Raw genomic sequence first — 461,373 nt, forward strand, 5'->3', positions numbered from 1 at the left:
CCATCAACCCGGCCAAACAGCTGGGGATCGACCAGCTGACCGGCTCGCTGGAGGAAGGCAAACAGGCCGACCTGGTGCTCTGGAGCGACTCTCCCCTCTCCGTCTATGCCAAGGTGGAGAACACCTGGGTGGGCGGTCGTCGCTACTTCGACCGCCAGCAGGATAAGCAGGCGCAACATGAGGTCGAGCTGGAGCGCGCCGCGCTGATCCAGGCGGTATTGACCCGGGATAAACCCGAGGTCCCCGGCGAGACGCCAGAAGAGAAGAGCGAGCCCCAGTGGCACTGCGATACCCACTACAATGCCTGGGGCACAGCCCTTAGCGAGCATAAAGCCATGAACCAAAACAGCGCCAAGCAATCTAGCGCCCACAACCACGCATTCATGGAGGCATTCTAATGAAAAAGACACTCTTTGCCCTTAGCCTAGGCCTCTTCTCTTGCGCAGCACTTGCCCACGACATGGTGCCCGCCAGCGCCCAGAGCCAGCCGGTACTGATCCACAACGCCCGGGTGCACACCGCCCTTAACGGCGTGCTGGATGCGACCGACGTACTGTTCGACAAGGGCAAGATAGTCGCCATAGGTCAACAGCTCTCACAAGAGGGCGCCAAGGTGATCGATGCCAGCGGACAAGATCTCTACCCAGGACTTATCGCGCTGGACACCTCTATCGGCATCGTCGAGGTGGAGATGATGCGCGCCAGCAACGACGCCTTCGAGGTAGGTGACAGCAACCCGCAGCTGCTGGCCGTCAGCGCCTTCAATCCCGACTCAGAGCTTATCCCAACCATCAGGGTCAACGGTATCACCCATGCCCAGGTGGTGCCTCAGGGCGATGCCCTGGCCGGCCAGTCCTCTCTGGTCTCCCTCGACAGCTGGACAATAGAAGATGCCCTGGTAGCTACCGCGCCCCAGTTCCATCTCTACTGGCCCGCCATTCGTTATCTCTCCAAAGATAACGAGGTCGCCGCCAAGCAGCTCAAGGCGCGGGATGAACAGATGACCCGATTAGCAGAGCAGCTCGAAGATGGCTACCGCTACTATCTGGCAGACAAGGCAGGAACTGTGCAGAAGCTGGATAACCGCTGGCAGGCGGCGCTGCCCCTGTATCAGGGCAAGGCGAGCCTGTTTATCCATGCCAATCGCAGCGAAGAGATAGAGCGCGCCATCGCCATGACCCGCCCCTATGGCTTCAAGCTGGTATTTGTCGGCGGCTATGACGCCTGGCGCCTGGCGGATCAACTGGGTGAGATCGGCGCATCTGTGATCTACAACCGCACCCTCAGCCTGCCGCTGCGCAAGGATGAGCCGGTGGAGATGAGCTTTAAGATCCCAGCCCTGCTGAAACAGGCGGGCGTGCCCTTTGCCATAGGCTTTAGCGGCGACTGGAACGCCCGCAACCTGCCCTTTGCGGCCGGTCAGGCGGCGGCCTATGGCCTGAGTAAGGAAGAGGCGCTTAAGAGCATCACCCTAGATGCGGCTAAGATCATAGGCGTGGATGATATGGGCGCCATCGCCGTGGGCTACCGCGCCAACCTGGTACTCTCCAAGGGCGACATTCTCGATCCCGCCGCGAGCAAGATAGATGCTGTGTTTATCGACGGTCGCCAAATAGATCTCAATAATCGCCAACAACAACTTTATCAAAAGTACCTAAAGCGTTAGACTTTTGCTTCTAAACGACTCAAAACTGGCCGGTTATTGGCCAGTTTTGAGCTCTCTTCCTAATACAGGCCCAAATCATGACTAATTCCGACCTGACCACTGCTCTGAAAATGGCTCCTAAGTCTGTCCTGCTGCTCTCTGCCCTGCTGCTCGGTGGCTGTGCGGGCGAATACACCTTCAACAGCAATTTAGATGGTCAGGCCATCGACGACTACTTCAAGGCCGGTGAGGTCCAGCTGTTTCAAGAGACTCAGCCCAAGGGTCCTTATAAGCTCAAGGGGATGGTCGAGGGTGAATCTTGTCAGGAGCGTGCCCAGGATGTGCCGGCATCGGTCAGCGAGGCCCGCACCATGGCCCGCCGCGCCGCCGCCGATAAAGGCGCCAACGGGCTGATCATCAAGCGCTGCGCCCTCATCGAGGAGCCGAGCAAGGCCTGTGTTAGCCAAGCCCTGTGCGTCGGTCAGGCCATATTGTTGCCCACCACAGAAAAGTAGTTTTAGCGCCCTGCGCAATAGCGTGAACATAAGTCTTTACCATGACACTCAAGCGTGAAATTGAGGCGGTGGCCATCTGCCGCACCCCCTATAAGCAGAAATTTGGTATTCCCAGACAGCCAGGGCTGGTCACAGCCGCCCGCGGCTTCGTCGAGCTGCAACCTCCCTATAACCATATCGATACCGTGCGTGGCCTGTCCCAGTACTCGCACATCTGGCTACTGTTTACCTTCCATGAAAACCTGAGCCAAGGCTGGAAGACTACGGTCAGGCCGCCGCGCCTGGGCGGCAACGAGAAGCTGGGGGTATTTGCCACCCGCTCTACCTTCCGCCCCAACGGCATAGGCCAGTCAGTGGTTAGGCTGCACGCCATCCACCAGCGTAAGGGCAAGGTGGAGCTTGAGATCTCCGCCATGGATCTGCTGGACGGCACGCCAATCTTGGATATCAAGCCTTACATCCCCTTCTCCGACGCCATCGAGGGAGCCATCGGCGGCATCGCCCACGAGGCGCCTGTGCTGATCGATGTGCGCTTTTGCGATGCGGTGCTCGGTCAGCTAGACAAGCTTTCCAAGGACAAGTACCCCAACCTCAAGGCCATTATCGAAGGGGTACTGGCGCAAGATCCCCGCCCAGCCTACAAGAAGGCCAAGGAAGATCCTAAACATTATCAGGTCGCCCTCTATGATCTGGATATCCTCTGGCATGTGGATGAGACAGGCATCTTAGTCGATGCGGTGCGCCCGGTGCAGCCCGACGCCCATAGGGAAGCAGATTAATCATGCAAACCCCATTAGCTAACCAGGTGGACTACCGTGAGCAACATAAGCAGCGCCTGGCCTACATGCCCTGGCTCTACTTCTCCTTGAAGCCCAAACATCTCGTCTGGGCCAAGCCCTGGCAGGATGAGGTGCAGCAAGCGCTGATGAGCGTTGAAACCGTGAGCATAGGTAAGGAGTGCTTTATCGCGCCCCAGGCGAAACTGTTTGCCGAACCGGGCCGGGATATCCTCATAGGTGATCGCTGCATGATCGCCGCCGACAGCTTTCTGCACGGCCCCATCGTCATGGGTAACGAGGTGGCTATCAATCATGGCTGCTCCCTGGACGGCGGGCGCGGCAAGATAGTGATTGGCGATCAGACCCGCATCGCCAACAATGTCACCATCTACGCCTTCAACCACGGCATGCACCCGGACACGCCGATATATCAGCAGAGCAGTCAGTCGAAGGGGATCGTCATAGGCAGAGATGTGTGGATCGGCGCCCAGGCGGGGATAGTCGATGGGGTGACCATAGGTGACTGCGCCGTGATCGGCATGGGCTGTATCGTCACCAAAGATGTGCCCGACTACGCCATCGTCGCCGGTAATCCAGCCCGCATCATAGGCGACAGGCGCGATAAGAAATAAACGGCCGCACTATTTAGTCGTACCATCTCCATGGATCAGCTTACCGGTACCATGGAAAATCACGTTAACGACTCCGCCGCCTAAGTCCTTATCTTCCACGCGATTATCCGGGTTATTGGGCCGCGACTCGGCGCTTTTCTTAACCCCATCGTAGAAGGCCTGATCGAGAGATTTATTACTGGCGCAGCCGCTCATGAGCCCTAGGCTGACACTTGCCATCAGCACGATTATTGTAGCCTTCATCGTCTTTTCCTTACCCCAAGTGACTTTCATCGTCATTACCTGAATCCACTAACATGAATAGCACCAAACATTGGCAAACCTACATTTACCAATAGCTTAAAGCTAAAGCAGATTTTTTTAACAAGCAAACAAACTTAACAGATCTTTGCCCCGCCATCGCTCCCCTCTTGCATCAACCTTTCTGATGCACATATGATGACTATACCAATCGTAGTAAATAACTGAACATGCTAGCTTGTTAAAACGTCCGATAACGGCGTTATTATTTTTGATTGTAGAATAACTACTTATCGAAAAATCATGCCTTGTTCTCGACCGTTTTTCCTAGGCTACTTCTGATCACTTACTTACCCTGATTGGTATTAATCGTTTGCCATTACCCATGGCGGCGAGCTCCAGATAATAAAACAAACATCACAAAAGGAAGTCGTCTGTGAATACCCCACGCCTCTTGGGCTTACTCGGCCTGTTGCTCCTACCGGCCGCCAGTGCCGCCCCCTTCGTCTTTGACCAACAAAGCTACCGTCAGGATGTGCAAACCCTCGCCAGCGATGAGTTTGAGGGCCGCGGCCCCCTCTCACAGGGTGAAACTCTTACGGTGGAATATCTTGAGAATGCCTTCAAGAAGATGGGGTTAGCACCAGGCTTTGGTGACAGCTATCGCCAGAGCGTGCCCATGGCCAAGATCACCGCCGATCAGAATATGCAGCTAAAAGTAGGCGAGCTGGTGTTTAACAACGGCAGCGACTTCACCGCCCGCACCGAGCAGATCCAGCCAAGCATCACGCTGGATAACAGCGAAATCGTCTTCGTCGGCTATGGCATCAACGCCCCCGAATACGGCTGGAACGACTACGCCGGTATCGATGTGAAAGGCAAGACGGTGATCCTCATGGTCAATGACCCAGGCTTTGCCACTCAAGACCCAGAGGTGTTTAAGGGCAACGCCATGACCTACTATGGCCGCTGGACCTATAAGTATGAAGAGGCCGCCAGACAAGGGGCCAAGGCGGTATTTATCATCCATGAAACCGCTCCCGCCGCCTATGGCTGGAACGTGGTGCAAAACAGCAACACCAATACCAAATACACCTTGGTGGACAAGGAGAAGAACCGCTCCCACATAGGCGTCATGGGCTGGGTCCAACACGAGGTGGCGCAGAAGATCTTCACCGCCGCGGGCCTGGATTACGACAAACTCAAGCTCACCGCCGCCAAGCCAGGCTTTAAGTCGCGATCGCTAGATCTCAAGGCCAATCTAGAGGTGAAAAACGATATCGAACTGGCCACCTCCTATAACGTTGCAGGTCTCTTGCCGGGCAAGACGCGCCCGGATGAGTGGCTGGTGATGCACGCCCACTGGGATCATCTGGGTAAAACGGTCCATGAAGATCAGACCCGCATCTACAACGGCGCGGTAGACAACGCCTCGGGCGTGGCCGGTGTACTGCAGCTGGCGCGGCACTTTAAAGACCTAAGCGCTACTCAGCCACCTGCACGCTCCATGCTATTCAGCGCCTTCACCGCCGAGGAAACCGGCCTCATCGGTGCCCAGTATTTCGCCGAAAATTCACCAGTCCCCACCAAGCAGCTGGTCGCCTTCCTCAACATAGACGGCATGAATGTCGGCAAGGGAGTGGATTACATACTGCGTTATGGTGAAGGGGTCTCAGAGCTGGAAAACTACCTGGACAAGGCCGCCAAGGCCCAAGGGCGTTGGGTCAAGGCCGATCCGCGGCCGCAAAATGGCCTGATGTTCCGCTCGGATCATTTCGCCCTGGCCAAACAGGGGGTGCCCGGTCTGATGTTTATGAGTCTGGGAGATACCGACCCTGATTATATCGCCCACAAGTATCATCAGGGTGCCGACGATTACGACCCAAGTTGGACCCTCGGTGGCGTCGAGCAAGATTTGGCGCTCATCAGCGATATCCTAGAGAAGCTGGCCAACAATAACGACTGGCCAAAGTGGCTCGAGGCGTCAGATTTTAAGACCCGCCGCGCCCAGGACGGCCGCTAGCCATAGCCGTGATACTTACCGACAAAAGGAGGCCGCGGCCTCCTTTTTCATATTGTTTTTATTGAATAAAACTCTAGTTTCACCTTTCTATCTATGCCCCGCTGCCAACTTAGTTCTTTAGTCTATAAACGCCATTCTTTGCTTGTGAGAAACCTCACACTTTGAGTAGTGTGTCTTCAGACCGCTATCGACACACCCTATGCACGGAGGCTCTATGTCTGCTGTAACGACATTTGCAACTGAGAACCAATTTCCCCTACAACTGAGCCAATTTGACGGCGACACCAGCACGCCACTGATCGAACAAACCATAGGCGACTACTTGGATCAGATGGCCGCCAGCCACCCCGACCAACTCGCCATCGTCATGCATCATCAAGGGATCCGCTGGAGCTATCAGGAATATCAGTCCCATATCGACGAACTGGCCGCCGGCCTGCTGGCCATCGGCATCAAGCCCGGCGATCGCGTCGGTATCTGGTCACCCAACAATATCGAATGGTGTCTGACCCAGTTTGCCACCGCCAAGATAGGCGCCATCATGGTGTGCATCAACCCGGCCTACCGCCCAGAGGAGCTACAATATGCCCTCAACAACGTGGGCTGCCGCGCCATCATCTGCGCCGAGAAATTTAAGTCCAGCCACTACCTCTCCATGCTCTACGAGCTGGCCCCGGAGCTGAAGCAATGCCTGCCGGGACAGCTTGAGTCGGCCAACCTGCCGAGCCTGGAGTTTGTGATCCGCATGGGCGATGAAGCCTCGCCCGGCATGCTCAACTTCAACCATCTCAAGCGTCCGCTCACCGAGAGCGATCGCAAGGCGCTCAAAGATACAGCCGCCCAGCTTTCCCCCTTCGACGCCATCAATATCCAGTTTACCTCGGGTACTACCGGCAGCCCCAAGGGCGCGACCCTGAGCCATCACAACATCTTGAACAACGGCCTATTGGTCGCCAAGGCGATGCGCTTAGGGCTAGAAGACAGACTCTGTATTCCCGTGCCCCTGTATCACTGTTTCGGCATGGTGCTGGGTAACCTCTCCTGCATCTCTGTGGGCGCATCGGCCATCTACCCGAGCGACTCCTTCGATCCCTTGACTACTCTTGAGGTGGTTGAGGCCGAGCGCTGCACCGCGCTGCATGGGGTACCGACCATGTTTATCGCCCAGCTGGAGCATCCGGAATTTAAGCGCTTCGATCTCAGCTCGCTGCGCACCGGCGTGATGGCGGGGGCTACCTGCCCCGAAGAAGTGATGCGCAGAGTGCAAGATCTCATGTATATGAAAGAGGTGCTGATCGGCTATGGCCAGACGGAATGTAGCCCCATCAACAACATGACGGAAATAGGCTCGTCACTGGAGAAACGCGTCACCACGGTCGGCCGCGCCCTGGCTCACACTCAGGTGAAGATAGTCGATGAATTCGGCGAGGTGCTCCCCGTTGGCCAACCCGGTGAGGTGTGCAGCCGCGGCTACTGCGTGATGCAGTTCTACTGGAACGACGCCGAGAAGACGGCCGCCACCATAGACAGCGAAGGCTGGCTCCACTCAGGCGATCTGGGTGAGATGGACAGCGAAGGCTATGTGAAAATCGTCGGCCGCATCAAGGATATGATCATCCGCGGCGGCGAGAACATCTACCCGAGAGAGATCGAAGAGAAGCTCTACACCCACCCAGACGTGCAGGATGCCGCCATCTTCGGCGTGAAGAGCGAGAAATATGGTGAAGAGGTGTGCGCCTGGATCAAGGTGCAACCGGGCGCCAGCGTCACCGAGGAGGAGATACGTCACTTCCTCACCGAGAAATTTGCCTACTTTAAGGTCCCGAGATACATCAAATTCGTCGAGCAGTATCCCATGACGGTGACCGGTAAGATCCAGAAGTTCAAGATGCGCGAGATGATGTATCAGGAGCTGTATGAGGCGATCAACTGCAACTAGCGATCCCAGCTAGCCCTTCGCCAGCCTATTCCCTAAACAGGCTGGCATTTTTTTGCCTGGCATCAGGTGCCTAGCATCAATTTAAAAGGCTGATTTTAGAGGCTGATATCAGAGACTCAGCAGCTGGGCGCCCACCTTCTCTACCCGCTTCTCGTTGCGGCTGATCACATAGCCCTGGTCGATATAGTCATCGATACAGGCTTGATACTTGCTGTCTGACAGGCTGTCGCCAAAGCCAAGCCCGGTCCAATTCACCTCGCACTGCACCGTCTCCCCCTTGTCGTTGCTCAGGGTCGCTTTCTGATAGGTGGTCTCTAGCTTAGGTACCACAAACAAGGCCCCCAGGGTCAGTCCGATGACGATAATAAATTTTGCTTTCATGGCTATCCTTAAATAACTGCGCTTAAAACAACGGCCTAAATAACTGTCCTTAAATAACTGCCCTAAAATAACGGCCTAAAATAACTGGCCTTAATGACATAAGACCAGAGCATGCATATCCCGGCGCCCATTGGCCGAGAGCTAGGCTCACTCTACCTGTATCCTGACATCACGGGCACCGGCGCTCAGGCAAAGCTCCATCAGGCAGCGCTCCTCGATCTCAGACAGGCCGCCCTCACACATGGCCATAGGCTGGATGACGAGTCTTGGCCGCTTAAACAGTCCAATGCAACCCAGCTCATTAAGCCCTTGCTTGAGGCACTGCTCGGCAGGGGAAAAATTGCCCACCAGCAAACGTCGGGTAGTAAAAGGCGTACTCGGCGACAGGGCCGTTTGCCGCTCGCCATGACTCACCACGATACGGTCGGGATAGATCTGTGCGATCACTTCCATGTAACTGTTTACCTTTAAGCTGACAGTAGCTTATTACGAAAAACCCAATACTTTACGCGATTTATCCCTGTTGATCACTAGGGGTTGTTTATGTTTCAGGTTAAATTCTGTTTAATCTCAGCGCGATTTGCTCACGAGCCGAGCAATCAAATGGCCAGTGAAGCAAGCGATGAGCTGGCTAATGTTGTGAATAGTGCGATAGCCAACAGGATGCAATGAGTGAGGTCAATTGCGCACAACAATCCTAATCTCGTTTACCTGCCCCTTGAGACAGCTTTTATCGGCCCTTTCTTCGGGCTTATCACTCGTTTGTGCAGAACAATCGCACCACGCTAGCCCTACCCGGTATAAATCGTCAACACATTGCCACAAAGGCAAACAGCAGAGGTCTGAAGCCGCCTGCTTACCGACACAAATCTCCCGCGGCTACTGGCCAACAAACTAGGTGACATCAAACGTCAGGGTGCTAAAATGTCGACCTATTTCATCACACAACTGGATATTGGGAATGCGAGTTAGCAAGTACCTGCTTTCAACACAAAAAGAGACCCCAGCAAACGCTGAGGTGGTCAGTCATCAATTAATGCTGCGCGCCGGCATGATACGTCGTAACGCTTCTGGCCTATACAGCTGGTTGCCGTCAGGCTTACGTGTGCTGCGCAAAGTCGAAGCGATCGTTCGCGAAGAGATGAACAATGCAGGTGCTGTAGAGATCTTGATGCCCATGGTGCAACCGGCGGATCTTTGGGTTGAAACCGGCCGTTGGGACAAATTTGGCCCTGAGCTGCTGCGTTTCCAAGACAGACACAACCGCGACTTCGTACTGGGCCCAACCCACGAAGAGGTGATCACCGACATCATTCGTAAAGAGGTTAGCTCTTACAAGCAGCTACCGCTGAACCTGTATCAGATCCAGACCAAGTTCCGTGACGAGGTGCGTCCCCGTTTCGGCGTGATGCGTTCACGCGAGTTCCTGATGAAAGATGCCTACTCTTTCCATCTTGATCAGGAAACCATGGATGATACCTATCAGGCCATGTACACCGCTTACAGCAACATCTTAGGCCGTATGGGTCTGGCCTTCCGTCCGGTATTGGCCGACACAGGTTCTATCGGTGGCAGCATGTCACACGAATTCCACGTGCTGGCCAACAGCGGTGAAGACCTGATCGCCTACTCGACCGAGAGCGACTACGCCGCCAACATCGAGAAGGCCGAGGCGCCAATGCCTACCGAGCCTCGTGGCGCCGCCACCATGGAAATGAGCGTTATCGACACGCCAAACGCCAAGACCATCGAAGAGTTGGTTGAGCAGCACGGTATCGCCATCGAGAAGACCATCAAGACCATTATCGTTAAGGGCGCCAGCGAAGAGGCACCTCTGGTAGCCGTTATCGTTCGTGGCGACCATGAGCTGAACGAAGTCAAAGTCGAGAAGCTCGATGCCGTACTGGCACCGTTTGAGATGGCCGGTGAAGCCGAGATCCGCGACGCACTGGGTGCTGGCCCAGGCTCACTCGGCCCAGTTGGCATGACCATCCCTGTGTATGTGGATCACAGCGTCAACGTCATGAGCGACTTTGCCGCCGGTGCCAACCAAGACGGTAAGCACTATGTGGGCATCAACTGGGAACGCGACCTGCCACAGGCAGAGGTTGCCGACCTGCGTAACGTTATCGAAGGTGAACCTAGCCCATGTGGCAAGGGCACCATCGGCCTGCTACGCGGCATCGAAGTGGGTCACATCTTCCAGCTGGGCACCAACTACTCGAAAGCCATGGGCGCCAGCGTACTGGACGAGAACGGCAAGGCACAGACACTGCTGATGGGTTGTTACGGTGTTGGCGTGAGCCGTATCGTGGCCGCTGCCATCGAGCAGAACCACGACGATCGTGGCATCATCTGGCCAGCTGCCATCGCACCGTTCAAGGTCGGTATCCTGCCGATGAACATGCACAAGTCACATCGCATCAAAGATATGGCCGAGAAGCTCTACAGCGATCTTAGTGATGCCGGCATCGAAGTGCTATTCGACGACCGTAAAGAGCGTCCAGGCGTGATGTTTGCCGACATGGAGCTGATTGGTCTGCCGCACGTCATCGTGATTGGCGAGCGCAACATAGACAACGGCGTATTCGAATACAAGAACCGTCGTACCGGCGAGAAGCAAGAGATCCCATTCGAGGAGATCGTCGACTTCATCAAGTCTGCTAAGTAAGACACATAGCCGCTTTCAAAATAAGCTGCTTACAAGAAAACGCCCGGCAACTGCCGGGCGTTTTTATTATCTACTAAAAAAATAACCAATATTCTAGATATTAACGACTGACCTAGGGCACATCTTCTCGCACCTTAAAGGTGCCAGGGGCCAAAGCATTGATAAGAGATTTAAACAGCCCGCTCCAAAAGATAAGCAAGCCAAACCAGAAGTAGATTAGATAACTGGTTTGAAACTGACGTACCTTAGGCTTCATATATTTATAGGGAAGCAGAGTCTTATTCGCGGCTTTCAGCTGAAGTATCAGTCCAGCTTCATGCCAGATGGCGATCTTCTCTCCCACTTTAAGGCTTTGCGCTAGGCGATGGCACTTGCTCGCGCCGATATTGACGGCATAGAAGTTATCTTGAAAAGAGGTAATTTCCAGGTCGTAAAAAGTCCCCCCCGTCTCCTCATCGATAACCTCGCTACTACGGCACTGGATAGCATCGATAGTGGTCGAGTATTCATGCACGTCTGCCAAATCGGCCACATGATATTTAGGCAATACATAGGCGAAAAAGACGAGGTTAATCATGAAAAATAAAAAGATAAACAAGTATCTAGAGCCCTTGGGGCCATCCGATGCGAACTCAATAAAAACATCGTCCTCATCATCATAAAGCCAATCTGGCGGCCTTTGCCTGCTAGTGGCAACCTCGCCAGCGGCCCTTCTGCGCTTTATCTCATCTGTGAGTTGTTGATACCTATCTGGGTACTGCGCTTTATCTATGTTGTCGTTAACATCAAGCAGCTCATCCAAGGTACACTTCGAATAATCGACTGACACACTATCTCCCTTTACCAATTCCCTTTTCTATTTCCCCTTCCCATTGCCATGTTCTTTTGGCTTTTTCAGCAGCCTTTATCGAGCTTTTAACACCAAGCTCAATAAACTGATTCACTCGTAAAGGCCGGGCTCCCCGACTCACAATGAAGTGACGAACTCATGAAGATCAGACAAGTAATCCCCTTGCAATTAGCAACTAATCCCCCCCAAAACCTAGATGACATGAAACTAATTATTAATCAATATTTTGATGTATTTGAGGCTTACACCAAGCTAAGCCCCAATTGAACATCATCAATGTATCAGAGGTTACCCTAACGATTAAGAGTGAACAGACTGAAAAGGTTTAATATCCATTTGGATTATCTATAACGTACACCCAGCCGTTATTTTGATATTGCATGACTTCAAGCGCTGTCCCCTTTAAATCTGTACCCGAGATTTTCCATTGAGATCTTACTAACGCGATATCGCCATTAATATGAACCGACTTTGACAATGTCTGCATCTCACCTTTGACCCCTAGATATTTTTCCAACTCACTGACAATGGCTTTTCTGCCAATGGCGGCCCGCCCCTTATCATCGAGAATGAATTTCGCGTCGGCAGCGAAAAGCGTCGATAACCCTTGCAGATCTTTGTGCTTAAAGTACTGTGCAAACAACCCATGAAGTTCACTGGGCGTCTGTGGCTTGGGGTACTCAACTGGTGACTCCGCGGCAACACTAAAAGCTAAAAAGACCAAAGCGGTCACTATTATCTTGGCGATTCTCATCTACATCTCCTGAAATACAGTTAAACAATGCAGCAAAGATACCCAACATAGTTACCTTTAACCATTAGCTTCCAAAAAGTAACTAGTTACCTTATGGTAAGTAGAAGCCATGGTTAAAAGTAGAAAACTGCCAGCCCCAAGACGCTAAGGAAGCCTCAATGGTTCACACCACCGCCCCCGAAAATTACTGTAATGTCGATAAATATCTGTCTTTAATATCAACCAAATGGACAGCCCACATCATCTATCTCCTCAGTCAACACCCAGTGATGAGATTTGGTCAGATCCAGAAGCAACTAGCCCTCGTCTCCAGCAAGGTACTGAGTTCGCGTTTAAAGCTACTGGAGGCTGAAAAGTTTATCTGGCGAGAGCAGCAAGCGACCATCCCGGTAACGGTTAACTATGGACTGACACCTAAAGGACAAGAGCTGGCCGATATCGTCCTCAAGATTGTCGAAAAAACAGAATCATGGAGCCTGGATGGCCACAAGTGAGATTCTAGATAACCAATTTATGAGACACTTGCGTTGGCGACAACGCTGATATCGCCCGATTCCCCTCCCCCCATAGTCCGAGAGCAAAGCGATTTAGTTGCATTTCTAGCATCTAGCCAGTTTGAGGATTGGCAAGTAAGCCGTAACCATGGCTTTATGATGTATCAATTGCCTGCCGCAGGTGCAGTGCATGGATGCACCAATGTCGAGATCACTTGGATGTGATTAAACGACCTTTATGTGCAAACACCTAGTTATCCATCTCTTCGATTGAGCGACTTCTGTATCCGCGACGATCAAACACCAAATCATTTTTGGACATTTTCGAGTTAAAGCCTTAACGCTAACCTGTCAGTTTCGGATAAAAATTCTATGGGATAACACCCGCCTAATGGGCAGAATAAGCTTGACTAAAATTACGAGAAATCAGCGTCAGCCAAGCTTTAGACGTCCATTCATTAATGCGTTTGTTATGTGTTACCTGGTGATGAACAACTCTTCAACGATCAAATGCCAGCCTTGTTTCTTCATACACTGCACTAGTAAAACGCTTCGGAGAGCATGAGTGGGTAACTTTGAGCTTGATGATTTCAACTGATTCAAACACAAGTTCAGAGCCTTGGTTTGTTCAGCCTTTTGCTTATCAGTCAGGCTATAAGTATCTTTACTGCCAATTGGAGCCCACGACTTATAGTACCCAAAATGTGGTTCTATCAATTCGAGTCCAGTTAACTCTTGGCTGGTTTGCTCATATGTTCCTGTGGTTCTACAGCCGACCAACAGCATAATTAGACAAACTGTGGCTAAAATTCTACTCATTACTTTCCCGTATACATAATACCGCGTGAATATGTGAACCGTTTTCTAGATATCGATTTACGCAGCAAAGGGCATGACAATCTTGGAGAATCTAACTTTAGCGGATTGCTAAGTAGCATTATCATTCTGCTCTGCAAGTTTCCGGATCTCTGGCAATTGGTACTGTAGTATGCCAAAAATGACAATCAGCGGAATTATTGCAAGCCATAATACCCCATCAATAAACCACAATGTGGTGAATAGGATTTGAATAAACACATATAAGATCAACTTGAGCCAAGGTGGAAATATAAGCATTTGTCCAATTGCTAGAAATGGTAAAGCAAAGAGTAAGGTCGAAAATACGACAAGTGCTGGATGAAACCCAAGAACTTCAGCACCGACAGTCTCTTGGAAAAAGTCATAGCCAAAAACTACAAATATGGGAAATAGCGACAAAACTACATAGAGCACACTCTGCCTTTCCTTAGCTATCAACTTCGAGTGTTCATCATTTTTCTGCTGAAGAGTCTTCATACCATCCTTGCCATTTAACGCCGGTCAGTAGCATCCGAGTGAAACGAGGTCCAGCGAACAACGGGAACGTTGCTCGCTGACTTGGTTATAGCTTGCCATTTATATTGCGAGTTTTTATTTCTTGAAGACAAGCGATGCACATTACTTTAGGGGCAGCGAAGGCAGCAGCAACTTCATTCCAATCACCTTGACTCATGAGCATATCGTCACAGGACTTGCACCACACATTCTCGACTTCTGAACGGTCAGGTTCATTTTCATCATCTGCATCAAAATACTCTATCGGAAGATGGTCAGCAGATTGGTTCACGAGATGTTGGCATACAAGCGCATAATCCATCAATCCATGCTTACAACAGTCAATTTTTTCGGAGTTATCCATATACCCTCATGAGCTATAACGCTCCACTATGGAGCGAGTAATAGTTGGCTAAAATGTGTAGCGAAGCGAAGCCAAGCCAACTGTTACGAGTCCCGCTTCAGTGGTTTGTTAAGTAGCCGACTTCCATTTAGCTACAATGCTTTCGTATTTTTCGTCGACCAGTTCGTCATCGTCTGGGCAAGAAAATAAAACAACTTGAAGAGCATTATAGGATTTTGGAAATTCAGAAAGCTTATCCATTATTTCCAGTGCTTCAGAGTCGGTTAGCTTGTTTTTGTGAATGTACGAAAGTGAAGCTGGTTCAACGATGTCCTGGACAGGGCTGGCAAATGATTGCTTCCAATAATTATACATTTCCAAGTGCTTTGCTTGCCTCAACTTCTCTGATGCTGGCAAACGACATATTTCATGAAGTACAAGAAAGGGAGCATCTTCACCTAATTCAATTGATAGCTCGATGATTCGTTTCCATTCACTTTCATCATGGTAAGGAAATTTGCAATCGATACTGTAATAGAATTCTTCGTAGGTCATTTTATCGCCGATGTATCCTTGGTTATTTAACGCCCGCATAATGGGCGGATTAAACTTGGCTAAACTGTGTAGCGAAGCGAAACTGATCCAAGCTTTAGCAGTCCCGTACTTAATTGGCTTGTTAGGTGTTTTTATCCACAAGCATACCATTTTTAACATCAGTTGGGATATTAACCCACGTTGTTTGATTATTTGTTGCTAGATTAATATTACAGTTTTTGGCGACTTTGAGTATGTGATGAAACCAATCTGAATGACTCCACTCTCTTGGTGGTGGAGAAGTAAATGCTTTTAGGTTGCTATCCCACTTCACTTCAGCGGCTTCTCGATAAATATATTGATAACTAGAGTTACCGCCACTAGCTAAAACTAATATCAATTGACCGTTTTCAAGTACTTCCACACGCTCGATTAGTTCCATGATCAATAAATACCTAACGCCCGGCTAAACGGTGCGAACGCAGTGAGCGTCCGGCGGAGTGAAACGGAGCGTATTTAAGCCGCTTGTTACATGTTTTAGCTAAGGCGAACATGCCTTGCCACCCTAGACTCTAACAGCCGAATTAACTCTGGCTGCATACGGTCGTAATTGTCGGGGATATCTAAGCAGATCAACTTTTTCCCTTTGAGAAAATCTTTAAACTTTTTAGATACCTTATTTCTATGACTCTTTTCCATTACAAGGATGACATCAGCCCATTCGACAAGATCACCACTGACCACTGTTTCTGCATCCGAGTTTGTGCCTGCTCCAATAGCGTTAATTCCGGGGTACTTGGAGAATACTTCTTCTCCCGTAGGACTTCTCAACCTATTTTCACTGCAAACGAATAGTAGATTCATCAGATTCCTGGTGACATGTAACGCCCAATTAAGGTGTGAAGCACGCGACCACAGAACTTAATTTAACCACCGTAAACACTAAACTTAACCCAAACCAAAAATGCCAAGCGTGCTGAATCACTCTTAAATTGTTTGTTAGCCGTTTCCTTCAGCCATGTACATACCTTTTGCCATAACCTTAGAAGGAGTTACATCATCACTCGTATATAGAATACAGTTTGGGTTGTACTCTCCGTTTTGGTGCATTTCCCATTCAGCTGCAAGCAACTTACTTTCAAAATGATTAAAATTGAGATTGAACCAGTTTTGTAGTTGCTGAAAGTTGTCAGCCTGCATTTCCCCTTGATGCTCTTCATGCATCGTGTCTAGAATAATTGGATAATTCCGATCAGTTGCAGCCATTAGTGCTTTTCTCGCAACACCCAATAACATTTGTCCCGTAAATTTGAGCTGAAAGTCCATTAGGTGATGTCGAAGCCCATATTTAATTCGAATTTCTTTCGAGTGAGACCAATATCTATTTTCCAGTAAGTCCAAGCGAGCTTCATAGGTTTTAAGTATTTCAGATTCGATAAAACCTTTAGTTTCTTCTTTGAGCTCGTCAAGTGTTAAGAGCTTAACGTTGGTATTCTTCGAAGCCTCAATTGCTCCAGATTGAAATCCACTGCTAGAAACAATAAATGCTTTGTCTACCCCTAGATCTTCTGAAATGCTGCGAAGAGCTAATACGTGACCTTTGTTTACCTTACGTTTCCAGAGCTTTGCTTCAACAATCCATTTTAGGTCGATGCCCAAAAATTTAGTTTTTACAAATACATCAACATCATGGTTTGTCCTGACACCAGTTAAGCTGACATTTGTTTCAGCTTCTGCTCCAATAGCATTGAAGTGCTCGCATATTTCCTCTTGAAAGATAAACCAATCTTCTTGACGCATTAATCACCTTCAATACTCATATTTTTTGTCGAAACGGCTAACATTTTATTAGTGCGCATGCGCGTTTACCTCGTTGGACCAGTTAAAACGCGCATAGTTAACTATCTGTATACAATGAACTTATCAGCATTTTGCTAAATATACCATCTGGAAAAACGCGCATGCGCGTTTTCCAAACCTATTATCCACTTAACGAATAGTTTAAGTGATTAATTTTAATGGTATTTGATTAAGTAGGAGTGAGAAAATGCGCACGAATACAGGATGAAAATCGTTCAAAATCCTTATGATTTAAATATGACTGTGTACTTATCCAGTTTTTAATGGGGAGTAGTGAATTACACCACACAGCGTAACGATAGAAATCTCTAGACCAAAGAGTCCGTTCGTTGCAAATCCACCGACACCGTTTAACTCATTTTGAGGCAAAATCAGTTAGCTTTCACACCTTAATCACACCCACACAGCTAAATCGAAGAAACGTTGAATACACAGTGTAAGCACGCTTTTGGCCCTCGGCGGCATGGACGCCGCCGTGGAGCGTATAGGGACATATTTACAGTGTGCCAAAAGCGTACTTGCACAGCCCTCGCCGGGCAGGCGTTAGGTAGCCATGAAGGTACGACTTTCAAACACCTAATCAATTCTAATACCACCAAACGCGATCACCTTGAATCACGACATTCGTACTTCCATGTACAGCACTCGCCGGGCAGGCGCTAGGTTGCCATGAAGGTACGACCTTCAGAAATCCTCCCAGCACCCAAGCTGCCAGACGCCCCCCTAAGAGGAAGCCAAAAACAACAATGCCCAACCCCATCCAAGGTCGAGCATTAACATTATTCAGAATTAGCGCTTACTCTAAAAGCTACACTAGGGCGCTACCTCTGATCCTCAATCACCACCCCATCATCCGCCAGCGCCCCTGGCGCCACCAGCGCCACCTCCCCCGACAGTTGGGTCTCGGCGCGGATCGAGTCCTGCACGGCGGCGATATCCAGCTGTGGCCCCGTCGCCTCATCCACCTCGCACAGCAGACGCATCAGATCGTTGTCCTGCTGACGGGTGACGACTAAGCGCACCTTCACAATGCCCGGATGACGGCGGCGAATTCGCTCCACCTGCTCGGGATGGACAAACAGGCCCTTCACCTTAGTGGTCTGATCCGCGCGGCCCATCCAGCCCTTGATGCGCACATTGGTGCGGCCGCAGGCACTCGTGCCCGGCATGATGGCCGACAAGTCGCCGGTGGCGAAGCGCACTAGCGGATAGTCGCGGTTAAAGCTGGTGACCACCACCTCGCCTACCTCGCCTTCGGGCACAGGAGTTAAGGTGCCGGGCCGCACTATCTCGACGATGATATCTTCGGCAACCACCAGGCCTTCACCCGAGACGCTCTCGAAGGCGATAAGGCCAATATCGGCGGTGACATAGGCCTGCTTGACGTCGATATCCGCCGCCTCGAAGCTGGCCTTGAGGGAGGGGGTTAACACCTCACCCGACACCAGTGCCTTGGTGATGGAACTGGTATCCTTACTCAGGGCTTTACCCTTCTCCAGCAAGATATTAAGAAACGAGGGGGTGCCGCAGTAGCCATTTGGCTTAAGCGAGGCGATAAGGTCCAGCTGCATCTCGCTCTGCCCAGGCCCTGCCGGGATAACGGTGCAGCCACAGGCCCTGGCGCCCGAGTCCATGATGAAGCCGCCGGGCGTCAGATGATAAGCCAAGCAGTTTTGCACCAGGTCGCCTGCTCGAAATCCGGCGGCGAAGAAGGCCTGCCCCATGCGCCACCAGTCGTGGCCGTCACACTCGGGATCATAGATGGGCCCGGGTGACTGAAAGATGCGCCCGCTGGGCTTTCTTGGCGTCATGCCGGCAAAAGGCGGCAGTTTGGCCTGCAGGGCGATAAGGTCTGCCTTGTGGGTGATGGGCAGGGTCGCCAGCGCCTCACGGCTATCGATGCTGCTCACCTCGATATCGGTCAATAGCTCGGCGTAATAGCGGCAGTTTGCCTTGGCATAGCTGAGCTGCTCGGGCAGCGCCGCCATCAGCTGCTGCTCGCGCTGCTCGGGCGCAAGCGCCTCTTCGGGTTTGAAATAATCGGCCATATTGCCTCCCTACAGCCAACGCTTACGGCGTTTGTACGACTTTAAGTTTTTGAAGCTCTTACGGGTCTCGTTGCCGCCCCCCAGATAGAACTCCTTCACATCTTCGTTGTTGAGCAGCTGCGCCTTGGTGCCGTCGAGTACGATTTTGCCCGACTCCATGATGTAGCCATAGTTGGCCGCCTTGAGGGCGTAGTTAGCGTTCTGCTCCACCAGCAGCATGGTTATACCCTGCTCGCGATTGATCTTCTCTATGATGCCAAACACCTCTTTTACCAGCAGAGGCGACAGCCCCATGGAGGGTTCATCCAGGCAGATCATCTTAGGTCTCGCCATCAGGGCGCGGCCGATGGCCAACATCTGCTGCTCACCGCCCGACAGGTAACCCGCCAGCCCGGTACGCTCCTTGAGGCGCGGGAAGTAGTTGAATACCATCTCGATATCCTGATTCACCTGACCGTCACGGCGGGTGTAGGCCCCTAATTTGAGGTTTTCGATCACCGTCATATCCTCGACAATGCGACGTCCCTCCATCACCTGAAACAGGCCGGAGCGCACCACGTCATCGGCGTTCTTCACGTCGATTCGCTCGCCCATGAAGTGGATGTCGCCGCGAGACACCTCGCCATTTTCTGTCTTTAGCAAGCCGGAGATCGCCTTGAGGGTGGTGGACTTACCGGCGCCGTTGGGGCCCAGTAGGGTCACTATCTCGCCCTGTGGCACCTCTATGCTCACGCCGCGTAGCACCTGGATCACATCGTCATAGACCACTTCGATATTGTTGATAGCGAGAAGTGGTGTCTCGGGCTTTAACTGCACTGCTTGTGTCATAACAACTCCAAGGTCAAGAAGCGGGCCGGGCAAGATGGGCTTACCCGGCGCAGGGAAAAGAGATTAGTAGCCTAACCAGTCGACGCGGCGCTCGAGGGTCACCTGACTGACCTTCTCGACCTTGATATCGCCATGGTTAAAGTTACCCTTGTAGATGTTGACCTGGTTGATACCGCGGTGATCTTCCGGCGTCCAGGTAGCTGCCAGGCAGACGCCCTCTAGCCCCTTAGGCACCCAGTCTTTGTGCACATACATGCCCTTCTTGACGTTCTCACCTGTGATACCGCCGTGCGCCTTGGCCCACTCCATCGACTCCTTCATGAAGTAGGTCGAGCAGACGCCGCGAATATAGTGGTGCAGACGTTCCTCTTTGCCCGTGCTGTCAGACATCTTAGAGATCTCGCGTACCAGCTTCATGCCCGGCACATCGTCGGTCCAGAACGGCGTCATGGTCGGGAAGATATAGTTCTTCACCCCTTCACCGGCGGCCTTGAACACCAGCTTGTCGCCGCCCCAGATGTTGGACATGAACTGGATATCGGTGCCGACAGTGTCGCAAGACTTGATCAGCGACTGCACCGAGCCCCCGAGGTTGCCGATATAACCATAGTTGGTGCCTGAGCTCTTGAGGCTCAAACACTGGGCCTTAAAGTCACCCGGCTTCATGGAGATCACCACGGATGGCTGCACGTCGAAGCCCAGCTCGGTGGCGTACTCGGCGCAGGCCTCTTTCGGCGCGTTAGGGAAAGGATGGTTGGCGCCGATATGGGTAAACTTAGGCTTGCCCTGTCCGCCCTTGGCCTTCCAATCTTCAGCCGCCCACTGCACCAGGCCGCGACAGGCGTCAGAGTAAGATGCGCCGTAGAAGAAGTTATATGGCGCCGGCTTAGTGGTGTTCGGGTTCTTGCCCTGAGGATCGGTCAGATGACCAGAGTAAGAGGCTGAGAAGATAGGCGTCTTATCCTTGGCGGCAAAGGAGATCAGCGCCTCGGTATCGGCCGTGCCCCAACCCTGCATGGCCACCATGTTCTTGCGCGACAGCCACTTCTTGTAAGAGGCGATCGCCTGAGGCACCTTGTAGGCATAGTCTATGGTCTCATATTCCAGCTTAGTGCCGTCGATGCCACCATGGGCATTGATATAGGCCAGGGCATCACGCACGCCGTCGGCGTATGGCTTACCCACGAAGGCCGTGGGGCCAGACATGTCGGCCAGGTGGCCAACAAAAACCGTGTCTTCGGCCTGGGCAGCGCCCGAGGCGAAGGCGAAACAAGCAAGCGTGGTGCTAAGTAGTATTTTTTTAGTCATCGTTATCTTCCTTCAACATGATCCAGATAGATTGAATGCGGTTAACGCAGCGCTACAGCCAGGATCAACGCTCATTGCTATTCAAACTGTGTCGGTTTTACATCAATTTCATTAGCCCTCGACTTAGTAGGCGAAGGGGTAACACTTCCAATAGTTCTTAATCTGTCCCCAGCGATGGGCCAGTCCCTCGGGTTCGAAGATGAGGAACAGGATAATCACCAGGCCGATAGCCATCTCCTTGATGTAGGCCAGGCCGTCGGTGACCATAGGCAGGTTGCCGTAGTCGGTATACTTCATCAGTCCCACCATGCCCTCTAACACCTCAGGCAGCAGCACCATGAAGACCACGCCCATCAGGGTGCCCTTGATAGAGCCCAGGCCGCCGATGATCACCATGGCCAGGAACTGAATCGACATTAAGATGGTGAAGCCCTCGGAGGAGACATACCCCAGGTAGTGGGCATACAGGGCGCCACCTATGCCGGCGTAGAAAGAGGAGATGCCGAAGGACAACAAACGATACTTATTGAGCTTGACCCCCATGATCTCGGCCGACAGATAGTGGTCGCGCACCGCCACGAAGGCGCGGCCGTCGCGGCTGCGCATCAGGTTGCAGCCCCAGATATACATGAACACCAGGGCAAACAGGGCGATGAAGTAGAAGCTCATGTCGGTGTCGAAATCGAAACCAAACAGGCTCACCGGCGCCGCCATGGCCCCAGACGAACCACCCGAGAACCACTCGGCGCGGCCGAAGAAGTCCTGAATGATGAACTGGGCCGCCAGGGTCGCGATGGCCAAATAGAGCCCCTTGATCCTTGCTGCCGGCATGCCAAACATCATGCCCACGCCCATAGTGAGAAAGCCCGCCAGCGGAATACAAAACACCACAGGGATGTTAAAGCTGGTGTTGAGCCAGGCCGAGGCGAAGGCGCCGAAGCCGAAGAAGGCGCCGTGGCCAAGGGATATCTGCCCGGTAAAGCCCACCAGGATATTCAGCCCCAGGGCGGCGATACCTAAGTATGAGATCTGAATAAACAGGGTCAGAAAATAACCATCCAATACCAGAGGCGCGGCGCAGGCCAGCGCGATCACCAGACAGGTCACCAGGCGTATGGTCTTGGTTTCAAAAATCGTGTTGTCAGCCTTATAGCTGGTGCGAAAATCCCCGCACGGGCGCATCGCTAAACTAGACATAGAAAACTCCTTGAACTGCAATAGGGTCGAACGCAATTAGCTGTGTCATGGCAATGCTCCTTAAATTCGCTCGATATCACGGGTGCCGAACAGGCCGTAAGGCTTGAACCAGAGGATCACCAGCAAGACATAGAAAGGCGCGATGTCGTACATGTTGCCGATATGCAGCCACTGGCTGTCGAAGAACTCGGCGATGTTTTCCAGCACGCCTATCACCACGCCGCCGACGATGGCGCCGACGATGGAGTCCAGCCCGCCCAGGATCACCGCGGGGAACACCTTGATGCCTATGGTGGAGAGCGAATCAGACACACCGTTGACCATGCCGATCACCACACCGGCGGTGGCCGATACTGTGGCGGCGATGCCCCAGCTCATGGCAAACACCTGCTTGACCGAGATCCCCAGGCTCTGGGCCACCTGCTGGTCAAACGCCGTGGCGCGCATCGCCAGACCGTGCTTGGAGTACTTAAAGAAGAGGAAGAAGGCCGCCATGATGAGTATCGCGATCACAGTACTCATCAAATAAGCCAGCTCTATGTTCAGGCCGAAGATGGCGATGGACTGAGTGTCGAACACCTGAGGATAGCTCTGGGGCGACACGCCGAAGATCCACTTGGTCAGCGACTGGAAGAAGATAGACAGGCCAATAGTTACCATGATCACCGAGATGATCGGCTCGCCTATCATGGGGCGCAGCACTATCATCTGTAAGAGCACGCCAAACACCGCCATGAAACAGAGGGTGAAGAGGAAGCCGACGAAAAAGGGCAGCTGGAAATAGGTCAGGAACGCCCAGCAGACCCAAGCCCCCACCAGCAGAAACTCCCCCTGAGCAAAGTTAACGATCTGGGTCGACTTGTACACCAGCACGAAACACATGCCCACCACGCCATACAGCAGGCCGACGATCAGGCCGTTGATAATTAATTGAATTAAGAGTTCAAAATTCATGATGCTCTCCTTTGACTCGCCTCGCCCTCAATGGACTGACGCGGGGCGATCACGGTCGCCACCTTGACTTGGGTTTGGATGCGCGACTTAGTCCCATCCTGGAAGGTGATCACTGTGTCGATATCCACATGGGACTGGTCGCCATAGATGGCCTCGATGATCTCGCCATACTTGTCGGCTATCACCCCGCGTCTCACCTTACGGGTACGGGTCAGCTCGCCGTCATCGGCGTCCAGCTCCTTGTAAAGCAAGATAAACTTGTTGATCTTCTGCGCATCGGGCAGGGTCTCGTTCACCCGCTCCACCTCGGCCTGTAGCTGCTGATACACCTCTGGCAGACTCGACAGGTTGGTGTAGTTGGTGAAGGCCAGTCCCTGCTGCTCGGCCCACTTGGAGACGATGCTGAAACGGATACAGAGGATGGCCGACAGATAGGGCTTGTCCTTACCTAAGATCACCGCCTCACCGATGAAGGAGGAGAACTTAAGCTTGTTCTCGATATATTGCGGCGAGTACTGAATGCCCTGGCTGGTCTTGGCCAGATCTTTGATGCGGTCGATCACCACCAGGTGGCCCGAGGGCTTGAAATAACCGGCATCCCCCGTGTGCATCCAGCCATCTTTGACATCTTCATCATAGGCCGTCTGATCGCCCAGATAGCCGTTGAACATGCCCACGGTTCTGGCGATCACCTCGCCCACCCCTTCGCTGTCGGTGTTGATCACCTTAAGCTCGGCGGTATCGAAGGCCACGCCCACGGTGTCGTAATCCACGTCATGTTCGTCGTGTATGGTGTAGGCGCCGCACATCTCGGTCTGGCCATAGAGCTGACGCAGCGGCACGCCGATCGCCTGGAAGAACTTGAAGGTATCCGGCCCCATGGCCGCGCCGCCGGTAGCCGCCGACTTGAGGAAGGAAAACCCTAGACGGTCGCGCAGCGCCTTCATCAAGATGATGTCGGCCAGCTTAGAGCGTCTGCCCTCGGCAAGTCGCTGCTCGGCGCGCTTCATAGCAAAATCGAACAACTTCTGCTTGAGCGGGGTCGAGTCCATCATGCGCGCCTTCACATCGGCGAGGATCCCTTCCCACACCCTTGGGGCCAGCAAGACGAAGCTTGGGCCTATCTCGCGCAGATCCGCCATCATGGTTTCCTGCTCTTCGACGAAGTTGACGATCTGACGGGCAATGAGCGCCTGGCCCACGGCGTAGACCTGCTCCATGATCCAGGGCAGCGGCAGCACGGAGACATAGTTGTCTCCCGGCGCGCGGGGATCGGCCCGCAGATAAGAGCAGCAATGGTCGATAAACTTACTGCCCTGCAGCAAGACAATCTTAGGTTTAGAGGTGGTGCCCGAGGTGGTGCAGTAGATGGCGATGTTCTCGGCCTTGCCCGCATCCACCAGGTTGTCGTAGTGGCGCGGCTGGGTGTTATCCACCTCTTGGCCGAGACGATAGATCTCTTCGACGCTGATAAGACGTGGGTCGTCGTACTTGCGCATGCCGCGAGGGTCACAGTAGACGATATATTTCACCGAGGGGATGCTGTCGCCCAGCTCCAGCAGCTTGTCGCACTGCTCCTCATCTTCGGCGACGATCACCTGGGCCTCGCTGCGGTTAAGCAGGTAGGCCACCTCTTCGTGCAGCGAGTCTTGATAAATCCCCAAGGAAAAGCAAGCCAGCGCATGGGCCGCCACTTCGCCCCAGACCCACTCGGGACGGTTCTCGCCCAGCAAGGCTATGGTGCTGTGCGATTTGATGCCCAGGTGGTCGAAGGCCAGCGCCATCCACTTCACCCGGTTGTGATAATCTTGCCAGCTAAATTCGGTCCAGATGCCGAACTCCTTCTCGCGCATGGCAATCTCTTTACCCCAGTTGGCCGCATTATGGCGCAGGATCTTGGGAAAGGTATCGAGTGAACCCATGTCGAAGGCCCGCGCCGTCGACGCATTATTTACCTGAGTCATTAGCCAACCTCTTGTAATTGCTCGTCATCTTCAAGGCCGAGATAGGCCTGTCTCACGTGCTCGTCGGCCATCACCGCTTCGGGCAGGCCAGAGATCAATTTCTTACCGAAATCGAGCACCATCACCTCATGGGAGATATCCATCACCACCCCCATGTCGTGTTCAATCATCACCACGGTAATGCCGAACTCCTCGTTGAGATCCAGGATATAGCGGGCCATATCCTCCTTCTCCTCCAGGTTCATTCCCGCCATCGGCTCGTCGAGCAGGATAAGCTTAGGGTTGAGCGCCATGGCGCGCGCCAGCTCGACCCGCTTGCGCAGGCCGTAAGAGAGAGTGCCAGCGATGGATTTGCGCACATGGGAGATGTCGAGAAAGTCGATGATCTCCTCCACCTGACGGCGATGGGCCAGCTCCTCTTTCTGCGCCGGTGAGGCCCAATACAGTGGGCCGGTGAGCCAGTTGTTCTTCATCAGGTGGTGACGACCCACCATGATGTTGTCCAGCACCGACATGTGGCCAAACAGGGCGAGGTTTTGAAAGGTACGGCCTATGCCGAGATCGGCCCGGGCATTGGGTCTGAGATGGGTGACATCCTGATTATCGAAATGAATTGTCCCCTTCTGCGGACGGTAGCGCCCCGAGATGCTGTTGAGCATCGAGGTCTTACCCGCCCCGTTAGGACCGATAATCGAAAACACGGCGCCGCGCTCGACCTCGAAGCTCACATCGGTCAGGGCCTTTACCCCACCAAATGCGAGCGAGATCTGATCGACAGTTAAAATGGTATCTTTCACAACCCTACTCCTTTAAACGGCTCTGCCTGGGTGTCTCGGCGGTGAGTGCCAGGGGCCAGGCCCCTAGCGAAACTAAACGGGTAAAAAAAGCGGGGAGGAGGCCCTCCCCCAAGAGCACTTACAAGGCGTAACGCATTGAGAACTGTGCGTAGTTAGAATCGACCTTCTGGTCATCCAGGGCGAAGTTACCCACTTCGATACCCACGGCCAGAGCCGGTGTCAGGTTCTGGAACAGGTTGACGCTCCACTGGCTGCGATCGGCATCTGACTTGTCGGTCTCGATGCGGCCATAGAGGAAGGTGCTGCGCAGGGTGTCTGTCCAGTAGTGGCGGTAGGCGGCCAGGTAAGAGGTGCTGGTTTCCACCTCTTCGCCGATAAGATCTTTAGTCACCCCCAGGCCCACGTAACGGCCCACTTCCCCTTGGTGGAACTGGAAGCGCAGGTCATCTTTGCCGAAGGTGTTGATGCGACCGGCAATCGAGCCACCGAAGGCGGTCTCGCTGTTGCCACCCAGGGTGTTGAGCCTGCGACCCAGCGCCGAGATGGAGACGTTACCCCAGTCGCCCTTGAAGTTATAACGGGCTACTACATCTGGCAGATCGTCGTTGGCGGTATCGCCGCCGTCACTCTCAGGGTTCTCGATAGAGACCTGGAAGCCGCCCATGTCGTAGCGGATCTGGCCCTGACGCACGAAGGCCAGACCAACCGTGGCACCGGCGAAGTCGGCGGTTTCCGGGATGGCACTGGTGTTCATGAAGGTGGTCCAGGTCTGACCCACGGTTAAGTCTTTATACTTGATGAAGGCGTGACGCAGACGTGGATGGGCCGAGTTAGACACCACCTGATTGCCGCCACCGCCGAGGAAATCCATCTCGATGAAACCCATCACGTCGCCGTGAACATACTTGGTATTGAAACGAGACTCGTTGGCGAAGATACGGAACTGTGACGCGCTCTCTTCGAGCGGCGTGCCGGTACCGATCCAGAAGTCGCGATAGGCGACATCGCCGTTAACATAGCGGGCATCGACCTTGAGGTAGCCGCCGAAAGACAGCTTGCCGTCGTCGCCGACGTTAAAGTCATAACCTGCCATGGCAGAACTGGCCATCAGACCGAGTGAAGTTGCGAGTGTGAGTTTTTTTATTGTTGATGTGAGCATCTTGATTATCCCCTTTTGTGGTTGCCTCCAAGATGGAGAAATGCCTCCTTGGCCTCAATTGGGAATAGGTAGTAATGCAGCGGTAGTAGGCCATAGGGCGCAATACCCGAGGATTAGGCAGTAAGCACTAATACTTAAGTCGATGGCCGTAAATGCCGACTTTCACCTTAACTGTGATATGTTGGCTTGAATAACAAAATAAAAGGAGCGAGCCGGGATGGCGAGATAAGCTCCTGAAAAGATAGGATAAGTGACAGATGTTCCCAAACTGGCTATTGGTTGCCATCAGCATCAGCTATATCGGCCTGCTGTTTTTAATGGCATTTCTGGGTGACAAGTACCGCGGCAAGTGGTTTGCCGGGCAGCACACCATCATCTACTCCTTGTCGCTGGGGGTCTACTGTACCTCCTGGGGCTTTCTCGGCACCGCCGGACAGGCTGCCAATAACTCCTTCGCCTATCTGCCGGTTTATATCGCGCCTATCTTGCTGTTTATCTTCGCCTGGCCCTTTATCCAGCGGGTGATCCGCGTCTGTCTCAAGCTCAACATCACCTCGATTGCCGATCTGCTGGCGGCCCGTTTCGGCAAGTCGCCCTTGCTGGCGGTGGTAGTCACCTTCGTCGCCCTGTTCGGCACCCTGCCCTATATCGCGTTGCAGCAGAAGGCGATCGTTAACTCCTATGAGATATTGCGGCAAGATCACCTGCTCTCCTCCTGGCAGCTGGGCCTGGTGGTGAGCCTGATCCTCGCCGGTTTCACCATAGTGTTCGGGGTACGCGCCATCGACGTGACCGAGCGCCATCCGGGCATGATGCTGGCCATCGCCTTCGAGTCCTTCGTGAAGCTTATCGCCTACCTCACCATAGGCATCTTCGTCTCCTTCTTCCTGTTCGACTCGCCTATGGATATCTGGCGCCAGGCGACGGAGATCAAGCCCCTAGAGGCGGAGTTTAATTACCCCAACTTCATCTCGCTGTTTGGCCTGTTGATTATCGTGATGTCGGCATTTCTCTGTCTGCCGAGGCAGTTCCAGGTGTTGATCGTCGAGCTGAAATCACAGAAGCATGTGCTCTGGAGCCGCTGGACCTTCCCCCTCTATGTGCTAGTGTTTGCCTTCTTCGCCACGCCATTGGGTCAGGCGGGCAACATCCTCTATGGCGACTCGCTACAGAGCGACGCCTATGTGCTGTTTCTGCCTGTCTTCAGCGGCGATATCTGGCTGGGGCTGTTTAGTTTTCTCGGCGCCATCTCGGCGGCCAGCTCTATGGTGATCATCTCCACCATCGCCCTGAGTACCATGCTGAGTAACGAGATCGTCTTCCCGACCCTATTTAAGATCAACAATATACAGAGCAATGACTTCCACAAGTTCCGCTCGCACCTGCTTAATATCCGCAAGGCGCTGGTACTGCTGGTGATCTTCATGAGCTATGGCATGTTCCTCATCGCCCCGCCCGACACACTGGCCTCTTTAGGTGAGGTAGCCTTCGGCGCCATCGCCCAGATAGGCCCTGCGCTGTTTGCCGCCTTCCTCTGGCGTCGGGTCACGCTGATCGGCGTATTGGTTGGGATCTCCAGCGGCTTCGCCCTCTGGCTGGTGCTTAACCTGTTGCCGCAGCTGGGTCTCTACGGTCACCCCTTCGCCGGCAGCGGTTATTCGATGACGACGATGGCAACTCTGGTGGGTCTGTTTGTCAACGTGATGGCCATCTGGCTAGTCTCCTCCTTTACCCGCCAGAGCGTGCACGAGCAGATGCAGATAGGTCACTTCATCGAGCGGCCCGAGCTCGACAAGGCGCTGCCCGAGGTGCCCAAGCATGTGAACCCGACCGAGCTTGAGCTACTGGTGGCCCGCTTCGTCGGCAAGGACAAGGCCGCCCAGGGCTTCTACTCCTTCTTCTCCTGTCAGCCCCAGCCAATTCAGGACAAGAACGCCCATAATCAGGCCTTGATCTTCTTTACCGAAAACATGCTCGCCAGCGTCATGGGCTCAGCCTCGGCGCGCCTGGTGCTCTCCTGCGCCCTCCATGGCCGCGACATCGCCATAGAGGATGTGGCCCAGCTGGTAGAGGAAGCCTCCAGCCATCGCAAGGAGTTCAGTCGCAGCGTGCTGCACAGCGCCATCGAGAACGCCAGCGAAGGGATCTCTGTGATCGATAAAGACCTCAACCTGGTGGCCTGGAACCAGCAATACCTCAGCCTGTTTAACTACCCGGACGACCTCGTCTACATCGGCTGCCCGGTGCGCCAGCTGATCGAGTACAACCTCAAGTTCGGCAAGGGCTATATTCCCAACTTGGATGAACAGGTGGAGCGGCGCCTCAACTTCCTGCGCCAGGGGAGCCGCCACGCCACCGAGCGCATCCAGCCCGACGGCAAGACGATTCGCATCCAGGGCAATCCCATACCCGGCGGCGGCTTCGTGATGATCTTCTCCGACATCAGCATGTACCGTGAGGCGGAGAAACTGCTGAAAGAGAAAAACTTAGACTTGGAAGCCAGGGTATTTGAGCGCACCAAGCGACTCGAACAGGCCAACCTGCAGCTGGCCAAGTCCAACGAAGAGCTGGCCGAGGCGCTACAGAAGGTAGAACAGGCGCACCAGAAAAAGAGTCAGTATCTCAAGGCCTGTAGCCATGATCTGCTGCAGCCACTGTCGGCGGCGCGCCTCTTCTCCTCCGCCTTCGTCCAGGGCGGGCAGCTGTCCAACAAACAGAAGCAGCAGATAGGCTATATCGACAACGCCCTGCAGGTGGCCAACGAGCTGCTGCTGGATCTCAACGAGGTGTCGCGCATCGAGGGTGGCACTGTAGTGCCCGAGATCACAGAGTTTGCCCTGCAGGAGGTGCTCGACTCCCTGGTGGAGGAGTTCAGCGCCATGGCCAGCACCACACAGGCTGAGTTTAAGTGCATCAAGACCAAGCTCTGGGTGCGCAGCGACAAGGTGCTGCTCAGACGCATACTGCAGAACCTGATCAGCAACGCGTTTCGTTACGCCGGCGGCGGCCGTATCCTGCTGGGTTGTCGCCGCCACGGCGACACCATCGCCATCCAGGTGGTAGACGATGGCCCTGGGATCCCCGCCGATAAGCAGGCGGTGATCTTCGAGCAGTTTACCCGTTTGCAGCACTCGGGCCATGAGGGCGTTAACGGCCTGGGACTGGGGCTGAATATCGCCCAGGGGCTGGCGGAGCTGATGCAGCATCGGCTTACCCTGTCATCACAGGTCAATCAGGGCAGTATCTTCAGCCTGAGCCTAAGTGTCGCCCAACCAAAACTTGTGGAGGAGCAGACCAGCCAGCCGGATATCCTTACACTCAACGGCGTCAAGGTGCTGTGCGTCGATGACGACCCCAATGTGTTGGCGGGCATGGAGGAGCTATTGAAGGGCTGGAAGTGTCTGGTGCATACCGCCTCCTCGGCGCAGCAAGCCAAGGCCTGTGTCAGCCAGTTTGCCGGTAAGATAGACATAGTGCTGATGGACTATCAGCTGGATAACAACCTGAACGGCCTGGATCTCATGGCCGAGCTACAGGCCCTCTCCAGCCGCCCCATTCCGGCGATTCTGATCACCGCCACCATAGACGAGGAGGTGGTGCAGCGCACCAAGGAGCTGGGTTATGGCTATCTGCGTAAGATCATCAAGCCCATCGCCCTGCGCGCCGTGATGAGCGCTACCCTGGCCAACAGCCTGCACAACAACTATTCGGCCCAGCCGAGCCCCCACTTTAACCTGGTGGACCCGCTGACCGATTAAAAGCAAACGCCCCGCTTCAGACATAAACCGCTGCGGGGCGTTTTTATTAAATGTGAGGAACCTGTAAGCCCTAAACGACTAGACCTCTTCCACCGCGGCGGTCAGCGGCGTCTTGTCCAGATAGAGCTGACTCATGGCGATCACCGCCTGAGTGCGGGTATGTACCCCAAGCTTGAGGAAGATGGCGCTGGCGTGGGCCTTAATAGTAGCCTCTGACAGACCTAACTCATAGGCGATCTGCTTGTTGAGCAGGCCGTCGGCAAACATCATCAGGATCTTGTGCTGACGCGGTGACAGGCTGGCTATCTTGCTACTCATGCTATCCAGGGTCACGGCGCTAAGATCCTCACACCCCGGCGGCGTCCACTGGCGACCGGCCATCACGGCATTGATCGCCTTGACCATCTGCTCGACCGGCGAGGATTTGGGAATAAAGCCCGCCGCGCCGAAGGACATCGCCTTACCCACAGTGACTTTATCTTCCTGGCCGGAGATCACCACTATCCCTATGTGGGGATAGCTGTTACGAATATTGACTAAGGTATTGAATCCATGCGCATTAGGAATATTCAGATCCAATAAGAGCAGGTCTGCATCCTGATGCTGGGTTAAGATCTCATCCAGTGCCGTCACCGTTTCCGCCTCAAACAGCATAGGCTGATCGAACTGAGTGGTTAGGGTGTTTACGAGTGCTTGCCGAAACAGTGGATGATCATCAGCTATTATTATTTTTAGTGGCTGTAACATGTTTGATCCCTCATATGTACTCATTTCCAGTCTACGCGAACCTTAGAGATTATCAAACAGCCCCAAAACCCATGGTCGAGGGACAACTTGTCAGTTAACATTTACATTACAAGTAGATAGCGACATTGAGACGCCAAAAGCGGCCACAGAGACTTGAGTCAATATAGACTTATTATCTAGGTCATCACCCTATTATTTGTGCTAGAGATGGCGTATTGAGGCCTAATCGCAGCCTGTTAACACCAAAAGGCCCTAGAAGCTACGCCGTAGGGGCGAGAAAATCATCCAGGGACACTGGCTTGAACATGGCTCACGGCTCACATATTCTAATCAATATCGGCCTTGGTCATTGTAAGCGAGACAGCGCTAAGGGACGTATCCAATTGCAGGACATAGCTAACTTGGCAAAACATATAAAAATGACAGGCTGGTCCAGGCCAGCGCAACCACAAGACTTGCCGCCAGGCGGCGACACAATAGAATTCATTCAGAGGGAACTCAGTTGCCAGATAAGACAGCGTTGGTGTTAGGGGGCGGCGGTGCGCGCGCCGCTTACCAGGTCGGGGTACTCAAGGCGATAGTACAGTTCTATCCCCGTAACCACGGCGTGCCCTTTAAGATCATCTGCGGCACCTCTGCGGGCGCCATCAACGGCACCTCTATCGCGACCCATGCCTCCTGTTTTCATCTCGGGGTACGTAAGCTCGAGTGGGTCTGGCGCCACTTTAGCACTCACAAGGTCTACCGCTCCTCTTTTGGCGGCATCTTTTCCCACTTGGCGCAGATGGCGCTGATGGGGCTACAGGATGTGAAGATCAACACCGAAGCCGGCAGCCTGTTCGACAACCAGCCCCTGAGAAACCTGCTCAACAACCTGATTAACTTCGAGCGGATCGACCGCAACATCGCCAACGGCGCCCTGCATGCCCTGAGCGTAGATACCTCCTGCTACAACTCGTCGCGCTCGGTGAGCTTCTTTCAGGCCGCCAAGGAGATTGATGAGTGGAACCGCGCCCGCCGTGGCGGCCAGCGCACTCATCTTCATACCGAACACCTGCTGGCCAGCGCCGCCATCCCCCTGGTGTTTCCCTCGGTGAAGCTCAATCGTGGCTATTATGGTGACGGCTCTGTGCATCAGCTTGCGCCCCTGAGCAGCCCGATTCATCTGGGGGCGGAGAAGATCATGGTGATCAACCTGGAGAGCCCCCATAAGCAGGTGCACAAGGAGTTTGAGCACCACCCCAAGACGGCGACCATAGCCGGTCACCTGCTCGATACCATCTTCTCCGATACGTTAAACAGCGATCTCGAGCGTCTGCAGCGGATCAACAGCACACTCAATCTGATCCCCAAGGAGCGCAGACATGAGGCGTCGCTAAAGACCATAGATACTCTGGTGATAAAACCCAGCGAGGATCTGAGTCTCATCGCCGCCCAGCACTATCAGGATATGCCGATGGCGGTGAAGGCCCTGCTACGGCTAATCGGCATCAACCAGCAATCTGACTCGAGTATCGTCTCTTACCTGCTGTTCGAGCAGTCGTACTGCAGCGCGCTGATCAACCTGGGTTATCAGGATGCCATGTGCCAGATAGATGAGATCAAGGCCTTCTTCAATATTCGCTAAAGACTATCAATAGGCGTTAACTAGACTGGACGCGTGTCTTCAATAAGGTGCCGGGCGAGGATCGCCTGACTGGCGCATTCCGCCCACAGACGATAGCTGGCCGCACTGGGGTGAAAGCCATCGCTGGCTAGGGCGTCTGGCGTCAGAGGCAGCATGAGGGGCAGGAGCTGACAGGCCGCTTTCTCTTGGCAAAACTGCTCTAGCGCCCGATTAAAGCGCGCCTCCCGTCGCCGCAACACACCGGCGAGAGGCTGTTTAAACCTCGGAAAGTTCCCCAGGGGCGGCAGCGGCGTCAGCAGCACCATTGCGCCGGGTGAGGCCTCAAGTAAACCGCCTATCAGCGCGCCGGTCGAGGCGAGCCAGCGCTGCACGTCGATGGGCGAGAGCAGATCGTTGACCCCCAGAGAGATAAGAATGACATCGACCCCATTTGGTGCCTGCTGGACAAACTTGAGCGTCTGAGCCGTGGTCATGCCCGACTTGGCATGTAAGCACCAGTTAAGGCGATAGTGAGGCGCCAACAGACGAGTGAGCTGACCGCTCAGGGCCTTGTCTTGGTGGGAGACGCCGACGCCCGCCGCGGCCGAGTCCCCTAGAATCAACAGCCTAAGCGGCTTCCCTTCCCCCAACTCACCACTGCGTTCACCATCAGGCTCGGGCAGCCTTGGCGTGCGCCACTTGACCCACAGCGCCTGCATCAGCAGCAAGGGAGAGAGCACTATTAACAGGGCTGGTCGTACCATAATGCTTTTACTCTCTCTTATCCCATTAGCCTTGAAGCAGGTAATGCTCGGCCTTCTCAATGCGCCTTGGCTTACCCAGAATGATGAGGATATCCCCGGGGCGAATGAGCCAGTCAAGCTCAGGGCTTTCCACCTCGGCGCCGCTGCGGCGCACCGCCCTGAGCTCCACCCTGAGCTTGTCCCAAGGAATGGCCGAGAGCGGCTGGCCCACCACTTGGGCGCCTTTGGGCAGGGCCACGGCGTGCAGCAGCTCCAAGGTAAAGTCTGTCTCCTCGCCGGAGAAGAAGCCATGCAGATATTGATAGTGATTGCGCCGCTCATATTCGAGGCGCTTGAGGATCCGGGTCAGGGGCACGCCGCACTGATAGAGCACCTGAGACACCAACATCAGGCTGCCCTCCAGGGTTTCCGGGATCACCTGACTGGCGCCCGCCTCCTCCAGCGCCTCCATGCCCTCATCGTCGCGGGTTCTCACCAAGATCTTGGCCTCGGGCGCCAGCTGACGGCACAGGGGCAAGACCTCATCGAGCACATGACTGCTGGTAAAGGTGAGCACGATCAACTTGGCCTGTTTGATCTGCGCCTGCTTGAGGATAGCCCGCTTGGCCACATCGCCAAAATAGACAGGCTCTCCCGCCCGGCGCGCCTCGCTCACCCTGGTGGGGTCCCGGTCGAGCACCAGATAGGGGATCGCCTCCGTCTTCATAAAACGGGCTATGGTCTGCCCCACCCGGCCATAACCCAGAATCAACACCAGGTCGCTACTCTGCTCCGGGATAGGAATAGTCTCGTGGCCGCCCTGCTTAACCGACTTGACCCCATGCAGGCGTCTGGCGATATCCACGCTGTGACGCACCAGCCAGGGAGCCACCGCCATCGACAGCACGGCCACCATCACCAGCTTAGTGCTGACGGTGATCTCTAGCAATTGATAGTTGACCGCCAGCGCCAGCACCACGAAACTGAACTCCCCCACCTGCGCCAGGCTGATGGCAGTAGCCACAGAGGTGCGAAACGACTCCTTGGCCGCCCTGAGCAGGCCAAAGACAATCAAGGCCTTGGCGATGATCACCGCCACCACCAGCAGCAGTACCTGCCACCAGAAGGTGATCACTAGGCTAAAATCGAGCAACATGCCGATAGAGATGAAGAAGAGCCCCATCAGCAGATCCCTGAAGGGGCGTATGTCCGCCTCCAGCTGACGCTTGTATTGGCTCTCCCCCAGCAGCATACCGGCGATAAAGGCGCCCAGCGCCATGGAGAGCCCCAGCCACTGGGTCAGGGCGCCTGTGACCAGCGCCACCACCAGGGTAGAGAGCACAAATAGCTCGTTGGAGCGCGAGCGCGCCACCTCATCAAACACCTTAGGCAGCGCCCACTTACCCACGGCCATCAGGGCGATGAAGGCTAATACCCCCTCCCCCATGGCGAGCAAGATCTGATGCCAGCTCAGCATCTCGCCATCTGAGGCCAACAGAGGCATGAGGATCAACAGGGGCACCACGGCCAGATCCTGAAACAGCAAGACACTCACCGACAGCTCACCGTGACGTCGCCTGAGCCAGCCACGCTCGTTGAGCAGCTTGAGTACGATGGCAGTAGAGGAGAGAGCGATGGCCGAGCCCACCACGATGGACTCGCTCAGATTAAGCCCCAGTAGCATGCTGATGCACATGGTGAGGACGGCGGTGACAAACACCTGGGCGCTACCCAGGCCAAATACGGTGCGGCGCATGGCCCACAGCCTGGGCAGCGAGAATTCGAGACCTAGAGAGAACATCAGCAGTACTACCCCCAGCTCGGCCACCGAGTGGATCTGCTGCTGAGTGAACCAGTTGAACACAGAAGGGCCGCTGATCACTCCGGTGATCAGATAGGCCAGGATAGCCGGTAGGCCCGCCCGCCTAAAGAGGGCGATCGCCACTATGGCCATCATCAACATCAACAGGATCTTAATCAGTATGCTGTGTTCCATTACCGCTGCGCGCTCCTCTGCCTTCCCTCAAATACTCTCTTCCCAAAACTGTGTACCCAAAACTGTGTACCCAAAACTGTGTACCCAAAACTGTGTGCCCAAAACTGTGTGCCCAAATCTGCCTGGACACGAACTCTAGCGTCAAGTTTGCTGCCAGAGTCAAAATACTGTCACCGACTAAGCCCCCCTTCCCCAGACTAACTCAATGACATATATAGACAAACTCATCATTTAGTATTAGGCACGTTTTTTGCTTTATATAACCTATCTCGAGTCCGTTACATTGTGGAGTAAAGATTATGGACTTTGCCTTAGCGACAGAATTTTCGTTTGACGAATATCGCTATCAGCCAGATCACCATCACAATACAGTCGGTGCGCCAAACGGTGCGCCTAATCTAGTCACCGTCATGCAGCAGCTACATGAGAGCCTAGATCCACGGACGGTATTTGCCTGCTACGGCAAACTCATGGGACAACACTTGCCAGTGCTGGGGATCACCCTGTGCTATAAAGAGTATCAGCTAAGCTGGGGCGGTGAGCAAGGTTTACTAATAAAACAAAACCTTAGCCATGATGGGGTGAGCATCAGCATCGCCTATCGTCTGTCGGCGCCGCTGATCAAGCCACAGACAGAGCTGCTATATCAGTTGCAGTCACTGCTGCTGAGTCCCTTGGTAAACGCCATCGCCTACCAGCAGATGGCGAAACAGGCGATGCACGACTCACTCACCCATCTGGGCAACCGCCGCTACTATGAGCAGAGCCTCAAGCAGGTTCTGGCCCGCGCTCAACGCCATGGGGATGCGATCACCTTAGTGGTGCTGGATCTCGATAACTTCAAGAGCCTGAATGACAAGTATGGCCACCTGGTGGGCGATGAGGTGCTGAGTCAATTCGGCCACACACTTGAGCAGGCGATTCGCGACAGCGATCAGGCCTTCCGCATAGGCGGTGATGAGTTTACCCTGCTGATCGAAGGCGATACCCAGGCGGCCAGCGTGCTGTGTGAGCGGATCCTCGCCATGATGGAAGGCGATAGCCTGCTAACCAAGTTTCAGGTGCAGACCAGCATGGGCCTTGCCCAGTGGCAGCTTGGCAATGACGCCGAGACCCTGTACCTCAGGGCAGACAAGGCTCTCTACCGCGCCAAGGCGGCCGGACGTCGCTGCTACCGCGTCGATTAGAGTGGCATCCTGAATAGAGAACCTAATTGAGCTGAGATTAAAAGGGTTTTAGAACAGGTTTCGCGACGATTTATATGCGCCAATTTATATAAGTCGCGATTTGAAAGGTACCCGGCAGGATAGCGCCATCCTGCCGCCTAGATATTAGGTATTGAATGATTGGTATTAGATGTTAGGTATTAACTTCGACAAGGCTGAACTGCCAGCCGCCCTCGCCTTCATCAGCCAAGTAACGTTTATCCACCCAGAGCCCCACAGCGGCAACTAATTGCTCGCCAGAAAAGATAAGCGGAATACGCCCTCGCTCCCAAGGCGGCACGGCAAACTCTTGCCACAACTTCTTAAGCTCCCGCCCCTTATCCCGCCCATGGGGATGACAGCGCAGGCTGCCAGAGGCGCCAAAACGAAGCATCACCTCGCCTGCCTTTGCTAGACGTAGCCTAGGGCCCGTCAGGCTCCAGTTCGCCACAAGCTGGCTTTGGCTATCGATAGGCCAGCTTAACGTCGAGCCATGGGATCTCACATCCTCATCCAGGCCTTGCAGCACTTGCTCAACTCTGGGGGCGACCTCGACAGGATCAAGATAGAGCGCGTATTGAAAACGTCTCAGCACCATAGATCTGATGCGAATCGCCACCTGAGCATCGTCTTTAGCCTCAAGCTGCGCCAAAATATCCCCCAGCTGCGCCGCCGAGGGTAAAGGGAAGCCGCGATGCTCGATAAAGCCCCGCAGCAGATGGGGACGCCAGCGCCCAGGCTGCTCTGCTAGCGCCTTAAGATCCAGCACGGCCGCCTGACTATGGGGCACGCTTAGCAGCATGGCAGGTAAGCAAAGACTCACCTCCTCGTCGATCAACGCCTGCTGCTCGGCGCACAATTGAGCGCTGCGACTGGCGGTGGCGGCAAAGGCTGGCCAGCGCGCCGTGAGGATCGGCAGCACCTCATTGCGCAAAAAGTTGCGGTCGAAACGACTGTCCTTATTACTCTCATCCTCGATATGGCTAAGCCCTTCAGCCATGGCGAAGGCTTCTATCTGGGCGCGGGAGCTTGTCAGCAGAGGCCTGAGGAGTGGATTATCAGGGGTAAAGGCCTGCACCTCTCCCATGGCCGCCAGTCCCTTGGGCCCGAGGCCACGCTTGAGGGCCAGTAATAGCGTCTCTAACTGATCGTCCTGATGATGGGCGGTGAGCAGGATATCGCCGGGGGCTAACTCGCTTCGCAGCGCATCGTATCTCGCCTCGCGGGCCGCGGCCTCGAGACTAATGCGGGCGCCACTAGCCACTGTCACCCGCTTGACGCTGATCGGCAAGCCATACTCGCGGGCACGGCGCTCACAGTGGCTCTGCCAGCTATCAGCATTGGCGCTGAGGCCATGATGCACATGCACCAGGAGATAATTAAACTCGGGATGCTGCTTGGCAAATAGGCTCAGGCCATGGGCAAGCACCTCTGAGTCGACCCCGCCACTATATGCCAGTACTAACTTCATAGCTGGCTTAGTAGCTGGCCTACTACCAGAATTAATGCCAGCCGCAGGCTTCACCCGCGCTAGTAGCTGGGTCAGGGCATCAAATGGACAGAAGCTGTCGGGCGCCATCTAGAAGAGGATCCTTACCTTGTCAGACCCGGTCAGCGTCTCCAGTGCCAGCATCAGCTCGTCGGTCGGATTCACCCGCCACTCATCCCCCAGCCTGAACTGGGCCTTAGCGGTAGGCTGGGCATAGTTGATCACCAAGGGTACACTGCCCGCCTTCCAGGGCTCGACCGCTTGTTGGAACTGGCCAAGCCACTCTGGGGTGATGCTAGCGCCGTCCAGATCCACCTCGACCGCGTGGGCGAAGTGGCTGCGCGCCTCACCCATATCGATGATGCTGCGGGCCGTCATGCGATTGCCGCCGGAGAAGTCATCGAAACTCACCTCCCCTTCGACGATCAAGATCCTGTCTTTCTCCAGCAGCTCACCAAATTTCTCAAAGGCCTCGGTAAACAGCATCACCTCCAAACGGGCACTCTTATCGTCCAGGGTGACCAGGCCCATCTTGGAGCCGCGCTTGGTCATCATCACACGGGTCGCCACCACGAGCCCGGCAGCCTTGGTGGTCTTGCCCCGCTCGGTGGGATGCACATCCTTGAGCCTGCCCGAAGTGTAGTGCTTCAGTTCCTTGAGATACTGATTAATCGGGTGACCGGTGAGGTACAGACCTAAGGTATCCCGTTCGCCCTCGAGCCACACCTTATCGGGCCAGGGCGTGCAGTGCACAAACTGCTGCTTGTTGTCTTCCGGCTCGCTGTTGAGCAGGCCAAACATGTCGTGCTGGCCAATCGCCTCGGCCTTGGCATGCTGATCCGCGGCGCGAATTGCCTCTGGCAGGGTCGCCATCATGGCGGCGCGGTGCGGCCCCAGGTTATCCAAGGCGCCGGCGCAGATCAGTTTCTCGATAACTCTGCGATTAAGCTTCTTGAGATCGACCCGGGCGCAGAAGTCGAACAGATCGATGAAAGGCCCATCCTCGCGCGCCTTCAGAATCGATTCCACCGGGCCTTCACCCACGCCCTTGATGGCGCCGATGCCATAGACGATGTTGAGGTCGTCATCCACGGTGAAGCGGAACAGGCCCTTGTTGACGTCCGGCGGCAACAGCGGTAAGCCCATGCGCTCACACTCGTCCACCAGGGTCACGATCTTGTCTGTGTTGTCCATATCCGCCGACATCACCGCCGCCATAAACTGCGCCGGGAAATGGGTCTTGAGCCAGAGGGTCTGGTAGGACACCAAGGCGTAGGCGGCCGAGTGCGACTTGTTGAAGCCGTAACCGGCAAACTTCTCCACCAAGTCGAAGATCTTCATCGCCAGCTCGCCGTCGACGCCGTTCTTCACCGCGCCCTCTTCGAAGACACTACGCTGCTTGGCCATCTCTTCGGGTTTCTTCTTACCCATGGCACGACGCAGCATGTCCGCGCCGCCCAGGGTATAGCCCGCCAGTACCTGGGCGATCTGCATCACCTGTTCCTGGTAGAGAATGATACCGTAGGTGGGCTCCAGAATCGGCTTAAGGCTCTCGTGTTGCCACTGCTGGTCGGGATAAGAAACCTCTTCACGGCCGTGCTTACGCTCGATGAAGTTATCTACCATGCCCGACTGTAGCGGCCCGGGACGGAACAGGGCCACCAGTGCGATCATATCTTCGAAGCAGTCAGGCTGTAGGCGCTTAATCAGATCTTTCATACCGCGAGATTCCAGCTGGAACACGGCGGTGGTTTCATAACGCTGCAGCAGACGGAAGGAGGCTGGGTCATCCAAAACGATCGCCTCGATACGCACCGGCTCTTTGCCCTGCTTCGCCAGATGCGGATTGATCATCTGCAACGCCCAGTCGATGATGGTCAGGGTCCTCAGACCCAGGAAGTCGAACTTCACCAGACCGGCGGTCTCTACGTCGTTCTTATCGAACTGGGTAACCGGGTTGTGGCCCTCGGCATCACAGTAGAGCGGCGCAAAGTCAGTGATCACCGTCGGCGCGATCACCACGCCCCCGGCGTGTTTACCCGCGTTACGTGTGACCCCTTCCAGCACCCGGCACATGTCGATGAGATCTTTCACCTCTTCGTCGGCGTCATAGGCCTCGGGCAGTGCCGGCTCGGCCTCGAACGCCTTGGCCAGTGTCATGCCGGGCTCGGCCGGGATCATCTTAGAGATACGGTCGACGAAGCCATAGGGGTGACCCAGTACACGGCCCACGTCACGCACCACGGCCTTAGCCGCCATGGTACCGAAGGTGATGATCTGCGACACGGCGTCACGGCCATAGAGTTCGGCCACGTGGTCGATCACCTCGTCGCGTCTGTCCATACAGAAGTCGACGTCGAAATCGGGCATGGAAACACGTTCTGGGTTAAGGAAACGTTCGAACAGCAGGTCGAATTCCAGCGGGTCGAGATCGGTGATCTTAAGGGCATAGGCCACCAGAGAACCCGCCCCCGAACCACGGCCGGGACCGATAGGGATACCGTTGTCTTTACCCCACTGAATGAACTCCATCACGATGAGGAAGTAGCCGGGGAATCCCATGTTGTTAATTACCGTCAGCTCGACATCGAGACGCTCGTCATACTCGCCGCGGCGCTCGGCGCGCTGTGCTTCATCAGGGAAGAGGAACTCGAGACGCTCCTCCAGGCCCTTCTTGGAGACCTCGACCAGAAAATCTTCGATGGAGAGATCGCCGGTGGGGAAGTTCGGCAGGAAGTATTCACCGAGTCTCACGGTAACGTTACAGCGCTTGGCGATCTCCACGCTGTTTTGCAACGCCTCAGGGATATCGTCAAACAGCTCACACATCTCATCCTGAATGCGGAAATATTGCTGCTCGCTGTAGCGGCGCGGCCGCCTTGGGTCGGCCAGGGTGAAACCATCCGAGATGGCCACGCGGATCTCGTGGGCCTCGAATTGCTCAGGCTGTATGAACACCACCTGATTGGTGGCGACCACGGGCAGGTCTTTCTCGCCTGCCAGCTCGACCGCCATATGCAGATAACGCTCCTCATCGGGGCGACCCGTGCGGATAAGCTCGAGATAATAACGGTCGGGGAAATGGGTCTGATAGAAGGCGACCAGAGAGTCCACCTGGCCCTGGTTACCCTTGAGCAGCGCCTTGCCCACGTCGCCATCTTTGGCGCCGGAGAGCAGGATCAGCCCTTCGCTGTAGCGCTCCAGCCAGGCCTGGTCGATCACCGCCCTGTCTTTTACATGGCCACGCAGATAGGCATCACTGATCAGCAGGGTGAGGTTCTTATACCCCTCGTTGTTCATCGCCAGCACGGTCAGGGAACAGAACTCATCCTCGAATCCTGGCACCAGCATGAAGAAGTCACAACCTACGATGGGCTTGATCCCAGCGCCGTGACAACCGCCATAAAACTTCACCAGGCCGCAGAGGTTGGTGTTGTCGGTCAGGGCCAGTGCGGCCATCTGATCTTCACTGGCCTTGGCGAGAATGGGCTTGACCTTGGCGAGGCCATCAGACATGGAAAAATCACTGTGTACGCGCAGGTGCACGAAACGAGGTTCTGACATAAGAAGATTCTGATTTAGTTAGCAAATTTTCTAATATTTATGCGGCGAACTATTCCCGTGAAAGAGTCGCCTTGAAAGAGTCGCCTTGAAAAGTCACCTTTAAAGAGCAACCTTGAAAGAGTACCAGAGTCACACACAGGGCACCAGTCACAGGCGCCCCCGCGAGGGCGGTTTAACAGGCCTCCAGACGCTCCTTGACCGGCCTGAAACTCTTGCGGTGCTCGGCCAGTACGCCATGGGCCTCGAGCGCCTCGAAATGGGCCTTGGTGGGGTAGCCCTTATGCTTGGCGAAGCCATATTCGGGATAGCGCTCATCCAGGGCTTCCATCTCTCTGTCGCGCACCACTTTGGCAACGATAGAGGCGGCGCTGATGGCCGGGATCAGGCCATCGCCCTTGATCACCGCATGACCCTCCAGGGTCTCATCGGTAAAGTCCGGTACCCGATTGCCGTCGATCAATACTCTGTCAGGTCGGGCGCGCAGTCCTGCGACGGCGCGCTGCATCGCCAGCATGGTCGCGTGCAGTATGTTGAGCTCATCGATCTCCAGCGGTGAACAGCGTCCGACGCTGACATCCAGCGCCTTGGCGAGGATCTCCTCATAGAGGGCGTCGCGCTTCTTCTCCGACAGCTTCTTGGAGTCATTTAGCCCTTCAATAGGATTGTTCGGGTCCAGCACCACGGCGGCGGTCACCACATCGCCCACCAAGGGGCCACGGCCCACTTCATCGACGCCGGCGTAGAAACCGCTGCAGAGTGCCTCGACCTGTTCGGCGGTAATTTGTTTATAGATAGCCACTATTTTGTCTCCACTAGCTCGATAACCGCCTGGGCCGCGCGCGCACTGGCATCGCATCTTAGCTGTTGATGCAGCGTCATAAAGCTCTCCATCAACGGCTTATGATCGCCATCGAGCTGATTGGAAACGGCGTCGACTATCTTATCTGGTGTACAGTCGGCCTGGATCAGCTCAGGGATGATCTCCCTGCCCGCCAGCAAATTAGGCAAGGAGTAATGAGATATCTGCATCATTCCCTTAGCGATACGATAGGTGATCGGCGATACCCGGTAGGCCACCACCATGGGGCGTTTCACCAACATGGCCTCCAGGGTCGCGGTGCCAGACGCCAGCAAGATAGCATCGGCTGCGGCCATCACGGTGCGAGACTGTCCCTCGACCAGATGTATGTCGAGATCCGGCGCATGGGTCTTGAGGGCCAGCTCAAACTGGGCCCGACGCTTGGCATTGACCAGCGGGGTGACAAACTTAAGGTCTGGGTAGCGCTGGCGCAACTTTACCGCCGCCTGCACGAAAGGCTCGGCCAGCTGCTTGAGCTCGCCGCCCCGAGAGCCGGGTAAGATGGCGAGATATTCGGCGTGGGGATCTAACCCCAGGGTCTCGCGGGCACTGAGCTTATCGCTCTCTAGCGGAATATCGTCTGCGAGTGTGTGGCCGACGAAGGTACAAGGCACATTATGCTTATCGTAGAAGGCCTTCTCGAAGGGCAACAGCGACAGCACCATGTTGGTCGCCTTGGCGATCTTGAAGATCCGCTTGGGGCGCCAGGCCCACACAGAAGGGCTGACATAGTGAACCGTCTTGATCCCCTGCGCCTTAAGCTTCAGCTCCAGACCTATGTTGAAATCGGGGGCATCGATACCGATAAAGCAATCTGGCTTTAGGGCGGTCAGCTCGTCGATCAGCGTTTTACGCACCTTAAGCAGGCGTGGCAGGCGCGACAGCACCTCGACCAGGCCCATCACGGCCAGCTCTTCGAAAGAGAACAGGGACTCAAACCCCAAGGCATCCATCTGCGGGCCGCCGATACCGACGAAGCGGGCATCCGGGTATTGCTGTTTCAAGGCCTTGATCAGGCCGGCGCCGAGAATATCACCGGACAGCTCACCCGCCACCATGGCGAATACTTTTTGATTGCTCTGATTCATCTTCTGTTACTTGCTTACTGAAAATAAAAAAGCCCGTGAACACGAGCTTTTCTTCGATAGCTAAACCAATTAGCTAAACCGATTAAAGAAACCGATTAACGAATAATGCCTCGGCTCGAGTTGACCACAAAGTCCATCAGCAGCTTAACCTGCTCGTCCTCGGCATCCTCACCCAAGGCGGCAACTGCTTCTTCAATGGTCAAGCCCTTGCGATACAAGGTCTTGTAGGCACGGCGCACTGCCAGTTGGCTCTCTTTTGAGAAGCCGCGGCGTTTCATGCCTTCGCTGTTCAGTCCCCTTGGGATAGCAGGCTGTCCCGACGCCATCACAAATGGCGGCACATCTTGCAGGATCAATGAATAACCAGCGGTAAAGGCATGTGCACCAATATGCACAAACTGATGCACACCCGTCATGCCGCCTAGGATCGCCCAGTCGCCCACATGGACGTGGCCGGCGATAGAGGCGTTGTTAGCCATGATCACATTGTTACCCACCACACAGTCGTGGGCGATGTGCACATAGGCCATAAACAGGTTGTTGGAGCCGATACGGGTCTCACTGTTATCCTGCACCGTGCCGCGATGTATGGTGACAGATTCGCGGATCACATTGTTATCGCCGATGATCAGCCGGGTTGGCTCGCCAGCATACTTCTTATCCTGGCAGTCTTCCCCTACTGAGGCGAACTGAAAAATACGGTTACCCTTGCCGATAACCGTAGGGCCCTTGACCACCACGTGAGAGCTCAGATGACAGTCGTCGCCGATCTCGACATCTGGGCCGATATAGGTCCATGGGCCTATGGTAACATTGTTACCGATTTTGGCATCTGGGTGTACAAATGCTAACTTATCAATCACTTGGCAATCTCTCTGCGGGCACACATGATCTCTGCCGAACAAACTAGTTCGCCATCGACCTTAGCTTCACCTGTGAAGACGCCAATCCCGCGGCGTTCTTTAATCATCTTAACTTCGAAATGAAGTTGGTCGCCTGGCTCGACCACACGCTTGAAGCGAGCGTTATCGATACCGGCAAAATAGTATAAGGCATCGTTAGATGGCTCATCGCTCATGGTTTTAAACGCTAACAGACCGGTCGCCTGGGCCATAGCCTCTAGGATCAATACACCTGGCATCACAGGAGCTACAGGGAAATGGCCCTGGAAGAATGGCTCGTTGATGGTGACATTCTTGATCGCATGCAGTGTTTCACCTGGCGTAAAGTCGAGGACTCTATCGATCAATAAAAACGGATACCTGTGAGGTAGGAACTTTAGGATCTCTTTGATATCCATCGTATTTAATTGATTTGACACTCAATAACTTCCTTAGCTGCCCTCGGGCAGTTAATCATCTGATTTAACGTTTTTTTCAAGCTGTTTGACGCGTTGGAACAATTCATCAAGTTGTCTGAATCTGACGGTATTACGTCGCCACAACTTGTTTTCCATCGCAACGGTAGCAGAAGAGTATACACCAGGCTCACGAATAACACTCGTCACATTGGTGCCACCCGAGATATGGGTACCGTCGGCAATCGACAGATGCCCTGCCACGGCGCTACTGCCGCCTATGATACAGTATTTACCTATATTACAGCTGCCGGCAAAGGTAGAGCTACCGGCCAGTGCGGTGTTTTCACCCACTACCACGTTGTGTGCAAGCTGCACCTGGTTGTCGATGATAACTCCATCGTGGATCTCTGTGTGATCCAGCGCGCCGCGGTCGATACTGGTGCAGGCACCTATCTCGACACGGTTACCGATACGCACCCCACCGGTTTGTGGGATCTTGATCCATAGACCACGCTCATTGGCATAACCAAAACCGTCAGAGCCGATCACTGTACCCGAATGCACGATACAGTCTGTACCCAGCTGCACATCATGGTAAAGGGTCACGTTGGCCCACAGGATAGAGTTTGAGCCGACGATAACATCCTGGCCAAGCACACAGCCGGGACCTACCTGAACATTCTCGCCTAAGATAACCTTGGCGCCTATCACCGCATTGGCCCCTATGGCGACGCCTTCACCCAGCTGGGCGCTAGGGTCGATAACCGCACTGGGGTGAATAGCCTCGGCGGCCTTAGGCGTGGTGTCGAGCAGCTGAGCAACTCTTGCAAAACCCACATAGGGGTCGGCCAACACTAAGGCATTGCCACTGTAATGCTCGGCCATCTTGGGCGAAAGCAACACGGCAGAGGCTGCCGTGCCTTCTAACTGACTCTGGTATTTGGGATTCGCCAGAAAGGAGATCTCCCCCGCCTGTGCCTTCTCCAGCGTGGCGACACGGTGAATAGTCACCGTCTCGTCACCCTTGACCTCGGCATTCAGATGGGCGGCGATCTCACTTAGGGTATAACTTGTCATCAATGCCTAGCCTTTGCTCAGAGCTTCAACCACTTTGCTGCTGATGTCTGATGTCGGCTTCACGTAGATCACGGCGCCGCGCTGTAGCACTACGTCATACTTCTCTTTCTCGGCGATAGCGCTGATGGCTTTTTGAACCTTAACCAATAGCTTGTTTTGCTCTTCACCGTTACGACGACGCATATCTTCATCCAGCGCCTTGCCCTTCAGCTGTAGCTCAGCCTTGAGAGACTCCATCTTGCGCAGCATCTCAGTCTTCTGCGTTTCGCTCATCAGGGCCGCGTCGCGTTGCTGCTTCTCTAGCATGCCGCGAAGCTCTTCCTGCATCTTCTGTACGCCAGCCACACGATCGCCGAATTCGGTTTTCAGTGTTTTGCTGACTTCTTCGCGCTGTGGTAGCTGCTCAAATACCGCCTGCATATCGACAACGGCGATCTTTTCAGCTTGTGCCGCGATAGGTGCACCTAACAGAACCAACACCATCATTGCGCGATTAAACATCTTATTCAAAATAAACTCCTTATAATCAGCAAAACTTGCCGATGACTTTTTATTTAAATTAGTTCTACTTTAGAAAGTTTTACCAATGTTGAACGAGAAGATCTCTGTGTCATCATCTTCATATTTTTTGATTGGCCATGCAAGACTAAATACCATAGGTCCCATTGGCGACAACCATTGTACGCTCATCCCCGCCGAGGCGCGGATACGTCCTGGGTCTGAATAGTCAGACAACTTGTCGAACTGCTCAGCCGGCAGGAAGCGATAGGCGTCATAGTCGAACTCGGTATCCCAGACGTTACCCGCATCGACGAAGAAGCTGGTACGCACCGAGTTAGTGTAGGCCTCATCCAGGAATGGAGTTGGCACTATCATCTCAACACTCGCCGTAGCGATGGCGTTACCACCGATAGAGCGGCCACCGCTCACAGTGACACGGTTAGGATCCCCTGGCAAGGTACAAGTATCCCCTGCTGGATCTGGCGAGCACGGCTCACTACCACGATACAGGTAGAATGAACGTGGACCCACAGAATTAGACTTGAAGCCACGCAGTGAGCTGCTACCACCCGAGTAGTAGTTCTCCCAGAAAGGTAGGATCTGGTCGTTGTCGTTGTACTGACCATAACCGTTACCATAACCCAGGCGCGCCTTAGTCAGGAGCACGAAGCTGTGGCTGCGGTTGATTGGCCAGTAGAAGCTGGTATCGAAATCTGTCTTAAAGTACTGCAGATCCGAACCTGGCACCGTCATCTTGCCGCTCAGACGCTGTGACGAACCATCGGTTGGGAAGGTGCCGCGGTTAAGCGTGCTGCGGTACCAGCCGAGGGTCAGCTCGAAGTTATCGAACGACAGGTCGGCGTTAGGATCGTTGGCATCACGATAGATGTTGTAGAAGCGCAGGGCCTGCTCGTAGGCCGAGATCTCCGAGATGCTGTTGTGACGATAGCCGATACCACCGTTGATACGGTTGTATTCGTTGATCGGGAAGCCGGAGTTGACAGCAATACCGTAAGAACTGTTCTTATAGCGTTCGAGGTTCGCTTCCTGAGCGTCAAACTCGTTCCAGTAGATGCTACCACCCAGGCTCACGCCATCTTTGGTGAAGTAAGGATCTGTGTAGTTGATGTTGACGTTCTTCGAGTATTTGTTGGTGTTAAGGTTGATACCCGCCTGATTACCTGTACCCAGGAAGTTACTCTGCTGCACACCGAACTGTAGGCTCAGGCCCGACTCGGTACCATAACCCACCCCCGCGTTGAACGAGCCTGATGGCTGCTCCTTCACGGTGAAGTCGACGTCCACCAGGTCATCTGTGCCCGGCACCTGAACCGTCTGAGTATCGACGGTTTCGAAGTAACCCAGGCGGTTCAGACGCGCCTTGGATTGCTCAACCTGGGCCGAGTTCAGCCAAGCGCCTTCCATCTGACGCAGCTCGCGGCGCATCACCTCATCTTTGGTAACCTGGTTACCGGTAAAGTTAATGCTACGTACATAGACGCGCTTACCCGGCTTGATGTTGACGTTGAGGGCGACCTCTTTAGTCTCATCATCGATCTCAGGATAGGTCTTCACCTCTGGGTAGGCATATCCGAAACGGCCCAGATACTTGCCATACATCTCTTCGGTAAAGGTCACATCCGCGCCGTTATAGGTATCGCCTACCTTGATCGGCAGAATCGCCTGCATCACCTCTTCGCGGCCCATGAGGTCGCCAGTCAGGTTAACTTCTTTAACCTTGTACTGCTCACCCTCGTCAACGTTGATGGTGATGTAGAGACCCTTACGGTCAGGGGTCATCGCCACCTGAGTCGAGGTCACCTCGAAACGGATATAACCGCGGTTGTGGTAGAAGGTCTTGATGGTTTCAAGGTCGGCCTGCAGCTTCTGCTTCTGATAGCGGCGCTCACCGAAGAGATCCCACCATGCCACATAGTCTTTCAGCTCCAGCATGCCGATCAGTTCGGCGTCGCTAAAGACAGTGTTGCCCACCACGTTGATCTGACGAATCTCTGCCGCCAAACCTTCGGTAAACTTAAATTTCAACTCGACACGGTTACGCGGCAGGTTAATCACCTGAGCCTCAACCTTGGCGCCATATTTACCCACGCCATAGTAGAAGTCCTGCAGGCTCTTCTCGATGCCGCTGAGCATGGTGCGATCCAGCGACTCACCGGCCTTGACGCCACTGCCGTCGAGACTCTCTTGCAGCTGCTCGTCTTTAATGTCCTTGTTGCCTTCAAAGGTCACGACGCTGATGGTAGGCCTTTCTTTGACCGTTACTACCAAGACGCTGCCATCGCGGCTCACCTCGATATGCTCGAAGTTAGTCGAGGAATACAGGCTCTTAATCGCCTGCTGCAGACGCATCTCGTCGACCGTGTCTCCCACCTTGATAGGAATATTCAACAGCGCCGCACCCAGTGCAACACGCTGCAGTCCCTTAACCTGGATGTCGGTCACTTCAAAAGGCTGGAATGTATCGGCCCAACCCTTCCCTGATAAAGACGCACCGACTAATAACATCGAGGCAAAAATTTTATTCAATCTCATAGAGCACTTCTAATTATGTGTGTGTCCTTGCTCAGAGTCGGGAAAAATCATTGAAAAGGGCGATACTCATCAATATTAGCAGCAAGGCTGCCCCAAATCTGAATCCAATTTCCTGCACCTTTTCCGGTACAGGCCTGCCTGTGATCACTTCGATGAAGTAATATAACAGATGCCCGCCATCAAGCACGGGTAAAGGCAATAAATTAATAATGCCTAAATTCACGCTGATTAATGCCAGGAATCCCAAAAAGTAAACTAAACCATAGTTGGCGCTGTTTCCCGCGCCCTGAGCGATAGAGATAGGGCCGCTCAAATTCTTCACCGACACGTCACCGGTAAAGAGTTTGCCGATCATCTTAATGCTGACCGATACAAGTTGCCATGTTTTATCGGCGGCGACCATGAGGGACTCACCGACACCGTATTCCAGTTGCAGACGCATCTCATCAGGCCAAGGCGCCTGGGTCGGTGCCACGCCAATCACGCCCTCGACCTTACCGCCGTCAATAGTGCGCGCTTTAGGGGTGACATTAAACTTAAGCTGCTCACCGTCGCGTCTGATGGTCACGCTAATTGGCTTATCCGCCGATGCCTTGATCTTGGCAACAAACTGATCCCAATCGCCATAAGATTTGTTATCGACGGCGACTAAGGTGTCACCTAGGCGCAAACCAGCCGCGTAGGCGGCGCCATCTTCGGCCACAAAACCCAACTTAGGGGTGATGGCAGGCCTAAAGACATTGAGGCCCAGCGAAGTAATGGGCGACTCAGTCTCAGGATTAAACTTCCACTTGCGGGTATCTAACTTATAGGTGCGCTCCTCGCCCATCACGCCCGATAAGGGGGCCAGCGTGACGTCGATGGCATCATCACCTATGTGACCGACCAAGGCGTAGGTCACCTCTTCCCAGTTGCGTACGCTGCGATCGCCAACGGCAATCACCTGCATCGGCTTCTTGACCTGAATCACAGCCGCCGGCGAGCCGGACTGTGTCGATTCGATCACAGGTTTAATCGAGGGCACGCCGATAAGGTACATGATGTAGAGGGCAAAGATGGCAAACACGAAGTTGGCCATGGGGCCGGCACCGACGATGGCGATGCGCTGCCAGACAGATTTACGGTTAAAGGCCTGGGGCTTTAGCTCATCGGCTACGGTATCGACCCGCTCGTCGAGCATCTTCACATAGCCGCCGAGGGGGATCATGGCCACCACGTACTCGGTACCATCGGCGCCGATCTTGCGCCAGATGGCCTTACCGAAACCGATAGAGAAACGCTCAACTTTCACGCCGCAACGTCTGGCCACCCAGAAGTGACCATATTCATGGGCTGTGATGAGAATTCCAAGGGCGATAATGAATGAGCCCAAGTTCCACAAAAAGTCTAGCATTCCTCTCCTTATCTCTGCTTATCTTTGCTTACGTAAGCCACGAAAGCTTTAAAACCAGCTAGCGCGAGCCTTATAGTTTGGCGACCCGCTCCTGCGCCGCACGCCGTGCCAGGCCATCCAGCGCCAAAATATCTTCTATGGTGTCTAAGCTACGCTGCTCGACATGACTCAGGCAATACTCGTTTACCCGTGCGATATCGGTAAAACGTATCAATCCTGCCAGGAAGGCCTCGACCGACACCTCGTTGGCCGCGTTCAATACCGTGGTGGCTTCCTGTCCCTGCTCGCAGGCATCTATGGCCAACTTCAGACAGGGGAAGCGATTGAAGTCGGGTTCAAGAAAGCTTAACTGTCCGACTTTGAAAAAATCTAAAGGTTCAACGCCCGCCGAAATTCTTTGCGGATAGGCCATGCAGTGCGCTATGGGCGTGCGCATGTCTGGATTGCCCATCTGGGCCAACACGCTGCCGTCCTTATACTGCACCATAGAGTGGATCACGCTCTGGGGATGCACTACGACCTTGAGTTGCTCTTTGGTGGCATTAAACAGCCAACGGGCCTCGATATACTCGAGTCCCTTGTTCATCATACTGGCGGAATCGACCGAGATCTTACGCCCCATGGACCAGTTAGGATGTTTGCAGGCCTGGTCCGGCGTCATCTGACTCAGACTATCGAGATCTGAGGTGAGAAAAGGTCCGCCCGATCCGGTCAACAAAATATGGGAGATGCCGGCACCGGCCAGATCGCAGGCGCCAATGGCTTGCTGAGCAGGCTCTGGCAGACACTGGAAGATGGCGTTGTGCTCACTGTCTACTGGCAACACCTTGGCGTTTGAGCCCTGCATCGCATCGATAAACAGACGACCCGACATCACCAGCGACTCTTTATTGGCCAGCAGCACCCGCTTACCCGCCTTAACCGCCGCCAGTGTGGCAGGTAGACCCGCCGCGCCGACGATGGCCGCCATGACGCAATCCACCTCGGGCAGAGCAACGATAGCCGCCAACTCATCTTCGCCCGAAGAGACGGCAATAGCCATGTGCGCCGGCAAACGACGCTGCAACTCGGCTGCCGCCTGGGGGTCGACCATGTGGGCTATCGATGGATTGTACTTGATACACAAGTCGAGCATCTTATCGACACTCTTATGGGCGACCAGGGCAAAGGCCTTGTAGGCCTCAGGATTTTGCTCGATAACGCTCAGGGTACTGGCGCCGATAGAACCTGTGGCGCCTAGAATCACCATTTTCTGCATGGTTACATCCAAAATGCGATATAAATTAGGGTAAAGATGGGCAGCGCCGCCGTCAGGCTGTCGATGCGATCCAGCACCCCGCCATGACCCGGCAATATGGTGCCCGAATCTTTAATGTCGGCCACACGCTTAAACATACTTTCCGATAGATCCCCAAGGGCCGAGACCAGGGCGACAAACAGGGTCACGCCGATGACGAGTCCCAACTCCTGCTCTGGCGAGACCATCATCACGCCCGCCACGACCACCATAGTAGTCACCAGGCCACCGAGCAGCCCCTCGACGGTTTTTGCCGGACTCACGTTAGGCATCAGCTTGTGCTTGCCTAGGGCCTTACCGGCAAAATAGGCACCAGAATCAGTCGCCCACACGGTGAGCATCACCAGGAATACCAAGGCGCCGCCATAGTATGGCATACTCGCCGTGCTCAGGGCCTTTAGCGCGATCAGGGCGGTAAAACAGGGCACTAGGGTTAGCTGACCAAACATAGATTTCAGCATGTGGCTCTTGCCCCAGAGGGCGGCACTTTTAGGGTAGCTGAGTACCAGGAATAACGAGATGACCCACCACATGGCGCCAATCAGTGTGATGGCGAGATAGACAGGATGTAGCTGCCCCTTAAACCAAACCTCTTCGGTGGGCACCAGGAGGTTTAACGCCACCAGCAAGATGCCTATGGTCAGGGTGAAACTCCACTGGGTCACATTACAGCGCTTGTCTATGATGCGTCCCCACTCTTTGGCGGCGATCAGGAACACAGCCACCAATGCCCATGAAAAATACTCCACAGGGAAAAAGAAAATGGCTCCCATCACCAATGGGATCAACCATACTGCTGTTATTATTCTATGTTTTAGCAAAACTTTCCCTCTTAAATTTATTACTCAGCCTGCAAAGTCTCAATTTGAGAACCCGTCAATCCAAAACGGCGCTGCCGGGTAGCAAATACGGCTACCGCATCTTTAAAGGCCTGTTCATCAAAATCTGGCCACAACACATCAGTAAACACTAACTCTGCGTAAGCCGCTTGCCATAACACAAAGTTACTAATGCGAAAATCGCCACCGGTGCGAATCATTAAATCAACTTCCGGTTGATTTTGCATGCTTAAATGCTGACTTAGCGCCTCCTCGGTGAACTGACTGCTGGTCATTTCGCCAGATTCCACCTTTTTGGCTAAGGTTTGCGCCGCCTGCACTATGTCCCAGCGACCGCCGTAGTTGGCCGCCACATTGAGGATCAAACCAGTGTTGTTGGCCGTCTTCTCCATCGCCGCGGCGATCTGCTTTTGTAAGCGGGCAGAAAAACGACTGATGTCCCCTATGATGTTGAGCCTGACCCCGTTTTTATCCAGTAGTTTTATTTCTCGTTGTAAAACGGTGAAAAACAGCTCCATCAGGAGGCTGACTTCTTTCTCGGGTCTGCGCCAGTTTTCACTGGAAAACGCAAACAGGGTTAACGAACCTATCCCCATCTCACGCGCCATACTCACCGCACGGCGAACAGTCTTTACACCGGCCTTGTGGCCCACAACACGGGGCTTGCCCTGTGCCTGTGCCCAGCGCCCGTTGCCATCCATGATGATCGCCACGTGCTTGGGAATAGACTGTTTTACCAGCTCTGCGAGTGCTTCATTAGATAACTCAGAGCCAGATTGAGATTCGATTGACATCTATTACAACCCTTAAAAATAGCAAACGCCGTGTAGTATACCCCTACACGGCGTGCGAACTCTAGTAACGAAACAGGGAGATTAGACTTCCATCAACTCTGCTTCTTTTGCCGTCAAGATCTCATCGATCTGCTTGATGTGAGCGTCAGTAAACTTCTGAATCTCATCTTCAGTGCGGCGTACATCGTCCTCGGTACACTCTTTCTCTTTCTCCAGCGCTTTCACGTCAGAGTTAGCGTCACGACGCACGTTACGTACGGCGATACGACCGTTTTCAGCCTCGGCGCGAACTACCTTGATCAGGTCCTTACGACGCTCTTCGGTCAGTGCTGGTAGCGGAATACGGATAGTCGTACCGGCAGACATAGGGTTTAGGCCCAGATCTGAACTCATGATCGCCTTCTCAACCGCTGCAATCATAGTGGTATCAAAGACAGTGATTGCCAGAGTACGAGAATCTTCAATAGATACGTTACCTACCTGCTTAAGCGGGGTTGGCGTACCATAGTAAGGTACCTTGATCGAATCAAGCAGACTTGGGTGAGCACGACCAGTACGTACTTTAGCCATTTGATTCTTAGTCGCTTCAACACACTTCGCCATACGGCTCTTTGCATCTTCTTTGATTTCGTTAATCACGTTAAATATCCTTAAATTCGTTCGTATCGGGTTATTTATTCGGCAGTCTTACGGCTACTTCTAATAAGCGTACCTTCATGGTCGCCCATGATAACACGTCGTAGCGCACCAGGCTTGTTCATATTAAACACTAAGATAGGCATATCGTGATCTCTTGCAAGGGTAAATGCCGCAAGATCCATCACTTTCAATTCTTTTTCCAGGACTTCGCCATAACCCATCTCGTCATATTTTACCGCTTCTGGGTTCTTGACTGGGTCATCTGAGTAAACACCATCTACCTTAGTGCCCTTGAGTACCACTTCGGCTTCGATCTCGATACCGCGCAGGCAGGCGGCAGAGTCTGTGGTACAGAAAGGATTACCCGTACCGGCGGCGAAGATCACCACACGGCCAGATTTAAGCAGGCTAATCGCTTCGGCCCAGTTATAGTCGTCACACACGCCTTTCAAGGGGATGGCCGACATCAGGCGGGCATTCACATAGGCTCTGTGCAGCGCATCGCGCATCGCCAGACCATTCATTACGGTTGCCAACATGCCCATATGGTCGCCCACCACACGGTTCATGCCTGCTTGTGCTAGGCCTTCACCACGGAATAGGTTACCGCCACCAATCACAACACCTACCTGAATACCAAGCTCAACCAGCTCTTTAATCTCTTGTGCCATGCGATCTAGCACCTTGGGATCGATGCCAAAGCCCTCTTCGCCCATCAGGGCCTCGCCACTCAGTTTGAGAAGAATACGTCGAAAAGCAGGTTTTGGATTTGTGCTCATAGTTGTTTGTCCTGATAAATGCCGATGGGTAACGTGCCAATTATATAGAAAAAAAAGCGCTGTGCAGCAATCTAATTGGCATAATAAAACCGCAGCGAATGCTGCGGTTTTTAGGGTATCTTACAACTGGCGATTACGCCTTAGAAGCGGCGATTTGCGCTGCTACTTCAGCGGCAAAATCTTCTTCTTTCTTCTCGATACCTTCACCAACTTCTAGACGAATGAAGTTAGTTACTGTAGCGCCTTTCTCTTTAAGGATTTCGCCAACAGTCTTCTTAGGCTCCATGATGAAAGCTTGACCAGTCAGAGAAACCTCTCCGGTGAACTTCTTCATACGGCCAGCAACCATCTTCTCAGCGATCTCTTGAGGCTTGCCTTCGTTCATCGCGATTTCGATCTGAACGGCTTTCTCTTTTTCAACAACTTCAGCTGGTACGTCTGATGGGTTAACGTATTCTGGCTTAGAAGCAGCAACGTGCATAGCAACGTGCTTCAGAGTCTCTTCGTCAGCTTCACCAGTTACAACAACACCGATACGGTCGCCGTGACGGTAAGAAGCTTGGCTAGCACCATCGATGTACTCAACGCGACGAACGTTGATGTTTTCACCGATTTTAGCAACTAGCGCAACACGAGTTTCTTCGAACTGAGCTTGTAGGTCGGCAATAGATACTTTGCCAGCTGCAGCAACATCCAGAACTTCGTTAGCGAAAGCCAGGAAGTTAGAGTCTTTTGCAACGAAGTCAGTTTGACAGTTAACTTCTAGAAGTACTGAGAAACCTTCGCCTTGCTTGATCAGGATAGTACCTTCAGCAGCGATGTTACCTGCTTTCTTAGCAGCCTTTGCAGCACCGCTCTTACGCATGTTTTCAATCGCTAGCTCAATGTCACCATTGGTTTCAGTTAGCGCTTTTTTACAATCCATCATGCCAGCGCCAGTACGCTCGCGTAGTTCTTTAACTTGGGCAGCAGTAATTGCCATTGTTAAATCCTCTATAGGTAACTCTACAAATCAAATGTGAAAAAACAGGGGCCTTAGGGCCCCTGTTCACCAATTATCTATCTTGGTTAATAAGGGCGATGAAATTCATCTCGCCTTTATTATTCAGCTTCTACGAAACCGTCTTGCTCAGCTTGTACCGCTAGGTCTTGACCACGACCTGCTTTAGCAGCCGCTGCTACTGACTCAGCATACAGACGAATTGCACGCATAGCGTCATCGTTACCAGGAACGATGTAGTTGATGCCGTCTGGAGAAGAGTTAGTATCAACAACAGCAACAACTGGGATACCTAGGTTGTTAGCTTCTTTAATAGCGATATGCTCATGGTCAGCACCGATAACGAAGATAACGTCAGGTAGGCCGCCCATGTTCTTGATACCACCAAGAGACTTTTCTAGCTTCTCAAGCTCACGAGTACGCATTAGCGCTTCTTTCTTGGTCAGCTTGTCGAAAGTACCGTCTACAGACTGGCTCTCAAGATCTTTTAGACGCTTGATTGATTGACGAACTGTTTTCCAGTTAGTCAGCATGCCGCCCAACCAACGGTTGTCAACGTAGTATTGATCACAAGAAATAGCAGCTTCTTTGATCGCTTCGCTTGCAGCGCGCTTAGTACCAACGAAAAGTACTTTACCTTTCTTAGATGCTACGTTGCTGATGAACGCTAGTGCTTCATTGAACATAGGCACAGTGTGCTCTAGGTTAATGATGTGTACACCGTTACGAGCGCCGAAGATGAAAGGCTTCATCTTAGGGTTCCAGTAACGAGTTTGGTGACCGAAGTGAACACCGGCCTGAAGCATGTCGCGCATTGAAACTGTAGTCATTTTTTTACCTTAAAAAATTGGGGGTTAGACCTCCACGCATCCCATATCTCCGACCTAAATAGGCACCCCGAAGAACGTGTCGATACGTGTGTGATTTAGTATTTAGTCATAGCCATGTATAATGGCCGCCACATTCGCTCAAAGATGGGGTCATAATGAACCTCATCGGCAAGAGTCAAACATAACGGCGCGCTTTATACCATAATATCGGCGCTAACACAAATTTTTAGCGCCTTGAGGCGCCCCAAATTCGACTACCGACACAACAGAGAAAGCTTAATGAGTATAGTGATAAAAACAGCCGAAGAGATCGAAAAAATGCGCGCGGCAGGCAAGCTGGCCGCCGAGGTATTAGAGATGATTGCTCCCCATGTTAAGGCCGGGGTAACCACAAACGAACTCAATGATATCTGTGCGAAATATACCGAAGAGCAAGGCGCGATTTCGGCCCCGCTGGATTATCATGGCTTTCCTAAATCTATCTGTACTTCCATCAACGAAGTGATCTGCCACGGCATCCCAAGCGATCGTGCCCTCAAAGATGGCGACATCATCAATATCGACATCACAGTGATCAAAGATGGCTACCATGGCGACACCTCTAAGATGTTCCTCATCGGTGATGTCAGCGCCAAAGACAAGCGCCTGTGCCGCGTGGCTCAGGAGAGCCTGTATGAGGCGATCAAGAAGGTGCGTCCAGGCATGAAACTGGGCGAAATCGGCACCATCATCGAGAAATATATCAAGAGCAAGAAAACCGGCCTGGAAAAATACAGTATCGTCACCGACTACTGTGGCCACGGCATCGGCGCCGGCTTCCACGAGGAGCCACAGGTAATGCACTACAAGAACAATGATAAGACGGTACTGCGTCCTGGCATGTGTTTCACCATAGAGCCGATGATCAACGCCGGTCGTCACACCAGCGTACTGGACAAAGACGACAACTGGACGGTGACCACCTCTGACGGAAAAAACTCGGCTCAGTGGGAACACACTTTGCTGATCACGCCAACGGGTGTAGAGGTCCTTACCCTGCGCGAAGAAGAAAACTTCCCCCGCATCATCAACCACTAATCGCACACGCAGCTAAATTGTGGTTTACTCCCATAGCAGGCCATCCGGCCTGCTATGCTCGCTCTGAGGTTAAGGACTGCAATGAACACTGCGCTAACAGCTAAGAACGCCCTAAAACAACAAAATCAAGAACTCCTAGAACGTTTCAGCGCCGGCGAATCTGTGACCGCCCTGGTCAGCCAACGCTGCCGTTTCGTCGATGAACTCCTTATTGCCCAGTGGCAAGCCCATCAGCTCGATACCACGCCCGTGGCGCTAATCGCCGTCGGCGGCTATGGTCGGGGGGAACTGCATCCCCAATCCGATGTGGACCTACTCTTCCTTATCCAAGGGTCGCTCGCCCCAAGTGACGAAGCCAAACTCAGTCAGTTTATCGCCTTCCTCTGGGATGCGGGCCTCGAGGTGGGCCACAGCGTCAGAACAATTGATGAGACCATAGCTCAGGGCAAGGCCGATATCACCATCGCCACCAACCTGCTGGAAGCCAGATTACTCTGCGGGCCCCAGGCCATGTTTAACACCCTGTATGACAAGGTACGTGAGGGCGATTTCTGGCCCGCCAGCGACTTCTTTGTCGCCAAGCGCGATGAGCAGGTGGCGCGCCATGCCAAGGCCAGCGCCTTCGATCTCGAACCCAATCTCAAATCCTGCCCGGGCGGTCTGAGAGACATTCAGACCATCACCTGGGTAGCGATGCGCTACTTCGACGCCAGCTGCGCCGAGGAGCTGGTTGCCCACGGCTTTCTGGAGCAGGATGAACTCGAGGAGCTGCTGGAGTGTCAGGGCTATCTGTGGCAGCTGCGCTTTGCCCTGCACCTGATCTCGGGGCGCGACGAGAACCGCCTGCTGTTCGACCTGCAGCGCCAGGTAGCGGAGCTGCTTGGCTACAAGGATGAGACCCAACTTGCGGTCGAGCAGATGATGAAGCGTTACTATCGCACCGTACGCCGGGTGATGGAGCTCAATCAGATGCTGCTGCAACTCTTCAAGCGCGCTACCCTGGGCCACACCAAGGAGCTGGAGATCCAGCCCATAGACGAGGATTACCAGCGCCGCGGCAGTTTTATCGAATCCCTGCAGGCGGATCTGTTCGATGATCCGGTGGAGATCATGCGCCTCTTCCTGCACACGGCGCGCAACTCTAATATCAAGGGGATCTACGCCCCTACCCTGCGCAGCCTAAGACGCGCCCGCCGCGCCCAGCAGACACCGCTGATGGACAGTGAGGATTGCCGCAAGGTGTTCCTGGAGATCTTACGTCACCCTCGGGGCATAGCCTCTCTCTCCTTGATGCATCGCCACGGCATACTGTCGGCCTACCTGCCAGCTTGGCGCAACATAGAGGGGCAGATGCAGTTCGACCTCTTCCACGCCTACACGGTCGACGAGCATACCCACAGACTGCTGCTCAACATCGACAGATTCTCACAGACGGAGCAAAAGGATGAGTTCCCCTTAGGCTCCATACTGATCAATCAGCTGCCGAAGAAGGGGCTGCTGGTGCTTGCGGCCATCTTCCACGATATCGGCAAGGGACGCGGCGGCGATCACAGTAAACTCGGCGCCGTGGATGCCCAAGAATTTTGCGATCTGCACGGCCTCAATAAGCATGATGGTCGCCTGGTGAGCTGGTTGGTGGAAAATCACCTAGTGATGTCGGTCACCGCCCAGCGCCGAGATATCTCGGATCCCGATGTGGTGGCCGAGTTTGCCGATCGGGTGCGTGACGCCGTGCATCTTAGCTACCTCTACTGCCTCACGGTCGCCGATATCTGCGCCACCAACGAGAAGACCTGGAACAACTGGAAGGGCTCGCTGCTGCGGGATCTCTACTTCTCCACCCAGAGGGTGCTTGCCCGGGGCAAGGAGAAGCCGGTGGATATTCGCGCTCGCGTGCGCGAGCATCAGGGCAAGGCGAAGAAAGAGCTGCTGCGCCGCGGGATCAAGGAGAAGAGCCTAGATACCCTGTGGCAGCGATTCAAGGCCGACTACTTCCTGCGCCATCAGCCCAATCAGGTGGCCTGGCACGCCGAGGCGATACTCAAACACAAGCATGATGAGGCCCTGGTGTTGGTCTCCAAGCACACCACCCGGGGCGGCACCGAGCTGTTTGTCTACAGTCAGGATAAGCCTAAGCTGTTCGCCACAGTGATGGCGGTGTTGGATAACAAGAACATCAATGTCCATGACGCCAGCATCATGACCTCAAAAGATGGCTACGCACTGGATTCTTTCGTCATTTTAGAGCAAGATGGCAGCCCGGTGTCGCAGATCTCCCGCATCCAGGGGATCAAGAAGGCACTGGTGAAAGCCTTAAGCAATGACACGGCGAAATTGCCGAAATTTAAGAAGCTGCCGCGTAAGATGAAACCTTTCAGGGTACCGACCCAGGTAAGCTTCCTGCCGGCGCGCAAACAAGGCACCAGCATGATGGAGCTGATCGCCCTGGACAGTCCAGGATTATTGGCCAAGGTGGGGGATATCTTCTATCGTTGTAAGATCACCCTGTTAGCGGCGAAGATCACCACCATAGGCGAGCGCGCCGAAGATTTCTTTATGTTGCAGACACAAGATGGACAGCAACTGAACGAGACACAACAAGAAGCGCTCAGTGAAGCACTGGTCAAGGCGCTCGATACGCAAAACCAAGTTTAATCAACAGACTAATTTATGATAATTGGGAGACGTTAATGGAGGCTTTACGCCAACGTATAGAAACAGCTTTTGAAGCTCGCGCAGAAATCACCCCTACCACGGTCGAGCCGAGTGTTCGCGCCGACGTAGAGAAAGCCATCGCCATGCTAGACACAGGTGAAGCGCGCGTCGCCGAGAAGATCGACGGTCAATGGAATGTACACCAGTGGCTAAAGAAAGCCGTATTACTCTCTTTCCGCATCTTCGACAACCAGGTGATCGACGGCGCGGAAACCAAATTCTTCGACAAAGTACCGATGAAATTTGCCGACTATGACGAGGCACGTTTCAAGCAGGAAGCGATCCGTGTGGTACCACCTGCCGCTGTGCGTAAAGGCTCTTTTATCGGCAAGAACACCGTACTCATGCCGTCTTACGTTAACCTCGGCGCCTATGTCGATGAAGGCACCATGGTTGATACCTGGGCGACCGTTGGTTCGTGCGCCCAGATTGGTAAGAACGTGCACCTTTCAGGCGGTGTCGGCATCGGCGGCGTGTTGGAGCCGCTACAGGCAGGCCCTACCATCATCGAAGACAACTGCTTCATCGGTGCGCGCTCAGAGATCGTCGAAGGCGTAGTGGTCGAAGAAGGCAGTGTTATATCTATGGGGGTATACATAGGCCAGAGCACCCGCATCTATGACCGTGAAACCGGCGAGATCCACTATGGCCGTGTGCCAGCGGGTTCGGTTGTCGTATCAGGCACCCTGCCCTCTCAGTGTGGCAAATATAACTTGTATGCCGCCATCATAGTGAAAAAGGTCGATGCCAAGACCCGCGGCAAGGTAGGTATTAACGAGTTGCTACGCATCGTCGATTAATCCCTGTCGCACCCTAACCTTAAAAAGCCAGGTATTCACCTGGCTTTTTTACCTCTAAAGGGATATCCAGACATATTCTGTTACTCCCAGACATAGCCTGATCCACTCCTCACATACCGATACATTTCGCGACAAATAGCTAACAGCTTTTCGCTAAATAAAGGGCTTTACTCATAGTCGATCCCAACAGAAATATGCTAGGAGCACAAAATGAGAAAGTTACTAACGATTGCCGCCATCGCATTAGCCCCACTGGCTTTTTCTTCTCAAGCCGCCATGTCGCCTCAGATGGAAAAAACCTTAGTTGCCGTATGCAAAGCCGGCGCAAGCAACAGCATTATTGAATTTAACGGTACGATGAAAGAATATCGCATCAACAAACAACGCGTCTTCCCTCGCCTTGTGTGCAATGACCAGAGCTTCCATCAGTTTGCTCTGAGCAACGGCGCCGATCGCACTGCCGCTAAGATTGAACGCTACAGCTTAGGTACAGTGACCATTAAAGATCTCGCCATGAACTATGGTGACGAAGAGATTTTAGCCGTTAACTTCTAAGGGAATAAGCTTTGGCAATAAGCTGACCAACTGCTTAAAACCAATAAAAAAGAGCCTACAGGCTCTTTTTTATTAACTATAAATTATAGGTTTGCTCGCTACTATAGGCTAGAAGACCACTGTCTTGTTACCGTAGACGATCACCTCTTCCTGCAACACCAATTGCAACGCCTTACTCAGTACGCTCTTCTCCACATCCCGACCACACCTGGCCAGTTCCTCGGCGCTGTAACTGTGATCCACAGGGATCACATCCTGTTTGATAATCGGCCCTTCATCCAGGCAGTTATTTACAAAGTGGGCTGTGGCACCGATGATCTTCACCCCACGCTCCCACGCCTGACGATAGGGCGAGGCTCCGATGAAGGCAGGCAAAAACGAGTGATGAATATTGATGATACGGTTTGGATATTGCTCGACAAACTCTGGGGTCAGCACCCGCATAAATTTCGCAAGCACCAGGTAGTCAGGGTTATGTTGCGCAATCACTGCTAACATCGCCTGCTCATGCTCATGGCGCGTCTTACCCTCATGAGAGACACAATAAAAAGGCACCTCAAACTTATCGGCCAGCGGCTTGAGGGTGTCGTAGTTACCAACGATAGCGGCGATCTCCACATCCAGGCCACCATAATAGGCCTTCATCAGGATATCCCCGAGGCAATGGGCCTCCTTGGTCACCATCACCACCACGCGCTTCTTGCCCTTAACCACCAGCTTACGATGACGCTGCTCAGGCAGCACCTCATCGATATCGGCCAAGAACTTTGCCTCATCGAACACCCCTTCCAACTCGGTGCGCATGAAGAATCGCCCCTGAGCATTGTCGACAAATTCACTGTTCTTAACGATATTGAGCCCATGGGCATAACAGACACCCGTGATCTTAGTGATAAGTCCTGGTGCGTCGGCACAATCTGTGATTAATACTCTCTGTTGCATCTTCTCTACCTCTAAATGTCTAACCTTTCAATTTCACGATTTGTGCCTATCTAGATAGCGCTGCAATAAGCGCCTGATACTCTCCGCTTTCGTGCCATAAACCAACTGAACCCCGTTTCCAACCAATACCACGCCCTTGGCGCCGAGCTTGTTGAGCTGGGCCTTATCCACCAACTCGGCATGTTTCACGCTGATACGCAGTCGCGTCAGGCAGGCGGTTAACTCATTGATATTATCCTGTCCGCCCAACGCGGTGATCATGGAGATCAGCCCGGCCCGCTGACCGCTGCCCGCCTCCATGCGTCCCGGGGTCTTGAGGTTAAACGCCAAGATGGCGCCGCGAAACACCAGATAATAGATAACCGCCGTGAGGGGGCCGAGGATCAAAAACCATTCTACATTTCTGGACTGTCCCAGCAATAGACTGAAATCGACTAAGCCATGGGAAAACACCACGCTATGGTGGATATCCAGCGAAATCGTCACCGCATAGGCGATCCCCGTCATCAGGGCATGCAGAATAAACAGCAGCGGGGCGACAAACATGAAGGCAAATTCGATGGGCTCGGTGACCCCGGTCAGCCAACAGGCAGTAGCCGCCGACAGCATGATCCCGGCGACCCTGTTACGCTCATGTTTATCGGCGCAGCGCCAGATGGCCAGCGCGGCCGCAGGCAGGCCCCACATCTTAATCAGGTAACCACCGGCCAGATTTCCGGCCTGGGGGTCGCCAGCCAGATAGCGGGCAACCTCACCTCTTACCCATTCATCGCCATTGAAATACTGCCCCATCTCCAGATAAAAGGGAGCATTCCAGATATGGTGTAGCCCAAGTGGGATCAGCAAGCGCTCCACCATGCCATATACGGCAAAGGCCGAGGCGGGCTCCTGATAGACGGCCCAGTTTGAGATCTGCTCGATCCAGTTAGATAGCAAGGGCCACAGGAGCAGAAACAGGTAGGCCAGCAAGATGGCCATCGGCAGCATTAACAGTGGCGCCGAGCGGCGTCCCTCGAAAAAGGAGAATACCGCCGGCAGGCGTATGCGCTCGCTGTGCTTGACCACAAGACAGGTAAAGGCGCCTACCATCATGCCACCGGCAATGCCCGTGTCTATGGTGGCCTGCCCCAAGATCATCTCGGTCGGCAAATGATAGATCTTCGCCAGCGCCGACAGGCTAGAGAAGAAAACCCCATAGCCGAAGACCGCACTGAAGGCGGCTATCCCCTGATCTCGACAGAAGCCTATGGCAATAGTGACCGCAAACAGCATGGGCATCATGGAGAACACCAGGTTGCCAACGGTCCACATGAGTGTGGCGAGATCCGCCGAAATAAAAGGAATGGGATTGGTCGCAAGACCAATCATCACCCCCGCAGCGGGCAAGATGGCGATAGGCAGCAGCAGGGCCTGGCTCAGCCGCTGGGCAAACTTAAACCATTGACGACTGATCCGGCTCAGTCGGCCGCGTGGTCGTTGATGAGTTGGGTCCATTGGGTTAACCATGCTTTTGCTTCTACTTCCGGCTCCATCGTCTCACAGGCATCTATCTTAAGCAGTTCACCTATGCGCGTGCCGCCAAGCTCAGTTAACAACTCATCGAAACGTATACCGGCAAAACAGAAGGTCTCATAGCTCGAGTCCCCCAGCGCCACGACACCATATTCGAGCTTTGGCAGGTAAGGCGCCTCGCCTCTGAGGGTCTCAAACCAGGGGCTAATATCATCGGGCAGATCGCCCTGACCCGTAGTGGAGGTAACCACCAGCAGCAACTCATCCTCGGGCGGTACGAAGCCGTTGAGGGTCTCTGGCGTCATCAGAGTGACCTGGATATCTTTGGCCAATAGCTCTTCTTGCAGGGTCTCGGCAACAAACTGTGCATTGCCATAGACAGTTCCATATACCAGATTCACTTTTCTCATGTTTTACTTAGCCCTTCGCGCATTAATTACTTATACTCTAAACATACTTTATTGAAAGCTTGATAGCTACACTAGGTTATTGAGTTTCAAGGATCAATTCGATGCGACACTCGAGCCGACAGAAACATCTAAAGCATGTTCACCGCAGCGCGCATATCAGGCGCATGTGTTATTTCAGAACCGTTCAGTCCCTCTCGCTCAACCCGCATCCCCCATCAGAAATTGACCTCCCCGAAGAGAAGCTATCGCCCCTCACTGCCATCAAATCGGCCTGCGCGCTGGTCAAGTAACCCTAAGGCCCGAACTTCGAGTATCGAGTCACGGGCCTTTGGGTTGGGTGGCATAAACTTCTCTAGGCGCTCACCTTTAGCCGTTAAGCCTCACAGATAAGTAGCGCTTGTTCGCCACTCAGCTGCTGGTCATCCCAGCCGAGCAGTTCAAACAGCGACAGCCACTCGGCCTCTAGCTCTGTCTCCACCGCTATTCGCTCGCCGCTTCGTGGATGATTGAACTCAAGTTTCTTGGCGATCAGCCACAAACGATTGATGCCACTATGCTCGCGCATGAAACGGTTCTGCTTGCCGTCACCATGGGTGGTATCACCAATGATGGGATGACGCAGATGGGCCATATGCCGACGCAGCTGATGCTTGCGCCCCGTATGGGGAGTTAGCTGAACCAAGGCATAGCGACTGCTGGCATAGCGGCCAGAAGGATAAGGGATCTCACAGTTGAGCAAGGGGTGATAACTGGTCTGCGCCTCCTGCGCCGCCTTGTTAGGGTCGACATTCTTATCACCCAGCTCGTCAAGCTCCTGCTTCAAAGGGTAGTCCAGCAGCCCAGGCTCGTGCATGTTCCCCCTGACTAGGGCAACATAATGCTTTTGCACCGACTTGCTGGCGAACTGCTCACACAACTGATTCGCCATCTCACTGCTCTTGGCAAACAGCAGCACACCCGAGGTCGGCCTGTCGAGACGATGGACGGGAAACACATGGCAGCCCACCAGATCCCGCGTCATCTGCATGGCGAAATATTTTTCCCGCCGCGCAAGGTAGCTGCGATGCACCAGCAGACCGGCAGGTTTGTGGATGGCGACAAGATCGTCATCTTCATAGAGGATCTCGATTGTCGGTGCCGCTTCTACGGCAAGGCTGTCATCGTCGCCAGCTAGCTGCTCGTTAAGGTTTTCCATGGTTTTAGGGTTAGTTAGATCCACTCAAATGCTCATCTAATTGATTAATAATGGTGATTAATACTCGCATCTCGGCTCTGCCCTGCCACACATGCTCGGCCATGGGAGTCAAGGCAATCTGACTGGGCAGCGCGCCATTAACGGCGATGATCTCGCCCATCTTGGGCAGAAAGATAAACTGCAGCCACTGCTCAAATGTCATCGACTCGCAGGCAAAGGGCGTCGGGTCCGCCATCGCCTCGGCAGAAGGCGGCTGGTCTTGCCACAATTGCAGTCGTTTCAATTCGGCTTCGATAAGCCTGAGCTGTTTTTCGGTATAGAGAGACACACTTTCCTCAATGATATCTTTCGCCGCGGCGCCTAAGCCTTTACATGAACCCGAGTCAGCACATGAGTCAGTACAAGAGCTTTAGCCTGCGAGCTATTTCGGCCGAAATTGTACCATCTCAGCACACTTCTCCCTATAATAAGCGCCATTTAATCTGTTCCCTGTAAGCAAGACGGCATTCTAATGACTGAAATTACCACTCTTACTCAATTTCTCAGCACGGCTAACACCCAATTCCAAGTCTATGATCTCGGCCGCCGGGTACAGCATATTGACATGATGGCCTTCTCCCAGATTGAGGCACTCCAGGCCCCTTATCCTTCGCCTATCCAAGGTCATGCCCAATTTGCCATCGTCTTCTGGGACGACTCCAACCAACACTTCATCTGGTTCTTAAAGCTCCCCCTGGATGAACGTGGCCTACTCTCACCAGCCCCGAGAACCCAGTTTATTCGTATGGTGATAGAGGCGCTGGGCAGCGATCCGACCCAGGCACTCTCACAAGATCAGCAGGACACGCTCGCCAACCATCCCTTCGCCTTCAAACCGAGTGCGGAGAAACTGGCGCTGTTCAACGCCTTGGTGCGTAAACAGCTGGGCCTACCTGCCTCGGCGCAATATGAATTTGCCTATCAATACCTATCGGGGCAGGTTTCGCCTGAGCGTTGGCAAGATGTGGGGTTACAGGGATTAGCGGATATCTGTGTGCGCGCCGCGGCGCTCGACCACAATGAGCAGCTGCTTAACGCCCTTGAGCACAGCGCGGATGAAGTCAAGATAGCCCTGTGCCAACAGCTAGAGCACATCACACTCGATGCGCCATTAGCCGAGCGGCTGTTAAGCGCGTTTTATCAGGGCAGTCCCGAACAGAAACTCTATTATCTGCGCGCCCTGGCCTCGGCGCCAGCCCTTGCACAGCAAGCGATACAATATCTGGATGAGCAAGATGCGCTGGATGACAACGCCTTGATCACCATAGCTGGCCGAAACTGGACCGCATTAAAAGACGACCAGACTCGCAAGATCTATCTCGAGGCCTTAGCAAAACAACCCCAGGGCTTTTTTAACCAGATCTTTGCTGATATTGTGGCAATTCCAGCGATACGAACTCAACTCTTGATGGCATTAAGAGACAGCGAGCGCAGCCAGGCTCTCGCCAATGCCATAGGTGGACTCTTTAGGGTGACCAAAGCATGATGACAGACTTTTTAATGATCGCCGCGCTGGTGATCATTGCCGCCTTCTTCTGGCAATTACGCCAGATGGCCGAACTGAGCCGGGTATTTGCCAGCAGTGAATGCAAGAAGCAGCGAGTGCAACTCCTGGCTATCGCCATGGAATCGGCCCGCCCCAGTGTGGGCGGAAGCAGCGGACTGACCTGGAAAGCCAAGTTCTTGATGGAGTTCAGCACCGACGGTATCAATCAGTATCGCGCCCATATCTGGATGCATGGTAAGAAGATAGAGAAGATTCAGTGGCCAATCTTTCCCGAACCCGAATGGTTGCAAGCCCCTGAGGCGCGAGGTTCTGTCGGCGGTAGTTGTGGCAGTCGCGGCGGTTGCAACTCAGGCGGCTGCAAGTAAGCCATCAAGCTCGCATCGACAACTGCCTGGCATTCCAATGCTTACTCACATTATTGCTCGACTGGCAGCCATGCATAATACCAATCGTAGTAAATAACTGAGCATGCTAGCTTGTTAAAACGTCCGATAACGGTGTTATCATTTTTGATAGTAGAATAACTACTTATCAAAAAATTCTGCCGTATTCTCGAACGTTTTTCCCGCGCTATTTCTGTTCACTTACTTACCGTGATTGGTATAAATCCAGGCACCTGCTATTACAACAGAACTCCAGTTCTAAAACCCAGATAAAGAAAAAGCGCGGCTCAATTAAGAGTCGCGCCTTCTATCTTTTTCGCTAAGCAATCCAGCTATTTTAGTGCTCCCTGCTCCAACCTTGCGAATTTATGCTCCTTGCATCTTCCTTGGTCCATCTATTCCTTGTACCTTTTAGCACTTCCATACTAAGGTACCGTCCCTGAGCTTGGTCATCCATTTACCAAGTTTGCTTAATCCCTAAGCATGTCCAATCTCTTCCTTGGGATTCCTTTCCTACACTCCTTGTCATCTGCCATCCTAGGCAGATATCCATCTTCCGTGAGTGTTTGGCCTTCCCTAGTTGTCGACTCTTCCGTGAGTTGCCATCCTTGTACCATCCTTGCCATCATCATCCTGATGATGTGTAGGTCATCCTGACCCGTCCTTGCGCATTCATCCTTGAACACTGTTAATTCTAGCGTCCCTGTCGCCCAATAATAGGGATGGAAAAAATTCTGCTTAAGAAGTCACATTATTGCCATCTTACCGCTTAACTATAAGCGCATGAATTTCAAAACAAATAAACACCATTGCAGATATAGATAGCATGTTATCAGCTTTATCTCGCACATCAATGTAAGAGATGTCTCACACGGCGGCGGGCACTTTCTGTGAGCAAAGGCCAACTCCAGCAAACCCTTTCACTCAATGCCCCCAGAACTCTGGATTCACTAGCTAAAAAGAGGGGCTAAAAAAATCGAGCAGAAAAAGAAAAGGCGCACTATAAAGTGCGCCTTTCTATACTCTTGTGTTAGCCATCCTGCTATCGCCGTGCTCCCTGCATCATCCTGATCACATCGGCATCCTGCCGTCTCCAATTCCTGAGACATCCTGTCTTATTCTTCCCTGGGTGGTCGACTCATTCAACCACGCTCCCACATCCTATGGGCTCCAACGCGTCCTGCCATTATCCTTTTATGCTTACTCTTACCTGTTCCCTGGTAAGCAACTCCTTGATAAACAGTCCTTGGTTACACTCACAATCCCTTGAGTGGCAATCCTTTTAGAAAAGTCCTTTTAGCAATAGTCCATTTCACGATAATCCCTATCGCCTATCATCCTAAAGCATCCTGCTCTCATCCATGATGTTAAGATTCTCGCTTCCTCGACAATCTTGCTATCCTTGGCTTTCCTTCGCCATCCGTATTGCTTAAGTAAGCTCCTTAACTTGAGTTCAGTATACTTACCGCTGCGCCAGAATGTACGCCATCAGAAACAATTGTGAACAGCTTAAATTTCAACCGCAGGCAAGTACACAGTTAACTTATTGAACATTAATGAGATTCAAATATCCGCAGGCGAAAACAGGGGTAATTTCAGGAGAAAGACTCACATGTTTGTAAGCGATCTCTCACAAACGGCTTGGCAAATTGTGAGTAGGCACATCTTAAGGGCTTTATAATGATGTCTGTGATCACACGACCTCCCCCGCGACAGTCGCGGGATAAAGCTGTCATCGACGGCCCGTTAGCCACTGGGCCAACATCACCCAGTCGGCAAAGAAGCTGTATAAGGGGTACTCGAAGGTTGCGGGCCGGTTTCGCTCAAACACGAAATGCCCTATCCAGGCTGCGCCATAACCCAGAACAGGCAGCAGCCAGAGCAGCCAATACTTGGCTAGCACTATGGCCACCACCAGGAGCGCGATCACCGACAGGCTACCCACATAATGCAAGGCGCGGCATCTGGGATCCCTATGTTGCGACAGATAGAAGGGATAGAAGTCTTTGAAGTTGGTGTAGCGCTTACTCAATCTCAGGGCTCCGGTAGAAAAGCAGCTCGCCCGGCACGCCACCTATGACGAGGCGCTCGATGGGGGCAAAATCCATGGAGGAAAACAGATGAGCATGATCATCCTGGGTCACATAAACCCCAACCCCTTCGAGCTCTGGTTGCTCGTCGCACCAGCTCATCACCGCCTGGATCAAACGTCTACCTAACCCCTTATGCTGCTCTATCGGTGTGACGGCAATAAACTGCAATATGCCACATTGAGTGCTGGGTAGATGCTCTAGAATCGAAGATTCTTTCTTCATCAGCGCCTGGGTCGACTGCCAGCCGGCGCTCAGCAACATCTTTAGGCGCCAATGCCAGTATCTGGCCTCCCCCAATGGCACCTGCTGGGTCACGATACAGGCCAAGCCAATCAGGCGCTCCTCCTCAAACAGGCCGATCAATGCCTGCTCCTCTTGCCATAGGGTGTGCAGTTCCTCGCGAATGGCACCGCGTAACTTCTGCTCATATTGCGCCTTGTCTCCCTTATGTAGGGCGGCAATAAAGAAGGGGTCATCATGGTAGGCGTTATAGAGAATCGAGGCGGCGACGCGTAGGTCTTCGGCGGTTAAATAGACAGCTTTATAGGTTTCGTTAACAGGTGGGGTAGCTGTTGTCATCATTGCTGTTATTCCTTGATCCAGATCAACATGGTCCAATGTAACAAGCTTGTAAAAAAGTGCAAACTTTAATCGATTCGAAACTTTATCAATTTATCGCATACTAAATAGAAGCACCTCATCACCAACTAGCGAGGGATAAGATGGACATCACACAACCGGATTTAGCCACCCTATTTGACCAACTCGGCCTGCCGAGTGAACCCGATGCCGTTGAGGCTTTCATCAAGCAGCATTCCATCGCCGCGGAGATCCATATCGCCGAGGCCCCCTTTTGGACCCAGGCCCAGAGGCATTTTTTAGCCGAAGCCTTAGCAGAAGATGCCATGTGGACAGAGGTGATCGATCACCTCGATGCCCAGCTTCGCACTTAGATAGCGAAGCTTAAACATCCTCTTATGACTCGGGTATCTGGGACTAAAGAATAGGCTTAAAAATTAGGCTTCGAAAAGTCTCACTTGTGAATGGCTTATACAAAAAAGGCAAGCCGAACTGGCTTGCCTTTTTACTAAAGAGTATCCCATTACATGTTGTGGTAAGCCTTCTCACCCCAGCCCACGACGCGATTGTCTGTGATCACGATAGGCGTACATTCATCCTTGGTGGTGGTGCCATCTTCGCGCGTACGCTGGGTACGATAGTAGAGCACGTTGATCGTCTTATCTTGCTTGGTATAGGCCTCGTTAAAATCGGCGGTGCCCATAAGTGTCATCACCTGATCGCGCGTCATCCCCAAGGACAACTTAGACAGGTTCACACGATTCTGCTCCTGCACGCGCTCCCAAGAATTACCCGTGCTCCAGCCCTTGTCACCTTCACCCACATTCAATACACACCCAGATAGCGCTAAACTGGTCGCGCCGAAGACCAATGCTGTTATTAATTTTGTTTTCACTTTCACGTCCTGTTTATCTATTATAACTGGATTCAGGTAAAGCAAAGCTTATGCCAAACAGATATACCTATAATTTTCAACATCTTGAAGCAAACCCAAGAATCAAGAGTATGTCTGTCAGGCTAAAAAGTAAGGAATTTCACCAATCATGAGTCCACTCGAACAGGTGCTGGTCGCCGCACGTAAATTGAGTCTGGCGGGTAAGCCTCCCAGCCTGGCATTGATCAAGGCAAGTCTGGGCAACTCGCTGCCCATGCCTATCCTGGTTCAAGGATTACAACGCTTTAAATCTATGTCAGCCGATGAGCAGGCGGCGATAGTGGTAACCACAAGCGCTCCAGCAGCAAATGTCCAAAGCGACGACGCTATGCCAACGCTGGCCCAGCTCGCCGAGCAGGTTGCCAGGCTCACAGCCAATCAACAGGCCTTGGTTGAGCGTATCAGCGAACTCGAAGCCAAATTAAGCAACAAGGACCCTCACTGATGCACGTGGTGGAACTCAGATTCGAGTGTTTTGACAACACCACTATCACGGCCGCCGAACGCGCGATTAATGGTCTGCTGGAAGCCTACCGGGCCAATGGCCAGGTACTAGGCCGTGAATTTGCCGTGGCCTTCAACGAAGGGGAGTTCAGGGTGCGCCTGCTGCTGCCAGAAAAGAGTAGCCTAGCCAAACGATTCAACAGCCCCTGGGTCAATTACGCGCTCGAGGAGCTTACCCAGGCTAAGCTGCTGCATCCAAGGGAAAAATATATCGGTCAGGATATCAACTCTGAAGTCAGCAGCACAGAGACGCCCAGCTGGCAACTGCTCTACACCAGCTATGTACACATGTGCTCGCCGCTACGAAACGGCGATACCCTGCAACCGATTCCCCTGTATCAGATCCCCGCAACCTTCAACGGCGATCACAAGCGGGTGATCAAGTGGCAAACCGAATGGCAGGCCTGCGATGAGCTGCAGATGGCGGCGGCCACCAAGGCGGAGTTCGCCGCCTTAGATGAATTGAGCCAGTGTGACAGCGACCTGTTTCGCCGCGGCTGGGATCTGCGTGGACGCATCGAATACCTCACCAAGATCCCCACCTACTACTATCTCTATCGCGTAGGTGGCGAGAGCCTGGCCGCCGAGCAGCAAAGGCCCTGTCCACGCTGCGGCAACACCCACTGGTTATTGGAAACCCCTTTGTTGGATCTGTTCCACTTCAGATGCGACAACTGCCGCATCGTCTCCAACATCTCCTGGGATCACCTTTAACTGCAACTCTCTATTAGCGAGCAGTCTATCTCATAGCGGCCCAACTATCTTTTAGCAATCAGATGTCGCCACATGGTCTTGAGTCGCTGCCAAATCCCGGGATGATCCGTCTCGGGCATAGGCGCTTCGACCGGCTTTTGTGGCGGGCAGACTCGCGGGCGAAGAGAGGCGATAAAATCCTCCAGGCTAGCGGCCAGTTGACGATGTGGCTGCTCCCCTGGGATCTCTATCCAGACGCTACCGGTCTCGTTCTCCACCACCAGCATCTCATCCCCCTCCCCAAGCACACCGATAAACCAGGTCGCAGGTTGTTTCAGCTTCTGCTTCATCATCAGATGGCCGATAAGGTTTTGCTGCAGATATTCGAAATCTTGTTGGTTCCAGGGCTGCAACAACTCACCCTCACCAAATTCAGATTCAAACATCAACGGCGCCGCAAAGTAACGCCCGTAGAAGGCCTGTATGCTTGGATGCAGTGTGATTGAGAGGGCATGCTCTATGTTATCAAACGGCCCCTGGCTGTCGCGTTTTACCGCCTGCCACTGCACCGAACGCTCGGGCGAGGCATCGACCTTCTCCTGATCACACTCCAGCACGCAGGGAGAGGCCTCCCCCAGCGGGAAATAACGGGGCGATTCCCCCAATTTATCGCTATAGGCTTGATGATAAAGCGTAAAAAATTGATCCAGTGCAGGCAAAGAAGACACTTAGCAGTTACCCGAATTTTAAGTATAATGTGCGCCTATTTTGACATGGAAAAACGATTGATGACACAGGTTCATGACCCTTATCGCGACGCACCCGCGTTGTCCAAACTGACCTTAGGTAAATCGACCGGCTATCAGGCCCAATACGATGCCTCCCTGCTACAAGGCGTACCACGCCAGCTCAATCGGGATGCCATCGCCTTAGGCGATACCCTGCCCTTCCATGGCGCCGACATCTGGACCGGCTATGAACTCTCCTGGTTAAACGCCAAAGGCAAGCCCATGGTGGCCATCGCCGAGTTTATCCTCGACTTCAACAGCGACAACCTGATCGAGTCCAAGTCTTTCAAGCTCTATCTCAACAGCTTCAACCAGACTCGTTTCGACTCCATCGAGCAGGTTCAGCAGACCCTGGCTAAAGATCTGTCGGCCTGCGCCGGCGGTGAGGTAGTGGTCAAGATCATCGAGCCAAAGCAATTCGCCCATCAGCGCGTCGTGGAACTGCCTGGCACCTGCATCGACGATCTGGATATCGAGATCGACAGCTACGAATTCTCAAGCGACTACCTTATCGACAGCACAGACGACAAGAGCGTGGTGGCCGAGACACTCACCTCTAACCTGTTGAAGTCTAACTGCCTGATCACCTCTCAGCCCGATTGGGGCAGCGTGATGATCCGCTACCAGGGCCCAAAGATAGATCGCGAAAAATTGCTGCGCTACCTGATCTCCTTCAGGCAACACAATGAGTTTCATGAGCAATGTGTCGAGCGTATCTTCGTCGACCTCAAGCGCCTGTGTCACTGCGCCAAGCTGACCGTCTACGCCCGCTACACCCGCCGCGGCGGCCTAGACATCAACCCCTATCGCAGCGACTTCGAAAATCCACCCGAAAACCACCGACTGGCACGCCAGTAACCTGGTGGATGAAGGATTGAGCCCGCATTAAGCGGGCTTTTTGTTATAGAGACCCATTGAAGTGACAAAAGCGCTACACTCACCTCAGGTGCCACCTCATCTCACTTCATCTCACTTCAATGTATGCAAAAAATATTATTTAGCACACCTTAAAAATACCACTTTAGAGATACCTCTAATTCAGTATAAGCTCATGATCTTTATCACAATTATTGACACAAAAAATCAATCACTGTGCAACATTGTTTTAGATCAACAAACCGATCCTTTTGCAGCCCTATAACAGCTCCTGAGCAATGACCAAACAAAAGGATCACAATTAATGAAACTTCACGCCCTCAGCCTCGCCGTGCTTGCCAGCTTGTCCGCCTCTGCCCTTGCGACAGAGAGCGTCGATCCCCTTAAGAAAGCCTTTATCGACGACTCTCAAGTCAAAGTGCAATTCCGCCTGCGCTATGAAGATGTAGACCTGGCTGATGTCGACCAGCAAAATCAAACCACGCTGCGTACCCGCCTGACCTATCAAACCGGCGACATCTACAAGCTATTTGCCCTGGCTGAAGTGGACGACGTGCGCTCTACCGACGATGAGCCACTGATTGCCGACTATGAATATACACAAATTAATCAGGCCTTTATCGGTTACCGCGGCCCGGCTAATACCTTGGCTCAATATGGCCGTCAGCGCATCCTGCTCGACAACCAACGCTTCGTCGGTGGCGTTGGCTTCCGTCAAAATGAACAAACCTATGATGCCTTCTCGGTGAAGAACACTGCGGTAGAGGGGCTGACGGCCTACTACGCCTATGTGAATAACGTTAATCGTATCTTCCCGGAAGGTTCGGGTAAGGATGAGCACAAGAACAAGACCCACCTGGTTAACGTTAACTACAAAGGGTTAGACTTCGTTAAGCTTAGTGGTTACGCCTATCTTATCGACAACGTCAATGTGGCCGCCTTCTCCACCGATACCTATGGCCTTCGCGCCACTGGCGATATCAAACTGGATCAACTCAAGTTCAATTACGAGGCAGAGTACGCGCAGCAGTCTGAAGGCGGCGACAACCCTGTCAGCTACTCAGCCCCTTACTATAAGCTCGGTGCGGGGGTGAACTTCGATGCCTTCGGCGCGAAAGTGGGCTACGAGGTGTTAGGTTCTGACGATGGCAAGGCGGGCTTTATCACGCCACTGGCCACACTACACGCCTTTAACGGCTGGACAGATAAGTTCCTCTTCGGCGGCAAGGGTAACTGGGAAAACGGTATCGTAGATACTCATGTGATCCTGACCGCAAAGGTTGCAGGCTTGAAACTATTGGCCAAGTACCACAAGTTTGATTCAGACTACGGCGATGTGGACATGGGTAAGGAATGGGGCGTCTCGGCTACCTATCCTTTCGCCCAGCACTATAGCCTAGGGGTGAAATACGCCAGCTTCAGCGGTGCCGATGCTGGATATGCCTTCTCTAACGACACAGACAAACTCTGGTTGACCTTCCAGGCAAACTACTAAGCCCTTTTCCTATCGCCCATAGCGGGCGATAGGCGCCAATACTCCCTGAGTAACAACAGCTTTTGCGGGAAAACCATAGGTGCCACGCCTTGGTCTTCCCGCTTTTTTAGCGGTAAATATCCTGTTAGCTTTTGGGCTAAATTGAAGTCTTTATTGGATGAAGTCTGTATTGAGTGAAATCTGTAGCTCGGGTAAGGCTTGTCACTCAGACAACAAGGCCTGTGCACTTACCATCTCACAGCGTAAATCTAGCGGATCTGTCGATGATAGGCTCAGCGCGAAGCGATACTCATCATCCAGTTGCCAAAGCTTACTCTGCCAGCCCGCAGCCGGTTGAGCCTGTTGTGGGTCATTGCCTAAATCCGTTTGCTGAGAATCTTCTTTGACGAGAAACAGGCGCGCCGCCTGCTCGAGCCGGGCTTGCCTGGCATCCAGGCCTTTAAAACTTAGCGCCTGACACTCTGTCTCACTCAACTCGAAATAAAAAGATTTGAGCGAGAGTGCCAGCCCAAGCCCCTTGGCCTTAATGTAGGACTCCTTCAAAGCCCAGAGGTCGAAGAAGCGCTCTCGCTGACGCGTGCTCGGCAGCGCCAACATGGCCTCTCGTTCCTGGCGGGTAAAGTAATGATTCAGGATGGCATGAATGTTAGTGTTCTGCCTCAGCCGCTCAATATCGACCCCGAGTTCCAGCCGCGGCGATTTAGCGATAGCCAGCAACATATAGTCGCCGCTATGACTCAGATTAAACACCAGCTGGCTGCGCGCAAAAAAAGCCTTACTGAGCACAGGCTTACCCTTATCCAGGTAATCGAAGCGCCACTCACTCGGGCCGATAGCGCCATCTATGTCGGCATTTAATTGGCTTTGGTTTAACGGGCTTTGGTTTAACGAACTTTGGTTCAACTGGGTATGAGCTTTTGACAACAGCGCGCGCAGATAACACCTGACCAGGAGCCCCTTCTCTCTCGCGGATGCCATTCGATAACGCATCACTTTCTGCTGCTCATCCAAAGGTAAGGTATCGAGCAGGCGCCCTTGTTGATCGCTGCTAAGGCCTGGCAGGGTCAAGGGGCAAAGATAAAGATGTACGGGAATAATGTCGCCAGCGGCCATGTTCAACTCGATTAATTTCCTGCGCTCAATATCCAGCAGAGGAGGAGAAAAGATAAGAGGCCCAAGCCTAGCATCTCAGGCTTAGGAGTACCACACATGCCTTTTAAGCTGAGCCTTTCAAGCGGCGCCGTTCAAAAGTCGTTCAAGCAAGGCCTCAAGCATATGATTAGACAGGCCAACTAAAAGCTCCACTTAAGCTGCAGGTAACCCAAGGTGGAAGCCGACTGGCCGAACAGGCTGGCGCTCGAACCGTCGAAGCGCTGCGCGATCAGGCTAAGTTGCCAGTCATCCGCCAGCGAATACTGGTAGGTTAAGCCGACAAAAAAGGAGTCATCATCATAATAGCTGGCATTTGCACTGAGACGGCTGAGCGGCGTCAGATCAAAACCCAGATCCAGATAATAGGTCCAGGTGGTGAAACTCAAAGTACGGGCAGAGAGCGGCAGATTCAAATAGAGCAAGGCACTGTCGACGCCCAGAGGCGACGAGATATAGAGGGCGGCGCCCAGTACGCGCCAGTTGGCATCAGTGGCAAAGCTGTAATCCATCTCCAGGGTCGCCACAGTACTGGCCTCAAGTATCTGTGTCGCGCTTGCGAGCGACTGCGTAGTCCTAGGCTCGGCATCGACAGGCGCCACGTATGATGTATTTATAGGATCGAAATGGGTCACCTCCCCATGCAGCCCCGCGCCCCAAATATCGCCGGCAAATCCGCCGCCAAACACCCTGTCGTCACGGGTCTCGCCGAGTATCAGCTGCCAATCCCAGCCCAAGTCATAGCCAAAAAAGTTATGCCCAAGATAGCGCCCGGCGTACTGACGATTCGTGCGGCCAATCGATACATCATTTATTGCGCTATCTGCCCCCTGGCTATAGACAAACTCCAGCTGGCTGGCGTAACCCAATTGGCGGCTAAGCTTAAGGGCATCGACCCCGCGACGCTCGGCATAATCGACATCATAAATAGAGTAGGCATTGAAGATATCATTGGGATTCCAAAGCGTGCTCATGGCCCAGTTAACCCTAAAGCGGCCGGCGACCAGCTCCCAGTTGTCAGCAAACTCCCAGCTTAAATAAGCGCGATCTAACTGGCTGTTGCCGATCCAGCCGTCGCTATCTAGCCAGTTGGCCGACAGATCCCAGTAGCCGGGATCCCAGGCGAGCAGCTCCCCATAGCCCGGCAGCCTGCCGCTGTCCCCGACCATGAGGCGATTGCGCAGGCCAACATTCACCCTGAGCGACTGCCAGCGATACTCGGCGTCGATGCGATTATGCAGCAGGCTGTCCCAAAGCTGCTCGCCCTCGACCGGGGCAATGACAGAGCCGAGATAACTCACATAGCCCTTGACCTGCCAGGGCTGCTCTGGCGTAACGCCAGGAATGGGCGAGGCTAAAGCCGCAAGACTCAACACAGCCGCCCAAAGACAGACGGTGGCAGTCAACATTGGCCTTAACCCTAGCTTTAGCATAAGCACTTAGCCGCCCGATTCATTGACGGCGATCCTCGACCAGGCGACCATCCTCGAAAACGATCACCCGCTTGGCCCTGGCGATCACCCTGGGGTCATGGGTCGAAAAGATAAAAGTCGTGCCCTCCTGCTCATTGAGCGACTGCATGATATCCAGCAGCTCGGCGGTGCTCTTAGCATCCAGGTTGGCCGTGGGCTCATCGGCCATCACAAACCTCGGTCTGGGGGCCAGAGCCCTTGCAACCGCTACCCTCTGCTGTTGCCCGCCCGACAACTTGGCGGGGATCTTATCCTGCTGAGCTGCCAGCCCCACCTGGGCGAGCAGCGCCATGGCCCGATCACGACACTCGGCCTCGCTGTGGCCCTGCAGCTGCATGACAAACTCGACATTCTCCAGCGCCGTCAGCACGGGCAGCAGGCTATAGTCCTGAAAGATAAAGCCCACATGGTCGCGGCGAAAGGCGATTAGCGCCTGCTCGCTCAGGTGGGTGATATCCTCACCGTCGATAAATACGGCGCCGCTACTCGGACTGTCGATGCCACCGATCATGTTCAGCAGCGTGGTCTTGCCTGAGCCCGAGGGGCCCATGATGGCGACAAACTCGCCCTGGGCTATGGTGAGGTCCAGAGACTTTACCGCCGCCACCGGAAAGTCACTCTCGGGGTTATAGATCTTAGTCAATGCTTGAATCGCTATGGTCATTAAATATCTGACTCCTTTGGCCTAATGCTTCTGCGACATGGCGTCTACCGGACGCTGCTTGACGATCTGCCGCGCCGGATAGAGGGCCGCCAGCAGGCTAACAATCACCACCATCGCCAAGGTCGAGAGATACTGACCGAGGGTGACCTGGGGATAGAGGGTGGTCGATACGCCGAAGGCGCCGAGTCCATCGGCCATGTTACCAAGGGGGATGCCTGTGTTTGCCAGCAGCGCTATCACCAACACGCTCAGCATAAGACCAAGTAGCGCCCCCGTCAGCCCAAGCAGCAAAGACTCCAGCAGGATCAGCCCCATTATCTTGCGCTTCACCATGCCGATGGCCATCAGCACGCCAAACTCCCGCGTGCGCTCAAACACCGCCATCAACATGATGTTGGCAATCCCCAGCCCCAGCGCCGAGATGAAGATCAGCAGAATCACCGCATTGCTGGTGTCCATCTGAGCGATAATGGTGGCCAGCATCGGCTGGATCTCTTGCCAGTCGCGCACCCTGTCCTGGGGCGACAGCACGCTCAATAGTATCTTGGCAAGCGCCTTGGCGCGGCTATTGTCCAGACTATCGCTTTTTGTCAGGCGAATGGCGATCTCATGCACGCCATCCAGCCCCGCCAACGCGGTCAGATCGGCGCGGCGCACATAGGCATTGGCCTCATCGAAGGTGCTGGAGGGGGAGCGATAGAGGCCCGCCACCCGAAACGCCGCCCCGCTAACCGCCTTGTCGGCGTTGCTGAAGGTAAGCACCACCTTGGAACCCAGCCTTAACTTGAGGCGGCTCGCCGTCTTCTCCGAGATCACTATGGGATGCCGTCCACCGGCCTCGAGCCAGTCCCCCTGGGTGATATTGTCGGCGATGGGCGTCACCCTGGCCTCGGCGGCGGGGTCAACGCCATTGATGCGAATGCCGCGACTCGCCCGGGGCGAGGCCAGCATGCCCTGCACCACAAAGCGCGCCGAGACACCTTGCACCTCAGGGATCTGACTAAGCTCAGCCAGCACAGGCTCGGGCGCGCGTATCCGGCTATTGATATCCGGATCGAGCAGATAATCCTTGTTATGCACCTGCAGGTGGCTGGTCTGCCAGGCGACGGCGTTATCTATCATGTTGGCGTACATGCCTGTCATGAAGCCTAACATCACCACCACGCCCACCAGGCCAAACACCATGGCGCACACCATGATGCTGGTGCGCAGGCGGTTACGCCACAGATTGCGCCAGGCCAAAAGGGCCAGCATGGGCGGATGCCAGCCAGAATTATCCTTGGTCATCATCGCCTCCTTTGAGGGCCGCCACCACCACCAGATGCTGGGTGCGCCACAGGGGGTAGCAGAGGCAGAGGGCCATCAGGCTGAGGATGATGATCACCTGATTGCGCACCAGCGCCAGCGATACCTTCATGGGCATCACAGGCTCCCAGCCCATCTCGAGCATCATCTTGGCGGTCTCGCCAGTCAGAGAGATGGGATGATAATAGAAATAACCTATCACCACGCTGCTGACCCCAAGCCCCAAGGCCGTGCCCAAGGCGGCGATCAACAAGGATTCGATCATCACCAGGCGCAGCAAGGTCAGGCGCGCCATGCCAGTCGCCAGCACGACGCCAAACTCCCGCCTGCGCTCCAGCGTCATCATCAAGATGGTGGCAAACAGGGCAAAGCCGACGATAAGATAGAGCAGGCAGATCATAAACAGGCCGCCGGCCCTATCCAGGGCTATCTGCTGCGCCATCTCAGGGGCCAGCGACTGCCAGTCCCGCACCTTGACCCTATCACCATAAAGATTAGAAAGCCTCTCGGTCAGAGGCGCCACCTCATCTAAGTTGTCGCTATGCAGTACCCAGGAGGTCACCTGTTCACCGGTTGAAAACAAGCCTTGGGCCGCGCTCAGGGGCATATAGACCAACTGATTGTCCAGCTGCGCCAGGGGGAAATGCAGTATGCCGGCGATAGGATAGACTCCTGCCGCCGTCTGGCCATGGTAGCCCTGACCATAGAGCACCAGCTCATCGCCGACACCCAGTTTCAGGTACTCCGCCAATCCTTGTCCCAGCAGCACCTGCTGGGCACCCGGGGTTAAGTAACGACCGGCCACCAGCTTGTCATCTATGCCCGAATAGTCGCTCTCAAGCTGCGGGCGTACGCCATACACCAGCACACCTTTGGAACGCTCTTCGCTTGACGCCAACAGGAAAGATTCGATTCTGGGCAGGGCGTAGCTGATGTGGGGTAAGGCCTTGGCCGGGGCGATAAAGTCATCATCGCCGGGCAGCAGATCTTCTATGCTCTCTGTGGTGGCATACTCGGGAGATTGCAGCTGGATCAGGCCGGTAGAGAAGCGGGCACTGTTGTCGATATTGTGCTCGTAACTGCCCTCCTGCATGCTGCGCATAAAGAGGGAGAGAAACAGCGCCAGCGCCAGGGCAAAGGCGGTCAGCAGGGTGCGCCGCTTCTGCCGCCAGAGATTGCGCCACGCCAGCTTAATCAACATGCCTCACCTCTATTCTTGTATCTAAGTTTCTATACCTAAGTCTTTGTACCTAAGTCCTTGTACCTAAGTCCTTGTACCTTAGCCTTAGCGTCTTAGATTTATCTCTGTGTTAGTCCCGCAGCGCCTTCATCTGCTGCTGAGAGAAGAAATCATCACCTATCTCAAAATCAAATGCCGCCTCATGGGTGATAAGCTCGGTGCGCTGCCCCGGTTTATCGGCCGGGATCATCACCATCTTGGTGGCCAACATACGCCCGCCCATCTCCTGAATACCCGAGGTGGTCAGGGTGTTTACCTGCTCATCGAACTCGTCGAAAAATTCCACTTTACGCTGCAAATAATGGCGACTCGAGATCCAAAGACGGATACGGCTCCAGACCACTGGCGCGTCAGGCTTGGCAAAGGCATCGATGACGAAGCAGTCATCCCCCTCTATCGATTCGTGCTGCACCAGCTGATGGCGATAATCGACCACTATGGAGGACTGATTGATAAGATCGTCATTGGTGAAGTCTGAGCCCATCCAAGACTGACTCAACATGGAGGGAGCTATCTTGATGATGCGCTCGATGGCGGGCACCCAGTTCCACATCTCGCGGTAGCGTTTGAGAGACACGCTGCCCTTGTCTTTCGCCGGCGCCGTCACCAGTACCAGCGACAGCTCCTGCCCCTTGGTCCAGCTCTTCATGCTCATGGAGCGCGTCCAGGCCGGACGCACGATATTCATGGTCGCCACCACATAGCTGGACTTACCGCGCATCTGCTCGTCGGCGCGGCGCACTATCTCGCGCGCCTCCAGGGCGTCGCTACTATTTATAACCGCAGTCTCAGTAGCCAGAGTCTCGGCTGTCGCTGAAATAGGTGCCATACACACCAGGGCAAGGCCTAGCATGCCCGCTAACCAAGGTCTCGATCCATCCATGTCGACGCCTCCAATAATTGCTCAAATGCCGCGCTAAACACTAAAACTTTAGACTATAACTTGTTGTCTTAAAAGGAAACAAACGAAAGTGTGACCCGCTTTTTTCCCCTCACTCTTAACTTACTTAAACCTTTTCCTAAGCCTTTTCCCTGTCACCATGGCTTGGCGGTGTAGAGGTCACCAGAAATTCCAGCACCTGCTCGCCGCCGTTGCGCAGGCAGTGAGCCTGACCCGGCGCCACATGCATCCCCTGGTGAGCAGTGAGTCTATGCTCGCTCCCCTCCACCTCAAGCAGCGCCGTGCCCGACAGGATAAAGAAAAACTGCTCCGCCACCTTATGGTAGTGACGCTGCTCGCCCCTGCCCACAGGTACCCGCTCCAGAATCACGCTCAGCGCAGGACGCTTCACTAGATGCCAGCCATCACAGGCCTTGCCTTCCATATCCTGTTCGCCCCAAAGATAGTGCTCACTGTTGTCGCGACTGACCACCTTCATCGATGCCCACTCCTTATTTCCGCTGCTAGATTAATTTATGATGCGACCAAGCTAATCCTAAGGCCCAGCGAGTGCAATAAGCGTCAGGGCATTTAGCTAATGCAACATAGCGCTGGCACAAGAAAAAAGGAGAACTTAGTTCTCCTTTTTCCAGCTCATTTTCAATGACTCATGTTTCAAGAGCAGTAAATGACACTAATGCCTGATCGAGTTTTAGTGGGCCTTTGCCGCCGAGACTAATGCCTTCTGCACATGATCCGGCACCACATCATAGCGGCTAAAGGTCATGGCAAACTGACCGTCGCCGCCGGTTAAGGATTTCAGCCGGGTCGAGTAATCGTCGACGGTAGCAAGCGGTGCCTCGACCTCCACTTCGACCTTGCCGTTGCCCTGGGCCTGGGTGCCGCAGATGATGCCGCGATTGGCACTGATATCCCCGGTAATGTCACCCACATGCTCCTGGGCCACCTGCACCTGCATCTCGACGATCGGCTCCAGGATCACTGGGTTGGCTTCCTGCACGGCATCGAGGAAGGCCTTCTTACCCGCCATCACGAAGGCGATCTCCTTCGAGTCGACGCTATGATGCTTACCGTCCAGCAAGGAGACGCGTACATCCTGCATCGGGAAGCCCGCCACGGCGCCGCCGTTCATCGCCTCCTTCACCCCTTTCTCGACCGCGGGAATGTATTGGCTCGGCACCGAGCCGCCCACCACCTTGCTGACAAACTCGAAGCCTGCACCTCTTGGCAGCGGCTCGACGGTGAGCTCCACCTCACCAAACTGACCGGCACCGCCAGACTGTTTCTTGTGGCGGTAACGCGCCGTGGCGCTGCGGGTGATGGTTTCGCGATACGCCACCGCGGGCACATCGGTTTCCATATCGACGTTAAAGAGATCATGGGCCTTCTCCAGCGCGATCTGCAGGTGCAAGTCCCCCTGGCCCTGTAGAATCGTCTGTCCTTCGGCCTCGTTCTTGGCGATGTGCAGGCTAGGATCTTCCACCACCAACTTGTTGAGCACCTCGGCAATCTTCTGCTCGTCGCCGCGGCGCTTGGCCGACACCGCCAGGCCGAAGATAGGTTGTGGCAGCACTAGCTCAGGCAGGTGGAACTCATCTTCGTCGTGACTGTCGTGAAGCACGGCGCCCACGGTCAGCTCATCTACCTTAGAGATGGCGCAGATATCGCCTGGCACCGCAGAGGTCACGCTAACCTGCTTGTCCCCCTGAAGCTTAAACAGGTTACCTACCTTGATGGGTTTACGACCATCGCCGATAAACAGCTTCATCCCCAGAGAGATGGTGCCCTGATAGACCCTAAACACTCCCATGCGACCGAAGAAGGGGTCGATAGCCACCCGAAAAACATAGGCCAGGGCGTGATCTTCGCTGGACTGGGTCACATCCACCGGCAGGGCCGATTCCCCTTGCCCCTTGATGAACTGGGGCGGGTTGGCCTCTAATGGGTTGGGGCTCAGCTTGATGATGAGCTCTAACAGCGCGCCTATGCCCACCTGCTGCTCGGCGCTGGTGAAACAGACAGGCACCAGATGGCCCATGCGCAGCGCGGTTTCCAGCGGGGCATGTAGCTGCTCGGGCGTAAGGTTTTCCCCCTGCTCCAGATACAGCGCCATCAGCTCATCGTCTTCCTCGAGCACAGTATCCACCAGCTCATCGCGGGCACTGGCCACATCATGGAACAGGGCCTCCCCCTGCAACTCGGGCTGAGGATGCAGATAACAGTCGATCACATCATCCAGGGCGGCATTAGGCAGATTCACCGGCAGGCAGCGATGGCCAAACTTGGTTTGGATCTCATCGAGTAGTCCCGCCAGATTAGCGCCATTGCCGTCGATATGGTTAATCGCAATCAGCACCACCTTACCCTGTGCCCTGGCGGCCTCGAAGGCGCGCTGGGTGATAGTCTCTATGCCGGTGGCGGCGTTGATCACCAAGAGCACAGACTCCACACCGCTAAGCGGCAACAAGGCACGGCCGAAGAAATCGGGCAGGCCCGGGGTGTCGATGAAATTGATGTGATGATTGTCGAAATCGAGATTGAGGAAGGAAGGTTCTAAGCTGTGTCTGTGGTCTTTTTCCTGGGCAGTGAAATCAGCATGATTTGTGCCCTTGTCCACCCTGCCTTTTTGGGCGATCGCCTCGCCCTGGAACAGCAATGCCTCGAGCAGAGTGGATTTACCCGCCCCTGTGTGTCCGAGCACCGCCAGATTCCGGATCTGCTCCGTGGTAAACTCAGCCATATCGGCCTCCTTTGATCTGTTATATCAATAGGTAACAGCACCACGACCTCTTTCCCTGCCACTAAAATCGTGTTTGCTGCAAACAAAAACAATGTGTTGTGATCGGTCTATTAACAACCAGTATAGGCCTGTCAACCTGCCTTGCTTTTGATCGAGATCACGCTTTAACTCACAGGGTTAATTTAGCTAACGCCTGTCACAAACAGCGAACATATGTAAGCTAAAAGAGCCGGTATCGAAGACTTTTAAGTCCCAGGTGATTGTATTGGCCCTCAAGCTACTGTAGTCTGCTGCTCTATTAACGTCAGTTCAGACGGACAACGCGGGATTTTGCAGGCTAGCAGCAAACCGCGACAGCGCTTGTCCCAATAGATTATTGATGGAACGCCCTAACCAGTATGCTCGAGAAGCCTAACCACAAGACGCAGCGCCGGGACTCGCAGACCGCGGCGCGAAAACTCAGCGCCAGTGAATATAGGCACAAGAATGCCACCACCACCCCTGAGATGCGTCAGTTTATCCAGGAGTCGGAACTACCGGTGAGCCAGCTGGCAAAGGTGCTCAACATCAGCGAAGCCACGGTGCGTAAATGGCGCCGGCGCGACTCCATCGAAGACACGCCCAACACCCCCCACCACCTCAACACCACGCTAACGCCGATGCAGGAGTATGTGGTCGTGGGGCTGCGCTACCAGCTGAAGATGCCGCTGGACAGGCTACTCAAGGTGACTCAGGAGTTTATCAATCCCAATGTGTCCCGCTCCGGCCTCGCCCGCTGCCTCAAGCGCTACGGGGTGTCGCGCATCCACAACATCGAGCGTCCCGAGGTGCCGGATCATTACTTCAACCAGCTGCCCATCGCCCAAGGCAGCGATATTGTCACCTATACCTTAAATCCAGAGACTCTGGCCCATACCCTGGCGCTGCCACAGGCCGACGGCGACACAGTGCTGCAGGTGGCCTCGCTCACCCTACCGCCACAACTGGCGGACGCCAAGCCAAGCTCGGTACTTTTGGGCATAGATCCCCACAGCGACTGGATCTACTTAGATATCTATCAAGACGGTAACACCCAGGCCACCAAGCGATACATCACCCATCTGCTTCGCCAAGGGCCGTTTCATCTGCGTAAGCTTTTGGTACGCAACTATCACACTTTCTTACAGCGCTTCCCTGGTGCCACCATGGCACAGCTAACACCCGGCGCTGACATACAGACACCTGAGCATCAGGTAGCAAGCGGAGACTCATAATGAGCCAGACCGAAACATCAAAGACGTCAAGCGATCAGCGCCTCAACAAGCGTCTGAAAGATATGCCCATTGCCATCGTTGGCATGGCGAGCATCTTTGCCAACTCACGTTATCTCAACAAATTTTGGGATCTGATCTGCGACAAGATTGACGCCATCACCGAGGTGCCAGACACCCATTGGCAGGTCGACGATTACTACGACAGCGATAAGAGCGCGCCGGACAAGAGCTACTGCAAACGCGGCGGCTTCATGCCCGAGGTCAACTTCAACCCGATGGAGTTTGGCCTGCCGCCCAACATCCTAGAGCTGACCGACACCTCACAGCTGTTGTCACTCATCGTCGCCAAAGAGGTACTCGCCGATGCCAAGCTACCGAGCGACTACGACAGAAACAAGATAGGCATTACCCTAGGTGTGGGCGGCGGTCAGAAGATCAGCCACAGTCTCAACGCCAGGCTGCAATATCCTGTGCTGAAAAAGGTGTTCAAGCACAGCGGCATCAGCGACGCCGACAGCGAGATGCTGATCAAGAAATTTCAGGACCAATATGTCCACTGGGAAGAGAACTCCTTCCCTGGCTCTCTGGGCAATGTGATCGCCGGACGTATCGCCAACCGTTTCGACTTAGGCGGCATGAACTGCGTCGTCGACGCCGCCTGCGCCGGCTCGCTGGCAGCCATGCGCATGGCGCTCAGCGAACTGGTGGACGGCCGCGCCGAGATGATGATCACCGGTGGCGTCTGTACCGACAACTCCCCCTCCATGTATATGAGCTTCTCCAAGACGCCAGCCTTCACCACCAACGAGACGGTGCAGCCCTTCGATATCGACTCCAAGGGGATGATGATAGGCGAAGGGATAGGCATGGTGGCCCTGAAGCGTTTGGAAGATGCCGAGCGCGATGGCGATCGCATCTATGCGGTGATCAAGGGCGTAGGCGCCTCGTCGGACGGTAAGTTTAAGTCTATCTACGCACCGCGCCCCGAAGGCCAGGCCAAGGCGCTCAAACGCGCCTACGACGATGCCGGATTCCCGCCACATACCTTAGGGCTGATGGAAGCCCACGGCACGGGCACGGCCGCCGGTGACGTGGCCGAGTTTAACGGCCTCAAGTCTGTGTTCAGCGAAGGCTGCAAGACGACCCAGCATATCGCCCTGGGCTCGGTGAAGTCGCAAATCGGCCATACCAAGTCGACCGCAGGCACGGCGGGGCTTATCAAGGCGGCGCTGGCGCTACACCACAAGGTGTTACCACCGACCATCAATGTGGACCAGCCCAATCCTAAACTGGATATCGCCAACTCGCCTTTCTACCTCAATACCGAGACGCGCCCCTGGCTGCCACGCCCGGACGGCACCCCGCGCCGCGCCGGTATCAGCTCTTTCGGCTTTGGCGGCACTAACTTCCACTTCGTGCTCGAAGAGTACCAGCGCGAACATAGCCGAGATCTGGGCAAGCTGACCCAATTCCGTCAGCGCGCCGTGCCTCAGAGCTTGCTGATCAGCGGCGCCGACAAGGCTGGCCTCATCGCCACCATCAGGCAGCTTGTTGCAGACGCAGATAAACAATCCCTCGACGTCCTGGCCAGTCAACATCCGCTGCGCATGCTTGACGCCAGTGCCCCGCGTCTTGGCCTGGTCGTTAGCGACAGAGACAGCCTCAAGACCCAGCTTAATCAGGCGCTTAGCCGCCTGGAAGCGGGCGATGAGGCATACTGGTCGCTACCTGGCGGCCTGCACTATCGCATCAGCAGTCTGGCTAACCCTAAAGTGGCCGCGGTGTTTGCCGGACAAGGCGCCCAATACCTCAACATGGGCCGTGAGCTAAGCTGTCATTTCCCCGAGATGCGCGAGCAATTTGTACTGGCCGACAAGGTATTTGCCAGCCAGGATAAGACGCCCTTGTCGCAACTGGTGTACCCGGTGCCAGTCTTCACGACTGAGGAGCGCAAGGCACAAGAGGCACTACTGACCAATACCGCCAATGCCCAGAGCGCCATCGGCGCCATCTCCATGGGGCAATACACCCTGCTCAAGCAAGCCGGCTTCACGCCCGACATGGTGGCAGGCCACAGCTTTGGTGAACTCAGCGCCCTGTGCGCCGCCGGGGTGATCAGCCTCGAAGACTATTACCAGCTGACATTCGCCCGTGGCGATGCCATGGCCAGCCCAAGTGCCGAGAGTGCCGAGGGTGCCGATCGCGGTACCATGTTCGCCATCATCACCAAAACCGCCGAGGATCTGACTCGACTGGAAGCTACCCTTATCGCCTTTGAGGGGGTTAAGGTCGCCAACTACAACGCGCCGACCCAGCTGGTGATCGCCGGACCGACAGATGCCACCACCCAGGCGGCCAAGGCCCTTAGCGAGCTCGGTTTCAAGGCGATCGCCCTGCCAGTATCCGGCGCCTTCCACACACCATTGGTGGGCCACGCCCAGGCACCGTTTGCCGAGGCGATCGACAAGGTGAAGTTTGCCAAACCGGCGCTGCCTGTGTACGCCAACGCCAGCGGCGCTCGCTACGCCAATGTCGCCAAGACCATCAAGAATGAGTTTAAGCAGCACATGCTGCAATCTGTGCGCTTTAGCGAGCAGCTAGAAGCCATGTACGCCGATGGTGCGCGCGTCTTCATCGAGTTCGGCCCGAAGAATATTCTACAGAAACTGGTGGAGAACACCCTTAGCGACAAGCTAGATACCCTGTGCACCATCAGCCTCAACCCTAACCCTAAGGGCGATAGCGACCTGCAACTTCGTCAGGGCGCCATGCAGCTTGCCGTCTGCGGCATCGCACTGGATGAGATAGACCCATACCAAACCGAAGCGGCCCAGGCCGAGCCAGTCTCTCCCATGAATATCACGCTCAACGCGACCAACTACATCAGCCCGGCGACCCTGGCGAAGATGGAAAAATCCCTTAACACGGGCACCATCACGCCACAGACCCGAGTGCAAGAGAAGATAGTGGAAGTTGAAAAACTGGTCGAAGTCGAAAAAATTGTCGAAAAATTTGTAGAAGTAGAGAAGATAGTGGAAAAATCGATCCCCGCAGCCCAAGCGCCACAGGCCAATGACTCTCATGGCTCAGTCATCAATACACCTGCCATCCAGACGTTACAGACAATCGCTGGCGATGATGCCCTGACGGCACTGTTCGCCGCCCAGCAACAGACGGCTCAGCTGCATCAGCAATTCTTGACCATACCGCAGCAGTATGGCGAGACAGTCACTCAGCTGATGACGGCGCAGGCACAGATGGCCGCCGCCGGGGTCGCGATCCCTGAGAGCCTGCAGCGCGCAATGGAGCAGTTCCACCAACATCAGGCGCAAACGTTACAAAGCCATACTCAGTTCCTCGAGATGCAGGCCTTAAGCCATCAAAGCGCCTTAAGCCTGCTCAGCCACGGAGCTATGGCGCCGCAAGCAAGCGCACCTAGCCGGGTTGTATTCACGCCAGCATCGACTCCGGCGCCAAACCCAATAAAAGCCACTGTGCCTGCGGCCGCGCCAGCAGTTACGGCAGCACCTCAGGTACAAGCGACTGTTAATCCGCCAGTAGCCACACCTGCTAAGGTGCAGCAAACTGTACAACCTATCGCCCCTCAGCCAATGGCACCTGCACAATCACCTGCCATTGAGCCAGTGAGTATGGCGCCAAGTGTTAACCTGGGCAGTGAACAGGTGCAACAGACCATGCTAAGCGTGGTGGCCGAAAAAACCGGTTACCCAACCGAGATGCTGGCCCTTGAGATGGACATGGAGGCCGACCTCGGCATCGATTCCATCAAGCGCGTGGAGATCTTAGGCACAGTGCAAGATGAGCTGCCGGCTCTGCCGGAGCTGAGCCCGGAAGATCTGGCCGAGTGTCGCACCCTGGGTGAGATCGTGGCGTATATGGAAAGCAAGCTGCCGGCCGCAGGTGCTCACATTACAGAAACCGCCGCTGGCGCAATTCAACAAGCCGCCGCTGGCGCTGTTGCTACCCCAGAGGTTCAAAACACAGCTACTAGCGGTTTATCTTCGACACAAGTCCAAGAGACCATGCTCACAGTTGTGGCTGACAAGACAGGCTACCCTACCGAGATGTTGGCCCTTGAGATGGACATGGAAGCCGATCTCGGCATCGATTCCATCAAGCGCGTGGAGATCTTAGGCACAGTACAAGATGAGCTGCCAAACCTACCCGAACTCAGCCCGGAAGATCTGGCCGAGTGCCGCACCTTGGGTGAGATCGTGGCGTATATGGAAAGCAAGCTGCCGGCCGCAGGAGCTAATATTTCAGAAACCGCCGTTGGCGCAATTCAACAAGCCGCCACAGGCTTGTCATCGACACAAGTCCAAGAAACCATGCTCACAGTTGTGGCCGACAAGACAGGCTACCCAACCGAAATGCTATCACTTGAGATGGACATGGAGGCCGATCTCGGCATCGATTCCATCAAGCGCGTAGAGATCTTAGGCACAGTACAGGATGAGCTGCCAGGACTGCCGGAACTCAGCCCAGAAGATCTGGCCGAGTGCCGTACCCTGGGTGAAATTGTTAGCTATATGAATAGCAAGCTGCCAGCTGCAGGTGCTCATATTACAGAAACCGCCGCTGGCGCAATTCAACAAGCCGCAGGCGCTATGAACAGCCAACAGCCAACCGCAGGTGCACCTATTCAGCAAGCCGCCGCTGGCTTGTCTTCGACACAAGTCCAAGAAACCATGCTGAGCGTGGTAGCTGATAAGACAGGTTACCCAACTGAGATGCTGGCCCTTGAGATGGATATGGAGGCCGATCTTGGCATCGACTCTATCAAGCGGGTCGAGATCTTAGGCACAGTTCAAGACGAACTGCCGGGACTGCCTGAACTCAGCCCAGAAGATCTGGCCGAGTGCCGCACCCTGGGGGAAATCGTCGCTTACATGAATAGCAAGCTGACCGCCACAGGCGCTGCACTCAGCCCAGAGGTTCAAAGCTCTGTTGCGACTGATAGCCTGTCATCAACACAGGTACAGCAGACCATGCTCACTGTGGTGGCCGACAAGACGGGCTACCCAACCGAGATGCTGTCGCTGGAGATGGACATGGAAGCCGACCTTGGTATCGACTCAATTAAACGAGTCGAGATCTTAGGCACAGTTCAAGACGAACTGCCGGGACTGCCGGATCTCAACCCGGAAGATCTGGCCGAGTGCCGCACTCTGGGTGAGATCGTGGCGTATATGAACAGCAAGCTGCCCGCCGCAGACGCGATAGTTGACACGACAAGCAGCCAAGAGCAGAGCGCCTCGGTTACTCAGGTGCAAGCCATCTCCGCCGAGCCTTTAGTCGAGCTACCGCCTCACAGCGAGGTGGCGCTAAAAAAGCTTGAAGCGGCGAAGCCTGATGCCGAGGGTTTCGCCGCCAATGCTACCCTGGTGATCCAAGACGATGGTCACAATGCCGGGGTACTGGCCGAGAAACTCAGCAACAAGGGACTCAAGGTCGTGGTTGTGCGCCTGCCAGAAGGTCAGCCTCAGTCACCGCTGAGCAGCGCCATCGCCAGCTGGCAGCCAGAAGGACTGGCTGAGCAAGATGTGATGCAGGCGATAGCAGGAATTAGCGCAGACCACGGTAACATTGCAGGTTTTGTACACCTACAGCCTCAGCAGGAAGCCAACGCTGTCTCAGAGATACAACTGAGCGACGCTGGCTTTAACCACCTGAGTTCGGCGTTCCTCTGGGCCAAGCATCTGCAGGCGCCATTAAGCGCGCAGACGGGTCGTCGCTGCTTTGTCACCGTCAGTCGTATCGACGGCGGCTTCGGCTACCTGGATGCTAAGCAACTGGCCAAGAGCGAACTTAATCAGGCCGCGCTTTCGGGTCTCACCAAGACTCTGAGTCATGAATGGCCAGGCATCTTCTGCCGCGCGTTGGACTTAGCGCCAGAGATGAGCGCGGCGCAGCTGAGCGATGCCGTACTCGCGGAGCTCATGGACAGCGACAGCGGTCTCAACGAGGTCGGTATCAGTGTCGATGCCGGCGGCAAACTGTGCCGTCATCGGCTACAGCCGGGTGAAGCGGCGATAAAAACCGCAGAATCCCAGCTGGATAGCTCAGATAAAATACTGGTGACCGGGGGGGCAAAAGGGGTAACCTTCGAATGTGCCCTGGCACTGGCTAAGCGTTGTCAGTCGCACTTTATCCTGGCCGGTCGCAGCGAACATATTAGCACGAAGGATCTGCCAGAATGGGCCCAGGGCAAGACTATCGGCGAACTTAAGCAGGCCGCTATCGCTCATCTACTCGCCAGCGGTGACAAGCCGACGCCTAAACAGGTCGACGCCCTCATCTGGCCGGTAAAGAGTAGCCTTGAGATCCAGGCCGCCCTCAACGCCTTCGAGGCGGTGGGCGCCTCGGCGGAATATCTGGCGATGGATGTCAGCAAGGCAGAGGCGATCGAGCAGGCCCTAGGCGCCATCAATCAGCTAACGCCAATTACAGGACTCATCCACGGTGCGGGCGTACTGGCCGATAAACACATACAAGACAAAACCTTAGATGAGCTTGCGCGAGTCTACGGCACTAAGGTGGCCGGGCTTAAGGCGCTGCTAAGCGTGATCGATCCCGCCCAGCTTAAGCTGGTTGCCCTCTTCTCTTCGGCGGCCGGTTTCTACGGCAACACGGGGCAGAGCGACTACGCCATGGCGAACGAGATCCTCAACAAGGCGGCACTGCAACTCACCCACAAGAGCCAGGCTAAGGTGATGAGCTTTAACTGGGGCCCTTGGGATGGCGGCATGGTCAATCCTGCGCTGAAGAAGATGTTTGTCGAGCGCGGCGTCTATGTGATCCCGCTGCAGGCGGGTGCCGAGCTGTTTGCCACTCAGCTACTTGGCGACAGCGGCGTACAGCTGCTGGTAGGCAGCGATATGCAAGGCAACACAGCTAAAGCAGATGAGGCAAGCTCAGTAAAAAAGCCTGATGCGGATGAGGTGCACGTTGCACAGCATCCGCTGCCGCCTGTCACCTTAACGCGCCAATTAACGCCCGCGACCATGGCCTTTGTCTCAGACCATGTGATCGGCGGTAACCCGGTATTACCGACGGTTTGTGCTATCCAATGGATGCGTGAAGCCGCTCGGGCGCACATTGGCGCCCCGGTAAAGGTGCGCAGCTATAAGCTGCTCAAAGGCATTATTTTCGACACCGAAGCGCCGAAAACCTTAGTGCTTACGCTAACCCCTGAATATACCGGCGATAGCCTGACGGCCATTCAGGCCTTAATAAGCAGCGAGGGACGGCCGCAGTACCAGGCGAGCCTTTGTTTGATGGATGGCGAGGACTGCTCGGCGCCAATCAAGGCCTTCGAAGGGCAGTACAATGGCGAGGCGGTCACCGATGCCAGCACGCTCTACAGTGACGGCACCCTGTTTCATGGGCCAAGACTGCAGGGATTGGATAAGGTACTTAAGTTCGATGAGCAGGGACTTATCGCCTCTGTAAGCCTGCCCCAGGTGCGCGAAGCCGACTGCGGCGAGTTTGTACCTAGCCTAAGCAGCGCAGGCTGTCAGCCTTTTGCCGAAGATCTCTTGCTCCAAGCCATGTTGGTCTGGGCAAGGCTCAGCTATGGGGCGGCCAGTTTGCCATCGGCCATCGACGAGTTCATCAGTGTGCAGCCGATGCACGGCGGCGAAACCGGCTATATAGAGCTGAATGTGGTCAAGAGCAATCGCAGAAGCCTGACGGCCGATGTGGCGCTTTACCATCAAGATGGTCGCCTGAGCGCCCTGATAAAAGGGGCCAGGATCACCATCAGCTCAACCCTCAATGCCGCCTTCGTGCCGCACGGCGCACGCGGTGAAACGGCCAACGAGGAGGCGACGCAGTGACCCAGGAGTTTGGCCAAAAGGTAAGCAATGCTAACGCTAACAGCGAAGGCGCTACCCCGCTGCGGGTAGCCCTCTTGCTGTTGCCAAAAGATGCGCCCTTGCCCGATACCTTAGCCAATCAGCCAGTTCGAAAGCTGCATGTTGACCAAATTGAGCCTAAGTTAACCGAGGCTGAGCTTACTGAGAATAAGCTGGCTCAGACGCTTGAGCAGGCAGTGAGCTGGGTCGCCACAGGCGATCTGGTTTGCCTGCATGGCGCCCAGCAAACATTGCTGCTGATGCCAGCGCTCAAGGCGGCGCAGCACAAGCTGCACCCTCATGCCCATCTGGCGGCGCTACAATACGGTCAAAGCCAGGGCAGTGCACTGCAAGGCGCGCTGGCACAGGCCAAACGCCAACCGGATAGTGTTCAATGCAGAGCGCATATCGATGACATGAACAAGGGCTTCGACGCCTTGTGTCGCCTGATCGCTGATATTGCACAGCGAACCATTAGGCGTTCAGAGAGCCGGCGTCACTACTGGTTTACCGAGCCCTATCAGGGACGAGTGGCGACGCTTACCCTGGAGAATACCCAGCCTCAGCAAGGGAAAGCGCAAACTCATCTGGCCATGGTGCTGACACAAGGCACAGGCCGACTCAAGGCGCGTTCGCTACTGTCGGCCAGCCAGCTGTTCTTTCTGCTACCCGGTAGCAGTGAAGCCGCGCTCAACCAAGGGCTCTGGGCCCTGGCGGCGGCCTTGGATAAGCTCGCCTTATCACAGACCGAGCCCTTAGCGCGGGAGATGGCGATCATTGAGCTGATGCAGCAAAATCTCGATGCCTTTGCCACCAGCGGCCCGACACGTTTTGTCATCTGTCTACAGGCCATAAGTATCGAGGCGCTTGGGCAGGAGATCACCGCCATGAGCCAGGCGCTGGCCAAAGTCTGTAAGGAGAAAGGGGAATACCGCACGCCATCGGGTAGCTATTTCAGCGCCGCGCCGCTGGGTCAGGCCAAGCTGGCCTTCGTTTATCCCGGCGTTGGCACCATCTACCCTGATATGCTGCATGAGCTACATAGCTACTTTCCGGCCCTGTTTAGCCGCTTGCAGCAACAAGGGGATCTCAAGGCGATGCTGCAGGCCGATATGATCTATCAAGAAGATAAGGCCGACACTCAGCAGATGCCTCTAAGCAAGATGGCCATTGCCGGTGTGGGCGCCAGCTACCTGCTGACCAAGCTCTTGGTGGATGAATTTGCAGTGCAGCCGCACTTTGCCCTGGGTTACTCCATGGGTGAAGCCGCCATGTGGGCCAGCCTGGATGTGTGGCAAGATCCCCATAGCTTGATCGATAAGACCCTGAGCGAGCCCCTGTTTACCGAGGAGATCTCAGGTCCGCTCAAGGCGGTTCGTCGTCACTGGCAACTGTCAGACAAGGATCCTCTCGAATGGAACAGTTTTCTGGTGCGATGCCAAGGCGATGATATTCAGCCTTTGCTGGAGCGTTACCCCAGAGTCTATCTTGCCATCACCCAGGGGGATACCTGCGTGATCGCTGGCTGTCAGGCCAGTTGCCAGGCCCTGTTACAGGAACTGGGTAAACGTGGCATAGCCGCCAACCGCGTCACCGCCATGCATACGCCACCAGCCTTAAGCCTGCAGTCGCAGGTGCAGGCCTTCTATCATCAGGCGATCATGGCCGAGGCCGCCGAGCATCCGGTCAAATTTATCAGCGCCGCCAGCCTCATCGATGGCCAAGATGGCGCCGTCAACGAAATTCAGGCCCTGAGCGCCGAAGCTATCGCTACCTCGATAGCCAAGACCTTCTGTCATCACCTCGATTTTGAGTCGCTCATCCAGAGCGCAACCCATCAGGGGGCTGCGCTATTTGTCGAGGTCGGTGCCGACAGACAAAACTGCACCCTGATAGATAAAATTCTAAAAGCCAGCGAGACACCTCATGTCAGCGTGCCGGTCAATGCCCGCGGCGCAAACGAGGTGATCACCCTGCTCAAAGCCTTGGGCACACTGATCAGCCACAGAGTTCCCGTCAGCCTCACTGTGCTGCAACTGGGACTCAAGCGTGAACTGGCTAAGCTACAACAGCGCAGCGCTCAAGGTGAGCCTCCGCTCGCCAATACCCTATTTCAAGAGGAAGTCTAATGCCTTCAAATGAAGCGCCTTCTGCCAAACAAGTGCCCCCAAAGACCCGAGGTCATGGCAAGATTGCCATCGTGGGTCTGGCAAACCTCTACCCAGACGCCAAGACCCCTAAGCAGTTTTGGCAAAACCTGCTCGACAAACGCGACTCTCGCACCCAACTCAGCGATGACAAGCTCGGCGCCCACTTAGCCGACTTTCGTGGCGAGCAGGGCGAGGCCGATCGCTTCTACTGCGACAAGGGCGGGTATATTGAAGATTTTCACTTTAATCCCTATGGCTATAAGCTGCCGCCCGAACAACTCCAAGGGATGGACGATAGCCTGCTGTGGGCGCTGGACACCAGTCGCAATGCCCTGCTCGATGCGGGCATTGCCCTGGACTCTCCTCAGCTATCACGCTGCGGCATCATCATGGGCACCCTCTCTTTCCCTACGGCAAAATCGAATGAGCTGTTTCTACCCCTCTACCATAAGGCGGTAGAAAAAGCCCTTAAGCAGAAGCTGGCCTGCCCAGACTTCAGCCTGAGCGACTATAACGCCCATAGTCCGGCTGCCACCACCTTAGACGTTGCCAATGGTGCCATCGCCCACAACGCCTCTAAGCTAGTGGCCGATGCCCTCGGCCTTGGGCGCGTTCAACTTAGTCTGGATGCCGCCTGCGCCAGCTCTGTCTATTCGCTGAAGCTGGCCTGCGACTATCTCAACACGGGCAAGGCCGATCTCATGTTGGCGGGCGCCGTCTCCGGCGCCGACCCTTTCTTTATCAACATGGGCTTCTCCATCTTCCATGCCTATCCAGAACATGGCTTCTCGGCCCCCTTCGATCGCAATACCAAGGGGCTGTTTGCCGGAGAAGGCGCCGGGGTACTGGCACTCAAACGCCTCGAAGACGCCGAACGTGATAATGATAAGATCTACGCCATCGTCAGCGGCATCGGCCTGTCTAACGACGGCAAGGGCCAGTTTGTGCTCAGCCCCAACAGTAAGGGGCAGGTCAAGGCCTTCGAGCGTGCCTATCGCCACAGCGGCGTAGCGCCGAAGCAGATAGAAGTGATCGAATGCCATGCCACGGGCACCCCGCTGGGTGACAAGGTAGAACTGGCCTCTATGGAGCAATTTTTTGCCCCTGGGCTCGAAGGTGCGAGCGCGCCCATGATAGGCTCGGCCAAATCCAACTTAGGGCATTTACTTACCGCTGCGGGCATGCCGGGGATCATGAAGATGATCTTTGCCATGAATCAGGGCCAGCTGCCCCCAAGCATCAACCTCAGTGAGGCCATCGAGTCACCAAACGGCCTATTTGGCGCTCATACCCTGCCCCGTCAAGTGACGCCTTGGCCGATTAAGGCCGATAACGCGGCGCGATTAGCCGGGGTATCGGTATTTGGCTTCGGCGGCTGTAATGCCCATCTTTTGTTAGAATCCTATACACCCACAGAGTGCGAGCCTTCAACCACAGCGACATCGCCACAGTTAACTGCACCTTGTCACAACGGCTCGACACCGCAATTTGTGATCAGTGGCATTGCGGCGCATCTCGGCCCACTTGGCAGCATTAACGCCCTCGACACCTGTATTCGCCAAGAGCAAGAGGCCTTTGTGCCCCTTCCACCAGCGCGCTGGAAAGGGTTAGATCAGCACCCAGAACTGCTAGCGCAATTTGGCCTGGACTCGGCACCCCGAGGCGCCTATGTGGATAGCTTCGAGCTGGATTTTCTGCGCTTTAAACTGCCCCCCAATGAAGACGACCGCCTTATCGGCCAACAGCTGATGCTGATGAAAGTCGCCGACGAAGCCATACGCGACGCAGCGTTACAGCCAGGGCAAAAAGTGGCCGTCTTGGTCGCCATGGAGACAGAGCTGGAACTGCACCAGTTCCGCGGCCGGGTAAACCTGCACACTCAGCTCAAACAGAGTCTGGATGCCATGGGCGCCAGCCTGAGCGACAGCCAATATCGCGAGCTTGAGGCCCTGGCCATGGACAGCGTGCTCGACGCCGCCAAGCTAAACCAATACACCAGCTTTATCGGCAACATCATGGCCTCGCGTATCGCCTCCTTGTGGGACTTCAGCGGTCCGGCCTTTACCATCTCCGCTGGCGAGCAATCTGTGGGCCGCGCCCTGGATGTGGCGGAAAATATCATGGTGCAGGAGCAGCTTGATGCCGTAGTGATCGCCGCGGTCGATCTCTGCGGCAGCCTGGAGCAGGTGATGCTGAAAAATGCCATCGCCCCCGTGGCCAATCAGAGCCATCCAAACGGCTGGCGACTGGCGGAAGGCGCCGGCGCCCTGGTGCTGGAAACCTCATCCCACCAAAGCCAGCGTGGCGCTAGCGCCTATGGCAAGATAGAGAGCCTCAACTTTGGTCCTCAGCACCAATTAGCGCGCCTGTGCGATGAGCTATTGACCCTCAATGGCACAGATGCCGAGCAGATCTCACTGGTCGAGATGAATGTGGCGCCTTGCAGCCAGCATCAGCCCCAACAGCTGATAGCGCAGCTGCCTACGGCGCAGGCTCGTCTGGTGCAGAGCGACCAACAACTGGGCCACAGCTTTGCCGCCGCCGGCATGACCAGCCTGATCGCCACACTGCTGCGCATGACACAAGAAAACGCGGACAACGCCCTGGTCGCCAACTTCAGCGAAGATCAGAGCGCCTTGCTGCATCTTACTCAAACCCATACCCAGCGCGGTGCGCTGACCCAAAGGCTAGACCAAGATCTCACCACCCATGAGGGGCGTAGCCTGATCAAGCGGGTCACCCTGGGTGGACGCGGCATCATAGAACACATACTGACTCAGCCGCTGACGCAACTGTCAGCGCTGCAAGACAAGTTGGCCGCGGCCAATGGACAAGGTCAGACTAAACCGAAAAAAGTGTCCAAGCTTATAAGCTATTTAGGCCAGGTTAATTCGAACACGACTCAAGCATCACAGTTTGCCACGCCGTCGATGACAGGCGGTGCAACAGGTAACTTACCCACTATGACCCAGCATTCAGCTCAGCCACCAGGCTCACCGATCAGCAACCCTGATCTCAGCGCCTTTCATGACAATCAACAAAAGGCGCGTCAGGCCCATCTCGCTTTCCTCAAGAGCCGTGAATCAGGCCTGAAAGTGGCCGACCTGCTGCTTAAGCAGCAACTGGCCCAAGCCATAGGTAGCCCATCGACGCCAGCTTCGGCCTCAAGCGTCACCCAGATGCCACTCAAACCAAGGCACGATCTGGTCGCGCCATACCGCGCACCGGTTCCGGCCCATAAGCCCTGCATCTGGGACTACCACGACCTGGTGGAATACGCCGAGGGGGATATAGCCAAGGTGTTCGGCCCCGACTATAGCGTGATCGACGGCTACTCACGCCGGGTGCGCCTGCCCACCACAGATTATCTGCTGGTATCACGGGTCACCAAGCTGGATGCCAAACTGGGCGAATATAAGCCCAGCACCATGACCACGGAATACGACATCCCCGTGGATGCCCCCTACCTGGTGGACGGTCAGATCCCCTGGGCGGTCGCAGTGGAATCGGGCCAGTGCGACCTCATGCTAATTAGTTACCTGGGCATAGACTTCGAGAACAAGGGCGAGCGTGTCTATCGCCTGCTTGACTGTACCCTCACCTTCTTAGGGGATCTCCCCCGCGGTGGCGATACCCTAAGGTATGAGATTAAGATCAACAACTTCGCCCGCAATGGCGATACCCTGCTGTTCTTCTTCTCCTACGAATGTTTCGTTGGCGATACCATGATCCTCAAGATGGATGGCGGCTGCGCAGGCTTCTTCACCGACGCCGAGCTGGCTGACGGTAAAGGGGTGATCCGCACCGAGGAAGAGCTGCTCGCCCGCAGCCGCGCCACCAAGCAGATCTTTAACCCACTCCTGGATTGCCCGCGCACCCAGTTCAGCTATGGTGACATCCACAAGCTGCTGTCGGCCGATATCCAAGGCTGTTTCGGCCCATCCCACGCAGGACCTGCTCAGCCTTCACTCTGCTTCGCCTCGGAGAAGTTCTTGATGATCGAAGAGGTCAGCAAGGTCGAGCGCAGCGGCGGCGCCTGGGGGCTTGGACTGGTCGAGGGCCACAAGCAACTGGAGCCTAACCACTGGTATTTCCCTTGCCACTTCAAGGACGATCAGGTGATGGCCGGCTCACTGATGGCCGAGGGTTGTGGTCAGTTACTGCAGTTCTACATGCTGCACCTTGGCATGCATACCCAGACCCAAAATGGTCGTTTCCAGCCTCTGGAGAATGCCTCGCAGAAGGTGCGTTGTCGCGGCCAGGTGATCCCGCAATCGGCCCGCCTCACCTACCGCATGGAGGTGACAGAGATAGGCTTCAGCCCTCGCCCTTACGCCAAGGCGAATATCGATATCTTGCTCAATGGCAAGGTGGTGGTCGACTTCCAAAATCTGGGGGTGATGATCAAAGAGGAAGCTGAATGTACCCGCTACCCTGAACTGGAAAGCAGCGACGCAAGCAGTGCACAGGCTAAGGCCAATCAGGGAGCCTCAGCCAATGCCCCGCTGATGACTAATGCACCGCTAATGGCTCAGGTCCCCGATCTCAGCGCTGCGCCTAACAAGGGGGTAATTCCGCTGACGCATGTGGAGGCGCCTGTGACCCCGGACTACCCTAACCGGGTACCCGACACTGTGCCTTTTACGCCCTATCACCTGTTCGAATTCGCCACCGGCGATATCGAGAAGTGCTTCGGCCCTGAGTTCGCCATCTACCGCGGCATGATCCCACCGCGTACGCCATGCGGCGATCTGCAGCTCACCACCCGGGTGATAGAGGTTAACGGCCAGCGCGGCGACTTCAAGCGCCCTGCCAGCTGCATCGCCGAATATGAGGTGCCACGCGATGCCTGGTATTTCGATGCCAACAGTCATCAGGCGCTGATGCCCTACTCTGTGATGATGGAGATCGCCCTGCAGCCAAACGGCTTCATCTCGGGCTACATGGGTACCACTCTCGGCTTCCCCGGCCTGGAGCTCTTCTTCCGTAACCTAGATGGCAGCGGCGAGCTGCTGCGTCAGGTGGATCTGCGCGGCAAGACTATCGTTAACGACTCACGCCTGCTCTCTACCGTGATGGCGGGCACCAACATCATTCAGAGCTTTAGCTTCGAGCTGAGCACAGATGGCGAGCCCTTCTATCGCGGCACAGCGGTATTCGGTTACTTCAAGGCCGAGGCACTTAAAGATCAGTTGGGGCTGGACAACGGCAAGACCACTCAGCCCTGGCATCAGGCCAAGGGTATTACACCGGATATTCGGGTCGATCTGCTGGACAAGGGCGGCCGCCACTTCAACGCGCCAGCGGGCCAGCCTCACTATCGTCTGGCGGGCGGTCAGCTGAACTTTATCGACAGCGTCGAGATCGTCGATAACGGCGGCACCCACGGCCTGGGCTACCTCTACGCCGAGCGCACCATAGATCCGAGCGACTGGTTCTTCCAGTTCCACTTCCATCAGGATCCTGTGATGCCGGGTTCATTAGGCGTTGAAGCCATCATAGAAACCATGCAGACTTATGCCATCAGCAAAGACTTGGGCGCCGGGTTCACCAATCCGAAATTTGGCCAGATCCTCTCCAACATCAAGTGGAAGTATCGCGGTCAGATCAACCCACTCAACAAGCAGATGTCGATGGATGTGAGCATCACCTCGGTCAAAGAGGACGCAGGCAAGCTGGTGATCACCGGCAATGCCAGCCTGAGTAAGGATGGCCTGCGGATCTACGAGGTGAGCGACATCGCCATCTGCATCGAAGAAGCCTAAGCACAAACAAAGATGTAGACAGCGCGATAAAAACACATAGATTGAGCAACATAAGAAAATCGGTCGATACGGGTCATGCCTTATAAAACAGGCATGTTCCCGGGTCGCCCAAGACGAAAAAGGTCTTTTATTAGATGAATCCGACTACCACAAACGAGCAGCTTTCTCCCTGGCCCTGGCAGGTAAGCGACAGCAAGATCAGCTTCGACACGGCCGCCATGGCAACTGCGCTCAAAGATTTCAGCCGCGCCTGCTACCTGGTCAACGACAGCGACCTGGGGGTGGGCATCGCCACCGAGGCGAGCCTGATGACCAATAATCAAGGCTCGGGTGCTCAGGCCTCGGGCCACCCGGTCAGCGCCTTCACACCTGCTCTGGGCACTGAGAGCCTGGGCGATGGCAACTTTCGCCGGGTGCACGGTGTCAAGTACGCCTACTATGCCGGCGCCATGGCCAATGGCATCTCGTCGGAAGAGCTAGTGATCGCCCTGGGCAAGGCGGGCATCTTATGCTCCTTCGGCGCCGCAGGACTCATCCCAAGCCGGGTTGAGCAGGCGATCGCACGGATCCAAACCGCGCTACCTAATGGCCCCTACATGTTTAACCTGATCCACAGCCCGAGCGAGCCTGCGCTTGAGCGCGGCAGCGTCGAGCTCTTCCTTAAGCACAAGGTGCGCACGGTCGAGGCCTCGGCCTTCCTGGGACTGACGCCGCAGATCGTCTACTATCGCGCCGCCGGCCTGAGCCGCGACGCCAACGGCCACATCATCATAGGCAACAAGGTGATCGCCAAAGTGAGCCGCACCGAGGTCGCCGAGAAATTTATGCAGCCGGCTCCCGTCAAGATGCTGCAGAAGTTGGTGGACGAGGGCTTGATCACCCATGATCAGATGGAGATGGCCCAGACAGTGCCCATGGCAGACGATATCACCGCCGAGGCGGACTCGGGCGGCCATACGGATAATCGTCCTCTGGTGACCCTGCTGCCGACCATTTTGGCGCTCAAGGAGGAGATCCAGGACAAGTATCAATATGCCACGCCCCTGCGCGTCGGTTGTGGCGGCGGCATAGGCACCCCGGATGCGGCTCTGGCGGCCTTCAACATGGGCGCGGCCTACATAGTGACAGGCTCAATCAACCAGTCCTGTGTCGAGGCGGGCGCCAGCGAGCACACCCGCAAACTGCTGGCCACCACAGAGATGGCCGATGTCACCATGGCGCCGGCCGCCGACATGTTTGAGATGGGCGTTAAGCTACAGGTGGTCAAGCGCGGCACCCTGTTCCCCATGCGCGCCAACAAGCTATATGAGATCTACAGCCGCTACGACTCGATAGAAGCGATACCTGTCGATGAGCGCGACAAGCTGGAGAAGCAAGTATTTCGCGCCAGCCTGGATGAGATCTGGGCCGGCACAGTCGCCCACTTTAACGAGCGAGATCCTAAGCAGATTGAGCGCGCCGAGGGGAATCCCAAGCGTAAGATGGCGCTGATCTTCCGCTGGTACCTGGGGCTGTCGAGCCGCTGGTCTAACACAGGTGAGCAGGGCCGCGAGATGGACTATCAGATCTGGGCAGGTCCCGCGCTGGGCGCCTTCAACCAGTGGGCCAAGGGCAGCTATCTGGATGACTACAGCAAACGTCATGCTGTGGATCTGGCCAAGCACCTGATGTACGGCGCCGCTTATCTGGCGCGGGTCAACGCCATCAAGGCACAGGGGATCAAGCTGCCTGGCGAGCTCTTGCGTTACAAGCCGCAAGTGGCGCTGGCGTAAGTTAAACCGCAAACTCAGTTTGAATTAGCTAAACGCTGTATCGACAAAAAAGCCACCTCAAGGTGGCTTTTTTATCGGCTTAAACATCTAATACCGAGACCTGATCAATCAGTCTTGCATCTGGCTCGGCGTCAGAGTCAGCTTGGCCTCTATCTCTCCCGGCAGCAGCGGCGTCGCCGCGCCGCGGGCATACTCGCTAAAGCCTGCGCGGTAGTATTTCGACAAGGGGTGGCCCGACTGGCCACCAGGGACCGCCATGATGGCCCGCTCCTCATAACCTGGCTGCACGATGAAACGTTGGGAGGCGCCGAAGCTCTTACGTTGCACCGCCGGCATAAAGGTATCGCCAAAACCGGCCACCTTAGGCATATCCAGCCAGCGACTCAGCAACGGGAACTGGCGACTAAAGGGATGCTGTATCGCAAGGGTATTCACCCGGCCCCAATTAAGCGCACTCAGCTCGCCATCCTCGCTGTATTTATCTAGCAGTTCGTCGCGGGCGGTGACATAGCTGGCGATCACCAGCTCATCCCAGCTGGCGACGTCTTGTGGCAGCCAGTCGGCAGGCTGCTGCTTGAGCAGTTGCCAGATGGCGGGCTCCAGGTAACGCTTGAGCACAGAGAGACTCAGCTGGGCGCTGTTTAGCTCGGCCTCCAGCGGCGCGAAGGCGCTGTCTAACATCTGGCTGCGAAACGCCTTCACCAGGGTGAAGCCCACCGACTCGGCGCAGGCGCACTCCTGCCAGTCACGCAGTTGCACTATATCCTTGGCAAAACGCTTGGGTTCACGCATCAAGCTCTCCAACAGAAAAGCCTGCCAGGGGCGATAGAAGCGGGCCTGATTATCGAGCTGTATGCGATAGAAATCGCTCTCATCGAACAGCTCCTGCTCTAGCAATCGATCGCGGATCTGCGCGCTCCTGGCCCCCAGGGCGTAGCCACCATCGCCGTAACGCTCTGCCTCCTGGGTCGACATCACCCTAGCATTGGCGCTCCAGAGCCTGTCGCTGGCGGGATCTTGAAGCGACGGCAGTACCTTGTCTCTCTCTTGCCACTTATCCCAGACTATCTCCTCACTAGGCAACGCTATATCACTGCCATTGGTGCGCGCGGGGACGGCGCCGGCAAGCTGCCAGGCGGCGTGGCCCTTGTCATCGGCCAGCATCAGGTTCTGCACCGGAATACCGAAACCGCTGGCCTTGGCCATCGCCTCGGGCACATTATCTATCTGCTCCAGCGCCATCAGCTCCATATTGACCGCATACTCCTGATGGGCGACCCAGGCCAGGGCATAGGCCTGCTCCCCCAAGTGGCGAACCGGGCCGAAGCGCGACAGCGTGACGGCATAGTCCTGCTCCCCCTTTGGCAGCTTAATGGTCTCGTGGACCACCTCAAGCGGCTCATCTTTGTCCAGCGCCACCCAGTCGGCGGTGTCGATATAGGCGTTGGTAAAGCCCCAGGCCAGCTTGCCGTTGCTGCCGACCACAATCGCAGGTGCACCGGGCAGGGACACGCCGGTCACCTGCACCGCCTTGCCCTCACCATCCGGATAGTTTAGCTGCGCGCGGTACCAGATGATGGGCACGGCGAAGGAGAGGTGCATATCATCTGACAGCATGGCGCTGCCGGTGCGGGTCATCTTGCCGGTCACCGCCCAGTTGTTGCTGCCCACTTCGATGGGCTCCTCTATGGTCACCGCCAGTCGCTGGGCCAGGGTCGAGGCCGTGCTCTGTTGTAGACTGACGCTTGGACTTGGGCTTGGACTCAGCTTTGGAATTGCCGGCGGATCGGAAGGAAACAGGCTGTTATCCAGCGCCGCCTGATAGTTTGAGGTCTGGGTGATAAAACTGCGCATCTCCGGACCAAAGCTGCGTTCGATATGATCAAGGGCGAGATCGCGCTTGGGGCCATTGCCCTGCAGATCCAGATACATGCTGTAGATCACCAGCAGGCTGTCGGCGGGTCGCCATGGCTCACGCTTGGCGCGGGTCAGCAGATACTCGAACGAAGGCAGCGACTGGGCGGTGAGCGCGCGATTGACGCCGTCGGCATAGCGCTGCAACAGCTGTTGCTGGGCGGTGGGCAGATGGCGATAGATATGCTCGGCGCGTTTTCTCAGCTGATGGAAGCGGCGCGACTCATCGAGCTTTACCGCAGGCTTGCCGAACAGCTCGGCCAGCTCACCGGCAGAGTTGCGTCTGAGCAGATCCATCTGAAAAAACCTGTCCTGACCATGGGCAAATCCCAGGGTAAAGGCGGCATCCTGACGATTCTCGGCGTGGATCACCGCAGTGCCAAGACGATCCCGCCCTATGCTGGTCTTGGCCGAGATCTGACTAGTTTGAACCTCGCCAGAGAGTTTGGGCAGGCTGAGATTGAGGCTGACATAGACGCCGACCACCAGCATAAAAACGAGCGATAGTAGGATGAGCAACAGGGTTTTCAGGTGTCTTAACATGAGATAAGCGAGTGATAAGTCAATGGAAACTCATCATAACAAAAGTTGCTTACTTGTTAAGCTCCTAAAACGAATTTGTATTTGCTTTCTAGGCCAAGGCCGCGCTACCCCATAGGATGAAGGTTAACGCGCCAAGGTACGATCTCCCGGATGATCCCCCGGATAGTTGTCGATGATCCAGTCGACGATACGCATGATACGGGCGTCACGCTTCTTGGAGGTCTTGTAGGCGATGTAATAGGTCAGCCCCGAAAGACAAGTCGGCAGGTCCAGTTTCACCAGATTTCCCGAGTCCAGCTCCACTTTGAGGGTCTGCTCCAGCCCCAATACTATCCCCTGGCCATAGATAGCCGCTTGCACCGCCAGCATGTTGTGATTGAAGAAGATCTTCTTCTGATTGGGACTGATGGCGATATCATTGTTTCTAAACCAGGTATCCCAATCGACGCCATAGTCTTTATGTTTGGAATAGAGCAGACAATGTTGATCTAGGGTCGCCAGGCTGATCCCCTGTGACTGAGCAAGGTAATCTGGGCTGCAGAAGGCCACCAGCTTCTCGGTGACCAGAGGGATGATGGTATAACCGTCCTGACATTCCCGGGTGACGATAAAGATATCGGCGATCATGTCACTCATCTCAATATCATTCTGGAACATGCCGACATTGATATTGAGCTCCGGGTACATCTGCCTAAGCTGCTCCATCTTAGGCACCAGCCATCTGGCCGCCAGCGAGGTATAGGAATGCACCCTCACCTCACCCGCCATGTTCTGCACCAGGCTGGAGCAGACGCTGTTGAGATCGTAAAACACAGGTGCCAGGCGCTCTCTGAGCTCTATGCCCGCCTCGGTAAGATTGATCTTTCCGCCTTGCCTGTAAAATAACTTCTCTAAGAAATAGTCTTCCAGCTGCTTTATCTGCTGCGACACCGCACTCTGGGTTATACACAGCTCATTGGCCGCGAGGGAACAACTTTCTAATCTGGCACATGCCTCAAATATCTGCAGTGCTCTTAGCGGAATATTATTGTTCATGATTCTTTAGCAAAGCGAAAACCGAATCAAAATGCTAACAAGGGATCTGCAGAAAAGATGTAACGCCGCGCACAATATCTAAGTTAACACCAGGTTAAATTACTGATTCATTGCAGTAATCAGACTAAGATCACTAAGTGACAAGCATGAGACAGTGATATCGACCACAGACGGCAACTTAAGTGGGGGGTGACAGCAGATCCTGCGGCCAACCCCACTCCTCACGATGCTCGCTGAGTTCCTTTAGCGATAGCCCGGCTATTCTCCTTGGAGCGCCAGCAGCGGCCTTACCGCCTCGCTCAGCTCGTCAAGAAAGGTCTGCGCCAGAGTAAAGCGTTGTAACATCTTGATAAAGCCGTGAATCGTGCCTTCATACATCTTGTAAGACACAGGCACCCCGGCCAGTTTTAGCTTCTGCGCATAGTTGAAGCCATCGTCACACAGGGGATCGTACTCGGCGGTATAGATGAGCGCCGGCGGCAGACAGCTATGGCTGGCGGCATCTAAGGGCGAGCAGTAGGGATTCTGCCCGTCGGCTGGGCTGCGAAGATAATGACCCCAATAATATTTCATACTCTCTCTTTGCAAAAGATAACCAGTGCCGTGAAGCTTTGCCGAGTCCGTGTCCCAGCCATAATGCACAGCTGGATACACCAGCACCTGACAAGCCAGCAGAGGCCCCATCTCATCTCGCAGGCGTAGGGTTACCGCGGCGGCCAGATTACCGCCGGCGCTGTCGCCCATGATACCGATACGCTTAGGGTCCAGCCCCAGCGCCTTAGCCTGTTCAAACACCCAGAGCGTCGCGTTGTAACAATCGTCCATGGGAATAGGGAACTTATGCTCAGGCGCCTTCTGGTAGTTCGCCGCGATCACCACGGCGCCGGTGCGATTGGCAAGGGCACGGCTAAAGTGATCATTGGTCTCTATGTTAGACACCACCCAGCCACTGCCGTGGATGAAGATTAGGGCTGGCGCGCCAGCCTCAGGCACCTCTATGCCCAGGGGGCGATAGATACGTACGGGCAGATCCGCCGTCGGACCGGGAATAAAACTGTGGATCACCTCACTGACGGCCTCAGGCGTCTTACCCGCATTGGCGATGGCGAGATCCGTCAGCTCCTGACGTCTGGCCTCGGCAGGCGTCATCGTCTCATAGGCAGGCGCCCCTGAATCTTCAACCTCTTGTAAAAATTGCGCTACCTCGGGATCGAGTGGCATGACTAACTCCTTATACTTAAAGCGCCTTAGATTGAGTCGCCCCCAAGCTGCGCTCGTTTCACCGTCGCCATTCACAAGGCTCGTCCGGTCTCATCTTGCTGATAAAGATACAGAAATGGAGGCGCCTATTAGGCGACCTCCATCCCAATTTGCGTCTATTGCGGCTTACTTGCCTTGCCACACAGGATCGCGTTTCTCGGCAAAGGCCGCCGGACCTTCCAGCGCATCTTCAGAGTGCAGCACGCTTGGATAGTGCTTCAGCTGTCCGCCACGGATATGGGCATAGCCTTGCTCGACAGACAGCTCGCCGGTCTCGCGATAGATCTCCTTGATGGCCGCCAGGGCAAGTGGTGCGCTCTGGCTGATCTCGTTTGCCAACTCACGAGCCGTCTCCATCAGTGCTTCTTGCTCAACCACACGGTTGACCACACCCCAGCGCAATGCCTCCTGGGCGTCCATGCTGCGGCCCGTCATCATCAACTCGTTAACGATAGGGGCTGGCAGCAACTTAGGCAGGCGCAGCATACCGCCGCTGTCTGGCACTATGCCTAACTTGGCCTCTGGCAGCGCGAAGCTAGCGTTGTCGGCGCACACAATCAGATCAGCCGCCAGAGCAAGCTCGAAACCGCCACCGAAGGCATAGCCATTGACCGCGGCGATCACCGGCTTGTCGAGATCGAACAGTTCGGTCAAACCGGCAAAGCCGCCCGGGCCGAAGTCTGCATCTGGTGCCTCTCCCTCTGCCGCCGCCTTGAGATCCCAACCCGCAGAGAAGAAACGCGCACCGGCACCGGTAATGATGGCGACCCTTAGCTCGGGATCGTCACGAAATGCCAAGAAGACTTCTCCCATCTCGTAACTGGTTTTTGCATCGATGGCATTGGCCTTAGGTCGGTCTAAAACGATCTCTAAGATGCTGCCATTACGGGTCACGTGTAATGATTCGCTCATGTTACTACTCCATTGAAGTTATCGCGTGATAACGGAAAATTTGTACGGCTCGGTGCCTCAACGGGTCTCGAGCAGTTTCTTATCGACTTTGCAGGTGCAGGTACGAGGAAAAGCCTCACGGATCTCCACGTAACTGGGCACCTTAAACTTGGCCATGTTGGCGCTACAAAACGCCAAGATCTCCTCGACGGTCAGTGACATGCCGGGGGCAAATATGACGAATGCCTTGACGGCCTGATCGCGAATGGGATCGGCCACACCTATGACGGCGGCATCCTGAATGGCGGGGTGTGACATCAGCACGTTCTCCACCTCGGTGCTGGAGATGTTCTCGCCCGAGCGCTTGATCATGTTGCTCTTGCGATCGACGAAGTAGAACAGTCCCCGCTCATCCACATAGGCCTTGTCCCCTGTGATGAGCCAGCCATCGCGGCGCAGCACCGCCTCGGTCGCCTGTGGATCCTGGTAATACTCTTTAAACAGGCTGCGGCCAGGCACGCCCTTGACCCAGAGATCGCCCACCACGTTGGGCGGCACTTCCCGACCGGTCTCATCGATCACCTTGGCTTCATATCCCAGCCCGGGGCGTCCTATTGACGGCCAATGACGAGGCTCGCCGGGCGTGTCGCCAATCAAGCCCACCAGGGTCTCTGTCATGCCGTAGGAGTTAAACAGGGTCACCTTGAAGCGCGTCTCGAAATCCAGCTTCTCCTGATCTGAGATATGCATGAAAAACAGCATATCCCGCAGACAGTGCTGGTCTTCCCCCTCGGCCACGGGTTGCAGCATCAGGGTGCGCAGGATCATCGGCATGCTATGGGTCAGCGTGGCTCGGTAGTCGCAAATCTGCTTCCAGAAACGGCGGGCGCTGTATTTCTCCAACATCACCAGGCAAGCACCGACGGTAAACACCGCCATGGCCGCATTGCACTGAAAATCGATGTGAAAATTGGGCATCATGGAGAGATACCTGTCCTTGGCCGTCAAGCGGGTCTGCCAGGCGGTATAGTGCCCGGCAAATTGCAGGTTGCAGTGGGTGAGCACCACTCCCTTGGGTAGAGAGGTCGTCCCCGAGGTGAAGAGGATCTCCGCGGGGTCTTCGCTTTCCAGCGGCACATGCAGGTCGAGAGTTGGCGCCTGCAGTGCTAACTGATCATCAAAATTCACCCGCCCCGCAAACTGCTCTCCCGCAGCGCGGGCGACAAAGACCTGCTCGAGCCTTTGACCCTTCGCCGCCAACGCCTCATAGATAGGCAGAAAGCTTGGCTCTGTCACCAGGGCGGTGACGTCACACTTGGTCAGTATGTAGCTGCACTCCCCCTGCACATATTGGGTGTTGATAGGCACGATCACCGCGCCTATCTTGGCCAGACCAAACCAGCAGAAGATAAACTCCGGGCTGTTATAAAGCTGCACCGCCACCTTGTCGCCCTTGGCTATTCCCTGTTTGAGGAAGAGGTTGGCCGCCCGGTTAATCTGGGCGTCAAGGGATTGATAGGTAAAGGTGCGGATATCGCCGCCAGCATCTTCATAGATCAATGCCGTGTTATCACTGTACTGCTGAGCACGCTCCTGCCACATGCACCTTAATGTTCTGCTGCCCACGATATCCATCACTTGCCTCACTTACCTTCAAACACCTTGGCAAGACCCTTGGCGCTCAGCGCCGCGATCTCTTCTGCCGAATAACCGATATCACTCAAAATCGCCTCGGTATCCATGCCATGCTTAGGCATGCCGCGCCAGATCTTGCCTGGGTTGTTCTTGAACTTAGGCATCACGTTAGGGCCCTTGTAGGCCTTGCCGTCGATGTTGGTCCACTCGGTGATAGACTCACGTGCCTGGTACTGAGGATTGCCTTCCAACTCGGGGATGGTCAGCACCTTGGCACAGGCGATCTTCAGCTCGGCAAAGCGTGCCAACACGGCTTCGATGGTCTTGCCGTTGAGGTAGTTGTCCAGGCTGGTCTCAACTTCGTCGCCAAATGGGCATTCCACTCTATGGATAAGCTGAGTGCCCTCTGGGATCTCGGGCGTTGCCCACAGGTGGCTAATGCCCATGTCCTTGAACATCTCTTCGATCTGCATGGCACCCACCAGCTCCATGACGATGTAACCATCGGCACACTTGTAGAGGCCGCAACCGGCATAGTAAGGATCTTTACCTTTGGTCATGCGTGGGCAGACTTCGCCGCCGTTGAAGTAGTCCATCATGAAGTACTGCCCCATGCGCAGCATCACCTCATACATGGCCACATCGATACTCTCGCCGACACCCGTCTCACGCACCTTATGCAGGGCCGCCAAGGCCGCCGTGGTGACCGTCATACCCGAGAAGTAATCGGCGGTATAAGGGAAGGCCGGCATAGGCTGGTCTTTGTCGCCGTTTTGGATCAGATAACCACTGAAGGCCTGGGCAATGGTGTTGTAGGCCGCAAGGTTGGTGTACTCCTCGGTGCCGTACTGGCCGAAGCCTGACAGGTGAGCGACCACCAGCTTAGGGTTGTGTTGCCATAACACCTCATCTGTGATGCCGCGACGGGCAAAGGCTGGGCCCTTACTGGCCTCGATGAAGATGTCTGTGGTCTCCATCAACTTAAGGAAGGCGTCACGGCCTTCATCCTTAAAGATATTGAGCGACAAGGCGTGTAGGTTACGACGTGACAGCTCTGGATAGTGAGGCTGCACGCGAATGGTATCTGTGTAGGCGACGTTTTCAATCCAGATCACCTCGGCGCCCCACTCGGCTAACATCTGCGCCGCGAATGGGCCGGCAATTTCAATCCCTGAGAACACCACGCGCAGGCCCGACAGGGGACCAAATTGCGGGGTAAATAACTTTTTCGACATATCTAGCATCCTTTTTCACACAAACCCGTCCCCGGCACTGATGCGCAGGCATCAATGCGGTAGCGAATTTTCAAGGTTAATGAGATTGTGAGGAGATGGCGGCCATCACACCGCCATCCTTGGCCAGCGACGCTGGGAGCCGCGTCGCTGCCCTCCCCGTTTAGCGATATTGCTTTAACACGGCACGGCCTAAGGTGAGGATCTGCATCTCATCCGAACCACCGGATACGCGGTCGACGCGGATGTCGCGCCACATACGACTGATGCGATGTTCACCGGCGATAGCATAGCCTCCCAGTACCTGCATGGCGGAGTCGATCACCTCGAAGCCGGCATTGGCACAGAAGTATTTACACATGGCCGAATCGCCAGAAGTCATGGTGCCTTGATCGCACTTCCAGGCCGTTTCATAGACCATGTTCTTCATGCTGTTGAGCTTGATCGCCATGTGGGCAAACTTGTCCTGGATCAGCTGGAAGCGACCGATAGTCTCACCAAACTGTACGCGCTGGTTGGCGTATTTGGCCGCATCTTCGAAGGCGCAGTAGGCGGCGCCATAGTTGGTCAGGGCCACCAGGAAACGCTCCGAGTCGAACTCTTCCTTCACACGTAGGAAGCCGTTGCCCTCGATACCGAACATGTCTGACTCTTCCAGCTCAACCTCGTCAAACTGCAGCTCACAGCAGCTGTCCATCTTAAGACCCAGCTTAGGCAGCTTGCTCAGCTTGATGCCCGGCTTGGTCATGTCGACAAACCACTCGGTGAAGATTGGCTTCTCGCTGTCTGCATCTTTGGCCATCACGACCACATAGGGGATACCTGCGGCGCTGGTGATGAAACACTTGCTACCCGTCAGGTAGACCTTGCCGTTGCGACGCTTGTAGGTGGTCAGCAGGCTGCCCACATCAGAACCCGCGCTTGGTTCGGTAATGGCCGAGTTCCACATCTGCTTACCCGTGCCACGCAGCGCCATGATCTTATCGATCTGATCTTGGTTACCGTGTCTCAGCACAGTGGCGATGCCAGGTAGTTGATACAGTACATAGGTTGGCGCGCCCAGGCGGCCCAGCTCCTCCCAGATCGCCGTCAGAGTCACCATGCCCTCTTCGAAGCCACCGTGCTCCTCTGGCAGCAGCAGGCTATCGATACCCATCTCGGCCAGCTCTTTGACAAACCTTTCAGGGTACTGGCTATTTTCGTCACACTCGGCAAAATAGCTTTCCCAGTTCTCCTTCGCCATGAGATCGCGAATACCAGAAACGAATAGCTCTTGCTCGTCGGTTAATTTAAAGTCCATCGTATATTCCTATCTTTACGGTTAACGACTGCTTAGGGGAGAAGCTCCAGCCTAAGAAGCCCAATTGTTTTTACGTGCATCTTTCAAGAAAGAGATGATCACCAGGATGTTGACGATCACCAGCGGCGCCCCGCCGGCAATGATGGCGGTTTGCAGGGGTTTCAACCCACCAAGTGACAGCAACACGATACCGATCACCCCCACCAACACAGACCAACCCACACGGATCCACACAGGTGGCTCGTTGTCGGCGTCGGCGCCCTTACAGGTCGACATAGCGAGTGTGTAAGAACAGGCGTTGATCAGAGTCACTGTGGCGAGGAAACAGAGGATGAAGAAGCCCCACATGGTGATAGTGCTCATCGGCAAGGCAGCCCAGGTCTCGATGATGGCGCGTGGCGCCCCATGATCTTGGATCAACTGGCCCATGTTGATGATGCTTTCGTGCATCAGGTTCACAGTGTTACTACCGAGGATGGTCCACAGGAACCAGGTAGAAGCGGTAAGACCCAATACCATGGTCAGACACAGCTCACGCACTGTGCGGCCACGAGAGATCTTAGCCAGGAAGATACACATCTGGATGCCATACACGACCCACCAGGCCCAGTAGAATACGGTCCAGTCTTGTGGCCAGCTGTCGGCGCTGATTGAGCTGGTGTAGAACAGCATGCGTGGCAGGTAAGCCAGCATCACACCGACGGACTCGGTGAAGTAGTTAACGGTAAAGCTGGTCGCACCGATCAGGAACACCCAGAACAGCATGATGATGCTCAGGTAGCTGCGCAGGTCACTGGCGATCTTGATGCCCTTAGTCAGGCCGAAGGCCACACACACGGCGTTGAAGATGATCCACACAGAGATCACGAAGGTATCCACTTCTATGGTGCGCTCAATGCCGAACAACCACTGAATACATTCGGTCACCAGCGGCGTCGCCAAACCAAGGCTAGTGCCCATGGCAAGGATTAGTGCTACCACATAGATGTTGTCGATGAATGTGCCGAGGATCCCCTTGTGATGCTTACCTAGCACGGGGGCCAGGGTACCGCTGGGGCGAACCACGTCCATCTTCTTCACAAACAGGAAGTAACCTAAGGCGACGGTAAAGAAGCCATATCCCATCCAAGGCAAGGGGCCCCAGTGGAAGAGACTATAGGCCACACCAAGCTCCTTGGCCTGTACCGACATCGACTGAATTTCGAATGGCGGGTAGGTCAGATAGTAGTATGCCTCTAACGAGCCCCAGTAGAGCACGGCGGCGGAGGTACAGGAGGCGAACATCAAGAAGATCCAGCTTCCTGTGCTGAACTCAGGTTTTTCCTGACCCAGACGGTTGTTGGCATAGGGTCCCCATACCAGCCAACCCCAACCTATGGCCAGGGCAATCATGTACCACTCAAATGCCCATCCCCAAGAGTGGGTCAGATAATGAAATACTTCCTTGATAACAACATTGGCCGCATCGAGATCTCTTACGGTCAAGTAAGAGAGCAATATCACGGCAATCAGAGAAGGGAAAAAGATTTTAGGTTCAATCGTCACCTTCTTCTTTTTCCCTTCTGCGAGATCAAATCCCATGGTTTTTTCGTTCATCTTAATAGATCTCCCTCTTTTTAGGAGGACAATAGGTAAAAGCCAATTTCATCCGTACATTTATGTTTTATCGACAAGCAGACCTCGACCAAACACTTCCACATACAATTGATAAGCAGTTTTTTATTTTGTTTCACCACACAACTTTAATTACATCGCAATTAACGAGTAATTAAATGGTTGGCAGGCATTTAAATAATACGTAGGTAACCTTATTGTTCAGTGATCGTTATCACGTATAAATAAAATCAATAAAAAGCCATAAATACAGACCATCCAAATGACATCTATAAGACATAATTAATCATCGACACAGTCACAAAAAACATGTGCTCACGATATCAAATTAGAAATAAAAAGTGATTTAAATCATAGTAAAACCAGCTAACGCCATACAGCCCAAGGTAAGCAAAACCATAAAATACAGTAGCTTACGATTTAGCGGCGATAATAAAACCTAGAATCAAGACGACTAACAATAAATACTAAATAGGTTATTAGAAAATCTAAAAATGACAGAATAAGTTTGGCTTAACTGGTCATAAGAAAAGCTAAATCATCTTATTAGCCATACTTATACCCTTTTAAACAAAACTAAACAAACCAAGGCTTATTAGCCCAACTAATATATCTTTTAGAAACTCTCCAAGGCCAAATTTAAATTCAAAGCATAAATGTGAAGCGTGTAACATCAGATTAAATATTTATGATCCTATAATTGCCCCACAGTCAATCAACAGAATGGCAAATACAAGTTATTTATCGTCTATCTGTAGCGACTACATGTTTAAATCTATTAATGATAATTCTAGATCGTCTGTCTCACTCAACGACAGCAGATCATCAGAATTAATATTTTATCGTTTTGATTAGGCCATAAATAAACACTGATAATTTGGAGATATAATGAAAATTATTACCTGCTATAAACTGGTCCCCGAAGAACAAGACATATCGGTAAATGGTGACGGTTCGCTAGATACCAACAAGGCCGCCCCTAAGATTAACCCTTTCGATCTCAACGCCGTCGAAGCCGGTGTACAGCTTAAAGCTATGGTTGAAGGCAGTCAGCTCACCGCCCTAAGTGTTGGCGGCAAAGCACTGGATAATCCTAAGGCACGCAAAGATATCCTCTCCCGTGGTCCTGACGATCTGACGCTAGTGATCGATGAGCAATTTGGGGCACTACTGCCCCATCAAACCGCACGTGTTCTTGCTAGCGCAGCACGCCAGTGCGAGTTTGACCTGATCCTGTGTGGCGATGGCTCGGGCGATCTATTCGCCCAACAAGTGGGCATGCAATTGGGTGAACTGCTTAACGTCAGTTGCATCAATGCCGTCAGCAAGATTGTGTCGGCCACGGACAGCACTCTAACGGTAGAAAGAGCCCTGGACGATGAAGTTGAAGTGCTGGAGATCGACCTACCTGCGGTGATCTCAGTTTCTGCCGACATCAATGAACCTCAGATCCCATCGATGAAGACGATTCTGGCGGCGGCGAAGAAGCCCGTTACCACACTCGACACCCAAGCGTTGGCGCTGGAAGCGCTACCTAAACTGGTCGACGCCATCAGTGTTGTCGCACCTAAACAGGCCGAGCGCGCACAGATCATCGTCGAAGGTGACGATGAGGCGCAAATCGCGGCCTTTGCCGACCATCTACGTAAAGCAATGAACTAATCGAGGGGAATACGATGAGCAAACTATCAAATGTATGGGTATTTAGTGATATTGCCACACGTCTACCCGAGACCATCGCCGGTGGTCGCGCCTTAGGTGAAAAAGTCTCTGCCTTTATCATCGGCAGCGAAGCCGATATCGCCACGGCCTACTCCTACGGCGCCACGCATGTCTATTACCTTGGCAACAAGGCCGATGCTCAGATGGTGGAAGACTATGCAGCTACCATGAGCCAAGCGATCAATGACGGCGACAAGCCAACCCTCGTTTTGCTTCCGGCCACCAAGCGCTGCAAGGCACTGGCAGCAAAACTCAGTGTCCAGCTTGAGGCTGGCCTAATCAACGATGCCACCGAGGTAAGCCTGGATGAAGGCGTCACCGCCAAACATATGGTCTATGGCGGCCTGGCCATAGGTACTGAGAGAATCACCTCCCCCGTGGCCCTGGTCACCCTGGCCAGCGGTGCCTTTGAGCCACAAGCGGCCGATACCTCACTAACGGGTGAAGGGGTCTCCTTAGCTTTCGTTGCGCCTAAACAGGCCATTCGCTGCATCGAGCGCCGCGTCAAGCAAGGCAACAGCGTCGATCTGGGTAAGGCCAAGCGGGTTATCGCCGTCGGTAGCGGCATCGGCAACCTGGACAACCTGGCTCTAGCAGGCGAACTCGCTACAGCCATCCAAGCTGAACTCGGCTGCTCACGCCCTATCGCCGAGACCGAGAAGTGGATGGAGCGCGAACGCTACGTGGGCGTGTCGGGTGTCATGCTTAAACCCGACATCTACCTTGCCCTGGGTATCTCAGGGCAGATCCAGCACATGGTGGGCGCCTTAGGTTCTCAAACCATACTCGCGGTCAACAAAGATAAGAACGCGCCGATCTTCCAATACGTGGATTACGGTCTGGTAGGTGACATCAACAAGGTACTACCAGCCCTTATTCAGGCCATGAAAGGCTAGGCAGATCAAGGCGGAGAGCCGGGCCTAGGGCTCGGCCTCCCTCCCCCAACACAAGAGTGACTAGATATGTCAGAAGAAGCATTTGACGCGATCATCGTTGGCGCCGGGCTCGCAGGCTGCGTCGCCGCCTATGTCTTGGCCAAAGAGGGCGCCGATGTATTGGTGATCGAGCGCGGTAACTACGCCGGCAGCAAAAACATGACCGGCGGCCGCCTCTACGCCCATAGTCTGGAAAGGATCATCCCAGGCTTTGCCAAGGAGGCTCCCATAGAACGCAAGGTCACTAAGGAGAAGGTCACCTTCTTGACGGATGATACCGGCGTCACCCTGGATTACCACAACGGCCGCGATCAGAGCCCGCTGCAGGAGTCTTACACCCTGCTTAGGGGCGAGTTTGACCAGTGGCTCATGGGCAAGGCCGAAGAGGTGGGCGCTCAGTTCATCACAGGGATCCGAGTGGACGAGATCCTCACCCAGGATGGCAAGGTTATCGGTGTTAAGGCCGACGGCGATGAGCTTACCGCCAAGGCGGTGATCTTGGCCGAAGGGGTCAACCCCATTTTGGGCGAACAGCTAGGCATGGTGAAGCCTAAGGTAAGCGCCGATGCTATGGCGGTCGGTGCCAAGGAGCTAATCGAGCTCCCCGAGTCGGTGATCAAAGACAGATTTAACCTCAAGGATGACGAAGGCGCCGCCTGGCTATTTGCCGGCTCCCCCTCCAATGGCCTGATGGGTGGCGGCTTTATCTATACCAACCGCAATAGCATCTCCCTAGGCATAGTGTGTGGCCTGCATGGCATAGGTGAGTCGGATAAGAGCGTGCCACAGATGCTGGAAGACTTTAAGAATCACTCGCTCATCAAGCCTCTCATCGAAGGTGGCAAGCTACTGGAATATTCAGGCCATGTAGTGCCCGAGGCGGGTCTCAACATGGTGCCTAAGCTGGTTGACCATGGCGTGCTGATCACCGGCGATGCTGCGGGATTCTGCCTAAACGTCGGTTACACGGTTCGCGGCATGGATCTCGCCATCGCCTCTGGAGAGGCTGCGGCCAAGGCAGTACTCGCGGCGCGCGCCCAGCAAGACTTCTCAGCCCAGGGGCTGAGCAGCTACCAGAGCCTGCTGGAAGAGAGCTTCCTGATGAAGGACATGAAGCTGTACAAGCAGCTCCCCGCCTTCATGGAGACGCCGCGCATCTTCAATCAGTATCCAAAGATGGTGGCCGACATCATGCACGAGATGTTCATCATAGACGGAACCCCTGCGCAGCCACTACGCAAGACGTTGCTGAAACACTGCAAAGAGGTGGGTTTCATGAACCTAATCAAAGATGGTTATAAAGGAGTCACATCAATATGACCGAAGCAGTCAATGTCGACGTGAAATTGGGTGTCAATAAGTTCTATGTCGATGAGGGACACCCACACATCATTCTAAAAGACAACCCGGACATTAAGGAGTATCGCAAGCTGGTAAACGCCTGCCCTGCGGGCCTCTATAAGCTGGAGCAGGACGGCAGCATACGTTTCGACTCCGCCGGTTGCCTGGAATGCGGCACCTGTAAGTTTCTCTGTGGCGAGACCATTCTAGAGAAATGGGAATACCCAAGGGGCACCTTCGGTATCGAATACCGCTACGGATAACCCGTTTGGGATATAAATAAGTCTTTAATCGTTATTATCGCGCCAATAATATGGCAAATAGATATCGGCCATTCAAATAAATTAATACTTGAAACGATATTAATCATAAAAGTTTTATTGCGCGCGATAAAAAATAACCAAAGCCCTACACCGATCACGAAGTTATAAATTAACAATTAACAGACTTTAAAACAGAACAAAAAACTTGGTTACATCACCGTTTACAAAATGTAAACCAGATAAAATAACAGCGCGGGTCGATGATTATAAAAAGATCAAATGTACAAATTTAAACCTGTGTACATTTTAACGCCCGGCACAACCTGACAAGTTGTGATTTAAATTAACAAGTTAAGTCGGTGGTTAGAAGCATGAAATCAAAGAAGAGTTTCGATGATTTGGAGTTTACTCCGCTTCATAAAAAAATAATGTTATGGGGAAGTGGGGGTCCTTTCCTCGATGGTTATGTGTTAGTGATCATAGGGTTAGCCCTACAACAACTCACACCTGCCCTAGAGCTAGATGCCCAATGGATAGGACTAGTCGGAGCCGCAACTCTGGTCGGCCTGTTTATCGGTACGGCGCTATTTGGTTATGTCGCCGATCTTTTTGGGCGCAAACTGATGTTCATGATAGATATCATTGCCATCGCCGTCCTCTCCTTCGCCACCATGTTCATCTCCTCCCCCATAGAACTGGTGATATTGCGTTTCTTGATTGGCATAGTCATAGGCGCCGACTACCCTATCGCCACCTCTATGGTCGCCGAATTTTCCCCAACGAAACAACGCGCCTTTACCATGGGCTTCATCGCAGCCATGTGGTACGTGGGCGCGACCGCCGCCAATATGGTGGGCTATCTGCTATACGATGTCACCGATGGATGGCGCTGGATGTTTGGCAGCGCTATCATCCCCTGCCTGGTTATCTTGCTCGGACGCTTCCATCTGCCGGAATCTCCCAGGTGGCTGCTGAAGAAAGGCCGTATCGAAGAGTGCAAACAGGTGATGCACCAATTTTTCGGCAAAGATATCAGCCTGAATTTTGAGACTGCAGAGCAGACTAAATACAGCAAGTTATTCGAGGCCGTTTATTTAAAACGTATCCTGTTTGTCGGCATTATCTGGACCTGCCAGGTGATCCCTATGTTCGCCATATATACCTTTGGCCCGGAGATCATCGAACTCTTGGGCTTCACCGACGGTAAAGATGCCGCCCTGGGTAATATTGTCATCAGCATCTTCTTCATGGCGGGCTGTATTCCGGCCATGTACTGGCTTAACTCCATAGGTCGTCGCCCCCTGCTCATCGGCAGCTTCGCCATCATGACAGCCGCCCTGGCGGTGCTGGGAATAGTGGATACCCCGAGTATCTGTCTGATTGTTGCCGCATTTGCCATCTACGCCTTCTTCTCCGGAGGCCCGGGGATCTTGCAATGGCTATATCCTAACGAACTGTTTCCGACAGAGATACGCGCCTCGGCGGTTGGTGCCGTGATGTCTTTCAGCCGTATAGGCACTATCGTCTCCACCTATGGCTTACCACTGTTTATGGCGACCTATGGCATCTCGGCTACCCTGCTAGTTGGCGCGGCGATCTCCCTGCTTGGGCTACTGGTTTCCATCTTTATGGCGCCGGAAACCAAGGGGCTGACACTGGAGACCACCAGCTCGGTGGACTTTGAGTAGCACCATCCTAACTGGATGAATGACGAGTATTATCGGCATGAAGAATAGGACAATACAGACAGCTTAATAAATAACGCTTTCGATAGTTAATTAATGACAAATAAAACATTCAATAAATTATTACCACTCTTGCAGAGTTCAGGTAAGGAGGTTTTGCACACCTTGGAAAACACAAGATATATAAAGCGCTACATCAATAAAGATCAAAAAGTAATAAACAAATATAAAGCAACACAGTTTAAAATTTAAATTGGATATACGATGATGAATAAAACAACATTTTGCCTTTCTATTTTAGCCAGCGCCATGGCGCTCAGTAGTTTCAATACCTTAGCCGCAGAAGAAGATGGTATTAATATTCACGGCGCCGTGCGTATTAATTATGCTTATAAAGACTATAGCGAGAGTTCTAAAGACAAAGGCGGTGACTTTACCTTCGATATGGCCTCGCTAAGATTTGATGGCAAACTGGGTAATTGGGGATTGAAATCTGACTATCGTTTCACCTCTGGCACCAACTACATCAAGTATGGTTACGCCTTCTATGATCTCAATCCAGAGTGGCAACTACAGATGGGTATCAACCAGGTACCTTTCGGCAACCGCGATTATATTTCAAATAGCTATTGGTTCGGCCTGCCCTACTACCTGGGCTTCGAAGACGATTATGACATTGGTGTGAAGGCGACCTTCGAACGCAACGGCTGGCATACCGACATGGCCTTTTACAAAGGCGCCGAGTATGGCCCAACTGAAAACAAACGCTATGCCGCCGATCTCTACACAGGCACCATCAATGGCACCGAATACAACAACGAAGAAACCAATCAGATCAACCTGCGCCAGACGTACACTGTCGAACATCAGGGCGGCACCACCACTATAGGTGCATCATTAGAAGCGGGTCAGATCTACAACGCCAAGACAGGCAATAACGGTGATCGCTACGCCGTTGCGGCTCACCTCAACACAGTATTCGACGGCTGGAACATTCAGCTACAGGCAATGCAATATGAGTTCAATGCCGCCGATGCGGTCGATGACAACAAGATCGCCGTCTCCGTGGTGAGTTGGCAGTACGAAGTAGCATCGAAAGGCCAGATCTACAACCTGAACATCGCCAAGACAATTGCCACTGATTGGGGCAGTATCAAGTTCTACAACGATTTCGGCCTGATGACGCCGGACGTTGAAGATGAGACCTACGACAACAGTATGCAGAACGTATTAGGCGCCGCGCTATCGGCAGGCCCAACTTACACCCATATCGACTTCATCATGGGTAAAAACATGACCTTCTCCACCGCTAACAACGACCATGTCGGCCTGCCCGAAGTCGGCAACGATTGGGACAAGCGCATCAATATCAGCATGGCCTACTATTTCTAACCGCCAGTGTGGTCTATCGACTATCGGACGCCACCCTCATTCGATAGTCGATGACCACCTTTAGGGTCGGCTCCGAGTTCGTTTAACGCTGTACGAATAGCTTTTGGCCCAGCCTTCGCCCCGTCGAAGGCTTTTTTTCTCAGCCGATCTAGGGCATTCTCTCCCCCAACGTCCACTACCCTATTCGGCCATGGCCCGCCCCAACAAGAAAGCGCCCAGTCGCACCGTCGAAATTTTCTGTGCCCAGTGTAAGACCCGGCTGTTTAAGTACCGTAAGGGGGGTAAAGGTGCACTGGTCAAATGCTTCAAGGAGCGCATCGTAGAAGATGATACGCACACGCCCTGCCATTGCCCAAACTGCGAGCAGTGTTTTGCCCGCGATACCTTGATTAGAGGCGTACCCGCTTTTAAGATAATTGGTGGCAAGGCAACAATGAAATAGCTAACCAATTGCAAGATAAGCTAAATTTATTATTCAGCCTAAGCCACTCTCGGCGCGACTAGGCACAACTTGACGCAAATCGATAAAAGTTGGCAGTAAAAAGGGATTCAATGCATAAAAGGGATGACGAGTCCATGGGATTAACCAAGCGAGCAGCAAAGTTGCTACAGGCAAGTCCTGGGCAGACTGCTGGCCTGAAGAGTCAAATAGGTCGACTCGCACGCATCACTCTTGGGCCCTCCTTGTCACTAGCCCATACACTCGCGCTTACACTCACGCTTACATTTGCCCTAACACTCAGCGCTAACGCCGCCTCCTGCGAACTCACCATGGGCTATCGCACCAGCGAGCGCCTGCCTTACATACATGCCGAGCCGAATAACCAAGGGCTCTATCTCGCCCTGTACCAGAAGGCGGCAGAGCGGATCGGTTGTACCCTCAAGGTGCTCAGGGCTCCCAAGAAGCGGATACTCAGAGAAATGCGTCTGGGCAAGGTGGACTTTTATCCGGGCTTTGGTTTTACACAAAAGCGTAATCAGTACAGCTACTTCATTGCCAATGGCCTCTATGAGCGTTACACAGGGATCAGCCACAAAGACCTAGCACAAATCAGCTCCCTTAACGAGTTGGTCGGCACCCCCTATGTGCTACTCATCTCACCCGGGGGCTATGATCTCGATGGTATTCCTAAGGGCATAATCACCCGTCGTCCGCCGGAGATGGATGCCGCCCAGGCCTTTGAGCTACTGATTGCCCGCAAGGGCGACTTCTTCAGCTATGATGAGACCACCTTAAGGTTTGAACTGGCCCACCATCCCCATCCCGAGCTCAAGCTTCACCCAGAATGTTGCGAGCCAATGCGCGACATGTACCTGGGATTTTCACGGGCGAGTCGCTATTTTAAGGCCTCACCCAATCCTGATTACGATCCCAGCCAAGCCGAATCCATCGCCAACAGAAGACTGTTGTTGATGCCCGGCAGTAAGGCTCACGCCCTGGCCGACGAACTGGAGAGAATGCGTGCCAGCGGTGAGACAGAAAGGATAAGAGAGAGCTTTTTCGCGCCAAGCCAAGCCACTGACATGACTTCTGCCTCACACAGTCAATGACTTGAATGGCTTGAGTGACTGGATAATGGCTTGAACAACGGCTTGAGCAATAGCTTAGGCAGTGCCTGCGACTTTATTGTGTCACAATCTGCGTTTATGCTATGACTGGCTATAAGCTAAGACCAAATCCAAGCTTGGCCTGTTGCATCGATAGCTAACTAGACTAAACTGCGTCGGTGAAGGCTAATGGATGGGCAAAACGGAATGTGTAAATTGGCATGAGGAAACAAGGATGAACTCACTACTCAAGGCATGGGATGCCACCCCCGAATTACTAAAACCACTTATAGCTCTGGCGTTGTTGGGACTCTTGTGTCTCACCGCATTTTTCTTCGGCCAGTTGATCGGCCTGATGCTCTACTAAGCGCTAACGAATCCTCAGGCTAACATCAATCGCCAGACGCGCTGGCGATTGTCTCGGCAAGGCAGAGATCACTGCCGGTTTTGCATGAAATCTTCGCTGAAGTCGGTCGGCCAGTACTTATAGCCTTGTACGGTCGCCTGCGCCGCCGCCCCCATCAAGTTAACCTGATAGGTTTTTACGCCGTCGAGATCCACCGACTGATTGGCCGATACCTGATCGCCACTCTCCTCATATTTGGCACTGGCCTCCGCCTGAGCCTGGCCCTCATAGCCTGAGTCCTTAAATCTTTTCAGCGCATCAGGCTTCATGAAGGCCTGCACGAAGGCCACCTGTTTCCAGCCGATCCCGGCACCAACGCCGCCTGTCGCAAAACGATAGTAGCTGTTCTTTCCGCCTTCGCTCAGAACACAGATGCCGCCCCCCGTAGATAGCGCAAACAGATAACTGTTGCTGCCGGTACAGACTACGTGAGCAACCGAGTTCGCCACCGCGCGCTTAGCCCCCGGATGCTTTGCGTAGATACTTGTCAACGCCTCCTGGGTCTCCTGACGAGCATTGGCCTTCTTCGCCTCGGGCGTATTGCCTGTAGCGCAGCCAGCAACAAGTGTTACCCCGATAAAAGCCAAAAGTGTTTTTCTTGTCGAAATTGTAAACATACCAACTCTCTATTAACGCCTGCGCGAAATACGCAAAATAAATTTAAACAATTGAATTTTAATAAAATATTTTATTGCCACGTAATATATCCAGGCATTAAAACAATGCAAAACAGATGGTCAATTGTGAGAGCTCAGCAGCAAATCTACCCGATGAAATAATAGATAAGCCTAAAGTGTATGAGTGATGCAGATAGTTAGAAGGATGGTACATCCAAGGTAATTAGCCAGAGTCGATACAAGCTAATGGATGAGCTAAACGAAATGAACTAATCGGGATGAGCTAAATGGGTGAATCAAACGAAACGAGTAGTCAGTTAAATAGCTGTCGCTAGGCCAACACTAGAGCTAACGCTAACGCTAGCGCTAAAGCTAAAACTGAATACTAAGAGTGAAAGTTAATCAGACTCGCCTGCAATCGCCAGTCAGACTGGCGATTGCCTTGGCCAGATAGCCGCTACTTATCTTTCTCGATGAAATCATCGGTAAAGTCTGTCGGCCAGTATTTATAGCCTTGCACCGTCGCCTGCGCCGCCGCCCCCATCAAGTTGATCTGATAGGTTTTCACCCCATCGAGATCCGCAGATTGATTGGCCGACATCTGATCGCCACTCTCCTCATACTTGGCGCTCGCTTCCGCCTGGGCCTGACCCTCATAACCAGAGTCCTTGAATCGCTGCAGCGCGTCTGGCTTCATGAAGGCTTGCACGAAAGCCACCTGTTTCCAGCCAATCCCGGCGCCGACGCCGCCCGTCGCGAAGCGATAGTAGCTGTTCTTGCCGCCTTCACTGAGCACGCAGATGCCGCCACCCGTCGATAGCGCAAACAGATAACTGTTGCTGCCGGTACAGACCACGTGAGCAATCGAACTCGCCACGGCCGATTTAGCAGCAGGATGCTCGGCGTAGATACTCGCAAGGGCCTCCTGGGTCTCCTTACGGGCATTTTCCTTCTTCGCCTCGGGCGTATTGCCTGTGGCACAACCGGCAATGAGTGTTACCAAGATAGCCGCCATAAATGGCGTTTTCATCGACAATGTAAACATCCTTATCCCCTCATTCATTTCAGCATTAATATTTGAAATAACACTAATTTATAGAAGTGAAAATCCAATAAATCAAATTGGTGCCGAACAAAATTCATCCAGGAATGAAAGCCCTACAGAGACCCAGCCGATGCGAACGCCACCGCCATTTTGCTCACTTAGACAATGCAAAGCTCATGAGATGTTAAGGCTAGGGATATTAAGGCTAAGGGATGTTAAGGCTAAGGGATGTCGAAACTAAAAAATGTTGAGAAAAAGGGAAAGCTAAGCAGTGGTTAATAAAGGCTGTTCATAAGTGCACCATCCATAACTTGGTAAATCCAAGGCGCGACATTTTGTCTCGCCCACCACTTAATTCAGCGATCCCTGTAGCAAGTTAACTTGCCGCCTAAAGCCGTCTATTGCCCAGGGGCTAAATCTCGGGTTTGATAGGCCAATCTATGACAAACAGGGATTTTAATCATGAAATATCAGTGGTTTCTAGGCACGCTTTTCATCGCAGGCATGAGCACTCAAGTGATCGCTCATGAGGCGCCCATCGAATTTCGCGCCGCCGGCAGCCTCAAGGCCGCCATGACAGAGGTGATTGGCGCCTATCAGGCCAAGGGCCATAGCGAGGTTGCCCCTCAGTTTGCTCCATCTGGACTGCTTAGAGCGCGTATCGAATCCGGTGAGAAGGTGGATCTCTTTGCCTCGGCCAACATGAAGCATCCTACTACTTTGAGCCAAGCTTCCCGCAGCGGCGATGTGGTGATGTTTGCCCGCAACAAGCTCTGCGCCCTTGCGCAGCCTGAGGTTGAACTCTCAAGCGATACTCTGCTGACCCAGATGCTCAATAGCAAGATACGTCTTGGCACCTCTACCCCTAAGGCAGACCCCGCCGGTGACTACGCCTTTAAGGTGTTCGAGCGCGCCGAGGCCATCTCATCCGGCGCCCAGCAGCAGCTGGAAACTAAGGCACTTAAGCTAACCGGCGGCCCGGACAGTGCTAAGCCACCTAAAGGCCGTAATCCCTACGGCTGGGTGATGGAGAACAAGCAGGCGGATATCTTCCTCACCTACTGCACCAACGCCGTGCTGGCGCAGAAAGAGGTCAAGCCCCTCAAGATAGTGCAGCTGCCTGAAAACCTCAGTGTCGGCGCCAACTACGGCCTGACCGTCATTCAGGATGCGCAGCCCCATGCCGCAGATCTGGCGCTCTTTATCCTGTCACCACAGGGGCAGAAAATTCTGGCCAGCTACGGCTTCGATACTCCAACTCTGCCCTAGCAACTACTCAGTCCTAGCAACTCCGCTTCCTTAGCAACTAAGTCCTTACAGCAAAAAGGGCTGGCACATGCCAGCCCTACCTTAAACACTTCTAGTAGTCTTAAATATCGACCCGTTAACACGCTATTTCTTAAACAGATCCAAGGCCGCGCGGCTCATCGCCTGCACTCCCGCCTCGATGGTGACGGGGTAATCCGGCGCAAACTTGCTGGAATGCAGCGAGGGGAGACTCGCGCCCGATGCCTGACTGGCCGCATAATCTACCGCGGGCACAGCGCCTAACCAGAACAGGGTGATTGGCCTTTTGGCGGGGGTTAAGCCATACAAGCCAAAATCTTCTCCCGCCATCACAGGTGATGCCTCCAAGACATTATCATCCCCCAGCTGCTTGGCGATACTGGCCCTGACCTTAGCTGTCTGCTCCGGGTCGTTGTAGGTCGATGGAATGCTCTCCTCCTGATGCACATACACATCAGGCCACTCGGCCTCGCTCAGTCCCGCACTAATGGCGATCCCCTTAGTGAGTCGCTCGATGGCGGCGATCTGCTGCTCGCGCACCTTAGGATCGTATGAGCGCAGCGTCAGCTGTAGCTTCACCTCGTTGCCTATGATGTTGTGTTTCGAGCCGCCGTGAATGGAGCCCACGGTGATCACATTGGGCGATAATGGCGAGACCTCCCGACTGACAATAGTCTGCAAAGCAAGCACTATGCGCGCCGCCAAGACCACAGGGTCGACCGTAGTATGGGGATAGGCGCCGTGACCGCCGCGCCCCTTCACGCTGATATCCACCGAATCCACGTTCGCCAGGGCATAGCCCGGGGCGATGGCCACCTTACCCGCAGGTACCGAGGCGCTGACATGCAGCCCAAGAATATGATCGGGTGTCGGGAACTGGCTAAACAGTCCCTGTTTAAGCATCGCCTTGGCACCGCCCCCCACCTCTTCGGCGGGCTGAGCCACCAGCATCAAGGTGCCCTGCCACTTATCTTTTTGCTGAATCAACTGCTGCGCCGTGCCCACCAGATTGGTCATGTGCACATCATGGCCACAGGCGTGCATCACCCCCACCTGATTGCCCTGGGCATCAAGCGTGGTGACCTTAGAGGCGTAGGCTTTGCCCGTCTCCTCGACAATCGGCAATGCATCGGTATCGGCGCGGAGCATCACAGTGGGCCCCTTACCGTTACGGTAGATGCCAACCACGCCATGACCACCAAAATCCCGGGTCACCTCTATACCTAAGGCCTCGAACTCGGCCGCCATTCTCTCGCCACTCTGTTGCTCATGGTAAGAAAGCTCGGGAGCTTGGTGCAGCTCGAGATAGAGACTGGAGAGCGCCGGCATGGCTTGCTTGACCGACTGCGACAGCGCCTCGTCTTGGGCCCAGAGGCTTTGGCTGGTGCCGAGGGCAACCAGGGCGCCCGCTAAACAGGATTGATGAATGATCTGGCGTAACATGCTTGACTCCATTGCCTAAAATTTTTCCACTAGGTGCTCAGCATAGCGACTCTTAGGGCGGAAACCAATCTAGCCATTATTCTATATCCCATGCACCATGGCGAGACAAAAGAGAGTTTTGCCTCTCCCTTGCCATTTGCCCGGCAAATCGGTAGTTTCATATGCCTGTACCCGGACACGCATACGTCCAGCTAGTCACAAGAATAATGAAAGGACTTTTTGATGGGGAATATTCTTTGGGTCGCCTCCTATCCCAAATCGGGCAACACCTGGGTTCGCGCCTTCCTTGAAAACTATATCCAGAACGCCGAGCAAGGGGTCGACATCAACACCATGCACAAGATCTCGACCGCCGAGTCGGCAGCGCACCGCTTTCAAGCGCGCCTGCAAGATGGCCGTAAGACGACAGACCTCAGTCTGGATGAGATCTGCGCCCTCAGGCCCGCGGTACAAGCCGACATCGCCATGCAGGCTCACGGCACCACCTTCGTGAAGACCCATAACTATCTGGGCACCTATAAAGAATATCCGCTGCATAACTCTTCGGTGACCTCGGGCTCCATCTACATAGTGCGAAACCCCTTAGACGTCACAGTCTCTATGGCCAACTACTTCGGTTACAGCATAGATGAGACCATCGCCTACATGGCAGAAGAGATGACAGGCACCCCCAACGAGCCCGAAAACGTGCCACAGGTGATCACCTCATGGTCAATGCATGTCTCCAGCTGGACTCAAAACCCAGAAGAGGCCAAGCTGGTGCTGCGCTACGAAGATATCTTAGATGACCCTAAGAAGGTGTTTCGCAAGATAGAATCTTTCCTCGGCCTGAAGAAAGACCCCAATCGCCTCAAGAACGCCATCAAGCACTCCTCCTTCGCCCAGCTTAAGGCCCAGGAAAGCAAACGCGGCTTTGTGGAGAAACATGAAAATGCCAAGTCTTTCTTCCGCCAAGGCAGCAAGAACCAGTGGCGTCAGGTACTGAGCGACGAGCAGGTGGCGAAAATCGTTGAGCACCACGGCGAGCAGATGGCGAGATTCAAATATCTGCCGGGTAAATTACGCTAGGATTTACCCACAAAAAAACGCAGCCTGGGCTGCGTTTTTTATTACCTATCTAGCTGGTGACAGGGCTAGTTATAAACGATAGCTGAGGCTCAGCTTAGCGTTGCGTTCGGCGCCAGGCATACCGCCGAGGAACATTGCTTTCTCATAATAGTGCTCATCCAGCAGGTTATTCACATTCAGCTGCACTGTCCAACTGTCTGCCTGATAACTCAACGCAGCATCCATCACGGTATAACTGGGCACATAACCATCTGGGATCCCAAACGATGCGGAGTGGGTGCTGCGCTCATCCACATATTTTGCGCCCAGACTGACACTGAGCGGGCTCGGCAACTTAAACCAGTCGGCATCATAGGTCACCCAGGTACTGGCCGTCACGTAAGGCACACCTTTCTGACGCGTATCGAAGCTAGTACTGTTGGGATCTTGCTTGTCTCTGGCGTCTTGATAGACACCATTGACATTTATCGCCCAGCGCTCACCAAGGTGAGCATTGAGATCCAGCTCAACCCCTTTGGTCTCTTCCTTGCCGTCATAGAAATATTGCGCCACATCTGGGCCCGATACCCCCGCCTCATAGTCCTTGTTGTTGTATTGCAAGTTCGTTCGTGAACTTTCAAACACCACAATCGAGGCCAGCATCTGATCATCAAAGGCTTTAAAACGTACCCCTATGTCGTTGCTGATAGACTCCGAGTCTTCTCTATCGGCACCATCGCCCTTTAGGCTGCCCAGCACGCTATAGGCGGTGCGCCCCTTGGCGTGATTGATAAAGAACGACAGATCATCGGTTGGCATGTAGGTAATGCCCAAGTTATAGGTCATCCCATCATCTGAGGTATCGGCTTCCGGCGTAGGCTGTGCGAGACTGGCGCTGTAGCGCGCATCGACGCCATAATGCTCGTAACGCTGAGAGATGTCATTGAAGGCGACGCCAATTCGCGTCGTAATACCAAAATCAAAGTAGCCCACATGTTGCAGGCCCACGCCCCATGCCTGCACCTTCTTGTTATAGTTGCTGGTCATCAGAGGGTCATAATCTTCGAACTGTCCCTCCGCCCAATTAGGCGAGCGAATGTCGAAAATATAGGGCAGCTGGCCCTGATAGATCACCTCACCGGCCTTATTCTTGATCACCTTGTCCGCGTCATAGATAGAGTATTGCTTGAAGCGAATATTGCGATCTTCAAAATTGGCGTTAACTAACAGCTCGTTATCTATTCCCGCGACGCTAAAGTCATAACGCAGATCGGCAAAATACTGCCACGAAGTCTCGTCGGCCTGAACCTGACGATACTCCTGGCGACGTGCGGCGAAGGGATACAGACGATCATCTACCACCAGAGGCGCTCGGGGATCGCTGTTGATCACCCCGTTGCGGTTCCAATAAACATAGTTATAGGCACCTGTCTGACGGGCAAATCCCGACTGATAATCGCGATACTGCAACTGCTGATTAAGGAAAAGATTGTCAGCGAAAAAGATATTATGGGTCAGCTTAAACCTTAGCTCTTCACCCTCATTGTCCTTCGCCATCGGCGAAATGATCCCAGCCTCACCGAAGGCATAGGGAGTCAGGCCATCACCGGCAGATAACGAGTCAGCCAGTTGCTGGCGCTGTTCATCGCTCAGCTGTAATCCCGCGTTAGAGGCATCGTTGATAAGATCCTGCCAGCTAACCTCACCCGCAGGCTTACCCCCAACCGACGCGGCATTGTAAATACGAATAGGATGTCCGATTGAGTCTACCGCTATCGCATCTTTGATGTAGGCGGCACTGAGCATGATATCTTGCTGATCGCTCAGTAGATATTTTAATGAAGCGTAAGCCTCATCCCTGTCGGTACCTATGTCTCGATACCCCTCGCTTCTGGCATGCTTTGCCACCAAACGATAGGCCGCCTTATCTGTCAATGCAGCCGTGCTGTCGAGCCCCAGTGAATAGCTGTCCCACTGGCCAACTTCGGCAGTGAATTGATGACTGGCATTAAACTGAGGCTTCTTCTCAATAAGGTTGATCACGCCGCCGGCGCTGCCCATACCATAGAGGCCGGTTGCAGGGCCTTTTAGCACTTCAACCGACTCGACATTGGTCAATGAACGTGTCGGATTAAAGGTGTTCCCGAGACCGGCGCCACCATACATGCCATCGTAGGTGTAATTGGCCCCCAGACCACGGATAACGATATTGTCGCCTATGCCATAGTTGTTGCCCGCCTGGGTTACACCACTGATGTTACGCAGCAGCTCCTGCAGCTCTGTTGCCCCCTGGGTCGTGATCAACTCCTCATCGACCACCACTACGGCCGCAGGTGTCTCCATGAGTGACATATCAGATTTAGTCGCCAGACCTGAATTCATCACGACCTTGTTTTGCCGGCCATATACGGTAATGCGTTCGACCTCTGCCGAAGCTTGTTGCTCGATACTGGTATTGTGTTGCTCTGCCGATACCGATAAGGATACGGCACATCCTAGCGCGACTGCTGATAAGCGCATCTGTTTCATTTGTTAAGAATTCCCCTAAAAATTGCACGCAAATGATAACGATTATCAATAAGCTTTCAATATGGAGAAGCCAAGGGGAGAGAGAAGCAGATGCTTTGTAATTGTTTAAGAAGGAGTTATTGTAGATTTTTTACATTGTAAATACGCCTTAGATGACGTTTTGCAAACTTAAAGCGCAAAAAATGCAGCCCTGGGGCTGCATCTTATCTATCGACATTCAATGTCTAAAAATGGACCTGAGTCTAAAATTGGACCTGAGTCTAAAAATGGACCTGAGTCTAAAGTTGGGCCAACGCCGAACGTTAATCTAGCGCCTAAAACTGATAATGCACGCCTAGATAGACATTACCCCAGTCGCTTTCCACCTGCTCATCGAGCCCGGTCGCATCGAGATCGGTATAGAGCATCTCATAGGCAATACGCACGTTAATGCCATTGTCGAAAGCCATGTTAAAGCCAGTGCCCCACAGCCAGCCATTGCCGTCATAGTCCAGATCGGCCTCGACCTTAGTAGCCGCCATACCCGCCTTGATGAACATAGAGTAAGTATTATTGAAATAGTGGTGGAACTTGGCCGCGATAGACAGCTGATTGGCCTTCACATCCCCCACATCGACAAAGTTGTCGGTGCGAACATAGGTGCTCTCGACGGCGAAGTTTTTACTGAAATAGTAACCGCCATAGAGACCATAACTGATGGCCGACTCGTCAAATTCTCCCGCCTCTAGCGTGGAATGACCCGCCATGGCCCCCAGGTAATACCCCTTAATATCGGCAACCGCCATCGCAGATCCCGATGCGATAAGACTCGCCAAACACAGTGCCAGCATAGATGCGCGCTTCATGCTTCCCCCGGAAACGAAACATTTACAAGTAGCTAACATACTAGACCAAAAATCGCATTAAATTAAGTCTTTAATTGCCGCTTTGATAAAAAACCAACCAAGCTTTGCCCGCTCAGCAAATAGGTAGAATCCAGGGCATAAAAAATGCAGCCTGGGCTGCATTTTTCTCATACTTGCTTCAAACTCCGGTTAACTGATGGCATTGGCTTAGGCAATGAATCTTCTAACGCCTTTGTTTGCCGTAGTTAGTGCTTCTCATCCTCGGCGGGGCCGCTGAGGGGCTTGTTACCCGATATCATCGCCGACACTAGGCCAGGCTGATGTTTAATCTCGGCCACTATCACCCCGGCCACATGCAGCACTATCATCAGGATCAGCAGATACACGCTATACACATGCACCTCGCCGGCCAGAGACTTATAGGGCTTTAATACCGCCACCTTCTGCGCATCGACGCCGGTGTCGTCATAGGGCTTGATGCTGGCACCATCGACGCCAGGCTGGGCGATATAGTCGCTGACCGCACCGCCAAAGGGTGGGTAATAGATATCGGTCCCGGCGCGAACCAGGCCTGTCACCATTATGGTCACCAACAGCAGCATCATGGCAAAGATGGCCAGGCGCCCCATGGGATTATGATGCAGATATTGAGGAGACTCCCCCTTGGCCAGCTTGGCCTTGTAGCCAGATAATCCCTTGAGATCCGGGAGCAACTGACTCAGGCGGGCGCTATGACTGCCGATGACACCCCAGATCAGCCTGACACTCAGGTTAATGGCAAACAGGTAACCGACCCAGACATGCAGTTTCTTCAAGCCAATCTTGGCTTCCAGGCCGCTGATGCCGATATCACCCTTAAATAACATCACCATGCCAATGAAGATCAGCACCATGACTAAGCCAAGGTTTATCCAGTGGAACAACCGCGTTGGCGTGTCCCACACCTTGTAAACCTTCACCTCTTGACTGACTCCTTGATGACTGACGGCCCCTTGATTGGCAGCCACTTGATTAATCGCCTCTTTTGGCATCGTCTCCCCCATTTCAGACGTTTATCCAGTAACTAGTAATATACGCCTGTTGGGGGCAAAATTTTGTGAAATATGCTTCATGGCAAGGCAACTTAACCTTAATTTTTTTATGGTTAATTAATCTTGCTACGAAGAAAGATCTCGATAACTTTATTAATCCTGCTTGTGGCGTCTGATAAGGCTCAACCAGCCCAACCCCAGTAGCCCGAACAGCCAGCCCACAGAGAGGCTACCGCCACTCACCTCGACTTCGGTGACGACCTCTTCGACCACATACTGGTCGCGATCGGCGCTCTCAAGCGGCAGGCCATAGAGATCATCCAGATCATCGCTGCTGATGGTGGCGACGATATCGCTGTAACCCACCTCATAGAGATCGATCAACACATCATAATGGTCCGTCGGATAACCAGTATGCAGCGTAGTGAGCACCTCAAAATCATCGTCGCTGGCATCATCCACTATGGTGAACACATCTGTGGTGTGGTACAGCTCCCAGGGGCCGCCATTACGGCTCAGATAGAGGTCGGCATAGACGTTGGCATGCTCGCCCAAATAATAACTGTGGACATCGGCATCGAAGGTCACGCTGAAGGTGCGATAGAAGCCGTCATAATCGATATCTTCAAACAGGCGGCTGCTGGCCTCATAGATAGCAAATTCGTGGTAGATCCCCGCCTCGAGGCGCTGAGCGGAGGACTTGAGCGTCTTAGTCCCAGCATCAGATGAGCTAAGTGTCAGCGCCTGGCGCTCGGCAATCACTTGCGCACGCGTCTTACGCGGGGCAAGTTCCACCTTCTGCTGCTTAAGCTGGTCGGCGCTCGCCTGCTGCGTACTGGTCATGGCCTGCCCGGCGCGGCTAAAACCTTGGGCCAGCGTCTGTTCATCCTGCACTACGCTGGTCGATGCCGAGCCGACTAGAGCTGTATTTTCTCTGAGATTGTCGGCAGCCATGGCTGCGCCGCTGCCCAGCATGGTCAACAAGGCGGTGGCCTTGATGGCGCTATACAGCTTGCCCAGAGCAGAGAGGGTCTTAGTTGAAGGCGTCTTAGTTAATGGCGTATTAGTTGCCAGCTGCTGGCTCGTTTTCATCGTGAGTCTGTTCATAATCAATCTCCATAAAATGGACTGCGTCTTGCTTAAGGCCATTAGATGCGATCGAAAATGAACGTAAGCTGAACATTAAAAATTAGCCTATTCAACAAGATGGCGCAAAATCAAACATTCAGCTCTTGTTCATCTGCGCAAGATAACAATGAAAAAGCACGCTTGCCGCTTTCCCCTGGCGAGGATGGAGATTCGCGGCATATGTTTCTTATTTTTATAGGATCTTTTACACTGTCCGAAGAATTCAACATAGGTGATTTTGATGAAACCAGCCCTAATATTGCTCGCCATAGCGTCACTCCTGTTTCCCCTACAAGGATACAGTGCGGGCTATGGAATATCGGCGGCCAGTAGCAGCATCTTGATGGCGGCTCAGAAAAATACGAATCAAAATCTACGTGTTAAAAATCGTCAGCAGGCCACTCAGATGGTAAAGGGGCGCTATAACGCCAAGGTCCTGAGCGTGCAATCATCACGGGTCAATGGCAACCCAGGCTACCGCGCCAAGTTGCTCAGTAAAGATGGCGTGGTCTTCTATGTCGCCATCGACGCCGTCACAGGACAGATGAGCCGACAATAACCTGCTAAGAAAGGACACGCCAATGCGATTACTACTGGTTGAAGACGATTTAGCCCTTCAGGAAAATTTGAGACAACACCTGCTCGATGCCAACTACACCCTAGACATTGCCAGCGACGGCGAAGAGGGCCTGTTTCAGGGACGAGAGTATCCCTACGACGCCGCCATTATCGACGTTGGCCTGCCTAAGTTAGATGGTATCGCGCTGATCGCCAGGTTAAGAGAAGAGGGAATAGACTACCCCATACTGATCCTGACCGCGCGCGACAACTGGCAAGACAAGGTCGAAGGCCTGGATGCCGGCGCAGACGACTACCTGACCAAGCCGTTTCATCCCGAAGAGCTGGTCGCCAGGCTCAAGGCGCTGATCCGCCGGGCGGCGGGCAAATCCAGCCCTGTGATTCAAAACGGACCCTACTCTCTCAACACCAGCAGCCACGAGATCAAATTTGGCGACCAGGATGTCAGCCTGAGCGGCTCCGAATACAAGCTGTTCGAGTATTTCATGCTGCATATCGGCGAGGTGAAGTCCAAGAGCATATTGATCGAACACATCTATGATCAGGATTTCGACTTAGATTCCAACGTCATAGAGGTCTTTATCCGCCGCCTGCGTAAGAAGCTCGACCCCAACGGCCAGTATGGGCTTATCGAGACATTGCGTGGCCAAGGTTACCGCCTCAAGCCACTGGATAACAGTTAAGCTTTCGAGGCCATTTGATGAGCAACCAGCGCGCCCCACAGGGCAAACTCAACTCCCTCAGGGTTCGTCTGATCCTCAGCGCCCTGCTGCTGATATTGCTGCTGCTGCCCACCATTGGCTTCGCCCTCAACAACGCCTTTAAACAACAGGTGATGACCAACGTCAGAGAGCAGCTAAGCGCCTACCTCTATTCTGTGCTGGCGGTGGCCGAGATGGACGAAGGCAAGCTCTATATGCCAGAGGCGCTGCTGGAGAATCAGTTCAATGTCATAGGCTCAGGCCTCTACGCAGTGATCGACAGCGCAGGCGCTCATGGAACGGATAGCGTCCACCAGGGTGACAACCAAAATGACAGCCAGAGCGATAACCAAACTGAAAGTGACCGCCAGGCCAGCGTTGAGCCCCTCTGGTCATCCAACTCCTTTCTTGGGTTAAACATCACGACTCCCCTGCCCCATCCTAAGGTGGGACGCAGCGAATTTGGCGAGCAGATGTTAGAGCAGCAGCCCCATCTCATCTACAGCTTCAGCGTACGCTTTGCCCCCGGCGAGGCCCAGCGCCAGAGCGCGCCAATCACCATCCACATCATCAAAGATCTCGACGGCGTGGCGCAGCAGCTCAAGGCCTTTAGCCAACATCTGTGGAGCTGGCTGGTGGTGTTGATGCTGGTACTGCTGGCGATTCAATTTGCCTGGTTGGCCTGGACATTAAAACCCCTGGCGCGATTCAGAGAGGAGCTGGGACAAGTACAACGCGGCGAGGCGGAGCAGCTCAGCGGTCATTACCCCAATGAACTGCAGGCGGTGGCCAAACAGCTCAACACACTGCTGAGCACAGAGCAGCGCCAGCGCAGCCGCTATCGCAACGCCCTCTCTGACTTAGCCCACAGCCTCAAGACGCCGCTGGCGGTGATCCAGAGCCAGAAAGATCTCAGCCCAACCTCTCTTGAGCAGGTTGGGCAGATCAATCGCACCATAGGCCACCAGCTCAAGCGTGCCCAGAGCGCCGCCGGTAACGCCTGGCACCTGGGGATCAAGGTCAGCCTAGTCTCCGACAAGCTACTGCGCACCCTGGTCAAGATCCATCCAGGGGTAGCCCTCAGCTATGGCAAGGCTCCTGAGGAAAACCAGATCTTCTACGGCGATCAGAGCGATCTTACAGAGATGCTGGGCAACCTGCTGGATAACGCCTGTAAGGCGGCTAGAAACAAGGTGATGCTGAGCGTCGACGCTGACAATGGAAAGCTCATCATCAGCGTCGAAGATGACGGCGCCGGCGTTAGCCCAGAGCAGCGTCAGCTCATACTCGAGCGTGGACGACGCGCCGATACCTATGAGAAGGGCCACGGCATAGGGCTCGCCATCGTCGGCGACCTGGTGCAGAGCTATCAGGGAGAGCTCACCATAGACAGCTCGGCGACGCTTGGCGGCGCCAAATTCATCCTGAGCTTCCCCCAACAGTTCGCCGAGTAGCCATAGCGTGAGCGAAAGCCGGGTTTGAACTAAAGCCTAAATCAGCTCGGTTCAGCATTTATTTATTATTTTCTTCCCCACTTTTAGCTTTCAGCTAATGTTCATCTTGGGCCTTTTATTATCTGAGTAAATCCAATGACAGATAAGCCTAGGAGACGTTATGAAAAGCATCAGACAATGGACTTTGCTCCTGCTCATTGCCCTTTCACAGTCACTGCTTACCCCTTCAGTGTCGCGGGCAGAAGACGCTGTTCAAGAGATCCAGTTTAGCGATGCCGAGCTTGCGCAGATGCTGGCCCCCATCGCCCTGTATCCCGACAGCCTACTCACCCACATTTTAATTGCCTCCACCTATCCGCTAGAGGTGGTGCAGGCCAATCGTTGGCGCAACAAAAACAAGTCGTTAGAAGGCGCTGAGGCGGTTAACCGCGCTGAGAAAAAGGACTGGGATCCCAGCGTCACCGCCTTGGTCGCCTTTCCCGACCTGCTGCAACGCCTGAGTGACGACCTCGAGTGGACTCAGAAGCTGGGCGACACCTTCTTGCAAGACGAGGAGCGAGTGCTGGACAGCATTCAGAGCCTGAGACAGCAGGCCGAGCGCGCCAATGCCTTCGACGACATGGAGAATATGAAGGTCACTAAGGTCAATCGCCAGATCGTTATCGAACCTGTGCAGCGAGAGGTGATCTATGTGCCTTACTATGACACCCGAGTGGTCTACGGCCATTGGCATTGGTACAACTACCCGCCAGTATATTGGGCCTATCCGCCCCATTATGCCCGTTACTACCCGGGTCATATTTCGGGACACTTCTACTTCAACAGCGGCATACATATCAGCTTTAACTACTTCTTCAGTGCGTTTAGCTGGCGTCAGCGTCACATAGTGGTGACCCATCACCATCATACGACTCGCTACCGCCCCTATAGCCGAATCGTGACCAGCAGCGGCGCCCAACGTTGGCACCACAAGCCGGTCCACAGACACGGTGTGGCGTATCGCTCGCCAAAGGTTAAGGCCCGCTACGACAAGTATCGTCCTAACCGCTATGACGTAAAACACAATAGCAGCATGGAGCGCTATTCCAATTCAAAGCAGGCCAAGCCGAGTCAGGCCAAGCACTATAACGCGGCGCAGGTTCAAAAGCGCCGCGAGCAGAACTTCAGCCATAAGCTGAGCGATGCACGCAGCCAGCATGACCGTCATCAAAATGCGCAAAAGACACCGACCAAGTATTATGAGAAGCGCGACCGACTCAGCCTGAATGACAAGGCCAATCGCTCGTCGAGCAATAAAGCCGACAACAGGACAAAAGAGTGGAATAGAGAGAAGAGCCCTCAGCGAAACGACAGCTATCAGCGTGAGATGAAGAGCCATCAGCGCGACAACAAGAGTCATCAACAGCAAAGCTACCAAAGAGAGAGGAGCCATCAGCCAGTGAAGAGCCCTCAGCGGGAAAGGAGCCATCAGACCAATAACGGTCGCGGCGCCTCATCTCACAACCAACAGGGCCGAACTAAGCAACGTGATAACTAAGCGACAAGTTGCTAAGTAACTAAATAGCTAAGTAGGGAGCGGTAAAGTTCGGAGCTCGCTTACGAAAGAGCAAGCATTAAGGCGGTGGCAATCACCGCCGTCACTTTTCTCGAATCAGATTTCAATACTCGGATCCCGCCCCCTATTCACCTAAATCTACCAGCGTCTTAATCTACCAGCCTAGGGCGCCACGGCAAGCCATAGAAGCGGTAGTAGCCCACCAGATTACTGCCGATAAACAGCAGCTCCATCACCACAGCCGTGGGCGAACCCACCAAATAGTTGTTAAGCAGCCAGATGCTGGTACCCACTAACATCAGCTGTCTCAGGCCTTGATCCCTTGGACAGAAGGCGGCGATGGTCTGAGTACAGCTGCCGGCAAAACTTATCAGGCTCAGGGGGCCGGCATAGGTAAATAGGGCAATCAAGCTATTAATCCCCAGAAACAGCCAGAGTAGGCGCCGCGAGTGTGAAAATACGGTCACCAGGTAGCGAATCGCGGCGACCAACATGAGCCCGGCGGCCGTCCACTGGAGCAGCAGCGCAAAATGAACGCTGATTAATACCCCAGACAGTGCGAGGCAGAGCACTATGTGGCGCTTCTGCTTGAATTGAAAAGAGAGAATGTCTGTAACGATCGCCACAGCGATCAAACATTGAGAGAGAAGAAACAGCGACATACACACCTAAGATTTCAACATGCGAAAGATGGAGCTAGTATGGTTCAGCCTTGATTCAAGGCGCATTAACTTAAGATAAGCCGGCAAGAATCTTTTCGGTGCTTATATGTACTAGCTTATACCAAGGCATGGAAAGTGTCGCACCGCTATCTTTTCACCTATATCAACAAGTCTATCTTTTTAAACTAGTGCTCCTCATTCCTCCCTCTCATCAGTTAGTCTCAGGCTAGCCTGGCCTTGAGCCGCGACAGACTCACGGGCGTAATACCTATATAGCGAGCCAGCTGCACGTTACTCAGGCGCTCGACCCACATGGGCCTATGGTTGACTAGGTAGAGATAGCGCTCCTCGGGACGTTTGAGCAACAAGAAGGCCTCCTTTTCCTCCTTGTACAGCAGCTGTTGACTCAGCAAGGCGATCAGCACGGCTTGCCAGCTCGCCTGTTTTAGCTGCGCGAGGGGGAAGCGCACCAAGGTCGCGTCAGTCACCGCCTCCAGCTGATAGGGCGCCGCATCCCCTGTCAGCAGGCTGTGATAGAGCAGACAGAGCTCCCCTTCAAAATAAAACTCCTTCGAAAACAGGCCGCCACAATCGCCATAATACTGGGCCCCCAAGATGCCATCGACGATGAAATAACCATGCTCCTGGCAGGCCCCCTGGTGCAGCAATATCTCACCTCGGGGCGCGCGAATGCATTTGGCCTGACTCAGCGCCTCACAACATTCATTATCCGCCAGCCCAAGCTGAGCTAATCGCTCAGCAAAAACGCTAAGGGCATCATTAGCTGGTCTCTGTGTCACTCTGTTTCCTCTGCGCTCTGTTTGGGCCCTTATGATAGCACTCCCAGACGACACTGAATAACCCTTGCCCTATTCGCCAGATAGGTTCGAGCATATCAGCAAAACGCCTCCTTTAAACCGCGCCGCTTTTTAGGCTAGACTCAGAGGTCATCCATGATTTTATTTAGGTTTTTAACCAGCGGAGAGCTACAGATGTCAACACGCGTTTTTGTGATAGCCCAGTTTCGTCCCAAGGCGGGAAAAGCCGCCGAACTCTTCGAGATACTCAAGGCTCTGGAGCCCGACTCACTGCGGGAACAGGGCTGTATTCAGTACATTCTCACCCGCCAGATTGACCATCCGAGCGCCAGTCGCACCGACTACCCTATCGTATTCAACGAGATCTGGGCCGATGGCGAAAGCTGGGCGGCTCACGGCCGTCGCCAACAGATCAAACACTTCTTCGACACTCAGGTGAGCTCCCCTACCGGCCTGGTGGATGATGCCATAGTGACCGCCTATACCGACGAGGGCTACGAATACGACGCCCCGGTATTTATCTAGCCATTTGTCTAATCCTCGCCTCAAGAGATGAAAAAACGCAGCCTAGGCTGCGTTTTTTTATCGTTTTTCGTGGCTTTCGCTATTAGTTAGCCACACCTGTCGCGGCCTGGTTTTGCGCCGACCAGAGAGTCACGCGGGCCTGACTGTCGAGGCCATTGACCATGCGCGCCACCTGATCTTGGGTGAAGTTGGCGTATTGATCTGAGTAGGCCATAAAGTTCTGCCAGTTGATGGTCTGCCCCATGCAGTTGACTATGCCGCCATCACCCGGGTTCATCTGCCAGCTGTTTTGTTGCGGCGTATCGCAGTTCTCATCGCCCGTGGTGCCGCAACGGCGCTCCATGCCACGCTTACAACCGCCTTCGAAGGTGTGGATCAGATCCAGGAAGTGACCAAACTCGTGGGTCAACACAGAGCGAAAGTTCTCGTCGGTGTTACTACCAAGATAGGCGCCGTTATAGGTCACCCGTGCCAGCCCCTCGTCTGACATTGTGGTATCCGGGTACCAGGCCACCCCTGAGTTGTTGGTGACACCATCGGCATAGAGGTCGTTCTGAATGTAGACATTCATATACTTGTAGTTATCCCAGTGATCCCGCTTCACATCTGAACTGGAATAGTTACCCGCCCCAGACGATGCCGGATGATAAACGATACCCGAAGTGGGATTCCCCTGTGGATCGATACTGGCTAGGCGAAACTCGATATTGAGCGCCTGCTTCACCCCTTGGAATTCTGCATCTATGTCGGCGAAATCGGCGGTGCGTCCCTGAAAGTCTTCGTTAGTCTTGTTGAGCGCATCTATGATCACCGCATCGGTCACCGTCTTACCGTTGAACTGGGTGCCATACACATGGAACACCACAGGGATCACGTAACTTGGGGTCGCCGACAAGGCCAGCGCCGAAGGGGTATCGCCGATCGCCACACTGGCATCATCACCAGGCTTAGCCATGGCGCGCTTACGCTCAAACAGCTTGGCATGACGAGCCTTGGCCTCAGCCTCGGCGGCAGGGAAATTACGATAATGCTGAGCGTTGATCTCCCCCGCCTTACAGTGATCGGCGGCAAACTCGGGCTGCTTGGCGCTAACGCCTGCGCTAGTTGTCAACAGGGCGGCCAGGATAGATAAAGTCAATTTGTTGGTCATGTTATTAGTCACTCTTATTGTTAGCTTTTTAGGGTAAATCGCCCTCTCCCTGGCGTCTGCGCTTCCTTTCGGGCGAATAACAACATTACCTATTGAGATAAAATATTCTGTATACAATATACTCAAATAAAAATAGGAGTAAACCCAAATGTGAATATTTTGTAAATCCGTAATTTCACAGAGACACTGGGTTGCAGTGACACAACGGCAACTCAGCTCAAAGCTAAAGAGACAAAGAAGTATGTTGATTGAACGGGGAATATTGCTGGCTAAGTGGTAGGTGGCGTCAGCAAAGATTTATAGTATCAGACTGATTTTATTAAGGTAAATACATTAAAAAGGCACAAGATAGCACAAGTGCGATCGCCTGACGCGCAACAAGAGAAAAGCGTCGCCAAAAATAACGCACTACCAAATAGAAAGCGCAGACAAATAGAAAACGCAGAAAAAGAGAAAGCGTAGACAAAGAGAAAGCGCTGCTAAAGGTAAAGCGTTGGCAGCAACTCGACTCGACCTAATGGGCTAAATATTTGGGCTTGTCTAGCGCCTTACTTCCCTGCTATCGACCATGACCCACTAATAGCCAGTCTGGGCACCGGCCCTCGCCCTGAGCAGTTTAAACTTATGAAATCCCAGGTTTCTCAGCCTTTGTAGTTCGAAATCTATCATGCCCTGCATTTCTCTCGCCTTAAGATCTTGGGAACACTTAAACTCGCCCCCCAGCCCCTTATTAAACTTAGAGATAGACTTGTAACAGATTCGCGCCGGACAGGTGTAGGCACAACCTGCATTGGCAAACAAACGAATACGATCTTTCTGCGCCAAGGCCGCCAAGAAGGCCTCATCATCGTTGAGCACCATAGGAAGCACCAGGGTATCGTAGAGCCCAAAGGCCTCTTCGATCTGCTCAGGTTTTAGCAGGTTCTTTATCACGCTGGCTTCGATGTCATAGTCGGGAAATTCCTGCTTGATCCAGTAAGCGAGGTCATCGTTTGTGCAGATAATAGAGTTGCGCTTGTGATGATACTTAGCCAGCAAGGCGCGATTGGCGTCGAACTCCTCCTTGGTGGCAAAGTGATTGGTAAAGGGAATTCTAAGCCCAATACCATGATCCGCCAGCAGGCCCGTGTCCCGCTCAGACAGCTGACGCATCAGATAGAAACGTCCGCCATATAGGGTCGATGGCTCGACGAAACCAAATACACTCTCAATCTGCCCAAGGGGCACCGCGGCAAAGTTTTGTTTTAAAAACTTAATCACTGACTGATGATCCGCCTTGCCCCGCGCCGACACAGTATAAGTGCTCTTAGGTGCCGTGCTCTCGCTTCCCGCTGGCTTGTCGCTCATATCACTCGCTTTATTAACCTTTAGATAACAAAACAATATAGAGATCCAGTCCTACTGACTCCTTGATGTAGATCAAATCACAATGACTGCCTACAACTCTTCAAGAGGGATATAGTCGTTTACTTTTCCCCAACCCCAAGGATATGATGCAAAAGTATTAATCAGATGTTAAAGGAATGACATGTACCGCACCATTTCGACTCTCTTTTGCTTAGGAATCCTAAGTGCTTGCGCATCAACCAACACTAATCCCTCCTCCTCCGAGAAGACGAATAATTCGTCTATCGATCTACAGGTAGAAAGTTCAACACTGACAAGCGAGAATAAGTTAACACTTGCCAAGCAACTCTATGAGAGTGCTCAGCCCGAAAAAGCACTCAAACTATACCAAGAGGCTGCCAACGAGGGGCTACCGAGAGCTCAGAGTGAGTTAGGATTAATCTACGACGTTGGCGCGTTAGGTACTAAAGAAGACAACGAACTTGCATTTAAGTGGTATCTAAAAGCCGCAAAACAGAAGGACACTCAAGCCTTAATCAACCTCGCAGCTTTTTATCGAAATGGTGAGTTTGTCGAACAAGACCTAGATCAAGCGATAGATTACTATCGGCAAGCTATATCCTTGAATGATCCAATAGCATTTTGCGAATTAGGATTTCTCTATTTAGACGAACCGCTCAAAAAAGACTTACAACTGGCCGAGACAAACTTTCTACTCGGTGCTAACCAACAACAAACCTCCTGTTATCTAGGTTTGGCCTATCTATTTCACTTTGAAAAAGACAAGGTTAAGCAATCATTAAAGTGGTACCAACTCGCTGCCGACGCGGGTGATGCATCGGCTCAATACAACTTAGCCACTCTATATTTCGACGGCATTGCCACCGAAGTAGATCCAAAGCAGGGCATACATTATCTCCAATTGGCTGTAGAGCAAAACCATGGCTCAGCCACTGGCTATTTAGCCAATATGTATGACTTCGGTTGGTTTGTAGAACAAGACAAAAAGTTAGCCATACAACTTTATCAGAGAGCAGCAGAACTAGGTGATGCGGGGTCCATGGTTAACTTAGCGACTTTTTTTGAGTCAGGGCAATTCGTTCCTCAAGATATTGATATGGCTCTACAGTTATACCAACTTGCGGCTCAACAAAATAATGCCCTAGCGCTTAATAACATGGCTTCTATCTACTTCAACGGCGAATACGTCGAACGAAATACTGAATTAGGGCTAGAACTTTTCAATAAAGCGGCGACCATGAATAATACCCAAGCTTTATATAACTTGGGCATCATCTATCGAGATGGGAACACGGTTAAACGGGACAGAGCTAAAGCCTTGTCCTTTTTTCAACAAGCAGCAGATCTCGGCTTAGAGAGAGCCTATTTCGAAGTAGGTAAAGCCTATCATTTAGGCTTAGGAACAGAAAAAAATGATCAACTTGCACTTCCCTACTTATTAAAAAGTGCAAATAACAATTCATTGGCAACCCACTACCTTGGGGTCATCTACTATAAGAGCGATTTAATCGAGCATGATATCGATAAAGCAATTACTTATTTTGAGAAAGCCTATTCACAAGGAGAAATTGACCCGACCGCTAGCTTAGGTCAAATCTACGAATTTGGCAGCCCTAGTCATCATGATGTCGACCTAGCCATCGCTTGGTATAAGAAAGGTATAAAGGGAGAACACCCTTATGCTTATATGCGGTTAGCTTTACTCTATATGAATGGAGAAGGCGTGGCTAAAAACATGCAACATGGCCTTGAACTCTACTCCACCTATTGCAAGTTGCGAAAGTATAACGAAAACATGAAGCTTGGAAACCTCTTCTTCTTTGGCAATCAGATTAAACAGGACTACCAACAAGCCCGTTATTTTTACGAATTGGCACTTAAGCAACAAGATTCAACCGCCGCCAATAACCTTGGCGAGATGTATCGCCTAGGTCTTGGTGTTGAGCAAGATATTGAGCAAGCTATTAGCCTCTATCAATCCGCCGTAGAGTGGCATGGCCAAGCAACGGCCATGTTAAATCTCAGTGAACTTTATCTCGAGGGTGAAGGCGTCCCAGTCGATGAGAAGCTGGGATTATCTTGGTTAAAAAAAGCGGCTGAAACTGACAATAGTGAGGCCCAATATAGATTAGGGAAATATTTGCTCGACAGAAACGTTACTTCTGCGGGAAAAATCTGGATGAGTAGAAGTGCGGATGCTGGAAATGAAAAAGCAATAGAGTATCTGCAACAAAAGCTATGATTGCCCCATAAAAAAACGCAGCCATTGGCTGCGTTTTTGTCTTAGAAAGACTAAGGATTAATCGCCGAAGTCATCCAACAGTATGTTTTCCTGCTCAACCCCTAGGCTTTCTAGCATGTTGATCACCGAGGAGTTCATGATCGGAGGGCCACACATGTAGAACTCACAGTCTTCCGGCGCCTTGTGATTCTTCAGGTAGTTCTCATAGAGCACATTATGGATGAAGCCTGTGTAGCCGTCCCAGTTGTCCTCTGGGAGCGGGTCCGACAGCGCCACGTGCCACTCGAAGTTGTCGTTTTCCGCCGCCAGCGCGTCAAACTCCTCCTGATAGAAGATCTCACGGCGTGAACGGGCACCGTACCAGAAGGTCATCTTACGCTTGGTCTGCTCGCCCTTGAGTTGGTTAAAGATGTGTGAGCGCATCGGCGCCATGCCTGCACCACCACCGATAAACACCATCTCGGCGTCCGTCTCCTTCACGAAGAACTCACCAAATGGCCCTGAGATAGTCACCTTATCGCCCGCCTTGAGGTTAAAGATGTAAGAGGACATCTTACCCGGTGGCAGCCCCTCTGATGGCGGCGTGGCGATACGCACGTTCAGCATGATCACCCCTTTCTCATCCGGGTAGTTGGCCATGGAGTAGGCGCGCAGCACATCTTCCTCTACGGTCGAGACCAGATCGAACAGGCCATACTTTTCCCAGTCGTCACGGTACTCGGTCGGGATATCGAAATCGCTGTATTTCACCTCGTGAGCCGGCGCCTCAATTTGAATGTATCCGCCCGCCTTGAACTTCACGTCTTCCCCTTCGGGCAGCTTGAGCAGCAGCTCCTTGATGAAGGTGGCCTGGTTATCGTTAGAGATCACCTCACACTGCCACTTCTTGACGCCGAAGATCTCCTCTTCCAGCTCAAGCTCCATGTCTGTCTTCACCGCCACCTGACAGGCCAGACGACAACCCTCTTTGGCCTCTTTCTTGTTGATATGGTCGCGTTCGGTCGGCAGGATATCGCCGCCACCCGACTTAACCTTCACCCGGCACTGACCGCAGGTACCGCCGCCGCCACAGGCCGACGGAATAAAGATATTCTTGCTCGCCAGGGCGCCCAGTAGCTTATCGCCCGCCGCCGTGGTTATGCTCTTGTCATCGTCGTCGTTGATGCGGATGCTCACGTCACCGTTGATCACCAACTTGCTCTTGGCGACTAAAATCACCATCACCAGCACACACACCACTATGGTGAACATGCCTATGCCTATTGCCATTTCCATCTAATAACCCTTTTCTTAATGCACTGACACTAGCACGCCCGTTACAGCGAGATGCCGGAGAAAGACATAAAGCCCAATGCCATCAGGCCCGTGGTAATAAAGGTGATACCCACACCTTGCAGCCCGGCTGGAATGGCGTGAAACTTCATCCGCTCACGCAGACCCGCCAGCAGCACGATGGCCATCGCCCAGCCAAGACCAGAGCCGGTGGCAAACACCACAGACTCACCCAGGGTGTAGTCGCGGTTCGCCATGAAGATCACCCCAGCGAAGATGGCGCAGTTCACCGTCAGTAGCGGTAGGAAGATCCCCAGGCTGTCATACAGGCTGGGAATATACTTATCCAGAAACATCTCCAGGATCTGCACCAAAGCCGCGATCACACCGATGAAGGTGATGAGCTTAAGGTAGCTCAGGTCCAGCTCGGGATAACCTGCCCAGGCCAGGGCACCCGGCGCCAATACCTTGGAGTAGATCAGCTGGTTCAGTGGCACCGCGAGTGTCATCACCACGATCACGGCAATACCCAGACCGAAGGAGGTCGATACCTTCTTCGAAACGGCCAGGAAAGTACACATGCCCATGAAAAAGGAGAGCGCCATGTTGTCGATAAAGACGGCCTGAACAAAGAGATTGATATAGTGTTCCATAGCCTTAACCTCGCTTACGCTGGATAACATTGATGGCCCAGATCAGTAAGCCAATCAGGAAGAATGCACTCGGCGGCAACTTGAACATCTCGTTGGCCAGGTACCAGCCGTCGTTCTCGACCGTCTTTAAGATCTCATGGCCAAACAGGGTACCGGCGCCCAGCAGCTCACGCACGAAGGCGACGCTGAGCAGGATAACGCCATAGCCCATGGCGTTGCCCATGGCATCCACCACCGCCAGATGCGGCGGCATCTTCATGGCGAAGGCTTCGGCGCGGCCCATGATGATACAGTTGGTGATGATCAATCCCACGAATACCGACAGCTGACGCGACAGCTCATAGGCCACATCCTGCAGCACCATGTCGACGATGATCACCAGGGAGGCGATCACCGTCATCTGAGCGATGATGCGCACGCTGTTAGGAATAAAGTTACGGATGCTGGAGATGATCAGGTTGGAGAAGACCAACACGAAGGTCACCGCCAGGGTCATCACCAATGCGGTCTGCATCGAGTTGCTCACCGCCAGCGCCGAACAGACCCCAAGCACCTGCATGGCCACGGGGTTATTGGCGAAAATCGGGCCGGTTAGAATGTCCCGGGTCGCCGTCATACTCTTACTCATCTTAAACCTCCGACGCTTTTAGCTTGTGAAGGAAGGTCTGATAACCTTCGACCCCGAACCAGAACTGCATGGCACGCTGTACGCCGCGTCCCGTCATGGTCGCGCCGCTCACGGCATCCACACCATGGAGATCGCCGGCCTTAGCACCGCCCTTGACCACCTTGAAGGAAACCTGCCCCTTCTCATCAAATAGCTGCTTGCCCTTAAGCTTGTCGGTCCAGGCCTTGTCGTCGAGGAAGTCGCCGATACCCGGTGTCTCACCATGCTCGTAGAAGACCACGTTTTCTATGGTGTTCAGATCCGGCTTGAGCGCCACATAACCATAGATGATCGACCAGAGCCCCTTGCCATAGATAGGCAGCACCACGGCGTGCAGCTCGCCCTTGTCGTCAAACACCTTGAATACGCGGGCCTGATTGGCGCGGGTCTTGATTTTGGCGATATCTTTCTTCGGCTTGCTCGAGGTCTGCGGATTGATAGCCGCCATACGGTCGTCGAAATCCAGCACGTTCTCCTGGCTATCGATGACGCCGCTGTCCAGCTCTACCAGCAGAGGCTTCACAGACTGCTCGAAGATGGTGCGAAAATCTTTGTCGCCGCTGATATCGATATCGGCGGCCAGCAAGACGTTGCGCTTAAGCTCGTCGCGCTTCTTCACCAACTTACGTTCTTTGAGTACCTCGGCGGTTCCTGTGATCATAAAAGAACAAGAGAGGCAGAGGACGAGTGTGAAGATCATGGTCCCCACAACGGTATCTTTCTTAAATGCCATTAGCGTTGCTTCTCCATAGTGGCGCGCTCTCTGGAACGACGAAACAAAAAGGATGCGAAGATTGACGACCAGAGGTTGGCGGTCTGGATCCTTAACATATGTTCTGACTTATAAGGCATTGCGTTTCAGCCTCCGCTTCATGTTGCTGCGCGCCACCAGGTAATCGAAGAGTGGTGCCCACAGGTTGGCAAACAGAATCGCCAGCATGATCCCTTCAGGCATCTTGAGATTCAGCACGCGAATAAGTACCGTCATGAAGCCGATCAGGACGCCGTAGGCAAACTTGCCCTGACGGGTATAGGCTGTGGTCACAGGATCTGTTGCCATAAACATCATCCCCAAGGCGAAGCCGCCGGTGACCAGATGCCAGGTCCAAGGCATGGCGAACATCTCGTTCTTGGCCGAACCGATTAGGTTGAACAGCACGGCGGTTGCCACCATACCGGCCATCACACCGGCCACCACACGCCAGTCGGCCAGGCGAGTCAACAGCAGCAACAGGCCGCCGATCAGAATGGCCAGGGTGCTGGTCTCGGCGATAGAGCCGACGGTGAAGCCGAAGAAGGCATCCCACCACAGCGGATCGCTGAAGGCCTGATACCAGGTGTAACCCTCGAAGCTCATCTTGCCCGCAGCAGTCTGAATCAAGGTTGTCGCTCCCGAGAAGCCATCGACCGCCACAAACTGGGCAATCTGCGCCACCTCGGTCGGGTAGGCAAAGTAGATAAAGGCGTAACCAGCCAGCGCAGGGTTGAGGAAGTTGTACCCCATGCCGCCAAACACCTCTTTGGCCATGATCACCCCGAAGGTGATACCAAGGGCCACTATCCACAGCGGTGTCGATACCGGCAGGATCAGGGTAAACAGCAAGGCGGTGACGAAGAAGCCTTCATGCAGCTCCTGGCGACGCACCTTGGCGAACACCATCTCCCAAAACAGGCTCACCAACAGCGCGGTAAGATAGATAGGCAGGTAGAAGCTCAGGCCATAGCCAAACAGGCCAAAGAAACCGCTCTGCTCGCCGAGGCCGCCGGTGATGGCATTGAACGGCAGTAGCTGCCAAACATCGGGCGTGGTCAAGCCAGAAGCCAGCGCCAGCTGCGCCTGCAGACCCAGGTTATAGATGCCGAACAGAATCGCCGGCAGCAGACACAGACCCACCAGGGTCATGGTACGTTTTACATCGATCGCATCGCGAACGTGCACCTTGCCTTTAGTGCTGCGGCCATGGGCATAAAGCAGCGAGCGCAGGAAGCTACGCATCGACGAGCCGTGGGCATAGTAATTCTCTTGCACATCTGGCTTATTGTCTTGCTTACTCATTAACCTTCCCTCTCAATAATATCTAGGCAGATGCGAAGTTCCCGTCCGAAGTCATACTTGCCCGGACAGACAAAAGTACACAGGGCCAGATCTTCTTCATCCAGCTCTAGGGCCCCCAGGGCCTGCGCCTCATCAGTGTCACGCACCACGAGGTCACGCACCAAAAGGGTCGGCAGGATATCCAGCGGCATCACGCGATCCAGCTGACCGAAGGCCATCATGGCGCGGTGTGAACCACCGGCGTGAGTGGTCAGGTCGAACAGACGCTTGGTCGCCTTGAAGCGAGAGGTCACGGCGCGGGTGATAGAGAACTTGTCTGCGCCGCCGCGCACCCATGGCAGTAGCTGATGCTTGGCGTCTTCCGCCAGCACAGAGATCTGCTGATGGAAACGGCCCAGATAGTCGTGAACGCCAAAGGCAGTATGGCCAGCCAGTACAGAGCCTGACACCACACGGTTGCTGCCTGGCTTGATCTCACCCTCTACCAGGGTGCTGAGCTGAGCGCCCAGCTGAGTGCGCAGCAGTCTTGGATTGAGCGCCGTCGGGCCACCCAGGGCCACCACGCGATCTGTGTAGAGCTCACCTGTCAGGAACAGCTTGCCGTAAGCGATCACATCCTGATAGCCAAGGTGCCATACTGGGCGTTCCAGGCTGGCAGGCGCGATAAAGTGAATATGGGTGCCCACCAGGCCAGCGGGATGCACACCGGCAAAACGATGGCTCTCGACACGCGCGAGGTCGGCGCCAGGCAATGCCTCGCCGGCATCGTGACACAGGTGGATCTTGCCAGAGGTGAGATAAGTCAGTACCTCAAGTCCGGCAGCAAAGGCCTCGCGCTGCTCTGCGATAATCACGCGGGGATCGGCCGCCAGCGGGTTGGTGTCCATGGCGTTGACGAAGATGGCGGCAGGTTCGCTATCGAGCAAGGGCACACGCGAGAAGGGGCGAGTGCGCAGTGCAGTCCACAGACCACTCTCGGCCAGGTTTTGCTGTACGGCTTCACGGCTCAGGCGGCTCAGATCCGAATAGGCCTTAAAGGTGACTTGCTCATCGCCCTCGACCTGGATCACCACAGACTGCAACACACGACGCTCGCCGCGGTTGATCTCGACGACCACACCACTGGCCGGCGCGGTAAAACCTATGCCCGGCGCCTTCTTGTCTTCGAACAGAGTCTGACCCTTCTTCACTCGATCGCCGACCTCCACCAAGAGGGTGGGTTTTAGGCCAACATACTCTTCACCCAGCAGTGCTACCTTTGCAGGACGAGCGCAGCAATCTATCTCTTGCCTCGGCTCGCCGGCGATAGGCACATCTAGGCCCTTCTTTATCGTCTTAATCTTGTCTGGAAAACCTGCCATCGCAAACATCAACCGTTACTAAATTGGGATGCCTCATGGTAAAAGTTTGTTAACCGGGATTCCGCTATTGAGGTCACATTCCGACACGGGCTTGTAACTTAGCTACAGTTTTTCCGCCGGATTTGTGATCATGATCGCTGGCGAATCCTAAGAACTGTTAACAATGTAGTTTTATAACAATAAAACAGGTAAAGGGGATGCCGCTTATTTAGCTGGGGCTAAAACATTCAATTTGGGACAAAAATTGCTCGACTCGAGTGATGTCATCCGGGCTCATTTTTGCCTTTTTTGATGCTATAGGATCCAGAGGAAAAAGGCAGATAACCAATCCGCTCTCAAGCCAATTCGACCATAAAACTCACCTCATCGAGCAAATCATCAGCAAATTAAAAACATTTAGACATCTAGAAGTCTAAATGCCATGGTCATTTTTCGATCACAGGTTTTCAGTTAAGCGATAGGATGAATTAGATGAAACTCGAATCTCTAGCCCTGCATCATGGATATACCTCGGAAGCGACCACCAAGGCGGCGGCCGTGCCCATTTATCAGACCACCTCTTATACCTTCGACGACACCCAGCATGGTGCCGACCTGTTTGATCTTAAGGTGGCGGGCAACATATATACCCGTATCATGAACCCCACCACAGATGTGCTCGAGCAACGCCTGGCCGCCATCGAAGGCGGTATCGGCGCACTGGCACTGGCCTCCGGCATGGCCGCCATCACCTATGCGATTCAGGCCCTGACTCAGGTGGGCGACAACATCGTCAGCACCAGTCAGCTCTATGGCGGCACCTATAACCTGTTTGCCCATACCCTGCCCAGACAAGGCGTCGAGGTGCGTATGGCGGCCTTCGACGACTTCGATGGCCTGGAGGCCCATATCGATGACAAGACCAAGGCGCTGTTTTGCGAGTCTATCGGCAACCCGGCCGGTAATATCGTCGACATCGCCCGCCTGGCCGAGATAGCCCACAGGCATGGCGTGCCGCTGATCGTCGACAACACGGTCGCCACTCCGGTGCTCTGCCGCCCCTTCGAGCATGGCGCCGACATCGTCATCCATTCACTTACCAAATATATTGGCGGCCACGGCACCACCATAGGTGGGGTGATCATCGACTCGGGCAAGTTCGACTGGGCCGCCCAGCCTCAGCGCTTCGCCCTGCTCAACGAGCCAGACCCCTCCTATCATGGTGTGGTCTATACCCAGGCCTTCGGTCCGGCGGCCTTTATTGGTCGCTGCCGCGTGGTGCCGCTGCGTAATACCGGCGCCGCCCTATCGCCTCAGAGTGCCTTCCTACTGTTACAGGGCTTAGAGACGCTGGCGCTTAGAATGGAGCGTCACTGCGACAACGCCCTGGCCCTGGCCAACTTCCTCGAGCAAGACCCCAGGGTCAGCTGGGTCAACTATGGCGCGCTGGACAACAGCCCCTATCGCGACAACTGTGAGAAGATCACCTCGGGTAAGGCCTCGGGCATCATCAGCTTCGGCATCAAGGCGGAAGATAGCGAGGCGGCCAAAGCGGCCGGCGGACGTTTTATCGATGCCCTGCAGATGATCCTGCGCCTGGTCAACATAGGCGATGCCAAGTCCCTGGCCTGCCACCCGGCCACCACCACCCACAGACAGCTCAACGGCGAGGAACTGGCCAAGGCGGGGGTATCGGAAGATCTGATCCGCATCTCGGTCGGCATAGAGCATATCGAGGATATTATCGCGGATGTGTCTCAGGCGCTGGATAAGGCGATCTAATTTAAAAGGCTCCTGCTAAGCGCTTAGATAACTGACTTAACAAGCCTACTAACAAGCCAGAAAGAAACCAGATATCGGCCCCAAGCACCGCCCTACGAGGCGCTGTCGTTGGGGCCGATTTTTTATCTCCACCTTGAGTCCCCCTCCCTTGGCAGTTAACACGGCCTAGTTAGTAAGACTTGGCGCACGAAAATAAAGCAAGGCATTGAAAATATTGGGGTAACAACAAACCTTGGATTAGGCTATGATGCCGAAGCGGTCTAGATGCTAAAAAGGAGAAGGCTGGCATGAAGACAAAGAGGTCAAAAGCTTGATGATGCACAGGCAAGAGATCGAACATATCCCCGTCTTTGGCTCGCCATCTCAGCTATTTAAGCCGGTTGCTCGGGAGTATTCAGATGGCCAACTACTGGCGCCCCATTGGCACCACGCCGCGCAACTGATTTACGCCGAATCCGGTGTGATGGAACTGAGCTGCGAGGAGAGTTTTTGGATAATCTCGCCTCAGCAAGCGCTGTGGATGCCTGCCGAGCTGCCCCACAGACTCAAGGCCCGAGGCCAAGTCAGTCTGCGTAGCGTCTATTTTCAACCAGATGCCCTGCCCGAGCGCTTCTCCAAGCAGCCCCAAAGTCTGGTGGTCAGCCCCCTGCTTAGAGAGCTGATGAAGAGTGCGATGCCTGTGACCAGCAGCAGCCAACCCAGCAGCAGAGAGGTGCACCTTATGCAACTTCTGATGAGCGAGATCGGCTGGGCACAAGAGATCCCCTTGAAGCTCCCCATGCCAAAAGATAACCGGCTGCAGAAGATCTGCCTAGGCTTGCTCGCAGATCCCGGCAACGACTGCACGCTTAGCCAATGGGGGGAGATAGTCGGCGCATCACCCAGAACCTTGTCCCGGCTATTTCAAACCCAGCTGGGGACGAGCTTCGCCATTTGGCGTCAACAGGCCAGAATATTCGCCGCCATCCCCAGGCTAAATCTCGGCGAGCCCATAGTACGGGTGGCGATGGAGATGGGCTATGATTCTGCCGGCGCCTTCGCATCGGCATTTAAAAAGATGATGGGAGTCACCCCGAGCGAGTTTCGCACGCAAGTTGTCTGATTAGCGAAGATACCTGTCCGTTTCAAGGCAGACCCCTTCGCCCTCTCGCCTTACTATTTTCTCGTTTCCCCATATTTGAGGTTCAGAGTCAATGAGTGATAGAGAGGTGACTATGAGTCAATTTACCCGCCACAGTGTTAAGGTGCCAGCCAACGGTGTCGAGCTAGACGCCTGGCTTTATCTGCCTGCCTGCGAAGAAGCATCCCTGAATAAACCAGCCCCGGCGATTGTAATGAGCCACGGCTTCGCCGCCGTTAAAGAGCTGTATATCGACAAGTTCGCCGAGGCATTTGCGAAAGCGGGCTTTGCCGTGCTGCTCTATGACCACAGAAATTTCGGCAAGAGTGGCGGTGAACCCCGAGGCGAGATCATCCCCTATCAACAGATAGAAGATATGAGGGAGGTGATCAGCTGGCTGAGCTTTCATCCCGAGGTTAACGCCGAGCAGATAGGCGTGTGGGGCACAAGTTTTAGCGGTGGACATGCCATCATGGTGGGCGCCTTAGATCGCCGGGTGAAATGTATCGTCGCCCAGGTGCCGACCATCAGTGGCTATCAAACGTTCCTTCGCCGGGCAGGTTCACGGCTCAGAGCAGTACAAGAAGAATTTGAGCAGGACAGAACAAGGCGGTCCAAGGGCGAGACGCCCACTTACATAGGAGTGATCCCCCAAGAAGAGCAGCCCGGCATCTATGCCAGCGATGAAGCCATGGCGTTTTACAGCAAAGCCTGGACGCTCGCCGAAGGATGGGAAAATCGGGTCACACTCAGGTCCAGCGAAAAAGCGAGCGAGTATGAGCCCGGCCTCTGGATTGCGCGCGTGAGTCCCACGCCGCTCTTGATGATAGTCGCTGAAGATGACACAGTCACACCGACAGACTTAGCCCTATCGGCCTTTAACAGGGCGCTAGAACCCAAGCGGCTCTGCCTGCTGCCTGGCGGTCACTTCGACCCCTATGTGACACACTCGACGCGCTCGATAACGGAGGCGATAGCATGGTTGAGCAAATACCTGAAATAAGATTCTAATCAGGCTTTAGTGGCCGAAGTCGCAAAAACCGTTCACTCAGATTTCTTGATTAAGGTCATGGTTTTACGCCTTTTGCCCCTAAGCCATAGGTATAATGCTATCTCTGCCGATGTGTTGACTATAATGATGGGTAGCGATTTGCGCGCAAACAGGCGACAGGCCAAGGGAGCGGCACATGTACTACACCTCGACGGACCTTAATCAGCACCCCTCTATCATGAGCAAGCTGTCACACCTTCACGCCACCACCCAGGCCAAGCTGCCGCAGATCACCCGTATCGCCGTCGCCCTATTCGACCAGGACAGCGACATAGTGCGCACCTTTATCTATAGCGGCAAGCCCTCCCCCCTCAACCACTATCAGGCCAATCTCAGCCAGTGCCACTCGCTGCAAGAGGTTGCCCGCTCAAGAGAGGCCAGGATAGTGCAGGATCTTAGCATCTACCGAGACAGCCGACACGAGCACGCCATCAAGATCTATGAGGCGGGCTATCGCAGCAGCTATACCCTGCCCCTGCTTTCAGGCAATACCCTGCTGGGCTTTATCTTCTTTAACGGTGACGACGAGCAGGTGTTCGACAAGCGCTGCGTGGAGCATCTGGATCTTATCGGCAATCTGCTGGCGCTGATGGTGATCAATGAGTTGAGCGAGGTGATCACCCTGGCCTCGACCATGAAGACCGCCATAGATGTCACCCATTTTCGCGACCCGGAAACCGCAGGACACCTGAGCCGCATGGCCCATTATTCACGGCTGATCGCCCAGCGGGTGGCGGATGAGAGAGGCTTAAACGATCACTTCATCGAACATATCTTCATGTTTGCGCCTCTACACGACATTGGCAAGATCACAGTGCCCGACGAGATCTTATTTAAGCGTGGCCCACTCACCCCAGATGAGCGCACCGAGATGCAGAAACACTGTGAGTCGGGCCGGGATCTTATCGACAAACTCTTGTGTAACTATCGCCTGAGTAACCTGGACCACACCAAGATGCTGCGCAATATCGTACTCTGTCATCATGAGGCGATAGATGGCTCCGGCTACCCGGCGGGACTGGTTGGTGAAGCTGTGCCGATCGAGGCAAGAATCGTGGCGGTTGCAGACGTGTTTGATGCCCTCACCAGCGAGCGCCCCTACAAGGCCGCCTGGACCAATAGCGATGCCTTTGCCGAGCTGGCACGTCTGGCGGGCAATAAGCTGGACGCCGACTGTGTGGCCGCCCTCCATGAGGCCCTCCCAGAGGTGCTCAGGATTCAAGCCACCTTCGACTCCACCGAGTTTTAATGCTAGCAGCAAGAAGATTGGGCGCGAAAAAGCAAAATAGGCAGCAAAGCATTAGCCCCATCTGAGACCAGAGCCCAGAAAAGGATTCGCGCTGCGCTAGGCATCAATATGATCAGCGAAAGAAGATAAGAAAAAGGCCTGCCAAGCCAGGGCGCTAGCAGGCCTTTGTTACTCACTATGTCTCTCACCTTGAAAACAAGATTTTAAAGCAGAGACACTTAGTCAGAAACATTAGGTCAGAGACATTAGATAAGAGACATCAAGTAATAGACGTTGAGTCTCAAACATTTGTCTGACAGAAATCTTAGAAACGACCGACTACGCCAAGACCTATGTTGACACCGTCGAAATCTGAATCCAATACGCGAGCCAATTCGAAGTTAGCCGAGACGTTGTCAGAAATACGTAGCCAGTACGCGGTTCTCACGTCGAATGCATCATCATCGTCGGTGTTGGTGTAACCCAGACCCACAGACCAAGAATTGTTCACATACCAGTCTGCACCCAGATTGATCATGTCGTCGCTGTCGCTGTGAGTCCAGTTAGCCTGCAGATCCACACCGGCAGTAGATTGTAGCGCGATATAGCTGCGAACCTTCACACCATAGCTCTCTTCCACGCCTTCATCACCATCGGCATAGAAGACAGACACAGCTGAAGAGTCGTTGAAGTAGTAACCCACTTCTGCGCCATAGGTGTCGAAGTCAAAGTTAGCATAGTCGTGCTTGTTATAGTTCACGCCAACAAACCACTTAGAGGCGAATACATAAGTACCATCGATACCGTAAGAGTCCAGGTCGGCATCGTCGAAGTTGCTGTAATAAGCACCCAGGTTAGAGCTTTGCGCCAGGAAGCCATTTAAAGCATATGGGCTGCTTTTCTGATCCACTGGCGTCACATAGTAGCGGTAGTTCGCGTTCCAGATACCATCGCCAAACTCTTCAGAGTTAGACTTATAGTTCAAACCGGCTTCGTGTTGAAAGGCATTGTCCTGGGCAGCGATGGCGCTCATGCTGCTAAGACCAAGAAGAATGGCAACGGCTGTTACTGATTTTTTCATCAATGTATTCCCTTATATTTATGAAGCTAGGAGAATAAAAGACAAAAAATAGAAAGGTGTTTTACACAATCCATTGTAAATTTATGATATTTATGAGAATAAATATCCTGCGCTCTCCTAGCGGCGCTAACGATACGCCATAGTTTAGGAAAAGTGCAATAAAAACTTCATAAAAGCCAAGCAATAAAACATTAACAAAAACAATGAGCAACAAATAGATAACAAGTGATACCTAAAGATTACACTTCGCCCCCCTGACCCAAAGACACCCTGCTGCTTGCTCTCGTATTCTCATAAGCCACTAATTTTTAGAGACCACTAATCCTAAGACGCTTTAACCTTATCGGAAATTAGTGCTCGGCTAACAGCGGCGCTGGGCAGCTAGTTGCTCAGGGCAATCTTGGGCTCTGGGTAGTCAGTTGCTCTAGTTCTATTTAGCGCTAGACAGTCTTAGTCTCTTTTGTCTGCTCGCGTTCATCGAGGATTAACATTCCCTGGGTGATCGCCTGCACCGCCCTGGACTTAAACTCGCGGCGATACAGGGTATAGACCACCACCAGGCTAGAGACGATAAACAGCAGCGGATGGAAGAACCAGCCCAGCACAGCCATCGAAAAATAGTAGGAGCGCAGGCCATAGTTATAGGCGTGGGCCGCCCTGTCCTGCACTATCGCCATCTGCAGCGCATAGGCCTTTAGCTGCTCATCTTGACCACTCTTATCGACCGGGGTCGCCCCCACCATGACGTTGAGAAAACCATATTGGCGCATCGACCAGGTAAACTGAAAGAAGGCCATCACGAAGATCAGCGTCAATATGCCAAGCTTGAACTGGATCAGCATGTGAACCGGCGGCGCCGTCATGGGGATAGAGGCGATCACCGCCTCCAACCGCTCGACCTGGGCAAACAGGGTCAATACCCCGGCAAGCACCAGCATAGTGGTGCTGGCAAAGAAGGTGATGTTTCGCTCAAGGTTAGCCAGCAGCGCCGCCTCCGCCACCCTCACCTCGCGTCCTAGCAGCTGATACATCCAATGAATACGATGCTGATGCAGGCAACGGGCGATACAGTGGGTGTTCTTGGCCTTCTTGCGGGCGAAGCGAGCGTAACCTATCCAGCAGCTAAAGAAGCAGGTCACGGCGATAAGGTCGAGCAGGTAATCATTCATCATGGATTCAACTTGTTAACAAGGGGCAAAGTGGCCAATAGCTGCCAAGATTCATTTAATCATAGCCCATTGATATTGCAACTCAATTTCCTCGTATCTTAATGCCTAATTGGTGTGGTTGTGCGCAATCACTCCCTCAGGCGGCTCATTGCCAGCAAAAGCATGACAGTTGGCAGTTGGCAGTTGGCAGTTGGCTGCTGGCTATAAGGTGCAGTTAAATGGGTGCAAGCGAGAAAAGCGCAGGCAAATTAGAACCGATCCCAATGCCTGCATATTCGAGCATTTCTGCTGGCTTATCGTCGGTTTATCTGAATCCTCGCCCCGTTAAGGCCACCTTCTCGATGCAATCGGCTACAAACTGGTGTGAAAACGAGTAGGAAAACACAAGAGCGTCCGCGACTTAGGCTATACCTGCATGCAATTCTTAGCTAAGATGGTCAAGAAATTGTTACACCCATGTTTTCCGGCATGAGACCCGTTAACAATTGCAACGTCACCAAACACAAGAGTTTAATAATAAAGGATTATTTATGAAGTCAATCTCAAATGCTCTGTTTACAAGCCTGATCGCATCAGGCCTCTTGCTCACTGGCTGTAGCGGCGGTGGCAGTGGTAGCGATACCTCTGGCAGCGGCGGCTCCATAGGCACGGGCAGCACGGTGAAATGGGTCGAGGGAGAATTTACTCCCTATGCACAATTGGCCAACCAATGCGATGCGGGTCTCAAGGAAAAACTGTGGTTACGTTCTTGGAGTAACGACACCTACCTTTGGTACAGCGAGATCATAGATAGGGATCCGGCGCCTTACCAGGTCTTAGAATATTTCAGCCTACTGAAAACCGAAAACCTGTCGGCCACTGGCAACCCTAAAGATCAGTTCCACTTCTCTATGCCCACCAGCGAATGGGAACAGCTCAATCAATCGGGCGCCTCGGTCGGCTATGGCATGAGCTTCCATCTCCAGCAGGCCAGCAGCACCGCAGACAGAAAGGTTACCGTGACCTACACAGAGCCTAGCTCACCGGCCACCAGCGCCAATATCGCCCGCGGCGCCGTCATCGTCAGCATAGATGGCGTGAGCGTGAAAGATGCCAACGACATGGCCTCGATCAATACCCTGAATAACGGCCTCTTCCCCAGCGACGACGGCCAGGAGACACGCTTCACTATCCTAGATCTTGGCGCCAGCCAGACCCGTGACGTGGTTCTTACCGCGCAAACCGTAGTCTCTACCCCAGTGCAGAATACCAAGGTGCTCGCCAGCCCTTCGGGTAACGTGGGTTACTTCCAATTTAACTCCCATATCGCTACGGCAGAGCGCGGCCTCTATGATGCCATCGCCACGCTGGCCAATGCCAAGGTAGACGATCTGGTACTGGATCTGCGCTACAACGGCGGCGGCTTACTGGCCATGGCGAGCCAGCTGGGCTACATGATTGCCGGACAGCAAGCGACGCAAAATCGTATCTTCGAGCGCAGCACCTTTAACGACAAGTACCCCACCAAAGATCCTGTCACGGGCCAGACCTTAACGCCTATGCCTTTCATCGATGAAACCATTGGCTTTAATCCAAGCCTGTTGGGTGGTGGACAGAGCCTGCCAAGCCTTAACCTGTCACGAGTATTCGTGCTCACCACTGACGACACCTGTTCCGCCAGTGAGGCGTTGATCAACAGCCTGCGCGGTATCGATGTCGAGGTGATCCAGATTGGCGGCACCACCTGTGGTAAGCCCTATGGCTTCTACCCAACGCCAAACTGCGCCACCACCTACTTCACCATTCAGTTCAAGGGTGAAAACGACAAGGGCTTCGGCGACTACTCAGATGGTTTCGTCCCCAGCAGCAACCCAACGCTACAAAGCGAAGTGCCAGGCTGTGACGTAGCAGACGACTTCAATCATGCCTTAGGCGACCAAGATGAAGGCCAGCTGGCTGCGGCGCTCTACTACCGTGACAACAACAGCTGCCCGGCTCAGGTGGCAAAGGCATCCCGTACTCAGGCGAAACCTCAGTTTGTTGATGCGGGTTATGTGCTGCAAGATACCCGCAATCAAAACCTGCTGTTTAATAACCGGATTCTGACTCAGCCTAAGTAGGATTTATGATGAAACGCATAGTTCGTATCATGCTCGGCGTCATGCCGTTAACGCTCCTAGGCTGCTCACTACAGGCACAAGACGCTACTTTGCCGAATCCTGTGCCTGCAATAGTCAGCGAGCCGAGTGCAGAGAGTCTGGCTGAATTGGAAAACGCCATCGCCAAGCTGTTACAGATGGAGAAGGTGACCTTAGCCGCCGACGCGTTCACCCGAAACAGTCGATTGGCGCTTGAGCGCAATCCCCATAGGGATCCTAATGGTCAACTGTTGATGGGCCGCAACTTTGAGCTGCCGAAGATAGTCCAGCTATGGATAAGCGGTGATGAGTGTTTTGTCGCAGATGCCGAGGAGCATCGCAGTGCGCCGCTGACAGTGACTAGCTGCTCTCCTGAATAGACCAATCAGCCTGGCTATCTGGCCATCAAGATGAGTCTTCTCCACGACGGCTGCTTACCCAAAGCAGCCGTCGTTTTTCATGGCTAATGCACTTTAACCTGATCTTATCTTCTGGCCGCGACATTAATCATCAGGCCTGGATAAGGGCGCTCTCCCCCTCACGACTACAAAGACCCATTCTGCAAACATCATCAAGCTCACAGGAGGGCGTTAGGCGAGATAAAATGCTCCTTCGATACGCTATCGCGAGTACTCAATAGAACCGTCTGCACTGAGTTAGTACATATCCTTCTAAATGTAACAATTGTTACAGTGATATTATCCCGCGCTTCTCATTATTGTTTTACATACCAATTATTAAGAGGCCTTATGCGCTTAGCTGTTTCCGCATTAGCAGTGTCATCTGCACTCATCCTTCCTGGCGTCCACGCTGAAGATCAACAAGCGACCTTAGATCAACAAGCCAGCTTCGAAAAAATCGAGATCATAGGTTCACGTATCGCACTACGTACTGCCACAGACAGCGTGGCACCGGTGGACATTATTACCGCAGAGCAGCTCGAATCGACGGGGATGACAGAAACGGCTAAGGCACTGCAATTTGCCGCACCCAGCTACAGCTTTCCATTCTCATCGGTAACCGATGGCTCAGATGCGGTGCGCCCGGCGAGCCTGCGCGGCCTATCGCCGGATCACACCTTAGTCTTGGTCAACGGCAAGCGTCGTCACGGCTCGGCACTGGTCCATCTGAGTGGCACAGTAGGTAAAGGCTCATCTAACGTCGACCTGAACGCCATTCCGATGACGGCAATCAAGCGTATCGAGATCCTGCGTGACGGTGCGTCGGCGCAATATGGCTCCGATGCGATTGCCGGCGTCATCAACGTGGTGCTAAAAGACAATGAGCAAGGTGGTAGCCTATCCGCACAAGCTGGCCAAACCTACGCGGGTGACGGCGAACAGTGGCGCTTGGGTGCCAACCATGGCATCGCCCTGGGTGACGATGGCTTCGTTAATGTCTCACTCGAGGCACACCATAAAGACAGCACTAACCGCGCTGGGCTAGATCCTCGCCAGCAGTATCCGCAGTTAGCCGATGGCTCACCGGATCCTCGCGAAGCCACCTTTAATCGCAAGAGCCATCAAGTTGGCGACGCCGAATACGACAACCTAGGCCTGTTCATCAACGCCGCCAAGGCCATCTCAGACAACGGCGAGCTATACGCTTTCGGTGGCGTGAGCAAACGCGAAACTAAATCAGGCGCCTTCTACCGCAGAGCCCTGGATAAGCGTAACTTAACCGAAGTTTATCCCGACGGTTTCTTACCCCAGATCAACCCTGAAATAATCGACACCTCGTTAGTGCTAGGTTATGAGTTCACCCTGGGTGAATGGAATATCGATACCTCCGCAGGCCATGGCGAAAACTCATTTAACTACAACATTGTTAACTCATTAAACGCATCTATGGGCCCCGATAGCCCGACCGAATTTGATGCCGGCACCTTGTCGACCCGTGAAACCAACTTGAATATCGATGCGTCGCGCTATTTTAACTTTGCAAACGACTCAGAGATCCTCTTTGCCGCGGGTGTATCATGGCGCAAGAATGGCTACCAAATTGAAGCGGGCGAGAGTGCTTCCTACATCAATGGCGGTTTCGATAATCGCGCCGCCGGCAGCCAGGGCTTCTCGGGCTTTACCCCAGAATCTGAAGTCGACGAGACCCGAGATAACACAGGCGTTTATGTCGAGCTTGAAAACCAGTTAACCGATGACTTTTACTGGGCGGCGGCGCTGCGTTACGAAAATTATTCAGACTTCGGCGACAACACCAGCTGGAAGCTAGCGGGCCGCTATGACTTTACCGACAACCTGGCCCTGCGCGGTACCATCAACACAGGCTTTAGAGCGCCAAGCGTGCAGCAGCTGTACTTCAGCAACATCTCTACCCTGTTTAACCCTGATCCTGTCACGGGTCAGTTGGTACCGACAGAATCGGGCACCTTCAACACCCTGTCACCCGTAACAAAAGGGCTAGGGATCAATGAACTAGAGCCAGAGTTATCACAGTCTTTCAGTCTAGGTCTGGTCTATCGCAATGATGCGGGCCTGGCACTGACCTTGGACGCCTATCAGATCTCTATCGATGACCGAATCATCTTGTCGAGCTCAGTCACGCCGGATGATTCACCTGCGGTCGCTGAGGCCCTTGCCGGCACCAACGCCGAATCGGCACGCTTCTTCATCAACGCCGTCGATACCCGTACCCGAGGGGTTGATCTGGTGATAAGCCAGGATTTTGATATCGGCGCTTGGGGCGATCTGCAAGCCAACCTGGCCTATGCCTATAACAAAACGGAAATTCAAGACATTCATTTCCCGCAGGTGTTAGACGGCGTAGGTAAAGAGCTCTTCGATCGTATCGAACAAACTCGTATGACCGCGGCCACGCCAAACAACACAGGCAACCTGGGACTCACCCATAGGCTAGGTGATTTCAAGACCAACGTTCGTCTAAGCTACTTTGGCGATTACACAGTGGGTTATTCCTCAGGCGATGTCACTTACAGCGACCAATGGGTAATGGATATGTCGGTGCAATACGCGGCAACTGAGGCGCTAAGCTTTACTGCCGGGGCGCAAAACCTGTTCGATGTCTACCCGGAGAAGCGTCCGGACAGCAATAACTTCAATGGCATCTTCGTCTATCCATTAACCAATACGCCATTTGGCTTTAATGGTGGTTACGTCTTCTTAGAAGCCAAATATACCTACTAACCCCCGTAGGTTCATCACCCTAAAACAGGCCATTTATGGCCTGTTTTTTTATTCAGCCACACATAGATGCATACAAGGGACATCCTAAGCAACTTGTTCCCATTGGCGCCCTATGTGAGAATCGACAGCAGGCATTTGAGGGAAGAATATGACACAAGCACCAGATAACTCATCTACAGCTAAGACGGCTCTTGATTACGCGAGTGACGAAATAAAACTCGCCGTAGACCTTATTTATCTTCTGGAGAGTCATGAGATTGAGCCAGATGTGGCGCTGGCGGCCTTAGAGATAGTAAAGCAAGACCTACAGAGAAAACTGAGCAAAGAGATTTGAGCAAGGCTAACAGTTAGGCCCTTACACTCAGGGCATCACGAAGTCATTTACGGACTGTTTATTGCTCCCTTTAATTGTGCCCATCTATTGCTAAAGAATTAACCATAAAAAAACGCAGCCTAGGCTGCGTTTTTAGTGTTACTCAGGGAGTTGTTTAGAAGATCACTGTCTGCTCGGCAGTACAGGTAGAAGTACCTTCGTCACAAGCCTTATACACGTAAGTTCCGCCACCCTTAGTGTTGATGGTGTCAGTGTAGGTGCTGCTCGCCGAAGTGGTCGCAAGCTTGCTGCCATCACGGTAAACATCTACGTTTGCACCAGCGGCACCAGAGAAGGTCAGATCCACTGTCTTAACGCCCTTGTTCTTGTAGCCGTTGGCCGACAGAGTGAAATCACCACCAGTGTTTCCGCCACCATTGTCTCCACCACCATTGTCGCCACCGGCACAGCCGTTAGCGTTCAGGTAAGCATCGGCAGCCGCAGCCTGAACGATACCGTAACCGAAGTACTCATCTTTACCCGGTGCACCGCTGTCCATGGCAGTCGCTTTCAGCGCAGCACGGATCTCGCTACCTGTACACTGGTTGTGGTTAGACCAAACCAGCGCCGCAATACCAGATACCGCAGGCGTCGCCATAGAAGTACCGCTCATGAAGCCGTAGTCGGCAGTACCGATATCTACAGTTGCAGTGCTCGCCGCTAGCAGCGCCGCACGATCTTCCTGTGCAGTGCCTACTGCTGGGATAGAGGTAGTGTTGGTGTCACCTAGAGTGCCGTACAGCATGCCAGGCTCGTTGTTGATGATGATCGCACCGACACCACCCGAGTTTTCACAGTTAGCGACCTTGTCGTGGAAAGAGATCACGCCGCGGTCGATCACACAGATGTTACCGTTAGCGCCAGCATCTGTCGCTTCGGCAGTGCCCATGTAATAGGTGTTGCCTGAAACTGTGCCTGAGTTTTCCATCGCGCTGCTGGCAAATGAAGCGCCGTCTGCACTCAGGTTAGACGCAGTCGCCATGCCTGCTGGGTAAGTTGATAGTGTGTCCACACCACCGGCAGTCACTTCCACACAGATAGTCTCGTCTGAAGTCGCCTTAGGACCACGACCCGAAGTACAAGATGGGAACTGAGAGAAATCGGCGATGTTGTTGTTTGCATCGTTCGCGCCCACCATCATGACCGATGGGTAACCTGCTGGGTATGAACGTACGTTGTTGCCATCGTTACCCGCTGCGGCAACCACCAGACCGCCTGCATCGACGAAGGCTTGGAAAGCGTTAGATTCGGTAGAGTTAGCTCCGCCGCCACCTAAGCTCATGCTGATGATGTTGGCACCGGCCGCGCTACACAGGTTAGTGGCGTGGGCCAGATCAGATGAGTAACCCCATCCTTCAGCGTTGAATACCTTGATGATGTGCATGTCGACGCCAGGCGCCATACCGATCACACCAACGTTGTTATCGGCTGCACCGATAGTACCGGCAACGTGAGTACCGTGTGGGCCGCCGTTGACGTTCCAGCTACCTGTACCCGAATCGTTGTCACCAGTGATCTTGTTCCATTCGAAATCTGGGTTAGACGCGTCCAGACCCGAGTCGATGATACACACCTTCATGCCGGCTGCGGCGTTGAAAGTCAGCTGGTTAGCCTGTGATTGATACACAGCGTAAGGTGTTACCTGCTGCGTCATTGGGTTGCCCGCATCATCGCTAAAGCTCATCAGATGACGACGCTGGTCCGCCTCGACTAATTTAACGTGTGGGTTGTTTAACAGTCCCTTGACCTGGGCCAAATCTTTGCCCGCAAAGGTTGCAGCGATAAAGCCTTCACCATCGACATGGATCTGTGCGCCTAACTGCTTAGCCAGTGCCTTAACGACACCCTTACTGCCATTGTCTACCTGGATGATGTAACGATCATCATCGGCAAATGCCTGAGTTGATAGGCCAACACTTAATGCCATTACTGCACTTGCCAACTTAGTTAACTTCATAGAGGTCTCTCCATTATATTTATTTTGTTAAGAGTCTTTTTATTAGAACTTCCCTGAATAGCAAATGCCGCGGTATATCTCTCTTCAATTGCGACCTGATTTGGCATTTACTACCACACAACAAGGCACAAGCTATCACACCAACTCGAAAGCAACAAGATGTTAACAAAAAATAAACATATGTTGCACGAGCGTACATTTTATTCGGGAGTGAAATTCGCTGGCTGGCTTATCGCGCTACCAGACAAGACGCTTTGCAATACAGATCCCGGCTTGTCGGCTGGTAAAAGCGCTGTTGCAACGCGCCAAGGCTGGTATACTAGGGCCTCATTTGCCACTATTGACGACATTGACGATGACAGACAACGCCACGCCAGCAAACCAAGCAGTAGACTTCTCGGCCATCAACAAGAGCACGGCCGCCTCCTTTAACGAGCAGAAGAATCTGATCAAGCGGCTATTTAAGGGCAACAGAGTCGATTGCCAAAAATGTAAACAACCACTGCAGCTGATCGTGCCCACCGAGAAGGCGCAGACAGGCCATTACGGCGTGTTTTGTAAGAAGGGTTGTACGGATATCGAGCTGGAAATCGATCTGCTTTAACTTTTGACCCCCTAGATCAAGTAACCCATTAAACACCGGCAATGTCGCTACAAGCGCCGTTCCCGGTGACGAGCCTCCCCTTTGAAACTCAGTCAACGCCTCTCTCACCTGCAGGCCATGGTCGATGGCCACTACGCCCATATCTGGGACTGCTGCTGCGATCACGGCCTGCTCGGCGCCGCCCTGCTTAACAAACGGGTGGCCGGCACCCTGCATTTTGTCGATATCGTGCCTGGCATAATGCAGACCCTGCAGGGCAAACTCGAGCGCTTCTTCCCACTAAATCAAGATGTCAGCAGCCCTCAATGGCGGGTGCACTGCATGGATGTGACCAAGCTACCGCTGGCGGACTTTCCGAGCGAGACGCCGCAGCTGGTGATCATCGCAGGGGTCGGCGGCGAGCTGACCGGCGAGCTGGTGAGTGCGATTCAAGCCTGCGCCGACGCTCTGGGGCAAAACATAGAGTTTCTCCTCTGCCCCGTGCACCACACCTATCAGCTCAGAGACAGGCTAAGTGCCATGGCGCTCAATCTGGTCGATGAGAGACTCATCAGCGAGAACAAGCGCTGCTACGAGCTTTTGCATGTGGCGCGCCGGGGCGAGCGTCCCATCACGGCGATTGGCGACAGCCTCTGGTCACAGGCGCCGTTTGAGTTGCAGCAGGCCTACCTAAGGCGTCTGCTGAAACACTATCATCAGGTGGTCAGAGGCAGTAAGCAAGAGCAGAAACCGCTGCTCGAGCGCGCCATCTCAGATTATCAGGCGCAGCTGGACTTGCTTAGCGCCTAGCCTGTTATCTTTGGCATTCCTTTTTCATCTTCAAGTGAGTCAACTTATGCGCCTGCTGAAATCCACTATCCATCCCGACCTTAATGCCGCCACGCCAGAGGAGGTAGCCGGACAGGGCTTCATCCGCCGCGCGGCGCGGGCCATAGTGCTCAGGGGCAGCCAAATATTGATGCTCTACACGGCGCGATATCACGACTACAGTGTTCCCGGTGGCGGCGTGGATGAGGGCGAAGATATTCGTCAGGCACTGCTTAGGGAACTGGAAGAGGAAACCGGCGCCCACACTATTGAGATATTGAGCGAGTTCGGCCGCTACCAGGAGTTTCGCCCCTGGTATAAACCCGAATTCGATTTTGTGCAGATGGAGTCTTACTGCTTCGTCTGCGAAATTGGTGAGGAGCTGGGCGATACTAAGCTTGAGAGCCATGAGCTACAAAACGGCATGCACCCTGTCTGGATAGAGATTCATGAGGCGATCGCCCACAACGAGCACACCATGGCCCATAGCGAGAAGAAGGGATTGTCTATCGAGCGCGAGACCTATCTGCTACGGCTGATCCGCGATGAACTGCTCACTTGCTAAACTGCTCACGAATTAGAGTCATCTCAAGATCCCCCGCCGTAAACCCACAAAAAAAGAGCGCCGCAGCGCTCTTTTTAATACCGATAGCTAGCAATTAACGGCTGTACTCGCAGGCGATCTGCGCCGCCAGCTTGGCGTTGTTAAACACCAGCTGGATGTTGGCCGCCAGGCTGCTGCCCTCTGTCTTCTCGGCCACCTTGGCCAACAAGAAAGGCGTAGAGGCCTTACCAGAGATCCCCTTGGCGTCCATCTCGGCCACCGCATCTTTAATCACCTGGTCGATCATCGCCTTATCCAGGGCATACTCGGCAGGAATAGGATTAGCAACCACCACACCGCCCTTGAGGCCCATCTGCCACTTGGCCGTCATCGCATCGGCCACCTGCTTAGGGGTGTCCAGACGATAGTCGACGCCGAAGTCGCTCTCACGGGTGTAGAAGGCGGGAAGCGTCTCAGTTTCATAACCGACGACCGGCACCCCTTGGGTCTCTAAGTATTCCAGGGTCAGGCCGATATCCAGAATCGACTTGGCACCGGCGCAGACCACGGCCACATCGGTATTAGCCAGCTCCTGCAGGTCGGCAGAGATATCGAAGGTCTGCTGGGCACCGCGATGCACGCCGCCGATACCGCCGGTAGCAAACACCTTGATGCCTGCCATCGCCGCCAAAATCATGGTCGACGCAACCGTGGTCGCGCCATCGGCCTGCTTAGCCACGATAAAGGGGATGTCGCGGCGGCTGGTCTTGATCACCGCCTGACCCGCCTTACCCAGATACTCGATCTCATCATGAGTCATGCCCACCTTGAGGCGTCCCTTGAGGATGGCGATGGTGGCAGGAACCGCGCCGTTATCACGAATGATCTGCTCCACCTTGAGGGCGGTCTCGACGTTTTGCGGGTAAGGCATACCGTGAGAGATGATGGTCGACTCCAGTGCCACCACGGGACGACCGGCTTCCAATGCCGCTTTCACTTCTGGGTTGATATCTAGGTACTGCGCTAACATAGAGACTCCTTGATAACTCGGTTAACTGATATTTCAGACATGTTTGGGTTGATCGTTGCCAGATCCGACAGGGCGACAACCGCCGCCGCCATGGCAAACTCGGTCGACTGACGGGTCGACCAGCCTTGCATAAAGCCGTGGGCCAGGCCCGCCAGGAAGGCATCGCCGGCGCCGTTGGCGTTGACCATCTCCACCGGAATGGCCGGAATATGGGCCTGCTCCTCACCGTCGCTGTAGAAGACACCGTCGATGCCCAGGCTCAGGAAGACGCGCTTAACCCCCTGCTCGTGGAACCAGTTCGCCAGCACTGGCAGCTCACCATAGTTGGCGATGGAGATCCCAGAGAGCTGCTCGGCCTCTTTAAGGTTCGGCTTGAGGGTATGCACGGCGCCTAGATAGGGCTTAATCTTCTCTGCCTTGGCGCAGGAGACGGTATCGACAAACAGCGGGATGTCGGCGAAGTTGCTCAGCAGATAGGCCAAGGCCGCCTCGGACAGGTTGGCATCGATAATCGCCAGGCTGGCGCGCTTGAGCATCTCCTGTTGACTCTTGAGCTGCTCGACCCCGAGACGCTCCAGAATCGCCATGTCATTGATCGCCACATGCATGTCGCTGTCGCCGTCGAGCACAGAGAGGTAAGTGGAGGTCACGCCATCGCTTAGCTGCAGGCTGGGCTTCATGTCGATGCCGGCGCGCTGACAGTGCTCGACGATCTGCTGGCCGTAGGCATCTTTGCCCACGGCGGTCATCAGGCGGGTATCCGAGCCCAAACGGGCCAGGTTCTCGGCGATGTTACGCCCCACCCCGCCGGGGCTACAGCTGACGCTCCCCGGGTTGGAATCCCCCACCCGCAGGCTAGACGCCGGACGACCGAGAATATCCATGTTGGCACCGCCAATCACCATGGCATACTTGGCTTCGGCCAGGATATAGCCCTTGCCACGAATCACTCCCTTGTTGGTGAGATTCATGATATGCCCCGCCACGGCGGAGCGGCTGATCCCTAAACGGTCGGCCAGCTCCTGCTGAGGGATCAAAGGGTCTTGCTTGAGTAGTGCTAAGATTTCTAATTCACGTTCCGTCATTTAGGCGATCTCACTAAGCAATAGGTAATGTGTGCATGGGTAGTGTCTGGCTATGCAAAGCTATAGCAAGCAAATAAAAAGCGACAAACAAATGTTTGCATACCAAACTTTTGTTTTACGTTAATCGATTTCGCCAGCGAGCGCAAGGTAAACAAAATCGGAATCAAGTGGTTATGTGAAGTTCGCCACACAGCCCTGCAAGCTATTTCCCAATCGGAGAGGCACTTTGGCGTCAGCAAGCACTAACTTTCGAGCATAAAAAAAGCGCCGAATAGGCGCTCATTAATTGACGGACGACAGCTTAAACTAGAGCTAAATAGCTTAAGCTGCTTAACGCTTATGATACTTAGTGATCAGGCGATCCAGCTGATTGCCGAAGGCCTGCTTCTCGCTCTGGCCTATGGCCGCCGGGCCGCCGGTCTGCACGCCGCTGGCACGCATGGTGTCCATAAAGTCGCGCATGTTGAGAATAGACTTGATGTTATGCTCGGTATACAGCTCGCCTCTGGGGTTCAGCGCCAGGGCGCCCTTATCGATCACCTCTGAGGCCAGTGGAATATCGGCGGTGATCACCAGATCGCCAGGCGCCGCGCGCCGCACTATCTCATTGTCGGCCACGTCAAACCCAGAGGAGACAGTCACCAGCTGAATAAAACGCGATGGCGGGATCCGCATGGCGTGGTTGGCCACTAAGGTCACGGCAATCTCGGCGCGTTCGGCGGCGCGAAACAGTATATCTTTAATCACGCCTGGGCAGGCATCGGCATCGACCCAAATCTTCATCTCTTCTTCCTGTCATCACAGTCAATCATGGCTGCGAGCACTATAGCATAGCTATCGCGCTTTATAACGAGTGACCTTATCCCTTAGCAAGCGGCATTAACACTCCAGGGATCTCTTATGTTAATTTAACAAGACATTGATTGTAATTAGGACTTAGCGGATAGATTATGACCACATCTGCCACCAAGGAAGCGCTTTTCAGCCCGGACTGTCTCGAGTTTCTCGCCAAGTTGGCCAGCAACAACGAGCGTGACTGGTTCAAGGCCCACCAGGCCGAGTATGAGGCCAAGGTTCGCACCCCGGCGCTTAACTTTATCGGCGCCATGGCGCCCCATATCCAGCAGCTCTCGCCGCGCCTCACGGCCGTGCCCAAGAAGGTCGGCGGCAGCCTGATGCGCCCCCAGCGCGATGCCCGATTCAGCAGCGATAAGACTCCCTACAAGGTCAACGTGGGCATTCAGTTTCGCCATTTTCAGGGCAAAGATGTGCACGCTCCCGGGCTCTACCTGCATATCGCCAACGACGGCTGCTTTCTCGGCGCCGGGATCTGGCATCCAGACAGCAAGGCGCTGAGCCAGATCCGCAGCTGCATCGACGATAACCCCAACGCCTACAAACAGGCGCTCAAGCAGCTCAGCGCCGCCGGATTTGCCATGGAGGGTGACAGTCTGCAGCGTCCGCCCAAGGGCTATGACAAGCATCACCCCATGTTAGACGAGCTCAAGCGTAAAGACTTTATCGCCATCAAACCGCTCGACACTCAGCAGCTGTTTACCAAGGATTTCGATACCTGGTGCGCCGAACAGTTTAACCAGGTCAACAAACTCATGGGCTACCTCTGTTTCGCCCTGGATCTTGATTATTAAAAAGGATTTTTGATGTTTAATCGTAGACAAAACAAGCCGCTAAACTCACGTCTGAGCCAGCGCCTGAACATGTTCAATCGCCTTAAATTTATCGCACCGCTTGTGGTGGTACTGCCCCTTGCGGGCGGCCTAACGGGCTGCACCAACCCCAACACCCCGGCAGGGGAAGAGGGCTATGTGTTTGAGAAGCCGCGCATCTTCGGCGCGGGTGGTTATCGCGGCACCCTCATAGGCCCCAGCAACTATGGGGTCTCCCTGTGGCGCAACGAGGTGATCAACATCGATATGCGTCCCAACACCTACACGGAAAACTTTAAGATCCTCGCCAAGGACGATCTCAACATCAGCTTCAACTTTCATGCGGTGATTGCCATCAAGTCGGGCACGGTGAAAGAGGTGGTAGAAAAATATGGCGCCGAGAACTGGTATGTGCGTTTCGTGCGCGAGACCTTCCGCACCTATGTGCGCGACGAAGTGCAGCGCTACGACAGCGTGGCGCTCAAGGAGAACCGCTCGGAGATCGCCCAGGCGGTGTCGGTCAAGCTCAAGGACTACCTTAAGACTTCGCCTTTCCAGCTCAACAATGTGATCGTGGGTAATATCAACTATCCCGACATAGTCGCCATCGCGGTAGAAAAGAAACTGGCCGCCCAGCAGCTGTTGTCGGAGAAGGAGACCCAGAAGGAGATCGCCCAGAAGGATGCGGAGATCCGCATCGAAGAGGCCAAGGGTATCGCCCAGGCGCAGAAGATCATCAACGAGACCCTGACCCCCAACTACCTGCAGCACGAGGCGATTAACGCCCAGCTGAAGATGGCGGACTCGCCGAATCACACTACCGTCTACATTCCGGTTGGCACCAACGGCATCCCTCTGATCAAGGGCGCCAAATAGCCGTAACGAAACCCAAAAAGCCTGTCGTCCTTTAGGCGACAGGCACTAGAAGCGTCAGAGATAAAGCATTAGTAAGGCCTTGATTCGAGTGCCTTAAGCAAACTAGTTAGCGAGCAACTTTAGCTAGCCACTCACAGCTAGCGATTTAAGATAACCCATAAGCACCTCACGGGCCTGAGCGATACGCGCCTGCTGTCTCGCCTTGCCCAGCACACGTATTCCCTGCATCTGCATCACCAGAAAGCTTGCCAGCTGCGTACATTGGACACCTGCCGACAACTCACCGCGCTGCTGCGCCCCTTGCAGCACCCGCTCGAAGGTCTGATGCAGCTCGTCAAACAGGCGAGTACAGATCCCCTGCACCACCTCATCGCTTAGGTATTTTTCCAGCACGGCATTTTGCAAGAAGCAGCCGAAGGGCTGGTTAGACTGCCTGACGATAAACTCCTCCAGATAAGTCACCAACTCATCTAAGCCAGCCGTCTCGGCAAACAGGGGCGTGAGATTGGGCATAGCATGGTTATCGAAGTAGTAGGCCAGCGCCTCACGATACAGGCTCAGCTTGTCACCGAAGCTGTTATACAGACTAAAGCGGTTAATCTTAAGGTGATCCACCAGATCCGCCACCGAGGTGTCGGCATAGCCTTTCTGCCAGAAGAGCTCCATCGCCTCTACCAGCTTCTCCTGCCTATCAAAATTACAACTTCTCGCCATAGATGATTTTGCTCAATATTAGTCAAAAGTATTCGCAACAAGTTTCTTGACCGAACGTTCAGTTATGAATTAGATTCTATTCTAAACGAGCGTTCAGTTAAAGAAAAAACCTTCAACTGAGGCCACCACAACAACTTCCACAAGAGTCAGAGAGGGATAGATGAAACTCTACGAATTAGCCATGACCCCCAGCGCCAGACGCGTCAATATCTTCCTTAAGGAACTCGGCCTAAACGAACAAGAGCTAGGTCTTGAGCGTGAGAGCCTCAACCTGCGCGCCGGTGACAATCTGAGTGATGAGTTTAAGGCCATCAGCGTCAACGGCCGCATCCCGGTGCTCGAACTCGACGACGGCCAGACCCTGTGTGAATCTGTGGCCATCTGCCGCTATTTCGACGAGATTATTACTTCAGCACACTCGCTGTTTGGCGACACGCCGCTGGAGAAGGCTCAGGTTGAGATGTGGCAGCGGATCTGCGAGCTGCAAGGCCTGTTCGTCGCCTTCCAGGCCTTTAGAAACATCACCAAGGTGTATGAAGACAGAGAGCGCTGCGTCGAGGCCTGGGGCCAAGAGTCCCGCCAGCGAGTGATAGAGTTTCTGCCCACACTAGAGAAACAACTTGGCCAGCAGCCCTTTGTCGCCGGCCAGAATTTCTCCATCGCCGACATCACCGCCTACGTGATGATGAGCTTCATAAAACACCTGGAGATCACCCCAAGCGACGACCAGCCCCACCTCACCGCCTGGCTCACCAAGATGGAACAGCGCCCGTCGATCATAGCCGTCAACGGCTAACACAGCTTCTAGCTATGAAAAGCTAAAACAAACAAGGCGAGCCCAAGCCAAAGCTCAAACTCGCCCCCTATTAACGCCCCGCTAAACGGCGAGCGCAAGCGAGTCCGGTGGAGGCCACGCTTTTTGTGGCCGGAACGAATTTAAGCGGTTTGTTAGGATCATTAGTATTTGACTACTGCCGGTAGTTTTTTTGATATCCCGTCACACAGTACCCCTTTATTTTGCCCCCGCCCCACTATTTGCATGCCACTGCAAGATAAGAACGGCTTCCACTTCTGGCCTTCGCTTGGAGTTTTTGGGTTTACATATCGAATTTTACATTTTGGACATTTTAAAATTTCATCATCATCTGAGTTCGCCCTCAAGCTTCTTATTATATCTGGAAGTTTTTCTTCGAGCTTCTTATCGGTAGTGCATATGTGGCTAGTGCCAATCATGTCATAGAGATGTACATCAATATCTTCGTATGTATCTTTATCAACGTCGCCAGCAAAGGGATTGCCTTCGAATGAACAATAAGCTGATACTTGCCAGCCGTTACCAAGATCAAGCTTATAGGCGTCACCAAATCCACTGGTACTGTCAAGTGTAAATCCTTGAGCTTTTAGAATTTCCTGAACACTTTCTTTTGATGGCATAATCTTACTCCTTGGTTGCCCTAACGCCGCGTTAAACGGCTTAGTAATGCTTGCTAAAATGTGAAGCGAAGCGGAACCGAGCAAGCATTACGGTGCCCAATTTTTTAAACGCCTTGTTAGGTAACGGATTTAGACAAATCTACTATCGATGCAACTGGCTTTTTACTAAACGTATGATATACGCCACAGTAAAAGACTTTACCTTTACCAAACTTATCAATGACATCTGATTGGTCAATTCTACCTACCCAACGAGCACCAGGCCCAAGAAAATAAGGAAGTTCACTACCAGTGCCTTGCATAGGTATAACACTTTGATTAGATCTTTTATTTCTAAGTTTGTCCCAAAACGAAGAATATTGGTAAATAGTGAGATGTGTAATGGTGGTAGGTAAATCACCAATATTAACAACCTCGACGAAAATCATTTTATCATCATCGAGTTTACCTTTTAAAGAATTAAGCATTTGCATATTTGGAACAGCAGAAACTAATATACGAGCACCTTCACTGAACCACTTAAAAATATCCCATAAAAGTACAACTGAAGCGATAATAGCTCCCCACCATGCAGCAACAACAGACGCTTCCATGAACTCTCCTTAGTTACCCAACGCCCAATTAACGGGCAAATTGTGTTTGGCTATAATTTTGGAACGCAGTGACAAAATCCAAACAGAATTTGTCCTGTTGAATTGCTTGTCAGGTGTTTGTTATTACCAGCTCAAATACTGCACCTGAAGGCTTTTCAATTACAAATTTGAAACCATTTTTACGATAAAAATTATGAACAGGAATATCATTAGCCGCTGTACTTAGAATTACTTTTTTTAATTCTTTAGATTTAGCTAACTCAATAGTCAGTTTTATTAATTCCGACCCTATACCAAGTTGCCTATGGTCTTCGTCTAATAATAAATCAGCAATTTCTAAATAGTCATCTCTTAACCAATAATTCAGATAACCTATATTCTCCTGCTTATTGGAACACCATACATTAAACTTGTCTAATTCTTCATCTAGCTCAATTTGATAATCAATACTCATGGAACACCTAACAACTTATTAGTGAGACCTTGCAAGGTAGGAGACCAAGCATGTAAATAAGTGGGGTCAGAGTAATCTTCTAAAGGAGCTGATTGGCGCATGTGGTTGGCTTTTTCATTCCCTGAATGGCGTAGTCGATGTTTGATTCGAGTTGGCCTAGCTCTGTCCTTAATTGGTGATACTTTAATCTATCTTCTAGCTGGCATTCAACATGTCATGTCACATTTAATTAAAGAGTTTTACTAACAAGAATAGTGGCTTGAGCCCACTTGTCCGGATTAGCTCCAATCGAAGAAACGTTAAATACCAAGTGTAGATACGGCTGTGACCTTCGGTTTCAGGGATGAAACCGCAGAGCGGCCATGGATGGCGCACAGCGTGTCACAGCAGTATCTGCACATAAGCCCACCGCAGGTGATAGATCACAGTGAAGGTTTGACATTCAAACCCACTCAACAGATGAACATACCGTCAAAAGCTACCTGAGCAAATAAAGGGATTGCCAATCCCTACTCCCCTTCCTGCCACTCCGAAATCACCTCATTGGCGGCGCGAAACGCCTCAACCCCAGCTGGCATGCCGCAGTAGACGGTGGAATGCAGCAGCACCTCCTGGATCTCTTCGACGGTGCAGCCGTTACGTAGCGCGCCGCGCACATGGCCCTTGAGTTCGGTGGAGGCCTTGAGTGCGGCCAGGGTCGCTATGGTGATCAGGCTGCGGGTGCGTCTGTCGAGTCCCTCTCTGGCCCACACCTCGCCCCAGGCGTTGCGGGTCACCAGCTCCTGCAGGGGCTGGGTAAAATCGCTGGCCGACGACAGCGCCCTGTCGACAAAACTATCGCCCATCACCTCGCGCCTAATGGCTAACCCTTGATCATACTTGGCCTTATCCATAGAGACTCCTTCTACGTCATGATTATAAACACTCGTTTAAAGTGCTTGTAAAACCGCCAAAGGTCAACCCTATTCCTGAGCCTGAGCTAAGAGGTATGAACCAGAGCCATGAACCTGAAACAGGAGTCATGAGACTAAAGAGCTGCGCGGATTAAAGCGGAGGCTTAAACAAGCAAAAGGAACAAGGTTAAGGCTGCAAGGTTAAGACAGGTTGACCCACACCTGAGTGAACACGAATCGCAACAGACGGCGAAGAGTTAGCAGTTTTCGATAAAGGCCAACAGGCTTGGAATAAAGGCTTCACCCTCGCTGAGGCCACGGCGGTAGACGGCCTCGACCTTACTCACGTCCCGCTCCAGACGCGACAGCCCCAGCGGCGTGGCGGGCTGCAGCACTAGGGCACTGCCATCGGCCTGGGCCTTGGTCAAATCATCGAGCGCCTGATTGTAGACTTGATGGCGGGCGAGCAAGGCACTGGCCACCTTGGGATAGCGGCGATAGAGACGCTTCGCCAACCATTTGGCCTTGAAGGCCGATTTACGATAGTCCTGCTCCTGGGTCAGAATCACCACCTGGCGCTTGTAGCCATCTTCACGGGCCTGTGCCAGCGGGATCGGCGCCCCTATGCCGCCATCGAGATAGGGCGTGCCGTCGATGAAGGTAGGTTTTGAGATAAACGGCAGGCTGCTGGAGGCGATAAGCACCTCGAGAAAGGTGTCGTGATCGGCAAAGTCCGCCATACCGAAGAAGTCGGTCTCACCGGTCAGGCAGTTAAAGGCGCCCACCTTGAACTCGGCCTCGCTACTGGCGAAGGCGTCGAAATCATAGGGCACCAGCTCGTGGGCCATGCGGCGGTAGGTAAAGTCAGTGTTGACATAGTTACCGGTGCGCAGCAGGTGCTTGAGCCCCATGTAGCGCTTGTCGGCAAGAAAATTTTGTTGGATGGTGAGGTTACGCCCCATCTGACGCGACAGATAGGAGGCAGGATAGATGGCGCCGGCGGATACCCCCACCAGATACTGAAAATGGATCCCCGCGGCCAAGAAGGCATCGAGCACGCCCGCAGTATAGATGGCGCGCAGGCCACCACCTTCGAGTACCAAGGCGCAATTATCCACCTTGAACTCGGCCGCTGCTGACGTTTCAGAGTCTGGCAAGGGTGAATCTGACACTCCTGCTCCCGGTAATGCTGAGTCTTGTAGCGGCGCGCCCAACACCAATTACTCTTCCGCCTGGATCTGCCCCACCAGGAGTACAGGTGCCGCATCCAGCTCCTGGGCATCCATCATGGAGGCGATACGCTCGACGGACGAGAGCAACTGGCTCTGCTCCCAGTCTTCAAGGTTTTGATAACGCTTGATAAAGTGATCCTGCAGCGGCTTAGGGGCGGCCTTTAAGATCTCGATGCCCGCCTCGCTGAGAGACAGGTGCCACTTGCGCTTGTCTGACACGCTACGGGTTCTCACCACTAGGTCCCTCGCCTCGAGGCGATCGATAATGGTGGCCACCGTGGCAGGGCTGAGCGCCACTTCCTGGGCGATCTCCTTGGCCAGCGGACGGTCGTAGGCGGCAATGGTCTGCATCACCATCAGCTGCGGTCCGGTGAGGCCAGATTGCTTGTTGAGCTGCCGAGAATGTATATCGATGGCGCGGATCACGCGGCGCAGCGAAATCAGTAGTTGTTCGTACTTTTCCATAATCTCCTCTCGTTTCAGCCGCACCATACCAGAAATAATTTCCAGACTCATGCTCTATTAGCAAAAAAGCAATACAAGCTTATCACTTGCTCTGCTTTTGCACTAATGCCAAGGGCTTATCTATGCTGAGGTTTTTTAAATATCGAGAAAGATGGGGTTAGCAGAACGCTTGCAAGCCGACGAAGGCTTGGGGCACTGAGCCTTAACCGGCGCCTTGAGTCAGCAACTGGCGATAACGCTTGGGGGTGATCTTAATCAGCTGTTTCAGCTCCCGGGTCATATGGGCCTGATCGGCAAAGCCAAGCTCCAAGGCGATATCGGCAAGGGGCGCCAGGGGAGAGAGTTTCAAGGCCTGCAGGGTCTGCCTCGCCCGCATCAGCCGCTGATAATATTTGGGCGTCATCTCGAGATAACGGCGAAAATACCTCTCTATCTGGCGCTGACTCATGACCCCATTCTCAAAGGCCGTCATGTCGGCATCGGGCCTGTCTAGCGCCTGCAATACCTCGTTGATCACTCGTGGCAATGGCTGGTTTAGCGTCTGGTTGGCTCGCAGCCAACGATAAGTCAGGCTTAACCGCTGACGATGGCCACGACATGCGCGCAGCGATGCCGCCAAGGCCATGAGTTCTGCATGATAAGTGAGCGGCGTAATGGCCTCCCTTCCCTGCTCGAAGGCGAAACGCTCCATCATCCAGGCCCGCCCAGCGCCGGGCAGGAAACGCACGCCAACGGCCAAGGCGCCAGGCGGCAGCGTCACCCTGGTGGTCTGCTTGTTGACGGGCAGGAGATAGACTCCGGCAGGCACCTCCTGCTCGTCATAACCCAGCGGCGCACCGAGATTAATCAGCAGGCCGCTGGCCGCATCGCTATGGAGCCAGGCATGCAACTCATCGGCCTCTGCCGGGCGCGAGACTGACCAGATCCCCTGAACTAAGTCAGACAGCGCGCCCTTAGGGCAGAAGAGGTGAAAGTCTAAGTCGCTGGTCACGTTTGCTCCCTTTAAATTCTCGTCTCAAACCTGTCTGCCTAGATAAGGCTAGGCTTGAGCGCCTTACAGAGACGATTCCAACTATTGATCGCGTTGATCCCCAAGGTCAAATCGACCAACAGCTTGTCGCCAAAATAGCGCCGCGCTTGTTCACGGGCCTCGATAGAAATGTGCGGCAATGCCAGCTGCTCGGCCCAGGCGAGCGCCTCACGCTCCGCCTCGCTGTAATAGGGTAGACCACGCCAGGCACTGAGACCGACTATCTTATCCAGGCTAACGCCCAGCTCCAAGGCGAGCTTAGTGTGCATCTCAATACAGAAGGCGCAGCCATTCACCTGAGAGATATGCAGTTTCAACAGCTCAAGCTCCGCCAGCCCCAACTTCTCATGGTCACTAAATACCTGCTTTAGATAGTTTTCTTGGCTGTATAAGATGCCCAGGGCCTCTGGCGCTAGTGTCATGTAATCGATACTTGTACTCATTTGGGTTCCTCCGATAGTCGGGTAGCATCAGGATACCCAGCATCTGATTCGCGCTATTGCAGATTTTCGACATCTGGCGAACTTAATACCAATCGTAATAAGTAATTGATCATTCTAGCTTGTTAAAACGCTCGATAACTGTATTAGCATTTTTAATTGTAGAGTAGCTACTTATCTAAAAATCCTGCTTTGTTCTCAAGCGTTTTTCCTGCGCTATTTCTGATCACATACTTACTGTGATTGGTATAACCTGCCGGTGTGAATGAGGCGAGCGTGGCGACAAGAACCAAGGTTTCATGGGGCGTTTCGCGTGCCTCGGCGGTAGCAAATATGCCGACATCTGGTAAACTTGCGCCCTCAGAAACAGATCTCAGCTTAGGCATACACTCATGGGCGACTCCACAACTTCGGCAACCACCTCCAGCAAGGCTCCTCTGGCGGTCGCCAGCATTGGCAGCGAGCAGCTTCATCAGGCGCTAAACGCCCAGAGCGGCGCCGAGAAACGCGCCCTGAGTTACAGCCTGACCATTCACCAGCTGTTTTGTCAGACGCTGCAGAGTAAGCTGCCGGGGGACCGCATCCTGGCCGACTATTTTCGCGCCCATAAGAAACATGGCTCCAAAGACAGGCGAGTGATCCGCGAAACCCTGTTTGGCCTGTTTCGCTGGCATGGCTGGCTCAAGTTAATCCCGTTAAAGGACGACAGCCAGCAGGCGATCACCCAGCAGTGGTTTGCCCAGCTGGCCATGACCGCCGCCCTGGAGGCTCATCCCTGGCTGGATATCGTCTCGGCCTGGCGCGGGTTTGCCGAACTCGATGAGCCAGCAATAAATGCTCATACAGACTCTGGCTCAGACACTGACGCTCTTAAGTTCAAGCAGGCCATACTAGAAGCCGCTTTCCCAGCTCAAGTCTTCCCCTTGACCGCACTGGCGCCGGACTGGTTCTGGGCCCATTTCGACCAAGACCTTGAGATACAAGAGCGCTTAGTAAGCAGCCTGAGCAGCCGCCCACCTATCTGGGGTCGTCTGCAGGGGATCTCCCTGGCTAAGGCCAAGGCCAAGTTGGCACAGCAAGAGATAGAGGCAAGCGGCAGCGACTACTTCAAAGATGCCATCAACCTTGGCCATAAGAGCATCAACCTCAACGCCGTGGCACTCTATAACGAAGGCAAGCTGGAGATCCAGGATCTCGGCTCTCAGGTGATAGGCAATATCTGCGCGCCCAAGGCCGATGAAACTTGGTGGGACGCCTGTAGCGGCGCCGGTGGTAAGAGTCTGCAGCTGCGCTCGCTCATGTTGCAGCAAGATAGCGAGGCCAGCGGCAGCGTGGTCGCCTCTGACATTCGCCGTAAACCGCTCGAAGAACTCACAAAGCGTGCCAAGCGCGCCGGTTTTAGTCAGATCAGCACCCAGCCCTGGCAGTCGGATGCCTTGCCGGTTGCCGCCGGTTATTTCGACGGCGTGCTGGTCGATGCCCCCTGTAGCTGCACCGGCACCTGGCGACGCAACCCGGATATGCGCTGGCTGGATGACGCCAGTGCAATCACAGACAAGGCGAGCCTGCAGCTGGATATATTAAGCCGTGCCTGTGAGGCGGTAAGACCCGGCGGCGTCCTGGTCTACGCCACCTGCTCTATCAGCCCGGTAGAAAACCAAGAGGTGGTCGAAGCCTTCCTGGCCAAACGACCCGACTTCAGCCTGCAGACACTGACCCATCCTTTCACCAATGAGGTCACACAGATGCTGACGGTACTGCCCTATCAGGCTGATAGCGACGGCATGTTTGTCGCTAAGATGATCCGCCAGGGCGAATAGTCTTCCCATCTCTCAACACGCAGCGCCGCACTCTTGCGGCGTGCGCTTTCTCCGTGCGCTGGCTCCGTGCTCTGGCTCACCGCACTGGCTCAGGGCTCTTGCTCCGTGATCTGGCGGCGCACGTGTCACCTGTTCGTCTCATCTCTGTCACCTAAGCGTCATCTTTGCTTCTTACCATGCGACTTCGACTTGATTAATGACAAGAGGCTGGCCTCAGCAGATTAGTCGCTGAAATTTAGCCACAAAAGATTAATCACAGAAGATTCGTAACATAAGATAAGTCACAAGCGACAGGTGAGATCATGTCACACTATGATGAATTTGAGATGGCATCGGAGCAGACACCCACTTGGGAATTTGATGCCCAGGATAAGCTACGCAACAAGCGTAGCAAGCAGAGACGTCGCCATCAGGCAAACCAGCCAAAGCGTTATGACCATGATGACGAGTTTGACGAAGAGATCTGGCGCTAGCCACTCTTGAGTAAATACCTAGCTCAGATGAAAGCTTGGGTGAGCGTAAAGCCGTGCTCACCCAAATTGCCGAGCAGCTAATCGCCGATTAGAAGTGAGCACTGGCGCCGATATAGAAGCCACTGTCGAAGGTGTTATCGGGGCGATTATCGTATTGCAGGCGTATGTTACGGTAGCCGGCAAACAGTCCCAGGCTTGGATTAACCTGAAACTGGATCTTGCCATCCAGCTCGTACTGGCCATCGACACTGCCGAAACTCAGCACGGAAGGCGCATAGTAGGCCGAGGTCTTAAGGGCAATGTTTGAGCCCAGATCCAACGAGTAACGACCACCGATCGCCACCACGCTGCCGTTACTGCTATTTTTAGCCCAATAGTGGGAAAACTTAGGGCCAACCTCGAAGTGATGCGCCCCGGCATCGTGACTCATATGGGCCGCGGCCGAGACAGTGTGCCCCTCGTGATTGGAATATAGATACCCCATCACCAGATTGGCCGACGGATTAAGATCCATCTGCAGATCCGTAGAGATCACATCATCATTTATTCCAAGATTAAAGTCGTTGGCCTGGGCCGTGAGGCTCAAGGTGCCTAAGAGCAGTAGCGCAAATTTGGTTTTCATCTTCACCCCTTAAAATGCGGTTTTTATTCGGCCAAGAGGGTATCAGACTGTATTTTTACTCACCATTAAATATGCTTCATCAAATTGTTTTTAAAGGCATTATTAACAAACTTGCTGCATATTCACCCCATAGAACTTACAAGCTCATCGAGTCAGACACAAAGGTCACCTAAGCCTGCTCGATGCCGACCCGCAGCAGGTTAGGCCCTTGCGAGCTCATTCACCTCGAAACTGCAATTTAAATTGCGCACAATCTAATTTATTGCTAGGCTTATAGCATCATCAGGAGGAGCCTATTATGTCGATTTACGATTTTTCACTCACCCGCATCGATGGCAGCACCCAGCCGATGGCGGATTACAAAGGTAAGGTACTGCTTATCGTCAACACGGCCAGCAAATGTGGATTCACCCCTCAATATCAGGCGCTACAGGCGCTGTATGAGCAGTTCGGCCCTGAGCGTTTTGCCGTGCTCGGCTTCCCCTGCAACCAGTTTGGTCAGCAGGAGCAGGGGGATGAGAGCGAGATCAGTCAGTTCTGCGAGCTTAACTTTGGCGTCAGCTTCCCGCTCTTTGCCAAGATAGAGGTAAACGGCGACAAGGCTCATCCTCTGTATCGTTACCTCAAGCGCGAGGCCAAGGGGGTGCTTGGCAGCGAATCGATCAAATGGAACTTCACCAAGTTCCTGGTCGACGGACACGGATGTGTACTGGAACGCTTCGCTCCCACCACAAAACCTGAATCTTTGGCAGAAAAAATCGCTGCTTTAGTGAGCCAATCCAAATAGATAGGAGAATGTTGGAAATATTTTTAAACATTTTTGGTTATTTTTTGAACTTTTCAACGTTTGAAAACTCCAATTATTGAACGCGAAGATTTGCTTTTTCATGTTCATCATTCTCCCTGGGACTTCTAGCGCAGTCCCCCTAGATCTAGATGGATCGACAGGCAACCTCCTTGGTTGCCTTTTTTTATAAAAATCATCCATATCAATCTATTAGAATTCAAATTCCCACAGCTTCCTGCTCAACACCCGGAGCAATTTATGCCTATTCCCGACGGCAAGATGACAACCTGACATCTATACTAAAAGGTTAAAATTGCCCCTTTGGCGACGGATAGGAAAAAAATTTGAATTTTTTACAAGCTTTATTGAACTTAACTGCTAAGGGAGACTCTGAATAAGTGAACGGATTAGCGGGTTGGGTAATTTAGCTAACGAATGATTCGGTAAGCTTACCTGGCTCAAGTTACATTGTTCATCATCATCTCGCTTTGGTGACCCTCTAGGTCCCAAGAGCATCTACCTCGCTAGCGCATTGAGGTTTATGACTCGACACTTATTTGATTCATGGCAACCTTTGGTTGCCATTTTTTTTTGCCTGTTTAGACGCTTTAGCGCCTAGCTTCCAAGCTAACGGGAAAAATCGGCCTTTTTCGAAAATTTTTTAATTAATTGTCGCGACGTGGGGAACTAACTCGGTATTGGTGACTCTGAAGAGATGTAACAGATTTTCATCATTGTTTGTTCATCATCTCCCTTCGAGACTGAGTTGGTCTCAGGAGGCAAGAAATTTCGCTAGCGCACAGATTTCTTTCTCCAAATAGATAGTTGTGGCAACCCCTTGGGTTGCCATTTTTTTATCCTGCTTCTTTCGTTCTACTGAAAGCGATCTGTCTTACTGCAATAGCTGCTTATCCAGCTGCACCGACAGCGAAGGATGATAACCCGCCCTCGCCTTCTGATAGATGCGACGCAGCTCCTCGCCATATCCGGCCAGCAGCAACTCGTTATACAGGGGACGCACAAACTTCCCCCGCCCTATTTTCATCAGATAAGCCTCGACGAAGGGCAGTACGGGATCGTAATGATTACGTATGGCGACCCGATACCAGTCACAGGCGATCTCGGCATTAGTGCTGCGGCTGAAATCGAAGCTGGTATCCAAGTCGATCAACGCCTCTTGCTCGAGCACCTCGGGCAGGCTATTTAGGAAATACTGCCAGTGGTGCACCCGCCAATTGGCCGTGTTGGCCTTATTGATAGGCTCGCCACCGAGCCAGGCGGCGCGTAGGGCATCGACCTTCTCCAGGCTGTCTGAGCTAGGCGGCACGAACCAGGCGGGCATCCCCTCGCCATAGACCCACTCGAGCAACTCGGCCTCGGTTATCTTATCGCCATACTGAACAAGCAGTGTCTGTCTGGCGTAATCGACGAAGGTTTCAGTAGTGATCGCCTCGAAGGCAAAATGATTCACATACTCGAACAGGAAACGGTCGAAGGCCTCACGCCCCAGACGATGCTCCAGCTCGTGAACAAACATGGAGGCCTTGTCATAGGTGAAGCGGTTAAAGGCATCGTTAGGGTCACCCGCCTGCACATTGGCCGGCAGGGTCTGCGCCTCGAGTGGCATGCTCACCAACTCCTCCTTGAGGCGGCCATATTCCAACACGACCTCCAGTTCGGCCAGCTCCTTGCCATACACGGCCTCGACGATACGATTGGTGAAATAGGTGGTAAAGCCTTCGTTGAGCCAGAGATCCCGCCAGGTGGCGTTACTCACCAGATTGCCGGTCCAAGAGTGGGCCAGCTCGTGGGCGACAGTTGAGACCAGGCTCTTATCGCCAGCGATCAGTGTGGGGGTCATAAAGGCGAGTCGTGGGTTTTCCATGCCGCCGAAGGGAAAGCTAGGCGGTAGGATAAGCATGTCGTAGCGATCCCAGGCATAGGGGCCTAGCAGGGACTCGGCGATCTCCACCATCTTCTCGGTATCTTCAAACTCCTTCACCGCCGCAGATAGCACCTCGGGCTCGGCATACACGCCAGTGCGCGGGCCTATGGCGCCAAAGTGCAGATCCCCAACGGCAATCGCCAGCAGATGGGTCGGGATAGGCTTTTCCATCTCGAAGCTAAATTCACCCGTTAACGGCGCATCGCCGTGGTTCATGGCGCTCATCACGGCGCGCATCCCAGGCGGCACAGTGATCTTGGCATCGAAGGTAATTCTCGCCTTGGGGCTGTCTTGCAGAGGGATCCAGCTGCGGGCGTTGATCGGCTGCGACTGACTGAAGAGAAATGGCAACTGCTTACCGCTGGTCTGCTCAGGTGACAGCCACTGCAGGCCCTGGGCCGAGGGCGAGGTGTGATAATGCACTGTGACCTGTTTACTTGGCGAGCTCAGTTCGATCGCCAGTCGCTGACCGCGCACCACATCTTGCTCATCCACTCGGTAAACCAAGGCATTGCCAGCCTCGTCCAGCACACTGGTGATGGTGAGGTCGCGGGTATCTAAGTAGAGGATACGGCAATCTTGCTCGCGATAATCTAAGTTAAGCCGGGCGCAACCTATGAGTTGCTGCGCCGCAAAATCGACCTCGAGGGCCAGGCTCAAATGCGTGACCCGCAGGGCGTCCACATTGGCAAATGAATGATGATCTTGTTGATTATCCCACTGAGTGACCACAAGGATTCCTTTTTTATGATGTAGGGCTGGTGCCATTTTAGTCCCGCAGGCCAAGAATGTCATGGCCACCCGATAGAGCGACCTGACTAAATAAAGCCTAAGGCGATTGGCTCAAACAAATGGCTTTTACAAACGGGCCAAGCAAACAGCTTATACGAACCGCCTATACAATCTGCGTAGAAATTGACTTCAACGAATGAAGGTGAAACAATCTGGATATTTTATACAAAAATAACAATAAGGAAACCTCTGTGTCCCATTCATCTCTCATGCGTCTCGGTACGGCGGCCCTGCCCCTGCTGACCAGCTTCGCCCTGCAGGCAGGCGAAACCTCGCCCGTTGCGCCCTTGCAAGCTGTCTTAAGCCAAAACCACGACTGCAGTCCCACCATCACCATTCGCTCCCAGGCGCTCACCCAGGAGCAGATAACCCAGGCCTGCGCCCTGATGCAGAAGCAGGAAGCCAAGTTCCACCAGCTGTTTGGCACCCAAGGCAAGCCGGTCGCCAATGACAACAATCAACGTATGCGCGCCAACGTCTACCACAGCCGCGACGACTATACTCGCTATGTCACGGCGCATTTCGACGTGCCAAGCGACAACGGCGGCATGTTCCTGGAGGGGCTCCCCCACCTGGCAGGAAATCAGGCAGAGTTTGTCGCCTATGAGCGCAACGGACAGATCTGGAATCTGGCTCATGAGTATGTGCATTACCTGGATGGCCACTTCAATCTCTATGGCGATTTTTGCGCCTCGCTGCACGACTCCCACAGCGCCCCCGAGTATTGCCCTGAGCCGGCGCCGCTGCTGCCTCACCTAGTGTGGTGGAGCGAAGGGCTGGGGGAATATATCTCTCAGGGAGACGACAACCCGGCGGCCATCGCCATCATCGCCAAACAGCACTTCGAGCTGAGTGAATTGTTTAACACCAGTTACGAGCACAACGGCGGCACAGATCGCGTCTATCGCTGGGGCTATCTGGCGGTGCGCTTCATGATGGAGCATCACAAAGACAAGATAGACACCATGCTGGGCTTTACCCGCAAGGGCGACTACCCGAGATATCAGGCATTGGTAAAGCAGTGGGGCACCAGCATGGATGCAGAGTTTCAGGCGTGGCTTAAGACGCTGAATGCCCACCAGCACCGCTAAACAAGCCTCTTAACGCCGAACCTCCTACTGAATACTGCCTTCCCCATCGCGCGCCAGGAGCCAATAGAGGCCTTGGCTCGCCGTGGTGGGAAAGGCGGTTTCGTGGCGCGCCCCCGCTATGGTGAGGCTCTCGAGTACCAAGTTATCCCCCAGCTGGCGCCTTAGGTGGCGACCAAGTTTATCCGCTCCAGCGACCATGTCGTGTTGCATCCCCGCCTTAGCAGGTGTCTCCAGCGCGCCGACCGCCAGGAACACTCGCCGCGCCTGTTTATCATCGGCTCTCGGCTTCGCCGTTAGAGATAACAGCTGCTCGCCGTTAAACCACACCGAGGGGCTGCCCAACACATAGTTATCAAACAGATTCGGCTTCTCCAGTAGCAGATAGGCCCCAAGCAGGCCGCCGAGGGAGTTGCCGACGAAAGTGCGCTCCTTGTCATCTACCCGATAATGCTCGGCCATGAAGGGTAACACCTGAGTCTCTAGATAATCGGCGTAGTGACTGGCACCGCCGGTTGTTAACTTCCAGCTCGAATCGTTAAAGGGGGTATAGTCACGCACCCGGCTCTGGGCCCCCTTGTCCCCCTTTGCATAGGAAAGCCCGACTATGATGGCCTCACGCATCTTGCCGCTATTCATGGGAAAGCGGGTCATGCCCGAGACAATCTGAAAGGCATAGGGCGCATCGGAGACATAGACCACGGGGTAATGTCTCGTGCTATCGGCTTGATAAGAGCGCGGCAGCTTTACCCAGAGTGGATAGATGCGCTTGCTCAGGGGATCGGTCAGCTCGAATACAGCTGTACGGGGGATCTCCACCTTAGGCACGGCCGCTTTAGCAACCGCCTTAGAAGCCGGCGCCGCATCGACGACTGGCTCAACAGCGGCGGCCATAGTGGTCAATGAGACAATTAACGGCAAGATGGCCAACGATGGGGCCAGTTGGTGTAACTTCATGTCGGTGTGCTATCCCTTGTAATGATGCGTGACGAATAAGCAGGCCAGCCTACTTTAGATGGCACTAAACATGAAGTTTTTAATTGATTTAATAAGGTTTTTTAAAAAAGATGAAAATATTTAAGAATTTTTCTGAACTAATCCCGATGAAAGCACTCTGATAATATGAACAGAATTTGCATCGATTAGTTATCCCAGTGACAGGTCTTAATTAATCATCAGTGTGTTTACCGTTCATCATCATTCCCTTTAGATAGTTTCTAGCGCAACTATCCTTAGATTCCGAATTTGGAACTTAAGCGACCTCATCAGGGTCGCTTTTTTTTATCCTGAATTTGCAGACGTTTACCTTCTAATGAAGGGCCTGACATTAGGGCTTGCAGCATCTTGCCGTAGAGATTTTTACTTCGCTGACTGTAGCGTTTACCTTCAAGGTCTTGAATTGCCTGCGGCAGGCTTATGTGCAAACACATTTGTGACACGCTACGAGCACATCCATGTGAGCTCTGCCTCGGCATCCATGCCTCGGAAGGTCACAAATGTGTTTACACCAGTATCTATAGTCTCTTCGATTTAACCTTATTGCACTGCCAAGCTTTAAAAACATTCTTGGACATTTTCGAGTTAAAGTCTTAACTCTAACTTGTGAGTTTCAGATAAAAATTTCTATGAGTTAACGCCCGCAATAAACGGCGCGAGGAACGAGCGTCCGGCGACCGCAGAGAGCGAATTTGATCTCTTGGTTAAACATTTGCCTCTGCTAAACCTCTGAACCTAGCTTCCAACCCACTTTTTAGATCTCTATAACTATCGAAAAATATCACTGGATAGTCTTTAAGATCGAACTCTAGATTGGTTCCTTTTCTGGCAATATAAATTGGTAGCTTTCCTATACCTTGCGCATAACCTGCTTCATAAAATACATTCGGCCTAGACTCAGTTAGATCGACAATTACATATTCTGCTTTCTGAATGGACTCAAGAATTCGATCTGTGATTCGCTCATTCGCTTGTGCCTCGTCGACCCTCTCTGCATTCAACCCACATTTCTGGCAAGTTTCTTTTATAGCATCGAGTACATCATCGAAAGGATTTGCCGGTCCGATAGGCATAGCCACAAACACATAGCCTTGCTGGATTTGAAATTTCATCTGCGCCTCGTTTCTATCGAGCAAATTTTCCTGCGGATTGTTTTTTCTGTCTTCTAGGACACCAATAGTTTGGTTAATCATATCCCGCACATACGGATTTAGACTACGAAGGTAGACTTTATCGAAAATCATGTCGAAGGGGTTAACATTCTGCATAACCAACCCTCCCACTGCAGGGGGAGGAGAGATCGTCATAGTATGTAAACATCCAGCCTCAATGACCTCTCTTTGAACACCTCTTTTTGCTCGATTTATTGCTGACCGGGCTTCGCTGGAACGTGTCTCCGTCCACTCATCAAGCAAACCTAAAAAATTGTATAGATTCTCGATTCTTTTATCTATTTCTTCCATATCTGATCTCGATGGTCTTCATGTCTAACGTTAGCAACAAGCGGCGCAGGTCACTGCGCCCGCCTTTGTTGTATTGTTAAGTTCTGCTCCTCTACCACTTGCCAATACCTTTCGAAGCCAGACCGCATTAGCTCCCACTGCTCTATCAGTAGTGGCAGAGCTGCTTCAGTAGTTATGGGCTCTGAAAATCCAAAACTATAGCTAACTTCTCCACTAGGAGTTTGATTGCGCGTGACAAGATTGGTATGTCCATACTCTAGTGATGGAGGTATTCGGTGCTGTGTTCTATTTCTAAATTGCCCGGTGCTTTGATCGAAATTGCTTGAACTTATTTGAGATATTGCTTCAAGCGCATTTAAAGCGGACGCCCAAGGGGAAGCTACTCGGCGCAAGGTATCTATACCAATTCGGTGGTCAGGCTCCAGGCGGTCTCGATATCCAGGCTGAGTATGAGTGTCGGCTTGATGACATAGGTGACTTAAGCAAAATATCAATCTTTCTCGGAATTCTCTTGGTTTGTGTAGGCAGTAGTTGAGTGGCAATCTTGTGAATTCATAACGAAGAGGAAACTGTTCATCATCAGGCTTGCTGTTCAGTACATTTAGCCAAATATTTAGAGAGTTAATTTGGCTGGCTAGTCCATTAATTGTATTGAGCAATTCCCTAGTAAACTCAGAAACAAAAGACCCCCAAATACCCCCTTGTCCATTTACGTTATAGTCGTAAGGCATCATGTCACAAAGGGCATCTATGGAGCCGCTCTCGACGGTATCCCAAAATTCTGTATACGTCCTACGAAATAGATCGATTGTCATTTTATGAACCTAACATTTTATTAGTGCGCATGCGCGTTTACCTCGTTGGACCAGTGAAAACGCGCACAGTTAACTATCTGTATGTAATGAACTTATCAACAGTTTGCCGCTTTTCATATAAGTAATCCATCTGGAATAACGCGCATGCGCGTTTTCCAAACCTATTATCTACTTAACAAGGATTGCAATCATTTGATTTTGAAGGGAGTTATATTACCAATAACGGCAAAACGCGCACGAATTTAGACTTAAAATCACCCAAAAGTCACATAATTTAAATATGACTGTGTATCTGTCCAGTTTCTGCTTCTTGTGGTGAATCGCACAAACAGGACTTAGATAAGAAATTGTTGAGTAATAAGTTTGCGATTTACTGGCTGACCAACAACTCACTTCGGGGCAAAACCAAACCAGCTTTTTCATTCCCTTTTCGCCCCAAACTCGGCCAAATCGAAGAAGCGTTAGATACCGAGTGTAGATACGCCGGTGACCTTCGGTTTCAGGGATGAAACCGCAGAGCGGCCAGGGATGGCGCACAGCGTGTCACAGGCGTATCTGCACAACCCCCGCCGGGCAGGCGTTAGATAGCCATGAAGGTGTGACCTTCAAGTCCATACCAAATACCCAAGCAGCAAAACGCTACAACCCGAAAGCATTCCCACATTCCTCCGCCGGGCAGGCGTTATATTGCCATGAAGGTGTAACCTTCAAGTCCATAGCAAATACCCAAGCAGCCAAACGCTACAACCCGAAAGCATTCCCACATTCCCCCCGCCTGGTAGGCGTTAGATTGCCATGAAGGTGAGCCCTTCAAACACACTCAACAAATAAGAATGCAACCAAGAATCAACCAAAAATACCGTCTTCATTTGAAGACAAAAAAGGCCTCACTAGGAGGCCTTTTCAGTTCAAGCTGTCGTCTTACAGACGGATACCAGCTTTTTCTAGGTCTTTCGCAGTCACACTACGTGGTAGTGGTACATAACCGTCTTTCATTACGATTTGCTGACCCTGCTTTGACAGTACGAAGCGTAGGAATTCACGCTCGAGTGGTGCCAACTCTTTGTTAGGGTGCTTGTTCACGTAAACGTATAGGTAACGTGATAGTGGGTAGCTACCGTCAGCAGCGTTAGCAGCCGATGCTTCGATGTAGTTGGTACCTTTCTTAGCGATAGCAACCGCTTTCACGCCTGCTGTCTTGTAACCGATACCTGAGTAACCGATAGCGTTAAGTGATTGAGATACAGACTGAACCACTGATGCAGAACCTGGTTGCTCGTTTACGTTAGCCTTGAAGTCGCCCTTACAAAGTGCTTTCTTCTTGAAGTAACCGTAAGTACCAGATACTGAGTTACGACCATATAGCTGCACGTCTTTAGCAGCCCAAGAACCGTCTAGACCTACATCGCCCCAACGTTGAACATCGCTACCGCCACACTTGTGTGTTGCAGAGAAGATGCCGTCGATCTGCTCGATGCTTAGACCCTTGATTGGGTTATCTTTGTGTACGAATACTGCAAGAGCATCGATTGCTACACGGATAGCAGTTGGCTGGTAACCGTAGTGCTTTTCGAATGCTTCGATTTCGTTAGGCTTCATCTTACGGCTCATTGGACCGAACTGTGAAGTACCTTCAGTTAGTGCTGGTGGCGCAGTAGATGAACCCGCTGCTTGAATCTGAATGTTAACGTTAGGGTACATTTCTTTGTACTCTTCCGCCCATAGGGTCATCATGTTGGCTAAAGTGTCTGAACCTACAGAAGATAGGTTACCTGATACACCACTTGTTTTTTCATAAGTTGGCAGTGATGGATCAAGAGCGGCCATAGAGGCTGCTGAGAATACACTAGCGGCTGTTAAACTCACCGCACCGACAAGCTGTTTAAGTTTCATTCTATGCTCCAGTGTTAAGCGGACTTGCTTACTCGTTTCATTTAAGTTGCAGCCAGTATCAATCGCAACAGTGACAAGTCTATGACTGTGATGTGACACTTAGATGACAATGACAAATTAAATTGCCGCAAATGCGCTTTTTAGCGTCGCCATATTAAGTTTGACATCAAATCGTCAAGTTTGCGTCATGGGTGGCGGCGATTTCCATAGCCTAGACGCCATTAAATAAGGCCCATAAAAAACGCCGTCATTATCGACGGCGTTTAAGCTTTGCAAGACGGCTAGTACCAAACTTCAGCCGTCTAATACCTCACATCAAACCGCTAAAGGTCGAGCAGATGATTAGGGATGATGAAGCTAAAGCGGCTACCTACCCCTAGCTTACTCTCAATGGTGAGATCGCTCTGGTGATGATGCAAAGCGTGTTTGGTGATGGCCAGGCCCAATCCCGAGCCGCCACTCTGGCGCGAGCGGGCGCTATCGACCCTGTAGAAGCGCTCGGTTAGACGGGTAAGATGCTGCGGCGCTATACCCTCGCCGGTATCGGTCACGCTAAACTCGGCCCCCATAGGCACACGTTTCCAGCGAATGCTGATCTTACCGCCGGGCTCGGTATAACGAATGGCGTTCGACACCAGGTTAGAGCAGGCACTACGAAGCTGCACCTCGCTGCCATAAAGATTCAGGCCGGGATCCGCCTCGATAGACAGTTCATACTGCCCCAAGGCCAGCGCCTGCGCCTCCTCTTTGAGAGTCTCCATGAGCACTGTCATGTTCACCTTGGTCTCAAGGTTTACCGCGCTACCATCTTCGATGCGCGACAGCACCAGCAGCTGCTCGACCATGGAACGCATACGGTTGGTCTGCTGCTGCATCTGCGACATCGCCTTGGCATTGGGCGAGTCTGGCTCGGCCATCCCCTGCATCATCTCCAGGTAACCCTGCAATACTGTCAGCGGCGTCTTGAGCTCGTGAGAAACGTTGGCCACAAACTCCTTACGCATCCCCTCAAGCTGGCGAATACGTGTGATGTCGCGGGCAATCAATAACCGCTGCCCCGAACCATAGCCCATGATACGAATCTCTAAGATACGGCTATCACTCTGGGTGTCGATAAGTTCGAACGGCTCGTCGAAATCGGCCTGCTTGAGGTATTTGGAGAAGTCGGGGTGACGGATAAGGTTGTCGATCCGCTGACCGTTATCCTGGGGCCACACCAGGCCTAACATGAGCTGGGCAAGCTTGTTACACCAGGCGATGTTGTTCTCTGAATCGAGCACCACGGCCGCATCGGGTAGCGCCTCGGCCCCTTGTCTGAAGCGGGCGAGAAGATAGGCGAGCTGGCTGACACGTTTACGGTTTTTCCCCTGCAAACGGTAGATACCGTTGAACACCCCTTCCCAACTGCCACTGCCGTTGGGTGGCGTCAGTCGCTTATCGCGCCACAGCCAATAGTTGAGTCTTGAGATCTGTTTATAGTGCCAAATGAGCAGGGCGATACTGCCCAGCAACATGATCCACAGCACCTGATTTATGAGTAATCCAACGGCAAGACAGAGCAGTAGATATATCACTAATCGAGTGAGTAGTTGATACCCTGAATATGAATCAAACATAGATAAGCCATAGTAAGCGAATGGGCACAAGATAGCTTAAATTGCCGCTTGTGCCTATCAATTTGCCTGGATCTATCGACCCTTGCTGTTTGTTTCTGCGGCGATCTTTTGCGTTTTTCCCCAGCAGTCCATGTCTGAAGCAATGATCTACACAGACATGGAATGGCTGATAAATAAGACACAAGAGGCGCGGCCCCTAGGGTTCATCTAAACAGTGTCTGTGCTTTCTTGCCGGCTAGCAGTCTGTCATTGCAAACCCCAAGCCATACAATCAAAACCTGTTTAGATGAATCTTAAACCACAAAGAAATTTGGCCCTAGAGACGGGTCGAGAAACGGTAGCCGGCACCACGAACGGTTTGTATCAAACGGTCGTGATTCGATGGCTCGACGGCCTTACGCAGGCGACGAATATGCACATCGACGGTTCTGTCTTCGACATACACATTGGTGCCCCAGACATTGTCCAACAGCTGCTCACGGCTGTAGACGCGCTCTGGATGGGTCATGAAGAAATGGAGCAACCTGAACTCGGTCGGGCCCATCTCCAGTACCTGATCGCCCACTGTCACGCGGTGGCTCACAGGGTCGAGTACCAATCCTTGTACGTCTATCGGCTCTTCCAGTGCCGTTGGTGCCGCGCGGCGCATTACCGCCTTGATGCGTGCCACCAGCTCTTTGGGCGAGAAAGGCTTGGTAATATAGTCATCGGCGCCCACTTCGAGCCCCTTCACCTTGTCTTCCTCTTCGCCACGGGCCGTCAGCATGATGACGGGAATGTGACGGGTAAACTCATCCTGGCGCAGTTTCTTGGCCAGCTGGATACCACTGCCGCCCGGGAACATCCAATCGAGCAACACCAAATCTGGATAAGGTTCTGACAACATATCCAATGCTGAGTCGAAATCCTCTGCTGTAGTTGTCGTAAATCCATGTTGTTCTAAAACAAAAGCTAACATCTCTCGGATGGCCAGCTCATCTTCAACTATCAAAATCCTAGCAGTCATATGCGATCTTCTATCTGTGAATTCCCACGTGTTCATTATTGGTCTTTTTTATTACAAAATTATGAAACCGCAGGGCTAGTTTGTCATAAAACAGCTTATTTTGTCATAAATCTTACATCAAAAAGGGAGGCATAAGCCTCCCTTTAGTCAGCACTCGACTGGCGAGTGAAAGTTATTTATCAATAACTTAGAACTTGTGCTCTAGACCCAGACCGAAGAATTTATCGGTAGTGTCAACACCTTCGAAATCACGGTTGGTGTAGAAGGCAAACAGTTTAGTTGGCTTGCCTAGCTTGTAGTCACCACCCACTGACCAAGAATCACCTTTGTCTTCCATGTCTTGGTACTGAGCCTTCAGTACTACGGCATCGATAGTGTAAGCAGCACTTACCAGGTAACCTGTCTTGCTGTCAGCACCAACAACGGCAGTACCGTCTTTCTTGTAAGTCTCTTCCTGCTGCTGGTACATACCACCAATCTTCAGGCCAGCGATCTTACCTTGAACAGTAGCGCGAACAACTTCATAGCCTTTAACGTCTGAGTCGTAAGCGATAGAAGCGAAGATAGGAGACTTCTTCAGCTTAGCATCACCGTACATAGCGGCAACGCTGAAACCGTCTTGGCCATACTGTGAGCTAGCGCCTTCAGCAGCATAAGTCACACCTACTTTGAAACCGCTGAAAGAAGGCGTCATGTAAGTCGCAGTCTGCTCGATACGGTTTTCACCTTTGAACAGGTGCTTCAGGTCACCAGACAGGTCGTTGAACTGGTCAACTTTACCTTGAGATTGCTTCAGCATGGTGTCGTTACGACCCACAGAGAAAGCACCGAAGTTACCTTTTAAACCAACGAACTGGTTACGAGCCAAGAAGTTTTCCTTAGCCGCATCACCTGTGTCCACTTCATACTCAACAGTGTAGAAAGCTTCAAGTGAGCTGCTCAGCTCGAAAGCACCCTTCACGCCAAAACGAGAAGCGTTGCTCTGAATAGTCGTCGTTGCATCACCATCTACATCGTTAGATTGAGCCGTTACGTTTAGTTTGCCGTAAACAGTCAATGGCTCTGCAGCGTGTGCAGAAGCGAGAGTGGCAGTTGCTAGCGCAGAAGCGAGTAGTGTTTTACAAAAAACGTTCATCATTTAATCCTTTCGACGTTTGTTCGTCTTGGTTATTGGTTTGGACGGCCGAAAGTGTGCAACTTTTATGTTGCAGTTTTATTTCATCGATTTAGCAACTGGATAAATTTGATAATATGAACTACGCCCGCTGGCCACAAACCCAGGCGATATGGGCGCTTCGAGGCGATAAAAAGAAATATTACAGTTTGATGAATTATGTCACTTGAGCAATATTTGTGACATTTTGAGGAAGATTGTTAGCGGTTTACCCGCGCGGCGCAATGGCTTACACTGCGGCTTTATTTTTGATTGAGCGCCTATCATGTGGTTTAAGAATCTTACCGTATATCGTTTTAATAAACCTTTCTCTGTCGATACCGAAGCGCTAGAGAAGTCACTGGAAGACTTTACCTTTTCTCCCTGCTCCAGCCAGGACATCAGCAAGTTCGGCTTCTCCAAAGCACTGGGTAAACTCGGCCACACCTTAGTACACAGCGCCGAGAACAGACACCTTATTTGTGCCACCAAAGAGGAGAAGATCCTGCCTTCTCAGGTGGTAAAAGAAGCCCTGGAAGAAAAAGTGGCGCAGATCGAAGCCGAAGAAAACCGCAAGCTGGCCAAGAAAGAGAAAGATGCGCTCAAAGAGGAGATCACCACCACGCTATTGCCACGCGCTTTCTCTCGTCGCAGCCAGATCCACGCGTTGATATTACCTGAGATTGAGATGATCCTGGTGGACTCATCAAGCGCCACCAAGGCAGAAGAGCTACTGGCGCTGCTGCGTAAGGCGCTGGGCTCGCTGCCAGTGATCCCTATGAGCTTCAAGACGCCAATCGAAGCCCAGCTGACCGAGTGGCTCAAGAGCAACAGCGCGCCTGCTCCGTTTGAGATGCAGGATGAGGCCGAGCTTAAGTCAGATTCAGATGAAGGCGGCATAGTACGCTTTAAACAGCAAGACCTGACCGAAAACGAGGTGCTGGCGCATCTTGAGGTGGGTAAGCAGGTGCATAAGCTGGCGCTGCATTTCGGCCAGTCTATCGCCTTCGTGCTGCAATCCGATGCTGGCATCAAACGCCTGAAGTTCTCGGAAGAGTTTAGGGCGCACAACGATGAGGTGAGCACAGAAGATCCACTGGCGCGTCTGGACGCCGACTTTGCCCTGATGGGCAGCGAGCTGATCGCCCTGATGAACTCGCTGGTCGAAGTATTGGGCGGCCTGGAAGATAGCCTGTAAGCTAAGATTCTTGCCAGCTTGAGAGACTAACTTTTAAGTTGCCAAGGAATAAAAAACCACCCAAGCGGGTGGTTTTTTGTTCATGGGTTCAGCATTCATGCGTTCATACGTATGGCATTCAATACGCCTGCCGCGAGACAAGGAACGCGACGCTTGAACCTTATTTTTTCAGCTTACCTTCGCCATCGAAAGGCCAATCAATTCCCAGCCAGGCCTTGAAGAAGGCTTTCTGTTTCCGGCTCGGCTTATCGACGCTAACGAGCTTAAGCTTCTCACTGGGCTGCTCCGCCAGCGTCAGCGCCACCTCTTTTAGGGTATCGTTGCTAAAGAGCGTCACCTTGATGGTATCACCCGGGGTAAAGTCTTTGATGCGCGCCGCAAAGCCTTCGGCGGTGACCTTAAGGCCATTTATCGCCACCAGCTCATCGCCAGCTACTATGCCTGCCCGCCAGGCTGGCCCCTCACGTTTAACATGGCTGAGTCTTAAACTACCTTCACGAGTCTGCATGCCGGCATAGGCGATCGCCTTATTATCACTGCCATAATCTTTCTTCAGTCCCGCCTTGGCCAGCAAGGCCTCATAGTCCAGCACCAGCGGGCTGTTGACATGACGCTGCCACCAGTCGCCATAATCTTTGCCCGACAGCTCACGCAGAATCTGCTGCACATCGCTAACTTGGTACCCAACCGGAAGCTTAAAATCTTGATATAGTTTGGCATGCAGATCCCGATAGGAGGTCTTGAGTCGGGTGTCACTCAGCAGGCTAAAGTCCAGTGCCAGTGAGGTCAGGTAGCCTTCGGCATAGATGTTACTGCTGTGGTTCTGGGCATAATCGCCGCCACCGGCCACCCACTGACCGGCACTGGCCTCGGCGACAGACTGCACCTCGCGCCCCGGCGTCTGCTCGTTGCGCGTGATACGCCTGGCCAGATCTTCCAGGAACTCCTTAGGCGTGATCACACCGGCGCGCAACAAAAGCTGACTCTGAAAATAGCTGGTCGAGCCTTCGGCGATCCACAAGAGCTCGGTGATCCCCTCCTGCTGATAATCGTAGGGCACCAGCCCCTGAGGGCGGTAGGCCTTCACGTTCCAGGTATGAATAAACTCGTGGGAAGCCGTCTTGATAAAGCCGAGGTAATCTTTGCGCTCACGAAAGCTAAAGCGGGGGCGCTGGATAACCGTTGAGTTCAGGTGCTCGGTCGCGCCGCTGGCACCACTGGTGGCGTGCACCATATAGACATAGCGCTTAAAGGGGTAGCCTGACCAAATCGCCTTGGCCTGGCCGCTAAGCTTGGTAAGGTCTTCCACCATCTTATCGAGATCATAGTTACCCTCCCCCCAGACCACTAGTTCGTAGTCGCGGCCGTCTGCCGAGAAGGCTCTGTGCTGACTGATCCCCGTCTCTATGGGCGAGTCCACCAGCACATCATAATTGTCCGCAATAAATAGATGGGCATCCTTTGATTCCATGCCCGAATAGCTACGCCAGGCCTCAGGCACTTTTAGCGAGACATTTACTTTTTGATCGCGAAAATCTGGGCTATAGACAAATACACCGCTGGCATCCAAATAGGCATGGGAGGCATCGATATGACTCACCCTCTGCCCTAGGCTGTTGGCATACAGCTGATAGGTGACCTTGACCTGAGTCGGCTGGCTCAGTTTCACCTGCCATTCGCCGCTGGCGCTGCGTTGCCACGCTAGCGCCCTGCCTGACTCATCTTCGGCCCTAAAGTGGCGGATCGCATCCCCCAGGGGCAACACCTGATACTTGCCGGTGCGCCACACGGGTAGATTCACACTAAGCTGCTTGGCCTCGCTGCGGGGAAAATCGACCTCCACCTTGGCCAGGTGATGCTGAGGCTGGGTGAGATCGATCCGGTAATTAACATCTGCGTGAGCTTGAGACAGGAAAAAAGGACTAAAAATCAAAATCAAGGGTACAGCTAGTTTCACTCTGGCTTCCTTCTGTTATCATAGTTGTAATGTGAAGTTCGTCAGTATAACCCGATTTATCCCTCTCACTGCGGACAGAATTCTAAAAACATAATATGCCCGCCTGCGGCTCGGTGATGCTACGAAAATGCGCGTATTTCTCTACAGTCTGCTGCTGTTCTTTTGCTGTGCGACCTCGGTCAATGCAGCCTTCAGCCAATTGATCAGCAAAGAGGTTAAGTTTAAAGAGTCGGCCCCCGAGTTTTACCAAGACGCCATCGCCAGCCTCTCCTTCCCCATCGAATTTGCCAGCGAAGTGGAATTCAACCACCTCGCCGATACCCAAGGCTTCAGTAGCCAGGAGCTGGAGCAGCAGCTACAGTGGCTGGCCCGTGTCTACCTGGAGCCGGGCATTGGGGTCGATGACGCCATGGAGAAGGCGCAGCAGGTGATGACCCAACTTGAGATCATCGCCGACACTCCCTACGACAGGGCTTACTTGCTGATGCTCCAGGGACGCAAGACAGGCCGAGATAAGCAAGATTACCAGCTGGCGATCACTTACTATCAACAGGCGCTGGCTCAGCTCAAGGCCAGCGAAGATCTGCCGACTCAGCTGCTGCTACACAACATTCATTATCAGCTTGGCGACCTCTATCGCATCACGCTACAGAAGAACGCCGCCCTCACCCACCTCAACCAATATCGCGAGCTGGCCTATCAGCTTAGAGACGACTACCTGATCGCCAAGGCCGAGTCGACACTGGGGCACTACTACAGCGGCGATGAGCAATTTGCCAAGGCGCTGCAACATTATACCGAGGCGATCCGCCTGGCCGAGGGACTGGACAAGCCCTTCCTCAACGCCATCTTGTCGCTGCGCCTCGCCCGCGTCTATCGGGATCTCAAGTCTTGGGATGAAGCCCTGACCTACGCCCACAAGGCCGCCGATGGTTTTACCAAGGTGGGTAAAGACAATTATCTGTCTAGCGCCATGACGGTGATCGCCATGGTGTATGGTGAACAGGAGCGCTGGAATCAGGCGATCGATTACTACCTCAATGCCCAGCAGATAGATGTCAGACGCGGTAACCTGACCGCCCAGGCCCTTAACCTGCACAACCTGGGCGAAGCCTATTTCAACAACAAGGAACCCAAGCGCGCCCTGACTAACCTTATCAAGGCTAACGGTTTGTTCCTGCAGAAGAAGAGCAAGCACTACCTGATCTATAACGATCTGCTGATCGCCCAAGTAGCCAGCCAACTCGGCGACTGGAGCATGGTCAACGCCTATGCCGCCAAGGCCTTCGTATTGGCCCGGGAGAAGAAACTGCCGGAGCAGATGTTTGAGGCGCTGCAATATAAGACCCGCGCCCTGAAGGAACTGGGCGACATCGACAAGGCCCTAGCGGCGCTGGAACAGCTTATCGCCCTGAGTCAGGACCTCGAACACGAGAGCCAGAAGCCCTCAGACTATAGCCCGAGTGTGTTGGCCGAGCAGCAGCTTAAGCTGCAGCTCAGTCAGCTGCAGGCATCAAACAAGACACAAGAGAAGCAGGCCCATCAGTTCAGGCTGGCCGCCAGCATCATCTTTATCGTGAGTATGCTGCTGGCACTGGCCGGCATCAACCAGTGGCGCGGTAAGAGTAAGTTGAAAAGGCAACTGGCAAGCCTAAAACAGAAAGTAAATCAGGAACCCATTACCCAGCTGCCTGGCTATCACGGTTTCATCGCCCGCATGCGACAGAAAAATGAGATTGCCCAGCTGGCGCTGCTCTCTCTCGATGACGGCCACACGCTGGATCTCAACCTGGGCAACGATACCTATCTCGAGGCCACCGCGCGTCTGATGGACACCCTGAGTCGAGGCCTAGCCGGAGAGGCTTATCTTATTCGTCCGGGCCTCATCCTGCTGACGCTTAACGAGGTAAACGCCCATCAAGCACTGCAGGAGCGGATCCGCAGCTTGCTCGATGACCAGCCACAGAGTCAGGGCACTCATTTCAAGCTGGGCTGCATCAAGGTGCCGCTACTTGGTAATCCGGACATCAAGGTGACGCCGGATACTTACTTCAATGTGCTGCAGATGTTGGTGGCAGGCGCCATGAGTCTGGGGACGCAAAAAGATTGTTATGTCAGTATCACACCACTGAATTTTGCACCGGCAGCAATTTTGTCTAACCCGCTATACTTACACTTGGAAAAAGGGATCAGCCGAGGATTGGTAAAGGTCGAATGTAATGAGAATAAGGCACTCATCCAATGGCCCAAATGGCAGGGAGCAAACGATGCAGACCCCACATAATTTCACAAAAGTATCCTGCTTGGGTCACATACCCTCGACGGTGCATTTGCATAACCTACGAGATCGGATACCATTGGCCTCAAATAGGTCTCCATTAGACAATGGTAAAATTGTTCGGCAACTTCTAACTGCTTTACAATATAGAAGTTTCTTCCATAAACTGACGCTGAAACTTATTGATAAGGTCTAGAATGAAAGACGCTATGACAAGCCTCTCCCAGGTATCGCTCCTTCAGCAGAAACTCCATTCTGCCAAAATCGCCTTGGCCGAACTCAACGATCAGAAGGCCCAGAGCCAGAGCTCACTGCTGCAATTTATCGGTCATCTCAGCCTCGCCTGCAAGGGTCAGAGCATAGAGCTGGACAACAAGTTGGCCAAGCTGCGCCACAACCTGATCAACGTCGAACATATCGACGAAGTCTTGCCGGATCTGCTCGAGGTCGAGCAGCTACTCAAGCAGCAGTACCACCATGTGATGGGGCAGCTCGAAGATGGCCGCGCCAGCCTCGCCAAGGTGATCCGTCAGCTACAGCGTGTGGACTCGGTACCGGACAAACTCAAGAAAGAGATCGCCTACTATAAACAAGATCTCGGCAAGCCGTTTCATACTTATTGGGATTACTTTCCTAAGGTAGAACGTCTGGTGGGCTTTTTCGAAGCCATCATGCATGAGCAGCTCAGCCAGGGCGACAAGCTAGAGGTTCTGCCGAAACACAGGCAGCTGGCCCACGAGCTGGCACAGATGATCTCTGAGATCGAGTTTCGTAAGGATCAGCGCGATCAGGTATTAGTGATCAAAGATTACCTGGCCGCCGAGATAGATGTCGACGGTCTAATCGACGCCTATCAAACAATACTCTCACTGCTGCTGGAAAATATTGCGCTGGAGAAGAGCGCCTCTCAGGAGTTCCTCTACGCCCTTAACGATGCCCTCTCAGCGGTGCGTGAGGTGGTGAATGACTCCTACAACAGCAACCAGCGCAGCTATCAGCTGAAGAAGCAGCTCAACCGTGAGATCAACTCGCGGGTCGACAATGTAGGCGATGCCATCATAGACATCGACGACATAGACCACCTCAAGCTGCAGGTCACTGAGCAATTAGCCTCTATCCGAACCGCCCTCGGGCGCAAGGAGGCGCTGGAGCAGCGCGAACAGGCGATGCTGCGCAAGTCGATGGAGACGATGCGCGACGAGCTCAACGAGCTAAGTAAAGAGGCCAACGCCTATAAAGAGCGTCTGTTCGAGCAGCAGAAACTCAACCTGCTCGACACCCTGACCCAGCTGCCCAATCGCGCGGCGCTGGAAGAGCGTATGGAGCAGGAGTTCCGCAACTATCAACGCCATCGTCATCCGCTATGGGTGGCGGTTGCCGACATAGATCACTTCAAATCCATCAACGATAACTTCGGCCACAGCACCGGGGATAAGACGCTTCAGGTGATCGCCATGGCACTGAAAAACTCCCTGCGTGAATCTGAGTTTGTGGCTCGTTACGGCGGTGAAGAATTTGTCCTCCTCATTCCGGATGTGTCGGCCAACGACATAGAGCAGCTGTTGAATCGCGTGAGGGAGAAAGTAAAAAATATTCCCTTTAAGTTTAAAAATCAGAGAATTACGGTTACAGTATCAATAGGTGCTGCACAAATTCTTGAAAACGAGCAGATAAGCGAAACCTTCGAACGCGCCGACGCAGCACTCTACAAGGCCAAACATGAAAGCAGAGACAGAGTGATTATTGACGCCTAATCCTGGGGCTATCCCAGGAGTTTCCACCCTTTTCCCCGGTGTCATGGCTTTGGGTCTACTGCTAAGGAGTCGCCATGATCGTCAATATCAGTCCCAGAGGCAGTATGGATCAACTTTCCCAGCTGGAAGTTGATCGCCTCAAGCAAAACGCTAGCAGTGAACTCTATCAACTCTTTCGCAGCTGCTCCCTGGCGGTGCTCGCCTCAGGATTAAAAAGCGACAACGCCTGCACCCTGTTTGAGCAGTACAGTAACTTCAATATCAACGTGCTCAGGCGCGAGCGCGGCATCAAGATAGAGCTGGTCAATCCCCCCGAGGCCGCCTTCGTCGATGGCAACATCATCGCCGGGATCCAGGAGCATCTGTTTGCCGTCCTCAGGGATATCGTCTACCTCAGCGATCGCTACGACAACCTGAAACATATCAACCTGACCAACTCCAGCCATATCACCAACGTGGTGTTCGACATACTGAGAAATGCCCAGGTGATCCCCCGTCAGGATCCCAACCTAGTGGTCTGCTGGGGCGGCCACAGCATAGATGAAAACGAGTACCAGTACACCCGAGAGGTAGGTTACGAGCTGGGCCTGCGGAGCATGGATATCTGTACCGGCTGCGGCCCGGGTGCCATGGAGGGCCCCATGAAGGGCGCCGCCATCGGCCATGCCAAGCAGCGGGTACGCACCGCCCGCTATGTGGGTCTGACCGAGCCCAGTATCATCGCCGCCGAGCCCCCCAACCAGATAGTCAACGAGTTGGTGATCTTGCCCGATATCGAGAAGCGCCTCGAGGCCTTCGTGCGCCTGGGACACGGCATAGTGATCTTCCCCGGTGGCGCCGGCACCGCCGAGGAGCTGCTCTACCTGCTGGGCATCTTGCTTAACAAGGAAAATGCCAACATCCCCTTCCCCTTGGTGCTCACAGGCCCGAGGGAGAGCGCCGATTACTTTACCAAGATAGATGAGTTTGTCGCCGCCACCCTGGGCGAAGAGGCCCAGAGCAAGTATGAGATCGTCATCGATGACCCTGTGCGGGTGGCGCGGATCATGAGCCATGGCATGACGGTCATCAAGCAGCATCGCAGGGACACGGGCGATTCCTACCAGTACAACTGGTCGTTGAAGATAGAGCCCGAGTTTCAGCTGCCCTTCGTGCCGGATCATGAGATCATGAGCAACCTCAACCTCTACTACCAGCCCAACAAGGCGGATCTGGCGGCCAACCTGCGACGCGCCTTTTCTGGTATAGTGGCGGGCAACGTCAAGATGGACACCATGCGAGAGATAGAGCGCTCCGGCCCCTTCGAGCTCAGGGGCGACAAGCAGCTGATGAAGTTGATGGACACCCTGCTGCAGGCCTTCGTGGATCAGCAGCGCATGAAGCTGCCCGGCAGTGCCTATGTCCCCTGCTATCGGATCGCCACTTAACCCTATGTTAGAGACAAGATGAACCGATTTTTAATCATAGATGGACTCAACCTGGTGCGGCGCATCCACGCCGCCCAGCCTAACGAGAACGATGTTAATGGCCTGCCGGAACGGGTCACCTCCGCCTGCCGTAAGCTGCTGAGCAAACACAACCCCAGCCATGTCACCCTGGTCTGGGATGGCGATGCCATCTCCTGGCGCAAGAAGCTCTATGACGACTATAAGAAGGGGCGCAAGCCCATGCCCGAGGCCTTGAGTCAGGCACTGCCCGCCCTTAAGCAGCACCTCGCCGAGCGTGGCTTTCACTCCATCGACGCCATTGCCGAGGCCGACGATGTTATCGCCACCCTGGCCAGCAAGATGGTACAGGCCAAGGGAGAGGCGATCATTGTCTCCACCGACAAGGGCTTTACCCAGCTGCTCTCTCCCCAGATACAGCTGTGGGATCACTTCAATCAACAGGCGATCACCATAGAAGATCGCGAGCGTCAGCTCGGCGTCGATAGGAGTCAGTTTATCGATTTTCTCGCCATGGCGGGCGACAGCGGCAACAAGATCCCCGGCATTCCGGGTATCGGCCCTAAGTCGGCCTGCGAGCTGCTAAAGACCTTCCGCACCCTGGCCAACGTCTACGCCTCTCTGGATAAGATAGGCGCCAAACAGGCCAAGAAGCTCGAAGAGGGACGGGCGCTAGCGAGATTGAGCTATAAATTGGTGCAACTGCAGACCGATATCCCCCTCAATACCCGCCTGGCGAACTTCAGGGTTGAGCTGACGGCCAAGGCGTAAACATTCGCTTACTTATTTGTTGACGTTCTCGCACCTGTAAGCAAAAACGGTACTACCATACCTTTTTCATCTGCTTTATATTGTAACCAATATGTTGCAGTGGTTTAATCCACTGCAGATACACCCGCAGCATGGAAGGATCCCAAGGTAAGATGAAATCTAAAGTTCCAGTGATCATAGGCTCAATCTTCGCGGCCTATCTGGCCTTTGTCGCCGTCGTCGTCCTGGTTTATGAACCCACGCCAGACGATATGGACTGGGAAGACAGACAGGCCTACAACAACGCTAAGTTAACCGAACTGTCCATAGGACAACCGATAGAACAGATCAGGACACTCATGGGTAAGGCCGATTTTTCCGAGGCCAAGAGCAGCAATCAAGATACCCTACAGGTGCTCTTCTATCGCACCCATCACAGCAAGTCGGACGGCGAGACCACCCGCGACGAATGTACCCCGCTACTGTTTAAGAACAACAAGCTGATCGCCTGGGGCCAGGACACCTATCAGCAATATCTCGACTCTCCCGTCGGCGGCTAACCGCCAAGATAGAACAGGCGCTGTTATAACCAGCGCCTGACACTCTTTAAATACGCCCCATACTCCTTAGGAAACTTTGCCAGCAGGTAGGCCTCCTCGCGGCGGATCGCAAGCCAATAGACCCCAAGACAGGCAGGCAAGGTGCTGAGCAATAGCCAGGGCGAGGCTAACAAGAGCCCTAATCCAATGGGAAAGCCGCAGAAAGCCACATAGATAGGATTTCGGCTAAAGCGATAATAGCCAGAGGTGATGATGCTGGAGGTAGGCTTCCAGGGCTCGATGGCAGTCTGACGTCGCCTGAAGATGAGCATTATATGTAGCAAGACTAAGCTAGTTGCCAGCAGCAAGGCAGCACCGGCTATCTGACCTATGGGGTGACTCGTCAGCCCCATGGGATAGTGCCAATCTAACGCCAATGCCAGCCCCATGGAGAAGATAAAGATCAAGGGCGGCGGCACCCTGACGCTGGCGCCCTTGCTGTCGGTTTCTGTCATGCCCTGCTCCATATTGTTTCGCTCTCCTTAATCCTTTAACTTCTGACTCTTAATTATCTTAGCGCGCAGCACACTATTAAGACACGCCATAAAAAAGCCGGGCTAGGCCCGGCTTAAGGTATACAAGCTGGGCTTAGCCCGCCTTCTTATACTCTTGATAGGCCTCTCCCTCAGACAGCCACTTAGGCGCTGGCTTGCCCTTCAGGTAGTGATCGAAGTATTGCATCATGCGCAGGCTATAGTCGACCTTATTAGGGTATTTCTTCAGATGATGTGGCTCATCCTGATACTGGAGGAACACCACATCCTTACCCGCACGACGCATCGCCAGATACAGCTCAACCCCTTGCTCCCAAGGCACTGCATCATCTTTATCGCCAAACATGATCATCATAGGCGTCTTGATCCGTTCGACATAGAAAACGGGCGAGTTTTCGATATATTTCTGCGGCGCTTTAAACAGGCTCTCACCGATACGGCTCTGTCCCGTCTCATACTGGAACTGACGCGCAAGCCCAGTGCCGTGACGAATGCCGCTATAGGCGCTGGTCATGTTAGATACAGGCGCACCGGTGACCGCCGCCTTGAAGATAGAGGTCTGCGTCACGGCAAAGGCGGTCTGGTAACCGCCCCAGGAGTGGCCCTGAATACCGACGCCATCGGGATCGGCGATGCCCATATCGATAAGCTTCTGCACCCCGGAGGTCAACGCCTGAACCGAGCTCGCGCCTGGATAACCCACCTCGAAACGGATATCCGGTAGGAAGATGGCGTAGCCGTTATCGGCATACCAGGCGAAGTTTGGTCTGTGGTTCAGCTTCATGTCTGGGAAGGCATGCAGCCTGTCGCTCATGAAACGGTAGAAATAGACCAGCACAGGATAGCGCTTACCGGCCACATAGTTAGATGGCTTGATCAGCACGCCATCGAGCGGCTTGCCATCGCCGTTGGTCCAGTGCACCAACTCGGCCTTCCCCCAATCGAGCTGACGCTTTTGCTCGTCGAGACGGGTCTGGCGGATCGCCTGCTCAGGACTTTGCAGATCGCTGGCATAAAGATCCGGATAGAGATCATAACGCTCCTTAGAAAACAGCACCTTATCACTCTCTTCGGCGCGGGCCAGCAGCTTGAGCTTATAGTCGCCCTCCATCAGCGGCTTGACACCCGACACGCCCACCTTGGCGGTGTAGAAACCGTCGCCCTTGGTGCGCTCGTTATAGCCATGTAGCAGCAGGCTCTGATCCGCCTTAAGCAGATCCGGCTTGTCCGCCTTGTCTAGTAAGCCCGTGATGCGATACTGGATCTGCGCCTTACGTCCCTTGGCGGCTGTGAGACGAAACGCATCGCGAGAATCGGTATTGAACTGCCAGATATCATACTTATCGTAGGCCAGGAAGGCCGAGCCATCTTCGACCCAAGGGCCTAGTCCGTAGCCTGGCGCCACAGACGGATAGTCATGATCTTCGTCGGCAAACGGCGTCTTGAAATCTTTGGTCAGCTTGACCCGGCTATCCTGGGCGATCTGATACAGGAAGATGTTGCCCTGCTGATAATAGGCCACGAAGCGCTCGTTAGGCGACAGCGACGGCTTCTCGGAAACAGGTTGCTGAACGAGAAACGCCTGCTTGCGCCCTGTGTTGAGATCCACCAGATAATAGTCGCGGTAGAAACCGGCCCAGGTGATCATTTTAAGGTAAGGCACATCTGTGCTGGCGAGCATGAAGCGCTGCTGCTGACCAAGCTCAATATCCGGCACCGCCTGATCGGCCAGCTGCACCACCTGCTTAGAGCCAAGGTGCAACACCGCCAGATAGGTGCGCTTTAATTCTTTCTTGTACTGCTTGACCTCGTTTGGCTTGATACGTGGGTCGTCCCCATGCCAAACCCTGAGCTCGCGCTGGCCGGTGATCACCTCAGGATCATAGAGATCCTCCGCCTTGGCCACCTTAGGCAGCTCTAGCTGCTGACTCACCTCGGGCACACGGCCGAAGAACAGACGCTTACTGTCCTCGGAGAAGGTCAGCTCGCTGTAACGATTCAGGGTCCAGTCTTTGGTGTTGGCCACCTGATGCAGCTTGTCGCTACCCGCTTGATGCAGGGCGAGATGATATTCACGGCCCCAGGGGGCATCGCCGGCCTTGCCATAGGTAAAGGCAACATATTTGCCATCTTCGCTGGCCGACACGGCGCCTATCTGCTGGTCCACATAACCGGCAATCACCTGCAGCTCACCGCTGGCAAGATCCATGCGCTGCACTTTGTGCAGATTGTTGGCAACATCGTTCTGTGCCACCACCAGCTGGTGACCCACCTTATCGAAATAAAAGGCGGTCACATGGGCGAGCTTCTCACTCTTACCCGCCTTGAGGTCCACAACTTCTAAGGTGCGTCCCTTGTCATACTTATCGACTTTGGGCTTCTTGGCAGCGGGTGCAGGCTTAGCCTCGTTATTCTTGTCGTTGGCTTCCGGCTCATCCTTCTTATCGCTATCGGCCTCTTCACCGGCCTCATACCAGATGGCCAGATGAGTCCCGGCATCGTTAAAGGCAAACTCCTTCACCTTGTCATAGCGGGTCTCTTTGCCAGATTGAGTATCCAGCAGCGCCAGACCGGCCTTAAGTTTCTTGCGGGCCTTGAGGCTGGCTTTTTCCTGCTCGAGCAAGGCTGGCGCGATAGCAAAGGCGGCGAAACGGCCATCATGGCTGATCAACGGCTTGCTGCCGCCCGCCACGGTAAAACTTTGCTCGCTGCCTAGGCGCTTCACCATGCCGTGACTGTCTCCCCTGTCGGGACTGACCTCGACGGCAAAGGCACTGCCATTGGCGGCGAGCACTGGCTTATTGAGAGATTCGAACTTCATGATGACATCGGGTGTCACATCGGCGCTGAAGGCGGCGCAAGAAAAGAGACTGGCACACAAGAGGGATAGGGTCGGTAATGGCTTCAAGGTCTTCCTCGTTTTTAACTTATTATTAACGGATGCAGCTTGTCATTAACGGATGTAGCCTGGGTTATTAGACTAAAGTAGACTTTTTTAACGCTTAAGGATCAATCATCGTCATTAGCCTTTGTTATTGCAAGTTAGCCTACACAAAAAAACGTGAGATTGCTCACTATTTCCTGTGAAATTTGCGCAAAAGTAGTTAAAATAAGACCGATAAGATTCTAAAAATTCATAGTCATAACACCGTGTCTTTCGACATGGTCAGACAATAGCAGTAACGACCAACCGTGGAAGGACTCTCCATGTCAAAAAGAACTATTACCGTTATCCCGGGTGATGGGATTGGCCCAAGCATAATCGACTCAGCAATCAAGATCTTAGATAAAGCTGGATGTGATTTCGAATACGAATTTGCAGATGCTGGCCTAGCCGCACTTGAGAAGCAAGGTGAACTTCTACCTCAACGTACATTGGATATGATCGAGAAGAACCGTATCACGCTGAAAGGGCCACTAACGACCCCTGTCGGCGAAGGTTTCACCTCAATCAACGTCACTTTACGTAAAAAATTCGGCTTATATGCCAACGTACGCCCTGTATTGTCTTTTAAAGGCACTCAGGCACGTTATGACAACATCGACATCATCACGGTACGTGAAAACACCGAAGGCATGTACTCAGGCCTAGGTCAAACCGTTTCAGAAGATGGTGCGACGGCTGAAGCCACCAGTATCATTACCCGTCAGGGTGCCGAGCAGATCACTACCTTCGCCTACGAGCTAGCGCGCAAAGAAGGTCGTAAGAAGGTGACTATCGTACACAAGGCTAACATCATGAAGTCGACCTCCGGCCTGTTCCTGAAGGTAGCTCGTGAAGTAAGCCAGCGTTACCCAGACATCACCACTGAAGAGATGATTGTCGACGCGACCTGTATGAAGCTGGTGATGAACCCAGAAAACTTCGACGTGATCGTCACCACCAACCTGTTCGGCGACATCCTATCGGATCTGTGTGCCGGTCTGGTGGGCGGCCTGGGTATGGCGCCTGGCGCCAACATCGGCAAGAACGCAGCGATCTTCGAAGCGGTACACGGCAGCGCGCCAGATATCGCAGGTAAGAACCTGGCTAACCCAACTTCGGTGATCCTGGCATCAATCCAGATGCTGGAATACCTGGGCATGTCAGACAAGGCGCAAGCCATTCGCGCGGCGGTTTCTGCCGTGATCGAAGAAGGCGATCGCACGACTCGCGACCTTGGCGGTACTCACGGTACCTCTGACTTCACTCAGGCGGTACTCGAGCGTCTGTAATAGACCAAGTAGCCGTAAGCGAATAAGCTAAAACAAAAAGCCCCGCAATCGCGGGGCTTTTTTTATCCGATATTTCTTAAATTAACCGACATTTCTTAAGTTAACCAATGATCCTGTTATTAACCAATGATTCTGTTGTTAACCAATGATTCTGTTGTTAACCAATGATCCTGTTGTTAACCAAAATTAAAACCGACGCTAGGTTTTAGCCAGAGATGCACAGTCACCTCGTCTCTGTCGTGGTACAGATGCTTACAGGCTAGGTGGAAGTCGTCGATACCATTTTCCCTTAGCACCTCTTGCATGGTCGCCAGGATGGTCGATACCTCTTTATAGCGGCTCTTCATCGGCAACTTGAGATTAAATATCGCTTCCTTGAACCAGCCGTTGATCGCCCAGGCCTCCATTAGCTCGGCCACTCGTGAAGGCTTCTCAACCATGTCGCATACCAGCCAGTAGATATTCTTCTTAGGCGGTTCGAAACGGAAGCCGTCGGCCTGATAGTGTCTCACCTGCCCCGTGTCCATCAGGTTTTGCGCCATGGGGCCGTTGTCCACCGCCGCCACAAACATGCCGCGGCGCACCAGTTGATAGGTCCAGCCACCCGGACAGGCGCCGAGATCCACAGAGTTCATGCCGCTGCGCAGACGCTGCTCCTGCTCCGACTTAGGGATGAAGTGGATGAAGGCCTCGTCCAGCTTGAGAGTCGAGCGGCTCGGTGCATCGCTGGCCATCTTGAGTCTGGGGATCCCCATGAAATAGGGCGAGCTGTTGTGGCTCAGGGAGTAGCCCACATAGGCGGTACCCGGCCCGACGAAACAGACATGTATGATAGGACGCTTAGGGTTTTCCTTCTCAAGCAGGGCACCACTACGTTTCAGTGCCTGCCTCAGGGGCACGGTTAACTTACGACAGAAGGTCGACAGCTCCTTGGCCTCGTTGGTATCTGGCGTCTCGACCCTGAGCTCGCCCGCCCTATGCACCTTAGCCAGGGCATCGACGATGGGCGTGACGCGATCGCCTTCAGGCAGATCTTTGAGCAGCTCATTGGCGGCAAACATCTGACGAGTGAAGATAAGCGAGTCCAGCTCGATCTGCTCGGCCAACAGATCGGCATCTCCCACCTGGAAGCACTGAAAAATCACGTAACCATCGTTACGATTGGTCTTTACAAAGCCGCCAACATTCAGCTCCGCGGCTCGCTGCTGGATCTCGGCGGCGCAGTCTTTCTCGTAGCCGGCACGGCAATATAAAAATAGGTTTATCATAGGAAGATCCTGAATAAAAAATGGCGACCCATATCATTGGGGCGCCATTCTACACTTTCTCGAAAATGAATACGATTATCTTAGCGACTGGTTAATCGTCCAGCTCCACCACGCGATTACGCCACACGGCCACCGCGATGAACAACCATCCCAGCAGGAAGCAGACGCCGCCCATAGGCGTCACAGGGCCTGTCCACTTGCTCCCCACCAACACGTAGAGGTAGAGTGAACCGGAAAACATCACTATGCCAAGCAGAAACAGGTAGCCCGCCCAGTCGATAAGGCGCGACTTGAACCAGTGACCGCTAAAGGCCACGGCGATCAGTGCAAAGGTGTGGTAGAACTGATACTCGACCCCTAGATTAAAGATGTCGATCATCTCTGGCGTAGTCACCTGCTTGAGTCCATGGGCGCCGAAGGCTCCCAGGGCCACGGCTAAAAAACCACTCAAGGCTGCCAGCAATAAAAACCCTTTACGCATCTAACCCCCTAATAAATTGAATACTGTGTGAGACTGCCAAATCCAGATTAGCGCTTTGGGTCGTGCCTGACGACTTTCTTGGTAGAAAACTATGATCGCCATCGGCTAACCATACTAATTTGGCCTTAAAAGGTGCAAGCCAAGGTTCGACCTGCCCCTTGGCGCCAAATTTATCGCGCTCCCCCTGTATCACCAAGAGCGGCGCCTGACACTCGGCGATAGGCTCGAGTCTGGGCTCGCCCCCTTTGGGCGGCACGAAGGGATAACCCAAACAGATAACCCCATCGACGGCTTGCTCGCCAGCGAGTATCGCCGCCATACGTCCGCCCATGGACTTGCCCATGACTATAAGGCGCTTGGGCTTATAGACCTCACGCACCGTCTCTATCAGCAGGCTAAAATCTTTAATCAGCTTAGGCGCCCTATCCGGCGGCCTGCGCTTGCCATCGATGGCGTTGCTGCGCATGTAGGGAAAGTTAAAGCGCAACACGCCTATTGCTTGCTCAGCATCTGACGCGCCACCATTACCAGCACTGAGCCGCTTGGCCATCTGCGTCATGAATTCGTGTTCCATGTTGGCTCCAGCACCATGGGCCAGCACCACTAAGGTATCGCAGGCCAGCGCATTATCATCCAGCGGGCCCGAGAACAGGCACTGACTCGCGGGCAACTCGGCCGCCTCGAGCCGTGCATTCAATCTTTGGGTAAAACTCATCTCGCCTCTTTATCTTTGGCTCACCACCCATAAAGGGCGTAGCCAGATGATTCAATCGGGTTAGCCCGGCAGCAGCTCGCTGCGAGACTCCTCTTCGAACATGTCGAGCATCCACTTTCTGAAAGCAACAATCTTGCCTATCTCGGCATGATTCTGCTGACACACCAGATAATAGGCGTTCTTACTCACCAACACCTCGGGGAAGGGGCACACCAGACGCCCGGCCTTGATGTCGGGACGGGCCAACACGCTGTAACCCAAGGCGACCCCCTGACCGTGAGCGGCGGCCTGCAATACCAGGGAGGAGTGACTGAAGATGGGGCCCTGGTTCACATTAATGTCATTAATTCCACATTGTCTAAACCAAGCCTGCCAATCATGACGGCTGGAGTCATGCAGCAGGGTGTGATGTTTCAGGTCGCTCGGCTGGGATAACGGCTTGGGGCCGCTGAGCAACATGGGCGAACAGACAGGGATCAACACCTCGTTTCTCAGCTTGTCGGCACGCAGCCCTGGCCAGTTGCCCATGCCGTAATAGATGGCTACATCCACGTCGTCGGTCAGGCTGCTGGTCTCATCGTCCACCGCCTTGATCCGCACGTCGATGTCGGGATTATTCTCGCTGAAATTAGCCAATCGCGGCACCAGCCACTGAATGGCGAAACTGGGCGAAGTGCTTACCGTGAGCGAGCCTATGGCGCTTCGAGCCAGCAATCTGTCGGTGGCATCGGCCAGTTGTACAAAGATATCTTTTATGTCGAGAAAGTAGCCCTGCCCCTCTTCGGTCAGCAGCAAAGATCGGTTCTTACGACGAAAGAGCTTTAGCCCTAAATATTCTTCTAATGCCTTAATCTGATGACTTACTGCGGCCTGTGTCACAAAAAGTTCTTCCGCGGCGCGCGTAAAGCTTAAGTGACGGGCTGCAGCCTCGAAAGCCTTCACCGCATTCAATGGAGGTAAGCGTCTCGACATAGTGATCCTTGTCTCACATTTTAATTAGTTTTTCTAATCCGTATTGTTACATTTTATCGTTTGTAAAGGGAAGGGGTTTTGGTTAAATTTTGCGCCAACGAAATGATTGAAGTTAGACAGCCTCTACGACGTATTTGGGGAGTGTCTGACACCCCAAGATATGCCGCCCGGAGGCGACCACTATGATTAACTTTAAAACTGTATTTGCCATCGCACTGCTCTCAGCCTCAACCGCTGCCACTGCCGATGAAATCGTTATCGATACCACAGACCTGCACGCCGCCATCAGCGCACAACTGGCCGAAGGCCTAGAGCAGATGCAACAAGATCTGAATGAAGACCTCAACGCCATTCTGGTTGCTCAGAAAGACGAGCAGGCGGACACCAGCGTCAGCGCCCAGCGCGCCGAGTAATCACCAGCCGGCAGCTAATAATAGTCTGCAGCTACCGATAGCCAGCTGCAAACACTAAGCAACAAGCCGCGTCTTATGATGCGGCTTTTTTATGCCCGCAAGCTTTAAGGCGACCCACATAAGCAACCCATCTCTTACAGTAAAGGCGAGAGCGACCCGCCAGATACGTTACGTCAGAAGCTAAGCAGATCCAAGGTTTTATAGATCTAAGCGTGAAAGCTCTCCATAGAAACAGTCCATAAAAAAGGCCGCCCGAAGGCAGCCTTAATCTCGAATGCTTGGCTTTCTAATACTTAGCTTTCTAAATACTTAGCTTTCTAAATACTTAGCTTTCTAATACTTGGCCCTCTAAAGAGAGCCACTTAAAGCCATTATGCGGGGCGATAGACCTTCACGTTGTGATAACCCTGCTCCTGCAGGTAGAGCGCCTGTAGCTTGCTCATGACGCCTCTGTCGCAGTAGAGCAGATAGGTCTTCTCTTTATCCAGATCGGCAAACTGGGTGGCCAACTTGAAGAAAGGAATACACTTCACCTCGATGCCGTTGAGGCTAAGCGGGCTCTGCTCCTCCTCTTCTGGCGAGCGGATATCGACCACAACCTCACCACCGGATACCGCATCGACAGTCTCAGTCTCGGTGATCTTGGTATCCATGCTGACGGCGATGTCGCGAATATCGATCACCTCGGCGGCTTCCACCACGCGGTCGATCAAGTCTTCGGAGAACTTCTCCTCCTCGGCGAGGATCTTACCCATCACAGCCTTCACTGTCGGCTTCTGTGAGATCACGCCACAGTATTCGGGGATAGACTTGGCAAAGTCTTCGGTGCCGATCTCGCGGCTCATGTTGATGATGTCTTGCTTATCCATCACGATCAGCGGACGCAGAATCAGCATATCTGTGCTGCGGTCGATCACATTCAGGTTAGTCAGGGTCTGGCTGGACACCTGCCCCATCGCCTCACCCGTCACCAACGCCTGAATGCCCATCTTCTCAGCGATACGGCTGGCGGCGCGCATCATCATGCGCTTGAGGATAACGCCCATCTGGCCGTTATCTATCTTCTCCAGGATCTCCTGTACCACAGGATCGAACGGCACAGAGATAAATTTCACCTTATGAGACTCGCCGTACTTCTGCCACAGATGATAGGCCACCTGCTTCACACCTATCTCATGCTGGTCGCCGCCCAGGTTAAAGAAGCAGTAATGGGTACGAGAGCCGCGCTTGATAAACTGGAAGCTGGAGACACCTGAGTCGAAACCACCTGAGATCAGCGACAGCACATCTTCCTGGGTCGCCATAGGGAAACCGCCCAGGCCGTCGATGCGTTTCTCCACCAGATAGAGATGCTCATTGTCTATCTCAAGGTTTACCGTCATGTCGGGGTTCTTCAACCTGACACCGGCCGCCTCGGTAAACTGGTTGAGTCCACCGCCCACGTAACGCTCTACCTCGATTGAGTTAAACTCATGCTTACCGCTACGCTTTACCCGCACACAGAAGGTCTTACCGGCCAATTCCTCTTTGTAGAGTGCCAGCGTCTGCTGGTAGATATCGTCCACCGACTCGAAGGTGCTCTCACGCACCTGCAGCACATGGGCGATCCCCGGAATACAGGCGAGACGCTCGGCATAACGCTCAATCATCTCTGGCTTGTCTTCTGGCACCCTGACCATGATCTTATCCCACTGGCGCTGCACTCTGGCCTCTTCATCGACCTTGCGCAGCACGTTTCGGATATTGGTTTCAAGCATCTTGGTAAAACGCATTCTTACCGGTTTGCTTTTCATCATGATTTCAGGAAAGAGTTTTACGATAAATTTCATGGGCGTTCCGCGGGAATAATTTTAAACAGCAATCTTGCCATTATACCAAGCCCGGTGCACAAATGCCCATAAATCAGCGACTCGGCAGGTATTTTCTGCCCGTGCCCCCTTAATGTGCGCAATATTTATTCAGCTTAGGATAATCCGCTCCGAATAGAGTGCCTGAGGATAGGCTGGTAGAAATGAAAAGCGTCCACCGATGTGGACGCCTTATCTGAAACTATTTGCCTTAAGTTAAGAGCTAAATAGACAGGCTACTGCTCCACTTGAATCTCGTCTGACTCTTTCGGCTTGCCCTGCTCGATGGCAATTTCGACCCGGCGATTTCGGGCGCGGTTGGCTGCCGAATCGTTCGGCACCAACGGCGCCGTGCTGGCCATGCCCACCACCTTCATCCGCTGCTGGTCGAAGCCCGGCACACGCACCAGCTCATGGGCCACGGCCACGGCGCGTTTACTGGAGAGATCCCAGTTGGAGCTATAGAGTTCGTTGCTGATATTCATATCATCCGTGTGACCGGATACGGTAATGATCCCCGGCACATCCTTGAGCAGCTCGCCCACACGGCGGATCACCGGCTTAAACCTAGGCTGTAGGAAGCCAGAGCCCGATGAGAAGGCGCCCTTCTCTCGGATACGTATGATGATCTGTTGCCCCAAGGACTCAATCTCGATCGCCCCGTCGACGATCTCCTTGTTGAGCTCCTGCGCCATCTTCTTCACCCGATCATTGATCTGATCCTGTGACGCGGCCTCCTGCTGCTGTTGCTTCGCCTGAGCTTCAGAATCAGCCTCTTCCTGAGCCGTCGATGACGCCTCGCCACCGCGCTGCTCACCGCGCTGCTGCTGTACGCCGCCGGCGCTGTCGTCTTCACCTGCCTGCACCTCAATGGTGGGCTCGGTCATCTCGTTAGTCTGCTGATTGATGATCTCGATGGGAGTGGGTTCTGGCTTGCCTGGGCGAAACTCCAGTGCGATCACCGAGGTGCCCTTGGGAATATCTTTGACTTCAACCTTATTCTGCACACCGAAGGCATACTTCATCGACCCTGCGATCTGCTTAAACTTCATCACGTCCATCTCGGAGAAGGCGAGCAGCAATACGAAGAAACACATCAATAGCGACATGAGGTCGGCAAAGGTTGCCAACCACATGGGCGCCCCGGCGGGCGGGCAATCGCATTTGACCTTCTTAGCCATCTGGCTATTCCCCGTCCGTCGTGTCTATCTCTCGCTGTTTCTCCGAGAGGTAATTCTTCAAGAATCCCTCGATGACCCTTGGGTTTTGACCGTCTTGAATGGCGAGTACCGCATCCATGATCAGGTTGCGGTTGAGCATCTCCTCGCCCATGCGCAGCGAGAGTTTATCGGCGATCGGCAGGGCAATCATGTTGGCGATAATCGCACCATAGAGTGTGGTCAACAAGGCCACCGCCATGGCGGGGCCGATAGACTTAGGGTCATCCATGTTAGACAGCATGGCTACCAGACCGATAAGGGTACCTATCATCCCCATGGCGGGCGCCACATCGCCCAGTGCCTTGAAGATGCTAATCCCCGTCTTATGACGCTCTTCGGTGAGGGCGATATCCTTCTCCAAGGCTTCGCGCACTACCTCGCCGTCATGGCCATCCACCAGCATGTCGACCGCCTTCTGCATGAAACTGTTGCTGATCTCCGCCTCTTCCAGGGCCAGAAAGCCCCCCTTACGGGCAGCATCAGCCATGGTGACCGACTGCTCGATCAACTCGTCCGGCTTATCTATCTTGAACATAAAGGCTTTTGCAGCGATCTTAACCGCACCGAGGAACTGTTTGAGGTTAAATTTCATCATCACCACAAACAGAGAGCCTATCATCACGATAAGCACAGAGGGCACGTCAACAAAGATGGCGATACCGCCACTGCTGACCATAGCTCCGATAATAAAACCAAATGCACCAATCAGGCCTATCAGGGTCGCTAAATCCACAACTCTTCCTCATTTACAGTATCGGCCGTTGCTAATACCTTGATCTCGGGATCAAGCTCTCAGTCAACACCATAATCATCTCAAGACAGGTCTCTACTCTACTCACTCTTGCAATGAAAGGCATCTCCCCGGGCTGGGACGACGACACAAAAGTCGTTAATTAGACGGGAATTCGCCTAACCGCAGACGGGAGTTTACGATATAATATCTGACAAAATTGAGTATTGTTCTAATTCAATTATCGGACAGCTTACACGCAAGTTTAGCTACAAATTCAATTTTTTATAAAAAAACCTCCTTAAAGCGTGCTATTGCACAAATATACGACAGCGCAATTTGACCCCTAGGGTCGACTGAGATACTTTGTCTGTCGCTAAATTCTTGGGAAAATCACCGTGGCCAAAAAACCTGAAAACCTGACCTTCGAAGAGTCACTCACAGAATTAGAAAACATTGTCACCAGCCTTGAGCAGGGCGATGTCTCTCTAGATGACGCCCTCAAACAATTTGAGCGTGGCATCAATCTGGTCAGAAACAGCCAAGGCAAACTCGAACAGGCCCAACAAAAAGTCTCTATCTTGACCCAGGAACAAGATCAACCCAGCTTGCAACCCTATCTGCCAGAGGGCGAATAATTGCTAAATGAAGCGATAACGCGATACCAGCAGCGCGTCGACGGCCAGCTGCGCCATTTTATCAATGCACAAGACGATACCGAGCCACAACTCAAGGCCGCCATGGAACACGGCGCCCTGATTGGCGGCAAACGTATCCGCCCCTTTCTGGTCTACGCCGTGGGCGAGATGCTGGGTGTACCACTGGAAAGGCTAGATGCCTGCGCTGCCGCCATCGAATGTATTCATGCCTACTCGCTGATCCACGACGATCTCCCGGCCATGGACGATGACGCCCTGCGCCGTGGCCAGCCGACAGTGCATATCGCCTTTAATGAGGCCACCGCCATCCTGGCCGGCGATGCCCTGCAAACCTTGGCCTTCGAGATCATCAGCCAGGAAGGCGGCGAGCTGAGTGCCAGCCAACAACTGGCCATGGTGCGCGCCCTCGCCAAGGCGTCTGGCTACAGCGGCATGTGTGGTGGTCAGGCGATGGATCTTAACGCCACCGACAGACAGATAGATCTCGAGACCCTAAAGCGGTTACACAGATTAAAAACCGGCGCCTTGATTCGCTGTGCAGTAGAATTACCTATCATTGCTGCCAAGGTCACAGATGAGCAAGCGAGCCATCTGTTAACATTTGCCGACGCCATCGGCCTCGCCTTCCAGGTACAAGACGACGTGCTGGACATCATCGCCAGCACAGAAGAGCTGGGTAAGCCCCAGGGCTCGGACTGCGAATCGAACAAGAGTACCTATCCGAAACTACTCGGTTTATCCGGGGCCCAAGCGACTGCGAAAAGTTTGATCGAAGACGCCCTATCAGCGCTGGCTAAATTACCATACAATAGCCAGTTAATTGCCGAATTCGCCCGTTTCATCATAGAGCGAAGAGTATAATAAAGAGCCAAAGAATCTCGCTATGAGTTTGGATATTACGAAATACCCTGTGCTGGCACAGGCCGACACCCCAGATGAATTAAGACAGCTTCCCCAGGGTGTGCTACCAAAACTTGCTGACGAACTCAGAAGTTATCTCCTACAGTCCGTAGGCATCTCCAGTGGCCACTTCGCTTCTGGCCTGGGCACGGTCGAGCTGACGGTAGCCCTGCACTATGTCTACAACACTCCGTTCGATCGCCTGATCTGGGACGTGGGCCACCAGGCCTATCCCCATAAGATCCTCACGGGTCGTCGAGACAAGATGCCGACCATACGCCAAAAAGGCGGCATTCACCCCTTCCCTTGGCGGGAAGAGAGCGAATATGACACCTTCAGCGTGGGTCACTCAGGCACCTCTATCAGCGCGGCGCTGGCCATGGCTGTTGCCGCCGAGAAGGAACAGGCAGGCCGTAAGGTGGTGGCAGTCATCGGCGACGGCGCCATGACGGGCGGCATGGTATTTGAAGCCATGAACCACGCCGGCGATCTGCATAACGACATGCTGGTCGTGCTCAATGACAACGAGATGTCGATCTCCGAGAATGTCGGCGCGCTGAATAACCACCTGGCGCAGCTGATGTCGGGCCGTCTCTACACCACCATTCGCGAAAACAGCAAGAAGGTGCTCAAGGGGATGCCCGTCATCAAGGAGATGGCCAAGCGCACCGAGGAGCATCTCAAGGGCATGGTCGTCCCCGGCACCATGTTTGAGGAGCTGGGCTTTAACTATATCGGCCCTATCGATGGCCATGATGTCGACGCCCTGGTTGAGACCCTGCGCAACATGCGTAACCTCTCGGGCCCGCAAATTCTGCACATCATGACCAAGAAGGGACGCGGCTACGAGCCAGCGGAGAAAGATCCCATCGGCTGGCACGCCGTGCCTAAGTTCGATCCTTCAACCTTTGCTAAGCCAGCCGCAAAACCGGCTAACCCCACCTTCTCTCAGGTGTTTGGTCGCTGGCTGTGCGACATGGCTCAGAAGGATGACAAGGTACTGGGGATCACCCCGGCCATGCGTGAAGGCTCAGGCATGGTGGAGTTCTCCCAGCGCTTCCCGAATCAGTATTTCGATGCAGCCATCGCCGAGCAGCATGCGGTGACACTCGCCGCCGGCTTCGCCTGTGAAGGCTACAAGCCTGTACTGGCGATCTACTCCACCTTCCTGCAACGCGGCTATGATCAGCTGATCCACGACGTGGCGCTACAGAAATTGCCGGTGATCTTCGCCATCGACCGCGGCGGTATCGTCGGCCCAGACGGCCCGACCCACCAGGGCGCCTTCGATCTTAGCTATATGCGCGCCATTCCTAACATGGTGATCATGGCGCCGTCGGATGAGAACGAATGTCGTCAGATGCTCTACACAGGCTACTGTTACAACGAGGGACCGACGGCGATCCGTTACCCAAGAGGCAGCGCCACCGGCGAGCCTCAGGTCGAGACCATGACCGCCTATGAGATTGGCAAGGGCCTGATCAAGCGCGAAGGCAAGAAGATCGCCATCCTTAACTTCGGTACTACACTGGCGTCGGCGAGCCAGGCGGCCGAGGCGCTCGATGCCACCCTGGCCGACATGCGCTTCGTTAAGCCGCTGGATGTGGAGCTGGTGAAACAGCTGGCCACCAGCCATGATCTGCTGGTGACTGTGGAAGAGAACGCCATCATGGGCGGTGCAGGCTCGGGCGTACTCGAACTGCTACAACAGCTTAAGCTGCCTATGCCTGTGCTCAATATCGGCCTGCCCGATGAGTTTATTAAACATGGCGAGTGCGGTGAGATCCTGGCCGAGCTACAGCTGGATGGCCCGGGCATAGAAGCGCAGATCCGCGCCTATCTGGCGGACTAAAATCCATTTTATGCGAACAAAAAAGGCCTCATATTGAGGCCTTTTTTATCGCTTTCTTTTACTGACTTAAATCAGCCTCAGCCAATTAAGCCTGAGTATCGACGCTGGCACCACCCTGAGATACCATCACCATGGCAGGACGCAACAGACGCTCGTTTAGCATATAACCTTTCTGCATCACCATCATCACGGTATTGGCCGGGAACTCCTCGCTAGGCTGCATACCGATCGCCTGGTGATGATCCGGATTAAAGGCTTCTCCCTGAGGATCGACCTGGGTCAGACCAAACTTGGCCACGGCGCTGGTGAAGGTCTTCAGGGTCAATTCAACCCCTTCGTAGATAGCCTTGGTGGCCTCATCTTCACTGCTGGTGCCTTGCAGCGCGCGCTCCATGTTATCAATAACAGGTAGCAGCTCGTTGGCAAACTTTTCCAGGGCAAACTTATGGGCCTTCTCGACGTCGATCGCCGCACGGCGACGCACGTTCTCTACCTCGGCGGCGGCGCGGATCACAGAATCTTTCTGCTCTTCCACCTTAGCTTCGGCAGCGGCCAGGGCCTGCTCCAGCTCTTCAACTCGGAAATTAGCTTGGGTAAGCTCGTCCATCAAACTGGCTGCATCTTCAACCACCTCGGTTTCAACGGCTACAGCTTCGGTTTCTTCAATCTGTGGTTCTTGGGCTTTGTTTGACTCTTTGCTCATTGTTACTCCAGCTAAAAATGCTTTGTTTCTGCATGCTCTGGGCATATTATGGGGATCAAATTTGAGGTTTCAAGCCCTAAGGCATGGATCAAACAGAAATATGAGCAAAGCGTTTCACTCAATCGGCTTAATCGGCAAACCCCATCACTCAGGGACCCATAAGACCCTCAAACGTCTGCATCACTGGTTGACCATGCAGTCCTACGATGTTTATGTCGAAGAGCGGGTGGCCGCCGAGATAGGCCCACAGGTGAAATCGGTGGATCTGCTGCAGATTGGCGAATATTGCGATCTGGCGATAGTGGTGGGCGGTGACGGTAACATGCTCGGCGCCGCACGGGTGTTAGCCCGCTTCGATATCGGCGTGATTGGCGTTAACCGCGGCAACCTGGGCTTTCTTACCGACCTGCCCCCGGATACCTTCGAAGAGGCCCTAGGCAAGGTGCTCCAGGGCGAGTATGAGACTGAGCACAGGTTCCTGCTGGAGTCTGAGGTGCACAGACACGGCGAGATGAAGTCGAGCAACACAGCGGTCAACGAGGCGGTGCTCCACCCGGGCAAGATTGCCCACATGATCGAGTTCGAGGTCTATATCGACGACAAGTTCATGTACAGCCAGCGCGCCGACGGCATGATAGTCTCCACCCCAACGGGCTCGACCGCCTACTCGCTGTCTGCCGGTGGTGCCATACTGACGCCGAATCTGGAAGCCCTGATCCTGGTGCCCATGTTTCCCCATACCCTCTCCTGCCGCCCAATCGTGGTCGACGCCTGCAGCATCATCAAGCTGGTCGTGTCACCGGACAACGGCGATGCCCTGGAGGTGAGCTGTGATGGTCACGTCACATTACCTGTATTGCCAGGGGATGAGATCATCGTCAGGCGCAGTAAGGAGCGCCTCAGACTGATCCACCCCAAGGGCTACAACTACTTCCACGTGCTTCGAAACAAACTGGGCTGGGGCAGCAAGCTGTTTTAAGCCGCCAGTATCATTAAAAAGCCCGCATCTTTCGCGGGCTTTTTGTTAGTTGACCTTGTACTCGAGCTGCACGCTCACCTCGGCAGGTACGGGTTTACCATCGACAAACTTAGGGGCGTAGCGCCAGCGCTTGATGGCCTTTAGCGACTCGCGGGTGAACTGCTGCCCCCCTTCAGAGGCCAGCACCACAGGGTCACGCACAAACCCCTGCTCATCCACGGTAAAGGACATCTGGGTCCAGCCTTCCCGGCGATCTCTGGCATAGGAGATAGGATACTTTGGCGCTTCCCGGTAGAGGGGCGCCTGCTCCTGTTCGTCAGACCAGGGCTTCATGCTGCCGATCGCCACACAATGCTGGGTCGACTTGTCGCTCTCGCCTTCGGCCTCATAGATCTCCACCAGACGCGCATGGGCGGCCAGTTTGTAGGGATGGCTAAAGTCGAGCACGGAGAACTGCTTGATCACCTCTTCGAGCAGAGGGACCGCCTTGTCATACTTCTTCTCCGCCGCCTTGATCATGCCAACATAGTAGGTGGCTTTGAGCCTTGCCATGGCATCGGCCGGCATCTCTTGACGATAGATCTCATAGGCTTCCAGCGCCTCGTCACGTATCTCCCGGGTATAGAAATGGGTCGATGCCAGACCATGGAAAGTCAACATCTTCACCTCGGCCAGCAGCAGCGGCTTGTCGGCGTCCTCGGCGATGGCGATCGCCTGCTTGAACAGATCCACCTTCTCTCTCGAGGCGGCCATGGTCTGGGCGGCGCCAATCAAGGGATCGACAAGCTCTATGGCATCGCGGCCAAAATGTTTTCGATAGACCTGAATAACATTGTTGAAATGCTCGTGGGCGGCCTGAGTCTCGCCACTATCTTGCAGCGCAGTGGCCAAATTAAGCTCGAGATTAACCAGATCGATACTGTCTGATTCGAAATAGCCCTGGCCGAGTTCGTAGGCCTTGGCAGCGGTAAGCGCCACCTGGGCTTTATCTTGCCCGGCCAGCGCCTGCTGATAGGCGGCGTAGCTTTCGCTAAAGGGCGAGGCGAAACTTAGAGGCGCAGCGAAGTGCGCGCACAACACCAGGGCGAGGCCTGATAATGACTTCTTCATAATGAACAAATATCCTTATTTGTGATCCTGCAACATTCCCATGTAGAGAATGGCGTCCAGCGATTAGTTTCCTATATAAATTTAAACAGCCTTACCGAATCTCAGCCGGGATACGCCCACCTTGGCACACCCGGAGTATCGACTCGCGGCGCGGAAACGACAATCGCCACTAGGGTAACAGGAATCCAGGCCGACTTAAATCGCTAACCGACTTAAATCCCTGACTAACTTAAAACATTGGGTTAGTTAACTTCTTGGAAAGCTTAGTTAAAGTGTAAACCATCCAGATGGTCAGCAATAAGGAGCAGCTCGCCAGGGAGATCCAGACACCTGTGACCCCAAACAGCCAGGCGAACAGATAGAGCACCATGGCGATCAACACCAGCTTGCTACCTGTCAATATCGAGGCCTCCTTAGGACGGTTGATCGCCTGGAAGAAGGCTGCGCCCACCAGAATAAGCCCCTCGAACGGCAGTCCCCAGAAGTAGAGGCGCATCCCCTCTATTGCCACGGGCGCCAGCTCAGAATTATCCCCGGCAAAGATATAAACCAGATATTCTGGCGCCCAGTAGATAAAGACGACGCCCGCCAGCGCGGTCACCAGAGTCATGATAATGACCAGCCTCAGGGTCTCGAACACCCTGTCGAAACGCTTCGCCCCGGTGTTGAAGCTAAACAGAGGCTGAGTACCAAAAGCTATCCCCTCGAAGATCAGGTAAAACAGCGCCTCGGCGTAGCTCACCACCCCATAGGCCGCCACATGAATGGGGCCGCCAACCCAGAGAAACGCCATGTTATGCAGGGTCAGGACGATGGAGAGGTAGAGGTTCATCAAGAAGCTTGGCACGCCGACCCTGAGGATGTTGCTGCAATGGTCCAGATTCAGACGCATCTGCTGCCAGTTTATCCCCAATCGCGTGCGCTTGGTGAAGAAATGCTGCAGGCAGGCGAGCGCAGTGAAGGCCTGACAGATCATGGTGGCGATGGCGGCGCCCGCCAGGCCATAGGGAAACACGACGATCAGCAGCCAATCCAATAACACGTTCAAACAGCCTGAGAGGATAAGCACCAGGGTGACGAAGCCGGGACGGCCATCGTTACGCAGCAAGGCGGTAAAGGCGATGGCCAATACGGGAAAGACCCCGAGGGCAAAATACCAAAACAGATACTGCTCGGCGCTGGTCAGCACCTCCCCTTCGGCCCCGAGCCAGATGAGTATGGTCTGGCTCCAACGGGTACCCAGCAGGGCCAGTCCGGTGCCCGCCAGCAGACAGAGGGTGAAGGCGTTACCCAGCAAGTGCCGCGCCCTAGCGACATCTTTTAGCCCCAGGTTTATCGACACCAATGATGCGGCGCCCATGCCAATTAATGCACCTACCGCGTAGAGTATCGCACCGACGGGATAGGCCAGCATCATGCCCGCCAAGCCCACCTCGCCAAGATAATGGCCGACAAACATACCGTCGATGGCCACATAGACGCCGGTCACCACCATGGAGAGAATGGTAGGAATGGCATAGCGCCACACCAGCTTAGGGATGGGGGCTGTGGCTAAATCTGAGTGCTCATCACTCTGGTGCACGGCATGATGCTCGGTCATGATTTTCGGAAAATTTCTCTATCATGGTTGTTGATAGTGTGTTGATTCAACACCTAAACGGCTATTGGAAAGCGAAGATATCAGATAGCCAAGCGTTTAGATAGGCAGACGTTTAGTTAGACAGGCGTTTAGTGAGACAGAGCAGCGCCTGCTCTATCTCGGCCAGGGGCAACGGCTTATCGGCTATCATCTCCAGGCGTGAATCCAGGCTATCATCCAGCTCCATCACGCTGAGTTGACCGTCCACATAGTTAAAGGCCGCGATCCCATCGCCCGTTATCATCACCGCCTTGAGGCGCAGACAATCTTGCGCCTTTACCCAGGCCACCAAAGCCTCGAAGTCAAACTCATAGCAACAGTCGAACACCCAACCCAGGGTATAACGGCCCTCATGCCGATTGCTGGCGCGGTAGATCCCCTGCTCATCAAATGCCTGCTCATCAATCGATAGTTTACGCGCATCATCCGCCTCATCGAAGGGCATCGCGGGCCGGCTGCCTAATAGCGAGGAGCCTGTCGAGGCTGCTGGCTTGCTAACGCGCCAGGCGGTAGGGCGCGCAAAATAGTGCTTCTCAAGATATTGATACAGACTGGCTTCTTTTGCCGAGAGTAGCTGCGCCATCTGCACCGGCAACACCTTGGCCGTGATGGATTGCTGCTGCAAATAGGCCTCTAGTTGCTGTAAGTCGGCCAGGCTTGCCAGATCCATCTTGTTGGCCAGGATAAGGTCGGCGATGCGTAGCTGATCGGTAAACAGCGAGCTCTCCAGGTAACGCGGGTCCTTGAGTTTTCTGGGATCCACCAGACAGAGGCTGGCGCGCATCGACAGCACCGGCTTGAAATGCCCTTGGCTCAGGGTCTCGACAATGGCCTTGGGATGGCCCAGCCCAGTGGGCTCGATAAACAGGCGATCAGGCCTCGCCTTGGCGATAAGCTGGTTGACCGCCACCTGAGTCGGCACCCCGGCGGCGCAGCAGAGACAACCACCCGCCACCTCCTTGATGGCGACATCACCGCCCTCACCCTTGAGCAGCTCACCGTCTATGCCAATCTCGCCAAATTCGTTCACCAGCACGGCCCAGGTCTCATCGGCTGGCTTATGGGCGAGCAAATATTGGATAAGACTGGTTTTTCCCACACCGAGAAAACCTGTCACGACATGGGTAGGGATGGGCTTGAGGATCATTGGCGGCTCCGCACTGAAAAATCGCCCCCAGTGTAGAGGGCAGGCCTGAGATTGCAATCCTTTTCAGCAGCCCTCACTTAACCTGCTAGCGCTTGCCCCTGAAGCCCTTATCACTTGATGGGCGTCTCGCCTTGTCATTACTAGCCTTGTCGCTACTAGTCTTGCGCTGGGGCGCCTTTCGCTGGGGAGCCTTAGCGCGACTCTGTCCCCTTCTGCCGTCCTGGCTGCCGAACTTCTGTCCCTTGCCCCGCTTAGGCTGGGCCGCCTTAGAGGTCACTCTGGTGTCGAGCTCGCGATACCTGGCCGGTAGCGGCGCCCCCATCTCATATCCGGGCTGTACCTCACGTGGCAAGGTCTTGCCGATAAGAGCCTCGATCGCGCCAAGTGCGGTTTCATCCTGCTTGGCGACGAAGGAGATGCTAACCCCGCTAAGACCGGCGCGGCCGGTACGACCGATACGGTGCACATAGTCCTGAGGCTCATCGGGCAATTCTAGGTTGATCACTAAGGGCAGCGCTGTGATATCCAGGCCGCGGGCGGCCACATCTGTTGCCACCAGCACCCGCAGCTCGCCGGCCTTAAACTGCTCCAGCGCCCGGTTGCGCGCGCCCTGGGTCTTATCCCCGTGAAACACCGCATTCTTGATGCCATCGAGCTTTAACTCGCGGTGCAGGCGCTCGGCGCTCTCCTTGGTGTTGACGAACACCAGCACCTGTTGCCAGTTGTTGCGGCCGATAAGCTCGGCCAGCAGCTCCGCCTTACGCCTTGCATCTAAGGGATAGATCTTCTGCTCGATCTGCGGCCCGCTACTAGCGCTGGTCACATTGATCCACTCAGGGTTATCCAGCATCTTAGTGGCCAATGCCTTCACCTCTGGGGTGAAGGTGGCCGAGAACAACATGGTCGAGTGAGACACGCACAAGAGCCGCTTGGTGCGCTCAATATCTCTCACGAACCCCATGTCGAGCATGCGATCCGCCTCATCGACAATGAGCTGATCTACCGTCTCCAGGCTCAAATCATGTTGGCCCAAGAGATCGAATAGCCTCCCCGGCGTGGCCACCAGGATATCGACACCTCTCGCCAAGGCCTTGCGTTGGGGATTGATGTTGGCGCCGCCATAGACGGCCAGAGTGGTCAGCTCGGTGAACTGGCTGTAGCGACTGATGCTGTCTGCCACCTGGATCGCCAGCTCTCTCGTTGGAGTCAGGATCAGGGCGCTGAGCTGCCCAATTGCTCTTGGCTGATTGAGCAGGCGCTGCAACAACACAAAGCTAAAGGCCGCCGTCTTACCGGTTCCGGTCTGGGCGCAGGCCATCAGATCCCGCCCGGCCAGCGCCGTGGGGATCACCTTGGCCTGAACCTGGGTCAGGGTCTCGTAGCCGCAGGCCTTAGCCGCCTGGGCCAGTAAGGGGTCTAACGGGAGGGCATCGAAATTCATGGGCAACCTGCGAGCTGACAAAAAGTGAGCGCGGAGTCTAGCAAAAAGCGCCCCATAAAGGTAATGCTATCTTCACTGCACAGGCTAGCGCGCCTCGGGGTTAACATAGAGGCGCTCAAACTCCGGTAGGGAGACAGGCTTGGAGTAGAGATAGCCCTGGGCAAAATCACATCCGGCGCTAGCCAGGATATCGTGCTGGAACTGGGTCTCCACCCCTTCTGCGATCACCTTGATCCCCAACTTATGGGCCATCACTATGATCGCCTCACACAGGGCCACGCCGTCACTGTCGGATTCAAGATTACGAGTAAAGGACTGATCGATCTTGAGATAATCTATGTCGAACTTCTTCAGATAGGCCAGCGACGAATAGCCGGTGCCGAAGTCATCCAGAGACACCTGAATACCGGCATCGCGATAGGCCAGCAGCTTGTCGGTCACCCCCATGGAGGCATCCAGCAGCAGACCTTCGGTGATCTCGACGCAGATGGCGTTGCTGGAGAGCTCCAGATGGCGTAGCAGCGCCAGCCAGTCGCTGAAGGTGTCCCCCTCGTCCCTGAACTGAATTGGCGACTTGTTGATGCTGATCTGGATCTCGACGCCATGTTGAGTTCGCCAGCGAGCGCTCTGCTGAGCCGCCTTCTCAAATACCCAGTTACCTATCTCGTTGATAAGCCCTGTCTCTTCCGCCACTGGAATAAACTCACCCGGCGAGACGAGTCCCCGTTGGGGATGCACCCAGCGGATCAGCGCCTCCGCCTTGTAGACCCCCAGTTTGTTCATGTCGACAATAGGCTGGTAGAAGAGCTCAAACTCCTTGCGATTGATGGCGTTACGCAGATCTTTGATCAGCGCCATGCGATAGCGGGCGTACTCCTGCATCGAGGGGGTAAAGTAATGGAAACGGTTGCGCCCCTGTTCCTTGGCGGCGTACATCGCCTGATCCGCATGTTTCAGCAGCCCCTCGATACTGGTGGCATCGTCAGGATAGATGGTGATACCGATACTGGCGCTGATGTAGGCGGTCTCATCCCCCAGGCTGTAGGGCTCGGCGATGCGCTCCAGTATGCTCTGGGCCACCCGCTCGACACCGCTGGGGGAGTCGATCCCCGAGAGCACTACGGTAAATTCATCGCCCCCCAGGCGCGCCACCACATCCGACTCACGGATGCAGCCCTTGAGCCGCTTGGCGGTCTCCTGCAACAAGAGATCTCCCATATCATGGCCCAGGGTATCGTTAACCTCCTTGAAGAAGTCCAGATCCAGGAACATCAGGGCAAAGTGGCTATGGTTACGGTCGATACGCAATATCTCGGTATTGAGATACTCCAGCAACATGCGGCGATTAGGCAGGCCGGTCAGGGGGTCATAGTTGGCCTGTTTCCAGATGATATGCTCAGCCTCTTTCTTCTCGGTAATGTCGGAGAAGAGCGCCACCCTGCGATACACCTGGCCGTGCTGGTCGAAGATGGTATTGATGGTCAACCAGACCATATACTCCTCGCCGCTCTTGTTCTTGATCCACAGCTCCCCCTGCCAATAGCCGGTATCGCGAATGGCGCTGTTCATCTCATCGTATTGGCTTCTCGGGGTGCGGGAACTCTGCAATATACGGATGTTTTGCGTCAGCGCCTCCTCCTGGCTGTACCCCGTAATCGCGGTGAAGGCGGCGTTGATGGTGATGATATGCCCCTTGTGATCCTGTACGCTCATGGCTTCGCTGGAGTTGTTATACACAGAGGCCGCCAGCTCCAGCGACTCCTGCACCTTCTTCTGCTCGGTAATGTCCGAGTGCACACCGCACATGCGGGTCGGCAGGCCATTACGGTCGCGGCTCACCACCTTGCCGGTATCCAAGATCCAATGCTCTTCGCCGCTGAGGCTAATCAGCCGGTATTCGATGTAATGTTTCTGGGTCTCCCCCTTGAGATGGCGATCGATGGAGTTAAGCACCGCCATCCTGTCCTGGGGATGAATGGCATCGATCCAGATGCGGCTGTCGCGATTAAGTCTTTCGAGGTCGCAGCCCAGCACCTTGGCACACCAGGGATTACGCTTGGTCTCGTTACTCTTGATATCCCAGTCCCACATGCCAAGATCGCTGCTCTCCAGCACCAAGGCCAATCGCTCCTGACTGGTGCGCATCGCCATATCAGCCCGCTTATGCTCAGTAATGTCGATAAGGCCGGCGATCACCATATCCACCATGTTATGGTTGCGGCGACAGGCCACCGTCAGGTGGGTATAGACAATCTCCCCATCCTTGGCGACGAAGCGCTTATCCATCTCGTAAGCATCTATCTCCCCCTTTAACATGCGCTGGAACTGGGTCATATCCGCCTTAAGATCTTCGAAATAGGTCAGCTCGGTCCAGGTGCGGTTGAGCAGCTCTGTCTCGGAATATTTGAGCATCTTACACAGACGAGGATTGACCTTGATCCAATGCTGATCGACCGAGGTGATGGCTATCCCCATGTTGCCGACGTTAAATTGCGAGCGAAAAATAAAGTCATCCTGAAGCTGGATCTTAGCGTCCCGCTCCACCTCAAGCCGCCTGGCCAGCATCATGCCCAGCAGGGCCGTCACTATGGGAAAAATCAACATCACAGGCAGGGCGATCTGCACCAGGAGATCGACAAACATGGAAAAGGGCAGAATAAACAGCAGCGACAGGGTCGAGAAATGCAGCAGGAAACCAAACAGATACAACTCGATAAAGCTGAGATCGGCGATGGTGGTCTTGCGATAGTAGCGCCACAGGCTACCAAACAGGGCGGAGACCAGAATCACTGTCACCCCGACCAGCATGCCATCGCCCCCCTGGAACAGGCGATAGGCACAGGCAACAGAAGCGGCGACGAAGGTGGGCAGGCCGCCGAAGAAGAGCCCACTGATGGCCAACACTACAGAGCGGGTATCGATAAAGACCCCGGGCTGATATTCCCAGGAAGTCATCATGGTCAGTACTGTCACGCCGCCTATCACAGCCCCCATGATGAGGCGCCACAACAGAAAATACTCGCTACGATGGTGCCGTGGCACCGCGTCGTAGATAAATACCATGATCAACAAGAGCGCGGCATTTTGAGAGAGCGAAAATAATGTATCTTGATTCATACAAGGCTTAAATTTTCTCGAGGCTAAGTTTTTTATTATCAACCTGATAACATCATTCAGAGTGTAGCAGAAGCCCCGAAAAAAAAACCCACTAAATCATAATAAGCTAATGATTTTGAACGCCTCTCCCTCAGTCACACTAACCCCTTGCCCAGCCATACAAATCACCGCGGCAGCGGAAAATGACAGCCTAAATCGCCTAAGCTCCACACAGATGTAGCTCGAATGCTACAAAAAACACCCTGCCAGCCGCAGCAATGCAGTTGATCTCCCTCGAAAACCCCTTATCATGGGCAACATAAGGACGCGACCGCTGCAAGGAATCTGATGTTGCACCCCAGCTTATCTCGGCAAATCAATCACCTCATCTCTGGCCTGACACTCATGCTGGCGCTTTTTAGCCTCACCGCCACCGGCCAGGAGCTGAATATGGCCTCGGCCGACAGCCCGTCGGCGCCGCTCAAGGTCAAGCTAGCCGCCGAAGATAACTGGGCGCCTTTTGCCGATCCCTATGGCAAGGGGCTCTCCCATCGTCTGGTCAAGCAGGCGTTTTCCCGGGTCAATGTCGATGTCGACAGTCTGGTGGTCTCCTACGCCCGTGGCGTGGTGATGACTAAGCAAGGCATAGTAGATGGTGTCTTTAATCTGCACAAAGAGCGCAAGACCCAGGAGGAGTTTGTCTTCGGCCAGATCCCCCTGTTCACCACCTCGGCCTCCTTCTATCAGAATAATGCCCATCCGCTGCAGGCAGAGGACAAATGGCACCTGCCCCAGGGGTTACTTGTCGGCATCATCAAGGGCTATGAATATGGCGATGAGCTGTCACAGCTTAAACAGCTCAGACTAGTCGAGGTGGACAATCACAATCAGCTGATCAACCTGTTGCTGCTCAACCGCATCGATGCCGCCATCATGTACGACGAGGTAGCCAATCAGTATCTTGGTCAGATGGGGGTCGGCAAGGTGATTAGCCGCAGCGTGCACAATCATACCGGCGACCTCTATGTGGCCTTCTCCAAGCAGCGTCCCAACGCCCAGCTATTTGCCGACAAGCTAGATCTCGGCCTCAAGGCCCTTAAGCAAGACGGCAGCTATCAGAGCATAATGAACAGCCTACAGGCGATCGCCAGCAAATAGTTAACACACCACTCGCCAACAAGTCGTGCCATGACAGACCGAGAGTATGCTATGCTGTCGCCTCTCTAATTTAGCCCAGACTCCAGATGAAGCCAGACGATAAGTTCAGCCCTACCTTTCATTTTCCGGTGCAGATCTACTACGAAGATACCGACTTTTCCGGCGTGGTGTACCACCCTAACTTCTTGAAATATTTCGAGCGTGCCCGTGAGCATGTGATCGGCGCCGAGCGACTGGCAGCCCTCTGGCAGCAGCACGGCCTGGGTTTTGCCGTCTATCGCAGCGACATGCTCTGCCATGAAGGGGTTGAATTTGCCGACGTGGTGGATGTGCGTACCCGCTTCTATTTCGAGAGTAAGTATCGCACCGTATGGCAGCAGGAGATCTGGCGCCCCAAGGGCACCAAGCCGGCGGTGACCGCCCATATCGAGATGGTATGCATGAACAAGGCGAGACAGCTCTGCCCCATGACGCCGCCCCTCATCGAGGAGCTCGGCCGTCACTTCGACCAAGCCATCAGCCTGTAATAAAGCCTTTTAGCTCTTAAATCCTAGAGGAGCGGCCGATTTAACTTGCGCCAGTGCATCTCAAGCTCTGGCGCCCGCATCGGTTTGGCGTAAATATCCCCCTGCACCTTATCGACCCCCATCTGCTGAAGCAGCTTAAATACCGGCATCTGCTCGACACCCTCGACGGTCACCGAAAAGTCTAGTCCCTTGGCCAGGTCGACGGCGCTGCGAACGATATGCTGCGCCCGAGGATCCGACTCCAGCCCGGTCAGGAAAGCTCTGTCTATCTTAACTTCGTCCACCGGCAGGTGTTTGAGATAGGCTAGCGAGGAGTGACCGGTACCAAAATCGTCTATGGCCACCTTGACGCCGGCGCGCTTGAGGCGATTGAGCACGGCCACGGTGCGCACCATGTCTGTCATCAGCTGGCTCTCGGTGATCTCGATAGACAGCACCTGAGCACTGAGGCCATGTTGCTTCAGGCGGGTGATGATCCGCTCACTCAGCTGCTTCTCGCTCAGATCGTCAATCGCCAGGTTGATCGCCAGCTCCAGGCGAATATCACTCTCCTGCCAACGCACCTGCTGCAACAACACCTGATCGATCACCCACTGGCTGAGCAGGCTGATCATCCCGGCGCACTCTAAAAGCGGGATAAACTCACCCGGCGAGACAGGCCCAAGCACAGAGCTGTCCCAGCGGATCAGGGCCTCGGCGTGGGTGCAGTTGCCTGTGGCAAGGTTATATTTGGGCTGAAACACCAGATAGAGCTCGTTTTGCTCCAGCGCCTTGGGGAAACAGCTGACTATGGTCAACTGCCTGTGCTGACTTCGATCGTCCCCTTCCTGATAGGCGGCGATATAGTTGCTGGCCGACTTGGCCCGCACCAATGCCAGATCCAGGCGGCGCAGCATCTGGCTAACATCGGCGTGGTGCAATGACAGCTCAAGATAGCCAAGTTGCAACTGCAAATTGATCACGGTTCCCTTGATGCTGATGGGCTGCGCCAGTCCCTGCTGAAACACCATAAGCTCCGCCTCGCTCATGGGGGTATTAAAGTAGATCAGAAACTCATCTTCATTCATCCGCGCCAGCATGTCCTTATCGCCGATTCGTCGCTCCAAGCGCTCCGCCAAGGCCTGCAGCAGCTTATCCCCCAGGGAGAAACCAAAGAGATCATTCACATAGCGAAAGCGGTGAATATCGATAAGCACAAACATCCCATGGGTGAGAGGCATCTTGCAGGTCAACTTAGCCTTGAGGCCGACGCGATTGAGCAGCCCGGTCAGCTTGTCGCGACCCTTTGGGGGCGGAAGTTGTTTCAGCAGGTGTTGCAGCTGCACATAGAGGGGGATAAAACGGTAGGGAATGGTGGCAATATTCAGGGGCTGGCGCACCTTATGTTGCTGACTTAACTGGGTCACCAGACGCTTAAGAAACTTAAGCTCAGTGCGCCTATGCCAGTACCAGTAGATGATACCAGCGATGCCGATTGCTATCAGATAGACTATTAACCAAATCAGCTCAGTTGCCGTCACACAATCCCTAATATTTTGATAAATAAAGAAACGACAAGACGGATCGGCACACTCTGCCGACCTACTCTTATCTATTCATAACTTAATTTAATCGAATGGTAGTTATCGAGAAATTCATCCGATCCCAGATATTCCGGGCTCACGGGCAATCCGCGTTGAAGGAACACGTCCAAACGCTCCTCCAGATCGTGACCGGCGCGCAGTTCGCCGGTATAGAAGGCGGCCGCGCGCACGAAATCCAGATAGGTCACCTGCTCTGGCAGATAGGGCAGATCCGCCCAGCGCTCGACCACCTCTGTTACCTCGGGCGAGAAGTCCCAACTCTTCAGCACGGCGCGACCTAGCGGCCCCTGCATCTTCCTCACCAGCGCCCTGAGTTGCTCTATGCTGGTAAACAGATGAGGATTGGCCTCGGCCTCGGTCAGTACCGGCAAGGCGCCGATATTGTGCACCAGGCTCGCCAGGGTCAGGGTGTCGTAGTTGAGTCCACAGCCCTTGTGGGTCTTGGAATACTTGAGTAGCAGGGCGCAGGCCGCCGAGGTCACCTCGATAGAGGCACGCCACACCTCGTCCATCACCTCCCACACCATCTCGTTGGTGGAGATGAACAGCTGCTCCATGGCCACTGAGGTGGCGATCGCCTTGATCTGCGTCAGGCCGATGCGGGTCACCGCAGCATTGATGTTTTCCGCCTTGATGCCGCGGCTATACATGGCGCTGTTGGCCACCTTGATCATACGGGCCGAGATGGCGGCATCCTGACCGATAATTTCGGCCACCTGCTTAGGGCTGGAGTCGGGGCGGGAAACCACCTCCTGAACGCGCATTGCTACCTCGGGCAAAGTCGGCAAGACCAAAGCATCTGCCTTTAACTTTTTCAATAACCCAACCAGTAGTTGATGCTCGCTAGACATGCAAACTCCTTAAAAAAACTATGCCCATATTGATGTTGCCAGAGAGTATATCAGCACTCTTGCTAACCGTGATGGTAAAAATCGTCCATCCAGTTAAGAATTTGTGTAATTTTAGCTAAGTTTAAGATTATAGGTTATTAATTGGCTTAAATTTCTCCTGTTTGCCCGCTTTTATCGTCAGTCATTGACGGCTGTCGATAAAATAAACAACTTCTAATTTGCATAAGCCTTGCCCCATTGAGTAAAATGCCCGCCCCAAGTTTGTTCGATACCTGTTAATTGAGAGAAATGATGTTTAAACCTGAGCTGCTGTCTCCTGCCGGGACCCTAAAAAATATGCGTTATGCCTTCGCATATGGCGCCGATGCGGTTTACGCTGGCCAACCGAGATATAGCCTGCGTGTCAGAAACAACGATTTCAAGATGGAAAACCTCGCGACGGGTATCCAAGAGGCCCACAGCCTGGGTAAGAAACTCTATGTGGTGAGCAACATTGCCCCCCACAACACTAAGCTCAAGACCTATATCAAGGATATGGAGCCTGTGGTGGCCATGCAGCCCGATGCGCTGATCATGTCAGACCCCGGTCTTATCATGATGGTGCGCGAAGCCTTCCCGGATCAGACGGTGCATTTGTCTGTTCAGGCCAATGCCATCAACTGGGCCTCGGTCAAGTTCTGGCAGCAACAAGGGATCAAGCGTGTGATCCTCTCTCGCGAGCTGTCGCTGGATGAGATCGAAGAGATACGTCAACGCTGCCCAGACATAGAGCTTGAGGTCTTCGTACACGGCGCCCTGTGTATGGCTTATTCAGGCCGCTGCCTGCTCTCTGGCTATATCAACAAGCGTGACCCTAACCAGGGTACCTGCACCAACGCCTGCCGCTGGAAGTACGACGCCCACGAGGCGGTGCAGACAGAGACCGGCGACATAGTGGCGGTTAACCCCGAGGTGCAGATGCACAACCCTACCCTAGGCGAAGGCGCGCCAAGCAGCGAGGTCGTCTTGCTACAAGAGGCGGGACGTCCGGGCGAATATATGCCAGCCTTCGAAGATGAGCATGGCACCTATATCATGAACTCCAAGGATCTACGCGCCATCCAGCACGTCGAGCGTCTGACCAAGATGGGTGTAGATTCGCTGAAAATCGAAGGCCGTACCAAGTCCTTCTACTATGTGGCCCGTACCGCACAGCTCTATCGCCAGGCGATCGAAGATGCCGCAGCCGGGCGCGAGTTTAACCCTGCGCTCATGTATCAGCTCGAAGGGCTGGCGCACCGTGGTTACACCGAGGGCTTCCTGCGTCGTCACGTGCACGACGAGTACCAGAACTATGACTACGGCTACTCTATCAGCGATACCCAGCAGTTTGTCGGCGAGTTTACCGGCAAGCGCAACGCCAAGGGGATGGCCGAGATCGACGTGAAGAACAAGTTCTCCGTCGGCGACAGCGTCGAACTGATGACGCCCCAGGGCAACATCAACCTGACCATAGAACACCTGGAAAACCGCAAGGGCGAGAGCGTCGAGGCGGGACTAGGTTCGGGTCACTTCGTCTATCTGCCGGTACCGGCCGAAGTCGAGGTCGAGCGTGCCATCCTGATGCGCAACCTGACGGGCGAGCAGAGCACACGTCAGCCACACCCTTAAGATTCACCTCGAGCGACTTAAACACAGCCTCTAAACAGCCCGAGACCCTCGGGCTGTTTTTTTACCCCCAGAAAATAAGCCTAACTCGACAGCTAGCTCAACACCTAGCTCAACGACTTACTCTCGTTCTGACTAAGCGACTTATTCTAAGTGACTTAACTTAAATGACTTACCCTGATCGACTTAACTTAAGTAACTTAACTTTAGTGACTTACCTTGAGCGACTTAACTTAAGCGACTATGGCCGAGTGCCAGACTCGGCAAGCGTCTGCTCCGCGAACGCCTCCCTATATCTGACTCTAACCCTAGACATAACCATGCCTCGCACACACTCCACACCCAAGTCCTACAGCTGATTCCAACATTCAAGTCCCACGCCTAAGTTCCACATCCAGGTCTCATACTTGAGACTCGCTACATCTTCACATTTTTTCTACAACTTGGTAGCAAGCCCGCCATTAGCTGTTACACTGAAACGCATAGTTATCTTGATGAAATACAAGGCATAAAAATGATGACTCCCCGCGCTTCCGTAACATATCTACTCCCTACCCTAGTGGCCGCTAGCCTGGCGTCGCCGACTGCCTACGGCAAGAGTGAGATCCTCGAAGGCCAGTCCGGTACGATTTCTGAAGTGGGGGATGTGGTGCAGATCGCCCTGCCCGCCGCGGGCCTAATCGGCGCCCTCTGGATAGGCGATACCGAAGGCGCCTGGCAGGTCACCAAGGGCGTTGCGGCAACGGCGGCCATCACACATACCCTGAAGTTTGGCGTCGAGCGCCTGAGACCCGACGGCACAGAGTCCAACTCCTTCCCCTCTGGGCATACCTCGGCGGCCTTCTCCGGCGCCGCCTTTATTCATCACAGATACGGTAACGCATACGGCATCCCGGCCTATGCGGCGGCGGCCTTCGTGGGCGGCAGTCGTATCTGGGCCAACCGCCACTACATGGACGATGTGCTTGCCGGCGGCTCCATCGCCGTGATGACCAGCCTCTATTTTACCGACCCCTATGCCCAGACAGATCTGGTGATCGCCCCAAGCCTGGGGGAAGATCATATTGGCCTAGCGCTGAGCTACACCCCAGGGCTAGCGGGTAACAAGGGCCCTCGGGCCGAGCGCGAAAAAAGCCATGATTGGGGCCAGCAAGACAAACCGCTCAATAACAGCTACACCCTGATGATCGGCGGCTTCGATACCGACACCAACTATATTCGCGACAAGCAGGAAACCGGCTTCGACCTTAACGGCTTCAGCAAAGAGAGTGAGCCCAACACCTACGCCTCGGCACTGGTCAACTGGGGGACGGGCAAGCAGCAATATCTCTCCTTCAGGTTCACCCCCTTGGAGGCCAGAGACACCAGCATACTCAACCAGGATATCGGCTTTAACGGCAAGCGCTACGCCGCCGGTAGCGAGGTTATCGCCGCCTATCGCAGCTGGAACCTCTCCGCCGACTATATGTTTAACCTGATGCCAAAGAGCGACTGGATAGTGAATGTCGGCGCCGGTATCAGCCTGATCGATCAATGGATCCGCCTCGATGACCTAGAGGGCGGAAACCTTGGGGAGTTTAACGACTTCTTCATCGTCCCCGCCGCCGCTGCGGAGCTGGGTTATCGCTTTACCCCGGCAGTAAAAGCCAGCCTGGGCTATCGCATTACCGGTCTCTCCGATTTTGACTCCAGCGCCTTCTGGGGCGATGTCACCTACCAGATCAACGAGCGCTGGGCAGCCTCACTCTTCTACGGTCAGCTAGAGCAGACCTCGGACACCGACGAATATTATAACGACGCCCGCTTTAACTTCGCAGGCTTTGCCGTCACCTATAGCTTCTAAGCCAGCTCCAGGCATAAATACATATAACCTATCGATTGGCTCCATTGGAGCCGGTCGAATTTCACCCTCACCTTAGCATTTTCCTATAATTGATTTTGCAATCCTCGATGACTAGGCGAATGTAGGGCTTATGCTATAATGCCCGCCCACCACTGGCTCACATGGCAAGTTAGCCTAATGGGGATCACGTCACCAGGGCACTTACAAGTTTTATAGAAGGCAAGACAACTAGATGGCATTACTGATCGACGATAGCTGTATCAACTGTGACATGTGTGAACCTGAGTGTCCCAACCAGGCGATCACCATGGGGGAAGAGATCTATGAGATAGATCCTAACCTGTGCACCGAATGCGTCGGCCACTACGACAAGCCTACCTGCGTCTCCGTCTGTCCGATCGACTGTATCGACCCGGACCCTGCCCATGTGGAGTCCCAGGATGAACTCCTGGTCAAGTATCACCTGATCACCGGTAAGCCGATCGATTAAGTGACCAACAAGAGTTAACAGTCTCCAAATAAATAAACAAAAAGCGAAGCCTTAGCTTCGCTTGTTGATGCCTCATCATGAGTTAGTTCAATGGACTATTTTAGGCCCAAGGCATGTTCGCTTGGCGCTGCAGTTGGGTCAGCATGGCGGCGGCCTGAGTGATGCTCTGGCGCATAAATACCGGCATGGTGTCAAACTCTATGCTGAGCAGCAGATTTTTTACCTCTAGCCCCAACTCTGTATCTCCCTCAATCGCCAGACGACGCTGGAAAAACAGGGTATCTGGGTCTTCCTTACCGGCGGCGATCAGAAGCAGCGCCTGACTACAGCCGCTAAAGCTCACCTCGGCCTCGCCGCCTTCACGGACGATGAGGCGCTCATCGAAGCTAACCTCGAAGCTTAACTCGAGATCGGTCACGCTAATCTTCACCCAGCGAGCCTGCAAAAAATCCAGCTCGCCATCTTTGATCTGCGCCGCCATCAGCAGATTTAAAATACGCTCGATAAGCTGAGCCTTAATTGAAAAAGGCACTAAGTTTAATGGTTTAGCTATGACTTTAGGCCCATATTGCAATAGATGTTTGGCCATGTTTGCCAACACACTTCGCTGCATGACTGACGTTCTCCTACCAAATTGGAGGACCGAAATCGTGACTTCGATCAATGTTTAGTGAGGTTCCCGACAACCGCTGTCGAGAGTGATAAGGAAATCAATTTTAACCAGATTTTATGATCACAAACCTGTTTTACATCAAGAATTGTTCAGCCATTCCCTTTTACACTTCACACTTTTTAAGGGAGAACAGCACATGGAACTTCTTTGTCCGGCGGGTAACCTCGCCTCCCTCAAGGTCGCCTTAAACGCCGGTGCCGACGCCGTCTACCTTGGGTTGAAAAACGATACCAACGCCCGCTCCTTCGCCGGGCTGAACTTTACGCCGGAAAAATTAGCCCAGGCGGCCAAGCTCACCCAGCAGGCGGGTAAGAAGATTTTTCTGACCATCAATACCTTCCCCAAACCGGGGGAAGAACAACGCTGGTACCAGGCGATCGACCTGGCCGCCGACACAGGGGTCGATGCGCTGATCATGGCCGACCTCTCTCTGCTGGACTATGCCCACAGCCGTTACCCTCACCTGCCGCTGCACCTGTCGGTGCAGGCCAGCGCCACTAACCTGGGGGCACTCAGCCTCTACAAGCAGGAGTTCAACATCGACCGTGTGGTTCTGCCGCGGGTGCTGTCGATGAAACAGGTCAGAGACCTCTCCAAGGTGACCCCCGTGGATCTCGAGGTGTTCGCCTTCGGTAGCCTCTGCATCATGGCCGAGGGGCGCTGCCACCTCTCCTCCTATGTGACGGGCCAGTCCCCCAATACAGGCGGCTCCTGCTCGCCGGCCAAGCATGTACGCTGGCAAGATGTGGGCGACAGCCAGCAGACCCGGCTCAACGACGTGTTGATCGATCAGTCGGGCAAGGATGAGCAGATGGGTTATCCCGTAGTCTGTAAGGGGCGCTACACCACCAGCGACAGCCAGGAGGCCTCGCACCTGCTGGAATCCCCTACCAGTCTCAACACCCTTAGCCTGCTGCCGGAGCTCGCCAAGGCTCGCGTGGTCTCCCTCAAGATTGAGGGGCGTCAACGCAGCCCGGCCTATGTGGAGCAGGTGACCCGGGTCTGGCGTCAGGCGATCGACACCTACCTGAACGACCCAGCGGCCTACACCACCCAGGCCCAGTGGGATCAGGCCCTGGCCAAGGTCTCAGAGGGACAAGTCACCACACTGGGCGCCTATGAGCGCACCTGGCAATAACAGCAAAGCAATAAGGACAAAAGGATAACAAGATGAAAACCTCATTAGGACCGATTCAATATTGCTGGCCCAAAGAGAAGGTGGTCGAATTTTATGAGGCCGTGGCTCAGAGCAGCGTGCCCCTGGTCTATCTGGGCGAGACCGTCTGTAGCCGCCGCCGCGAGCTTAAGTTCAGCGACTATCTCGCTTTAGCCCAGATGCTGAAGGCCGCAGGCAAGGAGGTGGTGCTCTCCACCCTGACGCTTATCGAGGCGCAGTCGGAATTCCTTGAACTCAAGAAGCAGGTAGAAAATGGCGAGTTCACCATAGAGGCTAACGATGTCGGCGCCATCTATCTGGCCAAGGAGCATGGGATCCCCTTCGTCTGTGGGCCCAGCATCAACAGCTATAACGCCGCGACCCTGAAGAAGTTTGCCAGTTGGGGCATGCAACGTTTCGTGATGCCGCTGGAGCTGTCCAAGGCCTGGCTCACCCAGGTGCTTGATGATCTCGCCCCGCGCCAGGTCGAGGTAGAAGTGTTCGGTCATGGCTTCATGCCGCTGGCCCATTCGGCCCGCTGCTTCACCGCCCGCCACAAGGGGCTCACCAAGGATAAGTGTCAGACCATCTGTATCGAAAATCCCGAGGGCTTACTGGTGCAGACTCAGGAAGACCAGCCGCTGCTGCGCCTCAACGGCATACAGACACAGTCGGCCAATTATATGGATCTCTGTGACCAGCAGACTCAGATGCAGGCCTTGGGGGTCGACTATTTCCGTATCTCGCCCTCGTCCCTGGCATCCATCGCCTTGGCCGATAAGTTGCCGGCCAAATCGGCCAGCCACGACAGACAGTGCAACGGCTACTGGCATCAGCTGCCGGGTCTGGCCCTAAGCTAGGCGAGCGGCAGCTAGATGAAAAAAGCAGGACTCATTAGGGAATTTAAAAAAGCAGATAAAACGTCGGTTTAGATAACAAGGAAGGTTAATCGTGTCGACGCGTCTCTCGCTGGGTCCACACCAGCGAGAGTAGCCAACCCATGAAGCTGAACAGCGCGGCCCACTCCATGATCACAGGGCAGCGAAACTCGGGTCTTGGCTCCACCATCACGAGATCATGATAAAACCAGGTTCCGCTCGCCACCACGCCATCGTCGGTATGGGCCATCAGGATAAACGCCAGCAGCAAGCCCAGCGTCAGACCAGAGATCAACAGGCTACCGCGCAGGGCAAAGCGCTTGGGCCTGTCTCTGCGACTCAACAGGTAGACAAGATACGCCGCCACGCTCATCGCCGCGAAATAGAAGAAATATTCTATGCCTAAGATATGCAGGTGATAGACGTTAACCGGAAACAGGCCGACACAGGCCAGCGCCAGAAGCGATGCCACCAACACAGAGAAGCTGGTCAACACCCAGGGGCCGTCGCTATTTTGCAGGGCAAACAGGGCAAATAACACCAGGCTCAAACTGCCGAAGAAGAGTCCGCCGTTAAACACCACCGCCAGCTCTGAGTGGCCATACTGACCCAGCTCACTCAGGGAGAAGTTGTAGAAGCTAAAGCCTTGGCCGCTGTAATCGCTGAACCCTAAGCTGGCCGCCACCAAGCCGATAAGATGTCCTACGAGTCCAAGCAAGCCAAACCTAAATGCTAATTTAGACAGTTTCTGCTCTTTTGAAGTCATAGGCCCTTTATCGTTTAACACACTCATTGGTTAACCATATATGGAATCAGAATTTTTTGCAGAGGTCTAGCGCATATTTCTGACACGGACTGAATAAAAACTCAACAAAAATCATACATGAGAATCATAGCTCACCTCCACTAAAGGGGTATCTCTCAGACTAAACGATGCGCCGCCACGCAACACCCAAGCAACAAATGCACAACCTTGTTTTCAAAGGAGTTTAACCAATAATTACCTAGCCTAGACCTTAGCAATTTAGGTACAATATAAATAGTCATAAAGTGCTAATAACTATGCTGCGGCGGTGAAACGGTTCACCAAGCATTATAATCGTTTTACATCACTGGACTTAGGGGGTAACCTTCCCCGCTTATCTCATGAATGGATATTCAGAGTGTATTGATTAACGGATCTTTGAGTAGATGGCTGCCCATGCTTGGGAAGCAAAGAATAAAGGCTAAATAAAGTGGCTGAAAAACAAACCCATAACATTAAAACCGTGCTGACGTTTCTAGTCCCTTCCATTATCGGACTGTTACTCTTCATGACCCCCATTAGCTATCAAGATGCCATCACGATCCCCATCGCCATCGTATCTAAGGGGCTGCAAAATCTATTGGGCGATAGCATTGTCGCCATCGTCACCGCCATTGTGGTGCTCACCGCTATCGCGACTCTCATCTGCAAAGCGGCAAAACCCACAATACTCAATCGCTATCCCTTCTTTCGTGCCCTGCTCGACGTCAGCCCCATGTGGGCCCTGGTGCGTGTGCTGGGTGCCATCTTCATCGTGCTGACCTTTACCGGCACTGGGCCCGAGGCGATTCACTCGGGCAATACGGGCGCACTGGTGCTCAACGACCTGCTCCCCGTGCTATTTTGCGTGTTTATCTTTGCCGGCATGTTGCTGCCACTGCTGCTTAACTTCGGCCTGCTGGAGCTGTTCGGCACCCTGCTGACCAAGGTGATGCGCCCTGTGTTCAACCTGCCGGGACGCAGCGCCATCGACTGTATGGCCTCCTGGCTGGGCGATGGCAGCGTCGGTATTCTGAAGACCAGTAAGCAATATGAATCCCGTTTCTACACCCAGAGAGAAGCGGCGGTGATCGGCACCACCTTCTCGGCAGTCTCTATCACCTTCTCGCTGGTGGTGATCTCTCAGGTTAAGCTCGAGCACCTGTTCGTGCCCTTCTATCTGACCGTCTGTTTGGCCGGTGTGGTCGCGGCCATCGTTGTGCCTAAGCTGCCCCCGCTCTCTTGGAAGAAAGATCACTACATAGATGAGACCCCACGTCATCCCGACGATGAGGTGATCCCTCATGGTAAGGGCGTCTTCGCCTGGGGCTTGGAGCAGGCACTGACCAAGGCGGCCAAGGCCGAAAGCGTGGGTCATACCCTGAAAGATGGTCTGAAGAACGTGATCGACATGATCTTCGGCGTGATCCCTGTGGTGATGGCCATAGGTACGGTCGCCCTGATGATCGCCGAATACACGCCTATTTTTAACTATCTGGGCATGCCATTCATTCCACTGCTTGAGCTGCTACAGGTGCCGGAAGCCGCCGAAGCTTCTAAGACCATAGTAGTGGGCTTTGCCGACATGTTCATCCCGTCGATCCTGGCCAGCTCCATCGAGTCGGACATGACCCGCTTCATCATCGCCGCCATGTCGGTGACCCAGCTGATCTACATGAGTGAAGTAGGCGCCCTGCTGATTGGCAGCAAGATCCCGGTCAATATCCTAGAGCTGTTTGTCATCTTTATCCTAAGAACCCTGGTCACCCTGCCGGTGATCGCAGGTGTCGCCCACCTTATCTTCTAAGGCTGAAGCGTTAGCTTAAAAAGGGCAGCTCAGGCTGCCCTTTCTTATGGCCGCAATGGCACATTATCTTATTCATTCAACTCGCAATTTCCCCAAAGACTTCTAAACTTAAACACTCAAGCAGCGCTCATTGTGCCGGGATTTACGCGGCTGTTTTTCGCCCCCCATCCCCAAAAAACTGAGCGCCAAACCGCCCCCTAGATCACAAGGGCCAAGTTATGACTTGCAAACACACGAGTTGGCGCGCCTAGATGAGAGCACTCATTCTCTCACTCCTGCTATTGCTACTGGTGAGCCAGCCCAGCCTAGCCTTCAGCTATCAGCCGCAGTTTGATTCCTTCGGCGCCAAGGAGGGGCTGTCGATGAACACGGTCACAGATATCGTCAACGACAAGGAGGGACATCTGTGGATCGCCACCCAGGCCGGGCTCAACCGCTACGATGGTAAGCGTTTCAAGATCTTCGACACCCAGGGGGATAATCGCGGCCCCTCGGCCAAATATATCAAGAAGCTGCATTTCAGCCGCAGTACCCTCTGGCTAATCACCCGCAACGAAGGGATCAACCGCTATCATGCCGACAGCAGCATCTTCGAGCCCTTCAACGCCAGTAACAGCCCGCTGCCCGACGATATCGTCGATCTCGATGAAGATGCCCAGGGTAACCTATGGATCGCCACCGCCGACAATCGCCTGCTCTACTTCTCCCCCGCCAGCAACAAGCTGCTGGCGACCCTGGACAGCAGCACGACCCAGGGACTGCCCAGCGGGCGCATCAACACCCTGTATCGCGACCGGCAGGATAGGCTCTGGATAGGCACGCTCAACGGTCTCGCCAGCCTCAAGCAGACAGAAGATGAGATTAGCGTCACCCAATACGCGCCAGAGGTGCTGCGCGGCGTCTCCGCCATCGAGGCGGGTAAGAGCAACACCCTCTGGGTCGGCACCCAGACCCGCGGCCTGTTCCTGCTGGATATCACCAATGATCAGGCCATGGCGATCGCCGCCGTGCCCGCCAGCCCCGCCTTCTCCATCTCAGCCCTCAGGCGGGATAAGTTCGGCAGCCTCTGGATAGGCTTTCGCGCCCAGGGACTGGCCAGATATGAGCCTAGCCGCAACGAGATCCACAGGCTCAACGCCTCCGCCGAGAACCGCTACAGCATCAACAGCCCAGTCATCACCTCCTTGTGGATAGACAACGAGCAGCAGCTGTGGATCGGCAGCAAGGGCGGCGGCCTGAGTAAGACCTTTCTCGACGCCCAATATTTCGGTCATATCCATGGTTTTAGCTTCAACGACAATAACCTGCTCAACGTGGACATTCGCAGCCTGCTGGAGGACAGCCAGGGCACCCTCTGGGTCGGCACCGCCAGCGGCGTCTACCGGGGGCTGAAAAATCCCAGGGGCGAGCTGACGGGCTTCATCCCCTTCCATGTGCAAAACCCCGCCCTGAGTCAGGCCTTCATCAGCTTCATCAAGGAGGATGAGCTAGGTCAGCTGTGGATCGGCACCCGGGGCGATGGCCTCTTCATCTATACCGCCGACAAGCAGAGCTATATTCACTATCTGGCCGATGCCAAGAGCCCCAACAGCCTCCCCAGCAATCAGCTCTATTCGCTCTATTTCGACAGGCAGGGGACCCCCTGGATCACCAGCAGCGATGGTGGCATCGCCAGATATGCCGGCATAGCCACAGGCTTTATCGCCGTGCCTCTGCCCATCAAGACGGTCACCGACATGCTGCAGGACGGCGACGGCAACTACTGGCTCACCTCCTCCAGCGACGGCCTGCTGAGGCTCGCGGCCAATGGCGAGATCACTCACTTCGCCAGCCACACGCCCCATGCCTTGCCCAAGCAACACCTCTTCTCCATAGTGGCGGGAGACAAACACAGCCTGTGGATCGCCAGCAACGAGGGGCTACTGCACTTCAATACCCAAGACTTCAGCAGCCGACTGCTTACCACGGCAGATGGCCTGATCGACGACACCATCTATTTGCTGTTTGCCGACCAGCGCCGTCACCTCTGGCTCGGCACCACCAAGGGGCTAACCCAACTCGACCCGGACAGCCTGAAGACCACCAACTACACAGATATCGACGGCATACAAGATAACGAGTTCAACTTCGGCGCCGCGGCGCTTGGGCGTAACAACACCCTCTATCTTGGCGGCGTCAACGGCTTTAACCATTTCAATCCGGCCCAGCTGCCCCGCCGTCAGCCGCCGACCCTACCGGTGATCACAGATCTCTTTGTGCTGGGTCAGGCCCAAGGGCTACCCGACATGGACCAGGGCACGCCAAGACTGCCCCCTTCGCTGGCGCTGCCCCATACCGCCGATATCTTCTCGCTGCACTACCACAGCCCGGATCTGCACAACGCCACCCGGCTCAGCTATCAGTACCGCCTGCTCGGGCTCAACGACACCTGGATAGCGGGCTCGCCGGAGCAGGTCGCCTACTTTACCGGCCTCAACCCGGGCAACTATCTGTTTGAGATCCGCGCCAAGGATATCAACCAGCAATACAGCCCCATCAGGCGCCTCAAGATCATGCTCGAACCTGCCCCATGGCAGTCCCCCTTCGCCTACACCTTGTACTTCACCCTGACCCTGATGCTGGTAAGCCTGATCTTCTATCGCAAGTGGTCCCAGTATCAGCAACAGGCCGCCCTGCTGCACGAGGTGGCCGAGAGCGAGCAGCGCCTGCAGCTGGCCCTGTGGGGCAGCGGCGATGAGTTTTGGGACTGGAATATCGTTCATGGCAATGCAACCCGTACCAACACCTTCCTCAAGTATCCCGAGCAGGAACAGGAGCTGAAGAAGACCATAGCCACCTGTGTCCACCCGGACGACATCCCCAAGGTGTCACGGGTCGCCAAGGAGTGCATCAACGACCAGATAGATAAGTTCTCCCTCACCTATCGCGGCCTGGCGCCCGACGGCGAGTGGCTCTGGGTGCTCAATCGTGGTCAGGTGGTAGAGCGTGACGAGGCGGGCAAGGCGGTACGCATCGCGGGGACCATCAAGAACATTCAGCAGCAGAAAGAGACGGAGCACGCCCTGCGCGAGCTCAATCAGCGTCTGGAGCAGCGCGTCAACGAGCGCACCCTTGAGCTGCAACAGCGCAACGACGAGCTGAAACACACCCTGGATGAGCTGGAACATACCCAGGGCGAGTTGATGGACAAGGAGAAGATGGCGGCCCTTGGCGGCCTGGTGGCCAGCATCACTCACGAGGTCAATACTCCCATAGGGATCAGCGTCACCGCCGCCTCCCACCTGCAGGAGAGCGTCAAACACTTCGACCAGCTCTATCGCCGCGGCGAGATCACCGAAGAGGATTTCGAGCAGTATCAGAATGAAGTGGCCGAGTGCTGCCGACTGATCCTGGCCAATCTGGAGCGCGCCTCTAAGCTTATCGCCAGCTTCAAACAGGTCTCTGTGGATCAGTCCCACGAAGATGTACGCGAGTTCGACCTGCATGCCTACCTGGAGGAGATCTTCATCTCCCTCAACCCCATGCTGTCACGCACGCCCCATGAGTACAGCTATCAATGTCCGGAGAAGCTGATCATCCAGAGCACCCCGGGGGCCTTCTACCAGATCGTCAGTAACCTGTTCAACAACTCGGTGATCCACGCCTACCCCGACGGCAAATCTGGCAAGCTCAGCCTAGACGTCGCTCGAACCGACCAGGGGATCTGCATCACCTATCAGGACGATGGTTGCGGCATGTCCCAGGAGGTTCAGGCCCAGGTGTTCCAGCCCTTCTTCACCACCAAGCGCGGCAAGGGCGGCAGCGGCCTGGGGATGAATATCGTCTCCAACATAGTCACTCAGGTCCTCAAGGGCGAGATCAGCATAGACTCCCAGGAGGGGCGCGGCAGCACCTTCATCATACATTTGCCCGACAGCCTGATCGTTCGCTAGGCGTCATCTGGCTGCAATAATTTGTTCATCTCTTAGTCAAACTCCCCTCTTACTCTGGCGCTATGGATAGGGTGTCTCCATCACGGGCACCATCCCTTACACAGCGAGCAGACCCCATGCAAAAGATGATTTTCACCGTAGACGATGTGGTAGCCAACAACCTGCCCAAGCTCAATCAGAGCCCCTGGCTGGCGACCCCCACCAAGGCGCTGCTGCGCTATTTCCTGATGGAAAAAGAGTGCCATGCCATCACCCAGGAGTTCGATTACCTGGAGGGGGTAGACTTTATCGAGCAGGTCCTGGCCAGCTTCAACTTCACCTACAGCATGCCCAGCACAGAGGTGGAGAATATCCCCAGCGAGGGGCGGGTGGTGATCTATGCCAACCACCCTATCGGCTCACTGGACGCCCTGGCGATGATCAAGCTGATCAGCAAGGTGCGCCCCGACATCAAGGTGGTGGCCAACGAGCTACTGATGGCCCTGGAGCCGCTGCACTCCATCCTGCTGCCGGTGCGTAACATGACGGGCGGCACCCCCAAACAGCATCTGGAGAAGATCCACCAACACCTCAAGAGCGAAGGCGCCGTGCTGATCTTCCCCTCCGGCGAAGTCTCACGCCTGCGCCCCAACGGCGTGAGGGACCTGCACTGGCACAGCGGCTTTCTGAAGATCGCCAAGGCCTGTCAGGCGCCGCTGCTGCCCATGTTTGCCGATGCCAAGAACTCGGCCACCTTCTACGGTGCCTCGATGATCTACAAGCCCCTGGCCAGCCTGCTGCTTGTCAAGGAGATGTTCAAGCAGGCCAAGCGCACCATGCCCCTGCGCATAGGCCAGCTGATCCCCAAGGAGGTGGTGGCTAGCAGCGACTTCCCGCTCAAGACCCAGGTGAAGCTGCTGAAGAATCATCTCTACCGTATCGGCAAGAACCGCAGCCCACTGTTTAAGACCCAGAACGCCATCGCCCACCCTGAGTCGCGCAGCGATCTGATCGAGGCGCTGTCTCAGTGCGAACTGCTGGGCCAGACCCATGACGAGAAACTCATCTATCTCTACCGCCACAAGCAGAGCAATCCCATCATGCGTGAGATAGGCAGGCTGAGAGAGATCGCCTTTCGCGCCGTGGGCGAAGGCAGCGGCAAGCGCCGCGACACAGACAAGTACGACGCCGACTACCTGCATCTGGTGCTCTGGGATCACAAGGCGCTGGAGATCGTCGGCGCCTACCGTTTCGCCAGTGCCAAGAGCCTCTACCAGGATGAGCATAAGGGCCTCTACAGCCAGTCGCTGTTTCAGTACCGCGACGAGTTCGCCCCCTACTTCGAGCAGGGGCTGGAGCTGGGACGCAGCTTTGTGCAGCCTAAGTATTGGGGCAAGCGCAGCCTGGATTACCTCTGGTTCGGCATAGGCGCCTTCCTCGCCAAACATCCAGAGTATCGTTACCTGTTCGGTCCCGTCTCCATCAGCGACGCCCTGCCGGAGCAGGCCAAGGCGATGTTGGTCTACTTCTACCAGACCCACTTCTGCCCGGTGCAGGAGCTGGCCCACGCCAACAGCCGCTACAGCTTTACCCCAGAGCAGCACGAACAGTTAGATAGCCTCTTCCCCGGCGAAGACTATCAGGCGGAATTTAAGCTGCTCAAGCAGGCGCTGGCCAGCATGGGCGCGGCCGTGCCCGCCCTGTACAAACAGTATGGCGAGCTGTGCGACGGTTTAGGGGTTAGCTTCCTCGACTTCGGCATAGACGCCGAGTTTGGCGACTGCATCGACGGCCTGGTACTGGTGGACACCCACAAACTCAAGGCCAAGAAGCGTGCCCGTTACATAGACTGCCACCTGCCCGAACTCAACACGGGCGGCGAAGACTGCCCGTTGAAATAGAAATAGAAATAGCGCTAGCAAAAGCTCTAACTCTTGCACTAGCAGGGCTATCTTCAAGCATAAAAAAGACGCCTCAGGGCGTCTTTTTTGTCGCAAGCTTTTGTGGGTTGGTTTTTGCGACAAGCTTTTGTGAATTTGTTTTGCGACAAAGGCTTGTGAGTTAGTTTTACCAATAGCTTTGGCGGACTCTCAATTAACCATCAGTCCAAGCCCCCAAGCTTAACTATTTAATCATGAATCTCTAGTCATGAAAACGCGTTAGCAGGGCGCGATAGATACGATAGAGACGCACTATCTGCGCCAGTTCCACCCGCTCGTTGACCTGATGTATGGTGCGATTGGGAAGCCCCAGCTCGATCACCTGAGTCTGAGGCGATGACAAAAAACGTCCGTCTGAGGTGCCCCCTGAGGTGGAGAGGCGCGGAAAGCTGGCGGTGACCTCGAAGATCGCCGCCTCCACCTGAGCGATCAGGCTCTGCTCATCATTTTCCTGGGTATGATAGGGCTGACAGCCACGCTCCCAGCGCAGGCTGATGGCATCCTCCCCCAGGGAAAGCCCGTCGAGACAGGCCTGGATCCGCGCCATGATCCCCGCCTCGCTGTAACGATAGCTGTAGCGGATGTTGAAGCAGATCTCGCAGCTGCCTGGCACAATGTTGTCGGTAAACGCCCCCGAATCCACATGGGTCACCTGCAGGCTGGTACCGGGAAAGTCGTCGCTACCTTCATCCCAAATGAGAGCTTCCAATGCCTGCATCACCCGCGCCGCCATATGCAGGGCGTTGACGGCGTTCTTGGGATAGGCCACGTGTCCCTGCTTGCCCTTGAGCGTTAGCCGCGCCGAGATGGCGCCGCGACGACCAATCTTAATCACATCGCCCGCCTGCTTATCGGCGGTCGGCTCGGCCACCACACAGTACTTGGGCAGACGTGACTGAGCCTTGAGGCGCTCGACCAGGGTGCGGGTACCATGTTCCGCCTCGCCCTCTTCGTCGCTGGTGACGATAAACTGCCAGTTGGCCTTGGGCAGGCCATAACAGGCAATATGGTCCTCGACCGCCGCCAGCATCACCGCCAGGCCAGATTTCATGTCCACCGCGCCGCGGCCAATCAGCATGCCATCCACTAAGGTGGCGGCAAACGGCGGCGTCTGCCAGCGGCTCAGATCCCCGGGCGGCACCACATCCGTATGCCCGGCCAGCGCCAGCTGCGCCGGGCGCTCATCGAAGGAGGCCAGCAGGTTGCTCACCCCTTTATCCTGATAGTGGCTGACGTCGAAACCCATTGCGACAAGCCTTTCCCCTAACCACTGCTGGCAACCGGCATCTTCCGGGGTGATTGAGGGGCGGCGCATCAGCTCACGGCAGTAACGCACCGCCTTGTGCTGGCTGAGATCTTCCTGGCTTAGATCTTCCTGGCTTAGATCTTCCTGGCTTAGCTCGCCTTGATTATGCTTGCCTTGGGTGAGCTGAAATTGAGCGGAATCGACATAGAAAGGGTCGGATTGGCTGGCCTGGGATGCCAATGGCATGGATTTCATCTTTTTGCCCTGATACTAAGATAAACCCAACCATTAAAGGGCAAACCCATGACATTTATGTGAAATTTAGATGGTCATTTGTTGAACATTCATTTATCTGTTATAACTGGAAACAGGGTGAACATTCACCAAAGTCACTGAGAACCTTACAAAACTCAGTCAACCTCCCCCTAAGTCTCAGGAGTCTGCCATGGCAACACGGGTATCGGAGATCATGAGCACCAGGGTCGTCACCATAGAGATGGACGACAGGCTTACCATAGTCAAAGAGATCTTTGACAGCGCCCCCTTTCATCATCTGCTGGTGATCGAGAACGACAGCTTGCAAGGCGTGCTATCTGAGCGCGACTATCTGCGCACCCTCAGCCCCCATATCGGCAGCATAGGCGAGACGGAGCGCGACAGCGACACCCTGCAGCGCCGCGCCCATCAGGTGATGAGCCGGGATCCCATCACCATAGCCCCCGAGGCCGACATCAAGACCGCCGGGCAACTCATGCTGGCCCACGACATCGGCTGCCTGCCTGTGATGGCATTTAGCAAGATAGTAGGCATCATCACCTGGAAAGATCTGCTGCGGGCCTTCTGCCATGATGAGCTGGTTCCCCAACAGGAATAGTGCTCACAAGTATTGAAAAATGAGTCACTCAACAGCCTTGCTTAACGGCCTCGAACGACAGCCTTAAACGACAAACCCAGGTCAAATGACCTGGGTTTGTGTTATTTGAGGTGCAGCTAACTCGAAGCTGCTGACTCGGTACGTTCTAGATCGCCCAGCCGCCCATGTAGAAGACCACCAGACCGATAGTGATGGCTAACACACCAGGTTTCAGGGCGCGCCACTCACCGCTGGCCAGACGGCCAACCACTAGGGTCACGAAGCCCAGCATGATACCGGTGACGATATTACAGCTGAGGATGATGAATACGGCGCAAGTCAGTCCCGCCATGGCATCGACCTTGTCGTCGAAGTTCAGCTTAGTCACGTTGCTCAGCATCAAGAGGCCCACATACATGAGCGCCGGCGCCGTGGCATAAGCAGGTACCAAATAGCTCAGCGGTGCCAGGAACACCATCAGCAGGAAGAGCACGCCAACGATTGTCGCCGTCAGGCCCGTCTTACCACCGGCCGCGGTACCCGCCGCCGACTCAATATACACGGCCGCCGGCGCGCCGCCCACGGCGCCTGCGAAGATGCTGCTCATGGAATCTGAGGTCAGCGCCTTACCGCCACCGACGATATTGTCTTTCTCATCCAGCAGTTCGGCCTGACCCGCCACCGCGCGAATGGTGCCCGTGGCATCGAAGATCGCCGTCATCACCAGCGCCAGCACAATAGGCAGCACCACAGGGTTGAGGGCGCCCATGATATCCAGCTGACCGATAAGCGACTTGTCAGACATCAAATCAGGCAGGGCGAACAAGCCCTGGTAGGTCACGCTCGGGTCGAACGCCAGGCCAAACACGGAAAGCGCGATGATCACCAGCAGAATGCCGCCGGGTACGCCGCGGCGCTCTAGGCCTATGGTGGCCGCCAGGCCAATCACTGTTGCGATAACAGGCAGGCTGTGGATATCGCCAAGCTTCACCGGCAGGCCAGCGTCGTTGGCGACGATCAGATGCACGCTATTGGTGGCGATCAGCAGCAAGAACAAGCCGATACCTATGCCGGTACCATGAGCGATCCCCTTAGGCAGGTTGGTCAGTACCCACTGACGCACGCCGGTGACACTCACCAGGGTGAAGACCACGCCCATGAGGAAGATGGCCCCCAGGGTCACGGGAATCGAGATCCCCTGGCCCAGCACCATGCTAAAGGCGGTAAAGGCGGTCAGTGAGATGGCGCAGCCAATCGCCATCGGCAGATTAGCCCACAGCCCCATCAGCAGGGAGCCGAAGGAGGCAATCAGACAGGTGGCCACGAAGACGGCGCCGGGATCGAAACCGGCGGCGCCCAACATGTTTGGTACCACGATCACCGAATAGACCATGGCGAGGAAGGTGGTTAAGCCGGCAATCACCTCTTGGCGCAGCGTGCTGCCGCGGGCTGTGATTGCGAAATAACGGTCAAGCAGGGAGCTTGCATGTACAGCGGGTGCAGCGAGAGTCTGTTCAGACTTCATAGTAGTTACCTTTTTTGATCTCTTAATTTGGAAGGCTGTGGCAAGTTAGAGCCCCACGACAGATGTCTGTGGGTGAGAGATCCACTGGGTACTTATTGGTGTACCTTACGTGACCTGCAGATCGGTAACCGAGGAGATACCGACCTTTTAAGGTAAGCAAACACTTACCCATAACACAGCCTTTGTTGGCGGCGCATTCTACAGCAAAGACTGTGACATAAACTAGAGCAAGCTAACAATTCGCCAAACTTTTGTTCAACTTTCGCGCGAAGGCTTTTTTAGCCTGAGATACCGCGACAACCATGGGAGGTCCGATCAAGAGAACACTCAGTTAACTCATTTAATATCATACAGTTACAAACAAACTATTCACCATCAAGCCGCCAGAGTCAGTTTTATTCATATTTTTTCATAACTTGTCACTCTTGGTTCATGCCAGGCAGCACCCCCATTCACATCCCTCCTCTACCATGCAGCCATGGACAAAGATCAACTAAGAGAGTCTGTCATGCCATCACACCCAATAAGCGAAATACGAGATCAGGATAAATCCAAAGAGCTCAGAGCCCTCGGCTTCATCATAGTGATGCTCTTCCCGATGCTAACCATCACAGGCATCAGCGCCTATGGCTTCATCATCTGGATGATCCAGGCCTTCGGCGGCGTCGTCGCCCATTAACCCATTACCAACTTGAGAAAGGATGTTGCTATGAAGTGGTTTATCACCCTTTGGCGTACCCTCAACAAACCCGCCAAAACCCTCACCCTTGGCGCCATTAGCCTGTCAGCCTTCCTGATGGGCATCATCTTTTGGGGTGGCTTCAACACCGCCTTGGAGGCGACCAACACCGAAGCCTTCTGCATCAGCTGCCACAGCATGGAGAGTAAACCCTACCAGGAGCTGCAAAGCACAGTGCATTGGTCGAATCACTCAGGCGTGCGCGCCACCTGCCCCGACTGTCACGTGCCCCACAACTGGAGCCGTAAGATTGGCCGCAAGATAGAGGCCTCCCACGACATGTGGGGCTGGCTGCTACAAACCGTCAATACCGAAGAGAAATTCGAGGCCAAGCGTCTGGAAATGGCGAGCCGTGAGTGGAAACGTTTCGATCGCGACAACTCACTCGCCTGTAAGAACTGCCACAACTATGACTCGATGAAGTGGGACGAGATGTCTAAGCTGGCCCAGAAGCAGATGAAACGCGCCGCCGAGTTGGATCAGAGCTGTATCGACTGCCACAAGGGGATCGCCCACAAGCTGCCTGACATGGGCACCTCTCGCGCTCCTGAACTTATCGCCCAGGTGGGGTCTGGCGAGAGCAGCCTGGCTATCGGCGAAAGCTACTTCAGCGCCCTGACCAAGCCACTGTTCTTCAACGAGAAGACAGACGTCGAGGCGGGCACACTCAACATCGCCACTAAGGTGAAGGTGCTTGAGGTCAAGGGTCAACGCGCCAAGGTAGGTATCGATGGCTGGCGCAAGAAGATAGGCGCAGGCCGGGTGATCTACTTTGATTTCGGCATGAACATCCTCTCGGCCCAGCTCTCGAAAGATGCCGCCCTAGAGCCAGGCGTGATGCAAGTGTTCGAAGAGCAGCAAGACCCGCTCACCGGCCTGATCTGGCAGCGCGTCGAGGCGCAGATCTGGGTGGATGGCGACTATCTGGTCAAAGATCTGCAACCACTCTGGGATTACGCCCGCGACACTTACTCCAGCAGCTGTAGTGTCTGTCACACCCAGCCCGATGAGGCCCATTTCGACGCCAACACCTGGCCCGGCATGTTTCAGGGAATGATCGCCTTCGTCAACATGGACCAAGACACCCAGGCACTGGTGCAGAAATACCTGCAAGAACATTCATCGACTTTTGCCACCTCAGCGCACTAACAGGATAGCATCATGAACAGAAGAGATTTTCTAAAAGGCCTCGCCGCCAGCTCCTATGTCACCCTAAGCGGCTCATCGCTGTTGGCACCGCTCAACGCCCTGGCCAGCACGGGCACGGATGAAGTGTGGAAAACCACGGGCTCCCACTTCGGCGCCTTTAAGATGACCCGCAAGAACGGCGTCATCGATAAGGTGATCTCCTTCGACCTGGATAAATACCCGACCGATATGATCAATGGGGTCAAGGGCCTGGTCTATAACCCATCCCGCGTGCGCTACCCTATGGTGCGCCTCGACTTCCTGCTCAAGGGGCACAAGAGCAATACCTTAGAGCGCGGTGACTACCGCTTCGTGCGTGTCACCTGGGACAGGGCCCTGTCACTGTTTAAGGACTCATTAGATGAGATCCAAACCAAATACGGCCCGTCAGGGCTGCATGCGGGCCAAACCGGCTGGCGCGCCACGGGTCAGCTGCACTCCTCCACCAGCCATATGCAACGCGCGGTAGGAATGCACGGCAACTTCGTCAAGAAGGTGGGCGACTACTCCACCGGCGCCGGTCAGACGATTCTGCCCTACGTGCTCGGCTCGACCGAGGTCTACGCCCAGGGCACCTCCTGGCCGCTGATCTTAGAGCACAGCGACACCATAGTGCTCTGGTCAAACGACCCCTATAAGAACCTGCAGGTGGGCTGGAACGCCGAGACTCACGAGTCTTACGCCTATCTGGCACAGCTGAAAGAAAAAGTGGCCCAGGGCAAGATCCGGGTGATCAGCATAGATCCCGTGGTCACCAAGACCCAGAAATACCTGGGCTGCGAGCAGCTCTACATCAACCCACAGACAGACGTGGCCCTGATGCTGGGTATCGCCCACGAGATGGTGAGCCAGAATCTGCACGACAAGGCCTTCATCGAAGGCTACAGCCTGGGCTTCGACGAGTTCCTCCCCTACCTGCTAGGTGAGAAAGATGGCGTGGCCAAGACCCCTGAGTGGGCTAGCCAGATCACAGGCGTGAGTGTCGAGATCATCAAAGATCTGGCCAAGGTGATGACTAAGGGCCGCACCCAGATCATGATGGGCTGGTGCATTCAGCGTCAGCAGCATGGTGAGCAGCCCTACTGGATGGCGGCGGTGCTGGCCACCATGATAGGCCAAATCGGCCTGCCGGGCGGCGGCATCAGCTATGGCCACCACTACTCCAGCATAGGCGTACCTTCATCGGGCGCGGCGGCGCCGGGCGCCTTCCCACGTAACCTAGATGAGGGCCAGAAGCCCCTGTTTGACAGCAGTGACTTCAAGGGGGCCAGTAGCACCATACCAGTCGCACGCTGGATAGATGCCATCCTTGAGCCGGGCAAGACCATAGATGCCAACGGCAGCAAAGTCACCTACCCCGACATCAAGATGATGGTGTTCTCGGGCAACAACCCTTGGAACCATCACCAGGACAGAAACAAGATGAAGCGCGCCTTCCACAAGCTGGAATGTGTAGTCACCATAGACGTGAACTGGACCGCCACCTGCCGCTTCTCAGACATAGTGTTGCCAGCCTGTACCACCTTCGAGCGCAACGACATAGACGTCTATGGCAGCTATGCCAACCGCGGCGTCCTGGCGATGCAGAAGATGGTCGAGCCCCTGTACGAGAGCCTGTCGGACTTTGAGATCTTCACCCGCTTTGCGGCACTCATGGGTAAAGAGAAGCAATATACCCGCGGCCTGACCGAGATGGACTGGCTAAGAAAACTCTACGACGAATGTAAGGCCGCCAACGCTGGTAAGTTCGAGATGCCAGATTTCAACACCTTCTGGCAGCAGGGCTATGTACACTTCGGTGAAGGAGAGAATTGGACCCGCCACAGCGATTTTAGGGACGACCCTGAGATCAACCCGCTGGGCACGCCATCAGGCCTTATCGAGATCTTTAGCCGCAAGATCGCCCAGTTTAACTACGACGATTGCCCCGGCCACCCAAGCTGGATGGAGAAGAGCGAGCGCAGCCACGGCGGCCCTGGCTCAGACAAGTACCCCATCTGGATGCAGTCATGCCACCCGGATCAGCGTCTGCACTCGCAGATGTGTGAATCCCAGGAGTACCGCGAGACCTATACCGTACAGGGACGCGAGCCTGTCTACCTCAATCCGCTGGACGCCAAGGCCCGCGGCATCAAGGATGGCGATCTGGTACGCGTGTTCAACGACAGGGGCCAGCTTCTGGCGGGCGCCAGGGTATCGAACCGCTTCCCTCAGGGCGTGATCCGTATCCACGAGGGAGCCTGGTATGGCCCAGTGGGCAAGGATGGTAGCAAGCAAGGCGGCAACGAGATAGGCGCCCTGTGCAGCTACGGCGACCCCAACACCCTGACCCAGGATATCGGCAGCTCTAAGCTGGCACAGGCCTGCGCCGCCTACACCTGTCTGGTGGAGTTCGAGAAGTTCAGCGGTAAGGTCCCAGAAGTCAGCGCCTTCAGCGGTCCCATAGAGATCAGCCGCTAAAATAAGCTAGCGGTCACAGGAGAATTAAGATGAATAAGCCATCGATTGATCAAACACCAGCCAACCAGGCGCGAGCCAGGGTCTACCGCCTGCTGTCGGATCTGTTTGCCAAAGAGATAGATCATCAACGCCTACAGAGCCTGCAAAGCGCCGAGGCCCAGGCCTTCTTTGACCTGCTAGCCGGCGAGCCTAGGCTGGCGCCTGAAGTGAATATTATACAGGAGGTGTTGGCTGAGCTGGGCGATGAGGCCTCCCTACTGAATCTGGCCGCAGATTATTGCGGCCTCTTCCTGGTAGGCGGCAAGCAGAGCGCCAATCCCTATGCGGGCCTCTATCTGACGCCTGAAGGCGATGAGGAGCAGCCGCAGCTGTTCGGCCCTCAGCATCAGGAGATGCTTGCCCTGCTCAAGCAGAGCAAGCTGGGAGTGCAGAGCGATTTTCCCGAGCCGGCGGATCATATCTCAGTGATCTTGGCCTATGTCGCCCAGCAGGCCACCAGCCTGGATGACAAAGCGCAGCAGCGTTTTATAGCCAAGTATCTGGATGCCTGGCTAGCGGAGTTTGCCAAGCGTGTGAGTGACAGAGACCCAGGCCGCTTCTATCAGGCCCTCGCCAGGCTCACCCAAATCTGGGTCAGCCTGGATTGTGAGGCGCTTGGCGCCTGATATCAGAGCTACTAGCGTCTACCACCCTGACCGCGCCGCTTGGCGCGGCGTTTCTGCGCCGCCTTGCCATTGCGACGGGGATTGGGGTCAGCCTTGGTGAGATCCGGCTCGAAACCGGGCAACCATTGCTGAGGCAGACGCTTATCCAGCAGCGCCTCTATCTCCTCCAGCAGCAAGGCATCCTCTTCGCAGTAGAGGGTCACGGCGACCCCCTGCTTACCCGCACGGCCGGTGCGACCGATGCGATGCACATAATCCTGGGCCACATAGGGCAGCTCATAGTTGACCACATAGTCCAGAGACTCGATATCTATCCCCCGCGCCGCCACATCCGTAGCCACCAGTACCTTGATCTCTCCACGGCGGAAATCGGCCAGCACCTGCTCGCGTGCGCCCTGGCCCAGATCCCCGTGAAACGCCTTGGCCATGATGCCTTGCTCACACAAGCGGGCGGCCAGCTTGTCGGCGGCCACCTTCTTACGGCTAAACACCAATACCCGCTGCCAATCCCCCTTGTTGATCAGATGAGACAGGAGGGCAAACTTGCGCTCGCTATCCACCGCATAGACTCGCTGCTCGACATCCTGGCTGGCGCTGTTCTGCGGGCTAACGGCGATGCGTTTGGGCTGCTTTAACCAGCGATGACTCAGTGCAAGCACCTTGTCATCCAGGGTTGCTGAAAACAGCAGGGTCTGACGCTCGCTCGGCAACAGCGCCATCAGCTCGGCAATCTCATCGGCAAAGCCCATATCCAACATGCGATCGGCCTCGTCGAACACCAGTTGCGCCACGCCATCTAGCTTGGCGGCGCCGCGTCTGTGCAGGTCCAGCAGACGACCCGGGGTGGCGACGATCAGGTCGACGCCTGCGGCAAGCTGCTGGCACTGGGCCTCTATGCTGACGCCGCCATAGACCAGCCCCGCCGACAGCGAGGTAAAACGGGCGAAATCTGAGATCCCCTGATGAACCTGCAGCGCCAGTTCGCGGGTGGGCACCAGCACCAGGGCTCTGGGCTGTTTATCTGACCCTTCAGCCTGCGCAAGGCCCATCAGCTTAGCCAGGATAGGCAGGGCGAAGGCGGCCGTCTTGCCCGTGCCCGTCTGGGCCGAGGCCATGAGATCGACGCCGCTCAGCACCAGGGGGATCGCCTCGGCCTGGATCTGAGTCGCCTCGCTAAATGCCAAGGCTTCCAGCGCCTGTTGCAGTGGCGCAGGCAGAGACAATTGAGAAAATAACATAGGTGAAGATCCCGCTTTAGTTGCTGTTGTGAGTAGAGGGTTAACAATGGGGCGCAAGTGTAGCAGATTTCGCCCATGGCTCTAGCAGATTCAGGCGCCTAATGCACCGCTTTTTAGCTCCGCTATTGCATTGATGCCAGCTGCACTATTGCGTTGATGCTAGCTGCTCTATTGCGTTAATGCTAGCTGTGCCTCGAAGTCGGCGACCGAGTCACGCCACAGCTGCCTGAGCCCGCAAATATCAGTCGCCTGCAGCTCGCTTTTTTCCAGCTGTTGGCAACGCCTTGTCAGCCTGACCATGCCCATGTTGGCGCTGCTGCCCTTGAGACCGTGGAGCAGCTTACGACACGCCTCATTCTTATCCTCGGCGGCCTGTTCGGCTTCCTGTTCAGCTTTCTGCTCAGGCGTGGATTCGACAAGCTGCTCCAACTCGGTCAGCTGCGCCTCGCTGGAGGACAAATAGAGGCTCAACATCTGCACCATGGCCGCCTCGCCGAGACAGTCAAAATCCCCCTGAAACTGGGCGCTGTCCAACAGAGGAGCATCCAGCAGAGGGTCATTCAGCAGAGGATCATCCGGCAGAGAATTTTCCTCCGCTAAAACCTCCGCCGACGTTTCATCAGATTCGACTCGCTCTGCTGCTTCTTTCTCTTTGACGTCTTCGGCTTCTTCGGCGACAGGAGCCGATGTTTTTGACGCCCGCCCTAACCAGCGCATCAGGGCCTGCATGTTGAGCGGCTTGGCCAAGATCTCATCGAATCCTACCGCTCGATAAACTTCGAGATCCTGTGGCTGTAGCTGGGCGGTGAAGGCGGCAAACAGCACATCACTCGCGGCGCACTCACGGAGCTGACTCAGGAGATCTATGCCCGAGCCATCGCTGAGCTGAATATCCAACATCACGGCATCAAAACCCGCGTCTTTATCCTCGAAAACCGCCATGGCCTCGGCGCAGCTTGGCGCCAAAACCACCTCGTGGCCAAGGTGCGCCAGGAAGCCCTGGGCCACCATGACATTGACCTGATTATCCTCCACCACCAGCACTCTTTTTGGCGCGACCTGAGGGATGATATCGGTAGCGCTTAACACGGGCGCCTCACATGCCTCCAAAGGCAGGCTAAAGCCGAAGGTGCTGCCCTTGTTCACCTCGGTCTCGACCCAGAGCCCCTCATCGCCGGCCCCCATCAGGGTGACCAGCTCCTTGCTGATCGCCAGTCCTAGGCCAGTGCCACGGCTGCGTCCCTGATTGGGCTGGGCGCTATAGGCGATAAACAGACGGGCCTTGGCATCTTCGGGGATCCCAAGGCCAGTATCGCTCACGGTAAACTTAAGGCGAGCCCCTGCTTGGCTCACCCGCAGGCAGATCTCCCCAGCCGGGGTAAATTTGATGGCATTGCCCAGCAGATTAAACAGCACCTGGCGCAGCTTGGGGCCATCGATGTTGATCCACTCGGGGAGACGCTCTCGCTCCAGACGCAGCGACAGGCCGGCGTTGCCCGCCCCGGCGAGCATGATGGAGACCACCTCGTCGAGCAGCTCGTTGATGGCCACAGGGCGCGGCTCATTACTCAGCTTGCCCTGCTCCAGGCGAGAGAAGTCTAAGATATCGTTCAGTACCGTCTGCAGCAGGGCGCCGCTGTACTGGGATAGGGCCAGCATCTGCTTCTGGGCCGTGGGCAGCTCAGATTCCCCCAGCAGAGTCAGGGTGCCGAGCAGGCCGTTGAGGGGGGTGCGGATCTCATGGCTCATGGTCGCCAGGAAGAGCGACTTGGCCTTGTCGGCCGCCTCGGCCATCTGTCTCGCCTGGGCATGGCCCTGCACCTCGGCATCCAGGCGGCGATTGGCCTGGGCCAGCTCTTGGGTACGCTCCTGCACCGTCGTCTCCAGCGATGCCTTGTGGGCCGACAACTCGGAGGCCGTCTCCTGCAGCTCAGATTGCAGACGCTGATTATGATCTGTCTTCTGCTTGAAGGCATCGATGGCCGAGGCCATGGCGGTCAGCTCATCATCCCCATGGGGGTCCAGCGCCACCTGAGTATCCCCATTGCTAAGGCGTGCCAGGGCGTCGGTCGCCTCGTGCAGTCTCAGTGCGATCCCCTTGTAGATCACCCGGTATACCACCAGCAGGATCAACACCAGCATCAATAAACCCGTGCCCCAGAGCCCCGCCTTGGCCCAGAAGAGCTGGCGAAGAAAATCCCCCCTGGCCTGCTCCGCCTGGGTTTGCTGAGCCGTCATGGCCCCATCCACCTGAGTGTTGAGCTGACTCAGCTTGTCGCTCAGTGTTTGAAGCTGCGCCGTCTGCAAGGCGAGCACCCCGGCATAGCGGCGCTGCAGCGCGAGTTTATCGCCGACGCCGCGCAGTATCGCCAGCTCATGGGCCAGCTCGGTGGCCCGCACAGGGTCACGCACCACGCCCTTGAGCAGTTCCAGCGGCATAAGATTAGGTTGATTGATGCCTGCAAGAACATAGCTCGCTGCGCTGGCGGGCTCATTGCCAGGCATGCCGCCCTGGGCCTCGCTTGGCTGTAATCGATACTCGCCGCCGCCCTGCTCGGTCAGCACCCGCGACATACTCACCAGCACCTTACTGAGCCCCAGATGTTGCTCGGGCGATTGCAGCAGCTGGCCCACCAGCGCCAAGTGATGAATGAGGGCCAAGGCGCGATTAAGACGCGCCTGAATATCGAGATCTTTCTCTATGATGGTATCGAGCAGATAGCCGCTCTGAGTCGTGCCGGCAACCTCGGGATAGGCCAAGCTCAGCTTGGCCAGCACGGCGGAATCGACGACCGCCAGCTCAGCCTCCAACAGCTCGATAGCCCGTCCAGAGGCATCCACCAGCGCCTGACCATCGCCCTTGAGCTGCTTGGCGAGGGCCAGACGCTCGCCCACCTGATGGCCTAGCTGAGTCAAGTCGTGGATGATCTCCGCCGCTCTGGGGCCGAGGTGGCTGTCGCCCTGGAGGTTAAGCGATTTGAGGCGGGCGATGGCGCCGAGCAGGTTACTGCTCTCGATAGATAACTTGCGCCCGAGAAAGGCGCGCTCCGCCTCCTCCTGCGTCCGCTCTAAGGCCTGGGCATTTTCCTGCAGGGCGCTGACCGACTGCATCAACTGGCGCGCGGCTTCCGAGGCGGGCAGCGCCTCCTCATAGAGGTATTTGTCGGCGGCCTTCACCCAGTAGAGGGATACGCTGCCCAGGCTCACCAGCGTGAGCAGGAGCAGCGCCAGCAGGCTAAAGGCCAGCATGAGACGACCGACTAAACTTTTCCCCGAGAGTGATAAAGCGCCCACATGGCTCCCGTTTAACTGTTACAATGAATCAATGACATGCGTCTGGTTACATTATACTGAGTGCCCTGTGGTGAAGCATAATAAATCTCCCTTTTTCCGCGCCTTTTCCCTCTGTGCTTGCCTCCATGGGCTGGCAATCGCCGCCGGTTTTTCCATATCGGTGACGGCCAATGCTGTTGAGACCTGGTCACTGGAGCAGCGCACTCCCTATAACGCCAAGCTCCAGCAGGTGAAGACGCTCAGCTATCGCCCCCTGAGTACGGCGAAACGGCCCTGGCGACTCTGCGCCCTGGTGCCCCACCTCAAAGATGCCTACTGGATTGGTATAGACTATGGCCTGGTGACCCGGGCACAAACTTTGGGGGTCGCCCTGGAGCTGTTTGAGGCCGGTAGTTACTATGGCAAGGCGAAGCAGCTAGAGCAGCTGGAACACTGCATGAAATCCGATTTCGACGCCATCTTGCTGGGCACTGTGGACCCTGAGCTACTGAAACAGTATCAGGGGCAGATAAGCAAACCTATGCTGGCCCTGGTCAACCGCCTCGACAGCCCTCTGGTCAGCACCCGCATAGGCGTCAACTGGTATCAGATGGGCTGGCATGCCGGCGATTTTATTCATCGCACCACAGCAAAACAGCCTGGCAAGGCTAACACCGAGCAAGCTAACACCGACCAGACTAACACCGGCCAGGCTGTGCAACTGGCACTACTGCTCGGCCCCGAGAAACTCGGCGGCAGCACCTGGGTCGAGCAAGGGATCATGGAGGCGCTTGAGGGCAGCAATGTGAGCATCTCTTCCAACCGCCACGCCGATAACAATCGCGATCTCTATCGGGATCAGCTACATCATCTGCTCAAGGATCACAGGCCAGACTATATACTGGGCAGCGCCGTGGCCATCGAGGCCGCCATAGGCGCCCTGGCGCAGAAGGACACGGCACAAGACATAGCTTTGGTGAGCAGCTATCTGTCGCCCGCCACCCTGCGTGGGCTTTACCGCCATAGGGTCGCCTTTAGTAGCGACGATCAGGTGGTGCTGCAGGGGAAATTAGCGATAGACGTGGTGGTGCGGGAACTCGAGGGCGCAGCCCCCTTTGGCGATATCGGCCCCAGGATAAAGGGGCTCACTCCAGATAATATTCAGATGAAGCAGCTGACCGACAGCCTGGCGCCGGCGGACTTTTACCCCATCTACCGGGTCGAGGCGCCTAAGGCGACTCCTCAACCCTAGCCTTCTACCCTAATCTTCTACTTTTGCCGAGAACAGATAGCCCTCGCCGTGGACGGTAACGAAGAGCTCCGCATGTAGCTTGTTACGCAGGCGGCGGATGATCACATCTATGGTTCTGTCGTTGACATCTTGATTGCGATGGCTGGTCAGCTGCATCAGGCGTTCACGGCTCAGCACCTGCTGTGGGTGCAGCACGAAGGCGCTAAGCAGCTCAAACTCCGCCTTAGTCAGCTTAATCACCGCCTCGCCTTGGGAGAGCCTGCGGCTGTTGAGGGCCAGGCTGTAATCTTCAAACTCGATAAGATCGTCACACCGCTCCAGCTCGGCAATCGCCTGCTGCTGCGCCTTCTTCACCAGTGAGATGCGCCAGAGCAAATTCTTCACCCGCACCAAGAGTTCACGCAGCTCGAAGGGCTTAGTCACATAGTCGTCGGCGCCCATCTCCAGGCCGATGATCTTATCGATCGCCTCGTCGCGCCCGGTCACGAGTATGATGCCTACCTCGGATCGGCTGCGCAGTTCGCGGGTCAGGCTGAGGCCATCGACGCCGGGCAGGTTGATGTCCAACATCACCAGATCGATATGCTGCTGACTGAACTGCTGCCACATCTCTTCACCGTCGGCGGCTTCGAGCACCCGATAACCCTCTTTCTCGAAATAGCCCTTCAGGCGAGCACGGATCACCGCCTCATCATCGACCACAAGCACACAAGGTTGTAATGAAGTTAGGGCCATTACCCCGCTCCCAGACGCGTTAAATAAAGGTTAAGGCTATTATTCACAATTTTTCATAATTGCATATCAGCTTTATCTCAATTATGAGATCTGGCGCGGTTTTTAGCCGCTAGGGCGCCGCTTTTATTTAGGCCTATGCTGCCTATCAGATCTCAGGTTCGATACAAATAGATTTTGGCACAAGTCACTAAAGCTAAATATAAATCAAGATTTTTACACTCGGGTCATGTTAGCTTATGCTTACCTTATTAACATTACGCTCACACTTGAGGCTAGGACAGGTTATGAATGAACGGCGGCAATTTTCGCGCATCTTCTTCGATGTCGATGCGGCGCTCACCCAAGAAGATAAGGTGTGGTCAACCAAGCTGCACGATCTTAGCCTGAATGGTGCCCTGGTCGAGCAGCCCCAAGAGTTCGCGCCAAATCCGGCGCCAATACTCCTGAGTTTCACCCTAGAAGGCTCGGATGTCGAGGTCACCATGGAGACCCAGGTGATCCACCGTCAAGATGGCCAACTCGGCCTCGAATGCCTGCATATCGATATCGACAGCATCAGCCACTTAAGGCGTATGCTCGAGCTCAACACAGGCGATGCCTCCCTACTCGACCGTGAACTCAAGATGTTTATCGAGGTACATGATCAGGGCTGATGCGCTCTCCTGACAGCCATGAGCTTAGCTTGAGCGCACTAGGCTTCAATGAAAGCAACACAAAGGGGACCTAGGGTCCTCTTTTCGATCTGGCGCAACTTGCCTTCGCTCTAACTATTGGGCTGGCTGCTAATCCTGGCACTACCCGATGCGGGCGCCATGAGTTAACTCTCTATGCTCTCCTGTCAATAGACCGCAAGCTCACCTCCCCCCACCTAATCGCTCGCTTAAGCACTTCCTTAACTCTCTTTATAACTCTCTTAGTAACTCGCTTAACCACTCATTTAAAAACGCGGGTTAAAACTCACCAAAGCACAGCTTAAAGCCTCCCTAAAGGCTCGGCGCGAATCAAACCAACATATTCGAATATCGAATGGTTATTAGTTATTAACTATCAGGTTTTGAGCCTATTCTAGACCCATAGGCAAGACCTAGCCGAGAAACCAACCCATTTTAGGTTCAACCAAACGAGGCACTCATCATGAAAAAATCAATCGTCGCAGCCAGCATCGTCGCGCTTATGACTATCGGTGCAGTACAAACCGCTTCAGCTTGCTCTAGCGTTTCGGCCACCACAGACTATGGCACGCTAGTCGCCCGCTCACTAGACTGGGATGTTCACGTAGAAGCTCGCGCCAAGATCATTCCAGCTGGCATAGAAATCAGCTCCAAGGCGCCTAGCTACAAGACTCAGGCCACTTGGACCACCAAGTACAAGTCAATGTCACTGTCTGACAACCCTATCTTCCATGGCACTGCCTACGATGCCATCAACGATCAAGGCCTGTCGGTACATGGTCAGTATCAGGAAGCCAGCAAGCCGTTCCTGACGATGCACAAAGACAATGATAATGGTGCCCCAGCGGTCAACAACGGCCTGCTCGCCACCTACATCACCTCAAACTACAAAACCGTTGCCGAAGCTATCGACGGTCTCGAAAAAGGCGAATGGCAGCCAGCCTTCTCGGATCCTATGATGGACATGGAACATCTGGTACCCGGTCACTTCAACCTGCGCGATAACGAAGGCAACGTGGCCCTCATCCAGCTCAACGCAGGTGGTAAGCTGAAGGTATGGCGTGGCAGCACCAACGATGAACTGCGCTTCGTCACCAACGAGCCCCTGTTCCAGGATCACCTGGAGTTCTCTAAGACGATCGACCGCAGTGCGCTGGGCACCAAACTCCCTGCAGATTACTCGCCACTGTCACGTTATGTGCGCGGCCTGCACCATGCAGAGAGCCAGGACTTCAAGAACATGACCTATCAGCAGACTATGGCGGCGCAGCTACTGGCCTTCCACAGCGCGGTAGCCATCCCACAATCAGTCCAGGCACCTTTCGTCGATGGTCCTAAGATTGCGGAAGAAGGCGGCGTGTTCCCAACCTTCTTCACCGTACAGTACAACCTGAAGAACGGCGACACCGTCTACTCAGACCTGTATGAAGGCCATCAGATCAAGTTCAACTTCGCAGAGGTTAGCGTTGGCAAAGAGCCGGTCTGTGCAAACCTCTCAGTCGATGCTCACGAAGGTCGCGCCGCACCAACCTTTGGCAAGTGTAGCTAACAGACCCTAAGCGCAAAAAAGCCTCCGATATCGGAGGCTTTTTTTATCTAAACGGATCCGTTTTTTTAATCTGGGCCGTTAGCTTAATTCCTTACCTGAAAGGCATCATGGTAACTCACCTCGCCCTGAGGCCATTCGCCGCCCAGTTTACACGCGAGAAAATAAGCCTCGGGCACGCCGGGTAGAATAAGTCCTGCCTTGGGGGCAAAGCCAAAACGCTGATAAAACTCAGGCTCTCCCAGCAACACGCAGCCATGGGCACTTGCGTTATCGAGCGCCTCCAGCGCGGCGCCCATCAAGGCGCTGCCGATCCCCTCTCCCTGACGCTCGGGCACTACCGAGATAGGGCCGAGTCCATACCAGTCTTGGCTCCCATCGGAGATGGTCACCCTGGACAGGGCGACATGCCCCACTATCTTTCCCTGCACCTCGGCCACTAACGATATCGCCAGCGCGCCTGCATCTCTCAGGGCGTTAACGATAAGATGCTCGGTATGGTCTGTGTGGGGCGCCTCGAGAAAGGCGGCCTTGGTGATCTCTTCTATAGCGGCGATATCGCCGGGGGCTTCGCTACGTATATGCATGGGTTTCCTCTTGCTGTCTGTTCACCTTAACAGATCAACTCCAGTAGCTCGTGTATCGTCTTGATGGGGTTAATCTTGGCGCCCAGACCTTCCATCGACTTATGATAATTGCGAAACGGAATGAAGATCTCGGTAAAGCCATGCTGCACCGCCTCCTTCACCCTAGGCACGCCGCTGTCGATGGGGCGCACATCGCCGTTGAGACTCAGCTCGCCCATGATGCAGGTGGTGCGCGGCACCACGAACTCGTTGAGGCTGCTCAGCAGCGCAGCCACCAGCGCCAGGTCGATACAAGTCTCAGACTCGTCTATCTTAAGCCCGCCCACCAGATTGAAATAGGTGTCGTGATAGATCTTGGTGCGGGTATGTTTGCGCAAGATCCCGGTCAACATCTTGATTCGGTTCATGTTCAGGCCAACACAGACTCGCTGGGGAAACTCCCCCTCAGCCTCAGTGGTCAGGCACTGGATCTCCAGCAACAGGTTACGATTGCCCTTGCGGATACAGGTGATGGCCGCCCCGGGAGACTCGGTAGTCGACCCCGAGAGGAAGATCTCGCTGGGGTTATCGACGCTTAACATGCCCCGCTCGGTCATCCTGAAGATGCCTACGGTATCTACGTCGCCGAAACGGTTCTTGTTGGCCCTCAGGGTGCGTACTTGACCGTCGTTACACTCGAGATGCGTCAGGCAATCGACGATATGGATCAGGGTCTGCGGGCCTGCCGTCTCGTTGTTCTTGTTCACGTGGGCCACCAAGAACATGGTGACATTGTTCTGCTTACAGTATTGGGTCAGTGCCTGGGCACTGCCCTTGACCTGGGATGGCGAACCCGGACTGCCGTTGGCAAGGTCCGTCACCACGGCCTGAATTGAGTCGATCACCGCAAACTTGACCTGCTTGGCCTCCAGCTCGGCGATGATCGCCTCCACATTGGTCTCGGCCATCAGGTAGAGGTTTTCCTCGTTGCAGTCCAGCCTGAGGCGATTGACCCGGTTCTTAAACTGCGACAGCGACTCTTCGGCGGTACAGTAGAGCGAGGGCATCAGCTGAGACATGCGCGACACCAGATCCGACAAAATAGTCGTCTTACCGGCGCCGGGATCCCCCGAGATGATGTTGACCGAGCCCGTGGTGAGCCCGCCGCACAGCACCCGGTCTAGCTCACCAATGCCGGTAAGCAGCTTCTTGGCCTCGAACTCCTCCACCTCGCTAAGCTTCTTGGAACCGCCACCGACAGCCCCCGCATAACCGGCCACGGAGCCAGCACTTGACTTAGCCGGTGCCAGCCTCACCTCAGAGATGGTGTTCCACTCGCCGCAGGCATTACACTGCCCCTGCCAGCGGGGAAAGTCCTGACCACATTCGCTGCACACATATGCTGTTTTATTCTTCGCCATAGCTTAACTGTTTGTCATCTCATCAATGTCCGGCCTCTCTGTATCTGCATGCGCAGACAAGAAAGGCCCTTTTCCATGCAGGCATTCTACATGAGTATCTTGAGCGGCTGTAGTGTGCATACGCCAATCGGCGTTATCACTCTGCAGTAAAATGATTCCCACAAGGGGGCTAAAATGCCTTACACTGGCGTTAGGGCTTTCAACCACAGTGTCCGCCGCAGCGATAGCAAATTGTGCTGAATAAACAAAAGGCTATCAAGTTTTGACCCGAGCTGCCGACACAAGAAGATAAGCCGCGCCATCCACTTTGAGTCGAAAAGATATTATCCATGAGTCTAGAGCAACATAAGGCATTGATCGAACAGTTAAAACCCCTGCTGATGGAGACCAACTTCCAGGAGCTGTTTGAACATCTGACCTCGGGCGAGTCTAATTCGACCCGTTTTCTGCTCAAGATGGAGCTCAACCGCCTCTCCTCTCCCTGTACCCGGGTTATCGATCTCAGGGACAGATCCGAACTGCCCTGCGCCCCCTTTAGCAGCGGCGCCCAGACACACTTTATCGATACGCCAGCGAAAGAGAACTTTATTCAGGCCCTAGCCCTGTATCAGGGGCAGTACACCCTTGGGGTATACGAGCAGGTGATCGAGGGGCATAAGCTGCGCCGGCAAAGGGCGCGCGAAGGCGACCAAGGGGCCGACACTGCCCTTACCCCCTTTGTGGCCAGCGGCGCCATCTTAGGCAGCTATTTCAATCGCGCCGAAGAGCGGATGAACTATGCGATCCGCATCGGCGTGCTGCAGCCGGGACGCAGCGAGGTAAAAGGGATAACGGTCGACCTCTCGGTCGGCGGCGCCCGCATTCGCCTACCTGTAGATCACGGCCTCAATCCTGAACAGCCGCTTATCGTCAAGCTGCTGGAGCTGAGCGCCGAATACTATTTCGATGACCTGCAGAAAGGGGTGGAGTATCAGGTGGTCGATGTCGAGAGCAATCACGAGTTCAGCTGGATGCGTCTCAAGCGCGTCGGCGGCAGCGACGCCCTGTCGGACATGCTGGCCAACCTGATCCAAGGCTACAAGTTTCGCTACAAGGTGGATATCAACGACATACTGGTCGCCGCCACAGGACTGGGCTTCGAGCGTCACTACCTGCCCCATCTGCCGCACCTGCCGCTGTATGTGGAGCTTAAGGATGGTCAGCATCGCATCACCCACAAGCTGCTGAGCCGCGACAATCAGAAGCTGCAACAGTATTTTGTCGATGAGAAGTCGGTCAGCCAGCTTGGCGGCATGTTGACCCATGAGCGGTTACAGGCGCTGTTTAATGCGCCTCAAGACCCGGATCATAACCTGTTTTTCTGTTTTACCTTTCAGGCGCAAGGAGCGATCTTCTTCTATTCCGCCAGCCTGGCCGAGCTAAAACAGAGCGATCTGCTCGGCCTCTTCCTGCGCTTTGGTGCTACTAAGGCCAGTTGGCGCATCTTCAAGCTGGCCTGTCATGAGATAGACCATGAGATCTCCTATAAATCCAGTATCTTACCCGGTGACTCCAGCTATTACGCCTCGCTGACCGAGGCCCAGCTCAAGTGCTTCACACATGTGCTGCAGCTGATCGATCTCACCAACGAGGAGGTGCTGCCCCAATATGAGGCCTGGGATGCCAAAGGCCATCAGGCCAACGAATTGAAACGTTTCGGCCAGGAAAAGCTGCTGGAAGATCAGATCAAGCTGTTGTCGCTGCAATTTACCGAGCGACGTAACGAGGCACGCTTCTCCTTCAAGACCCTGGTCACCGTCAGCCAGGGCAAGCAGTCTCACCACGGTTTCACCTTAGATATCTCGGGCAAGGGGCTGCAGGTTACCCTAGATGAGCCGGCCAACTTCGATACCACGGCCCCTGTGATGGTCGCCTTTCCCAAGCTGCAACATCTGGCGGGTAAGACGCGTCTGGCGCAGCTGCCCTATCGGCTGATCCGCACCCGCAAGAACGGCGTCACCATACACCTGGCCGCCATGGTCGGCCACACGCCCCATGTCGGCGTCGCCTTCCTCAGCCGCCTCATCGAGGCCAACCGTGACAAGCTGAGAAAGCTGACCGAGGCCAACAGCGACATGAAGGAGCTCTCCGACGGGCTGAAGAACCTGCTGATGCGTGAGCTGGCCTCCGTCCCCTACTTCATTGAGAAGACGGCAAAATCGGCCAAACTCAGCGTATTAGGGGTGAGCAAACATTCCAATGCCATCGCAGATCTCTTCGCGGCGACCACCCAGGAAGCATTGAAATATGACCTCAGTGCCCTGCTGGATAAGGGCCGCCTCAAAGAGGATTTCATCACCCCTATCCGCCAGATGAAGCCGCAACACGGACTCGAGTTTTTCGAGACCTATGTACAGATCTCCCGCCAGTCTCAGGGACGAATCAAGATAAAATGCGTACCGCCAAGGGAGATTGGCGATCAACAGGCCCAGCTACACTTCATCAGACAGAGCCAGAACCTGGGCCGTTTCATGGCGCTTCGCGTCTACCGAGGCGCCGCTGGTAAGCCGGATATCAATTATATCAAGCGCGAGCTGGAATATATTGGCCTACATGCCCAGCACAAGGCCAAGAAGCTGGAGCAGCTGATGTGGCACATCATAGGGGTTGGTGAGCTGCTGGATATCACGGACGAGGTGATGCTGCGCTATCCAGAGCTGCTTGAGCCGCAAAAAGAGTAATAGCCGAGGCTAGAGCGCTTGGTACCAGCTTAGCACCTGGGGAAAATGATCCTCTGTGGCATCCTTGTGGGTCAGCATCTCGGCGTGGCCATAGTCGTGGCGGTTGCCATTAGCCTTGCTGAGCAAGGTATAGGTCACCGGCTTGATATGGCACTCCTTAATCATGCGCTGCACGTCGGCTGGATTACCCAGCACTTGATCCCCCTTACCTGCAATAAACCAGCTCTTTGGCCAGCCCTGCTTTGCGCCTAAGGCAATTGCCGCCTTGGCGTAATCGAAGCCATCGTCATGATCAATCCACTCGCCTCTGACCCAGTCGATACTCTGGGACAGGGAGGCCCTGGTCTCGTTATCCATCCCCATGCGCCAGCGGTCGGCGGCCAGATAGCCGTGACCGGCGGCAATCGCCGGCGCTAGTTTGTTCCACACCAGATCCACCATCAGCCACTTCTTAAGCGAGCGTACCTTAATGGCGCGCTTACTGCCGAAGGTCAGCAAAGACGCGACACTGGTCTGAAAGAAATCGAAGCGGGCGATGGCGCTGGCCATCAACACGCCACCCCAGGAGTGGGCGCACCAATGCACCTTATGAGCCTCGGGATGCTGAGACAAAATATAGTGCTGTACCAGAGGGAGTTGTTCGCGGATCACCTCCCCCTGACCATGGCTGGCGCCTGTGCTCAATTTTGGGGTACTCAGGCCGCGCCCCAGGGTATCGAGCACATAGACCACGAAGCCCGCCTCGGCCAGGTAGCAGCCAAGCCCCCTGCCCTTATCGCTATAGAAGACGCGGCCGTTAGACATGGCGCCATGAAGCATCAGTATGGGTGGCCGACTCATGTCGGCATCGGGCCGTTTGAGCAGGCGCAGATGGAGTTGTCCCTGACGATAGGGAATAAAACGTGATTCTTGGATCAGAGTAGACACTGAAAACATCCGAGTAAAATTTGATTTAAAGTACTGACTTTAAAGGAGTAACACAAGAGCAAAGCGAGAGAAAAACAAGAGTGAAACAGGCCTAAATCCGTCTTAAACAAGTGTTTAAAAATTATGACTTAAAGATCAAAGATAAAAGGATGATTTTAAACGCGAGCTTTAGATTCAATCAGGAAAAAATTAGCCATTATAGTCGAGATAAAATAAGGCCCGCACTAGGCGAGCCTTTTGATGCTGTGTTAGACCTACCCGAGTATCCCGCCTAAGCCAGGTTCACCAACATGTAGGGCAGTACTCTTAGATCCAACTTGGCGATCGCCGCATCGGCTGCCGCCTTTAGCTTAGGCTTGGCATGATAGGCGATGCCAAAATCCGCCGCCTGCACCATGGGAATATCGTTGGCGCCATCGCCTATAGCCAGACGTTGACCCATTGGGATCTGCCAGCTCTCGGCGCTGCGCAGCACGGTATCGGCCTTAAACTGGGCATCGACCACAGTGCCTATCACCTCACCCTTGAGTTTACCCTCGACTATCACCAGCTCGTTGGCATAGGCGGCATCGAGGTTTAACTGCTGCTTGAGGTGCCCAACGAACGGCGTAAAGCCGCCAGAGGCCAACACCAAGCGCCAGCCATAATCCTGCAACTCGGCCACCATGGCCTCCAGCCCCGGCATTAGCGGCAGCTGGGCACACAGGGTATCTATGATGCCGGCATCGGCCCCCGCCAGCTTGGCCACCCGCTCACGCAGGCTCTGCTCGAAATCCAGCTCGCCCTGCATGGCGCGCTCGGTAACCTCGGCCACCGCCTCGCCAACCCCGGCCATGGCCGCCAGCTCGTCGATGCACTCGATCTGAATCGCCGTCGAGTCCATGTCCATCACGAGTAGACCAGGCCTATCTAGCCTCGGCTGCTGGTCACCAATATACAAGAGCTCAATATCGTCCCTCGCCGCTAGGGCGTCGGCCAGCTTCTGCCCCACCTGCTTGTCGAGGCAGAGCTCGATACAGGTAAGATCGTTTTGGCGGGTGATAAGGGCGATGCTCACAGACGTCGCTGAGGACAACAGCTGCTCGGCGATAATCGCCTGACACTGAGTGCCCTGATAGACCAGACGCAGGCGTAAATCAGCGTTGGGGGCGCTCGCTTCCTCGTGGCGTGTAAGCTGACAGCCATCCAGGGTAAGACTCGCGCTAACCTCATCATAGAGCCATGAAAACAGAGGATTTTGTTGCTGATATGCCATTAGTCGTGCGTCTCCGGGTATCGGGTTAGAGGATAATCCATTATGATTAATAAAACCCTTATCATCTTCAGGTACAAAGTGTTTTTTCTTAAAGGACTCAAAAAGACCCAGAGGCTGACGCGACTACTGCAGATTGCTGTGGCGGTCGCCCTCATGGTGGGCCTGTTCCAATTATGGGAAACTAGCCTACTACAAGGTCAGCAGCTTCTAAAGTCCCAAACCCAAAAGATGGCACGATTATTAGTGCAGCAGACCGCCTATGGCGCCGCCCCGGCGCTGCAGCTGCAAAACGATGAGCAGCTACAATGGCTCACCAGCGCCCTGGTGCTGGATCCTAAGGTGATGTCGGCTACCATCTTCAGCGAGAAGGGGCAACGCCTGGCATTCGCCCAGAGCGTCACCGACGAGCAGCTGGAACCTGAGTCGGAAGAGCTAAAGGCTCTGCTGGCGCCTTATCCGCCCTATGTAGAGGCGGTGCTGCAGGATGATAAGAACCTGGGTTACATAGAGGTGCGTCTGGTGCCGCAGCGCTTCTTCAATGAGATCAAGGAGGCGCACCAGCTCAACATGGAACAGCAGCAGATGATGTTGATCATCGCAGGCCTCATCGGCATGTTGCTCTCCCGCGCCCTCTCCTTTAAACGAGCCGACTTCGAGCGCCGCAAGACCAAGAGCAAAATCGGTAAGAAAATCGCCGCCACCCTGGGAGCGGATGACGCGCAGGAAAGCGACGACTCGGCCCCAGATGCAGGCGGTGATAAGAAACAAGGCAATTAAGAAGGCGTCACCCGGTGAAGGATACAGATAAGACTCACGCTCAGCTTAAGCCAGGTTTAAACAGAGGAAACTCTTAGTCAGATGAAAGGCTAAGTCAGAGGAAAGCCCTAGTCAGACAAAAACCTTGATCAGAGGGAAGCCTTGATCACAGTAATACCCTGGTCAGAGAAACCTTGAAACAGACATAAAAAAACGGGCCAATTGGCCCGTTTTTATTAAACACTCGCGTGATAATTACAGAGTAATAGCCGCTTCCAGTGTCATTTCGATCATCTCGTTGAAGGTGGTTTGACGCTCGTCAGAAGAGGTCTTTTCACCGGTACGGATATGGTCAGATACTGTCACCACACATAGCGCCTTAGCACCAAACTCTTTAGCAACGCCATATAGACCAGCGGCTTCCATCTCAACGCCTAGCACGTCCATCTTTTCCATCACGTCGAACATTTCTGGATCAGGCGTGTAGAACAGGTCTGCAGAGAATACGTTACCAACGCGGTACTTAGTACCTTTCTCTTCGGCTGCCTTAACCACTGCGCTCAGCAGGCTGTAGTCACAGATAGCGGCGAAGTCTTGGCCCTTGAAGCGTAGACGGTTAACTTGAGAATCGGTACAAGCACCCATACCGATGATCACGTCGCGTACTTTAACGTCTGTGCTGATCGCACCACAAGTACCCACGCGGATCAGGTTTTTCACGCCGTAGTCTTTGATCAGCTCAGTCGCATAGATAGAGCAAGAAGGGATACCCATGCCAGAACCCATAACAGAAATACGAACGCCTTTGTAAGTACCTGTGAAACCTAGCATGTTACGTACGTCGGTGACTTGCTCAACGTTCTCAAGGAAAGTTTCAGCAATGTATTTAGCACGTAGCGGGTCGCCTGGGAATAACACTGTATCAGCGAATGCACCGTCGACTGCATTAATGTGTGGTGTAGCCATCTATATAACCCCTATTTTTAGACTTAAGTCTTTTTCTAGTAGCGGTGGCCCAACTTAAGCCACCAAATCATAATATTGTAGCAGGATGACCTTAAGTCATCCTTATTGCCTAGGCGACGAATGACTCGCCATATTCCATAGGCTCTAGACCGAAGTAGCTCGCAATGCTCTGGCCGATATCAGCGAAACTGTTACGACGACCCAGTGAACCGGGTGCTAGACCCGCGCCATAGGCAAGTACTGGCACGCGCTCACGGGTGTGGTCTGTACCCTGCCAGGTTGGGTCACAACCATGGTCTGCGGTCAGCAGCAGTAGATCCTCTTCACCCAGCAGTGCCAACATCTCTGGCAGACGGCTGTCGAAGTACTCCAGCGCGCGGGCATAACCGGCGATGTCACGGCGGTGGCCGTAATGAGAGTCAAAATCGACGAAGTTAGTGAACACGATAGTACGGTCACCCGCTTGCTTCACCTGCTCCAGGGTCGCATCGAACAAAGCTTCCAAACCTGTGGCCTTCACCTTCTTGGTGATACCGCAGTGCGCATAGATATCGGCAATCTTACCCACGCTAACCACCTCACCACCGGCCTCTTTCAGCTTATCGAGAACCGTCTTTGATGGTGGCTCGACCGCGTAATCTTTACGGTTACCGGTACGGGCGAAATCGCTTGGGCCTGTGCCAACGAATGGACGGGCGATAACACGGCCGATATTGTAAGGCTCAAGCTCTTCACGGGCTATTTGACACAAGGTGTAGAGGTTTTCCAGACCAAATGTCTCTTCGTGACAGGCGATCTGGAACACAGAGTCCGCCGAGGTATAGAAGATAGGTAGACCAGAGGTCATATGCTCTTCGCCTAACTCTTCGAGGATCGCCGTGCCTGAGGCGTGGCAGTTACCCAGGAAGCCTGATAGACCGGCGCGCTCAAGGATCTTGTCGGTCAACTCTTTAGGGAAAGAGTCTTTCAGGTCGCTAAAATAGCCCCACTCATACAGAACGGGAACACCCGCCATCTCCCAGTGACCGCTCGGGGTATCTTTACCCGAGCTCAGCTCATCGGCATGACCGTAGGCACCAATCACTTCGACATCGTCACCGAAGCCTTCAGCAAAGCTGCCTGTGCTCTCTTTAGCGGCCAGTGCCAGGCCAAGCTTGGCCAGGTTAGGTAGCTTAAGCGGGCCTTCACGACCATCGTTGGCCTTGCCTTCGGCACATGCCTTAGCAATATGACCAAAGGTGTTTGAACCTGTGTCCCCAAAGGCTTCAGCATCTTTTGCCGCACCGACTCCGAAAGAGTCGAGCATCATAATGACAGTTCTTTTCATCTTTTACTCTCCTAGAGATCTGACTGACGAATGTAACGATAGATCTCTGGTGTTTTCTCTGGCGCTTCATCGCCAATGTGAATCGCTTTCTTCACGGCTGCCGCCGCTTCTTCGAAGGCGCTTTCAGATTGCGCATGTACCATGGCAATCGGCTTATCTGAGGTGATCTCATCGCCCAGCGCACAGACTTGGGTCAAGCCCACGCTGTAATCTAGGGCATCACCTGGCTTACGACGTCCACCGCCTAGGGTTACTACCGCAAGGCCTAGCTCACGGGTATCCATAGAGGCCGCGAAACCGCTACGGTCGGCGTAAACAGGACGAATGATCTGCGACTGTGGCAGATACTTAGCATAGTTTTCGATAAAGTCGGCTGGGCCACCCAGGCCGGCAATCATGCGGCCGAAGATATCGGCAGCCTTACCGTTATCCAGCACGCGGTTGAGTTTCTCACGGGCATCGGCTTCGCTGGCGGCCAGGCCACCTAGCTGCAACATCTCGGCGCACAGACCCATAGTCACTTCATACAAGCGTGGATTACGGTATGCACCGGTCAGGAAATCCACCGCTTCTTTCACTTCTACCGCGTTACCGGCACATGATGCCAATACTTGGTTCATGTCGGTCAGCAGAGCCGTCGTCTTAGTACCGGCACCATTGGCTACCGCGGTAATGCTGCGAGCCAGCTCTTCAGAGGCTTCATAAGTTGGCATGAAGGCGCCACTGCCTACCTTAACGTCCATGGCTAATGCATCGAGACCGGCGGCAAGTTTCTTAGAAAGAATAGAAGCTGTGATGAGAGAGATGGATTCAACGGTTGCGGTATTATCGCGAATAGAATAGAAGCGCTTATCGGCGGGGACCAGGTCTCCAGTTTGACCTATGATGGCGACACCGGCTTCTTTAACGACTTTTCTGAACAGGTCGCTGTCTGGCTCAGTCTGGTAACCTGGAATCGCATCGAACTTATCCAGGGTTCCGCCAGTATGACCCAGGCCACGGCCGGAGATCATGGGCACATATCCGCCACAGGCGGCAGCCATGGGGCCAAGCATCAGGCTGATCACATCGCCCACACCACCAGTGCTGTGCTTGTCGATGATAGGGCCGTCGAGGCCGAGGTTTTTCCAGTTAAGGACGGTGCCAGAGTCACGCATGGCTGTCGTCAGCGCAATACGTTCATCCATGTTCATGTCTTTGAAATAGACCGCCATACCCAGTGCAGCGATTTGGCCTTCAGAAACTGTGTTGTTGGTGATCCCCTGAACGAAAAATTGGATCTCTTGGGTAGACAACACTTCGCCATTACGTTTTTTACGAATAATCTCTTGTGCTAGAAACATGGTACTGCCTCCAAATTTGTCACAAAAAATCGTATTTGAGTGACAAATTCTCTTATTTAACGCCAAAACCGTAATTTAATTACGAACAATATATACAAGTTTTGGCGTTATCAAATAGATTTAGATCACACTTAACTAATAAAGCTAACCGCGTCGCTTAGTAACCTTGAGGACCCTTAGGCGCTTCGGCCAATTCCAGGGTGTGTAGCAGGTTGTTTAGCAGGCTAGACGCACCAAAACGGAAGGTACGTGGAGTAGCCCAGCCTTTGCCTAGCAGACGCTCAGCGACACCTAAGAACTCTTCTGCGGCCGCGGCATCACGCACACCACCGGCTGGTTTGAAACCAACTTTAGGGTTCTTCTCGGCGATTACTGTCATCATGATCTCGGCGGCTTCTAAGGTAGCGTTTACTTCCACTTTACCGGTAGAGGTCTTGATAAAATCGGCGCCGGCGTCGATAGACAGCTCAGAGGCCTTGCGGATAAGCGCTGGATCTTGCAGTACGCCAGACTCGATGATCACCTTCAGCAGTACGTCGTCACCACAGGCTTCTTTACAAGCTTTAACCAGCTCATAGCCTACAGTTTCGTTGCCTTCCATCAGGGCACGGTATGGGAATACTACGTCAACTTCATCTGCACCATAGGCAACGGCGGCACGCGTCTCTAGCACGGCGATCGCGATATCATCGTTACCATGGGGGAAGTTGGTGACTGTAGCGATTTTGATCTCTTCACAACCCATTTCATTCAGGGTCTTACGAGCAATAGGAATAAAACGAGGATAGATACAGATTGCAGCTGTGTTGCCTGCAGGTGTCTTAGCCTTATGACATAACTCAATCACTTTCTGATCGGTATCGTCATCGTTCAGGGTGGTAAGATCCATCAGCTCAATGGCTTTCTGTGCTGCTTTTTTTAAATCACTCATATTAGCTCTCCGAAACGTAAATTATAAATTCAGAAACAAGAAATCGACGTATGGCAGCACCTAGAGTTGGCATCTTCTGATTATATTTATGGCCGGGCCTTCAGGCGTTGCCGTAAATTTGTTTTATCGGTACGACATAACAAGTTTACTAATTCAGGTATTCAATGCCCTGGTGAAACCAGTGGCGATCCTGACACAAGGGTCACGACTTGAATCCTTGAAGACCGGGAAGGGGGAACTAAGTAATTATACTTTGTAGAGTAGTGTTCCAGCCTTTCCGCGAAAAATCCTTTTTAGCGCGTAAAACTACTAACCTTTATGTAAACAAGCTCTATTAATATAGTCCATGCTTAGATAAAGATTACTCACTTAGGTTAAACAATCATGACAAACCTAAGAGAGAGATGAGGAGCCGCCTTCAGGCGGCTCCCAAACCTACAAAATTCTGAATTTAGAACTTGTAAGTTGCGGTGAAGTAGTGACCCCAACCAGTGGTTTCTAGGCCAACGATACCAGCGCCATCTTTCAGCAGGTAAACGTCTTTGTAGCCTTTCAGACCATAGCCAAGTGCATACTTGTCAGAGTGCCAGTACAGACCGAAGAAGGCTGCACCACCGTTGTCAGACATAGGAACGAACTCGTTACCCATATCTTCGTCACCACCGAACTGCCAATCAACATAACCTTGGAAAGATAGGAAGCTCTTGTTTTCGAAGAAGTAGAAAGGCTTGAACCAGTTAGCAGAGAACTGGTAACCGTTCCACTCTTTCTTGTTCAGGTCGTAGTGAGCGTATAGGTTCATGCCGGTTTTGCCTAACCAAGGCACGTTTACGTCAGCACCGATACCCCAGAAAGTAGCGTTTACGTCTTCACCGATAGCTCCGCCACCCCAGTTGAACAGAGTTGAGAAGTACAGCTCTTGAACAGGACCGAAAGACAGGTCTTTACCAGTGATCGCATCTAGAGAGAAGCGTGGGTTAAACTTCATGAACATTTTGCTAGCGCCAGAACCTTGTGCCTTGTCGCCAGCTTTTTCGTTGCCTAGGTTGAACACGTCAACATAACCGTATAGATCAACGATACCTTTACGGCCGCCGAATTCCATCTCTAGGTAGTTGTGTCCGCTTTCACCCGAACTTGGTAGCTCGTCTACAGAGTACATAGCGTTGAACTGCATCCACTTGTAGTCGGTAGCGTATAGATCTGAACGATCTGCTGCAAAAGCACTGCTAGACATTGCTGCTACTGCGGTAGCGGCTAAAGCTAAAGTTTTAACGTTTTTCATCATCAACCCCATTATTTTATGGTTTTACTGCTCTTTACGAGTCAGCGTTTCTTTCTTTGTTGGCGCCGCATTTTACTCAAATTGTATTAAATCACAATATAATTAATGTAAAAATGCGAACACAATATTCTAACACTAAAACAAACTTCTGATTTATCACTGATATTGGCGTTTTACCGCCGGCCAGATCGAAGTTTATCTACCCATGACTAAGCATCAACAGCAGTGATAAATAGCCATCTTGTTACTAATATGTTGAAAAATGGTTGAGTTAACGCTGACTCTGCCCTGCTGGGCAGAGTCGTCGTTCAGGGGCATCCCCCCAAGGAATTTCCTGAGACTTATAACGCTAGGAACAGACCCGCTAGCGTTGCACTCATTAGGTTAGCCAGAGAGCCAGCTATCACCGCACGGATACCAAGCTTAGCTAGGTCGTGACGACGGGTAGGAGCCATTGCACCTAGACCACCCAGTAGAATCGCGATAGAAGACAGGTTCGCGAAACCACACAGAGCGAATGAAATGATTGCCTTAGTTCTGTCAGTCATTACAGCGTTAGTCGCTTCAACTAGCAGACCACCGTCAGCAACGTCTTTCAGGTATGGAGCAAAGTTCAGGTAAGCAACGAATTCGTTAACAACGATCTTCTGACCGATGAAAGAACCTGCGATAAGCGCTTCGTTCCAAGGCACACCGATTAGGAATGCAAGTGGCATGAAGATGTAACCAAGGATCAGCTCTAGGGTGATACCTTCCGCACCGAACAGACCAGTTACGCCACCGATAATACCGTTGATCATCGCAATCAGACCAACGAAGGCTAGCAGCATAGCACCAACGTTCAGAGCTAGGTGCATACCAGATGAAGCACCGGCAGCAGCAGCGTCAAGTACGTTAGCTGGCTTGTCTGGATCTTCTGGCAGCTCATCCATTTCGTTAACAGTTTTCTCTGTTTCAGGATGCATTAGCTTAGCCATCAATAGACCACCAGGTGCAGCCATGAATGATGCAGCAACTAGGTACTCGATAGGCACACCCATCTGCGCGTAACCAGCCAATACTGAACCAGCGATAGAGGCTAGACCACCCACCATGATAGCGAACAGCTCAGATTGAGTCATAGTCGCGATGAATGGACGAACAACCAGTGGCGCTTCAGTTTGACCAACGAAGATGTTAGCAGTCGCTGACATAGACTCAGTACGGCTAGTACCCAGAGCTTTCTGCAGACCACCACCGATGATACGGATGATCCACTGCATGATGCCCAGGTAGTAAAGTACCGCGATCAGCGATGAGAAGAAGACGATAACAGGCAGTACGTTGATAGCGAAGATGAAGCCCACTTTGAAGTTAGCCAGATCGCCGAACAGGAAGCCGATACCGTTTTGTGCGTAACCGATAACGCTAGATACGCCATCTGAAACACTTTTTAGAATGTCTTTACCGATAGGTACGTACAGTACGAAACCTGCAAAGAATGCCTGAATCGCAAGTGCACCAAATACGGTACGCATGTTGATAGCTTTTTTGTTGTTAGAAAGCAAAAAACCTATCGCGAGTAGGACGACCACCCCTACTAAACTCATTAAAATATCCATTAACCATCACCCTATTGTTAATACTTTTTAATTATGTTGTTAACCAACCTTTTTCACTGTCAGATTATACCCGACCGAATGGTTAAAATCGTCGTTTTGATCAAGTTTTTGAAGTTTTATTTCAAGGTGTTACAAAAAAAACTTGGTGCGATTAACATCTGTTTTTTCAAAAATAAACTAGAGGTCAAAGAGTTGCAGTGTATTTAGGAACACTTGTTCTGATACCAGAACGTTAGATTTTTTTTGCAATTTAGCGATTTTCTCAATTAGCAAATGCAAAATTAAGCTGGATCCGCCGGTTTTATCGGCTAAGTCCGACTTTTTCACCTGGGAAACCAGGGCTAAATCAGTCTCGATCACCAGATGTTCTAACGGTAACTTGACAAGGGTTTCTTGCAATTTTTTCGCTTTTTCCTCCAGCAACAGATGCCCAATACCTAGGTAATACCCCGCATCCACATATCGCTGAGCCAGCTGCATCGAGCCATAAAAGCCATGTATCACACCTCCTCTTGTTAGTGGGTAGCGCTTGAGTAACGCCAGCACCTCGTTGTGGGCCTTGACGCTATGCAAAATCACCGGCAAGTCGTGTTGCTGTGCCAACTGCAGTTGCGCCTCGAAACAGGGAAGCTGAGCCTCCCAGGAAGCTTTATGTAAGGCATCTAATCCACATTCGCCGATGGCTACCAGCTTAGGATCACCGCCTCGCTCATCAAGCAGTTTAGACAAGTTTTCAATATCTTGCCGCCAATCTGCCGTGCAATACCAGGGATGCACCCCGAGACTGTAGTGAAATCCGTAGCGGCTAGCGACCGCCTGCAGCTTAGGCCATTGACTGGCACTGACGCCTGGGATCACCGCATCTTTAAGGCCACTGGCCTTGAGTCTCTCGACAAGCAGCTCACGCTCAGCATCAAATTCGCCAAAATCCAGATGCACATGACTGTCGATAACGGTTAGGCGATTATCGCCGACGTCACCGCCTCTCTTATCGGCGGCTGACATCATCGGCTTTGGCCTTAAGGTTTTGAGACACTTGAGATTCTTTAGATTCTTGAAGGGCTTGCTGAGGCTCTCGCACCTCTTGGAAGCTTGAGCTTAAATTTGAGTCCTTCAGCTCTGGTTTATCTAACTCTGGTTTACCTAGCTTTGGTTTATCTAGCTTTGGTTTATCTAAATGGGGATCGCTCAGCTTGGGCGCGCAGCAACGTTGATTCTCGGGCGTGAGGCCCATACGATCACACCAGGCGATGTAGGCTCGCCACCATTTGACTATCATCTTAACTCCTCACTTCTATGGCTCACCTTTATACCAATCACGGTAAGTGAGTGATCAGAAATAGCGAAGGAAAAACGTTCGAGAACAAAGCAGAATTTTTTGATGAGTAGTTATTCTACAATCAAAAATAATAACGCCGTTATCGGACGTTTTAACAAGCTAGAATGATCAGTTATTTACTACGATTGGTATTACTATACTGAAGGGCTCAAAAAATGTGCATAAAAAAAGCAGCCTAGGCTGCTTTTTCATTTGATTAGTTTTCTCGGGTCTTGGCGAACTCGATGTCGGGATAACGCTCCATCGACAGATTCAGGTTCACCATGGTCGGCGCAACATAGGTAAGGTTATCGCCACCATCGAGTGCCAGGTTGTTGCTGCACTTGCGCTTAAACTCCTCCAGCTTCTTGGCATCTTTGCTGTAGACCCAGCGCGCCGTCGCCACGCTGATCGCCTCGTAGATAGCCTCAACCTTGTATTCGCTCTTAAGACGCTGCACAACCACTTCAAACTGCAGCACACCCACGGCGCCTACAATCAGGTCGTTAGAATCAAGCGGACGGAACACCTGCACCGCACCTTCTTCCGAAAGCTGAACCAGTCCCTTGAGCAGTTGCTTCTGCTTGAGCGGATCTTTCAGCCTGATACGACGGAACATCTCAGGTGCGAAGTTAGGCACACCGGTAAAACGAAGCTTCTCGCCTTGGGTGAAGGTATCGCCGATGCGAATGGTGCCATGGTTATGCAGACCTATGATGTCACCAGGATAGGCTGCCTCGGCGCGGTTACGATCGCCCGCCATAAAGGTAAGCGCATCGCTGACGTTCACATCTTTACCGATACGCACGTGATGCATCTTCATGCCTTGCTCATAGCGGCCTGAACATACACGCATAAAGGCGACGCGGTCCCTATGCTTGGGATCCATGTTTGCCTGGATCTTAAACACGAAGCCACTGAACTTAGACTCGTCGGGCTCGACGTTACGCTGATCCGACTCGCGCGGCTGAGGACGCGGCGCCCACTCGACGATACCATCGAGAATATGGTCGACACCGAAGTTACCCAGCGCGGTACCGAAGAATACCGGCGTTAGCTCGCCCTTGAGGAAGGCCTCAAGGTCAAATTCATGAGAAGCACCCAGCACCAGCTCCATCTCATCGCGCAGGTCTTGTGCATAGCTGCCGATCGCCTCATCCAGCTCAGGATTATCCAAGCCCTTGATGACGCGAGAGTCCTGGATGGTATGACCCATGCCGTTCTGATAGAGGATCACCTCATCACGCAGCAGGTGGTACACGCCTTTGAACTCTTTACCGGCGCCGATAGGCCAGGTAATTGGCGCACAGGCGATGTTCAGTATGTTTTCCACCTCGTCCATCAACTCGATAGGATCACGAATATCGCGGTCAAGTTTGTTCATGAAGGTCACAATCGGCGTATCACGCAGACGGGTGACTTCCATCAACTTGATGGTGCGTTGCTCAACACCCTTTGCCGAGTCGATCACCATGAGGCAAGAATCAACTGCGGTCAGCGTACGATAGGTATCTTCCGAGAAGTCTTCGTGACCTGGAGTATCCAGCAGGTTCACCAAGGCCTCGCGGTAAGGGAATTGCATTACAGAGGTGGTAATCGAGATACCACGATCCTTTTCCATCTCCATCCAGTCAGACTTGGCATGCTGTCCCGACTTCTTACCCTTTACCGTGCCCGCCTTCTGCAACGCCTGTCCGAACAACAAGACCTTCTCGGTGATGGTGGTTTTACCCGCATCCGGGTGCGAGATGATGGCGAAAGTACGACGCTTGTCGACTTCAACTGTATAGCCTGACATGATTACCTGCGAATTTGATGGAGTGTTAAAAGCGGGCAATTATAGCGCCAAGCTTGACCTATGGCTAGTTTAGCGCGGCGGAACTGAGGCGGGCAGCTAACCTAAGTAAAAAGGCCCGCCGAAAATGGCGAGCCTTATATAGTGATAGCTTGCTGAGTTGCTGAATCGTTCGGCTTGGCTAACCTAAACCAGACACTAGGGCTGAGCAATCAGCTCGTTTATCTTCGCCAGTTCGACCCTGGCATACCTGTGCTCGACAAAATCATAGATGTTGGTCGCCAAGGCCAGGCGGAAGTAGTTCGCGGCGTCACTGTAATTGCCCTGCTTCTCGGCGATCTTGGCGATATAAAAGTAGGCTTCGCACAGGCGCTCGGCATACTCGTTGGGATGGCTCAGCCCCTGCTTGGCCACCTCAAACACCTGCTCGCGGCTCTCCTTACCCAAATAGAAGTCCACTAACGTAGTCGACCATTGAGAGTCATCCAGCTTGGCTCTATTGGCGGCGAGATGCTGCATCGCCTGCTCGCCATCGAGTTTCGACTCGGTAATATAGAGCCAAAGCGCGCGATAGCCATCTTGCTCATTGGCCTGATAGAAAGACTGCATGTCGGCCACGGCCAGCTCATCGCGCTGTCCATAATAGAGAGCGATACCGCGATTGAGGTAGGCATAGTCATAATCGGGTGACAGCTCTAGCACGGCGTCGAAGGCCTCGTAGGCGCTCTCGAATTCTCCTTCCTGGGTGTAGTAGATGCCGATAAAGTTATAGGCATCGGCAAGATTAGGTTGCAGCTTCAGCGACTGATGAAAATCGATGCGACTCAGGATGCGTAGCCCGACGCTGTCGTAGATCACCCCGCGGTCATAATGAAAGCGCGCACGCTGCTCTGGGGTCAACTCGGCCGAGGCCAAGATATCGTTTAATCTGGCGAGGGTCACCTCGAGCTTATAATCGGGCATAACCGGGGCAACCATCAACTTGCCCTGCTCCGCCGTCGCCGCCGGTTGAGTCGATACACATCCTGTCAGTAACAAACTTAGGCTGGTCATCACCGCTAACGAGACCGAGCGTAATTTATGAGTCATCCATTTAACCTTTTCAGCGCTGCAATAGCCTCAATCATAGCAATACCAAATAGTGACGGCTATCTTCTATGAGAAAAAACCAATAAAAAAGGAGACCTAATGGTCTCCTTTCAAATTTCACTCGCTTTCGCTATCGATTATTCGCTTGCCGCTTCTTCTTTCGGCTGAGCTTCTTTCATCGACAGACGTACGCGGCCTTGGCGATCGACTTCCATCACCTTAACCTTCACTTCCTGACCCACTTCCAGGTAGTCAGAAACGTTGGCAACACGCTCCTCGGCGATTTGCGAGATGTGTACCAGACCGTCTTTACCCGGCAGGATAGTCACGAAGGCACCGAAGTCAACGATACGAACAACCTTACCGTTGTAGACAGTGCCCACTTCAACTTCGGCAGTGATCTCCTGGATACGACGGATAGCTTCTTTGGTCGCATCGCCGTTGGCAGAAGCGATCTTAACGGTACCGTCATCTTCCAGCTCGATAGTGGTGCCAGTCTCTTCGGTCAGCGCACGGATAGTCGCACCGCCTTTACCGATCACGTCACGGATCTTCTCAGGGTTGATCTTCAGTGTGGTGATACGCGGCGCGTGATCTGAGATCTCGGCGCGGTGGCCAGAGATAGCCTGGTCCATCACATTCAGGATGTGTACGCGAGCACCGTAGGCTTGTTGCAGAGCGATCTGCATGATCTCTTTGGTGATACCTTCGATCTTGATATCCATCTGCAGCGCGGTAACACCGTCACGGGTACCAGCCACTTTGAAGTCCATGTCACCCAAGTGGTCTTCGTCGCCCAGAATGTCAGAAAGTACAACGAAATCGTCGCCTTCTTTAACCAGACCCATGGCGATACCAGCAACTGAAGTCTTGATTGGCACACCGGCATCCATCAGCGCCAGTGAAGTACCACACACAGACGCCATTGAGCTTGAACCGTTAGATTCGGTGATCTCAGATACTACGCGGATGCTGTATGGGAACTCTTCAGCCGTTGGCATTACCGCGTGGATACCACGCCATGCCAGCTTACCGTGACCGATTTCACGACGCTTAGGCGAGCCAACCATACCGGTTTCACCCACTGAGTATGGAGGGAAGTTGTAGTGCAACATGAAGCGACTGGTTTGCTCGCCCATGATGCTGTCGATCTTCTGTGCGTCACGCTCAGTACCTAAGGTACAAGTCACCAGTGCCTGAGTTTCACCACGAGTGAACAGAGCACTACCGTGAGTACGTGGCAGTACGCCCGCCATCACGCTCAGAGCACGAACCATGTCAGGCTCACGACCGTCGATACGTGGGTTGCCCGCGATGATGCGGCTACGAACCACTTTCTTCTCTAGGCTGCCAAGCAGGCCGTCAATTTCGCGTGCATCGGCATCTGGGTTTTCAGCCAGCAATGCTTCTTTAGCCGCCGTTTTAACGACATCAACCTGAGCATAACGATCTTGCTTAACCACAATCTGGTACGCTTCGGTTAGACCCGCTTCGGCCAAATCTTTAACCTTAGCAACCAGCTCTTCATTTTGTACTGGAGCTGTCCAGTCCCACATTGGCTTGTTAACTTCGGCCTTTAGCTCTTTGATCGCCTGGATAACAACTTGCTGTTGCTCATGACCGTAAACCACGGCGCCAAGCATCACTTCTTCTGGCAGCGCATCGGCTTCAGACTCAACCATAAGTACTGCATTTTCAGTACCGGCAACAGACAGTTCCAGCTGGCTGTTTTCTAGCTGTGAAACCGTTGGGTTGAGGATGTACTCGCCATCGACATAACCCACACGAGCAGAACCCAGTGGACCGTTGAATGGAATGCCTGAGATAGACAGTGCCGCAGAAGTACCGATCATAGAGATCACTTCTGGGCTGATTTCTGGATCAACAGAAACCACAGTGATGATCACCTGAACTTCGTTCTTAAAACCATTAGGGAATAGAGGACGAATAGGACGGTCAATCAGACGTGCAGTGAGGGTCTCGCCTTCAGATGGACGACCTTCACGCTTGAAGAATCCACCAGGGATTTTACCCGCAGCGTAAGTTTTTTCCTGGTAATTAACGGTTAACGGGAAAAAGTCACGACCTGGCTCTTCAGCTTTCTTGCCAACAACAGTAACCAATACTGTTGTATCGCCCATACTTGCCAAAACAGCTGCGTCTGCTTGACGTGCAATAACCCCAGTCTCTAGCGTGACTGTGTGCTGACCATATTCAAAACTCTTTACGATTGGATTCACGTGAACCTTTCCTTAATTTAATAACCTTAATTTCGCGGCTAAGTATACTGCAAGTCTAATCAATAGATAAAGAGCACATGTAGATGACAAAGCTGAATCTTTTCTCTAAAGTGGTTAGATAAAGATAAATTTCTGTCTATCGCTGCTTTTTCTGAAAATAGAATGTGATTGGTCACTAGGAACAAGGGGTGGCAAATGAGCGCTCGGTTTAAATCCTTAACATGGAAACAGACGACACTGGTCGTGTTTTCAGCGTTATTTTTTGCCGTTGCCATCTTTATCGTCGAAGTCGCCCTAGTCGGCGTGTCGGCCCGTCAACAACTCATGGTAGCCCAGGAAGAGCTGCTGGACTCCATCGAACAACCAGCCGCCAACGCCGTCTGGGCACTGGATGACAATCTGGCGACTCAGACCCTCGAAGGGGTACTTAAGGTCGAGCATGTGGGCGAGGCGGTGATCGAGCTCGACGATGGCAGCATGTTTGTCTCCATGAACAACCCCTTCACCGACAACCCGCTGGTGCGCAAGCTCAGTGAAAAGCTGTTTGGCGACCTGAAACAGATAAGCCGCACCCTCTACCGCCCCTCTTTCTTCGAAGGCACGGAGAAGCAGCAGATCATCGGCACCCTGACCATCTTCTATAACACCCAGGAGCTGACCGACTCCCTCTTCTCTCAGTTACGCTTTAGCTTCCTGGCCACCCTGGCCCGGGCGCTCTTGGTCACCATGGCACTGTCCATCATCTTCCACCGCTTCCTCACCAAGCCGATCGCGCAGATCAGTGAGGCGATTGATAAGATTGACCCTGAGCTGCCGGACGAAAACCTGCTGCCCACATCAACCGCCCACCAGGATGACGAACTGGGCCTGGTGACATCAAAATTTAATCAAATCTTAATTCAGTTTGGCCAGACCCAGAGCAAGCTTCGCCGTATGGCGACCCGGGATCCCCTCACCGGACTGCCTAACCGCACCCTGCTGCTGGAGACCATAGCGGTATCGATTCAACGCGCCAGGGTGCACAAGCATCAATTTACCATGCTGTTTATCGACCTCGACCGTTTCAAGAACGTCAACGACTCTCTGGGCCATGCCCTGGGAGATCAGTTCCTGGCCCGTATCGCCAGAGTGCTGGAGCGGGTAGTCGGCGATCGCGGCACGGTGGCGCGTCTCGGCGGTGATGAGTTTGTCATCCTGGCCGAAGATGCCAGAACGCCGGATCAGGCCGCCGATTTTGTCGACAAGCTACTTATGCAGCTCAACGTGCCACTGCAGCTGAACGAGCACACCATACATCCCGCCGCGTCGGTGGGGATCTCCATCTACCCCGACGATGGCCTGAGCGCCGAAGATCTGATCCGCCACGCCGATATCGCCATGTACAGCGCCAAGGCGGCGGGCTCTAATCAATGGGCCTTCTTCAAGCAGCAGATGACAGAACGGGCCGCGGTGCGCCTGAGAACCGAAGCCTCCCTGCATGACGCCCTGAAGAACAACGAGTTCCTACTGCATTTTCAGCCCAAGTTTAATATCAAGACCGGCAAGGTGATCGCCTGTGAGGCGCTGATTCGCTGGAAGAAAGATGGCCGCCTCATCAGCCCCATGTCTTTCATCCCTGTGGCCGAAGAGACGGGTATCATCATCCCACTGGGACGCTGGGTCATCGAAGAGGCCTGCCGCACCCTGAAACATTGGCGTAAGCGCTACAACTACGCCATTCCCATCGCGGTTAACGTCGCGTCGCAGCAGTTTGCCGACGCCAGCCTGGTGCCGGACATCAAACAGCTGGCACTGAGGTACCAGATAGACCCCAGTCTTCTAGAGGTGGAGATCACCGAGACCTCACTGATGAATGATATCGAGCTCGCCATCCATAAACTGGAGCAGCTCAAGGGCGCAGGATTTGGTATCGCGGTCGATGACTTCGGTACCGGCTACTCCTCACTTTCCTACCTGCGTCATCTGCCGATCACCACCATGAAGATCGATCGCTGCTTCGTGACAGATCTGCCAAACGAGAGCGCCATCGCCTCCACCATCTTGATGCTCGGCAAGCAGCTCAACCTGCATATCGTGGCCGAAGGGATTGAGAATGAGCAGCAGCTCAACTGGCTAAAACAGATGGATTGTGAGATAGGACAGGGCTTCTACTACAGCCAGCCGCTGGATATCAGCGAATTCGAGAACCGCTATATCGCCCCCAACAACGCTAGTATCAGTCAGATTTAATCGTCGCTTTAATGTCACCACAGCGATTAGCTAAAGCCATTTCCGAAAATCAGGCATAAAAAAAGGAGGCTTAGCCTCCTTTTTTCACTACAGCACTAATCGATAGATTAGCGACGTAGACCTAACTTCTTGATAAGCTCTTGATAGCGCTCGTTTTCAGTGCGCTTCAGGTAAGCTAGAAGCTTACGACGAGAGTTAACCATGCGAAGCAAACCACGACGTGAGTGATGATCATGGATGTGCTCTTTGAAGTGACCTTGTAGGTGGTTGATCTGTGCAGTTAGCAGAGCAACCTGAACTTCAGTAGAACCAGTGTCATTTTCACCACGACCGAAATCAGCCAGGATTTGTGCTTTTACTTCTTTACTTAGTGACATTTTTTTCTCCAAAAATAGATAGAAACTTCAGCCGATCACTAACTCAGCCAAAGAGAGCGCGCTATAGTACCGATTTTAGCGCCATTAAGCAAGCCTCAAGCCTGCTCGTCGTGCAATACCACCAGGCGCTTAGGCGCCAGCAAGCCATCGTCGTTCATCTGGCCGATACCGACAAACTGTTTCGCTTCACCTAGGGTGATACGCACCAACTCATCGATGGGCAAATTAGCCACCTGAACCGGGTTACCGTTCATCAGATAGTGGGCCAGCTCGTCAGAGACATTAATCTCTTTGAGGCCGCTCACCGCAGTATCCATGGGCAGCAACAAAGGATCCAGCAGTTCCTTAGGTGGACGCTCCTCTTCCTGCGCCTTGGCAAGCAATGCCTCGAGCTGCTCCAGCGTCACCATCTTATCGTAAGGATAACCGGCAACGCCTGTGCGGCGCAGCATGATGACATGAGCACCACAGCCCAGCATCTCACCGAGATCATCGGTAATGGTGCGGATATAGGTCCCCTTGGAGCAGTGGATGTCCAGGGTCAGCTCGTCACCCTCAAGCTTAATAAAGTTAAGCTCGAAGACCTTGATAGGACGCGCCTCGCGCGGCACCTCTTTGCCTTCTCTGGCGTACTTGTACAGGGGCTGGCCCTGATACTTGAGCGCCGAGTACATAGAGGGCACCTGCATGGTCTCACCACGAAAATGCTCCAGCGCCTCTTCGAGCTGCTGCTCGGTGAAGTTAATCGGGCGCGTCTGCACCACCTCACCGTCTGAGTCGCTGGTGTCTGTGCGCACACCTAGCTTGGCGGTCACCAGATAACGTTTATCGGCATCGAGCAGATGCTGCGAAAATTTGGTGGCCTCCCCCAGGCAGATCGGTAGCATGCCGGTCGCTAGAGGATCCAACGCGCCGGTATGACCCGCCTTGGCGGCGTTGTAGATTCGCTTTACTCTCTGTAAGGCGAAGTTGGAGCTCATTCCCGTGTCTTTGTCCAGCAGCACTATGCCGTCGACCAAGCGACCTCTAGGTTTACGCGCCATTATTTATCGTCCTGCTCGGTGTCGTCCAGCTCTTCGTCTTCACGACCGTGTTCAGCCGCCTTAGCCTTATCCTTGGTGATCACCTGACTCACCAGGTTAGACATGCGCATCCCCTCGATCAGCGAGGCATCGTAGATGAAGCGGATTTCGGGCATGACCCTAAGCTTCATACGACCCGCCACCAGAGAGCGAACATAACCCGCGGCCGCTTCCAGCGCCGCCAGCTTTTCTTCTACAACCGCCTTGTCTTCCTCGAAGAAGGTGACATAGACCTTGGCGTAGTTCAGATCGCGAGATACATCGACGTCGTTAACCGTCACCATACCGATACGCGGATCTTTGATGTCCCGTTGCAGCACCTGAGCCAGCTCCTGTTGCAGCTGCTGAGCGATGCGACGAGTACGACTAAATTCTCTTGCCATAATATTTTGCCATCTCAAAAACAGGTGACCGGCTCGGTAAAGCTGCAACCGCTGCTATTTGGGTCGCGTCTTGACGCTGGGTCATGCCTGAACAAAAAGGGCGGCTTACGCCGCCCCCTGCTACTTATAAGGTTCGAGCGATTTCGACCGTTTCGAAGACCTCAATCTGATCGCCAACTTTGACGTCATTATAGTTCTTCACGCCGATACCACACTCCATACCGTTACGAACTTCGTTAACGTCATCCTTGAAGCGACGCAGTGATTCTAGCTCACCTTCGAAGATCACTACGTTGTCACGTAGTACACGGATTGGCGCGCTACGCTTGATGGTACCTTCGGTAACCATACAACCTGCGATAGCACCAATCTTAGGCGACTTGAACACGTCACGCACTTCGGCAAGACCGATGATCTCTTGCTTGAACTCAGGTGCCAACATGCCGCCCATCGCCGCCTTAACTTCATCGATCAGATGATAGATAACGCTGTAGTAACGCAGGTCAACGCTCTCGCTTTCAATCGTCTTACGCGCCTGTGCATCGGCACGAACGTTGAAACCAACCATGATAGCGTTTGACGCAGCCGCCAGGGTCGCATCGGTCTCGGTCAATCCACCTACACCGCTGGCGATGATGTTAACCTTCACCTCATCGGTAGACAGCTTGTTGAGCGAGTCAGAAATCGCTTCCAGCGAGCCTTGTACGTCGGCCTTAAGCACTATGTTCAGCTCTTGGACTTCGCCTTCGGTCATGTTAGCGAACATGTTCTCAAGCTTAGACTTCTGCTGACGGGCCAGTTTGACGTCACGGAACTTACCTTGACGGTAAAGAGCCACTTCACGAGCCTTACGCTCGTCACGAACAACTGTCGCTTCATCACCGGCAGATGGCACACCAGAAAGACCTAAGATCTCAACTGGAATCGATGGACCGGCTTCGGTGATCGACTTACCGTTCTCATCCTTCATCGCACGGACTTTACCGTACTCCAGGCCACAAAGAACGATATCGCCCTGCTTCAGGGTACCTTCTTGTACCAGGATAGTCGCTACAGGACCGCGGCCCTTGTCTAGCTTAGACTCAACCACAACGCCAGCTGCCATGCCTTCGCGTACTGCTTTCAGTTCAAGTACTTCGGCTTCAAGCAAGATGCCTTCCAGCAGCTCGTCGATACCTTCACCAGACTTAGCAGACACGTGAACGAACATGTTGTTTCCGCCCCAATCTTCTGACATCACGCCATGTTGAGACAGTTCAGACTTAACGCGATCAGGATCCGCTTCTGGCTTATCAATCTTGTTCACCGCAACGATAAGCGGTACACCGCCCGCCTTAGCGTGCTGAATCGCTTCGATGGTCTGTGGCATCACGCCATCATCGGCGGCTACTACCAGCACCACGATATCGGTCGCCTTGGCACCACGTGCACGCATCGCGGTAAACGCGGCGTGACCTGGGGTATCCAGGAAGGTGATCATGCCATTGTCGGTTTCAACATGGTATGCACCGATGTGCTGGGTAATACCACCCGCCTCACCAGAAGCCACCTTAGCGCGACGAATATAGTCGAGTAGCGATGTCTTACCATGGTCAACGTGACCCATGATGGTCACAACTGGCGCACGAGGCTCAACCTTAACGTTGCCGTCACGGTCGGCGAGTACTTGATGCTCAAGCTCGTTTTCACGAGTCAGAACCACCTTGTGGCCCATCTCCTCGGCAACCAGCTGCGCAGTTTCCTGATCCAGTACCTGGTTGATGGTAACCATAGAGCCCATCTTCATCATCTGCTTGATGATCTCGGTCGCCTTAACCGCCATCTTCTGTGCCAGCTCGGCAACCGTTACGGTTTCGCCGATAGTCACGTCACGGGTAACGGCCGCAGCAGGCTTGTTAAAGCCATGGTCCATCGACTCTGGCGCATTGCGCTGATTACGGTTGTTACGACCACCACGGGCTTCTTTACCGCCACGCTTCTTGCCGATAGGCTCTTTCTTGCCACCGGCAGGCTTACGCGCACGGCGACCACGTCGCTCGGCATCTCTGTCCGCCGAATCTTCGGCGGCGCGCGCTTCAGTCGATGTGGTCACATGGTGATCGGCGCTGTTTTCAGATTCTTTACGCAGACGCTCTTCTTCTGCCCAACGCTTCTCGTTCTCTTCGGCAAGACGACGTGCTTCTTCGGCTGCAGCCTTAGCTTCTTCATCCGCCTTAGCCTTAGCGGCAGCTTCTTTAGCCGCTAGCAGGCGAGCTTCTTCCACCTTGGCGGCTTTCTCTTCTGCAGTTTCTTCAGCAGCAGGCTTACCTTCTGCAGCCTTCTTCGCCTTAGCTTCTGCCTCGGCCTTAGCCTTAGCTTTTGCTGCGGCTTCCGCCTCAGCTTTCGCCTTGGCTTCCGCGTCTGCCTTGGCCTTAGCTTCTGCTTCGGCAGCTGCCTTAGCTTCGGCTTCTGCCTTAGCCTTAGCTTCTGCCTCGGCTTCAGCCGCTACATCACGCTTGACGAAGGTACGCTTCTTACGCACTTCTACCTTGATATCTTTCGACTGGCCGCCGCTACCCGACACGCTCAGTGTCGAGATAGACTTGCGCTGCAGTGTCATCTTGGTTGGCGCTGAATCGCCACCATGTTGCTTCTTCAAAAACTCAAGCAACTTCTGCTTTTCATCTTCTGAAACTGTGTCGGTCTTACTCTTCTTAATACCGGCCTCAGAAAACTGCTCAACTAAGCGATCAGCACTCTTCCCTACTTCTTCGGCCAGTTTTGCTACTGTGGTATCTGCCATCTGTAAACTCCCCTCTGTTGATCGACTTAAGCTTCTTCGCCAAACCAACAGATGTTGCGGGCCGCCATGATGAGCTCACCAGCCTTTTCTTCTGTTAATTCTTCAATCTCGATCAAATCATCAATGCCTTGTTCGGCTAAATCTTCAAGCGTAATCACGCCTTTACTTGCCAACACATACGCCAAGTGACGCTCTAAACCTTCTAGGGCAAGTAAATCTTCGCTTGGCTCAGCACCGTCAAGTGCTTCCTCGGATGCCAAAGCCCGTGTAGAGATCGCAGCCTTAGCGCGTTCTCTGAGTGCCTCAACGATCTCCTCGTCGAAGCCGTCGATTTCAAGCAACTCTGACTCAGGTACGTAGGCAACTTCTTCAAGTGAGGTGAAACCTTCATCTGCCAGTACTTGAGCAAAATCTTCATCGACATCCAGTGCAGAGACGAACAGGTTAACGATCTTGGCGCTTTCCGCCTGATGCTTAGCCTGCATATCTTCCACTGTCATCACGTTTAGTTCCCAGCCCGATAACTGAGTCGCCAAACGTACGTTTTGACCGTTACGGCCAATAGCTTGCGCCAATGAGTCTGCTTCAACGGCGATATCCATAGAATGGTTATCTTCGTCGACTATGATAGAAGCCACATCGGCCGGCGCCATCGCATTGATCACAAATTGCGCTGGGTTATCATCCCAAAGCACAATATCAACGCGCTCACCGCCTAACTCATTAGACACGGCCTGAACACGCGCGCCGCGCATGCCCACACAAGCACCGATAGGATCGATGCGACGGTCATTAGACTTGACCGCAATCTTAGCGCGAGAACCTGGGTCACGAGCGGCGCCCATGATCTCAATCATCTCGTCGGCAATTTCCGGTACTTCTACGCGAAACAGCTCGATCAGCATGTCTGGCTTGGTACGGGTCAGGAACAGCTGTGCACCACGCGCCTCTGGACGTACGGCGTAGAGCAGCGCACGAACGCGGTCACCAGGACGGAAGCTCTCACGTGAGATAAGATCTTCTTTGAACAGCACGGCGTCGGCGTTGTTACCCAGATCCACAACGACGCTCTCGCGGTTGCTCTTCTTCACCACACCCGTGATCAGCTCGCCTTCTTTTTCCAGGAACTGGTCGACGATCTGAGCGCGCTCGGCTTCACGTACCTTCTGTACGATTACCTGCTTAGCGGTTTGAGTAGTGATACGGTCGAAGACGACTGACTCGATCTCATCTTCGATATACTCGCCCACTTGAATCTCTGGGTTTTCGTAACGGGCCGCTTCAAGGGTGATCTCGCGGAAAGGATTTTCCAGCGCCTGACCTTCATCCTCAACCACCATCCAACGACGGAAGGTTTCGTACTCGCCTGTCTTACGATCGATAGCGACACGAACTTCGATATCGCCTTCATATTTTTTCTTGGTAGCCGTCGCTAACGCAATCTCCAACGCTTCAAAAATCTTTTCGCGTGGCACGGCCTTCTCATTTGAAACCGCCTCAGCGACTAGCAGAATCTCTTTGTTCATTCTCTTGCCTCGTTCAGCTCGAATCCATCAAAACTTAGCGATTAAGTTGCCCTTGCGGATGTTATCCAAGGCAATAATCAGTTCGTTGCCATCTACGGTAAGGGTCAGCATCTGCCCCTCAACGCCCGCGACGGTCCCTTTTAAATTACGACTACCAGCGACAGGCATAGTCAGTTGTACCTTTACGGTTTCACCTAGGTATCGCGCATACTGCTCTGCAGTAAATAATGGTCTATCGACACCCGGTGAGGAAACTTCTAGTGTATATTCGGTCGAAATCGGGTCCTCGACATCGAGCACGGCACTGATCTGGCGACTGACATCGGCACAATCATCGATAAAGATGCCGTTTTCATTATCTATATATACACGCAGCACTGAATGCTTGCCTGCCTGTACATATTCCAATCCCCACAGACTATGGCCCAATGCTTCAACTGGTGCGATAAGCATCTGTTCCAGCTTACTTTCTAAAGTTGCCAAGGTTACCCCCCGAAAAACAAAAAAGGGCATAAAGCCCCAGTACGACATCATCAAATGACGATATTTCAAAAGTCCAGATAACAAAAAACCCCGTAATCACGAGGTCATATCATTCAGAACCTGTAACAGAAATGAAGCGCTGCTTCATCACTGGGAAGCTGGTTGCGGGGGCCGGATTTGAACCGACGACCTTCGGGTTATGAGCCCGACGAGCTACCAAACTGCTCCACCCCGCGTCAACTGCTGCAATTATATTGATTGTGAACAATATTTGCAATGATAAAGGCAGAAACCTCTGCCACTTTATCGATTCAGACCAAGCTAGGCTCAATCTAAATTTGGTGCGGATGGAGGGACTTGAACCCTCACGAGCTAGGCTCACCACCCCCTCAAGATGGCGTGTCTACCAATTCCACCACATCCGCATGTGATCGTTACTTCGACTGGTTAAGAATTTTTATGAGTTTGAGGAGACTCATCTTTTCCAGTCACGCTACCTAAATCAAACTAAGGCCTAATCTAAGTCGCGCTATGCTCTTTCGAGCGATTAGTCAGGGATCTTATCTTCTGACTTTTGTGCGTCTTTTGCTGCATCGGTAACTTGCTCAGTTACGGCCGCCGCATCGGCACCTAAATCTTTCCAAGACTCTTCGGTTTTAGCGTGGTTTGCGCTCAAGTTGCCAATCGTCAGACTCAGGGCAAAGAAGGCAATTGCCAGTATCGCAGTGGAACGAGTTAAAAAGTTACCCGAACCAGAAGAACCGAATAGAGTGGCTGATGCACCGGCGCCGAAAGAGGCCCCCATGTCAGCTCCCTTACCTTGCTGGATGAGGATCAAGCCAATCAGGCCCAACGCAACCAACAAGTAAATAACCATTAGAACTTCGTACATATTATGCGCTCATCGCTATCGAACATAAACTTAAAAACTCGGTAGAGTTTAAGCTAGCACCGCCTATCAGTCCACCATCTACATCAGGTTGAGCAAATAGATCTGCTGCATTACTCGGCGTTACGCTACCACCGTACAAAATCCTGATATTCTCTCCTATATACGGAGACACTTCAGAGAGACGCTTGCGAATAAACGCGTGTACTTCCTGCGCCTGCTCTGGCGTAGCGCTCTTACCTGTCCCTACGGCCCAAAGTGGCTCATAGGCGATAATCGCATTATCAAAAGCCATGGTGCCATTCTTCTCGATGACCACATCCAGCTCTTCGGCAATCACCTCGAAGGTACGTCTTGCTTCACGTGCTGGACCCGACTCACCTACACATAAGATAGGGGTCAAACCATGCTTCTGTGCGGCGGCAAATTTTTCCGCCACGATGTCGCTTGTTTCGCCGTACATTCTACGACGCTCGGAGTGACCAATAATCACATAGCGACATCCAGAATCTTTCAGCATCTGCCCAGATACTTCGCCTGTATAGGCACCGAAGTCATGCTGACTCAGGTTTTGGGCACCCATTCTAACTAAGCAGCCGTTTAACGCTTCTTTGTTAGCATCGAGTTGCTGACGAACACTTTCAAGAAAAATACTTGGTGGACACAAGACCACTTCCGCAGAATCATTTTGAAGCTTGGTAGCAAACTTGGTAAACAACTCTTGCGCTAGCTGCGCAGTACCGTTCATTTTCCAGTTACCAGCGACCATTGGGCGTCTTAGTGCCATCACTGTCTCCTTCTGAAAGCGGGCTGAATAATAGCGAACCACTTGTTAAGTTACAATACCTAAATCTCGAATTTTTGCGATAAAGTGTCGAAGCGATTACTTTTTATCCTCGCGCGGGATAAATAGCACAGGATTTAACCCGGCGAGGCTAAATCCTGTACAAGGGCCTTAAACTAGCGCCTTGATGGCCTCGGCAATATAGTTTGCGTGGGCTTTTACATCGCTGGCGACATCGCCTTCGACCATGACACGAATAAGTGGCTCTGTGCCCGACTTACGCAGCAGTACGCGGCCACGTTCGCCGAGTTTGGCTTCCACTTCCGCCTGGGCGCTCAATACGCTATCGGCCTCTAACGGGTTGTGAGTACCTTCGAATCTGACATTCACCAGCACCTGTGGCAGCATCTTAATGCCTTCGGTCAGCTCCTCAAGGGTCGCCTGCTTACGACACATGGCCGCCAGCACCAGAATACCGGCGACGATACCATCCCCCGTGGTGCCATGATCCAGATTCAGGATATGGCCTGAGTTCTCACCGCCGATGCGCCAATCTTTCTCTTTGAGCAGCTCCATCACATAGCGGTCACCCACCTTAGAGCGGGCAAAGGGAATATCACGGGCCTTGAGTGCCAAATCCAGCCCCAGGTTAGACATCAGGGTACCGACCACGCCGCCTTTGAGCACGCCGCGATCCTGAGCATCACAGGCCAGGATATATAGGATCTCATCGCCGTCGATCACCTTACCATGACGATTCACCATCATGATGCGGTCACCATCGCCATCCAGTGCGATACCCAGATCCGCCTTTTCGGCGATCACTGTCTCGCGGATCTTACCCATAGAGGTAGCGCCCACCTCATGGTTGATGTTGATGCCATCTGGCTTGTCACCTATGGTGATCACCTCGGCGCCAAGCTCGCGAAACACACTCGGCGCGATATGGTAGGTTGCCCCGTGGGCACAATCGACCACTATCTTTAGACCGTTGAGGGTATGCTCGGCAGGGAAATTCCCCTTACAGTATTCGATATAACGACCGGCGGCGTCTTCGATGCGAGACACCTTACCCAGCAGGTGGGACTCGACACACTCCAGCGGCTTTTCAAGCTCACGCTCGATCTCCAGCTCTACCTCGTCATCCAGTTTGCTACCGTCGGTAGAGAAGAACTTGATGCCGTTATCATAGTAAGGATTGTGAGATGCACTGATCACCACACCGGCTTCCGCCCTGAAGGTACGGGTCAGATAGGCCACAGCCGGTGTCGGCATAGGTCCCATCAACATCACATTCAAACCAGCGGCCGACAGGCCGGCTTCCATCGCAGATTCGAACAGATAGCCTGAAATACGCGTATCCTTACCTATGATCACCTTCTTAGTGCCGGTGCGGGATAACACGCGCCCCGCCGCCCAGCCAAGTTTGAGCGCCAATTCCGGGGTCATCTTACCCGCGCCCACCTTGCCTCTGATACCATCGGTTCCGAAGAATTTTCTCACTTGTTATTACCTCTGCCCCATCCCAGGGTCTTTCCTATTTAATCCAATTGGCGTCGCCGCTCTTAGCGCCGCGCATCAATCTATAATGCCTGATAATTGGCGCAAGCCTGCATGACCTTGATCATATCCATGGTCGGTTTTACGTCATGGACACGAATAATATGTGCGCCTTGTTGAATACTCAAGAGCGCGGCGCTCAGGCTGCCCGCCAGACGTTCACTCGGCGGCACGTTAAGCAGGTTGCCTATCATGCTCTTGCGCGACAGGCCGATAAGCAGCGGCAGGCCGAATGCCTTAAGCTCGGCCTGACGGTTTAATAATTCATAGTTGTGTGACAACGTCTTGCCAAAGCCAAAACCTGGGTCCAGCAGCAGATTGTCTCTAGTAATTCCCGCATCCAGACAGGCCTCGATACGCTCCTCAAAGAAGGCGCTGATATCCCCTATGATATCCTGATATACAGGCGCATCTTGCATGGTTCTCGGCTGTCCCTGCATATGCATCAGACAGACGGGCACATTCAGTTTGGCGGCCACGGCTAGGGCACCAGGCTCCTGCAGGGCACGTACATCGTTGATCAGATGGGCGCCGGCAGCAACCGCCTCACTCATCACCTCAGGCTTGCTGGTGTCGACCGAGATCCACACATCGTGATGAGCACTGACATATTCCACCAGAGGGATCACCCTATCCAGCTCATGTTGCACACTGACCTCGGCAGCGCCGGGGCGAGTCGACTCGCCACCGATATCTATGATGCTGGCGCCTTCGCTAACCAAACTATCTGCATGGCGACAGGCAGGCTCAAGATTTGCGAAACGCCCCCCATCGGAGAAGGAGTCCGGTGTCACATTAAGAATGCCCATCACTCTGGGCTGAGAAAGGTCCAGGCATTTATCGCCACAGACAAGTTGAAACCCTTGCTGCAAGAGAGGCTCCTCGATCACACGCTAAAGACGTAAACAAGAAAACCCCGTTAAGGGGTTTTCTTAGACAATGCAATTAATCTATCGCAAAGATGGTTACTTAACTACAGGTGATTCATCACCTTCTTTTGGCTCACTCGCAGGCTCGGCGGCAGGCGCTTCGCTTGGCTCTGGCGATGTAACCGCCTCACCACGACCGCCATTACCCTTGCCGTTTGAACCATTCTCATCCATGTTCCAATCGGCCGGTGCACGCACCTCACGACGGGCCATCAGGTCGTCAATCTGAGTCGCATCTATGGTCTCGTACTTCATCAGCGCATCTTTCATCGCGTGAAGGATATCCATGTTATCTGTCAGGAACTGATGCGCGCGTCCATAGTTATTATCGATCAGCTGTTTCACTTCGAGATCGATAATCGACGCCGTCTCATCCGACATATGCTGCGCCTTAGCCATGCTACGGCCGAGGAACACTTCGCCCTCATCTTCGGCGTACAATACCGGACCTAGCTTGTCCGAGAAGCCCCATTGGGTCACCATGTTGCGCGCAATCGTAGTCGCATACTTGATGTCTTGAGAAGCACCGGTAGAGACACGCTCGCTACCATAGATCAACTCCTCGGCGATACGTCCACCATAGGCCACAGAGATCTGACTCTCGAGCTTACGACGGCTCTGGCTGATGGCATCGGCCTCAGGTAGGAAGAAGGTCACACCCAGGGCGCGGCCACGAGGAATGATAGTCACCTTGTGCACAGGATCGTGCTCGGGTACCAGACAGCCAACGATAGCGTGACCCGCTTCGTGATAGGCGGTCATCTCTTTCTCTTCTTCAGACATTACCATGGTGCGGCGCTCGGCGCCCATCATGATCTTGTCTTTGGCGCTCTCGAACTCTTCCATGCCCACCACGCGGCGATTACCACGGGCAGCAAACAGCGCCGCTTCGTTTACCAGGTTAGCCAGATCGGCACCAGAGAAGCCTGGTGTACCACGGGCAATCACGCTCGCCTTAACGTCATCGGCCAGCGGCACCTTACGCATATGCACCTTAAGGATCTGCTCACGACCACGTACGTCTGGCAGGCCAACCACCACTTGACGATCGAAACGACCCGGACGCAGTAAGGCAGCATCCAATACGTCTGGACGGTTAGTCGCGGCGATAACGATGATACCTTCGTTACCCTCGAAACCATCCATCTCAACCAGCATCTGGTTAAGGGTCTGCTCACGCTCGTCGTGACCACCACCGACACCCGCGCCACGCTGGCGACCTACGGCATCGATCTCATCGATGAAGATGATACAAGGCGCAGACTTCTTCGCCTGCTCAAACATGTCACGAACACGTGAGGCACCGACACCGACAAACATCTCAACGAAGTCAGAACCGGAAATTGTGAAGAAAGGCACCTTGGCCTCACCGGCAATCGCCTTGGCAAGTAGAGTCTTACCCGTACCTGGAGGACCAACCAGGAGCACACCGGTAGGTATACGGCCACCCAGTTTCTGGAACTTAGTCGGCTCTTTGAGGTAATCGACCAGCTCTTTGACATCTTCCTTGGCCTCGTCGCAACCGGCGACGTCACCGAAGGTGGTCTTGATCTGATCTTCGCTCATCAGCTTGGCTTTACTCTTACCGAAAGACATGGCGCCTTTACCGCCACCGCCCTGCATCTGGCGCATGAAGAAGATCCATACCCCGATGAGCAACAGCATAGGGAACCAAGAGATGAAGATCTGTGTGAGGAAACCTGACTCTTCGGCTTCCTGACCTTTCATGGTCACACCCTTACGGTCAAGATCGTTGATCAGATCCTGATCATACATAGGCATGATAGTGGTAAATTTTTCCCCGGTTCTTTTGGTACCCTCGATGGTACGCTGGTCACTCTTCACCTCGACGGTGTTGATCTGGCCGGAGCGAACATCATCCAAGAAAGTTGAATAATCCATCTTCATGGAGTTCGATGAAGAGGGGGAGTAGCCCTGAAACACTGACATCAGCACGACGGCGATGACAACCCAGAGAATTAAATTTTTTGCCATATCACTCAAAATTACTAGACCTCATACAGTCTTGCGGTTACTGACGTTAGGTTACTACAACTTGTAACCCGTCGCCACAAGATAGACTTCACGCGAACGCGGTCGCGACGAGTCTGGCTTACGTGTTTTAACGGTGGTAAATGCCTCTCTCACCGCCTTCATATACTCATCAAAGCCCTCCCCCTGAAAGACTTTGACAGCAAAACTACCATTTGGTGCCAACACCTGATGACACATATCCAGTGCCAGCTCCACCAAATACATGGCGCGCGGCTGATCTACACCGCCCGTACCACTCATATTAGGTGCCATATCCGACAACACAACATCGACTTTAGCATCGCCGACCCGCTCGAGTAAGGCGTTAAGCACCTTCTCCTCGCGAAAATCACCTTGCAGGAAATCGACGCCGACGATGGGGTCCATAGGCAGGATATCGCAGGCGATAACCTTACCCGTCTCTCCCGCCAGCTTGACGGCAATCTGCGACCAGCCCCCTGGGGCAGCCCCGAGGTCCACCACTGTCATGCCGGGGCGGATCAGCTTATCCTTTTGTTGTATCTCTTCTATTTTAAACGCAGCGCGCGAACGCAATCCCCGTTTCTGCGACAACTTAACATAATGATCATCGAAATGTTCCTGCATCCAACGGGTGGAACTGGCTGTTCGTTTTTTACCTGACATTTAAAATCCGCAACAAATATGAGTTACACAAAGGCTATATGAGGGTAGAATAGCGGTTTTTCAACAGTAACTCAGCATAAAGTTGGTAGAAATGAACTTAACAACCAAACAAAAACAGCATCTAAAAGGCTTAGCGCATAACCTCAAGCCTGTTGTGCAGCTTGGTGCCAATGGCCTGACTGAAGGTGTACTGGCTGAAATTGATAATGCACTCTCTCATCATGAATTAATCAAAGTGAAAGTTGCCTCTGGAGACAGAGAGCTAAAAAATGCAGTCGTTGACGCCATTGTACGCGAAACTCAAGCTGAAAAGGTTCAGCTTATCGGTCACGTATTGGTCCTATTCCGTCAATCTCCAGAGATGAAGATTGCCGTACCAAGAGCGAAATAACTCTTGGACTCATGCCCACAAAAAAGCCGCTATCGATAGCGGCTTTTTTGTGGGCATGAATCGAGCATAAATCAGTTTAGATATACTCTACCGCAGTGATCTCATAATCTGTCATGCCACCCGGGGTCTGAATAGAGACTTCATCCCCTTCCGATTTACCCACCAAGCCGCGAGCGATTGGCGAGGTCACAGAAATAAGGTTCGCCTTAATATCGGCTTCATCTTCACCCACGATGCGGTAGGTAAATTCCTCGTCGCTATCCAGGTTCAGGATGGTTACCGTGGTGCCGAAAATAACACGACCCGTGTTTTCCATCTTGGTGACGTCGATGATCTGTGCATGAGACAGCTTGCCTTCGATATCGCGCACGCGGGCCTCACACAGCCCCTGCTCTTCGCGGGCGGCGTGGTATTCGGCGTTCTCTTTCAGATCGCCCAGTTCACGCGCAATCCCAATGGCCTCGGCAATTTTTGGACGCTTCTCAAACTTCAAAAAATCTAACTCTTCACGCAGTTGATTTGCACCAACAACTGTCATTGGAACCTTATTCATAGGAACACTCGTCTCCTCAAAACAAAAGCAGCCTAGTCAGCCTGACCACTAGGGCCACTGACCAGGAATAAAGAACGCTTGGAATCCATCTATTCTATACCCTGATGCATAGAGAAGCTATCGGATCCCCAAGAGTTTGTTAGCACGCCATCAGAACTGTGTGTTCCATGGCTCGCCCAAGGCAAGCAAGATGGCGCCATTCGCCCAGCATCAAGATTGCCTTGTTATATCTATTTCAACGAATTGAACGCCCATAAAAAAGGCCGCTTGCGCGGCCTTTTCGTAAGGGTTAACCCTTAGCCCTTAATGCGCTGGTGCAGCTCCTGCACTGAGGTCACATTGGTGCGACTGTCGGCAGAGTGCGCCATACAGGTCGCGAAGGCGGCGTTCAAAGTTGTAGTGTAGTTCACCTTGTAACGCAGCGCGCCACGACGCAGCTGACGTGAGTCTTCGATCGCCTGACGGCCTTCGGTAGTGTTCACGATATAGGTGTACTCGTCGTTCTTGATACGGTCAAGAATATGCGGACGCCCTTCGTGTACCTTGTTCACCAAACGAGGATTGATACCCGCCTCGCCCAGCACGACTGCGGTGCCATGGGTAGCATCGATCTCATAGCCCAGCTCAATCAGCTTGGCGGCCAGGTCGGCAACACGCTTCTTGTCGCTGTTACGTACAGAAAGCAGCGCACGGCCAGACTTAGGCACCTCAGAGGTGGCACCCAGCTCAGCCTTAGCATAGGCCTCGGCGAAGGTTGCACCCACGCCCATTACCTCACCGGTAGAGCGCATCTCAGGGCCAAGTAGCGGGTCAACACCCGGGAACTTGTTAAATGGCAGTACCACTTCTTTCACCGAGTAGAAAGGTGGAATTACCTCTTTGGTAAAGCCCTGCTCCTCCAGACTCTGACCGGCCATGACGCGCGCGGCGATCTTAGCTAGCGGTACACCCGTCGCCTTAGAGACGAATGGTACGGTACGGGCCGCACGCGGGTTAACCTCGATCATGTAGATGGTGTTGTCTTGTACCGCGAACTGCACGTTCATCAGACCCACAACGCCGAGTTCCATCGCCAGCTTGCGCACCTGTTCGCGCATCTGATCCTGGATCTCCTGGCTCAGTGTGTAGGGAGGCAGCGAACAACCCGAGTCACCCGAGTGAACACCCGCCTGCTCGATATGCTCCATGATGGCGCCAACCACAACAGTCGTGCCATCACATACCGCATCGATATCCACCTCGGTGGCGTTATCGAGGAAGTGATCCAGCAGCACTGGCGAGGCGTTAGAGACGCTAACCGCTTCGTTAAAGTAACGACGCAGGTCTTGCTCGTCGTAAACGATCTCCATGGCTCGGCCACCCAGTACGTAGGATGGACGTACCACTAGCGGGTAACCGATACGCTCGGCGGAAATAACGGCACCTTCTACCGTAGTCACGGTATCGTTTTCCGGCTGCTTCATCTCCAGGCGTTGAATCGCCTGCTGGAAACGCTCACGGTCTTCGGCGCGGTCAATGGCATCCGGGCTGGTACCGATAATAGGCACACCGGCGGCTTCCAGGTCACGAGCCAGTTTCAGCGGCGTCTGACCACCGTACTGCACGATAACCCCTTTAGGCTGCTCGATGCGGACGATCTCCAGCACATCTTCCAGAGTCACAGATTCGAAATAGAGTCTGTCAGAAGTATCGTAGTCGGTAGAGACTGTCTCTGGGTTACAGTTGACCATGATGGTCTCGTAACCATCTTCACGCAGGGCAAGCGCCGCGTGCACACAGCAGTAATCGAATTCGATACCCTGGCCGATACGGTTAGGACCACCACCCAGCACCATGATCTTATCGCGGTTAGATGGGTTAGCCTCACACTCTTCCTCATAGGTCGAGTACATGTAGGCGGTGTCAGTCGAGAACTCGGCGGCGCAGGTATCGACGCGCTTGTACACAGGGTACACTTCGTGACGGTAACGCAGCTTACGCATCTCAGACTCGCTGACCCCCATCAGGGCCGCCAGACGCGCATCGGAGAAACCTTTACGCTTGAGCTTGTAAAGGAAATCTTTGTCCATGCTAGCCATGCCAGCTTCTTTCACTTGGTTCTCAAGTGATAGCAGCTCTTCAATCTGCACCAGGAACCAAGGGTCGATATTGGTCAGCTTGAAAATGGCATCCAGACTCAGACCGGCGCGAAAGGCATCGGCGATATACCAGATACGCTCGGCGCCTGGCTCTTTCAGCTCGTGGCGAATGCGCGACAGGGCATCGTTATCCTCTACATCGACGATAGGATCCAGGCCATTAACGCCGACCTCGAGGCCGCGCAGTGCTTTTTGCAGCGACTCTTGGAAGGTACGACCAATCGCCATTACCTCGCCCACAGACTTCATCTGAGTGGTCAGACGGTCATTTGCGCCGGCAAATTTCTCGAAGTTGAAGCGTGGCACCTTGGTAACCACATAGTCGATGGCAGGCTCGAACGAGGCTGGGGTGGCACCGCCAGTGATGTCGTTGCTCAGCTCATCCAGGGTGAAGCCCACCGCCAGCTTGGCGGCGATCTTGGCGATAGGGAAACCTGTTGCCTTAGACGCCAGGGCAGATGAACGCGATACACGCGGGTTCATCTCGATGATCACCATACGGCCATCTTTCGGGTTGATACCGAACTGAACGTTTGAACCACCGGTTTCCACGCCGATCTCACGCAGTACCGCCAGTGAAGCGTTACGCATCAGCTGATATTCTTTGTCTGTCAGGGTCTGCGCCGGTGCGACTGTGATTGAGTCGCCGGTGTGCACGCCCATAGGATCGAAGTTTTCGATAGAGCAGACGATAATACTGTTATCGTTGCGGTCACGAACCACTTCCATCTCATATTCTTTCCAACCGATGAGCGACTCATCGATCAGCAGTTCGTTGGTCGGTGACAGCTCGAGACCCTGAGAACAGATCTCCTCGAACTCCTCCTTGTTGTAGGCGATACCACCGCCCGAGCCACCCATGGTGAATGATGGACGGATAATACAAGGGAAACCAACCTGCTCAAGTACCTCGTAGGCATCTTCCATGCTGCGGGCGATACCGGCGCGAGGACACTCGAGACCAATCTTCTTCATCGCCGCATCGAAACGGCTACGGTCTTCGGCCTTGTCGATGGCATCGGCCGTCGCGCCGATCATGTCGACGTTAAATTCGGCCAGCACACCTTCTGCCTCCAGGCGCAGGGCACAGTTCAGTGCAGTCTGACCGCCCATGGTCGGCAGAATCGCATCGGGACGTTCCTTAGCGATGATGTTGCGCACCACTTCCCAGTGGATAGGCTCTATGTAGGTCGCATCGGCCATCTCTGGGTCTGTCATGATGGTCGCTGGGTTAGAGTTCACCAGAATAACCCGGTAACCCTCTTCACGAAGCGCCTTACACGCCTGGGCACCAGAGTAGTCAAACTCACATGCCTGACCGATAACAATCGGGCCAGCACCCAGGATAAGAATACTTTTTATGTCTGTACGTTTTGGCATTGCTGAAACTTTCTCCCGGACTACTTGGCGTTATGACGATATTCTTCGATCAACTCGATAAAGTGATCGAACAGCGGCGCGGCGTCGTGTGGACCCGGGCTTGCCTCAGGGTGGCCCTGGAAGCTGAACGCTGGCTTGTCGGTCAGGTGAATACCCTGTAGCGAGCCATCAAACAGCGACTTGTGAGTCACCTTAACGTTGGCCGGCAGGCTGGTCTCATCGGCAGCAAAACCATGGTTCTGGCTGGTGATCATCACGTTGCCCTTCTCCAGGTTGCTTACCGGATGGTTGGCACCATGGTGACCAAACTTCATCTTCAGCGTCTTAGCGCCAGAGGCCAGTGCCAATAGCTGATGGCCAAGGCAGATACCAAAGAGTGGAATGTCAGTCTTGAGGAAAGCCTGAATCGCTTCGATGGCGTAGTCACATGGCTCTGGGTCACCAGGGCCGTTTGACAGGAAGATGCCATCTGGATTCATCGCCAGCACTTCGGCAGCTGGGGTTTGCGCCGGAACTACGGTCACATCGCAGCCACGGTCAACCAGCATACGCAGGATGTTGCGCTTAACACCGTAGTCGTAGGCCACGACCTTGTATTTCAGTTCTGACTCAGGAGTGTCACTCGGCAGGCCGCCCACCAGACGCCAGCTACCGCTGCGCCATTGGTATTGCTTCTGCGTGGTCACTTCTTTGGCCAAGTCCATGCCTTTCAAGCCAGGGAACGCCTTGGCAGCCGCCAGCGCCTTAGCTTCATCCATGTCACCCACTAAGATGGCACCCGCTTGTGCCCCTTTTTCCCTGAGGATACGTGTTAGTTTACGCGTGTCGATATCGGCAATGCCTACAACATTATTGCTTTTTAGGTAATCGCTAAGGGATTGCTCATTTCTGAAGTTGCTCGCCAGTAGCGGTAGATCGCGGATGATCAGACCACAGGCATGGACGGCTTCAGATTCGGTATCTTCACTATTGGTACCAGTGTTACCAATGTGCGGGTAGGTTAGAGTAACAATTTGACGAGAATAGGAAGGATCCGTGAGGATCTCTTGGTAACCCGTCATGGAAGTGTTAAATACCACTTCACCAACTGCGAGTCCATCAGCACCGATTGCAGTGCCAGAGAATACGGTTCCATCTTCGAGTACGAGTAAGGCAGACTTTGTCAACGCGACCTCCGAAAAGAGCCAAGCCATTGAATAATAAGGTTTTATTTTGTGTTTAAAATACCAACTTCCGCTTAAATACGAAATTTTGACAAATTCCGACAATTTTAAAGGTAATTGTGAAGCTCGTCTATAGATAAGCGGTACTTTCTTTCAAAAAAAAACGCCAAATTGGCGTTTTTTTTAAATACTAATCCTTCAGGCCCAAGACCTGTTGCATGTCGTATAATCCGGGGCCCTGATCACCCAGCCAAAATGCGGCGCGCATGGCACCGTTGGCAAAGGTCATTCGACTCGAGGCCTTATGGGTGATCTCCAGACGCTCACCGATATCGGCAAACATGGCGGTGTGCTCACCCACCAAATCGCCGGCGCGAATGGTAGAGAAGCCTATGGTCTCACGGCTACGCTCTTCGGTGATCCCTTCACGGCCATAGACGGCGCATTTTTCCAGGTCGCGCCCCAAGACTTCGGCGATCACCTCGCCCATCTTGAGTGCTGTACCCGACGGCGCATCTTTCTTATGTCTGTGGTGACCCTCGATGATCTCGATATCTGTGTAGTCGCCCATCACCTCGGCGGCCAGCTCCAGCAGGCGCCACATCAGGTTGACCCCCACAGACATGTTAGGCGCCATCACGATCGGCGTGTTCTCGGCGTAGGCGGCAATCTGCTCTTTCTGGGCATGATTAAAGCCTGTGGTGCCGATGACGATCGCCTTACCGTTGCGGGAACACCAGTCGGTATGCACCACACTGGCCTCGGGTGAGGTAAAATCGATCAGGATATCGAAGTCGTCTACGGCATTGTCCAGCGAATCAGTGATGGCAACATTCATCGCGCCCACACCGGCGAGTTCGCCCGCATCGACACCTATCAATGTGGAACCCGCACGCTCAACCGCCGCACCTAAATAGATATTGCTGCTGAGTTTTGCCGATTCAATAAGAGTTCGGCCCATGCGACCACTGCCACCGGTTATCGCCACTCTTACTTGCTCTGTCATCTAATTCTCCTAAACATTTGCTGCAGTTATTTGAGCACAAGGCTAACGCCAAATCATTTCAAAAAAAAGCCTAAGCAAACGCTTAGGCTTTTTCGATTAGATAATGTCGAGCAATTCCACTTCGAACACGAGTGCCGAATAAGGAGGAATTGAGGCACCTGCGCCACGCTCGCCATAGGCCAGGTGATGCGGTACATACAGCTTCCACTTAGAACCAACAGGCATAAGTTGTAGTGCCTCGGTCCAACCGGCGATCACGCCAGAAACTGGGAACTCGGCAGGCTGGTCGCGCAGTACTGAACTGTCGAATACGTCGCCGCTGATGAAAGTACCATGGTAGTGAGTACGCACAGTCGAATCATAGCTAGGCTTGTCACCTGCACCTTCGGTGATGATTTCGTATTGCAGACCAGACTCTAGAGTCACAACGCCGTCACGCTTTTGGTTTTCAGCCAGGAAAGCTTCGCCTTCGGCCGATGCAGCCGCGGCAGCTTCTTCCTGAACCTTTTGAATACGCTGACTAATCTCAGTGAATGCAGTTTGAAGATCTTGCATAGAGACAGCACTCTCTTTACCTTCAAACGCATCTGACAGACCAACCTGAACAGCTGAAATATCGATACCTTCGAATGAGTTAGCTGCGAGCTGCTCGCCTAATTGGCGGCCAACGCCGTAGCTGGCGTGCTGTTCAATTGTGGTGAACTTATCAGACATAATGATTGTACTCTCATTTATTCAATTAATTTCGCGGCGGATTTTATCACAGACTGTGATAAAAAACCCAAAAATTGACCCTAGTCACAGCGATTTTTTCCACCGGCGCTCGCGGCTCGATAAAGCGGCGTCACCTCTGGCAGCATCTGCTGCAGATCGGCGATGCGATGGTCATGAGACGGATGGGTCGATAACAGCTCGGGACCCTGACTGCCTCCAGCCTTAGCCATGTTCTGCCACAGACTGATGCTCTGGCTGGGGTCAAACCCGGCTCTGGCCATCAGCTCGACGCCCATCACATCGGCCTCGCTCTCCTGGGCACGGCCATAGGGCAGGATAAAGCCATATTGAGCGCCCAGGCCAAGGGCCGACATGTATAGGTCTTTGTTGCTCAGGCCGCTGACATCGATGGCGGCGCCGGCGATCTGCATGCCAACACCTGTCATCTGTGCCCGTGACACATGCTCGTTGCTGTGATTGGCCAGCACGTGGGCCACCTCATGGCCGATAACGGTCGCCAGCTGATCCTGATTCTTCGCCACCTTGAGCAATCCGGTATAGACACCAATGTGGCCACCGGGCAAGGCGAAGGCGTTAACCTGATCCGATTCAAACACCACCACCTCCCAGTTGGGCTGACGGCCCGGCAATACCGAGGTGATGCGGTTGGCCACACAGGCCACATACTGATTGACCTGCTTATCCTGGCTCACCTTCTGCTGCTTCTTCATCTCAGCAAAAGATTCGGCCCCCATCTGATCCATCTGCTGGGCTGAAAACAGCAGGGTCTGTTTACGCCCTGTGGGCGATTGTGTGGTAGCGCAGCCGGCTAATAAAAATATTACCAGCGCTGCGGTTAACTGTTTCATCTCTCATCCCTTCTCGTTATGAAACCTTATTCTTGGCTATTTAAAGATAGCTAATAGCAATCACGGTAAGTAAGTGATCAGAAATAGTGCAGGAAAAACGCTCGAGAACAGGGCAGAATTTTTCGATAAGTAGTTATTCTACAATCAAAAATAGTAACGCAGTTATCGGACGTTTTAACAAACTAGCATGATCAATCATTTACTACGATTGGTATAAAACATATAGCGATAAAAAAACCTCGCATCGCGAGGTTTTTCATTGTGTATCAGCAAGGCTTAGCTGTTCAAGTCCTGAAAGAACTTCTTCACGCCATCGAAGAAGCCTTCCGCCTTAGGGCTGTGCTTCTTTGATGAACCCGTCAGGGTGTTATCGAACTCACGTAGCAGCTCTTTCTGCTTGTCGTTCAGGTTCACAGGCGTTTCCATCACCACCTTACACAATAGGTCGCCAACCGCATGGCTGCGCACCGACTTGACCCCTTTGCCACGCAGACGGAACATACGACCGGTCTGAGTTTCCGATGGGATCTTCAGGTTGACCTTGCCATCAAGTGTCGGCACTTCGATCTCGCCGCCCAATGCCGCCGTGCTAAATGAGATAGGCACTTCGCAGTAAAGGTTGTTACCGTCACGTACGAAGATGGCATGCTCACGCACTGTGACCTGTACATAGAGATCCCCTGGAGGCGCGCCAAACTCGCCCGCTTCCCCTTCGCCCGACAGACGAATGCGATCGCCGGTATCCACACCCGCAGGAATTTTCACCGACAGTGTCTTGCTCTTCTCTACGCGGCCTTCGCCATGACACTTACCGCAAGGATCTTTGATGATCTTACCGCGGCCATGACAGGTAGGACAGGCTTGCTGCACAGCGAAGAAACCTTGGCGCATCTGCACCTGGCCCTGACCGTGACAGGTACCACATGTGGTCGGAGAGCTGCCTTTCTTGGCGCCGCTACCGTCACAGAGGTCACAGGTGGCTAAGGTTGGAATGCGTAGCTCTTTGGTCAGGCCACGCACCGCCTCTTCCAGTGACAGTTCCAGGTTGTAACGCAGATCTGAGCCGCGCGCCGCCTGACGCTGGCCACCACGGCGTCCACCACCGAAGATGTCACCAAATACGTCACCGAATACATCACCGAAGTCGGCGCCGCCGCCAAATCCGCCACCGCCGCGGTTAGGATCGACTCCCGCATGACCAAACTGGTCATAGGCCGCCTTCTTATCGCTGTCGGTTAGAATTTCGTAGGCTTCTTTTACCTCTTTGAAGCTGGCTTCGGCCGCCTTGTCACCTGGGTTACGGTCCGGGTGAAATTTCATGGCGAGGCGCTTATAGGCCTTCTTAATCTCACGCTCGCTGGCGTCGCGACCTACGCCCAATACTTCGTAATAATCTCGCTTTGACATAGTCTCATACTTTCTGCGCTAGGGTCTGTTGACCTTTTAGGTTTACTTTTTGTTCAATCTAAAAAGATCAACTGCCCCTTAAGTTATACGAACGGGCGTTAGAGTTACCCCATAACGCCCGCTGGAAATAATTTAGGCTGGGCCTGAATTATTTTTTGTCGTCTTTAACTTCTTCAAACTCGGCATCGACAACATCATCAGCAGGAGCTTCGTTAGACTGCTGAGCCTGCTCGCCTTGGCCAGCTTGCGCCTTAGCCTGAGCGATCTCCATCAGCTTGGCAGACGCTTCCATCAGGGCTTGCGTTGCCTTTTCGATAGCTTCTTTGTCGTTGCCCTTAGTGGCAGTGTCGACGTCAGCCATCGCAGCTTCGATCTTCTCTTTGTCTTCGCTTGGCAGTGCATCGCCCGCTTCTTCGATCTGCTTCTTAGTCGCGTGAACCATGCCGTCAGCTTGGTTGCGTGCAGACACTAGCTCTTCGAACTTAGCATCTTCATCGGCGTGCGCCTCGGCGTCACGTACCATAGCTTCAACTTCTTCATCGCTCAGACCAGAAGAGGCCTTGATGGTGATATTCTGTGCCTTGCCCGTCTTCTTGTCGGTCGCAGACACGTGCAAAATACCATCGGCGTCGATATCGAAGGCCACTTCAATTTGTGGCATGCCACGTGGTGCAGGCTCGATACCTTCCAGGTTGAACTGACCCAGCGACTTGTTGGCGCTAGATTGCTTACGCTCACCCTGTAGCACGTGAATGGTTACCGCGCTCTGGTTGTCATCTGCCGTTGAGAAGGTCTGACTAGCCTTAGTCGGAATAGTGGTGTTCTTCTCGATAAGCTTAGTCATCACGCTGCCCATGGTTTCGATACCCAGAGACAGTGGCGTTACGTCTAGCAGCAGTACGTCTTTCACGTCACCAGCCAATACACCCGCCTGAACCGCAGCACCGATAGCAACCGCTTCATCTGGGTTAACGTCTTGACGCAGCTCTTTGCCGAAGAAGGCTGAAACTTCTGCACGTACCTTAGGCATACGGGTTTGACCACCCACCAGAATCACTTCGTTGATGTCTGATACAGACAGGTCTGCGTCAGCCAGTGCCACTTTTAGCGGCTCTAGTGAACGTTGGATCAGGTCTTCAACCAGAGACTCAAGCTTGGCGCGAGTGATCTTAACCACTAAGTGCTTAGGACCTGTCGCATCAGCCGTGATGTATGGCAGGTTAACTTCAGTCTGAGTCGTGCTAGACAGCTCGATCTTCGCCTTCTCGGCAGCTTCTTTCAGACGCTGCATCGCCAGAGGATCGTTACGCAGATCCAGAGACTGTTCTTTCTTGAACTCGTCGGCCAGGTAGTTGATCAGACGGTTATCGAAGTCTTCACCACCTAAGTGAGTGTCACCGTTAGTTGCAAGCACTTCGAAAGTTTGCTCGCCATCGACACTGTCGATCTCGATGATAGAGATATCGAAGGTACCACCACCTAAGTCGTATACCGCAACGATGTTGTCACCTTGCTTCTTATCGATACCGTAAGCCAGTGCCGCAGCAGTAGGCTCGTTGATAATACGCTTAACTTCCAGACCAGCGATACGACCGGCGTCTTTTGTCGCCTGACGTTGTGAATCGTTAAAGTAAGCCGGAACGGTAATAACCGCTTCGGTTACTGGCTCGCCCAGGTAGTCTTCGGCAGTCTTCTTCATCTTCTTCAGAATTTCTGCAGAAACTTGTGGCGGTGCCATCTTCTTATCGTGCGCTTCAACCCATGCATCACCGTTGTCTGCCGCGATGATCTTAAATGGCATGATGTCTACGTCGCGCTGCACTTCGTCATCTTTGAAACGACGACCGATAAGACGCTTAATAGCAAAGAAGGTATTCTTTGGGTTTGTTACAGCTTGGCGTTTCGCAGGCTGACCAACTAATACTTCTTCGCCTGTATATGCGATGATCGACGGGGTAGTGCGATCGCCTTCCGCGTTTTCAATCACGCGTGCTTTATCGCCATCAAGTACAGCTACACAAGAGTTAGTTGTACCTAAATCGATACCAATAATTTTACCCATGGAGTCCTCCAAAAAAACTTTTAACTTACGCTAACTTTGTTATCTGATTCAGATATGGGGATAGGCGAATTCGTTTTCAAGCCTAATTTTCCGAGCCAATATCTTTCCTTAACACCCTATATTGGGACAGCAATTGGGATTACAAGGGCAAGAAAGATAAAAATTAACTTAATTGAGTATTTTTTTGATCTTAAAAGCTGCCGGGTAGCCAACAAGAAGCGTATAATGCATGCAATCGAAGTAAAACTCCCTCTGTGCCCCAGGCGCATGGGATTTTTTTAGTTGTCTCGTTTAGTGAGAAGGTTCAGTGAAATCATCCAACCAAGCTTATCTCTATGCCTTAGCGGCCATCTTACTCTGGTCGACCGTCGCCACCGCCTTCAAGTTGGCGCTGAGCCATTTTACGCCGCTACAGCTGGTGTTTGTCGCCGTCTCAACCTCTATCGTCGCCCTAGGCGTCATACTGGCCGCGACCGGTAAGCTGCACCTCATTAAGCGCCAATTTGCCAGTCGTCCCTGGTTCTACCTGCAGACCGGGCTACTGAACCCGTTTCTTTATTATCTGGTGCTGTTCAAGGCCTACGCCCTGCTACCTGCACAGCAGGCGCTGTCACTCAACTACACCTGGGCCATACTGCTGCCGCTGCTGGCGGTGCCGCTACTGAAACAGAAGCTGCGTAAGAGCGATCTCACCGCGGCGCTGGTCGCCTATCTGGGTGTCTTCGTGATTGCCACCAATGGTGAAGTAGCCAGCGTGCGCTTCGAGAGTGCCACCGGGGTACTGCTGGCGCTCACCAGCACCCTGCTTTGGTCCCTCTACTGGATAGTCAACACTAAGGATGAGGGCGACCCAGTGGTGAGCCTGCTGCTGAGCTTCTTGGTGGGACTGCCGTTTATTTTGGTGACCCTGCTGCTGACCCAGTCGCTGCCGAGCTGGGATCTCAAGGCCCTTGGCGCAGGCATCTATGTGGGCCTGTTTGAGATGGGAGTCACCTTCGTCCTCTGGTTAGTGGCGCTGAAGAAAGCGGATCGCACCGCCAGCATGAGTACCCTAGTATTTATCACCCCTGTGCTCTCGGTGGGCTTCATCGCCTGGATCCTGCAAGAGACCATCACCCCATCGACCTTTATCGGCCTGGGACTTATCCTGACCGCGCTGGCGCTGCAGCAGCTATTGCCTCAGCTTAAACGCCTGCGAACCAAAACAGCTCCTGCGCTGACGCCGGAGAACTAAAGTCACCGGCTAACTTAAGCTGTCAGAGATAGACGCCCTTGCATAAAAAAACCGACCCTAGGGTCGGTTTTTTTATCACTTATTGATTTTCGGTGGCTAGTTGCGCACGTCTATCTCGCCCACGCCCACCGAGACATACAGATGGTCATCGCCGGCTGTGCCTTGCTGATGATAGCTCTGGCTCACCAAATTCTGGTTTACCTTGAGGCGCTGACCACCGTCACGAATGCTCACCTCGCCCACGCCTGACTCGAGCGACACATCACCAAAGCTTGCCTGGTGCGTGATCTCCGCGCGGCCTACCCCAAGTTCCACCTCTATGCTGGCGCTCAGGCCATCGACAATCACCTCGCCCACGCCGGCATCTACCTTGAGCGCGGCGTTACGGGGCAGATAGACACGCCACTTCTGATTCACATCATCCTGATCCGCCAGGCGCAGCACCAGCTTGTCACCGTCGTCTAAGATATCGAACTTGGCCGAGCTCACATCGCTGTTTTGCCAGAAGCCAAACCATTTCGAATCGTTGGCCTTCACTACCACCTCGACCCGCACCTTATCCTGGTCGCCGGCGATCAGCTCCGCCTGACCAACATCCATGTCCAGCGCCACCTTCTGGCCGCGATAATCGAACTCATCGTTGAGTGTAATGCTAGAGGCCGCCTGAGCGCCCACGCTCATCAAACCTACTAGCAGACTTAAACTTACCAATGCCTTGTTAACCATGTTGTTTTTCATCTTAAGCTCCGTAACCGACTCCCTGTGAGATTGATTAAGACATAGCAAGCAAGATGCCAAAACTGTAACCTGTTGTAATTAAGCGGATTTAGAGTGATTTCGCATTTTTGTTTTAAGGTTTTCCCCAAACAAGTTGCGAAACTCACCAAGGGATCTGGTCAATTTCATCACTAACGTTAATAAGATAAAGCGACTGAGATAAAGTGACTTATATAGCACTTAGCGAAGCAGAAAAACGAAAAGGAGCCCTAGGGCTCCTTTGTAAACTCACTGTCGGTTAGTTTGAGTTAACCGCGGGCGGTGTAGTCGCCGACGCCAATCCACTTATAGGTGGTGAGCGCCTCGAGCCCCATTGGGCCTCTGGCATGCAGTTTCTGGGTCGATACCGCCACCTCGGCGCCCAGGCCAAACTGGCCACCATCGGTAAAGCGGGTGCTGGCGTTGACATACACGGCCGCCGCATCCACCTCGTTGATGAAACGGGCCGTGGCATGAATGTTATCGCTCAATATCCCCTCAGAGTGACCACTGGAGAAGCGGCGAATATGGGCGATCGCCATATCCATATCATCCACCACCCTGACGCCCAGGTTCAGCGACAGCCACTCTGTGCCAAAGGTCTCATCACTCGCCTGATGAGTGACAGTGCCGGCATCCTTGCCTATCGCCTCGGCTTGGTCACAGGCATGGAAACTCACGCCGAGTGCACTTAAGTGGGCATAAAGCTTAGGCAGAAAAGTTTGGGCGATAGACTGGTGAACCAGCACAGTATCCAGGGCGTTGCACACGGTTGGGCGCTGCACCTTGGCATTGGCGATCACCTCGATGGCTTTTAGCTGATCCACCTCGCTATCCACATAGAGATGGCAGATGCCAATACCACCAAGGATCACCGGAATGGTCGCCTGCTCGGCGCACAGGCGCTGCAGGTTCTGACCACCACGGGGCACTATCATATCCACATATTTGTCGAGCTTAAGTAGGCCAGAGACCAGCGCGCGATCAGGGTCTTGGATCAGCTGCACCGCATCGCTCGGCAGCCCCTGCTCGCTAATGGCTTCCCTAATCGCCTCGCTTAATGCCAGGTTAGAGGCCAGGGTCTCCTTGCCACCACGCAGGATCACCGCATTGCCGGTCTTGAGCGCCAGCACGGCGATATCCACGGTCACATTGGGTCGCGCCTCATAGATAACCCCGAGCACGCCTAGCGGTACTCGGCGGCGGGATAAGCGCAGCCCGTTATCCAGCAGCTGGCTCTCCAGCTCGCTACCGATAGGGTCGGCCAACGCCACCACGTTTTCGATGTCGGCAATCACGCCAGATAGTCGCGACTCGTCCAGCAGCAGTCTGTCTATCATGGCATCATTCAGGCCGTTTTCCCGCGCCTTGGCCACATCCTGCTGGTTAGCTGCAACTATCTGCGCGCGCTTATCGGTAAGCTTGGCGGCAATTGCCCTAAGCAAGTCGCGCTTCTGCGAAGCCGTGAGGCTCGCCATGGCATAGCTGGCCGCCTTGGCCTGCTCACCGAGTGTGTTTAAATACTGCTGTTTATCGTCCATCGTTTCTGTTCCACTCATCTTTAATCTGCACAGATTGACTCTGCCGAAAACCTTACAGGACCACCATGTCGTTACGATGCACTATGGCATCGCCGTAGTCGTAGCCCAGCAGCGACTCAATTTCATCCGAATGTTTACCGGCGATCTTCTGCAGATCTTTGGCGCTGTAACGGCTCATGCCCCTGGCATGCTCCCGCCCCTGCTCGTCCACCAGCTGCAGGGTGGCGCCGCGGTCAAACACACCGCTCACCGACACTATCCCCTTAGAGAGCAGGCTGCGTCCCTTCAGGGTCACGGCGTTGATGGCGCCGCTGTCCAGCACCAGCCGGCCCTTGGTCGCCGGGCCGGCCAAGATCCACTGTTTGCGGCTCTCCAGCGGATTTTCCAGCGCGGTAAAATGAGTACCCACCGGCAGCTGACATACGGCATCTAAGATCACCTTAGGATGATGACCCGAGGCGATCACCACCTCGACCCCGGCGCGGCGGGCAATATCCGCCGCCTGCAGCTTGGTCGCCATGCCACCTGTGCCCAGGCCGGAAACCGCGCCGCCCGCCAGGCTTCGCAGGCTGTCGTCGATGTTCACCACCTGCTTGATAAGCTTGGCATCCGGATTAGCCCTTGGATCGGCATCGAACAGCCCCTTCTGATCCGTCAAAAGGATCAGCAGGTCGGCATCACACAGCAGCGCCGCCCGAGCCGACAGGTTGTCGTTGTCGCCCACCTTGATCTCGTTGGTGGCCACCGCATCGTTCTCGTTGATGATAGGAATGATGCCGTTGGCCAGCAGGGCGTTGAGTGAGTCTCTGGCGTTGAGATAACGCTCCCTGTCGTGCAGATCGGCGCGGGTCAGCAGCAACTGGCCCACATGCAGCCCATAGATGCTAAACAGCTGTGACCAGGCGAGGATCAGTTGACTCTGGCCGACGGCCGCCAGCAGCTGCTTGTTGGCGACCGTATCCGGCAGTGTGGGGTAACCTAAGTGCTCGCGCCCGGCCGCGATGGCGCCCGAGGTGCACAGCACCACTTCGACACCCGACTTCATCAGCTTGGCCATTTGTCTGGCCAGCTCAACCATATGCGCCTTATCCAGCTGGCGCGATCCGGAGGTGAGCACGCTAGTGCCCAACTTTACCACCACACGGCGGTAGCCTATCTCACTTAAGTTCATTGACATTTAGACAGAAAAAAACCGAACCCCAAGTTATACCCAATCCCCAGGGCAAATGGTAGCGGGTAAGATAAAAGATTAGAGCCAGTCTACTTTCCTTCAATAAAAGCCCATAAAAAAGGCCATACATTGTATGACCTTTAATCTAAGCTGACTGGCAGTCAACTTAAGCTAAATTTGGCTCTTGCCAAAAACCTAAGCAAAGATGAACTTAGCCATAGATAGACTTAGCCATAAATAAATTTGGCCAGGAACAGCGCCGCCAGCACCAAGACGCCCAAAGAGAGATCCTTGTAGCGACCACTGAAGAGCTTGATCCCTGCATAGGCAACAAAGCCCATGGCGATCCCGGTCGCGATAGAAAAGGTCAGCGGCATCAGGATACAGACCACCACCACGGGCGCCGCCTCGGTGAGATCTTCCCAGTCCACATGTACCAGGCCAGACATCATCAGGATGGCGACATAGAAGAGTGTGCCCGCAGTCGCGTAAGCTGGCACCATGCCTGCCAGCGGCGAGATAAACAGCGACAGCAGGAACATGATCCCCACCACCACGGCGGTGAGACCGGTACGGCCACCGGCGCTCACCCCGGCCGTACTCTCGATATAACTGGTAGTCGTCGAGGTGCCCAACATGGCGCCGGCTATGGTGGCGCTGCTGTCGGCGGTCAGGGCGCGGCCGAGACGCGGCAGTCTGCCCCTGTCGTCGAGGAAACCGCCTCGCTGGGCAACGGCCACCAGGGTGCCAGAGGTATCAAATAGATCCACGAACAGGAAGGCAAACACCACGGAAAGCATGCTGATCTCAAGCACATTGGAGAGATCCATCTTCATGAAGGTGGGCGCAATCGACGGCGGCGTCGAGATCATGCCGCTATATTGCACATCCCCCAGCAGCAGGCCCAGCGCGGTGATCCCCAGGATGCTGATGATCACCGCCGACTGATAGCCTCTGTGCACCAGGGCGATAATGATGAAGAAGCCCAGCACAGACATCACCGCTGGCAAGGCGGTCACATCGCCCATGGTCACCAGGGTCGCGGGGCTGGCCACCACTATGCCGGCACTCTTGAGGCCGATCAGCGCCAGAAACAGGCCGATACCGGCGGCGATCCCCAGACGCAGCGACATAGGGATGCTGTTGACGATCCACTCGCGGATCTTCACCAAAGACAATATCAGGAAGCAGATACCCGAGAGGAATACCGCGCCCAGCGCCGTTTCCCAGCTGTAGCCCATCTCGCCAACGACGGTATAGGTAAAGAAGGCGTTGAGCCCCATGCCCGGTGCCAGGGCGATAGGATAGTTTGCCACTATGCCCATCACCAGACAGCCCACGGCCGCGGCCAGACAGGTGGCGACGAACACGGCGCCATGGTCCATGCCCGCATCGGCCAACATCATGGGATTGACGAAGATGATATAGGCCATGGTTAAAAAGGTGGTCAATCCGGCCACCACCTCTTGTTTTAACGTTGTCTGGTGCTCGGTTAACTTAAATACTTTTTCTAACATGGAACGAGGTTCCTTGATTTAATTATGGTTTATTTAGGTAGGGTAAAAGTTGAAACCAAGTTAACGACTTGATAACAAGCGACGATTATATACGCAATAATCGCGCAAACGCGAGCCAGTTTAGAGCCATGACTCGAGACGATTGCATAAAGGTGATCTACGCCAGATTTATCGCCGGGGATGCGAGACAGAGATGGCAAATTTCAGGCAAAAAAAAGCCTGCTCAAAGAGCAGGCGAGACATGTTTCAAGTGTTCCGAAAGGAAAGAGTTACCGCGCTAGCGGGTTACACTGGCCTACCGCTCAATGAGCAATAGACAACTTGAGTCTAAAAATCCCCAAATGGGGTAAGGTTGATGGATGATGCAACTACTTTAATCAAGTGAACTAGGTTCAAATGATCTCAGGGGTAGTTAGCCCTTAAAAGTCATAGCGTACAGACCACCGCGAAGGGCATCGGTACAAAACCAAGTATTCTGCCAATAAACGTGCTGAATTCCTGTATAAGACATAGTCATTAACTCCTAACAAAGTTGAAAAAATAATCTCTAGTGAAACTTGGCAGGCCTTTCATTTCCGGGGCCATGCCGCAGTCAACTTGTCGCTCGGTTCCTTGGAGAGTTATCCATCCTGGATAGACTTTGAGGTGGAAGACACTGTGTCTAACCAACGAGAGCCATTATATTTAAATGTAGTTTTATTACAAGCTTTTTTTCTATTTTTTTTAAAAAAACCTTCAAACTGTAATTTTACTACATCAAAACCCCATTGCGAGGCGGGGCAAGATCACGCTTTTTCACCCTATTGTGATCCGGCGACAAAAAGGGGCAAGCCTATGCTTGCCCCGGTCAAATTTTGCGCCCAGCTAGGCTAGGGTCTGCTTGGTTCAGCCGCGTATCAGCTGACACAAACTGACAAGTGGCGCCGCGGTAGGCGTGCCATAAAGGGGGTCACCCTCGGTCGCACTACCGGCAATATCCACATGGGTATAGGCCAGCGGCTTGTCGCTCGTCAGGCCATGGGCCTCCAGCCCTGAGGCTTTCAGCAGGAAGGCCGCCGGATACTGATGACCCCTGGCCGTCACAGAGGAAGGCGCGTTGTTGGACGACAACACATCCGCCGCGCCAGAAGGATCGACAATCTTCTGATAATCGTCACGGCGCAGGCGCGATACTTCTATCGGCTCACCCCAGGCCTCGCTGATCGTCTGCAGGCTATCACCCACCTGCTGCTGACGCGCCACGGCATTTTCAACCACGGCAGTATAGCCGCCGTAGGCGCGCACCACATGGCCGGTCAGAGTCGCTACCGAGAAGAGCTGCGGCGCCACGGCGTCCTGGGCCTTGAGTCTGAGGTGCGATAGCAGATCCGCCAGCACCAAGCGCCCCTCGGCGTCTGTATTACCGATACGCACCCGCACACCGGCGTGGCTGGTGATGATCTCGTCGGTCACGAACGCCTCGCTGCCTATGCTGTTACGCACCAGGCCAAGCTCGGCCACCACACGAACGCCCTTAGGTTTCAGCAGGGCCAGTGTCTTCATCAGACCTGCAACCGCGGCCGCGCCGCCCTTGTCGCGGCTCATCCCCGCCATGGCGCCGCCAACCTTAAGGTCGGCCCCGCCCGTGTCATACACCACGCCCTTACCGGCAAAGAAGTAGCTGCGCTCGATAGGCCCCTCGGCCTTATATTCCAGCTTGACCACTCTAGGCTGATGCCTTGATACCGCAAAAGAGGCGCGGCCCACGGCGCTCAGCAGCGGATAGTCACGCTCCAGCACGTCTCTGTCTTCGACCACAGACATGGTCAAGTCCAGCCCCTCAAGCGCATCGACACAGTACTGGGCAAAAGCTGGCGCTGACATGCGCTCTGGCTCTGTGCCGCAAAGGTCGCGCGCCAGGTGTTTACCCGCCTCGATGGCGCAGAGCAGTTCACCTGCCTTATCGTCCACCAGCAGGCCTATTTGCGAGATGTTGTCCATCTCGCCCAGTACCTCGCGGCGCTCCAGCGACTGCCATAACGCCTGGGCGCAACCCAGCGCGGCAACCCCCATGGACTGCGCATATCTCGCCTGAGTCGATGGCGTGACGATCAGCAGCGGGCGTCTTGCGCCGGCATCGAAGGCCACTTTTATGCCTTGGCGAGCGGCGTCGCTATAGCCGCGCACATCCTGAATATCGCTGTCGCCATCTGCCACCGGCGCCACAATCAGGCGCCCACCGGCCAGCCCGGGGGCAAACAATAGTGTGGTCGAGCGCCCTACCCTGGCATCCACCTGGGCGCCATGGCTGGCGAGCATGGCCAGCTCCTCCTGGGCGATGGCGTCTAGGCCATGGGTTACTAGCACCACGGCATCCCACTGGTTATCGTCAAAAATGGCTTCTGAATCTGTTACATCTATAAATTGAACCCCGGTCATGCCTCATCCTTTTCATCTAGCGGTTTTTCGGTCTTAGCCGAATCAACTGGCACCTATATAAGCCATACAAGCGCCCTGAGCTTTGACAGATCTTTGCCTGCCTATCGTGAATATCAACCTCTCACTAAAAACAATACTAACCCCTGCCATCTCTGTAAGGCCGCTTACCCAAGGTTTGAGGGTTGGGTTAAGGCCATGTCCAGCAAGGTTAAATCGCCGTGAGTGTTGGCATTATTCTCCTATCTGGCGCCAATGCCAAATGAAAATAATGATGTCGCCCCCTAAGGCGCCTTTTGGCGGGTGGCAACTTAGTATGACACTTGATGCATCCCCGCCCGCTTTCATGCCCCCGCACCACTAGAGTCTATGATAGACTATCGCCAAATTAGACCTCAAAGACCTTTATTACAGAGGAGTTTGTCCGTGAGCACATTAAGTCAATTGCAACCTCAGGCACTTTGGCAGTGGTTTGAACAGATCTGCGCCATTCCCCACCCTTCCAAGCATGAGCAGGCGCTAAGCCAATACATCCAAAACTGGGCCAAAGACAAACAACTCAGCGTTGTCGAAGACAAGGTCGGTAACCTAATCATCAAGAAGCCGGCAACCCCTGGCATGGAAAACCGCAAGATCGTGGCCCTGCAGGCGCACATCGACATGGTGCCGCAGAAAAACGCCGACAAGGTGCATGACTTCGAGAAAGATCCTATCGAAGCCTATGTAGACGGCGAGTGGGTTAAGGCCAAGGGCACCACCCTAGGCTCAGACAACGGCATCGGCATGGCATCGGTCCTGGCGATCCTCGGCAGCGACGACATCCCTCACGGCCCGCTGGAAGTGCTGCTGACCATAGATGAAGAAGCTGGCATGACAGGTGCCTTCGGTCTGGAAGCCGGTTACCTTGACGCCGAGATCCTGATCAACACAGACTCAGAGCAGGAAGGCGAGATCTACATGGGCTGCGCCGGCGGCGTCGATGCCCAGATCACTGTACCTATGGTATGGCAGGCGGCCGAGCCTAGCCTGTCGACCTACACCCTAACACTCTCAGGACTTAAGGGCGGTCACTCAGGGGTGAACATTCACCTGGGTCGTGGCAACGCCAACAAGCTGTTGGCCCGCTTCCTGTTTAACCACGCCGACGAGCTGGCACTGGAGCTGACCAACTTCAGCGGCGGTTCGCTGCGTAACGCCATCCCACGTGAGGCCAGCGTCAGCTTCATGCTGCCAAGCGAAAACCTGCCACGCCTGGAAACCCTGATCCAGGAATATACAGATCTGGTGCGTCAGGAACTGGCCATCGCCGACCCTGACATGCTGCTGACCCTCAGCGAGATCCCGGCCGCAACTCAGGTGATGAGCGAAGCCACCCAGCAGACACTGATCGACCTGCTAAACGCCTGCCCTAACGGCGTGATGCGCATGAGCGATGAGATCCAAGGAGTGACCGAAACCTCGCTCAACGTTGGCGTGATCACCACAGAAGCCGAATCGGTAAGCATCCTCTGCCTCATCCGCTCGCTAATCGACTCGGGCCGCGAAGAGGTCGAAGGCTACCTCACCGCCCTGAGCAACCTGGCCGGTGCCGAAGTAGAATTCAGCGGCGCCTACCCTGGCTGGAAGCCAGACAGCAGCTCACCTGTGATGGCGATTGTGAAAGACACCTACGAGTCTATCTACAACAAGGAACCCGTCATCATGGTGATCCACGCGGGTCTGGAGTGTGGCCTGTTCAAGAAGCCTTACCCAGAGATGGATATGGTTTCCATTGGCCCCACCATCCGCTTCCCACACAGCCCAGATGAGATGGTGTTAATCGAAACCGTCGAGCAATACTGGAAGCTACTCCTCGCCGTGCTGGAACGTATTCCAGAAAAAGCATAATAGATAGCGTAACTAGGTAACTGATGAGAAAAGGCGTCTAACAAGACGCCTTTTTTGTTGGCGAAATTTAGGGAGTCTCCTTCGTAAAGGTACAATTTAATGCCTTAGCGTAATAGAGCACGCCTTGATTTGAGCCTCTACCAGACTCTGGCATTTGAAAGGTTATGGAATGTCACCACTTCATGGTGTATCAATTGCCTGCAGCATGCCTTTCGTGCAAACACATTTGTGACACGCTGCTAGCATCCTTGTGAGCTCCACGAGAGCATCTGACCTCCAAGGATGGAGGGAATGCCAAAAAATGTCAGGAACATTTTTGGCCATGCCTCGGAAGGTCACAAATGTATTTACACCGAGTTATCAGTCTTCGATTTGGCCTTTACTTGTATCATCCGAAAATCAAAAGCTAAATCATTTTTGGACATTTCTGCGTTAGGACTTTTGCTCTACTATGTGAGTTTAAATTTAATATTTCTATGGCTAACGCCCACATAAAAGGCGCGCCGTCAGGCGCGTCCAGCGTAACGAAGTGGAGCGATTTTTGATGTATTTGTTAGGTGTTTGCGACATATATTCTCGGTTTGGGTGAATAATACACCCTAAATTCAGTATCGATGTTCTTGGCATTGCAATATACCCGAATAACTTGCTCCTCGCTCCATGCTTGGAACGAAATTGCAGTGATATACTCCTGGTAGATGTTGAAAACAACTATGCCGTTGGAAATTAATTTGGCGCTGAATGAGATATTTCCAAATGGAGAGTGCGTAACAATTAGCTGAGACCCGTCTTCGTATGCATAGATATATGAAAACAAACCTTCATCCGGGTCGTTTTCATCAGATAGCCCAAAACCTCTCTCGAAGAACTCAAGCTCATCTGGATAGTCATAATTCACTGCGATATTTACCATGTGCTATGAGTACACCTAACGCCAAGCTAAGCGGCGCGCGTTAGCGCGTCCTTGCTTGAGCTTTTTGTTATACGTTTTTCCCACTGGATATGAGCTTCAATGATTCTCAAGGTTATTTTCTTTTCTAGAATTGCTAAAAACTGTAGTAAGTACATCGGAGTAAATAGCATCAGTGGGACTAATTGATGCTTGATTCCTGCGACCTCTTGCTTCGGATATACCAAAAACATAATCACGGCAAAAAACATATAAAGTATGGCAACCGTTGCTATGCTCCAATATCTTGCGATTGCCCAATTAACTCTAACTTCATGCTGTCTATTCCGTTTAACTGCTTTCAGCATTCGCAATTTTAACCTGCGAGAAAGCAAATCTCCGTAAGCTGGAATTTTACTTGAAATACTTCTGAATACATTTGGAATCCAGCTAAACAGCAACTTTGTTAGCAAGATGCCTACAAGAACAAAAAATACTCCTGTAAACCACCATGAGGGATCATTCAAATTTTTTAATATTTGGTCCATGAGATTCCTTTACGTATAACGTTCGAATAACGGGCGTTTACTTACCAAAACTGATTGAAACACCTAAATCACAGCGTTTCTATGAAATAATGCGCCACGAGTAAACGTCCCGTTCATTCGCTTGTTATATTTTTTTCAGCAAAACTCCAAGTTCTTTAAATGCTAGACTACCAGAAAACCAGAATCGGCCATATGACTCGCCACCATCGAGGTAAATTTCCGAATTTTGAACCTCTTTTACCTGATAGATAAGCGAATCAATTTCGGTGTAGTACTTTTCAGTACTCTGCAAAGTTCGGACTCTGTGCAAGAGGCTTAGTAACTCAGACAAAATCCAGCGAGCATCGTCCACACTTGCGGGTCGAAGTTTCTGCTCTGCTTTCCACCTAGCTTCGATTGCGTCAGCTTCTCTTAAATAACTGTCATCGAAATCATTAGTTTCAGAGTTTGGCCAAAATGTATGTATAAGACCACCTATGCCTGCGACTAGTCCAATTGCTGGTTCAAATCCCGGTTCGAAGTACAACCACACCCCAAACCCAATAACACTTATAAATGAAAACGCACCAACGACTTTTTGCTTCACTTAAACCTCTAAAAATATAACGCTTATTAGCGAGAATGCCGCCTATGTAAATCACTTGCTACTAATGTACATCGCGGCAAACTTTTTTAACTATCTGAAATTTATATCAATAACAGCATTACATAACAAGGAGAAAATAAGCAGCCCGAAAACAAAGAGAGACTTCATTTAACGAGACCTCCACAACTCCCTATTAAATGGCTGATGCTCAGTTTTTACTAAATTTAATCAATTAGTTACGAATTTTCAAAAAACAAAGCGAGAATCTCAAGATTACATAGTAGGAAGCGAAAGGGGCGCTTTTTTGCAAAATCCCATTATACCTGTATAGATGCGCAATCTAGCGAGTAGAGTTTGGCAACCTGCCGAACACTCATCTAGCCCTCCTACTCACATCAAATGAAGCCAAGTCGAAGAGACGTTAGATATCCAGTGTAAACACGTTTTTGGCCCTCGGCGGCATGGACGCCGTCGTGGAGCGTATAGGGATATATTCACAGCGAGCCAAAAACGTGTTTGCACATAAGCCCACCGCAGGTGATAGATAACCATGAAGCTACAACCTTCAATCGCCTCTCCAGCATCCATGCAGGTCTGAAGGCGTACAGCCTGTCACCAAATGCTATTCAAACAGGACGCCCTAATGACTCCCCTGTTTGTTCCATTTACGAATGATATTTCCATGCTTATCACGCCAACCTTCAATTTCGGGAGTTGAAAGAAGGTAAGCATGAAAAGTAATGATTCCGAGTGTTTTACGAATTCTCTCGGCCCAAACACCACCCGCAATAGCACCGACACCAGCTGTGCCGTAACAGACATTTAAGGCCGTTTCGAAGTCAAAAAGATAAAATCCAAATACACTCAACATACAAAAAATTGCGGTTGCAGAAAGTACGATTTGAAAGTACAGCCATGCAAAGATTAACCAAGCGGTTAGATCTAGATAGCCTTCCAGTGGTTTCATGATTAATTGCTTCAGAAAATTCATATAACTCCATTTATTTACTTCTGAATCTTACGCTTACCAGCTAACGCCTAAGCGCACCTTACTCCCTAAACCACCAAAGACTCGGCATCACTCTCACACGCTGAGCGATACTCATAGGCGGATTCCGCCGATTGGATAGTCTCGGAAATAAGCGTTTCGAATATCTCCATTTGCCCTGCGGGGATCAACTGATTCTGGATCTGTTTGCGTTTCACCGAATCGAACAGACGCTCGGCTAACCAGCCCACTAGATAGAGGAGAGAAAGACAACCACCAGCGGTTGCTATATTCCCCTCTATCACCAGGGGTAGATCCTGAACATCACCGCCCATACCTTGTAGAACCGCCTTAGCATCAGGGTTTGTCGTTAGCTTCTTCCCCTTCAGTAACCCCAGCTCATGAAGCACAAAGGAACCCGCACATATAGAGCCAATCAACTGCCTGCTCGGGTCGAGTTTTAAGGCAGACATAAAATTCTCATCTTGCAGCGCCGCGGGAATACCGCGGTAACCACTGGTTATGAGAACGACATCTTGCTCCTTTACCTCAGACACATGGCCGTCAGTCTTCACTGTCATCCCTAGCTGCGAATGATGTTCGGGTTTAGTGCCGAGTATCCTGACTGTCCAGCTATCAGATGTTCTTCCCAGCAAGTCATTCATCAGAAAGAAATCTACATCGGTAAAGTCATCAAACAACACGATGCCAACTTTATACATAATCCCTGTACCCTTAACCACATTACTCTGAATCGAATCACGCCTTACTGTTAATTAGCTATATCTATGTAGCCGCAAGCTAGCGTGAACATCAAAGAGGCGACACCCAGCCGCCTAAAAACCAATTTATTCAATAGCGGCAATTGGTTATCAGAGTTATATCTCACAAACAACGAAGAAAGCACTCAAAAAAACCGAGCCTCCCCCAGTTCAAACCCAGATATCGAAAAATTCAGCCTTACGACTTATTCAATCAAGAGCGCCACACCGGGCAGGTGTTAGATGGCGATGAAGGTACGACCTTCAACTCATTTAATAAATGAGCATCTCGTTAAATGCTAATCAAAAAAACTTTTGGAAAGCCGAACCTTCATTCCGAGGCCAACACACTTTAGGGCAAAACCAAGTTAGCTGTTGTTCTTCTTTCTGAACCAAATACAGCCAAATCGAAGAGACGTTAGATATCCAGTGTAAACACGTTTTTGGCCCTCGGCGGCATGGACGCCGTCGTGGAGCGTATAGGGATATATTCACAGCGAGCCAAAAACGTGTTTGCACATAAGCCCACCGCAGGTGATAGATAACCATGAAGCTACAACCTTCAATCGCCTCTCCAGCATCCATGCAGGTCTGAAGACGTACAGCGTGTCACAAAATGTATTTGCACATACGTCGTTCCTTCACATCTGACCCATAGGGATTTGGGAAATGTCGGCCTGATGTCGGGAGCATCACTGACCCTGTGACCACGGCATTGGTACTTCCATGTACGGCACCCGCCGGGCAGGCGTTAGATAAAGATGAAGGTGTGACCTTCAACCTTTCAGCCAATAAACAAGGTGGTCAAGGCAATAACTAGATTTCACCACCAAAAATGGCAGGCGAACATTCGCCAAACTACCCCTGTCCCTGCATCAAGGCAGTAATAAACTCCCGCAACCAGCGGTTGGCGTTATCCTGATCGGCGCTGCGATGCCAGTAGAGATGCCACTCTATCGGCTCCACCTCAAAGGGCAGCTTAAGCACCTTAAGGTCGGTATTTTTCGCCAGGCTCTCGGGGACTGTGGTCGCCAGATTCGTCTCGGCCACCAGCTTGGGCGCGGCCTGGTGATGCTTGGTGCGTACCTGGATGTTGCGATGCTTGCCGAGACGGTTTAGCGCCGCATCGACATAACCTACCCCCTGACGGCGGCTGGAAACATGAACATGGGATAGGGCCAAATACTGCTCCAGGCTCAGGGTGTCGCCAACCTCAGGATGATCCTTCCTCACCAGGCAGACATAGGGCACAGTAACCAGTGGATGATGGTAAAGGTCGGGATGGGTCACTATGGGGGCGTCGATGGCCAGGTCCAGCCTGCCGGAGACAAACTCCTTGAGCATCTCCTCTCGCGATACCGGGTAGCTGGAGATAGACAGCCTGGGCGCATGCACCTGCAAGGCGGCAAGCAATGATGGCAACATGGTCTCTTCGGTCACATCGAACATCCCCAGCTGAAAGTGATGCTCCGCAAGTAGGGGGTCGAAGCTGTCCCCAAGGTGCATGCTGCTGCTCAGCAACTTAAGGGCTTCACGCACCTGGCCTATCATATTTTCTGCCACGGGCGTGGGCATCATGGCCTTGGGAGTGCGGATAAACAGGGGGTCGTTGAGGCTGGTTCGCAGCCGGCTCAGGGCATTGCTGACCGCGGGTTGAGTGATACAGAGGCGCTCGGCTGCCCGGGTGAGGTTGCGCTCGGTGTAGATGGCGTCGAACACCACAAACAGATTTAAATCAACATTTTGTAGACGCATTGGCGCTCCCATCGGCAGCTGGTTATATACATCACATGAATAACAAGGTATCAAAATAATAAAGTACGTAAATATTAGTACAGCCACTATACTTTTTTCAACGCAAAGATCGCCAACGGGCGGTCTAAACCATTATTAAAGATGCGAGGATTGAGCATCAATCCGTCACTAGTTTAGGGAGCCCAAGATGAGAGAAGCCGTAATCGTATCCACCGCCCGCACCGGGATGGCAAAGTCATTTCGCGGATCGTTAAACAACACCAAGTCCCCAACCATGCTGGGTCACTGCATCAAGCAAGCCGTCCAGCGCGCCGGGGTCGAGGGCGGCGAGATAGATGATGCCATCATGGGCACAGTGCTCACCGCCGGCACCGCCGGGATGAACATCGCCCGTAACGCCGTGCTGGCCGCCGGCCTGCCCAATACCGTCTCGGCCCAGACCATAGACCGTCAATGCTCATCGGGCTTGATGGCCATCGGCATGGCCGCGAAACAGATCATCGTCGATCAACAGCAGATAGTGGTTGCCGGCGGCCAGGAAAACATCACCGCCGTACAGAATGAATATATGAAGTGGGCCGCCGATAACGCCGACCCCAACGTGATGCAATTCGAGCCCCACGCCTACATGCCAATGCTGAAGACCGCCGAGCATGTGGCCAAGGTCTATGGCGTCAGCCGCGAGGCTCAGGACATCTACGCCTTGATGTCGCAGCAGCGCACCGCGGCCGCCCAGGAGGCCGGCTACTTCGACGACGAAATCGTGCCCTTCACCACCACCATGGCGATTCAGGACCGCGAGACCAAGGCGATCTCCTACCAGCAGGTAACTCTTGACCGCGACGAGTGTAACCGCCCATCGACCACCATGGAGAGCCTGCAAAATCTGGCGCCTGTGATCGAAGGTGGCTTCATTACCGCGGGTAACGCCAGCCAGCTCAGCGACGGCGCCTCCGCCTGTGTGGTGATGGAACGTAAACTGGCCGAGCAGCGTGGCCTGGCGCCACTTGGCATCTACCGCGGCATTGCGGTAGCCGGCTGCGCGCCGGAAGAGATGGGCATAGGCCCCATCTACGCCATCCCTAAGCTGCTGAAACAGCACGGTCTGACCATAGACGATATCGGACTGTGGGAGATCAACGAGGCCTTCGCGGTGCAGGCGCTCTACTGCCGCGACCACCTGGGGATCGATCCCGCCCGCTACAACGTCAACGGCGGCGGCATCTCTATCGGCCACCCCTACGGCATGACAGGCTCGCGTCTGGTGGGCCATGCGCTCATCGAAGGCAAGCGCCGCGGCGTCAAATATGTGGTCGTCGGTATGTGTATCGGCGGCGGCATGGGCGCGGCCGGCCTGTTCGAAGTCGCCTAACAAGACGCGGCACCAGACTGATGGCAGCGCTCTATCTTATCCGGCACGGTCAGGCCTCCTTTGGCAGCGCCAACTATGATCAACTCTCAAACCTGGGCACCCAGCAGTGCCTCTGGTTGGGTGAGTACCTCAAAGAGCGCAGTATCCGCTTCGAGCGCATCATCTGCGGCGATATGGCGCGCCATCGCCAGTCGGCCGAGGCGATCTGCCAAGGGCTTGGGCACCGCCTCGAATTTGAATGCCACCCTGGCTTCAATGAGTTTGACTTTATGACCCTACTGAAAGGCTTCGGCGAGGCAAACCCGCAGCACGCCATCAAAGATTGGCGCAATCACCGCGAGGTGTATTCCTGCCTCAGGCTCGCCATGTTGGCCTGGTCGGAGAACGCCCTGCCCGCCGAGGTGCCGCTAGAAAGCTGGCAGGCCTTTCAGCAGCGGGTGGCCGACGGACTGGATTTTGCCCGCCGCCAGCCCAAGGGCAACACTCTGGTTGCCACCTCAGGCGGCGCCATCAGCATCGCCCTGAGCCAAATCATGGGCTTTGGCGCCCAGACGGTGGTGAACCTGAATTTGCAGAGCAAGAACTCGGGGATCACCCACTGTTATTTCTCTGACAGCGCCACCTATGTTACCGGCATCAATGCCACCCCCCATCTGGATCGTCCAGATCGATGGGATTCGGTCAGTTACAGCTAAAGGAATCTACCATGAACTTCGAATTCTCACCCAAAGTACAAGCGCTGCGCGAACGTCTGCTGGCCTTCATGGATGAGCACATCTACCCCAACGAATCCCTGTGGGAACAACAGGTCGAAGAAGGCGATCGCTGGGAGTCACCGGCTATCCTGGCCGAGCTGAAGGCCAAGGCCAAAGACGCCGGCCTGTGGAACCTCTTCCTGCCCCAAGTCTACGGCGAGTTCAGCCCAGGCCTGACTAACCTTGAATATGCGCCCCTGGCGGAGATCATGGGCCGGGTCTACTGGGCCTCGGAGGTCTTTAACTGCAGCGCGCCGGACACGGGCAACATGGAGGTACTGGCCCGCTATGGGAACAAAGAGCAACAGGAACGCTGGTTGCAGCCCCTGCTAAATGGCGAGATCCGCTCGGCCTTCTCCATGACTGAACCCGATGTCGCCTCCTCAGATGCCACCAACGTCGAGACCTCCATCGTCCGCGACGGCGACGAGTATGTGATCAACGGCCGCAAGTGGTATATCTCAGGCGCCTGTAACAATCACACCCAGATCCATATCGTGATGGGCAAGACAGACCCCGATAACAGCAACAAATACATTCAGCAGTCTATGATACTTGTGCCGGCCAACACTCCAGGGGTCAAGGTCGTACGCCCCATGAAGGTATTTGGCTATGACGATGCCCCCGAGGGCCATGCAGAGGTGATTTACGACAATGTCCGCGTGCCGGTAAGCAACATGCTGCTGGGTGAAGGACGCGGCTTCGAAATCGCCCAGGGGCGCCTCGGCCCCGGCCGTATTCACCACTGCATGCGCACCGTGGGCCTGGCCCAGCGCGCGCTGGAGCAGATGTGTGAGCGGGCCGAGACCCGCATCGCCTTCGGCAAGCCGCTGAGCAAGCAACAATCTGTGCGTGAAGCCATCGCCAAGTCGGCCTGCGAGGTCGAGCAGGCACGCCTGCTGACCCTCAAGGCCGCAGCCAAAATGGACCAGGGCGGCAACAAGGCCGCGAAAGATCTGATCGCCATGATCAAGATTGTCGCCCCCAACATGGGCTGCGCCGTCATCGACCGCGCCATTCAGCTCCACGGCGGCGGTGGTCTGAGCCAGGACTTCTTCCTGGCCAAGGCCTACACGATAACCCGCTCCATCCGTCTGGCGGACGGCCCGGATCAGGTGCATATGATGCAGCTGGGTCGCAACCTGGCCCGCGACGTTCACGCCCAAAACCTGGCTGCCCAACATCCAGCAAAACCTGTGGGAGCCGTATCATGAGCCGCGCCGTGGAAAACCTGGACCTCGATACCCTGCAGCCCTATCTCGAGGCCCATGTTGCCGGCTTTAAGGGGCCAATGCAGGTCGAGAAGTTTGCCGGCGGCCAGTCTAACCCCACCTTCAAGCTGACGACGGCGTCCGGCACCTATGTGCTGCGCCGCCAGCCGCCGGGCAAGCTGCTCAAATCCGCCCACGCGGTGGATCGTGAGTATCGTGTGCTCAAGGCACTGGCCGACACAGATGTGCCGGTAGCCAAGGTGTATCACCTGTGTGAAGACACCGGCATCATAGGCTCAATGTTCTACCTGATGGAATATTGCGAGGGCCGCATCTATTGGGACGCCGCCCTGCCAGAGGTGGGCCGCGAGGAGCGTGGCCAGCTGTACGACGAGATGAACCGGGTATTAGCGGCGCTGCACAACGTCGATATCGACAAGGTGGGGCTTAGCGATTACGGCCGGCCCGGCAACTACTTCCAGCGCCAGTTCGACCGCTGGAGCAGCCAATACCGCGCCTCGCAGACCGATCATATCGAGGCGATGGAAGCCTTGATGACCTGGCTGGGTAATAACATTCCCGAGGATGATGGCCGGGTGTCCTTGGTCCACGGCGACTACCGACTGGACAACCTGATGTTCCACCCAACTGAGCCAAAAGCCGTCGCCCTGCTGGACTGGGAGCTCTCGACCCTGGGCCACCCCTTTGCCGATCTTGGCTATCTCTGCATGCAGATGCGCATGCCCGCCATAGGCACAGTGTCTGGCCTTCGCGGCAAAGATCTGGCCGAGCTTGGGATCCCTGATGAGCAGGCCTATGTGAACAGCTACTGCCAGCGCACCGGCATAGACAAGATAGACAACTTCGGTTTCTACATCGCCTTTAGCTTCTTCCGCCTGGCCGCCATCATCCAGGGCGTCGCCAAGCGCGCCATAGATGGCAATGCCTCCAACAAGAACGCCGCCGAGCTGGGCCAACATGTGGGGCCGCTGGCGGAAATGGCGCAGGAAGCCATCGCCGATCAGATTAAGGAGTAACGCCATGGACAATAAATCACTGTTTGACCTAAGCGGGCGTATCGCCCTGGTAACCGGCGCCAGCCGCGGCATAGGCGCCGCCATCGCCGAGCTGTTGGCCGCCTATGGCGCCCATGTGATTGTCGCCAGCCGCAAGGCCGAAGGTTGCCAGACGGTGGCCGAGCAGATCATCGACAATGGCGGCAGCGCCGAGGCGATGGCCTGTCATGTGGGGGATCTCGAGGCCATCCAGGCCACCTTCGAGCAGATCCAGGCCAAACACGGCAGGCTGGATATCCTGGTCAACAACGCCGCCACCAACCCCTACTTCGGCCATATTCTCGATACGGATCTCAATGCCTTCAACAAGACCATGGAGGTGAACCTGAGGGGCTACTTCTTTATGTCGGTCACCGCGGGTCGCATGATGCGCGAGCAGGGCCACGGAGTGATCCTCAACACCGCCTCGGTCAATGCGCTTCAGCCCGGGGAGATGCAGGGGATCTACTCCATCAGCAAGGCGGCCGTGGTCAGCATGACTAAGGCCTTCGCCAAGGAGTGCGCGCCGCTTGGGATCCGCTGCAACGCCCTGCTGCCCGGTTTCACTAAGACCCAGTTTGCCGGCGCCCTGTTCAATAACGACAAGATCTATCAGCAGCTGATCGCCAGGATCCCCATGGGCCGCCACGCCGTGCCCAGCGAGATGGCCGGCGCCGTGCTCTATCTGGTCAGCGATGCCAGCAGCTACACCACAGGCGAGACCCTGGTGGTGGATGGCGGCCTGACGCTCTAACAGAGGAAGAATCAATGCAGTCGAATTTTGAAGGTAAGGTGGTGCTCATCACGGGCGCCGCCAGCGGTTTTGGCAAGCTCTTGGCCCAGCGTTTGGCCCCTCAGGGCGCCAAGCTGGTGCTGGGCGATATTAACGACACGGCGCTCGACGCCCTGTGCAGCGAGTTGGGCGAATGCGCGGTCGGTCTGCGCTGTGATGTCAGCATAGAGGCCGAACAGCTGGCCCTGGCTCAGCTGGCCGAAGAGAGCTTTGGCCGTCTGGATATCGCCATCAACAATGCCGGTATCTCGGCCCCCATGAAGAGCCTGCTAGCGACCACAGAGGCCGACATGGACCTTAGCTTCGCCATCAATACCAAGGGGGTGTTCTTCGGCATGAAGGCGCAGATCCCTCTGATGCAGAAACATAAATGTGGGGCGATTCTAAATGTTGCCTCCATGGCCGGCATTAACGGCGCCCCCAAGCTGACCCCTTATGTGGCCGCCAAGCATGCCGTGGTCGGCATTACCCGCACCGCGGCGCTGGAGTTTGCCGCCCAGGGGATCCAGGTCAACGCCATCTGCCCCTTCTTCACCCCAACGCCTATGGTGACCGAGGGGGTCGATCCCGCGCTAATCGAGCAGCTGACCCGCGCCGTGCCCATGCGCCGCCTGGCCGATCCAAACGAGGTGGTCAGCGCCATGCTGCACATGGTCAACCCGGACAACGGCTTTATGACCGGCCAGGCCATTGCCATCGATGGTGGCGTCTCTGCCATCTGATCCTCATTCACAACAATAACAAGGGTATCCCTATGACGAACGCCACCCTGTACCAAATTCATGGACGCACCGCCGTCATCATACTCAACCAGCCTCCTGTTAACAGCCTGGGGCTGGCGCTGCGCACCCACCTGCTGGCCGATCTCAAGAGAGCCGAAGCCGATGAGTCGGTGGACGCCATAGTGCTCGCCTCCTCGGGCAAGCTGTTTTGCGGCGGCGCCGACATCAGCGAGTTTTCTTCCGACGACGCCCTCGCCGAGCCCAACCTGCCTCAGGTATGCGATGCCCTCGAGGCCTCTCCTAAGCTGGTTGTTGCCGCCGTGAACGGCCTAGCGCTGGGCGGCGGTTGTGAGCTGACGCTGGCCTGCGACTATCGCATCGCCCTGCCTGCGGCCAAGCTGGGACTGCCCGAAGTTAATCTCGGTATCCTGCCCGGCGCCGGCGGCACCCAGCGTCTACCCCGCATCGGCGGCGTTCAGCTGGCCCTTGAGATGATCACCAGTGGTCGTCCCCTCGGCGCGGCGGCTATGCTGGATGCTGGCGTGATCGATAATTTGTATCAAGACGGCGGCAACTTCATTCAGGCCGCAGTCGACTTTGCCCAAGAGCTGGTCGCGCAGCACAAGCCTAAGCGCAGCTGCTTCGAGATGAGTGTCGATACCAGCAATATCAGCAGTGAGATCTTTAACGAATTTCGCGCCGCCATTGCCAGACGCAGCCGCGGCTATTACGCCCCCGAGCGCTGCATTCAGGCGGTGGAAGCGGCCTGTGAACTGCCACTGGCCGAGGGCCTCAAGCGTGAGCATCAGCTCTTCATGGAGTGCCTGGATACGCCCCAGGCCCGCGCCCAGCAACATCTGTTCTTCGCCGAGCGTGGCGTTGCCAAGATCCCTGGCATAAACCCTAAAACCACGGCGACCCGCGAGATCCGCAAGGTGGCGGTGATAGGCTCAGGCACCATGGGCGGCGGCATCGCCATGAACTTCATCAACGTGGGGATCCCCACCCAGATCCTGGACCTCAACGGCGAAGCCCTTGAACGTGGCCTTGGGGTGATCCGCAAGAATTACGAATACACCCTCAAGAAGGGCAAACTGAGTCAGGCCCAGCTCGATGAGCGCATGGCGCTGCTCAGCGGCACCACAGATTATGCCGACATCGCCGATGTCGACCTGGTGATCGAAGCCGTGTTCGAGAAGATGGAGATCAAGAAGCAGGTATTTAAGACCCTGGATGCCACCTGTAAGCCCGGCGCCATACTGGCCACCAACACCTCCACCCTGGACGTGGACGAGATAGCGGCGGAGACCTCCCGCCCTCAGGACGTGCTCGGCCTGCACTTCTTCAGCCCGGCGAACGTGATGAGGCTGCTGGAGATAGTGCGCGCTAACAAGACGGCGCCGGATGCCCTGCTCACTACTGTGCAGCTGGCACAGCGGATCAAGAAAGTCCCTGTGGTCTCTGGTGTCTGCTGGGGCTTTATCGGCAACCGGGCGACCGACTCTTACCTGCGTGAGTCCATGTCGCTGATCCTCGAAGGGGCGAGCCCGGCGCAGATAGACAAGGTACACACAGAGTTCGGCATGCCGATGGGGCTGCCCTCCATGGTCGACCTGGCCGGTATCGATGTGGGCATCCTCACCCGGGAAGATCGCAAGGCGTTCACCACAGATCTGGACCCCAGCCACTTCGCCATACTGCACAAGCTCTATGCCAAGCAGCGCTATGGTCAGAAGACGGGTCGCGGCCTCTATATTTATGAAGGGCGCGACAAGCAGGAAGATCCAGAGGTGCTTGAGCTGGCCGCCGAGGCCGCCAAGGAGTTCGGCGTGACCCGCCGCTCGCCAGAGCAGATAAGCGACCAGGAGATCCTCGAGCGCACCATCTACCCCATCATCAACGAAGGGGCGCGGATCCTGGAGGAAGGCATCGCCCTGCGGGCCAGCGATATCGATATCGTGCTGGCTTACGGCTTCGGTTTCCCCATCTTCCGTGGCGGCCCCATGCAGTATGCCGACGAGATAGGCCTGGAGAGGGTGCTAACGGCGCTGAACAAGTATCGCGACACCCTGGACAAGGGAGAGCTGTGGTTTAAGCCTGCGCCCCTGCTGGAGCGACTAGTGAAAGAAGGCAAGACCTTCGCCCAATACCAGGCTTAACTAGCGATTGGCGACCGGCCGTGTAGCTAACTCACGGCCAGTAAATATCAGCTGATAAACAAGGCGCGCCCTAGGGCGCGCTTTCGTCGTGATCGGATTTTGCCGAAGCTGGCTTTGCACCAAACAAGAATCAGCTATCACCAAGCTAAGTGCAAACCTGTCTGGTTCAGACTAGTTGCTGTCGGGCTGCAGGCCACGGAAGAAGATGGCCACCATCTCATCATAGGTGCGTTGATACAGCTCGCCACAGGCCTGCTCCTCAGGCATACAGAGCCAACGCTGCACTATGTCGATACGCAGCAGGTCATACATCTCACAGACGAGCTCTGGGGCGATATCGCCGCGTATGACCCCCTGCTCCTGCGCCCGCTTGACCCTGTCCATCCTCGGCTGGCGATATTCGGGCGGGAATAACAGATTCTTGCCTGCAGGCACCTGGGAGGAGTAATAGACGGAGGCGAAGAGATCCGTGTGGCGCATGATCATCTGCAGAATATGCCTGTGGGCGATCACCCACAGCTGAATCTCATTGAGGTTTGGCGGCACCAGCGCCGAACGCACATCGGTCACATTCTCCGTGGGTGACGGCCAGAGGTTAACCTGGCGCAACCAGCTCAGCAGTAGCTCCTCCAGCAACTGCGCCTTAGTGGGAAAGTAGTTGAAAAAGGTTTTCTGGCTAATGTTGGCCCGCGCCGCGATCTCATCGACCATCACCTCCTCGAAGGGCAAAGTCGAAAAGAGCTCCTCGGCGATAGCCAGTAGGGTTTGACGCATCTGCAGCTTCTTGCGCTCCCTGAGGCTCATCTCGGCTCTCTTACCCCCAGCCTTAACCTCAGCCTTAACCTCAGCCTTAACCTCAGCCTTACCTTTAACCTTCCCCTCAGCCTTACCTTCTGCCATGCCCTCTACCTTCCCCTCAGCCTTACCTTCTGCCATATCGTCCGCCACCTAAAACCTCACCTTGAGCGCGCTTCAAGTGAAAAACGCTTTTCTCGAAAACACTTTTCTTAAAAACGCTTTTTTTGAAAGCACACGAAAAATATCCCGGCATTCTAACTTACCTCCTTGATAAAACGAACTTTCGTTAGCGCGTCGCCAAGCCTGGTCCCCCTCAGAGATGTCACGTTCGCACCACCCTAAATGTAAATTAATTTAACAATAAGTCGTAAGTATTAACATCATAATTGACATATTTTTATAGTTACTGTAATTATACATTTGCTGTATAAGTAATGCCTAATGCCGAAATCCACAGATGGCTGCCGACCAAAATCATGGTCGAAACGGCCGCGGGATACGGTGTCGCAGCGTCAACAAGACTATAAGAAATTTCAAGCAGGACAGTTAATGGCTCCGGCTGCAAGGACTGGGTTGACTTGAATCGAATACGCCAGGTGGTGCCATAGGCTAATCACGGGTTAGCACGATATGACCGGCACCGGCCCATAACAACAATAGCGAGGCAGAAACATGAACGAGCAAACCTATCTCCAACAGGTCAAAGCACTCCAAGCGGCAAGATGGCCCAAAGGCACAACGCGGGAACCCATCTATCCTCATGGCGAAAAGCCGGTCACCGAGTATCTCTCTGCCTGGGCGAGACTCAACCCTACCAAGGTGGCCATCCAGTTCTACGGCTATGAGCTGACCTACGCCCAGTTGGATGAGATGAGCACCCGCTTTGCCAACGTCCTCAGAGGACTTGGCGTGGGCCAGGGTGACGGTGTTGCCGTGTTCATGCCCAACTGCCCGCAGTTTCACATCGCCTTTCTCGGCATCTTAAAGTGCGGCGCCGTGCACATGCCGGTGAGCCCACTGTCGAAAGAGATGGAACTACGCCACCAGCTGGGTGACAGTCAACCTAAGGTCGCCCTATGCTACGACGCCCTGCTGCCCACCATGCGTCCCGTCTGCCAGGAGCTGGGCATAGAGCACATCATCACCACCAGCTATACCGATGTCAGGCCCCGCGCCATCACCGCCGTGCTGCCTGATCTGTTTGAGATCCCCAAGACCCCCTTGGCAGATGGCATTATCGATTTCTTCGAGGCGATAGATAACGCGTCTAAGGAAGTGCTGGACTATATCCCGGCGCTGGACGATCTTGCGGCCATCAACTACACCAGCGGCACCACTGGCATGCCCAAGGGCGTGATGCACACCCACCGCAACATGATAGGCACCATGGCCTCTTACTATCCGGTCACCTTTGGCGAGGTCGGCCCCGAAGGCACAGATCTGGTGATGCTCAGCTTCCTGCCAGAGTTCTGGATTGCCGGCGAAGACACAGGCTTACTGCTCCCCCTGTATTCGGGCGCGACTCTGGTGTTGATGGCCCGCTGGGACACCAAGGCCTTTATGGAGCTGGTACACCACCACAAGGTCAATATGACCATCATGCTGATAGACAGCGTGGATGAGATCCTCAACCACCCTCATCTCCACCAATTCGACCTCACCTCGCTGACCACAGTGCCCTGCATCTCCTTCATCAAGAAACTCAACCGAGACTACCGTCAACGTTGGCGCGAGCTGACCGGCACCACACTGTTCGAGGTGGCCTATGGCATGACAGAGACCCACACCTGTGACACCTTCACCCGCGGCTTCCAGGTGGACGACATGGATCTCTCCTTCGACCCGGCATTCCTTGGCCTGCCCGTGCCCGGCACAGAGATCAAGATCTGCGACTTTGTCACCGGCGAGCTCATGCCCCTGGGCGTGGAAGGCGAGATTCAGATCCGCACCCCTACCCTGCTCAAGGGTTACTGGAATAAGCCAGATCTGAACAAAAACCTGTTTGAAGAGGGTGGCTGGTACCGCACCGGCGACCTGGGAATGATCACCGAGGAAGGCTTCTTCCGTTATCTGGGCCGCCGCAAGGAGATGCTCAAGGTCAACGGCATGAGCGTATTCCCCACCGAGGTGGAAAGCATGCTAGGCCAACATCCGGCCATCGCCTCATGCGGCGTCGTCGGTCGCCCCGACGAGCGCAAGGGGCAGGTGCCCGTGGCCTTCGTTACCCTAAAGCCGGGCTTCGATGAAACCCAAGAGTCCCTGCAGGCCTGGTGTGTGAATGCCATGGCCATCTTCAAGGTGCCGGAGATCCGCATCCAGGAGAGATTACCTATGACCGCCACCGGCAAGATCCGTAAGGTGGATCTGGAGAAAAGTTTATGACACGTGTTTTTAATCGGATCCTGATTGCCAATCGGGGTGAAATCGCTATCCGTATCGCACAGACCTGTGCCGATATGGGCATCGACAGCCTGGCAATCTACGCCGAAGACGACAGTCAGTCGCTACATACCAAGAAGGCTGATCAGGCGGTGGCCCTCAAGGGCCGCGGCGTCAAGGCGTACCTGGATATCGAGCAGCTGATTGCCGTGGCCAAGGCCCATGGGTGTGATGCCGTGCACCCCGGCTATGGCTTTCTGTCTGAAAACAGCAGCTTCTCAAAGCGCTGTCACGAGGAAGGGATCTGCTTCATCGGCTCATCGGCCGAATTGCTTGACTTGCTGGGCAACAAGGCTACCGCCCGGGAAACCGCCCTGCGCTCAGACACGCCGCTCACCGGCGGCATCAACAAGCCCTGCAGCCTGGAAGAGGTGCAAGCCTTCTTTACCAGCCTGGGTGATGGCGCCGCCGTGATGATCAAGGCCCTGGCCGGCGGTGGCGGGCGCGGCATGCGTCCCGTCAGCCGCTATGAGGATCTGGCCGAGGCCTATCGTCAATGCCGCGAGGAGGCGATCATCGCCTTTGGCAGCGGCGAGCTGTATGTGGAGCAACTGGTGCAACATGCCCGTCATATCGAGGTGCAGATCTTGGGCGACGGCACGGGCGCCGCGGTGCATGCCTGGGAGCGCGAGTGCACCCTGCAGCGCCGTAATCAGAAGCTGCTGGAGATCGCCCCCAGCCCGAGCCTTGACGACGCGACGCGCATGCCAATCATCGAGTCGGCATTGCAGCTGGCCAGCGACGTGAAATACCAGGGCCTTGGCACCTTCGAGTTCCTGCTGGATGCAGACGATCACAGCAAGTTCTACTTCATGGAGATCAACCCACGGATCCAGGTGGAGCACACCATCACCGAAGAGATCACCGGCCTGAACCTGGTCAAGTTACAGATATTGCTCGGAGCCGGTAAGACGCTGGCAGAGCTGTCACTGACTGAAGCGCCGATCAAACGCGGCTGCGCCATTCAGGCGCGCATCAATCTGGAGCAGATGCTGCCCGATGGCAGCACCAAGCCTGCCTCTGGGGTGATCAAGGCCTACCAGGTGCCTAACGGCCATAACGTGCGCGTGGATGACTACCTGTACGCAGGTTACAAGGTCAGCCCCAGCTACGACTCATTGGGCGCCAAGATCATCGCCAAGGGCGAAGACTTCAGCGCGGCGCTGAACAAGGTCTACCTCAGCCTCAAGGCGCTGAATATCGACGGGGTGCAGAGCAACAAGGCCCTACTGATGAACCTGCTGCAGCGTGAAGAGGTGCAGCACAACCGCCTCAGCACCCGCTTCGTCGAGGCGCACATGGCCGAGCTGTTGGCCGATGACGACCACCACGAGCACTTCTTCAACATCGCCAGCGACCAGCAAGAGACGGTGCAGGCGGTAAATATTCCCGCCGGCTGTGAGGGGGTCAAGTCTCCCACCGCAGGCGTACTGGTGCAGGTCAACATCGAATCTGGCGACGAGGTGTTCGCTGGCCAGGAGATCGCCGTCATCGAGGCGATGAAGATGGAGATCCCGGTAAAATCTGAACACGCAGGTATCGTCACCGAGGTGCTAACCGGCAATATCGGCGAGGTGATAGACGAGCATCAGATCCTGGCGGTGATTCAGCCGGGCGAGGTCTCAGTCACCGGCGGTCAGACCGAGATGGAGATCGATCTCGATTATATTCGCGCCAACTTAGCCGAGTTCTTCGACCGCCGCGACAAGACACTGGATGAGAGCCGCAGCGAGGCGGTGGCCAAGCGTCATAGCGAGGGCAAGCGCACCGCCCGGGAAAACCTTAACGATCTCCTCGACGAAGGCAGCTTTAACGAATACGGCCAGCTGGCCATCGCCGCCCAGCGGCAGAAGCATGCCATCGACAAGTTGGTGGAGATCAGCCCGGCCGACGGCAAGATCACCGGCATAGGCACGGTCAACGCCGATAGCTTCGGCGAGGAAGCCGCACGCTGCGCCGTGATGTCCTACGACTACACTGTCATGGCGGGCTCACAGGGCCTGGTCAACCATAAGAAGACCGACCGCCTGCTGGAACTCTGTAAGAAGTGGAAACTGCCACTGGTGATATTCGCCGAGGGGGCCGGTGGGCGCCCCTCGGATACCGACTACCCTGGTGTGGCCTTCCTGAACCTGCACACTTTCTCCTCCCTGGGCGAGTTGTCAGGTTTGGTGCCCACCGTGGGTATCGCCGCCGGTAACTGTTTTGCCGGTAACGCGGCCCTCTACGGCGTGTGTGACCTCACCATCGCCACCCGTCAGGCCAGCATTGGCATGGCGGGGCCGGCGATGATCGAAGGCGGTGGCCTAGGCGTCTTCAAACCCGAAGAGGTGGGGCCGCCGTCGGTACTCAGTCCTAACGGGGTGATCGACATCCTGGTTGAGGATGAGGCCGAGGCGGTTGCGGTCACCAAGAAGTACCTCTCCTACTTCCAAGGGGATCTGAGCGAATGGCAAGTGGCGGATCAGCGCAGATTGCGCCATCTGATCCCCGAGAACCGCATGGCCATCTATGACATTCGTGAAGTGATCGACACCCTGTGTGACAAGGACTCGGTATTGGAGCTAAGGCGCGAGTTTGCCAAGAATATGATCACCGCCATGGTGCGTATCGAGGGCAAGGCCTACGGCCTGTACGCCAACGACCCACGCTTCCTCGGCGGCGCCATAGATGCCGATGCCGGCGACAAACTGGCCCGCTTTATTCAGCTGTGTGACGCCCATGATATTCCTATGATCTCCCTGTGCGACACCCCGGGCTTCATGGTGGGCCCTGAGTCGGAAAAACGCGCCACTGTCCGCCATATCTCCCGCCTCTTCGTCCACGGCGCCAACAGCACTGTACCTCTGTTCGCCCTGGTGCTGCGTAAGGGCTACGGCCTGGGTGTCATGGGGATGACGGGTGGCGGCTTCACCGCACCTGTGTTTACCGCCTCCTGGCCAAGTGGCGAGTTTGGTGCCATGGGCATAGAGGGTGCTGTGCGTATCGCGGCCAAGCGACAGCTGGAGGCGATAGCCGATCCAGATGAGCGCGAGGCCACCTTTAAGGCCATGGTCGATAAGCTCTACAGCCACGGCAGCGCCATCAATACCGCCAGCTATCTGGAGCTGGATGCGGTGATCGACCCCATGGAGTCCCGCGACTGGATCGTTCGCGGTCTGGCCTGCCTGCCAAAACCCGAGAAGCGCAGCGGCAAGAAACGTAACTGTATCGATACCTGGTAAAGCCCAAGGCTGTCAAACAACTCATTTTACCGGTATCAGATAAGCCCAAAGCCAGTCTGTGCGACGCACAGGCTGGCTTTTTTTATCCCTGTTTTATAGCGGCTAACCTCCTCTATGACGGTCCTGTCACAGCCCTTCCCAATCGTCTCCTAACCGGCTCACTAAGCAGCGACAAGCAGCGCTAGGCGCCCTGAGGCTGCCCCTAAGCCGATCGAGTGCAACCGGGCAATACAGCGTCTCAACGACACAGAAAGCGCGCAGAGAAGAGGCTGAGCAAGCAGAGAACGCTGAGAAAGGCATGCAGCGATTCGATGAGGCGCAGATAGGAGAAGCAGGGATTCGAGTTAAAGAGCAGAAGAGAACGAGCTGGAGAGAAAGAGCAAGAGATAAGGAGCAGAAGGTAAAAAAATGCCAGCCTGAGATCCCTCTCGACTGGCATTGCTACTGGTTCTGACGTTAAAACTGATATTGCTATCGGCTATCTAAGACCCATGCCTTAGACAGCCCTAGCGTGCCCCCTAGGACTAGAACCAGGCGTCCTGCATATCGAAGGGCACACTGTTATGGCTCTCCAGCAGGGCGATCTGCGGATCGATCTCCGGCAGTTCCCACTCCAGGTAGTAACGCGCCGCCTGCAGCTTACCCTGATAGAAGTTGGCATCATCGACAGACAGAGCCCCCTCTTCGGCCAGCTTGGCCGCGGCGATATTGGCCTGCTGTAGCCAGATCCAGCTGGCGGTGATGCGGCCAAACACGTCCAGATACAGGGTGGCGTTGGCCAGGCCCAAATCCGGATCTTTGGCCAGCATGGGCAGCAGTACGGCATTGAGCCTGCTCAGCTTGCCAAGCGCGGCGAGCAGGGATTGGCCCATCTCGGAAGTCGTTTCCCTCGCAGCGGCCTCGGCGGCAGTGGCTTCCACCGCCTTCACAAACAGCTCATAGGCGGCCATGTTCCCCATAGGCACCTTGCGCCCCAGGATATCCAGGCCGTGGATCGCCTCCGTGCCCTCATGGATTGGATTGAGGCGGTTGTCGCGATAATACTGCTCCACCGGATACTCGCGGATATAACCCGAGCCACCGAGTACCTGTATGGCCAAATCGTTGGCCTTGAGGGCGTACTTTGAGGGCCAGGATTTGACTATGGGCGTCAGCAGATCAAGCAGCATGAAGGCCTGCTGACGGGCCTCTGGCGTATCCGCCGTGTGGCTATCTTCAAACAGCGAGCTGGCATACAGACACAGCGCCAGCGAGCCTTCCACATAGGCCTTCTGCGCCAGCAACATGCGGCGCACATCGGCGTGTTGCACGATAGGGATCTGCTTGGACTCAGGGTCTTTGTTCGATGGCAGACGTCCCTGAGGACGCTCACGGGCGTATTCCAGGGAGGCATTAAAGCCCTGGTAGCCCAGCACCGCCGCCGTGCTGCCGACGAAGATGCGCGCCTCATTCATCATCTGGAACATGTAGGCCAGGCCCTTGTGGGGCTCGCCGACCAGGTAACCCACGGCGCCGCCCTTCTCGCCAAATGACAAGACGGTAGAGGTGGTGTTACGAAAGCCCATCTTGTGCAGCAGACCGGCCAGGGCCACGTCGTTACGCTCCCCCTGGGAGCCATCGTCATTGACCAGGAACTTGGGCACGATAAACAGGGAGATCCCCTTGACGCCGGCCGGGGCGCCCTCGATCTTCGCCAGGGTCATGTGGATAATGTTCTCTGTGATGCTCTGATCACCGCCTGAGATAAACATCTTCTGGCCCGTGATCAGATAGCTGCCGTCGGCCTGTGGCACCGCCTTGGTGGTGATGTCGGCCAGCGCCGAGCCCTGGCCCGGCTCTGTCATCGCCATGGTGCCAGCGAAGCGGCCCTCCTGCATGGGGGGAATAAATTTAGCCTTCTGCTCGTCGCTGCCAAAGCTCTGAATCAGGTTAGCCGCTCCCAGACTCAGGCAAGGATAGCCGGCGGTGGCGGTATTGGCGGCGCTGAAATAGGCCATCGCGGCGCGCAGTATGATCTCTGGCAACTGCATGCCGCCATCTTCGAAGTCATAGTGGGCAGCCAGAAAGCCAGCATCGGCAAAATGGTCCCAGGCCTCCTTGGTTTCCGGGATCATCTGCACCCTTTCACCGTCGAAGGTCGGCTCCTGCTCGTCCCCCTTGTGGTTGTGATTGGCAAAGTATTTCTCGGCGATGGTTTTCGCCGTCTCCAGGGTGGCGTCAAACACCTCGCGGCTGTGCTCGCAATAACGGGGGCGCTGCAGTAGTCCTTCTGTGTCCAGGAATTCATACAGCAGAAAATCCATGTCGCGGGCATTGAGTAGTTGTACTGTCATTGGGAAACTCCATTAACGTCTGCGAAAATTGGCCTAGTGAACCGCACTCTGGCACAGCGCCCTCACGAGTGAGGGCGCTGTGGCGCAGGGACAAGATCTGCCCGGCCGATATAAATTGGGTATCTCGACCTAAACCGACACCCAATAAACTCAATAAGTTATGTGATAAAACGGCAGCACTATCTCCGCCGTTTTATCAACCATTAGGACTAGCAGGCTACAACAGCGGCAAGGCGATTTGCGATGCCTGGGCACCACCTACGCTTAGGGAGAGCTGCGCCTCGGGATACGGCGGCGCCTCCATATTGTCTTTGTCACCGCCCATGATGGCGACACGCAGACGATTGCCTTTGTTGATGCGATACACCACGGGCATGATGTCGAAGTTGGCTTCGACCACCTCACCCGGCGTCAGCAGTTGCTGATCCTCCTTTAAGGCGCGATGCCAGGGGATATCCAGATTATTCCAGGGCGCCTTGTGCTGCTTGCGCAGGGATAATCTCAGATTGCCTTCTGTGATGTAGTTGGAGCGACCATCGGCCTCCACCTCTTCCAGCAGGGCATACACATCCGCATCTGGCGTACTGGCCGAGACTAAGAGTTTGACCAGCGGAATGCCGGCGATCACCATATCCTTGTCGAGGGGCGCCGTCGTAAAGGTCAGCGAATGCCCGTCATTAGCCGTCATATCCGGATAGTTGACCTGGGTGCCATAGTTGGAGTCCCAACGAGTCGCCGTGCCCGTAGTAGTCAGATCGTTGACCTGATAGGCCAGCAGCGCGCTGGCATCGGGTTTCTGCGTCGACAGCACAGGCGCCTGAGTCGACAGCAGATGATCTGTCACCAAGTCGCTCTTGGCGCTGGATTCACCAAAATAGAAGCTGGTGCGGGCCTTCTGGAGGGGGAACTGGGGCAGCGAGATCCACTGCCACTGCTTACGCATGCTATCCACCTCGGCCACATGAATTTGCGGCCCATCCATCACGCCGTTCTTGATCCCCTTCAGCCAGTAGTCGAACCAGCGCTGAAACTCGGCGCCATATACTTTGTCACGCTCCAGCTTTTCCGCCTCGTTATTAGTGACGTGGGACCAGGGGCCAAAGGCCATCTTCTGCGGGCCGTGATAGTTTTCGAAATGCACTAAGGTGTCTGTAGTGTAGGGATCATGCCAGGAGCCGAAATGGTAGATGGCCACGCCAGACTCGTTGAGGGCTGTGTTTATCGCCGAGGGCATATCCTTGTACCAATCGAACTCGGGCGCGGTATCGTCGCGCAGCTTCGCCGCCGCGAGTGGCGCTATAGGGTCGAAGTTGGTGGCATGCTCCTTCACGGCGGCCGCCGCCAGAGTGCCATCGGTATCGGCATCCACCGGCGTTGGCTTGCGTACCTTATCCAGGTACTGGGTGCCCTTGCCCCAGCTTTCCACCAAGTCCTGACGCATTATGCCGCCACGGCGAACGGCGTCATAGAGGCTAAAATAACCGTTTTCCGGGGTGATGGCCTTAAGCGCCGGATGCTTGGTGCTGGCGGCCATGTACTGGGTGATCCCCATGTAAGAGAGGCCATACATACCTATGTTGCCGCTGCTGTACGGCTGCTTGGACAGCCAGTCGATGACATCATAGGCATCGCGGGTCTCGGGCGCGCTGAACAGCCCCTGGTAACGGCCGAAAGAGGCCCCGCCGCCACGCACGTTGACGCTGGCGATCACATAGCCGTGTCTGGCGAGACGCTGCAAGATGGCATCGTCATCTATGTTGGTTACCCCTGGCTCAAACTCCCTGTGGTAGCGAGAATAGGTCCAGAGTACGGGTAACTTTTCTTTCGTCACCACACCATGCTTGGCCGGGCGTGAGATATCCGCCGCCAGTTTGGTGCCGTCGCGCGTGGTGATGTACTCAGAGCTGGTCACCCAGCCATCGAAACGCTCCTGAGAGTAGCCTTGGTAGCGGCCAAAGCTGGACACCTTACTATTTTCACTAATAGCCTGTTCGCTACGAGCCTGTTCGCTCTGCCCAGGCTGGTTTGTGGCAGACTCGGCCGCGGCGATTGGCGCGGCGATTACCACGGGAGTTACACCAGCCGAAATCGTCAACAGGCCGGCGGCCAGCCAGCAAGCGGCGCGCTGTGATTTTCCCCTAACTTGTTCCATGTCTCATTTCCTATCTGTTATTGATCTTATTGCGCTTACACCAACTTAAGCCCTTCCCTCCAGGGTTATCCCTTACCGCAGAGTTATCCCTTAGCGCCCCGCCTTCGAGGCCTGGCGATGCAGACACATCGCCAGGGAAGGAATAAAAAGCGGCTCCCTGACGACAGTGTGCAGTCTTTAAGTCAGGGAAGCCGGGGAAAAGCTGTGCTCTAGTAGTTGTAAGACAGGCTCACACCAAAGGTGCGCGGCGCGTTATATTCGCTATAGCCACTGTCCAAACCATCCAGATAGAAGCTGTTGCGATAGGTCTTGTCGGTCAGGTTGCGTCCCCAGACAGCCACACTCCAGTTATCGGCTGGGCTGAAGATCTCCGCTCGCATATTGACCAGGGTGTAACCCTTCTCGCGATAGATGGGTTCGTTAGACACAGACAGCCAGTAATCATCCTTGAAGGAGGCATCCAACTGAATGAAGCCTTCCAGCTCGGCGCTGAGCTGATAGTGATAACGGGCGATCAGGTTGCCGCTGAACTTAGGCGCGTTGTTGAGTTCGTTACCCTGAATATCGATCACTTCACCGAAGATGTTGGTGATACCGACATCGGCAGACTCGAACTTGGTGACCTTGTCGACTTCGGTGTCGAGCAGGCCGATAGCGGCGCGGATCTCGAAGTCCTCAGTCGCCATCCAGCGCAGATCCAATTCGGCGCCCTGCATGATGACGTCACCCAGGTTACGCAGGCCGTTGAAGACGCCGCCGGTTGACTGGTCAACCTCCTGGATAGCCGACTGGAAGTCGCGGTAGTCGTAATAGAAGGCCGCGCCGTTGATCTGCACGCGATAATCTTCTAGGGTCGACTTGAAGCCCAGTTCCACCCCGTTGTTGCGCTCCGGCTTGTAGGGACGGATAGCATTAGGGTTGGTCAGGAAGCCACCGAAGAAGCCGCCGGACTTAAAGCTGCTGCCCACACTGGCATACAAGAGGGTATCCGGGGTGACCTTCCAGTCGAGGTTAACCTTCCACGACGGGTCGCTCTCGTCATAGTGAGATTTGTTGCCTCGCGCCAGATCGTAGCGGCCGGTAACAGGGTCCCAACCAATGAAGTTGGCGCAGTAGGTCGGACTGTCTGGATCTGTGGTGTTAAGGCCATTAGCCGTACAGATCCAGGTACCGTCGTTGACAAACACGTCGCCGACATAGTCCTTCTTCTCCTGGGTGTAACGCAGGTCCACCGTAGTCGACAGGGTGTCGCTGATGGCATAAGTGAGCTGGGCATAGCCTGAAATCACCTCGGTATCCTGGGTATAGGCCATGGTGCCGCAGCCCGGGAACTGCTTCCAGTCGGCGTAGACGTTGGCGGCAAAGGAGCAGTTTCTCAGGTCGTCCAGGTTATCTTCTGCATACACCAGACCCACCATCCAGTTGAAGTCGCCACCATAGTTGGACAGCAAGCGCAGCTCCTGGCTCCATGAGCTGGTGTCTGAGTCATACTGGGTGACATACATCTCGTTGAGGTCACCACCATTGAGGCGACCATAATCGCGACTGGCTTGCTCCCAGGCCTCTTGATCCTGACCAGGGCCAAGACCCACCGAACCGACACCGTTACGATGCTTAAACTGCATCTGGGTGTAGTTGGTGATAGAGATCAGCGAGTAGTCGGAAAAATCCCAGTTCATGTTTAGCGACACTGAATGGTAGGTATCATCGTTAGGATGCACCCTGGCATCGGCGCCGCTGTATGGGTCGCCATCGGCGCTGGCGCGGTTCATGTTGATACAGCTGGCATCCGGGATACCGGTTTGCAGCACTGCGTCACAATAGGCCGGTGTACCATCCTGGTTGTAGGGAATATTCATCGACGGCAGCCCAGGGAAGCCCGCCAGCGGTCCCTCCCAGTAGGCGTTGCTGTCCAGCAAGCCCGTGACCTCGGGGATCGATGCCTCTGAGGTGTCACGGCCATAGGTATATCTGAGATCTGCCGCAAAATAGTCGGCTGGCTCATAGTGCAGGGTAAAGCGTGCCTGCTGCTTATCTTTGCCACCCTGATCGCGATTCAGATAGGTGTTGTAGTAGTAGCCGTCGCTGGTCTCTGACTGCACGGCGAGGCGCACAGCGGCAACCTCGCCCAGCGGCAGGCTGGCACCGGCGCGGATGTTGAGCGAATTATAGTTACCGTAATCCACCGCCACATTGGCTTCAGTGGTCTCCAGCTCTGGTCGCTTGGAGGAGAAAGAGATGGCGCCGCCGGTAGAGTTGCGTCCGTACAGACCGCCCTGAGGCCCCTTGAGCACCTCTACCCTATCGGTATCGAACATGGCAAAGGCGCTATAGATGCCATAGGGCTGATAAACGTCGTCGACGACCACGGCCGTATTAGGCGTGTTGTTGGTGTTGTAGTCCTGTAGACCCACACCACGGATCACGAAGATAGGGATGCCGCTATCGTCTGAGACGGCGACCTCCATGTTAGGGATAAATTCCGCCAGAGCCGACGCCTGATAGGCACCGAGATCTTCCAGCTCATCGGCTTTAAACGCGGAGATCGCGATGCCGACATCTTGCATACGTTGCACACGTTTTTGCGCCGTCACCTCGATGACTTCGAACGCGCTCGCCTTCTGCTCTTTCGCTTCTTCTGGCGCCTGCGCTTCCTCTGCAAAAACTTGACCTGAAATAGCCCCAAAAACCGCCATGGCCAAACAACTTAGCTTCATGTTGCTCCGACTTACTGCTGCTCGGGAGCGTAATAAGTGATTGGGTTTAATGTATTTTTCCATCATCCTATCCTTCCTTTATTACGTTTTATATTTATTAGGATGTTGGCGATGTGGAAATCAGCCGCACCTCCTTACCGAGTCCTGCACTAACTGCAATATTTATTGCCATAGCACCTATTCCCCCCGCGGTACATCAGGCCACAAACATAAGCAAAGACTGTAAGAATCGAGTATATGGAGCGCGTTACCAATTTTTAAATTTATTATAATGATTGTGTAACATTCATGATGGTGATGATGAATCATTCATCTGCCCCCATAGCTCCCCTAAAAACCCCTACCCCTTGTAGGGGCTCGTTTTTTAAGCAATGCTGGCTCTATTACACCTGGGCAAACGCAATGAATGAGAGAGGAAAACAGCCCCATAGATGGCCCAAACCACCAAGCTCATCGGAGCTGTTACAGAGAATTAAAGCCAATTTGCGCCATAAAAAAGGTCAAATCGAAGAGATAGGATAACCCGGTGTAGATACGTCGGTGAGCTTCCGAAACAGGGATGTTTCGGCAGAGCCTAAAGGGACTTATTCACGGCGTCTCACAGACGTATCTGCACATAAGCCCACCGCAGGTGATAGGTAAGCATTAAGGTTAACCCTTAAAATTCGCCAAATAGTTACAACGCAGCCAGCGGCTACTTCGAAAAAAGAAATGTCTAACCTTCATTTCAAGGTGCACTAAAACCCGAGATCCATCTGCGCCCCATGCACCTCCTCATCGAGCCCGGCCCCCACAGCCTCGCTCTCAAGCCCAACCGACACCCCCAGCAGACGAATGCCTCGGCCCGCGCGGCGCTCCAGCGCCTGTTTAAGCAGGTCGTAAAACAGCTTCACCGAGACCTCGTCGCTGCGCTGCTCTATGGTGGTCTGTTTGAAGTCATCGAACTTGAGCTTAACCACCTGCTTGTGAATACGACGCGACTTGGCGCTGCGACTGATGCGCCCCGACAGCTCCTGGATCAGCTGAGGCATCACCGCCTGACACTGCTCATAAGTGTAGATATCTTTGGCCAGGGTGGTCTCGACACCGACAGACTTACGTTCCCTGTGGGGCGAGATGCCGCGGGGGTCTATCCCCTGCGCCCTGTCATAGAGCACGCCGCCAAACTTACCGAAGCGCTCCATCAGGCTCTGACGGCTACAGGCCTGCACATCGGCGCAGGTAATCAGCCCCATGGTTTCCAACTTGGCGGCGGTCACCTTACCGACACCGGGGATCTTAATCAGCGCCAGTGTCTTCACAAACTCGGGGATCATCTGCGGAGTGATCACATACTGGCCGTTGGGCTTATTGAGATCCGAAGCTATCTTGGCCAGAAACTTCACCGGCGCGATACCGGCAGAGGCGGTGAGCCCGGTCACCTCGAAGATCTCCCGGCGAATCGCCTCGGCGATCAGCGTGGCCGAGCCCTGGTGTTGGGTGCAGTCACTGACATCCAGATAGGCTTCATCCAGGGAGAGCGGCTCGATCAGCTCAGTGTAGCGGGCAAACACCTCACGGATCTGCGCCGACACCTCCTTGTAGACAGACATGCGTCCGGGCACCAGGATGAGATCCGGGCAGAGCTTGAGGGCATAGGCGGAGGCCATGGCCGAGCGCACGCCAAACTTGCGCGCCTCGTAGTTACAGGTGCTGATGACACCGCGGCGATCGCTGCGTCCGCCGACGGCAATGGGCTTGCCCCTAAGCTCGGGAAAATCACGCATCTCGACCGCCGCGAAGAAGCAGTCCATGTCTACATGAATAATCTTTTTCACCTTAATACCTCCACCGCCAAGAATACTGTACATTTAAACAGTATTCAATCACTTCGCGATGAACGACAGCTATGCGTCAGATGACAGGCAGCAAAAAGCCACCCTAAGGTGGCTTTATCTCTGTTTCGTGGCGCCGAATGGCTAATGCATTATATCGGCTCAGTCTATTACATTTTAGACTGGAGGTAGTTCTGCAGACCTATCTTGTCGATGAGGCCCAGCTGCTTCTCTAGCCAGTACATATGATCAGACTCTGTCTCTTCCAGCAAGACCTCTAACAGTTCACGGGAGACGTAATCCTGCTTTTCCTCGCACAGGGCGATGGCTTCACGTAGGTTGGCCGCCACCTGATACTCATAGTTGAGATCATTCTGCAGCATCTCCTGGGGATCTTTACCTATATTCAGCGCCTCGCGGCTGGCCACATCTGGCGTGCCCTCGAGGAACAGAATCCGCTGCACCAGCTTCTTGGCGTGTTCGCGCTCGTCGTCAGACTCGTGGGAGATCCGCTCGTGCAGCTCGTTAAGCCCCCAGTCTTCGTACATCAAGCCGTGGACAAAGTATTGATCCATCGCCGACAACTCACCGGTGAGCAGCTTGTTGAGGGTGTCGATCACTTCCTGATTGCCTTTCATGTTTCTCTCCCTATTCAGATTCCATCTGCGACTGCAGGTAATTTTGAATGCCCGTCATCTTAATCAGATCTTGCTGCGCCTCGATCCAGTCCAGATACTCCTCCTCATCTTCGAGCAGGTCTTCGAGGATCTCGCGGCTCACATAGTCTCGCTCCGTCTCACACAGGGCGATCACGCTGCGCAGCTCGACCAGCTGCTCTTCGAGCATGGTCTTGTCGCACTGCAACATCTCTTCCGGGTTCTCACCTATGCGCAGCTTCTCGAGCTGTTGCAGATTAGGCAGGCCTTCGAGAAACAGCACCCGCTCGATCAGCTTGTCGGCATGCTTCATATCTTTGATCGACTTCTTGTAGCACTTCTCATTGAGCTCTTCCAGACCCCAATTTTTGTACATGCGTGCGTGCAAGAAGTATTGGTTGATGGCCGTCAATTCGAAGGTCAGTATCTTGTTTAACTGACGAATGACGTTCGGATGACCCTTCATTTGATCTCCTTAGTAAGATTTGATCTAAATCAATATTTAAGCCTAGAGCAATTTTCACTCAATTACAAATAAACATTAAGTTTCAATCAGTTATCAAAGAAAATCGTTCTCATTCGCGCTTTGATTACCAAGGCGATTAAAGATAATAAATCCAGCGTGTTAAGGCCGATAGTAAGCACAAGGCGCTAAGGAGCAGAGGAGTCTCGGAGAAGAGTAATGAAAAACAGGGGTAACAAAAAAAGGCCCCGAATGGGACCTTTAATAATGACGCCTCACAGGCGTGGGCTAGATGATACGATCTTTGGCCAGCTTCTCGCGACGGGCCTCTTCTTCGGCCATCTTCGCCTTACGCTTATCGCATGGGTCGTCACAGTCACAGGCCTTCTCGATACCCAGGGCACCCAGACCACCGCAGCTGCCGGCAACCGCCTTCTGTTTCACCAGGTAGCCGATAGACATAAGAACGAAAAACAGTAGTAATACCACAAAAGCCGCTAAAAAAGTGCTCATCACTGACTCCAGATACACATAAGTGGCTGTTTCGCTTATGTGTCTAATCATTCGCTAACTAGTTGACTAGCTCATAGGCTAGCTAATCAACCGACATGCAAGACTGCATTCAAAATGCGCCTAGCCACTATATTAAGCGGGCCGGCGCACCGATGGACGCTATTCTATCACAAACCCACGTAGGGCTTAAAGGCATCGCTATAGTAGACCTTGAAACCTTGCGCTTGCTTCTCGATCAACATGATGGCCAGATGCTCACGTTCGGCCAGCGCCAGCGAGGCCTCTGTGCCCAGCACCATCATGGCGGTGGCGTAACCGTCGGCGATCATGCTCTCCTTAGCCAGCACGGTCACAGAGGCAAGCTTATGGTCGATCGGGTAGCCGTTGCGCGGGTCGATAATATGAGTGAAGCGTTGCCCCTCCTCCTCATAGTAGTTGCGATAGTCGCCCGAAGTCGCCATGGCGATGTTGCCAGGTTCCAGCAGCTGCTGCACCACGCGCTCATCCTCATCGGGCTGCTCTATGGCGATCACCCAAGGGCTGTCGTCGGCCTTGACGCCGAAGAGACTGATCTCGCCTCCTATCTCCACCAGATAACCTTTGGGCTGATACTTGCTCAGCAGCTTGGCCACCTTATCGACCCCAAAGCCCTTGGCGATGGAGGAAAGGTCGACATACAAAGCAGGATTGGTCTTGCTCAGCTTAAGGCCATCGACCTTAAGATACTCGATACCCGTCTTGGCCTTGGTCTCGGCGATCAGCTCGGCGCTTGGCACGCGAGTCGGACGCTTGTCGGGACCGAAGCCCCAGAGGTTTACCAGCGGGCCCAGGGTGATATCCAGGGCGCCATCTGTCTTGCGATAGAGATCGATACCCGTCTGCACTACCTTGGCCGTATCGGGGGATACCGCCAGGCTAGATTCGAGTGTCATCTGATTGAAGCGCGACAGCTCTGAGTCTTTGCGATAGGTGGACATCTGATCGTTCACCTGCTCAAGCGCGAGGTCGATCTCCGCCTGCAGCAGTTGCTCGTCGGGCATCTGCTTGTCGCCGACAAATTTGATGTGGTAGGTGGTGCCCATGGTCTGCCCAGACATGGAGATCATCTTGACAGGTTGGCTACAGGCCGAAATAAAAAAGGCTAGTCCCGCCAGGACTAACCCCTTGATAAAGGTCTTATACATATTGACCATTGTCCTTAATGATAACCCGGTAACACACTCCCTAAGGGCCTTTGGGCGCCTTAGGGAGCACGATAATCACGGCAATAATATCACAAGAATGATTGCTTAGCCGCCGAAGTCATCCAGCAGGATGTTTTCATCTTCAACACCAAGATCTTTAAGCATACCGATAACGGCCGCGTTCATCATTGGAGGTCCACACATGTAGAACTCACAATCTTCTGGCGCGTCGTGGTCACGTAGGTAGTTTTCATACAATACGTTGTGGATGAAGCCAGTGTAACCATCCCAGTTATCTTCGGGTTGTGGGTCAGACAGGGCCACGTGCCATACAAAGTTATCGTTCTCAGCCGCCAGGCCGTCGAAATCTTCAACGTAGAACATCTCACGCTTAGAACGCGCACCGTACCAGAAGCTCATCTTACGCTTAGACTTAAGACGCTTGAGCTGGTCGAAGATGTGTGAACGCATAGGCGCCATACCTGCACCACCACCGATGAATACCATCTCGGCATCGGTGTCTTTCGCGAAGAACTCACCGAATGGACCAGAGATAGTCACCTTGTCGCCAGCCTTCAGGCTCCAGATGTATGAAGACATCTTACCGCAAGGCAGTGACAGGTTACGTGGAGGCGGTGTCGCGATACGTACGTTCAGCATGATGATACCTTCCTCTTCAGGATAGTTCGCCATTGAGTACGCACGGATTGTCTCTTCGTCAACCTTAGACTCTAGCTTGAAGAAGCCAAAGTGCTCCCAGTCACCACGGTATTCTGCTGGTACGTCGAAATCGGCGTACTTAACATGGTGCGCAGGCGCTTCGATCTGGATGTAACCACCGGCACGGAAAGGCACAGACTCGCCATCAGGGATAGCCAGCTTAAGCTCTTTAATGAAGGTCGCCTTGTTATCGTTAGAGATAACGCTGCATTCCCACTTCTTGATACCGAAGATCTCTTCTTCCAGTTCGATCTCCATATCTGACTTAACGTTGACCTGACAAGACAGACGACAACCGTTACGGGCATCGCCCTTAGAGATATGGTCGAGTTCTGTTGGCAGAATATCACCGCCGCCAGACTTAACGATCACCTTACACTGGCCACAAGAACCACCGCCACCACAGGCTGACGATACGAAGATACCGTTACTAGCCAGAGCGCCCAATAGTTTACCGCCCGCCGGTGTTTTAATTGCTTTATCCGCATCATGGTTGATGCCGATAGTAATATCGCCACTCGGAACCAGTTTTGATTTGGCGAACAGAATCACCAACACCAAGACCAGTACGATGGCTGTAAACATACTCACACCGAGGTATACATCGATTGGAGTAGATTCAATAATACCCATTAACTTATCCTTAAAGGTTCAAAATCAGAAGCCGTTAAGGTGTCTCTATTACAGAGACACACCTGAGAACGACATGAAACCTAGCGCCATCAAACCCGCAGTCACGAAGGTAATACCTAGACCACGCAGACCATTAGGGACATCAGCATATTTTAACTTCTCACGGATACCGGCCAGCAGCACAATCGCAAGTGCCCAACCGATACCTGAACCTATGCCGAACACTAAACTTTCACCCAGGTTGTAGTCACGCTCAACCATGAAAGAAACCGCACCGAAAATCGCACAGTTTACTGTGATCAGCGGTAGGAAGATCCCCAGCGCGTTGTATAGCGGTGGGAAATACTTATCCAATGCCATCTCAAGGATTTGAACCAGCGCCGCGATCACACCGATGAAGGTGATGAACTTAAGGAAGCTCAGGTCTGCATCGGGTACACCAGCCCAGGCCAAGGCGCCCGGAGCCAAAATACCCTGATAGATGATTTGGTTAACAGGTACTGAAATTGCCAATACCACGATTACGGCAACACCTAAGCCCATGGCCGTGGTGACTTTCTTAGACACAGCCAAGAAGGTACACATACCAAGGAAGAAGGATAACGCCATGTTTTCAATGAAAACAGAACGGATTAATAGACTAATATAATGTTCCATTACGCTTATCCTTTTGCTTCAACTTGCTCTGGCTTGATGGTACGGATAATCCAGATCAACGATGCAATCAGGAAGAACGCACTTGGTGGCAGCAGAAGCAGACCGTTTGGCTGATACCAGCCGCCCTCAGAGATCTTGCTTAGGATCTCGACACCAAATAGCGAACCGTTACCAAACAATTCACGCACGAAGCCAACTGACAACAAGATGGCACCATAACCCAGACCGTTACCGATACCATCCATGAAGCTCATCATAGGCGGCGTCTTCATCGCGTAAGCTTCGGCGCGGCCCATTACGATACAGTTGGTGATAATCAGACCCACGAATACCGACAGCTGCTTAGCCACGTCATAGGCATAAGCTTGCAGTACCTGGTCAACCACGATCACCAGTGAAGCGATAATGGTCATCTGAACGATAATACGCACACTGCTTGGAATGTGGTTACGTATCATAGAGATGAACAAGTTAGACAAGGCCGTTACGGCAGTCAGAGCTATGGTCATTACCAAGGCAGTTTCCATCTTACTGGTTACCGCCAGGGCACTACATACCCCCAGGATCTGCAACGCAATCGGGTTGTTACTAATGATAGGTCCAGTCAGAACCTGTTTAAGTTCTTTTGCGTCAGCCATTAGCTCAGTCCTCCGTTGCGCGCCTTCTCAAGAAAACGTGCAAAACCTTCTTTACCCAACCAGAAATCCAGTGAGTGCTGTACACCATTACTGGTCAGTGTTGCACCCGATAGTGCGTCAACACCGTGAACGCTCTCTGCAACGGCAGGGTTCTTAGTCACTTTGATAGCCAGGTTGCCTTGGTCATCATAAAGCTTCTTACCCTTCCACTTGGCGATCCACTTAGGGTTCTGAACTTCACCACCTAGGCCCGGAGTTTCACCCGAACCGGTAAAGTCGTAGTACACCAAGCTGCGAACTGTGTTCAGGTCAGACTCAACGGCCAGGAAGGCGTACATGGTTGACCATAGGCCGTAACCTTTAACCGGAATGATCACTGTCTGTAGTGTGCCAGCGTCATCACGTACCAGGTAAACCACGCCCTTGTTCGCCACACGCTTAACTGAAGCGATGTCGTGCTCAGGCTTGAAAGAGGTCTCTAGGGTGCGAGCCGCTTTCTCTGTGTCGAATGTGTCGGCGTTGCCTTCAACCCAGTCACCAGACTTAAGGTCAACCAGCTTAGCTTCAACATACTTGTCGTAAGTCTCAAGGATCTTAGCCTTGCTGACTTCACCAGACTTAGTGTCTACCAGGCCAGCGGCTTCAAGAATGTACTTTTGCTTATCAAGCAATTTGTTTTCTTGTTGAGTTGGCTTAAGCAGTACGGCCGCAGTAGAAACGAATACCGAACAGATAAAACATAATCCAACAACAACAAACAGCGTTCTACCGAACGAATCTTTATTACTAGCCACGAGCAATCCTCCGCTTGATATTCGCTTGAACCACGAAGTGGTCGAATAGCGGCGCAAATAGGTTGGCAAACAGGATGGCCAACATCATACCTTCTGGGAAAGCAGGGTTAATGACACGGATGAATACGGCCATAGCACCAATCAAAATACCGTACGCCCACTTCGCTTGGTTGGTGAAAGACGCAGAAACTGGGTCAGTCGCCATGAACATCATACCGAAGGCAAAGCCACCCAGTACCATGTGCCAGTACCAAGGCATCGCAAACATAGGGTTAGTGTCGCTACCGATAGCGTTAAGCAGCAGAGAGACGGCAATCATACCGACCATCACACCACCAACGATGCGCCATGACGCGATACGGGTATAGATGATGACCAGACCACCTAACAGAATCGCCAGCGTAGACACTTCACCAACAGAACCTGGGATGAAACCAAGGAAGGCGTCCCACCAAGCTTGGTTAAAGCCATATTCCAGTGTGCCCTGTGCCGCTTGGCTCAGCGCCGTCGCACCAGAGAAACCGTCAGCAACCACCCAAGTGGTGTCGCCTGACATGTTTAGCGGGTAAGCGAAGAACAGGAAGGCACGGCCAGCCAGTGCTGGGTTAAGGAAGTTACGTCCGGTACCACCGAAGATCTCTTTCGCCACGACCACACCGAAGGTGATACCCAGCGCCACCATCCATAGCGGAATGGTTGCCGGCAGTGTCAGGGCAAACAGGATAGAGGTAACGAAGAAGCCTTCGTTAACTTCGTGGCCACGTACCGTAGCAAACAGCACTTCCCAGATACCACCCACGGCGAAGGTCACCGCGTAGATAGGCAGGAACCAACAGGCGCCATACCACATCAGGGCAGCAACACCCGAGTCAGCCGTCAGCTCAGTACCGAACAGGCCAAACAATGCAGTTTGCCAGGTATCCGGCGTCGCAAAGCCAGCGAGCAAGGCATCTTGTGCCTGAAGACCCACGTTGTACATACCCACGAACATCGCAGGGAATGCACAGGCCCAAACCGTAATCATCATACGCTTCAGGTCTAAGTTATCACGCACATGGGTACGCCCCTTGTTTACGTGACCTGGGGTATAAAATACCGTGTATGCCGCTTCGAACAGCGCATACCATTTCTCGTATTTCCCGCCCTTCTCAAACTGGGGTTCAATACTTTTGAAAAACTGTTTCAAGCCCATTAGCCTTCCCTCACAATCGTATCTAGGCAGTCGCGTAGGTACGACGCGTAGTCATACTTACCAGGACATACGAAAGTACATAGTGCCAAATCTTCTTCGTCTAACTCTAACGCGCCTAAGGCAGCTGCGCCGTCGGTATCGCCTGACACCAGGTCACGCAATAGCATGGTAGGAAGAATGTCGAGAGGCATAACACGCTCATAGTTGCCGATAGGCACCATGGCACGGTCAGAGCCCCCTGTGCTGGTCGTCATGTTAAACAGACGAGACGGTGACAGGTGACCCAGGAAAGCGCGCGTGATAGAGAACTTGTTGGCACCAGGCATAGCCCAGCCGATAAATTCTTGTTCGCGGCCTTCTTCAAGCAGAGAAACCTGGTTAAAGAAACGTCCCAAGTAGGCGTGTGGGCCAGTTGCCGTCTTACCAGAAAGCACAGAACCTGCGATAACGCGTACATCGCCTTGGGCTGTTTCACCGGCAGTTAGCTCAGCAATAGAGGCGCCACTGTGAGTGCGTACGAGTCTAGGCTTAAGCGCCTTAGGACCCGCAATCGCTACCACGCGCTGAGTGTTTAGCTCACCAGTAGTAAATAGTTGACCGATTGCGATCACATCTTGATAGCCAACATGCCAAACGGTGCGTTTAGCCGATGCAGGCAGAACAAAATGGATATGAGTACCAGCAAGACCCGCAGGGTGCGGACCGGCAAACTCTTCGACTTGTGCGTTGGCCGCAGGAATATCGGCTCCTGGCGCCTTACACAGATACACCTTACCTTCAGTCAATCGTGCAAGGACTCTTAAGCCATTGGCAAAGTCTTCCTTGTGCTCGTTAATGATAACGGCAGGATCGGCAGCAAGCGGTTGGGTATCGATAGCGGTCACAAAAATACCGGCAGGCGTTGAGTCAACTGCGGGTGCTTTGCTGAAAGGACGCGTGCGCAATGCAGGCCACATACCTGATTCGATCAGGTTGTCGCGTACGAGTTGCGGCTCTAGGGTGTCTAACGCTGCGGCATCGTATTTAGCGAAAGAAACGCTGTCGTCTCCCTCTACTTCGATGACGACAGACTGAAGAACACGCTGGGCGCCCCGGTTAATTTCTGAGATGGTGCCACTGGCTAAAGCAGTATATTTAACGCCAGGATTCTTTTTGTCTTCAAAAATCACCTGACCTTTCTGCACTTTATCACCCACTTTGATCTTCATCGTGGGGCGCAGGCCAATATACTCTTCACCCAAAGTAGCTACGTGTTTAATGGCTGGGCCATTATGGATAACTTGCTCTGGTCCGCCTGTTATAGGCAGGTCCAATCCTTTCTTTATTGTAATCATATCCACAAGCACTACGTTTATGAAGGAAAGATAATGCGTCGCGTTCCTGCTAAATGAGATAGATTTCAAACATCAGCTATCGCATTGAGCTAGCGCAGATTTATTACAGAAATGCGATCGCAATCACGCTGGTCGGGCGCATTTTACCGTAAATAATTGCTTATCGCCATGAAAAATACGGGTGTTTTAAAAGGGATGCGGGGATTTTTACAGTGAGGAGTAGATCACAGTTCGAGAGATTTTTATGATTTAGGTAAACGGAAATTAATTTAGCCCCCTGTCCTAGCAGGGTTATATGGATTTGCGAAGCAAAATCGCCCCCTAAAACGCGCTTTTTTTCACCTCTTTTTAACGCATAAAAAATCGGCGAAAAGCCGGACTGTTCGACTAAAGTTTAACCACACCATAAGCCAAACTCAGGCAGAAGTCGGCGTCTATTTGAGCATCACGAGCCAGATGCACACTGCCACCAAGCACTAAAAAGACGATACAGATAGCCAAAAAGCAGCCTAAGCTGCTTTTTATGACATTTTACCACTCAGATTAGCACTCTGATGACGCTAAATTCCGAGGCGAAGTTACAGACCCTTTAGGATCTCATCGCTAAGTTTCAGATCGTCATTGCGATTCACATTCACCCCGGCGGCGATGATGTTCTTGGCGATCTCCTTGGCCTGCTCCAAAGAGTGCATCTCATAGGTGCCACACTGGTATTCGTTCAGCTCAGGGATCTCAGACTGCTGCTTGACCTTGAGCACATCTTCCATGGCGGCCAACCAACACTCGGCCACTTCGGCCTCTTTCGGCGTGCCGATGAGGCTCATGTAGAAACCGGTACGACAACCCATGGGCGAGATATCGATGATCTCGACACGATCGCTGTTGAGGTGGTCACGCATAAAGCCAGCAAAGAGATGCTCCAGGGTGTGAATGCCGCGCTCGCTCAGGATCTCCTTATTAGGCACGCAGAAACGCAGATCGAAGACGGTAATGGTATCGCCCTTGGGGGTGGTCATCGTCTTGGCGACGCGCACGGCAGGGGCGTTCATGCGGGTATGATCTACGGTGAAGCTATCGAGTAACGGCATTATTATTCTCCCAAAATGGTGATGCTCAAACTATCTACTTGCCAACATACTGAGCACCAGTATGGCGTGCGGCGACAGGGTGTTCCCTCGCGCCGCGATAGACCTACACAATATGCGGTAGGTGCCGGGGAAAGTAAAGTGAACTTAGCTCAAGGCCTAGAAACCAAAAAACCACAGCGGCGGTTACCTGCTGTGGTCTTTGTATGGCGCAATCATATGGGTCATTAGGGCCGGTTGCTAGGGTTGAGCCCTTACACCTTTAGCCCTTACATTTTGGCGAGTTAGGCACCTGCACCTCTTGGTCCCACTCTTCGGGGGTAAAGGTGTGCATAGACAGGGCATGGAGCCCGGCGTCGAACTGCGCCTTGAGCGCCTCGTTGACTGCTCGATGACGGCCGATGAGACGCTGGCCCTCGAACGCGGCGCTGGCGACGATCACCTTAAAGTGGGTCTCGGAATTTGGCGGCACATGGTGGTTGTCGCTCTCGTTGATCACCTCAAGATGCACAGGGGCTAAGACTTGGGTGAGCGTATCGATTATCTGCTGTTTTACTGACATGGCTATCGTCTCTATCGAATAGAAAACTTAAGTGGCCGCAGAGTACTGTGAGTGGCAACAAAGATCAACTCTCCATCACCCAGACTCCGCAGGCGATCACTTAACCCACAGTCCTTGCCTCTAGCTTAGGTCAGGCTGACTCTGGCATCTTGGGAGACGTTTTCCAACAGCTCGATAATGCTGTCGCCGCTGATCTCATCGGGCACGGATACAGCCAACTTGGCCGAGAATACCGTCTGCCCCAGGGTAGAGACATGGACCCGGTTGCACTCCATCTGCTCCACCTCGAGATCCAGGTTGGAGAGGATATCGACTATCTCCCGCGTCAGTCCGGGCCTGTCTGAGCAGTCCACATTAAATCTCAGGCTGCGGGTGTGTTCGCTCAAAACCTCGGCCATGTCGCTGAAGCTAAAGACAAGTTCGGGGAACTGCTGCACAAAATCGGCCTGCAGTGAGGCGACTTTATCCCCGGCGATCGCTACCTTCATCAAGGCGGCAAACCAGGCATCCATCTTGATCACCTTGCTGCTTAACCACTCGCCACCCGCCTCACGGGTCAGGTTAGCCATCGCCTTCACCACCCCAGGGGTGACAATACCCGTTACCGTGGTCACGAACATCTTATTCATAAGCAACTCCTTCTGGTGGTTATAGGGTCACACAGACATTGTGCGACACACCTGCTCACGATGAGAATAAAACTTTCATCCCTGCAAAGGTGAGAGCTAGCTTACACTTCCCGCCTCGGCGCGATCACTTTACCCCTGATGAAAGTGTGGAATTAAATGCCGATAGGTCAAGTTTAGTCTAGGCTGGGTTACCTTGGCTCGTTTCGGCAGCGCATGTTGCCAGCTCGACTGCATGGGCCAGTGCATGATCAACAGATCGCCGCTATTGAGCATCAGCTCGACCTTGGTGTTACTCTGAGTATGGCGCAGAAAGAAAGAGCGACTGGCCCCGAGTGTCACTGAGGCGATATCCGAGCCCGGCACGATCTCGGCCTCATCGTCGCTGTGCCAGCCCATGGTGTCGCTGCCGTCACGATAATGATTGACCAGCACGCCATTGCTTACCAGGCCAAAGTCACGCTGCAGTTTCTGCCGCAGGCGCAGGGCATACTTGGGCCAAGGCTCGGCGCGAATGAAGAGGCCTGAATAGAGATAATCGCAGCCGTCGTCGCCAAACCATACCTGACGTCTGGGGATGGGATGGGTGCGGCCAAAGAGTGTCAGCGCTGGTCGGCTGAAGGGATAGTGCTCGGCCTCATCGATCAAGGCGCCTTGCTGAGCCTGATTGAGATACCCAGGGATCAGGGTAATAGGCGGCCTGGGAGTCTGTTGCTGCGCAGCCCCTTCATCTTTGGCCTCGTGACCTATATCTTCAAACCCAAACCCTTGCTGTTGCATTTGTCGCTTCCTACTCGCCTAGTCACCTAACTCACACATCGCCAGGCATATACCTCGCGGAGCAAATCTGCGATAATCGCCGCCCCAATTTTCAAAGTAGCAGCCTAGCCATGACAACTCAATTCTCCGTTGCCGATATCGAGCTGAGTCTCTCCCGTTATCCCGCCAATCAGGTCTCTAACCTGCAGGCCTGGGATGCAGCGGACGAGCACCTGATAAAACACCTAAAGGAGATTGAGCAGAAGGCTGATAACACAGCCGTCATCAACGACAGCTTCGGCGCCCTGTGCGCCGCCCTCACCGCCCAGGCGGCCGACTGGCCTATCTGGGTAGAGACAGATGCTAAGACGAGTCAGCTAGGCACGCTGCAAAACTTCAACGCTAATCGGCTTAGCGATAGTAACCTCACCTGGCTCAACAGCCGCGAGCTGCCGCCCCAAGGCATAAACCTGGTGCTGATGAAACTGCCGAAGAACCTCAACTATTTTATCCACCAGCTGCAGCGCCTGTCTCAGTCGCTGGCGCCCAACACCCCTGTGTATATTGGCGCCAAGGCCAAGTCGATCAATAAGGCGCTGCTGGAGACCATCGCCAAGCATCTGGGGCCTGCCAGCGCCAGCCTGGCCTGGAAGAAGACCCGGGTGATCACCTGTATCGCCGACGGTAAACCAAGAGCCCTGCCGAGCGAGGTGAGCTGGGCGGTGAAGGAGTTTAACCTCAGCATCAGCAACCTTAGCAATGTCTTCGCCGCCAACAAGCTGGATATCGGCGCCCGCATCATGCTGGACAATCTGCCCGAAGGCCATTTCGACACCATAGTGGATCTCGGCTGCGGCAACGGCATCCTGGGGCTGCGGGCCAAGCAGTGTTATCCGAACGCTGAGGTTCATTTCGTAGATGACTCAGAGATGGCCATCACCTCGGCGAGACAAAACTGGCAGGCGAACAAGCTCGATAACCCAGAGCAAGCCAAGCCTCAGGGGCACTTTCACTGGGATGACTGCCTGACCCACCTGGGCGATGAGGTGAAACCGGATCTGGTGCTCTGTAATCCCCCCTTTCATCAGGGTGAGGCTATTACAGATCATATCGCCTGGCAGATGTTTCTAGATGCCTTCCACCAGCTCAGGCCAGGCGGCATGTTGCAGGTGGTGGGCAATCGCCACCTGGGCTACCACGTCAAGCTCAAGCGGATCTTTAAAAACTGCGAAACAGCCGCCTCTAACGGCAAGTTTGTGATCTTGCGGGCCATCAAGTCAGCAAAAGAGCCGGTTAAACCGGCTAAAGATGTGAACGAGCCAGACCACCAAAGCTGATGGCTCGGCCAGCAGACCGAATCTGACCAGCGCGTAACTTAACTTGCGAACACAAAAAACAGGGCCTGGGCCCTGTTTTTTTTTATGAGTCGAGCTTAACGGTTAATTAGAGACTACTTCCCTCTAGATCACCAAGCGATTCTTTTATTAATCTTGCTTTTATTAACCTTGCTTTTATGAGGCAAGCTTACGCTCGGGCTCGGCATCGGCATCGGCATCGGCAATCTTATCTTGCGGCTCAGGCGCCGCCGGCGGTGCAAACATCAAAGCAAGGCGCTGCTTAAGGCTTAGCCCAGGCGAGAAAGCCTCGCTAAACATCGCCTTCCACTCGCTAAAGGTAACCACCAAGGGATTAAAGCTGTTCACCGGCTTGGTGATGCCATACTCCACCGTCTCCTCTTCCTTAACATAGGTGCCAAACAGGCGATCCCAGATGATCAACACCCCGGCGTAGTTCTTATCTATATATTGCGGATTGCGCCCATGGTGCACCCTGTGATGGGATGGGGTGTTAAACACCCACTCCAGCGGCCCCAGCGTCTTAATCGCCTGGGTATGGACGAAAAACTGCAGTCCCAGATTAAGCAGCACGGCAAACACCACCCAGTTAGGATCGAAGCCGACCACCACCAGCGGCAGCCAGAAGATCCACATGCCGGCAAAGGGGTACATCAGGCTCTGCCTGAAGGCGGTGCTGAAGTTCATGCGCTCCGAGCTATGGTGCGCCACGTGGGCCGCCCACATCCAGCGCACCCTGTGGCTGGCGCGGTGGAACCAGTAATAACAGAAGTCCTGGGCAATAATCAGTGCGATAAAGCTGCCCAGGCCCATCTGAATATCCAGCAGACGCCAGTCGAACGCCCACAGATAAAGCTTGGCGATCAATAACCCGGTGAGAATATCAGCTCCCTGATGCAGGCCCGCCAGGGTAAAGTTACACAGCACCTCGGGCAGATGATAGCGGGCATTATCGGGCAGACGACCACGACGGTCCCCAAAATACCACTCGGCCAGGATACAGACAAAAAACAGCGGCGCCAGCACGAGTAACAGCACCTCGGGGTGCGCGATGAGTGAATTAAAATCCATCTAATTATTCCTTTATATTCCCTAAGTTATTTCCTAAGCACGTCCTACCAGCGAGCAACGTCCCTACCAGCGGGCAAAGTGATCTTCGGTTAAGCCAAGCAGATTATCTATGTAGTGAGTACGCCCCAGGCCATCGCGGATCTCGCCGTCGAAATAGCCCAGGTACTGCCTGAAGTTACTCTTCAGCAGCCAGAGGTTGAGCTTCTCCTGGCGGCGATTGAGCGGGCGGAAGTTGAGCGCCACCCGGCCGTCCTGGGAGCTTATCTGCCAGCTGGCATCGTCATGTACTTCGGGCGCGCGGCTAAAGGCAAAATGCACCGGCCCCAGCAGATGACGCTCGCCGTTGACCCAAAATACATTCTCGTTGCAGCCGGTCTCATTCACCCCCGCCGCCAGGTTGAGGCCGAGCAAATCATCGCCCTGATAGCCATTGATACTGGCCCAGCGCCAGCTGGTCTCACGGCGCATATAACCGGCGGAAAAATCATAGCCCGCCAGGGCACGGTTGAGGGGCTGTGGCTCATGATGAATGGTGAGGCTGCCGCCTACCTTGAGGCCGTTGTGCTTCTGGGTATAGGTCCAGCCGCTATAGCCTGTCGGGTTGCACATGGCCATGGGCAGGCTAAGGGGCATAGGCGTGAGCACCAACTCGGCCTTGATCTGCCCCGTGTCGACATTAAGCTGCCATATTCCCTCGACTATCTCTATGGTCACCTTCCCTTTGCCGCTAGAGAGCTGCGCCCGGCCATTCCAGGGGGAGTCTGCCAGTTGGCAGCCCATGGCCAGGGGCTTGAGCCAGGTGGTTTCCACCAGCTGATTGGCCTTGATGTCATAGAGGTAACAGAAACCTGTGCCGGCGTAGCGGATATCGGCGATGGCGACCCCAATCACGTACCTTGGCGTCACCACAGAGACAAACTGAAACTGCTTAAAATGAAAATGCCGCGCGAGATGACTGGCGGGCTTGTCCATCACATTGGTATAGCGAAAGTGCTCCAGGCCAAAGGATTTGACCGGACCATCGAAGTGACCATATTGCACCTGGCCCGAGTTTGAGATCAGGCTATCCGGCGCCCCCAGGGTCTGCACCGCGCCGGATTGAATATCCATCTTCATTGCTTGTTATCTTTCTTATCTTTGTTATCTGGCTGACGGCCACTTGGCCGCGCCTTTTTAGTGGAATTTTTACTCTAACGCTTTCTGGTTTAAGTTAAAACCCCGGCGAGCAACAAAGCCTTAACAAACAGGTCACCCACTGGCATCCAATGAGGATTCTGGTATGCTGATGCCACCTTTTTTACAGCATGATTTTCCGCTATGAAACGATTTATTCCCATCATCGCCTGTGCTGGCCTGCTGTTTGGCTGCGCCTCTCATACGCCGACCCATATGGCGCTCAATCCGCAACTGCCTGCGATTGAATCTCAAGGGGTCCCGGCCAAGCCCATCGCCATCGAGATGATAGATACCCGCTCGGCTAACTTTATTGCCCGCTTTAATAATGAAGGGGATGCCGCCAGGCTGGTGAGCCCATCTGAGTCGCCACGCCGCCAGTTAGAGCAGGTGTTTCGCGACGGCTTTACCAAGGCGGGATATCGCATCGACCCAAGCTCGGTGAACCATATGCAGCTGCAACTGGAAAAGCTGCTGACCGATGTCAGCGACACCACCTTTGGCTATCAGGCGACCAACGATATCATTATCAATGTGATCGCCAGTAACGAAAGCAAGACCTTTACCAAGCGTTATACTGCCCGTAACCTGGTATCGGGCCCCTTTAGCGCAGATTTTGCGACCCTGGAGTTGTCGGTCAACGATCTGCTCGGCGATCTGACCGCAAAGATAATCAACGACCCCGAACTCAACCAGTTCATCCAACAATAACTAAGATAAGGAAGTTCACATGAGAATCTGGCTTGGCGCCCTACTATTACTCGCTTTTTCCGGCCTGGCGCAGGCACTGGACATTCAGAGCGACACCATCTATCCCAAGGTCAAACTGGAAACCACCATGGGTAATATAGTGGTCGAGCTGGATCGTAAGCGTGCCCCCATCACGGTAGATAACTTTCTCACCTATGTGGTCAAGGGCCACTACGACAACACCCTGTTTCACCGCATCATCCCTGGCTTCGTGGTGCAGGGCGGCGGCCTCAATCCCAAGCTGGAAGAGAAGCCCTATGGCAAGCCTATCGTTAACGAGTCGGGCAATGGCCTGAGCAACGGCCTGGGCACCATCGCCATGGCCCGCGAAGACGATCCACACTCTGCCACTGCGCAATTTTACTTTAACGTAGGTGACAACAAGCGTCTTGACCCCTCTAAGCGTCGCTGGGGTTACGCCGTCTTCGGTGAAGTCACCGAGGGGATGGAAGTACTGGAAGCCATGGCCGAAGTAGAGACGCAGATCAATACCAAGCTGGGCTGGCCCGACTTCCCGGTGCAGCCGATCATCCTCAAGAAGGCGACCCTGCTACCTAGGCAATAGATGGTGTCTGCTGGCTTGAAAAACCTATAAGGCTTTGCATTCATTCAATATTAATGGCACTTTAATTCAAGATTGATGTTTCTTTCATTAAAGTGCCATAAATCAGAACATTAAATTTTTTATCTCAGACAACTGGCGTTCAATCCACTGGCTATACTTAGGCCTGTAGTAGCAAGGAGGCGGACGATGACACCCAATGAGTTCATCGATAATAAAGCGCCCCAGCTGGCTCAATATGGAAAAGCGTTTTTAAATAATCAACTCGATTTCAATGAGATCCAGCTTTACTTATGGGACACCCTTGAAGAGTGGGCACAGTTCAATCATCAGGGTGATGCGCAAACCGATATCGAGCGAGTGTTTTGGCACTTGATACACGCCTTCGACAGGTGGCCCGACTGGACCATACGGGGCAATCAGTTTTTGCGAAAGCAGATAGACGATTGCTGCGATTTTCTCAGTCTCGGTGGCACCTGCCCAAGTTGTTGTGTCGGTACCAGGCCAAGCTCAATGTCATAGCGACTATCTTTACTAAGGTAAGTCGTCAAAAAGCCAAGCTCAGTCTTTCGGGACTGGGCTTTTTTCATGACGGATTTTTCACTTTTTATTTGCGGCGCCAGCGTTTAAGCTAACCCCACCTAGCCTGACAACGCCGACTGCTATTTTGATTGCATCCCGAGTTTCCCGATTGCGAGACGCCCTCACCATTTATTTCCACAAGCGGGTATTGATTCTGCTGTTTCTCGGCTTCTCCGCCGGCCTGCCCTTGATGCTGGTGTTCTCCACCCTCTCCTTCTGGCTGCGGGAAGCAGGCATAGATCGCACCGCCATCGGCTACTTCAGCTGGATAGCCCTCGCCTATGGCTTTAAGTGGGCCTGGTCGCCTCTGGTGGATCGCATGTCGCTGCCCTTCTTCACCCAAATATTGGGACGGCGCCGCGGCTGGATGCTCTTCGCCCAAATGCTGTTGGTGCTCGCCATCTTAGGCATGAGCCAGAGTGATCCCTTGGCCGACCTGGAGCGCCTGGCGCTGTTCGCCCTCATGGTGGCCTTCGCCTCGGCCACCCAAGATATTGTTATCGATGCCTTTCGTATCGAATCGGCGCCGCAGAAGATGCAGGCCGCCCTCGCCGCCGCCTATCAGGTGGGCTATCGTAGCGCCATGATTGTCGCCACCGCCGGCGCCCTGACCATAGCCGCCTGGGTCGATCCCAATAGCGAGAGCTATGATCTCGCCTCCTGGCAGACTGCTTACCTGGTCATGGCTGGCCTGATGTTTATCGGTATCTTCACCACCCTATTGAGCAGCGAGCCCAAGGTCGAGGCCAAGGAGGCGGACCAGATAGAATCAGACCTGAAGCAGTGCCTATCAGAGCGCTACCCCAGGCCCGTGGCTGCGGCGGCCTCCTGGCTCTATACCGCCAGCATACTGCCCTTCATCGATTTCTTTAAGCGCTATGGGCGTAGCGCCATACTGATCCTGCTGCTGATCTCCTGCTACCGGATCTCAGATATCGTCATGGGGATCATGGCCAACGTCTTCTATGTGGACATGGGCTTCTCTAAGACGGAAATAGCCACCCTCAGTAAGGTCTACGGCCTGATCATGACTTTAGTGGGAGCAGGCGCCGGCGGCATGCTGCTGGCCCGTTACGGCACCATGAAGATCCTCTTTTTGGGCGCCTTCATGGTGGCGGTCACCAACCTACTCTTCGCCTATCAGGCGATGATCGGCTACAACCTAGAGCTATTGACTGTGGTGATCTCCATAGACAACTTCAGCGCCGGCGTCGCCACCGCGGCCTTTATCGCCTACCTCTCCAGCCTGACCAGCAGTGGCTACAGCGCGACTCAGTATGCCCTGCTCTCCTCCATCATGCTGCTGTTTCCCAAGTTTGTGGCGGGCTTCTCGGGCCAATATATCGATGCCTACGGCTATGTGAACTTCTTCGTCGCCGCCAGCGTCATCGGCTTCCCTGTGCTGGGGCTGATTGTCTTGGTGCAGAAATACGCCCCCCATCCCAATGGCGACGAGCAGGCCGAGTCTCTGGACTCATCTAATGGGCAGCAGGCGAGAGACTAGCTGTCTAAGCGTATGTAATCGACGGTATAAACAACAGACAATAAAAAGCCCCGCTCACCGGCGGGGCTTTTTAATCAGAGCTTGACGCTCCTTAGCCTGAAACAGACAAGAATTAGTCTCTGAAGTTATTGAACTGGAACGGCTGGCCTAGATCCGATTCGCGGGCAATCGCCATCACCGCCTGTAGATCATCACGCTTCTTGCCGGTCACTCGAATCGAGTCGCCCTGAATGGCGGCCTGCACCTTAAGCTTGCTGTCTTTGATCAGCTTCACCAGCTTCTTGGCCACCAGGCTGTCGATCCCCTCTTTAAAGGTCACCTTGAGCGAGAAGGTCTTGCCACTGTGAATCGCCTTCTCGGCCACGTCCATAGAGGCAGGGTCTACGTTACGCTTGCTCAGCTGATTACGCAGCATGTCGACCATCTGCTGGCACTGGAAATCAGACTCAGATGACAGGGTCACCTGATGATCTTTATAGGAGACTTCGCTCTCGACACCGCGAAAATCGAAACGGCTATCCAGTTCGCGGCGCGTATTGTCTACCGCGTTACGCAGTTCAACTTCGTTTACTTCCGATACGATATCCATCGAAGGCATATTTATCATCCTCTATTTAGCCACTTTATCTGCCCGCTAGTTTACCCGCTCGGGCCTGTGAGCGCCAAAAATTCTTAATGTTACAACAGGCGTTTCTTAATGACTTTAAGATGACATTTTCCTATGATTGGGCAAAACCACTTAACCTAAGCGACCCGTGAATTCTCGAAAAACCTTTTTTAAGATAGCGCTTCTTCTTGCCATCATAGTGATCAGTTACCTGGTATTCTCCCGCCCTAACTACCCACAAGTGATCCCACACATGGATAAACTTGGTCATCTGGGCAGCTTCTTCTGTCTGGCGCTATTGACCCATCTCGCCTTCGAACCTAAGTGGTACAGCCTGGCAGGCATACTGGCCGGCTATGCCCTCTTTATCGAACTGGTGCAGTCGCGCCTGCCCTATCGCAGCGCCTCCAGCGCCGATTTCATCGCCGACATGGTGGGTGTGCTGCTGTTCTACTTCGGCCTCTGGCTCTACCGCCGCTATATCAAGGCCGCCGTGATCGGTAAAACCCGGGCCAAGACCCAGTCATGACGACAAGTGATATGACTCATGCGAGTAAGATAGTGATCCTGGGCGCCGGCGCCATAGGTCAGCTGATCTTCCACCAGCTATCGGCATACGGAGTCATGCCCGCGCTGCTGGGTAGAGACGCAAGCGCGGATAGCCAGACGCTGGAATTCACCAATCTCGAAGGCAAGACAGTTACGCGCCAGGCGCAGTTTATCGACAAATCAATGCTGGCCAGCTGCGAGCTGCTAATCGTCTGCGTCAAGGCCTATCAGGTCGAGGCGGCCCTGCTACCACTATTAGATGCCCTCCCGACCGATGCCCACATACTCTTGCTGCACAATGGCCTGGGCCCACACCTTAGCGTGGCGCCCCATCTAGCTGGTCGTGGCCTTAGCCTGGGGACCACCTCGCAGGGCGCCCTGAAACTGGGGAGGTGGCAGATCAGACAAACCGGTGCAGGGCTGACACAAGTTGGTCACGCTCAGGGACCAAGGCTTGCGGACAATCTACGCCAAGCGCTACTTGGAGCGATCCACAACAGCGAGTGGTGCGAGCCCATTCTGCCCATGCTGTGGCAGAAGCTCGCCATCAATATCGCCATCAACCCACTGACCGCCATCAACGACTGCCGCAACGGCGAGCTGGCCGGTGCTGAGTTCGAACCAACCATATTTGCACTTGTCCAGGAGGTAGTTACCGTCGCAAACGCCGACGGGATAACACTGGACCAAGCGCAGCTGACCGAGCGCGTCTATCAGGTGATCCAGCTTACCGCTAGTAATTACTCCTCCATGCACCAAGATATCCACCATGGCCGCCAGACGGAGATCGAGGCGATCACCGGCTACCTACTGAGCCGCGCCGCCAAGTACAGCATAGCCACACCGGCCAATAAGGCTATCTACCGCCAGCTAAAATCCCTCGAGCGGGGCAACTAACTCCAAGTATTAAGCTGTGCAATAACCGACTCTCTAGTCAGCTCTCTAACCAACTATCTAGCCAAGCATGGGCAGGACAATTTCTGCCCCACCTCGACATAAGCGTCTAGAATTACTGTTAAAAGGCGCGAGGCTCGAGGTGATCGATGAAACGAGAGCAGTGGAACTCTAGGGTAGGTTTTATTTTGGCGGCAGTCGGCTCTGCCATCGGCCTGGGCAACATCTGGCGGTTCCCCTACATGGCCTATGACAACGGCGGCGGTGCCTTCTTCATCCCCTATCTGTTCGCCATGATCACCGCCGGCATCCCCTTTATGATCATGGAATTTAGCCTGGGCCATAAGATAAAGAAGACCTCACCGCGCATCTTCGCCCAGCTCGGCCACACCCTCGGCTTTAGACTCGAATGGCTCGGCTGGTTTCAGGTGTTTATCGCCGCGGTGATCGCCGTCTATTATGTGGCCATCATAGGCTGGACCCTCTCCTATCTCGGCTTCTCCTTCAGTCAGGCCTGGGGAGACAATCCCAATGACTTCTTCTTCAATCATTATCTTAAACTCGGCAACAACTCACCCTCTCACTTGGGCGAGTTTCAAATCGGCATAGCTATCGCCATGAGCATCGCCTGGCTGATGACCTTTATGGCGGTCTTTACCGGCGTCAAAGGGGGAATCGAACGCGCCAACAAGATCATGATGCCCATGCTGTTTATCATGGTGCTGGTCCTTATTGGCCGAATAATGTTTCTGCCCGGCGCCCTGTCGGGGCTCAACTATTTGTTCGAGCCCGACTTTAGCCGCCTGCTGGATGCCCAGGTCTGGTCCGCCGCCTACGGCCAGATCTTCTTCACCCTCAGCGTCGGCTTCGCCATCATGCTCGCCTACTCAAGCTACCTGCCGACCAAGGCCGACATCAACAACAACGCCTTCATGACGGTACTGATCAACTGCGGCTTCTCGATTCTGGCGGGGATTCTGATCTTCGGCGTGCTCGGCTATATGGCAGAGGAGCAGATGAAACCGCTGACCGAAGTGGTCAGCTCGGGGATAGGCCTGGCATTTGTCACCATACCCACGGCCATCAACCTGATGCCAGCGCCCTATATTCTCGGGCCCCTCTTCTTCATCGCCCTGGTGATCGCCGGACTGAGCTCTCACATCTCCATCATAGAGGCGGTGACCAGTGCAGTGATCGACAAGTTTCATGTGCGCCGCAAGCCCGCGGCCGTGCTGGTGTGTAGCCTGGGCTATCTGGTCTCCATGGCCTTTGCCACCAATGGCGGCCTGCTGCTATTGGACTTAGTAGACTACTTTATTAACAATATCGCCCTGCTGCTCAGCTGCCTGCTGGAGCTGGTGATCATCACCTGGCTGCTCAAGGTGACGGTGATCCATCAGCATGCCAATGAAAATTCGGAGTTTAGGGTCGGCGGCTGGTTTGTTGTCTGTCTGCGCTTCATCAGCCCGGCGATTCTGGCCACCATATTGGCGAAGAATCTCTACAACACCTTAGTCAACGGTTATGGCGACTACCCCATTGCCGATCAGCTCTTCTTAGGCTGGGGCCTGGTGGGCACCATGCTCTTCTTTGCGGTGCTGATCAACTTCACCAGCAAGTCGCCCGGCTATCCAGACCAACATCCGGGAGGTAAAACATGAGTCACAGCGCCCTTATCATGATGCTGTTTGCATTGACGCTGACCTGGGGCGGCGCCGCCTTGTGTATTGGCATCGCCATCAAGCGCAAACAAAAAGAGGAGGCCGACGATTAGCCGGTCTCCTCTTACTCATTTCACCAGAGTCAGTTCAAGCAGATCAGCCCAGCTGACCTATCTGCTGCAGGCTGAAGGCGGTCAGAGGGTCTATCTCCTTGACCAGCTCCTCAATCTTGATGATCGCCTCCAGCGACCCGCTGTCTTTGCGGTAGGAGAGATAGATGGGACGATTCCAGGGCTCCACCCCTTCTACTAGATAGAGTTGCTTAGATTGCAGGAACGGCTCGACGATAGACAGCGGCAGATAGGCCGCCCCCGCCTTATCCAGAATAAAATCCAGCGCGATACGCCCGGTGGAGGTACGCAGATAAGGTGGCGGCATGCGATAGTGGCGCTCGGCGTGCTCGGAGGCGAAACGTGTGCCCCAATCCACATAGACATACTTGTCGCTCAGCGCCTCGCTCTGATCGCAGGGGCGAGTCGAGACCAACACCAGGATAAGGTCGGCCACCTGCTTACACACCAGCTCCTCCGACTTAAGCGGATCGAAGGCAAAAGCCATGTCTAGGGTTCGCTCCAGCAGGTTGCGGTTGAGCTGCTCGCGACTCAGCGCCTCGGCCAGAAAGCCATAGCCACCGAAGGCATCGGTCACCTTACTCAAACAGTGCTGCAGGTAGGCATCCCAGATGTTAGGCGTCCCCGCCATGGTCAGCTGCAACGCCTTATGGTTGGTCAGGGCCAACTCGTTCTTCGCCTGCTCCAGGGTGCTCACCATCACCTCGGCGTAGGGCACCAGACGCTCACCCGAGGTGGTGAGTTGAATGCTGTTGCGATTACGCACAAACAGCGCGGAGTCGAAGAAGGACTCCAGCTGCTTAATACGGGCGCTCACGGCTGCCTGGGTGATATAGAGATTCTCCGCCGCACGGCCGAAATGCCGGGTTCTGGCCACCTCTAAAAAGGTCTTAAATACTTTGACGTCCATTTTATTCTCTCGGTCAATTTCACCGAGAGAATAACAACTAATCCTAATGGTGACGATAAAAAAGTTTTGTTTCTCTTTTAACGACAAAAATCATAATTTCGCGATCGAAAAACCCTGTAGTTACAGCGTTGCTATCACAGTGAGAGGTTGTTATGTCAGAAGATTCATTTCGTTTTGGTCAAAAGCGTTTTTTTGATGACAAAAACTTTCCCCGCGGCTTCAGTAAGTCCGGAGAGTTCACCTTGTCTGAAGCTGAATTGTTGAGCCTATATGGCGACACTATGCAGGCCTTTGAAGCAGGCGATCTCGAGCCTGAAACTGCAGAGGAAAAACACTTTGTTAAGGTACTAAAACACCCCAACAAGGCTAATACCAAGCTTGAGCATGTATGGTTGAAATACACTAAGCTTACCCGCGAACCAAAAAAGTTCCACACCCTAAACAGCACGACTAATAAGCGTGTTGAACAGTATGAATATGTGGAATCTCCCCCAGAAGATGAGGTTGCTTAAAGAATGCACATCTGTTTTTTGATGTACCCGTGGGAGCGTATCGATCCTGAAACCGATACCACCCTGAGATTAGTTCATGAGTGCGCGCAGCGTGGTCATACCGTTGCCATCACCACGACCAGTGGCCTGACCATTCGTGACAGTAGCGTCTACGGGTTTTGTCAAATCATCAAGAAAGGGATGAAGATATCGGACAACATTCCCCGCTTTTACCGCTCCGCCGAATTTCATAAGGCGCGCCTGCCCATGGCCGGCTTCGACTGCATCTTTATGCGCGCCAATCCGCCGCTGGATAACCTGGCGCTTAACTTCCTGGATTCGGTAAAGGGCGACACCCTGATCATCAACGATCTCGAAGGGTTAAGAGTCGCTAACAACAAACTCTACACCGCCAGCATGAGCGGTGCGGCGAGCCAATATATTCCTGCCACCCACGTGTCGAAGAACCGCGACTACCTGCAACGTGTGCTGGAAGAGAGCGAAAGCGATAAGATGATCCTCAAGCCACTCAACGGCTTCGGCGGTCATGGCGTTATCGTAATCGAAAAGAGCGCCCGCCAAAACTTCAGCTCGCTGCTGGACTTCTATATCGGCACCGACGAGCAGAGCAACTATGTGATCCTGCAAGATTACATCGAAGGCGCCGAGGAAGGCGACAAGCGCATCCTGATGCTCAACGGCGAGCCTATTGGCGCCATGCGCCGCGTACCCGCCTCTGGCGAGTTCAGATCTAACGTCCATGCCGGCGGCAGCGTGGTCAGACACACAATTACACGTGAAGAGCGCGAGCTGTGCGCCGCCATCGGCCCTAAGCTGGTGCGCGACGGCCTCTACTTCACAGGCCTGGATGTGATCGGCAACAAGCTGGTCGAGGTTAACGTCCTCAGCCCAGGCGGCATCACGCGTATCAACAAGCTTAACCGCGTCCGCCTGCAGAAGCAGGTGATCGATTTCGCCGAAAACATCATCAACTCCAAAGAGCTATTGGTGCAACGTAAGAGTGCATATCGTCAAGCGGTAGAAAATGCAAATCTATAGTCTCGACCAGATGCTCTCCCTGATTAAACGCGGGGAGACATTCTCAGGCCAACTGGCCTCCTCCGGCTGTGTGATAACCATCCAAGAGTATCTGCCCGTAGTGTGCACCGCGATTCACGCGGGGCACAACCTGCGCCCTGAGCTGATCAAATTATGTCAGCTGAGCGCAGAGGAGCGTTACTTCGAGGAAGATCCCTTCACCGACGAGGTGATCGCCTCCCAGCCTATTACCCTGGCCGGCAGCGACTCGCGCTTCGAGTACGATCTCAATCGCCCTAAGAGCTTGAGTACCTACTACAAGTCCGCCTGGATGAAGCAGGTGTGGCGCAAGCCGCTAAGTGCCAAGCAGCGCGCCATCAGCCATGCCAAACACCAGGATTTCTATCGACTCTACGAGGCGCTGATCGCCAAGTTGGAGAGCATGTTCGGCATGGTGATCGTGTTCGACCTGCACTCCTACAACTACAAGCGTATCGAGAAGGCGACCCCCGTGTTTAACATAGGCACCTCGCAGATCGATATGGAGCGCTGGGGCAGCGTGGTCCACAAGTTCCAGCGTGAACTCAAGACCATCACCCTGCCCAACGTAGAGGTGGACGCCGAGCTGGACGTGGCCTTCGAGGGCCGCGGCTACCTGATCGCCCACACCAACGCCCGCTTCGACCGCACCTTAGTGCTGCCGACGGAGATCAAGAAGGTTTTTATGGATGAGTTGACCGGCGAGGTCTACCCCATAGTGCTGGACGATCTCAAGCTGGGACTTAAGAACGCCTTTAGCGCCACCAGCGCCTACTTCCAGCGCAAGCTCAATCGCCAGAGCAAGACCCGTAGCGCCGACATGCTCAGCAGCGCCATCGAGCCCGAGGTGCTGGAGATAGACGCCGCCCTGTTCCGCCTGGCACAGAAGGTCGACACGCTGAAGTATGTCAACCCGACCAACCTGGCGGCCGAGCGTCGACGCTTCATGAAGGCGCCGAGTCGTTTCAAGCCAAATTTTGCCTATCGTCAGCTGCCTATCGATGCCAACGAGTTCAAGTATCGTCTCTATCGTCTGCCCATAGACAATATTGCCGATCCCGCGCTTAAGCAGCTCTACAAGGATATCGTTAACAAGCTGGGCGAACAGATAGATCTCCTGACCAGCGTCGGTCAGGAAGGCTTCGTCTACAACTCGCTGCGTTATCATGGCCGCCCGGATAAGAGTGCCATCGCCAACGCCAAGTTCCTGCTGTACGCCAAGGAGATCCCCGAAGAGAGAGGGGAAAGCCTGGATGCCCATCAGGTGTGCGAGATGATGAAGCAGAGCGCCGAGCAGTGGCAGATGCGCTGTAAGATTGGCCTCAGCGGCGCCATCGTTGCCCGCGCCATGGTCTGCTCCAATCCGGCGCAGCTGGCGATCAGCACCCATGCCCAGTTCCACGAGAGTGAGGTGCAGCGGCTGATCCAACATGAGCTTGGGGTACACATGGCCACCACGCTCAACGCCAAGCAGCAGTCGCTTAAGGTGTTGCGTCTGGGTCTACCCGGCTCGACCTATACCCAGGAAGGTTTGGCGATTCTGGCGGAGCTTAAGGCGGGCTTCATGGCCCACTCACGCCTCAACACCCTGGCGGCGCGCGTGCTGGCGGTAGACTCAATGCTCAAGGAGCAGGACTTCTATCTCACCTACAGCTATCTCATCGATGAGCTGGAGATGGACAAGGATGATGCCTTCATGACCACGGCCCGCGTCTATCGCGGCGGCGGCTTCACTAAGGATCACCTCTACCTGAGCGGCTTCCTGGATATGTTACACCTGTCTAAGACCCGCAGCCTGGACAACCTACTCGTGGGTAAGACCAGCGTGCAATACCTGGATCTACTCGACGAGCTGGTGCAGCGCGACTGGCTGGTGCCGCCTAAGTACAACGTCATCCCGACCAGTAACTTAGAAGAGAGCCCTAGCCTCAACTACCTGATCGAGAGCCTGCGCAGCTAAGCGAACCCTTTCTCGGTCGCTCGTCATGGCGGCAAGGTTAATGCCTGCCGTCATGACGCTTACTTATTCTCTTCTCTCTTTTATAGATACTCACTTCTCACGCCACCCGTTGTTTTCACGCCCTGACAAACGCTGCGTACAGGCGCTGCGAGAACCAGCTAAAATAAGCAGAGTGTGAAGTAGCAAACTTTGCAAGCTCTCGGATTTGCCTTAGGCTAGGGCTTTCTCCCAAAGATGCACAATTCCATGCTAAAACACCTATTTCCCGGTAGCGCCAAGGGCGCCCTGCTCCTCTATGGCCTGCTGCTTACCCTGGTGCTTATCTCGGTTCACCTTATCGATCGCCAGCTGGCGGATCTGATGCACGCCCAGCAGCTGTCTCACCCCGCACTAAAGCTTCTGAGTAAGACCCCTCTGTTACTGGAGTTTCTGGCAGGGCTGACTATCTTTGCCTGCATCAGCGCGCGCTTTCGCGCCAGGTTCCAGGCCCTCGCCATTGAGCTGGTGCTCACCCTGGCGCTGGCCTTCTCGATTCGCTGGATCGCTAAGTTGCTCTTTGGCCGCACCTGGCCTGAGAGCTGGATAAGTTTAGGCAATGGCCATAATCCCTCCTGGGTAGCCGATCGTATCGAGGCGTTTCATCCCTTTGCCCAAGGGTTCGCCTATGACTCCTTCCCCTCGGGACATGCGCTGCTAACCTTCGCCCTCGCCTTCACCTTCTGGCGCCACACGCCTAAGCTGATGCCCCTCTGGCTTGGCTGCATGTTTGCCGTCATCACCGGGCAGTTGAGCCTCAACTATCACTATCTCGGGGATCTGCTGGCCGGAGCAAGCTTTGGTCTGCTGGCCAGCCAATTGGCGCTGACGCTATACCGCGCCCTCAAGGGACGAATGGCAAGCTTGACCTAGGACAGGTGCGCCGCAACCTATGTAAAAAAAACGTTAAACCATCCTGTATTTATTGGTAAAAAAGGCGTAATTTTAAGGATGTCGCCGCATTTTATTCTACTATTGTCTAAGGCCTCAGCCTTAATTCGAGACGGAAAAAAACTATGAGAGAAGTTAATTTTCGCACCATAGACAAACTCTTCATCAAGATGTCTATTAACGATAAATTTTGGGTCATTGGGGCGCTGTTTTTCATCGCCATCACCTGCATCGGCGTCAGCCGCTATCAAGGCAGCATAGATGCCATAGAACAAGCCTCGATGACGGCGCTGGAAAGTGAGCTATCGGGCATGGTACGCGCCCTGGAAACCAGCGGCCAGACCGATAAGTTTACCAGCCTAAATATTCAACCCAGCGGCCAGGCAAGCTCAAGCCGCAGCCAAGACAGCGTCACCGCCGTGGTGCGCAGCGCCGCGGGGCAAAACCTGTCACTGACGCAGAATGTCGCCAGCCGCGAGCGCGACGCCAAACAATCGGCCCTCTACAGCCTGCTGCTCACCTATCTCTGGTTACTGCCGTTCGCCGTCCTGCTCTACTGGAACGCCACCTTCATCGGCGGCGCCCTCTGGGTGCTATGGACCACCACCAAGAATATCGCCAAGGGTGACCTCACCTCGCGCCTGGGCTTTCATCCGGGGCGTGACGAGTTTGGCACCATAGGCTGCGCACTGGACAACGCCATGGACACACTCACCGAGCTTGTGGTCACGGTGAAAGATAATGCCGAGACGCTGCATCACACCGCCAGCTCCTTTGCCTCGGAGAATCAGGAAAGCGAGCGTCAGATAGAGCAGCAATACCAATCTCTCGACTCGGTTGCCACCGCCATGGAGGAGATGACGGCCTCCGCCGGTGAGGTATCCAACATCTCCAACAGCTCGGTAGAGAAAGTGGAGCAAAACTCACAGTCTATCCGTCAGAGCTATGAGCGGGTGCAGAAGGCGATCAAGGATATCGAGCAGCTGTCGGGCTTTATCGAGCAGACCTCAGATTCGGTCAGCACCCTCAAGGTCAACGCCACCAAGATCAACGAAGTGATCACCACAATCAACGCCATCTCTGAGCAGACCAACCTGCTGGCCCTTAACGCCGCCATCGAGGCCGCCCGCGCCGGCGAGATGGGCCGCGGCTTCGCCGTGGTTGCCGACGAGGTGAGAACCCTGGCCAGCCGCACTCAGTCGGCCACGGTGGAAATTCAGGCGATGATCGAGAACCTGCAGCAGGAAACCAACAACATAGACAACATCACCCAGCGCACGGTGAAGCAGGCCGAATCCAGCCAGTCGCTGATCACCGAGATAGGCACAGACGTCAGCGCCATCAACGAGTCGTCGCAATCGGTTATCGACATGAGCTTCCAGATCGCCGCCTCCTCGGAGGAGCAGAGCGCCGTGGCCAACGATATCGCCTCCGAGTTGAGTGAGATACGCCAGCAGGCCAATGTGATCAAGGAGCTGGCCAACCAATCTTCAATCGGCGTCAGTCAGCTGTCACAAGCCTCTGAGAGTCTGGGCAAGATCCTCGCCCGCTACCAGACAGCCTAAGACCGCATCATCCCCAAATCACCAAGATGGCCGCCACTGCGATAAGCAGCAAGGCGGTCATCTCCTTCGGCTTCACCTTCTGCTTCAGATAACTCCCCGCCACGATTAGGGTAAAAAACACCTCTACCTGACCTAAGGTCTTCACATAGGGCACCGCCTGCAAGGCCATGGCGCTGAACCAACCGATGGAGCCCAGGCAGCTGGTCACGCTGATAGCCAGGGTCAACTTAGGCCGACGCCACAGGGCCGCCAGGGTCTGACGGTCCCGCAAGTAGAGAAACAGCAGCAAGATGACAGTTTGCACGCTTATCACCCAGAACAGCACCCAGGCGGCGCTGTGGGGAAAAGGCAGAGTCAGCACCAGACTTGCCTCTCTGACCCAGAGCGAGGTGAGCGCGAAGGCGCTGCCGCAGGCGAGTCCCAGCAGCAACACCTGAGGCGAGAGCCTGGCAACCCCAGCGCCCTTGCTCATCAGGAGCACGGCCACCGCGCCAATCACCACGCCGAGCCAGCCCAGCGGGCTCAGTTGGGTGCCGAAAAACAGGGCACCAAACACGGCAGCGACGATCGCCTCGCTCTTGGCAAGGCCAGCGCCTATGGCGAAGTCTCTGAGCTGAAACAGTTTCACCATCAAACCCGTGGCCACAATCTGCATCAAGGCAGCGCCGAGCACGAAACCCCAGAAAGGGGCGGGAAACAGCTGCAGGCTCTCTTGCCCCACTTGTTGCCCTGCTTGTTGACCCACTTGTTGCCCCGCTTGTTGCAGGTCGGGCGGCAGGAAGAGGTAAAGCGCGGCAAGATAACAGGCGGCGATGGGTCCGGCCCAGAGAAAACGCGCCAGCGTTACCCCGGCCACCTTGACATCGCGGCTCAGCTGACTCTGCAGGGCATTACGCCAGGACTGCATGAAGGCGGCGAGAAAGGTAAAGACTATCCACATAAGCGACTCTCACAAAAAGGGACTACTAGCCTAACGCCTAACCAGCTGCCGGGCGAGTGAAAATGCCTCATGGAAAGTGAGCCGTGTGATTAAGCTATAGGACGATGGCAGGCTAAAGCGCTGGTGCCAGAGACAATTCAACGGACATCAAAAAGCCCCGCACAGGCGGGGCTTCAGCATTATGTCGACCTCGATTTACAGCAGTCTGAGTGAAGGCTCGCTTACTTGCTGGTATCGATTGGGGCGAAAGATTTCACCAGATCGTCGATCGCCTTCATCTGGGTCAAATAATTTTCCAGCTGATGCAGTGGCAAGGCACATGGGCCGTCACACTTGGCGTTATCTGGATCCGGATGCGCCTCGATAAACAGACCCGCCAGACCCAGCGCCATGCCGCTACGGGCCAGCTCGGTGGCCTGGGCACGACGACCGCCTGCGCTATCGGCACGTCCGCCTGGACGCTGCAGGGCGTGGGTCGCATCGAAGATCACTGGGTAACCCGACTGCTTCATCTCATCCATGCCCAGCATGTCAACCACCAGGTTATTGTAACCGAAGCAAGAGCCACGCTCACATAGGATGATCTCGTCGTTACCCGCCTCGTTAAACTTGGTGATGATATGACGCATCTCATGGGGCGCCAAGAACTGTGGCTTCTTCACGTTGATGATGGCGCCTGTCTTGGCCATGGCTACCACGAGATCCGTCTGACGTGCCAGGAAGGCGGGCAGCTGGATGATATCCACCACCTCGGCCACTGGCTGGCACTGGTAGGGCTCATGCACGTCGGTGATCAGCGGCAGGTTAAAGGTATCTTTAATCTCCTGGAAGATCTTCAGTCCCTCTTCCATGCCTGGGCCACGGTAAGAGTTCACCGAAGAGCGGTTAGCCTTGTCGAACGATGCCTTAAACACATAAGGGATCCCAAGCTTCTGAGTAACTTCCGCATAGGTCTCTGCGATCTGCATGGCCAGGTCTCGCGACTCGAGCACATTCATGCCGCCAAACAGGACAAAAGGCTTGTCGTTTGCAATTTCAATGCTACCTAACTTTATGGTTTTATTACTCATCGCTACTTCTCTCTTAAGAAGCCGGGGCAAGCCCGGCAGGAATCAAATTCTTTATTGGCCTATCACTGAGCCACGACCTGCAGTATCTGACCACACACCCACGCCATATAGGTGCCTACAGCATAGCCTAATACGGCCAGGAGTACACCGACAGGTGCCAGGGCCGGATGGAAGGCCGCGGCCACCACGGGCGCCGAGGCCGCACCGCCGACGTTGGCCTGACTGCCCACCGCCATGTAAAACAGTGGCGCGCGGATAAGCTTGGCCACCAGCAACATGAAACCGGCGTGGACTATCATCCAGATGATGCCGATGGCGAAATACCAGAGGTTGGCCGGGTCAAACAGTTTGAACACATCCATATGCAGGCCGATAGTCGCCACCAGGATATAGAGGAACGCCGAGGCGACCTTAGAGGCGCCCGCCGCCTCAAGATGGCGCACAGGGGTAAAGGACATGGCCAGACCTATGGTGGTTACCGTCACGATCAGCCAGAAGAACTTAGAGGTCAGGCTGTAATCGCGAGTCCAGGGATAGTTGGCCTCGAAGAAGGGCCCGAGGAAATCGGCGATCACATGGGCCAGGCCCGTGATACCAAAGCCCACGGCGACTATCATCATTAGATCTCGCAAGCTGGCGATACGGGCGTTTTCGGCGTGATACTTCTCCACCTTCTGCTTGAGGGTCTCGATGGCGCGGGTATCGGCGCCCGTCTTGGCATCGATCTCCTTGGCCTTAGAGGCCATAAACAGCAGCACGGCCATCCAGATGTTGGCCACGATCACATCGACCGTCACCATGATAGAGAAGATGTTGCCACCGGCCTCGTAGATCTCCTTCATCGCCGCCTGGTTGGCGCCGCCGCCGATCCAGCTGCCGGCCAGGGTAGTCATGCCGCGCCAGACCGCATCTGGCCCGCTCACCCCGAGGATCTCAGGGTTGAGGGTCGACACGATAAGTAAGGCAATTGGCCCCCCTATCACTATGCCGACGGTACCGGTTAAAAACATCACAATCGCCTTGGGGCCAAGGCTTAGGATCGCCTTGAGGTCGACACTTAAGATCAGCAGCACCAGACAGGCGGGTAACAGGTAACGGGAGGCGACAAAATAGAGGTTTGAGGTATCGCCATCCAGGATATTAAAGGAGTTTAGCAGCGAAGGCAGAAAGTAGCACAGCAGCAGCGCAGGAATGAAACGATAAAACTTCACCCAGAATGGGTGCTGGCTGCTATTGGTATAAAACACGAATCCTAAGATCACCGCCAACAGGCCCAGGCCCGTGGCATCATTGGTGACTAATGCCGTGGCGTCATTGCTGACTAACGCGGTACTGCTCATCTCATCTCCCTTTTATTTTGTATGGGTTATTTATTGTTGTAGTTATAGTAGTGGCCGCTAAAGCCGATTGGCAATCGCGGTAAATTTCGCCCCCGCGCCAGGCCATCCCGGCCTGGACGCTAAGGGTTAATGATAGACCTCAACCTCGTCGTTGAGCTCTTTTAACTGTAATTTGACCAGCTCGGTTACCGGGTCGTGGGGACTGTTATCGACAAAGTGTCGCAGGTCCGCCGCCGCGACGCTGATACAACCTAGCTGCTGGGCGATAAAGGCCCGCTCCCGGTTAAGATTCAGATCGTCTTGGTGCCACTGCAGCAATAAGTTACAGCACTCCATGGCGCTCTCAAATTTGCTCGCCAGGATGGCGCCGGCCTTGAGCTCATGCAGCATGCGTGACAGCAGGCGCTTGAGGCTCGCAGGCTTCAGATAACGCGGCTTAAAGGGCGCGCCATTACCTAACTCGCCGCGCACCAACACGTGAAGTTGGTGACGAGTCAGGGATTGCCCGGTGAGCGGGTCGATATAGCGAACCTTATCGTCGATACGACAGCTCAGCACTGTGGTGCCCGGCAACAGCAACGGCTGCAATACCAGGTCCAGTTGCTTACCCAGCAGCATGAGCACGCTTGCCAGTGTGGTACTGTTACCCTGCCGCGTGGTGATGCAGCTGGCGAGATCCGCCGCCTCGATACTGAAATAGGACTCTCGCGCACAGAAGCCGAGATCCTGATAGAACCACTGCAACAGCGCCTCGAGACGGGCTTCTCTGTCGACCAGATAGTGGCTAAGTACAGAGCCCGCCAGCTCGTACCAGGCCCACTTAGCCGCTTCCTTATCGGAAAATCCCAGGTGCTCGGAAATATCAAAGGCGCTCTCTGGAAGGGAGAGCGCCTCGTTTAAGATCAGGTTTGTCATTAGCTCATTAATATTGCTTGTTTAAACATGGCAATTTTCGCAGCGTACATCACCCAGGCCAGCGCGCCTAGGGCGGCGAAGGTCTTGAAGAGTTTGTTACGGTTAGCCTTAAGCGAGATGGCCGCCAGGAAGATGTAAGCGATCACTGCGCCTATCTTCTCGGTCAACCAGGCATCCTGAAACGGATACTGCTTGATGATGAAGCATAAGGTTAGGCCGGAGAGCAGCAGGAAGGTATCGATCACATGGGGCGCAATCTTAACAAATTTCTTGTCCATGATGGCTGATTGTTTAAGATGCAGCACAAATCGTACGATAAAAAACAGCACACTCACGGCAATCAAAGTGAGGTGTATATGCTTAATAGCTGGGTATAAACTGTCCATTATATCTTCTTTCGTGGCTCGCAAAGGCGCTAGTGTACCCGATCAAAGGCCGGGGCACCAATATCGGCACAACCGATTTCAACATATCCACTTAAATTGAGTTAACACCTTGGATGATCACGCCTCTCAGGTGTCGAACAGCTCGTTTATCTGCTCCCTCAGCCAAAGGTTTTCTGAGGTGTTTTCGGTCGGCTTATAACTCATCAACGTCAACTTGTAGCTTGGCATAGGCAGAGGGACGTCGAACTCATTGAGCGGTAGGCTATGGGCAAGCAGGCGCGCCGCCTGACGCGGCAGGGTCACCAGATACCCCGACTCCTCCACCAGAAATGGCGCGTTGATGACATTTGGCAGCTGTATGGCGATATCCCGGCTCAGCCCCTGTGAGGCAAGTACCTGATCCACTATCCCTGTATCAGTTCCCCAGGGGGAAACCAGGATATGCCGACTGGCGAGAAAGATGTCACGGTTCATCTTAGTCACCTTGGAGCTTGCCAGGGTGCAATAGTCTCCCTCCCACCATAGGGACTCGCTGATGAGTCTGTGACCCTGGCCCTCGTCATGGGAGAAGTCCAAGGCGAAATCCAATTGACCCGACTCGAAACGGCTCAGGGGCATACGCTGCTCATCGTGAATCAGATTGAGGCGCACCTTGGGCGCCAGGGTGCTGAGCCGCTTGGCAAGACGCGACATTAACATCAGGGCGGTAAAGTCAGTCACCGCAATGCGAAATGCATGCTGACTCTGCACCGGAGAAAATGCCTGTTTGGGTAATAGGCAGTCGCTGAGCCTGTCCAGCACCTGGCCGACCTCGACGCTGATGGAGTCGGCATAGGGAGTTGGGAGCATCGCGCTGGCCGAGCGGATAAACAGTGGGTCATCCAATTGCTGGCGTAGCCTGGAGAGCGCGTGACTAAACGCCGACTGACTCAGATGCATCTGCTGCGCCGCTTGGGTTACACTGCGACAGCAATAGAGCGAATGAAACAACTTAAGAAGATTTAAATCAACATGATACAAACCTTTATGCACAGATTTCATCTCCCAATGCAGATAATGCACTTATCAGATTTATCCCGCTAGTTTAAGCTAGTCGGCATAGGAATCAACATCAAGGTAGTTAATCATGAGCATCACTTTTACCCAAGACGCCAGCCCCGAATTTGCCGAGGCAGTGCAGCAAAAAATCGCCGAGTTTAACTGGCAGCGTTGGGAGGTGAGCGAGCGCTTACCCCTAGGGCTTAAGCTGGAGAATGAGGCAGGAGAGATGATCGCCGGCCTGTCGGCGCGCACATTCGGCAACTGGCTGATGATAGATAACTTCTGGGTGAGCGAGTCGCTCAGAGGACAACAGATCGGCAGCCAGATGTTAGAAGAGGCCGAACGTATCGCCAGGGAACGCGGCTGCATCTACGCCATCTTAGATACCCTAAACTTTCAGGCGCGACCCTTCTACGAGGCCAGAGGCTATTCTCTAGAGTGGACTCAGGAGCAATACCCTAAGACGGGCTGTAAATACTTCATGACCAAGACGCTCTAAGCAATTAAATCTAAGCTAACCAAGCTTAGAGAATCAATTTTGACCGCCTGAGGCTTCTTCAAACATTAACGGCCTCTCTTTTAAGCGCTACTGGCCCTCGGCTTCTTTTAACGCCTTGGCCCGCTTCTCGGCCTCCTCCTGCATCAGGGCGTTCATCTCCTTATCGAAGGTGGCGAGCTCGTCGGGCCGGGTCGGCACCTTAGGACCTGTGCCTTGAGTGGCCTCCAGGGCCGCCTCGGTCTGCTCGCTGAGCACAGGTTGCTTGGCGAGTTGCTGATAATACAAGAGGCCGATGATTAACAAGGCCAGTAACATAGCGATCATTTTCATGGTGTTTTCCTGAGACGCCAGGTCAGCCCTAGCCTGCGACCTGTTGAGTATGGACTATCCTGGGAGGCATTAAAACAGAACGACAATATTACGAAAAGAAAACGCCACAGGCTCAGGCCCATGGCGTTTTTAGTGTCGCGCGGTGAAGTGCTAGTGCTGTGGCTTAAGCTAAGAAGCTATCAAACCCAACTATCTTGGCCAGCGACCCAGGGTACATCTGTCGTTGCTGCCAAAATCGCGTACCGTCGCGACCGCCTCGTAACCCAGCTCGATCATCTTATCGCGCACCGTAAGAGCCTGGCCGAAACCATGCTCAAGCAGCAGATAGCCACCGGGCGCCAGATAGTCGCGCGCCGCCTCGGCGATGTAGAAGAGATCCGCATAGCCGTGTTCACCTGCGGTGAGCGCGCTATGGGGTTCGAAACGCACGTCCCCTTGGGACAGGTGCTCATCTTCCTCATCGATATAGGGCGGATTGGAGACGATCAGGTTGAAGTCGTAGCGATTGATGGCGTCGAACCAGTCACTCTGCAGTACCTCCACCTGAGGCAACTTGAGGTTGTCACGGTTGGCCTTGGCCAGGGCAACGGCCTCGAGCACCTTGTCTACCGCAGTGATCTGCCAGTTACTACGCTCGAAGGCCAGCGACAGGGCGATAGCCCCGGTACCAGTCCCCAGGTCCAGCACCTTAGCATTCTCCGCCAGCGGCAGATTAAGGGCTGTCTCTACCAAAATCTCGGTATCCGGGCGCGGGATCAGCGTGGTGGGATTAACCATGAAGGGCAGCGACCAGAACTCCCGTTCGCCGACGATGTGAGCGATGGGAGTACCTAACTCGCGGCGACCGACCATCTGCTTATACTCGGTCACCTGCTCGCTGGTCAGACGCTCGTCTGGCCAGGTATAGAGATAACTGCGCTGCTTATGAATGATATGCAGCAGCATCACCTCGGCATCGAGCTTGGCACTGTCAGACACATCCTGGAGTCGAGTCGAGGCCCATTCGAGGGCCTGTGCTAACGTCTGGAACAAAGCATATCCTTAATCACCTAGCGGCAATGATAGCAAGATTAACCTTCGGAAAGGGCTGCTAACAGGTCGGCTTGGTTTTCCTGCATCAAGGGGCCGAGGATGGCATCGAGGTCGCCTTCCATCACTTCGCTGAGGCGATAGAGAGTCAGGTTGATTCTGTGCTCGCTCACACGTCCCTGAGGGAAGTTATAGGTACGCACACGCTCCGAGCGGTCACCACTGGCAACCAGGTTACGACGTGTCGATTCCTCTTCGCTGCGGCGCTTCTCATCTTCCACCGCCTGAATACGGGCGGCCAAGACGCTCATCGCCTGGGCGCGGTTTTTATGCTGCGAGCGCTGATCCTGACACTCCACCACGATACCCGAAGGAATATGGGTAATACGGATGGCTGAATCTGTCTTGTTTACGTGCTGACCACCGGCACCCGAGGCGCGGAAGGTGTCGACCTTTAGATCGGCAGGATTGATTTCGATCGCTTCGGCTTCTGGGATCTCAGGCATTACCACCACGGTACAGGCTGAGGTATGCACACGTCCTTGAGATTCTGTTTCAGGCACGCGCTGTACTCGGTGTCCGCCCGACTCGAACTTGAGCTTGCCATAGACGCCATCGCCTGACACTTTAACGATGATCTCTTTGAAGCCACCATGTTCGCCTTCGTTGGCGTTCATGATCTCCATCTGCCAGCGGTTTGCCTCGCAGTAGCGACTGTACATGCGGAACAGGTCACCGGCAAAGATAGCCGCCTCGTCACCACCGGCACCGGCGCGGATCTCGAGGAAGGCGTTGTTGTCATCTTTAGGATCTTTTGGCAGCAGCAGGATCTGCAGCTCGCCTTCCAAGACATCCAGGGTCGCCTTGGCTTCTTTAATCTCTTCTTGCGCCATCTCTTTCAGATCGGCGTCATCTTCGGCGAGCATCTCCTGCGCCGAGGCAAGATCTTCTTCGGCCTGGCGGTAGGCCTTGAAGCTCTTTACCACATCTTCGAGTTGAGAATACTCTTTGGACAGAGCGCGAAAACGCTCCTGATCGGCGATGATTTCCGCATCACTCAGCAGCGCCAAAACCTCTTCATTACGCTCAAGCAAGCCTTCGAGCTTGCGAATAACACTGTCCTTCATTACAACGCTAACCTTAGTCTTTATCTAGTCCGAGCGCTGCTCTTAATTGTCCTAAGCTATTGAGGTCACCGCGGCGACTCGCCTGGGTGAGCGCCTGGGTCGGGGCGTGGATCAACTTATTGGTCAACTTGTTCGCCAGTTCCAGTATTAGCTGCTCGCTATCACCACCCTGGGCCAACTTATTGATCGCTCGCTCGACCAACTCATCTCTGATCGCCATACTCTGGCTTCGGTATTCACGGATGCTGTCGACCGACTCTAACGATCGAATCCACTCCATGAAATGATGAGATTCCTCTTCAACAATTAATTCAGCTTTCTCGGCCGCCTCACGTCGGGAGGCCATATTCTGTTCAATGATGCTTTGCAGATCGTCAACCGTGTATAAGAAGGCATCGTCCAGATCGGCAACTTCGGCCTCGATATCTCTAGGAACTGCTATATCAACCAATAACATAGGTTGATGACGACGCTGCTTAAGCGCTTTTTCTACCATGCCTTTACCCAGTATAGGTAATGGGCTGGCGGTAGAGGATATCACGATATCGGCCTTAGGGAGAAAATCTGGTATCTGTTCGAGCGTAATTGCCGTCGCACCGAACTCTTCACACATGGCTTCGGCGCGGGAAATGGTACGGTTGGCGACTATCATGGAGTCGACACCATTGTCTTTCAGGTGGCGTGCCACCAGCTCTATGGTCTCGCCGGCACCGATCAGCAGCACCTTAGTGGCGCTCAGCGCCGAGAAAATATGTTTGGCCATGCTCACGGCCGCAAAGGCGACCGATACGGCGGCGGCACCGATCTCTGTCTCGGTGCGCACCTTCTTGGCCACCGAGAAGGTATTTTGGAACAGTCTGTCCATGGTGACCGCAACCGTGCCGGCCTCTTTGGCCTTCACGAAAGATTGTTTCACCTGACCTAAGATCTGCGGTTCGCCCAAAATGAGCGAGTCGAGTCCCGACGAGACTCGCATCAGATGCTGTACCACCTGCTGCCCTTGATACTTGTACAGGCAGGGCAATACGTCATCATGAGATAACTGATGATAAGACTCCAGCCAGCTGATCACATCCGCCTCATCACCCGTGTTGCAATAGAGCTCAGTGCGGTTACAGGTCGAGACGATCACTGCCTCCCCTGTCTTAGTCCGACTGGCAAGACTCTTCATCGCTTCATGAATTTTATCAGGCGCAAACGCTACCTTTTCTCGTAGGTCTACAGTGGCTGTTTTATGATTAATACCGATTGCTACAAGGCTCATCTGACTCTTTCTGGTCTCTAGGGTCTGTTAATCTTGCGAGTTCATTGACTACCGGCCATAGGCCCGAATCATCTCACTTAATGCCAGTCATTCTACGCAATTGAGTCGACTAAAAACAGAATACGCTTAACAAAACCGAACAATAATCTGGCTTGTCACAACTTTTTTCTATTAAACCTGAGGCTTAAAATCAAGCCCTCAGGCCCTTGCGAAAATTAGCCATTGCTAACCCTAGCCTAGGCTGGCAGGAAATTTGGGATTAGTCGTTGGTATTTAAAGTCAGCCCTCGTATGATATGCGCTAGTGATTTTAGCCATAGATGAATAATTTGAACTACTTCACAAAAATTTCGGCAAGCTGTGCGGCCTTAGCGCTAATGACCCTCGCCGGCTGTGCCTCCCACAAACCGATCGACTACGCCCCCACACAGGTAGAAAGTGCTAACCAGGCAGAGGCCTGGGAGCTGCAGGGCAAGTTGGCGGTGCGCACCCCAGAAGATAAATTCAGCACCAACCTCTACTGGTTCCATACCCAGACCAATGACGACCTGACCCTGACCACTATGCTGGGCACTACAGTCATGACCCTTAACAAGACCCCTAGCCAGGCGAGCCTGCAGATAGAAGACAAGGTGTATCAGGACAGCGACGCCGAAGAGCTGCTCAGGCGCCTCACCGGCTGGTCGATACCGGTCGACACCCTGCCCCTGTGGATCACGGGGCAGGTTTCCGCTCAGGATGAGGTGGTCGCCGTCGACGAGCAAGGTCGCCCCAAGGAGGTACTCAACCACACAGGCAGTAGCCCCTGGCACGTCAGCTTCAACAGTTGGCAAGAGCAGAGCGGCGCCGAGCTGCCGAGACTGCTGCAGCTAGAGCGCGACGACATTCGTTTAAAGCTACAGGTCAGCCAGTGGCAGGCACTGACACCCAAGCGCGCATCACAACCGGAATCGACAGATGACAAGCAATAGATCCACCGCCTGGCCGGCACCGGCTAAACTCAACCTGTTTCTCCACGTCAACGGCCGCCGCGCCGATGGCTACCATGAACTACAGACCCTGTTTCAGTTTATCGACTACTGCGACTACCTGGATTTTGCCGTCAACGACAGCGGCAGCCTCACCCTGCATTCCGAGATGGAAGCTGTTGTTGCAAATAGCGATAACTTAATTCTAAAAGCTGCAAAATCTTTGCAGGAGTACACAGGTACCCATCAAGGCGCCGAGATCTGGCTGGATAAAAAACTGCCAATGGGCGGCGGCATAGGTGGCGGCTCATCCGATGCGGCCACCACACTGGTCGCCCTGAATCATCTGTGGCAGACTCAATTATCACAGGATGAACTGGCAAAGATTGGCCTGTCTCTTGGCGCTGATGTCCCTGTTTTTATTAATGGTTTAGCGGCATTTGCCGAAGGGGTTGGCGAGAAGTTGATCCCGGTCGAGGCGCCGGAAAATTGGTACCTGATCCTGACCCCGGATGTTCACGTTTCCACCGCCGAGGTGTTTAACGATCCCCTGCTACCACGGGATACGCCTAAGCTCTCCATGGATGATTTAATGAGCAGTGACTGGCACAACGATTGCCAACCCAGAGTCGCCGAGCGATACCCCCAAGTTGCCAAAGCATTGGCGTGGCTGATAGAATATGCGCCGTCCAGAATGACGGGAACCGGAGCATGTGTATTCGGTATCTTCGACACACGCCAGCAGGCAGAGCATGTTTTTGCCAAATTGCCAGCGGGTTTGTGCGGTTTCATCGCCAAGGGGACAAATAAATCACCATTAGCGTTGCGGTTAACGCAGCACTAAGTTCATGCGGGATAGCCTAGGTTATCCCGACAATTACAATGAAGCATACGCCTGAGGTCCATACAGTGCCTGACATTAAACTATTTGCTGGTAACGCAACCCCCAGTCTCGCCAAGAAGATAGCAGATCGCCTATTTTGTAAACTCGGAGACGCTGAGGTTGGCGTTTTCAGTGACGGTGAAATCAGTGTCCAGATTAACGAAAATGTACGTGGGGCGGATGTATTTATCATTCAATCTACGTGTGCACCTACTAACGATAACCTGATGGAACTTATCGTTATGGTAGACGCGTTACGTCGCGCATCTGCTGGCCGTATTACTGCGGTTATTCCTTACTTCGGTTACGCTCGTCAAGACCGTCGTGTACGCAGTGCTCGTGTACCTATTACCGCTAAGGTAGTCGCCGACTTTCTATCAAGCGTTGGTGTTGACCGCGTATTGACCTGTGACCTGCACGCCGAGCAGATCCAGGGCTTCTTCGATGTACCTGTAGACAACGTATTCGGTAGCCCAGTGCTGCTGGAAGATATGCTGGCCAAACAGCTGGACAACCCAGTCGTGGTTTCACCAGATATCGGTGGTGTAGTACGTGCCCGCGCCGTAGCCAAGCTACTGGACGATTCAGATCTGGCTATCATCGACAAGCGTCGCCCACAGGCGAACGTTGCTCAGGTGATGCACATCATTGGTGACGTTCAAGGCCGCGACTGCATCATAGTCGACGACATGATCGACACCGGCGGTACCCTGTGTAAGGCAGCCGAAGCGCTTAAAGAACACGGTGCTAACCGCGTATTCGCCTACGCCACTCACCCAGTATTCTCAGGCAACGCGCCTAAGAACATCGCCGAGTCTGTGATCGACGAAGTGATCGTGACCGACACCATCCCACTGAGTGAAGAGATGGCGGCACTGGATAAAGTGACCCAGCTGACCATGTCTAGCGTGATGGCTGAAGCTATCCGCCGCGTAAGCAACGAAGAGTCTATCTCTGCGATGTTTAAGCACTAATCACCCGCTTTCAAGGGTAACGAAAAAAGCCACTCAATCGAGTGGCTTTTTTGTATCTAGCATGACTTAGTGTCAGCGAATGCTTATCTATGCCTACTCTTATCTGACCGTGCGCCTCAAGGCGTCATCACGCACCGCCAGGGTAAGATCATAGGCGATGGTGCGGCGCAGTTTGACCAGCCAGCCACTGACCTTATCCATGTCGACGTCACACTTCTTGGTGCAGCCTTCGCGCTTGGCATCGATCAGCGTGATGGCGATGCCCTTGTCACTCTCAACCAGCTCGACGTTTATCTCGTAGGTCTTGTAGCTCAGTCTGGCGAAGCGTTTGTCCCCCTCACGCTCGAAGCGCCAGTGGTTGCGAGACACGGCCTTGTCCAGCATATCGTCGTAATCTGTCACATAGCTGCCCAGTGGAATGGGATCTTGATAGAGGTGCAGCCCCTGTGCCTGCAATGGCGCCGCAAGACTCAAACCTATGAGCATTCCTAGCATAATCTTTTTCATCTTCACGCTTCCTTAACGCATTTGCAGCTGTCTGGCGATGCTGGCTCTGAGGTTCTTGATGTAGTTGAAGTAGCCTCGGCCATTCTTATAGCAGATCCCGTCGATGAGATTTGCACACTGATAATCGCCCAGGGCATCTTGATACTTGAGCTGCACCAGGGACTCGTCGTATTCGATGCGCATCACATTGGTGTCGCCGCGATAGTCGAAGCGCGCCAGGATATAACCCTCGCCCTCGCCGTCATACACCCAGGCGAAACCCTTGGTATTCAGCATGCCCATCAGGATGGCGTAACGGGTCTTTTCGAGCCCTATGTTGTGGGTCTCTATCTCTTGATGCACCGCGCGAATATAGCGGTCTGAAGACTTAGGCTTGGTGTTTTGCTTTATCGTTAGTGTGCTGGGCTGTGCCAGCACCAGAGGGCTAATCATAAAAGAGCTAAGCGCCAGCAGGCTCAGACCGCAGACTAATGTTTTAATGCTCAAGGTTGTCACTCCCTGTGATAATAAAAAACTCATGCTATCACAGGGGCCTAGCAGCGACTAGCCAGTTAGATCAAAGCTTGAGTCGGCTCGTGACTTGAAGGCTTCTCGCAAGGATTGAAGCGACGCTTAAATCTCGAATCAGAGGAATCAGATTCAGGCCTGACAGGCAACTGATTGATAAACAAACGACAGATAGGTAAAAGACAGATACAAAAAAACCTGTCACTTGGACAGGCTCTTTGCAATCTTAATAATGGTACGGGAGGAGAGACTTGAACTCTCACACCTTGCGGCACCAGAACCTAAATCTGGCGTGTCTACCAATTCCACCACTCCCGCATCGCTTTACATCTGATTCGATGGCTTAGTTTAACATCTTAAGCTAGATAAAAATGGCTGGGGTACTAGGATTCGAACCTAGGAATGCCGAGATCAAAACCCGGTGCCTTACCGCTTGGCGATACCCCAACAAGCTCGGCTTAGATTACAGGATACACCTATAACCTCAAATAATGGTACGGGAGGAGAGACTTGAACTCTCACACCTTGCGGCACCAGAACCTAAATCTGGCGTGTCTACCAATTCCACCACTCCCGCTTAGCATCTAGTTTTCTATCTTGATGAAGATTCTAGTCATATGTCTGAGCCGAGGCTCAACTAACTAGCAGACCTCAAGTTTTACATCTTGAGCAGATGGCGCCGACAACGGCGGATTTACCTGAAATAAGATGGTAGCTATGGCGGGACTTGAACCTGCGACCCCAGCATTATGAGTGCTGTGCTCTAACCAGCTGAGCTACATAGCCACATTTATCTTACTGATAAATGGCTGGGGTACTAGGATTCGAACCTAGGAATGCCGAGATCAAAACCCGGTGCCTTACCGCTTGGCGATACCCCAAGAATCAAATTAAGCAAGAGGAAAATGGCTGGGGTACTAGGATTCGAACCTAGGAATGCCGAGATCAAAACCCGGTGCCTTACCGCTTGGCGATACCCCAATTTTCTTGCTTAAGACTAAAGGTAGACAACCTCTAGTCAAAAATAAATGGTACGGGAGGAGAGACTTGAACTCTCACACCTTGCGGCACCAGAACCTAAATCTGGCGTGTCTACCAATTCCACCACTCCCGCACTGCTTCTAGTTTTACATCTTGAACAGATGGTGGCGTCTGCCACTATCAATTTTACATCTTGAAAGGATGGTAGCTATGGCGGGACTTGAACCTGCGACCCCAGCATTATGAGTGCTGTGCTCTAACCAGCTGAGCTACATAGCCATCGATATTTCGCGCCCCTCTTGCTGAGGAACGGGGCGTATTATGCTTATTCAGCGTAGGCAGGTCAACAGCTTTTTTTCGCTAATTTAAACTATCTTAGCCGTTCGCCTATAAACTCACCAAAGTGAACAGGCCTTATGCAATTCGCCCCTAAAAACCTGCAATTAACGCCTATTTTTCCCCGTGGGATAAAGCAAAACGGCCCGATGGAGTATCGAGCCGCTTAAGCGTTTATTGGTTTTCGCCGCCAAGAACGGCGTCAACCGCTAAACGTTGAAGAGGAAATGCATCACATCGCCATCTTTAACCACATAGGTCTTACCTTCAACGCGCAGTTTACCCGCTTCTTTGGCACCCGCCTCACCCTTGTAGGCGATGAAATCGTCATAAGACATCACCTGGGCACGAATGAAGCCACGTTCGAAGTCGGTGTGGATAACGCCAGCCGCCTGCGGCGCACAGGCGCCAACTGGTACTGTCCAGGCGCGAACCTCTTTCACACCGGCGGTAAAGTAGGTGTGAAGATCCAGCAGTTGGTAACCGGCGCGGATCACGCGATCTAGACCAGGCTCTTCCAGGCCAAGGTCGGCCATGAACTCGTCACGGTCTTCAGGATCCATCTCGGCCAGCTCAGATTCGATAGCCGCGCACACGGCCACAACTACCGCATTCTCTTTCGCCGCGATCTCGCGTACCGCATCCAGGTGTGGGTTGTTCTCGAAACCATCCTCGGCAACGTTAGCGATATACATGGTTGGCTTGAGGGTCAGGAAGTTAAGGTAGTTAACCGCCGCCAGCTCCTCTTTGCTCAGATCCATAGAGCGCAGCATGTGACCTTCGTCCAGTACTGGGCGCATCTTCTCCAGCACGCTCACCTCGAACTTAGCGTCTTTGTCGCCGCCCTTGGCACGCTTTTGCTGACGCAAAATGGCGCGCTCGCAAGAATCTAAGTCAGCCAGTGCCAGTTCGGTGTTGATCACCTCGATGTCGCTCGCAGGCGAAACCTTGTTGGCGACGTGTACGATATTCTCATCTTCGAAACAACGCACCACGTGACCGATAGCATCGGTTTCACGAATGTTTGCCAGGAACTTGTTACCCAGGCCTTCCCCTTTCGAAGCGCCCGCCACCAGGCCGGCGATATCGACGAATTCCATGGTAGTCGGCAGAACACGTTCAGGCTTAACGATTTCCGCCAGGGCCTCCAAACGTGGATCCGGCACAGGTACCACACCCGTGTTAGGCTCGATCGTACAAAACGGGAAGTTTGACGCTTCGATACCCGCCTTAGTCAAGGCGTTGAACAGAGTCGATTTACCTACGTTTGGTAGGCCGACGATGCCACATTTAAAACCCATATTATTACCTTTATTTAATTAACCTTATCGCCGAGGCGATAATAAAGCTGTTCATTGCCGACGAATCGACTTAACCGGCCTTGTAAGAGTGCAACCTGTGCATCGCCTTACTCATGTCTTCCTTAAAGAGCACCTCGGTGGCGCGCACCGCCTCGTCAATCACCTCTTCGATGAGGCGTTGCTCGGTCTGCGGCGCCTTACCCAGCACATAGTTGCTGACCATGCTCTTGTCGCCTGGATGGCCAATGCCGATCCGCAGTCGATAGAAACCTTTGTCGTTAGCGAGCTTGGCGATGATATCTTTGAGGCCATTATGACCGCCATGACCGCCGCCCAATTTAAACTTAGCCACACCCGGCGGCATATCCAGCTCATCGTGAGCCACTAAGATCTCATCGGGTGCAATACGAAAGAAGTTTGCCAAGGCCCCCACCGACTTGCCACTGAGGTTCATAAAGGTGGTCGGGATCAAAAGGCGCACATCTTTACCGTACAGAGTTGCCCTGGCGGTCAGGCCATAGTATTTGCTGTCGGCCACTAGGCTGACACCGCATACCCGTGCCAGCTCGTTGACATACCATGCACCTGCGTTGTGCCGAGTCTGCTCATATTTGTCGCCTGGATTAGCCAAGCCTACGATAAGCTTTATATTGCTCATTTCACCCTTGTCCATTCGCAAGTGCCAATAAAAAACGCGGCATTTTAGCACTCAATCGAGTCGGCAACAAATTTATCCCGGACAAGGGCAATATGGCCAGAGCTTATAGCCCCATGGCGTATTTGAGTACCTTCTGCTTGATGGGCCCGTCTATGTTCGCCAGCTTGAGGGCGCCGTTTCGCAGCAGTTTCAGCGGCAAGAGCTCGTTGCTAAAGCCGGCGTAGAAGAGATCCATGGTGGTCATCATCAGCTGATTGTCGGTGTAACGCTTAGCCTGATAACTCTTGAGCACCTCGTTATCCCACCAGCATTTATGGTTAGCGATGGCATCAGCGAAGGTGTCTATCAGGGCGCTGACATCCTTAAAGCCCAGGTTGACACCCTGGCCGGCCAGGGGGTTGATGGTATGGGCGGCGTCGCCCAGAATCACCAGGTGATCGTCGAAGTAGCGCTGGGCGTGGCGACGGGTCAGCTTGAAACTTCCCTTAGAGAGTACCTTAAACTCACGCTCCAGACGTTTAGGAAAATGGGCATCTATCTGCTCATACAGCGCCTGATTACTTAGGCTTTGCAGCTGCGCGATACGACTGGCATCGTCGTACCACACCAGGGAGGCGTGCTTACCCGGTAGCGGCAACAGGGAGCGCGGCCCCTTAGGGGTAAACTGCTGCCAGGTGACATCCTGCTCTTCCTGCTCGGTGGCGATATTGATCAGCATGGCCGACTGGGCGTAATCCCAACCCGTCACGCCGATCCCTGCCCACTGGCGCACTTGAGAGTTGGCGCCATCGGCCCCCACCAATAGCCGCGTCTCTATCTCGCTGCCATCCTCCAGCGTGAGACGAATGCCGTCTTCCATGCGGGCAAACTGGCTGACCTTGGCTGGGCAAAGCAGGCTGAGATTGTCATGTCGGTCAAATTGCTGCCACAGGGCCAGCTGCACCAGACGGTTCTCGACGATATGACCAAGATGAGAGGCGCCAATCTGGTCGCTATGAAACTGGGTGATGCAGCCTTCCATCTCCCAGGTCTCCAGCCCCTTGTAGGCCACCTGACGCATCTCGCCGAGTGCCGACAGGGCGCCGAGGCGCTCGAGCAACTGCTCAGAGGCCACGCTGATGGCCGATACCCTAAGATCCAGTTCCTGCTCACTGTCGTAGGCCTTGGGCCCATAGGCCTCAACCACCGCCACCGACAGGCCAAGCTGCGCCAACCCGAGGGCCGTCGCCGCCCCCACCATACCGCCGCCTAACACGACAACATCTTTCACTAAGGTCTTGCGCTGGTTCTGACTCACCTTGGGTTCGACTCCCTACTTCTTATTACCAAATATGTCACATCGACGGATTGCGTGTATAAATGTTACCAGGCAGGCAACTACTCACACTCAGTTACAAAGGCGCGGCGCATAACGCCATTTGCGCCTTTACACTCTCAGTTCACAGCTAACTTGCAATACAGCTACCCATTACTGCTGAGTGTCACGGAGTGTCCTATGAAAAAGTTACTGCTAGCCAGCCTAATCACCGCCGCCAGTCTAGTGTCGGCCTCGGCCCTTGCCACGCCCACCTCTGGGATGGAGAGGATGACTGTAACCTATCGCAACTCGCTTGATTATGCCCTATATCAATATACGATTGAATTAATGAGCCATTATAGGGCGGAGATCCAAACAAGCATACAGCGTCAGGCCAAAAACAGCAGCCAGGCGATGGCCGATGCCTTCTTTACTCAGACGCCCGAGGCGCAGGTCGCCCTGGTGGATTTCCCGGTCAAAGGATCCGCGCGCACCGAGTAAATTCATCCTTATGACGTGCAAAAGCTAGCCAGCAGGCGGCGCAGAGGGTAAAATGTCGCGCTATTTTTCCCAGTAGTTGCAACAACGGCGCAAAACTGATGAGTAAGAAACTCCACATTAAAACCTGGGGCTGTCAGATGAATGAGTATGACTCATCAAAGATGGCCGACCTGCTCGACGAATATCAAGGCTACACCTTGACCGAAGAGGCCGAGGAAGCAGATGTACTGCTACTCAATACCTGCTCTATTCGCGAAAAAGCACAGGAAAAAGTATTCCACCAGCTGGGTCGCTGGAAGACGCTAAAAGACAAGAACCCTAACCTTATCATAGGTGTAGGTGGTTGCGTGGCGTCTCAAGAAGGTAAGGCAATCAAAGACAGAGCTCAGTGTGTCGACCTGATCTTCGGCCCACAGACGCTACATCGTCTGCCAGAGATGATCGAACAGATCCAGCAAGGCGGCAAGGCCGTCATCGACGTCAGCTTCCCCGAGATTGAGAAGTTCGACCGCCTGCCAGAGCCGCGCGCCGAGGGCCCGAGCGCCTTCGTCTCCATCATGGAAGGCTGTAGCAAATATTGCTCTTTCTGCGTGGTGCCATACACACGCGGTGAAGAGGTGAGCCGTCCGGTGGACGACGTGATCCTAGAGATCGCCCAGCTCGCCGAGCAAGGCGTGCGTGAGGTTAACCTGCTAGGCCAGAACGTGAACGCCTATCGCGGCGCGACCCACGATGACGATATCTGTACCTTCGCAGAGCTGCTACGTTATGTGGCCGCCATCGACGGTATCGATCGTATTCGTTTCACTACCAGCCACCCGATCGAGTTTACCCAAGACATCATAGACGTGTATGAAGACACGCCTGAGTTGGTGAGCTTCCTGCATCTGCCGGTGCAATCTGGTTCAGATCTGATCCTCACCCAGATGAAGCGTGGCCACATGGCTATCGAATACAAGTCGATCATCCGTCGTCTACGTAAGGCCAGACCCGACATTCAGATCAGCTCTGACTTCATCGTCGGCTTCCCTGGCGAGTCTAAGCAGGACTTTGCCGATACCATGAAGCTGATTGAAGATGTGCAGTTCGACCACAGCTTCAGCTTTATCTACAGCGCACGCCCGGGTACACCGGCATCGGATCTACCCGATGATGTCTCGCTGGATGAGAAGAAGGAGCGCCTGGCGATTCTGCAAGACAGGATCACCCAGCAGGCGATGCGCTACAGCCGTCAGATGCTAGGCACAGTGCAGCGTATCCTGGTAGAAGGCCCATCGGTTAAGAACCCTATGGAGCTGCGTGGCCGCACCGAAAACAACCGCGTGGTGAACTTCGAAGCCGATCCTAAGCACATAGGTAGCTTCGTCGACGTCGAGATCGTCGATGTGTTTACCAACTCGCTGCGTGGCAAATTCATTCGCGGCGAAGATGAGATGGACCTGCGCCGTGACCTGCGTCCATCAGACATCCTGGCCAAGCATAAGAAAGATGACGATCTTGGGGTGACTCAGTTTATCCCTTAGGCATCTCTAAAATGCGAATTGAAAGCGACCCCAGGGTCGCTTTTTTATTGCACATTTCTATCGTGCATTTTTACTGCGCCTTGAATCCATAAACCTTTTAGGGGCGGCGAATTTTCAATCAAATGGTGCAATCAAATAGCATTAGCAATTAAACTTAATGCCTCGTAAACTGTCACTATAGTCTGTCGGGCATGACACCCGACGGCACACGCATTCACGACAAACGCAACTGGAGCTATTTTTGTCAAACAAACTCACCACGCTCAATCTGTATCTCGAGCCGTCTGATACCCGTAGGCTAGCGTCGCTCTGCGGCCCCTTTGATGACAACATCAAACAGCTCGAGCGTCGCATCGGCGTCGAGATCAACTATCGCAATAACCATTTTCAAATTGTCGGTCAAGCCCGCAACTGCCTGACGGTCAATAATCTGCTCAAAGAACTCTATGTCGAGACGCAGCCGGTACGCGGCAGCACGCCAGACCTCGAGCCCGATAAGGTGCACATGGCGATACAAGAGGCTATCGCCCTCGAGGCCGACGCCCCCCGCGACGACAAAGAGCTCTATATCAAGACCAAGCGCGGCGTGGTCAAGCCCCGCAATCCCAACCAGAGCGATTATGTGGCCAACATAGTGCGCCACGACATCACCTTCGGTATTGGTCCGGCCGGTACGGGTAAGACCTACCTGGCGGTCGCCGCGGCGGTCGATGCCCTGGAGCGTCAGGAAGTGAGACGCATACTGCTGACCCGCCCAGCTGTCGAGGCCGGCGAGAAACTCGGCTTCCTGCCCGGCGATCTCAGCCAGAAGGTCGACCCTTACCTGCGTCCACTGTATGACGCCCTGTTTGAGATGATGGGGTTCGAGAAGGTCGAGCGCCTGATCGAGCGCAGCGTCATCGAAGTCGCGCCCCTGGCCTATATGCGTGGTCGTACCCTGAATGATGCCTTTATTATCCTGGATGAGAGCCAGAACACCACTGTAGAGCAGATGAAGATGTTCCTCACCCGTATCGGCTTCAACTCCCGCGCGGTGATCACCGGCGACATCACCCAGATCGATCTGCCCAAGCATCAGAAATCTGGTCTGCGCCATGCCATCGAGGTGCTTAGCGAAGTCGACGAGGTCAGCTTTAACTTCTTCCAGGCCAAGGATGTGGTGCGCCACCCCGTGGTTGCCCGTATCGTCGAGGCCTATGAGGCGCACGATCAAAAAGTCGCCAGCGAAAAAGCCAAGCGAGAGAGCCAGTTTAAGGCAGAGGAGCCTAAGCACCATGATGCCTGATAGCCCAATAGCACTGCACCTGGATCTACAAGTTGCGACCCAGGCCGAACAATTGCCGAGCCAGGAAGAGTTCGAGTCTTGGGTACGTCTGGCTCTAGGCAACGTCATGCCCGAGGCCGAGATGACCATACGCCTGGTGGATGAGGCTGAAAGTCAGCAGTTAAATCATACCTATAGAGGCAAAGACAAGCCGACAAATGTGCTATCATTCCCGTTCGAGTCGCCACCTGAGGTTGAACTGCCCCTGCTGGGCGACTTAGTTATCTGTGTGCCTGTGGTCGAGCAGGAGGCTGAGATCCAAGGAAAAAGCCTTACAGCCCACTGGGCCCACATGGTTGTACATGGTTGTCTGCATCTGCTAGGGTATGATCATATTATCGATAGCGAAGCAGAAGAAATGGAGTCTTTAGAGACTCAACTTATTGAAAGTTTGGGATTTCCCAATCCTTACAAGGAGCAATAGCCGGCCAATTCTGGTCAGGAAATTACTATGAGTGACGATAACCCACCGAGTAGCAACGCCCATAAGAAGGGCTGGTTTGAAAAAGTAAGTCAGTTATTCCAGGGCGAACCACAGAGTCGCGACGAGTTAGTGGAGGTGATCCACGACGCTGAACAGAGAGAAGTGATCAGCGAAGACACGCGCGAAATGATTAAAGGTGTTTTAGAAGTCTCCGATCTGCGCGTGCGTGACATCATGATCCCACGTGCACAAATTGTGGCGCTAAAAATAGACAACACGGTAGAGGAGCTGCTGTCGACCGTCATAGGCTCGGCCCATTCCCGCTTCCCCGTGGTCAACGAAGATAAAGATCATATCGAAGGCATACTGCTGGCTAAAGACCTGTTGCAGTATGGCTTTAAAAATAACGACGAGCCCTTTTCCCTCGAGCAGGTGATCCGTCCGGCCGTCGTGGTGCCAGAGAGCAAACGTGTCGACGTGCTCCTGAAGGAATTCCGTTCCCAGCGTTACCATATGGCGATCGTCGTCGATGAATATGGTGGCGTTTCCGGTCTGGTCACCATCGAGGATATTCTCGAAGAGATCGTCGGCGAGATCGAAGATGAGTTCGATCACGACTCCGCCGAAGAGACAGAGATCCGCAAGGTGGGCAAACAGATCTACATGGTCAAGGCACTGACCCCTATCGACGACTTCAACGAGACCTTCGGCACTCAGTTTAGTGACGAAGAGTTCGATACCGTCGGCGGCTTGGTCTCCCACGCCTTTGGCCACCTGCCCGAGCGCAACGAGAAGATCACCATAGATGAGATTGAATTTAAGGTGATTAGCGCCGACACCCGCAGGCTGGTTCAGCTCAGGGTGAAACTTCCCGATCCCCAGACCGAAGAAGAAAACGCGTAAACCTTCGGTCCCCTGATGAGGCTATAATGCTGCTACGACTTAGGGCAATTGCCCATCATCCTGTAATACGGCTGGTACTCGCCTATCTGGCGGGTGCCAGTACCGCTCTGGCCTTTGCCCCCTATGCACTTTGGCCCATCTATCCGCTGGCCATGGCGTTCGCCCTCTGGCACAGCCGCCGGCTTACCCCGAAGCAGACATTTCTCTACTGGCTAAGCTTTGGCTTTGGCAGTTTCTCTGTGGGGATCAGCTGGGTGCATGTCAGCATAGACACCTACGGTGGCCTGCCGCTTATCGCCTCACTGGGCCTGATGGCCATCCTGGCCCTCTACCTGGCGCTCTACCCGGCGCTGGCGGCCTACCTCAGCATCAAGCTGGTGCCTAAGTCGCTCACACTGCGCTTTCTAGCCGTCTTCCCTGCCGCTTGGGTGCTGACCGAGTGGGCCAGAGGTTGGGTGCTGACCGGCTTTCCTTGGCTTTGGGGCGGCTATAGCCAAACCAATGGACCACTGGCGCCCCTTGCCAGCAACATAGGCGCCCTGGGTCTCAGCCTGGTACTAGCCATGATCGCCGGCGCCTTAGCCCTTGCCTTTACCCATAGTGCTGAAGGGCAAGGCTCAAATGGGGTGAGCTCAAATGGGGTAAGCTCAAATCGGCCGCGCTCATTGAGCTTGCAAGCAGCACCGCTGCTGATTATCACCTCCCTTGCCGGCCTGGGGTCATTTGCCAGCGCGCAACTATCGCCCATTACCCCGACGGGCAAGTCGGTCAAGGTGGCGCTGGTCCAGGGCAACATCGCCCAGAGCATGAAATGGCAGCCCGAGGCGCTCTGGCCAACCATGATTAAGTATATGGATCTCTCAAGGCAGTCACTGGCCGACACAGATCTGTTTATCTGGCCGGAGGCGGCGATCCCCGCCCCCGAGTATATGGTGGAAGAGTTTCTCGACAACGCCAACAAGGTCGCCAACCTGAATAACAGCGCCATCATCACGGGCATCATCAGCAAGCAGCAGAATCGCTTCTATAACTCGCTGATCGTCCTGGGTAACCACCAGCAGCTACAACAAGAGAGCGCCGATTATCGCGGCGATGGCAGCAACGAGTTTCGTAAGCACCACCTGCTGCCCATCGGCGAGTTTGTGCCGCTGGAAGATCTATTAAGGCCGCTGGCGCCCTTTTTTAACCTGCCCATGTCCTCCTTCGCCAGAGGCGACTTCCAGCAGCCTAACCTGGACGCCGTGGGGCATCAGCTGGCGCCGGCCATCTGTTATGAAATCGCCTTCCCCGAGCAACTCAGGGCTAATGTGAATGCCGGAACAGAGCTGCTGCTCACCGTCTCCAACGATGCCTGGTTCGGCCGCTCAAATGGGCCGTTGCAGCACATGGAGATCGCCCAGATGCGCGCCATCGAACTGGGCAGGCCGCTACTAAGAGCCACCAACAATGGTATCACCGCCGTGGTCGACTCACAGGGCAAGATCACCCACAGCCTGCCGCAGTTTGAAACCGGAGTGCTCAAGGCCGAGGTGCCGCTGGTGTCCGGCAGCACAGGCTTCGCCCGCTGGGGCCAGACGCCACTCCTGCTGCTGTGCACCATCATCTTAATCGGCGCCGTGATCCGCAGACTAAGGCTCTAGCTTTAGCTCTAGAACTGGCCCTCCAAAAAATTTCGAGCAGATACAAAAATCCCCGCATTGGCGGGGATTTTTTATGAGCCGGTCAGACTCACAACTCAGGTTAGATGCTTATGGGTCTGGCGCTCAGGCACCAAGCGCACAACAGATTAAGGCGCTAGCGCCTCACGGGTAAACTGATCGCCATCGCACTCGGGGCAGTCGGGGATCACCCCGGGGAATTCGATGCGCATCTCATGGCCGCAGCCGGTGCAGACCATCACCCCCTGACCCACTATCTCGCCGCTCTGATAATAGCCGTGATGTTTGAAGTCTTGGGTCACCTCATGCCACTCCACCTGGCTCCTGTCGGTGATCTCACTCAACCAATGCCACAGGGTATTCTCGGCGGCGATGACTGTAGGGCTGTGGCTAAGATCCGTGGCGTTCTTTTCGGCCAGGTAGCTGCCGATATCACGCTTTAAAAATTCTTCCACCAGGGCAAGCTCCTCCTCCTTGGCCTGCTCCTTGAGCAGCAAGAACTCCTTACTCGCCGTGACAGTCTTATATAATTCCTTTGCAGTCATTGAGTTATCTTCAGAGAAATCCGATTTCACCTGCTCGAATAGGGCCTGGTAAAGCGCTAGCAACTCGGTACTTCTTTCACTCATGTTCAATACTCCTTCATGCGAACCTTTTTAATGACTCACTTCTAGTTTATTCTATGCAGATCTAACTCGCGCGCAAGATGCGCAAGATCAAATAAATAGGCGGCATGGCCGGGAATCATCAATGCAAGAGCAATATCTACCTTCAGAGATTGAAGCTAAGGTGCAGCAGCACTGGCAAGACACTAAAACATTTGAAGTAACCGAGGACGAAAGCAAAGAGAAGTTTTACTGTCTCTCTATGTTTCCATACCCTTCTGGCCGACTGCATATGGGCCATGTCCGCAACTACACCATAGGCGATGTCGTTGCCCGTTACCAGCGTCTGCAAGGAAAAAACGTATTACAACCCATAGGTTGGGACTCTTTCGGTCTGCCTGCTGAGAACGCCGCCATCAACAACAAGACGGCACCGGCCCCTTGGACCTATGAAAACATCGATTACATGAAAAACCAGCTGAAGATGCTGGGTTTCGGCTACGACTGGAGCCGTGAGATCGCCACCTGTACACCTGAATACTACCGCTGGGAGCAGTGGTTCTTCACCAAGCTGTACGAGAAAGGCCTGGTCTACAAGAAGACCGCCTCGGTTAACTGGTGTCCAAACGATGAAACCGTACTGGCCAACGAGCAGGTTCAAGACGGCTGCTGCTGGCGCTGTGACACCCAAGTGGTGCAAAAAGAGATCCCTCAGTGGTTCATCAAGATCACCGACTACGCCGAAGAGCTGCTGAACGACATCGACCAGCTGGACGAATGGCCAGAGCAGGTCAAGACGATGCAGCGCAACTGGATCGGCCGTAGCGAAGGCATCGAGATGACCTTCCAGGTCGAGGGTAGCGATCAAAGCTTCGACATCTATACCACTCGCCCAGACACAGTAATGGGCGTGACCTATGTGGCGATCGCCGCCGGGCACCCGCTGGCGCAACAAGCGGCCGAGAACAACCCTGTGCTGGCCGAGTTTATCGAAGAGTGCAAGAACGCCGACACCACAGAAGCCGCCATGGCCGCCATGGAGAAGAAGGGTGTCGACACAGGCCTTAAGGCCATCCACCCGCTGACAGGCAAGCTGGTACCTATCTGGGCCGCTAACTTTGTGCTGATGAACTATGGTACTGGCGCCGTGATGTCGGTACCGGGTCACGACCAACGCGACTACGAATTTGCCACTAAGTATGGCCTGCCGATCGTAGGCGTGATCAAGCCTGCAGATGGCGAGCTGGATATCAGCGAAGAAGCCTACACTGAGAAGGGTATCCTGTTTAACTCTGGCGACTCATTCCCAGAGCTGGACGGCCTAGACTTCCAGGCGGCGTTCGATGCCATCGACGCTAAGCTGTCCAGCGAAGGCAAGGGTAAGCGCCAGGTGAACTATCGTCTGCGTGACTGGGGTGTCTCTCGTCAACGTTACTGGGGCGCGCCAATTCCTATGGTCACCCTGGCCGACGGTACCGTGATGCCAACGCCTGAAGATCAACTGCCGGTGATCCTGCCTGAAGATGTGGTCATGGATGGTATCCAGAGCCCAATCAAGGCCGACAAAGAGTGGGCCAAGACCCAGGTTAACGGTCAGGAAGCCTTCAGAGAAACCGATACCTTCGACACCTTTATGGAGTCTTCTTGGTACTATGCCCGCTACTGTAGCCCTAAGGCCGACCAGATGCTGGATCCAGCCAAGGCCAACTACTGGCTGCCGGTGGATCAATATATCGGTGGTATCGAGCACGCCTGTATGCACCTGCTCTACTTCCGTTTCTTCCACAAGCTGCTGCGCGACATCGGCCTGGTTAACAGCGATGAGCCAGCCAAGCGTCTGCTGACCCAGGGCATGGTGCTGGCCGATGCCTTCTACTACACAGACGACAAGGGTGCCCGTGTCTGGGTATCGCCAAACGATGCCAAGGTTACCGAAACCGACGACAAGGGCCGTATCGTCAAGGCCGTCGACAGCCAAGGTCATGAACTGGTTTACACCGGCATGAGCAAGATGTCTAAGTCGAAGAACAATGGTATCGACCCACAAGAGATGGTAGACAAGTACGGCGCCGATACCGTACGTCTATTCATGATGTTCGCCTCGCCACCAGAGCTGACCCTGGAATGGCAAGAGTCGAGCGTCGAAGGAGCTCACCGCTTCATCAAGCGTCTGTGGAAACTGGCCCACGACCATGTGTCACAAGGCCCAACCGTTGCCCTGAATGTTGCCTCACTCGATAGCGCTCAAAAAGAGCTGCGCCGTGAGCTGCACAAGACCATCGCCAAGGTAGGTGACGATATCGAACGTCGTCAGATGTTCAACACCGCCATCGCCTCTGTGATGGAGCTGATGAACCGTCTGCAAAAGGCGCCGATGGAGAGCGAGCAAGACAGAGCCCTGATGCAGGAAGCCCTGTGCGCCGTGGTGCGTCTGCTCTACCCTATCATCCCGCACACCAGCTTCGAGCTGTGGCAGGCACTGGGTCACGAAGAGACAATTGAAAACGTGCTTTGGCCGGTCGTCGATGAGTCGGCGCTGGTCGAAGACAGCAAGCTGATCATAGTACAGGTGAACGGTAAGCTACGCGCCAAGGTAACTGTGGCCGCCGACGCCGACAAAGACACTGTGGAAGCCGCCGGTATGGCAGAGGAAGGCGTTATCAAGCACACCGAAGGCAAGACGGTACGTAAGGTGATTTATGTACCTGGTAAGCTACTCAATATCGTAGCCAACTAACTGCCCGCTTTACTCGGCCACCTCTGGTGGCCGAGTCTTATCAAACATGGAAATAGATGGCTTAGCCTATGCTTATTAAACGCTTATGTTTTGCAATCTTAGCCCTCTCGGTGCTGCTTAGCGCCGGATGTGGTTTTAAACTTCAGCGCAGCTACTCGATCCCAGATTCTCTTAAGACGCTCACCCTGAGCAGCCAGGACGAATATAGCGAGCTGACCCGCCTGGTGCGCGAACGCCTGCGTCTCAACAGCATCACAGTGGTGGAAGATGACGCCAGCGTGCCTGTCGTTAGGATCCTCAACGACTCGCTGGACAGAAGCACTCTCTCCCTCTACCCCACGGGAAATGTGGCGGAATATGAGCTCAACTATCATGTGCGCTTCGCGGTGCAGTATCCCGAGCGTGAGGCCAAGGCCTTCGATGTCGACATTCACCGCGACTACCTGGACGATCCCCGCACCGCACTGGCAAAGAGCCGTGAGATGGAGCTACTCGTAAAAGAGATGCGCATCCAGGCCGCCGACCAGATCATCCAGATCCTGGCCTCTATCGAGACCAACTGATGCGCGTCTACCCGGACCAGCTCGCCAAGCAGCTCTCGCCGCTCAAGCCCTGTTATCTCATCTTTGGTGATGACCCCTGGCTGTGTGAAACCAGCAAGCGGGCGATCTTCGATCAGGCCAAGCGAGAAGGTTTCGAGGAGCGCATAGTGCTCACTCAGGAGACAGGCTTTAACTGGCGCGAATTGCAGGATGAGTGGAATACCATGAGCCTGTTCGCCAGTCGCCGCATCATAGAGCTGCACCTGCCCCAGGCCAAACCCGGCAGCGAGGGCAGTAGCCAGCTACAGAGTCTGATGCAGCAGGTAAATCCGGATATTCTGTTGGTGATCACAGGGCCAAAGCTTGCCAGCGAACAGACCAAGTCGAAATGGTTTAAGCAGCTGGATGACAAAGGGGTTTATATCCCCTGCGCCACGCCAGAAGGGCCACAGTTTCAGCGCTGGTTACAGACCCGCATTCGCGAGGCAGGGCTAAACCTGACTCTGGACGCCCAGCAGCTGTTGCTGAGTCTGTATGAAGGCAACCTGCTGGCGGCGGATCAGGCGATACAACTGCTGGTGCTACTCAGCCCCAGCAGCCAGATCACCAGCGAGCAACTGCAAAGCTACTTCGAAGATCAGTCCCGTTTCAGCGTGTTTCAGCTGGCCGATTGCCTGCTGGCTAATCAACAGGAGAAGGCCCAGCATATCCTGGCCCAGCTCCAGGCAGAGGGCACAGCCCTGCCGATACTGCTGTGGGGCCAGTTTAAGGAGCTGACCACACTGTTACAGCTCAAGCAGGCCCAGGAGGCGGGAACGCCGCTGCAGAGTCTGTGGAGTCAGTTCAGGATCTGGGACAAGCGCAAGGGGCTGTATCAGGGCGCGCTGTCTCGCCTGAGTCTAAGTCAGATAGAGACTGCCCTGGCCAGCGCCTCGAAGATCGAGCTAAAGCTCAAGCAGCAGGGGGCTGAGGATTGGACCGCCATGAGTCACCTTTGCCTGCTGTACGATCCCAAGGCTCACAGCCATCTTAGCCATATCGAACTCGGCTAGGGATAAGCAAGATGAAGATAGGCATACTGGGCGGCACCTTCGACCCCATTCACTATGGTCATATCAAGCCATTGCTTGAGGTACAGGCCGCCCTGGGACTAGACGAAGTCTGGCTGATGCCCAACCATATTCCGCCCCACAAGGACGGCACCAACACCTCTACCCGGCATCGTCTGGCGATGGCCCAGCTGGTGTGTCATCAATACCCACAGCTCAAGCTGTGTGATATAGAGGCAAACCGCGACCAGCCCTCCTATTCGGTAGAGACCCTGAAGCACCTGCGTCAGACCCACGGCCAGGATCAGCTAGTGTTTATCATGGGGATGGACTCCTTCGTCGGCCTACCGACCTGGTATCACTGGCGGCAGCTGTTCGATCTCTGTCATATCGCCGTCTGTCAACGCCCGGGCTGGACGTTGTGTGATGACAGCGAGATGGCTGCACAGATTAATACTCGCCGCGCAGACAAGACGGGGCTTGATAAGGCTGCCGAGTCAGATTGCTACGCCGGTCTCATCTTCCCGGTGACCATCACACCTCAGCCCTACTCCTCTACCGAGATTCGCCGGCAGCTGGCCCAAAATCAGCTGGCGACCGATGCCATGCCGCAAGCTATCGCCGACTATATCGCCGCCCATCGGCTCTACCGCTAACAGCCAGATAACAAGGCCTCAACCTTTAGCCAAACTCACGCCCATTAGGGTGCAGACAGGCATTTCGCGCACCGCTAATAGCAATTACTTTAGGGGCATAACCTGTTATACTGCCTCGCTGTTAAAAATGAATGAGGAATTTAGCGTGCAAAGCGCCGAGCTTAAACAGTTTGTAGTCGACAAGGTCGAAGATTTAAAAGCAAAAGATGTTGTAGTACTGGAAGTCACCGACAAGTCGAATGTGACCGACTATATGGTGGTCTGTTCGGGTACTTCTAAGACCCACGTCAGAGCGATCGCCGAGAACGTGGTACTCGAGGCCAAACGTGCCAACCTACATATCCATGGCGTCGAAGGCCGTGACAGCAGCGAATGGGTGCTGGTCGACCTGGGCGACGTGATTGTTCATGTGATGCAAGACAAGACCCGCGACTTCTATCAGCTTGAAAAGCTGTGGTCTGAAAAGCCAGCTTAATGAAGTTACAACTCGTTGCCGTGGGCACTCGCATGCCCGCCTGGGTCACCACAGGTTTCGAAGAGTATCAGCGCCGTTTCCCCAGGGACATGGCGTTCGAACTGATTGAGATCCCTGCCGGCAAGCGCGGTAAGAATGCCGACATCGCCCGCATCTTGCAAAAAGAGGGCGAACAGATGCTGGCGGCTATCCCTAAGGGAAACCATATCGTCAGCCTGGATCTGCCGGGTAAAAACTGGACCACGCCCGAGCTTGCCACTCAGCTCAATCGCTGGCAACTGGACGGTCGCGATGTTAGCCTGCTTATCGGCGGCCCCGAGGGGCTGGCCCCCGCCTGCAAACAGGCGGCGAATCAAAGCTGGTGTTTATCGGCCTTGACCCTGCCCCACCCCTTGGTACGCGTCTTGGTGGCCGAGAGCCTATACCGTGCCTGGAGCATCAACAACAACCACCCGTATCATAGAGAGTAGTGCGCCGCGCGATACTCGAGTCAATCGAGGGATAGACGATGATAGTGACAACCAACATACTGCCGGAGAGAGTATAATTGGCGCCACGTAAACGGATGGCCATGCATGATCATGCCGCCGAAGCCTCGCTGTTCAAACGCCGCGCCATCTTCACCTTTGCCTGCGTGGTGGTCTTGCTAAGCATACTGCTAGGTAACCTCTATCATCTGCAAGTCTTGTCCTACAAGGACTACGAGACCCGCTCCAACGACAACCGCATCCGCGTCGTGCCCGTGGCGCCAAGCCGCGGTTTGATCTACGACAGACACGGCCAACTGCTGGCGGAGAACCAGCCCTTCTACTCGCTGGAGCTGATCCCAGAGAAGGTTAAAGACGTTCCCGCGACCCTGGATGAACTCGCTAAGGTCGTCGAGCTCAGCAAGGATGACAGAGAAAGCCTGGTCGCCTCCCTCAAATACCATCGCCGCTTCAAGCCGATAACGGTCAAGAACCGCCTGTCGGAGGAGGAAGTGGCGATCTTTAGCGTTAACCAACACAGATTCCCTGGCTTCTCCATCGACGCGGGCCTGAAACGCCACTACCCCTACGATGGGCTGCTGACCCATGTGCTGGGCTATGTGGGCCGCATCAACAACAGGGACCAGGCCGCATTGCAACGTAACGGCCAGTGGCAGAACTACGCCGCCACCAAGGATATCGGCAAGCAGGGAATCGAAAAATTTTATGAGAGCCTGCTGCACGGCATGCCGGGTCATCTCGAAGAAGAGGTCAATAACCGCGGCCGCACCATTCGCACCCTTAAATCTGTGGCGCCAGAGCCGGGCCAGGATATCTACCTGACCCTGGATCTTCAGCTACAGAAGAAGGCGATGGAGCTACTGGCGGGTCGCCGCGGCTCAATCGTGGCTATCGATCCTCGCGATGGCGGCATACTGGCCATGGTCTCCAGCCCCAGCTATGACCCGAACCAGTTCGTGCACGGCATCAGCTCCAAGGCCTATAGCGATCTGCTCAACGCTCGCTCACGCCCTTTGATCAACCGCGCCACTCAGGGCCAATACGCCCCGGCATCGACGGTTAAGCCTCACATGGCGCTGCTGGGCCTGGAAGAGAAGGTAGTGACCCCTAAGACCCGGGTGTGGGATCCAGGCTTTTGGCAGATCCCCGGCGTCGAGCGCAAGTATCGCGACTGGAAACGTTGGGGCCACGGCTGGGTCGATGTCAACGGCGCCCTGGTGCACTCCTGTGACACCTACTTCTACGACATGGCCTACAAGACGGGCATAGATAAGATCAGCAACTTCATGCAGCAGTTCGGCTTTGGCGAGCGCACAGGTGTCGATATCTTCGAGGAATCGGCCGGTAACATGCCATCCAAGGACTGGAAGCGCCTCAAATACAATCAGCCCTGGTATATCGGCGATACCATCTCGGTGGGGATCGGCCAGGGTTACTGGACCACCACGCCGCTGCAGCTGGCCAACGCCACCGCCATCATGGCCAACAAGGGCGAGCGTTTCGTGCCGCACCTGTTGAAGTCGATCAAAAATGATACCGTCAAGGTCGACACGCCGGTAGATAAGATGGCGCCCGTGGTGCTTAAGAGTCCACACAACTGGCAGATCATCAACGAGGCGATGCGAGATACCGCCCATAAGTCGCGCTTCGTCGACGCGGGCTATACCGCGGCGATGAAGACGGGTACCGCCCAGGTCTTCAGTGTAGCCGAAGATGAAAAGTATGACGCCGAAAATATCGACGAACACCTGAGGGACAACGCCTTGATCGTCGCCTACGCCCCCTATGAGGCGCCGCGTATCGTGCTGGCAGTGGTACTGGAAAACGCCGGTTGGGGTGGCGCCAACGCAGGCCCCGTGGCCCGCGCCCTGCTGGATGAGTATATGCTTCGCGATAACCTGCCCTTAGAAACCGCCGGGAGCCCACACAATGAACGCCCATAGCCATAGACCCAACATCTGGCAGCGCATGCATATCGACCTGCCATTGCTTCTTGGGCTACTGGCACTCATGTGCTATGGCCTGTTCGTTATCTATTCCGCCGGTGGCGAAGATATGGCGCTGATGGAGCGTCAGCTGATCCGCATGGGACTGTCGCTGGGAATCATGTTGTTCGTGGCGCAGATTAATCCCGAGGTGCTCAGGCGCTGGGCCTTCCCCATCTATATCGCCGGGGTGATTCTGCTGCTCGGTGTGCATTTCTTCGGTGAGATCAACAAGGGCGCCCAGCGCTGGCTCAACCTGGGCTTCATGGAGTTTCAGCCCTCAGAGCTGATTAAGCTGGCCTTCCCCATCACCATGGCCTGGTATATCAGTAAGTTTCCCCTGCCGCCGAAGAAGCGTTATCTGGCCGGTGCCGGGGTAATTCTGCTCATTCCGACACTCTTGATTGCCAAGCAGCCGGATCTCGGTACCTCTATCCTGGTGGCGGCCTCAGGGATCTTCGTGCTGTTTCTCTCCGGCATGAGCTGGGCCATCGTCGGCAGCTTCATCGGCGGCGTGCTGGCCATGCTGCCTGTGCTCTGGTTTTTCCTGATGCACGACTATCAACGTACCCGGGTATTGACCCTGCTGGATCCAGAAAAAGACCCGCTGGGCGCCGGCTATCATATTATTCAGTCCAAGATCGCCATCGGCTCAGGTGGGATCTGGGGCAAAGGCTGGCTCGACGGCACTCAATCTCAGCTGGAGTTCCTGCCTGAGCGCCATACAGATTTCATCTTCGCGGTTATCGGCGAGGAGTTTGGCCTGATCGGCAGCCTTATTCTGCTCTGCCTCTACCTCTATGTGATCGGCCGCGGCCTGGTGATCGCCTCGCGCGCACAAACCAGTTTTGCCCGTTTACTCGCTGGCAGTATTACTTTAACCTTCTTTGTATATGTCTTTGTGAATATTGGCATGGTATCGGGACTACTCCCCGTGGTCGGTGTGCCCCTGCCCCTCATCAGTTACGGCGGTACCTCTATGCTGACCCTGATGACAGGCTTCGGGATCCTGATGAGCATACATACCCATAGACGATTCATTGACCGTTAAAGGAAGACGATTTGAAACCAGTTTCACAGCTATTTTTCGCCCTGATGCTGGGCGGTGCCAGCTTGCTGGCCCAGGCCGATGATAAGGTGATCCCCCAAGAGGGTGACATCAGTGAGTTGAAGACAGCCTTCACCGAGCAGCAACTCGGCGCCGGCTTCACCCAGGCAGAGATAGACAGCTTTCTCAGTAGCGCCCAATACAACCAGAAAGTGATCGACGCCATCACCACCCCTTGGGAAGCCAAGCCCTGGTTTCAATATCACCCCATCTTCCTCACCGATAAGCGTCTGGAAAAGGGACTGAATTTCTGGCGCACCCATGATGCGACCATCGCCAAGGCGGCAAAGACTTATCAGGTAGACCCCGAGATCATCGTTGCCATTATCGGCATCGAGACCTTCTACGGCGGCTACATGGGCACCTATCCGGTGATCGATGCCCTCTACACCCTGGGCTTTCATTACACGCCGCGGGCCGACTTCTTTCGCAAGGAACTCGCCCAGCTACAGACCCTGGCCAAAGAGGAAAAACTGGACCTGACTACGCTAAAAGGCTCCTACGCCGGCGCCATGGGTTATGGTCAGTTCATTCCCTCCAGCTATCGTCATTTCGCGGTGGATTTTAGCGGCGATGGCCGCCGTGACTTGGTCGGCGATCCGGTTGATGCCATCGGCAGTGTCGCCAACTACTTTCATCAACATGGCTGGCAAAAAGGCGGCCTGGTCACCCTACCACTGACGACTCACCATCTGCCCGCGCATCTCAAGGCCTGGTCGGGAGAGAAGCTCTCCTACAAGGTTGCCGACATCCTGTCGCCAACCATCTCCCTGGCGCAGAATGTCGATCTCGACGTGCAACAACCCGCACTACTGGTCGAGCTTGAGCAGCAAGACGGCAAAGACTACTGGCTGGGACTGAACAACTTTTACGTGATCACCCGCTATAACCGCAGCCCGCTGTACGCCATGGCGGTGTATCAATTTAGCCAACAACTCAAAGATGCTTATGCGAAACAGTAACGCCCTGTCACTGCTCTCCTTCATCCTGCTATTGGTTTTGGCGGGCTGCTCGTCGCAGAGCGGCCGCTATAAGATTGCCGACGACGTAGCGCCGACCGATGCGCCCGATGTCTCCAAGGTCGAAGATGCTCATCCCAAGTTTGAGCCCTACAGCCGCGGCGGCAACCGCAAGGAATATACGGTACTGGGCAAGACCTACCGGGTGCTCGACACAGGCAAAGGCTATCAGAAGACAGGCATCGCCTCCTGGTATGGCGCCAAGTTTCATGGTCACCTCACCTCCAATGGCGAGACCTACGACATGTATTCCATGTCGGCGGCCCATAAGACGCTGCCACTGCCAAGCTATGTGAAGGTCACTAACCTGGCCAACGACAAGTCGGTAGTGGTGAGGGTCAACGATCGAGGCCCCTTTCACGATAACCGCATCATAGATCTCTCCTACGCCGCGGCGCATCGCCTGGACATGCTCAAGACGGGCACGGCCAAGGTGCAGCTTGAGGTGATCTACATCGAAAATCCCGAGTCTGTGGCTTTGGCCGCACTGCAGGAAACCAAACTTCACTATGTGCAGGTGATCGCCTCCTCAGATAAGGGGCGCATCGACCATCTGGCACAGACCCTGGCCGATCAGTATCAGGTGCAGACCCGTATCCAACAGAGCGGCAATCTCTATCGCCTGCAACTCGGCCCCATAGGTCGCCAGCAGATCGCCGCCCAGTTGCATCAGACACTGCAGCAAAACGGCTACCCTCAGAGCTATCTGGTGACCGAATAAGGTAACGACCCGAAATCGGTGCGCTTTTCCTTAAGATTAAGGAACCTTCACTGATTTCGATGGTCGACTAATGTTATACTCGCCCGACATAGCGCCCAAATTTTTGCATTCAACCAAAAGACGTGCCTTGATAATATGAAATTACTGAATCACAGCTTTAAAACACTCCTCCTTGTCTCCTCTCTCTCTATCACGGCAGCCAACGCGGCACCCGTTGTTACGCCTGATGCTCCTAAGGTGGCAGCCAAAGCCTTTATCCTGATGGATTACAACTCGGGCCAGATCATCGCCGAAGAGAATGCCTATGAGAGCCTGAACCCAGCCAGTCTCACCAAGATGATGACCAGCTACGTGATAGGCCACGAGATCAAGGTGGGCAACATCTCGCCACAAGACAAGGTGACCATTAGTAAGAATGCCTGGTCGAAGAATTTCCCCGACTCCTCCAAGATGTTTATCGAGGTGGGCAAGCAGGTCTCTGTCGAAGAGCTCAACCGCGGCATCATCATTCAGTCGGGTAACGATGCCTGTGTCGCCATGGCCGAACATATTGCCGGCACAGAAGATGGTTTCGTGGATCTGATGAACTCCTGGGCCAAGCAGCTGGGCATGCGTGACAGCTACTTCGAGAACTCCCACGGCCTGGACTCGGAAAATCACAAGACCACAGCCTACGACATGGCACTGCTGGGCGCCGCGCTGATCCGCGACGTACCCGAGGAGTACCGCGTCTACTCGGAGAAGTCTTTCACCTATAACGGCATCAAGCAGTACAACCGTAACGGTCTGCTATGGGACAAGAGCCTGAACGTCGATGGCATCAAGACGGGCCACACCTCAGGCGCCGGTTACAACCTGGTGACTTCGGCAACCAAAGATGGCATGCGCCTAGTGTCTGTAGTCTTGGGCACCGCCAGCGAGTCGGCCCGTAAGGCCGAGAGCAAGAAGCTTCTCAACTATGGTTTCCGCTTCTTCGAGACCATCACCCCCTACAAGGCGGGCGACAGCTTTGTAACCCAGAAGATCTGGTACGGTGACAGAGAATCAGTGGATCTGGGCGTGCTGACAGATACCCCCATCACCATTAGCCGTGGCCAGGCGAAAAACCTCGAGGCCAACTACGAGCTGAACAAGGAGCTGACTGCCCCGATCGCCAAGGGTGAGACAGTAGGCCGCATCTACTTCCAGCTTAACGGCAAAGACATTGCCCAGTTCCCACTGGTCACCCTACAAGAGGTGAACGAAGGCAGCTGGTTCAGCAAGCTGATGGACTACTTTAAGCAGATGTTTGCCAGCTGGTTTAACTAATTCCACAGCGACAAATGCATGAGATAGTAAAAAGTCACCTAAGGGTGACTTTTTTGTTTTTAGCCTCTCAGGCTTGAATTAGGTATAATAACCCCCATTTTATAGCCATTAAGTTAGGCAAGAGATAGACACCTATGTTAGACACCAAATTTCATGAACTCCTAGACTTCCCCGCGGCCTTCCCTTTCAAAGTCGTGGGCGACGCCAGAGACACACTCGCCGATGACGTCGTTGCCGTTGTGCAGCGTCACGTGCCAGGCGACTATATGCCAACCTCCAGGGCCTCAAGCAAAGGCAGCTACCACTCGATCACCGTCAAGGTAACGGTTCACAGTAAAGAGCAGATCGAACTGCTTTACATCGAGTTAGCGGCTATCGAAGGGGTTAAGCGCGTCCTCTAAGATGCGCCCTCCTGATAGGAAATGTGATCTACCTTACATTTCCTGATTTCGCGCGTATAATAGGCGCACTTAAACGCTGAGGGGAGAGGTTGCCCTTGAAAGATACGGTTTTACATATTCGTCATCTTGGTCGCCAGGATTACGAGTCGGTATGGCACGCCATGCAGGAATATACCGATAATCGCGATGAAACGAGCCGAGATGAGCTTTGGATAGTCGAACATCCTCCGGTGTTCACGCAGGGCCAGGCAGGCAAGAGTGAGCATATTCTCAACCCCGGTGATATCCCCGTCATTCAAGTCGACCGTGGTGGCCAAGTGACCTACCATGGCCCAGGGCAGTTAGTCGCCTACCCACTACTGGACATCAAGCGCCTCAAAATCGGCGTTCGCCAACTGGTGACCGACATAGAGCAGAGTATCGTCAAGATGCTCGCCCTCTATGGTATCGAAGCCTATCCTAAGGCCGATGCTCCTGGCGTCTATGTCGAGGAGCGCAAGATAGCCTCTCTGGGTCTGCGGATCCGTAAAGGCTGCTCCTTCCACGGCCTGGCACTAAACGTCGATATGGATATGTCCCCCTTTCAGCGCATCAACCCCTGCGGTTATGCCGGACTAGAGATGGCTCAATGTAAGCCGCTCAAGGGGCCACAAAGCGTCGAAGAAGCCGGCGAGAAACTGATACAAACCTTTAGCCAAGAATTGGGCTATCAACATCTAGAACATCATCAAGGGTTAACAGACTAATATGAGTAGGCCTGAAAGATTACAACCCGGAGTCAAGTTACGCGATGCCGACAAGGTCTCTCGTATTCCGGTCAAGGTCGTGCCTTCCGAGCGCGAAACCATGCTACGCAAACCCGATTGGTTGAGAGTCAAGCTCCCGGCATCGAATCAACGTATCGTCGACATCAAACAAGCGCTGCGTAAGAACGGTCTGCACTCTGTATGTGAAGAGGCCTCCTGCCCTAACCTTGCCGAATGTTTTAACCATGGTACCGCTACCTTCATGATCTTGGGCGCCATCTGCACCCGTCGCTGCCCCTTCTGCGACGTGGCCCATGGTCGTCCACTCAAGCCTGATGCCGAAGAGCCGGTAAAACTGGCACAAACCATCAGAGACATGAAGCTGAAATATGTGGTGATCACCTCTGTGGATCGTGACGATCTGCGTGATGGTGGTGCCCAGCACTTTGCCGACTGTATTCGCGAGATCCGTAAGCTCAACCCAGAGATCAAGATTGAGATCTTGGTGCCCGACTTTAGGGGCCGCATCGACGCCGCCTTGGAGATTCTGGCCACAGAGCCACCCGATGTCTTCAATCACAACCTGGAAACTGCGCCTAAGCACTACCGTAAGGCTCGTCCAGGGGCGAACTACCAATGGTCACTGGATCTGTTGAAGAAATTCAAAGAACAACACCCACATATTCCGACTAAGTCGGGCCTGATGATGGGTCTGGGTGAGACCAACGAAGAGATCGCCGAGGTGCTTCGCGACCTGCGTGCGCACAATGTTGAGATGCTGACACTCGGTCAATACCTGCAGCCTTCTAAATTCCACCTGCCGGTAGAGCGTTACGTGCCGCCAGCCGAGTTTGACGAGCTGAAAGACTATGCCGAAGAGATAGGCTTTACCCATGCCGCTTGTGGTCCTATGGTGCGTTCTAGCTACCACGCCGACCTGCAGGCGCAAGGTAAAGAGGTTAAATAACCTAAAACCTTAGGCAAGCAATTGTCTTTAGCGTTCAACGCTTAGAAACAAAAATAGCGCCCTTGCGGCGCTATTTTTTTATTCCCGAGTACAAACCCAAACGGCTAGAACAAACGCTCCATCAAGATAGCGTCTTCTTTCCCCTGTTCCAGCTGATAATAGTTGGCTCGCATTCCTACCTGCTCGAAGCCCATCTGGCGATATAAGGCGATTGCCCTTTCATTAGAGGCCCTCACCTCTAACATCATACGTTCGGCCCCCTGAGTGGCTGCCAGCTCGATTAACGCCTCGGTGAGGCGCTTACCCAAACCTTGCCCCTGAGCGTCTGGCCTGACGCAGATATCCATCAGGGTGGCATCTTCGAACAGTTGGTGCAGAATACTGAAGCCCAACATCTCCTCATCATCGAAGAGACCGATAACATGGTAGAAACGCCCGAAACAGGTCTCAAGGTTACTCAGCGACATGGGGAAACTATGGCAGGCCGACTCCAGCTCATGCAACTTAGGAGCGTCTTCCTTGCTCAGTGTCTTAAGCGTTAGCGTCATAGGCATCGCTCTCCCAAATATGCTGCCATAGTTCGCGCTTGGCCTTAGATTCTTGCTCGAGAACGGCGATAGGTGCAGAGCTGATGGCGCATGCCACCTTAGGTAACCTAAGACTTCGCATATCCCAGAACACCTCTTTGGTGCTGCTCAGCGAATCGCTGACGACGACCTGCTTTTCCTGCTCGGGAAAGAGCGCCAATACCTGACGGATAATCGGGTGGTCACCTGAGACGCTCGCGCCTCGATCCACAAGAATATGGTACAGGGGAAGCTCGGCTCCCTTCTCTACCCAGCGGGTTATACCCATCGCATCTAAATATGCACTCGGTTCCAAATCGCCTCCAGACAAATGCTAACCCCTTAAGGATAACCTCTGCCCAGGCGAGTGTCACGACGACCAGAGACTATATGAACTGGAGTGAAAAGATAAAACTCAGAAAAGCAAAAAGCCGTTCATTTCTGAACGGCTTCTCTAGAATGTGGCAGGGGTGGCAGGACTCGAACCCGCAACCATCGGTTTTGGAGACCGCTGTTCTACCAATTGGAACTACACCCCTGTTGACGTGGGGCATTATGCTAAAACCCCTCCCAAAGGTAAAGGACTTTTTATGGCTAACTCGCTCAATTGCGGCTTTTTCATGCAAGATAGCGAATATTAAGTCATATCCTCACTTTCCCACTCAAAAAATGGCCATCCACACCATCATTCAACCTGCTTTTAATGACGTTATACGTCACTGATTAATGGCATATCGAGCCTGAAATCCCCCAAGCAAGTTCTATTAATGATTACCTTCGTAGGCAAATAACAGCCCAGCCTATAGCATCCAAAATAAAGCCTACATAATTTTGCATCGAGCCTCTTCGAGACTAGCATTAGGGGACAAATACATAGAGACCTGCTACCCGCACTTTCCTCTTTCTATCCTAGACACCACAAACGAAAACCTTACTAGCTATTCCACAGATCAATACATCAGCTTTTAGCGACTCAGCCTCCGCCAATATAAGCGAAGAACAGTTCCGCAAAGCGGACCAAATAGACAGTATAAATAGATAGTCCTGTGAGCAAAACTACTCTCAATTGATAGTAGTAGTCTTTAGTCATCGAGGTATCGATGTAGGAAAAAGGCTTAAAAATAGGAGTACGGTTAATTCACACCATAAAGGCTGTAACCCAAGGCTACTGGCTAGAAAGTAAAGACGATTCATAGTGGCTTAAAAGAATAAGTATATGCAAAAGGTTTCTCACATGGGGCGTAGAAGTCCTGCTATGGATGCGCAACATCCAAGGCCTTTGTAGCGCGAAGCACGGACTGATGAGTCGCTACACATAAAAGAAAGGCATTTGCATTGCCAGATCCTACGCAGATACCAGATATTAACTCCCAAATCTCACATGGGGACGTCAGGCATCCTTTTATCAAGCGCAGCTTGATAAAAGGATGCCTGGAGCGCGAAGCAGCTAGGCTGCGAGCTGGGGAGGCTAATGAATAAAGAGAAAAGGTGCCTGTCATGGCCAAATACTAGCTCACCCAATCTCACATGGGGGCGTAAGACATCCGCTTATCAAGCGCAGCTTGATGGATGACTGGAGCGCGAAGCAGCTAAGCTGCGAGCCGGAGACCCCGCTTAGCGGTGGGACGACGTCGGGAGTAGGCATTCATGCCTACATAAGTGAATAAGCCACCTGACTTTAATTAAGGTGGTTTCGAGAGGGGATACTGATAATTTCATAAACCTCAAACGCAAAAAAGCCACCTTATTCAGGTGGCTTCTTCACTTAATTAGGCGCCTGGAAATGACCTACTCTCACATGGGGAGACCCCACACTACCATCGGCGCGATTGCGTTTCACTTCTGAGTTCGGGATGGGATCAGGTGGGACCACAATGCTATGGTTTCCAGACAAATTTGGAAATTCGGAAAGCTGTACTCTTATCTAAGAGTCAATCTGAGTTTTAGTACACGGATGTACTGTATGTCATAAATGCAGGAGCAATTTATGACCTCACTTCAATCAAGTACTTTTGTATTCTTTTGATTACGTAAAACCATCGTACGAAACCCTTTTGGGTTGTATGGTTAAGCCTCACGAGTCATTAGTACAGGTTAGCTCAACGCCTCACAACGCTTACACACCCTGCCTATCAACGTCCTAGTCTCGGACGGCTCTTTAGAGACCTTAAAGGTCTAGGGATGACTCATCTTAGGGCTCGCTTCCCGCTTAGATGCTTTCAGCGGTTATCGATTCCGAACGTAGCTACCGGGCAATGCCATTGGCATGACAACCCGAACACCAGCGGTTCGTCCACTCCGGTCCTCTCGTACTAGGAGCAGCTCCCTTCAATCATCCAACGCCCACGGCAGATAGGGACCGAACTGTCTCACGACGTTCTGAACCCAGCTCGCGTACCACTTTAAATGGCGAACAGCCATACCCTTGGGACCGACTTCAGCCCCAGGATGTGATGAGCCGACATCGAGGTGCCAAACACCGCCGTCGATATGAACTCTTGGGCGGTATCAGCCTGTTATCCCCGGAGTACCTTTTATCCGTTGAGCGATGGCCCTTCCATTCAGAACCACCGGATCACTATGACCTGCTTTCGCACCTGCTCGACGTGTATGTCTCGCAGTTAAGCTGGCTTATGCCATTGCACTAACCGTACGATGTCCGACCGTACTTAGCCAACCTTCGTGCTCCTCCGTTACTCTTTGGGAGGAGACCGCCCCAGTCAAACTACCCACCAGGCACTGTCCTCAACCCCGATTCAGGGGCCAGAGTTAGAACATCAACACTACAAGGGTGGTATTTCAAGGATGACTCCACGAGAACTGGCGTTCCCGCTTCAAAGTCTCCCACCTATCCTACACATGTAGGGTCAATGTTCAGTGCCAAGCTATAGTAAAGGTTCACGGGGTCTTTCCGTCTAGCCGCGGGTATACGGCATCTTCACCGCAATTTCAACTTCACTGAGTCTCGGCTGGAGACAGCGTGGCCATCATTACGCCATTCGTGCAGGTCGGAACTTACCCGACAAGGAATTTCGCTACCTTAGGACCGTTATAGTTACGGCCGCCGTTTACCGGGGCTTCGATCATGAGCTTCTCCGAAGATAACCCAATCAATTAACCTTCCGGCACCGGGCAGGCGTCACACCGTATACGTCATCTTGCGATTTTGCACAGTGCTGTGTTTTTGATAAACAGTTGCAGCCACCTGGTATCTGCGACTCCCGTCAGCTTAGAGAGCAAGTCTCATCACCAACAGGAGCGTACCTTCTCCCGAAGTTACGGTACCATTTTGCCTAGTTCCTTCAGCCGAGTTCTCTCAAGCGCCTTGGTATTCTCTACCCGACCACCTGTGTCGGTTTGGGGTACGATTCCTACTAACCTGAAGCTTAGAAGATTTTCCTGGAAGCATGGCATCAACTACTTCATCACCGTAGTGACTCGTCATCAACTCTCAGTATTAGGTACCCGGATTTGCCTAAGTACCCTACCTACAGCCTTAAACGCGGACAACCAACGCCGCGCTAGCCTAGCCTTCTCCGTCTCTCCATCGCAGTTAGCAGAAGTACGGGAATATTAACCCGTTTCCCATCGACTACGCCTTTCGGCCTCGCCTTAGGGGTCGACTCACCCTGCCCCGATTAACGTTGGACAGGAACCCTTGGTCTTTCGGCGAGGAGGTTTTTCACCCCCTTTATCGTTACTCATGTCAGCATTCGCACTTCTGATACCTCCAGCGTGGGTTACCCCTTCACCTTCAACGGCTTACAGAACGCTCCTCTACCGCACCAGCGCAAGCGCTAGTACCCATAGCTTCGGTGTATTGCTTAGCCCCGTTATATCTTCCGCGCAGGCCGACTCGACTAGTGAGCTATTACGCTTTCTTTAAATGATGGCTGCTTCTAAGCCAACATCCTAGCTGTCTAAGCCTTCCCACATCGTTTCCCACTTAGCAATAACTTTGGGACCTTAGCTGATGGTCTGGGTTGTTTCCCTTTTCACGACGGACGTTAGCACCCGCCGTGTGTCTCCCGAGTAGTACTCATTGGTATTCGGAGTTTGCAAAGGGTTGGTAAGTCGGGATGACCCCCTAGCCTTAACAGTGCTCTACCCCCAATGGTATTCGCTCGAGGCGCTACCTAAATAGCTTTCGAGGAGAACCAGATATCTCCCGGTTTGATTGGCCTTTCACCCCCAGCCACAAGTCATCACCGCATTTTTCAACATACGTGTGTTCGGTCCTCCAGTTGATGTTACTCAACCTTCAACCTGCCCATGGCTAGATCACCGGGTTTCGGGTCTACACCTTGCAACTAAACGCGCAGTTAACACTCGGTTTCCCTACGGCTCCGCTATTCGCTTAACCTCGCTACAAAATGTAAGTCGCTGACCCATTATACAAAAGGTACGCAGTCACGGTCTCAAGAACCGCTCCCACTGCTTGTACGTATACGGTTTCAGGTTCTATTTCACTCCCCTCACAGGGGTTCTTTTCGCCTTTCCCTCACGGTACTGGTTCACTATCGGTCAGTCAGGAGTATTTAGCCTTGGAGGATGGTCCCCCCATATTCGAACAAGATATCACGTGTCCCGTCCTACTCGTTTTCACCTAAAGTTAGTTTTCATGTACGGGGCTATCACCCTGTATCGCTGTGCTTTCCAACACATTCCACTAACACCCTCTAGGCTTAAGGGCTAATCCCCGTTCGCTCGCCGCTACTAGGGGAATCTCGGTTGATTTCTTTTCCTAAGGGTACTTAGATGTTTCAGTTCCCCTCGTTCGCCTCACTAAGCTATGTATTCACTTAGTGATGACACCTTATGGTGCCGGGTTTCCCCATTCGGACATCGTTAGCTCAAATGCTTGTTACTAGCTCGCCAACGCTTTTCGCAAGTTACTACGTCCTTCATCGCCTCTGACTGCCAAGGCATCCACCGTATACGCTTAGTCACTTAACCATACAACCCAAATGAGTTTCATCTGAGTCGCATCGCAACTAACGGTTTCTACTTTCGCCAAAAGAATACTCAAGTCACTTGATTAAAGTGTGTTTTGAGAACTCAATTATTTTTCGCAATAACCTTTCGGTTATTACTATCAGCTTTCCAAATTTTTAAAGAACAAGCATCGTCGCTCGGACGTGCCACTCGCTCTAACAAGAACAAGTTATCTGTGTGAACACTCAACAAATATCAATCAATCGTATAGGTAAGGAGGTGATCCAGCCCCAGGTTCCCCTAGGGCTACCTTGTTACGACTTCACCCCAGTCATGAACCACACCGTGGTAAACGCCCTCCCGAAGGTTAAGCTATCTACTTCTGGTGCAGCCCACTCCCATGGTGTGACGGGCGGTGTGTACAAGGCCCGGGAACGTATTCACCGTGGCATTCTGATCCACGATTACTAGCGATTCCGACTTCATGGAGTCGAGTTGCAGACTCCAATCCGGACTACGACCGGCTTTGTGAGATTAGCTCCACCTCGCGGCTTCGCAACCCTCTGTACCGACCATTGTAGCACGTGTGTAGCCCTACTCGTAAGGGCCATGATGACTTGACGTCGTCCCCACCTTCCTCCGGTTTATCACCGGCAGTCTCCCTAAAGTTCCCGGCATTACCCGCTGGCAAGTAAGGATAAGGGTTGCGCTCGTTGCGGGACTTAACCCAACATTTCACAACACGAGCTGACGACAGCCATGCAGCACCTGTCTCAGAGTTCCCGAAGGCACCAATCCATCTCTGGAAAGTTCTCTGGATGTCAAGAGTAGGTAAGGTTCTTCGCGTTGCATCGAATTAAACCACATGCTCCACCGCTTGTGCGGGCCCCCGTCAATTCATTTGAGTTTTAACCTTGCGGCCGTACTCCCCAGGCGGTCTACTTAATGCGTTAGCTTGAGAACCCAGTGTTCAAGACACCAAATTCCGAGTAGACATCGTTTACGGCGTGGACTACCAGGGTATCTAATCCTGTTTGCTCCCCACGCTTTCGTACCTGAGCGTCAGTCTTTGTCCAGGGGGCCGCCTTCGCCACCGGTATTCCTTCAGATCTCTACGCATTTCACCGCTACACCTGAAATTCTACCCCCCTCTACAAGACTCTAGTTGACCAGTTCGAAATGCAGTTCCCAGGTTAAGCCCGGGGCTTTCACATCTCGCTTAATCAACCGCCTGCGTACGCTTTACGCCCAGTAATTCCGATTAACGCTTGCACCCCTCGTATTACCGCGGCTGCTGGCACGAAGTTAGCCGGTGCTTCTTCTGCGAGTAACGTCACAGCTAACGGGTATTAACCGTTAACCTTTCCTCCTCGCTGAAAGTGCTTTACAACCCGAAGGCCTTCTTCACACACGCGGCATGGCTGCATCAGGCTTGCGCCCATTGTGCAATATTCCCCACTGCTGCCTCCCGTAGGAGTCTGGGCCGTGTCTCAGTCCCAGTGTGGCTGATCATCCTCTCAGAACAGCTAGGGATCGTCGCCTAGGTGAGCCATTACCTCACCTACTAGCTAATCCCACCTAGGTACATCCAATCGCAGAAGGTCCGAAGATCCCCTCTTTTCCCCCGTAGGGCGTATGCGGTATTAGCAGTCGTTTCCAACTGTTATCCCCCTCGACTGGGCAGTTCCCTAGGCATTACTCACCCGTCCGCCGCTCGTCATCTTCAAAAGCAAGCTTTTGAAATGTTACCGCTCGACTTGCATGTGTTAGGCCTGCCGCCAGCGTTCAATCTGAGCCATGATCAAACTCTTCAATTAAAAGTTTTTTTGTTTGGCTTGCGCCAAACGACTCAATGAATTCTGATTCACATAAATGACTCGGAAGAATCATCTACATGTTTGTACATATTGCTATGAACACTCATCGTTGCATTGAGATTTAAATCGTTTTCGATTAACTCAATACCTGTGAGTGTCCACACAGATTTCTTGTTTTATCTTGTTAAAGAACGTTTGCCTCATACTGGACTCCAGCGGGCTAGGGCTGCGTATTCTACGCCTCTCCCTGTCGGCGTCAAGCGCTTTTTTCAAAAGATTTTTAAGTGGTTAATTACTGTGCTTTCGCGCTGTAACTACCGGCTTAAAAACTCGAACCGCTTATCGCCTTGACTCGACATCCGTTACCTACTCACTTGGTAAGTAGCGCCGTTTGCCGTGTCAGTGGGAGCGCATTATAGGGAGCCAAATCTTTTGCGCAAGGGCTTTTTTAACGAAAAACATCGATCGAACAAAAAACATGCAGAACGAGATGGATTCAGCGAAAAGCCACACACAAAGGCAACATGCGAGTAACGACAACACCACAAACTATCGGTTTGGTGACTCGCTTGTTTGAAACCGGAAAATAAGTTTGGCACAAAAATTTCGACTCTGCCAAAAATCTGAGCTGCCTGATTGCAAGACTGCCCTGCAGGCTTATTTAGCCCTTATAGCATGTGTGCTTTTGCCGCCTTGTCTCAGTATCGTCTTATCTCAGTATCGTCTTATCTCAGTATCGTCTTATATCTGTGTCGCCTTACATCTGTAACGCCTTCTCTTGTCGCCTTCTTTTGGCTCCTTATATGGGTATAGGCTTAGAATATAAGCTTAAGTGCTACTGCTTCTTATCGGCATCTGAATCATCTTGCTCAGTTGGTTTGGATTCATCAGTCTCTTGAGTAATATCTATATCGGTTTCGTTCTCATCGCCCACCACATGGCTCACCTTTAACTTCTTCACCGTGCGTATGGTGTAGATGGGACCGGAGAGTGCGTAGAGACTAAAGACGATAAACAGAATAGTGGCCGGTTGAACCGAGACCACCACAAACAAGCCTACCAGGGCCAGGATCACCATGAAGTTAACCCGGCCGCGCCAGTCATAGTCTTTGAAAGAGTAGTAGCGGAAGTTACTCACCATCAAGAGGCCCGCACCAGCTGTCATTAACAGCGCCAGTATACTTACCTGCTGGCCTTCTATCTCATAATAGGTGCCAGTCCAGATAGCGCCGGCAATAATGGCCGCTGCGGCCGGACTCGCCAACCCTTGAAAATAGCGCTTATCTGCGACGCCGACCTGGGTATTGAAGCGTGCAAGCCTGAGCGCGGCGCCGGCACAATAGATAAATGCCGCCAACCAACCTACCTTGCCCAGATCGGCCAAGGCCCAGTTATAGGCGATTAACGCCGGGGCCACCCCGAAGGAGACCATGTCGGCCATGCTGTCATATTCGGCGCCGAATGCACTCTGGGTATTGGTCATCCTGGCGACCCGCCCATCGAGGCCATCGAAGATCATGGCGACGAAGATGGCAATGGCTGCCGCTTCGAAATGACCATTCATGGAGGCGATCACCGCATAAAAGCCGGAAAACAATCCAGCCGTAGTGAACAAGTTGGGTAAAAGGTAGATACCGCGGTTCTTCACCGTCTCTTTGTTTAAATTTTGCATATACTAAGGAGCAAGGTTATCTTGATAAAATAAAAAGATAACACAGATTTAAGCTCACTTTTTATACGGACCTCTAATTGTTGGCAGATGAGTCACTCCTACACTCTCTCCCGGCCTGGATATGGAAACTATGATGACCGGAAAATTTTATCTCAGCGCACTGTTAAGCCTATTCCTTTGCGCCCCAACATTTGCAACGACCATCTATAAGTGGGTAGATGAAAACGGTGTCACCCACTATAGTCAGGAAAAGCCCCCCGAGGCAAAGACAGAAAAGCTCTATAGCGAAGATATCGAACAGAAAAAAGTTGGCTTCACCGCCCCTAAGGTCGTCGAAAAAAAGGGTGAGCAGAAGAGCGAGGCCGCATTAGCCGCCGAAGCGATCAACGAGAAAGATAAGGCTCAGGCCAAGGCCATCTGCGAAAATGCCAAGCATCAGTTAAATGTGCTCGAGACCCATACTCGCCTGACACGTAAAAATGAAGAAAATGGCGAAATGGTGCGTATGACTGAGGAAGACAGGCAGTCAGAGATCTCCGCGCAGAAACAGCGCATCAAGCTCTTCTGCGAAAAGTAGCCCTGCTAATTTAAACAGCCTTCTTTCCTAAGCTCTTCTCTCCAGATACAGAGAAGCAGAGAAAAAATAGAGAAGCGACAACCCAAATGACTCTGGCTGTCGCTTCTTATTTTTAGGTTTACCGTCCAAAAAGCCTTAACCGACCGAATCTAGCCGCTCGCTTTCACCGTATACATAGAACGGCTCACCCCATCCTGACAGGCCTGAGTACCGGCGTCCCAGCCTTTATCAAACTCAGTCAAACCATCTAACACCATATCCTTCATTCCTTCTAAGGTATCGGCGCCTGGGTTTTGCTTCAGGTAACCGGCACTACGGCAACCTGTGTTGTAGCCATAGTGATAGAGGCTGTCATAATCGACACTGCCGACGCCGACAAAGGCCGGGCCACTGCTTTGCTCTGGTGCTGAGCTACATGCCGTCATCAACACGGCCAGAGATGCTATAACTGCTAACCTTGCTTTCATCCAGTACTCCTTCACAGTATAAAAACTTAAATTAGGAAGAGATCTCACCCTTTGCAAGCTAGTGCAAATAATAGCCAAATGCAATCTGATGCCAGTGATAAAAAAAGCCCAAACCTAGGTTTGGGCTTCTTGCATAAGGCTAAGGCTTATTGATGGAAGGCGAGTTCGCCACCCGCGGCATCGACCTTGATTGGCGCACCAGGTAACAGTTCACCACTCAAGAGTTTCTGAGCCAGCGGATTTTCCACCTCTTGCTGCAGCGCGCGTTTCAACGGCCTTGCACCATAGACGGGATCGAATCCGGCCTGAGCAATTAAGGCTAAGGCATCATCACTCACCTCAAGCTCAAAGTCTTTCTCCGCCAGACGCGCCTTCAGATTATCTATCTGGATCTGCGCGATATGGGCGATATGTTCAGACTCAAGTGGATGGAAGACCACGCTTTCATCGATTCGGTTGAGGAACTCGGGTCTGAAGCTGTGGGTCACCACATTCATCACCTCGCTCTTCATCTCGGCATAACTGGCGATACCGAAGCGCTCCTGAATCACATCTGACCCCAGGTTAGAGGTCATGATCACCACGGAATTACGAAAATCGACCGTGCGTCCCTGGCCATCGGTCAGACGACCGTCGTCCAGCACCTGCAACAGTATGTTGAACACATCGGGGTGCGCCTTTTCCACCTCATCGAGCAGGATCACCGAATAAGGCTTACGCCTCACCGCCTCGGTCAGATAACCGCCCTCTTCATAGCCCACATAACCTGGAGGCGCACCGACCAGACGCGACACCGAATGCTTCTCCATAAACTCGGACATATCGATACGCACCATTGCCGCTTCGGTATCGAACAGGAACTTCGCCAGCGACTTACACAGCTCAGTCTTACCCACACCGGTAGGGCCAAGGAAGAGGAAGGAACCGATAGGACGATTCGGATCCGCAAGGCCAGCGCGGCTACGACGGATGGCGTTGGCCACCGCATCCACTGCCTCATTCTGACCAATCACCCGGGTATGCAGCGCCTCTTCCATGTGCAGCAGCTTCTCTTTCTCCCCTTCGAGCATCTTAGATACAGGGATACCGGTCGCCTTGGACAGCACCTCGGCGATCTCCACATCGGAAACCTTGTTACGCAGCAGCGTCATATCCTGCATCTCGGCCTGAGCGGCCAGATCCAGCTGCTTCTCCAGCTCTGGGATACGGCCATATTGCAGCTCGGACATGCGGGTCAGATCGCCGGCGCGTCTGGCTACCTCAAGATCCATACGGGCCTGCTCGAGATCCGCCTTGATATGCTGAGTGCCCGCCAGCGCCGCCTTCTCGGTATGCCATACCTCATTAAGTTCGGCCGCCTTGGCCTCGACCTCGGCAAGCTCGCTACGCAAGGTGGAGAGTCGACGCAGACTCGCTTCATCACTCTCCTTGCTCAGGGCCTGCTCCTCCAGCTTAAGCTGTATGGTGCGGCGCTCTAATCTGTCCAGCGGCTCAGGTTTTGAGTCTATCTGCATGCGAATACTGGACGCCGCCTCATCGATAAGATCGATCGCCTTATCGGGCAGCTTCCTGTCTGAGATATAACGATGCGACATGCTGGCCGCCGCCACGATAGCGGGATCTGTGATCTCCACATGGTGGTGCAGCTCATAACGCTCTTTCAGACCGCGCAGGATGGCGATGGTGTCTTCGACACTCGGCTCATCCACCAGCACCTTCTGAAAACGTCGCTCGAGGGCGGCGTCTTTCTCGATATATTGACGGTACTCGTCTAGAGTTGTCGCGCCGACGCAGTGCAGGTCGCCCCTGGCCAGAGCTGGCTTGAGCATATTCCCCGCATCCATGGCGCCATCGCTCTTACCGGCGCCCACCATGGTATGCAGCTCATCAATGAAGAGGATCACCTGGCCCTCTTCCTGAGCCAGCTCATTGAGCACCGCCTTGAGGCGTTCCTCGAATTCACCGCGATATTTGGCTCCGGCTACCAAGGCGCCCAAGTCGAGTGACAAGACCCGCTTATTCTTGATCCCCTCAGGCACCTCGCCATTGATGATGCGCTGCGCCAGCCCTTCGACGATGGCCGTCTTACCCACGCCCGGCTCACCGATGAGCACAGGGTTATTCTTACTGCGGCGTTGCAGCACCTGGATGGTGCGGCGGATCTCATCATCACGACCGATCACTGGGTCTAGCTTGCCCTGCTCGGCGCGCTCGGTGAGATCCACGGTAAACTTCTTCAGTGCCTGGCGCTGATCTTCGGCATTAGGGTCGTCGATATTCTTGCCCAGACGCACCTCTTCTATGGTCTTCTCCAGCAGCTCCTTGGTAGCGCCCGATTTCTTCAGGCACTGCGCCAACGCATCGCTACCCTCGAGGGCGGCCAACACGAAGAGTTCGCTGGAGATATATTTGTCTTTGCGCTTTTGCGCCAGCTTGTCACACAGGTTAAGCAGACGAATCAGCGCCTGCGAGAGCTGGACATCGCCGCCCGTGCCCTCAATTTGCGGTAATCGTTCAAGCTCCTGGCTCAGGGCGGAACGCAAGGTGCTGACCGAGATCCCGGCCTGGGTCAGCAGTGGATGAATTGAGCCACCATCTTGATTAAGCAGCGCCATCATCAGATGGATCGGCTCAATAAACTGATGGTCACGCCCCAACGCTAATGACTGAGCATCGGAGATTGCTATCTGGAATTTGTTCGTCATACGATCGAGTCGCATACAGCCTCCTAAAAATTAACGAATGAAGGAAACCTTCAGTGCTTTGTTACCAGTATAAATGGGGACTTTTTAGGAGGATTCAAGCAACAAGGAAGAAATTGCTGAAAATTTGCGCTATTTTTCCAGCCAGATAAATGAGGCCATGCGCCCGGTTTTTGCCTCGCGGCGGTAGGAGAAATAATCTGCGCTCATGCTATAGGTGCAGTGTGTCAGTTGATAGACGGAAGCGATGCCGAGACGCTCTGCCCGGTAACGAGCGATCCCTTGCAGGTCGGCCAAAAACTTATCGTCTTTGGGGGTAAAAAAGGCATCTGTTTCGGCATGCTGGGCGATAAACTGCGCCCTGACTTCCGCCCCAACCTCGAAGGCCTTGGGGCCGATACAGGGGCCAAGATAGACGAGTAGCTCATCGGCGGGCGCATCGAACTCGGCGATAGCGGCCTCGACTATGCCGTTACACAAGCCGCGCCAACCGGCGTGCACCGCCGCCACCTGAGTCGCCGCGCGATCGCAGATAAGCACAGGCAGACAGTCGGCGGTCATCACCACACACGTATGCTCGCCACTGCGGCTGAAGCTACCATCGGCGATACGGTTAGTGTCCAGATCTAGGTTTACCAGCTCAATACCATGAACTTGCTGCAGCCAGGCTGGCTTACCAGACATGCCCAAGGCCTGAGCCGCAAGCAGACGATTTTGGCGAACATGATCGGGATCGTCCCCGACATGGTCACCAAGATTGAGACTATCGAAGGGAGCCTGGCTCACACCGCCCTGACGCCGGCTAAAAGCCAGCTTCACGCCAGGGGGAATGAACCAGTCTTGAGGCAGCATTAATATTCCACCGGATGAGCCTTAGTGTCGTCACGCAGGGCGCGGGTCAAGGCCACCATATCTTCTGGGATTGGCGCCTGCCAGCTCATGATCTCACAGGTGAAGGGGTGTGCCAGCTCGAGGCGCACCGCATGCAGCGCCTGACGCTTAAAGCCGTTCAGCGCCTCCATCAATTCAGGTGTCGCCTTCTTCGGTGGACGAGGACGACCACCATAGACGGGATCCCCCACCAAGATGTGACCTATGTGCGCCATGTGCACCCTGATCTGGTGGGTACGACCGGTTTCCAGACGCAGACGCAGACGGGTATGGGCGCGGAACTTCTCTGCCACACGGTAGTGGGTCACAGAGGGGCGGCCACTATGATGCACAGCCATATGGGTACGCTTGGTTGGGTGACGGGCAATCGGCTCATCCACCACGCCGCCGGCCGTCATGGTGCCACTCACGATCGCCTCATACTCACGGGTGATCTCGCGGGCCTGCAGGGCAGCGACCAGATGGGTCTGGGCCTCGACTGTCTTGGCCACCACCATCAAGCCTGTGGTGTCCTTATCGAGACGATGGACGATACCGGCCCTGGGAACGAGCTCAATCTCGGGGCAATGGTGCAGCAGCGCGTTCATCAGGGTGCCGTCGCTGTTACCCGCTCCCGGATGAACTACCAGACCCGCCTGTTTGTTGATCACGATAATATGGTCATCTTCGTAGACGATATCCAGATCGATCGCCTGAGCCTCGGCCTTGATCTCTTCCTTCAGAGTGGCTTCGATCTCAATTTCCTGGCCTTCGAGCACCTTTTCTCTCGGCTTAGTCTGCACCATACCATCGACGTAGACGGCACCAGCCTGTATCCACTCTTTAATACGTGTACGGGAGTAATCAGGGAACAACTCAGCCAGAGTTTGGTCTAATCTCTGCCCGGTTTGTGTTGCTGTGATCTCGCTTTTTAGATTAATCTCTTGTGTCATAGGAACCGTACCCGCGTTTTGGGGTCCAAATTAAAGTGCTATCTGTTACAATCGTATTGTTTCTATTTTATCGTGAAATGGAAAAATTCTTAAACAACAACTTACAAAGAATCGAATTCAAGTATGCATAATTTTGCTAAAGGCGCAGCTATCGCCTTGTTGTCATTGGCCTTAGCGGCGTGTAGTAGTAAACCAGAAGATGATATCGAACTGAGTAAATCTTCCCCCGAAGTCCTCTATTCTCAAGCCAGAACCTCGATGGAGCTGGGCAACTATAGTAAAGCGGTGCGCTCTTTGGAAGCACTAGACTCTCGCTATCCCTTCGGTCCACACAAGACTCAGGTACAATTAGACCTGATCTACGCATACTACAAGTTGGACGATTCGGCATCGGGCATCGCCAATATCGATCGCTTCATTCGCCTTAACCCCACACATAAAGATATCGACTATGTCTACTATATGCGTGGTCTGGTGAACATGCAGTCGGACAACTATATGTTCCACGACATGCTCAACATCGACAGAACCGACCGAGATCCCAAGGCGGCGCAGGACGCCTTTAAAGACTTCGATCGTCTGATCAAGCAGTATCCTAACAGCAAGTATGCCGCCGATGCGCAGAAACGCATGCAGTTCTTGAAAAACCGCCTGGCCAAGTACGCCATTACCGTCGCAGAATACTACATCAAGATGAATGCCTGGAGCGCCGCCGCCGTGCGCGCCCAGACAGTGCTGGAAACCTACCCGGGTACGCCATCTACCGAGCGCGCCCTGGAGATCATGGCAACCGCCTACGAGGAACTCGGCCAGCAGAAACTCAAAGATCACGTACTCATGGTGATGCAGAGTAACTTCCCTAACAATGATATGCTCAAGTAAGTCTGGCAATAATTGAATTAAGAGGCCCCGCAACTGCGGGGCTTTTTTTGATCTGTTTTTATCTCGGGAGCCTCTTACTCGCTATCTAGCCTCTTACCCACCACATGGCCCAACTGTCGGCACAAATTACCATTACACCTTATCGGTTGTTACACCTTGCCCGTTATTACCGAAATAACCATCCATTCCGCCTATAAGCAGTCAGATTTCACCGAGATGAACGACCAAGAACTAACTCCCCAGTCCACGTCCTTTCTCACTCCTCCCTGAGGCCTTACAGCGACATTTGATCTAAAAATCGACGTTTCGGGCAAAAGTTATCCAAACAAGCGAGATAAACAAAGTTTTTGCAAAAATGTGTTGACTCAAATGCGCAAAAGCCTTTTAATGCACCCCGTCGCCCGAATAGCTCAGTCGGTAGAGCAGAGGATTGAAAATCCTCGTGTCCCTGGTTCGATTCCGGGTTCGGGCACCATATTCTGAGGGTGCCTAGCGCACCACACAAAAAAGCCTCGCACTGCGAGGCTTTTTTGTTTCTATTCATCTTACCCATTTCAATCTTTTGCTATACCTATAGATACGTCATAAGTTTTAGCTTTCTGCTATTTACTCCTTCATTTGGGTATCTATATGAACAATATTCAAATCAAGCACAAGATGGCTTTCGGCATCTTACTCCCCCTCTCGCTCCTCATCTGTATCTGCATCTTAGCAATCAACATGATGAATAATATCGAGAAAGGTGTCGTCACCATCTATAACGACAGAGTCGTTCCGCTAGAAGATCTTAAGGTGATCGCCGACGATTACGCGGTATTTGTCATCGATGCCATCAACAAGGCCAATGCCGGTGAGTTCAGCGCCGAACAGGCCAATCAAGCCCTGCAGGAAGCAAGCAACAACATAGACAGCAAATGGCGCCAATACGTCGCCACCGAACTCACCACGGATGAGAAACGCTTGGTCGATGAGGCCGAGCGCCTGTTTGTTCCGGCCAACCAGCGTATCACCCATCTAGAACAGCTGCTTGGGGGGAAGTCAGGTAATATTGCCGGCCAGCTGCGGGAGGAGATTATCCCACTCTACCGGGTGATCGATCCCATCAGCGGCACCATCGCCGAGCTGATCAGCCTGCAGCTCAAGGTCGCCGGCGAGGAGAAAGACAGGGTCGCCGAGATCTACGAGTCCTCTATCTCCCTCTTCATACTCATCACCCTGGTGGCCGCCATTGCCAGTATAGTGCTCGGCGTCTGGATCAACCGCAGCGTAATGAAACCCATCAACCACATACGCACTCAGCTACATACCATACAGCAAGACTCAGATCTCACTGTCACCTTCGAGCAACTGAATAAGGACGAGCTGGGGCTGATCTCCACCGGGCTCAACGATGTCTTTCGCCACCTGCGCGGCATCCTCAAAGGGGTCGCCGAGGCGGCCAATAGCGTTAGCGACTCTGCGTTAGCCCTTAACGAGTTCACCCAGATCTCTAACGCCCGCATTCAACAGCAGCAGGCGGAGACAGAGCAGACCGCCACGGCCATGAATGAAATGACGGCAACGGTTAACGAGGTAGCACAGAGCACCACGGCCGCCGCCGACTCGGCCAGAAATGCCGACCGATTCGCCGCCAACGGTAATGATATCGTCCAGCTGTCGATTAGCAGCATGCAGGCGCTGTCGATGCAGATCCAGAGCACCTCAGAGGTGATCACCCACCTGTCCCACGAGAGCCAACATATCGGCAGCGTACTGAGCGTCATCAAGGGGATTGCCGAGCAGACCAACCTGCTGGCCCTCAACGCCGCTATCGAGGCTGCCAGGGCCGGTGAGCAGGGGCGCGGATTTGCCGTGGTCGCCGACGAGGTTCGCTCCCTCGCCCAGCGCACCCAGGAGGCGACCCAGGAGATCGAGACCATGATAGAGACGCTGCAGAGCGGGGTGAACGAGGCGGTCACCGCCATGGATGTGGGCATTAAACAGGTGGATGATGCCAATCAACAGACCAACAAGGCGGGGGAAGCGCTACAGGAGATAGTCGCCTCGGTCGACAACATCACAGAGATGAACACCCATATCGCCACGGCGGCGGAGGAGCAGAGCAGTGTCGCCGAGAGCATTAACCGCAGCATTATCGCCATCAGCGATATCGCCAGCCAGTCAACGGAATCTGCCTTAGAGCTGGGTCACTCCATCGCTCAGCTCACCTCGCTGGCCGACTCGATGCGGCAACAGGTCACCACCTTCAGGCTCTGACTCAGCCAACCACGAAGAGCGGGCTCACCTTGCGATGCAGTATCTGCAGGTTATTTCGCCCGCTCTCTTTTGCCTGATAGAGCTGCTCGTCGGCCAACTTGACCATATGCTGCCAGTCGTCATCGGCAAACTCGGGATGATAGCCGTCATAGAGGACGGCGCCCATGCTGACGGTGATGATCTCGTAGGGCGAGGCTTGATGATAGATGTTGAGATCCCGCACCCTTTGCAGCATGCGCCTGGCCAGCAGTTCCATCTGCGCCAGGTTATCGCCGTGGATCACCACACAAAACTCTTCGCCGCCATAACGGGTAACTAGCTCGCCACGGCGACGACACTCAAGCATCAGGGCCTGGGCCACCTTGATCAGGGCCTGGTCGCCACTCTGATGCCCGACCGTGTCGTTATAGGGCTTGAAGAAATCGATATCCAGCATGATGAAGCCAATCGCCCCCTTGCCCTCGCGCCACTGTTTATGAGCACGCTCGGCGAACACCTCCAGGCTGCGGCGATTGGCGATGCCAGTGAGGGGGTCGTTAAAAGAGAGAGATTCCAGATAGTTTTGATGCCGCTCCAGCTTCTCCACCACCAGATTGAAAGACTCGGTCAGCTTGGCCACCTCGGTGATCGCCCAACCCGTAGGCATGGTGAGTAACACACCTCTGTGGGCCATCTTATCCAGTACTGCGTTGGCGACCCGCAGCGGCCGGACCACCAGCGCCGAGAAGGGAACGATGGCGATGTAGGACATCACCAGGACGCTTAAAAACATCAGGATTGACTCTACGGTAAAGATAGAGGGGATAAGATTCCGGTCGTGGATCACAGTGATCTTGAGGGAAGGCACGTTGAGCGCATCATGCAGGAACCAAGAATGCTCCGCGGAGATCTCATCCACCTTAGGTGTCTCTCTAAAACCCAGCGAGGTCTCACCGGCAAGCTCAGGTTTAGCCAGCACCTCGAGGTCAAACTTGATCAGGCTAAACTGCTCTATCTCCTCATGAATCGCCTGACTTACGTTACGTACTGTCAGCAAGCTACCCGCCACCTCTCCCTCGCCGTTACTGGGCAAGACGGTGACATTGCTGAAATAGACCACCCTAGATCCCATGCGCAGCAGACCGCTGCGCACCGAAGGCTTCCCTGTATCCACCTCCACCTTTGAGGGGAGAAGCTTGCCTGCCACACCAACCTTGCCTAAGGGCAGCTGCTGCGAGTCAAAATCAGCGCCACTTCGATATTGCCACACCAGCTGATTTTGGCGGTTAAACACATAGAAACCATCGACATTGGCCGCCTCAAAGGCGTTATCAAACAAATTCTTGGTCACAAACTCAGGCGATACATTATCGACAAAGCTCACCATATCATCCCAGATGGCGTAGTCGTAGCAGAGGGTATCCAGGTTTTTTTGGGCATAGGCGATCCCCTTTTGAACCGCCTGCAGATCTCTGTCTTGCCTTGAGATCACTTGCTCTTCAATTCTTGGCAGGTAGATGAGGTAATAGATGCCGCTTGCGGTCAGAAATGACAGCAGCAAGAGCCCTAGGGCTAAAATATTTAGGAAGTGATTTAATCGCATCGACCACTCTCTTTGTCCTGCACTCTAGACTAGCTTAGTCGACCCGACGACAGAATTTGAGTATAAACCCAGCATTTCACAAATAAATTTCAAAAAAAAAGGGGCCTAAGCCCCCTTTCTAAATCAACCGCCTAAATCTTAAACAGACTCACCGCCTGATAGAGTACCTGAGTGCGCGCCTTCACATCGTCGGAGGCCTTGGCGTTTTCATCCGCCGCCTGGGCCGACTCGGCGGCGATGTCGCGGATCACTACCACATTCTTGTTCACCTCGGAGGCTACCATGCTCTGCTCCTCGATCGCCGCGGCGATTTGCGTACTCATGTCCATGATGTTGGTGACATCGGCGTTGATCTGCTCCAGCAGGGCGCCGGCACTTGCCGCCTGATCGGCACTCTCAATGCCTTGCCTTTGGGTCGCTTCCATCAGCTGCACAATAGAGCGAGTACGAGACTGCAGTGTCTGAATGATACCGGCGATCTCCTCGGTCGACTCCTGGGTACGCATCGCCAGACTTCTCACCTCATCGGCGACCACGGCAAAGCCTCTGCCCTGCTCACCGGCCCTGGCAGCCTCGATGGCGGCATTTAGCGCCAGTAGGTTGGTCTGCTCTGCAATTCCACGGATCACATCCAACACGCTGCCAATGGTTTCGCTGTCTTTCTCAAGCTCGGAGACCACCTGGGCCGAATCGGTCAGCTGCGCCGCCAATGCCTGGATCTTCTCTATGGTGTGCTCGACGCCGACCTGGCCTTGCTGAGCATTATCATGAGTGTTGCCGGCCCGCTCTGCCGCCAGCTCGGTATTGCTGGCAATCTCATCTATGGTCGCCCCCATCTCGGTGATCGCGGTCGCCACCATGTCGGTCTCATTGAGCTGACGTCCCACCCCTTCCGAGGCACGCATCGAGTTCTCCGACAGCTCCTGACAGGAGTGATTCACCACCTCGACCGAGGTCAGCACCTCTCGGATCAGCGACTGAAACGACTCCACCATGCTATTAAAATGACGGGCTATCTGGCCGATTTCATCATCCACCTTAGTATCGCATCTCAGGGTCAGATCTTTGGTTGCCTCGATGCGTGAAATCGCATCGCTGATCCGCTGCACAGGCTCCATGATGCTGCGAATGATCGCCAGAGTGAAACCGATTAAAACCAGAGTAATTAGGATAAAAACAACGATACTGATGGTAACAGTTGCGCTCTCAGCATCGCTAATCGCGTCCATGGATTGTGCCTTAAGCTGCACCAAGGACTTCTCTGCCGAGGAAATACTGTCTCGCAGGCTCGCCATGCTGCCACTGTCTTTGTCCAGACCCAGCTCCTGCTCTTTGCTGACCAGGGCCTTGAAGTTCTTCTCATAATCGTCGATCAGGGCATTAAGCTCACCTTTGACCGAATCGCTTAACATGGCGCCAGAAACTTGCTGTCTCAGCAGCGCCAAGTTGCCTTTAAACTTATCCAGATAACTCATGGCGCGCCTGAGCATAAAATCTTTTTCGTTGCGGCGCAGCTGCAACATGGTCACCATCAGCTCGGGCTCGTTCTTCTCTTTCACCAGGGTCTCTACGTTATGCACCGCGCTGCGCAGCGCACCATAGAGGCCATCCTTAGGATGCAGGCCAATCTGCTTTTGCAGCTCGGCAATCTCGGCAAAGATAGACTCGTAGCGGGTCAGGTTCTGCCTAAAGGCTTGCAGATCGCTCTGGGAGATATCATGCCGATCGAAGATGGCTCCCAGGCTGACCATCTTCTCGTCTAACTCTCTCGCCTGCGTCTTGTGCTTATCTAGATAGGCCAGATCCAAACGGGCAAAAAAGTCTTTTTCATCTCGACGTAAACTCAAAACATCCTTTTCAAGTTCGATAACTTGTTGTGCAGCATGGGACAAATCATCCAGCTTTGCCGCCGAAAAGCGCTGCAAGCCAAACATCGCTATCACAGAACAGATAGACACTGCTGCGCTAACGAGTAATTTGTGACGAATGAGCATAAGGGGAGATCCTTTTTGTTGAAGTGATTGCTTTACTTGTCTTCAACGACAATTAACACCTTGGAATGCCAAATTTGATTCCAATATTGAGTATAGTAACTATCGACTTACATACATTCATCTTTAATGAATTATTAATAATTCAGCCGCTTATCGAGCTCGATTGACTAAAAAAAATCCACCATCAGCTTTAAGTATATGGCCCAGCTTTCAATTTAAGCACAATTTGCATACAATATCCCAAAATAAACAGGAGGTACTATGCAAGTTATCGATGCCGAAGCGGTGCACCAGGCACTGGACTTCCCCAGTCTCACCGCCGCCCTAAGAGACACCTTTGCCCAGCCCGCCGGAATGCCCCAGCGCCAGGTCTTTCCGTTAGACGACAGTAGCCACAGCGATGCCTTTGCCGTATTGCCGGCCTGGAACCAGAAGACCATAGCGGTCAAAGCCTTCACCTATTTTCCCGGCAATCCTAAGAAGTCTCCCGAACTTGAGAGCCTCTACTCCAAGATTTTGATCTTCAATCGCGAAACCGGTGAGCCCCAGGCCCTGGTCGATGGCACCAGCGTCACCTACTGGCGCACGGCCGCAATCTCGGCACTAGCGAGCCAGTATCTGTCACGGTCTGATGCCAAGCATCTGCTGCTGTTTGGTACGGGACGCCTGGCGACCTTTATGGCATTGGCGCATGCCAGCGTGAGGCAGCTAAAAACTATAACAGTATGGGGCCGCTCGCCGGATAAGGTTGATAAGACCATCAGCGCTATCCAGGCCGCCGCGCCGCAGATAGAGGTGAAGGCCTGTGAGGATCTGCCAAAGGCCGTCGCCGCGGCCGACATCATCAGCTGCGCCACCGGGGCGCCAGCGCCACTCTTCGATTCCGCCTGGGTCGCGCCCGGCACCCATGTGGACTTGGTAGGCAACCACAATCATGACAGACGCGAATGCGACAGCGAGCTGGTCGTCAAGGCCGAGGTTTATGTGGATGCCAAGGTCAATGTCTTCGCCGAGGCGGGCGAGCTGCTGATCCCTGTGTCGGAAGGCGTGTTTGAGCTTTCCCAGGTCAAGGGCGAATTGGCAGACCTCTGCCGCGGTGACATACCAGGTCGCCAAGGCGAACAAGGCATTACCCTGTTTAAATCGGTCGGCACCGCTCTTGCGGATCTGGTGGGTGCCCAGCTAGTATACGAAAAACAGGCCTAGCGCCTATAAGATGACATCATGGGGCGGCTAAGCTAGTACAGCTAATCCAGTACAGCTAAGCCGCCCTGTTTTCATAGCCCCTTTTAGCCGTTGCCTCCTTCGACATTCGCTCCTTCAATGACGGTTTCTTCATAGGCTGCTTCACCATAGCCTCGAATGTTTCTCCTCTTCACATGCGACTTTTCCCACCTGGTTGGCATTCGATCTTCGCTGATATACCTTAAGCCAACACTTTTTTTCATTTCGCTTTAAACCATTTCAATCGCTGCCTATGTCTAATAGGTATTGTTCACTCACAGGGAAGACAGATTTGAGCGCACTCACGAGTCCAGATGATGCTCACCAGCTCCTCGATGCCGTATTGGTGCAGCGCGCCAAGCAGGGAGATAAGACGGCATTTCGACAACTCTACGATCAGCATCACAGACGCGTCTACGCCCTCTGTTTTCGTCTGGCCGGCCAGACCGAGCTGGCAGAAGAAGCCACCCAGGAAACCTTTGTGCGCCTGTGGCAGAAGCTGCCCCTGTTCGATGGCAAGAGCCAATTTACCACCTGGCTCCACAGCCTGACGGTGAATCAGGCCCTGAGCTGCATCAAGAAGCATAAGAGCTTCTGGGCCAGGTTTATGCCGAGCGAAGAGACTCACGCAGCCGCCATCGACTTCGACTACCAGGGAGTGGACAAGTTGTTGCTGCGTCTACCGGAGCGCGCCCGTATCGTCTTCGTCCTCTACGCTCTGGAGGGATATCAGCATGACGAGATCGCCAAGCGCCTCAATATAGCCCCCGGCACCAGCAAGGCGCAGTACCACAGGGCCAAGAAACTACTGCAGGAGATGATCTAATGGTCGACAAAGCAGATACGCTCAAGCGTCTCCTCGAAGAGACGCCGAGGGAGATGACGCCAGAGCGGGATCTCTGGCAAGGGGTCGAACTTCGCCTCGATGCGCCCAAGGATAGCCCCCGCAGCTACTGGCGTCCCATGGCAATCGCCAGCACCCTGTTGCTGGCGCTGCTGGTCGGCAAGTTGAGCCTTGGGCCAACAATGCCTGATGCCGAGAACGAGGCCCTCATTCAGACTCTGGCCGCCATTCAGGCCCAGCATAAGGCAAGCGTCGACGCACTAAGCCTGACCAAGCGAGTCGATTGGCGCAGCAGCCCATACAGCCAGCCGGTCGAGCAAGGGATAGAACAGCTAAGAGCCGCCGCCAAGGAGATCTATGAGGCGCTAAAGCTCAACCCGACTGACAAACAGCTGTGGCAGCTTTGGCTATGGACCCAGCAACGCGAGATTGAATTAATCAAACAGGGGCAAAAACTCCCTGTCGATCGAGATACCACAGGAGAGATGATATGAAAATACAACTAAAAACTACCGCCCTGGCATTGCCTTTTATCTTATTAAGCCAATCTGTGCTGGCGGCGCAGAGCGTGGATAAACGCATCGAAGTCGAAGGAGATCTGCGTCTGAACCTGGAGGTGCAGCGCGGCGAAGTCGAGATCCTCTCCTGGGATCAGGACGCCATCTCCATCACGGGCACCTTAGATGAGCTGAGCGAAGGCCTCACGGTAGAGCAAAAGTCCGGCACCATCTCTATCGAAGATAAACTGCCCCGCCACTACTCGGGTAGCAACAAGGAGGGCTCACGCCTGACCATCAAGGTGCCAGCAAAGCTCAAGCTCAACGGCGAAGGGGTATCGGCCAACTACAGAGTGAGTAAGCTCGCCGGTGACATCAATGTGCAGACCGTCAGCGGTAACATTAAGGCCGAAAATCTCACCGAGCAGGTGGCCATCAATACCGTCTCGGGCAACATTGTCAGCCAGGGGCTTGAAGGCAAGCTCAAGCTGGAGACAGTATCCGGCAACATCAAAGATAAACAGAGCCTCGGTAAGGTCAGCTACACCCTGGTCAGCGGTAAGCTCGAGGCCGACAGCGGCGCCGACCAGGTCTCTATCGAGCTGGTATCGGGAGATGCCAAGGTGACTTTAGATAAAGTGGACCGACTCAAGGCCCAGAGCGTCAGCGGCGATCTGAACCTGTCGGTTTCCGCCCTGGCCACCAAGGCCAGCCTAGACAGTGTCAGCGGCGATATCAGCTTCAGCCTACCGGCGAATCTGGATGCGACCTTAGCCATCGACGGCGGCCCAAGTGGTGACATCGACAATCGCCTGAGCCAGGATAAGCCGAAACGACCTAAGTATGGTCCTGGCAGCTCGCTGCAGTTCCAGATGGGCAAAGGCAGCGCCGATATTTTGATCAACACCATCAGCGGCGATATCAATCTCAAGCAGCGCTAGGGCTAAGATTGACAACCCGAATCTTCGCATCAAAAAAGGGCCTGATATCAGGCCCTTTTGTTATTTCTCTTATCAAGTAGCTAAAAACCAACCGCCTTGGCGGAAGAGTGGGTCAGTAAGGAGTCGACAAACTGCTCGGCGCTGTGGCTCAAGCGACGATTCTTCATCGATACCACACTAAAGCTCGCCTTGATATTCGGTACCCCCACCACATCCAGAGCCACCAGTTCTCCCGATGCCAGCTCCTCGCGCACCGAAATATCAGGGGTAATCACCACCATGTCACACTCTTTTATGGCCGACTTGATCGGCTGAAACTGGGCATACTTCACCAAGCCCACGAAGTCATGTCTGTCTTCCTCAAACAGATCCTCAAATCTTTGCCTCAACAGCTGAGGCATGGCACTGGGCATGCCCACAGGGTAATCGCGCAGACTAGGTAAGTAGACGGTTTTCAGACGAGTCAGTGGATGATGGGGGCGGCAGCAGAAAATGGCCTGGGACTGAGGCAGGCACTGCGTGATTACATTGTCTCGCTGATCCAGTAAGGTGGCATTAGTCTCGGCGATGAACATGTCGAGTTCCCCCTTAAGCAACAGCTTGTAGAGTCGGCTCCAACTCTCGACCTTTAACTCCAGAGAGATATCCGGGTTATCGCGGATAAACCTGCCTACCGCAGGGCCAATAATACTGTTGGACGGAATGGGGCTGGCGCCGATGACCAGCTTGGCCTTTTCCAGCCCCTGTTTGGTTTTGATCTCAGATTCCAAGTATTCGAGTTGGCTGACGATCAACTCCCCCTGAGCCAATACCAAGCGGCCATATTCGGTCAGGGCAAAATGCTTCTCATCTCTGGCCAGCAGGCTGGCCCCCAGACGCTCCTCCATCTTCTGAATACTGCGAGATAATGAAGGCTGAGCTAGGTGCAGCTCATTGGCTGCCTTGCTAAAACTCTTCAACCTTGCCAGAACAATGAAGTGCCTTAAGTGTCGTAATTCCATCTATCTCACTCTTATAGTTATTTTTATGATTGCCACAGATATGAACTTGGCCTAGTGCCGCATTGAATACAGCCTAGGCTTAATTTCTATCACTATCGCGAGACAAGAGAAATAGGGGGGGCACCTACCAAGCGCAAGACTCGGGCCTTAGGGGATACAGAAGAAAAAGATCAGCCTCCGGACAAAATTCAACCAAGACTATTTAAAACAAAAACTTAACATAATTAATGGTTAAGTATTCGCTAATCAAATAGACAAATTGGTCGCATGCAACACAAAATTAACAATTTGTATCAGTTTGCTACCAAATGATACATACGGCAGCCTGTTATGCGAGTCGCAAACTTTCCACAAAAGTTTCTCCTCACAAACAGTTAAAACAACAAAACCCATTCATTGCAATACAAAACACTGTTCATTGAAAAATTAACAGCCTAAAAAACCAATCAACTCTCATCTCACCCTGGCGATTTAAGCTTTCTCTTTTCCTCCCCACATACCTGTTATGCATACCCCTATAGCTTTTACGCATTGGCCTGCACATCAGTAACTCAATAAAAATCGAATGGTGTACGAGTGCCTTACTTTTGCAACCAAGCCCAAGCTTTGACAATAAAAAGAAAAGGGAACAACCAATGAAATTGAAAAAAATAAGTCTCATGACGATAGCGGCCATCTATGCCGCCGGCGTTGGCGGCGCCGCCGCGTCGAGTAATGCTGATACGCATAACATGCGCAGCATAGAGATCACCGACGCCATCCTGAAATACAATGAGGACCTGCGCGCCGGTAAACAGCGCAACGGTATCCAGAGTAGTGAATCGCTGCAACAACGTGGCAGCAACGGCAAGAACGTACACCGCGCAATTGCCACTCAGCAAAACAGCAAGGTGCCGTTCAAATTTGAGGCCGGCCTAACAGGCGAGCAGACCTATATCGTCGAGCTCAGCGACAAGCCGGTTTCACTCTATCGCGGCGACCTGCCTAACCTGGCGGCCACCTCACCTAAGATGAGCACTGTCCCCGTGATGCTCAATGCACGAGGCCACAACAAGGTCGATATGAGTAGTCGTGCGGTGAAGCAATACACCAACTACCTCGCCGACAAACAGACTCAGGTACTGTCTCAGATCAGTGCCACAGTAGGTGGTAATGTCGAGGTGAAGCAACGATATAGCCTGGCCTTTAACGGCATGGCAATGCGCATGACCCAAGATCAAGCCGCTCGTGTGGCTGCACTGCCAGGCATTCGCAATGTCAGCCTGGAAAAAATGTATGAGTTGCACACAGACGTGGGACCTAAACATATCGGCGCCGATGGCATGTGGATGGGCACGGCAGCAGACGATAAGTATAAGGGCGAAGGCATAGTGGTCGGCGTACTGGATACGGGGATCAACACAGATCATCCATCGTTCGCCGCCGTCGCCGGTGATGGCTACGTGCACCAGATGCCTGCACGTTACAGTCACTATCTAGGTGACTGTGAAAAGGCCGAATTTGCCAGCATGTGTAACGATAAGCTAATCGGGGTACGCTCGTACGAGGCGATCACAGATAGCTATCTCGATCCTATCTTCCAGCCAGATATCCCAAGTTGGCAGGTCGAGGATCCTAAGCGTCCTCAAAACGGTGAAGACTACAACGGCCATGGCTCACACACCTCCTCGACCGCAGCGGGTAACGAGCTTTCAGATGTCGACTATGTGGTAGCTTCACTTGGCGAAACCGGCGACGGTATTCCTACTGGACTCAAATTCAGCAAGATCTCAGGCGTCGCGCCTCGTGCCAACGTCATCATGTATCAGGTCTGTTATCCGGGTGATGGCAGCTTTGGCGACAGCTATGCTGGTTGTAAGGGCTCTGCCTTGCTTGCAGCTATCGATGATGCCATCGCCGATGGCGTGGATGTGATCAACTACTCTATCGGGACTACCTTCGGCACATTCCCGTGGGACGATCCTATGGAGCTGGGCTTCCTGGCCGCCCGTGAAGCAGGCATCTCAGTGTCGGCCTCTGCGGGTAACTCCTACATGCCACAGTATGCCTCTCAGGCACGCGGCGCCATCGATCACTTCTCGCCTTGGCTCACCTCGGTAGCGGCCACCACGCATGGCCGTGTTATTGCCGTCGAGGGTAAGATGCTGACCAATGCCACGGGCGGCGATCAGCCACTTAGCAACCTGGAAGGCTCGGGGATCACCGAAGCTTACACAGGCCCAGTTGTCGAGGCCAAGGCCTATGGCAGCGAGTATGAGATGTGTAACGAGCCCTTCCCAGCCGGTTTCTTTGATGCCGACCCAGAAGGCAATCCCTATGCCACCGCACCAATCGTCGTCTGTAAGCGCGGCGATATCGCCCGTGTAAGCAAGGCAGTAAATGTTCAGGCCGGTGGCGCTGGCGGCTTTATCCTGTGGAACCCAGGATATTCAGATCCGACCCATAACGACCCTTACGTCATCCCTGGCATCAACATCGACTATGGCAGCTACTATGGCAACAGCGATAACGGTTATTACGGCCTGCAAAGCTGGCTCGCCGCAGGTAGCGGTCACACCCTGACCATCACCGCATCTGAGGTCAGCACTAAAGAAGGTACCGCCGACTATGTTGCCGACTTCTCGTCTCGCGGCCCCAACCTGGAAGCGCCAGATGTAATGTCACCTAACCTTGCCGCTCCAGGTGTGAATATTTACGCCGCTTGGGCCGATGAGATGCCATTCACCACCCAAGGCATGCCTGCCGACTACGCTGCCATCAGCGGTACCTCTATGGCAGCCCCACACGTTGCCGGTGCCATGGCGCTGCTGACTCAGGCGCATCCTGACTGGACACCTGCGCAGATCCAATCGGCGCTGATGACCACTGCATCACTGGAAGGCGTCACACGCGCTCGTGACGGTAATCCTTACGACCCAGTCGCGGCGGGCTTCAGCGACGCGGGTAGCGGGGTGATCAACGTATCACGCGCCAACAACGCTCCACTGCTTCTGGATGAAAGCGTCGACAACTATCGCGCCGCCAACCCTAAGAATGGTGGCAACATTCACACCCTGAACCTGCCTTACTTCTATCACGATAGCTGTGCTGGCACCTGTACCTGGATGCGTACGGTAACCGCAACCCAAGACGGTACCTGGACGGTTGAGGCAACGCCTAACGAGATGGAAGGCGCACAGATGCTGGAACTTGAGGTATCGCCTAAGACCTTTACCCTCAAGGCCGGAGAGTCTCAGGCAATCAGCCTCAAGGCTAAGATCCTCGAAGTCGAAGCCATTGGCGCCGACTCTTCGCAGATCCAGCTGACAGGTAGCGTTAAGCTGACGCCGAGCGACAGCAGCAAGCCGATGCAGCATCTGCCGGTTGGGGTCCGCTATAAGGGCGACACCTTGCCTAACGAGGTCTCTGGCATCATACATCGCCAACAGGGCCACAACCTGACACCAGAGCTCCATACCAAAGAGGTACAATCGCTAAACTCACGTGTCTATGGCCTCACCAAAGGTGAGCGTCACGACGCCGAGCTTAAGCGCGCCGACGTCAGACTCTACTCAGACGGCTACACACGCCAAGAGATTGAGGATGGCGGCGCCAAGGTTATCTTCTTCGATGTGCCCGAAGGCACCAAGCGCGTCGTGTGGGAAGTCCTTTCGGCACCGAAACACGCCTATACCTCGATAGACTTAGGTATGGATGTAAACGGTGACGAGGATATCCAATGGTTAGACGAAGCCATCTGTTTCTCACAGACAGACAATGGTGACTTCTGCGCCATCAATAACCCTATGCCGGGTCGCTATTGGGCCATCGCCGCCAACTGGAAATGGGAGTATGAGGACGAGAAGAACCTAGCCGATCCATTCGAGCTAAGCCTTGCCGTGGTAGGCGACGCTGATACTGGCAACCTGACCGTCGAAGGGCCTGCTACCAATGACGGCATGACTCCATATCAACTGAAGCTCAACTACAATCTGCCTGGCGCAGAGGAAGGTGATGTCTACTACGGCATGGTCGGTTTGGGAAGTGATGAGTATAACGACACTAACCTAGGTGACTTTGCGGTCAAGCTAATGCACATGGGCAGTGACACCAATATCAGCGCCTCGCAAACGGCAGCCAAAGAGGGTGACATCCTAGATTTCGTCGTCGAACTGGCGCCTAACCTGCTTGGTGGTGAGCGTGCGTTTACCTTCAACACTCAGCTGAGCGAAGGCTTGGTACTGATGCCAGACTCTATCTCTGTGGGCGGTATAGGCAACTATAGCGAAGGCATGACGGTCGAAGGCAACAGCATAGCAATCGCGGCGGCGCAGCCATCTTCGAGCGAGATGAAACGCCACTATGTATTTACCACCAACCTCACAGATGAGACCTGTCGAGTGCCCTATGGGGAAGATGGCAGCTTCTACGATCTGCCTTCTCAAGGATCTCAGCCCATAGGTCTGTCTGGAAGATCGAATCAGACACTATTGATCCCACTCAGTGCCAACGGCTTACCCCATGTGCCACTGTATGGTAACCCTGAAGTGTTTGGACAGGACGTGTTAGCCATCTCGCCATTCGGCTATGTGCAGTTTGACCCAATGCCAGACTTCTGGAACTACAACCTGGAATTTAACGATATCTTCCAGGGCTTCCCAGACACTATGGTGGCACCACTATGGCGCGGCGATGTGAGAATGCCGCAGACCATGTTCAACTGGAATACGGGTCGCTATGAGCATGCTGTTTATGCGGTGATCACCAATAAGCACTACATCTTCCAGTGGGATGGTGGTGAGGAGTGGAACTCCTTCCTCAGCGGTAACGATACGCCTGATCCGGATGCTAAGTTCAACATTCAGACTATCGTCGCAACTGACATCAGCTTCGATGAGGCAAGCCCCGAGATCATCTTCGCCTATGAAACCTTAGACACAAAGAACGATCAGTTCGGTTCTGTCGGTCTACACGGTTACTGGGGTGAGCGCGCCACCTTCGGCCCTGCAGGAGGTTGGCTGAACGATGGCTTTGCCTATAAGGATGTCGATGAGAAGATCAGCTCAGGCACTGTTGTCTGCGCCGATTATCGCGGCCCAGAGCAGTCAAAGGTATCACTCAAGTTCTCGGCGCGTGTGTCGGCAAATGCCGTCGGCGCTAGCAACTATGTGAAAGTCGATACTCAGTATGCAGACTCAGAGTTGGTGACGGTAACCCATGAGGTCTCTAGCCCATCGAATATCAGCGTGGCAGCCATTGCCGACATGATGATGGAAGAGAACACCACGCTGGAAGGCATCACTGTTACCTACAACGATGTTAAAGGCACAGCCAACGGCATCATGGTATCGGGTGAGCACATCACGGCAACTGTGGATGGCAACAGCTTCAGTATCACACCTGATGCCGACTGGTATGGTGAGACCCTGGTAACGGTAACCGTACACGATATGGCCTACCCATCTGACGCCGCGTCCACCAGCTTCATGCTGACGGTGAACTCAGACGGTGTTGAGCCAACGCCTCCGGCGCCAGAAACCCCAGATCAGGGCGGTGACTCTGACTCGGGCGGTAGCCTTGGCTTCCTAGCTCTAGGCCTACTGGGTCTAATCGCCGGACGCCGTAAGCTGCACTAAGCGTCCAACTATTTAGTTCGACCTTGTCTTTGGGCCCTCTTTGAGGGCCCTTTTTTATGCCACCTTAAATTGGCAAAACCACTAGTTCATGCCGTGGCAATCACTGCACTCTTTGATGGTCAGCTCTGGGGTATGCACCTCTGCATCGGGGGCATGGGCATCCTTCATGGCGTGACAATCGTTACAGCTTGCCAACGTGGCCTCTGACTCAGTATGCATGGTCAGGTCGATAGGCTCATGGCAATCTTTACAATCCATGCCAACGGCGGCGCCAGCAAATAGCAGGCCGGCGGCTAGGGTGATCAATGTTTTCATCTCGGGCTCCTGGTTTTGGCAAGTCAAACAACTAAAAAGCTTACATTCAAAGGCTTGCCGCCTGGTATGGCCAAAGCGGGCAAGATCCAAGGCGCAGCAAGCTATCCGGCGAGCATTACCAGCCAAGATTAAGCCAAACTTAAAAAAGCAATCACGATGAAAGAAGTGCCGACAGGATCATAGGCTTAAATAACGCTTTGTGATCCAAAGCAAAATTTCATCTTGTATAAGACACAAAAAAGCCGCCCTGAGGCGGCTTTTTTAAAGCGCAAACGGCTAAGCCAAAGAGGTTAGAAAGAGGTGCGCTTATAACGGCGATATTCCGCCGTCCAGAAGTTATCTTCGATCGCCTGCATCAGTAGCTCGTCGCTGGCTGGCAGCGCATGTCCCTGCTCGATGGCAACCTTGCCCACCGCGAAGGCGATATGCTTACTGACCGAGTGAATATCTTCCAGTGCCGGCAGCAAAGATCCCTCTCCGTCCTTCGCCAAGGGCGAGCACTCAGCCAGGGCGCGGCTTGAGGCCATCAGCATCTCGTTGCTGACGCGCTTAGCACCAGAGGCCAGCACGCCCAGACCAATCCCAGGGAAGATATAGCTGTTGTTACACTGGGCGATCTCATAGGTCTGCTCCTCGATCACCACAGGCTCGAACGGGCTGCCGGTTGCCACCAGCGCCTGACCCTTGGTCCAGTGCAGAATATCTTTCGGCGTCGCCTCGACGCGGCTAGTCGGGTTAGACAGCGGGAAGA

General features: G+C 53.9%; 382 protein-coding genes, 12 tRNA genes and 3 rRNA genes (2 of these 397 only partly in view). 155 read left to right on the forward strand and 242 right to left on the reverse strand.

All coding sequences use genetic code 11. The annotated features are described in order from the left end of the window. From SHEW_RS13385 to SHEW_RS13405, 5 genes are all read left to right on the forward strand, one after another. Positions 1-398 carry the 3' end of an amidohydrolase family protein gene (locus SHEW_RS13385; RefSeq protein ID WP_011866383.1) on the forward strand. 2,743 nt of this gene lie to the left of the window's left edge, so only the last 398 of its 3,141 coding nucleotides appear in the window; the start codon falls outside the window, past its left edge; its stop codon occupies positions 396-398. Further along, complete coding sequence (locus SHEW_RS13390; protein WP_011866384.1) at positions 398-1,666, forward strand: amidohydrolase family protein; 1,269 nt, start codon at positions 398-400, stop codon at positions 1,664-1,666. The genes SHEW_RS13385 and SHEW_RS13390 overlap by 1 nt, the downstream gene beginning before the upstream one ends. 110 nt (positions 1,667-1,776) lie before the next feature. Beyond that, entirely contained in the window at positions 1,777-2,160 is a 384-nt protein-coding gene (gene rcsF, locus SHEW_RS13395) for an Rcs stress response system protein RcsF (RefSeq protein WP_041407313.1), read from the forward strand. A gap of 41 nt (positions 2,161-2,201) precedes the next feature. Further along, on the forward strand, positions 2,202-2,939 hold the full coding sequence (gene tsaA, locus SHEW_RS13400; RefSeq protein WP_011866386.1) for a tRNA (N6-threonylcarbamoyladenosine(37)-N6)-methyltransferase TrmO: 738 nt from the start codon (positions 2,202-2,204) through the stop codon (positions 2,937-2,939). A gap of 2 nt (positions 2,940-2,941) precedes the next feature. Then, positions 2,942-3,571, forward strand: coding sequence for an acyltransferase (locus tag SHEW_RS13405; protein ID WP_011866387.1), 630 nt, complete (start codon positions 2,942-2,944; stop codon positions 3,569-3,571). Between the two features lie 9 nt (positions 3,572-3,580). Here the strand turns inward: SHEW_RS13405 and SHEW_RS13410 are convergent, their stop codons facing one another. After that, positions 3,581-3,814, reverse strand: a complete 234-nt coding sequence (locus SHEW_RS13410) for a hypothetical protein (protein ID WP_041406670.1) — start codon at positions 3,812-3,814, stop codon at positions 3,581-3,583. 433 nt (positions 3,815-4,247) lie between these two features. Between SHEW_RS13410 and SHEW_RS13415 the strand changes: the two genes are divergently transcribed. Further along, the gene (locus tag SHEW_RS13415; RefSeq protein ID WP_011866389.1) at positions 4,248-5,834 is read left to right on the forward strand and encodes a M28 family metallopeptidase; all 1,587 of its coding nucleotides are present in this window, start codon (positions 4,248-4,250) and stop codon (positions 5,832-5,834) included. Between the two features lie 214 nt (positions 5,835-6,048). Further along, on the forward strand, positions 6,049-7,773 hold the full coding sequence (locus tag SHEW_RS13420) for an AMP-binding protein (protein WP_011866390.1): 1,725 nt from the start codon (positions 6,049-6,051) through the stop codon (positions 7,771-7,773). Between the two features lie 108 nt (positions 7,774-7,881). Here the strand turns inward: SHEW_RS13420 and SHEW_RS13425 are convergent, their stop codons facing one another. Together SHEW_RS13425 and SHEW_RS13430 are read right to left on the reverse strand one after the other, a co-directional pair. Beyond that, positions 7,882-8,154, reverse strand: coding sequence for a hypothetical protein (locus SHEW_RS13425; protein ID WP_011866391.1), 273 nt, complete (start codon positions 8,152-8,154; stop codon positions 7,882-7,884). Between the two features lie 147 nt (positions 8,155-8,301). Then, the gene (locus SHEW_RS13430; RefSeq protein ID WP_011866392.1) at positions 8,302-8,607 is read right to left on the reverse strand and encodes a hypothetical protein; all 306 of its coding nucleotides are present in this window, start codon (positions 8,605-8,607) and stop codon (positions 8,302-8,304) included. Between the two features lie 508 nt (positions 8,608-9,115). On the opposite strand from SHEW_RS13430, the gene SHEW_RS13435 reads away from it, so the two are divergent. After that, on the forward strand, positions 9,116-10,825 hold the full coding sequence (locus SHEW_RS13435) for a proline--tRNA ligase (RefSeq protein WP_011866393.1): 1,710 nt from the start codon (positions 9,116-9,118) through the stop codon (positions 10,823-10,825). Positions 10,826-10,937: 112 nt separating this feature from the next. Here SHEW_RS13435 and SHEW_RS13440 read toward each other — a convergent pair whose 3' ends face one another. Further along, complete coding sequence (locus SHEW_RS13440) at positions 10,938-11,654, reverse strand: hypothetical protein (RefSeq protein WP_011866394.1); 717 nt, start codon at positions 11,652-11,654, stop codon at positions 10,938-10,940. A gap of 346 nt (positions 11,655-12,000) precedes the next feature. Continuing rightward, positions 12,001-12,429: a YybH family protein gene (locus SHEW_RS13445; protein ID WP_041406671.1), complete on the reverse strand. Its 429-nt coding sequence runs from the start codon at positions 12,427-12,429 to the stop codon at positions 12,001-12,003. Positions 12,430-12,587: 158 nt separating this feature from the next. Here SHEW_RS13445 and SHEW_RS13450 point away from each other — a divergent pair, with 158 nt between their 5' ends. Further along, entirely contained in the window at positions 12,588-12,923 is a 336-nt protein-coding gene (locus tag SHEW_RS13450; protein WP_011866396.1) for a winged helix-turn-helix transcriptional regulator, read from the forward strand. A gap of 927 nt (positions 12,924-13,850) precedes the next feature. Here SHEW_RS13450 and SHEW_RS20150 read toward each other — a convergent pair. The 14 genes from SHEW_RS20150 to SHEW_RS13520 all read right to left on the reverse strand — a co-directional run bounded on the left by SHEW_RS20150 (position 13,851) and on the right by SHEW_RS13520 (position 27,268). After that, entirely contained in the window at positions 13,851-14,258 is a 408-nt protein-coding gene (locus tag SHEW_RS20150) for a hypothetical protein (RefSeq protein WP_011866398.1), read from the reverse strand. Positions 14,259-14,343: 85 nt separating this feature from the next. Beyond that, on the reverse strand, positions 14,344-14,640 hold the full coding sequence (locus SHEW_RS13465; protein ID WP_041406672.1) for a hypothetical protein: 297 nt from the start codon (positions 14,638-14,640) through the stop codon (positions 14,344-14,346). A gap of 108 nt (positions 14,641-14,748) precedes the next feature. Continuing rightward, the gene (locus SHEW_RS13470) at positions 14,749-15,333 is read right to left on the reverse strand and encodes a hypothetical protein (protein WP_041406673.1); all 585 of its coding nucleotides are present in this window, start codon (positions 15,331-15,333) and stop codon (positions 14,749-14,751) included. Continuing rightward, positions 15,296-15,595 carry a hypothetical protein gene (locus tag SHEW_RS20710; RefSeq protein ID WP_011866399.1) on the reverse strand — a complete coding sequence of 100 codons (300 nt, stop codon included), beginning with the start codon at positions 15,593-15,595 and terminating at the stop codon, positions 15,296-15,298. The genes SHEW_RS13470 and SHEW_RS20710 overlap by 38 nt, the downstream gene beginning before the upstream one ends. A 95-nt stretch (positions 15,596-15,690) precedes the next feature. After that, complete coding sequence (locus tag SHEW_RS13475) at positions 15,691-16,017, reverse strand: low molecular weight protein tyrosine phosphatase family protein (protein WP_011866400.1); 327 nt, start codon at positions 16,015-16,017, stop codon at positions 15,691-15,693. A 135-nt stretch (positions 16,018-16,152) separates the two neighbouring features. Then, positions 16,153-16,953 carry a restriction endonuclease gene (locus tag SHEW_RS13480; protein WP_011866401.1) on the reverse strand — a complete coding sequence of 267 codons (801 nt, stop codon included), beginning with the start codon at positions 16,951-16,953 and terminating at the stop codon, positions 16,153-16,155. An 881-nt stretch (positions 16,954-17,834) separates the two neighbouring features. Beyond that, positions 17,835-19,061 (reverse strand): phenylacetate--CoA ligase family protein, encoded by a 1,227-nt coding sequence (locus tag SHEW_RS13485; RefSeq protein ID WP_011866402.1) that lies wholly within the window; start codon positions 19,059-19,061, stop codon positions 17,835-17,837. Positions 19,062-19,070: 9 nt separating this feature from the next. Continuing rightward, on the reverse strand, positions 19,071-19,889 hold the full coding sequence (locus SHEW_RS13490; RefSeq protein ID WP_011866403.1) for an ABC transporter ATP-binding protein: 819 nt from the start codon (positions 19,887-19,889) through the stop codon (positions 19,071-19,073). Between the two features lie 63 nt (positions 19,890-19,952). Then, positions 19,953-21,197, reverse strand: a complete 1,245-nt coding sequence (locus SHEW_RS13495) for an ABC transporter substrate-binding protein (RefSeq protein ID WP_011866404.1) — start codon at positions 21,195-21,197, stop codon at positions 19,953-19,955. A gap of 123 nt (positions 21,198-21,320) precedes the next feature. Then, positions 21,321-22,394 carry a branched-chain amino acid ABC transporter permease gene (locus tag SHEW_RS13500; RefSeq protein ID WP_011866405.1) on the reverse strand — a complete coding sequence of 358 codons (1,074 nt, stop codon included), beginning with the start codon at positions 22,392-22,394 and terminating at the stop codon, positions 21,321-21,323. A 60-nt stretch (positions 22,395-22,454) separates the two neighbouring features. After that, positions 22,455-23,348, reverse strand: a complete 894-nt coding sequence (locus SHEW_RS13505; protein WP_011866406.1) for a branched-chain amino acid ABC transporter permease — start codon at positions 23,346-23,348, stop codon at positions 22,455-22,457. Then, entirely contained in the window at positions 23,345-25,312 is a 1,968-nt protein-coding gene (locus SHEW_RS13510) for a long-chain fatty acid--CoA ligase (protein ID WP_011866407.1), read from the reverse strand. Before SHEW_RS13510 ends, SHEW_RS13505 begins: the two co-directional genes overlap by 4 nt. Next, positions 25,312-26,109 carry an ABC transporter ATP-binding protein gene (locus SHEW_RS13515; protein ID WP_011866408.1) on the reverse strand — a complete coding sequence of 266 codons (798 nt, stop codon included), beginning with the start codon at positions 26,107-26,109 and terminating at the stop codon, positions 25,312-25,314. The genes SHEW_RS13510 and SHEW_RS13515 overlap by 1 nt, the downstream gene beginning before the upstream one ends. A 118-nt stretch (positions 26,110-26,227) precedes the next feature. After that, positions 26,228-27,268, reverse strand: coding sequence for a DcaP family trimeric outer membrane transporter (locus tag SHEW_RS13520; protein WP_011866409.1), 1,041 nt, complete (start codon positions 27,266-27,268; stop codon positions 26,228-26,230). A 257-nt stretch (positions 27,269-27,525) separates the two neighbouring features. On the opposite strand from SHEW_RS13520, the gene SHEW_RS13525 reads away from it, so the two are divergent. After that, complete coding sequence (locus SHEW_RS13525; protein WP_011866410.1) at positions 27,526-31,026, forward strand: PAS-domain containing protein; 3,501 nt, start codon at positions 27,526-27,528, stop codon at positions 31,024-31,026. A 78-nt stretch (positions 31,027-31,104) separates the two neighbouring features. On the opposite strand, the gene SHEW_RS13530 is transcribed toward SHEW_RS13525, so the two are convergent. Then, positions 31,105-31,773 (reverse strand): response regulator transcription factor, encoded by a 669-nt coding sequence (locus tag SHEW_RS13530; RefSeq protein WP_011866411.1) that lies wholly within the window; start codon positions 31,771-31,773, stop codon positions 31,105-31,107. A 502-nt stretch (positions 31,774-32,275) separates the two neighbouring features. Here SHEW_RS13530 and SHEW_RS13535 point away from each other — a divergent pair. Continuing rightward, positions 32,276-33,400 carry a patatin-like phospholipase family protein gene (locus tag SHEW_RS13535; RefSeq protein WP_011866412.1) on the forward strand — a complete coding sequence of 375 codons (1,125 nt, stop codon included), beginning with the start codon at positions 32,276-32,278 and terminating at the stop codon, positions 33,398-33,400. Between the two features lie 20 nt (positions 33,401-33,420). Here the strand turns inward: SHEW_RS13535 and SHEW_RS13540 are convergent, their stop codons facing one another. Both SHEW_RS13540 and SHEW_RS13545 read right to left on the reverse strand, forming a co-directional pair. Next, on the reverse strand, positions 33,421-34,143 hold the full coding sequence (locus tag SHEW_RS13540; RefSeq protein WP_049766531.1) for an SGNH/GDSL hydrolase family protein: 723 nt from the start codon (positions 34,141-34,143) through the stop codon (positions 33,421-33,423). A gap of 25 nt (positions 34,144-34,168) precedes the next feature. After that, positions 34,169-36,118, reverse strand: coding sequence for a monovalent cation:proton antiporter family protein (locus SHEW_RS13545; RefSeq protein WP_011866414.1), 1,950 nt, complete (start codon positions 36,116-36,118; stop codon positions 34,169-34,171). Positions 36,119-36,417: 299 nt separating this feature from the next. On the opposite strand from SHEW_RS13545, the gene dgcS reads away from it, so the two are divergent. Further along, positions 36,418-37,305 (forward strand): diguanylate cyclase DgcS, encoded by an 888-nt coding sequence (gene dgcS, locus SHEW_RS13550; RefSeq protein WP_011866415.1) that lies wholly within the window; start codon positions 36,418-36,420, stop codon positions 37,303-37,305. A gap of 172 nt (positions 37,306-37,477) precedes the next feature. Here dgcS and tilS read toward each other — a convergent pair whose 3' ends face one another. The 17 genes from tilS to rpsB form a co-directional block, all read right to left on the reverse strand. After that, entirely contained in the window at positions 37,478-38,794 is a 1,317-nt protein-coding gene (tilS, locus tag SHEW_RS13555) for a tRNA lysidine(34) synthetase TilS (RefSeq protein ID WP_223294716.1), read from the reverse strand. Positions 38,795-38,902: 108 nt separating this feature from the next. Next, positions 38,903-42,376 carry a DNA polymerase III subunit alpha gene (gene dnaE, locus SHEW_RS13560; protein WP_011866417.1) on the reverse strand — a complete coding sequence of 1,158 codons (3,474 nt, stop codon included), beginning with the start codon at positions 42,374-42,376 and terminating at the stop codon, positions 38,903-38,905. Positions 42,377-42,548: 172 nt separating this feature from the next. Then, entirely contained in the window at positions 42,549-43,175 is a 627-nt protein-coding gene (gene rnhB, locus SHEW_RS13565; protein ID WP_011866418.1) for a ribonuclease HII, read from the reverse strand. After that, positions 43,175-44,323, reverse strand: a complete 1,149-nt coding sequence (gene lpxB / locus SHEW_RS13570) for a lipid-A-disaccharide synthase (RefSeq protein ID WP_011866419.1) — start codon at positions 44,321-44,323, stop codon at positions 43,175-43,177. Before lpxB ends, rnhB begins: the two co-directional genes overlap by 1 nt. Before the next feature lie 95 nt (positions 44,324-44,418). Then, positions 44,419-45,186, reverse strand: a complete 768-nt coding sequence (gene lpxA / locus SHEW_RS13575; protein ID WP_011866420.1) for an acyl-ACP--UDP-N-acetylglucosamine O-acyltransferase — start codon at positions 45,184-45,186, stop codon at positions 44,419-44,421. Next, positions 45,183-45,644, reverse strand: coding sequence for a 3-hydroxyacyl-ACP dehydratase FabZ (gene fabZ / locus SHEW_RS13580; RefSeq protein WP_011866421.1), 462 nt, complete (start codon positions 45,642-45,644; stop codon positions 45,183-45,185). Before fabZ ends, lpxA begins: the two co-directional genes overlap by 4 nt. Before the next feature lie 30 nt (positions 45,645-45,674). Then, on the reverse strand, positions 45,675-46,700 hold the full coding sequence (lpxD, locus tag SHEW_RS13585; protein WP_011866422.1) for a UDP-3-O-(3-hydroxymyristoyl)glucosamine N-acyltransferase: 1,026 nt from the start codon (positions 46,698-46,700) through the stop codon (positions 45,675-45,677). A gap of 6 nt (positions 46,701-46,706) precedes the next feature. After that, complete coding sequence (locus SHEW_RS13590) at positions 46,707-47,201, reverse strand: OmpH/Skp family outer membrane protein (protein ID WP_011866423.1); 495 nt, start codon at positions 47,199-47,201, stop codon at positions 46,707-46,709. 69 nt (positions 47,202-47,270) lie between these two features. Next, complete coding sequence (bamA, locus tag SHEW_RS13595) at positions 47,271-49,754, reverse strand: outer membrane protein assembly factor BamA (RefSeq protein WP_011866424.1); 2,484 nt, start codon at positions 49,752-49,754, stop codon at positions 47,271-47,273. Positions 49,755-49,785: 31 nt separating this feature from the next. Next, positions 49,786-51,147, reverse strand: a complete 1,362-nt coding sequence (gene rseP / locus SHEW_RS13600) for a sigma E protease regulator RseP (protein WP_011866425.1) — start codon at positions 51,145-51,147, stop codon at positions 49,786-49,788. A gap of 70 nt (positions 51,148-51,217) precedes the next feature. After that, positions 51,218-52,405: a 1-deoxy-D-xylulose-5-phosphate reductoisomerase gene (ispC, locus tag SHEW_RS13605; RefSeq protein WP_011866426.1), complete on the reverse strand. Its 1,188-nt coding sequence runs from the start codon at positions 52,403-52,405 to the stop codon at positions 51,218-51,220. Between the two features lie 2 nt (positions 52,406-52,407). Further along, entirely contained in the window at positions 52,408-53,265 is an 858-nt protein-coding gene (locus SHEW_RS13610; RefSeq protein ID WP_041406674.1) for a phosphatidate cytidylyltransferase, read from the reverse strand. Positions 53,266-53,285: 20 nt separating this feature from the next. After that, positions 53,286-54,077, reverse strand: coding sequence for an undecaprenyl pyrophosphate synthase (gene uppS, locus SHEW_RS13615; protein ID WP_011866428.1), 792 nt, complete (start codon positions 54,075-54,077; stop codon positions 53,286-53,288). Positions 54,078-54,158: 81 nt separating this feature from the next. Then, on the reverse strand, positions 54,159-54,716 hold the full coding sequence (gene frr / locus SHEW_RS13620) for a ribosome recycling factor (RefSeq protein WP_011866429.1): 558 nt from the start codon (positions 54,714-54,716) through the stop codon (positions 54,159-54,161). A gap of 35 nt (positions 54,717-54,751) precedes the next feature. After that, a complete protein-coding gene (gene pyrH / locus SHEW_RS13625; RefSeq protein WP_011866430.1) occupies positions 54,752-55,495 on the reverse strand; it encodes a UMP kinase in 744 nt (247 codons plus the stop codon). Positions 55,496-55,628: 133 nt separating this feature from the next. After that, on the reverse strand, positions 55,629-56,477 hold the full coding sequence (tsf, locus tag SHEW_RS13630) for a translation elongation factor Ts (protein WP_011866431.1): 849 nt from the start codon (positions 56,475-56,477) through the stop codon (positions 55,629-55,631). Positions 56,478-56,596: 119 nt separating this feature from the next. Further along, the gene (gene rpsB, locus SHEW_RS13635) at positions 56,597-57,325 is read right to left on the reverse strand and encodes a 30S ribosomal protein S2 (RefSeq protein WP_011866432.1); all 729 of its coding nucleotides are present in this window, start codon (positions 57,323-57,325) and stop codon (positions 56,597-56,599) included. Positions 57,326-57,559: 234 nt separating this feature from the next. On the opposite strand from rpsB, the gene map reads away from it, so the two are divergent. From map to SHEW_RS13655, 4 genes are all read left to right on the forward strand, one after another. Next, positions 57,560-58,402 (forward strand): type I methionyl aminopeptidase, encoded by an 843-nt coding sequence (map, locus tag SHEW_RS13640; protein ID WP_223294717.1) that lies wholly within the window; start codon positions 57,560-57,562, stop codon positions 58,400-58,402. 81 nt (positions 58,403-58,483) lie between these two features. Next, positions 58,484-61,057, forward strand: coding sequence for a bifunctional uridylyltransferase/uridylyl-removing protein GlnD (gene glnD / locus SHEW_RS13645; RefSeq protein WP_011866434.1), 2,574 nt, complete (start codon positions 58,484-58,486; stop codon positions 61,055-61,057). A 35-nt stretch (positions 61,058-61,092) separates the two neighbouring features. Continuing rightward, positions 61,093-61,917, forward strand: coding sequence for a 2,3,4,5-tetrahydropyridine-2,6-dicarboxylate N-succinyltransferase (gene dapD, locus SHEW_RS13650; protein WP_011866435.1), 825 nt, complete (start codon positions 61,093-61,095; stop codon positions 61,915-61,917). Positions 61,918-62,127: 210 nt separating this feature from the next. After that, complete coding sequence (locus SHEW_RS13655) at positions 62,128-62,472, forward strand: DUF3718 domain-containing protein (RefSeq protein ID WP_011866436.1); 345 nt, start codon at positions 62,128-62,130, stop codon at positions 62,470-62,472. A 108-nt stretch (positions 62,473-62,580) separates the two neighbouring features. On the opposite strand, the gene purU is transcribed toward SHEW_RS13655, so the two are convergent. The 5 genes from purU to SHEW_RS13680 all read right to left on the reverse strand — a co-directional run bounded on the left by purU (position 62,581) and on the right by SHEW_RS13680 (position 66,859). Next, the gene (purU, locus tag SHEW_RS13660; RefSeq protein WP_011866437.1) at positions 62,581-63,414 is read right to left on the reverse strand and encodes a formyltetrahydrofolate deformylase; all 834 of its coding nucleotides are present in this window, start codon (positions 63,412-63,414) and stop codon (positions 62,581-62,583) included. 33 nt (positions 63,415-63,447) lie between these two features. Next, entirely contained in the window at positions 63,448-64,920 is a 1,473-nt protein-coding gene (locus SHEW_RS13665; RefSeq protein WP_011866438.1) for a PTS transporter subunit EIIC, read from the reverse strand. Then, the gene (locus tag SHEW_RS13670) at positions 64,872-65,336 is read right to left on the reverse strand and encodes a flavodoxin (protein WP_011866439.1); all 465 of its coding nucleotides are present in this window, start codon (positions 65,334-65,336) and stop codon (positions 64,872-64,874) included. Before SHEW_RS13670 ends, SHEW_RS13665 begins: the two co-directional genes overlap by 49 nt. Before the next feature lie 373 nt (positions 65,337-65,709). Further along, positions 65,710-66,531 (reverse strand): tRNA pseudouridine(65) synthase TruC, encoded by an 822-nt coding sequence (truC, locus tag SHEW_RS13675; protein ID WP_011866440.1) that lies wholly within the window; start codon positions 66,529-66,531, stop codon positions 65,710-65,712. A 10-nt stretch (positions 66,532-66,541) separates the two neighbouring features. Continuing rightward, positions 66,542-66,859, reverse strand: a complete 318-nt coding sequence (locus SHEW_RS13680) for a YqcC family protein (protein ID WP_011866441.1) — start codon at positions 66,857-66,859, stop codon at positions 66,542-66,544. A gap of 183 nt (positions 66,860-67,042) precedes the next feature. Here SHEW_RS13680 and SHEW_RS13685 point away from each other — a divergent pair, with 183 nt between their 5' ends. Next, entirely contained in the window at positions 67,043-68,056 is a 1,014-nt protein-coding gene (locus SHEW_RS13685) for a DUF3549 family protein (RefSeq protein ID WP_011866442.1), read from the forward strand. Beyond that, complete coding sequence (locus SHEW_RS13690; protein ID WP_011866443.1) at positions 68,053-68,442, forward strand: DUF3301 domain-containing protein; 390 nt, start codon at positions 68,053-68,055, stop codon at positions 68,440-68,442. Before SHEW_RS13685 ends, SHEW_RS13690 begins: the two co-directional genes overlap by 4 nt. A gap of 1,750 nt (positions 68,443-70,192) precedes the next feature. Here the strand turns inward: SHEW_RS13690 and SHEW_RS13700 are convergent. Together SHEW_RS13700 and SHEW_RS13705 are read right to left on the reverse strand one after the other, a co-directional pair. Further along, positions 70,193-70,492 carry an Mpo1-like protein gene (locus SHEW_RS13700; protein ID WP_011866444.1) on the reverse strand — a complete coding sequence of 100 codons (300 nt, stop codon included), beginning with the start codon at positions 70,490-70,492 and terminating at the stop codon, positions 70,193-70,195. Then, complete coding sequence (locus SHEW_RS13705; protein WP_011866445.1) at positions 70,485-71,135, reverse strand: GNAT family N-acetyltransferase; 651 nt, start codon at positions 71,133-71,135, stop codon at positions 70,485-70,487. The genes SHEW_RS13700 and SHEW_RS13705 overlap by 8 nt, the downstream gene beginning before the upstream one ends. A 140-nt stretch (positions 71,136-71,275) precedes the next feature. Between SHEW_RS13705 and SHEW_RS13710 the strand changes: the two genes are divergently transcribed. Continuing rightward, positions 71,276-71,506 (forward strand): DUF2789 domain-containing protein, encoded by a 231-nt coding sequence (locus SHEW_RS13710; RefSeq protein WP_011866446.1) that lies wholly within the window; start codon positions 71,276-71,278, stop codon positions 71,504-71,506. A gap of 149 nt (positions 71,507-71,655) precedes the next feature. On the opposite strand, the gene SHEW_RS13715 is transcribed toward SHEW_RS13710, so the two are convergent. Then, positions 71,656-72,027 (reverse strand): DUF3192 domain-containing protein, encoded by a 372-nt coding sequence (locus SHEW_RS13715; protein ID WP_011866447.1) that lies wholly within the window; start codon positions 72,025-72,027, stop codon positions 71,656-71,658. 148 nt (positions 72,028-72,175) lie between these two features. Between SHEW_RS13715 and SHEW_RS13720 the strand changes: the two genes are divergently transcribed. Together SHEW_RS13720 and SHEW_RS13725 are read left to right on the forward strand one after the other, a co-directional pair. Further along, positions 72,176-72,511, forward strand: coding sequence for a hypothetical protein (locus tag SHEW_RS13720; protein ID WP_011866448.1), 336 nt, complete (start codon positions 72,176-72,178; stop codon positions 72,509-72,511). Beyond that, positions 72,511-73,284, forward strand: a complete 774-nt coding sequence (locus SHEW_RS13725; RefSeq protein WP_011866449.1) for a Zn-ribbon-containing protein — start codon at positions 72,511-72,513, stop codon at positions 73,282-73,284. Before SHEW_RS13720 ends, SHEW_RS13725 begins: the two co-directional genes overlap by 1 nt. A 44-nt stretch (positions 73,285-73,328) precedes the next feature. Here SHEW_RS13725 and syd read toward each other — a convergent pair whose 3' ends face one another. Continuing rightward, on the reverse strand, positions 73,329-73,991 hold the full coding sequence (gene syd / locus SHEW_RS13730; RefSeq protein ID WP_011866450.1) for a SecY-interacting protein: 663 nt from the start codon (positions 73,989-73,991) through the stop codon (positions 73,329-73,331). 60 nt (positions 73,992-74,051) lie between these two features. Between syd and queF the strand changes: the two genes are divergently transcribed. Further along, entirely contained in the window at positions 74,052-74,909 is an 858-nt protein-coding gene (gene queF, locus SHEW_RS13735) for an NADPH-dependent 7-cyano-7-deazaguanine reductase QueF (RefSeq protein ID WP_190272390.1), read from the forward strand. A 322-nt stretch (positions 74,910-75,231) separates the two neighbouring features. After that, positions 75,232-76,422: an alginate export family protein gene (locus SHEW_RS13740; protein ID WP_011866452.1), complete on the forward strand. Its 1,191-nt coding sequence runs from the start codon at positions 75,232-75,234 to the stop codon at positions 76,420-76,422. Between the two features lie 201 nt (positions 76,423-76,623). Here the strand turns inward: SHEW_RS13740 and SHEW_RS21025 are convergent, their stop codons facing one another. From SHEW_RS21025 to fusA, 8 genes are all read right to left on the reverse strand, one after another. Beyond that, entirely contained in the window at positions 76,624-77,535 is a 912-nt protein-coding gene (locus tag SHEW_RS21025; protein ID WP_011866453.1) for a 4'-phosphopantetheinyl transferase family protein, read from the reverse strand. 179 nt (positions 77,536-77,714) lie between these two features. Further along, on the reverse strand, positions 77,715-78,980 hold the full coding sequence (locus SHEW_RS13750) for a hypothetical protein (RefSeq protein WP_011866454.1): 1,266 nt from the start codon (positions 78,978-78,980) through the stop codon (positions 77,715-77,717). 43 nt (positions 78,981-79,023) lie between these two features. After that, entirely contained in the window at positions 79,024-79,707 is a 684-nt protein-coding gene (locus SHEW_RS13755) for an ABC transporter ATP-binding protein (RefSeq protein WP_011866455.1), read from the reverse strand. 21 nt (positions 79,708-79,728) lie between these two features. Then, positions 79,729-80,997, reverse strand: a complete 1,269-nt coding sequence (locus SHEW_RS13760) for an ABC transporter permease (protein ID WP_223294718.1) — start codon at positions 80,995-80,997, stop codon at positions 79,729-79,731. Continuing rightward, positions 80,981-82,213 (reverse strand): ABC transporter permease, encoded by a 1,233-nt coding sequence (locus SHEW_RS13765; protein ID WP_011866457.1) that lies wholly within the window; start codon positions 82,211-82,213, stop codon positions 80,981-80,983. Before SHEW_RS13765 ends, SHEW_RS13760 begins: the two co-directional genes overlap by 17 nt. Positions 82,214-82,322: 109 nt before the next feature. Further along, positions 82,323-83,135, reverse strand: coding sequence for an outer membrane lipoprotein-sorting protein (locus tag SHEW_RS13770; protein WP_011866458.1), 813 nt, complete (start codon positions 83,133-83,135; stop codon positions 82,323-82,325). 136 nt (positions 83,136-83,271) lie between these two features. Then, the gene (locus SHEW_RS13775) at positions 83,272-83,631 is read right to left on the reverse strand and encodes a cupin domain-containing protein (protein ID WP_011866459.1); all 360 of its coding nucleotides are present in this window, start codon (positions 83,629-83,631) and stop codon (positions 83,272-83,274) included. 213 nt (positions 83,632-83,844) lie between these two features. Continuing rightward, positions 83,845-85,893, reverse strand: a complete 2,049-nt coding sequence (gene fusA / locus SHEW_RS13780; RefSeq protein WP_011866460.1) for an elongation factor G — start codon at positions 85,891-85,893, stop codon at positions 83,845-83,847. Between the two features lie 398 nt (positions 85,894-86,291). Here fusA and SHEW_RS13785 point away from each other — a divergent pair, with 398 nt between their 5' ends. From SHEW_RS13785 to pfaD, 5 genes are all read left to right on the forward strand, one after another. Further along, positions 86,292-87,146, forward strand: a complete 855-nt coding sequence (locus tag SHEW_RS13785; protein ID WP_011866461.1) for a helix-turn-helix domain-containing protein — start codon at positions 86,292-86,294, stop codon at positions 87,144-87,146. After that, the gene (locus tag SHEW_RS13790) at positions 87,146-95,005 is read left to right on the forward strand and encodes a type I polyketide synthase (RefSeq protein ID WP_011866462.1); all 7,860 of its coding nucleotides are present in this window, start codon (positions 87,146-87,148) and stop codon (positions 95,003-95,005) included. Before SHEW_RS13785 ends, SHEW_RS13790 begins: the two co-directional genes overlap by 1 nt. Beyond that, positions 95,002-97,152: a PfaB family protein gene (locus SHEW_RS13795; RefSeq protein WP_011866463.1), complete on the forward strand. Its 2,151-nt coding sequence runs from the start codon at positions 95,002-95,004 to the stop codon at positions 97,150-97,152. Before SHEW_RS13790 ends, SHEW_RS13795 begins: the two co-directional genes overlap by 4 nt. After that, positions 97,152-102,938, forward strand: a complete 5,787-nt coding sequence (locus SHEW_RS13800) for a hotdog fold thioesterase (RefSeq protein WP_011866464.1) — start codon at positions 97,152-97,154, stop codon at positions 102,936-102,938. Before SHEW_RS13795 ends, SHEW_RS13800 begins: the two co-directional genes overlap by 1 nt. A 134-nt stretch (positions 102,939-103,072) precedes the next feature. Then, the gene (gene pfaD, locus SHEW_RS13805) at positions 103,073-104,710 is read left to right on the forward strand and encodes an eicosapentaenoate synthase subunit PfaD (protein WP_011866465.1); all 1,638 of its coding nucleotides are present in this window, start codon (positions 103,073-103,075) and stop codon (positions 104,708-104,710) included. Positions 104,711-104,818: 108 nt separating this feature from the next. Here pfaD and SHEW_RS13810 read toward each other — a convergent pair whose 3' ends face one another. The 8 genes from SHEW_RS13810 to caiT form a co-directional block, all read right to left on the reverse strand. Continuing rightward, a complete protein-coding gene (locus SHEW_RS13810) occupies positions 104,819-107,167 on the reverse strand; it encodes a penicillin acylase family protein (protein WP_011866466.1) in 2,349 nt (782 codons plus the stop codon). Positions 107,168-107,290: 123 nt separating this feature from the next. Next, positions 107,291-108,202 (reverse strand): LysR substrate-binding domain-containing protein, encoded by a 912-nt coding sequence (locus SHEW_RS13815; protein ID WP_011866467.1) that lies wholly within the window; start codon positions 108,200-108,202, stop codon positions 107,291-107,293. A gap of 258 nt (positions 108,203-108,460) precedes the next feature. Then, complete coding sequence (gene lipP1, locus SHEW_RS13820; RefSeq protein WP_011866468.1) at positions 108,461-109,423, reverse strand: LipP1 family hormone-sensitive lipase; 963 nt, start codon at positions 109,421-109,423, stop codon at positions 108,461-108,463. Between the two features lie 165 nt (positions 109,424-109,588). After that, on the reverse strand, positions 109,589-110,374 hold the full coding sequence (gene caiD, locus SHEW_RS13825; protein ID WP_011866469.1) for a crotonobetainyl-CoA hydratase: 786 nt from the start codon (positions 110,372-110,374) through the stop codon (positions 109,589-109,591). 57 nt (positions 110,375-110,431) lie between these two features. Continuing rightward, a complete protein-coding gene (gene caiC / locus SHEW_RS13830; protein WP_011866470.1) occupies positions 110,432-111,988 on the reverse strand; it encodes a crotonobetaine/carnitine-CoA ligase in 1,557 nt (518 codons plus the stop codon). Positions 111,989-111,996: 8 nt separating this feature from the next. After that, entirely contained in the window at positions 111,997-113,223 is a 1,227-nt protein-coding gene (caiB, locus tag SHEW_RS13835; protein WP_011866471.1) for an L-carnitine CoA-transferase, read from the reverse strand. A gap of 160 nt (positions 113,224-113,383) precedes the next feature. Next, positions 113,384-114,520 (reverse strand): crotonobetainyl-CoA dehydrogenase, encoded by a 1,137-nt coding sequence (caiA, locus tag SHEW_RS13840; protein WP_011866472.1) that lies wholly within the window; start codon positions 114,518-114,520, stop codon positions 113,384-113,386. A 51-nt stretch (positions 114,521-114,571) separates the two neighbouring features. Continuing rightward, positions 114,572-116,116 carry an L-carnitine/gamma-butyrobetaine antiporter gene (caiT, locus tag SHEW_RS13845; protein WP_011866473.1) on the reverse strand — a complete coding sequence of 515 codons (1,545 nt, stop codon included), beginning with the start codon at positions 116,114-116,116 and terminating at the stop codon, positions 114,572-114,574. Between the two features lie 906 nt (positions 116,117-117,022). On the opposite strand from caiT, the gene SHEW_RS13850 reads away from it, so the two are divergent. The 9 genes from SHEW_RS13850 (at position 117,023) to SHEW_RS21010 (ending at position 125,387) form a co-directional block, all read left to right on the forward strand. Further along, complete coding sequence (locus tag SHEW_RS13850; protein WP_011866474.1) at positions 117,023-117,796, forward strand: electron transfer flavoprotein FixA; 774 nt, start codon at positions 117,023-117,025, stop codon at positions 117,794-117,796. Between the two features lie 14 nt (positions 117,797-117,810). Continuing rightward, the gene (locus tag SHEW_RS13855) at positions 117,811-118,752 is read left to right on the forward strand and encodes an FAD-binding protein (RefSeq protein WP_011866475.1); all 942 of its coding nucleotides are present in this window, start codon (positions 117,811-117,813) and stop codon (positions 118,750-118,752) included. 66 nt (positions 118,753-118,818) lie between these two features. Beyond that, positions 118,819-120,111, forward strand: coding sequence for an FAD-dependent oxidoreductase FixC (gene fixC, locus SHEW_RS13860; RefSeq protein ID WP_011866476.1), 1,293 nt, complete (start codon positions 118,819-118,821; stop codon positions 120,109-120,111). Continuing rightward, positions 120,108-120,395 carry a ferredoxin family protein gene (locus tag SHEW_RS13865; protein ID WP_011866477.1) on the forward strand — a complete coding sequence of 96 codons (288 nt, stop codon included), beginning with the start codon at positions 120,108-120,110 and terminating at the stop codon, positions 120,393-120,395. The genes fixC and SHEW_RS13865 overlap by 4 nt, the downstream gene beginning before the upstream one ends. Before the next feature lie 428 nt (positions 120,396-120,823). Next, a complete protein-coding gene (locus SHEW_RS13870) occupies positions 120,824-122,083 on the forward strand; it encodes an MFS transporter (protein ID WP_223294719.1) in 1,260 nt (419 codons plus the stop codon). Between the two features lie 261 nt (positions 122,084-122,344). Then, a complete protein-coding gene (locus SHEW_RS13875; RefSeq protein ID WP_011866479.1) occupies positions 122,345-123,472 on the forward strand; it encodes a hypothetical protein in 1,128 nt (375 codons plus the stop codon). 190 nt (positions 123,473-123,662) lie between these two features. Next, positions 123,663-123,914: a hypothetical protein gene (locus tag SHEW_RS20435; protein WP_011866480.1), complete on the forward strand. Its 252-nt coding sequence runs from the start codon at positions 123,663-123,665 to the stop codon at positions 123,912-123,914. Between the two features lie 110 nt (positions 123,915-124,024). Further along, positions 124,025-125,023, forward strand: a complete 999-nt coding sequence (locus tag SHEW_RS13880) for a substrate-binding periplasmic protein (RefSeq protein WP_150099968.1) — start codon at positions 124,025-124,027, stop codon at positions 125,021-125,023. 232 nt (positions 125,024-125,255) lie between these two features. Beyond that, a complete protein-coding gene (locus tag SHEW_RS21010) occupies positions 125,256-125,387 on the forward strand; it encodes a hypothetical protein (protein WP_263053315.1) in 132 nt (43 codons plus the stop codon). A gap of 68 nt (positions 125,388-125,455) precedes the next feature. Here the strand turns inward: SHEW_RS21010 and SHEW_RS13885 are convergent, their stop codons facing one another. Both SHEW_RS13885 and SHEW_RS13890 read right to left on the reverse strand, forming a co-directional pair. After that, the gene (locus tag SHEW_RS13885; RefSeq protein ID WP_011866482.1) at positions 125,456-126,043 is read right to left on the reverse strand and encodes a lipid-binding SYLF domain-containing protein; all 588 of its coding nucleotides are present in this window, start codon (positions 126,041-126,043) and stop codon (positions 125,456-125,458) included. A 457-nt stretch (positions 126,044-126,500) separates the two neighbouring features. Continuing rightward, entirely contained in the window at positions 126,501-127,088 is a 588-nt protein-coding gene (locus tag SHEW_RS13890) for a lipid-binding SYLF domain-containing protein (RefSeq protein ID WP_011866483.1), read from the reverse strand. A 462-nt stretch (positions 127,089-127,550) separates the two neighbouring features. On the opposite strand from SHEW_RS13890, the gene SHEW_RS13895 reads away from it, so the two are divergent. Further along, positions 127,551-128,357: a molybdate ABC transporter substrate-binding protein gene (locus SHEW_RS13895; protein WP_011866484.1), complete on the forward strand. Its 807-nt coding sequence runs from the start codon at positions 127,551-127,553 to the stop codon at positions 128,355-128,357. Positions 128,358-128,480: 123 nt separating this feature from the next. On the opposite strand, the gene SHEW_RS13900 is transcribed toward SHEW_RS13895, so the two are convergent. After that, complete coding sequence (locus tag SHEW_RS13900) at positions 128,481-129,818, reverse strand: M20 metallopeptidase family protein (RefSeq protein ID WP_011866485.1); 1,338 nt, start codon at positions 129,816-129,818, stop codon at positions 128,481-128,483. Positions 129,819-130,040: 222 nt separating this feature from the next. On the opposite strand from SHEW_RS13900, the gene SHEW_RS13905 reads away from it, so the two are divergent. Beyond that, positions 130,041-130,886 (forward strand): sulfotransferase domain-containing protein, encoded by an 846-nt coding sequence (locus SHEW_RS13905; protein ID WP_011866486.1) that lies wholly within the window; start codon positions 130,041-130,043, stop codon positions 130,884-130,886. A 69-nt stretch (positions 130,887-130,955) separates the two neighbouring features. Here the strand turns inward: SHEW_RS13905 and SHEW_RS13910 are convergent, their stop codons facing one another. From SHEW_RS13910 to SHEW_RS13925, 4 genes are all read right to left on the reverse strand, one after another. Beyond that, positions 130,956-133,394, reverse strand: a complete 2,439-nt coding sequence (locus SHEW_RS13910; RefSeq protein WP_011866487.1) for a TonB-dependent receptor — start codon at positions 133,392-133,394, stop codon at positions 130,956-130,958. Positions 133,395-133,708: 314 nt separating this feature from the next. Further along, positions 133,709-134,239, reverse strand: coding sequence for an outer membrane beta-barrel protein (locus tag SHEW_RS13915; protein ID WP_011866488.1), 531 nt, complete (start codon positions 134,237-134,239; stop codon positions 133,709-133,711). A gap of 245 nt (positions 134,240-134,484) precedes the next feature. Continuing rightward, a complete protein-coding gene (locus tag SHEW_RS13920; RefSeq protein ID WP_011866489.1) occupies positions 134,485-135,270 on the reverse strand; it encodes a cytochrome b/b6 domain-containing protein in 786 nt (261 codons plus the stop codon). A gap of 153 nt (positions 135,271-135,423) precedes the next feature. Next, positions 135,424-136,377, reverse strand: coding sequence for a choice-of-anchor H family protein (locus SHEW_RS13925; RefSeq protein ID WP_011866490.1), 954 nt, complete (start codon positions 136,375-136,377; stop codon positions 135,424-135,426). A gap of 262 nt (positions 136,378-136,639) precedes the next feature. Between SHEW_RS13925 and SHEW_RS13930 the strand changes: the two genes are divergently transcribed. From SHEW_RS13930 to SHEW_RS13945, 4 genes are all read left to right on the forward strand, one after another. Next, positions 136,640-136,957, forward strand: coding sequence for a PepSY domain-containing protein (locus tag SHEW_RS13930; RefSeq protein ID WP_011866491.1), 318 nt, complete (start codon positions 136,640-136,642; stop codon positions 136,955-136,957). Between the two features lie 22 nt (positions 136,958-136,979). Further along, positions 136,980-137,660: a response regulator transcription factor gene (locus SHEW_RS13935; protein ID WP_011866492.1), complete on the forward strand. Its 681-nt coding sequence runs from the start codon at positions 136,980-136,982 to the stop codon at positions 137,658-137,660. Between the two features lie 17 nt (positions 137,661-137,677). Beyond that, complete coding sequence (locus tag SHEW_RS13940; protein WP_011866493.1) at positions 137,678-139,132, forward strand: ATP-binding protein; 1,455 nt, start codon at positions 137,678-137,680, stop codon at positions 139,130-139,132. A gap of 160 nt (positions 139,133-139,292) precedes the next feature. Continuing rightward, positions 139,293-140,669, forward strand: coding sequence for a DUF3300 domain-containing protein (locus SHEW_RS13945; protein ID WP_011866494.1), 1,377 nt, complete (start codon positions 139,293-139,295; stop codon positions 140,667-140,669). 167 nt (positions 140,670-140,836) lie between these two features. Here the strand turns inward: SHEW_RS13945 and SHEW_RS13950 are convergent, their stop codons facing one another. Beyond that, positions 140,837-141,349, reverse strand: coding sequence for a YgjV family protein (locus tag SHEW_RS13950; protein WP_011866495.1), 513 nt, complete (start codon positions 141,347-141,349; stop codon positions 140,837-140,839). A gap of 221 nt (positions 141,350-141,570) precedes the next feature. Further along, positions 141,571-142,149, reverse strand: coding sequence for a Crp/Fnr family transcriptional regulator (locus SHEW_RS13955; RefSeq protein ID WP_011866496.1), 579 nt, complete (start codon positions 142,147-142,149; stop codon positions 141,571-141,573). A gap of 192 nt (positions 142,150-142,341) precedes the next feature. Between SHEW_RS13955 and SHEW_RS13960 the strand changes: the two genes are divergently transcribed. Further along, positions 142,342-142,692, forward strand: coding sequence for a putative quinol monooxygenase (locus SHEW_RS13960; RefSeq protein ID WP_041406676.1), 351 nt, complete (start codon positions 142,342-142,344; stop codon positions 142,690-142,692). Positions 142,693-142,774: 82 nt separating this feature from the next. On the opposite strand, the gene SHEW_RS13965 is transcribed toward SHEW_RS13960, so the two are convergent. Continuing rightward, on the reverse strand, positions 142,775-143,842 hold the full coding sequence (locus SHEW_RS13965) for a M43 family zinc metalloprotease (protein WP_011866498.1): 1,068 nt from the start codon (positions 143,840-143,842) through the stop codon (positions 142,775-142,777). A gap of 576 nt (positions 143,843-144,418) precedes the next feature. Continuing rightward, the gene (locus tag SHEW_RS13970; RefSeq protein ID WP_011866499.1) at positions 144,419-145,189 is read right to left on the reverse strand and encodes a hypothetical protein; all 771 of its coding nucleotides are present in this window, start codon (positions 145,187-145,189) and stop codon (positions 144,419-144,421) included. 181 nt (positions 145,190-145,370) lie between these two features. Between SHEW_RS13970 and SHEW_RS13975 the strand changes: the two genes are divergently transcribed. Further along, positions 145,371-147,452, forward strand: coding sequence for a tetratricopeptide repeat protein (locus tag SHEW_RS13975; protein ID WP_011866500.1), 2,082 nt, complete (start codon positions 145,371-145,373; stop codon positions 147,450-147,452). 57 nt (positions 147,453-147,509) lie between these two features. Here the strand turns inward: SHEW_RS13975 and nqrF (SHEW_RS13980) are convergent, their stop codons facing one another. From nqrF (SHEW_RS13980) to SHEW_RS14005, 6 genes are all read right to left on the reverse strand, one after another. Then, a complete protein-coding gene (gene nqrF / locus SHEW_RS13980) occupies positions 147,510-148,727 on the reverse strand; it encodes an NADH:ubiquinone reductase (Na(+)-transporting) subunit F (protein ID WP_011866501.1) in 1,218 nt (405 codons plus the stop codon). A 41-nt stretch (positions 148,728-148,768) separates the two neighbouring features. Then, complete coding sequence (nqrE, locus tag SHEW_RS13985) at positions 148,769-149,377, reverse strand: NADH:ubiquinone reductase (Na(+)-transporting) subunit E (protein ID WP_011866502.1); 609 nt, start codon at positions 149,375-149,377, stop codon at positions 148,769-148,771. Between the two features lie 4 nt (positions 149,378-149,381). Next, complete coding sequence (locus SHEW_RS13990; RefSeq protein ID WP_011866503.1) at positions 149,382-150,005, reverse strand: NADH:ubiquinone reductase (Na(+)-transporting) subunit D; 624 nt, start codon at positions 150,003-150,005, stop codon at positions 149,382-149,384. Position 150,006: 1 nt separating this feature from the next. Next, positions 150,007-150,777 carry a Na(+)-translocating NADH-quinone reductase subunit C gene (locus tag SHEW_RS13995; RefSeq protein ID WP_011866504.1) on the reverse strand — a complete coding sequence of 257 codons (771 nt, stop codon included), beginning with the start codon at positions 150,775-150,777 and terminating at the stop codon, positions 150,007-150,009. Positions 150,778-150,885: 108 nt separating this feature from the next. Beyond that, positions 150,886-152,100 carry an NADH:ubiquinone reductase (Na(+)-transporting) subunit B gene (locus tag SHEW_RS14000; protein ID WP_011866505.1) on the reverse strand — a complete coding sequence of 405 codons (1,215 nt, stop codon included), beginning with the start codon at positions 152,098-152,100 and terminating at the stop codon, positions 150,886-150,888. After that, a complete protein-coding gene (locus SHEW_RS14005; RefSeq protein ID WP_041407349.1) occupies positions 152,100-153,461 on the reverse strand; it encodes a Na(+)-translocating NADH-quinone reductase subunit A in 1,362 nt (453 codons plus the stop codon). The genes SHEW_RS14000 and SHEW_RS14005 overlap by 1 nt, the downstream gene beginning before the upstream one ends. 471 nt (positions 153,462-153,932) lie before the next feature. On the opposite strand from SHEW_RS14005, the gene SHEW_RS14010 reads away from it, so the two are divergent. The 4 genes from SHEW_RS14010 to SHEW_RS14025 all read left to right on the forward strand — a co-directional run bounded on the left by SHEW_RS14010 (position 153,933) and on the right by SHEW_RS14025 (position 158,642). Continuing rightward, positions 153,933-155,222, forward strand: coding sequence for an O-acetylhomoserine aminocarboxypropyltransferase/cysteine synthase family protein (locus SHEW_RS14010; protein ID WP_011866507.1), 1,290 nt, complete (start codon positions 153,933-153,935; stop codon positions 155,220-155,222). 313 nt (positions 155,223-155,535) lie between these two features. Beyond that, on the forward strand, positions 155,536-156,324 hold the full coding sequence (locus SHEW_RS14015) for an AraC family transcriptional regulator (RefSeq protein ID WP_011866508.1): 789 nt from the start codon (positions 155,536-155,538) through the stop codon (positions 156,322-156,324). A gap of 112 nt (positions 156,325-156,436) precedes the next feature. Next, entirely contained in the window at positions 156,437-157,345 is a 909-nt protein-coding gene (locus SHEW_RS14020) for an alpha/beta hydrolase (protein WP_041406677.1), read from the forward strand. Between the two features lie 184 nt (positions 157,346-157,529). Then, positions 157,530-158,642 (forward strand): HD domain-containing phosphohydrolase, encoded by a 1,113-nt coding sequence (locus tag SHEW_RS14025; protein WP_011866510.1) that lies wholly within the window; start codon positions 157,530-157,532, stop codon positions 158,640-158,642. Between the two features lie 304 nt (positions 158,643-158,946). On the opposite strand, the gene SHEW_RS14030 is transcribed toward SHEW_RS14025, so the two are convergent. Together SHEW_RS14030 and SHEW_RS14035 are read right to left on the reverse strand one after the other, a co-directional pair. Beyond that, positions 158,947-159,702 carry a putative porin gene (locus tag SHEW_RS14030; RefSeq protein WP_011866511.1) on the reverse strand — a complete coding sequence of 252 codons (756 nt, stop codon included), beginning with the start codon at positions 159,700-159,702 and terminating at the stop codon, positions 158,947-158,949. A 440-nt stretch (positions 159,703-160,142) separates the two neighbouring features. After that, on the reverse strand, positions 160,143-160,871 hold the full coding sequence (locus SHEW_RS14035; protein ID WP_041407352.1) for a DUF599 domain-containing protein: 729 nt from the start codon (positions 160,869-160,871) through the stop codon (positions 160,143-160,145). A 530-nt stretch (positions 160,872-161,401) separates the two neighbouring features. Between SHEW_RS14035 and SHEW_RS14040 the strand changes: the two genes are divergently transcribed. The 4 genes from SHEW_RS14040 to rsmS all read left to right on the forward strand — a co-directional run bounded on the left by SHEW_RS14040 (position 161,402) and on the right by rsmS (position 166,483). Beyond that, positions 161,402-162,970, forward strand: a complete 1,569-nt coding sequence (locus SHEW_RS14040) for a S41 family peptidase (protein WP_011866513.1) — start codon at positions 161,402-161,404, stop codon at positions 162,968-162,970. Between the two features lie 5 nt (positions 162,971-162,975). Next, on the forward strand, positions 162,976-163,368 hold the full coding sequence (locus SHEW_RS14045; RefSeq protein WP_223294720.1) for a hypothetical protein: 393 nt from the start codon (positions 162,976-162,978) through the stop codon (positions 163,366-163,368). A gap of 369 nt (positions 163,369-163,737) precedes the next feature. Then, complete coding sequence (locus SHEW_RS14050; protein ID WP_011866515.1) at positions 163,738-166,149, forward strand: TonB-dependent receptor plug domain-containing protein; 2,412 nt, start codon at positions 163,738-163,740, stop codon at positions 166,147-166,149. Between the two features lie 148 nt (positions 166,150-166,297). Further along, positions 166,298-166,483: a pleiotropic regulatory protein RsmS gene (rsmS, locus tag SHEW_RS14055; RefSeq protein WP_011866516.1), complete on the forward strand. Its 186-nt coding sequence runs from the start codon at positions 166,298-166,300 to the stop codon at positions 166,481-166,483. 154 nt (positions 166,484-166,637) lie between these two features. Here the strand turns inward: rsmS and SHEW_RS14060 are convergent, their stop codons facing one another. Further along, positions 166,638-168,479, reverse strand: a complete 1,842-nt coding sequence (locus tag SHEW_RS14060) for a S8 family serine peptidase (protein WP_011866517.1) — start codon at positions 168,477-168,479, stop codon at positions 166,638-166,640. Between the two features lie 355 nt (positions 168,480-168,834). On the opposite strand from SHEW_RS14060, the gene SHEW_RS14065 reads away from it, so the two are divergent. The 3 genes from SHEW_RS14065 to SHEW_RS14075 all read left to right on the forward strand — a co-directional run bounded on the left by SHEW_RS14065 (position 168,835) and on the right by SHEW_RS14075 (position 170,455). Continuing rightward, positions 168,835-169,083, forward strand: a complete 249-nt coding sequence (locus SHEW_RS14065) for a hypothetical protein (RefSeq protein WP_041406678.1) — start codon at positions 168,835-168,837, stop codon at positions 169,081-169,083. 81 nt (positions 169,084-169,164) lie between these two features. Continuing rightward, positions 169,165-169,872: a tRNA (adenine(22)-N(1))-methyltransferase gene (locus SHEW_RS14070; RefSeq protein ID WP_011866519.1), complete on the forward strand. Its 708-nt coding sequence runs from the start codon at positions 169,165-169,167 to the stop codon at positions 169,870-169,872. Positions 169,873-169,918: 46 nt separating this feature from the next. Continuing rightward, positions 169,919-170,455, forward strand: coding sequence for an NUDIX domain-containing protein (locus tag SHEW_RS14075; protein ID WP_011866520.1), 537 nt, complete (start codon positions 169,919-169,921; stop codon positions 170,453-170,455). 94 nt (positions 170,456-170,549) lie between these two features. Here SHEW_RS14075 and SHEW_RS14080 read toward each other — a convergent pair whose 3' ends face one another. From SHEW_RS14080 to SHEW_RS14090, 3 genes are all read right to left on the reverse strand, one after another. Then, positions 170,550-171,464 carry a pseudouridine-5'-phosphate glycosidase gene (locus SHEW_RS14080; protein WP_011866521.1) on the reverse strand — a complete coding sequence of 305 codons (915 nt, stop codon included), beginning with the start codon at positions 171,462-171,464 and terminating at the stop codon, positions 170,550-170,552. Then, positions 171,458-172,549, reverse strand: coding sequence for a PfkB family carbohydrate kinase (locus SHEW_RS14085; protein ID WP_011866522.1), 1,092 nt, complete (start codon positions 172,547-172,549; stop codon positions 171,458-171,460). Before SHEW_RS14085 ends, SHEW_RS14080 begins: the two co-directional genes overlap by 7 nt. 330 nt (positions 172,550-172,879) lie before the next feature. Further along, positions 172,880-173,332 (reverse strand): YaiI/YqxD family protein, encoded by a 453-nt coding sequence (locus SHEW_RS14090; RefSeq protein WP_011866523.1) that lies wholly within the window; start codon positions 173,330-173,332, stop codon positions 172,880-172,882. Between the two features lie 167 nt (positions 173,333-173,499). Between SHEW_RS14090 and SHEW_RS14095 the strand changes: the two genes are divergently transcribed. Both SHEW_RS14095 and SHEW_RS14100 read left to right on the forward strand, forming a co-directional pair. Continuing rightward, complete coding sequence (locus SHEW_RS14095; protein ID WP_011866524.1) at positions 173,500-174,198, forward strand: DUF2461 domain-containing protein; 699 nt, start codon at positions 173,500-173,502, stop codon at positions 174,196-174,198. 69 nt (positions 174,199-174,267) lie between these two features. Beyond that, positions 174,268-175,092, forward strand: a complete 825-nt coding sequence (locus SHEW_RS14100) for an SPFH domain-containing protein (RefSeq protein ID WP_049766584.1) — start codon at positions 174,268-174,270, stop codon at positions 175,090-175,092. A 123-nt stretch (positions 175,093-175,215) separates the two neighbouring features. Here the strand turns inward: SHEW_RS14100 and SHEW_RS14105 are convergent, their stop codons facing one another. Next, complete coding sequence (locus SHEW_RS14105) at positions 175,216-175,806, reverse strand: TetR/AcrR family transcriptional regulator (protein WP_011866526.1); 591 nt, start codon at positions 175,804-175,806, stop codon at positions 175,216-175,218. A gap of 160 nt (positions 175,807-175,966) precedes the next feature. On the opposite strand from SHEW_RS14105, the gene SHEW_RS14110 reads away from it, so the two are divergent. Continuing rightward, on the forward strand, positions 175,967-176,602 hold the full coding sequence (locus SHEW_RS14110; protein WP_011866527.1) for a glutathione S-transferase: 636 nt from the start codon (positions 175,967-175,969) through the stop codon (positions 176,600-176,602). Positions 176,603-176,763: 161 nt separating this feature from the next. Here the strand turns inward: SHEW_RS14110 and SHEW_RS14115 are convergent, their stop codons facing one another. The 9 genes from SHEW_RS14115 to SHEW_RS20720 form a co-directional block, all read right to left on the reverse strand. Then, complete coding sequence (locus SHEW_RS14115) at positions 176,764-177,240, reverse strand: hypothetical protein (protein ID WP_041406679.1); 477 nt, start codon at positions 177,238-177,240, stop codon at positions 176,764-176,766. 116 nt (positions 177,241-177,356) lie between these two features. Continuing rightward, the gene (locus SHEW_RS14120; protein ID WP_011866529.1) at positions 177,357-177,833 is read right to left on the reverse strand and encodes a hypothetical protein; all 477 of its coding nucleotides are present in this window, start codon (positions 177,831-177,833) and stop codon (positions 177,357-177,359) included. A 109-nt stretch (positions 177,834-177,942) separates the two neighbouring features. Next, complete coding sequence (locus tag SHEW_RS14125; protein WP_011866530.1) at positions 177,943-178,287, reverse strand: GNAT family N-acetyltransferase; 345 nt, start codon at positions 178,285-178,287, stop codon at positions 177,943-177,945. Positions 178,288-178,796: 509 nt separating this feature from the next. Then, positions 178,797-179,180 (reverse strand): 4-carboxymuconolactone decarboxylase, encoded by a 384-nt coding sequence (gene pcaC, locus SHEW_RS14130; protein WP_011866531.1) that lies wholly within the window; start codon positions 179,178-179,180, stop codon positions 178,797-178,799. A 257-nt stretch (positions 179,181-179,437) separates the two neighbouring features. Then, positions 179,438-180,298 carry a patatin-like phospholipase family protein gene (locus tag SHEW_RS14135; RefSeq protein WP_041407354.1) on the reverse strand — a complete coding sequence of 287 codons (861 nt, stop codon included), beginning with the start codon at positions 180,296-180,298 and terminating at the stop codon, positions 179,438-179,440. Between the two features lie 102 nt (positions 180,299-180,400). Further along, positions 180,401-180,877 carry a MarR family winged helix-turn-helix transcriptional regulator gene (locus SHEW_RS14140; RefSeq protein WP_011866533.1) on the reverse strand — a complete coding sequence of 159 codons (477 nt, stop codon included), beginning with the start codon at positions 180,875-180,877 and terminating at the stop codon, positions 180,401-180,403. Between the two features lie 202 nt (positions 180,878-181,079). Further along, a complete protein-coding gene (locus SHEW_RS14145) occupies positions 181,080-181,868 on the reverse strand; it encodes an AraC family transcriptional regulator (RefSeq protein ID WP_011866534.1) in 789 nt (262 codons plus the stop codon). A gap of 38 nt (positions 181,869-181,906) precedes the next feature. Beyond that, a complete protein-coding gene (locus tag SHEW_RS14150) occupies positions 181,907-182,350 on the reverse strand; it encodes a carboxymuconolactone decarboxylase family protein (RefSeq protein WP_011866535.1) in 444 nt (147 codons plus the stop codon). Positions 182,351-182,517: 167 nt separating this feature from the next. After that, a complete protein-coding gene (locus SHEW_RS20720; protein ID WP_150099969.1) occupies positions 182,518-182,733 on the reverse strand; it encodes a hypothetical protein in 216 nt (71 codons plus the stop codon). A gap of 6 nt (positions 182,734-182,739) precedes the next feature. Between SHEW_RS20720 and SHEW_RS14155 the strand changes: the two genes are divergently transcribed. Together SHEW_RS14155 and SHEW_RS20850 are read left to right on the forward strand one after the other, a co-directional pair. Next, entirely contained in the window at positions 182,740-184,167 is a 1,428-nt protein-coding gene (locus SHEW_RS14155) for an RsmB/NOP family class I SAM-dependent RNA methyltransferase (RefSeq protein ID WP_011866536.1), read from the forward strand. Between the two features lie 302 nt (positions 184,168-184,469). Continuing rightward, complete coding sequence (locus tag SHEW_RS20850; protein WP_190272391.1) at positions 184,470-184,640, forward strand: hypothetical protein; 171 nt, start codon at positions 184,470-184,472, stop codon at positions 184,638-184,640. 88 nt (positions 184,641-184,728) lie between these two features. Here the strand turns inward: SHEW_RS20850 and SHEW_RS14160 are convergent, their stop codons facing one another. Continuing rightward, on the reverse strand, positions 184,729-185,262 hold the full coding sequence (locus tag SHEW_RS14160; RefSeq protein ID WP_011866537.1) for a YfaZ family outer membrane protein: 534 nt from the start codon (positions 185,260-185,262) through the stop codon (positions 184,729-184,731). Between the two features lie 298 nt (positions 185,263-185,560). Here SHEW_RS14160 and SHEW_RS14165 point away from each other — a divergent pair, with 298 nt between their 5' ends. Beyond that, positions 185,561-186,049, forward strand: coding sequence for a glutathione peroxidase (locus SHEW_RS14165; RefSeq protein WP_011866538.1), 489 nt, complete (start codon positions 185,561-185,563; stop codon positions 186,047-186,049). An 892-nt stretch (positions 186,050-186,941) separates the two neighbouring features. Here SHEW_RS14165 and SHEW_RS14170 read toward each other — a convergent pair. After that, positions 186,942-188,762, reverse strand: coding sequence for a M1 family metallopeptidase (locus SHEW_RS14170; protein WP_011866539.1), 1,821 nt, complete (start codon positions 188,760-188,762; stop codon positions 186,942-186,944). A 233-nt stretch (positions 188,763-188,995) separates the two neighbouring features. Between SHEW_RS14170 and SHEW_RS14175 the strand changes: the two genes are divergently transcribed. Further along, positions 188,996-189,877 (forward strand): collagenase, encoded by an 882-nt coding sequence (locus SHEW_RS14175; protein ID WP_011866540.1) that lies wholly within the window; start codon positions 188,996-188,998, stop codon positions 189,875-189,877. Between the two features lie 24 nt (positions 189,878-189,901). Here SHEW_RS14175 and SHEW_RS14180 read toward each other — a convergent pair whose 3' ends face one another. The 7 genes from SHEW_RS14180 to SHEW_RS14205 all read right to left on the reverse strand — a co-directional run bounded on the left by SHEW_RS14180 (position 189,902) and on the right by SHEW_RS14205 (position 198,801). Continuing rightward, positions 189,902-190,831, reverse strand: a complete 930-nt coding sequence (locus SHEW_RS14180) for an alpha/beta hydrolase (RefSeq protein WP_011866541.1) — start codon at positions 190,829-190,831, stop codon at positions 189,902-189,904. Between the two features lie 743 nt (positions 190,832-191,574). Continuing rightward, the gene (locus SHEW_RS14185; RefSeq protein WP_011866542.1) at positions 191,575-192,333 is read right to left on the reverse strand and encodes a hypothetical protein; all 759 of its coding nucleotides are present in this window, start codon (positions 192,331-192,333) and stop codon (positions 191,575-191,577) included. A gap of 50 nt (positions 192,334-192,383) precedes the next feature. Further along, entirely contained in the window at positions 192,384-193,148 is a 765-nt protein-coding gene (locus tag SHEW_RS20725; protein WP_150099970.1) for a hypothetical protein, read from the reverse strand. A gap of 921 nt (positions 193,149-194,069) precedes the next feature. After that, positions 194,070-195,041 carry a PstS family phosphate ABC transporter substrate-binding protein gene (locus tag SHEW_RS14190; RefSeq protein WP_011866544.1) on the reverse strand — a complete coding sequence of 324 codons (972 nt, stop codon included), beginning with the start codon at positions 195,039-195,041 and terminating at the stop codon, positions 194,070-194,072. A gap of 323 nt (positions 195,042-195,364) precedes the next feature. After that, positions 195,365-196,657 carry a phosphate regulon sensor histidine kinase PhoR gene (gene phoR / locus SHEW_RS14195; RefSeq protein WP_011866545.1) on the reverse strand — a complete coding sequence of 431 codons (1,293 nt, stop codon included), beginning with the start codon at positions 196,655-196,657 and terminating at the stop codon, positions 195,365-195,367. Between the two features lie 316 nt (positions 196,658-196,973). Further along, positions 196,974-197,663: a phosphate regulon transcriptional regulator PhoB gene (phoB, locus tag SHEW_RS14200; protein WP_041406681.1), complete on the reverse strand. Its 690-nt coding sequence runs from the start codon at positions 197,661-197,663 to the stop codon at positions 196,974-196,976. Between the two features lie 187 nt (positions 197,664-197,850). Then, positions 197,851-198,801: a porin gene (locus SHEW_RS14205; protein WP_011866547.1), complete on the reverse strand. Its 951-nt coding sequence runs from the start codon at positions 198,799-198,801 to the stop codon at positions 197,851-197,853. Between the two features lie 301 nt (positions 198,802-199,102). Here SHEW_RS14205 and rdgC point away from each other — a divergent pair, with 301 nt between their 5' ends. Further along, the gene (rdgC, locus tag SHEW_RS14210; RefSeq protein ID WP_011866548.1) at positions 199,103-200,014 is read left to right on the forward strand and encodes a recombination-associated protein RdgC; all 912 of its coding nucleotides are present in this window, start codon (positions 199,103-199,105) and stop codon (positions 200,012-200,014) included. Between the two features lie 160 nt (positions 200,015-200,174). On the opposite strand, the gene SHEW_RS14215 is transcribed toward rdgC, so the two are convergent. Next, positions 200,175-201,971: a M61 family metallopeptidase gene (locus SHEW_RS14215; RefSeq protein WP_011866549.1), complete on the reverse strand. Its 1,797-nt coding sequence runs from the start codon at positions 201,969-201,971 to the stop codon at positions 200,175-200,177. A 127-nt stretch (positions 201,972-202,098) separates the two neighbouring features. On the opposite strand from SHEW_RS14215, the gene SHEW_RS14220 reads away from it, so the two are divergent. The 5 genes from SHEW_RS14220 (at position 202,099) to SHEW_RS14240 (ending at position 208,758) form a co-directional block, all read left to right on the forward strand. Beyond that, a complete protein-coding gene (locus SHEW_RS14220; protein WP_011866550.1) occupies positions 202,099-204,255 on the forward strand; it encodes a tetratricopeptide repeat protein in 2,157 nt (718 codons plus the stop codon). Between the two features lie 191 nt (positions 204,256-204,446). Next, positions 204,447-206,003 carry a GGDEF domain-containing protein gene (locus SHEW_RS14225; protein WP_011866551.1) on the forward strand — a complete coding sequence of 519 codons (1,557 nt, stop codon included), beginning with the start codon at positions 204,447-204,449 and terminating at the stop codon, positions 206,001-206,003. Between the two features lie 74 nt (positions 206,004-206,077). Next, positions 206,078-207,430: a nucleotide 5'-monophosphate nucleosidase PpnN gene (gene ppnN / locus SHEW_RS14230; protein ID WP_011866552.1), complete on the forward strand. Its 1,353-nt coding sequence runs from the start codon at positions 206,078-206,080 to the stop codon at positions 207,428-207,430. A gap of 18 nt (positions 207,431-207,448) precedes the next feature. Next, complete coding sequence (gene xni, locus SHEW_RS14235; RefSeq protein WP_011866553.1) at positions 207,449-208,219, forward strand: flap endonuclease Xni; 771 nt, start codon at positions 207,449-207,451, stop codon at positions 208,217-208,219. Positions 208,220-208,371: 152 nt separating this feature from the next. Beyond that, positions 208,372-208,758, forward strand: a complete 387-nt coding sequence (locus tag SHEW_RS14240; RefSeq protein ID WP_011866554.1) for a DUF3192 domain-containing protein — start codon at positions 208,372-208,374, stop codon at positions 208,756-208,758. Positions 208,759-208,781: 23 nt separating this feature from the next. Here the strand turns inward: SHEW_RS14240 and SHEW_RS14245 are convergent, their stop codons facing one another. Together SHEW_RS14245 and SHEW_RS14250 are read right to left on the reverse strand one after the other, a co-directional pair. Beyond that, entirely contained in the window at positions 208,782-209,252 is a 471-nt protein-coding gene (locus tag SHEW_RS14245) for a methyltransferase family protein (RefSeq protein WP_150099971.1), read from the reverse strand. A 133-nt stretch (positions 209,253-209,385) separates the two neighbouring features. Continuing rightward, complete coding sequence (locus SHEW_RS14250) at positions 209,386-212,199, reverse strand: alpha/beta hydrolase family protein (protein ID WP_011866556.1); 2,814 nt, start codon at positions 212,197-212,199, stop codon at positions 209,386-209,388. 299 nt (positions 212,200-212,498) lie between these two features. Here SHEW_RS14250 and SHEW_RS14255 point away from each other — a divergent pair, with 299 nt between their 5' ends. Further along, positions 212,499-213,506, forward strand: a complete 1,008-nt coding sequence (locus SHEW_RS14255; RefSeq protein WP_011866557.1) for an isocitrate dehydrogenase — start codon at positions 212,499-212,501, stop codon at positions 213,504-213,506. A 176-nt stretch (positions 213,507-213,682) separates the two neighbouring features. On the opposite strand, the gene rlmM is transcribed toward SHEW_RS14255, so the two are convergent. The 4 genes from rlmM to SHEW_RS14275 all read right to left on the reverse strand — a co-directional run bounded on the left by rlmM (position 213,683) and on the right by SHEW_RS14275 (position 216,942). After that, on the reverse strand, positions 213,683-214,774 hold the full coding sequence (gene rlmM, locus SHEW_RS14260) for a 23S rRNA (cytidine(2498)-2'-O)-methyltransferase RlmM (protein ID WP_011866558.1): 1,092 nt from the start codon (positions 214,772-214,774) through the stop codon (positions 213,683-213,685). Positions 214,775-214,865: 91 nt separating this feature from the next. After that, a complete protein-coding gene (locus SHEW_RS14265) occupies positions 214,866-215,255 on the reverse strand; it encodes a DUF423 domain-containing protein (RefSeq protein WP_011866559.1) in 390 nt (129 codons plus the stop codon). Beyond that, positions 215,248-215,970, reverse strand: coding sequence for an alpha/beta family hydrolase (locus tag SHEW_RS14270; protein ID WP_011866560.1), 723 nt, complete (start codon positions 215,968-215,970; stop codon positions 215,248-215,250). The genes SHEW_RS14265 and SHEW_RS14270 overlap by 8 nt, the downstream gene beginning before the upstream one ends. Before the next feature lie 60 nt (positions 215,971-216,030). Then, a complete protein-coding gene (locus SHEW_RS14275; RefSeq protein ID WP_011866561.1) occupies positions 216,031-216,942 on the reverse strand; it encodes a transcriptional regulator GcvA in 912 nt (303 codons plus the stop codon). A 182-nt stretch (positions 216,943-217,124) separates the two neighbouring features. Between SHEW_RS14275 and SHEW_RS14280 the strand changes: the two genes are divergently transcribed. Beyond that, positions 217,125-217,355, forward strand: coding sequence for a hypothetical protein (locus tag SHEW_RS14280; protein WP_011866562.1), 231 nt, complete (start codon positions 217,125-217,127; stop codon positions 217,353-217,355). A 371-nt stretch (positions 217,356-217,726) separates the two neighbouring features. On the opposite strand, the gene thiI is transcribed toward SHEW_RS14280, so the two are convergent. The 3 genes from thiI to pomA all read right to left on the reverse strand — a co-directional run bounded on the left by thiI (position 217,727) and on the right by pomA (position 221,155). Beyond that, on the reverse strand, positions 217,727-219,184 hold the full coding sequence (gene thiI, locus SHEW_RS14285; protein WP_011866563.1) for a tRNA uracil 4-sulfurtransferase ThiI: 1,458 nt from the start codon (positions 219,182-219,184) through the stop codon (positions 217,727-217,729). A 254-nt stretch (positions 219,185-219,438) separates the two neighbouring features. After that, on the reverse strand, positions 219,439-220,383 hold the full coding sequence (locus SHEW_RS14290) for a flagellar motor protein MotB (RefSeq protein WP_011866564.1): 945 nt from the start codon (positions 220,381-220,383) through the stop codon (positions 219,439-219,441). Positions 220,384-220,387: 4 nt separating this feature from the next. Then, the gene (pomA, locus tag SHEW_RS14295; RefSeq protein ID WP_011866565.1) at positions 220,388-221,155 is read right to left on the reverse strand and encodes a flagellar motor protein PomA; all 768 of its coding nucleotides are present in this window, start codon (positions 221,153-221,155) and stop codon (positions 220,388-220,390) included. A 395-nt stretch (positions 221,156-221,550) separates the two neighbouring features. Between pomA and xseB the strand changes: the two genes are divergently transcribed. Genes xseB through dxs form a run of 3 tightly spaced genes read left to right on the forward strand, consistent with a single transcriptional unit; the run spans position 221,551 to position 224,563 of the window. Further along, positions 221,551-221,790, forward strand: coding sequence for an exodeoxyribonuclease VII small subunit (xseB, locus tag SHEW_RS14300; protein WP_011866566.1), 240 nt, complete (start codon positions 221,551-221,553; stop codon positions 221,788-221,790). After that, positions 221,791-222,672, forward strand: a complete 882-nt coding sequence (gene ispA, locus SHEW_RS14305; RefSeq protein WP_011866567.1) for a (2E,6E)-farnesyl diphosphate synthase — start codon at positions 221,791-221,793, stop codon at positions 222,670-222,672. It begins immediately after the preceding gene. A gap of 22 nt (positions 222,673-222,694) precedes the next feature. Then, positions 222,695-224,563, forward strand: a complete 1,869-nt coding sequence (gene dxs / locus SHEW_RS14310) for a 1-deoxy-D-xylulose-5-phosphate synthase (protein WP_011866568.1) — start codon at positions 222,695-222,697, stop codon at positions 224,561-224,563. Positions 224,564-224,648: 85 nt separating this feature from the next. Here the strand turns inward: dxs and grpE are convergent, their stop codons facing one another. Continuing rightward, positions 224,649-225,266, reverse strand: a complete 618-nt coding sequence (gene grpE, locus SHEW_RS14315; RefSeq protein WP_011866569.1) for a nucleotide exchange factor GrpE — start codon at positions 225,264-225,266, stop codon at positions 224,649-224,651. A gap of 100 nt (positions 225,267-225,366) precedes the next feature. Between grpE and nadK the strand changes: the two genes are divergently transcribed. Beyond that, on the forward strand, positions 225,367-226,245 hold the full coding sequence (gene nadK, locus SHEW_RS14320; protein ID WP_011866570.1) for an NAD(+) kinase: 879 nt from the start codon (positions 225,367-225,369) through the stop codon (positions 226,243-226,245). A gap of 45 nt (positions 226,246-226,290) precedes the next feature. Here the strand turns inward: nadK and SHEW_RS14325 are convergent, their stop codons facing one another. From SHEW_RS14325 to SHEW_RS14345, 5 genes are all read right to left on the reverse strand, one after another. After that, the gene (locus tag SHEW_RS14325; protein WP_011866571.1) at positions 226,291-227,355 is read right to left on the reverse strand and encodes a TonB family protein; all 1,065 of its coding nucleotides are present in this window, start codon (positions 227,353-227,355) and stop codon (positions 226,291-226,293) included. A 229-nt stretch (positions 227,356-227,584) separates the two neighbouring features. After that, positions 227,585-228,955: an MATE family efflux transporter gene (locus tag SHEW_RS14330; protein WP_011866572.1), complete on the reverse strand. Its 1,371-nt coding sequence runs from the start codon at positions 228,953-228,955 to the stop codon at positions 227,585-227,587. A 112-nt stretch (positions 228,956-229,067) separates the two neighbouring features. Next, complete coding sequence (locus SHEW_RS14335; RefSeq protein ID WP_011866573.1) at positions 229,068-230,141, reverse strand: CobW family GTP-binding protein; 1,074 nt, start codon at positions 230,139-230,141, stop codon at positions 229,068-229,070. An 85-nt stretch (positions 230,142-230,226) separates the two neighbouring features. Next, the gene (locus SHEW_RS14340; protein ID WP_011866574.1) at positions 230,227-231,582 is read right to left on the reverse strand and encodes a DEAD/DEAH box helicase; all 1,356 of its coding nucleotides are present in this window, start codon (positions 231,580-231,582) and stop codon (positions 230,227-230,229) included. Between the two features lie 84 nt (positions 231,583-231,666). Next, positions 231,667-234,699: an EAL domain-containing protein gene (locus SHEW_RS14345; RefSeq protein ID WP_011866575.1), complete on the reverse strand. Its 3,033-nt coding sequence runs from the start codon at positions 234,697-234,699 to the stop codon at positions 231,667-231,669. Positions 234,700-235,026: 327 nt separating this feature from the next. Here SHEW_RS14345 and SHEW_RS14350 point away from each other — a divergent pair, with 327 nt between their 5' ends. Together SHEW_RS14350 and SHEW_RS14355 are read left to right on the forward strand one after the other, a co-directional pair. Beyond that, positions 235,027-235,836, forward strand: a complete 810-nt coding sequence (locus SHEW_RS14350) for a substrate-binding periplasmic protein (protein ID WP_011866576.1) — start codon at positions 235,027-235,029, stop codon at positions 235,834-235,836. An 86-nt stretch (positions 235,837-235,922) separates the two neighbouring features. Further along, positions 235,923-236,363, forward strand: a complete 441-nt coding sequence (locus SHEW_RS14355) for a thioesterase family protein (RefSeq protein WP_011866577.1) — start codon at positions 235,923-235,925, stop codon at positions 236,361-236,363. Positions 236,364-236,386: 23 nt separating this feature from the next. On the opposite strand, the gene SHEW_RS14360 is transcribed toward SHEW_RS14355, so the two are convergent. After that, a complete protein-coding gene (locus SHEW_RS14360) occupies positions 236,387-237,883 on the reverse strand; it encodes a putative bifunctional diguanylate cyclase/phosphodiesterase (protein WP_011866578.1) in 1,497 nt (498 codons plus the stop codon). Positions 237,884-237,954: 71 nt separating this feature from the next. Further along, a complete protein-coding gene (locus SHEW_RS14365) occupies positions 237,955-238,797 on the reverse strand; it encodes an HDOD domain-containing protein (RefSeq protein ID WP_011866579.1) in 843 nt (280 codons plus the stop codon). Between the two features lie 291 nt (positions 238,798-239,088). On the opposite strand from SHEW_RS14365, the gene trhP reads away from it, so the two are divergent. The 3 genes from trhP to SHEW_RS14380 all read left to right on the forward strand — a co-directional run bounded on the left by trhP (position 239,089) and on the right by SHEW_RS14380 (position 242,777). Further along, complete coding sequence (gene trhP / locus SHEW_RS14370) at positions 239,089-240,447, forward strand: prephenate-dependent tRNA uridine(34) hydroxylase TrhP (RefSeq protein WP_041406682.1); 1,359 nt, start codon at positions 239,089-239,091, stop codon at positions 240,445-240,447. A 511-nt stretch (positions 240,448-240,958) separates the two neighbouring features. Continuing rightward, positions 240,959-242,287, forward strand: a complete 1,329-nt coding sequence (locus tag SHEW_RS14375; protein ID WP_011866581.1) for a phosphatase PAP2 family protein — start codon at positions 240,959-240,961, stop codon at positions 242,285-242,287. Positions 242,288-242,519: 232 nt separating this feature from the next. After that, complete coding sequence (locus tag SHEW_RS14380; RefSeq protein ID WP_011866582.1) at positions 242,520-242,777, forward strand: YfhL family 4Fe-4S dicluster ferredoxin; 258 nt, start codon at positions 242,520-242,522, stop codon at positions 242,775-242,777. A 100-nt stretch (positions 242,778-242,877) separates the two neighbouring features. Here the strand turns inward: SHEW_RS14380 and ubiT are convergent, their stop codons facing one another. Continuing rightward, on the reverse strand, positions 242,878-243,390 hold the full coding sequence (gene ubiT, locus SHEW_RS14385; protein WP_011866583.1) for a ubiquinone anaerobic biosynthesis accessory factor UbiT: 513 nt from the start codon (positions 243,388-243,390) through the stop codon (positions 242,878-242,880). Positions 243,391-243,586: 196 nt separating this feature from the next. Between ubiT and ubiU the strand changes: the two genes are divergently transcribed. Beyond that, positions 243,587-244,588 carry a ubiquinone anaerobic biosynthesis protein UbiU gene (ubiU, locus tag SHEW_RS14390; protein ID WP_011866584.1) on the forward strand — a complete coding sequence of 334 codons (1,002 nt, stop codon included), beginning with the start codon at positions 243,587-243,589 and terminating at the stop codon, positions 244,586-244,588. Between the two features lie 32 nt (positions 244,589-244,620). Then, positions 244,621-245,466 carry a U32 family peptidase gene (locus tag SHEW_RS14395; protein ID WP_011866585.1) on the forward strand — a complete coding sequence of 282 codons (846 nt, stop codon included), beginning with the start codon at positions 244,621-244,623 and terminating at the stop codon, positions 245,464-245,466. 85 nt (positions 245,467-245,551) lie between these two features. Here the strand turns inward: SHEW_RS14395 and SHEW_RS14400 are convergent, their stop codons facing one another. Continuing rightward, positions 245,552-246,202: a hypothetical protein gene (locus tag SHEW_RS14400; protein ID WP_223294722.1), complete on the reverse strand. Its 651-nt coding sequence runs from the start codon at positions 246,200-246,202 to the stop codon at positions 245,552-245,554. Positions 246,203-246,719: 517 nt separating this feature from the next. On the opposite strand from SHEW_RS14400, the gene SHEW_RS14405 reads away from it, so the two are divergent. From SHEW_RS14405 to olsF, 3 genes are all read left to right on the forward strand, one after another. Then, a complete protein-coding gene (locus SHEW_RS14405) occupies positions 246,720-248,075 on the forward strand; it encodes a YjiH family protein (RefSeq protein ID WP_011866587.1) in 1,356 nt (451 codons plus the stop codon). Positions 248,076-248,326: 251 nt separating this feature from the next. Beyond that, complete coding sequence (locus tag SHEW_RS14410; protein WP_011866588.1) at positions 248,327-252,007, forward strand: sensor histidine kinase; 3,681 nt, start codon at positions 248,327-248,329, stop codon at positions 252,005-252,007. A gap of 125 nt (positions 252,008-252,132) precedes the next feature. Continuing rightward, complete coding sequence (gene olsF, locus SHEW_RS14415) at positions 252,133-253,887, forward strand: bifunctional ornithine lipid synthase OlsF (RefSeq protein ID WP_150100053.1); 1,755 nt, start codon at positions 252,133-252,135, stop codon at positions 253,885-253,887. 241 nt (positions 253,888-254,128) lie between these two features. Here olsF and dapE read toward each other — a convergent pair whose 3' ends face one another. Beyond that, positions 254,129-255,418, reverse strand: a complete 1,290-nt coding sequence (gene dapE, locus SHEW_RS14420; RefSeq protein WP_049766533.1) for a succinyl-diaminopimelate desuccinylase — start codon at positions 255,416-255,418, stop codon at positions 254,129-254,131. 199 nt (positions 255,419-255,617) lie between these two features. Between dapE and SHEW_RS14425 the strand changes: the two genes are divergently transcribed. Then, the gene (locus SHEW_RS14425) at positions 255,618-256,046 is read left to right on the forward strand and encodes a CBS domain-containing protein (protein WP_011866591.1); all 429 of its coding nucleotides are present in this window, start codon (positions 255,618-255,620) and stop codon (positions 256,044-256,046) included. 145 nt (positions 256,047-256,191) lie between these two features. Here the strand turns inward: SHEW_RS14425 and SHEW_RS14430 are convergent, their stop codons facing one another. After that, positions 256,192-257,550 carry an NCS2 family permease gene (locus SHEW_RS14430; protein WP_011866592.1) on the reverse strand — a complete coding sequence of 453 codons (1,359 nt, stop codon included), beginning with the start codon at positions 257,548-257,550 and terminating at the stop codon, positions 256,192-256,194. A gap of 508 nt (positions 257,551-258,058) precedes the next feature. Between SHEW_RS14430 and torE the strand changes: the two genes are divergently transcribed. Genes torE through torD form a run of 4 tightly spaced genes read left to right on the forward strand, consistent with a single transcriptional unit; the run spans position 258,059 to position 262,602 of the window. Then, positions 258,059-258,229, forward strand: coding sequence for a trimethylamine N-oxide reductase system protein TorE (torE, locus tag SHEW_RS14435; protein ID WP_049766534.1), 171 nt, complete (start codon positions 258,059-258,061; stop codon positions 258,227-258,229). A gap of 30 nt (positions 258,230-258,259) precedes the next feature. Continuing rightward, positions 258,260-259,438 (forward strand): pentaheme c-type cytochrome TorC, encoded by a 1,179-nt coding sequence (torC, locus tag SHEW_RS14440; protein ID WP_011866594.1) that lies wholly within the window; start codon positions 258,260-258,262, stop codon positions 259,436-259,438. Positions 259,439-259,450: 12 nt separating this feature from the next. Next, positions 259,451-261,937: a trimethylamine-N-oxide reductase TorA gene (gene torA / locus SHEW_RS14445; RefSeq protein WP_011866595.1), complete on the forward strand. Its 2,487-nt coding sequence runs from the start codon at positions 259,451-259,453 to the stop codon at positions 261,935-261,937. Between the two features lie 29 nt (positions 261,938-261,966). After that, entirely contained in the window at positions 261,967-262,602 is a 636-nt protein-coding gene (gene torD, locus SHEW_RS14450; protein WP_011866596.1) for a molecular chaperone TorD, read from the forward strand. Positions 262,603-262,613: 11 nt separating this feature from the next. Here torD and SHEW_RS14455 read toward each other — a convergent pair whose 3' ends face one another. Both SHEW_RS14455 and torS read right to left on the reverse strand, forming a co-directional pair. Next, complete coding sequence (locus SHEW_RS14455) at positions 262,614-263,840, reverse strand: DEAD/DEAH box helicase (RefSeq protein ID WP_011866597.1); 1,227 nt, start codon at positions 263,838-263,840, stop codon at positions 262,614-262,616. A gap of 168 nt (positions 263,841-264,008) precedes the next feature. Then, complete coding sequence (gene torS, locus SHEW_RS14460) at positions 264,009-267,134, reverse strand: TMAO reductase system sensor histidine kinase/response regulator TorS (protein WP_011866598.1); 3,126 nt, start codon at positions 267,132-267,134, stop codon at positions 264,009-264,011. Between the two features lie 67 nt (positions 267,135-267,201). Here torS and torT point away from each other — a divergent pair, with 67 nt between their 5' ends. After that, a complete protein-coding gene (gene torT / locus SHEW_RS14465; RefSeq protein ID WP_011866599.1) occupies positions 267,202-268,365 on the forward strand; it encodes a TMAO reductase system periplasmic protein TorT in 1,164 nt (387 codons plus the stop codon). A 9-nt stretch (positions 268,366-268,374) separates the two neighbouring features. On the opposite strand, the gene torR is transcribed toward torT, so the two are convergent. Then, the gene (torR, locus tag SHEW_RS14470; protein WP_011866600.1) at positions 268,375-269,100 is read right to left on the reverse strand and encodes a two-component system response regulator TorR; all 726 of its coding nucleotides are present in this window, start codon (positions 269,098-269,100) and stop codon (positions 268,375-268,377) included. Positions 269,101-269,384: 284 nt separating this feature from the next. On the opposite strand from torR, the gene SHEW_RS14475 reads away from it, so the two are divergent. Both SHEW_RS14475 and SHEW_RS14480 read left to right on the forward strand, forming a co-directional pair. Beyond that, a complete protein-coding gene (locus SHEW_RS14475) occupies positions 269,385-269,753 on the forward strand; it encodes a PilZ domain-containing protein (RefSeq protein WP_011866601.1) in 369 nt (122 codons plus the stop codon). A 481-nt stretch (positions 269,754-270,234) separates the two neighbouring features. Further along, entirely contained in the window at positions 270,235-271,320 is a 1,086-nt protein-coding gene (locus tag SHEW_RS14480) for a linear amide C-N hydrolase (protein WP_011866602.1), read from the forward strand. An 83-nt stretch (positions 271,321-271,403) separates the two neighbouring features. Here the strand turns inward: SHEW_RS14480 and SHEW_RS14485 are convergent, their stop codons facing one another. Together SHEW_RS14485 and radA are read right to left on the reverse strand one after the other, a co-directional pair. Beyond that, on the reverse strand, positions 271,404-271,904 hold the full coding sequence (locus SHEW_RS14485) for a GNAT family N-acetyltransferase (protein WP_011866603.1): 501 nt from the start codon (positions 271,902-271,904) through the stop codon (positions 271,404-271,406). Between the two features lie 26 nt (positions 271,905-271,930). Further along, positions 271,931-273,304, reverse strand: coding sequence for a DNA repair protein RadA (gene radA / locus SHEW_RS14490; protein WP_011866604.1), 1,374 nt, complete (start codon positions 273,302-273,304; stop codon positions 271,931-271,933). Between the two features lie 329 nt (positions 273,305-273,633). Here radA and SHEW_RS14495 point away from each other — a divergent pair, with 329 nt between their 5' ends. Next, entirely contained in the window at positions 273,634-276,024 is a 2,391-nt protein-coding gene (locus tag SHEW_RS14495) for a PilZ domain-containing protein (RefSeq protein ID WP_011866605.1), read from the forward strand. 9 nt (positions 276,025-276,033) lie between these two features. Here SHEW_RS14495 and SHEW_RS14500 read toward each other — a convergent pair whose 3' ends face one another. Together SHEW_RS14500 and serB are read right to left on the reverse strand one after the other, a co-directional pair. Beyond that, positions 276,034-276,960, reverse strand: a complete 927-nt coding sequence (locus SHEW_RS14500) for an alpha/beta fold hydrolase (protein WP_011866606.1) — start codon at positions 276,958-276,960, stop codon at positions 276,034-276,036. 262 nt (positions 276,961-277,222) lie between these two features. Beyond that, positions 277,223-278,206, reverse strand: coding sequence for a phosphoserine phosphatase SerB (gene serB, locus SHEW_RS14505; protein WP_011866607.1), 984 nt, complete (start codon positions 278,204-278,206; stop codon positions 277,223-277,225). A gap of 153 nt (positions 278,207-278,359) precedes the next feature. On the opposite strand from serB, the gene SHEW_RS14510 reads away from it, so the two are divergent. Next, entirely contained in the window at positions 278,360-278,983 is a 624-nt protein-coding gene (locus SHEW_RS14510; protein WP_398351639.1) for an AhpA/YtjB family protein, read from the forward strand. A 234-nt stretch (positions 278,984-279,217) separates the two neighbouring features. On the opposite strand, the gene deoD is transcribed toward SHEW_RS14510, so the two are convergent. The 11 genes from deoD to pnp all read right to left on the reverse strand — a co-directional run bounded on the left by deoD (position 279,218) and on the right by pnp (position 292,857). After that, on the reverse strand, positions 279,218-279,928 hold the full coding sequence (gene deoD, locus SHEW_RS14515; RefSeq protein ID WP_011866609.1) for a purine-nucleoside phosphorylase: 711 nt from the start codon (positions 279,926-279,928) through the stop codon (positions 279,218-279,220). 109 nt (positions 279,929-280,037) lie between these two features. Continuing rightward, on the reverse strand, positions 280,038-281,255 hold the full coding sequence (locus tag SHEW_RS14520; RefSeq protein ID WP_011866610.1) for a phosphopentomutase: 1,218 nt from the start codon (positions 281,253-281,255) through the stop codon (positions 280,038-280,040). Positions 281,256-281,266: 11 nt separating this feature from the next. Continuing rightward, a complete protein-coding gene (deoA, locus tag SHEW_RS14525) occupies positions 281,267-282,598 on the reverse strand; it encodes a thymidine phosphorylase (RefSeq protein WP_011866611.1) in 1,332 nt (443 codons plus the stop codon). Positions 282,599-282,755: 157 nt separating this feature from the next. Then, entirely contained in the window at positions 282,756-283,529 is a 774-nt protein-coding gene (gene deoC / locus SHEW_RS14530) for a deoxyribose-phosphate aldolase (protein WP_011866612.1), read from the reverse strand. 451 nt (positions 283,530-283,980) lie between these two features. Further along, complete coding sequence (locus SHEW_RS14535) at positions 283,981-284,814, reverse strand: nucleoside-specific channel-forming Tsx family protein (RefSeq protein WP_011866613.1); 834 nt, start codon at positions 284,812-284,814, stop codon at positions 283,981-283,983. Positions 284,815-285,155: 341 nt separating this feature from the next. Beyond that, on the reverse strand, positions 285,156-286,415 hold the full coding sequence (locus tag SHEW_RS14540; protein ID WP_011866614.1) for a NupC/NupG family nucleoside CNT transporter: 1,260 nt from the start codon (positions 286,413-286,415) through the stop codon (positions 285,156-285,158). A gap of 177 nt (positions 286,416-286,592) precedes the next feature. After that, positions 286,593-287,423 carry a TatD family hydrolase gene (locus SHEW_RS14545; RefSeq protein WP_011866615.1) on the reverse strand — a complete coding sequence of 277 codons (831 nt, stop codon included), beginning with the start codon at positions 287,421-287,423 and terminating at the stop codon, positions 286,593-286,595. Continuing rightward, a complete protein-coding gene (locus SHEW_RS20735; protein WP_011866616.1) occupies positions 287,404-287,694 on the reverse strand; it encodes a DUF5363 family protein in 291 nt (96 codons plus the stop codon). Before SHEW_RS20735 ends, SHEW_RS14545 begins: the two co-directional genes overlap by 20 nt. A gap of 256 nt (positions 287,695-287,950) precedes the next feature. After that, entirely contained in the window at positions 287,951-289,531 is a 1,581-nt protein-coding gene (gene prfC, locus SHEW_RS14555) for a peptide chain release factor 3 (protein WP_011866617.1), read from the reverse strand. Positions 289,532-289,726: 195 nt separating this feature from the next. Further along, on the reverse strand, positions 289,727-290,617 hold the full coding sequence (gene nlpI / locus SHEW_RS14560) for a lipoprotein NlpI (RefSeq protein ID WP_011866618.1): 891 nt from the start codon (positions 290,615-290,617) through the stop codon (positions 289,727-289,729). Between the two features lie 137 nt (positions 290,618-290,754). Beyond that, on the reverse strand, positions 290,755-292,857 hold the full coding sequence (gene pnp / locus SHEW_RS14565) for a polyribonucleotide nucleotidyltransferase (RefSeq protein ID WP_011866619.1): 2,103 nt from the start codon (positions 292,855-292,857) through the stop codon (positions 290,755-290,757). A gap of 195 nt (positions 292,858-293,052) precedes the next feature. Between pnp and SHEW_RS14570 the strand changes: the two genes are divergently transcribed. After that, positions 293,053-295,086, forward strand: coding sequence for a putative bifunctional diguanylate cyclase/phosphodiesterase (locus tag SHEW_RS14570; protein WP_011866620.1), 2,034 nt, complete (start codon positions 293,053-293,055; stop codon positions 295,084-295,086). 107 nt (positions 295,087-295,193) lie between these two features. On the opposite strand, the gene rpsO is transcribed toward SHEW_RS14570, so the two are convergent. The 14 genes from rpsO to rlmE all read right to left on the reverse strand — a co-directional run bounded on the left by rpsO (position 295,194) and on the right by rlmE (position 308,560). Then, on the reverse strand, positions 295,194-295,463 hold the full coding sequence (gene rpsO, locus SHEW_RS14575) for a 30S ribosomal protein S15 (protein ID WP_011866621.1): 270 nt from the start codon (positions 295,461-295,463) through the stop codon (positions 295,194-295,196). 95 nt (positions 295,464-295,558) lie between these two features. Continuing rightward, positions 295,559-296,506: a tRNA pseudouridine(55) synthase TruB gene (gene truB / locus SHEW_RS14580; protein ID WP_011866622.1), complete on the reverse strand. Its 948-nt coding sequence runs from the start codon at positions 296,504-296,506 to the stop codon at positions 295,559-295,561. After that, positions 296,506-296,928, reverse strand: coding sequence for a 30S ribosome-binding factor RbfA (gene rbfA / locus SHEW_RS14585; RefSeq protein ID WP_011866623.1), 423 nt, complete (start codon positions 296,926-296,928; stop codon positions 296,506-296,508). Before rbfA ends, truB begins: the two co-directional genes overlap by 1 nt. A gap of 124 nt (positions 296,929-297,052) precedes the next feature. Next, entirely contained in the window at positions 297,053-299,710 is a 2,658-nt protein-coding gene (infB, locus tag SHEW_RS14590; RefSeq protein WP_011866624.1) for a translation initiation factor IF-2, read from the reverse strand. 26 nt (positions 299,711-299,736) lie between these two features. Beyond that, positions 299,737-301,236, reverse strand: a complete 1,500-nt coding sequence (gene nusA / locus SHEW_RS14595) for a transcription termination factor NusA (RefSeq protein ID WP_011866625.1) — start codon at positions 301,234-301,236, stop codon at positions 299,737-299,739. Positions 301,237-301,263: 27 nt separating this feature from the next. After that, positions 301,264-301,719 carry a ribosome maturation factor RimP gene (gene rimP, locus SHEW_RS14600; RefSeq protein WP_041407366.1) on the reverse strand — a complete coding sequence of 152 codons (456 nt, stop codon included), beginning with the start codon at positions 301,717-301,719 and terminating at the stop codon, positions 301,264-301,266. Between the two features lie 159 nt (positions 301,720-301,878). Continuing rightward, a tRNA-Met gene (locus SHEW_RS14605) sits at positions 301,879-301,955 on the reverse strand. A 103-nt stretch (positions 301,956-302,058) separates the two neighbouring features. After that, positions 302,059-302,144 (reverse strand) — tRNA-Leu (locus tag SHEW_RS14610). 122 nt (positions 302,145-302,266) lie between these two features. Beyond that, a complete protein-coding gene (gene secG, locus SHEW_RS14615; protein WP_011866627.1) occupies positions 302,267-302,611 on the reverse strand; it encodes a preprotein translocase subunit SecG in 345 nt (114 codons plus the stop codon). A 1-nt stretch (position 302,612) separates the two neighbouring features. Next, positions 302,613-303,395, reverse strand: coding sequence for a triose-phosphate isomerase (gene tpiA / locus SHEW_RS14620; protein ID WP_011866628.1), 783 nt, complete (start codon positions 303,393-303,395; stop codon positions 302,613-302,615). Positions 303,396-303,563: 168 nt separating this feature from the next. Beyond that, positions 303,564-304,895, reverse strand: coding sequence for a phosphoglucosamine mutase (gene glmM / locus SHEW_RS14625; protein ID WP_011866629.1), 1,332 nt, complete (start codon positions 304,893-304,895; stop codon positions 303,564-303,566). 80 nt (positions 304,896-304,975) lie between these two features. Continuing rightward, the gene (folP, locus tag SHEW_RS14630) at positions 304,976-305,761 is read right to left on the reverse strand and encodes a dihydropteroate synthase (protein ID WP_049766587.1); all 786 of its coding nucleotides are present in this window, start codon (positions 305,759-305,761) and stop codon (positions 304,976-304,978) included. A gap of 156 nt (positions 305,762-305,917) precedes the next feature. Then, on the reverse strand, positions 305,918-307,885 hold the full coding sequence (ftsH, locus tag SHEW_RS14635) for an ATP-dependent zinc metalloprotease FtsH (RefSeq protein WP_011866631.1): 1,968 nt from the start codon (positions 307,883-307,885) through the stop codon (positions 305,918-305,920). A 45-nt stretch (positions 307,886-307,930) separates the two neighbouring features. Further along, positions 307,931-308,560 (reverse strand): 23S rRNA (uridine(2552)-2'-O)-methyltransferase RlmE, encoded by a 630-nt coding sequence (gene rlmE, locus SHEW_RS14640; RefSeq protein WP_011866632.1) that lies wholly within the window; start codon positions 308,558-308,560, stop codon positions 307,931-307,933. Between the two features lie 91 nt (positions 308,561-308,651). On the opposite strand from rlmE, the gene yhbY reads away from it, so the two are divergent. Continuing rightward, on the forward strand, positions 308,652-308,951 hold the full coding sequence (gene yhbY, locus SHEW_RS14645; protein ID WP_033537396.1) for a ribosome assembly RNA-binding protein YhbY: 300 nt from the start codon (positions 308,652-308,654) through the stop codon (positions 308,949-308,951). A gap of 76 nt (positions 308,952-309,027) precedes the next feature. Here the strand turns inward: yhbY and greA are convergent, their stop codons facing one another. From greA to dnaK, 8 genes are all read right to left on the reverse strand, one after another. Beyond that, a complete protein-coding gene (gene greA, locus SHEW_RS14650) occupies positions 309,028-309,504 on the reverse strand; it encodes a transcription elongation factor GreA (RefSeq protein ID WP_011866634.1) in 477 nt (158 codons plus the stop codon). 296 nt (positions 309,505-309,800) lie between these two features. Then, on the reverse strand, positions 309,801-313,022 hold the full coding sequence (gene carB, locus SHEW_RS14655) for a carbamoyl-phosphate synthase large subunit (protein WP_011866635.1): 3,222 nt from the start codon (positions 313,020-313,022) through the stop codon (positions 309,801-309,803). Positions 313,023-313,042: 20 nt separating this feature from the next. Further along, positions 313,043-314,215, reverse strand: a complete 1,173-nt coding sequence (gene carA / locus SHEW_RS14660) for a glutamine-hydrolyzing carbamoyl-phosphate synthase small subunit (RefSeq protein WP_011866636.1) — start codon at positions 314,213-314,215, stop codon at positions 313,043-313,045. A gap of 160 nt (positions 314,216-314,375) precedes the next feature. After that, complete coding sequence (dapB, locus tag SHEW_RS14665) at positions 314,376-315,191, reverse strand: 4-hydroxy-tetrahydrodipicolinate reductase (protein WP_011866637.1); 816 nt, start codon at positions 315,189-315,191, stop codon at positions 314,376-314,378. A gap of 96 nt (positions 315,192-315,287) precedes the next feature. After that, positions 315,288-315,905, reverse strand: coding sequence for a BamJ family beta-barrel-assembly machinery protein (bamJ, locus tag SHEW_RS14670; RefSeq protein WP_011866638.1), 618 nt, complete (start codon positions 315,903-315,905; stop codon positions 315,288-315,290). A gap of 80 nt (positions 315,906-315,985) precedes the next feature. Continuing rightward, a complete protein-coding gene (locus SHEW_RS14675; RefSeq protein ID WP_011866639.1) occupies positions 315,986-316,774 on the reverse strand; it encodes a M48 family metallopeptidase in 789 nt (262 codons plus the stop codon). Between the two features lie 276 nt (positions 316,775-317,050). Further along, positions 317,051-318,181: a molecular chaperone DnaJ gene (gene dnaJ / locus SHEW_RS14680; protein WP_011866640.1), complete on the reverse strand. Its 1,131-nt coding sequence runs from the start codon at positions 318,179-318,181 to the stop codon at positions 317,051-317,053. Positions 318,182-318,329: 148 nt separating this feature from the next. Beyond that, positions 318,330-320,243, reverse strand: coding sequence for a molecular chaperone DnaK (gene dnaK, locus SHEW_RS14685; protein ID WP_011866641.1), 1,914 nt, complete (start codon positions 320,241-320,243; stop codon positions 318,330-318,332). Between the two features lie 307 nt (positions 320,244-320,550). Between dnaK and SHEW_RS14690 the strand changes: the two genes are divergently transcribed. Further along, positions 320,551-321,477 carry a DMT family transporter gene (locus SHEW_RS14690; protein WP_011866642.1) on the forward strand — a complete coding sequence of 309 codons (927 nt, stop codon included), beginning with the start codon at positions 320,551-320,553 and terminating at the stop codon, positions 321,475-321,477. A 96-nt stretch (positions 321,478-321,573) separates the two neighbouring features. Here the strand turns inward: SHEW_RS14690 and SHEW_RS14695 are convergent, their stop codons facing one another. The 5 genes from SHEW_RS14695 to SHEW_RS14715 form a co-directional block, all read right to left on the reverse strand. Next, positions 321,574-322,215 carry a hypothetical protein gene (locus SHEW_RS14695; RefSeq protein ID WP_041406686.1) on the reverse strand — a complete coding sequence of 214 codons (642 nt, stop codon included), beginning with the start codon at positions 322,213-322,215 and terminating at the stop codon, positions 321,574-321,576. 287 nt (positions 322,216-322,502) lie between these two features. Then, positions 322,503-323,774, reverse strand: a complete 1,272-nt coding sequence (locus tag SHEW_RS14700; RefSeq protein WP_041406687.1) for a glutamate-5-semialdehyde dehydrogenase — start codon at positions 323,772-323,774, stop codon at positions 322,503-322,505. A gap of 52 nt (positions 323,775-323,826) precedes the next feature. Then, the gene (proB, locus tag SHEW_RS14705; RefSeq protein WP_041406688.1) at positions 323,827-324,945 is read right to left on the reverse strand and encodes a glutamate 5-kinase; all 1,119 of its coding nucleotides are present in this window, start codon (positions 324,943-324,945) and stop codon (positions 323,827-323,829) included. 227 nt (positions 324,946-325,172) lie between these two features. Next, positions 325,173-326,462 (reverse strand): NCS2 family permease, encoded by a 1,290-nt coding sequence (locus tag SHEW_RS14710; protein WP_011866646.1) that lies wholly within the window; start codon positions 326,460-326,462, stop codon positions 325,173-325,175. An 885-nt stretch (positions 326,463-327,347) separates the two neighbouring features. Then, the gene (locus SHEW_RS14715; protein WP_011866648.1) at positions 327,348-328,880 is read right to left on the reverse strand and encodes a M17 family metallopeptidase; all 1,533 of its coding nucleotides are present in this window, start codon (positions 328,878-328,880) and stop codon (positions 327,348-327,350) included. Positions 328,881-329,303: 423 nt separating this feature from the next. On the opposite strand from SHEW_RS14715, the gene SHEW_RS14720 reads away from it, so the two are divergent. Further along, entirely contained in the window at positions 329,304-330,764 is a 1,461-nt protein-coding gene (locus SHEW_RS14720; RefSeq protein ID WP_011866649.1) for an aminoacyl-histidine dipeptidase, read from the forward strand. A 553-nt stretch (positions 330,765-331,317) separates the two neighbouring features. Here SHEW_RS14720 and SHEW_RS14725 read toward each other — a convergent pair. From SHEW_RS14725 to SHEW_RS14750, 6 genes are all read right to left on the reverse strand, one after another. Then, a complete protein-coding gene (locus SHEW_RS14725; protein ID WP_011866650.1) occupies positions 331,318-331,677 on the reverse strand; it encodes a hypothetical protein in 360 nt (119 codons plus the stop codon). A 26-nt stretch (positions 331,678-331,703) separates the two neighbouring features. Further along, a complete protein-coding gene (locus SHEW_RS14730) occupies positions 331,704-332,201 on the reverse strand; it encodes a hypothetical protein (protein WP_011866651.1) in 498 nt (165 codons plus the stop codon). A gap of 124 nt (positions 332,202-332,325) precedes the next feature. Then, positions 332,326-332,787 (reverse strand): hypothetical protein, encoded by a 462-nt coding sequence (locus SHEW_RS14735; protein WP_011866652.1) that lies wholly within the window; start codon positions 332,785-332,787, stop codon positions 332,326-332,328. 640 nt (positions 332,788-333,427) lie between these two features. After that, complete coding sequence (locus SHEW_RS14740) at positions 333,428-333,754, reverse strand: hypothetical protein (RefSeq protein ID WP_150099972.1); 327 nt, start codon at positions 333,752-333,754, stop codon at positions 333,428-333,430. A gap of 89 nt (positions 333,755-333,843) precedes the next feature. Continuing rightward, positions 333,844-334,497 (reverse strand): DJ-1/PfpI family protein, encoded by a 654-nt coding sequence (locus SHEW_RS14745; RefSeq protein ID WP_011866653.1) that lies wholly within the window; start codon positions 334,495-334,497, stop codon positions 333,844-333,846. Positions 334,498-335,394: 897 nt separating this feature from the next. Then, positions 335,395-336,291, reverse strand: a complete 897-nt coding sequence (locus SHEW_RS14750; RefSeq protein ID WP_011866654.1) for a LysR family transcriptional regulator — start codon at positions 336,289-336,291, stop codon at positions 335,395-335,397. Positions 336,292-336,478: 187 nt separating this feature from the next. Between SHEW_RS14750 and SHEW_RS14755 the strand changes: the two genes are divergently transcribed. The 7 genes from SHEW_RS14755 to SHEW_RS14785 are packed head-to-tail and all read left to right on the forward strand — an operon-like array spanning position 336,479 to position 344,358. Beyond that, a complete protein-coding gene (locus SHEW_RS14755) occupies positions 336,479-337,663 on the forward strand; it encodes an acetyl-CoA C-acyltransferase (RefSeq protein ID WP_011866655.1) in 1,185 nt (394 codons plus the stop codon). 20 nt (positions 337,664-337,683) lie between these two features. After that, positions 337,684-338,358, forward strand: a complete 675-nt coding sequence (locus tag SHEW_RS14760) for a histidine phosphatase family protein (RefSeq protein WP_011866656.1) — start codon at positions 337,684-337,686, stop codon at positions 338,356-338,358. A gap of 11 nt (positions 338,359-338,369) precedes the next feature. Beyond that, positions 338,370-339,632, forward strand: coding sequence for an acyl-CoA dehydrogenase family protein (locus tag SHEW_RS14765; protein ID WP_049766536.1), 1,263 nt, complete (start codon positions 338,370-338,372; stop codon positions 339,630-339,632). Beyond that, the gene (locus SHEW_RS14770; protein ID WP_011866658.1) at positions 339,629-340,666 is read left to right on the forward strand and encodes a phosphotransferase family protein; all 1,038 of its coding nucleotides are present in this window, start codon (positions 339,629-339,631) and stop codon (positions 340,664-340,666) included. Before SHEW_RS14765 ends, SHEW_RS14770 begins: the two co-directional genes overlap by 4 nt. Before the next feature lie 4 nt (positions 340,667-340,670). Next, positions 340,671-341,438, forward strand: a complete 768-nt coding sequence (locus SHEW_RS14775) for an SDR family oxidoreductase (protein WP_011866659.1) — start codon at positions 340,671-340,673, stop codon at positions 341,436-341,438. 14 nt (positions 341,439-341,452) lie between these two features. Beyond that, complete coding sequence (locus SHEW_RS14780) at positions 341,453-342,199, forward strand: SDR family NAD(P)-dependent oxidoreductase (RefSeq protein WP_011866660.1); 747 nt, start codon at positions 341,453-341,455, stop codon at positions 342,197-342,199. Positions 342,200-342,231: 32 nt separating this feature from the next. Next, positions 342,232-344,358, forward strand: coding sequence for a 3-hydroxyacyl-CoA dehydrogenase NAD-binding domain-containing protein (locus tag SHEW_RS14785; RefSeq protein WP_011866661.1), 2,127 nt, complete (start codon positions 342,232-342,234; stop codon positions 344,356-344,358). Between the two features lie 171 nt (positions 344,359-344,529). Here SHEW_RS14785 and SHEW_RS20155 read toward each other — a convergent pair whose 3' ends face one another. Continuing rightward, positions 344,530-345,294: a TetR family transcriptional regulator gene (locus SHEW_RS20155; protein WP_011866662.1), complete on the reverse strand. Its 765-nt coding sequence runs from the start codon at positions 345,292-345,294 to the stop codon at positions 344,530-344,532. A 534-nt stretch (positions 345,295-345,828) separates the two neighbouring features. On the opposite strand from SHEW_RS20155, the gene SHEW_RS14795 reads away from it, so the two are divergent. Together SHEW_RS14795 and SHEW_RS14800 are read left to right on the forward strand one after the other, a co-directional pair. After that, positions 345,829-347,538, forward strand: coding sequence for an AMP-binding protein (locus tag SHEW_RS14795; protein ID WP_011866663.1), 1,710 nt, complete (start codon positions 345,829-345,831; stop codon positions 347,536-347,538). Continuing rightward, a complete protein-coding gene (locus SHEW_RS14800; RefSeq protein WP_011866664.1) occupies positions 347,535-350,819 on the forward strand; it encodes a carboxyl transferase domain-containing protein in 3,285 nt (1,094 codons plus the stop codon). The genes SHEW_RS14795 and SHEW_RS14800 overlap by 4 nt, the downstream gene beginning before the upstream one ends. Positions 350,820-351,343: 524 nt before the next feature. Here the strand turns inward: SHEW_RS14800 and SHEW_RS14805 are convergent. The 18 genes from SHEW_RS14805 to SHEW_RS14890 form a co-directional block, all read right to left on the reverse strand. Then, the gene (locus SHEW_RS14805; protein ID WP_011866665.1) at positions 351,344-353,152 is read right to left on the reverse strand and encodes an acyl-CoA dehydrogenase; all 1,809 of its coding nucleotides are present in this window, start codon (positions 353,150-353,152) and stop codon (positions 351,344-351,346) included. Positions 353,153-353,369: 217 nt separating this feature from the next. Further along, the gene (locus SHEW_RS14810; protein ID WP_011866666.1) at positions 353,370-355,304 is read right to left on the reverse strand and encodes a CocE/NonD family hydrolase; all 1,935 of its coding nucleotides are present in this window, start codon (positions 355,302-355,304) and stop codon (positions 353,370-353,372) included. Between the two features lie 209 nt (positions 355,305-355,513). Then, positions 355,514-358,021 (reverse strand): TonB-dependent receptor, encoded by a 2,508-nt coding sequence (locus SHEW_RS14815; protein WP_041406690.1) that lies wholly within the window; start codon positions 358,019-358,021, stop codon positions 355,514-355,516. Between the two features lie 737 nt (positions 358,022-358,758). Beyond that, complete coding sequence (gene dinB / locus SHEW_RS14820; RefSeq protein ID WP_011866668.1) at positions 358,759-359,838, reverse strand: DNA polymerase IV; 1,080 nt, start codon at positions 359,836-359,838, stop codon at positions 358,759-358,761. Between the two features lie 167 nt (positions 359,839-360,005). Further along, positions 360,006-360,473 (reverse strand): bacterioferritin, encoded by a 468-nt coding sequence (gene bfr / locus SHEW_RS14825; RefSeq protein ID WP_011866669.1) that lies wholly within the window; start codon positions 360,471-360,473, stop codon positions 360,006-360,008. A 10-nt stretch (positions 360,474-360,483) separates the two neighbouring features. Further along, positions 360,484-360,957 carry a bacterioferritin gene (gene bfr, locus SHEW_RS14830; protein ID WP_011866670.1) on the reverse strand — a complete coding sequence of 158 codons (474 nt, stop codon included), beginning with the start codon at positions 360,955-360,957 and terminating at the stop codon, positions 360,484-360,486. Between the two features lie 285 nt (positions 360,958-361,242). Further along, positions 361,243-361,467 carry a (Na+)-NQR maturation NqrM gene (gene nqrM, locus SHEW_RS14835; RefSeq protein WP_011866671.1) on the reverse strand — a complete coding sequence of 75 codons (225 nt, stop codon included), beginning with the start codon at positions 361,465-361,467 and terminating at the stop codon, positions 361,243-361,245. A gap of 167 nt (positions 361,468-361,634) precedes the next feature. Continuing rightward, positions 361,635-362,651, reverse strand: a complete 1,017-nt coding sequence (locus SHEW_RS14840; protein ID WP_011866672.1) for an FAD:protein FMN transferase — start codon at positions 362,649-362,651, stop codon at positions 361,635-361,637. A gap of 105 nt (positions 362,652-362,756) precedes the next feature. Beyond that, positions 362,757-364,004 carry an NADH:ubiquinone reductase (Na(+)-transporting) subunit F gene (nqrF, locus tag SHEW_RS14845; RefSeq protein ID WP_011866673.1) on the reverse strand — a complete coding sequence of 416 codons (1,248 nt, stop codon included), beginning with the start codon at positions 364,002-364,004 and terminating at the stop codon, positions 362,757-362,759. A 48-nt stretch (positions 364,005-364,052) separates the two neighbouring features. After that, the gene (nqrE, locus tag SHEW_RS14850) at positions 364,053-364,661 is read right to left on the reverse strand and encodes an NADH:ubiquinone reductase (Na(+)-transporting) subunit E (protein ID WP_011866674.1); all 609 of its coding nucleotides are present in this window, start codon (positions 364,659-364,661) and stop codon (positions 364,053-364,055) included. Positions 364,662-364,666: 5 nt separating this feature from the next. Next, on the reverse strand, positions 364,667-365,299 hold the full coding sequence (locus SHEW_RS14855; protein ID WP_011866675.1) for an NADH:ubiquinone reductase (Na(+)-transporting) subunit D: 633 nt from the start codon (positions 365,297-365,299) through the stop codon (positions 364,667-364,669). Then, positions 365,299-366,093, reverse strand: a complete 795-nt coding sequence (locus SHEW_RS14860) for a Na(+)-translocating NADH-quinone reductase subunit C (protein ID WP_011866676.1) — start codon at positions 366,091-366,093, stop codon at positions 365,299-365,301. The genes SHEW_RS14855 and SHEW_RS14860 overlap by 1 nt, the downstream gene beginning before the upstream one ends. Next, the gene (locus SHEW_RS14865; protein ID WP_011866677.1) at positions 366,086-367,285 is read right to left on the reverse strand and encodes an NADH:ubiquinone reductase (Na(+)-transporting) subunit B; all 1,200 of its coding nucleotides are present in this window, start codon (positions 367,283-367,285) and stop codon (positions 366,086-366,088) included. Before SHEW_RS14865 ends, SHEW_RS14860 begins: the two co-directional genes overlap by 8 nt. Then, the gene (locus tag SHEW_RS14870; protein ID WP_011866678.1) at positions 367,285-368,619 is read right to left on the reverse strand and encodes a Na(+)-translocating NADH-quinone reductase subunit A; all 1,335 of its coding nucleotides are present in this window, start codon (positions 368,617-368,619) and stop codon (positions 367,285-367,287) included. Before SHEW_RS14870 ends, SHEW_RS14865 begins: the two co-directional genes overlap by 1 nt. A 578-nt stretch (positions 368,620-369,197) precedes the next feature. Continuing rightward, the gene (gene luxS, locus SHEW_RS14875) at positions 369,198-369,707 is read right to left on the reverse strand and encodes an S-ribosylhomocysteine lyase (RefSeq protein WP_011866679.1); all 510 of its coding nucleotides are present in this window, start codon (positions 369,705-369,707) and stop codon (positions 369,198-369,200) included. Positions 369,708-369,966: 259 nt separating this feature from the next. Further along, entirely contained in the window at positions 369,967-370,266 is a 300-nt protein-coding gene (locus tag SHEW_RS14880) for a BolA family protein (RefSeq protein WP_011866680.1), read from the reverse strand. 125 nt (positions 370,267-370,391) lie between these two features. Continuing rightward, a complete protein-coding gene (locus tag SHEW_RS14885) occupies positions 370,392-370,895 on the reverse strand; it encodes an ACT domain-containing protein (RefSeq protein ID WP_011866681.1) in 504 nt (167 codons plus the stop codon). A gap of 129 nt (positions 370,896-371,024) precedes the next feature. Next, entirely contained in the window at positions 371,025-371,672 is a 648-nt protein-coding gene (locus SHEW_RS14890; RefSeq protein WP_011866682.1) for an alpha-ketoglutarate-dependent dioxygenase AlkB family protein, read from the reverse strand. A gap of 110 nt (positions 371,673-371,782) precedes the next feature. Between SHEW_RS14890 and SHEW_RS14895 the strand changes: the two genes are divergently transcribed. Further along, on the forward strand, positions 371,783-372,988 hold the full coding sequence (locus tag SHEW_RS14895; protein WP_011866683.1) for a methyltransferase: 1,206 nt from the start codon (positions 371,783-371,785) through the stop codon (positions 372,986-372,988). A gap of 174 nt (positions 372,989-373,162) precedes the next feature. Here the strand turns inward: SHEW_RS14895 and SHEW_RS14900 are convergent, their stop codons facing one another. After that, on the reverse strand, positions 373,163-374,077 hold the full coding sequence (locus SHEW_RS14900; protein WP_011866684.1) for a sterol desaturase family protein: 915 nt from the start codon (positions 374,075-374,077) through the stop codon (positions 373,163-373,165). A gap of 63 nt (positions 374,078-374,140) precedes the next feature. After that, positions 374,141-375,193 (reverse strand): DUF2804 domain-containing protein, encoded by a 1,053-nt coding sequence (locus SHEW_RS14905; protein ID WP_011866685.1) that lies wholly within the window; start codon positions 375,191-375,193, stop codon positions 374,141-374,143. A 201-nt stretch (positions 375,194-375,394) separates the two neighbouring features. Here SHEW_RS14905 and SHEW_RS14910 point away from each other — a divergent pair, with 201 nt between their 5' ends. From SHEW_RS14910 to SHEW_RS14925, 4 genes are all read left to right on the forward strand, one after another. Continuing rightward, complete coding sequence (locus tag SHEW_RS14910) at positions 375,395-375,961, forward strand: YajG family lipoprotein (protein ID WP_011866686.1); 567 nt, start codon at positions 375,395-375,397, stop codon at positions 375,959-375,961. Between the two features lie 19 nt (positions 375,962-375,980). Next, positions 375,981-376,565 (forward strand): peptidylprolyl isomerase, encoded by a 585-nt coding sequence (locus SHEW_RS14915; protein ID WP_011866687.1) that lies wholly within the window; start codon positions 375,981-375,983, stop codon positions 376,563-376,565. A gap of 186 nt (positions 376,566-376,751) precedes the next feature. After that, positions 376,752-377,084: a hypothetical protein gene (locus tag SHEW_RS14920; protein ID WP_011866688.1), complete on the forward strand. Its 333-nt coding sequence runs from the start codon at positions 376,752-376,754 to the stop codon at positions 377,082-377,084. 145 nt (positions 377,085-377,229) lie between these two features. Further along, entirely contained in the window at positions 377,230-378,648 is a 1,419-nt protein-coding gene (locus tag SHEW_RS14925) for an AmpG family muropeptide MFS transporter (RefSeq protein WP_011866689.1), read from the forward strand. Between the two features lie 112 nt (positions 378,649-378,760). On the opposite strand, the gene SHEW_RS14930 is transcribed toward SHEW_RS14925, so the two are convergent. After that, entirely contained in the window at positions 378,761-379,246 is a 486-nt protein-coding gene (locus SHEW_RS14930) for a YajQ family cyclic di-GMP-binding protein (RefSeq protein WP_011866690.1), read from the reverse strand. Between the two features lie 157 nt (positions 379,247-379,403). On the opposite strand from SHEW_RS14930, the gene SHEW_RS14935 reads away from it, so the two are divergent. The 4 genes from SHEW_RS14935 to SHEW_RS20740 all read left to right on the forward strand — a co-directional run bounded on the left by SHEW_RS14935 (position 379,404) and on the right by SHEW_RS20740 (position 382,472). Continuing rightward, positions 379,404-379,784, forward strand: a complete 381-nt coding sequence (locus SHEW_RS14935) for a VanZ family protein (RefSeq protein ID WP_011866691.1) — start codon at positions 379,404-379,406, stop codon at positions 379,782-379,784. Continuing rightward, complete coding sequence (locus SHEW_RS14940) at positions 379,781-380,701, forward strand: ketopantoate reductase family protein (RefSeq protein ID WP_011866692.1); 921 nt, start codon at positions 379,781-379,783, stop codon at positions 380,699-380,701. The genes SHEW_RS14935 and SHEW_RS14940 overlap by 4 nt, the downstream gene beginning before the upstream one ends. Positions 380,702-380,847: 146 nt before the next feature. After that, on the forward strand, positions 380,848-382,359 hold the full coding sequence (locus tag SHEW_RS14945) for a sodium-dependent transporter (RefSeq protein ID WP_011866693.1): 1,512 nt from the start codon (positions 380,848-380,850) through the stop codon (positions 382,357-382,359). Continuing rightward, the gene (locus tag SHEW_RS20740; protein WP_150099973.1) at positions 382,356-382,472 is read left to right on the forward strand and encodes a MetS family NSS transporter small subunit; all 117 of its coding nucleotides are present in this window, start codon (positions 382,356-382,358) and stop codon (positions 382,470-382,472) included. Before SHEW_RS14945 ends, SHEW_RS20740 begins: the two co-directional genes overlap by 4 nt. A 43-nt stretch (positions 382,473-382,515) precedes the next feature. Here SHEW_RS20740 and SHEW_RS14950 read toward each other — a convergent pair whose 3' ends face one another. Beyond that, positions 382,516-383,400, reverse strand: coding sequence for a LysR family transcriptional regulator (locus tag SHEW_RS14950; protein ID WP_011866694.1), 885 nt, complete (start codon positions 383,398-383,400; stop codon positions 382,516-382,518). Between the two features lie 152 nt (positions 383,401-383,552). Between SHEW_RS14950 and SHEW_RS14955 the strand changes: the two genes are divergently transcribed. The 5 genes from SHEW_RS14955 to SHEW_RS14975 all read left to right on the forward strand — a co-directional run bounded on the left by SHEW_RS14955 (position 383,553) and on the right by SHEW_RS14975 (position 389,420). Next, positions 383,553-383,912, forward strand: coding sequence for a MaoP family protein (locus SHEW_RS14955; RefSeq protein ID WP_011866695.1), 360 nt, complete (start codon positions 383,553-383,555; stop codon positions 383,910-383,912). Between the two features lie 3 nt (positions 383,913-383,915). After that, positions 383,916-384,950: a glutathione synthase gene (gene gshB / locus SHEW_RS14960; protein ID WP_011866696.1), complete on the forward strand. Its 1,035-nt coding sequence runs from the start codon at positions 383,916-383,918 to the stop codon at positions 384,948-384,950. Continuing rightward, positions 384,937-386,928, forward strand: coding sequence for a flavohemoglobin expression-modulating QEGLA motif protein (locus SHEW_RS14965; protein WP_011866697.1), 1,992 nt, complete (start codon positions 384,937-384,939; stop codon positions 386,926-386,928). The genes gshB and SHEW_RS14965 overlap by 14 nt, the downstream gene beginning before the upstream one ends. Before the next feature lie 246 nt (positions 386,929-387,174). Then, complete coding sequence (locus SHEW_RS14970; protein ID WP_223294725.1) at positions 387,175-387,837, forward strand: phosphatase PAP2 family protein; 663 nt, start codon at positions 387,175-387,177, stop codon at positions 387,835-387,837. Between the two features lie 143 nt (positions 387,838-387,980). Next, complete coding sequence (locus SHEW_RS14975) at positions 387,981-389,420, forward strand: methyl-accepting chemotaxis protein (RefSeq protein ID WP_011866699.1); 1,440 nt, start codon at positions 387,981-387,983, stop codon at positions 389,418-389,420. Between the two features lie 7 nt (positions 389,421-389,427). On the opposite strand, the gene SHEW_RS14980 is transcribed toward SHEW_RS14975, so the two are convergent. The 6 genes from SHEW_RS14980 to SHEW_RS15005 form a co-directional block, all read right to left on the reverse strand. Beyond that, positions 389,428-390,360, reverse strand: coding sequence for a DMT family transporter (locus tag SHEW_RS14980; protein ID WP_011866700.1), 933 nt, complete (start codon positions 390,358-390,360; stop codon positions 389,428-389,430). A 221-nt stretch (positions 390,361-390,581) separates the two neighbouring features. After that, complete coding sequence (gene kdsA / locus SHEW_RS14985; RefSeq protein ID WP_011866701.1) at positions 390,582-391,430, reverse strand: 3-deoxy-8-phosphooctulonate synthase; 849 nt, start codon at positions 391,428-391,430, stop codon at positions 390,582-390,584. A 62-nt stretch (positions 391,431-391,492) separates the two neighbouring features. Then, complete coding sequence (locus SHEW_RS14990; RefSeq protein WP_011866702.1) at positions 391,493-392,770, reverse strand: DUF819 family protein; 1,278 nt, start codon at positions 392,768-392,770, stop codon at positions 391,493-391,495. Positions 392,771-392,896: 126 nt separating this feature from the next. Beyond that, positions 392,897-393,685, reverse strand: coding sequence for a transglutaminase family protein (locus tag SHEW_RS14995; RefSeq protein WP_011866703.1), 789 nt, complete (start codon positions 393,683-393,685; stop codon positions 392,897-392,899). Then, positions 393,685-394,071 carry a SirB2 family protein gene (locus SHEW_RS15000; protein ID WP_011866704.1) on the reverse strand — a complete coding sequence of 129 codons (387 nt, stop codon included), beginning with the start codon at positions 394,069-394,071 and terminating at the stop codon, positions 393,685-393,687. Before SHEW_RS15000 ends, SHEW_RS14995 begins: the two co-directional genes overlap by 1 nt. Positions 394,072-394,197: 126 nt before the next feature. Further along, positions 394,198-395,112, reverse strand: a complete 915-nt coding sequence (locus SHEW_RS15005) for a LysR family transcriptional regulator (RefSeq protein ID WP_150099974.1) — start codon at positions 395,110-395,112, stop codon at positions 394,198-394,200. A gap of 85 nt (positions 395,113-395,197) precedes the next feature. On the opposite strand from SHEW_RS15005, the gene SHEW_RS15010 reads away from it, so the two are divergent. Then, complete coding sequence (locus SHEW_RS15010) at positions 395,198-395,611, forward strand: GNAT family N-acetyltransferase (protein ID WP_011866706.1); 414 nt, start codon at positions 395,198-395,200, stop codon at positions 395,609-395,611. A gap of 87 nt (positions 395,612-395,698) precedes the next feature. On the opposite strand, the gene SHEW_RS15015 is transcribed toward SHEW_RS15010, so the two are convergent. The 4 genes from SHEW_RS15015 to hemA all read right to left on the reverse strand — a co-directional run bounded on the left by SHEW_RS15015 (position 395,699) and on the right by hemA (position 399,361). Further along, positions 395,699-395,941 carry a hypothetical protein gene (locus SHEW_RS15015; RefSeq protein ID WP_011866707.1) on the reverse strand — a complete coding sequence of 81 codons (243 nt, stop codon included), beginning with the start codon at positions 395,939-395,941 and terminating at the stop codon, positions 395,699-395,701. A 189-nt stretch (positions 395,942-396,130) separates the two neighbouring features. Continuing rightward, positions 396,131-396,973, reverse strand: a complete 843-nt coding sequence (prmC, locus tag SHEW_RS15020) for a peptide chain release factor N(5)-glutamine methyltransferase (RefSeq protein ID WP_011866708.1) — start codon at positions 396,971-396,973, stop codon at positions 396,131-396,133. A 38-nt stretch (positions 396,974-397,011) separates the two neighbouring features. Further along, a complete protein-coding gene (prfA, locus tag SHEW_RS15025) occupies positions 397,012-398,097 on the reverse strand; it encodes a peptide chain release factor 1 (RefSeq protein ID WP_011866709.1) in 1,086 nt (361 codons plus the stop codon). Positions 398,098-398,110: 13 nt separating this feature from the next. After that, entirely contained in the window at positions 398,111-399,361 is a 1,251-nt protein-coding gene (gene hemA / locus SHEW_RS15030) for a glutamyl-tRNA reductase (protein WP_011866710.1), read from the reverse strand. Between the two features lie 319 nt (positions 399,362-399,680). Here hemA and lolB point away from each other — a divergent pair, with 319 nt between their 5' ends. The 3 genes from lolB (at position 399,681) to SHEW_RS15045 (ending at position 402,185) form a co-directional block, all read left to right on the forward strand. Then, positions 399,681-400,331 (forward strand): lipoprotein insertase outer membrane protein LolB, encoded by a 651-nt coding sequence (lolB, locus tag SHEW_RS15035; RefSeq protein WP_011866711.1) that lies wholly within the window; start codon positions 399,681-399,683, stop codon positions 400,329-400,331. After that, positions 400,318-401,172 carry a 4-(cytidine 5'-diphospho)-2-C-methyl-D-erythritol kinase gene (gene ispE / locus SHEW_RS15040; RefSeq protein WP_011866712.1) on the forward strand — a complete coding sequence of 285 codons (855 nt, stop codon included), beginning with the start codon at positions 400,318-400,320 and terminating at the stop codon, positions 401,170-401,172. The genes lolB and ispE overlap by 14 nt, the downstream gene beginning before the upstream one ends. Positions 401,173-401,237: 65 nt before the next feature. After that, complete coding sequence (locus SHEW_RS15045; RefSeq protein WP_041407381.1) at positions 401,238-402,185, forward strand: ribose-phosphate pyrophosphokinase; 948 nt, start codon at positions 401,238-401,240, stop codon at positions 402,183-402,185. Between the two features lie 99 nt (positions 402,186-402,284). On the opposite strand, the gene SHEW_RS15050 is transcribed toward SHEW_RS15045, so the two are convergent. The 13 genes from SHEW_RS15050 to SHEW_RS15110 all read right to left on the reverse strand — a co-directional run bounded on the left by SHEW_RS15050 (position 402,285) and on the right by SHEW_RS15110 (position 407,715). Continuing rightward, positions 402,285-402,692 (reverse strand): hypothetical protein, encoded by a 408-nt coding sequence (locus SHEW_RS15050; protein WP_011866714.1) that lies wholly within the window; start codon positions 402,690-402,692, stop codon positions 402,285-402,287. 12 nt (positions 402,693-402,704) lie between these two features. Then, complete coding sequence (locus SHEW_RS15055; RefSeq protein ID WP_398351648.1) at positions 402,705-403,187, reverse strand: hypothetical protein; 483 nt, start codon at positions 403,185-403,187, stop codon at positions 402,705-402,707. A gap of 245 nt (positions 403,188-403,432) precedes the next feature. Continuing rightward, positions 403,433-403,517: transfer RNA gene (locus SHEW_RS15060), tRNA-Leu, on the reverse strand. A gap of 54 nt (positions 403,518-403,571) precedes the next feature. Then, positions 403,572-403,646: transfer RNA gene (locus tag SHEW_RS15065), tRNA-Gln, on the reverse strand. 45 nt (positions 403,647-403,691) lie between these two features. Next, positions 403,692-403,776: transfer RNA gene (locus tag SHEW_RS15070), tRNA-Leu, on the reverse strand. Positions 403,777-403,908: 132 nt separating this feature from the next. After that, a tRNA-Met gene (locus tag SHEW_RS15075) sits at positions 403,909-403,985 on the reverse strand. Positions 403,986-404,005: 20 nt separating this feature from the next. Continuing rightward, positions 404,006-404,080 (reverse strand) — tRNA-Gln (locus SHEW_RS15080). Between the two features lie 25 nt (positions 404,081-404,105). Further along, positions 404,106-404,180, reverse strand: a tRNA-Gln gene (locus SHEW_RS15085). Between the two features lie 48 nt (positions 404,181-404,228). Beyond that, positions 404,229-404,313 (reverse strand) — tRNA-Leu (locus tag SHEW_RS15090). Between the two features lie 69 nt (positions 404,314-404,382). Then, a tRNA-Met gene (locus tag SHEW_RS15095) sits at positions 404,383-404,459 on the reverse strand. Positions 404,460-404,725: 266 nt separating this feature from the next. Further along, positions 404,726-405,817, reverse strand: a complete 1,092-nt coding sequence (ychF, locus tag SHEW_RS15100; protein WP_011866716.1) for a redox-regulated ATPase YchF — start codon at positions 405,815-405,817, stop codon at positions 404,726-404,728. A 70-nt stretch (positions 405,818-405,887) separates the two neighbouring features. Further along, entirely contained in the window at positions 405,888-406,475 is a 588-nt protein-coding gene (gene pth / locus SHEW_RS15105) for an aminoacyl-tRNA hydrolase (RefSeq protein ID WP_011866717.1), read from the reverse strand. Between the two features lie 103 nt (positions 406,476-406,578). Then, positions 406,579-407,715 carry an FAD-dependent monooxygenase gene (locus SHEW_RS15110; protein ID WP_398351650.1) on the reverse strand — a complete coding sequence of 379 codons (1,137 nt, stop codon included), beginning with the start codon at positions 407,713-407,715 and terminating at the stop codon, positions 406,579-406,581. 255 nt (positions 407,716-407,970) lie between these two features. Here SHEW_RS15110 and SHEW_RS15115 point away from each other — a divergent pair, with 255 nt between their 5' ends. From SHEW_RS15115 to lnt, 6 genes are all read left to right on the forward strand, one after another. Further along, entirely contained in the window at positions 407,971-408,273 is a 303-nt protein-coding gene (locus tag SHEW_RS15115) for a hypothetical protein (RefSeq protein WP_011866719.1), read from the forward strand. A gap of 98 nt (positions 408,274-408,371) precedes the next feature. Further along, positions 408,372-409,796 carry a tRNA (N6-isopentenyl adenosine(37)-C2)-methylthiotransferase MiaB gene (gene miaB / locus SHEW_RS15120; RefSeq protein WP_011866720.1) on the forward strand — a complete coding sequence of 475 codons (1,425 nt, stop codon included), beginning with the start codon at positions 408,372-408,374 and terminating at the stop codon, positions 409,794-409,796. A gap of 241 nt (positions 409,797-410,037) precedes the next feature. Further along, entirely contained in the window at positions 410,038-411,081 is a 1,044-nt protein-coding gene (locus SHEW_RS15125; protein ID WP_011866721.1) for a PhoH family protein, read from the forward strand. Further along, positions 411,071-411,544, forward strand: coding sequence for an rRNA maturation RNase YbeY (gene ybeY, locus SHEW_RS15130; RefSeq protein WP_011866722.1), 474 nt, complete (start codon positions 411,071-411,073; stop codon positions 411,542-411,544). The genes SHEW_RS15125 and ybeY overlap by 11 nt, the downstream gene beginning before the upstream one ends. Positions 411,545-411,571: 27 nt before the next feature. Then, positions 411,572-412,447, forward strand: coding sequence for a CNNM family magnesium/cobalt transport protein CorC (gene corC / locus SHEW_RS15135; RefSeq protein WP_011866723.1), 876 nt, complete (start codon positions 411,572-411,574; stop codon positions 412,445-412,447). A 26-nt stretch (positions 412,448-412,473) separates the two neighbouring features. Then, positions 412,474-414,087: an apolipoprotein N-acyltransferase gene (gene lnt / locus SHEW_RS15140; protein ID WP_011866724.1), complete on the forward strand. Its 1,614-nt coding sequence runs from the start codon at positions 412,474-412,476 to the stop codon at positions 414,085-414,087. Positions 414,088-414,233: 146 nt separating this feature from the next. Here the strand turns inward: lnt and SHEW_RS15145 are convergent, their stop codons facing one another. Beyond that, positions 414,234-414,734: a zinc ribbon-containing protein gene (locus SHEW_RS15145; protein WP_011866725.1), complete on the reverse strand. Its 501-nt coding sequence runs from the start codon at positions 414,732-414,734 to the stop codon at positions 414,234-414,236. A gap of 121 nt (positions 414,735-414,855) precedes the next feature. Here SHEW_RS15145 and leuS point away from each other — a divergent pair, with 121 nt between their 5' ends. From leuS to lipA, 14 genes are all read left to right on the forward strand, one after another. Further along, entirely contained in the window at positions 414,856-417,447 is a 2,592-nt protein-coding gene (gene leuS / locus SHEW_RS15150; protein WP_011866726.1) for a leucine--tRNA ligase, read from the forward strand. Between the two features lie 68 nt (positions 417,448-417,515). Then, on the forward strand, positions 417,516-418,010 hold the full coding sequence (locus SHEW_RS15155; RefSeq protein WP_011866727.1) for an LPS-assembly lipoprotein LptE: 495 nt from the start codon (positions 417,516-417,518) through the stop codon (positions 418,008-418,010). Next, positions 418,010-419,041 carry a DNA polymerase III subunit delta gene (gene holA, locus SHEW_RS15160; RefSeq protein WP_011866728.1) on the forward strand — a complete coding sequence of 344 codons (1,032 nt, stop codon included), beginning with the start codon at positions 418,010-418,012 and terminating at the stop codon, positions 419,039-419,041. The genes SHEW_RS15155 and holA overlap by 1 nt, the downstream gene beginning before the upstream one ends. Positions 419,042-419,052: 11 nt before the next feature. Next, positions 419,053-419,694, forward strand: a complete 642-nt coding sequence (gene nadD, locus SHEW_RS15165; RefSeq protein WP_011866729.1) for a nicotinate-nucleotide adenylyltransferase — start codon at positions 419,053-419,055, stop codon at positions 419,692-419,694. Positions 419,695-419,839: 145 nt separating this feature from the next. After that, the gene (gene rsfS / locus SHEW_RS15170) at positions 419,840-420,169 is read left to right on the forward strand and encodes a ribosome silencing factor (protein WP_041407387.1); all 330 of its coding nucleotides are present in this window, start codon (positions 419,840-419,842) and stop codon (positions 420,167-420,169) included. Beyond that, positions 420,169-420,639: a 23S rRNA (pseudouridine(1915)-N(3))-methyltransferase RlmH gene (gene rlmH, locus SHEW_RS15175; RefSeq protein WP_011866731.1), complete on the forward strand. Its 471-nt coding sequence runs from the start codon at positions 420,169-420,171 to the stop codon at positions 420,637-420,639. Before rsfS ends, rlmH begins: the two co-directional genes overlap by 1 nt. Positions 420,640-420,716: 77 nt before the next feature. Continuing rightward, positions 420,717-422,600, forward strand: a complete 1,884-nt coding sequence (mrdA, locus tag SHEW_RS15180; protein WP_011866732.1) for a penicillin-binding protein 2 — start codon at positions 420,717-420,719, stop codon at positions 422,598-422,600. Continuing rightward, positions 422,587-423,693 (forward strand): rod shape-determining protein RodA, encoded by a 1,107-nt coding sequence (gene rodA, locus SHEW_RS15185; RefSeq protein WP_011866733.1) that lies wholly within the window; start codon positions 422,587-422,589, stop codon positions 423,691-423,693. Before mrdA ends, rodA begins: the two co-directional genes overlap by 14 nt. Before the next feature lie 11 nt (positions 423,694-423,704). Then, the gene (mltB, locus tag SHEW_RS15190; RefSeq protein ID WP_011866734.1) at positions 423,705-424,712 is read left to right on the forward strand and encodes a lytic murein transglycosylase B; all 1,008 of its coding nucleotides are present in this window, start codon (positions 423,705-423,707) and stop codon (positions 424,710-424,712) included. Beyond that, positions 424,693-425,490 (forward strand): septal ring lytic transglycosylase RlpA family protein, encoded by a 798-nt coding sequence (locus SHEW_RS15195; RefSeq protein ID WP_011866735.1) that lies wholly within the window; start codon positions 424,693-424,695, stop codon positions 425,488-425,490. The genes mltB and SHEW_RS15195 overlap by 20 nt, the downstream gene beginning before the upstream one ends. Before the next feature lie 135 nt (positions 425,491-425,625). Then, entirely contained in the window at positions 425,626-426,798 is a 1,173-nt protein-coding gene (locus SHEW_RS15200) for a serine hydrolase (RefSeq protein ID WP_011866736.1), read from the forward strand. 134 nt (positions 426,799-426,932) lie between these two features. Next, positions 426,933-427,199, forward strand: a complete 267-nt coding sequence (gene ybeD, locus SHEW_RS15205; protein ID WP_011866737.1) for a DUF493 family protein YbeD — start codon at positions 426,933-426,935, stop codon at positions 427,197-427,199. 95 nt (positions 427,200-427,294) lie between these two features. Continuing rightward, the gene (gene lipB, locus SHEW_RS15210) at positions 427,295-427,945 is read left to right on the forward strand and encodes a lipoyl(octanoyl) transferase LipB (RefSeq protein ID WP_041406693.1); all 651 of its coding nucleotides are present in this window, start codon (positions 427,295-427,297) and stop codon (positions 427,943-427,945) included. 1 nt (position 427,946) lies between these two features. Next, positions 427,947-428,912, forward strand: coding sequence for a lipoyl synthase (gene lipA, locus SHEW_RS15215; RefSeq protein WP_011866739.1), 966 nt, complete (start codon positions 427,947-427,949; stop codon positions 428,910-428,912). Positions 428,913-429,016: 104 nt separating this feature from the next. Here the strand turns inward: lipA and rimI are convergent, their stop codons facing one another. From rimI to pssA, 7 genes are all read right to left on the reverse strand, one after another. Continuing rightward, entirely contained in the window at positions 429,017-429,466 is a 450-nt protein-coding gene (rimI, locus tag SHEW_RS15220) for a ribosomal protein S18-alanine N-acetyltransferase (protein WP_011866740.1), read from the reverse strand. Beyond that, entirely contained in the window at positions 429,444-429,794 is a 351-nt protein-coding gene (locus tag SHEW_RS15225; protein WP_150099975.1) for a hypothetical protein, read from the reverse strand. Before SHEW_RS15225 ends, rimI begins: the two co-directional genes overlap by 23 nt. 146 nt (positions 429,795-429,940) lie before the next feature. Then, positions 429,941-430,017 (reverse strand) — tRNA-Trp (locus SHEW_RS15230). 1,236 nt (positions 430,018-431,253) lie between these two features. After that, positions 431,254-431,369, reverse strand: a 5S ribosomal RNA gene (rrf, locus tag SHEW_RS15235). Positions 431,370-431,541: 172 nt separating this feature from the next. Continuing rightward, positions 431,542-434,434, reverse strand: a 23S ribosomal RNA gene (locus SHEW_RS15240). Between the two features lie 251 nt (positions 434,435-434,685). Next, positions 434,686-436,230, reverse strand: a 16S ribosomal RNA gene (locus tag SHEW_RS15245). The 16S, 23S and 5S rRNA genes sit together here, the layout of an rRNA operon. An 835-nt stretch (positions 436,231-437,065) precedes the next feature. Then, complete coding sequence (pssA, locus tag SHEW_RS15250) at positions 437,066-437,902, reverse strand: CDP-diacylglycerol--serine O-phosphatidyltransferase (RefSeq protein ID WP_011866742.1); 837 nt, start codon at positions 437,900-437,902, stop codon at positions 437,066-437,068. Positions 437,903-438,023: 121 nt separating this feature from the next. On the opposite strand from pssA, the gene SHEW_RS15255 reads away from it, so the two are divergent. Next, positions 438,024-438,479 carry a DUF4124 domain-containing protein gene (locus tag SHEW_RS15255; protein WP_011866743.1) on the forward strand — a complete coding sequence of 152 codons (456 nt, stop codon included), beginning with the start codon at positions 438,024-438,026 and terminating at the stop codon, positions 438,477-438,479. 149 nt (positions 438,480-438,628) lie between these two features. Here SHEW_RS15255 and SHEW_RS15260 read toward each other — a convergent pair whose 3' ends face one another. The 4 genes from SHEW_RS15260 to rluD all read right to left on the reverse strand — a co-directional run bounded on the left by SHEW_RS15260 (position 438,629) and on the right by rluD (position 443,471). Continuing rightward, complete coding sequence (locus tag SHEW_RS15260) at positions 438,629-438,946, reverse strand: hypothetical protein (protein ID WP_011866744.1); 318 nt, start codon at positions 438,944-438,946, stop codon at positions 438,629-438,631. 146 nt (positions 438,947-439,092) lie between these two features. Further along, entirely contained in the window at positions 439,093-441,666 is a 2,574-nt protein-coding gene (gene clpB / locus SHEW_RS15265; RefSeq protein ID WP_011866745.1) for an ATP-dependent chaperone ClpB, read from the reverse strand. Positions 441,667-441,780: 114 nt separating this feature from the next. Next, positions 441,781-442,500: a peptidoglycan editing factor PgeF gene (gene pgeF / locus SHEW_RS15270; protein ID WP_011866746.1), complete on the reverse strand. Its 720-nt coding sequence runs from the start codon at positions 442,498-442,500 to the stop codon at positions 441,781-441,783. Further along, a complete protein-coding gene (gene rluD / locus SHEW_RS15275) occupies positions 442,500-443,471 on the reverse strand; it encodes a 23S rRNA pseudouridine(1911/1915/1917) synthase RluD (protein WP_011866747.1) in 972 nt (323 codons plus the stop codon). The genes pgeF and rluD overlap by 1 nt, the downstream gene beginning before the upstream one ends. A gap of 123 nt (positions 443,472-443,594) precedes the next feature. Between rluD and SHEW_RS15280 the strand changes: the two genes are divergently transcribed. The 3 genes from SHEW_RS15280 (at position 443,595) to SHEW_RS15290 (ending at position 446,609) form a co-directional block, all read left to right on the forward strand. Beyond that, complete coding sequence (locus SHEW_RS15280) at positions 443,595-444,353, forward strand: outer membrane protein assembly factor BamD (protein ID WP_011866748.1); 759 nt, start codon at positions 443,595-443,597, stop codon at positions 444,351-444,353. Positions 444,354-444,752: 399 nt separating this feature from the next. Continuing rightward, positions 444,753-444,828: transfer RNA gene (locus SHEW_RS15285), tRNA-Phe, on the forward strand. 155 nt (positions 444,829-444,983) lie between these two features. After that, a complete protein-coding gene (locus SHEW_RS15290; protein WP_011866749.1) occupies positions 444,984-446,609 on the forward strand; it encodes a methyl-accepting chemotaxis protein in 1,626 nt (541 codons plus the stop codon). 1 nt (position 446,610) lies between these two features. On the opposite strand, the gene SHEW_RS15295 is transcribed toward SHEW_RS15290, so the two are convergent. Together SHEW_RS15295 and SHEW_RS15300 are read right to left on the reverse strand one after the other, a co-directional pair. Beyond that, complete coding sequence (locus SHEW_RS15295; RefSeq protein ID WP_011866750.1) at positions 446,611-448,191, reverse strand: sensor domain-containing diguanylate cyclase; 1,581 nt, start codon at positions 448,189-448,191, stop codon at positions 446,611-446,613. 131 nt (positions 448,192-448,322) lie between these two features. Continuing rightward, positions 448,323-450,185 (reverse strand): methyl-accepting chemotaxis protein, encoded by a 1,863-nt coding sequence (locus SHEW_RS15300; RefSeq protein WP_011866751.1) that lies wholly within the window; start codon positions 450,183-450,185, stop codon positions 448,323-448,325. Positions 450,186-450,446: 261 nt separating this feature from the next. Between SHEW_RS15300 and lhpI the strand changes: the two genes are divergently transcribed. The 4 genes from lhpI (at position 450,447) to SHEW_RS15320 (ending at position 453,691) form a co-directional block, all read left to right on the forward strand. Then, complete coding sequence (gene lhpI, locus SHEW_RS15305) at positions 450,447-451,391, forward strand: bifunctional Delta(1)-pyrroline-2-carboxylate/Delta(1)-piperideine-2-carboxylate reductase (RefSeq protein WP_011866752.1); 945 nt, start codon at positions 450,447-450,449, stop codon at positions 451,389-451,391. 271 nt (positions 451,392-451,662) lie between these two features. Beyond that, positions 451,663-452,235 (forward strand): RNA polymerase sigma factor, encoded by a 573-nt coding sequence (locus SHEW_RS15310; RefSeq protein WP_011866753.1) that lies wholly within the window; start codon positions 451,663-451,665, stop codon positions 452,233-452,235. Further along, complete coding sequence (locus tag SHEW_RS15315; protein ID WP_011866754.1) at positions 452,235-452,747, forward strand: hypothetical protein; 513 nt, start codon at positions 452,235-452,237, stop codon at positions 452,745-452,747. The genes SHEW_RS15310 and SHEW_RS15315 overlap by 1 nt, the downstream gene beginning before the upstream one ends. Further along, the gene (locus SHEW_RS15320; RefSeq protein WP_011866755.1) at positions 452,744-453,691 is read left to right on the forward strand and encodes a DUF4097 family beta strand repeat-containing protein; all 948 of its coding nucleotides are present in this window, start codon (positions 452,744-452,746) and stop codon (positions 453,689-453,691) included. The genes SHEW_RS15315 and SHEW_RS15320 overlap by 4 nt, the downstream gene beginning before the upstream one ends. Positions 453,692-453,771: 80 nt before the next feature. Here SHEW_RS15320 and SHEW_RS15325 read toward each other — a convergent pair whose 3' ends face one another. Beyond that, positions 453,772-454,692, reverse strand: coding sequence for a LysR family transcriptional regulator (locus SHEW_RS15325; RefSeq protein WP_011866756.1), 921 nt, complete (start codon positions 454,690-454,692; stop codon positions 453,772-453,774). A 635-nt stretch (positions 454,693-455,327) separates the two neighbouring features. On the opposite strand from SHEW_RS15325, the gene SHEW_RS15330 reads away from it, so the two are divergent. After that, complete coding sequence (locus tag SHEW_RS15330; RefSeq protein WP_011866757.1) at positions 455,328-460,307, forward strand: S8 family serine peptidase; 4,980 nt, start codon at positions 455,328-455,330, stop codon at positions 460,305-460,307. Between the two features lie 81 nt (positions 460,308-460,388). On the opposite strand, the gene SHEW_RS15335 is transcribed toward SHEW_RS15330, so the two are convergent. Continuing rightward, positions 460,389-460,622, reverse strand: coding sequence for a cytochrome c3 family protein (locus SHEW_RS15335; protein ID WP_011866758.1), 234 nt, complete (start codon positions 460,620-460,622; stop codon positions 460,389-460,391). 290 nt (positions 460,623-460,912) lie between these two features. Next, on the reverse strand, positions 460,913-461,373 hold the 3' portion of the coding sequence (locus tag SHEW_RS15340) for an NAD-dependent malic enzyme (RefSeq protein WP_011866759.1). It continues 1,228 nt past the right edge of the window; 461 of the gene's 1,689 nt are visible here — the last part of the coding sequence; its start codon lies off the right edge, out of view; its stop codon occupies positions 460,913-460,915.

Origin of the sequence: Shewanella loihica PV-4 (assembly GCF_000016065.1) — a bacterium.
Classification (GTDB): domain Bacteria; phylum Pseudomonadota; class Gammaproteobacteria; order Enterobacterales; family Shewanellaceae; genus Shewanella; species Shewanella loihica.

Bases quoted from the DNA above. Each gene is read 5' to 3' on its own strand.
- SHEW_RS13390 (WP_011866384.1), top strand. From the start codon at position 398: ATGAAAAAGACACTCTTTGCCCTTAGCCTAGGCCTCTTCTCTTGCGCA.
- rcsF (WP_041407313.1), top strand. From the start codon at position 1,777: ATGGCTCCTAAGTCTGTCCTGCTGCTCTCTGCCCTGCTGCTCGGTGGC.
- tsaA (WP_011866386.1), top strand. From the start codon at position 2,202: ATGACACTCAAGCGTGAAATTGAGGCGGTGGCCATCTGCCGCACCCCC.
- SHEW_RS13405 (WP_011866387.1), top strand. From the start codon at position 2,942: ATGCAAACCCCATTAGCTAACCAGGTGGACTACCGTGAGCAACATAAG.
- SHEW_RS13410 (WP_041406670.1), bottom strand. From the start codon at position 3,814: ATGAAGGCTACAATAATCGTGCTGATGGCAAGTGTCAGCCTAGGGCTC.
- SHEW_RS13420 (WP_011866390.1), top strand. From the start codon at position 6,049: ATGTCTGCTGTAACGACATTTGCAACTGAGAACCAATTTCCCCTACAA.
- SHEW_RS13425 (WP_011866391.1), bottom strand. From the start codon at position 8,154: ATGAAAGCAAAATTTATTATCGTCATCGGACTGACCCTGGGGGCCTTG.
- SHEW_RS13430 (WP_011866392.1), bottom strand. From the start codon at position 8,607: ATGGAAGTGATCGCACAGATCTATCCCGACCGTATCGTGGTGAGTCAT.
- SHEW_RS13435 (WP_011866393.1), top strand. From the start codon at position 9,116: ATGCGAGTTAGCAAGTACCTGCTTTCAACACAAAAAGAGACCCCAGCA.
- SHEW_RS13445 (WP_041406671.1), bottom strand. From the start codon at position 12,429: ATGAGAATCGCCAAGATAATAGTGACCGCTTTGGTCTTTTTAGCTTTT.
- SHEW_RS13450 (WP_011866396.1), top strand. From the start codon at position 12,588: ATGGTTCACACCACCGCCCCCGAAAATTACTGTAATGTCGATAAATAT.
- SHEW_RS20150 (WP_011866398.1), bottom strand. From the start codon at position 14,258: ATGAAGACTCTTCAGCAGAAAAATGATGAACACTCGAAGTTGATAGCT.
- SHEW_RS13465 (WP_041406672.1), bottom strand. From the start codon at position 14,640: ATGGATAACTCCGAAAAAATTGACTGTTGTAAGCATGGATTGATGGAT.
- SHEW_RS13470 (WP_041406673.1), bottom strand. From the start codon at position 15,333: ATGTTAAAAATGGTATGCTTGTGGATAAAAACACCTAACAAGCCAATT.
- SHEW_RS20710 (WP_011866399.1), bottom strand. From the start codon at position 15,595: ATGGAACTAATCGAGCGTGTGGAAGTACTTGAAAACGGTCAATTGATA.
- SHEW_RS13475 (WP_011866400.1), bottom strand. From the start codon at position 16,017: ATGAATCTACTATTCGTTTGCAGTGAAAATAGGTTGAGAAGTCCTACG.
- SHEW_RS13480 (WP_011866401.1), bottom strand. From the start codon at position 16,953: ATGCGTCAAGAAGATTGGTTTATCTTTCAAGAGGAAATATGCGAGCAC.
- SHEW_RS13485 (WP_011866402.1), bottom strand. From the start codon at position 19,061: ATGGCCGATTATTTCAAACCCGAAGAGGCGCTTGCGCCCGAGCAGCGC.
- SHEW_RS13490 (WP_011866403.1), bottom strand. From the start codon at position 19,889: ATGACACAAGCAGTGCAGTTAAAGCCCGAGACACCACTTCTCGCTATC.
- SHEW_RS13495 (WP_011866404.1), bottom strand. From the start codon at position 21,197: ATGACTAAAAAAATACTACTTAGCACCACGCTTGCTTGTTTCGCCTTC.
- SHEW_RS13500 (WP_011866405.1), bottom strand. From the start codon at position 22,394: ATGTCTAGTTTAGCGATGCGCCCGTGCGGGGATTTTCGCACCAGCTAT.
- SHEW_RS13505 (WP_011866406.1), bottom strand. From the start codon at position 23,348: ATGAATTTTGAACTCTTAATTCAATTAATTATCAACGGCCTGATCGTC.
- SHEW_RS13510 (WP_011866407.1), bottom strand. From the start codon at position 25,312: ATGACTCAGGTAAATAATGCGTCGACGGCGCGGGCCTTCGACATGGGT.
- SHEW_RS13520 (WP_011866409.1), bottom strand. From the start codon at position 27,268: ATGCTCACATCAACAATAAAAAAACTCACACTCGCAACTTCACTCGGT.
- SHEW_RS13525 (WP_011866410.1), top strand. From the start codon at position 27,526: ATGTTCCCAAACTGGCTATTGGTTGCCATCAGCATCAGCTATATCGGC.
- SHEW_RS13530 (WP_011866411.1), bottom strand. From the start codon at position 31,773: ATGTTACAGCCACTAAAAATAATAATAGCTGATGATCATCCACTGTTT.
- SHEW_RS13540 (WP_049766531.1), bottom strand. From the start codon at position 34,143: ATGGTACGACCAGCCCTGTTAATAGTGCTCTCTCCCTTGCTGCTGATG.
- SHEW_RS13545 (WP_011866414.1), bottom strand. From the start codon at position 36,118: ATGGAACACAGCATACTGATTAAGATCCTGTTGATGTTGATGATGGCC.
- dgcS (WP_011866415.1), top strand. From the start codon at position 36,418: ATGGACTTTGCCTTAGCGACAGAATTTTCGTTTGACGAATATCGCTAT.
- tilS (WP_223294716.1), bottom strand. From the start codon at position 38,794: ATGAAGTTAGTACTGGCATATAGTGGCGGGGTCGACTCAGAGGTGCTT.
- dnaE (WP_011866417.1), bottom strand. From the start codon at position 42,376: ATGTCAGAACCTCGTTTCGTGCACCTGCGCGTACACAGTGATTTTTCC.
- lpxB (WP_011866419.1), bottom strand. From the start codon at position 44,323: ATGAATCAGAGCAATCAAAAAGTATTCGCCATGGTGGCGGGTGAGCTG.
- lpxD (WP_011866422.1), bottom strand. From the start codon at position 46,700: ATGACAAGTTATACCCTAAGTGAGATCGCCGCCCATCTGAATGCCGAG.
- SHEW_RS13590 (WP_011866423.1), bottom strand. From the start codon at position 47,201: ATGTTTAATCGCGCAATGATGGTGTTGGTTCTGTTAGGTGCACCTATC.
- bamA (WP_011866424.1), bottom strand. From the start codon at position 49,754: ATGAGATTGAATAAAATTTTTGCCTCGATGTTATTAGTCGGTGCGTCT.
- rseP (WP_011866425.1), bottom strand. From the start codon at position 51,147: ATGCTAGACTTTTTGTGGAACTTGGGCTCATTCATTATCGCCCTTGGA.
- ispC (WP_011866426.1), bottom strand. From the start codon at position 52,405: ATGCAGAAAATGGTGATTCTAGGCGCCACAGGTTCTATCGGCGCCAGT.
- uppS (WP_011866428.1), bottom strand. From the start codon at position 54,077: ATGTCAATCGAATCTCAATCTGGCTCTGAGTTATCTAATGAAGCACTC.
- pyrH (WP_011866430.1), bottom strand. From the start codon at position 55,495: ATGAGCACAAATCCAAAACCTGCTTTTCGACGTATTCTTCTCAAACTG.
- tsf (WP_011866431.1), bottom strand. From the start codon at position 56,477: ATGGCAATTACTGCTGCCCAAGTTAAAGAACTACGCGAGCGTACTGGC.
- rpsB (WP_011866432.1), bottom strand. From the start codon at position 57,325: ATGACTACAGTTTCAATGCGCGACATGCTTCAGGCCGGTGTTCACTTC.
- glnD (WP_011866434.1), top strand. From the start codon at position 58,484: ATGAACACTGCGCTAACAGCTAAGAACGCCCTAAAACAACAAAATCAA.
- dapD (WP_011866435.1), top strand. From the start codon at position 61,093: ATGGAGGCTTTACGCCAACGTATAGAAACAGCTTTTGAAGCTCGCGCA.
- SHEW_RS13655 (WP_011866436.1), top strand. From the start codon at position 62,128: ATGAGAAAGTTACTAACGATTGCCGCCATCGCATTAGCCCCACTGGCT.
- purU (WP_011866437.1), bottom strand. From the start codon at position 63,414: ATGCAACAGAGAGTATTAATCACAGATTGTGCCGACGCACCAGGACTT.
- SHEW_RS13665 (WP_011866438.1), bottom strand. From the start codon at position 64,920: ATGGTTAACCCAATGGACCCAACTCATCAACGACCACGCGGCCGACTG.
- SHEW_RS13670 (WP_011866439.1), bottom strand. From the start codon at position 65,336: ATGAGAAAAGTGAATCTGGTATATGGAACTGTCTATGGCAATGCACAG.
- truC (WP_011866440.1), bottom strand. From the start codon at position 66,531: ATGGAAAACCTTAACGAGCAGCTAGCTGGCGACGATGACAGCCTTGCC.
- SHEW_RS13685 (WP_011866442.1), top strand. From the start codon at position 67,043: ATGACTGAAATTACCACTCTTACTCAATTTCTCAGCACGGCTAACACC.
- SHEW_RS13690 (WP_011866443.1), top strand. From the start codon at position 68,053: ATGATGACAGACTTTTTAATGATCGCCGCGCTGGTGATCATTGCCGCC.
- SHEW_RS13705 (WP_011866445.1), bottom strand. From the start codon at position 71,135: ATGATGACAACAGCTACCCCACCTGTTAACGAAACCTATAAAGCTGTC.
- SHEW_RS13710 (WP_011866446.1), top strand. From the start codon at position 71,276: ATGGACATCACACAACCGGATTTAGCCACCCTATTTGACCAACTCGGC.
- SHEW_RS13720 (WP_011866448.1), top strand. From the start codon at position 72,176: ATGAGTCCACTCGAACAGGTGCTGGTCGCCGCACGTAAATTGAGTCTG.
- SHEW_RS13725 (WP_011866449.1), top strand. From the start codon at position 72,511: ATGCACGTGGTGGAACTCAGATTCGAGTGTTTTGACAACACCACTATC.
- queF (WP_190272390.1), top strand. From the start codon at position 74,052: ATGACACAGGTTCATGACCCTTATCGCGACGCACCCGCGTTGTCCAAA.
- SHEW_RS13740 (WP_011866452.1), top strand. From the start codon at position 75,232: ATGAAACTTCACGCCCTCAGCCTCGCCGTGCTTGCCAGCTTGTCCGCC.
- SHEW_RS21025 (WP_011866453.1), bottom strand. From the start codon at position 77,535: ATGGCCGCTGGCGACATTATTCCCGTACATCTTTATCTTTGCCCCTTG.
- SHEW_RS13750 (WP_011866454.1), bottom strand. From the start codon at position 78,980: ATGTTGACTGCCACCGTCTGTCTTTGGGCGGCTGTGTTGAGTCTTGCG.
- SHEW_RS13755 (WP_011866455.1), bottom strand. From the start codon at position 79,707: ATGACCATAGCGATTCAAGCATTGACTAAGATCTATAACCCCGAGAGT.
- SHEW_RS13760 (WP_223294718.1), bottom strand. From the start codon at position 80,997: ATGATGACCAAGGATAATTCTGGCTGGCATCCGCCCATGCTGGCCCTT.
- SHEW_RS13765 (WP_011866457.1), bottom strand. From the start codon at position 82,213: ATGTTGATTAAGCTGGCGTGGCGCAATCTCTGGCGGCAGAAGCGGCGC.
- SHEW_RS13770 (WP_011866458.1), bottom strand. From the start codon at position 83,135: ATGGATGGATCGAGACCTTGGTTAGCGGGCATGCTAGGCCTTGCCCTG.
- SHEW_RS13775 (WP_011866459.1), bottom strand. From the start codon at position 83,631: ATGAAGGTGGTCAGTCGCGACAACAGTGAGCACTATCTTTGGGGCGAA.
- fusA (WP_011866460.1), bottom strand. From the start codon at position 85,893: ATGGCTGAGTTTACCACGGAGCAGATCCGGAATCTGGCGGTGCTCGGA.
- SHEW_RS13785 (WP_011866461.1), top strand. From the start codon at position 86,292: ATGCTCGAGAAGCCTAACCACAAGACGCAGCGCCGGGACTCGCAGACC.
- SHEW_RS13790 (WP_011866462.1), top strand. From the start codon at position 87,146: ATGAGCCAGACCGAAACATCAAAGACGTCAAGCGATCAGCGCCTCAAC.
- SHEW_RS13800 (WP_011866464.1), top strand. From the start codon at position 97,152: ATGCCTTCAAATGAAGCGCCTTCTGCCAAACAAGTGCCCCCAAAGACC.
- pfaD (WP_011866465.1), top strand. From the start codon at position 103,073: ATGAATCCGACTACCACAAACGAGCAGCTTTCTCCCTGGCCCTGGCAG.
- SHEW_RS13810 (WP_011866466.1), bottom strand. From the start codon at position 107,167: ATGTTAAGACACCTGAAAACCCTGTTGCTCATCCTACTATCGCTCGTT.
- SHEW_RS13815 (WP_011866467.1), bottom strand. From the start codon at position 108,202: ATGAACAATAATATTCCGCTAAGAGCACTGCAGATATTTGAGGCATGT.
- lipP1 (WP_011866468.1), bottom strand. From the start codon at position 109,423: ATGCCACTCGATCCCGAGGTAGCGCAATTTTTACAAGAGGTTGAAGAT.
- caiD (WP_011866469.1), bottom strand. From the start codon at position 110,374: ATGAGCGAATCATTACACGTGACCCGTAATGGCAGCATCTTAGAGATC.
- caiC (WP_011866470.1), bottom strand. From the start codon at position 111,988: ATGGATATCGTGGGCAGCAGAACATTAAGGTGCATGTGGCAGGAGCGT.
- caiB (WP_011866471.1), bottom strand. From the start codon at position 113,223: ATGTCGAAAAAGTTATTTACCCCGCAATTTGGTCCCCTGTCGGGCCTG.
- caiA (WP_011866472.1), bottom strand. From the start codon at position 114,520: ATGGACTTTAAATTAACCGACGAGCAAGAGCTATTCGTTTCTGGTATT.
- caiT (WP_011866473.1), bottom strand. From the start codon at position 116,116: ATGAACGAAAAAACCATGGGATTTGATCTCGCAGAAGGGAAAAAGAAG.
- SHEW_RS13850 (WP_011866474.1), top strand. From the start codon at position 117,023: ATGAAAATTATTACCTGCTATAAACTGGTCCCCGAAGAACAAGACATA.
- SHEW_RS13855 (WP_011866475.1), top strand. From the start codon at position 117,811: ATGAGCAAACTATCAAATGTATGGGTATTTAGTGATATTGCCACACGT.
- fixC (WP_011866476.1), top strand. From the start codon at position 118,819: ATGTCAGAAGAAGCATTTGACGCGATCATCGTTGGCGCCGGGCTCGCA.
- SHEW_RS13865 (WP_011866477.1), top strand. From the start codon at position 120,108: ATGACCGAAGCAGTCAATGTCGACGTGAAATTGGGTGTCAATAAGTTC.
- SHEW_RS13870 (WP_223294719.1), top strand. From the start codon at position 120,824: ATGTTATGGGGAAGTGGGGGTCCTTTCCTCGATGGTTATGTGTTAGTG.
- SHEW_RS13875 (WP_011866479.1), top strand. From the start codon at position 122,345: ATGATGAATAAAACAACATTTTGCCTTTCTATTTTAGCCAGCGCCATG.
- SHEW_RS20435 (WP_011866480.1), top strand. From the start codon at position 123,663: ATGGCCCGCCCCAACAAGAAAGCGCCCAGTCGCACCGTCGAAATTTTC.
- SHEW_RS13880 (WP_150099968.1), top strand. From the start codon at position 124,025: ATGCATAAAAGGGATGACGAGTCCATGGGATTAACCAAGCGAGCAGCA.
- SHEW_RS21010 (WP_263053315.1), top strand. From the start codon at position 125,256: ATGAACTCACTACTCAAGGCATGGGATGCCACCCCCGAATTACTAAAA.
- SHEW_RS13885 (WP_011866482.1), bottom strand. From the start codon at position 126,043: ATGTTTACAATTTCGACAAGAAAAACACTTTTGGCTTTTATCGGGGTA.
- SHEW_RS13890 (WP_011866483.1), bottom strand. From the start codon at position 127,088: ATGTTTACATTGTCGATGAAAACGCCATTTATGGCGGCTATCTTGGTA.
- SHEW_RS13895 (WP_011866484.1), top strand. From the start codon at position 127,551: ATGAAATATCAGTGGTTTCTAGGCACGCTTTTCATCGCAGGCATGAGC.
- SHEW_RS13900 (WP_011866485.1), bottom strand. From the start codon at position 129,818: ATGTTACGCCAGATCATTCATCAATCCTGTTTAGCGGGCGCCCTGGTT.
- SHEW_RS13905 (WP_011866486.1), top strand. From the start codon at position 130,041: ATGGGGAATATTCTTTGGGTCGCCTCCTATCCCAAATCGGGCAACACC.
- SHEW_RS13910 (WP_011866487.1), bottom strand. From the start codon at position 133,394: ATGAAACAGATGCGCTTATCAGCAGTCGCGCTAGGATGTGCCGTATCC.
- SHEW_RS13915 (WP_011866488.1), bottom strand. From the start codon at position 134,239: ATGAAGCGCGCATCTATGCTGGCACTGTGTTTGGCGAGTCTTATCGCA.
- SHEW_RS13920 (WP_011866489.1), bottom strand. From the start codon at position 135,270: ATGCCAAAAGAGGCGATTAATCAAGTGGCTGCCAATCAAGGGGCCGTC.
- SHEW_RS13925 (WP_011866490.1), bottom strand. From the start codon at position 136,377: ATGAACAGACTCACGATGAAAACGAGCCAGCAGCTGGCAACTAATACG.
- SHEW_RS13930 (WP_011866491.1), top strand. From the start codon at position 136,640: ATGAAACCAGCCCTAATATTGCTCGCCATAGCGTCACTCCTGTTTCCC.
- SHEW_RS13935 (WP_011866492.1), top strand. From the start codon at position 136,980: ATGCGATTACTACTGGTTGAAGACGATTTAGCCCTTCAGGAAAATTTG.
- SHEW_RS13940 (WP_011866493.1), top strand. From the start codon at position 137,678: ATGAGCAACCAGCGCGCCCCACAGGGCAAACTCAACTCCCTCAGGGTT.
- SHEW_RS13945 (WP_011866494.1), top strand. From the start codon at position 139,293: ATGAAAAGCATCAGACAATGGACTTTGCTCCTGCTCATTGCCCTTTCA.
- SHEW_RS13950 (WP_011866495.1), bottom strand. From the start codon at position 141,349: ATGTCGCTGTTTCTTCTCTCTCAATGTTTGATCGCTGTGGCGATCGTT.
- SHEW_RS13960 (WP_041406676.1), top strand. From the start codon at position 142,342: ATGTCAACACGCGTTTTTGTGATAGCCCAGTTTCGTCCCAAGGCGGGA.
- SHEW_RS13965 (WP_011866498.1), bottom strand. From the start codon at position 143,842: ATGACCAACAAATTGACTTTATCTATCCTGGCCGCCCTGTTGACAACT.
- SHEW_RS13970 (WP_011866499.1), bottom strand. From the start codon at position 145,189: ATGAGCGACAAGCCAGCGGGAAGCGAGAGCACGGCACCTAAGAGCACT.
- SHEW_RS13975 (WP_011866500.1), top strand. From the start codon at position 145,371: ATGTACCGCACCATTTCGACTCTCTTTTGCTTAGGAATCCTAAGTGCT.
- nqrF (WP_011866501.1), bottom strand. From the start codon at position 148,727: ATGGAAATGGCAATAGGCATAGGCATGTTCACCATAGTGGTGTGTGTG.
- nqrE (WP_011866502.1), bottom strand. From the start codon at position 149,377: ATGGAACACTATATCAATCTCTTTGTTCAGGCCGTCTTTATCGACAAC.
- SHEW_RS13990 (WP_011866503.1), bottom strand. From the start codon at position 150,005: ATGAGTAAGAGTATGACGGCGACCCGGGACATTCTAACCGGCCCGATT.
- SHEW_RS13995 (WP_011866504.1), bottom strand. From the start codon at position 150,777: ATGGCATTTAAGAAAGATACCGTTGTGGGGACCATGATCTTCACACTC.
- SHEW_RS14000 (WP_011866505.1), bottom strand. From the start codon at position 152,100: ATGAGTAAGCAAGACAATAAGCCAGATGTGCAAGAGAATTACTATGCC.
- SHEW_RS14005 (WP_041407349.1), bottom strand. From the start codon at position 153,461: ATGGCAGGTTTTCCAGACAAGATTAAGACGATAAAGAAGGGCCTAGAT.
- SHEW_RS14010 (WP_011866507.1), top strand. From the start codon at position 153,933: ATGAAACTCGAATCTCTAGCCCTGCATCATGGATATACCTCGGAAGCG.
- SHEW_RS14015 (WP_011866508.1), top strand. From the start codon at position 155,536: ATGATGCACAGGCAAGAGATCGAACATATCCCCGTCTTTGGCTCGCCA.
- SHEW_RS14020 (WP_041406677.1), top strand. From the start codon at position 156,437: ATGAGTCAATTTACCCGCCACAGTGTTAAGGTGCCAGCCAACGGTGTC.
- SHEW_RS14025 (WP_011866510.1), top strand. From the start codon at position 157,530: ATGTACTACACCTCGACGGACCTTAATCAGCACCCCTCTATCATGAGC.
- SHEW_RS14030 (WP_011866511.1), bottom strand. From the start codon at position 159,702: ATGAAAAAATCAGTAACAGCCGTTGCCATTCTTCTTGGTCTTAGCAGC.
- SHEW_RS14035 (WP_041407352.1), bottom strand. From the start codon at position 160,871: ATGAATGATTACCTGCTCGACCTTATCGCCGTGACCTGCTTCTTTAGC.
- SHEW_RS14040 (WP_011866513.1), top strand. From the start codon at position 161,402: ATGAAGTCAATCTCAAATGCTCTGTTTACAAGCCTGATCGCATCAGGC.
- SHEW_RS14045 (WP_223294720.1), top strand. From the start codon at position 162,976: ATGATGAAACGCATAGTTCGTATCATGCTCGGCGTCATGCCGTTAACG.
- SHEW_RS14050 (WP_011866515.1), top strand. From the start codon at position 163,738: ATGCGCTTAGCTGTTTCCGCATTAGCAGTGTCATCTGCACTCATCCTT.
- rsmS (WP_011866516.1), top strand. From the start codon at position 166,298: ATGACACAAGCACCAGATAACTCATCTACAGCTAAGACGGCTCTTGAT.
- SHEW_RS14060 (WP_011866517.1), bottom strand. From the start codon at position 168,479: ATGAAGTTAACTAAGTTGGCAAGTGCAGTAATGGCATTAAGTGTTGGC.
- SHEW_RS14065 (WP_041406678.1), top strand. From the start codon at position 168,835: ATGACAGACAACGCCACGCCAGCAAACCAAGCAGTAGACTTCTCGGCC.
- SHEW_RS14075 (WP_011866520.1), top strand. From the start codon at position 169,919: ATGCGCCTGCTGAAATCCACTATCCATCCCGACCTTAATGCCGCCACG.
- SHEW_RS14080 (WP_011866521.1), bottom strand. From the start codon at position 171,464: ATGTTAGCGCAGTACCTAGATATCAACCCAGAAGTGAAAGCGGCATTG.
- SHEW_RS14085 (WP_011866522.1), bottom strand. From the start codon at position 172,549: ATGACGGAACGTGAATTAGAAATCTTAGCACTACTCAAGCAAGACCCT.
- SHEW_RS14090 (WP_011866523.1), bottom strand. From the start codon at position 173,332: ATGAAGATTTGGGTCGATGCCGATGCCTGCCCAGGCGTGATTAAAGAT.
- SHEW_RS14095 (WP_011866524.1), top strand. From the start codon at position 173,500: ATGACCACATCTGCCACCAAGGAAGCGCTTTTCAGCCCGGACTGTCTC.
- SHEW_RS14100 (WP_049766584.1), top strand. From the start codon at position 174,268: ATGTTCAATCGCCTTAAATTTATCGCACCGCTTGTGGTGGTACTGCCC.
- SHEW_RS14105 (WP_011866526.1), bottom strand. From the start codon at position 175,806: ATGGCGAGAAGTTGTAATTTTGATAGGCAGGAGAAGCTGGTAGAGGCG.
- SHEW_RS14110 (WP_011866527.1), top strand. From the start codon at position 175,967: ATGAAACTCTACGAATTAGCCATGACCCCCAGCGCCAGACGCGTCAAT.
- SHEW_RS14115 (WP_041406679.1), bottom strand. From the start codon at position 177,240: ATGCCATCAAAAGAAAGTGTTCAGGAAATTCTAAAAGCTCAAGGATTT.
- SHEW_RS14120 (WP_011866529.1), bottom strand. From the start codon at position 177,833: ATGGAAGCGTCTGTTGTTGCTGCATGGTGGGGAGCTATTATCGCTTCA.
- SHEW_RS14125 (WP_011866530.1), bottom strand. From the start codon at position 178,287: ATGAGTATTGATTATCAAATTGAGCTAGATGAAGAATTAGACAAGTTT.
- pcaC (WP_011866531.1), bottom strand. From the start codon at position 179,180: ATGGATAAGGCCAAGTATGATCAAGGGTTAGCCATTAGGCGCGAGGTG.
- SHEW_RS14140 (WP_011866533.1), bottom strand. From the start codon at position 180,877: ATGGAAAAGTACGAACAACTACTGATTTCGCTGCGCCGCGTGATCCGC.
- SHEW_RS14150 (WP_011866535.1), bottom strand. From the start codon at position 182,350: ATGAGTACAAGTATCGATTACATGACACTAGCGCCAGAGGCCCTGGGC.
- SHEW_RS20720 (WP_150099969.1), bottom strand. From the start codon at position 182,733: ATGCCTAAGCTGAGATCTGTTTCTGAGGGCGCAAGTTTACCAGATGTC.
- SHEW_RS14155 (WP_011866536.1), top strand. From the start codon at position 182,740: ATGGGCGACTCCACAACTTCGGCAACCACCTCCAGCAAGGCTCCTCTG.
- SHEW_RS20850 (WP_190272391.1), top strand. From the start codon at position 184,470: ATGTCACACTATGATGAATTTGAGATGGCATCGGAGCAGACACCCACT.
- SHEW_RS14160 (WP_011866537.1), bottom strand. From the start codon at position 185,262: ATGAAAACCAAATTTGCGCTACTGCTCTTAGGCACCTTGAGCCTCACG.
- SHEW_RS14165 (WP_011866538.1), top strand. From the start codon at position 185,561: ATGTCGATTTACGATTTTTCACTCACCCGCATCGATGGCAGCACCCAG.
- SHEW_RS14170 (WP_011866539.1), bottom strand. From the start codon at position 188,762: ATGGCACCAGCCCTACATCATAAAAAAGGAATCCTTGTGGTCACTCAG.
- SHEW_RS14175 (WP_011866540.1), top strand. From the start codon at position 188,996: ATGCGTCTCGGTACGGCGGCCCTGCCCCTGCTGACCAGCTTCGCCCTG.
- SHEW_RS14180 (WP_011866541.1), bottom strand. From the start codon at position 190,831: ATGAAGTTACACCAACTGGCCCCATCGTTGGCCATCTTGCCGTTAATT.
- SHEW_RS14185 (WP_011866542.1), bottom strand. From the start codon at position 192,333: ATGGAAGAAATAGATAAAAGAATCGAGAATCTATACAATTTTTTAGGT.
- SHEW_RS20725 (WP_150099970.1), bottom strand. From the start codon at position 193,148: ATGACAATCGATCTATTTCGTAGGACGTATACAGAATTTTGGGATACC.
- SHEW_RS14190 (WP_011866544.1), bottom strand. From the start codon at position 195,041: ATGAAACTTAAACAGCTTGTCGGTGCGGTGAGTTTAACAGCCGCTAGT.
- phoR (WP_011866545.1), bottom strand. From the start codon at position 196,657: ATGTTTGATTCATATTCAGGGTATCAACTACTCACTCGATTAGTGATA.
- phoB (WP_041406681.1), bottom strand. From the start codon at position 197,663: ATGACTGCTAGGATTTTGATAGTTGAAGATGAGCTGGCCATCCGAGAG.
- SHEW_RS14205 (WP_011866547.1), bottom strand. From the start codon at position 198,801: ATGATGAACGTTTTTTGTAAAACACTACTCGCTTCTGCGCTAGCAACT.
- rdgC (WP_011866548.1), top strand. From the start codon at position 199,103: ATGTGGTTTAAGAATCTTACCGTATATCGTTTTAATAAACCTTTCTCT.
- SHEW_RS14220 (WP_011866550.1), top strand. From the start codon at position 202,099: ATGCGCGTATTTCTCTACAGTCTGCTGCTGTTCTTTTGCTGTGCGACC.
- SHEW_RS14225 (WP_011866551.1), top strand. From the start codon at position 204,447: ATGAAAGACGCTATGACAAGCCTCTCCCAGGTATCGCTCCTTCAGCAG.
- ppnN (WP_011866552.1), top strand. From the start codon at position 206,078: ATGATCGTCAATATCAGTCCCAGAGGCAGTATGGATCAACTTTCCCAG.
- xni (WP_011866553.1), top strand. From the start codon at position 207,449: ATGAACCGATTTTTAATCATAGATGGACTCAACCTGGTGCGGCGCATC.
- SHEW_RS14240 (WP_011866554.1), top strand. From the start codon at position 208,372: ATGAAATCTAAAGTTCCAGTGATCATAGGCTCAATCTTCGCGGCCTAT.
- SHEW_RS14245 (WP_150099971.1), bottom strand. From the start codon at position 209,252: ATGACAGAAACCGACAGCAAGGGCGCCAGCGTCAGGGTGCCGCCGCCC.
- SHEW_RS14255 (WP_011866557.1), top strand. From the start codon at position 212,499: ATGTCAAAAAGAACTATTACCGTTATCCCGGGTGATGGGATTGGCCCA.
- rlmM (WP_011866558.1), bottom strand. From the start codon at position 214,774: ATGATAAACCTATTTTTATATTGCCGTGCCGGCTACGAGAAAGACTGC.
- SHEW_RS14265 (WP_011866559.1), bottom strand. From the start codon at position 215,255: ATGCGTAAAGGGTTTTTATTGCTGGCAGCCTTGAGTGGTTTTTTAGCC.
- SHEW_RS14270 (WP_011866560.1), bottom strand. From the start codon at position 215,970: ATGAGTTTTACCCAAAGATTGAATGCACGGCTCGAGGCGGCCGAGTTG.
- SHEW_RS14275 (WP_011866561.1), bottom strand. From the start codon at position 216,942: ATGTCGAGACGCTTACCTCCATTGAATGCGGTGAAGGCTTTCGAGGCT.
- SHEW_RS14280 (WP_011866562.1), top strand. From the start codon at position 217,125: ATGATTAACTTTAAAACTGTATTTGCCATCGCACTGCTCTCAGCCTCA.
- thiI (WP_011866563.1), bottom strand. From the start codon at position 219,184: ATGAAATTTATCGTAAAACTCTTTCCTGAAATCATGATGAAAAGCAAA.
- SHEW_RS14290 (WP_011866564.1), bottom strand. From the start codon at position 220,383: ATGGCTAAGAAGGTCAAATGCGATTGCCCGCCCGCCGGGGCGCCCATG.
- dxs (WP_011866568.1), top strand. From the start codon at position 222,695: ATGAGTTTGGATATTACGAAATACCCTGTGCTGGCACAGGCCGACACC.
- grpE (WP_011866569.1), bottom strand. From the start codon at position 225,266: ATGAGCAAAGAGTCAAACAAAGCCCAAGAACCACAGATTGAAGAAACC.
- nadK (WP_011866570.1), top strand. From the start codon at position 225,367: ATGAGCAAAGCGTTTCACTCAATCGGCTTAATCGGCAAACCCCATCAC.
- SHEW_RS14325 (WP_011866571.1), bottom strand. From the start codon at position 227,355: ATGAAGAAGTCATTATCAGGCCTCGCCCTGGTGTTGTGCGCGCACTTC.
- SHEW_RS14330 (WP_011866572.1), bottom strand. From the start codon at position 228,955: ATGACCGAGCATCATGCCGTGCACCAGAGTGATGAGCACTCAGATTTA.
- SHEW_RS14335 (WP_011866573.1), bottom strand. From the start codon at position 230,141: ATGATCCTCAAGCCCATCCCTACCCATGTCGTGACAGGTTTTCTCGGT.
- SHEW_RS14340 (WP_011866574.1), bottom strand. From the start codon at position 231,582: ATGAATTTCGATGCCCTCCCGTTAGACCCCTTACTGGCCCAGGCGGCT.
- SHEW_RS14345 (WP_011866575.1), bottom strand. From the start codon at position 234,699: ATGAATCAAGATACATTATTTTCGCTCTCTCAAAATGCCGCGCTCTTG.
- SHEW_RS14350 (WP_011866576.1), top strand. From the start codon at position 235,027: ATGTTGCACCCCAGCTTATCTCGGCAAATCAATCACCTCATCTCTGGC.
- SHEW_RS14355 (WP_011866577.1), top strand. From the start codon at position 235,923: ATGAAGCCAGACGATAAGTTCAGCCCTACCTTTCATTTTCCGGTGCAG.
- SHEW_RS14365 (WP_011866579.1), bottom strand. From the start codon at position 238,797: ATGTCTAGCGAGCATCAACTACTGGTTGGGTTATTGAAAAAGTTAAAG.
- trhP (WP_041406682.1), top strand. From the start codon at position 239,089: ATGTTTAAACCTGAGCTGCTGTCTCCTGCCGGGACCCTAAAAAATATG.
- SHEW_RS14375 (WP_011866581.1), top strand. From the start codon at position 240,959: ATGATGACTCCCCGCGCTTCCGTAACATATCTACTCCCTACCCTAGTG.
- SHEW_RS14380 (WP_011866582.1), top strand. From the start codon at position 242,520: ATGGCATTACTGATCGACGATAGCTGTATCAACTGTGACATGTGTGAA.
- ubiT (WP_011866583.1), bottom strand. From the start codon at position 243,390: ATGCAGCGAAGTGTGTTGGCAAACATGGCCAAACATCTATTGCAATAT.
- ubiU (WP_011866584.1), top strand. From the start codon at position 243,587: ATGGAACTTCTTTGTCCGGCGGGTAACCTCGCCTCCCTCAAGGTCGCC.
- SHEW_RS14395 (WP_011866585.1), top strand. From the start codon at position 244,621: ATGAAAACCTCATTAGGACCGATTCAATATTGCTGGCCCAAAGAGAAG.
- SHEW_RS14410 (WP_011866588.1), top strand. From the start codon at position 248,327: ATGAGAGCACTCATTCTCTCACTCCTGCTATTGCTACTGGTGAGCCAG.
- olsF (WP_150100053.1), top strand. From the start codon at position 252,133: ATGATTTTCACCGTAGACGATGTGGTAGCCAACAACCTGCCCAAGCTC.
- dapE (WP_049766533.1), bottom strand. From the start codon at position 255,418: ATGCCATTGGCATCCCAGGCCAGCCAATCCGACCCTTTCTATGTCGAT.
- SHEW_RS14425 (WP_011866591.1), top strand. From the start codon at position 255,618: ATGGCAACACGGGTATCGGAGATCATGAGCACCAGGGTCGTCACCATA.
- SHEW_RS14430 (WP_011866592.1), bottom strand. From the start codon at position 257,550: ATGAAGTCTGAACAGACTCTCGCTGCACCCGCTGTACATGCAAGCTCC.
- torE (WP_049766534.1), top strand. From the start codon at position 258,059: ATGCCATCACACCCAATAAGCGAAATACGAGATCAGGATAAATCCAAA.
- torC (WP_011866594.1), top strand. From the start codon at position 258,260: ATGAAGTGGTTTATCACCCTTTGGCGTACCCTCAACAAACCCGCCAAA.
- torA (WP_011866595.1), top strand. From the start codon at position 259,451: ATGAACAGAAGAGATTTTCTAAAAGGCCTCGCCGCCAGCTCCTATGTC.
- torD (WP_011866596.1), top strand. From the start codon at position 261,967: ATGAATAAGCCATCGATTGATCAAACACCAGCCAACCAGGCGCGAGCC.
- SHEW_RS14455 (WP_011866597.1), bottom strand. From the start codon at position 263,840: ATGTTATTTTCTCAATTGTCTCTGCCTGCGCCACTGCAACAGGCGCTG.
- torR (WP_011866600.1), bottom strand. From the start codon at position 269,100: ATGGCCCTAACTTCATTACAACCTTGTGTGCTTGTGGTCGATGATGAG.
- SHEW_RS14475 (WP_011866601.1), top strand. From the start codon at position 269,385: ATGAATGAACGGCGGCAATTTTCGCGCATCTTCTTCGATGTCGATGCG.
- SHEW_RS14480 (WP_011866602.1), top strand. From the start codon at position 270,235: ATGAAAAAATCAATCGTCGCAGCCAGCATCGTCGCGCTTATGACTATC.
- SHEW_RS14485 (WP_011866603.1), bottom strand. From the start codon at position 271,904: ATGCATATACGTAGCGAAGCCCCCGGCGATATCGCCGCTATAGAAGAG.
- radA (WP_011866604.1), bottom strand. From the start codon at position 273,304: ATGGCGAAGAATAAAACAGCATATGTGTGCAGCGAATGTGGTCAGGAC.
- SHEW_RS14495 (WP_011866605.1), top strand. From the start codon at position 273,634: ATGAGTCTAGAGCAACATAAGGCATTGATCGAACAGTTAAAACCCCTG.
- SHEW_RS14500 (WP_011866606.1), bottom strand. From the start codon at position 276,960: ATGTTTTCAGTGTCTACTCTGATCCAAGAATCACGTTTTATTCCCTAT.
- serB (WP_011866607.1), bottom strand. From the start codon at position 278,206: ATGGCATATCAGCAACAAAATCCTCTGTTTTCATGGCTCTATGATGAG.
- SHEW_RS14510 (WP_398351639.1), top strand. From the start codon at position 278,360: ATGGTGGGCCTGTTCCAATTATGGGAAACTAGCCTACTACAAGGTCAG.
- deoD (WP_011866609.1), bottom strand. From the start codon at position 279,928: ATGGCTACACCACACATTAATGCAGTCGACGGTGCATTCGCTGATACA.
- SHEW_RS14520 (WP_011866610.1), bottom strand. From the start codon at position 281,255: ATGAAAAGAACTGTCATTATGATGCTCGACTCTTTCGGAGTCGGTGCG.
- deoA (WP_011866611.1), bottom strand. From the start codon at position 282,598: ATGTTTCTAGCACAAGAGATTATTCGTAAAAAACGTAATGGCGAAGTG.
- deoC (WP_011866612.1), bottom strand. From the start codon at position 283,529: ATGAGTGATTTAAAAAAAGCAGCACAGAAAGCCATTGAGCTGATGGAT.
- SHEW_RS14535 (WP_011866613.1), bottom strand. From the start codon at position 284,814: ATGAAAAACGTTAAAACTTTAGCTTTAGCCGCTACCGCAGTAGCAGCA.
- SHEW_RS14540 (WP_011866614.1), bottom strand. From the start codon at position 286,415: ATGGATATTTTAATGAGTTTAGTAGGGGTGGTCGTCCTACTCGCGATA.
- SHEW_RS14545 (WP_011866615.1), bottom strand. From the start codon at position 287,423: ATGATGTCAGCCGCCGATAAGAGAGGCGGTGACGTCGGCGATAATCGC.
- SHEW_RS20735 (WP_011866616.1), bottom strand. From the start codon at position 287,694: ATGATAGTCAAATGGTGGCGAGCCTACATCGCCTGGTGTGATCGTATG.
- prfC (WP_011866617.1), bottom strand. From the start codon at position 289,531: ATGTCAGGCTATACAGTTGAAGTCGACAAGCGTCGTACTTTCGCCATC.
- nlpI (WP_011866618.1), bottom strand. From the start codon at position 290,617: ATGACTCATAAATTACGCTCGGTCTCGTTAGCGGTGATGACCAGCCTA.
- SHEW_RS14570 (WP_011866620.1), top strand. From the start codon at position 293,053: ATGAGCGCTCGGTTTAAATCCTTAACATGGAAACAGACGACACTGGTC.
- rpsO (WP_011866621.1), bottom strand. From the start codon at position 295,463: ATGTCACTAAGTAAAGAAGTAAAAGCACAAATCCTGGCTGATTTCGGT.
- truB (WP_011866622.1), bottom strand. From the start codon at position 296,506: ATGGCGCGTAAACCTAGAGGTCGCTTGGTCGACGGCATAGTGCTGCTG.
- rbfA (WP_011866623.1), bottom strand. From the start codon at position 296,928: ATGGCAAGAGAATTTAGTCGTACTCGTCGCATCGCTCAGCAGCTGCAA.
- infB (WP_011866624.1), bottom strand. From the start codon at position 299,710: ATGGCAGATACCACAGTAGCAAAACTGGCCGAAGAAGTAGGGAAGAGT.
- nusA (WP_011866625.1), bottom strand. From the start codon at position 301,236: ATGAACAAAGAGATTCTGCTAGTCGCTGAGGCGGTTTCAAATGAGAAG.
- secG (WP_011866627.1), bottom strand. From the start codon at position 302,611: ATGTACGAAGTTCTAATGGTTATTTACTTGTTGGTTGCGTTGGGCCTG.
- tpiA (WP_011866628.1), bottom strand. From the start codon at position 303,395: ATGGCACTAAGACGCCCAATGGTCGCTGGTAACTGGAAAATGAACGGT.
- folP (WP_049766587.1), bottom strand. From the start codon at position 305,761: ATGGGCATTCTTAATGTGACACCGGACTCCTTCTCCGATGGGGGGCGT.
- rlmE (WP_011866632.1), bottom strand. From the start codon at position 308,560: ATGTCAGGTAAAAAACGAACAGCCAGTTCCACCCGTTGGATGCAGGAA.
- yhbY (WP_033537396.1), top strand. From the start codon at position 308,652: ATGAACTTAACAACCAAACAAAAACAGCATCTAAAAGGCTTAGCGCAT.
- greA (WP_011866634.1), bottom strand. From the start codon at position 309,504: ATGAATAAGGTTCCAATGACAGTTGTTGGTGCAAATCAACTGCGTGAA.
- carB (WP_011866635.1), bottom strand. From the start codon at position 313,022: ATGCCAAAACGTACAGACATAAAAAGTATTCTTATCCTGGGTGCTGGC.
- carA (WP_011866636.1), bottom strand. From the start codon at position 314,215: ATGGCTTGGCTCTTTTCGGAGGTCGCGTTGACAAAGTCTGCCTTACTC.
- dapB (WP_011866637.1), bottom strand. From the start codon at position 315,191: ATGACAGAGCAAGTAAGAGTGGCGATAACCGGTGGCAGTGGTCGCATG.
- bamJ (WP_011866638.1), bottom strand. From the start codon at position 315,905: ATGTCTGATAAGTTCACCACAATTGAACAGCACGCCAGCTACGGCGTT.
- SHEW_RS14675 (WP_011866639.1), bottom strand. From the start codon at position 316,774: ATGAAACAGTTAACCGCAGCGCTGGTAATATTTTTATTAGCCGGCTGC.
- dnaJ (WP_011866640.1), bottom strand. From the start codon at position 318,181: ATGTCAAAGCGAGATTATTACGAAGTATTGGGCGTAGGTCGCGACGCC.
- dnaK (WP_011866641.1), bottom strand. From the start codon at position 320,243: ATGGGTAAAATTATTGGTATCGATTTAGGTACAACTAACTCTTGTGTA.
- SHEW_RS14695 (WP_041406686.1), bottom strand. From the start codon at position 322,215: ATGAAAAACAACATGGTTAACAAGGCATTGGTAAGTTTAAGTCTGCTA.
- SHEW_RS14700 (WP_041406687.1), bottom strand. From the start codon at position 323,774: ATGGACGATAAACAGCAGTATTTAAACACACTCGGTGAGCAGGCCAAG.
- proB (WP_041406688.1), bottom strand. From the start codon at position 324,945: ATGAACTTAAGTGAGATAGGCTACCGCCGTGTGGTGGTAAAGTTGGGC.
- SHEW_RS14710 (WP_011866646.1), bottom strand. From the start codon at position 326,462: ATGTTAGAAAAAGTATTTAAGTTAACCGAGCACCAGACAACGTTAAAA.
- SHEW_RS14715 (WP_011866648.1), bottom strand. From the start codon at position 328,880: ATGACCGGGGTTCAATTTATAGATGTAACAGATTCAGAAGCCATTTTT.
- SHEW_RS14725 (WP_011866650.1), bottom strand. From the start codon at position 331,677: ATGGTAAATATCGCAGTGAATTATGACTATCCAGATGAGCTTGAGTTC.
- SHEW_RS14730 (WP_011866651.1), bottom strand. From the start codon at position 332,201: ATGGACCAAATATTAAAAAATTTGAATGATCCCTCATGGTGGTTTACA.
- SHEW_RS14740 (WP_150099972.1), bottom strand. From the start codon at position 333,754: ATGAAACCACTGGAAGGCTATCTAGATCTAACCGCTTGGTTAATCTTT.
- SHEW_RS14745 (WP_011866653.1), bottom strand. From the start codon at position 334,497: ATGTATAAAGTTGGCATCGTGTTGTTTGATGACTTTACCGATGTAGAT.
- SHEW_RS14750 (WP_011866654.1), bottom strand. From the start codon at position 336,291: ATGCGTCTACAAAATGTTGATTTAAATCTGTTTGTGGTGTTCGACGCC.
- SHEW_RS14755 (WP_011866655.1), top strand. From the start codon at position 336,479: ATGAGAGAAGCCGTAATCGTATCCACCGCCCGCACCGGGATGGCAAAG.
- SHEW_RS14760 (WP_011866656.1), top strand. From the start codon at position 337,684: ATGGCAGCGCTCTATCTTATCCGGCACGGTCAGGCCTCCTTTGGCAGC.
- SHEW_RS14765 (WP_049766536.1), top strand. From the start codon at position 338,370: ATGAACTTCGAATTCTCACCCAAAGTACAAGCGCTGCGCGAACGTCTG.
- SHEW_RS14770 (WP_011866658.1), top strand. From the start codon at position 339,629: ATGAGCCGCGCCGTGGAAAACCTGGACCTCGATACCCTGCAGCCCTAT.
- SHEW_RS14775 (WP_011866659.1), top strand. From the start codon at position 340,671: ATGGACAATAAATCACTGTTTGACCTAAGCGGGCGTATCGCCCTGGTA.
- SHEW_RS14780 (WP_011866660.1), top strand. From the start codon at position 341,453: ATGCAGTCGAATTTTGAAGGTAAGGTGGTGCTCATCACGGGCGCCGCC.
- SHEW_RS14785 (WP_011866661.1), top strand. From the start codon at position 342,232: ATGACGAACGCCACCCTGTACCAAATTCATGGACGCACCGCCGTCATC.
- SHEW_RS20155 (WP_011866662.1), bottom strand. From the start codon at position 345,294: ATGGCAGAAGGTAAGGCTGAGGGGAAGGTAGAGGGCATGGCAGAAGGT.
- SHEW_RS14795 (WP_011866663.1), top strand. From the start codon at position 345,829: ATGAACGAGCAAACCTATCTCCAACAGGTCAAAGCACTCCAAGCGGCA.
- SHEW_RS14800 (WP_011866664.1), top strand. From the start codon at position 347,535: ATGACACGTGTTTTTAATCGGATCCTGATTGCCAATCGGGGTGAAATC.
- SHEW_RS14805 (WP_011866665.1), bottom strand. From the start codon at position 353,152: ATGACAGTACAACTACTCAATGCCCGCGACATGGATTTTCTGCTGTAT.
- SHEW_RS14810 (WP_011866666.1), bottom strand. From the start codon at position 355,304: ATGGAACAAGTTAGGGGAAAATCACAGCGCGCCGCTTGCTGGCTGGCC.
- SHEW_RS14815 (WP_041406690.1), bottom strand. From the start codon at position 358,021: ATGAAGCTAAGTTGTTTGGCCATGGCGGTTTTTGGGGCTATTTCAGGT.
- bfr (WP_011866669.1), bottom strand. From the start codon at position 360,473: ATGAAAGGCAATCAGGAAGTGATCGACACCCTCAACAAGCTGCTCACC.
- bfr (WP_011866670.1), bottom strand. From the start codon at position 360,957: ATGAAGGGTCATCCGAACGTCATTCGTCAGTTAAACAAGATACTGACC.
- nqrM (WP_011866671.1), bottom strand. From the start codon at position 361,467: ATGAGCACTTTTTTAGCGGCTTTTGTGGTATTACTACTGTTTTTCGTT.
- SHEW_RS14840 (WP_011866672.1), bottom strand. From the start codon at position 362,651: ATGTATAAGACCTTTATCAAGGGGTTAGTCCTGGCGGGACTAGCCTTT.
- nqrF (WP_011866673.1), bottom strand. From the start codon at position 364,004: ATGGGTATTATTGAATCTACTCCAATCGATGTATACCTCGGTGTGAGT.
- nqrE (WP_011866674.1), bottom strand. From the start codon at position 364,661: ATGGAACATTATATTAGTCTATTAATCCGTTCTGTTTTCATTGAAAAC.
- SHEW_RS14855 (WP_011866675.1), bottom strand. From the start codon at position 365,299: ATGGCTGACGCAAAAGAACTTAAACAGGTTCTGACTGGACCTATCATT.
- SHEW_RS14865 (WP_011866677.1), bottom strand. From the start codon at position 367,285: ATGGGCTTGAAACAGTTTTTCAAAAGTATTGAACCCCAGTTTGAGAAG.
- SHEW_RS14870 (WP_011866678.1), bottom strand. From the start codon at position 368,619: ATGATTACAATAAAGAAAGGATTGGACCTGCCTATAACAGGCGGACCA.
- luxS (WP_011866679.1), bottom strand. From the start codon at position 369,707: ATGCCGTTACTCGATAGCTTCACCGTAGATCATACCCGCATGAACGCC.
- SHEW_RS14880 (WP_011866680.1), bottom strand. From the start codon at position 370,266: ATGTCAGTAAAACAGCAGATAATCGATACGCTCACCCAAGTCTTAGCC.
- SHEW_RS14885 (WP_011866681.1), bottom strand. From the start codon at position 370,895: ATGAATAAGATGTTCGTGACCACGGTAACGGGTATTGTCACCCCTGGG.
- SHEW_RS14890 (WP_011866682.1), bottom strand. From the start codon at position 371,672: ATGCAACAGCAAGGGTTTGGGTTTGAAGATATAGGTCACGAGGCCAAA.
- SHEW_RS14895 (WP_011866683.1), top strand. From the start codon at position 371,783: ATGACAACTCAATTCTCCGTTGCCGATATCGAGCTGAGTCTCTCCCGT.
- SHEW_RS14900 (WP_011866684.1), bottom strand. From the start codon at position 374,077: ATGGATTTTAATTCACTCATCGCGCACCCCGAGGTGCTGTTACTCGTG.
- SHEW_RS14905 (WP_011866685.1), bottom strand. From the start codon at position 375,193: ATGAAGATGGATATTCAATCCGGCGCGGTGCAGACCCTGGGGGCGCCG.
- SHEW_RS14910 (WP_011866686.1), top strand. From the start codon at position 375,395: ATGAAACGATTTATTCCCATCATCGCCTGTGCTGGCCTGCTGTTTGGC.
- SHEW_RS14915 (WP_011866687.1), top strand. From the start codon at position 375,981: ATGAGAATCTGGCTTGGCGCCCTACTATTACTCGCTTTTTCCGGCCTG.
- SHEW_RS14920 (WP_011866688.1), top strand. From the start codon at position 376,752: ATGACACCCAATGAGTTCATCGATAATAAAGCGCCCCAGCTGGCTCAA.
- SHEW_RS14930 (WP_011866690.1), bottom strand. From the start codon at position 379,246: ATGCCTTCGATGGATATCGTATCGGAAGTAAACGAAGTTGAACTGCGT.
- SHEW_RS14940 (WP_011866692.1), top strand. From the start codon at position 379,781: ATGACGACAAGTGATATGACTCATGCGAGTAAGATAGTGATCCTGGGC.
- SHEW_RS14945 (WP_011866693.1), top strand. From the start codon at position 380,848: ATGAAACGAGAGCAGTGGAACTCTAGGGTAGGTTTTATTTTGGCGGCA.
- SHEW_RS20740 (WP_150099973.1), top strand. From the start codon at position 382,356: ATGAGTCACAGCGCCCTTATCATGATGCTGTTTGCATTGACGCTGACC.
- SHEW_RS14950 (WP_011866694.1), bottom strand. From the start codon at position 383,400: ATGGACGTCAAAGTATTTAAGACCTTTTTAGAGGTGGCCAGAACCCGG.
- SHEW_RS14955 (WP_011866695.1), top strand. From the start codon at position 383,553: ATGTCAGAAGATTCATTTCGTTTTGGTCAAAAGCGTTTTTTTGATGAC.
- gshB (WP_011866696.1), top strand. From the start codon at position 383,916: ATGCACATCTGTTTTTTGATGTACCCGTGGGAGCGTATCGATCCTGAA.
- SHEW_RS14965 (WP_011866697.1), top strand. From the start codon at position 384,937: ATGCAAATCTATAGTCTCGACCAGATGCTCTCCCTGATTAAACGCGGG.
- SHEW_RS14970 (WP_223294725.1), top strand. From the start codon at position 387,175: ATGCTAAAACACCTATTTCCCGGTAGCGCCAAGGGCGCCCTGCTCCTC.
- SHEW_RS14975 (WP_011866699.1), top strand. From the start codon at position 387,981: ATGAGAGAAGTTAATTTTCGCACCATAGACAAACTCTTCATCAAGATG.
- SHEW_RS14980 (WP_011866700.1), bottom strand. From the start codon at position 390,360: ATGTGGATAGTCTTTACCTTTCTCGCCGCCTTCATGCAGTCCTGGCGT.
- kdsA (WP_011866701.1), bottom strand. From the start codon at position 391,430: ATGAGTAATAAAACCATAAAGTTAGGTAGCATTGAAATTGCAAACGAC.
- SHEW_RS14990 (WP_011866702.1), bottom strand. From the start codon at position 392,770: ATGAGCAGTACCGCGTTAGTCAGCAATGACGCCACGGCATTAGTCACC.
- SHEW_RS14995 (WP_011866703.1), bottom strand. From the start codon at position 393,685: ATGACAAACCTGATCTTAAACGAGGCGCTCTCCCTTCCAGAGAGCGCC.
- SHEW_RS15000 (WP_011866704.1), bottom strand. From the start codon at position 394,071: ATGGACAGTTTATACCCAGCTATTAAGCATATACACCTCACTTTGATT.
- SHEW_RS15005 (WP_150099974.1), bottom strand. From the start codon at position 395,112: ATGAAATCTGTGCATAAAGGTTTGTATCATGTTGATTTAAATCTTCTT.
- SHEW_RS15010 (WP_011866706.1), top strand. From the start codon at position 395,198: ATGAGCATCACTTTTACCCAAGACGCCAGCCCCGAATTTGCCGAGGCA.
- SHEW_RS15015 (WP_011866707.1), bottom strand. From the start codon at position 395,941: ATGAAAATGATCGCTATGTTACTGGCCTTGTTAATCATCGGCCTCTTG.
- prfA (WP_011866709.1), bottom strand. From the start codon at position 398,097: ATGAAGGACAGTGTTATTCGCAAGCTCGAAGGCTTGCTTGAGCGTAAT.
- hemA (WP_011866710.1), bottom strand. From the start codon at position 399,361: ATGAGCCTTGTAGCAATCGGTATTAATCATAAAACAGCCACTGTAGAC.
- lolB (WP_011866711.1), top strand. From the start codon at position 399,681: ATGAATAATTTGAACTACTTCACAAAAATTTCGGCAAGCTGTGCGGCC.
- ispE (WP_011866712.1), top strand. From the start codon at position 400,318: ATGACAAGCAATAGATCCACCGCCTGGCCGGCACCGGCTAAACTCAAC.
- SHEW_RS15050 (WP_011866714.1), bottom strand. From the start codon at position 402,692: ATGAAAAAGATTATGCTAGGAATGCTCATAGGTTTGAGTCTTGCGGCG.
- ychF (WP_011866716.1), bottom strand. From the start codon at position 405,817: ATGGGTTTTAAATGTGGCATCGTCGGCCTACCAAACGTAGGTAAATCG.
- pth (WP_011866717.1), bottom strand. From the start codon at position 406,475: ATGAGCAATATAAAGCTTATCGTAGGCTTGGCTAATCCAGGCGACAAA.
- SHEW_RS15110 (WP_398351650.1), bottom strand. From the start codon at position 407,715: ATGGTGGGGGCGGCGACGGCCCTCGGGTTGGCGCAGCTTGGCCTGTCG.
- SHEW_RS15115 (WP_011866719.1), top strand. From the start codon at position 407,971: ATGAAAAAGTTACTGCTAGCCAGCCTAATCACCGCCGCCAGTCTAGTG.
- miaB (WP_011866720.1), top strand. From the start codon at position 408,372: ATGAGTAAGAAACTCCACATTAAAACCTGGGGCTGTCAGATGAATGAG.
- ybeY (WP_011866722.1), top strand. From the start codon at position 411,071: ATGATGCCTGATAGCCCAATAGCACTGCACCTGGATCTACAAGTTGCG.
- corC (WP_011866723.1), top strand. From the start codon at position 411,572: ATGAGTGACGATAACCCACCGAGTAGCAACGCCCATAAGAAGGGCTGG.
- lnt (WP_011866724.1), top strand. From the start codon at position 412,474: ATGCTGCTACGACTTAGGGCAATTGCCCATCATCCTGTAATACGGCTG.
- SHEW_RS15145 (WP_011866725.1), bottom strand. From the start codon at position 414,734: ATGAGTGAAAGAAGTACCGAGTTGCTAGCGCTTTACCAGGCCCTATTC.
- leuS (WP_011866726.1), top strand. From the start codon at position 414,856: ATGCAAGAGCAATATCTACCTTCAGAGATTGAAGCTAAGGTGCAGCAG.
- SHEW_RS15155 (WP_011866727.1), top strand. From the start codon at position 417,516: ATGCTTATTAAACGCTTATGTTTTGCAATCTTAGCCCTCTCGGTGCTG.
- holA (WP_011866728.1), top strand. From the start codon at position 418,010: ATGCGCGTCTACCCGGACCAGCTCGCCAAGCAGCTCTCGCCGCTCAAG.
- nadD (WP_011866729.1), top strand. From the start codon at position 419,053: ATGAAGATAGGCATACTGGGCGGCACCTTCGACCCCATTCACTATGGT.
- rlmH (WP_011866731.1), top strand. From the start codon at position 420,169: ATGAAGTTACAACTCGTTGCCGTGGGCACTCGCATGCCCGCCTGGGTC.
- rodA (WP_011866733.1), top strand. From the start codon at position 422,587: ATGAACGCCCATAGCCATAGACCCAACATCTGGCAGCGCATGCATATC.
- SHEW_RS15195 (WP_011866735.1), top strand. From the start codon at position 424,693: ATGCTTATGCGAAACAGTAACGCCCTGTCACTGCTCTCCTTCATCCTG.
- SHEW_RS15200 (WP_011866736.1), top strand. From the start codon at position 425,626: ATGAAATTACTGAATCACAGCTTTAAAACACTCCTCCTTGTCTCCTCT.
- ybeD (WP_011866737.1), top strand. From the start codon at position 426,933: ATGTTAGACACCAAATTTCATGAACTCCTAGACTTCCCCGCGGCCTTC.
- lipA (WP_011866739.1), top strand. From the start codon at position 427,947: ATGAGTAGGCCTGAAAGATTACAACCCGGAGTCAAGTTACGCGATGCC.
- rimI (WP_011866740.1), bottom strand. From the start codon at position 429,466: ATGCCTATGACGCTAACGCTTAAGACACTGAGCAAGGAAGACGCTCCT.
- pssA (WP_011866742.1), bottom strand. From the start codon at position 437,902: ATGCAAAATTTAAACAAAGAGACGGTGAAGAACCGCGGTATCTACCTT.
- SHEW_RS15255 (WP_011866743.1), top strand. From the start codon at position 438,024: ATGGAAACTATGATGACCGGAAAATTTTATCTCAGCGCACTGTTAAGC.
- SHEW_RS15260 (WP_011866744.1), bottom strand. From the start codon at position 438,946: ATGAAAGCAAGGTTAGCAGTTATAGCATCTCTGGCCGTGTTGATGACG.
- clpB (WP_011866745.1), bottom strand. From the start codon at position 441,666: ATGCGACTCGATCGTATGACGAACAAATTCCAGATAGCAATCTCCGAT.
- pgeF (WP_011866746.1), bottom strand. From the start codon at position 442,500: ATGCTGCCTCAAGACTGGTTCATTCCCCCTGGCGTGAAGCTGGCTTTT.
- rluD (WP_011866747.1), bottom strand. From the start codon at position 443,471: ATGACACAAGAGATTAATCTAAAAAGCGAGATCACAGCAACACAAACC.
- SHEW_RS15280 (WP_011866748.1), top strand. From the start codon at position 443,595: ATGCATAATTTTGCTAAAGGCGCAGCTATCGCCTTGTTGTCATTGGCC.
- SHEW_RS15290 (WP_011866749.1), top strand. From the start codon at position 444,984: ATGAACAATATTCAAATCAAGCACAAGATGGCTTTCGGCATCTTACTC.
- SHEW_RS15295 (WP_011866750.1), bottom strand. From the start codon at position 448,191: ATGCGATTAAATCACTTCCTAAATATTTTAGCCCTAGGGCTCTTGCTG.
- SHEW_RS15300 (WP_011866751.1), bottom strand. From the start codon at position 450,185: ATGCTCATTCGTCACAAATTACTCGTTAGCGCAGCAGTGTCTATCTGT.
- lhpI (WP_011866752.1), top strand. From the start codon at position 450,447: ATGCAAGTTATCGATGCCGAAGCGGTGCACCAGGCACTGGACTTCCCC.
- SHEW_RS15310 (WP_011866753.1), top strand. From the start codon at position 451,663: ATGTCTAATAGGTATTGTTCACTCACAGGGAAGACAGATTTGAGCGCA.
- SHEW_RS15315 (WP_011866754.1), top strand. From the start codon at position 452,235: ATGGTCGACAAAGCAGATACGCTCAAGCGTCTCCTCGAAGAGACGCCG.
- SHEW_RS15320 (WP_011866755.1), top strand. From the start codon at position 452,744: ATGAAAATACAACTAAAAACTACCGCCCTGGCATTGCCTTTTATCTTA.
- SHEW_RS15325 (WP_011866756.1), bottom strand. From the start codon at position 454,692: ATGGAATTACGACACTTAAGGCACTTCATTGTTCTGGCAAGGTTGAAG.
- SHEW_RS15330 (WP_011866757.1), top strand. From the start codon at position 455,328: ATGAAATTGAAAAAAATAAGTCTCATGACGATAGCGGCCATCTATGCC.
- SHEW_RS15335 (WP_011866758.1), bottom strand. From the start codon at position 460,622: ATGAAAACATTGATCACCCTAGCCGCCGGCCTGCTATTTGCTGGCGCC.